This is a genomic window from Pantoea sp. NGS-ED-1003, assembly GCF_000738765.1.
Classification (GTDB): domain Bacteria; phylum Pseudomonadota; class Gammaproteobacteria; order Enterobacterales; family Enterobacteriaceae; genus Pantoea; species Pantoea septica.
Genome location: NZ_JPQA01000003.1, coordinates 1 through 457081 on the forward strand (window position 1 = coordinate 1; position 457081 = coordinate 457081).

Below are 457081 nucleotides of genomic sequence, written 5' to 3' on the forward strand. Positions count from 1 at the left end.
GACGACGACGTTGATAGGCCGGGTGTGTAAGCGCAGCGATGCGTTGAGCTAACCGGTACTAATGACCCGTGAGGCTTAACCTTACAACGCCAGAGGCGTTTTGTGAGACGCGAGATTTTCAGCTTGTGACGGATATATTCTGCGCGGCCTGCGGGCGGCGCGGAAGACAGAATTTGCCTGGCGGCCTTAGCGCGGCGGTCCCACCTGACCCCATGCCGAACTCAGAAGTGAAACGCCGTAGCGCCGATGGTAGTGTGGGGTCTCCCCATGCGAGAGTAGGGAACTGCCAGGCATCCAACTGCGATAACCCTGACCTCACGGTCAGGGTTTTTTGCTTTTCAGGCCAGAAAAAAAGATCTCACGTCCTTTCTTTATCGCCCTTTTTCCTTCTCTCTGCTTTTTGCCGTTTAAAGCTGAAAGATTTTCATAAATCGCATGAAGACTCGACATCATCAGGCTGCCAGGCTATTGTTGGGCATCTGGATGTCTAAACGTATATACGGTTGTAAAGAGGAAAGTCGCACATGCCAATCAGGGTTCCCGATGAATTACCGGCAGTAAATTTCTTGCGTGATGAAAACGTCTTTGTCATGACCTCGTCGCGCGCCAGTGTTCAGGAAATCCGTCCGTTGAAAGTCCTGGTGCTCAATCTGATGCCGAAAAAGATTGAGACAGAAAACCAGTTCCTGCGTCTGCTGTCCAACTCGCCCTTACAGATCGATATTCAGCTGCTGCGCATCGACAGCCGCGAATCGCGTAATACGCCGACAGAACATCTCAACAACTTCTACTGCAACTTTGACGATATCCAGTACGATAACTTCGACGGGCTGATCGTTACCGGCGCGCCGCTGGGCCTGGTCGATTTCAACGACGTCGCCTACTGGCCGCAGATCCAGCGCGTGCTGCACTGGGCGAAAGAGCACGTTACCTCGACGCTCTTTGTCTGCTGGGCGGTGCAGGCGGCGCTTAATATTCTCTACGGCATCCCTAAACAGACGCGGCAAAACAAACTGTCGGGCGTCTATGAACATCAGATTTTGCATCCGCACGCGCTGCTGACGCGCGGTTTTGACGACAACTTTCTGGCGCCCCATTCGCGCTACGCTGATTTCCCGACGCAGCTCATCACCGATTACACCGATCTGGAGCTGTTCGCCGAATCTGAACAGACCGGCGCCTATTTGATGGCCAGCAAAGACAAGCGTCTGGTTTTCGTTACCGGCCATCCTGAATATGACGCGTTGACCCTGTCAGGCGAATACCATCGGGACTACGAGGCGGGCCTGCAGCCGGAGGTGCCGTTCAACTACTTCCCGCAGGACAACCCGGAGCTGCCGCCACGCGCCACCTGGCGCAGTCACGGCAATCTGCTGTTCTCTAACTGGCTGAATTACTATGTCTACCAGATTACGCCATTCGATCTGCGTCGCATGAATCCCACGCTCGAATAATCGGTTTCCTCGTTTGTCCTTACCGTGCCAGCTGCAAAGCTGTCACGGTTTTTTTATGCCTGTCGCTTTTCGAAAACGCCTCCCTTTAATTAAAGAAATTTAATTTCATTTTAATCATCAGGTTAATTGAGATATTAAATTAAAATGGAAATAGTTTTTGATTTTGAAAATGACGAGTATATGCTTGGATCCTGTAGCTCAAAAATTATCCATTAACCGGATCGCTATGACAGGATCCGATCGGCGACAGGAGCGATCTCGCATGACCGACACGATAATTCATAGCGATCTTACCTTCACAGAACCCTTCTCCCATGCGGAACAGCAGCTGCTAACGCCAGAGGCCCAGCAGTTCTTGCTTGAACTGGTCACTCATTTCTCCGCTGAGCGCGAAAGGCTGCTTGATCTCAGGCAGCAGCGGCAGCAGCGTTATGACGCTGGTCAGCTTCCCGACTTTGATATGGAAACTGCTTCCATTCGTGAAAGTACCTGGCGTATCGGCACCATACCTGATGACCTGCTGGACAGGCGCGTGGAAATCACCGGGCCGCCAGAACGCAAAATGGTCATTAACGCCCTGAACGCGAACGTGAAGGTGTATATGGCGGATTTTGAAGACTCGCTGACGCCGCAGTGGAGCAAGCTGATGGAGGGGCAGCAAACGCTGCGTGAGGCGGTGAATGGGACGCTCAGCTTTACCAGCGAAAGCGGAAAGATCTACCAGCTGCGCGCCGATCCTGCGGTGCTAATGTGTCGCGTACGGGGTCTGCATCTGGATGAAAAACATGTGCAGTGGCAGGGCAAAGCGATCCCCGGCGGATTATTTGATTTTGCCCTCTACTTTTTCCACAACGTTTCCGCGCTGCTCAGCAAAGGCAGCGGGCCTTACTTCTATCTGCCGAAAAGCGAAAGCTGGCAGGAAGCGGCATGGTGGCGCGAGATCTTTAGCTTCACGGAAGATCGCTTTCAGCTGCCGCGCGGCACTATTAAGGTCACGGTACTGATCGAAACCCTGCCAGCGGTATTCCAGATGGATGAGATCCTGTGGAACCTGCGCGACCATATTGTCGGCCTTAACTGCGGCCGCTGGGATTACATCTTCAGCTATATCAAAACGCTGCGTCAGCATGGCGACCGCATCCTGCCCGATCGACAGTCGATCACCATGGCGCAGCCTTTCCTGGATGCTTATTCGCGACTGCTGGTGAAAACCTGCCATCGTCGCGGTGCGTTCGCGATGGGCGGTATGTCCGCCTTAATCCCAGCCAAAGAGCGCGCGCGCAATGAATGGGTACTGCAGCGCGTGCGCGAAGATAAGCAGCGTGAAGCGGATAACGGTCACGACGGCACCTGGATAGCCCATCCCGGACTGGCTGATACGGCAATGGCCGTCTTCGACGCCGCGCTCGGCGAGCGGCAAAACCAGCTCGACGTTCTGCGCGAAAACGATGCGCCTGTCGACGCCGCACAGCTGCTGGCACCCTGCGCAGGCGAACGCACCGAAGCGGGTATGCGCGCCAATATCCGCGTCGCGCTGCGTTACCTGGAGGCCTGGCTGGGCGGCAACGGCTGCGTACCGATCGACGGTCTGATGGAAGATGCCGCCACGGCGGAAATTGCTCGTACCTCTATCTGGCAGTGGATTCATCATCAGCAAACTCTGAGCGACGGTCAGCCCGTCAGCGCCGAAAGCTTTTTGCGCATGCTGGATGAAGAACGACGCCAGCTCAACGATACGCGTTACGACGACGCGGCGCGGTTGATGGCGCAAATCACCACTGAAGACGAACTGGTTTCATTTCTAACTCTGCCGGGCTATCGCCTGATCCCCTGAAAAAGGAGCCGTTGCCATGACTCGTACCCAACAGATTCAGCAACTTGAACAAGCCTGGCGCGCACCGCGCTGGGAAGGCATCACGCGTCCCTACAGCGCTGAAGAGGTCGTTAAACTGCGCGGCTCGGTTAATCCGGCCTGCACGCTGGCGCAGCGCGGCGCGGAAAAGCTCTGGACGCTGCTCAACGGCGCAGCGCGCAAAGGCTACATTAACAGCCTCGGCGCACTCACCGGCGGCCAGGCGTTGCAGCAGGCGAAAGCGGGCATTGAAGCGATCTATCTTTCCGGCTGGCAGGTGGCGGCGGATGCCAATCTTGCCGGGCAGATGTATCCCGATCAGTCGCTCTATCCCGTGAACTCGGTGCCGGAAGTGGTACAGCGCATCAATCAGACCTTTCAGCGCGCCGATCAGATCCAGTGGGCGAACGGCGCTGAACCCGGTGATGAGGAGTTCATTGACTATTTCCTGCCGATTGTCGCCGATGCCGAAGCGGGTTTTGGCGGCGTGCTCAACGCTTTTGAACTGATGAAAGCGATGATTAGCGCGGGCGCCGCAGCGGTACATTTCGAAGATCAGCTGGCGGCGGTGAAAAAGTGCGGGCATATGGGCGGAAAGGTGCTGGTGCCGACGCAGGAAGCGATACAGAAACTGGTGGCGGCACGGCTGGCGGCTGACGTGATGGATGTGCCGACCATCCTGTTAGCACGCACCGACGCCGATGCGGCCGATCTGATTACTTCCGACTGTGACGACTATGACCGGCCTTTTATTCGCGGCGATCGCACGGCGGAAGGCTTCTTTCGCACGCACGCGGGCATCGAGCAGGCGATCAGCCGCGGGCTGGCCTATGCGCCCTACGCTGATGTGCTGTGGTGCGAAACCTCGACGCCGGATCTGGCGCTGGCGCAGCGCTTCGCCACGGCTATTCACGCACGCTATCCCGGCAAGCTGCTGGCCTATAACTGCTCGCCCTCATTTAACTGGAAAAAGAACCTCGACGACCGCGCCATCGCAGGATTTCAGCAGGCGCTGAGCGAGATGGGCTATCGCTTCCAGTTCATCACTCTGGCGGGCATTCACAGCATGTGGTTCAACATGTTCGACCTGGCGCACGCCTATGCCCAGGGAGAGGGCATGCGCCACTACGTCGAAAAGGTGCAGCAGCCGGAGTTTGCGGCGCGCGATAAAGGCTACAGCTTCTCATCCCATCAGCAGGAGGTTGGGACGGGCTATTTCGATCGGGTTACCACGCTGATCCAGGGCGGCCATTCGTCAGTGACGGCGCTGACCGGCTCGACCGAAAAGCACCAGTTTTAACCCCGTGTCACATGGCCTGCCCAACGCGTTTGGGCAGGCTTTTGTTGGGAGCTGCCTGTGCCACCACGCGAATCCTTAATTGCTCATACTATTCTGCAAGGCTTTGACGCGCAGTATGGTCGCTTTCTTGATATTACCGCTGGCGCGCAGCAGCGCTTTGAACAGGCTGACTGGCAGGCGGTACAGCAGGCGATGAAAACGCGCATCCACCTTTACGATAGCCACGTCGCGCTGGTGGTGGATCAGCTGCGCATACTCAACGATGCGGCACACTGGGACGATGCGTTCTGGCTACAGGTAAAACAGGACTATGAAGCACTGCTGCCGGACTATCCGCGTGCGGAAATCGCCGAAAGCTTTTTCAATTCAGTCTACTGTCGTTTGCATGGACATACCCACCTGCAGCCGAAGCGGCTGTTTATCTTCTCGACCCAGCACCACGCCTCACAGCCTGCACGACCGCTGGCGCGTCGCTATCAGCCGCAGCACGGCTGGCAGGCGATGCTGGAGCAGGTGCTGTGCGATACCACGCTGACGCTGCCCTGGCAGGACCGCGCGCGCGACGCCAGCTATATCCTGCGCCATCTGCAACAGCATTTCAGGCTGGATGGCGGCTGGCTGGAGGTGGCCAGCGAGCTCTTTTTCCGTAATAAAACCGCGTGGATCGTAGCGCGTTTGCACCTGCCGCACGCCATTTTTCCCTGTCTGCTACCGGTTCAGCGCACCGCCCAGGGCGAGTTATGGATTGATACCTGCCTGACGGATGCTAACGACGCCAGCATCGTGTTCGGCTTCGCCCGCGCCTACTTTATGGTATACGCGCCGGTGCCCGCTGCGCTGGTGGCGTGGCTCCAGCCGATTCTGCCAGGCAAAACGCTCTCTGAACGCTATATGGCCATCGGCTGCCAGAAGCACGGCAAAACCGAAAGCTATCGCGACTATCTGCATGCGCTGGCGCACAGCGACGCGGCATTCGAAATAGCGCCCGGCGTGCGCGGCATGGTGATGCTGGTCTTTACGCTGCCGGGCTTTGATCGCGTCTTCAAAGTGATCCGCGATCGCTTTGCGCCGCAGAAAGAGGTGACGGAGGCGCAGGTGCGCGCCTGTTATCAGCAGGTCAAAGAGCACGACCGCGTCGGGCGCATGGCGGACACGCTGGAGTTCGAGCAGTTTGCGCTACCGCTGGCGCGTATCCCGCCTGCGCTGATGGCGGAGTTTCAGGCCAGCATAGCCACGAAGATGCATATTGACGGCGACCGCCTGATTATCCGCCATCTGTGGCTGGAACGGCGTATGCAGCCGCTCAACCTCTATCTGGCGCAGGCGAACAGCGAAGAGCGGCGGCACGCGGTTGAGGAGTATGGCCACGCCATCAAACAGCTGGCGGCGGCCAATATTTTTCCGGGTGATATGCTGTTTAAAAACTTTGGCATGACGCGGCACGGACGCGTGGTGTTTTATGACTACGATGAAATCCGGCCCATGGATGAGCTGCACTTCCGCGACGTGCCGCAGGCGCGCTACGACGAAGACGAACTGAGCGCCGAACCCTGGTACAGCGTCGGCCCGGACGATGTCTTTCCCGAAACCTTCCGCTATGCGCTGTGCAGCGAGGCCGCGACCGGCGCGCTGCTGCAACAGCTGCATCCCGAACTCTTCGATGCGGGCTGGTGGCGTGCACAGCAGCAGCGCATCCGGCAGGGGCATGTGGAAGAGGTGATTGCCTGGCGCCAGGCGCAGCGCTTCAGCGTGCGCTACGCCCGCGAACTGGCTTAGCGACCGCTGTAGGCCAGCGTCACCTGACGCGCCTCACGGATCACCAGCGCGCCCAGCTCGGTAATGCGATCGTCCGTCATACGCGCGATCGGCCCGGATATCGACAGGGCGGCAAAAGGCTCGCCGTGCTCGTCGTAAATAGGCGCGGCGACGCAGCGCAGTCCCAGCGCATGCTCCTCATCGTCATAGGCGAAACCGCCTTTGCGTACCTGCGCCAGATTGGCCTTCAGGCTCTGCGGCGACATCAGGGTATTGGGCGTGTAGTGGTGCAGTCCTTTCTGATGCAGCAGCGCGGTGACCTGCTCATCGCTCAGGTGCGCCAGAAAAGCCTTGCCCGCGCCTGAGGCGTGCATCGGCAGCTTGCCGCCAATCGGCGCCGACATGCGCATCAGCTGGGTGCACTGCACCTGATCGATGATCACCGCCTGATAGTCGCTGAGATCCAGCACGGCCAGATTGACCGTTTCGCCAGAGGTTTCCATCAGCGTGCGCAGCACGGGATGAACCAGCGCCAGCAGATTTCGGCTCTGCAAAAAACTGCTGCCGACCACAAAGGCGTGCGCGCCAATCGTCCACAGGCCGAGATCGCCGGTCTGATGCACGAAGCCTTGCTGCTGCATCGTCGTCAGCAAACGGTGCGTGGTGGAGTTAGGCAATCCAGCCTGCTGCGCCAGTTCGGTCAGCGCCACGCTGCCGTGGGAGTCGGCGATCAGCTCCAGCAGATGCAGGCCGCGTTGCAGAGACTGCACCTGACCGCTGGCCGGCGGCGCGGCGGGAGTGCCGCGCGGTTTTTTGCCGCGTTTAGCGGGGACGGGCGTAACCATTGAGGTATCTCCTTGCGCAAAGTGGAAATCATTTTCAGCTTAATTGCGCAATTTGCAAACCCGCGTGTTCTGGTCCGATCTGTTACGCGTTCTGCCTGAAAATGTCTCACCTGCTGCGGCTTTCTCCCCTGCGTAAGTTATGACAGTATGATGCGCTGGCGTTTTAGCCAGCAAATTGAGCTAAACGAGGCAAGAGTGAGCAACAGAATCGAAGCGCTGCATCAGCAGCTCGCGCAACGCATCATGGTGCTGGACGGCGGCATGGGCACGATGATCCAGAGCTACAGGCTGGACGAGCAGGATTTTCGCGGCAGCCGCTTCGGCGACTGGCCCTGCGACCTCAAAGGTAACAACGATCTGCTGGTGCTCAGCAAGCCTGACGTGATCCGTGAGATCCACTACGCCTATCTGGAAGCGGGCGCCGATATTCTGGAAACCAATACCTTTAACGCCACCACCATTGCGATGGCGGATTACCAGATGGAAGCGCTCTCGGCGGAGATCAACTTCGAGGCTGCCCGACTGGCGCGCGCCTGCTGCGACGAATGGACGGCGAAAACCCCGCAGCGTCCGCGCTACGTCGCCGGCGTGCTCGGCCCGACCAACCGCACCTGCTCGATCTCGCCGGACGTTAACGATCCCGCTTTCCGCAACGTCACCTTTAGCCAGCTGGTAGAAGCGTATCGCGAATCGACGCGCGCGCTGGTGGAAGGCGGCGCCGATCTCATTATGATCGAAACGGTATTCGACACGCTAAACGCTAAAGCGGCGATTTTCGCGGTGCAGACCGAGATGGAGGCGCTGGGCGTCAACCTGCCGCTGATGATCTCCGGCACCATTACCGACGCCTCTGGCCGCACGCTCTCCGGCCAGACCACGGAAGCTTTCTATAACTCGCTGCGCCACGCCGAACCGCTGTCGTTCGGCCTCAACTGCGCGCTCGGCCCGGACGAGCTGCGTCAGTACGTAGCGGAAATGTCGCGCATCGCTGAATGCTATGTCACCGCGCACCCGAACGCCGGGCTTCCCAACGCCTTCGGCGAATACGATCTCGATGCTGGCGTCATGGCCGAGCAGATTGGCGAATGGGCGCGCGCCGGCTTCCTCAACATCATCGGCGGCTGCTGCGGCACCACACCGCAGCACATCAGGGCGATGGCGGATATCGTCGCCGGGGTGGCGCCGCGCAAACTGCCTGAACTGCCGGTCGCCTGTCGTCTCTCCGGGCTTGAGCCGCTCAATATCAGCGGCGACACGCTGTTCGTCAACGTAGGCGAGCGCACCAACGTCACCGGCTCGGCCAAATTCAAGCGCCTGATTAAAGAAGAGAAATACAACGAGGCGCTGGAAGTGGCGCTGCAGCAGGTGCAGAGCGGCGCGCAGGTTATCGACATCAATATGGATGAGGGCATGCTCGACGCCGAAGCGGCGATGGTGCGCTTTCTTAACCTGATCGCCGGCGAGCCCGATATCGCGCGCGTGCCTGTTATGATCGACTCCTCAAAGTGGGAGGTGATTGAAAAGGGGCTGCAGTGCATCCAGGGCAAAGGCATCGTTAACTCGATCTCGATGAAAGAGGGCGAGGAGACCTTTATCCACCATGCGCGGCTGGTGCGCCGCTACGGCGCGGCGATGGTGGTGATGGCCTTCGACGAAGCGGGCCAGGCGGATACGCGCGCGCGCAAAATCGAGATCTGCCGCCGGGCCTACAAGATCCTCACCGAGCAGGTCGGCTTTCCGCCGGAAGATATTATCTTCGACCCGAATATCTTTGCCGTCGCCACCGGCATCGACGAGCACAACAACTACGCGGTGGACTTTATCGGCGCCTGCGAAGATATCAAGCGCGAGCTGCCGCATGCGATGATCTCCGGCGGCGTCTCTAACGTGTCGTTCTCTTTTCGCGGCAACGATCCGGTACGCGAAGCCATCCACGCGGTGTTCCTCTATTACGCCATCCGCAACGGCATGGATATGGGCATCGTCAACGCCGGTCAGCTGGCGATTTACGACGATCTGCCCGCCGAGCTGCGCGAGGCGGTAGAGGACGTTATCCTTAACCGCCGCGCCGACGGCACCGAGCGTTTGCTGGCGCTGGCGGAGAAGTACCGCGCCAGCAAAGGCGACGGCACAGAGGATAAGCAGCAGGCGGAATGGCGCAGCTGGGACGTGGTAAAGCGGCTGGAATATTCGCTGGTAAAAGGCATCACCGAGTTTATCGAGCAGGATACCGAAGAGGCGCGTCAGGCGTCGGCGCGGCCGATTGAGGTGATTGAAGGTCCGCTGATGGCGGGCATGAACGTGGTGGGCGACCTGTTCGGCGAAGGAAAGATGTTCCTGCCGCAGGTGGTGAAGTCGGCGCGCGTGATGAAGCAGGCGGTGGCTTACCTTGAACCCTATATTCAGGCCAGCAAAGAGGCGGGCCGCAGCAACGGCAAAATCGTGCTGGCGACGGTAAAAGGCGACGTGCACGACATCGGCAAGAATATCGTCGGCGTGGTGCTGCAGTGCAATAACTACGAGATTATCGACCTCGGCGTGATGGTGCCGAGCGACAAAATCCTGAAAACCGCCATCGAACAGCAGGCGGATATTATCGGACTGTCAGGCCTGATTACGCCGTCGCTGGATGAGATGGTCAACGTCGCCAAAGAGATGGAGCGTCAGGGCTTTACGCTGCCGCTGCTGATTGGCGGCGCGACTACGTCAAAGGCGCACACCGCCGTGAAGATCGAGCAGAACTACAGCGGCCCGACGGTCTATGTGCAGAACGCCTCGCGCACCGTGGGCGTGGTGTCGTCGCTGCTCTCGTCGACGCTGAAAGCGGATTTTGTGGCGCGCACGCGCAAAGAGTACGACACCGTGCGCATCCAGCACGCGCGTAAAAAGCCGCGCACGCCGCCGGTGTCGCTGCAGGTTGCGCGCGATAACGCGGTCTCCATCGACTGGGAAAGCTATACGCCGCCGGTGGCGCATCGACTCGGCGTCAGCGAGATAGCGGTCGGCATCGACACGCTGCGCCACTATATCGACTGGACGCCGTTCTTTATGACCTGGTCGCTGGCGGGCAAGTATCCGCGCATTCTGGAAGATGAGGTGGTAGGCGAAGAGGCGAAGCGTCTGTTTGCCGACGCCAACGCGATGCTGGACCAGCTCAGCGCGCAAAAAGCGCTGACGCCGCGCGGGGTGGTGGGTATTTTCCCGGCTAACCGCGTCGGGGACGATATTGAGATTTACCGCGACGAGAGCCGCCGCGAGGTGGTTGCTGTCAGTCATCATCTGCGCCAGCAGACGGAGAAAACCGATTTTCCCAACTACTGTCTGGCCGATTATGTCGCGCCGAAAGGGAGCGGCAAGTCGGATTATCTGGGCGCGTTCGCCGTGACCGGCGGCCTGGAAGAGGATGCGCTGGCGGAGGCGTATGACGCGCAGCACGACGACTACAACAAAATCATGGTGAAAGCGGTGGCCGATCGGCTGGCGGAAGCCTTCGCCGAATATCTGCACGAGCGGGTGCGTAAGGTGATCTGGGGCTTTGCCGCCCATGAGAACCTGAGCAACGAGGAGCTGATCCGCGAAAATTATCAGGGCATTCGTCCCGCGCCGGGCTATCCCGCCTGTCCGGAACATACCGAGAAAGCGGCGATCTGGCAGCTGCTGGATGTGGAAACCCATACCGGCATGAAGCTCACCGAATCCTTCGCCATGTGGCCGGGCGCATCGGTTTCAGGCTGGTACTTCAGTCATCCGGATAGCCGTTACTTCGCGGTGGCGCAGATCCAGCGCGATCAGGTCGAGGATTATGCGGCGCGTAAAGGCATGGCGGTGAGCGAGGTTGAGCGCTGGCTGGCGCCGAATTTAGGGTATGACGCGGATTAAAACCACGGACGGCTTCGAAAGTTAAAAGGCAGGTGGCGCGGGCCGAACGAGCAGGAATGCCTTGAACGACTTTGCGATCTGCATTGACCAATAATAAAGGCGGCCATCAGGCCGCCTTTTTTCATCAATTGAAACGCGCGTCGCGATCGGACGTCAGGTCATAAAGCTGGTACTTGCGTCCCAGCATCTGCCCGCCGTCACGCGTCAGCGGCACCCAGTTCACCTGCGCGCGGCCGCGCGTCGGCGTCACGGTAAAGAGATCCATTGGAATCGACAGATAGAAACCTTTGGTGAAATCGCCTTCGCCGTACTGCTCCGACGACACGTTGGTTTTGGTGGCATAAACGCCCACCATCACGCCGCTGTCGAAGCGCTTCGACACGTCAATCGTCACGCCTTTGTCCTTCGCCAGATATTGTCCGACGCTCGCCTTCACCAGCAGATCCTGCATAAACCACGGACGCCAGTACGCCGTTACATGGCCGGTCGGCGCTTTGTAGTTGGTGAACTGCATCATGTTGTCCCAGTCGCGCTGGCGCACATAGTTGGCGTCGACGCCAACGGCCCAGTTGCTGTCGATGGGACGGTAGAGCATCTCGCCGCCGACGCCGCCGTACATGGTCTCGAGGTAACCGCCGTACATCTGGCCGTAGAAGCCGTTGCCGAGGTAACCCATGTAGTTGGCCTGCAGATCGTTAACGTAGACGTTGTTCTCGACGTAGTCGCGAATATGGGTGCGCACGCGCGGCAGCGTCGAGTCGGCGGGCGCGCCGTTATAGTTGAACTTGTCGTAGTTATTGGCGAGGTTGCCGAACAGGCTGCCGCCCACCAGCAGATGATCGGTAAACCAGTAATCCAGGTTGCCCATCACGCCGACCTGGTACATGTAAAAGCTTTCCGGGCCGCCGACCGACTGGTTTAGCACCGGCGACAGGCTGTAGTTAAGCCGCTCTTTACGAATAAAGAAGCCTTGCTCGGTCTCGCCCGCGTCGACCGGGTTCTCGCGCGTCTGGCGCAGCGGCTGCTCCTGACCGAGCGGATAGCCTGCCAGCTCATTGCGCAGGCTGTTGACGTCGGTACGCGTCGTGACCTGCGGCATATTGAAGCGCGACTCGGTCACCTCGATCGTTTCGATGCCCGCCGGCAGGTTATTCATGATGATGCGGTTGGCGCGATCGACCCCTTCGCGCGTGTCGCGGTATTTGGTCTGCTCTCCGGAGACGAACAGCGTGCTGCCTCGGGTCTGAATGCGCGGCCCGCTCAGCCCGGCGTTGTACTTCAGATCGCTCAGCTGGCTGGCGACCACGGTCGGCTCCAGCATGCTCTCCTGCGGCTGAGGACGGTATTCGGGCTTCGCGCTGTCGATATGCGTCTGGCGCAGATCGTTGAAGTTGGTGCGCACCGTCACGCCGAACATAAAGGTATTGCCGCGCTCGTAGCTGGCGTTGATATCGGCCCAGTCGGTGACGCGATAAATCGCGCCGACGTTGACCTTGCTGCGCTGCTCGAGCCTGCCGGCGAAGTCATCCTGATAGTTGTTGCCCTCATACTCCAGCTTGAGGCGCAGCGGCTGCCACGGCGTCTGATACTCCACGCCGCCGAACAGCGCCGACGGGCCGTGAAACATTTGCGAGCCGTTGATCGAGCCCGCTTCGCCGACGCCGGGACGCTGGCAGTAGCTGTCGCTGTAGGAGCAGAAGGGGTTTTTCACCGTGCCGCTGTTGCCGAGATAGCCCCAGCCGAGTCCGAGGGTAAAGTCGAATGGTCCCCAGGCTTTGCTCGCCACCAGATATTCGCTGTCGAACAGGCCGGTGCCGCCAAGATCGCGCGAGCCTAAAGCGACCTCAGGCAGCCAGTAGCTCTCTTTCAGCAGGCGCAGCTTAAGGTCGAACGCCTTGTCTTTGTAGCTCTGATTACCGCTGAAGCTCTCTACGGCGCTGTAGCGTCGCGTGCGCACGTCGGTATAGCGCACCGTCGTCTCCAGCCAGGGCAGCAGCTGCAGCGAGGCGGAGTAGTAGCGGTACTGATCGTTATCGCGGAAGTTAAGGCTGAACTCGCCCTCGCGCGCCATGCGTGCGGTCGGCACCTGCAACAGGCCGACGCCGCCAAAGTCAGACTGCGACGGACCCACCGGATCGGGAAAGGTATCGGCCTGCGCCTGGCATGCGGCGGCCACGGAAACAGCCAGCAGGCTGAAAAGAAGTCGTTTATTCATCACTCTGGCACCCGGTGAGTCAGAACAGAAATCATGCGCTGGTTCAAATCGTCATACGCGTCAGGCAGGCTCCAGGCGGAGAAGCCCAGCCAGATAATGCTGCCGGGCGCGACTTCCCTGTGGCGCTGATTCCAGTAGGCCACCGGCACGCGCTGCGTTTCGCCGGAGGGCGCGATCACCGTGGCGTAGCTGTTCTCCGCGCCGGAAAGAGGCTGATGCTGCGCCAGATAGCCGCGCACCGTCTGGCCCGGCTGCCAGCTGACTTTGCCTGCGTCGCGCAGCGCGCCCAGCAGCCATACGCCGTCGGACGGCGGCGTCAGCCAGAGGTCGTAGCGGCCTTCCAGCCGACGGTTGCTCTCGGGATGAAGGCGGATCTGGTCGGGATCGAGCGAGACGAACTGGCGGCCAGCGACCTTGACGGCGCTGAGCTGGCGCAAAACTTCGCCGATGGCGGCGGCGCGATCGCCGCTGCTCTGCGCCTGCCAGGCGCGTAGATCGGCCAGCGTCTGCTGCTGCTGGCGCTGCGCGGCGGCGCTGGCGTTTCGCTCTGCGATAACCGCGCCGCGCCACCAGACGGCGTCCATCAGCGCAGGCTGCGTCGTCAGCTGCGCCAGATCCTGCACGTTTTCGAGCGTGGCGCTGCCCTGCGCGCTATGCACCATAACCTGACCCGCCGCCCACGCGGCGCTGCTGCCGGCCAGCATCAGGGCGGCCAGCAAAGAGAGTGTTGTTTTCATGATTTCGCCGGCTTCAGAAGGGTAGTGGCAACAGGGAAGTCGTCCGCAGCCAGCATCTGGCGCGCCTGCACCACATCGCCGCTGCTGTTATCGATCCAGAAGGTGTTCTCCCACGCGCGGCCGGTGGCCTCGATGCGCGCCTGCTCGATCCAGACGCGGCAGGCGACGCGGCGACCCGCCAGCGTCAGCACCTCGTCAGCGCCGCGCGTAAAGCGCGAGCTCACCGTCGCGGCGCGCGTCTCGCCGTGCTCGGTCCACTGCGCGATGCGCGTCCAGCTGACGCCGTCGCGCAGATGGAGCGCATCCGCCAGCGGATCCTGCGGCAGATTGCTCACTTCTTGCAGGTTATCCGGCAGGCCGAGCGTTTTCACCAGGCGGCCATGCCGGATCACCAGCATAGCGTTGTCCTGAGTGATCCACTTCTGCTGGCCATTTTCGTTATAGCCCAGCACCACGAAAATCTGCGGGCCTTCATTAATCCGCGCATAGAGGCTGGCGTAGGGCAGGTCGGCGATCTGCTGGCTGGTTTTAATCACGTCATCGGGGCCGGAGACCGCCATCATGACGGTCTGTTCCAGCCCTTTTTGCGTCTGCGTGCAGGCCTGCAGCAGCAGGCAAGCCAGCAACAAAGGAAGTTGGCGCACTGTGTGTCCCTGTAAAAGAAGCCAAAGCAAAAAATAACCACACGGCTGTGTGGTTATGTTTAAAGGTGCTACGTCAACGAGTGGTGCTCGTTGTGGTCGTGGTTGTTGTACCGGTATTCGCGCCGTCACCACCGCCAGAAGCGGCAATGCCGACACCGACTAATGCGCCGAGCGCGCCGATACCGACAGCGGTCGAGGTGCCGGCGGAGATTGCTCCCGCCTGCGCGCCCGCTGCGGCACCCGCTTCTTCCGGAGCGGCAAAAGCCACGGAATGCGCTGCGACGTATAGTACGGCTGCTCCGGCAACCATGATTTTTTTCATACAGCTTGTCCTGCATTGAGTGAATGAAGGATGTACCCGTTTTCGGGCGCGTTCAGTATAGGGCAACAAATTACCAGAGTTCAGCGTGGGAAAAAGCGGTCGAAAAGGGCGGTTTATTTTGGCTAAAAAAGGGGCTAAACAGCGATAACCTCCTTTTTATTGGTAAGATTTACCAGAGGCCAGAATTTATTGCTGGTCGAAAATTAAATGCAAAGCGTTTTACGCTTTTTTATTAATAAATGGACCGGAAAAGAGATTATCAGAATTTGTCGGGCTGCCTGAAAATAGAATTGCTTTAAAAAACAAATGGAAGGAGGTGACTGGTGAATGAATAAGGACCATTTAAAACGCGAGAGAGAGGGGGTTTCTCTCTACATCTTCAGAAGAATCTCACCTTAATTTAAGAATTATCCCGTCGGAATTGCGCATATTCTCTGCGACGGCGCGGTTATTTTGTTCGCAACAGCAAGAAAAAGGCGGCCGCGCGGCCGCCTTTGCAGGATTCAGACTTTATTAACGCCAGGATTTATAGCGATTAATTAAGCCATTAGTGGAACTGTCGTGGCTGGTAATATCGGCGCTGTTTTCCAGCTCCGGCAGAATACGGTTAGCCAGCTGCTTGCCTAACTCTACGCCCCACTGGTCGAAGGTGAAGATATTCAGGATCGCGCCCTGCGTGAAGATTTTGTGCTCGTAAAGCGCAATCAACGCGCCAAGGCTATAGGGCGTGATCTCGCGCAGCAGGATCGAGTTGGTCGGGCGATTGCCTTCAAACACTTTGAACGGCACGATATGCGCGACGGATTCAGCAGACTTGCCGGCATCGGCAAACTCTTTCTCTACCACGTCGCGCGACTTGCCGAACGCCAGCGCTTCGGTCTGGGCGAAGAAGTTAGAGAGCAGCTTCTGGTGATGATCCGCCAGCGCGTTGTGGGTAATGGCCGGCGCGATAAAGTCGCACGGCACCAGCTTGGTGCCCTGATGGATCAGCTGGTAGAACGCGTGCTGGCCGTTGGTGCCCGGCTCGCCCCAGATAATCGGGCCAGTCTGGTAATCCACCGGGTTGCCGTCGCGATCGACGTACTTGCCGTTAGATTCCATATTGCCCTGCTGGAAGTAGGCCGCGAAGCGGTGCATGTACTGATCGTAAGGCAGAATCGCTTCGGTCTCAGCGCCGAAGAAGTTGTTGTACCAGATGCCGATCAGCGCCAGCAGTACCGGCAGGTTCTGCTCGGCTGGCGTGGTGGAGAAGTGCTGGTCCATGGCATGCGCGCCGCTCAGCAGCTGCTCGAAGTTGTCGAAGCCGATAGAGAGGATAATCGACAGACCGATGGCCGACCAGAGCGAGTAGCGGCCGCCGACCCAGTCCCAGAACTCAAACATATTGGCGGTATCGATGCCGAATTCGCCCACCGCTTTCGCATTGGTAGAGAGCGCGGCAAAGTGTTTCGCCACGTGCTGCTGATCGCCGGCGGTTTTCAGGAACCAGTCGCGCGCGCTGTGGGCGTTGGTCATGGTTTCCTGGGTGGTGAAGGTTTTCGACGCCACCAGGAACAGCGTGGTTTCCGGGCTGAGATCTTTCAGGGTTTCCGCGATATGCGTGCCGTCCACGTTGGAGACGAAGTGCATATTGAGGTGGTTTTTATAGGGGCGCAGCGCCTCCGTCACCATAAACGGACCCAGATCCGACCCGCCGATGCCGATATTCACCACGTCAGTGATCGCTTTGCCGGTATAGCCTTTCCACTCGCCGCCGATGATGCGCTCGGAGAAGTGCTTCATCTTCTCCAGCACCGCGTTCACTTCCGGCATCACATCTTTGCCGTCTACCAGAATCGGCGTATTGCTGCGGTTGCGCAGCGCGACGTGCAGCACGGCGCGATCTTCGGTGCGGTTGATCTTCTCGCCAGAGAACATCGACTTAATCGCGCCGCTCAGGTCGGTCTCTTTCGCCAGCGCCTGCAGCTTGTCCAGCGTCTCCTGGGTAATGCGGTTTTTCGAAAAATCCACCAGCATCTGGTCGTCAAAGGTGGCGGAGAATTTAGCAAAACGATCGGCATCCTGGGCGAACAGCTCGGCGATAGTCACCGATTTCATCTGTTCAAAATGCTGTTGCAGCGCTTTCCAGGCTGCGGTTTGGGTCGGATTGATATTTTTCATGGCAACACTCTTGTTGATTTAAGAACCGTCATTCCATCGTGGGCAACCACACCCGTATAGCGTTTCAGTATGACAATAGTGTCCGCTGAAAGGAAAAATTTTGTCGGCGTCGTCACCTTTGCGGCAGGGGGCAGCGGAACGCGTGCCGGAAACCGCGCGCCGTTTTAGCCTGTCGCCGCGGGCGATTTACCGTTCAGGCGGCGCGTATTGTGCCGCTAATGCCGTCGCCGAACCTTGTGCCGAATCAGAATAAACCGGTCTGAAGGAGGCCATTTAGCTCTGCGGGCGCAGCAAATCGCCGACAGACGTAGACAGCAACCTTATGACCCGGTATTTTTATGCGGCTACTTGCGCACCCGTGCGCAAGCCAGAAGAGGCGCGTCGCCCAGGCAGTGTGTTGGAGGAACCGTATCCGGGGATAACACATCAGGGGGAGCGACGCCGAGGTGGTCAACACACGGAGTGTTGCCTGTCGGCTGCAGGGGCTGAATCCCTTGGGTTGTCACCAGAGGCGTCCACAGTCGGTCGCTTCGCAAGGTGAAGTGCTTCTGGGTGACTCGTCTCCTGATCTTGTCTGCCCAATTCTGCTCTTCCCTTGTGCCAAGGCTGATACAATGTCTCCCGTCCCATAAACGCGGGAGAAGATAACCTGACACGAGGTCGTACATGTCTCAAACTCTGATCGTGGCGAAATTCGGCGGCACCAGCGTTGCCGATTTCGATGCTATGAACCGCAGCGCCGATGTGGTGCTGGCCAATGCCAACACGCGTCTGGTGGTGCTCTCCGCCTCGGCGGGCGTGACCAATCTGCTGGTCTCGCTGGCGGAAGGTCAGGAGCAGGCGCAGCGCGCTTACCTGCTGGACGAAATTCGCCGCATCCAGTATGCGATTGTCGAACGCCTGCAAAACCCGGCCGTTATCCGTGATGAAATCGACCGCATGATCGAAAACATCACCATGCTTTCCGACGCCGCCTCGCTGGCGACTTCTAACGCGCTTACCGACGAACTGGTCAGCCACGGCGAGCTGATGTCCACGCTGCTGTTCGTGGAGATTCTGCGCGAGCGTCAGGTAGAGGCGGAGTGGTTCGACGTGCGTAAAGTGATGCGCACCAACGACCGTTTCGGCCGCGCCGAGCCGGAAATCGCGACGCTGGCTGAACAGGCTGCCGCGCTGCTGACGCCGCGTCTGGCGCAGTCGCTGGTGATTACCCAGGGCTTTATCGGCAGCGAGCAAAAGGGCCGTACCACCACGCTGGGACGCGGCGGCAGCGACTATACCGCCGCGCTGCTGGGCGAGGCGCTGAAAGCGGCGCGCGTCGATATCTGGACCGACGTGGCGGGCATCTACACCACCGACCCGCGCGTGGTGCCGTCCGCGAAGCGTATCGACGACATCACCTTCGAAGAGGCGACCGAAATGGCGATCTTCGGCGCCAAGGTGCTGCATCCGGCGACGCTGCTGCCGGCGGTGCGCAGCGACATTCCGGTGTTTGTCGGTTCAAGCAAAGATCCCGCCGCCGGCGGCACGCGCGTGCATCGCGAAACCGCCAACCCGCCGCTGTTCCGCGCGCTGGCGCTGCGTCGTCGTCAGACGCTGCTGACGCTGCACAGCCTCAACATGCTGCACTCGCGCGGCTTCCTCGTCGAAGTGTTCACTATTCTGGCGCGCCATAATATCTCCGTGGATCTGATAACCACCTCGGAAGTGAGCGTGGCGCTGACGCTCGACACCACCGGCTCGACCTCTACTGGCGACAGCCTGCTGACCCAGGCGCTGCTGACGGAGCTGTCGTCGCTCTGCCGCGTCGAAGTGGAAGAGAACCTGGCGCTAGTGGCAATCATCGGCAACAACCTCTCCCGCGCGCGCGGCGTCGGCAAAGAGGTGTTCGGCACGCTTGAGCCGTTTAACCTGCGCCTGATCTGCTACGGCGCCAGCAGCTACAACCTCTGCTTCCTGGTGCCGGGCGAAGATGCAGAAAGCGTGGTGCGCGCGCTGCATAAAAACCTGTTCGAATAATGATCCGCCCGGCCGGATTGGATCCGGCTGGTGCGATCGACCGCTTTTTAGCGTAAAAGCCAGCGTATTTCTGGCCCTGTCTGGCGGATCGGCAGCAGTCGATCCCCATTTTCCCTTCTGGCCTCACCTTGCGATAACGAAATGTTATGATCCCGCTCCGCTGGCGCACCCGTTCCTGCGTCGCGTTTCTCTGTGGCAAATTCGCGAAAAAACACAACATTCAAAGAAGGAAGTCTGGCTATGCTCGCCAAATTAACCCGCCTGTTCCCGCTGTGGGCCGTGCTGCTCTCAGTTGCCGCCTACTACTCGCCCGGCACTTTTCTCGGCATCGGACCCTGGGTCTCCTGGCTGCTGATGCTGATTATGTTTGGTATGGGCGTCACGCTGAATATCGACGATTTCAAACGCGTGCTGGTGCGCCCGGCGCCGGTGATCGCCGGCACCTTTCTGCACTATCTGGTGATGCCGCTCGCCGCCTGGGCGCTGGCGAAGCTATTCCAGATGCCGCCGGATCTCGCCGCGGGCATGATCCTGGTGGGCAGCGTGGCCAGCGGCACCGCCTCGAACGTGATGATCTATCTCGCGAAGGGCGACGTCGCGCTGTCGGTGACCATCTCCTCGGTCTCTGCGCTGGTGGGCGTTTTCGCGACGCCGCTGCTGACGCGCTTCTACGTCGATACGCATATTCAGGTGGACGTAGTGGGCATGCTGCTCAGCATCGTGAAGATCGTAGCGATCCCGATTAGCCTGGGGCTGATCGTCCATCACAGCTTTAACGGTCTGGTGCGCCGGATCGAGCCTTACCTGCCGGCTTTCTCTATGGTGTGCATTCTGTTGATCATCAGCGCCGTAGTGGCGGGCAGCCAGGGCTTTATCGGATCGGTCGGCCTGATGGTGATCGCCGCCGTGGTGATGCATAACGCCATCGGCCTGCTGGGCGGCTACTGGGGCGGCAAGCTGTTCGGCTTCGATGAGTCGACCTGCCGCACGCTGGCGCTGGAGGTTGGCATGCAGAACTCCGGACTGGCGGCGACGCTGGGCAAGCTCTACTTCTCGCCGCTGGCCGCGCTGCCGGGCGCGCTCTTTTCAGTCTGGCACAATCTCTCTGGCTCGCTGCTGGCTGGCTACTGGTCAGGCAAACCGGTCGACAAGAAATAACAGAGCGGGGGCCGGGCGCCCCCGCTTCACTCCTCGTCCCGCCCATCGTCCGGCTGCTCCAGCAGCGTATAGGCCACGCTGCACAGCAGCGAATTCAGGCGCTTCATATCCCCCAGCAGACCGAGATGCAGCGAGCTGGTTTCAATGCTCTGGACGTTCTTTTGATGCAGTCGCTCGACATGCGCATGCGAAAAGCGGCGAATCAGAATGCGGAAGCGATGCTTGGCGCGGCGCAGCCGTTTCGCGCTGGTGACGTCGCGCGAGAGAAACACCGACAGGCTAAGGCGCAGGTTCGCCAGCAGCTGCTCATGCAGCGTCTCTAACTCCTTGATGCCCTCCGCCGAGAAGGCGCGGCGCGGCGTCAGCGCCTTATCCGCTACGTCGCCGCTCATGCGTTCGATGATGTCGCCCGTCTGCTCAAGATTCAGCGACATCTCGATAATTTCACCCCAGCGTCGCGAATCCTCTTCCGACAGATCCTCTTTCGGCATGCGCGCCAGATAGAGCTTGATAGCGGTATAAAGCACGTCTACGTCGTCGTCCAGCCGCCGCACCGTGCGCTCTTCGCGCACTTCGCCGTGCACCACTTTATTGAACGCCTCCAGCATCATTTCCAGCACGTCGCCGATGCGCAGCGTCTCGCGCGCGGCGTTGACCAGCGCCAGCGTCGGCGTATCCAGCGCGCTGCGGTCGAGATGGCGAGGCTTCATCGCCATATCCGCCTCGGCATCGTCGCCGATAAGGCGGGTGCAGAGCCGCGCCATCGGATCGGCGAAGGGCACCATAATCAGGCAGCGGATCAGGTTGTAGAAGACGTGGAAGAAGATCACCAGCTCTTCGTCGTTGACCGGCATCTTATCGAGCCAGGGCGCCAGCAGGTTGATAAAGGGCAGTACCGCCAGCGAGCCGAGCAGTTTGAACAGCAGGCTGCCGAGCGCCACCCGCTTGCCGGCGGCGTTGGAGCCGCTGGCGTTCAGCATCGCCAGCAGGCCGCTGCCGAGGTTGGCGCCGATTACCAGACAGAGCGCCACTTTAAACGAGATCACGCCCGCGGCGGTCAGCGTGGCGGTAATCAGCACCGCCGCCAGGCTGGAGTAGCTGATAATGGCGAAGACCGCGCCGATAAGTGCATCCAGCAGAATATCGCCGGTCAGGCTGGAGAAGAGCACCTGCACACCTGACGCCTGCGTAATCGGCCGGGCGGCGCTGACGATTAGCTGCAGCGCCAGCAAAATCAGCCCCAGGCCAATGCTGGCGCGGCCCATCTGGCCGACGCGCGTCTGCTTGCGCGACAGGAAGAAGACTACGCCGAAAAAGATAAACAGCGGTGACAGCCAGGAGAGATCGAAAGTCAGAATACGCGCCATGATGGCGGTGCCGACGTCGGCGCCGAGCACCACCACCAGCGCAGGCGTCAGGCCCATCAACTTCTGCGCCACAAACGAAGTCGCCAGCAGCGTGGTGGCGTTACTGCTCTGCACCAGCGTGGTTACGCCGATGCCCGCCAGGAAAGCCATGGGTTTCTTTTCGATGCTGCGGCTGAGCACGCGGCGCAGGTCGGCGCCGAAGACGCGCATAATGCCGGAGCGCACGATATGAGTGCCCCAGACCAGCAGGGCGACGGCGGAAAGAAGATTAAGCAGGGTCAACACGTCATGCCACTCCGTAACCGTCAGGCTAAAAAGCAGCAGAGAGCCAGCCTGACGGAAAGAGCAATCTGCAAAAGGAACGGCCGGAAGAACGCAATTTTTTCTGAATTTTAAGCGACCTGCGCGCGCTGCCGACCTTTTAACTGTAGACCAGTTCGCTGAGACGAGAAGGAGATCGATGTCGGATTTTTGTCCGCAGCGGCGAGCGGCATACTGCCGGTATCTTGTGATCTATATCACATTACAGCATGATGGCGATCCTTTACTAAAAAGCCATTATCGAGGCAAATCATGAACGTTAAACCCACCGGCGGTCAGTACATCGCATTGGCGCTGCAATGGGTGCTAAATCTGGGACTGCTGGCGCTGGCGGTTATTCTGGCGGTGTTTCTGGGCAAAGAGACGCTGCACCTTGCCAACGTGCTGCTGAATGTTGGAGAACAGGCCTCCTCTTATCTGTTGATTGAGGGGATCGTTATCTATTTCCTCTACTTCGAATTTATCGCGCTGATTGTTAAATACTTCCAGTCTGGCTATCACTTCCCGCTGCGCTATTTTGTCTATATCGGCATTACGGCGATTATTCGACTGATTATCGTCGACCATAAAAATCCCTTCGATACGCTCTGCTACTCCGGCGCCATCCTGATTCTGGTGGTGACCCTGTGGCTGGCGAACAGCAACCGCCTGAAGCGCGAATAACTGCCGCCAGGTGTGCCCGTCGCGCCTCTGCGCTACACTGTTGCCCTCAAAATTGACGGGAGTGGTGATATGTCGCAAGAGGCGCTCAGCTTATTACGCGCGCTCAACTGGCTGCCATCCACGCATCCGACGCTGACCGCGCCGCTGCTGGACTGGCTGATGGAGGAGGACTCCATGACGCGCCGTTTCGAGCAGCACTGTCGGCAGGTGACGGTGCGGCCGATGCGCGAAGGCTTTATCAACGCCGATGAACTCACCGATGAAAGGGCGCTTCTGCCGGATGATGCGCGCTTCTGGCTGCGCGAGATCGTGCTGTGCGGCGATGACGAACCCTGGCTTATCGGCCGCACGCTGGTGCCGGAAAGCACGCTCAACGGCCCGGAACAGATGCTACAACAGCTGGGGACGCGCCCGCTTGGCCGCTATCTTTTCTCCTCTTCAACCTTAAGCCGCGACTTTATCGAACCGGGCAGCGTCGGCGCGCTCTGGGGACGCCGCTCGCGCCTGCGGCTGTCGGGCAAGCCGCTGCTGCTGACCGAACTGTTTTTACCCGCCTCGCCGCTCTATCGCGACCTGGCCTGAGGACGATTAAACGTGGAAAAAAGCGTACAGATGAGTAAGTTTCAGGCCTATAGCCGCCTGATGCGTATTGATAAACCGATCGGCACGCTACTGCTGCTGTGGCCGACGCTGTGGGCGCTCTGGCTGTCGGATATGGGCGTGCCGCCGCTGTCGGTGCTGGTGGTGTTTGTGCTCGGCGTGTTTGTGATGCGCGCGGCGGGCTGCGTGATTAACGATTTCGCCGACCGCAAGGTCGACGGCTTCGTGAAGCGTACCGCCGGCCGTCCGCTGCCCAGCGGCGCGGTTAGCGAGAAAGAGGCGAAAATCCTGTTTGTGCTGCTGGGCTTGCTGGCGTTCGCGCTGGTGCTCACCATGAACCTGATGACGATTCTGCTTTCGCTCGGCGGGCTGGCGCTGGCCTGGTGCTATCCCTTTATGAAGCGCTATACCCATCTGCCACAGGTGGTGTTAGGCGCGGCGTTCGGCTGGGCTATTCCCATGGCCTGGGCTGCGGTTAGTGAGTCCTTACCATTAGAATGCTGGCTGGTGTTCCTGGCAAACATCTGCTGGACCGTCGCCTATGATACGCAGTACGCCATGGTCGATCGCGATGACGATATCAAGATCGGCGTCAAATCGACGGCGATTCTGTTTGGTCGCTACGACAAGCTGATTATCGGCCTGCTGCAGCTCGCAACGCTGGGTCTGTTGGCGCTGGTGGGACTGCTGATGCAGCTTAACGCCTTCTTTTACTGGTCGCTGCTCGGCGCCGCCGCGCTGTTTCTCTACCAGCAAAAGCTGATCGTTCGCCGCGAGCGCGACGCCTGCTTCCAGGGGTTTCTTAATAACAACTATGTCGGCCTGGTGGTGTTTATTGGCGTAGTGCTGAATACGCCGCCGTTTAGCCAGCTTTTTTAACAGCAAAAAGGCGACAAATTTGTCGCCTTTTGCGTCTGCTGGCAAGGTGCCAGCGCGGGAGAGAGGGCCCGATCGCAAAGACGCAAAAAGCGGCATCCCTGCCGGCTCGGCCCGCGACATCCTTGTCGCGGGACGCTTTGCTCTTCGGTCCCTCTCTCCCGCTTATCAACCTGTGGAGCTGCCTGAAAAAAAGGGCGACATCTCTGTCGCCCTTAGTTTTTGCTGCCCGCGGCGGGCTACTCGTGCGCCACCGCGCTTTCGATGGTCAGCCGCACATCGCTGGTCACCAGATCGGCCAGAATATGCCAGGTAGCCTGCGTACGCTCGACGTCAGCATCGCCAGTGTCGCTGATATAACCCTCATCGCGCAGCGTCAGCACCAGCGTGGTAAACACCGCCTTATCGAAAAACTCCGGCGCATTAATGCCGTGCAGCACCGAAAGACGCTGCGCCAGCATACGGCTCTCTTTCTCCAGCGTGCCGCGGTTGATGGTCGGCTTCGCGCTGAGGATCGAGAAGGTGATGGCGAAACGCTGCAGGGTCTCGCGGATGCCGGCGGCCAGCAGCTGCAGCGTGCGATAACGCGCGGCGGTGTGGCGCAGCTGTCCATCCTGCAGAGTAATCAGTCCCTGACGCGCCAGCTCCTGACAGAGGGCGCTCAGCAGCGCCGGCAGCGCGTCGATTTCCCAGCGCAGAAATAGCTCGCTTTTCAGCATCGGGTAAATCAGACGCACCTGGCGCAGCAGTTCGGCTTCGCTCAGGTTCGGGTGCTGCTGAATAATCGCGGCGATCAGCGACGGCATCACCAGCATATGGTGAATATTGTTGCGGTAATAGGTCATCAGCACCGCCTGCTCGCGCGGCAGAATGATGATATCGCCGATATTGTCCTGCTCGGTTTCGAACTTATTCATGCTCATGGCATGGTTTAGCAGCGCTTCCGCTGAAAGCGGCGGCACGGTCGATTCCGGCGAATAGGGCACGTTGCGCAGCAGTTCGGTATAGCACTCAAGCTGCTCGATCAGCTGCTCGCGAGTTAGCGAACGCTGACGCGAGGCGAGCAGCGCGGTCACGCACAGGTTCATGGCGTTGGCGGCGCCCGCTTCGTTGATGCGCACCATCAGACGCGCCGCGATATCGTTTACAGTCGGCGTCAGCCAGCTGGGACGCTGCGGTTCAATCGGATCGATGGCGTCGCGCCACTCCGGCACCTGCTTGTTGAGGTAGTTCACCAGCGGCAGCGGTTCGCCGAAGTTAACGTAGCCCTGGCCCAGATTGCGCAGCTTACGCAGGCCGCGCACCATCTGCATAAAGCCTTCTTTCTCTTTCGCCGCGCCGCGCAGCTCTTTGGCGTAAGTGCCCACTTCCATAACGTGCTCATAGCCGATATAGATTGGCACCAGCGTAATCGGTCGCTTGCCGCCGCGCAGCATCGCCTGCAGCGTCATCGCCAGCGTGCCGGTTTTCGGATCGAGCAAACGGCCGGTACGTGAGCGCCCACCTTCAACAAAATACTCGACCGAGTAGCCGCGACTGAACAGCTCGCCGAGATATTCGCGGAACACGGTGGCGTAGAGTTTGTTGCCTTTGAAGGTGCGGCGAATAAAGAACGCGCCCAGACGGCGGAAAATCGGGCCGGCTGGCCAGAAGTTCAGGTTGATGCCTGCGGCGATATGCGGCGGCACCAGACCCTGGTGATAAAGCACGTAGGAGAGCAGCAGGTAATCCATGTGGCTGCGGTGGCAGGGTACATAGACGATCTCATGGCCATCTTCCGCCAGCTGGCGCACGCGTTCGCCGCCGTTGACGTTGATGCCCTGATAGAGACGGCTCCACAGCCAGCCCATCACGCGATCGGTGACGCGGATCGCTTCATAGGAGAAGTCGGCGGCGATCTCTTCCATCATCTCGACGGCGTTCTGCTGCGCCTTCTCATGGGAAAGCTTTTTACTGCGCGCCTCTTCTTCCACCGCTTTTTCAATCGCCTTGGACTGCAGCAGCTTGTTAAAGAGATCCTGACGCGCCGGCAGACGCGGGCCGACCGCGGCTAAACGCTGGCGTGCGAAATGAATGCGCGCCACGCGCGCCAGTTTCTGCGCGATCGATTTATCGGTGCCGTGCTGCGTCGCCATCCAGCGCAGCGAAACCGTGGGGGAAAAGCGCACAAAACTGTCGCGGCCGTGCCAGATGATAGCGAAGAACTTCTCAACCCCGTTAAGCTCGCGCAGGTGCGGCGTATCGTCGCCCTGAACCTCGCGGCCAGGCGCGCGCCCGAACATCACCGAGACCGGCAGCATCTGGATATCAAGCTGAGGATTGTTGCGGTGCAGATCGAGATACTCGTGGAAAATTTTCACCGATTCCGTATTCGGCCCGAAATGGGGGAATACGCGCGGGCCGTCGTGGATAAACACGTGGCGCGGCAGCAGCGCGCCGTCGATTTCCAGCGGCGACAGCGGATCGGGCAAATTATGCTTCAGACACTGCTGGCGCAGCGTCAGCAAATCCGCCTTGGAATCGTATGGCAGCACGTACATAATCGGCCGCGTCGGATCGAGTCCATGTTCGGAGACGGGATCGCCCGGAATAGCCTTCGTTTTTACCAGAATGGAAAGTGGTAAATTCAACAATTTATAATAAAGTTTACGCCAACCTGACATAGACAACATGAAGCCTCTTGTTAGCAAAGCGCCGCAAGCATATCAGAAAGTGCTGCGAAGATCTGTGGTGGTGCCAAACGCACCTGGCCCAGACATTGACGTCAAACAACTAAAAGGGTTCCCTCGCAATGGCAAGTAATACCACCGGTTTACTCAGGATAGTGAAAGCGGCAGGCTACTCGTGGCAGGGGCTACGCGCCGCCTGGCAGCATGAGGCCGCGTTTCGTCAGGAAGCCACGGCCGCCATCGTCGCCATCGTCATCGCCTGCTGGCTGGATGTCGACACCGTCGCGCGCATCCTGATGATCGGATCGGTGGTGCTGGTGATCATCGTCGAGATCCTCAACAGCGCGATTGAAGCGGTGGTCGACCGCATCGGCCAGGAGCGGCATCCGCTGGCGGGGCGGGCCAAAGATATGGGTTCGGCCGCCGTCTTGCTCGCTATCATACTGGCGCTGTTTGTCTGGATCGCGCTGCTCTGGACCCATTTGCGATAGCCTTTCCAGAATTGCCCAAATGGCTGTTATTTCCCTGGGTTTTGGTTTTCATTTCGCCAATACCTGTATATACTCACAGCGACTGTATAAACAACCAGGGGGCGGGATGAAAGCATTAACCACCAGGCAGCAACAGGTTTATGACCTGATTCGCGACCATATCAACCAGACGGGCATGCCGCCAACGCGTGCGGAGATCGCCTCGCAGCTGGGGTTCCGTTCCCCCAACGCCGCCGAAGAGCACCTTAAAGCGCTGGCGCGTAAAGGTGTTATCGAGATCGTTTCCGGCGCATCACGCGGCATTCGCCTGCTGATGGAAGAGGAAGAGTCCAACGGACTGCCGCTAATCGGCCGCGTCGCCGCCGGCGAGCCGCTACTGGCGCAGGAACATATTGAAACGCACTACAAAGTCGATCCCGACCTGTTTAAGCCCTCTGCTGACTTCCTGCTGCGCGTCGCCGGTATGTCGATGAAAGATATCGGCATTATGGATGGCGATCTGCTGGCTGTGCATAAAACGCAGGATGTGCGTAACGGTCAGGTCGTCGTGGCGCGCATCGATGACGAAGTCACGGTAAAGCGCTGGAAAAAGCAGGGCACCGTGGTTCATCTGCTGCCGGAAAACAACGACTTCGAGCCGATTATCGTCGACACCCGCACGCAGTCGCTGACCGTCGAAGGTCTGGCGGTAGGCGTGGTGCGCAACGGCGAGTGGCTCTGACCGCTGGCCTTCAGACGCCTGCATCCCTTCGTCAGGCGTCTGTACGATAATCTTTTCACGCGCCTCCTGCGGCTAACGTCGCGCCGGGGCCGCCTCGCTTCTTTTTACGTTTTCAGGCATGGACCGGCTGATGCGTCTCTTCTCTGCTGACGACCGACAACTCTGGCGGCTGGCGCTGCCGATGATCCTCTCCAATATCACCGTACCGCTGCTTGGCCTGGTGGACACCGCCGTTATCGGCCATCTCGACAGTCCGGTTTACCTTGGCGGCGTAGCGATTGGCGCGACCGCGACCAGCTTCGTCTTTATGCTTTTACTCTTTCTGCGCATGAGCACCACCGGCATCACCGCGCAGGCCTTTGGCGCACGCGATACGCAGGCGCTGGCGCGCGCCCTGACGCAGCCGCTACTGATGGCGCTGCTGGCGGGCCTGCTGTTTATCCTGCTGCGCGAGCCGCTCAGCGCGCTGACAGGTCGGCTGGCGGGCGGCGATCCGCAGGTGCAGGAGCAGGCCGCGATCTTTATTGATATCCGCTGGCTCAGCGCGCCGGCGACGCTGGCTAACATGGTGATCCTCGGCTGGCTGCTGGGCGTGCAGTATGCACGCGCGCCGGTCGTGCTGCTGGTGGTGGGCAACGCGGTCAATATTCTGCTCGACCTGTGGCTGGTGCTCGGTCTGAAGTGGGGCGTGGCAGGAGCGGCGAGCGCCACGGCGCTGGCGGAATATGTCACGCTGGCGGTTGGGCTGGCGATGGTGTGGCGCGTACTGAAGCTACGCGGCATCTCGATAGCGATGCTGAAAGAGAGCTGGCGCGGCGATATCAGCCGCCTGCTGCGCCTCAATCGCGACATTATGCTGCGTTCGCTGCTGCTGCAGCTCTGCTTTGCATCGCTGACGCTTATCGGCGCGCGACTGGGGCCGGAGATTGTCGCCGCTAACGCCGTACTGCTGATGTTTATCACCTTTACCGCCTATGCGCTCGACGGCTTCGCCTACGCGGTGGAAGCCGTCTCTGGCGAGGCCTACGGCGCGCGCGACGGAGAGCGACTGCTGTCGGTGTGGCACGCCGCCTGCCGACAGGCGGGCATGGTCGCGCTGGCCTTTGCGCTCATCTACGCGGCGAGCGGCGACGCTATTGTGTCGATGCTGACTTCGCTAGAGTCGCTACGGCAGCTGGTGGATCGCTATCTCATCTGGCAGATCGTTCTGCCGCTGGCGGGCGTATGGTGCTATCTGCTGGACGGCCTGTTTATCGGCGCGACGCGCGGACGCGAAATGCGCAACAGTATGGCGATGGCCGCGCTTGGCTACTTCCTGACGTTGCTGACTCTTCCCTGGTTAGGCAATCACGGCTTATGGCTGGCGGTCACGGTGTTTCTTGCGCTGCGCGGCGTTTCGCTTTGGCTGATCTGGCGGCGCGAATGGCGCTTAAATCGCTGGTTTCAAAGTTAATTTACGCGTGCTGCGTCAACCGTAAAACGCAGCGCCTGACGGATTATTCTGTATTTATCCGCCAGTTGCCGATTCGTCTACTACAATTACCTTACAACAGCGCGACACAGCAGCGCTTTGTATTGTCGTACTGCCAATGTGTGGTGGTATGTAAAACTAAGGATGACGTGGAGGTCTGACATGAATAAAGACGAAGCGAGCGGTAACTGGAAGCAGTTCAAAGGCAAATTCAAAGAAAAATGGGGCAAGCTGACCGACGATGACATGCAGGTTATCGAAGGCAAACGCGATCAGCTTGTCGGCAAAATTCAGGAACGCTACGGTTACGCTAAGGATGAGGCAGAGAAAGAAGTCTCAGACTGGGAAACCCAGAATAAAGATTACCGCTGGTAATCTCCTCGCTCAGGATTGACCTGAGCGACCGGCACAGGGAAGTGCCGCTTACCCTCTTTTTCCGCGCTTTTTCCCTTCAGACTCATGATCGTGACTACAGCTATCCTGATGCGTACAGGCTTCGACTTCCGCACAGCGGGTGCAGAGTCCATGTGCCTCAATCACGCTATGCCGTAGCGTAAAGCGCGCCTCGCCAGCCAGATCGGCAATGATATTTTCGACGCCCTGCGCCTGTTTTTCAGTGACTGCCGCGCAGCGATCGCATACCAGCATCACCGAGGTATGCGCCGGTGCCTCAAAATGATGACAAACCACGTAGCTGTTGTTTGATTCCACGCGATGGATAAAACCCTGCTCCAGCAAAAAATCGAGCGCGCGATAAACCGTCGGCGGCTTCGCCTGCGGCTCGCTGGCGCGTAGCTGATCCAGCAGGTCATAAGCGCTAATCGATCCATGCTGCGCCGCCATCAGACGTAACACCTCAGCGCGCTGCGCAGTCAGACGCACTCCGCGTTGCAGGCAGAGCTTTTCCGCCTGAGTCATGATTTTTTCTGGCGTCATTGTCGACATGGTGATTCTCCGCTAAAAACGAGATGTTATCTTATCACAGCAGACGCGCTTGCGCTTAAGTTGCGCGCTTTCAGTACAATCCCTGTCATGACCTATTAATATCAATGCATTAGGCTGGTATCCGGTTGATGAAGTTGTTCCTGTAATGCTAATCAGTGCCAACATCTTTGAGACATAAAATAACAAAATTATAGTTTTGCTTTACAACTCACCAGGTTAAGCACTAATGTTCATGAGGCCTTAAGCAACTGCTGGCCTTAATATCCTTTTTGACTACCCCGCTAAATAATAAAAGCGCCGATTTGTAGCTAAAACATCCAATCCGGCGAATAACAGTGCTGTTTCGACTGAATTCACAGCAATGAACCGTTAGCCGAGATTCACAATAGCGCTAACGACAAATTCCGATGATGAATGTTTTCCTGATCAAGGTGATGGCAGACAAATGGCGAACAAAACCACCCGGCGCTCTGCGCTTTTATATCCTGCTGTTTTAAACGCGCTCTTTATCTCTTCTTCCGCTATGGCCGCGGGGACATGGTATGACGCGCGCAACGACGCGATGGGCGGTACAGGCGTTGCGTCCTCTACGTGGAGCTCCGCCGTGCTGGCGAACCCGGCGCTGATGACGCGCGCGCAGCCGGACGATAACGTCGGCATTATTTTTCCTTCTGCTGGCCTGCAGATTACCGATAAAGACAAGATGGTCGATAAAGTCGATGACATCAGCGATACCGTCGATCGCTATCGTGGCGTAATCAATGGCCTGACCTTCCGCGACTATCTTAACGGCTATCCGCAGCTGAAAACGGCGTCGCGAGACGTGGCGAACCAGCTACGCGACCTGCGCGGCAACAAGGCCAACGGCACGGCGGGCGTCGCGCTGGCGGTGACCGTTCCCAACGAAACGCTGCCCTTCGCCTTTATCACTAAGGCGTATGGCACGGTGCACCTGCGCGCCAACGTGGCGCAGAGCGACATCGCCTATCTCGACGGCGTGGCAAACGGCACCGTTATTCCCGTGCCGGGCGACCAGAATAACCTGCGTTCCAGCGCAAATGGCCTGGCGGCGCTGGTCACCGACTACGGCATCGCCGTCGCGCACGAGTTCAGCGTGGCGGGACATCCGGTTTCGATCGGCGTCACGCCGAAGATCCAGAAAACCTGGCTCTATAACTACACCGCCAGCATCTACAACTATGATAAAAACGACCTCAACGGCAGTCGCTACCGCAACGATAACACCGGCTTCAACATCGACGCCGGTTTAGCGACGCCGCTGAGCGACAACTGGACGCTGGGCGTCACCGGACAGAACCTGGTGTCGCGCGATCTGAAAACCAAAGAGACCAATGGCTATCGCGACACCTACCAGATCCGTCCGCTGGTGACCTCTGGCCTGTCGTGGAACGGCGGACCCTTTACCGCGGCGCTGGATGTGGATCTTACCGAAACGAAACGCTTTAAATCGGAAGAGAGCAGCCAGTACGCCGGCGTCGGCGGCGAATACCGCGTGCTGGACTGGCTGGCGCTGCGCGCCGGCTACCGCGCGGATATGAAATCCAACGATGAAAACGTCTTCACCGCCGGTTTCGGCGTGTCGCCGTTCAACAACGCGGTGCATCTGGATCTGGCCGGTTCGGTAGGCGACAACAACACCTGGGGCGCGATGATGCAGCTCGGGTTTAACTTCTAATCGGTGATTCGCAGCCGTCTTTAGGCCGGGCGATGCAGAGTCGCCCGGCACCTTGTTAATGTGCTATCATTGCGCAGATTATCATCACCCTTAACGGATTTTCTGCGCTTCATGAGCAATTCTTTCTCCTCGCAACGTTTTTCCATCGCGCCGATGCTCGACTGGACCGACCGACACTGTCGCTATTTCCATCGTCAGCTGACTGGCGACGCGCTGCTCTACACCGAAATGGTGACCACCGGCGCTATTATTCACGGCAAGGGCGACTACCTGGCCTACAGCGAGGCGGAACATCCGGTCGCGCTGCAGCTTGGCGGCAGCGATCCGGCGGCGCTGGCGCAGTGCGCGAAGCTGGCGGAAGAGCGTGGCTACGATGAGGTAAACCTCAACGTCGGCTGTCCCTCCGATCGCGTGCAGAACGGACGCTTCGGCGCCTGTCTGATGGCGGAAGCGTCGCTGGTGGCTGAGTGCATCGACGCCATGCGTCAGGTGGTTTCGATTCCGGTGACGGTAAAAACCCGTATCGGCATCGACGAACAGGACAGCTACGCCTTTTTGACCGATTTTGTCGGCACCGTCGCGCAGCGCGGCGGCTGCGACACCTTTATCATCCATGCGCGTAAAGCCTGGCTTTCCGGCCTGAGCCCGAAAGAAAACCGCGAAATTCCGCCGCTCGACTATCCGCGCGTCTATCAGCTAAAGCGTGATTTTCCCCAGCTGACTATCGCCATTAACGGCGGCGTGAAGTCGCTGGAAGAGGCCAAAACGCATCTGCAGCATCTTGATGGCGTGATGATGGGACGCGAGGCCTACCAGAATCCTGGCCTGCTGGCGCAGGTCGATCGCGAGCTGTTCGGCCGTGACGCGCCGGTTGCGGATCCGGTAGCGGTGGTGCGCAGCATGTATCCCTATATAGAGGCGGAACTGGCGAAGGGCACCTACCTCGGCCACGTCACGCGTCATATGCTCGGCCTGTTCCAGGGCATTCCCGGCGCGCGTCAGTGGCGTCGTCATCTGAGTGAAAACGCCCATAAGCCGGGCGCAGACGTACGCGTGCTGGAAGCCGCGCTGGCGCTGGTAGCGGATAAGATCCCGCAGGAAGCCTGACCACCTGCGGCAGCGGTAAAAAAACCAGCCTGAGGGCTGGTTTTTTTTACGCCAAAAATAGATGAAATTCGCCACTGTTATGGCGGTCGTTATAGGTATTTTCTTTTCTATTCAAACAGATAAATTCTGGCACGCTTCTTGTAATAAAGCTGTAGAACTAACAAGAGGAGTAACAACGTGGAAATTCTATTTGTGCTGGGCTTTTTCCTGATGCTTCTGGTCACAGGAGTTTCGCTGCTGGGCGTGCTGGCGGCGCTGGTGGTCGCGACGGCGGTGATGTTTATCGGCGGCCTGTTTGCAATTGTAATCAAATTGTTGCCGTGGCTGCTGCTGGCGCTGGTTGCTGCCTGGATGTATCGCGCCTTTTGTGGCGATAGCCGCGAACGGGCGCGCCGTAAGCTGCGTCGTAAAATCAGCAAGTTAGAACGGCGTCGCGGCTATTAATTGCGGGTGCGATCACAGACTGACAGATTGCTTATGCCAGTTTCGCAATTAAACATATTTTTTACTTATGTTTTCTGTCAGGATAATCGCCGTTGAGTCGACATGAATTCATCGCCGCTGTCCCTACACCAGCGCGAACGATAAAAAGAAAAGGGGCTTCCTACGGGAAGCCCCGTTTGCATTCAGGCATCAGGGAATAAGCAGGCTGGATCCCTGGGTGCTGCGGCTTTCTAGCGTGCGATGCGCTCGCTCCGCCTCTTTCAGCGGGAACTTCTGCTGTTCCGGCACTTCGACCTTGATTGCGCCGCTGGCGAGCAGCGAGAAGAGATCGTTGCTCGCCTGCTCCAGCTCTTCGCGGTTGGTGATATAACCGTAGAGCGAAGGGCGTGTGACAAACAGCGAGCCTTTCTGGTTGAGAATGCTCAAATCCACGCCGGTAACCGGCCCGGAAGCATTACCAAAACTCACCATCAGCCCCTGACGGCGCAGCGAATCCAGCGACGCTTCCCAGGTATCTTTGCCCACCGAGTCATACACCACCGCGACTTTTTTGCCGTCGGTCAGCTGGCTGACGCGTTCAGCGATATTCTCTTCCCGGTAGTTGATGGTCGCCCAGGCGCCCGCCGCTTTCGCCAGCTTCGCCTTTTCCGCTGACCCGACGGTGCCGATAAGATGCGCGCCGAGCGCTTTGGCCCACTGGCAGGCAATCAGGCCAACGCCGCCCGCCGCCGCATGGAACAGAAAGGTCTCGTCCGGCTTCACCTGATAGGTCTGGCGCAGCAGATAGTGCACGGTCAGCCCCTTCAGAAAGCTGGCGGCAGCCTGTTCGAAGCTGATGGCGTCCGGCAACAGCATCAGGCGATCTTCCGCCACGTTGTGCAGCTCGCTGTAGGCGCCCAGCGTCGCCTGGCAATAGACCACGCGATCGCCCGGCTTAAAGCGTGTGACCGCGCTGCCGACGCGCTTCACCACGCCCGCCGCTTCGGTGCCGAGGCCAGAGGGCAGCGTGGGAACCGGATAAAGGCCGCCGCGCACGTAGGTATCGATATAGTTAATGCCGATGGCGCGGTTCTCTACCTGCACTTCGCGTTCAGCAGGATCGGCAGGATCGACATCTACCCATTGCAATACCTCAGGCCCGCCCTGCGCGGTGAACTGAATACGCTTTGCCATTTTTACTCCTGTGATTGTTCAACATGAGGCGTGAGAGGCGCGCCGCCATAAGGTATACTGGCGCGTCCCCTCAGAAGATCGGTATTGCATTCACTATGGCAGGAAATAAACCCACCAACAAATCGAACGACACGCCCGACCGGCAGCTGGAAGGTATTAAAATGCCGCCGCATTCGCTTGAAGCGGAGCAGTCGGTGCTGGGTGGGTTGATGCTGGATAACGAACGCTGGGACAACGTCTCCGAGCGCGTCGTGGCGGAAGATTTCTTCAACCGCTCGCACCGTCTGATCTTTTCCGAGATGCAGCGTCTGCTGGAAGCGGGCCAGCCCATCGACCTGATCACGCTCTCCGAGTCGCTGGAAACGCGCGGCGAGCTGGAGATGGCGGGCGGGTTCGCCTATCTGGCGGAGCTGGCGAAAAACACCCCTAGCGCGGCAAACATCGGCGCCTATGCGGATATCGTGCGCGAACGCGCGGTCGTGCGCGAAATGATCTCGGTCGCGAATCAGATCGCCGACGCCGGTTACGATCCGCAGGGACGCAACAGCGACGAACTGCTCGACTTCGCCGAGTCCAACGTCTTTAAAATCGCCGAGTCGCGCGCCAGCAAAGATGAAGGGCCGAAGAACATTCAGGAGGTGCTGGAAGCCACGGTTTCGCGCATCGAATCCCTGGTCTCGACGCCGCACGACGGCGTGACAGGCGTCGACACCGGCTATCAGGACCTGAATAAAAAGACCGCCGGCCTGCAGCCGTCGGATCTGATTATCGTCGCGGCGCGTCCGTCGATGGGTAAAACCACCTTCGCCATGAACCTGTGCGAAAACGCCGCCATGTTGCACGACAAGCCGGTGCTGATCTTCAGTCTGGAGATGCCCAGCGAGCAGATTATGATGCGTATGCTGGCGTCGCTGTCGCGCGTGGATCAGACGCGCATCCGTACCGGCCAGCTTGACGACGAAGACTGGGCGCGTATTTCCGGCACCATGGGCATCCTGCTGGAGAAGAAGAATATGTATATCGACGACTCCTCCGGCCTGACGCCGACCGAAGTGCGCTCGCGCGCGCGACGCGTCTTCCGCGAAAACGGCGGGCTGAGCATGATCATGATCGACTACCTGCAGCTGATGCGCGTGCCGGCGCTCTCCGACAACCGTACGCTGGAGATCGCCGAAATCTCTCGCTCGCTCAAGGCGCTGGCGAAAGAGCTTAACGTGCCGGTAGTGGCGCTGTCGCAGCTCAACCGCTCGCTGGAGCAGCGCGCCGATAAGCGTCCGGTCAACTCCGACCTGCGTGAATCCGGCTCTATCGAGCAGGACGCCGACCTGATTATGTTTATCTACCGCGACGAGGTTTATCATGAAAACAGCGATCTCAAAGGCATCGCCGAGATTATTCTGGGTAAACAGCGTAACGGTCCTATCGGTACAGTGCGCCTGACCTTCAACGGTCAGTGGTCGCGCTTCGATAACTATGCCGGTCCGGCGTACGACGACGAATAACTCTCTCTCGGCATGCACGATCTGTGCATGCCGCCTCGCATCATCAGAAAATAGTGTTGGACAACCTCGCCGTTAATCGGGTTATCTGTATCACAGCGCACGTTTACGCACTGGAAGCAGCATGACTCACGTAGATGATTACGACCTGAAAATACTGACTTTATTACAATCTAACGGCCGCCTGACCAACCAGGAGCTGAGCGATTTAGTGGGCCTGTCGGCATCGCAATGTTCGCGCCGCCGCATCAACCTTGAACAGGCGAATTTGATCCTCGGCTATCATGCGCGTCTGTCGCCTGATGCGATCGGTCTGGGCATGGTTGGTCTGATTGAGGTGCGGCTGATTAATCACACCGCCGAATACGTTGACAGCTTTCACCGCATGGTGGAGCAGGAAGAGGCGATCGTCGACGCCTACAAAACCACCGGCGACGCCGATTATCTGTTGAAAGTCGCCGTAGCGGATCTCGCTTCGCTGAGCGCGCTGATAAGCCAGCTGGTAGCGGGCCATCAAAGCGTGTCGCATGTGAAAACCTCGGTGGTGCTGGGTCGCCTGAAAGAGAACGGCCTGATGATGGCACCCGCGCACAAAATGCGCCAAAAGAGTGCATGATGTGCTTAATTGGTGCAAGAGCTCGCCAGAGAATGCAAAAGATATGCGTCAGAATTCGAATTTGTGCATGAATTGACGGTTTCCCCGCAAGGCGTGCGCAAAAACAAGCAACAAAAGCGCCTTAGTTATCAAATGGATAATCACTGGCACCTGCCGGAAGCGACCATAAGCCGACGGTATGGTGCGTTTTTTGCATCTTAACGCCATGCTTTTTCCGCTTAGAGTGCAATAAGATTACCTATGGATAACGTCGTAGAACCTACCCGCATTCCCCATTCTCGAATTGAAGACGCGCTGGCGATAGTGCTCGGCACGCTGATGGTCTCTTTCGGCGTCATTATGCTAAAGCAGGCGGGCGCGCTCACCGGCAGCACCGCCGGTATCGCCTTCCTGATTAGCTACCTGTCGCCGCTCTCGTTCGGCAGCGCCTTTTTCCTGATCAACCTGCCGTTTTACTGGCTGGCGGTACGCCGCATGGGATGGGAATTCACGCTGAAAACCTTTTGCGCGGTGGGGCTGGTGTCGCTCTTCACCCATCTGCATCCGCTCTTTGTCCACTTTTCCGCGCTCAATCCCTTTTATGCGACACTGTTCGGTAACGTGATCATGGGCATTGGGTTTATAGTGTTGTTTCGTCATAAAGCCAGCCTGGGCGGGATCAATATCCTGGCACTGTGGCTGCAGGATCGCACTGGGCTGCGCGCCGGGAAACTGCAAATGGCCGTCGATACCTGCGTCGTGCTGGCGTCGCTGTTCGTCGTCAGCGGGCCGATGCTGCTGGCGTCGGTCGCGGGCGCAGTGATCCTTAACCTGATTATCGCCATGAACCATCGTCCCGGACGGTACATGGTTTAATGCTGCATACACCTCTGATTCTTACGACCACACATGGAGATCTGCACCGTGTTTCAAAACGTTGATGCCTACGCCGGCGATCCGATTCTGTCGCTGATGGAAACCTTTAAACAGGATCCGCGCACGAATAAAGTGAATCTCAGCATCGGCCTCTACTACGACGAGCAGGGCATTATTCCTCAGCTGCAGGCGGTCGCCGCCGCAGAGGAGCAGCTCAAGGCCGAGCCGCAGCAGGCGTCGCTTTATCTGCCGATGGAAGGCCTCAACGCGTATCGCAACGCCATTGCGCCGCTGCTGTTCGGCGCCGATCACCCTATGCTGAAGGCGGGCCGTATCGCTTCGATTCAGACGCTGGGCGGCTCCGGCGCGCTGAAAGTCGGCGCGGATTTCCTCAAGCGTTACTTCCCAAACTCCGGCGTCTGGGTCAGCGATCCGACCTGGGATAATCACGTGGCGATCTTCAACGGCGCGGGTTTCGAGGTGAAGAGCTATCCGTGGTACGACGCAGAGACCAACGGCGTAAAATTCGACGCCTTCCTCGCCGCGCTGAAAACGCTGCCGAAGCAGAGCATCGTGCTGCTGCATCCCTGCTGCCATAACCCGACCGGCGCCGACCTCACTGACGCGCAGTGGGATCAAACCGTTGAGGTGCTGAAGGCGCAGGAGCTGATTCCGTTCCTTGATATCGCCTATCAGGGCTTCGGCGCGGGAATGGAAGCGGACGCCTATGCCATTCGCGCTATCGCCGCCGCTGGCCTGCCGGCGCTGGTCAGCAACTCCTTCTCGAAAATTTTCTCGCTGTATGGCGAACGCGTCGGCGGCCTCTCTATCGTGTGCGACAGCGCCGAAGAGGCGGGACGCGTGCTGGGCCAGCTGAAAGCCACGGTGCGCCGCAACTACTCCAGCCCGCCGAACTTCGGCGCGCAGGTGGTGGCGCGCGTGCTCAACGACGACGCGCTGAAAGCGAACTGGCTGGCGGAAGTCGAGGCGATGCGCCTGCGTATTATCGCCATGCGCAAAACCCTGGTGGACGTGCTCAGCACGGCGCTGCCCGGCAAAAACTTCGACTACCTGCTGAAGCAGCGCGGCATGTTCAGCTACACCGGCCTGAGCGCGCAGCAGGTCGATCGACTGCGTGAAGAGTTCGGCATCTATCTGGTGGGCAGCGGCCGTATCTGCGTCGCCGGGCTTAACAGCAATAACGTGCAGCAGGTCGCGCAGGCGTTTGCCGCCGTCATGTGATGTAGCGGATTCTGTCATCCGCGTCCCTGGCTTGCTCCAGATACAAACCGTCCGCTCAGGCTGACGGTTTTTTTTCGCCTTCAGGTTTACCTTTCCGCGACTTATTGCACACTTAAACGGTGTAACCAACTCAGGAACAAGGCATGTGGCATCAACAAACGCTCACGCTCGGTGAGAAATCACGCGGTTTTCATCTGGTCACTGACGAGATCGTCGGCCAAATTCCGGCGCTGGCTCAGGTGCAGACCGGCCTGCTGCATCTGCTGCTGCAGCACACTTCAGCGTCGCTGACGCTGAATGAAAACTGCGATCCCACGGTGCGCAGCGATATGGAAAACCATTTTATGCGTCAGGTTCCGGAAGCGGCGCCTTACCAGCACGACTATGAAGGCCGCGACGATATGCCGGCCCATATCAAATCCTCCACGCTGGGCGTATCGCTGTTGCTGCCGGTTCAGCGCGGCAGGCTGATGCTGGGCACCTGGCAGGGCATCTGGTTAGGGGAACACCGCATTCACGGCGGCGCGCGGCGCATTGTCGCCACTTTACAAGGGGAGTCGAAATGAATACGTCAGATCTGCTGACTTACTGCATGAGCAAACCGGACGCGGAGCAGAGCGTGCACAGCGACTGGAAAGCGACGCAAATTAAAAGCGGCGGCGTGCTGTTCGCCATGGTGCATGAGGTTGAGGGGCGTCCGGCGGTGTCGCTGAAAACGACGCCTGCGCTGGCGGACTTGCTGCGCGAGGAGCACAGCGACGTCTTTCCCAGCGAGCATCTTAATAAGACGCACTGGAGCACGCTGCTGCTGGACGGATCGCTGAAAGATTCGCAGATCTACTATCTGGTGGATGCCTCTTATCAGCAGGCTGGCGCGACCCGCGCGGCGGGCGTCTGAGAGAAGCGCGCAGCCTGAAGCCGCGCGCCGGGTGTTGCTTACGCCGCCGCTTCGTCGCGCAGCGTATTGATATCGATAACAAAGCGGTACTTCACGTCGCTTTTCAGCATACGCTCGTAGGCTTCGTTGATCTGATTCATCGCAATCAGTTCGATATCGGAAGTAATGCCGTGTTTGCCGCAGAAATCGAGCATCTCCTGCGTTTCGGCGATGCCGCCGATCAGCGAGCCGGCAATGCTGCGGCGTTTCATGATCAGGTTAAATACCTGCGGCGCCGGGTGATCGTGCTCCGGCGCGCCGACCAGCGTCATATTGCCGTCGCGCTTCAGCAGGGCGATAAACGGGTTGAGATCGTGCTGCGCCGCCACGGTATTCAGAATGAAATCGAAGCTGTTGGCGTGCTGCGCCATCTGATCCGCATCTTTAGAGATCACCACTTCATCCGCGCCCAGGCGCTTGCCGTCTTCAATTTTCGACGGCGAGGTGGTGAACAGCACCACATGCGCGCCCATCGCGTGCGCAATTTTCACGCCCATATGGCCCAGGCCGCCCAGGCCGACGATACCAACTTTTTTGCCCGGACCGACGTTCCAGTGGCGCAGCGGCGAATAGGTGGTGATGCCTGCGCACAGCAGCGGCGCGACGCCCGCCAGATCCAGATTTTCCGGCACGCGCAGCACGAAGTTCTCATCGACGACCACCGCCGTTGAGTAACCGCCGTAGGTGACGTCGCCGGTTTCCCGATCCTGGCCGTTATAGGTGCCGACGAAGCCGACTTCGCAATACTGCTCCAGCCCTTCCTGGCAGCTCGGACAGCTGCGGCAGGAGTCGACCATGCAGCCGACGCCAACCAGATCGCCGACTTTGTATTTGCTGGCGTGGTCGCCGACAGCGGTCACGCGGCCGACGATTTCATGTCCCGGCACGACCGGAAAAAGGGTGTTTTTCCACTCGTTGCGGGCCTGGTGCAGGTCAGAGTGACAAACGCCACAGAACAACACTTCAATCTGTACATCATGCGCGCGCAGCTCGCGCGGTTTGTAATCGAACGGCGCCAGCGGGGATTTCGCGTCCTGAGCAGCGTAGGCGTGCGTAATATTCATGGTGTCTCCAGCTTCGTTGTGTCGTGAATAGAGTCTTGAGTTCGGCGCGCAGGGCGCCGTGATAAGAGGGCGCAGCCAACAGAGCGCGCCAATGAGGAACGTTAAAAGGATAGTCACAGAAGGTCAGCGCGGCTATGCCTATACATGCCTGAATCTTGCCTGATTCTGTTTTTATCGGAGGAAATATGCAGTAAAAAAAGGCCCGCCTGCGGCGGGCCTGAGAGGACCTTTATGGACTAACGCGGCTGGCGCCAGCCGCTTGCAGGAAAGGAGCGCTAGGCGCTCTTTTTCGCCAGCAGAGGCTTCAGGAAGCGCGCGGTATGCGATTTCTCGCACTCCGCTACGGTTTCCGGCGTACCCGCGACGAGGATTTCACCGCCGCCGCTGCCGCCTTCCGGGCCAAGATCGACAATCCAGTCCGCCGTTTTGATCACGTCAAGGTTATGCTCAATCACCACGATGGTGTTGCCCTGATTGCGCAGCTGATGCAGCACCTCCAGCAACTGGGCGATATCGGCGAAGTGCAGGCCGGTGGTCGGCTCATCCAGAATATAGAGCGTCTGGCCGGTGCCGCGTTTCGACAGCTCGCGCGCCAGCTTGACGCGCTGCGCTTCGCCGCCGGAAAGGGTCGTCGCCGACTGGCCGAGACGAATATAGGAGAGGCCGACATCCATCAGGGTCTGCAGCTTGCGCGCCAGCGCCGGGACGGCGTCAAAGAACTCGCGCGCCTCTTCGATGGTCATCTCCAGCACTTCATGGATGCTCTTGCCTTTGTACTTAATCTCCAGCGTCTCGCGGTTATAGCGCTTACCTTTGCACTGGTCGCAGGGCACGTAGATATCGGGCAGGAAGTGCATTTCAACCTTCAGCACGCCGTCGCCCTGGCAGGCCTCGCAGCGGCCGCCGCGCACGTTAAAGCTGAAGCGGCCCGGATTGTAGCCGCGCGAACGCGCTTCCGGCACGCCTGCAAACAGCTCGCGCACTGGCGTAAAGATGCCGGTGTAGGTCGCCGGGTTGGAGCGCGGCGTGCGGCCGATTGGGCTCTGGTCGATATCGATCACTTTATCGAAGTGCTCAAGCCCGCTGATCTCGCGATAGGGCGCCGCTTCGCCGGTGGTCGCGCCGTTCAGATGACGCTGCGCGATCGGGAACAGCGTATCGTTAATCAGCGTCGATTTACCTGAGCCGGAGACGCCGGTGATACAGGTAAACAGGCCGACCGGCAGCGTCAGCGTCACGTCTTTCAGGTTGTTGCCGCGCGCGCCGCTGAGCTTCAGCGTTTTGGTGGGATCGCCTTTCACGCGCTCCTGCGGCACCGCGATCTCGCGCTTGCCGCTAAGGAACTGGCCGGTCAGCGACTCTTCCACCGCCATGATTTCGTGCACCGTGCCTTCCGCCACGATCTGGCCGCCGTGCACGCCGGCGCCCGGGCCGATATCGATCACGTGGTCCGCCGCGCGGATGGCGTCTTCATCATGCTCGACCACAATCACGGTATTGCCGAGATCGCGCAGGTGAATCAGGGTGCTGAGCAGGCGCTCGTTGTCGCGCTGATGCAGGCCGATTGACGGCTCATCCAGCACATACATCACGCCCACCAGTCCGGCGCCGATCTGGCTCGCCAGGCGGATACGCTGCGCTTCGCCGCCGGAGAGCGTCTCTGCGGAGCGCGACATCGACAGGTAGTTCAGGCCGACGTTCACCAGGAAGCTCAGACGGTCGCCAATCTCCTTCAGCACTTTCTCCGCGATTTTGGCGCGCTGGCCGCTCAGCTTGAGGTTGCGGAAGAAATCCATCGCATGGCCGATGCTCATATCGGAGATGGTCGGCAGATTGGTGTTCTCCACAAACACGTGGCGCGCTTCGCGACGCAGGCGGGTGCCTTCGCAGCTGGCGCAGGCGCGGTTGCTGATGAACTTCGCCAGATCCTCGCGCACCGCGGTGGATTCCGTCTCTTTATAGCGGCGCTCCATATTGTGCAGCACGCCTTCGAACGGATGACGACGCACCGAGGTGTCGCCGCGATCGTTGATGTACTTGAACTCAATATTCTCTTTGCCGGAACCGTAGAGAATGACCTGACGCGCTTTCTCGCTCAGGGTGTTGAACGGCGCTTCGACGTCAAAGTTGAGATGCTCGGCCAGCGAGCGCAGCATCTGGAAATAATAGAAGTTGCGGCGATCCCAGCCGCGAATCGCGCCGCCAGCCAGCGACAGCTCGCCGTTCTGCACCACGCGGTCAGGATCGAAATATTGCTGCACGCCCAGACCGTCGCAGGTCGGGCAGGCGCCAGCCGGGTTGTTGAACGAAAAGAGACGCGGCTCCAGTTCGCGCATGCTGTAGCCGCAGATCGGGCAGGCGAAATTGGCGGAGAAGAGCAGCTCTTCCGCGTCCGCGTCGTCCATATCGGCGACGATCGCCGTCCCGCCGGAGAGATCCAGCGCGGTTTCAAGGGACTCGGCGAGACGCGTCGCCAGATCCTCGCGCACCTTGAAGCGATCGATGACGACTTCGATGGTGTGCTTTTTCTGCAGCTCCAGCTTCGGCGGATCGGAGAGATCGCATACTTCGCCGTCGATACGCGCGCGGATGTAGCCCTGCGCCGCAAGGTTTTCCAGCGTTTTGGTGTGTTCGCCCTTGCGATCTTTCACCACCGGCGCCAGCAGCATCAGGCGTCGGCCCTCTTCCTGCGCCAGCACGTTGTCCACCATCTGGCTTACGGTCTGCGCCGCCAGCGGCACGTCATGATCCGGGCAGCGCGGCTCGCCTACGCGGGCGAACAGCAGACGCAGATAGTCGTGGATCTCGGTGATCGTGCCGACCGTAGAGCGCGGGTTGTGTGAAGTGGACTTCTGCTCGATAGAGATAGCGGGCGACAGACCTTCGATATGGTCGACGTCCGGCTTCTCCATCAGAGAAAGAAACTGACGCGCATAGGCAGAGAGCGACTCTACGTAGCGGCGCTGACCTTCCGCATAGAGCGTATCAAACGCCAGAGAGGACTTACCGGAGCCTGACAGGCCGGTGACCACTATGAGTTTGTCGCGAGGGATGATCAGGTTGATGTTTTTCAAATTATGGGTGCGGGCACCACGAACTTCGATCTTATCCATTCACCTTTCCCGGATTGAGCAGCACGCCCCGTGTCTTGCGGACACGATTAGCGTAAACAGGGTATTATGGCACAAAAAATAGACTGATTAAATATCCAGTATTTTTTGCTTTTTGGGTGTAAAATGAGCGCCTCTGCGAGGCGGCTCGAAAGTGGGAACGCTTAGCAGGACGTGGTAGAATTGATCGTTTAGACTCTTAAGTAACAACTCATCGGGAGAGAGCAACATGGCCAGTCGTGGCGTAAATAAAGTGATTCTTGTCGGGAATCTGGGTCAGGATCCGGAAGTGCGCTACATGCCGAATGGTGGCGCGGTTGCCAACATTACGCTGGCCACCTCGGAAAGCTGGCGTGACAAGCAGACCGGTGAAAACAAAGAGATCACCGAGTGGCACCGCGTCGTGCTGTTCGGCAAGCTGGCGGAAGTCGCCGGCGAATATCTGCGTAAAGGTTCGCAGGTCTATATCGAAGGCCAGCTGCGCACCCGCAAATGGCAGGACCAGGGCGGCCAGGATCGCTATACCACGGAAGTGGTGGTCAACGTCGGCGGCACCATGCAGATGCTGGGCGGCCGTCAGCAGGGCGGCGCCAGCGCAGGCGGCGCGCCGATGGGCGGCGGCCAGCAGAGCGGCGGCAACAACAACGGCTGGGGCCAGCCGCAGCAGCCGCAGGGTGGAAACCAGTTCAGCGGCGGCGCGCAGTCGCGTCCGCAGCCGCAGAGCGCCCCGGCGAGCAACAACAACGAACCGCCGATGGATTTCGACGACGATATCCCGTTCTGATTGTTGCGCCATCGCATCAGGATCTCAGGCCCCGTTTATGCGGGGCTTTTTTTCGTCTGGTGTTAATGAAATACGCCGCCTTGCGCCGCGTCAGCACGGCTTGTCAAAAATGCGCATTGCGCGCGCCGGCCGTCGCGAAAGCACAAAACTCTTTTGCAATTCGCCAGCTGTCGCTGGCATGCTGAAAGTCTGTCTGGTTAACGAGGAGATCGAGGTGGAGGGCGTTCCGGCTATTTTTCCCTGCGAAAAAGATCGCGCGCAGTTTCGCCAGTTTGCCGAGCTGCCAGGCGTAGAACTCTATCAGGCGCATATCACCCGCTATGCGTTTGAGCCGCATACGCATGAGGCTTTCGGCATCGGCACTATCGAATCGGGCGCGCAGCGATTTCGCTATCGCGGTGCGCAGTACACAGCGCCGACTCATTCGCTGGTCATGATGAATCCCGACGAGCTACACACCGGCGAGTCCGCCTGTGATGAGGGCTGGCGTTATCAGATGATCTATATCCAGCCAGATGAGATGGCGCAGCTTACCGGCGACCGCGGCTGGTGGTTCAGCGACGCGCTGCGCACCGACTCGCATCTGGCGCTGCCGCTATCGCAGGCGCTGTCGGCGCTGTGGCTGGCCGACAGCCCGCTGGCGCGGCAAAGCCTGATGGGCGAAGTGCTGGCGCAGCTAAGGCCGCTGGCGCGCATGGCACATAAAGGCAAAGAAGAGGGGCGTCACCGCTTCGACCAGGTGCGCGATTACCTGCGCGACAATCTGGCCGAGTCGGTGAGGCTGGAAGAGCTGGCTTCGCTGGCGGGGCTCTCGCCGTGGCATTTCCTGCGCGCCTTCCGCGCCCACTTTCACGTTACGCCGCATCAGATGCTGATGGCATATCGGCTATATGAAGCCAAGCTGCTGCTGGCGCGCGGGCTGTCGGCCGCCAGCGTGGCGGCGAGCGTCGGCCTGAGCGACCAGGCGCATCTCACCCGCGCTTTCGCCCAGCGTTACGGCATTACGCCGGTGCGCTATCAAAAACAGGTGCGCGGCGCTTAGGGCGAACCGCAATCTGCTACAAGATTTTTCCCTGCTTTTTCCGCCACACTTCCTTACGCACTTTAATAAAGGAAGAGATGATGTTAGCTGGCGTGTTTTTTGCCCTTGCCGCAGGGCTGATGTGGGGACTGATTTTCGTTGGGCCGCTGCTGGTGCCGGACTATCCTGGCGCGCTGCAGTCTGCCGGACGCTATGTCGCGTTCGGCCTGATCGCGCTGCCGCTCGCCTGGCTGGATCGCCGTCGCCTGCGTAAGCTGCTGCCGGCTGACTGGCGCGAGGCGCTAAAACTGTCGCTGGTGGGCAACCTTCTTTATTACACCTTTCTCGCCAGCGCGATTCAGCGCACCGGCGCGCCGGTATCCACCATGATTATCGGCACGCTGCCGGTGGTGATGGCGATTACCGCCAATCTCCTTTACGGCCATCTTGAAGGACGCCTGGCCTGGCGTCGGCTGACGCCTGCGCTGCTGGCGATCGGCGCCGGTCTGGCGTGCGTCAATATCGCCGAACTGCGCGGGCAGGAGGGCGAATGGGATGTAGCCCGCTACCTGAGCGGCATCGCGCTGGCGGTGCTGGCGGTCGCATGCTGGACCTGGTATCCGCTGCGCAACGCGCGCTGGCTGCGCACCCATCCGCAGCACAAGCCCGCCACCTGGGCGACGGCGCAGGGGATCGTGACGCTGCCGCTGGCGCTGGTGATGTATGCGCTGGTGGGGGCTCAACTGGCGTGGCAGCAGCCGAACTTCGCGCTGCCGTTTGGCCCGCAACCGCAGCTGTTTCTGCCGCTGATGCTGATGATTGGCCTGCTCTGCTCCTGGCTCGGCACCCTGTGCTGGAATGCCGCCAGCCAGCGACTGCCGACGGTTTTTATGGGACCGCTTATCGTATTCGAAACGCTGTCCGGCCTGCTGTGGACTTTTCTGTGGCGACAAAGCTGGCCGCCGCTGCTGACGCTGGCCGGTATTCTCTGCCTGATCTTCGGCGTGCTCTGGGCGATGCGCATCAAGCCTGAGCCGCTGCTGACCTCGATTGAGCATTAATTCCTCCGGCCAGCACCTTATTTAACAGGCGCTGACCCGCTGATTTCACACCGTTTTAAGAATAATACGCAGAGCGGAGCGGCAAAATTTGCCGCTCTTTTGCTATTAAATCGCTAAGGGCGGGGTGAGAAGCGTAATAAAAAGCGATCGCGATCGCATTTTTTCCTCGCTTTAAACAGCGCTTAACCTCAATCGCAGGCCGTAATTACCTCTTCAGACGGCTCATATTCCATCCCAGACAGGCATTAAGACCTGAGCAATGGCGATCAATTCGCCATTTTGCTGCATATTTATCGTCTGCCGGTGCGTTTTTATTGGCATTTGGCCCTGAGAATAGCGTCTGATAAACCACCTTTTTTTCCAGAAAGGAGCTGGCTATTAAGAATAATTCCCAATGAGAAAATTTACGAAACTTTAGCTTCGGCGATCTTTATGCTGAATAATCTTATATGAGTTAGCACCCGAATATGAAAAGCGATAAGCATTGATAAACCATTCAGCCAGGAAAATTCCTGGCATTTTTTTACCGCTCCGGTTATTTGAAGTTGATTAAATATTCTCCACTGGATGCAAACTTAGTGCCAGGCTATGTTGAAGTAAAAATGGCTTCTCTTAGAAAAGCTGTTCAGCGCAGCTTAATGGAAGGAGAGAGTTTTAGCGCCGTGCATTAACATGCCTGATGTAAAGCAGAAAGCACCAATCTCATCGAAATGAGATTGGGCAAGAGGAGAAGTAGCGAGAAATGCGAGACTTTTGCTGGTGCTTATCAATATTACCGCAAAAAATGAAAATCGATCCGGCTGCAAACCCATCAGGAATGCATGGAACGAAAATTAAAGCCACGAATGGTATCTTAAAGTGTCATCATCTCTTCTGGTAAGAACAATCTCAGCGCTAAGTCAGTTTAGGGCAGTATTATTGGTTTTATCGATTTTCCGAGCCTGACGGATAGTGATAAACGCTGCGGCTAATATCGAGCAGGCGGCAGCTGCGGCGCGTGCCGATGTCGAACGTGCTCTGCAGGAAGTTGACCGCCTGACGCTTCTCGTTGGTAGTAAAGAAGTTCTTCAATACGCTTTGCAGCATCTCCTTATCTGAGTTGAGCGTTTGCAGCTCACGGGTAAGTGTTTGTAGTTTATCTTCTAACTCCTTGATTCTTCTTCCTTCCTCTGAAGAGAGGCCGGAGAACTTCTTCTTCCAGCTATAGAAGGTGGCCTCAGAGATCCCCAGCTCGTCACAAATCTCCCTGACTTTAACCCCTGATTCAGAAGCTTTAATGGCATTTGTGATTTGCTCTTCGCTATATCGTGACTTTCTCATAAATGCTCTTACCTTTCTTATCGATTAATGGATGAGATGTACTGTATTAATATCTGGCACTGTAAATAAACTATTAATGCAGTATTAAAGTGCGCGATTAGAATTGCGTGGGTTAAATTAAGATATTTAGAATAAATATCATCATGGGATAAATCTTATTTTATTCTTATCGGATGGGCGCACCTTCCTGGCCAGGGATTTTTGTTATAGATTCTTCCCATCCCAAATACGAAAAATTTCTACGTACATTTGATATTTAGCATAACGTGCTTGCTAAATTCGCAGGGAAATGGCTTGCGAATGGGTTCTGTTTTCATCGTGAAATCGATTCCAGATTTGCCATTCTGAGCCAAATTTAATCAGAATTATCCTGAAAATATTCACCGAATCGTGTTCTGATTCTCATTTTTCGGACCAGCCTGGTTTGAAATCTTTAAATAACGCCAGGCCCACTGAGCGCTTGTTAATTCGTTACAGGGACGTTGTACCGAAGCGGTTGAAGTAAGTAATGCAAAGGATGAGTCAATGAAATTAAGCGTAATGTCTAATGCCGCCTGGATGATGTCTGAGAAGATCGTCTCGGTTTTTGGCGTCATATTTGTGACCTCCTACGTGGCGAAATCATTCGGGCCAACCGTATTTGGCCAGATGGCGTTTTCTACCTCTTTATTTTCAATGGTCCAGACCGTCGCCATCTTCGGTACCGAAACTATCTTGTTTAAGCGGATCAGCAAAAGCGCGCCGAAAGGGCTGCGCCTGATGAATGTGGCGCGCACGCTGCGCATGATTTTACTGCTGGTCACCGCAGCGCCGGTGCTGGCTTGGGTGTGGTTCACCATGCCGCAAAACTTTCTGGCGTTCACGCTGGCGTCGTTCGTCGCCTCGGTATTCGTGACGCAGGACACCTTCAGCGTTTACAACAACGCGCGCCTCGCCTCCCGGCTCAATACCGTTGCGAACTCGCTCGGCATGCTGCTGAGCTTTACCATCAGCTTCGTCATCGCCTGGCTGCGCCTGAATCCGGCATGGCTGACGCTCTCTATCGTGGCCGTGACGCTGGTGCCTTACGTTATCAAGCGATACAACTTTTACCGCGAAACGCAGGATATTGCTCCGCCGCAGGAGAAACGTAGCGCCTATCTGCGCTATTTGATGTACGCCGGTCTGCCGCTGGCGATCTCCAGCATTTTTATTTCAGTGCAGGTTAAAGCTGCGCAGATGTTTTTAGCCGGCATCGCGTCGGCAAGCGATCTCGGGCTGTTTGCGGCGGCCAACACTATCGCGGCTTCGTGGATTTTCATCCCCGTGGCGCTCATAACTTCATGCTTCACTGAAATCTTCAGGGAACGCGGCGAAGTGGCTATTAAGCTGGCAGCGCGGCTTAACGGCTATGTCATGGGAGTTTCACTGATGATGTTGCTGGTCATCGCGCTGTTCGGCGAGAAAATCATCATCGCTTTGTACGGTTCAGAATACACACAGTCAGGAAGTCTCATTACGTTGTTGTCAATGGCGACCTGTTTCTCCGCTATGGGCACCGTAGCCTACCGCTACATGGTGAAAGAGGGTGGTTTCAACTATCTGTTGAAGAAAATCATCTGCCTGATGGTCATCAGCCTGCCGCTTTCATGGTGGCTGATCCAGGGCTACGGCATTATGGGCGCCGCATGGAGCGTCTTCGTGTCGGAACTCTTGTCCCTTACCGTAATGAATTACTTCTTCAAAAACGGCGTCATTCAAAGAATTCAGGTTTCCTCACTCAACTACAAAACCTACAAATGAGGTCAGATATGTTTAAGTTGAAAGATGAACTCAGAAGAAGTGTGCAGTACTTCATTAAGAAGATGCCCTGGGCATACCAGGACCGCATTTACTACTTCCACAAGTTCAAAAAATTGCCCAATTTGCGTCAACCCAAGGTCTTCAACGAAAAGGTGCTGTACCGCAAGTTCGTCTATGGCGACTACCAGATTTACGGCCGCCTTTCGGATAAGTATTCGGTGCGCGACTATATCGCCGAGAAGATTGGCAACGAATACCTGATTCCGCTGGTGCATGAGTCGACCGATCCGGCATCGTTGAACAGTCTGCAATGCTGGAAGGGCACGGTGATCAAGCCGAACCACGCTTCCAACATGGTAGAGATCCTGCTGGAAGAGCCGGACGCGCTGCGCAAGCAGCAGATTATCAACAGCTGCTATAAGTGGCTGAAGACCGACTTTGCCAACGAGGCGCGCGAGATCCACTATCGCTATATCAAGCCGCGTATTCTGGTTGAAAAGTATATTGGCGACGGCAAAACGGCACCGATCGATTACAAGTTTCATATGTTCAACAAGCGCGACGGCCGCTTTGAATATGTGCTGCAGGTGATCTACAACCGCTGTCAGCCGCAGCTGTCGATGAACTTTTACGTCAATAATCTGACCGAAGCGTTCCACAAGATTCGCGATACCGGCCTCGATGTGACGAAAATCGCCGATTCGCTGCAGCACGCGCTCGATCTGAGCAAGAAGCTGGCGAGCGATTTCGACTATGTGCGCGTGGACTGGTATATCCATGAAGGCCGCATCTATTTCGGCGAGCTGACCTTTACGCCGGGCGCAGGTCTGGTGACAGGGCTGGATCGCGGACTTAACCAGATGATGGGAGATATGTGGATTCAGGATCGCCGCGGCACGCAGATACCGGGCGTTTCGGTGCAGGACGTGAATATCCCTGCGCTGTTGAAGAAAGTTTGAGTCACACAGCAAAATAAAAAACCCCGCTATGCGGGGTTTTTTATTGGCTTTAAGCAATGTGCTAGCGCGGCAGGCATGGCCCGATCGCAAAGTCGCTTAACGCATCCATGCTCGCTCGGTCCGCGCCGTCCCTGGCGCGAGACGCTTTGCTCTTCGGGCCATGCCTGCCACTTTCAGCTACGTAAACCGCCTGTAATAAAAAACCCCGCTATGCGGGGTTTTTTATTGGCTAACGATTAAGGCATCGGCCAGTCAGGCGGGGTCTGGCTCATCACCTGAATAAAGGTATCTTTGGTCACCAGCATAAAGTGATGCACGTTTTCCATGCTCAGCGAGATGCCCAGCAGCCCCATCACGAACCAGCAGGTCATCCCGAGACCGACGCCGCCGCACATAAACGCCATCACGTGATGGCTGCTCTGACGGAATTTAATTTTAAGGGTGCTGGCAAAAAACATCATGATTGCGCTGAGCAGTTCCCAACGCATGACAATCAAGCTGGTGGTTATGGTCGCCATCGACTTAAGCCTCTGAATCTAAGTGATTATCCCTGACGGTTACCGGACATCACTGGCGACGAAAAGCGTGGTCAGGGAAAGGCTTTTCGCCGTCATAAAGGGTGTAATATGTGAGCTGGGTCACATTATATCACTGGATTTGATTTTTTGAACAAAATTTGTACCTGGTATGGTAGAAATTTTTTTATCGAAATGTTGTTCAGAAAATCAGGGCATTAGGCGAGGAAAGCGGGAAGGTGCGCCCGTAAAGGGCGCCTGAGGCTTAGCGAACTGGACAACATTCCCCGGTGGTGCGCTGGGTATAGCTTGCCGCAGGTTCGCTACAGTCGAAGCTCAGCATACGTGGACGCTGAATCGCCTGGCGACGCATAAAGTGGCGATAGGCGGTCGGCGTCTGCGAAAACTGACGGCGGAAGACGCGGGAAAAAGTCTGCTGCGAGTCATAGCCGTACTGCATCGCGATATCAAATACCGGACGCTGCGTCTGGCGCAGCGCTTCCGCCGCCAGCGTCAGGCGACGTTCGCGAATGTAGCCGCCTAGCGTCTGTTTCGTCACGGTGCGGAACATACGCTGCAGGTGCCATTTTGAATAGCCGGATCTGGCCGCCACTTCATCGATTGAGAGCGTCTTATCCAGGTTTTGGTCGATCCAGCGCGTCAGGGAGTGAATGATCTCTTCTTGCATCATAATCTCGTCCTTTAGTCCTGAGGGATTCGTTATTTGACGGAGGCGAGTATAATTCCTCAAGTTAACTTGAGGTAAAGAGCCAGATGAAAAAAGATCGCAACTACCCAAAACCGGTTTTGACGCCGGGCGAAGTCGCGCGCCGCAGCGGCGTAGCGGTCTCCGCGCTGCACTTTTATGAAAGCAAAGGACTCATCTCCAGCACGCGCAACGGCGGCAATCAGCGCCGCTACAGCCGTGACGTGCTGCGGCGCGTCGCCATTATCAAAATCGCCCAGCGCATCGGCATCCCGCTCGCCACCGTCAGTGACAGCCTGATGCATATTCCCGCCAACAAGCGCATGTCGACCCATGAATGGGACGCCCTGACGCAGCACTGGCGCGAGGAGCTGGATAAGCGCATCGAAACCCTGACGCGCCTGCGCAACGACCTCGACGGCTGCATCGGCTGCGGCTGCCTGTCGATGCGCGACTGTCCGCTGCGCAACCCCGGCGACCGGCTGGCGCAGCAGGGTTCCGGCGCGGTGCTGCTCGATCCCGAACAGGACGATAAAGGCGAGCCGCCGCGCTAAAGAGGATGAGCGCTATACTTGCCTGAGGTCCATAACAGGAATTCACTATGATTACCGTCCACCATCTCGAGCAGTCGCGCTCACATCGCGTGCTGTGGCTGCTGGAAGAGCTGGAAGTGCCTTACCAAATCAAACGCTATCAGCGCGAGGCGTCGATGCTGGCGCCGGACGCGCTGAAAAAGGTTCATCCGCTCGGCAAGTCGCCGGTGATTACCGACGGTAATCAGGTGGTAGCAGAATCGGGCGCCATTCTTTCTTATCTGGAAGGCAAATATGACAGCGAACAGCGCTTAACCTCTCTCGACGAGCAGGCGCGTCTGCAGGCGAACTACTGGCTGCACTACGCCGAAGGGTCGCTGATGCCGCTGCTGGTGATGAAGCTGGTCTTTGGCCGCCTCGGCAAGGCGCCGGTGCCCTGGCTGCTGCGTCCGGCGGGCGCGGCGCTGGGCAAGGGCATGCAAAAGGCCTGGCTTGATAAGCAGCTGGTGCCGCATCGCCAGATGATCGAGCAGCATCTGGCCGCTCAGCCCTGGTTCGCGGGCAAGCGCTTCAGCATTGCCGATATCCAGATGAGTTTTCCTCTGCTGGCGCTGCAGTCGCGCGGCGGCCTGGAGGATATGCCCGCTACGGCGGCGTGGCTGAATACCGTGCAGCAGCGCGCCGCCTGGCAGCGCGCCATTCAGCAGGGCGGCGAGGTGATGCCAGGCGGCTAAGCGACGAAAAAAGGCCGCGGCATCAGCAAGTAACGCGGCGACGGCCCTGGCGCCGACGCCGCACAAGCCTTCAGCAACTCTCTTACACACTCTTCTTTATCCTGAATTAAGGCGAGGAAGCAGTTGAAAATCTGCTGCCAAACGCCGGATAATCCCTTGCCTTTTATCTGTCCGCATAGCGGAGAGTTATCCGCCGCGAAGTAAACGTTTGCCTGTCGTCTGGCGCGCCATTGCGCCGGGTCGATAACCAGGGATTTTGCAGGCAGCGACGCAGGGCGTTTCACACAACAAAAAATTCTTGAGGCTCAACTATGTCATACGAATCACGCTCGTCCGCTGGCAAGCTGGACGCCTGGTTCTCTGTTTCTGCACGCGGCAGCAGCGTCCGGCAGGAAATTCTGGCGGGACTGACCACCTTCCTGGCGATGGTCTACTCGGTGATTGTGGTGCCCGGCATGCTGGGTAAAGCGGGCTTTTCGCCCACGGCAGTCTTCGTCGCCACCTGTCTGGTCGCCAGCGTCGGCTCTATCGTGATGGGACTATGGGCCAACCTGCCGATGGCCATCGGCTGCGCCATCTCGCTCACCGCCTTTACCGCCTTTAGCCTGGTGCTCGGCCAGCATATCAGCGTGCCGGTAGCGCTCGGCGCGGTATTTCTGATGGGGCTGCTGTTCACCGTTATCTCCGTAACCGGCATCCGCGCCTGGATCTTGCGTAATCTGCCGATGGGCGTAGCGCACGGCACCGGCGTGGGCATCGGCCTGTTTCTGCTGCTGATCGCCGCCGACGGTATCGGGCTGGTGGTGAAGAACCCCGCGGCCGGCATGCCGGTGGCGCTGGGCCACTTCACCTCGTTTCCGGTGATGATGTCGCTGCTGGGACTGGCGGCGATCGTCGGGCTGGAGAAGCGCCGGGTGCCGGGCGGCATTCTGCTCACCATTATCGCCATCTCGATTCTCGGGCTGATCTTCGATCCGGCAGTGAAGTTTCAGGGACTGTTCGCCTTGCCCAGCCTGCGCGACAGCCAGGGCGAATCACTGCTGTTCAGCCTCGACATTATGGGCGCGCTACAGCCAGTGGTGCTGCCGAGCGTGCTGGCGCTGGTGATGACGGCGGTGTTCGACGCCACCGGCACCATCCGCGCGGTGGCGGGGCAGGCGAACCTGCTGGACGAGAAGGGCCAGATCATCAACGGCGGACGCGCCCTGACCACCGATTCGGTCAGCAGCCTGTTCGCCGGCCTGGTCGGCGCGTCGCCTGCGGCGGTTTATATCGAATCCGCAGCCGGCACGGCGGCGGGCGGCAAGACCGGCCTGACGGCGATTGTGGTCGGACTGCTGTTCCTGGCGATTCTGTTTATGTCGCCGCTCGCCTATCTGGTACCCGCCTACGCCACCGCGCCCGCGCTGATGTATGTCGGCCTGCTGATGCTGAGCAACGTAGCGAAAATCGACTTCGGCGACTTCGTCGATGCGATGTCCGGCCTGGTGACCGCGGTCTTTATCGTGCTGACCTGCAATATCGTCACCGGCATTATGCTCGGTTTCGCCACGCTGGTGGTGGGTCGCCTGTTTGCCGGCGAGTGGCGCAGGCTGAACGTCGGCACGGTGGTGATAGCGGCCGCGCTGGTGATTTTTTACGCTGGCGGCTGGGCGATCTAGCTGTAAAACCGGGCGAGCACCGTCTCGCCCGGCATGTTCTCCTGATTTTTCGCCGCGCCGCACGCGTGACTTGTCATTCTCTGCGCACTTTGCTTTACACTTTAGCGCTCACAACATTTTTTCTGACTTTACGATTCGCCTAAGGAAAGCATGGAAATCTTCTTCACTATTCTCATTATGACGCTGGTGGTGTCGCTCTCCGGGGTGGCCGCTCGCATCTTGCCGTTCCAGATCCCGTTGCCGCTGGTGCAGATCCTCGCCGGCGCGCTGCTCGCCTGGCCGACCTTCGGCCTGCATGTCGATTTCGACCCGGAACTCTTCCTGGTGCTGTTTATTCCGCCGCTGCTGTTTGCCGACGGCTGGAAGACGCCGATCAGCGAGTTCCTGCACCATGGCCGGGAAATTATCGGCCTGGCGCTGGTGCTGGTGCTGATTACCGTGGTCGGCATCGGCTACCTCATCTACTGGATGGTGCCGGGTATTCCGCTGATCCCCGCCTTCGCGCTGGCGGCGGTGCTGTCGCCGACGGACGCCGTGGCGCTCTCCGGCATCGTCGGCGAGGGACGCATTCCGAAGAAAATCATGTCGATCGTGCAGGGCGAGGCGCTGATGAACGACGCCTCCGGCCTGGTCTCGCTGAAGTTCGCCGTTGCGGTGGCGATGGGCACCATGGTGTTTACCTGGGGCGGCGCCAGCGTCGAGTTCCTTAAGGTCGCGATCGGCGGCCTGATTGCGGGCGTGGCGGTCTGCTGGCTCTATGGTAAATCGCTGCGTCTGCTGAGCCGCTGGAGCGGCGACGATCCGGCGACGCAAACCGTACTGCTGCTGCTGCTGCCGTTCGCCTCCTACCTGATTGCCGAACATCTCGGCGTCTCCGGCATTCTGGCGGCGGTTGCGGCGGGCATGACCATTACCCGCTCCGGCATTATCCGCCAGGCGCCGCTGGCGATGCGCCTGCGCGCCAACAGCGTCTGGCAGATGCTGGAGTTCGTCTTCAACGGCATGGTGTTCCTGATGCTCGGCCTGCAGTTGCCGGACATTATCGGCACCTCGATTGACGCCGCCAACGCCGATCCCAACGTCGAGCTCTGGATGCTGTTTACCGACATTATCCTGGTCTACGCCGCACTGATGGTGGTGCGCTTCGGCTGGCTCTGGATTATGCAGCGTCTCAGCAAGCGCGTGCTGAAGAAGAAGCCGATGGAGTTCGCCAACTACTCGCTGCGCGAGTTGCTGATTGCCACCTTTGCCGGCGTGCGCGGCGCCATTACCCTGGCGGGCGTGCTCTCTATCCCGCTGTTCCTGACCTCCGGCGAGCCGTTTCCGGCGCGCTATGAGCTGGTCTTTATCGCGACCGGCGTGATCCTGTTTTCGCTGCTGGTAGGCGTGGTGCTGTTGCCGCTGCTGCTGCGCGGCGTGGACGGCATCGATAAAGCCGGACACCGCCGCGAGCTGCAAAACGCCCGCGCGGTGATGGCGAGCGTGGCGATCGAAAGCCTGCATAAAATGGAAGAGCGGCTGGAGAACAGCAGCGAAGAGAATATCGATCCTGAGCTGCTCAAAGAGGTCAGCCTGCGCGTTATCGGCAATCTGCGTCGCCGCGCCGACGGCAAAAGCGATCTGGAACAGGCGCTGTTCGCCGAGAATCTGGAGCGTCGCTTCCGCCTGACCGCGCTACGCGCCGAGCGCGCCGAAGTCTATCACCTGCGCGCGACCCAGCAGATTTCCGATGAGAGCATGCAGCGGCTGCTGCGCGATCTCGACCTGCTGGAAGCGCTGCTGATCGAGAAAGAAGAGTAAGCCGCGCGCCGCGCCTATACCGACAGGCGCGGCGCTTCATCCGGCCAGTGTTCGCGGCAGCAGGCGATCCACGCCTGCGCGCTGCGCGACAGATAGCTTCCCTCGCGCCAGATCAACCCCAGACTCCACATTAGCTCCGACTCCAGCGGCAGCCACAGCAGCGACTGCTTATCCAGCCGCTGACAGATCGGCTCCGGCAGGATCGCCAGCCCCATCTCCGCCTGAACCATCGCCGCCAGAAAATCCCACTGTCCGCTGCGCACCGCAATATGCGGCGTGACGCCAAGCCGCTGAAACGCCTTCATCAGCTGGCGGTTCAGCGAGAACTCCTCGTTGAAAATCAGCAGCGGATGCGCCGCCAGCTCCGTCAGCGCGATATGGCTGCGGTTAAGCCAGGCGGGCTGGCGCGGCACCAGCACGCAGAGCGGATGGTGCATCAGGGGCAGCGTGTTCAGCGGCAGATCGGGATCGACCGGCAGGGCGGTAAGCGCGATATCCAGGCTGCCCGCCAGCACCGCCTGTTGCACCGTGAGGCCGCCAAATTCGGAGATGTTCAGGGTGACGCCGGGATAGCGGCGGCGAAACGCCGAGATTGAGCCGGCGATCTGCATGCCGACCATCGGCGGAATGCCGAGGCGCAGCTCGCCGGTTTTCAGCTGGTTAATATCGCCGATCTCCGCCTCGAGCTGGTGAAACTCCTGCAGAATCGCCAGCCCGCGCTGGTAGACCGCCTGGCCGCTGTCGGTCAGATGCAGCTTGCGGCCGTCGCGCAGCAGCAGGGTGCAGCCCAGCTCTTCTTCGAGCTGGCGCAGCATTTTGCTGATGGTGGGCTGGGTCACGTAGAGCTTCTGTGCAGCGCGGGTAAAACTCTGCTGGCGCACCACCTCGGTGAAGTAGCGTAACGCACGGACGTCCATAACTATTCCCTTTTGGCATGATTGGGATAATTTTAATTCATTTTTTTCACCTTCTGTCGCGGATTTATACTAAGCACCAAATCTGGTGAAGGGAGAAAAGAAAATGGCGTTAGCGCTCAGCCCGCAGCGCGTGGGCAGGCTGCAACGACTCTGGTTGCCGCTGCAGCTGCTGCTGTACATCGGCATGTTTATCGCCAGCGATCGTCTGGTGAGCTGGCTGCACCTGCCGCTGCCCGCCAATATCGTCGGCATGCTGCTGCTGCTGGCGCTGATCGTCACGCGCGTGCTGCCGCTGCGCTGGGTCAGGGCGGGCTCGCGCTGGCTGCTGGCCGAAATGCTGCTGTTCTTTATTCCAGCGGTGGTGGCGGTGGTGAACTACGGCGACCTGCTGCGCGTCGACGGCTGGCGCATCTGCGTAGTAATTGCGCTAAGCACCGTGCTGGTGCTCGCCTCCACCGCGCTGGTGGTCGATCGCCTCTACCGCTATGAAGTGGCGCGCGCGGCGCGCAGGGAACAGCGCGATGCGTGATTTTATCCTGAGCCTGCTCTGTCTGGCGGTCACGCTGCTGATCTACTTTCTCAACAAGCGTCTCTATCGCCGCTGGCGCACGCTGCTGCTGATGCCGCTGGTGGCGACGCCTGTGCTGCTGGTTGCGCTGCTGCTGATTACGCACGTCTCCTGGCAGGACTATATTGCTGAAAGCCACTGGCTGCTCTGGCTGCTCGGCCCGGCAACGCTGGCCTTCGCCGTACCGGTGTATGAAAACATGACGATTATTCGCCGTCACTGGCTCTCGCTGAGCGCCGGGGTGCTGACCGCTACGCTGGTGGCGGTGTGCAGTTCAGTGTGGCTGGCGCGGCTGCTGACGCTGCCTGAGTCGATCCAGCGCAGCCTGGCGGTGCGCTCCATCACCACGCCTTTCGCGCTGGCGGCGGCGAAGCCCATCGGCGGCCAGCCCGATCTGGTGGCGCTGTTCGTGGTGATCACGGGCGTGTTCGGCATGGCGATCGGCGACGTGCTGTTTTTGCGCATCGCTATCCGCCAGGGCGTGGCGAAAGGGGCGGGCTTCGGCGCGGCGTCGCACGGAGCAGGCACGGCGCGCGCCTACCAGCTCGGCGAGCAGGAGGGCGTGGTCGCCAGCCTGGTGATGATGCTTTCCGGCGTGGTGACGGTGGTGCTGGCGCCGCTTATCGGCCACCTGATGTGGGCAGCCTGACAACAAAATTTGCCGATCGACATGTCTGTTTACGTAAAGGTTGCCAAATAGAGTTGTCAGAGGATTTCAGGCTGTTAACCTTTGCGCCGAAATAATTGTCCTTTCATGGAGTGGAATCATGTTTAAGCAACTTGTTACCGGGAGCGCACTGGGTCTGGTACTGCTGAGCGGCGCAGCGCAGGCTATCGAAGGCAGCGTGGATGTCGGCGAGCACAACACTAATCTGAACGTCGGTCTGGGCACCACCTCGCCTGGCCTGTTCCTTAAAGGTAACTGGCTGCGCAGCGATCACGACGGCAGCACCTACGGCCTGGGACTGGGTTACAACGTCGATATCGGCGGACTGCGTCTGGCACCGACCGCCAAGACCATTTTCACCCATCCGGAAGATGGTAAAGATGGCTTCGCCGTGGCGCTGGGCGGCGGCGCGCAGTACAGCTTCAACAGCATGTGGGGCCTGTACGGCGAATACTACTACGCGCCAGAAGGTCTGACCGACCATCTCGACAGCTATCAGGAAGCCGCTGGCGGCCTGAGCTTCACCCCGATTTCGCTGCTGAACCTGCGCGTGGGCTATCAGTATATCGAGCTGAACAATAAAGGCGGTCGTAAAGACAACGTGCTGGTCGACGGCCCGTACGTCGGCGCTTCGCTGCGTTTCTGATTCGATCGGATAAAAAAAGGCGGCTTATCAGCCGCCTTTTTTATTTTGCCGCGCCGTAAGATTAGTGCGACTTGCCCTGCGAGATGCCGATACCGGTCTGCGAGCGGATAAACTGCGCCCGGAAGCGGCCGCGCTCCTGCGCGCCCTGCGGCGAATGGTCGGTAACGGAGAAGAACCAGGTGCCGACAAAGGCGACGATCATCGAGAAGATCGCCGGATACTCATAGGGATAAACCGGGGACGCGTGTCCCAGCACCTGTACCCAGACCGTCGGGCCGAGGATCATCAGCACCACCGCCGTGATCAGCCCAAGCCAGCCGCCAATCATCGCGCCGCGCGTGGTCAGCTTCGACCAGTACATCGACAGCAGAATGATCGGGAAGTTACAGCTGGCGGCGATTGAGAACGCCAGGCCGACCATAAAAGCGATGTTCTGCTTCTCAAACAGAATGCCCAGCGCAATCGCCACCACGCCCAGTACCAGTACGGTAATTTTCGACACGCGCAGCTCTTCGCGCTCGGTCGCCTGGCCTTTGCGAATAACGCTGGCGTAAAGGTCGTGCGATACCGCCGACGCGCCTGCCAGCGTCAGCCCGGCGACCACCGCCAGAATGGTGGCGAAGGCCACGGCAGAGATAAAGCCGAGGAAGGTGCTGCCGCCCACCGCGTTCGCCAGATGCACCGCCGCCATATTGGTGCCGCCGATCAGCGCGCCGCTGGCATCTTTAAAGGCGGGATTTGCCCCGACCAGCAGAATCGCCCCGAAGCCGATAATAAAGGTCAGGAAGTAGAAGTAGCCCATAAAGCCGGTGGCCCAGAAGACGCTTTTACGCGCCTCGCGGGCGTCCGCCACGGTAAAGAAGCGCATCAGAATATGCGGCAATCCGGCGGTGCCGAACATCAGCCCCAGCCCGAGCGAGAGCGCGGAAATGGGATCCTTCACCAGCCCGCCCGGCTGCATGATGGCCGCGCCTTTCGGGTGCACCGCCATCGCCTGGGTAAAGAGGTTATTGAAGCTGAAGCCGGTCGCCTTCATCACCATGATCGCCATAAAAGAGGCGCCGAACAGCAGCAGCACCGCTTTGATAATCTGCACCCAGGTGGTCGCCAGCATGCCGCCGAACAGCACGTAGAGCACCATCAGAATGCCCACCAGCACCACGGCGATATGATAGTCGAGGCCGAACAGCAGCTGGATCAGCTTGCCCGCGCCCACCATCTGCGCAATCAGGTAGAGCGCCACCACCACCAGCGAGCCGCAGGCGGAGAGGGTGCGAATCGGCTTCTGCTGCAGGCGATAGGAGGCGACGTCGGCGAAGGTGTAGCGGCCCAGGTTGCGCAGGCGCTCGGCGATCAAAAACAGGATCATCGGCCAGCCCACCAGGAAGCCGAGCGAGTAGATCAGCCCGTCGTAGCCGGAGGTATAAACCAGCGCAGAGATGCCGAGAAAGGAGGCGGCGGACATAAAGTCGCCCGCCATCGCCAGGCCGTTCTGGAAGCCGGTAATATTGCCGCCGGCGGTATAGTAGTCGTTGCGCGAGCGGGTGCGTTTCGACGCCCAGTACGTAATGCCCAGCGTGGCGGCGACGAACACCACGAACATGCCAATCGCCTGATAGTTGGTGGCCTGCTGCTGCACCGCGCCGGTCAGCGCGTCCGCCAGCGCGGAGGCGGGCAGCAGCGCCAGCAGCCAGAGAGAAAGACGCTTCATGGTTTTACCTCGCTGAGGATCTGCTTCGTCAGGCGATCGAATTCGCCGTTGGCGCGCCAGACGTAAACGCCGGTCAGCACAAAAGAAATCACAATCAGGCCTACGCCGATGGGAATGCCGCGCGTCACGCTGGTGCCGTCATGCAGCGGCGTGCCGAGCCAGCCGGGCGCGAAAGCGATCAGCAGAATAAAGCCGACGTAGAGCACCAGCATAATCAGCGACAGCACCAGGGCGAACCGCTGGCGCTTATGCACCAGCTCCTGAAAGCGCGGATGACGCTCAATTCGTTGATTGAGCGCCTCCTGAGTGGAAAGGGCGTCGTTCATCACAGTTTCTCCAGAGGTTATGCAGGCGGCAGCCTCACGCGCCGCGCGAGAAAGGCCTGGTCAGATATTGTTATGTGACTTCAGAAACACACTGCGTAAGGAAAGGGCGGCGGGAAGAAGAGACCTCCCGCCGGTAAGACGGTTTACGGCATACGGATCGCCTGCTTCTCCTCCAGCAGTTTATCCACGACGCCTGGATCGGCCAGCGTTGAGGTATCGCCTAAATTGCTGGTGTCGCCCGCGGCGATCTTGCGCAGAATGCGGCGCATAATCTTGCCGGAGCGGGTTTTCGGCAGCGAGTCGGTCCAGTGCAGGATATCGGGCGTGGCGATGGCGCCGATCTCTTTCCGTACCCAGCTGCGCACCTCGGTATAGAGCTCCGGCGACGGCTCTTCGCCATGGTTCAGCGTAATATAGGCGTAGATCGCCTGGCCTTTAATGCTGTGCGGAATGCCCACCACCGCCGCTTCGGCGATTTTGGGATGCGACACCAGCGCAGATTCGATCTCGGCGGTGCCGAGACGGTGGCCGGAGACGTTGAGCACGTCGTCGACGCGGCCGGTGATCCAGTAGTAGCCATCTTCGTCGCGGCGCGCGCCGTCGCCGCTGAAATAGCAATTTTTGAAGGTAGAGAAGTAGGTCTGTTCAAAGCGGTCATGATCGCCGAACAACGTACGCGCCTGGCCCGGCCAGGAGTCGGTGATCACCAGATTGCCTTCCGCCGCGCCCTCCTGCGGATTGCCTTCGTTATCCACCAGCGCAGGCTGCACGCCGAAGAAAGGTTTGGTCGCGGAGCCCGCTTTCAGCTCGATGGCGCCCGGCAGCGGCGCGATCATAAAGCCGCCGGTTTCGGTCTGCCACCAGGTATCGACAATCGGACAGCGGCCGTCGCCAATCTTGTTGTAGTACCACTCCCAGGCTTCCGGATTAATGGGTTCGCCCACCGAGCCCATAATGCGCAGGCTCTGACGGCTGGTGCCTTCAATCGCCTTGTCGCCTTCCGCCATCAGGGCGCGGATCGCCGTCGGCGCGGTATAGAGCAGGGTCACTTTGTGTTTATCCACCACTTCCGCCATGCGGCTCGGTTTCGGCCAGTTTGGCACGCCCTCGAACATCAGGGTGGTGGCGCCGCACGCCAGCGGTCCGTAAAGCAGATAGCTGTGACCGGTGACCCAGCCGACGTCGGCGGTACACCAGTAGATATCTTCCGGGTGATAATCGAAAACATATTTGAAGGTGGTCGCCGCATAAACCAGGTAGCCGCCAGTGGTGTGCAGCACCCCTTTCGGCTTGCCGGTAGAGCCAGAGGTATAAAGGATAAAAAGCGGATCTTCCGCCTGCATCTCGGCGGGCGCGTGCTGCTCGCTCGCCTTATCCATTAACTCGGACCACCAGAGATCGCGGCCATCCTGCCAGTCAATCGACCCGCCGGTGCGCTTCAGCACCACCACATTTTTCACGCTGTTGACGGTGGGATTGTTCAGCGCGTCGTCGACGTTTTTCTTCAGCGGGATAGGGCGTCCGGCGCGCACGCCTTCATCCGCGGTGATCACCAGTTTCGCGCTGGAGTCCACCACGCGGCCCGCCACCGCTTCCGGCGAAAAGCCGCCGAAAATCACCGAATGCACCGCGCCGATGCGCGCGCAGGCCAGCATCGCCACCGCCGCTTCGGGCACCATCGGCATATAAATCGCCACCACGTCGCCTTTTTTCACCCCCAGCGACAGCAGCACGTTGGCGAAGCGGCACACTTGGTTATGCAGCTGGCGAAAGGTCAGGGTCTTGCTTTCGCTGGCGTCGTCGCCTTCCCAGATAATGGCGGGATGGTCGCCGCGCTTTTCCAGATGGCGATCGAGGCAGTTGGCCGCCAGATTGAGCGTGCCGTCCTCATACCAGCGAATAGAAATATTGCCCGGCGCGAAAGAGCTGTTTTTCACTTTGCTGTAGGGCTTGATCCAGTCGAGGATTTTCCCCTGTTCGCCCCAGAACGCATCCGGGTCGCTGACGGACTGCTGATACATCGTCTGATACTGCTCGGCAGTGATCAGGGCATTCGCGGCAATGGCGGCAGGTATCGGGTGTTTATATTGTTGGCTCATGGCGGATCTCCTTGAAGATGTTAATAATATGTCAATCAAAGGTTAAGTGAAGCCTGAGCCCGTGCTTTGTTTCTTTTTTGCGCCTTAGATCACGAGAGCGCGCGCCCGCTGGTTATCCCTTGCAAAACCATCGAACATGCGCCGCAATCTGCCCCTGCGACTGGCGAAAAATGCAGCAAACGAACCCGCCGCCTTTTTGTGCAGCGCTGCATAGCTATGCGGATGTTTTAATAACTATTACTTTTTATAACAGCAGGTTAGGGTTTTTATAACTAAACAGCATTTTATGCTAGAAGAGTGGCTAATCTTTAATCGAACGCGCCAGGGGTTGCATTTACCACAGTGAAAATGGTACTTATCTCGCCCCTGCTCAGCAGGACTCAACCAGACGGCGTCTGAAAAAAGTACGGGAATTTTCGCATTTTCGTCGAGGACGCTGTCCTCAATAACCCTCTAATTTACCGGGCTTTTGCTCACTTCCCTGTGTGTATCCTTCTCTGCACCTTCGCAGCGTAGCAATAGGGGTTTTGACTGAGGAAATAACGCGTTATGAAAGGTTTTAAAATAAGCCTGGCCTGGCAGATTCTGATTGCGCTGGTGCTCGGCATCGTTGTCGGTTCAGTGCTGCATAATCAGCCAGACGATCGTGAATGGTTAATCACCAACATTCTCAGCCCGGCGGGCGATATCTTTATTCATCTGATCAAGATGATCGTTGTGCCTATCGTGATTTCATCGCTGATTGTCGGCATCGCCGGCGTGGGCGATGCCAAGAAACTGGGACGAATTGGCGTCAAAACCATCGTCTATTTCGAAGTGATCACCACCCTTGCCATTGTGGTCGGCATTACGCTGGCTAACGTGTTTCAACCCGGCACCGGCATTGATATGTCAACGCTGGCAACGGTGGACATCTCTAAGTATGAAGCCACGACCGAAGCGGTGCAGAACGGGCCTCACAGCCTGGTCGCCACCATCCTGTCGCTGATCCCGCAGAACATCTTCGCCTCGCTGGTGAAGGGCGACATGCTGCCGATTATCTTCTTCTCGGTGCTGTTCGGCATGGGCCTGTCGGCGCTGCCGTCGGAGCAGCGCGATCCGCTGGTCAACATCTTCCGCAGCGTGTCGGAAACCATGTTTAAAGTAACGCACATGATTATGCGTTACGCGCCGGTGGGCGTCTTCGCGCTGATCGCCGTGACCATCGCCAACTTCGGCTTCACCTCGCTGTGGCCGCTGGCGAAGCTGGTGCTGCTGGTTTACGCCGCGATTCTCTTCTTCGCGTTCGTTATCCTCGGCGGCGTGGCGCGCTTCTGTAAGCTGCGCATCACCACCCTGATGCGTATCCTGAAAGATGAGCTGATCCTCTCTTACTCGACCTCCAGTTCGGAAACCGTACTGCCGCGCATCATGCAGAAGATGGAGGCCTACGGCGCGCCGAAGGCAATCACCAGCTTCGTGGTGCCGACCGGCTACTCCTTTAACCTGGACGGGTCAACGCTCTATCAGAGCATCGCCGCCATCTTTATCGCGCAGCTTTACGGCATCGATCTGTCGCTGACCGACGAGATCATCCTGGTGCTGACGCTGATGGTGACCTCGAAAGGCATCGCAGGCGTGCCTGGCGTGTCATTTGTGGTGCTGCTGGCGACGCTGGGCAGCGTCGGCATTCCGCTGGAAGGCCTGGCCTTTATCGCGGGCGTTGACCGCATCATGGATATGGCGCGCACCGCGCTTAACGTCATCGGCAACGCGCTGGCGGTGCTGGTTATCGCCCGCTGGGAGAACCAGTTCGACGCCGAGCAGGCGAAAGCCTACGAGCTGAAGCTGCGCGCGCAAACGGCGAGCTAACCCTTCTTTTGACCTGACCATCAGGCGGCATCTAATGCCTGCAAGCGGGAGAGGGGGGCCGAAGAGCAAAGCGTCCCGCAACATGGATGTTGCGGGCCGAGCTGCCAGGGATGGCGCTTTTTGCGTCTTTGCGATCGGCCTTCCTCTCCCGCGTTGGCTCCTGGCTAACAAGCGTTGCACCTAAAACATCAGGGTTCAGACCTCGTCTGAACCCTTTTTTTATCCCGCAAATATGATAAAACCGGGCCTGGATAAATCATGCCCGGAGCACGTCCCATGACAATCGACCTCAGCCAGCTCATCACCGAAGGCCGCAACCCGGCCAGCCAGAACATCGACGAGCTCTCCACCGACGCCATGCTGCGCGTCATCAACAACGAAGATAAAAAAGTGGCGCTGGCGGTCGAAGCGATCGTGCCGCAAATCGCCCAAACGGTTGACGCCATCGTCGCCGCCTTCGCGCAGGGCGGCCGACTGATCTACAGCGGCGCGGGCACCTCCGGACGACTCGGCATCCTCGACGCCAGCGAATGCCCGCCGACCTTCGGTACGCCGCGCGGCCAGGTGGTAGGGCTCATCGCCGGCGGGCACAAGGCGATACTGCAGGCGGTAGAAAACGCGGAAGACGACCGCGAGCAGGGCGCGCACGATCTGCGTGACATCCAGTTCAGCGCGAAAGATGTGCTGGTGGGCATCGCCGCCAGCGGCCGTACCCCCTACGTGCTGGGTGCGCTGGAATATGCCCGCACGCTTGGCGCCACCACGGCGGCGCTCACCTGCAACCCCAACAGCGCCATGGCGCAGGCGGCGGAGATCGCGCTTACGCCGGTGGTCGGCCCGGAAGTGGTCACCGGATCCTCGCGCATGAAAGCGGGTACCGCCCAGAAACTGGTGCTCAATATGCTCACCACCGGCGCGATGATCCGCAGCGGCAAAGTCTACGGCAACCTGATGGTCGACGTAGAAGCCACCAACCAGAAACTGGTGCAGCGCCAGATCAACATCGTCATGCAGGCCACCGACAGCGACGAAGCGAACGCCAGGCGCGCGCTGGCGGCCTGCGACGGCCACTGCAAAACCGCCATCCTGATGCTGCTGGCCGACATCGACGTCGAAGAAGCCCGCGAGCGGCTCAACCGGCATCAGGGCTTTATCCGCCGCGCGCTGCAGGGCTGAAAAACGCGATTATTAAAAAGGGCTAACGGATTATGATTAAGCGGCTGGCGGGTCAAATGCTCGCCAGTCCGCTTTTTTAGCGGGGAAAATTTATTACCGCCTCTAAAGCCCGGGTCTTTCGCTGCCGAAAATATAAAAAAACATAACTGATAATCTCCCTACCTTCAGCAGCCCTTTCAAGGACCCGCCATGCGTAACAATCAGCCAGTCACCCAGCGCGAATTCGTGTTTGACGATGACGCGACGTTAATGTCGACCACCGATATCAACAGCTACATCACCTACGCCAATGACGCCTTTATCGAGGTCAGCGGCTTTACGCCGGAAGAGGTCAACGGCCAGCCGCACAATATGGTGCGCCATCCCGACATGCCGCCCGAGGCGTTTGCCGACATGTGGGCGACGCTGAAGCAGGGCGAACCCTGGTCGGCGCTGGTGAAAAATCGCCGCAAAAACGGCGACCACTACTGGGTGCGCGCCAATGCCGTGCCGGTGGTGCGCGACGGCAAGGTGCAGGGATTTATGTCGGTGCGCACCAAACCCGGTGAAGCGGAAATTCGCGCCACTGAAGCGCTCTATCGCGATTTTCGCGAAGGGCGGACGAAAGGGCGGCGCTTCCATAAAGGGCTGATCGTCCGCACCGGCTGGCGCCGCGTCGGGTCACTGCTGAAAACGCTGCCGCTGCGCTGGCGCATCCGCCTGCCGCTGATTGCGCTGCTGCCGCTGGCGGCGCTCAGCGCCGCGCTGCTCGGCATGACGCCCGCCTCGCTGGGCTGCTTTAGCGGCGGCATGGCGCTCCTGCTGCTGCTGACCAGCCTGTGGATGGAACAGCAAATCTCGCGCCCCATCGAACGCATGTGCCAGCAGGCGCTTAGCGTGGCCACCGGCGCCAGTCATAAAGTAGAGCAAATCGATCGCGTCGATGAGGTGGGGATGACGCAGCGCGCGATCGGCCAGCTCGGCCTGATGTTCCGCTGGCTGGTGGATGACGTCAGCGGGCAGGCGATTAACGTCCTGAGCGCCAGCGACGCCATCGCCAGCAGCAACAGCGAGCTGAGCCGTCGCACCGAACAGGCGGCGGCTAACGTGCAGCAGACTGCCGCCACCATGAATGAGATGACCGCCACGGTGAAAAGCAACACCGAAACGGCGGGCGAGGTAAATACGCTCTCGGCGCGCACCAGCCAGGCGGCGAGCAAGGGCGGCGACGTGATGCAGGAGATGGTAGGGATGATGGCGGAAATCGCCGAAAGCTCGCAGCGCATCGCCAACATCACCAGCGTGATCGACGGCATCGCCTTCCAGACCAATATCCTCGCGCTCAACGCGGCGGTGGAAGCGGCGCGCGCGGGCGAGCAGGGCAAAGGCTTTGCGGTGGTGGCAGGAGAAGTCCGCAGCCTGGCGCAGCGCAGCGCGAAGGCCGCCAGCGAAATCAAAACGCTGGTGGAAACCAGCGCCAGCCGCGTTCAGCTCGGCAGCCGGCACGCCGATGCGGCGGGACGCACCATGCAGGACATCGTCGCGCAGGTGCAGAACGTCTCCTCGCTGATCGCGCAGATCAGCGCCGCTACCGCCGAGCAGTCCACCGCGCTGAGCGAAGTCTCTACGGCGGTCGAGGATCTCGACGATATCACCCACCGCAACGCGGCGCGCGTGCAGGAGAGCGCCGAGGCGTCTGGCCGCATGACGCATCAGGCCAACCGCCTGGTGGAAGCGATCAGCGTCTTCCGCTAGGAGGCGCGCGCCTCTTCCCGCCCGGCGCGCAGCGCGCCGGGCGGCTGACCAACAATGCGCTTAAAGGCGCGGCTAAAAGCGGCGAGCGAGCCGTAGCCGAGCTGAAAAGCGACCACTTCCACCGCTTCGCCGTTATTGACGATGCGCTGCACCGCCAGCCGCATGCGCAGCTCGGTGAGATAGCGCAGCGGCGTCATGGTGGTGGCGTTCTGAAAGCGCTCGGCAAACACCGACCGCGAGCAGCCCGCCACGCGCGCCAGCCTTTCTACCGTCCAGTTCTCTCCCGGTTCGCGGTGCATCGCGGCGATCGCCTTGCTCAGGCGCGGATCTCGCATCGCCTGCACCAGCCCGCTGCCCTGACCGCAGCCGTTCTCTACCCAGCCGCGCACGATCAGCGCCGCCACCACGTCCGCCAGCCGCGACAAAATACCGGCGAAGCCGGCGTGGCGCGTGCGCGACTCGCGCTCCATGGCGTCGAGAATCGGCTGGATCTCCGGATACTGCGACAGCAGGGTGCTCACCAGCATGATATCCGGCATGGTGTTGATCAGCGGCTGCATGCCACCCAGCTCGAACTTCATGCAGGCGCTGAACAGGATCACGCTCTCCTCGTCGTCGCAGGCGTTGGCGGGCGCGCCGATGGCGCAGACGCTGTCGCAGATCGGCCTGCTGCTGAAGGCGGCGATATTCTCGCAGTCGGCGTCGGGCGAGGAGAGCAGGCTGTGGGGTTTGCCATGCGGGATCAGCAGCGCATCGCCGGTATTAAGCGTAAAAATTGCGCCCGACGCGCCGCGCACCAGCAGCGGGCCGCGCCCGACGAAGTGAAACTGCGCGCGGCCCGGCGCATGCTCATAGCGCAGCCCGAAGGGCGCGGCGAGCTGAATACGCTGATAGGTCACGCCGTGCAGCCGCATGCCCATCAGCAGTTCGCTGGTCAGATCTTCATAGTGGCTCATTGCATTCCAGACGAATTATCAATAATGAAGGTGTTGCCATCATAGATCGTCTTGCCCGCTGCCTCTATGCTCCAGCCTTAATAATTTTTTTAAGGAGAAGCTGCATGAGTCTGAGTACAGAAGTGGCTGATGAAGTTTCCGTACCCGCGCGTCCAGCCTGGGGCGCGGTCTTTGCCATGGCGTTTGGGGTATTCGGCCTCATTACCGCCGAATTTCTGCCGGTCAGTCTGCTGACGCCGATCGCCGCCTCGCTGCAGGTGTCGGAAGGACAGGCGGGACAAACGGTAACGGTGACCGCGCTGGTGGCGCTGCTGACCAGTCTGGTGGTGGGCAGCGTTACGCGGCGGCTCGATCGCCGCGTGGTGATGCTCGCCTTTACGCTGCTGCTGGTCGCCTCGGCGCTGCTGGTGGCGCTGGCGAGCAACCTGACGCTGATCCTGCTGGCGCGCGTGCTGCTCGGCATGGCGATTGGCGGCTTCTGGACGCTCTCGACCGCCATCACCATGCGCCTGGTGCCCAGCGATCAGGTGCCGCGCGCGCTGTCGATCGTCTTCAGCGGCATTTCGCTGGCGACCATTATCGCCGCGCCGCTCGGCAGCTATCTCGGCGGCCTGATCGGCTGGCGCAATATTTTTATGCTGACCGCCGGGCTGGGCGTGCTGGCGCTGATCTGGCAGAGCTTTACCCTGCCGGCGATGCCGCCGGAGAACAAAGCGCGCAGCGGCGGCGTGCTCGACCTGCTGCGCAGCGGGCTGATGCGCTGGGGCATGCTGGCGGTAATTATGATGTTTACCGGCCACTTCGCCTTCTTTACCTACCTGCGTCCGTTCCTGGAGAGCAGCGCGCAGCTTAATCTCAACCAGCTTTCTCTGGTGCTGCTGGCGTTTGGCGTGGCTAACTTTTTCGGCACTTCGCTGGCAGGCTATCTGGTGACGCGCAGCGTATCGCTGACGCTGAGCGCGATGGCGCTGGTGATGAGCGCCACCGCGCTGCTGCTGGTGAGCTTTGTCGACGTCTCCTGGCTGGTCGCAGCGGGCGTGGCGCTCTGGGGCCTGGCGTTTGGCTCGATGCCGACCGGCTGGTCCACCTGGATCTCGCGCGCGGTGCCGGACGACGCCGAATCGGGCGGCGGCCTGCTGGTGGCTACCATCCAGCTGGCGATCACCGCTGGCGCGGCGGCGGGCGGCTGGATGTTCGACCTGCAGGGCGCCGGCGGCGTCTTCCTCGCCAGCGGCGTGCTGATGCTGCTCGCCTCGCTCACCATCTTCACTCGCGTGCGACATCACGGCTAACAGGCTAAAGGGCAGCGGAATATGCTGCCCTTTTTATTTCTGCCAGCGAGTTAACCTTTTGCGGCGCCGCTACACCCAATGTGCGATTTGATCGTCAGTAAATTTGATAAAGAACGGCAATTATCTCCGCTATCAGCAGTGTCATCCTCGGTCTATTATTCATATCAACAAGGCGACACGCCTTACCTGACTAAACATCTACCGAGGAATTGACCATGAAAACTATCAAAACTTTTGCTGCTGTTATCGCTCTCTCCGTTCTTCCGCTGACCAGCTTCGCGCAGAGCGTGACCGCTACCGACGCTACCCTTGACGGCGCGGAAGCAAAAATCGCGGCGCAGGCGAAAGAAGCGGGCGCCTCATACAAAGTGACCGAAGCCTACACCAACAACGGCGTGCACATGACGGCTGAACTGCTGAAATAAGTCCGACCGGCTGTTGCTGACAGGACGCCTCCGGGCGTCCTGGCGGCGTTTAAGCGGGTGAAACCGCTTCCCTTCTGGCGATAAATCCTTATGATCTGCCAAAAAAATTATCTCTGCTGGCCTTAAGGCCCTTTCATTTTTTTGTTCGGTTTGCAATGTGAGCTTTCCAGCACTGCCTGATGGCGGTGAATTTTTGCTATGGAGAGATCATGAAATCCTTATCCTCTGCGCTGCGCGTGACGCTGCTCGCCACCGCGCTCTTTTCCGCTTCCGGCATGCTGGCGCATGCGGACCCACTTACCCAGCCGGTCAGCAAGGGCGCTTATGAACTCGCCTTTAGCCCCAGCGACAATACGCTGTTCCTCGCCGCGTCGCAGGGCAGCGATGCGCCGGGCGGCGCGGTGTTTCGCCTCGATCCGCAAAACCTGGCGATTAAACAAACCATTCCCACCGAGCTGAAAAGCTTTGGCGCGGCCATCAATCCGCAAACCAACGTGCTCTATATCGGCAACACCCTGAACGGCGCGCTGACCGCTATCGACGCCGTCAGCGGCAAAGTGCTCAACACGCTGGTGCTGGACGGCCGCAAGCGCGGCGACAGCGTGCGTCCGCTGCAGCCGCGCGAAATCGCCGTCGATGTGAAAACCAACCGCGTCTACGTCACTGGGCTGGGGCCGCAGAGCGTGGTATGGGTGGTGGACGGCAAAACCCTGCAGCCGATCAGCGTGGTGCCGAACACCGGCAAAATGGCTACCGGCCTGGCGGTCGACAGCGAGCGGCAGAAACTCTACGTCACCAACGCCGACGGCGAACTCATCACCATCAATACCCGCACCAACGCCATTGAAAAACGCCAGAAAATCGGCGACGACAAAGCGCATTTCTTCCTGAATATCGCGCTCGACGCTCAGAGCCAGCGCGCCTTCCTCAGCGACTCGAAACAGCCGCAGGTGCTGGTGGTCGATCTGCGCGATCAGAAGGTGATCCAGACGATCGCCGCGCCAGAGTCGCTGGCGGTGCTGTTCAACCCGCAGCGCGACGAGCTCTACGTCACCCACCGTAAAGCGGGTGAGGTCAGCATCATCGACGCCAGCAGCTATAAAGTGAAACGCACGGTGAAAACGGCGGGCCTGCCTAACAGCCTGGCGCTCTCCGCCGACGGCAAGGCGCTCTATGTCAGCGTTAAACAGCCGGGATCGCGCAAAGCGCCGCCGAAAAACCCCGACAGCGTGATGCGCATCGCGCTTTGATTTCCCCCGCAGCCTCAGGGGCGGCCATCGGCCGCCCTTTGCATTTCTTCGGCTACCTTTAAAGCGTGCCGCTGCCTGGCGGCATCAACACCATTGGAGAGGATGCAATGAGCCAGTTCCTGATGAATGAAAAAAATAATCTGGTCAACGAAGCGATCGAGGGGGTGCTGCTGAGCACGCCGTGGCACAACCTTAGCCGCCTCGACTTAGGCGACGATATTCGGGTGGTGGTGCGCAACGACTGGGATAAAAGCAAGGTGGCGCTGATTTCGGGCGGCGGCTCGGGGCATGAACCTGCGCACGCCGGTTTTGTCGGCAAAGGGATGCTGACCGCCGCAGTCTGCGGCGATATTTTCGCTTCGCCCAGCGTCGACGCGGTGCTGAGCGCCATTATCAACGTTACCGGCGACGCGGGCTGCCTGCTGATCGTGAAAAACTACACCGGCGACCGCCTTAATTTCGGCCTGGCGGCGGAGAAGGCGCGCGCGCTGGGCTACAAGGTCGAGATGGTAATGGTGCAGGACGATATCGCCCTGCCGGACAATCCCCAGCCGCGCGGCATCGCCGGCACCGCTCTGATCCATAAAATCGCCGGCTACGCCGCAGAGCAGGGACAGTCGCTGGCGCAGGTAAAAACCCTGGCGCAGCGCGCCATTAAGGGCACGGCGAGCATCGGCGTCGCCTTTTCGACCTGCCATATTCCCGGTGAGAAGCGCGACAATCGCGTGAAAGAGGGCGAGAGCGAGCTGGGCATGGGCATTCACGGCGAGCCGGGCGTTATCACGCTGGACACGCAGAACAGCCAGCAGCTGGTGAGCATCATGACGGAGAAGCTGGCCAACAGCCTCTCTTCCGGCACCCGCGCGGTGCTGCTGGTAAACAATCTCGGCGGCTTCTCGATGCTGGAGCTGGCGCTGGTGACGCGCGACGTGCTGAAAAGCCCGCTGGCGGCGCAGATCAGCCATCTGATCGGTCCGGCGACGCTGGTGAGCGCGCTCGATATGAAAGGCTTCTCGCTGACGGTGCTGCAGGTAGAGGCGGCGTTTCTCGAAGCGCTGAAAGCGCCGGTCGAGGTGCTGGGCTGGGCGCCGATCCATGCGGTGGAGCCGGTGACAACGCTGAGCAGCCAGCGTGTGGTGAGCAAGCTCGAGTTTACGCCTTCTCAGGACGAGCGGACGGCGCAGGTGGTTGGGCGCGTAGCGCAGACGCTGATCGATCTTGAAGCCGAGCTGAACGCGCTGGACGCGAAGGTTGGCGACGGCGACACCGGCTCGACCTTCGCAGCCGGCGCACGCAAGGTGAAGAGCGCGCTGGAAGCGCAGCAGCTGCCGCTGGCGGATCTGCCGTCGCTGTTCGCGCTGGTGGGCGAGCAGCTGGCGACGGTGATGGGCGGTTCGAGCGGCGTACTGATGTCGATCCTCTTTACCGCGGCGGGCCAGCGGCTGGCGCAGGGCGGTACGCTGCCAGAGGCGCTGACGCAGGGACTGGAGCAGATGAAGCACTACGGCGGCGCGCAGATTGGCCACCGCACGCTGGTCGATGCGCTGGAGCCGGCGCTGGAGGCGCTGTCGGCGGGCAGATCGCTGGCGGAGGCGGCAGAGGCGGCGGCCCAGGGCGCCGATTCCACCGCGCAGATGCAGAGCGCCAGAGCGGGGCGCTCATCCTACCTGAATCAGCAGACGCTGGATGGGGTGAAAGATCCCGGCGCTTACGCCGTGGAGAAGGTTTTCGCCGCGCTGGCGGGTTAACCCTCGTCCGCCGCATGGCCGTCTGGCGACCCTGAAGGGGTCGCCATCCTGCACGACGTTACAATATGCCCGTTTCGACGCTGAAATGGCGCTGTTCGCCCGGCGCCAGCGACAGCAGCGTGCCGGCACGCTGCGCGGCGCTGAAACCCTCCGGCCGGCAGGTGGCCGGCAGAATATAAGCCGCCACCTGCTGATCGCGGTTGTGCAGCATCCAGCGCGTGGCGTGCGGAAACTGCCGGCTGCTGAAGCGCGTCATCAGCGCGAAACCCTGCGGCGAATGCAGTTCGAACTGCACCTCGTCGCCATACTGCGGCAGGTCGTCGGCGAAGAAGACGATCTCCGGATCGCACATTTCCGGCCGATCCAGCCGCTGAAACGCCTGCGGATCGCGCGCCAGGGCGGCGGTGTAGCTCTGCCACTGCGGCGTCGGCTTCACGTGCGCCGGCACCGAAGTGCGCAGCTGAAAAGCCTGCTGCGGGATCGACTGCTTAAACTCGCCGCCATCAATCCATGCGCTGTTCAGATGACACATATACTGCAGCGGCATCGGCGCGCCCGCCAGGTTGGTCACGTTCATCTCGATATGCAGGCGCGGCTGGCCAGCCTCGACCCGCACCGCCGGCGCCGCCAGATAGTGATGGCCAAAACCTTTTACATACTCGGTTTCGCCCTCAAGCGACAGGCGATCCGCCTCCAGCACCAGCCACGCGCTGTCCATGCGCGCGCAGGCCATTTCGCCATGCAGAGCATGATCGTCATCCTCGGCCGGACAGCCGTTTGCCAGCAATCCAGAGTGGAAGGCAAAGCAGCCGTAGGTGTCGATAATCGAACTGCCCGGCAGCGGCTGCTTAAAGCTGTGGCCCATGGTCAGCGTACGGCCGTCGAAACAGGCGTCCCAAATCATCTGACCGTAAAAGGGCAGCACCGTCACCGTGCCGCGCTGATTGCTGATACGCACCGCTTCGATCCCGGCCGGATAGCGGAAAAGCTCGACGTGGAACTCGGCGTTTTGCAGCAGCGTGGTCGGCGTGGCGTGAAACTGTTCGCGACAGAGCGGCAGACGGGTTTTCATGGCATCTCCTCGACTAAACGGCCGGTTTGCAGCGCCTGCTTTTTATGACGCAGCTCGCCCCAGAAATAGAAACCCACCCAGGCAAAGCAGAGCAGCGAGACGCCAAACGCCAGCTGCATCGAGCCCAGATGATCGGAGGCGAATCCCTGGATTGCCGGGATAAAGGCGGCGCCGACAATCGACATCACGATAAACGCGCCCGCCACTTCGGTGTACTTGTTGTCGACGGTCGCCAGGGTGCCGGCATAAATCGTCGCCCAGCAGGGGCCGAACAGCACGCTGACAAACACCGCCGCATAGACCGCGGTAAAGTTCGGCACGAACATCACCCACGCCAGGGTCAGCACGCCGAGCGCCGAATAGGCAATCAGCACCTTCTCGGCGCGGAAGCGCGTCATCAGGAAATTGGCGACGAACTTGCCGATAAAGAAGCAGATAAAGCTGTAGATCATAAAGTTAGAGGCGTGACGCTCGTTCGCGGCGCCCAGCGTAAGCGCCAGACGGATCGTGAACGACCATACCGCTACCTGCATGCCGACATAGAGGAACTGCGCCACGATGCCGCGCTTAAAGTGGCGGTTGCCGGCCAGATAGCGCAGCGTTTCGCCGAGCGACGGCAGGGATTTCTCGTTCGACGCCGGTTTGCAGCGCGGATAGCGCGTAAACAGAAACAGCAGCATCACCACCACCAGCACCATCACCAGATATTTATAGGGCTCCAGCGTATGCTCCAGCATGCTGAGGCGGAAAGCATGCGCCTGTTCCGCGTTCATTCCGGCCAGCTGGCTCTCAAGGCTGTCGCCTTCCTGGAACACCAGATATTTGCCCAGCACGATGCCCATCAGCGCGCCGACGGGGTAGAAGGTCTGGCTAATATTGAGGCGCAGCGTGGCGCGATCGCGGTGGCCAATCATCGAGCTATAGGTGTTGGCGGCGGTTTCCAGAAAGCTCAGGCCGATGGCGATAGCGAAAATGGCCGCGAGAAACATGGTGTAGGTAGCCATATGCGAGGCGGGATAGAACAGCACGCAACCGGCAATATAGAGCGCCAGCCCCATCAGGATCGCCAGCTTATAGCTCGCTCTGCGGATCACCAGCGAAGCCGGAATGGCAATGAGAAAGTAGCCGCCGTAAAAGGCGCTCTGCACCAGCGCGCTGGCGAAGTCGCTGAGGGCGAAGACGCTTTTGAACTGGGTGATCAGGATGTCGTTCAGGCTTGCGGCGCAGCCCCACAGCGGGAAGAGGCACGAGAGCAAAATGAACTGGAACAGCGGCGTTTTATTTAAGTAGCCGTCGGGTTGCTGAACAATGTTCTGCTGCATAGCTCGACCTCAGTTAACGTTAAGAAAACGCTGGAAGGTTTCCGCGTCGGGATAGGAGCGCTGCGTGCCGCGGCCGGTCACGCTGCAGGCGGCGTAGGCAGAGGCTTGCGCCATCGCCGCCGCGATATCGCCGCTTTGCACCAGCGCCTGGGCGAAACAGCCGATAAACGCATCGCCCGCGCCGCTGGTATCGACCGCTTTCACCGCCGTCGGCGCCACCTGGTGCAGGCTGTCGCCGCTCATCCACAGCGAGCCGCGCGCCCCCATGGTGATGATCAAGTTTTTCAGCCCGCGCTTGAGCAGCGTCTGGCCCGCCAGTTTGACCTCTTCATCAGTGGCGACCGGCATGCCGGTCAGGATCTCCAGCTCGGTTTCGTTGGGCATAAAGAAGTCGCACTTGCAGGCGTAAGCGATATCGAGATTTTCCACCGCCGGTGCCGGATTAAGGATCACTTTGATGCCGTGCTGACGGGCGAAATCGATCGCGCAATAGACGGTTTCCAGCGGGATCTCCAGCTGCAGGATAATCAGCTGACACGCTTTCAGCGCCTCGGCGGCGGCGTCGATATCGGCCGCGCTAAGCTGCTGGTTGGCTCCTTTGATAATCAGAATGCGGTTCTGCGACTGCTCATCGACAAAGATCGGCGCCACGCCGCTCGAGGTTCCCGGCGCGGTGGTGACGTAGCGCGTATCCACGCCCTGACGCTGCAGGTTGGCGACGGTTTCCGGCGCGAAGAGGTCGTCGCCGACCTTGCTAACCATCATCACGCGTCCGCCCATCTTTGCGGCCGCAACCGCCTGATTCGCGCCTTTCCCGCCGCAGCCAATGGCAAAATCCGGCGCTTCCAGCGTTTCGCCCGCTTTAGGCAACTGACTGGTATAGGTAATAAGGTCAACCATGTTTGACCCGATAACCGCGATGTCCATTGTTTGCTCCCAGGTGAATTTACTCTGTTTTAATGTTATTAAAATCACATTATCAGCTTGTTAAAGTTAATAATGTGACAAATTTCACAACCTGAAATCGCGATGCAAACGGTTAAATCGCCTTTTAAAGGCAACGGTAGATGTGATTATTTTAACAATACAAAAGGATTTTGAGAGAGGGGCTTGTGCTGCTGGCGGTAAGAATGCGAAACGTGCAAAGGGGAAGGGGATGAAAGCGCAGTTAGCAGGCCGTGCCAGGCGCAGCGCCCTGTTGCGCTGCGCCTGTGCTGAGTTTGCTGCTTTACTCGTTTTCCGCCGCTTCGCGCAGCATCTCCTGATGCGGAACATCCTGCAGAATCTGCTCGAAACTGCGCAGACGTTTGTAGATCGACATCAGTTCCACCAGCGTCGACCAGGAGGTGATCAGATACTGGAACGATGAGCGCACCTGGTCGAACGCGTTAGTAATGCGGTTTAACAAACCGAAGGTAATCGTGCCCGCCACGATTGACGGGAACAGCACAAAGAGACCGAAAACATTATCAACCTGCAAATAGAGAATGCGGGTGATATTAAAGTAGAGATAGTGAAAGTAGAGGCGGAAGTAGTTAAAACGCACGCGGCTGAACAGCGCCTGTACCGTCGGCGGCGTCGCGCGATCGGCATGATCCTCGCCGTAGACCAGCTCTTTACGATAGGCCGCCTCGACCTGCTGGTTACGGAACTCCAGCCCCGGCAACTTGATGCCCACCAGCGCCAGCAGCGCCGTACCGAACAGCGACCAGAGCAGCGCGATGATCACCAGCGCATAGGGAATATTGCCGAGCAGCGGCACATCCTTAACGTGATGCGACAAACTGATCAGCACCGGCAAAAAGGCCACTAGCGTCATTAGCGCCTGAAGGAAACTAACGCCCCAGTCCTCCAGCGTGCTGGCGAAGCGCATGGTGTCTTCCTGCACACGCTGCGCCGCGCCTTCGACCTTACGCAGGCGCTGCCAGTTGTGCATGTAATAGTTATTCATCGCGGTGCGCCAGCGGAACACCCAATGACTAATGAAAAAGGAATTCGTGACGCCAACAACTACCGAAATCAGGGCGATGCCAAGAAAGTCGCCTATGCCGCTGTAAAAACGGCTAATCGGCACCGAACCCGCTTTGGTCAGCGCCTGCTGGATGAGATCGTAGAACGGGCCGTACCAGGCGTTGACGCCAACGCCGACCTGCACGCCGAACCAGGTGACGAAGATGATCAGCGCCGATCCCCATACCGACCAGCGCTGCCACGGATGGTTATCGATAACGCGCCAGGCCAGGGCGAATATCGCCACCACTATCCAGTAATAGCCATAAAACCAGAGCTGACTGGGGGCGATAAAGCGTGCGGCCGTGGTCGGCAGCGGCTGCTGCATGGCAGCATGCAGCGCTGGCCAGCGGGACGGCAGGTCATCGGCAAAGCCGAACCAGGCAAAAATCGCGATCAGACTCCAGATCGCCGCCGAGCTGAAAAACAGCGCTGGCCGGGGGAAAAAGGACTTAAACATAGGCTCTCCGCTGTTGTGTGCACTCTTTTATAACGTCTTTTAGCGTTACCTGTCTGTTGAGTGTTGTTTCTGGTGGTGACAGTTATCGTCCGCGCCAGGTAAAGCATTGCGACGAGATGTTAATGAATTTGTGCGAATTTGTTTCGACGAACTAAATGTTTCACCACAACGGTGTTACACTAGCGCCCGCTGTTACCGGTAACAGTACTGCTGTAACCCTTAATCCGCATAAAAAAACCATTACAACGCAACTGTTTAACTTTCATGCCGCATTATAAGCGGTACTGAGGCAATGTCATGTCAGAACAAAAACGTGGGCAGACGCGCAGGGATTTTCTGTTAAAGACCATCGCGCTGGCGCCAGCTATGGCGGCGGGCAGCGCCGTCGTCGGCGGCTTCAGCATGGCGCCTGCGGTGCAGGCTGCCGATCCCGCTGCGGCGCAGCCGGCGCGCGACTACCAGCCCAGCTGGTTTACCGCTGAAGAATTCGCCTTTATCAAGGCTGCCGTCGCCCGCCTGATCCCTAATGACGAGCGCGGCCCAGGCGCGCTGGAAGCGGGCGTGCCGGAATTTATCGACCGCCAGATGAATACCCCTTACGCCACCGGCGCCAACTGGTATATGCAGGGACCGTTCAATCCGGACCTGCCGAAAGAGCTGGGCTATCAGCTGCCGCTGGTGCCGCAGCAGATCTACCGTCTGGGGCTGGCGGACGCCGACGACTACAGCAAGCGCCAGCACGGCAAGGTGTTCGCCGATCTCAGCGGCGAGCAGCAGGATGCGCTGCTGCAGGCGATGGAGAGCGGCCAGGCCGATTTCCGTCAGCTGCCCGCGAAAACCTTCTTCGCCTTTCTGATCCAGAACACCCGCGAAGGCTTCTTTAGCGACCCGATTCACGGCGGCAACCAGAATATGGTGGGCTGGAAGCTGATCGGCTTCCCAGGCGCGCGCGCCGACTTTATGGACTGGGTTGAACGCGGCGAACGCTATCCGTTCCCGTCTGTATCTATTCGCGGGGAGCGCGCGTAATCATGGCAAACGAGATGAAAAAAGCAGACGCGGTAATCGTCGGTTTCGGCTGGGCCGGCGCGATTATGGCGAAAGAGCTGACCGAAGCCGGTCTTAACGTGGTAGCGCTGGAGCGCGGCCCGCATCGCGACACCTATCCAGACGGATCCTATCCGCAATCAATCGACGAGCTGACCTATAACATCCGCAAAAAGCTCTTCCAGGATCTGTCGAAAAGCACCGTCACTATCCGTCACGACGCCTCGCAGACGGCGGTTCCCTATCGCCAGCTGGCGGCGTTTCTGCCGGGCACCGGCACCGGCGGCGCAGGGCTGCACTGGTCTGGCGTACATTTCCGCGTCGATCCGACCGAGCTGCGCCAGCGCAGCCACTATGAAGAGCGCTACGGCAAAAACTTTATTCCGGAAGGGATGACCATCCAGGATTTCGGCGTCACCTATGACGAACTGGAGCCGTTCTTCGACAAGGCGGAAAAGGTCTTCGGCACCTCCGGCACGCCGTGGAGCATTAAAGGTCAGGTGGTCGGCAAAGAGAGCGGCGGCAACCCGTTCGCGCCGGATCGCTCCGACAAATTCCCGCTGCCGGCGCAGAAGCGCACTTACTCGGCGCAGCTCTTTGCCGAGGCGGCGAAATCAGTAGGCTATCACCCCTACGATCTGCCGTCGGCCAACACTTCCGGCCCCTACACCAACCCCTACGGCGCGCAGATGGGGCCGTGCAACTTCTGCGGCTACTGCAGCGGCTACGCCTGCTACATGTACTCGAAAGCGTCGCCGAACGTAAACATCCTGCCCGCGCTGCGCCAGGAGCCGAAGTTCGAGCTGCGCAACAACTCATACGTGCTGCGCGTCAACCTGACCGACGACAAAAAGCGCGCCACCGGCGTCACCTACGTCGATGCGCAGGGGCGTGAAGTGGTGCAGCCAGCGGATCTGGTGATCCTGTCGGCGTTCCAGTTCCACAACGTGCACCTGATGCTGCTTTCCGGCATCGGCAAGCCCTATAACCCGATCACCAACGAAGGCACCGTCGGCCGCAACTTCGCCTATCAGAATATCTCGACCCTGAAGGCGCTGTTCGACAAAAACACCACCACCAACCCGTTTATCGGCGCGGGCGGTGCAGGCGTCGGCGTCGACGACTTCAACGCCGACAACTTCGACCACGGGCCGCACGGCTTCGTCGGCGGTTCGCCGTTCTGGGTCAACCAGGCAGGCACCAAGCCGATCTCCGGTCTGCCGACGCCGACCGGCACGCCGAACTGGGGCAGCAAATGGAAAGCGGCGGTGGCGGATACCTACACGCACCATATCTCTATGGACGCCCACGGCGCGCATCAGTCCTACCGCGCGAACTATCTCGACCTCGATCCCAACTACAAAGATGCCCATGGCCAGCCGCTGCTGCGCATGACCTTTGACTGGCAGGATAACGACATCAAGATGGCGCAGTTTATGGTCGGCAAGATGCATAAGATCGCCGAAGCGATGAGTCCGAAGATGATTATCGGCGGCGCGAAAAAGCCGGGCAGCCATTTCGACACCACGGTTTATCAGACCACGCACATCAGCGGCGGCGCCATTATGGGCGACCATCCCGCCACCAGCGCGGTGAACCGCTATCTGCAGAGCTGGGACGTGCCGAACGTCTTTGTGCCGGGCGCCTCCGCTTTCCCGCAGGGACTGGGCTACAACCCGACGGGCATGGTGGCAGCGCTGACCTACTGGTCGGCGAAAGCGATCCGCGAACAGTATCTGAAAAACCCGGGTCCACTGGTGCAGGCATAAGGAAATGGCGATGAAAAACGGCTTACTGGCCCTGATGCTGGGCACGATGACCTTTGCCGCGCTGGCGGACGATAACGGCGGCGATCGGGTAAAACGCGGCGAGTATCTGGCGCGCGCGGGCGACTGCGTCGCCTGTCATACCAGCAAAGATGGCAAACCCTTTGCCGGCGGCCTGCCGATGGCGACGCCGATCGGCACCATCTACTCCACCAATATCACGCCGGACAAAGCGACCGGCATCGGCGACTACAGCTACGACGACTTTCAGAAGGCGGTGCGTCACGGCGTGGCAAAAAATGGCGATACCCTCTATCCGGCGATGCCTTACCCTTCCTACGCGGTGGTGAGCGACGAGGATATGCAGGCGCTCTACGCCTACTTTATGCACGGCGTTGCGCCGGTCGAGCAGGCTAACCACAAAAGCGACATTCCCTGGCCGCTGTCGATGCGCTGGCCGCTGGCGATCTGGCGCTCGATGTTCGCGCCGGATGTCAAAGCGTTTCAGCCGATGGCGCAGGAAGATCCTGAGCTGGCGCGCGGCCGCTATCTGGTGGAAGGCCTGGGCCACTGCGGCGCCTGCCATACGCCGCGCAGCATCACCATGCAGGAAAAAGCGCTGAACAACGGCGAAGGCAATGACTATCTGGCGGGCAGCAGCGCGCCGATTGACGGCTGGACCGCCAGCAACCTGCGCGGCGATAACCGCGACGGACTGGGACGCTGGAGCGAAGAGGATCTGCGCCAGTTCCTGCGCTACGGCCGCAACGACCATACCGCCGCGTTCGGCGGCATGACCGACGTGGTGGAACACAGCCTGCAGCATCTCAGCGATGAGGATATCGCGGCGATCGCCCACTATCTGAAGTCGCTCGGCGCGAAAGATCCGAGCCAGGCGGCGTTTAGCGTCGATGACGCCACGGCGAAAGCGCTGTGGAAAGGCGACGACAGCGCGACCGGCGCATCGGTCTATGTCGATAGCTGCGCGGCCTGTCATAAAACTGACGGCAGCGGCTATCAGCGCTTTTTCCCGGCGCTGCGCGGCAACCCGGTGGTGATGGCAGAGGATCCGACTTCGCTGATCCATATCGTGCTGGCGGGCGGCACCTTACCGGGCGTGAAAGGCGCGCCGACCACCATCACCATGCCGGCGTTCGGCTGGCGGCTTAACGATCAGCAGGTGGCGGACGTGGTGAACTTTATCCGCACCAGCTGGGGCAACGGCGGCAAGGCGGACGTTACGGCGAAGGATGTGGCGAAGCTGCGTAAAGATAAGACCATCCAGCCTTATCAGGGCAGCGCGGATATCCATCAGCTCGAAAATCAGTAACCCTCTAAAGAGGCCCGGCTGACGCCGGGCCTCTTTTCCTGTGGCTTGCGCCTCTCCCTTAAATATTCTCCAGATCGATACCGCGCGTCTTCGGTCCGTAAATCCCCACCGACAGCATCACCATCAGCATGCTCGCCACGATAAAGGCGATGACCCCCTGGCTGCCCGCATACTGCAAAATCAGGCCGATCAAAATACTGCTGAACACCGTCGAGAGGCGGCTGAAGGAGTAGCAAAAGCCGACCGCGCGGGCGCGAATATGCGTGGGAAAAATCTCCGTCTGGTAAGCGTGATAGCTAAAGGTCAGCCAGGCGTTGGAGTAGGTGATCAGAAAGCCGCAGAGGATCAGCAGCACCGGGTTGGTCTGAAACGCGAACAGCGTGCCGAACACCACCGTCATCAGGCAGGAGAAAACGATCTGCCATTTGTTCTCAAACTTATCGGCGTAGCGGCTGCAAATCAGCGAGCCGAGCGGGTAGGCGAGGGTGATAAAAAAAGCGTAGAGCAGGCTGTGGGTGACGGTCGTGCCTTTGCCCGACAGCAGCGCGGGCAGCCAGTTGCCGAAGCCGAAAAAGCCGATCGCCTGAAAGAAGTTCATCACCACCAGCATCAAGGTGCGCTTGCGGTAGGCCGGCGACCAGATTTCGCTGAACCGGCCACGCTTCGGCAGCTGCGCCGCCGCGTCATCCGGCGGGAAGTCTGCGCCGGGCGCCACGCCGCAGCGTTTCTCCATCGCGCTCAGCACCTGATGCGCCTCCTGATGACGACCCTGCTGCGCCAGCCAGCGCGCTGACTCCGGCAGATCCTTACGAATAAACCAGATAATCAGCGAACAGAGCGCGCCCGCGATCACCACCCAGCGCCAGCCTTCAAGGCTTAACAGCGTCTGCGGCACCAGCCACCAGGACATCAGCGCCACCGTCGGCACGGAGAGAAACTGCACGAAAAACGAAAAGGCGAAGGCGCGGCTGCGCAGATGCGTGGGCACCCACTCCGAGAGGTAGGTGTCGATGGTAACCAGTTCGATGCCGAGGCCGATGCCCACCAGAAAGCGAAACAGAATAATCATCTCCGCGCTCTGCTGAAAGGCCATCAGCAGCGAGAAAATGCCATACCACGCCAGCGCGCACATAAAGGTCAGGCGTCGGCCGAAGCGGTCGGCATAAGGCGCGAGCAGGCTGGCGCCGACAAACAGGCCGAGAAAGGTGGCGGAGGCGAAGGCGGCCTGATCGGCGATGCCGAACACGCCCGCGCTGCCGGTGTGAAAGACGCCGGCGGCCAGCAGCCCGGAGCTGATATAGCCGGTCTCAAACAGATCGTAGAGTTCGAAGAAGCCGCCGAGCGCGAGCAGCGTAATAAAACGCCACAGTCCGCGCGATGAAGGCAGCGCGTCGATGCGCCCCGCTAAGCTGTTGTTCGGCGTCGGCGCAGCGAACCCCGGCGCCATCCCTGGAGTGCAGGTGGTTGTCATTATTTTATAAACCTCGGTGTGACGGTGTTTGCCTGTCTCGCTAACGGCGTGGCGATGTTGTAAAAATAGTGACCGTTAGCAAGCGAAGAGAGTGCAGAATAATCAATTCGGCGATCCTTGCCGAGAGGGTTGTTGGTGAGTTTTTAGCAACGTACGTTGCACTTTTCGCCGTCCCTGGCGAGACCGCTACGGCATCTGCGGCCAGACGCCCGGTCCGATAGGCAGGCCCAGCGCATACCAGGCGAGCAGCAGCGCAATCCAGGTGATGAAGAAGACCACCGGATAGGGGAAGATCAGCACGTAATAGGTGCCGAGCTGGGCATCTTTCTGGTAGCGCTGCAGGAAAGAGAGGAACAGCGGCAGAAAGGGCGACATCGGCGCCAGCGGCAGCACCGCCGAGTCGGCGATGCGGAAGATCATCTGCGCGAAGGCGGGGTGAAAGCCGAGCAGCATAAACATCGGCACGAACACCGGCGCGAGAATCGACCAGATCGCCGAGCCGCTGGCGATAAACATGCAGAGAAACGCCGACAGGAACATCAGGCCGAGAAAGGCGGGCGCGCCGCTGATGCCTGCGCTCTCCAGCACGTCAGTCAGCCCGATGGCCATAAACTTGCCCATGTTGCTCCAGTTGAAGAAGGCCACGAACTGCGAGAGCGGAAACACCATTACGATAAAGCCCGCCATGCTCTTCATCGGCTCAACCAGCAGCTGCGGAATATCGTCCGGGCGGCGAATTTGCTTCGTGACCGCGCCGTAAACGATCGCCACCACAAAGAAAAACAGGATGATGATCGGCACGATGCCCCTGATGAAGGGCGACGGCACGATGCCGCCGGTCTTAGGATCGCGCAGCGGCGCATGCTCCGGCACCACCAGCAGCGCCATCACGCCGATAAACAGCAGCGCCGCAATGCCCGCCGCGCGCAGGCCGCGATTCTCCAGCGGCGTCAGGGCCGCCAGCCGCTCGCTGCTTCCCTCTTTCCACTGCGGCAGGCGCGGCTCGATAAATTTGTCGGTGAGAATGGCGCCGGCCACGGTCAGCACGATCACCGAGGTGGCCATAAAGAACCAGTTATCGATCACGCTGACGTGCACCGTGTCGCTGACCGCCTTCGCCGCTTCGGTGCTGATGCCGGAGAGCAGCACGTCGGTGGTGACAATCAGCAGGTTGGCGGTAAAGCCGGAGGCGACGCCGGCGATCGCCGCCAGCAGGCCCGCCACTGGATGGCGACCCACAGCGAGGAAGATCAGCGCGCCGAGCGGCGGCATCACCACCAGCGCGGCATCGGAAGAGATATGGCTGAAAAAGGCGATAAACAGCACCATGTAGCTGGCGTAGCGGCGGCTGACGCGCGACGCCATCTTCACCATCAGCGACTGCAACAGGCCCACTTTTTCCGCCAGGCCGGCGCCGAGCACCAGCGCCAGAATCGAGCCGAGCGGCGTAAAGCCGCTGAAGTTTTTGATGATGTTGGGCAGGATCCACTGCAGGCCCGCGACGCTCAGCAGATTGTTGACGCGCACCATCTCGCCGCTGACCGGGTTTTTCACTGCCAGATCGAGAGTGCTGATAATGGCGGTCGCCACCATCAGCACCACAATCAGATAAACAAACAGCAGGAAAGGATTGGGGACTTTGTTGCCGACCCGCTCGATCCAGCCGAACACTTTCCCAGGGCTGCGATTCTCCGACATTACGGTCATGATATTCCTCGTCTTGTATGGTCGTGTTTGCGTTTTTTTATTGTGTTATCGGTCCGCGCCTGAGGCGCGGCCGCGGCTCAGTTGGCCAGTTTTGAAGGCGCGACGCCTTCGGGAATCGGGCATGTATAGGGCTGCGCGCGGCGCGCGCGGTCGAACTCGGCGCGGCAGCGCGCCAGCGCCTGTTCGTCGGTCAGCAGCTCCAGCACGCTGGCGGCCATCACTTTGGCCGCCAGCAGCATGCCCTTGTGCGCGATAGTGGTGCGCCCCTGCGCCACCAGCTGCCAGGTGTGCAGCGGCGTGCCGAAGGCAAAGCAGGGCGCGAAACACTGCGCGACCGGCGTGACCCAGCTGACGTCGCCGACGTCGGTGGAGCCGTAGAGCAGCTCGCGCGTCGCCGCGCAGGGCGCCACCTCGTCCATCAGCAGCTTATCGCCGTGCGCCTCAATCCACGCCGCGCCCGCCTCGCCGCCGGTGCGTGCCGCATTGAGCCGCGCGGTGCGCAGATCCTCCTCGCTCAGCGTGGCGCGGATCTCGGCGGCGAAAGCGCGCTCGTCCTCGCTGTAATGCGGCAAACCGAAGTGATGCAAATAACGCTCCATCACCGCTTCCAGCGCGCGATTCGGCACGTAGTTGGAACACGCCTTGTCGAAGCGCACCGTCACCTGCGTGTCGGTCATCAGCGCCGCGCCCTGGGCGATATTGATCACGCGCTGGTAGATCTCCTGCGCCTGTGGCAGCTCGGGCGCGCGGATCAGGTAGAGCACTTCGGCGTCGGCCTGCACCACGTTGGGCGAGACGCCGCCGCTGTTGGTCACCGCATAGTGCAGCCTCGCTTCCTGCACGATGTGCTCGCGCAAAAAGTTGGCGCCGGTATTCATCAGCGTCACTGCATCGAGGGCGCTGCGCCCGAGATGGGGCGAGGTCGCGGCGTGCGCCGCTACCCCTTTAAAGCGAAAGGCCGCCTGGATATTGGCGAGGGTGCTGAGGTTGAACAGGCCGCTGAAACCTTCGGGATGCCAGGTGACGGCGGCATCGACATCGTCGAACAATCCTTCGCGCACCATAAAGGTTTTGCCGGATCCGCCCTCTTCGCCGGGACAGCCGTAGAAGCGCACCGTGCCGCGCCCGCCGTGCTGCGCCATCCACGCCTTCAGCGCGAACGCCGCCGCCACGCCGGCGGTGCCGAGCAGATTATGGCCGCAGCCGTGACCGTTGCCGTTCTCTTCCAGCGGCTCCGGCCGCGCGCAGCCCGCCCGCTGGCTGAGTCCGGCCAGCGCGTCGAACTCGCCGAGAATGGCGATCACCGGCTGGCCTTCGCCCGCGCTGGCGACAAAGGCGGTTTCGATATTGCCGACGCCGCGCGTCACGGCGAAGCCTTCCTGCTCCAGCGCGTCGGCCAGCAGCGCGCTGGAGCGCGTTTCGGCGAAGCGGGTTTCCGGCGTGTCCCAGATGGCGTCGCTAAGAGCGGTAAAGCGCGCCTGATGGGCGTCGATATAGTCGGCCAGGAAGTCAGCGTTCATCGGCCGCCTCCGAACTGCGCCTGATTGAGCGCCAGCGTCGCCAGCATCTGCACCGCTTTGCCCATTACGCTTTCGTCAAAGTCGAAGCGGGCGTTATGGTGGCCCGCCGCCAGATCGCAGCCGAAGATGGCGTAGGTCGCCTGGCCGCCGCGCTGTTTAACGCGCTCCATCATGTAGGTGGCGTCTTCCGATCCGGCGGCCTGCGCCTTGCGATCCACCACCGAGTCGAAGATGCCGAGCGCCTCCGCCTGCTGGTGGAGAAAATCGACCCAGGGCTGGGTCGGCGTGCAGCTGCGCGCCGCGCCCATTAGCCTGACCTCATACTCCACGCCGTACATCGCCGCTGCGCCAGCGATGACGCGCAGCGCCTGCTGGTAAATGTCATCGTTAACCTGGTTACTGACGCCGCGCGTCTCGACCTTCATCAGCGCGGTGTCGGCCACCACGTTGCGGCCGGTGCCCGCCTGCAGCACGCCGACGTTGACGCGCGCGACGCCGCCGCTGTGCTGCGGCAGCCCGTGCAGTCCCAGCGTGGCCTGCGCCGCCGCCAGCAGCGCGTTGCGCCCCTCTTCAGGCCTGCCGCCCGCATGCGCGCCGACGCCGGTGAAATGCACGTCCAGCTTGGTGGTGGCGAGGAAGCTGTCGCTGCCGCACACCAGCTCGCCGGCGGGCACGCCGGTGCCGAGATGGATAGCGGTAAAGAGATCGACATCGTCTACCACGCCCGCCTCCACCATCGCCTTCGCGCCGCGCACGCCCTCCTCGGCAGGCTGGAAAATCAGCTTGATCGTGCCGCTCAGCTGCGACTTCATCGCCATCAGCACGCTGGCAAGCGCCAGCCCGATAGTGGTATGGCCGTCATGGCCGCAGGCGTGCATCATGCCGGAATTGCAGGAGACGAAACCCTCGCGCTGCGGCAGGTGATCGGGCGCCTGGCTCTCGTTAAGATCGAGCGCGTCCATATCGACGCGGAATCCCATCACCGGGCCGGGACGACCAGTCTCCAGCGTGGCGACGACGCCGCAAAAGCCGCCGGAGAAATAGGGCAGCCACTGCGGCAGCGCGCCCTGCTGCAGCGCACGCGCCTCCTGCTGTTTCAGAACCTCAGCGTTGGGAAGTCCCATACGCGCCTCGGCGTTAATCACCTCGCGACCCAGCTGCAGTTGATAACCCAGTTTATGCAGCGCGTCGGCCACCCGCGTCGCGGTGCGGAATTCCAGCCAGCCGGATTCGGCAAACTGATGAAGATCGCGTCGCCAGCTTTGCATCTGCGGCACCAGCGCCTGAACCTGCTCAGAGAGGGTTGTCATAGGAGATCCTTATTGATGGTTTTTTATGCATACGGTCGAATTTACACAAGCTGTGCAGGCCGCATAAGATGCGAATATCTTTCTCCTGATAAACAGTGGTTATCATGCCGTCACAGTTAAAGTTGCATCAGCTGCGCGCCTTCGTTGCGGTTGCGCGCCAGGGCAGTATTCGCGCCGCGAGCCGTCTTTCCGGGCTTTCTCAGCCGGCGCTGACCAAAGCGATTCAGGAACTGGAGCAGGTTTTAGGCGCAAAATTGTTTGTTCGCCGTCAGCAAGGTGTGGTGCTGACCGACGTGGGTGATAACTTTTTTCGCCATGCCAGTCTGGTTTTGGAAGAATTACGTGTGGCGCAGGAGGATATTCAGCAGCGGCTTGGACTGGCAGGCGGCCAGGTGAATATCGGCGTCGGCGGCAGCGTGGCGCGCACCATCATGCCGCAGGTGATCACCCAGTTTCATCGCGAGTATCCGCTGGTCAAGGTGCGTATTGTTGAAGGCCAGCTAGTGTCGATGATCCCAGAGCTGCGCCAGGGCGAACTCGATTTCACTATTAATACCTATGACCAGAGCCATCTCGACCAGGAGCTGAGTTTTGAGAAAATGATGCAGCGCGACTACAAAGTGGTGGTGCGCAAGGGGCACCCGATGGAAAAGGCGCGATCGCTTGAGGCGCTCCAGCAGTGCGACTGGACAATGCCGACGCCGAAGGGCAGCTACTATCGCCTGCTGCACGATCTCTTTGCCGAGCGCGGCATGGCGCCCAAAATCGTGGTGTCATGCGAAACCTTTATGGCCTGCACCAGTCTGGTCGCGCAGAGCGACTTTGTCAGTATTCTGTCGGTCGATGTCATCAACGATGCGGTACTCGGCCAGCAGCTGGTGGCGCTGGATCTGGACGATCCCTTACCGAAAGCGACCTTCTATTTGATCCAGCGAAAGGAGACGGCGCTGACGCCAATGAGCGCTTACATGGCGCAGCTCTTTCGTCGTTATTGCCAGTAAAAACAAAGGATAAAGTCGATCGTCTACACTGTTAGGGTACTGTAAGAAATCCAACCGACAATATAGAGGTGAAGATGCAAGTCAGTCCTTATCTGTTTCTCTATGGCCGTTGTGAAGAGGCTATCGACTTTTACCTGCAGGCTACCGAGGGAGAGTTGCTCTATAAAATGACGTTCGGTGATATGCCGGATCAGGGCGAGCAGGTGGGCGATCAATCTGCGCCGCCGCTACCGCCGGAAAAGATTATGCATGCCCAGCTGCGTATCGGCGAAGGGGAGCTGATGCTGAGCGACGGCAATACCGAGAAGCCGCCGGCATCGGAGCACGCCGGTTACGCGGTCAGCCTGTCGACCACCGACGTGGAACAGGGTAAAGCGTGGTTCGAGAAACTGTCGGCGGGCGGGAAAGTGACGACGCCGTGGCAGGAGACCTTCTGGTCCAACGGCTTCGCGATGTTTATCGATAAGTTCGGCATTCCGTGGCGCATCAACGTCGAGAAGCCACAGGAATAAGTTAGGTTCAGGCAGGTAAAGCGCTTACGTAGTGAGCCTGATCCGATCGCAAAGTCGCTCAAGGCATCCTTGCTTGCTCGGCCCGCGCGGATACGCACCTCGTCCTTGAGGTGCGCCCGTAAACGGGCCAACGCGCTGCGTTGTTCAAAAACGCTCCCGGCGTTTTTGTCTTTGCCGCGAGACGCTTTGCTCTTTGGCTCAGGCTCACCGCTTTGTAAGATCGGTGCTATTAGCCCGCTTTATCAGAAGTTATAACCCGCCACCAGGTAGTAACCCCAGCCGGTTGATTTCACTTCAAACGGCCCACGGCCGAAGTTCAGCTCCTGACCATCCGCCCACTGACCGCCGTTATGGAAGTAACGCGCCACGGCGGAAATATGCCAGTGGTCGTAGCCCAGCGACAGAATATGACTGGAGGCGACAGAGTTGCTGGTGCGCGATGCGTCTGACTTGTCGCGCAGATCGGAACCCCAGTCGAAGTTGGTAAAGCCGATATAGCTCAGGTTGCCGCCCCACAGCGTGGTAATCGGCACCATATATTTCACCTTGAAGCGATAGCCATCCCAGCTGTTCTCGTTCGCCGCGCCGTAGTTCTCCCACTGATATTTGGCGTAGACGTTAAGCGACAGGCCGACGTCGCTGTGCGTGTCGATGTCGGTGCCAAGACCCATATACCAGGTGTTCTGACGGTTATCGCTGTTGCGGCCCATATCGTAGATATAGTTGTTGGCGAAGTACCACTCTTTGAACGGACCGAAGGCCAGGCTGGTGCCGGTCAGCTTATCGATAGAGAAACGCGGCTCGATTTCCATGAACATCGGCGAACCATGGTCGAAAATACCGTTGGCGTTGCTATTGCCCATGCCGAAGAAGTTGGTCAGATCGAGGTAGCCGTAAAAATCGAACCAGTCTTTTTTCGCGAAGGCTTCATATTCCAGATAAACGTCGTTATTGAACTGCGGTCCGAAGCGAGTGTGATAGCTGCCCACCACGTTAACGCTCTGGTGCCACCAGTCGGAGAGATATTGCGGATCGCTTTCGGCGGCCTGCGCGCCGCTGCTCAGGGAGGTTGCCAGCAAGGCGCCTGCTATCAAGGTTTTAAATTTCATTATCATTAACCACATGCTTTTGACCGCGCAGCGACGCAGTCAGAGTGAAATCGATCCCAGAGTGGGGCGGCGAAGATGTAACCGTTTTTTACAGCCGGTTTTTGACCTGCGTAGCCTGACCGTTACAGGGCGATAGAAAATAGATTTTGCTCACGTTTGTCAAAATGTGTTGCATTGCATTTACGTGAAAATGTGAAGTGCGTCACGAAAATAAGCGGCGGCGAACGGAACGCCGCAACCGTTTACGTTGTCGGCATCGCGCACGAACGTGAAAATCAGGGCAGGGTGACGCGAACCTGCAGACCGCAGATGGCGCCCTGTGGATTGAGGCAGTTGGAGAGGGAAACCTGGATATGGTGCTTTTGCGCCACGCTGCGCACGATCGACAACCCTAAACCGCTGCCCTGCGCCTTCACGGTCGGCGAACGGGTAAAGCGATCAAAGGCGCGATCGATAAAGGCTTCCGGCATGCCGGGACCGTTATCGACGATATCGACCACCGTGCGATCGCCGACGCGATGCAGCAAGACGTCCACCAGGCTGCCTTCCGGCGTATGCAGCATGGCGTTGCCAATCAGATTATCGAACAGGCTGCGCAGCTCGGAACGGCTCGCCTGCAGGCGATAGTGCGTCGAGCCGTTAAAGCCGATATCGATGCCGCGCTTGTCGGCCACCACCATCAGCTGCTCGATGCTCTCTTTCAGCAGATCCTCCAGCTCGATATTTTCTACCGAAGCGACCACGGTTTTATCTTCCTGGCGCGAAATATTGAGCAGCTGCGTCACCAGATGGCGCGTGCGCGTCACGCCCGCTTCCAGCTGATCGAACTGGCGGCTCGCTTCGCCCGGCTGAATATGCTGGCGCAGGTTCTCCAGCTGCAGCGTCACCGCCGTCACCGGCGTGCGCAGCTCGTGCGCCGCGTCCTCCAGGAACTGGCGCTGCGACGACCAGGCGGCGCGCAGCTTGTTGAGCAGCGAGTTGTAGGCCTCGACCAGCGGCAGGATCTCGTCCGGCAGCCCTTCAGGCGACACCAGATGAGGATGCAGCGTCTCCTGCGCGGCGATTTCGCGCGAGGCGACGCGCAGATCGCGGGTGATCTTGCGCACCACCAGCCAGATCACCAGCAGCGAAAGCGGCATCATCAAAATCATGGGGATAATCGCCGCCAGCGCGCGCTGTACCATCACCGAGCGCATATAGCTCAGGTTATGCATCACCTGAATGGTTTTGATCTCGCTGCCCGGCTCCCCGGGCCGGGTATAGACACGCCAGGCGCATTCGTCGCAGTCACCGACGTCGATATCGTGCCACCCTTTTTGCGCCTGCAGCGGCGCGTGCAACTCCGGCCAGGAGCTGGCGCGCAGCTTGCCGTCGCTGTCCCAGAGCTGCACGACGTAGGCGCTTTTCACCTTGTCGGCATGCAGCATCAGCGGCATCAGCGCCGGGATCTCTTTGTTGGTCGCCCAGGCGTCGGCGATTTTCGACAGCTGGTCATCCTTCATGGTGCCGATCATGTCGCCGTAACAGCTGAAGAAATACCAGGTGACGCCGCCGATCATCAGCAGATGGATAATCAGCAGCGTGCTCAGTAGCTTATTACGCAGGGAGCGCATAAAGGTGAAAGGTTTCATAACGCGGGCACGCGCCAGCCGAGCCCGCGCACGTTGCGGATGGCGTCATTGTCGAGCTTGCGGCGCATGCCGTGGATCAGCACATCCACCGCGTTGCTGGTGACCTCTTCGCCCCAGCCGTAGATGCGGTTCTCCAGCTGTTCGCGCGACAGGATGGCGCCGGGACGCTCCAGCAGTGCGTAAAGCAGCGCATATTCGCGCGCGGTAAGCTGCTCGCGCTGGCCCTTATAGAGCACTTCGCGCGTCATCATATCCAGCTGGACGTCGCCGCTGCCAAGCAGCGAGTCCGCCGCGCCGTGGCGACGTCGGGTTATTGCACGCATGCGCGCCAGCACCTCTTGCAGGTCGAAAGGTTTCAGAAGATAGTCGTCGGCGCCGCTGTCGAGCCCCTGTACGCGCTGCGCTACCGTGTCGCGCGCCGTTAAAATCAGCACCGGCGTGGTATCGCCGCGTCCGCGCGCGCGCTTCAGCACTTGCAGCCCGTCGTCGCGCGGCAGGCCGAGGTCGAGCAGCACGCAGGTGTAGTCGCCTTCATTCCAGGCGTGATGGGCGAAGACGCCGTCGCGTGCCCAGTCAACCGACCAGCCTGCGGCTTCCAGCGCCTGCTGCAGATTGGCGCCGATCATTTCATCATCTTCAACCAAAAGTACGCGCATGGAAAATCGCCTCGTCAGTGATTAGCCGCAGTTTACGCCGGGATTATTAGCACAGAATTAAAGTCGCCGCACGGCGTTGCCTGCCAGACGCGATGCTAATTCTGCGCTAATTTTCCGCTAATTAAGGGATAAATTTTCCGCGCTAAAGTGGGTTCACTGAACATCATGCCGTATCGGGAGGAACTCATGAATCAGCGCGAATTTATTCGTAGTCTGCTGCAGTGGATTGAAAGCAACTTAGGCCAGGACCTGCATCTGGATGAGGTGTCGCGTCGCTCGGGCTATTCCCGCTGGCATCTGCAGCGTTTGTTTCGCCAGCATACCGGTTTTTCGCTGGCGGAATATATTCGTCAGCGCCGCCTGACGGAGTCTGCGCTGCTGCTGCTGAACAGCAACGAGGCGATTCTGCAGGTGGCGATGAACTACGGTTTCGACACTCAGCAGGCCTATACGCGCACCTTTAAAAACTATTTCCGCGTCACGCCGGGGCAGCTGCGCCGTCAGCGCCGCGTCGAGCCGGACAGGCTGCTTTTTCCGCTGGCGATGGCGAGCTGACGCCAGCAAACAGATGTAACCGGTAGCGAAATTGTTTAGTCTGCTTTTTTGCGGCGGACCAGACGATCATGGATAACAGCGAAAACTTAACGGCGATGATGATGTTCGCCCGCGTGGTGGAGTGCAGAAGCTTCAGCGAGGCCGCGCGCGGGCTCGGCCTGTCGAAATCCCACGTCAGCCGGGAGATCGCCCGGCTTGAGGTACGGCTCGGCTTTAAGCTGTTGCACCGCACCACGCGCAATATGGCGCTGACCGAGCTGGGGCAGGCCTACTATCCTTTCTGCACCCGCATGCTGGCGGAGATGCATCGTGCCGACGCCTTTGTGCAGCAGCTGCATCAGAACGTCGCAGGCAACGTGCGGCTGCAGGCGCCGGTCACCTACGGCTGCCAGTGCGTGGCGCCCGCGCTGAATCCCTTTCTGCGTCGCCATATCCATATCAACGTCGATCTCGACCTGACCGATCGCGGCGGCGATGAGCTGGAAAACCAGGTCGATATCGTCGTAGCGATCCGCGCTCGCGCGCCGCAGGGCGCACACGTCCGGCTGTTAGGCGATATCGAATGGGGACTCTACGCCGCGCCGGACTACCTGGCGCAGCGCCCGCCGGTGACCCATCCCGATATGCTGCCGCGTCACGATCTGCTGATGTTTCACGGACCGGCACACACCGCCGCACTGCCTTTTCGCCGCGATAAGCAGCGGCTGGCGGTCGACGTGCGCAGCCGCTTTCGCGCCAATAACAGTATGGCCTTGCTCAACGCCGCGCAGGCGGGCAGCGGCATCGCCTATCTGCCGTCCTATATGGCGCAGGCGGCGCTGGCGCGCGGCGAGATTACCCAGCTGCTGGCGGAGTGGCAGATGGATCGCCTGCAAAGCTATCTGCTGCTGAAAGAGGCGCAGCCTGCCGCGCCGGTCAGCCTGTTGTGCGACGCGCTGGTCGCCGCGCTGAGCGGCTGATTGTTGCCGTCTGGCAACAACCGGCGGCGCTGAGTAATTATCTCGCCGGGACTGTTGTTGCGGTGTCAACGACGCTAGCCTGAAAGCCAGACAAAAAGGAGGGCTTGATGGAAGCGATCGCCGCGCCAGACGCGCAAATCTGGAAACGCAACTTATGGGTATGCGTGCTGGGCTCGTTCAGCACTATCGTGGCGATGACGCTGCTGCTGCCCTTTCTGCCGCTCTATGTGCGACAGCTCGGCGTGACGGAACCGGCGGCGATTGCGCGCTGGTCCGGGCTGGCCTACGGGGCGACCTTCTTCAGCGCCGCGCTGACCGCGCCGCTCTGGGGCAGGCTGGCGGATCGCTATGGTCGCAAGCTGATGCTGATCCGCGCCAGCCTCGGCATGGCGGTGGCGATGGCGCTGATCGGCATGGCGACCGCGCCCTGGCAGCTGGTGGCGCTGCGACTGCTGGCGGGGCTGCTCGGCGGCTACGCCTCTGGCTCGACCATTCTGGTGGCGGCACAGACGCCGAAGGCGCAGACCGGCTGGGCGCTCGGCGTGCTCTCTTCCGGCATCATGGCGGGCAACGTCGTCGGTCCGCTGCTGGGCGGCGTGCTGCCGCCGCTGATCGGCATCCGCCACACCTTCTGGCTGACCGGCGGCGTGATTTTCCTCGCCTTTCTGGCCACCACCTTTCTGCTGAAAGAACAGCCGCGTCCGCCTGCGGCAACGCGCGCCGCTGGCGATGCGTCCGGCACCGTTAATCGCGGCGTAGTGAAGCTGATGTGGCTGTCGGGTATGCTGCTGATTTTCGCCAATATGTCGATTGAACCGATTATTACGCTCTATATCGGGCAGTTCGTCGCGGGGGATCGGGCGATGACCGTCACCGCCGGTCTGGTGATGGCCGCTGCCGCGCTGGGCAGCATTCTTTCCGCGCCGCGGCTGGGCAAGCTGGCCGACCGCATCGGCCACTGGCGCGTGCTGAGCGGCGGTCTGCTGATGTGCGCGGCGCTGCTGATCCCGCAGGCGTTTATCACCGCCGCATGGCAGCTGGTGGCGCTGCGCTTTCTGATGGGGATGGCGCTTGGCGGACTGTTGCCCTGTATTACGGCGATTATTCGCCATAGCGTGCCGGAAGGGCAGGTCGGGCGCATGCTTGGCTACTCAACTTCCGCGCAGTATATCGGCCAGGTAACCGGCCCGCTGTTTGGCGGCTTTATCGGCGGCGCGTTCGGCATGCGGCCGGTGTTTTTGCTGACGGCGGCGGTGATGTTGTTGTGCGGGGCAGTGAACTGGCGGAAAAGCCGGAAAGTGCGGCGGTAGGCAAGCGAGCCAGGCTGGCGCGTTGCCAATAAAAAAGCGGACCGAAGTCCGCTTTTTATTTACCTCGAGGAGGCTTATTTCTCGTCCGGCAGCGCGTAGGCGATCACATAGTCGCCCAGCTTGGTGCCGAAGGAGCCGTGACCGCCCGCCGCGATGACAATGTACTGCTTGCCGTTCGCTTCATAGGTCATCGGCGTCGCCTGGCCGCCAGCCGGCAGACGTGCCTGCCACAGCTGCTCGCCGGTTTCGGTGCTGAACGCGCGCAGATAGTTGTCTGCGGTCGCGCCGATAAAGAACACCTTGCCCGCCGTCGCGATCGGGCCGCCCAGCATCGGCATACCCATCTTGAACGGCAGCGGAACCGGCGCGCTGTCGCGCGTGGTGCCGATACGTTTCTTCCAGACAACTTCATTGGTTTTCAGGTCGACGGCAGAAACGTAGCCCCAGGCCGGCTGCTTACACGGCAGGCCAAACGGCGACAGGAACGGGTTCAGCTCAACGCCGTACGGCACGCCGTACTGCGGCTGGATGCCGGTTTCGGTGCCTGAACCGCCGCTCGCGCCTTCAGGCGGCTCGATCGGATTGCCCGGGCCGCGCGGCACCAGTTTAGAGACGAACGGCAGGGCCATCGGGTTGGCGATGGCGATCTGACGATGCGGATCGACCGCGATGCCGCCCCATTCGAACATGCCCAGGTTGCCCGGGAATACCAGCGTGCCCTGTTCGGACGGCGGCGTGAACGGACCTTCGTAGCGCAGACGCTTGAAGATTACGCGACACACCAGCTGGTCATACAGGGTCGCGCCCCACATATCCTTGTCGGTAAGATTCTGCTTCGGACGGTAGGTCAGCTCGGAGTAAGGCTGCGTCGGCGAAACGTGATCGCCTTTCGCGGCGCCCTGCGGAACCGGGGTCTCCGGCGCAGGCACGACCGGCTTACCGGTACGACGATCCAGCACAAAGATGTTGCCGGTTTTCGCCGGGGCGTAGATCACCGGAACGGTATTGCCGTCTTTATCGGTGATATCGGCCAGCGTCGGCTGCGACGGCAGATCCATATCCCACAGGTCGTGATGCACGGTCTGATAAGACCACACCAGTTTACCGGTGGTGGCGTTCAGCGCCAGCACGCTGCTCGCGTAGCGCTCCTGCTCCGGCGTGCGGTTGCCGCCCCAGATATCCGGGGTAGAAACGCCCATCGGCAGGTAAACGGTATCCAGTTTCGGATCGTAGACCGCCGGCGCCCAGGAGTTAGGCGAGTTCATGGTGAAGGTGTGTTCATCAGCCGGAATCGCGTTAGGATCTTTCGCGCCCGGATCGAAGACCCACAGCAGTTTGCCGGTGTTGACGTCGAAGCCGCGAATCACGCCAGACGGCTCGCGCGTCGAGTAGTTATCGGTTACCGCGCCCGCCATGACAATGGTGGTATCGGTAATAACCGGCGGCGACGTCGGCTCATACTGACCCGGCGTGGTCACCGGCTGCTTGTGCTGCAGATCCAGCTCGCCGTTGTTGCCGAAGGCAGGGCAGCGCGCGCCGGTTTCCGCATCCAGCGCGAACAGGCGGCCGTCGTTTACCGGCAGGTAAATGCGGCGCGAGCAGAGCGCAGGCTGGCTGTTAGCGGCATCGGCCGCCGCAGGCACTTCGTGGTAAGAGACGCCACGGCAGGTAACATGCTGGAAGGTTGGATTCGGCTTCATGCCCGGATCGAATTTCCACTTCTGCTTGCCGGTAGTCGCGTCGAGCGCGAACAGAATCTGGTGCGGTGAGCAGAGGTAGACCGTGTCGCGGACCTTAATCGGCGTCACTTCATCGGTGATTTCGCCCGGATCGTTCGCAGTCTTGAGATCGCCGGTCTGGAACTGCCAGGCAACCTGCAGGTTTTTCACGTTCTCTTCGTTGATCTGCTTCAGCGGCGAGAAACGCGTACCCTGCTGATCGCGCGCATAGGCTGGCCAGTCTGCGTCATCGATATTGCTCAGCGGCTGCGCCGGCGCGGCGTTCTGCGCGGTTTCCGGCAGCTTGCCGTTCACCGTCTGCGGATCGTTAAATACCGCATAGGCCAGCACCAGGGCGCTGGCGATCAGCGCGACGGCCATGCTGCCCAGCGCGGCTTTGCTGCCGGCGTTTACGCTACGGTAAACAAAAGGCAGGATCAGCCAGACGCCGAAAATCACCAGCACGTCGGTGCGCGGCGCCAGGGCCCAGAAGTCGGTGCCGACTTCCCACACGCCCCAGATCAGGGTGCCGATCAGCAGCAGCGCATAGAGAACCAGCGCGGTGCTTTTGCGACGTGACAGCAGCCAGGCGGTGATAAGCATAACCACACCGCCGATAACGTAATACCAGGAACCTCCGATAGCGGCTAACCAACCACCGCCAATCAGCATAAACGCGCCCGTCAGGAATGCGAACAGCACCGTCAGGAAACGAATTACGCCAAAAGATGAGGAACTTTTCCCCATAATGTCGACCTCGTTTTTTTGCCATAAAAACACAGAAAACAACGCATTAGGCTGTTTTCACGTTATATAAAGTACGTAAGAAAGCAGGTGTTCAATGCTGCTCTTCCCGTGAGCATCGCAATCCGTGTGAGTTAAATTTTATAGTAAAAACGTTAAGAGGTTTGATTTTTTTAGCGCTTTGCGCTTAAGCGCGCAATTAGTACGACATTTTATGAGGTTTACGCTGCGTTATGGCGCTCAGGCTACGCTCACAACGCTAGCGTTTGGTTTTTTCCTCGGTATTTCAGCTGATAAGACTGCCTGGGCGGCATTGCTGCTGCCATCCCGATATATTGAGCGCCTTCATCACCTCGGCGGGCGGCGCTGGCTGCGCGCTGCGAACAATAACCTTAATTTCTCTTTCAGCAAATGAAGATAATAAGAAAGGGAAGGTAAATTTTTGATAATTAGCGTTAAAGAAATCTTCGCTTAACACGATGCCGGAAAAGGGGAAAGATTCAATCAGCCGCCAGTCAGCGCCGGGCGGAGCGAAATCGAGCATCCAGAACTGAAAAACATTTGTTATTTCAGGTAAAGCGAGGCGGCACTCTTTCAGCGCGTCATAGTTAATGGCCAGGCGAACCCGTGAATGTTGCCAGCAAAGATATTGATCCGGCGCAGCAATGATTTGTTTAAGCTGCTTCACGGCGACGGGAATAATCATTAATGCCGCTTCATTTGCACAATGATTTTTCCATGCAACTATATCGTCATTATTATTGGTTTCCTCTTCGTCATCCAGTAAGTAAGGTTTCGAATAACAAAAACCCAGCAGCGTGCCTGCGGGGCTAAGAATATTTTCAGTAACATATGGATTGTACAAGCTATTTTCCATGCATCTCTGGTTAAAAGAACAAGTCGAACAAAATTATAAGTGTTTCTCTAGGTAACGCTCAGGTTACTGCTGGACTCAATATAAAACGGAATTAATAAAGACGTCACCCTTTTTATGCGCCTTGTTGCGCGGCTATTAAGGTGCATCATAAAGTATACTTTAATAATTAAATGGTCCTAATTTTACCTTTCTGGAAATAAATAGTCTGATAATAGTCAATAATAATTGTGCCGTTGCCTGCTGCATTTTAGCGACGCGCTAAAGCACATCCCAGCATTGCCACCCGACGAGAAATCAAGCACGCTGTGCTGCGCGTTCGCCTGCGCAGATTAAAAAAGAGAGGTTCGCGCTATGACGTGAACCGGCAGAACAATTAACGGGATAAATTATGGATTCTATGGAACAGGCAGCGGATGAATCGCTGTTAAAGCATCGGGCGTTTGTCGCGTTCTGGCTGGCGCGCACCTGCTCATCGTTTGGTTTTCAGATGTTCTCCGTCGCCATCAGCTGGCAGATTTACGCTATTACCAACAGCGCGATGGCGCTGGGTATTATCGGCCTGATGCAGTTTTTGCCGTCGGTGCTGCTGGCGCTGCCCGCCGGCCATCTGGCCGATCAGCTCGACCGTCGCCGCATCGTGTTGCTGGGCCAGCTGATCGAGTGCGCCGCGCTGGTGGCGCTGCTGTTTTTAACCCTGTTCAACTGGGCTGGCAAAGTAGAAATCTGGGGGCTGGTGTTTCTCATTTCCGTGGCGAAAGCGCTGGAGTGGCCCGCCATTACCTCGATGCTGCCTTCGCTGGTGCCGCCCGCCATTCTCGCGCGCGCCATGGCCTCAACCTCGGTCGGCAGCCAGGCGGCGGTTATCGTCGGCCCTACGCTGGGCGGCCTGCTTTATGTCGCCGGTCCGGACGTGGTCTATGGCGTCTCCGCTGCCTTTTATCTGCTGTCGCTTTTCCTGGTAGCCCGCTTGCGCTATGAGCGCCCGCCGCAGCCGCGTCTGCCGATGAACCTGCCGAATCTTTTCGCCGGCGTGCGTTTTATCCGCGATCGCAAAGATGTGCTCGGCGTTATCTCGCTCGATCTTTTCGCCGTGCTGCTCGGCGGCGCGACGGCGCTGCTGCCGATTTTCGCTCAGGATATTCTGCATACCGGTCCCTGGGGACTCGGTCTGCTGCGCGGCGCGCCGTCGGTAGGCGCGCTGCTGGTAGGGCTGTGGCTGAGCCGCAACAAACTGGAAAAGCATGTCGGCATGATCATGTTCGGCTCGGTGGCGGGATTCGGCATCGCGACGCTGGTGTTTGCGCTCTCGACTCAGCTCTGGCTCTCCCTGCTGGCGCTGGCCGCGCTCGGTGGATTCGATATGGTAAGCATGGTGATCCGCGGCGCGCTGGTGCAGCTCGATACGCCGGACGATATGCGCGGCCGCGTCAACGCGGTTAATGCCATTTTTATCAATACTTCGAACCAGCTCGGAGAGTTCGAATCGGGGATGCTGGCTGCCTGGTTCGGCGCGGTGCCCGCCGCGGCGATTGGCGGCATCGGCACGCTGGTAGTGGTCGGGCTGTGGATGGCGCTATTTCCGCATTTACGTAAGCGGCAGAAACTGGAAAATGATCCCCAACATGAAGCGACGCGGAATAAAGCATGAGTTCTCTCTACTATCTTGGCATTGACGGCGGCGGCACCCGCTGTCGCGCTCGACTCATCGATGCGCAGGGCAAGGTGCTGGCGCAGGCCGAAGGCGGCCCGGCCAACGTCTTTTCCGCCTGGGACGCCGCAATCGGTACGCTTGACGCGCTGATCGCACAGATTGCCGACCAGGCGCAGCTGCCTGCCACCGCGATGCGCATTGTCGCCGGTCTGGCGGGAGCGAATGTGCCTTCGGTTCAGCGGCGTCTGGCCGACTGGCGGCCGCGCTGTGCCGCGCTGCGCGTCGTCACCGACGTGGAGATCGCCTGCATCGGCGCGCACGGCGGTGCGCCAGGCGCGGTATTTATCGTCGGCACGGGCAGCCAGGGCGCCTGCTGGGACGGCGACAGCTTTACGCTGCTCGGCGGATGGGGCTTCGCGCTTTCCGATCTCGGTTCCGGCGCCGTGCTGGGACAGCGTGCGCTGCGGCTGGCGCTGCTGGCGCATGAAGCGGTTGTGCCCGCCTCGTCGTTGACGCAGCGGCTGATGGCCCGTTTCGCGCAGGATGCTGAAACGCTGCTGCTCTGGTCGCAGCGGGCGACCACCGCCGACTGGGGCAGCGTGGTGCCGGAGGTGTTTGCCGCCGCGCAGCAGGGCGACGCGCACGGCCTGACGCTGGTGCGGCAGAGCGCTGAGGAGATCGCCCTGATGGCGCAGCCGCTGCTGGCGCGTCAGAGTGGTAAGCTGGCGCTGATGGGCGGCCTGGCGCAACCCATCGAGCCCTATCTGCCGGAATCGCTGCGGCGCGTGCTGACGGCGCCGCAGGGCGACGCGCTCAGCGGCGCGCTGGCGCTGGCCCGCCTCGGCTGATTTTGTGAGGCGCCTCACAAAGGGGCGAGGTGGCGGTCAGATAAAGGTTTCCCCGCGCCGTACGCGCTGAAATAGCGGCTTCTCTTTAACCAGGAGCCGCACCATGCACCTTTCCCTTGCTGATTTTCATCCCGCCGCCGACGGTGAAACCCTGGACACGGCGGTATTACAACGCGCTATCGACCAGATCGCCGCCGCGGGCGGCGGCCGCCTGACGGTGCCCGCCGGGCGTTACCGCAGCGGCTGCCTGAATCTGCCTTCCCATTTTGAGCTGCACCTTGAAGCGGGCGCGGTGCTGCTCGCCAGTCAGCGGCGAGCCGATTATCAGCGGTTTCAGACGCTGAGCAGCGCCGAGAAGTCGCATAACGTCCTGCTCTACGCCCTTGGCCAGCGCAATCTGACCATCAGCGGCAAGGGCCGCATCGACGGCGACGGCGAAATCTGGTTTGCCGCCGAGCGCGACGCGCAGGGCTACCGGCTGCCGCGCCCCGACAGGCCGCGCATCATCGTATTCGAAGCGTGCGAGCAGGTGACGCTGGAGGGGTTCACCATCGTACAGGCGCCGATGTGGACGGTGCATCTGGTGAGCTGCCGCCATGTGCATATCGATCGCCTCACCATCGATAACGCCATGACGATGCCCAATACCGACGCGCTCGACATCGACAGCTGCGAGGCGGTGTTCGTCAGCAACAGCTACCTCAGCGCGGCGGATGACGCCATTTGCATCAAAACCACCCTGAAGCCCGACGCGCTACGCCGCCCCGCGCGTCAGATCGCCATCAGCAACTGCCTGCTGCGCTCCTACAGCTGCGCCTTCAAGATCGGCACCGAAACCTTCGACGATATCGAGGACGTCACCGTCACCAACTGCACCCTGTTCGACTCCAACCGCGGCATCGGCATTTTGTCGCGCGACGGCGGCGCGATGCGGCGGCTGCTCTTCAGCCATCTGACTTTTGTCTGCCACTACGCGCCGCCGTGCCACTGGGGCAAAGCCGATCCGCTGTTTGTGTCGGTGCGTCCGCGCGATCCGGCGGTGCGGCCGGGGCGGGTCGAGCAGCTGCAGTTCACCCAGGCGAGCGGCGTAGCGGAAGGAGCGATCAACCTGCACGCCGCCCGACCTGGCGATATTCGCGACGTGTTGATCGCCGATGTGCAGCTGCGCCAGGTGGTTAGCCACGATAGCGCGCAGGGGCAGTTTGATATCCGGCCGCCGTGCAATCCCGACGCGCCGACCGGCATGGGGCTGTATAACGCCTATAAGCTCGATCCTGCGACCGGGGAGGCATTCGGCGTGGAGCGCTATCCCGGCGGCCTGCCTGCACTTTTTGCGCGCGGCGTCGAGAATCTGCGCTGGCATCACCTGGCGGTTGAGCGGCCGGAACCGCTGCCGCCAGGCTGGAATCCAGAGCTTTTCGCGATCGACTAGGCGCTGAGCGCTGCGGCGATCGCCGCGCCGAGCGTTTCGGTGCTGGCTTCGCCGCCAAGATCGCGCGTCAGGCATTCGCCCTGCGCCAGCGTGCGTTCGATGGCGTCGAGCACCGCGTCGCCTGCCGCTTTATAGCCCAGATGCTCCAGCATCATCGCGCCGCACCAGATCTGGCCGATGGGGTTCGCTACGCCTTTACCGGCGATGTCGGGCGCGGAGCCGTGCACCGGCTCGAACAGGCTAGGGAAGGTGCGGTCGGGATTGATGTTGGCCGAGGGCGCGATACCGATGGTACCGGTACAGGCCGGGCCGAGGTCGGAGAGGATATCGCCGAACAGGTTACTGGCGACCACCACGTCGAACCAGTCGGGATGCAGCACGAAATTAGCGGTAAGAATATCAATGTGGTACTTGTCGACGTTCACCTCAGGATAGTGCTCGCCCATCGCCTCGACGCGCTGGTCCCAGTACGGCATGGTGATGGCGATGCCGTTGGATTTGGTGGCGGAGGTGAGATGCTTTTTCGGGCGACTGTTGGCCAGCTCGTAGGCGAATTTCAAAATGCGGTCGACGCCGATGCGCGTCATCACGGTCTCCTGAATCACCACTTCGCGTTCGGTGCCGGGGAACATGGTGCCGCCGACGCTGGAGTATTCTCCTTCGGTATTTTCACGCACAACGTAAAAGTCGATGTCGCCCGGCTTGCGGTTCGCCAGCGGCGCTTTAACGCCCGGCATTAAACGCACCGGCCGCAGGTTGACGTACTGATCGAACTCGCGACGGAACTGCAGCAGGGATCCCCATAGCGAGACGTGATCCGGCACGATCGCCGGCCAGCCCACCGCGCCAAAATAGATCGCATCAAAGGTTTTCAGCTGCGCGAACCAGTCGTCGGGCAGCATCTTGCCATGTTGCTGCCAGTACTCGGCGCTGGCGAAGTCGAACCACTCCCAGCGCAGCGCGATGCCGAACTTTTCGGCTGCCGCGTTCATTACGCGAATGCCTTCCGGCATCACCTCTTTACCGATACCGTCGCCGGGGATAACGGCAATACGATGGATTTTTTCAGACACAGAGCACCTCACAGGGTTGATGTTCGAATTGTCTGCGCAGTATAACTTTGCATCACCGGGAAATAATTAGCCTGAAACGCAAGCCAATGTTGAATCAAAGTAAAGAATCCCGCACGTCTACCGACGATCTCGCCTTCTTTGTGCGCATCGCCACTCTCGGCAGCCTGACGGCGGCGGCGCGCGATCTCGGCCTGTCGCTGGCGGCGGTCAGCAAGCGTCTCAGCCAGCTTGAGCGCCGGCTCGGCGTACAGCTGCTGAAGCGCACCACGCGGCGGCTGGAGCTGACGGCAGAGGGGCGGCGCTATCTGGAAGGGGCGCGTCCGCTGCTGGACCAGCTGGCGGCGCTGGAAGAGGCGGTGAGCGGCCAGACCGAGGTGCTGCGCGGCACGCTGAATATCAACGCGTCGTTCGGTTTTGGCCGCCGCCACGTCGCGCCCTGCGTGTCGGCGTTTGCGGCGCTGCATCCCGAGCTGGCGCTGTCGCTGCAGCTCAGCAGCCAGCCGCTCAATTTTCTCGATGCTAACGTCGACATTGACGTGCGCGTCGGGGAACCGCCCGATTCGCGGCTGGTGGCGCGTCGGCTGCGCGCCAACCCGCGCATTCTCTGCTGTTCGCCCGCCTATGCCGAGCGCTGCGGCCTGCCGGCCGATATCCATGCGCTGGCGCAGCACAACTGCATTTTGCTGCGCCAGCATGAAGGGGATTTCACCCTGTGGCGCTTTGTGAAGGGCAGCGAGAGCGTCAGCCAGAAGGTGCGCGGCAGCCTGCTCACCAACGACGGCGAGGTGGCGATGCGCATGGCGCTGGACGGTCACGGCATCCTGCTGCGCTCGTGGTGGGATGCGCGGCACGCCGTCGAGCGCGGCGATCTGCTGCACGTGCTCCCGGAATGGCAGGCGCCCGACGGCGATATTTTCGCAGTATGGCAGGCGCAGCGGCAGCTTCCCGCGCGCATTACCGCCTTCGTGGATTTTTTACAGGCGCGCTTAAAGAGGGAGACGTAAAGGGCGCCGCCGCAGCGGACAACATTTACACATTGATTGTTAATGAGTATGATTCTCATTCTTTTTGAGCGCTAGCTGCGGCGGCTGAGCCGAGCGGCAGCGCATCATTTCCCAAGGGAGTCATGCATGAAATCTCTGTTCAGTCCGCGCAACGCCGCGCTTGTTCTGGCGGTCGCCGCCGCTTTCGGCCTGACGGCCTGTCAGGCGCCGGCGAAAAAAGCCGAGGCGCCGGCCGCTGCCGCTGCCGCTGCCGCAAAGCCTGCCGCCTCTGCGGTGAAACAGCGCGAACTCGGCTTCGGCCTGTATGAGATGGCTTACGTGCCGGGCGCAAACGCGCTCTACGTCGCCAGCGCCGACGCCTTTAAGGATGTCAGCGGCGGCGTGATCTATCGCCTCGATCCCGCCACGCTGGAGACCACCGGCAAAGGCTACACCGATCTGAAAAACTTCGGCATGACCATGAACAGCGACGGTAGCCTGCTTTACGTGACCAACTCGCTGGACGGCGGCGTCTCGAAGATCGATCCGGTGAAAGGCAAAGTGCTGGCGCGTACCCTGTTCAGCGAGCGCAACGAGAAGGGCTTCCCGTTCGGCGCGCGCGAGATTTTCCTGCATAACGACCAGCTCTATATCGGCGGCGTGGGCGATCCGGGCGTGATCTGGGTGGTAGACGCGCAGACCATGAAGCTGAAGACGCGCATTAAAAACGCCGGCAAATGGGTCACCGGCATTATCTATTCGCCGGTTACCGATCGTATTTACGCCGCAAACGGCGGCGGCGAGATCCTGGTGATCAATCCGCGCAGCCATAAGATCGAGAAGCGTCTGACCCCTGGCGACGGCAAAGCCTATCTGCTGCTGAATATGGCGGAAGATCCGGCGACCGGCCGCCTGTTCGTTACCGACAACTCGAAAGCGAAAACCACCCTGGTGTTCGATGAGCGCAGCGGCAAGGTAATCAAACGCATCGACGGCGACGCGCTGGGCATTAAATTCAACGCGAAACGCAACGAGATCTATATCAGCCAGCGTGAGTCGCAGAAGGTGCTGCAGCTTGACGCCACCACCTATGCGGTGAAAAACAGCTGGTCGTTCGAGGGGCATCCCAACAGCCTGCTGGTGACGCCGGATGGTCAGACGCTCTACGTCACCATTAAGCAGGGCTTCAATAAAGACCATAGCAGTAAAGGGCCAGACAGCGTGGCGCGCATTCAGCTGAATTAAGGCGAAGCGGAGTGGTTTTTATTTCATAGCGGGCACAAATCGTAAAACGCGGGTTGCATGGACCGGGGAGCAAAGCGTCCCGCGACAGGGATGTCGCGGGCCGAGCTGGCAGGGATGCCGCTTTTTGCGTCTTTGCGATCGGGCCATGCAACCCGCGTCGGCACGCTGCCAGATTTTAAAGGAACGCCGAACGGCGTCCCTTTTATTACTGCTCTACGCCCTGCACCAGCACCACGCGGTACTCCGCGCCTTTCAGGCGGTGCTGTTTCGCTTCCTGATATTCCGGGCTGTCATACCAGCCGTGCGCCGCTTCTACCGTCGGGAACTCCAGCACCACGACGCCGTCCGCTTCCGGCCCTTCCAGCGTTTCCAGCTGACCATAAAACGCCAGCGGCGTTATCGGATGGTCACCGCGCGCTTTGCCCGCCTTTTCGCCGTAAATAGCGAACTCTTCTGGGTTGGTAATTTTGTCGCGAATAAAGATGACATATGCGCTCATTGTTAGCTCCTTTACGCCTGGCGTTTATCTTCAGTGTTGGTGTCAAAATCGGATGCGTCGTGGCGCTCGTGCAGCTGATCGGCCGGATCGCCCATCACGCGATTCACTTTGCGCCCGCGGATCACCGCCGGACGATCGGCGATCTCCTGCGCCCAGCGCGCCACGTTTTTATAGGATTTCGCGTCGAGGAACTCGGTCGCGCCATACTGGTTGCTCAGCACCAGGCCGCCGAACCAGGGCCAGGTGGCGATATCGGCGATGGTATAAGCGTCGCCGCCGAGGAAGCGGCTCTCCGCCAGACGGCGATCCAGTACGTCGAGCAGGCGCTTGGTCTCCAGCGTATAGCGGTTAATGGCGTATTCGATTTTCTCCGGCGCGTAGTGGTAGAAGTGGCCGAAACCGCCGCCGACGAAAGGCGCGGCGCCCTGCAGCCAGAAGAGCCAGTTCAGGGCTTCGGTACGGCCCGCCGGATCGTCCGGCAGGAAGTGGCCGAACTTGTCTGCCAGATAGAGCAGAATACTGCCGGATTCGAACACGCGCTGCGGCGGATTCACCGAATGGTCGCTGAGTGCCGGGATCTTGGAGTTAGGGTTGATATCAACAAAGCCGCTGCCGAACTGATCGCCGTCGCCGATGCGGATCAGCCAGGCGTCATACTCCGCCTCTTTGACGCCGACCGCCAGCAGCTCCTCCAGCAGGATCGTCACTTTCTGGCCGTTGGGCGTGCCGAGCGAGTAGAGCTGCAGCGGATGTTTGCCGACCGGCAGCGCTTTTTCATGGGTCGCGCCTGCGACAGGACGGTTGGTTTTTGCGCCGTTGCCTTTGGCTTCCGGATCCCATTTCCAGACTGTTGCGGGCTGATAACTGTTTTCCGACATAGTGTGAGTTCGCCTTGTTGATGAGAGTGTGTCAGACGTCTTTGAGTGTAGCAGGGCGAATAATTGCGGTTTAACCCTGCTGGCGTTCGCTAATCGACGTTCTCCTGGGTGTAGAGCATAAAATCGACGCGCCCATCGGCATACATAGAAAAATCGCCGCCCTTTTCCAGCTTTTGCAACAGCAGGTTCAGCGCCAGCTGGGCATGGCGCTGGGTATTCTGGTCGAGCGTCAGTGTAAGCGTGCGCTGCTGTAGCAGGCGGCGCGTGGTGGCGTAAAGCTCATGCGTAATGTAAACCACGTCGCGTTCGCGGCGGTGGCGCGCCAGCGCCTCGGAGATCTCGCGGTTGCCAAGGCCGGTATTGTAGACGCCGACAATAGACGGGGAGGTCACCAGCGCCTTCTCCAGCAGCTTGCTGATGCGCGAACGATCTTCCAGGCCGGCCAGCGCTTCGCGCAGCGCCAGATGGGGAAAGCGCTGTTGCAGCACGTCGCGGAATCCCTCGATGCGCTGACGGTGCGCGCGATAGTCGACGCGGCCGCTGATCGTCAGCACCTCGCCCGCGCGCGCCAGCATGCTGCCCATCATCAGCCCGGCGGTGCGCCCGGCCTGCAGCTGATTGATGCCCACGTGCAGCAGACGATCGGCGTCGGGCAGATCGGAAATCAGGGTGATCACCGGCACGCCGCGCGCTTTGCAGTCGCTCAGCGCCTGATAAATCGCGGGATGTTCATGCGCGAAGACCATTAGCCCGTCCATTCTGCGGCTGCTGGCGAGAATATGCGCCGCCAGTTTCTCCGGCGCGTTCTCGGCGATAAAGGTGCGCTGCAGGCGCAGGCGGCGATAGCCGAGCGCGTCGGCCAGCTGCTGAAAATCCTGCGCCAGCTGCTGAAAGAAAAAGGCGTCGGTGCTGCTGAGGATCACTTCGATTTGCCACGGCTGGCGATGCTCTTCCGGTAAAATGCGGTTAAGCCCCGCCGCACGCGCTGCCTCCAGCACCTTTCTGGTCATCGCTGGCGACACGCCGCCGCGATCGTTAAGCACCCGGTCTACGGTCGCCACGCCGACGCCGGCGGCGTGCGCCAGCTTACTGAGCGTCATTCGCTTCATGCTGAGTGAATTCCATCAATTTCTGCGTTCAGCCAGCCTGACAGAACGGGCTATTTTGACAAGGTCAGCTATCCCGAACTGTGAAGAGGAGATCGCAAATGTCCCCCGTAACTCAACGCGTTGCCCTGATCGGCAGCGGTTTTATCGGCCAGGTGCACGCCGCGAATCTGGCGGCGCATCCAGGCGCGCATCTGGCGCTGGTGTGCGACCTTGATGCGGCGCGCGCCGAGGCGCTGGCGCAGCGATATGGCGCGCGCGCAGGCCGCGTTAGCGAGGCGCTTAACCGCGACGATATTGATATGGTGCTGATCGCCAGCTCGACGCCGACGCACGCTGATTTTCTGGCACAGGCGGCAAATGCCGGCAAGGCGATCTACTGCGAAAAGCCCATCGATCTGTCGCTGGCGAAGGCGCGCGCGGTGGTGGAAAGTCTTGCGCCGCTGAAGGTGCCGGTCACCGTCGGCTTTAACCGTCGCTTCGACCGCAGCCACCAGCAGCTGAAGCAGCAGCTTCAACAGGGCGCTATCGGCGCGCCGGAGCTGATCCAGATGGTGTGTCGCGCCTCTGAGATGCCGCCCCTCGACTATCTGCGCGCGTCAGGCGGACAGATGCGCGACCAGGCCATTCACTTTTTCGATCTGCTGCGTTTTCTGACCAACGACGAGGTTGAAACGGTCGGCGCGCTGGGCGCGGCGCTGGCGCAGCCTGCGCTGCGCGACTTCGGCGATGTCGACACCTCGGTGCTGATTATGCAGCTGAAAAACGGCGCGCTGGCGCAGCTCGATAACACCCGCCGTACCGCATACGGCTATGACGAACGCATCAGCGTGGTGGGATCGCGAGGCATGCTGGCGTCGGAGCCGCAGGCGATGCGCGGCGCGACGCTCTATCAGCAAAGCGGCATCACTCAGCCCGGCCTGTTCCCGGACTGGTTCAGCCGCGTGCGCGATACGTACTACGCTCAGCTGGACGCCTTCCTGCGCTGTCTTGGCGGCGAAACGGTGGCGGATCTGCCTGGCCTGATGGATGGATTGCAGGCGCAGGCGATTGCCGAAGCGGCGTGCGAGTCGCTGACCAGCGGACGCTTCGTTCAGGTTGAGCGGCTGGCGTAGTCTCTTATCGGCTCAGCAGCTCGCGCTCGATCAGCTCGCGCGTCTCGACCGCCTGCGTCTTCATCTTCTCCGGATAGCCGAACAGGGCGGACGCGATAATGGATTCGCCGCCCACTTTATAAGTGCGACTGGCGAAGTCCATCTCGCGCAGCGTCTGGAACAGCGTGTCGAAATCGACCTCGCCTTCGCCGACGCCGACATGCTGGTGGATAGTGGCGTCCACGCCCGGCGGGTTGACGATATAACGGCAGTGCTTGGTGTGGTTCATGGTATCGGCGATCAGCACATGGGAGAGATCCTCGCCGGCATACTCCAGCATCGGCCGAACGTCGCCCTTGCCGTTGTCGTAGAAAAAGGTGTGCGGCACGCTGTAAACATATTTCACGTTGTCGCTGCGGAACGACTTCACCATATCGGCGGTTTCGTTGCTGTTCTCGCAAAAATCCCACGGATGCGACTGGATTTCGACGCGGATATTTTCGCGCTCAAACAGGGGCAGCAGCTCTTCCATCGAGCGGTAGAACATCTCTTCGCAAATCTCCGGCTCGTTGGGGTTGCCGGAGAGCTCGGTGTTGATCACCTGCACGCCCATCTCCACGGCAATCTCAATCATGCGTTTCCAGTTTTTTACCGCCGCCTGACGACGCAGCTCGTCCGGACCGGACCAGCGATAAACCACGATAAACGACGAGATCTCCACGCCGGTGGCATTCAGCGCGTTTTTATATTCGCGCATAATTTCGCGGCTGGCCTTTGGGTGCTTGTAGAAGGGGTTGATCTGCGGATGAGGCGACTGCTCGATATAGCGGTATCCCCATTCGGCCACCTGATGCACCATGCGGGTAATGCCCATATCTCTGATTACATCCACGTCAAAAGCGATTTTCATCTTCACGACTCCTGGCTTTAGTTAGCGTTCTTCGTTGAATACCACGCCGATCTGCCGACGTACTTCATCCATCGCGCGCAGCGTCAGCAGCGAGGTCGCCAGCGAACGCACCGGCGAGTCCGTCAGGCTTTGGCCGACGCACCAGGCGAAGTGATCAATCTCATGGCTGAGCTGCTGATAGCGATTCGCCGGCTCTTCCCAGTGCAGCGTGCGGCGCTTATCGCTGGAGACCAGGCGAAAGTTGCCCGGCGCATAGAACTGCCCGTCCAGGTAGAGCGTGGCGTCGCGTCCTGCGATCGCCGCGGTGCCCGGCGTATTGCTGAACAGCGTGGTGTGCAGCACCGACTGCATGCCGCGCGCATGGGTAAAGAGCATTGCGGTCTGGCCGTTGACGCCGCCCGGCGCAGGTTCGCCCTGCGCGACGATACGTTCAGGAGCGCCACCCACCAGGATGCTGAATGCGACCAGATAGCTGCCGAGATCGAGCATCGGCCCGCCGGCGAGATCGGAATTAAAAATGCGGTGATCCGGGGTAAAAAATTCGCCGTGATCGGCGATCAGGCTGTGTACGTCGCCCAGCGCGCCATCTGCCAGCAGCTGGCGGATCACGTCATATTTCGGCGCAAAGTCGCACCACATCGCCTCCATACAGAGCCGCTGTGCGCGCTGCGCCGCCTGTTGCAACGCTTCGCCCTGATGCGCATTGAGCGCCAGCGGCTTTTCGATGAGCACATGTTTCCCCGCCTGCAGCGCGCGCAGGCCGTCAGGGAAATGGTGGTTATGCGGCGTAGCGATATAGATCGCGTCGACATCATCGCGTGCCAGCAGGGCATCAATGCCGCCGCACGCATGGGGAATCGACCATTTGTCGGCGAACGCCTGCGCCTTATCAAGGCTACGCGATGAAACCGCGGTCAGCTGCTGATGGGTGTGATGACATAAGGCGCTGGCGAAGCGATCGGCGATCCAGCCAGGGCCAATGATGCCCCAGCGCAGCGCCGGGATCTGGTGCGCATCGGGCAGGCGCGGAGCAGGCAGGGTAGAGAGAAACATAACAACTCCATACTTATTAGTCTGTTAATGGCCAGCTGCGGCGTGCCGCTGCCTCCGTCAGGCTTTCACTATAGAAAGCCTGAGGCTGCCCTCTCTAACCTTTTGCTGATGGAATTCCATCAGCCTTTCCGCGGACGGATTGAGGAAAATTTCTAGCAAATGTTTTTTCCGAATGAAAATCATTTAGAAATAAATGTTTCGTTATGCGAAGAGGATCAAATTTATGCGCGCTCTGTTTTATCAAACGATCGGGCAGGCGCGCTTGAGCGGTTAGGATAGCGAAAGCGCGAGGTCGCTCGCGGCCGGGCAACGGCGTTACCGTCACAGGAGGCAACAGAGAATGACGAAAGTCACCATGAGCGCTATCGCGCGCGAAGCGGGGGTCGGCGTGGCGACGGTGGATCGCGTGCTGAATCAGCGCGCCCCGGTGCGCGGCGCAACCGAACAAAGGGTGCTGGCGGCGGCCAGCCGGTTAGGCTATCGCCATGCGCAATCCCGGCTACTGCATCCCGGCGCGCCGCCGACGGCGACGCTACGCATGGGATTTCTGCTGCTTTCCACCGACTATTCGCTCTACCGGCAGCTGAGCGAGGCGCTGTGCGAGCAGGCCATGCCGCACCATCCCGCTGGCGTCGAGCCGCTTTTCGTCACCCACGGCATCGACGAGGTTGAGCAGGCGGCGCAATCGCTGCGCGCGCTGGCGACGCGCGTCGACGTGATTGGTGTGGTGGCGCTCGATCATCCTCTGATCCGCCATGCCATTCAGGCGGTATCGCGTCAGGGCGTGCGGGTCTACGCGCTCTTCTCCGACTTTTCGCCCTGCGGTCAGGCGGGCTATATCGGCGTGGATAATCAGAAGGCGGGGCGCACCGCCGCCTGGATGGCGCAGCATCTGCTGCGTCGGCCCGGCAGCGTCGGCGTGCTGCTCGGCGACCACCGCTTTACCTGCCAGGAGAGCTGCGAAATCAGCTTTCGCTCCGGGATGCGGGAGTATGGGGCGACGCAGCGCGTGCTCGAGCCGCTCAACACCCGCGAAAGCGTCGAAGGCGGCTATCGCGCCGCGCAGGCGCTGCTGGACGGGCATGCCGATTTGCAGCTGATCTATGCGCCGTGCGGCGGTATCGAAGGCGTGGTGCGCGCGCTGCGCGAACAGGCGCAGCGCGGGGTCATGCTGGTGTGTCACGGTCCGGTGCAGGAGGGCGAACTGGCCCTTATCGACGGGAGTATCACCCTGATGCTGCGTCATAACATCGAGACGATGGCCGCCGCCGTGGTGCAGCTCTGCACTGAGCGCCAGAGCGAGCGCGACGCACGATATGAGCAGGTGATTCTGCCTTTCGAGATTATCACCAGAGAAAATATGTAAATCAGTTAATTACTGATTTAAATGATAATTTTCTATCATTTTTATGATAAGAATAACTATGATCGCTATCAAAGAATAAAACTTTCACTGTTGTTTGATGTGGAAAATATGTTCGATACTCGCGGCAAATGTGCCTGCCTGGAGAGCTATCGTGACCATCCATATCGCCAACGCGCCCTGTAGCTGGGGCGTCGATAATCCCGACAACCCCTTTCTGCCGCCGTGGCAGACGGTGCTGCGCGAAGCGGCGCAGGCGGGCTACCGCAGCATCGAGCTAGGCCCGTGGCGCTATCTGCCTGGCGACCCTGACGAACTCAGCGGCGCGCTGAACCAGCACGGCCTGTCGATCGTCGCCGCCACGCTGTTCGACGATCTGGTCAGCGAGGCCCATTTCCCGACGATGGTCGAGCTGACGCACAAGCTGTGCCGCACCCTGTCCCGCATTCCCACCGCTGAGAAGACGCATGGTGACAACGCGCCCGCGCCCTATCTGGTGATCATCGACTTCGGCAACCCCGAGCGCGCCCGGCTGGCCGGTCAGTCTGAACGCGCGCCGCGCCTCGGGGCGGCTGACTGGCAGCGCCTGATGCGCCATATCACGCAAATCAGCGAGATCGCCTGGCGCGACTACGGCGTACGGCCGGTGATCCACCCGCACGCGGGCGGCAGCATCGAGTTCGCTGACGAACTGGCGCAGCTGGCGCAGGATATTCCGCATGAGGTCGCCGGGCTCTGCCTCGATACGGGGCATCTTTACTATGCGGGCATGGATCCCATCGCCGCGCTGCGGCACTACTGGCGCCGCATCGACTATCTCCATTTCAAAGACGTCAACGATGCGGTGTGGCGTGATGTGCTGGCGCGCGGCCTCGACTTCTTTAGCGCCTGCGCCGAAGGGGTAATGTGCCCGATCGGGCAGGGCGCAATCGACTATCCGGCGGTGCGCGCCTTTCTGGCCGAACAGGGCTACCAGGGCTGGATCACGCTGGAACAGGAGCGCGATCCGCGCCAGGCCGACACCAGCCTGCGCGACGTCAGCGCCAGTCTGACCTATCTCAAATCCGTGGGTTTTTAAGGAGAAGACGATGATTAACGGTACAAAAGCGGTAGATCGCGCCCTGCGCTGGGGCATGGTCGGGGGCGGCGGCACCAGCCAGATCGGTTATATTCACCGCTCGGCAGCGCTGCGCGACAACAACTTTCAGCTGCTGGCGGGCGCGTTTGATATTGACGCCGAGCGCGGCCGCGCCTTCGGCACCTCGCTGGGCGTGGCGGCCGAACGCTGCTATCCCGACTACGAGACGCTATTTGCCGCCGAAGCGGCGCGCGAGGACGGCATCGAAGCGGTTTCCGTCGCCACGCCCAATAATACCCACTTCGCCATCTGCCGCGCGGCGCTCAACGCCGGGCTACACGTGGTCTGTGAAAAGCCGCTCTGTTTTACCACCCAGGAGGCGGACGAGCTGGAACGGCTATGCGCGGAGAAAAACAAGCTGATCGGCGTGACCTATGGCTATGCCGGACATCAGCTGATCCAGCAGGCGCGGGAGATGATTGCGCAGGGGATGCTGGGCGAGATTCGCATCGTCAACATGCAGTTCGCCCACGGCTTCCACCATGAGGCGGTAGAGCTGCAAAATGCCAGCACGCGCTGGCGCGTTGATCCTCGCTTCGTCGGTCCCAGCTATGTGCTGGGCGATCTGGCGACCCATCCGCTGTTCCTTGCCGAGACCATGGCGCCGCAGCTAAAAGTTAAACGGCTGCTCTGCGCCCGCCAGAGCTTTGTCGCCACGCGCGCGCCGCTGGAAGATAACGCGTTTGTGATGATGGAGTATGACAACGGCGCGGTCGGCACGCTCTGGGCCTCGGCGGTGAACTGCGGGTCGATGCACGGCCAGAAGATCCGTATCGTCGGCGCGAAGGCGAGTCTGGAGTGGTGGGACGAACAGCCCAACCAGCTGCGCTACGAAGTGCAGGGCGAACCGGTGCGCATTCTTGAGCGCGGCATGCCTTACCTGGCGCCGCGCGCGCTGGAAGAGGATCGCATCGGCGGCGGTCATACCGAAGGGCTGTTCGACGCCTGGTCGAATCTCTATCGCCGCTTCGCGCAGGCGTTCGCCGCCAGCGATCGCGGCGACGCCGCCTTCCTGCAAAGCTTCTGGTATCCCGACGTCCATGCCGGGCTGGCGGGCGTGCGCTGGGTGGAACAGTGCGTCAAGTCGGCGGAGGCGGGCGCGCTCTGGGTCGAGTGTTAGCGACCTCCTGCGAGGCTAATCGAGCAGCGACGGATCGGCGGCGATCATCAGCGCCTTCATCTCTTCAAAATGCTGGCGCGAGAAGTTGGGTATGCCTTCCCAGGCGCGCGCCGTCTTCTCCGCTACCGCATCGCTGAGAATTTTCAGCGGCTGGCCGGTGGACCAGGCGGTTACCAGGATCTGGCAGGCGCGCTCCAGCGTCCAGATATCGTCGAAGGCTTCGCCGATATCCGTCCCGGTGACCATGACGCCGTGGTTGCCCATCAGCAGGCGGCTTTTGCCCGCCAGCAGGCTCGCCAGCCGCGCGCCTTCCTCTGCCGTGTCGGCCATGCCGCCGTAAAGGGTATCGATCGCCACGCGGTTAAAGTAGCGCGCGGTGTTCTGATCGACCGGCGGTATATGCGGCTCGGCCAGACAGGCGACGCTAGTGGCGTAGATCGGGTGCAGATGCAGCACCACGCGCACCTCCGGCAGACGCTGGTGAATCTGGCCGTGTATCGCCCAGGCGGTGGCGTCCACGTCGTCGCGCTGCGCGCAGGCGGCATCGTCCGCGTCGAGCAGCAGCAGATCGCTGGCGCGAATGCGGGAAAAGTGTTTCCACTTCGGATTCAGCAGAAACTGTCGACCATCCGGGGAGACGGCCGCGCTAAAGTGGTTCGCTACCGCCTCGTGCATGCCCAGGTGGGCAATGATGCGAAAGGTGGCGGCCAGATCGATGCGGGTCTGTTCTTCAAACGAGAGCGCCATAAATCTCTCCTGACAGAGGATAGAAAAAGGAGCGCGGGCGACGGATATCTGACGCCCGCAACGGGATCACGGCTGCGGCATCAGCGTCTTGATATCTTCTGCGCTGGGCGCCTCGAAGTTATACTTCTTCAGCAGCGCGGCGTATTCCGGCGTCTTGCTGTATTTCTCCAGCCCGTCGATCAGCGCCTGCTTCACCTCATCGTTGCCTTTCTTCACGCCGAAGCCGTTCAGCACCGGATAGATCAGCGTTTCCGATGAGATCTGCACGCGGTCGCCTAGCTTCTGCACCACGCCGCGCGCCACGGCGGCGTCGGTGATCTGCGCCTCCACCGCGTGCGACAGCATCGCCTGGGTGGTTTGCGGATCGGTGGTGTACTCGCTAATGGCGATCGGCGGCTTGCCGTTTTTCACGCAGTAGTCGGCGGAGAGTTTATGCAGCTGCTGCAGCCAGGAGGTGGCGCCCATCGAGCCGATTTTATGGCCGCAAAATTCTTCCGGCGTTTTCGGCTGAAAAGCGGCGCCTTTCAGCGACAGGATCGCCTCGCCGCTCTTGAGATAGGGGATCATATCAATCACCTTCAGCCGTTCCGCGGTGATGTACATCGAAGAGTTGGTGATATCGAAACGGTTGCCCTGCAGGCCGGTGATCAGGTTGGGAAAGCGGGTGTCGAGATTAACCGCCTGGCGGCCCATCACCTTCGCCAGCCCGTCGAGAAACTCGATATCGAAGCCGGTCGGTTTGTTGTTCTCAATATATTCATAGGGAAAAAAGGTCATGTCGGAACCGGCGATGATTTTTCCCGGCTGCTGGAACGCCGAGGCGCTAAACGACCCCAGCGCGACGCTGGCGGCCAAAAAAGTCAGGGCAACAGATTTCATAGAGCCTCCGTGGTGGCGATTACGCGCGGGCAAGATCGTTTCCGGCCTGCTGAACAAAGAAGGATGCGCCGCTCGGCTTCTGCGGCAAACGGAACTGGTTGGCGGTGCTGCGGATGGTGCCGCTCTCTGCGCCGAACACCAGCGCGCCGGCGTCCAGGCTCGGCAGCGGGTTCTCGCCGAAGGGTAGGGCGTCTTCCGCCGCATAGACGGCGATAAACAGCGTGCGCGGCAGCTCGGTTTCGTTCGGGCTAGAGGCGTGCAGCAGGCGCGTGTGCATAAAGCAGACCGATCCTGCCGGGCCGAAACAGGCGGCAGGCTGGCCGCACTGCGCCTCGACCACCGTTTTATCCACTGCGCCGGTAAAGCGGCCGTTTTGCCAGTGGGAGTAGAGCGGGCCTTTATGGCTGCCCGGCACCACGTTCAGCGGACCGTTTTCCGGCGTCACTTCGCTGACCATCAGCAGCGCGGTGACGATGTCGTCGTTGCTGTGCGGCGTGAAGAGAAAATCCTGATGCCACTCAACTTTTGTGGCGGTGTGCGGCAGCTTAGAGTTGATCTTGCTGTGGTGGAAGCGCGCGCCCTGGCCGCCGGTGAGCTGACCGGCAATCTGCGCCATGCGCGACTGCAGCGCGGCGCGGCGATAGGCGGCGGAGATTTCGGTCGGCGAGCTGACCCGGCGCAGCGACGGATGGTCGGCGCGGTGATCGCCTTCCAGATCGAAGCGCGCGCGGCCGTCCAGCGTGTCGCCGTACGCCGCCTGCTGGCTGCGGCTCTCCTCCACCCAGCCGTCGAAATCGTGCTGCAGCGCGGCGATCTCCTCGGCGCTTAATACGTTTTCCACTACCAGAAAACCCTGCTGGTGATACTGGTCTATCTGCCACTGTTCGATCATGATTTTCCCTCGTGCTGGTTACATGGGTTAAGCCAGAGAAACATCTTTTAAAAAGGCTTCGACGCGCGGATGCTGCCCGCTGCGCATGGCCTGCGGCGCGTCGTCGCAAACGACGCGGCCTTTCTCCATAAATACGATGCGGTCGGAGACCTTAAAGGCGAAGTTCATCTCATGGGTGACGATCACCATGGTGATGCCCTCATGCGCCAGGGTTTCGATCACCTGCAGCACTTCGTTGACCTTTTCCGGATCGAGCGCCGAAGTCGGCTCGTCAAACAGCATGATCTGCGGACGCATCATCAGGGCGCGGGCGATGGCGACGCGCTGCTGCTGGCCGCCGGAGAGCTGATGCGGATATTTCCACGCGTGTTCCAGCATCCCGACCTTATGCAGCAGCTCGCAGGCCTGCTGCTTTAGCGCATCTCGCGTCGCCAGCCGGTGGTAGCGCGGCGCCAGCATCAGGTTGTCCAGCACGCTGAGGTGAGGAAACAGGTTAAAGCTCTGGAACACCATGCCGATGTTGAGGCGGTGTTCGGCGTGCTCGATAAAGCGCGGCTTCTGTTCGCCCTGCTGGCTAAGGTGGATAAAAGGCTGGCCGTTGATGCGGATTTCACCGTTGTCGATCTGCTCCAGCCCGTTGAGCAGGCGGATCAGCGTGGTTTTGCCGGAGCCGGAGGGGCCAATCACCGACACCACCTCGCCAGGCTGGATTTGCAGGCTGACCGCGCCCAGCACTTCCACGTTGTTATAGGCTTTGTGCAGCCGCGACGCCTGCAGCGCCGGACCGCTGGCCTGCGCCGCCGGACGCGCGATCGGCGTGGCGGCTCGCTGCGCCAGCGCGAACAGCTGCTCATCTATTTTGCCGGCCGGACGGCGCTGGGTAACGTCGAGGTGGCGCTCCAGCTGTTTGAGCAGGAAGTCGAACACCGTCACGATCAGCACGTAGTAGCAGGCGACCGCCGCCATGGTTTCCATCACCAGGAAGTTCTGCGAATAGAGGCGCTGGCCGACCATCAGGATCTCGGTAAGAGAGATTACCGACACCAGCGAGCTGAGCTTAACGATGGCGATATATTCGTTCGCCAGCGCGGGCAGGGCGACGCGCACCGCCTGCGGAATAATGATGCGCCACTGAATACCGGCGAAGCGCAGGCCCAGCGCGCGAGCGGCTTCGCTCTGGCCTTTCGGGATCGAAAGCAGCCCGCCGCGGTGAATTTCAGCGATATAGGCGCTTTCGCTGAGCACCATGGCGATCAGGCCCGCCCAGAAGGGATCGCTCAGCAGCGCGGAGGTTCCCGGTGCGGCCTGCGGCAGGTTATAAACGAAAATCAGCAGCACCAGCAGCGGCAGGCTGCGGAACAGCCAGATATAGCCGCGCGCCGGCAGGTTGAACAGCAGACGGTTCGACTGCTTCGCCAATGCGAGTACAAATCCCACTACGATACTGATGCCCCAGGTGAGCAAGCTCAGTTTAATGACGGTCCAGGTCGCCAGCCAGAATTCGGCGTCGCTGAACAGGCTGAACATATAGTTCCAGTTAAAAGTCATGAGGCATTTCACTCGCTTAAATAAACGCGAATTTCAAAAAGAGGAATTCGCCGCTGTCGATTTATTCACACTATGGCGGCAGCAGCTAATTTGAGGCAATTAGTAAAATGTTGCCTTCAGACTTTAAAAAAACTATTCAGCCAAAAAAGATCGGGCGAATGATGCACGGCGCTGATTATTTTAAAAAGAGAGGCGTTTTCAGGTTGGCGCCATTTATCTTGCCGCACATTTGCTCTTTTGAAGAGCAGCTCTGTGCCAAAATGATGCAGCGCAAAAAATAAAACCTTTTCGCTGACAAATTAAATTTATTCAGCCGTTGATATATCAGCAACAAAGCGAATGTTGCCACCCGCGCGGTAGGTCGACAGGCTGCGCGTTAACAGGGCGCAGGAGTGGCATGGCCCTTGCAGCGACAGATGACCTGTAAAAAAGCGCGCCAGTCGAGCGCGCTAAAAAGAGATAAGTAAGGTTTTTATGATGCGATTCACGCTGAAACAGCTTAAGTATTTCGTCACGGTGGTCGAAACAGAGAGCATCGCCGAAGCGTCACGCCAGCTGCATATCGCGCAGCCCTCTATCTCCATCGCCATTAAAAATCTGGAAGATACCTTTGACCAGCAGCTGTTTATCCGCCATCACGCGCAGGGCGTTTCCCTGACGCCGGGCGGGCGCCGCTTTTACGAGAAAGCGCGCGATCTGCTGCGGCTCTCCTATGAGTTTGAGCAGAACTCGCGCGCCGAGCATCAGCTGGTCTCCGGCACCATCGCCGTCGGCTGCTTTGAGTCTGCCGCGCCGCTCTATCTGCCGAAACTTATCGCCGGATTTAAAAAAATCTATCCCGATATCACCATCGAGCTCTATGACGGCGAGCAGCACGAGCTGATGCACGGACTGCATCGCGGGCGTTTCGACCTGGCGTTTCTCTACGATCTCGACCTCGACCACTCGATCAAAAAAGAGCCGCTGAACGCGCCGCACCGGCCCTATGCGCTGCTGCCCGCCGCGCATCCGCTGGCGCGTCAGGCGACGGTGACGCTGCAGCAGCTGAGCCGCGAGCCAATGATCCTGCTGGATGCGATCCCGAGTAAAAACTACTTTATCCGCATCTTTAAAGAGAAGGGCTACCATCCCGAGGTCGCCTACAGCTCGCCCTCAATCGAAATGGTGCGCTGTATGGTAGGCCAGGGATTAGGCTTTTCCGTGCTGGTAACCCGTCCCTGCTCCGATATTACTTACGACGGACAGAAATTAATTCATCTTGAGATTGAAGATGAGATGGCGGATTCGATGCTGATCATGGCTTATCTGCAAAATAATGAGCCGACAAGACCGGCGCAATTGTTTATGGAGTATTGTCGTCGCGCTGAACTTTTCCCTGCGCCGTCACTTCAATAACGTATTTCAGGCGTACCTGTCGCGCAGCCTAATAAATTCCTATGCAGGCGTTAGCTTTATAATATTTTACCCGCTCTGTCGGCTCAAATAGTCTTGGAAACCTTCCCCATGGTGAATATATCGGCCGGTGGCTGGTTGAAGGACGCGGAAATGACAGAGATGAAAACAGAAATAGATACCCTGGTGATTGGCGCCGGGCAGGCGGGCGTCGCGATGAGCGAACACCTGAGCCGCCTCGACGTTCCGCACCTGGTACTGGAGAAAAACCGCATCGCCGAAGCCTGGCGCAGCGGGCGCTGGGATTCGCTGGTGGCGAACGGCCCCGCCTGGCACGACCGCTTTCCCGGCATGGCGTTTCCAGAGTGCGCGCCCGACAGCTTTGTCGCCAAAGAGAAGGTGGCGGACTACTTCGTCGCCTACGCGGAAAAGTTTCATGCGCCAATCCGCACCGGCGTGGAGGTGCTGCGCGTGGAGCGTAACCGTGGGCGCGCGGGATTCACCGTGCACACCTCGGACGGAGTGATTGAGGCGCAGCGTATCGTGGCGGCCACCGGGCCCTTCCAGAAGCCGGTGATCCCGGCAATCGCGCCGCGCAGCGAGCGCCTGACGCAGATTCACTCCGCCGACTATCGCAACCCGCAGCAGCTGCCGGAAGGCGGCGTGCTGGTGATCGGCGCCGGATCCTCCGGCGTGCAGATCGCCGATGAGCTGCAGCGCGCCGGAAAAAGTGTTTATCTCTCGGTCGGCCCGCACGATCGACCGCCGCGCGCCTATCGCAACCGCGACTTCTGCTGGTGGCTGGGCGTGCTCGGTATGTGGGATGCGGCGGCAAGCCAGCCGGGCAAAGAACACGTCACCATCGCGGTGAGCGGGGCGCGCGGCGGCCATACCGTGGATTTCCGCGCGCTGGCAAACCAGGGCGTCAATCTGGTCGGTATGACCGAGAGGTTCGACGGCGAAACAGTGCGGTTTCAGCCCGATCTGGCGCACAACATCGCGCGCGGCGACGCCAGCTATCTGGCGCTGCTCGATGCGGCGGACGCCTATATCGCCCGTAACGGCCTCGACCTGCCAGAAGAGCCGGAGGCGCGGCGCTTTCTGCCCGATCCCGACTGCGTCGCGCATCCGCTCAGCGAGCTGAATCTCGCCAGCGCAGGCATTAGCAGCATTATCTGGGCGACCGGCTACGCGGCGGATTACAGCTGGCTGAAGGTTGACGCCTTTGATGAGAAAGGCAAACCGCAGCACCACCGCGGCGTTTCCGGCGAGCCAGGCGTCTACTTTCTCGGACTGCCCTGGCTCTCCCGTCGCGGCTCTACCTTTATCTGGGGCGTATGGCACGACGCGAAATATATCGCCGATCAGATCGCGATTCAGCGCCAGTATCAGCACTACCAGACCGCGTCGCCCTTTTAACCCAGCAGGAGAGCAATGATGCCAACCCATACCCGTATTCGCATGTTCAACACCAAAGAGACCTATCCCAATCAGGCGCTCAACAACGATCTCTGCCAGGCGGTGCGCGCAGGCAATACCGTTTACGTACGCGGCCAGGTCGGCACCGATTTCGACGGCAGGCTGGTGGGGCTGGGCGAGCCGGGCCTGCAGGCGGAGCAGGCGATGAAGAACGTGAAGCAGCTGCTGGAAGAGGCGGGCAGCGACCTGTCGCATATCGTGAAAACCACCACCTATATCACCGATCCGCGCTACCGCGAGCCGGTCTATCTGGAAGTGGGCAAATGGCTGAAGGGCGTTTTTCCAATCTCGACCGGGCTGGTGGTGTCGGCGCTGGCGCAGCCGCAGTGGCTGATGGAGATCGACGTTATCGCCGTGATCCCTGATGACTGGCACGGCAAGGAGGCGTTATGACGCTCTCTATTAGCGCGCGCTGCCCGGAGAGCGGACAGCTCGGCATCGCCATCAGCTCCTCCAGCATCGCGGTCGGCGCGCGCTGTCCCTGGCTACAGGCGGGCACGGGCGCGGTCTCCAGCCAGAACATTACTCTGCCCGCGCTCGGTCAGCAGATCCTGGCGCAGCTGGAAGCGGGAGCGTCGGCGCAGCAGGCGCTGAAGCTGGCGCTGGCGGAGGATCGCTTCAGCGACTATCGCCAGGTGACGGTGATCGATTCCGCCGGCGACGTGGCGCACTTCAGCGGCAGCGAAACCCTGGGCGTCTGGAAGGTGGCGCAGGGCGAAAACTGTGTAGCGGCGGGCAATATGCTGGCGGATGGCGCGGTGATTGACGCGATGGTCGCGGCATTTGCAGCCTCTTCCGGCGAGCTGGCCAGCCGGCTGATCGCGGCGCTGCAGGCGGGCATCGCGCGCGGCGGCGAGGCGGGACCGGTGCATTCCGCCGCCGTGAAAGTGGTAGACGACTATACCTGGCCGCTGGTGGATCTGCGCGTCGACTGGGTCGACGACGATCCGGTCGGCGAGCTGTCGCGCCTGTGGCTCGCCTACGAACCGCAAATGGAGGCCTACGTGACGCGCGCGCTTGATCCGCGCGACGCGCCGAGCTACGGCGTGCCGGGCAATGAATAATGCGCTGCGCGACACGCTGGCGGCGCTGCTCGCTTTCGACACCACCAGCCGCGAATCAAACCTGGCGCTGATCGGTTTTATTCGCGATCTCCTTGCGCGGCGCGGCGTTGCGGCTGAGCTGTTTTATGACGAGAGCGGCGCGAAAGCCAACCTCTACGCGCGGCTGGGACCGGCGGGAGACGGCGGCGTGATGCTGTCGGGCCATACCGACGTGGTGCCGGTCGACGGACAGCGCTGGACGGTGCCGCCTTTTGCGCTGACCGAGCGCGACGGGCGCTGCTATGGCCGAGGCAGCGCCGACATGAAAGGGTTTATCGCCTGCGTGCTGGCGTCGCTGGATCGCTTTTTAGCGCAGCCGCTGCGGATGCCGCTGCATCTGGCTTTCTCTTACGACGAGGAGGTCGGTTGCCTGGGCGTGCGCTCGCTGGTGGCGCATCTCAGGGCATCGCCGGAAAAGCCCGCACTCTGCATTATCGGCGAACCCACGGCAATGCAGCCGGTTTACGGCCATAAGGGCAAAGTGGCGATGCGCTGTCAGGTGCGCGGCCGCGCCTGCCATTCCGCCTATGCGCCGCAGGGCGTCAACGCTATCGAACAGGCAGCGCAGCTGATTGGACATCTCGTCCGCGTCGGCGAGTCGCTGCGGCAGACGCAGGACGCGCGCTTCGATCCACCGTTCAGCACCCTGCAGGTCGGCACTATTCAGGGCGGCGCGACGCTCAATATCGTGCCGCAGGATTGCCAGTTCGATTTTGAGCTGCGCACGCTGCCGGCGGCCGATGTCGATGGCGTGCTGGAGAATATCGCAGCCTTCGCGCGCGACCAGTTGCTGCCTGCGATGCGGGAACGGGCGCCAGAGAGCGAGATCGCGTTTCAGCCGCTGGGCGCCTATCCCGGTCTGTTGACCGATCCGCAGGGCGATTTCGCCCGCTGGCTGGCGCAGTGGAGCGGCAGCGAAACATTTACCACCGTCGCGTTTGGCACGGAAGGCGGCCTGTTCGACGAGATCGGCATAGCGACGCTGGTGTGTGGGCCGGGGAGTATGGCGCAGGGGCATAAGGCGGACGAGTTTGTCGCCGTCGAGCAGCTTGAGCGCTGTATGCAAATGCTGGGCAATCTTTGCGACTGGATGCGTGCGGAGTCAGTCATAAATTGCACAAAAGCAAAAACCCAGCCATAGGCTGGGTTCTTTAATTTGTGGTGCCCGAACCCGGACAAAAATGCCGGGAGCATTTTTGCTTTGTCGCGCCTGCGCGGCAAACCCGCAGGGCGAGCCGCAGGACGCGGCGAGGTCATCGAACCGGTTCGATGATGGGTTCCGCACAAAAGCAAAAACCCAGCCATAGGCTGGGTTCTTTAATTTGTGGTGCCCGAACCCGGAATCGAACCAGGGACACGGGGATTTTCAATCCCCTGCTCTACCGACTGAGCTATTCGGGCAACGGGGCGCATTAAACCGTAATGGCCGCTTCGCGTCAACGCCTTTCCGGTAAAAAAGCGGGAAAACGTGACTGATTGCCTGCTTTTCAGGCAGGAGCGGCAAAACCCTAGGCCAGCGCGCCGTTAGCGCGGCACAGCGCGATGCGCAGCACATCTTCCGCCAGACGTTTGGCTGTCGCCACGTCCTGCACGTTCCGCTTCACCAGCAGCTTGCTGAGGCAGCCTTCCAGAATCAGCTCAAGCTGGTCCGCCACCATCGTCGGGTTATCCAGCCCGAGTTCCACCAGAATGCTGTGCGTGAAGTGCCAGGAAGCCTGTTTCTGCTGTTCGGCAATCTGATGCACCGGCTGATCCGGCTGCGGATAAAAGCTGCAGGCGGCGATAAACAGGCAGCCGGGAAAGCGGCCTTTCTGCACCTGTTCGCTCAGCACATGATAGCGCGCCAGCAGTTTCTGCTCGCCGTCGAGCTGCTCGCTGAGCAAAACCTGACGCCGCCAGCTGTCGATCTGCTGCCCGTGATAGCGCAGCGCATCGTAAAGCATGGCGTCGCTGTCGGGCCAGAGCGCTTCCAGCTGCGTCAGCGTCATGTCACAGCTGGCAGCCAGCTGCGGTAGTAATGACGTCGTCGCCGCCAGTCCATTTTTTTCGAGCACATTCAACGCATGCTCGAGTACCTGTTCACGCTGCAAATGACGTCTCCTCTCTGTACGAGTCCGCCTGAGGCGGGGGATTCCAGTGTCGTTCAACGCGCCCGATTCTGCAAATGCGTGCGGAAATCCTCTGCGTTAAGGAAGCCCGTCACGCGCGAGCCGGGGATCTCGCGGCCCTGCGCATCGAAAAACAGAATGGTCGGCAGGCCGAGCACCTGAAGATGCTGCAACAGGGCGTTATCCGTGGCGTTATTCGCGGTGACGTTAGCCTGCAACAGCTGGTAACGGCTCAGTGCCTCACGCACGCCTGGATCGCTAAAGGTATATTTTTCGAATTCTTTGCAGGCTACGCACCAGTCGGCGTAAAGATCGACCATGGTGACGCGGCCGTTGGCCTGCCGCAGCGCCTCGTCCAGCTGCGGCGCGGAGGCGATACGCTGAAAGGGAAGCTGCGCCGCCGTCTGCGCCGTGGCGGGCGCGGCCCAGACCCATTCCTGCAGGGGACGCGCGCTAATAAGCGCCGCCGCCAGCATCGCTATCTGCACGAGGCGCCATTTTCCGCCCTGGCCGCGCAGGCTGCTGCAAAAGGCCCAGGCGAAACAGGCGACGCCCAGCGCGCTCCAGAGCCGCATTCCCCACACATCGCCCAGCACGCGCTCCAGCAAAAATACCGGCAGCGCAAGGATAACGAAGCCGAAACCCTGCTTGACCGTCTGCATCCATGGCCCGCTTTTCGGCAGCAGGCGGTTGCCGAACAGGGTGACCACAATCAGCGGCAGTCCCATGCCCATGGCGTAGAGCCACAGCGTGCCCGCGCCGGCCCAGAGATTACCGCTCTGGGCGATGTAGAGCAGAATGGCGCTGAGCGGCGCGGTGGTGCAGGGCGAGCAGATTAACCCCGCCAGCGCGCCCATCAGGAAAACGCCGGGCAGCGATCCGCCCTGCTGGCGATTGCTCCATAACGTCAGTCGCGTCTGGACGCTGGCGGGAAACTGCAGCTGGAACAGGCCGAACATCGACAGCGCCAGCAGAGTGAAGATCAGCGACAAACCGATCAGCACATAAGGATGCTGCAGCGCCGCCTGAAAGCGCAGGCCCGCCGCCGCGACCACCACGCCCAGCAGCGTATAGGTGAGCGCCATGCCCAGCACGTAGATCAAGGCGAGGCTAAACAGGCGCAGCAGAGAGCCGCTGCGCTGGCCGCCGAGGATAATTCCGGCGATCAGCGGATACATCGGCAGCACGCAGGGAGTAAAGGCGACGCCGATGCCGATCAGCAGCGCCCAGAGCGGCGAGAAGGGCAGCGGAGCGGCTGGCGCGGGCTGGACGCTGACCGCGGGCGGCGCTGCGTCGGCAGCCACCGGCGTGAGCGGAATGGTGCGCGTCTCGGGCGGATAGCAGAAGCCCGCCGCCGCGCAGCCCTGATAGGTTACGCTGAGGCTGCCGCCGCTGGCGGCCTCGCGCAGCTGCACCGGCACCTGAAGATCCTGCGAATAGATTTCGCTTTTGCCGTAGAACTCATCTTCATGCGGTTGCCCTGGCGGCAGCGCCACCGGCGCGATTTGCGCCTGCTGCGCGCTGATATGAATCTGCTGGCGGTAAAGGTAGTAGCCCTCTTTGACCTTCCAGCTGAGCATGAGCTGTCGGCCCTGCTGGCTGAAATCGAAAGCAAACGCCTGGTCCACGGGGACAAAGCGGCTGCTGGCGTTAGGGGAGAAAATCGACGCCTGCGTCGGCAGCGTGATAAACAGCGCCAGCGTAAAGGCGATCAGGCAAGAGATGCGTGCAGCCATGACAAGTATTCACTGTCTCCATGTTGAACCGGTAGCGCCAGCAGTTCGGGCACCTCAAAGGGATGTTCGCGCTTTAGCAGATCCATCAGCGCCTGCTGGTGCGTCGTACTGCTTTTTAACAGCAGCTGAACTTCGCTGGCCTGCTCCAGCGTGCCCTGCCAGACGTAAAGCGACGTGGCGCCGGGCAGCAGCGTGACGCAGGCGGCGAGCTTCGCCTCCAGCGCCAGGGCTGCAAGCCTGCGCGCGCAGGCTTCATCCGGCGCGGTACAAAGAATCACAACGGCGTTCATCGCGTGGCTCCTGTTGCGGAAAGCGAGGATGATAGCACGCTCGCCGCGTCTCAGGCTTTACCGGTTGTAACAGCCCTACAGCACCAGGCCGCCGATCAAAAAGCCGAACAGCACCGACAGCGCGATCGCCAGCACGCCCGGCACGATAAAGGCGTGGTTAAAGACATATTTGCCGATGCGCGTCGAGCCTGTGTCGTCCATTTCCACCGCCGCCAGCAGCGTCGGATAGGTCGGCAGCACGAACAGCGCGGAAACGGCGGCGAAGGAGGCGATGGCGGTATGCGGCGACACGCCCAGCAGCAGCGCGGCGGGCATGAGCGCCTTGGCGGTGGCCGCCTGCGAGTAGAGCAGCATCGAGGCGAAAAAGAGCGCCACCGCCAGCAGCCACGGCGCCTGCTGCAGCAAGTCGCCCGCCAGCTGCTGGATCTCGCCGATATGCGCTTTGACGAAGGTATCGCCGAGCCAGGCGACGCCCATCACGCAGACGCAGGCGCTCATGCCCGACTTAAAGGTGCTGGCGCTGAGGATGGCGCTGGTGTCGATTTTGCAGCTCAGCGAGATCAGCGTGGCGATGGTCAGCATAAACACCACAATCGCCTCGTTGCGCGGCAGCGGCGGATCGGCAATCAGGCCCACGCCGTCGCTGATAGCGGTGGCGTAGAGCACTACGGCGACGATACCGACCAGAAACAGCAATACTGACCGTCTGGCGCCGGGCTTCTCTTCATAGCGGCTTGCGCCGCGTAGCTTCACTTCGCCTTTGGCGAGGCGCGCCTGATAGACCTCGTCTTCATGCAGCTCTTTGCCCAGGAAGTTGGTGACCAGCGCGGCAAGAAACAGGCCGATCATCGTCGAGGGAATGGCGATCGCCAGCAGGGCGATATAACCGACGCCGCGCGGCTCCAGCAGCGAAGCGAAGAAAACCACCGCGGCGGAGAGCGGCGAGGCGGTAATGGCGATTTGCGAGGCGACCACGGCGATAGAGAGCGGGCGCGACGGGCGCACGCCTTGTTCTTTCGCCACTTCGGCAATCACCGGCAGCGTCGAAAAGGCGGTATGGCCGGTACCCGCCAGCAGCGTCATCATATAGGTTACCAGCGGCGCCAGCAGCGTGACGTAGCGCGGGTGGCGGCGTAGCAGCCGTTCCGCCAGGCTGACCAGATAATCCATGCCGCCCGCGACCTGCATCGCGGCGATAGCGGCGATCACCGCCATAATAATTTCAATCACGTCAAAGGGGATGGCGCCGGGCTTCAGCCCGCAGATCAGCGTCAGCGCCAGCACGCCCAGCCCGCCCGCGAATCCGATACCGATACCGCCCAGACGCGCGCCCAACCAGATCGCCAGCAGGACGATCGCTAATTCAACGACGATCATTCGTCACCTCATGAGAGTGAGAAAAAGAGCCGGTTATGTACCAAATAAAAAGGCGCGCCGTGTTGATCGCGGCGCGCCTTTTTTATCATTGTGAAAATTGACCTACTGTTCGTTTTCGTCAGTGTAGCGACGCGCCTTGTAGACCGGGTACATCAGGTTCTGCACCGAGAAGATGTCGTCCAGCTCGCTTTCGGTCAGCAGGCCGCGCTCCAGCACCACTTCGCGCACGCTTTTACCGGTCTCCGCGCAAATCTTGCCGACGATATCGCCGTTGTGATGGCCAATGTACGGGTTGAGGTAGGTCACGATGCCGATAGAGTTGAAAACGTAGGCTTCGCATACCGCTTTATTGGCGGTGATGCCGTTAACGCATTTCTCCAGCAGGTTGTAGCAGGCGTTGGTCAGGATGCTGATCGACTCGAACAGCGCCTGGCCGATTACCGGCTCCATCACGTTGAGCTGCAGCTGACCCGCCTCTGCCGCCATGGTTAAGGTGGTGTCGTTGCCGATCACCTTGAAGCAGACCTGGTTCACCACTTCCGGCACCACCGGATTGACCTTGGCGGGCATAATCGAGGAGCCTGCCTGCAACTCCGGCAGGTTGATCTCGTTGAGGCCCGCGCGCGGACCGGAAGAGAGCAGGCGCAGGTCGTTGCAGATCTTCGACAGCTTCACCGCCAGCCGCTTCAGCGACGAGTGCACCATCACGTAGGCGCCGCAGTCGGAGGTCGCTTCGATCAAATCTTCCGCCGGCACCACCGGCAGATTGCTCACCTCGGCGAGACGCTGAACCGCCAGCTGCTGATAGCCGTCCGGCGTGTTAAGGCGCGTGCCGATCGCCGTGGCGCCCAGGTTCACCTCCAGCAGCAGCTCGGCGGTGCGCAGAATGCTGCGCGTCTCTTCGTTCAGCAGCACGTGGAAAGCGTGGAACTCCTGGCCGAGCGTCATCGGCACCGCGTCCTGCAGCTGGGTGCGGCCCATCTTGAGAATGGTCTCGAACTCCGCCGCCTTGCGCTCAAAGCCTTCGCCCAGCTCTTTGATCGCGTCCAGCAGCTTCAGAATCGAGCTGTAGACCGCAATGCGGAAGCCGGTGGGATAGGCGTCGTTGGTGGACTGGCACTTATTGACGTGATCGTTCGGGTTGAGGAACTGGTATTCGCCTTTCTGGTGGCCCATCAGCTCCAGCCCGATATTGGCCAGCACTTCGTTGGTGTTCATGTTGACCGAGGTGCCCGCGCCGCCCTGATAGACGTCGACCGGAAACTGATCCATGCATTTGCCGTTGTTCAGCACCTCGTCACAGGCCTGAATAATGGTGTTGGCGATAGTGCGCGGAATGGTTTGCAGCTCTTTATTGGCGAGCGCGGCGGCTTTTTTCACCATCACCATGCCGCGGACGAACTCGGGGATGTCGCTGATTTTACTGTTGCTGATACGGAAATTTTCAATCGCACGCAGAGTATGAACGCCGTAGTAGGCATCGGCGGGGACTTCACGCATGCCTAGCAGGTCTTCTTCGATACGAATGTTGTTCGCCATGATAACCTTCTTGTTATTGGCCGCTTGCGCTGGCGCCATCCATCACAGGTGATGTGTTGATTTGTCGTGGAAAGCCGGAGCCGACAGTGTATCCGCCTCGTCACCGGCGCGCACGATCATATGCTGCCGCCGGGCTAAAGCGCGAGTCTGGATACGTATCCATGCATCAATTATCGCTGCAATAACCACGATATGTGAGATGACGCACAAATTTAACCCCACTGTAAATATTTGAAAACAGCGGTTGAATTAGCGTCGCGGCAGGCCCATCTCATGGCTATGCCGTCTAATAGGGCGTTTTTCGCTGCCTGCCTGACGCAGAGCAGCCCGACTAAAAGGAGAATACGGTGCGCTGGTTACCGTTAATCATTATTTTTGCGCTCGCCTGGATTGAGATCACCCTGTTTATTCAGGTGGCTCACGCGCTGGGCGTATTGCTGACCATGCTGCTGGTGATTTTCACCTCGGCGATCGGCGTGTCGCTGGTGAAAAACCAGGGCATGAAAAACTTTATGCTGATGCAGGAGAAGCTGGCGCGCAACGAGAGCCCGGCTGAAGAGATGATTAAAAGCGTATCGCTGATCATCGCGGGCTTTCTGCTGCTGCTGCCCGGCTTCTTTACTGACTTCCTTGGCCTGCTGCTGCTGCTGCCGCCGGTGCAGAAACATCTGACCCTGAAGCTGATGCCGCACCTGCGCGTCTGGCGCGGGCCAGGCGCCGGCCCGGACAGCGGATTTACCGTGGATGGGGAATATGAACGCAAGGATAGCGATCGCATCGGCCATGACGACCGCCACGATCGCTAAGCGCGGCGCAGAAGAGAAGCGTGACCTGAGCGTCGCGCTTTTTTTATGGCTGAGGCGAAAGCGGCCTTTCGCGCAAAAAATGGGCAGTTGTCATCGTCAGGTAAAAAAATTGTCCTTTCGCCCCTTGAAAGCCATTTTAACCGACCCTATCTCTTGCACCACGAGGCCGGAAGCCCTGCAGCCCGGCGTTCAACCCAAAAACTGAATGATTGGACTTCTCAAAGGAGAGCTATCTAATGAAAATTCGTCCGTTGCACGATCGCGTTATCGTCAAGCGTAAAGAAGTTGAAGCTAAATCTGCTGGCGGCATCGTTCTGACCGGCTCTGCAGCAGGCAAATCAACCCGTGGCGAAGTTCTGGCCGTGGGCAATGGTCGCATCCTGGAAAATGGTGAAGTGAAGCCGCTGGACGTTAAAGTTGGCGATCTGGTGATCTTTAGCGAAGGCTACGGCGCGAAAACCGAAAAGATCGACAACGAAGAAGTGCTGATCATCTCTGAAAGCGACATTCTGGCGATTGTTGAAGCGTAATTACGCGGAACTCACTGAACGAAACGAATTTAAGGGACAATTGAAATGGCAGCTAAAGACGTAAAATTCGGTAATGACGCTCGCGTAAAAATGCTGCGCGGCGTGAACGTACTGGCAGATGCAGTAAAAGTTACCCTGGGCCCGAAAGGCCGTAACGTGGTTCTGGATAAATCTTTTGGTGCACCGACCATCACTAAAGATGGCGTGTCCGTAGCGCGTGAGATCGAACTGGAAGACAAGTTCGAAAACATGGGCGCGCAGATGGTGAAAGAAGTTGCCTCTAAAGCGAACGACGCAGCAGGCGACGGCACCACCACCGCAACCGTACTGGCTCAGTCAATCATCACCGAAGGCCTGAAAGCTGTGGCTGCGGGTATGAACCCGATGGATCTGAAGCGCGGTATCGACCAGGCCGTTATCGCGGCGGTTGAGCAGCTGAAAGCGCTGTCCGTTCCTTGCTCAGACTCTAAAGCTATCGCCCAGGTCGGCACCATTTCCGCTAACTCCGATGAGAGCGTCGGCACCCTGATCGCCCAGGCGATGGAAAAAGTGGGTAAAGAAGGCGTTATCACCGTTGAAGAAGGCACCGGTCTGCAGGACGAGCTGGACGTGGTTGAAGGTATGCAGTTCGACCGCGGCTACCTCTCTCCGTACTTCATTAACAAGCCGGAAACTGGCGCAGTTGAACTGGAATCGCCGTTCATCCTGCTGGCTGACAAGAAAATCTCCAACATCCGCGAAATGCTGCCGGTGCTGGAAGCCGTTGCTAAAGCAGGCAAACCGCTGCTGATCGTCGCTGAAGACGTTGAAGGCGAAGCGCTGGCGACGCTGGTGGTCAACACCATGCGCGGCATCGTGAAAGTCGCTGCGGTGAAAGCGCCGGGCTTCGGCGATCGTCGTAAAGCGATGCTGCAGGATATCGCTATCCTGACTGGCGGTACCGTTATCTCTGAAGAGATCGGTATGGAGCTGGAAAAAGCGGCGCTGGAAGATCTGGGCCAGGCAAAACGCGTTGTGATCAACAAAGACACCACCACCATCATCGACGGTGTGGGTGAAGAGGCGACGATTCAGGGCCGCGTAACCCAGATTCGTCAGCAGATCGAAGAAGCGACCTCTGACTACGACAAAGAAAAACTGCAGGAGCGCGTAGCGAAACTGGCAGGCGGCGTGGCCGTTCTGAAAGTGGGCGCAGCAACTGAAGTTGAAATGAAAGAGAAGAAAGCCCGCGTTGAAGATGCCCTGCACGCCACCCGTGCTGCGGTAGAAGAAGGCGTGGTAGCGGGCGGCGGTGTAGCGCTGGTTCGCGTTGCAGCACAGCTGGCCGATCTGCGTGGTCAGAACGAAGATCAGAACGTCGGTATTAAAGTTGCGCTGCGCGCAATGGAAGCGCCGCTGCGTCAGATCGTTTCTAACGCCGGCGAAGAGCCGTCTGTTGTCGCTAACAACGTGAAAGCGGGCGACGGCAACTACGGTTACAACGCGCAGACTGAAGAATACGGCAACATGATCGACTTCGGTATCCTGGACCCAACCAAAGTGACCCGTTCTGCGCTGCAGTACGCGGCCTCTGTTGCTGGTCTGATGATCACCACCGAGTGCATGGTGACCGAGCTGCCGAAAGGCGATGCGCCTGATTTAGGTGCTGGCGCTGGCGGCATGGGTGGCATGGGCGGTATGGGCGGCATGATGTAATTGCCCTGACGCTTTTGCTATCTGAAAAACCCCCGATCGGAAACGGTCGGGGGTTTTTCTTTTGCAGATGAAAAGGGTATAAGTAAGGGCGCAATACTTCGGCTTTGCGGGTTCAGGGCAATGAATGTTCAGAAAAAAGAGATACTTTTCTGCTACGCTGCCGCCCGATACTGATGATAATAAATGGGGATTACAATGCGGATTAACCTCTTGCTCGGACTGGCGGTCGGTACCTTGTTGCTGGCGGGATGCAGCAGCTCTCACCAGCTGAGCGCTGGCGGCGAACGTGTCACCTTCACCGATCAACAACCGGGCAGCGACTGTCAGCTTCTGGGTAATGTCACCGGTTCACAGAGTAACTGGCTGAGCGGTTCCGGCGGCGAGGGCAGCTCGCTGCGCGGCGCGGCCAACGATCTGCGCAACCGCGCGGCGGAAATGGGCGGCAATGTGATTTACGGTGCGACCAGTCCGACGCAAAACCTGTGGTCCGCTTTCGCGCCTCTGGACAGCAAAATGAACGGGCAAGTCTATAAATGCCCGGCGAAAGCCTGATCGTCTTCGCCATCCTGTTGATAACGGCCGGTTTATACCGGCCGTTAATTTTTGTGGGCGGGATGTTGGCTCGCTACTCCTGGCGCAGCTGCAGGTCGAGCGGCGTTTTGCTCGGCTCGCCGCCAATCTCTCGCGCCAGCTTCGGCACCATATAGCCGGACACCTGCGTCAGCAGCGTGCGCACCAGCGCGCGCGCCTCTTCATCAGAGACGTAAAAGTGCGCCGCGCCCTGTACCTTATCCAGCACGTGCAGGTAGTAAGGCAGAATGCCCGCGTCGAACAGCGCGTTGCTGAGATCGGCGAGCGCCTGGGCGTGGTTATTGACGCCGCGCAGCAGCACGCTTTGGTTCAGCAAGGTCACGCCGGCGCGCTTCAGCTGCTGCATCGCGGCCGCCAGCGAGGCGTCGATCTCCTGCGCATGATTGATATGGGTCACCATCAATACCTGCAGGCGCGTTTCCGCCAGCATCCGACACAGTTCATCGGTAATGCGCGCCGGAATAACCACCGGCAGGCGGCTGTGGATACGCAGGCGTTTCAGATGAGGAATCTGCGCCAGTGCCTCAATCAGCCACGCCAGCTCATGATCCTTCGCCATTAGCGGATCGCCGCCGGAGAAGATGATTTCGTCCAGTTCAGGATGGGCGGCGATATAGTCGATAGCCGTCTGCCAGCTGCGCTTGTTGCCAGGGTTATCCTGATAGGGAAAGTGACGGCGGAAGCAGTAGCGGCAGTTGACCGCGCAGCCGCCTTTGACCAGCAGCAGCGCGCGGTTTCTGTACTTATGCAATAAGCCCGGCACCACGCTGCTCTGCTCGTCAAGCGGATCGGCGCTGTAGCCAGGCGCCTGGATAAACTCCTCGCGCTGGGTAAGCACCTGCAGCAGCAGGGGATCCTGCGCGTCGCCCGGCTTCATGCGCGCGATAAAGGCGCGCGGCACGCGCAGCGCGAAAAGCTGACGGGCGTCGCGGCCAGCGGCCAGTTCCGCATGGTGTTCAAGGCCTAAAAGTCGCAGTAATTCATCAGGTTCGGTGACAACATCAGCAAGTTGCTGCAACCAATCTTCTCTGGAAGGGGTTTTTAGGGTTACAATGTGTGCCATTTTTTTGGCTATTACCAGTTCAATATTTACAGAGGGCCTTTATGGCGACTTATCTTAGCAACGATTTTCGTTCCGGTCTTAAAATCATGTTCGAAGGCGAACCTTACGCCATCGAATCCAGTGAGTTCGTTAAGCCAGGTAAAGGCCAGGCATTCGCACGCGTTAAAATGCGTCGTCTGCTGACCGGCACGCGCGTTGAGAAAACCTTCAAGTCTACCGACTCAGCTGAAGGCGCGGACGTTGTTGATATGACGCTGCAGTACTCTTACAACGACGGCGACTTCTTCTACTTTATGCACCCGGAAACCTTCGAGCAGTATCAGGTTGAATCGAAAGTGCTGGAAGACGTGCAGAAATGGCTGCAGGACAACGCAGAGTGTATCGTTACCCTGTGGAACAACAAAGCCATCGCCGTTCAGGCGCCGAACTTTATCGAAGCGGAAGTGATTGAAACCGATCCGGGCCTGAAAGGCGATACCGCCGGCACCGGCGGCAAGCCTGCTAAACTGGCGACCGGCGCAGTGGTTAAAGTGCCGCTGTTCGTTCAGATCGGCGAAGTGGTGAAAGTCGATACCCGCTCCGGCGAATACGTTTCACGCGTAAAATAAGTGCGAAGGCGCATCCCGGGATGCGCCTTTTTCATCTCATCGCGCCTGTAATACCTTTCATGGCTTCGGCGAAGATGTTTCCCACCCTGGCGGCGCCACTCCGCGCGCGGCAAAACAATCCTGCTCGATAACCTTTTTTCGCTGCGTTTCAGTACGTTTGGCCATAAGCGGTCTATGCTTAAAGCGCTGTACTTGACTGCAACCACAAAAAGGATATTGCCATGTTAAAGAAAAGTATTGTTGCGATTTTCTCAGTGCTGGTGCTCTCTTCTCTGCTGTCCGCCTGTAACACCACGCGTGGTGTCGGCGAAGACGTAGAAGCGGGCGGCCAGGCTATTCAGCGTACTGCGCAGTAATATCTTCAAGCCGGTACGATTCTGTCGTACCGGTTATTTCTGCTTAACCCAAATCAGATCTTCGACCGGGAAACCGGCCTGCCGCGCCTGTTCCACCAGCTTCTGCTTCACGCCCTCATCCAGCTGCGGCGTGCGCGATAATATCCACAGATAGTGACGATTCGGACCGCATACCAGCGCATAGCGGTAATCCTTGTCCAGCGCGATCACGTTGTAGCCGCCGTAGAAGGGACCAAAGAAAGAGACTTTTAGCGCGGCGCGCTGCGGATCGCCGGTGAAGTACGCCTTGCCTACGCTCTCCTGCCATTTCTGCTTCTGCGGCTTGTAGCCGCGGTTGATGACCTTAAGGCCGCCGTCGTCGCGCGGGCTATAGGTCGCCGTGACCTGTTCCAGGCCGCGTTCGAAGCGGTGGTCGAGGCGCGCGATTTCATACCAGGTGCCGAGATAGCGCTGGCTGTCGAACCCTTCGACGACGGTAACGTTTTTCGGCGGCGTGGTAGAGCAGGCTACTGACAGCATTGAGCCCAGGCCTGCGATAAAGGTTTTCCATGGGGACATAAGCGATTCCTTTTTGGTTGAACAGATTAAGTATAGTTGCCGCTGCGATTTTTCTCTGGCTTCGGACGGCTGATTGTCTGCCGGAGGCAATGCAGGTAGACTTCCACCCCTTATTTGTATAAGGAGTCATCACCATGAGCGAAACGGCAAGCTGGCAGCCGAGCGCACCCATTGCCAATTTGTTGAAACGTGCCGCTATCCTCGCGGAAATCCGACGTTTCTTTGCCGATCGCGGCGTGCTGGAGGTCGATACGCCGGCGATGAGCCAGGCGACCGTAACCGATATCCATCTGGTGCCCTTTCAGACGCGCTTTGTCGGTCCCGGCGCGACGCAGGGACGCGATCTCTGGCTGATGACCAGCCCGGAATACCATATGAAGCGCCTGCTGGCGGCGGGCAGCGGACCTATCTATCAGATGAGCCGCTGTTTCCGCAACGAAGAGGCGGGGCGCCACCATAATCCTGAATTCACCATGCTGGAGTGGTATCGCCCGCACTACGATATGTATCGGCTGATGAACGAGGTCGACGATCTGCTGCAGCAGGTGCTGGAGTGCGACAGCGCGGAATCGCTCTCCTACCAGCAGGCGTTTATTCGCCATCTCGATCTCGACCCGCTGTCAGCGGATAAAGCGCAGCTGCGTGAAGCGGCGGAGAAGCTGGGCGAGGGCGAACTGGCGAATCGCGAAGAGGATCGTGATACCCTGCTGATGCTGCTGTTTATGCTGGGCGTGGAGCCGAAGATCGGCATTGATAAGCCAACCTTCGTTTACCATTTTCCTGCCAGCCAGGCGGCACTGGCCGAAATCAGCACGGAAGATCACCGCGTCGCAGAGCGTTTCGAGGTCTACTATAAAGGCGTGGAGCTGGCGAACGGTTTCCGCGAGCTGACCGACAGCCGCGAGCAGCGTCAGCGCTTCGAGCAGGATAACCGGCGGCGCGCGGCGCGCGGGCTGCCGCAGCATCCGGTCGATACCTATCTGCTGGATGCGCTGGCGCACGGCATGCCCGCCTGTTCCGGCGTGGCGCTGGGCGTGGATCGTTTGATTATGCTGGCGCTGAAGGCGGATTCGCTGAGCGAGGTTATCGCGTTTCCGGTGGATCGCAGCTAAACAAGATAGCGGGACGCTTTCTTCTGGGCAGGGCGATCACGCGAGTAGCGGGAACCGATCGCAAAGTCGCTCAAGGCATCCATGCGCGCTCGGCCCGCGACATCCCTGTCGCGGGACGCTTTGCTCTTCAGTTCCCGCTACCCGCGTTTTAATGCCGGTGCGGCCGGAAAGACGTTCGGTTAATTCCCGCTGTCGGGAAACTCCTGAATGGTCACCGGCAGCGTCAGCTTCCGGTCGTTGCGCAGCACTTCGACTTTAATCACTGAGCCAGGGCGGATCTCCGCAACCTGATCCATCGTCTCCTGCGCGGAGATAGCCGGTTTGCCGTTAACGCTCAGCAGCACGTCGTTGACCTGCACGCCCGCTTTCTCCGCCGGTCCGTCCGGCGTCACCACGCTGACGATAATGCCCTGCACGTGATCGATGCCGCTGCCCTGATTGTGTAGCGCAGGCAGCTCGCGTCCGGTGATACCGATATAGCCGCGGATAACGCGGCCGTCGCGGATCAGCTTATCCATAATCTTGCTCGCCAGCGCGGTAGGGATCGCAAAGCCAATGCCTTCCGGCGTCTCGCCGTCGTTGCTTTTATCAAAGGTCAGGGTATTTATGCCCATCAGCTCGCCCAGCGAGTTAATCAGCGCGCCGCCGGAGTTGCCCTGGTTGATAGAGGCGTCGGTCTGCAGGAAGTTCTGGCGTCCGGATGAGCTCAGGCCGATGCGGCCCGTGGCGCTGATAATGCCCTGCGTAACGGTTTGCCCGAGGTTATAAGGGTTGCCGATCGCCATCACCACATCGCCGATATGGGGCACGCGGTGCGGGTTAATCGGGATTACCGGCAGGCTGGACGCGGTGATTTTCAACACCGCCAGATCGGTCATGGCGTCGGAACCGACCAGATTGGCCTCAAAGAAGCGGCCGTCCTGCAGCGCGACGATAATCTGATCGGCGTTATTGATCACGTGCTTATTGGTCAGGATGTAGCCCTTGGCGTTCATGATTACGCCGGAACCGAGCGTGGTAATGCCGCGATTGTTATTGCCGCCGTGGGCGCTGCGGTTGTAGACGTTGACCACCGCAGGCACGGCGCGGCGGACGCCGGCGTTAAAGCTGAAAGGCGTCTGGTCTTCGCTGTCGTCACGGTTGAGAAGGGCGCTGGTGCCGCCCATACGCAGTGCGGGCAGGGCCGCAAGCAAAATGCCGGCGACAATCAGGCCCAACACCACTGAACGCAAAAGTTTAGGAAACATGGTGTTAACTTACGCCAGGGGGAGATCGCAGGGCAGAATAGCACGAGAAAGGCGAACAAACACGCGCTTGTGTTGTTCGCCTGTAGCAGGGATTAACGCAGCAGGAGGTAAATAGACTCGTCGCCGCGCACCACGTTCAGCGCCAGCACCGGCGGTTTGCCTTCCAGCACTTTGCGCATCTCGGCAAGGCTGGTAACGCGCGTGCGGTTAACGCCGACAATCACATCATCTTTTTGCAGACCGACCTGCTCAGCCGGGGTGCCTTTTTCGATGCTGTCGATCTTCACGCCCTTGTCGCCGGTTTTGGTCGCGCCGTCGCTCAGCATCGCGCCCTGCAGCGCCGGGGACATCAGCTGCGCGCTGGCCGTGGTCTGCGCGCTTTGCTCCAGCGTCACCTCTACCGAAAGCGGCTTGCCGTCGCGCAACAGGCCGAGCTTCACTTTCTCGCCCGGCGCGGTCGTGCCCACTTTCACGCGCAGTTCGGCAAAGCTGGTGATCGGCTTGTCGTTAATCGAGGTGATAATATCGCCTGACTTAATGCCCGCTTTCTGCGCCGCAGACTGCGGCAGCACTTCAGAGACGAACGCGCCGCGCTGCGCATCGACGTTAAACGCCTTGGCGATATCCGCCGTCATCTCGGTGCCTTTAATACCGAGCTGACCGCGCTTCACTTCGCCATATTTAATCAACTGCTGCGCCAGGTTCATCGCCATGTCGCTCGGGATGGCGAAGCCGATGCCGATATTGCCGCCGCTCGACGCCAGAATCGCAGTGTTAATGCCGATCAGTTCGCCGTTGAGATTAACCAGCGCGCCGCCGGAGTTGCCGCGGTTAATCGCCGCGTCGGTCTGGATAAAGTTCTCCAGCCCTTCGAGGTTAAGTCCGCTGCGCCCCAGCGCAGAGATAATGCCGGAGGTCGCGGTCTGACCCAGCCCGAACGGGTTGCCGATCGCCACGGCGAAGTCGCCCACTTTGAGCTGATCGGAGTCGGCGATTTTCACCTGCGTGAGGTTCTTCGCGCCTTCGACCTGAATCAGCGCGATGTCGGTCTGTTCGTCATGGCCGATCAGCTTAGCGTCATATTCGCTGCCGTCGCCAAGCTGCACGCTGATCTTGTCCGCGCCGTTGACCACGTGGTTATTGGTCAGGATGTAGCCCTTAGCGGCGTCGATAATCACGCCAGAGCCTAAGCCCTCGAACGGCTGCGCCTGATCGCCGCCAGGCCCCTGGCCGAAGAAGCGTTTCAACGGCTCGGGGATATCCTGCGCCTGGCTGGCGGTTTCCGTGCCTTCAACATGGACGCTGACCACCGCCGGCAACACTTTTTCCAGCATCGGCGCCAGGCTGGGTAACGGCTGGCCCTGAATCTGCGCGGGCAAGGTCGCCATCGCCGCAGGCGTTGCGGCCAGGCTCATTCCGATACTCAAGGCTAATGCGCTTAACAGACGTGCTTGTTTTTTCATTGCTAGAACGCTCTCGCTGCGAAAAGTGGGGGAGTAAACGTATGTGACAGCTGATTCAGGGTCTGGGTTCGCAAAAATGCGGGGCGCAACCGGGTTACGCCCCAATAAGACTAGTCGCGCGCGGCGCGTTCGCCACGCAGCAGGCCGGAAGCGCCTTCAGAGTAATCGCGCGGGATCTGGACCGGCGCCTGATCGTTATCCGCTTCCGCTTCGGTCAGCTGATAGGCAAAGGGGTTTTTCTCGCCCGGCAGGTTCGGCAGCAGATCGTTCGATCCTTTCGCCATGTGCTGATAAAGCTGGCGGTAGTCGCGCGCCATGTTGTCCAGCAGCTCGGCGCTCTGCGCGAAGTGGTTGGTCAGCTCTTCGCGGTAGTCCGCCAGCTCTGCTTTAGACTTCTCCAGCTCGTACTGCATGCTGCGCTGCTCGCGCAGTTTTTTGTTACCGAAACGCATGGCAACCGCGCCGACAATAATGCCAATTACTAAACCAATTAACCCGTATTCCCAGGTCATAATGACTCCCATGTAATTTCCGTTGTTTGTAGGGCATCCACCATTTCAATAGTAGTCACTATACCCGTTAATCTTATGGATGTGGAACTCTGAGGCGGCATGCCTTAGTGTAGAGCGGCCTTTTTTTCATCAACCGAACTGTGAATAAGACCTTTTCAGGGATTCTGAGAGAACCAATGCAAACCTCATCTCCGCTTGCGCGCTATGAGCAGGCGCTGTCGCAGGGCGACTTTAAACCCGATGATGTACAACGCGACGCCATCACCCGACTGGACGCCGTTCAGCGGGCCTTAATCGCGCGTCAGCCCGAGCCGCCCGCCAGCGGCAAAGGATTATTCGGCCGCCTCTCCCGGCTGATGGGCAAAGAGAAAACCGACGCGCAGGCACCGGTGCGCGGCCTCTATATGTGGGGCGGCGTAGGACGCGGCAAAACCTGGGTCATGGATTTGTTTTTTCAGTCTATTCCTGGCAACCGCAAGCTGCGTCTGCACTTCCATCGCTTTATGCTGCGCGTGCATGAAGAGCTAACTCAGCTGCAGGGACAGAGCGATCCGCTGCTGATCATCGCCGACCGCTTTAAAGCTGAAACCGATATTCTCTGCTTCGATGAGTTTTTCGTCTCCGACATTACCGACGCCATGCTGCTCGGCACTCTGATGGAGGCGCTGTTCGCCCGCGGCATTACGCTGGTGGCGACCTCGAACATTCCGCCAGACGATCTCTATCGCAACGGCCTGCAGCGCGCGCGTTTCCTGCCGGCGATTGAGCAAATTAAACAGCACTGCGACGTGATGAACGTCGATGCCGGCATCGACTACCGGCTGCGCACCCTGACTTCGGCGCATCTGTGGAACTCGCCGCTGAACGAGGCGACGCATGCTGAAATGGAGCGCATGTTCAAAGCGCTGGCAGGCAGCGTGCGCGACGACGCGCCGGTGCTGGAGATTAACCACCGCCAGATGGCGACGCTGGGCGTCAGCGAAGGGGTGCTGGCGATCGACTTCCTGACGCTGTGCGGAGAAGGACGCAGCCAGCATGACTATATCGAGCTGTCGCGCCGCTTCCACAGCGTGCTGCTCTACGACGTGCCGGTGATGATTTATAAAACCGAAGATCAGGCGCGCCGCTTCCTCGCGCTGGTGGATGAATTCTACGAGCGTCACGTCAAACTGGTGGTCGCGGCGGAAACCTCGCTGTTCGAAATCTACCAGGGCACGCGGCTGAAATTCGAGTATCAGCGCTGCCTGTCGCGCCTGCAGGAAATGCAGAGCGAGGAGTATCTGCGGCTGCCGCATCTGCCCTGAGGGCGCGCAAGAAAAAGATCAAATAGAGTTCGATTTTTGCAATCGACTTCTCTATAATCTTGCGACCCCACGTTACAGCAACTGGATTTATTTCCCGAATCCGTTGTGCTCCGGTAACTCTATCCGAAGGGGTGGGCTTGCTGGTCAAAATGGTCGTGTGAGCCTCAACCGTTTACTTAAGCGTTTGGGTTTTCACCAACGTGTAACTTAATTTGGGTAAGCTTTTCGATGAAAACTTTTACAGCTAAACCAGAAACCGTACAGCGTGACTGGTATGTTGTTGACGCAACTGGCAAAACCTTGGGTCGCCTGGCGACTGAACTGGCGCGCCGTCTGCGTGGTAAGCATAAAGCGGAATATACTCCGCACGTTGATACTGGTGATTACATCATCGTTCTGAACGCTGGCAAAGTCGCCGTTACCGGCAACAAGCGTACTGACAAGATTTACTATCACCACACTGGCCACATCGGTGGTATCAAACAGGCGACCTTTGAAGAGATGATTGCTCGCCGTCCTGAGCGTGTGATTGAAATCGCGGTTAAAGGCATGCTGCCGAAGGGCCCGCTGGGCCGTGCAATGTTCCGTAAGCTGAAAGTTTACGCGGGCAACGAGCACACCCATGCGGCACAGCAACCGCAAGTTCTTGACATTTAATCGGGATTACAGGCAATGGCTGAAACTCAAAACTACGGCACTGGTCGCCGCAAAAGCTCCACCGCTCGCGTATTTATCAAGCCGGGCAGTGGCAACATCGTTATCAACCAACGTTCTCTGGAACAGTATTTCGGTCGCGAAACTGCCCGCATGGTAGTTCGTCAGCCGCTGGAGCTGCTGGACCTGGTTGGTAAATTCGATCTGTACGTCACCGTTAAAGGTGGTGGTATTTCTGGTCAGGCAGGTGCGATCCGTCACGGCATCACCCGCGCTCTGATGGAGTACGACGAATCTCTGCGTGCTGAACTGCGTAAAGCGGGCTTCGTTACCCGTGACGCACGTCAGGTTGAACGTAAGAAAGTCGGTCTGCGTAAAGCACGCCGTCGTCCGCAGTTCTCCAAGCGTTAATTGTTTGCGGCTTCGGCTGCTGCGATTGGCACAAAAAACCCGCTTCGGCGGGTTTTTTATTTTCTACCCCGTCGCGTCAAAAAACGCGTAAAACCCCCGCGCTGCTCGCAAATTCCCCGCAAATCTCGAATCCTCGCCCACAAGCTGCCCAAAATCTGGTAAACTCTGTGTCACTTTGCGCCCATAAGTCGGCGTGTGATGTCGGTCAACCCTCAGGATGGCGGAAAGACAGATCTAACGCGGGCTGTGAGCGAACGATTGAGCAGGTGAGTCGCCGTGTGGTTGGCTATTCGCAGTAACTTTTTGTGAACAAACTTGGAGGTTTTCATGGCTGTCGCTGCCAACAAACGTTCGGTAATGACGCTGTTTTCCGGTCCTACTGACATTTTCAGCCATCAGGTACGCATCGTACTGGCTGAAAAAGGCGTTAGTGTAGAGATCGAGCAGGTCGAAATGGATAACCTGCCGCAGGATCTGATTGACCTCAACCCGTATCGCACTGTGCCGACGCTGGTAGATCGCGAACTGACGCTGTATGAATCCCGTATCATCATGGAGTACCTGGACGAACGCTTCCCGCATCCGCCGCTGATGCCAGTCTATCCGGTTGCGCGTGGCGAAAGCCGTCTGATGATGCACCGCGTCGAGCAGGACTGGTACAGCCTGATGCACACCATTGAAAAAAGCAGCGGCCAGGAAGCGGAAGCCGCGCGCAAACAGCTGCGCGAAGAGCTGCTGGCGATTGCGCCGCTGTTCGCCCGCACGCCGTTCTTTATGAGCGAAGAGTTTAGCCTGGTGGACTGCTACCTGGCGCCGCTGCTGTGGCGTCTGCCGTCAATGGGTATCGATCTGGCTGGCGCCGGTTCGAAAGAGCTGAAAGGCTATATGAATCGCGTATTTGAGCGTGACTCTTTCCTCGCTTCACTGACGGAAGCGGAACGTGAAATGCGCCTGCAAGCCCGGGGCTAATCTATGGAAATGTCGCAACTCTCAGCCCGCCGTCCTTACCTGCTGCGCGCGTTCTATGACTGGCTGCTCGACAACCAGCTAACGCCGCATCTGGTGGTCGACATCAATCTGGAAGGGGTTCAGGTGCCGCTGGAATATGCGCGTGATGGACAGATTGTGCTGAACATTGCGCCGCGTGCGGTCGGCAATCTGGAGCTTGGCAACGACGAAGTGCGCTTTAACGCGCGTTTCGGCGGCGTGCCGCGCCAGGTCTCCGTGCCGATGGCCGCTATTCTGGCGATCTACGCGCGTGAAAACGGCGCGGGCACGATGTTCGAGCCGGAACCCGCCTACGAGCTGGGCGCGCAGGAGGCCGAAGAGACGCCGGTCGATCCTGTGATGTCCGTGATCGATGGCGACCGCCCGGACGACGCCAGCGAAGACGATCCCTCGCCGGATGACGATCCGCCGCCGCGCGGCAATCGCCCGTCGCTGCGGGTAGTGAAATAGCACATAAAAAAGCCGGCTGCGATAGCCGGCTTTTTTGTCGCTGCGCGAACCTTATACTTCCAGATAATCCATGATGCCTTCGGCAGCTTTACGCCCTTCGGCAATCGCCGTCACCACCAAATCCGAACCGCGCACCGCATCGCCGCCGGCGAAGATTTTCGGGTTGCTGGTCTGGAAGGCGCTTTCAGCCTGTTCCGGCGCGATAATGCGTCCCTGACCGTCCAGCTCTACGCTGAAGTCGGCCAGCCACTCCATTTTGTGCGGACGGAAGCCGAACGCCATGACTACCGCGTCTGCGGGCAGCACATGCTCGGAGCCAGGCACGATTTCCGCGCGGCGACGTCCTGCCGCATCCGGCTGGCCCATTTCGGTGCGCGCCACTTTGACGCCGCTGACGCGACCGCTGGCGTTGATTTCGACACCCAGCGGCTGCACGTTGAACTGAAACTCCACGCCCTCTTCACGCGCGTTTTTCACCTCGCGTTTCGAACCCGGCATGTTGGCTTCGTCGCGGCGGTAGGCGCAGGTAACGTGCGTCGCGCCCTGACGGATAGAGGTGCGTACGCAGTCCATCGCAGTATCGCCGCCGCCCAGCACCACGACGCGCTTGCCTTCCATACTGATATAAGGCTGTTCGTCCTGCTGCGCAAAGCCCATCGTGTGCTTAGTGTTGGCGATCAGGAACGGCAGCGCGTCGTAGACGCCCGGCGCATCCTCGTTCTCCAGTCCGCCGCGCATCGACTGATAGGTGCCGACGCCCAGAAAGACCGCGTCATAGGCGTTCAGCAGGTCGCTCATCTGCACGTCGCGGCCAACTTCCGTATTCAGCTGAAACTCAATGCCCATTCCGGTAAAGAGTTCGCGGCGCTTGATCATCACCTCTTTTTCCAGCTTGAACGACGGAATGCCGAAGGTCAGCAGGCCGCCGATTTCCGGATGGCGATCGTAAACCACCGCCTTGACGCCGTTGCGCGTCAGCACGTCCGCGCAGGCGAGGCCCGCCGGACCCGCGCCGATAATCGCCACGCGCTTGCCGGTCGGTTTCACGTGCGACATATCTGGACGCCAGCCCATCTCCATCGCTTTATCGTTGATGTAGCGCTCGATATTGCCGATGGTGACCGCACCGAACTCGTCGTTCAGGGTGCAGGAGCCTTCGCACAGGCGATCCTGCGGGCAAACGCGTCCGCACACTTCCGGCAGGCTGTTGGTCTGATGCGACAGCTCCGCCGCTTCGATAATGCGGCCTTCGTTCGCCAGCTTCAGCCAGTTAGGAATGTAGTTGTGAACCGGACACTTCCACTCGCAGTAAGGGTTGCCGCACGAGAGACAGCGATCGGCCTGCGCCTTCACCTGGCTGTCAGAGAAGGGCTCATAAATTTCGACAAACTCAATTTTACGAATTTTCAGCGGCTTCTTTGGCGGGTCAACGCGCTGCAGGTCGATAAATTGATATACGTTTTGACTCATCGTAACCTCTTACGGCTATCCCGTCCGGCGGGCCGCGCCGGACGGGGCAAACTATTACTGTGCCTGCACGCGCAGCTCTGCTGCGGAACGACTGCGGTGACCCAGCAACGCTTTGACGTCGCTGGACTTCGGTTTAACCAGCGCGAAGCGCGACGACCAGAGCGGCCAGTTGGCGAGGATCTCTTCGCCGCGGCTGGAGCCGGTGTGCTGTACATGCTCGGTGATCAGGCCGCGCAGGTGTTCCTCATGGATCGCCAGCTCGTCGACGTTGAGCACTTCCACCAGCTCCGGGTTGACGCGCTTGCGGAACTCGCCGTCTTCATCCAGCACGTAGGCGAAGCCGCCCGTCATGCCGGCGCCGAAGTTGACGCCGGTGCGGCCCAGCACGCAGACGATGCCGCCGGTCATATATTCGCATCCGTTGTCGCCGATCCCTTCTACCACCGTAATCGCGCCTGAGTTGCGCACTGCGAAACGCTCGCCCGCGCGGCCTGCGGCAAACAGCTTGCCGCCCGTCGCGCCGTAGAGGCAGGTGTTACCCGCAATGGTCGCTTCGTGGCTGCGGAACGCGGAGCCGACCGGCGGACGGATCGCCAGCATGCCGCCTGCCATCCCTTTGCCGACATAGTCGTTGGCGTCGCCGGTCAGCGTCAGCTCGACGCCGCCCGCGTTCCAGACGCCGAAGCTCTGCCCGGCGGTGCCGGAGAAGTGCGCGCGGATCGGATCCGCCGCCAGCCCCTGATCGCCGTGGATCGCCGCGATAGCGCCGGAGAGCGTCGCGCCGACGGAGCGGTCGGTGTTGCGAATGTCGAAGAAGAAGGTCTTGCTCTGTCTCGCTTCCACAAACGGCATCGCCTGGTCGTGCAGCGCTTTATTCAGCTCGCCTTTGTCGAAAGGCGGGTTGCTGCCTTCGGTGCAGTGCAGCGCTTTGCCCGGCATCGGCGTCGCGGTTTTCAGCAGCGACGAGAGATCCAGGTTCTGCTGCTTGGCGGTGAAGCCGTCCAGCTCTTTCAGCAGGTCGGTGCGGCCGATCAGGTCAGTCAGGCGTTTCACGCCCAGGCTGGCCATCAGCTCGCGGGTTTCACGCGCGATGAACTCAAAGTAGTTGGTTACCTTGAAGGGCAGGCCGTGATAGTGATTCTTACGCAGCTTGTCGTCCTGGGTTGCTACGCCGGTCGCGCAGTTGTTCAGGTGACAGATACGCAGGTATTTACAGCCCAGCGCCACCATCGGACCGGTGCCGAAGCCGAAGCTTTCCGCGCCGAGGATCGCCGCCTTGATAATGTCGAGGCCGGTTTTCAGGCCGCCGTCGACCTGCAGACGGATCTTATGACGCAGACCGTTGGAGACCAGCGCCTGCTGGGTTTCCACCAGACCGAGCTCCCATGGGCAGCCTGCATATTTCACCGAGCTTAACGGGCTGGCGCCGGTGCCGCCGTCATAGCCGGCGATAGTGATCAGGTCGGCATAGGCTTTCGCCACGCCGGTCGCGATGGTGCCGACGCCTGGTTCGGAAACCAGCTTCACCGAAATCATCGCTTTAGGATTCACCTGCTTCAGGTCGAAAATCAGCTGCGCCAGATCTTCGATCGAGTAGATGTCGTGATGCGGTGGCGGGGAGATCAGCGTGACGCCCGGCACGGAGTAGCGCAGCTTCGCGATATACGGGGTGACTTTGTCGCCCGGCAGCTGGCCGCCTTCGCCCGGCTTCGCACCCTGCGCCACTTTAATCTGAATGACGTCGGCATTGACCAGATAGGCTGGCGTCACGCCGAAGCGGCCCGAAGCGACCTGCTTGATGCGCGAGACTTTATTGGTGCCGTAGCGCGCCGGATCTTCGCCGCCTTCGCCGGAGTTGGAGCAGCCGCCGAGCGAGTTCATCGCTTCGGCCAGCGCCTCATGCGCCTCCGGGCTGAGCGCGCCGATAGACATCGCCGCGGTGTCAAAACGCTTAAACAGCTCGCTGGCCGGCTCGACGTCGTCGATATGGACCGATTCGGTGCCAGGCTGCAGCGCCAGCAGATCGCGCAGCGTCGCCACTGGACGCTCGTTCACCAGCTTCGCATAGGCCTGATAGTCGCTGTATTCGCCGCTCTCTACGGCGCGTTGCAGCGTACCCACCACGTCCGGGTTATAGGCGTGATACTCGCCGCCGTGCACATACTTCAGCAGGCCGCCCTGGTCCAGCGGCTTGCGCTGCAGCCAGGCGCGTTTCGCCAGATTGGTGAGATCCTGCTGGAAGTCGGCGAAGCTGGCGCCGCTGATGCGGCTGACCACGCCCTGGAAGCAGAGGCGCGATACATCGGCATGCAGGCCCACCGCTTCGAACAGTTTCGAGCAGCGATAGGAGGCGATGGTCGAGATGCCCATTTTGGACATGATCTTGTAAAGGCCTTTGTTGATGCCGTTACGGTAGTTCAGCATCACGGCGCGATAGTCTTTTTCGATCACGTTGCTGTCGACCATCTTCGCCAGCGATTCATAGGCCAGGTAAGGATAGATAGCGGTCGCGCCGAAGCCGAGCAGTACGGCAAAGTGGTGCGGATCGCGCGCGCTGGCGGTCTCGACGATAATGTTGGCGTCGCAGCGCAGGTTTTTCTCAACCAGACGCGTCTGCACCGCGCCGACGATCATCGGCGCCGGAACCGGCAGGCGATTTTCGCCGATGGCGCGATCGGAGAGCACCAGCAGCACGGTACCGTCGCGCACCATACGTTCGGCCTCGTCGCACAGCGCGTGCATCGCCTGTTCCAGCGTTTGCGTCGCCGGGTCGAAGGTGCAGTCGAGCGTGTCGGCGCGATAGTACTCGCCTTCCATGGTGGTCAGCTGATTAAAGTCGGACCACAGCAGGATAGGGGACTTAAAGCTGACGCGGTGCGCCTGACCTTCCGCTTCGCAGAAGACGTTCATTTCGCGGCCGATGCTGGTGGCCAGCGACATCACATGGTTTTCACGCAGCGGATCGATCGGCGGGTTGGTCACCTGCGCAAACTGCTGGCGGAAATAGTCATAAATAATACGCGGGCGGCTGGAGAGTACGGCAAACGGCGTGTCGTCGCCCATCGAGCCGACCGCTTCCTGGCCGTTCTCGCCCAGCACGCGAATAATAGTGTCGAGCTCTTCGCTGCTGTAGCCGAACTGCTTCTGGTAAGTCGCCAGCAGCGGATCGTTCAGCTCGCGGCTGCCGACCTGGTCGTCAGGCAGATCTTCGAACGGCACCAGACGCTTAACGTTTTTCTCCATCCACTCTTTATAGGGATGGCGACTCTTCAGATCGTTATCGGTTTCCGCCGAATGGAGGATGCGCCCGATACGGGTGTCGATCACCATCAGCTCACCGGGACCGACGCGGCCTTTCTCTACCACTTCGTCCGGCTGGTAATCCCAGATGCCGACTTCGGAGGCGCAGGTGATCAGCTTGTCTTTGGTAATCACGTAGCGCGCCGGACGCAGGCCGTTACGGTCAAGGTTACAGGCGGCGTAGCGGCCGTCGGACATGACGATGCCCGCCGGGCCGTCCCACGGCTCCATATGCATGGAGTTGAAGTCGAAGAAGGCGCGCAGTTCCGGATCCATATCCGGGTTGTTTTGCCATGCGGGCGGCACCAGCAGGCGCATGGCGCGCACCAGGTCCATGCCGCCGTTGAGGAACAGCTCCAGCATGTTGTCCATCGAACTGGAGTCGGAGCCGGTTTCATTGACGAACGGCCCGGCGTTCTGCAGATCGGGGATCAGCGGCGTATTGAATTTGTAGGCGCGCGCGCGCGCCCACTGCCGGTTACCGGCGATGGTGTTGATTTCGCCGTTGTGCGCCATATAGCGGAACGGCTGCGCCAGCGGCCAGCGCGGCACGGTATTGGTAGAGAAGCGCTGATGGAACAGGCAGATAGCCGATTCCAGACGCAGGTCCGCCAGATCGAGATAGAAGCGCGGCAGGTCGGCCGGCATACACAGGCCTTTGTAGATATTGACCTGGTTAGAGAAGCTACAGATATAAAATGCTTTATCGTCGGTCTGCTCGATGCGCTTTTCCGCGCGGCGGCGCGCCATATAAAGGCGACGCTCCATATCGCGCGGACGCCAGCCGGCCGGGGCGTTAATAAAGAGCTGCTGAATGCGCGGCATAGAGGAGAGGGCGATCTCTCCCAATACGTCCTGATTGACGGGCACGTCGCGCCAGCCGACCACCGAGAGGGTTTCACGGACCACTTCCTCTTCCACAATGCGGCGGCTCGCCTGAGCCTCTTCTTCATCATGGCTCAGGAACAGCATGCCCACGGCGTAATTTTTCGCCAGGCGCCAGCCTTTTTCTTCCGCAACGACGCGGAAGAAACGGTCAGGTTTTTGTAATAACAGACCACAGCCGTCGCCGGTCTTGCCGTCGGCAAGGATCGCGCCACGGTGTTGCATACGGGCCAGCGCGTGGATAGCGGTACGCACCACCTTGTGGCTAGGTTCGCCTTCTATATGGGCGATGAGGCCGAAACCACAGTTATCCTTTTCAAGGGATTTGTCATACAACATTTCAGTGAACCTCCCCAGGCTCTGTGGATTCCCTTTGGTCGGGCTACGGGCGCAGAAAGTGCTAAGCGACAGGCTGGCGCGCATCGTGCGCTGCACTCCTGTGTCGCCCCATCTGTCTGGCCTTTGGCGTCGTTGTCACAAGCGTCGTGGTCTTGTTACAGGGGGAATCTCTGTTACTGCATAAATATGACGAGTTGAGCACCCGTCCAGAAAGCTTCCAGCGGATTTCCAACTTATCGGGAAAGCGGAATAAGGTCAAATAGCGTTCCTGGTCGTCTTTTTCTCGGGGTATTGTTGCTTAACTTGCTGAATTTTATTCATTTAAATGCTAAAAAAGCGGCTGCAGGCCATTACCTCTGCCCGGCCGAAATGTGAACTGTCTCACTGTCATGCAGCCGTCACATCCCTTCGCCGTGCTGGTTTGATATGCTTTAACAGCAGAATCTGCTGGATAGCAGATTACCCGCACATCATGTATCTGTTTTTCTTATAACAGCCTTTTTGCCGCAAATGAGCAGGCTTCATAAGTAAAATTAATCAGGATGAGCGCGACTATTCACGCAATTAAAATGAATTTCTATTCAAATGGAAAAAGGGATGCCGGGACAACGAAAGGTTGTCGACAAAGAAAAAGAAAGGTTTGGATCACAGTCGCCACGCAACAGGCGGCCCTCCAGATTATTCGGTTGGCGCAATTAGTCAAGTGATTTAGCGCCAGCGCAGGTATCGTCGGCGATCGTGGCGTCAGATGCACCATAACGGGGCGTAACGCGCGCTTTCCGGCGCTTCGTCGCGCCATCGGCAGAGTAATTACGCTATGATGAGCCTGTTCTTTTCCAGGGAGTTCGTATGAAACAGATTCGCCTGCTGGCGCAGTATTATGTTGATTTGATGGTTAAGCTGGGACTGGTGCGTTTTTCGCTGCTGCTGGCGTCGGCGCTGGTGGTGCTGGCGATGGTGGTGCAGATGGCGGTGACCATGGTGCTGCGCGGCCATGTCGAGAGCATCGACGTGGTACGTTCGGTGTTCTTCGGGCTGCTGATTACGCCCTGGGCGGTCTACTTTCTCTCGGTGGTGGTCGATCAGCTGGAGGAGTCGCGTCAGCGTCTGTCGCGACTGGTGGACAAGCTGGAAGAGATGCGCACCCGCGATTTAGAGCTCAATCAGCAGATGAAAGAGACCATCACCCAGCTCAATCAGGAAATTAACGATCGTATCAAGGCGGAGCAGGCGCGCGAGCAGGTGATGGATAAGCTGCGCGAGGAGATGGCGCGCCGCGAACAGGCGCAGATCGAACTGGAACAGCAATCCTCGTTTCTCCGCTCTTTCCTCGACGCTTCGCCCGATCTGGTGTTCTACCGCAATATCGACAAGCAGTTTTCCGGCTGTAACCGCGCCATGGAGTTGCTGACCGGCAAAAGCGAAAAGCAGCTGATCGGCCTGACGCCGCGCGATATTTATGACGATGACGCTGCTACCAAAGTGCTGGAGACGGATGAAAAAGTTTTCCGTCATAACGTGTCGCTCACTTATGAACAGTGGCTGCAATATCCGGACGGGCGCAAAGCCTGTTTTGAAATTCGTAAAGTGCCTTACTACGACCGCGTCGGCAAACGCAGCGGGCTAATGGGCTTTGGCCGCGATATTACCGAGCGTAAGCGCTATCAGGACGCGCTGGAGAATGCCAGCCGGGAGAAAACCACCTTTATCTCTACGATCAGCCACGAGCTGCGTACGCCGCTTAACGGCATTGTGGGCCTGAGCCGCATTTTGCTCGATACCGATCTCAATCAGGAGCAGCTGAAATACCTGAAAACCATTCACGTTTCAGCGATTACGCTCGGCAATATCTTCAACGACGTTATCGAAGTCGACAAGATCGAGCGCCGTAAGGTGCAGCTGGATAACCAGCCGCTCGACTTCACCGGCTTCCTGGCGGATCTGGAGAACCTTTCCGGGCTGCTGGCGCAGCCGAAAGGGCTCAGATTCGTGATGGCGCCTGAGCTACCGCTGCCGCACAAGATTTGCGCCGACGGCACGCGCCTGCGCCAGATCCTGTGGAACCTGATCGGCAACGCGGTGAAGTTCACCCAGCAGGGCGAAATCGTAGTGCGCGTCGCTTACGAGCCGAACGAGACCCTGCGCTTCGAGGTTGAAGACTCCGGGCAGGGTATTCCGCAGGAAGAGCAGGACAAGATCTTCGCCATGTATTATCAGGTGAAAGATCAGCACGGCGGCAAGCCGGCCACCGGTACCGGCATCGGGCTGGCGGTGTCGCGTCGCCTGGCGCAGGCGATGGGCGGCGATATTACCGTACGCAGCGCGCCGGGCCAGGGATCCTGCTTTACCGTACTGATCAAGGCGCCGCGCGTGGCCGAAGAGGTGGAAGATGACAGCAGGGACGACAGCATGCCGCTGCCGGCGCTGCACGTTTTGCTGGTGGAAGATATCGAGCTGAACGTGATCGTGGCGCGGTCGGTGCTGGAGAAGCTTGGCTGCAGCGTCGAGGTCGCCATGACCGGCCAGGCCGCGCTGGAGATGTTCGATCCGCTGGAATTCGATCTCGCCCTGCTGGATATCCAGCTGCCGGATATGACCGGCCTCGACGTCTCGCGCGCCATCCATCAGCGTTATCCAGACGCCAGCCTGCCGCCGCTGGTGGCGCTGACCGCCAACGTGCTCAAAGACAAAAAAGAGTATCTGGAGGCCGGTATGGACGACGTGCTGAGCAAACCGCTTTCCGTTCCGGCGCTGACCGCCATGATCAAGAAGTTCTGGGATCATCAGAACGAAGAGATCGACGCTGACCACCCTGAAAGCGATGACAAGATGCGCGCGCTGCTGGATGTGCCGATGCTGGAGCAATATATCGAGCTGGTGGGTCCCAGCCTGATTACGCAGAGCCTGACGATGTTCGAACAGATGATGCCTGGCTATCTGGAGGTGCTCGATTCGAATCTTATGGCGCGCGACCAGAAAGGCATTGCGGAAGAGGGGCACAAAATCAAAGGCGCGGCGGGATCGGTCGGGTTACAGCATCTGCAGCAGGTGGCTAAACAGATTCAAAGCCCGGAACTGCCGGCATGGTGGGACAACGTAGGCGAATGGGTCGAAGAGCTCAAGCGCGAGTGGCGTCATGACGTTCAGGTATTGCGCGACTGGGTAGCGGAAAGAGAAAACCAGGGGGCTTAAAAAAAATGACCCCAGTCGAAGACCGGGGTGCGCGAATACTGCGCCAACACCAGGGAAAAAGTCGCTGTTGCTATACTTGGAGGAGTTTAAGCGCAGCAGCGTGGTATCGGTTAACGTCTGTCATCACCTTAGCAAATTCATCAATGACCAGGTAAAGATTCATTAAAATGTGTGATGTTGAGCAGCGTTTAAATACAGAAAACATTAATTTGGCAACACAGTCAAGCAAGGAATTAATTTCTGCGTTGCATTGCGCTTATTTTGACCAATTGTTGCATTTTTTGTGCGGTTTTCGTTTGCCGTGACGATAAGAGTATGGCCTCAAACCAGGGAAAAGGGCGCCCAACCGTTTTTAGCGGTTTGAAGTATGATAACGCAATGAAATTTAAAGTATAAAGTGCTGTTGCCACGATATTATCCAAAACGTTTTGGAAAGCGCACCTTTAAAGTTCCAGATTTAAATTAAGTCCTGTCATTTTACAGGGCGCTAAGCATAAAATTGAGTGGCACAGACAGCGCTACGAAGATCAAATTAGCAGCCTGAAGTTGCCTGTTGTGTAACCATTCGCTTCAATTGGTGAAAAGCACAACAGTACGCTGTCTGTCATAGTTTAGAAACTCGAATCATTCTAAATGGTGCTTATCACAAATCGTTAAGTGTATGGCGTGGAAAGCGATAAGCGGACAACAAGTATGGAACCGATTCCTTTTTTACGGAAGTGCTTGATGTCATTCGATCTGTTTTAATATTTTACGGTTAAAACTGCGCTGCAACGGTTAAGCAACGCGTAAATTCAGGCGCTTCTTCAGCGATTTTGACTAAGACGCGACTTTCATCACGTCGGGAATTGATTAATGCAGGGAACAGGTAAGAGAACATTGCATGAGCAAGAATAAAGGGAACCGCTGGCAACGCGTTAAGCGCGCTGTTATCGGTGCAGTGGTCGCCATAGCGGGGATCTGGGTCGCCGGAATTATTCTGTTTTCCTTTCTGCCGGTGCCGTTTTCCGCGGTGATGGTGGAACGGCAAATCGGTGCCTGGCTGCGCGGCGACTTTCATTACGTCGCGCACGCCGACTGGGCGGGCCACGACGAGATATCGCCCTGGATGGCGCTGGCGGTGATTGCTGCAGAAGATCAAAAATTTCCTGAGCACTGGGGTTTTGACGTCGACGCGATTGAAACGGCGCTGGGCAGCGAAGGCGAGCGCATGCGCGGCGCCTCGACGCTGTCGCAGCAAACGGCGAAAAATCTTTTTCTCTGGGATGGACGCAGCTGGGTGAGGAAAGGGCTGGAGGCGGGCTTAACGGTCGGTATCGAAACGGTCTGGACCAAACGTCGCATCCTGACGGTTTATCTCAATATCGCCGAGTTCGGGCAGGGCACCTTCGGCGTGGAGGCGGCGGCGCAGCGCTATTTTCATAAGCCGGCCAGCCGTTTAACGATAGCGGAAGCGGCACTGCTGGCGGCGGTGCTGCCGAATCCCATCCGTTTCCGCGCCGACGCGCCTTCAGGCTATGTGCGGCAGCGTCAGCAGTGGATTATGCGCCAGATGCGCCAGCTAGGCGGAGAAGGCTTTTTGCAGCGCCATCATCTCAACTAGTCTTTACTCTTCGTCGAAGCCGGCTTCGAAAAGTTCGATGACGGCAGTCAGCGCCTGGCGCTCTTCCGGGCCGCTGGCTTCAATTTCAATATGACCGCCTTTCGCCGAGTCGAGCATCAGCAGGGCAATGACGCTGCTGGCCTCCGCCTCGGTGCCGGATTCGTTACGCAGCAACACTTCAGCGTCAAAGCTCTGTACCAGCTCAAACAGCTTCATGGCCGGACGCGCGTGCATGCCCAGCTTATTTTTGATTTCCACGGTTTGTTTGACGGTCATGATTTGCGTTTTTCCAGCGTACGATGGCGTGACTGCACGTTTTTGCCGCGTGAGCGGAAGTAGTCCGCCAGCTGCTCGGCAATATAGACCGAACGGTGTTTACCGCCGGTACAGCCGATGGCGACGGTCAGATAGCTGCGGTTGTTGGTTTCCAGCATCGGCAGCCACAGCTCCAGATAGCTGCGTGTCTGGTAGATAAAGTTGTGCACTTCCGTATGGCGATCGAGAAACGCCGCCACTGGGCGATCGAGACCGGTCATCGGTCGCAGCTTGGGATCCCAGTGCGGGTTAGGCAGAAAGCGCACGTCGAAAACGTAGTCGGCGTCGATGGGAATGCCGTGCTTGAAGCCAAATGACTCGAACACCATGGTCAGTTCGCGTTCGCGCTTGCCGAGCAGGCGCGTGCGCAGCATTTCCGCCAGTTCGTGAACCGACATTTCTGAGGTATCGATAATTAAATCGGCGCGGGAGCGCAGCGGCTCCAGCAGATCGTTCTCTTCATCGATGGCGCTTTCCAGCGACAGATTTTTGCTGGAGAGCGGGTGCAGGCGGCGCGTATCGCTGTAGCGACGGATTAGCGTATTGCGATCGGCGTCCAGAAACAGCAGCTGCGGCGAAAAGGCGTCCGGCAGATTATTCAGCGCATGTTCGAATACCTCTGGCGACTCCGGCATATTGCGCACGTCGATGCTGACGGCGGCCGAAATATTGCGTTCCACCAGCGAGTTCGCCAGCTCGGGCAACAGCACCACGGGCAGGTTATCGACGCAGTAGAACCCCATATCTTCCAGCGCGCGTAGCGCCACCGACTTTCCTGAGCCTGACCGACCGCTAACGATCATCAGCACCATGACCTTCTCTCCCGTTTTAAACCGGCGCGCACGCCGGTAAAAGCGCAGCGCGCGTTACTGCTCCTCTGGAGCTTCTGTAATAATGGCGTAGAGTTCTTCATCGCTCTGCGCCGCGCGCAGGCGGCGACACACGGTCTTATCCGCCAGGCGTTTCGCGACCAGAGAGAGCGTGTGCAGATGGGTTTTGCACTGATCCGCCGGCACCAGCAGCGCAAACAGCAGATCGACCGGCTGGTTGTCTACCGCATCGAATGCGATAGGCTGGTCGAGGCTGATAAAGACGCCGACGGCGCGCAGCGTATCCTCTTCCAGCTTGCCGTGCGGAATGGCGATACCGTTGCCGATACCGGTGCTGCCCATGCGTTCACGGGTCAGGATCGCTTCAAACAGCGTTTGATGCGGCAGATTAAGCTGCTTCGCTGCCAGCTCGCTAATAATTTCTAGCGCGCGCTTTTTACTCTGGCAGTGTACGCCGCTGCGCGTACAGTCCGGCGTCAGCACGGTGCTCAGTTCCAGTGTCAGATCGTTGTTCATTGTCGTTTCACTTGCGAGTTCACAGAGCCGCGGGCCTGCCGCGCTAAACGGCCGCGCGGTATCCCGTGGCGCTTGCACAGATGGCAAAACGGGGCGGTAAATCCGCCCCATCCTGACCGCCCTGAGCGCGCGGCAAGCGCGCTGCAAGCGTGAAGGTTAGTGTTTTTTCAGTTTGTCTTTGTGCCGGGTAAGCTGACGGGCGAGTTTATCCACCAGTCCGTCAAGCGCCGCGTACATATCTTCCGCTTCCGACGTGGCGTGCAGCTCGCCGCCGTTGACGTGCAAAGTCGCTTCCGCAATCTGAGTGACCTTTTCCACTTTCAGAACAATATAAACCTGATTGATACGATCGAAGTAGTGTTCCAGTTTGGCAAATTTCGTGCTGATGAATTCACGCAGTGGTTCGGTGATTTCAACGTTTTGCCCAGTGAGGTTTAGCTGCATAGGTCTTCCTTCTCATTTCGGTCAAACCAGCTGTTTACGCTGGTTGGAGGGCGGGATAGATAAAGACTCGCGATATTTAGCGACGGTCCGGCGCGCCACCATGATGCCCTGTTCAGATAACATGGTGGTGAGCTTGCTGTCACTCAAGGGTTTAGCGGGATTCTCCGCCGAGATTAATTTTTTCACCAGCGCGCGGATCGCCGTAGAAGAGGCTTCACCGCCGCCTTCGGTATTCACGTGACTGGAGAAAAAATATTTAAGTTCGAAGATGCCGCGCGGGCTGTGCAGGTATTTTTGCGTGGTCACGCGAGAGATGGTGGATTCATGCATATCTACGGCCTGGGCGATATCCGCCAGCACCATCGGACGCATAAACTCTTCGCCCTGCTCGAAAAAGGCCTGCTGCTGCTCAACGATGCAGCGCGTAACCTTCAACAGCGTGTCATTGCGGCTTTCCAGGCTTTTGATCAGCCAGCGCGCTTCCTGCAGATTGCTGCGGATAAACTGGCTGTCGCTGTCATTGCGCGCCGCGCCGCCCATAGCGGCATACTGCTGATTGATTCTGAGACGCGGCACGCTATCGGCGTTGAGCTCCACCGTCCAGCGCTTGCCCACTTTGCGCACCAGCACATCGGGGATGACATATTCCGGCTCGCCGGTCTGCACCGACTGGCCAGGACGCGGATCCAGCGACTGAATCAGCAGCATCGCCTCTTTCAGCACATCTTCTTTGAAACGGGTGACGCGCATCAGGCTGCGGAAATCGTGGTTGGCCAGCAGGTCGAGATGGTCGCTGACGATCAAACGCGCTTCAGCCAGCATCGGCGTGGTCGGCGCGAACTGGGAAAGTTGCACCAGCAGGCAGTCGCGCAGGTCGCGCGCGCCGACCCCGACCGGATCGAAACGCTGAATGCGCTTTAGCACCGCTTCGACCTCATCCAGCGCCAGCTCTTCATCGCCCATGCTGTCGAGGATCTCGTCAAGCGAAACGGTGAGATAGCCGGTATCGTCGATGGCGTCGACGATCGAGGTAGCAATAGCGCGATCGGTATCGGTAAAGGGCGTTAAATCCACCTGCCACATCAGGTAGTCCTGCAGCGACTGAGTGGTTTCGCCCTGATAGACCGGCAGCTCGTCGTCCTGATAGTCGGTGCCGGTGCCGGAAGGGGTGCCTGCGGTATACATCTCGTCCCAGGTGGCGTCGAGCGGCAAATCGTCCGGCATCTCTTTCTGTTCAAGCGCCTCGCGCGTGTCCAGCACCTCATCTTCCTGATAGTCGCGGCTGTCGATCTCTTCATGCACTTCAGCCTGTTCCAGCAGCGGATTGCTCTCCAGCGCCAGCTGCAGCTCTTGCTGCAGCTCAAGCGTAGAGAGTTGCAGCAGCCGGATAGCCTGCTGCAACTGCGGAGTCATCGCCAGCTGTTGGCTGAATCTGAGTTGCAAACCTTGCTTCATATTCAGGACGGGATTTCCTAAGCAAACATCGTATTAACGACACCTTATCAGAGTCTGAACTCTTCGCCCAAATAAACCCGTTTAACCTGCTCATCTTCAAGAATTTCATTTGGCGTGCCGTGAGCGATAAGACGCCCCTGGCTGACGATATAGGCGCGTTCGCAAACCGCCAGGGTTTCACGTACGTTATGGTCGGTAATCAGCACGCCGAGCCCGCTGTCGCGCAGATGCTCGATGATTTTTTTGATGTCGATAACCGAGATGGGATCGACGCCGGCGAAAGGCTCATCCAGCAGGATAAATTTAGGATTAGCGGCCAGCGCGCGCGCAATCTCGACGCGGCGGCGCTCGCCGCCCGACAGCGCCTGACCCATGCTGTCGCGCAGATGGGCGATATGGAACTCATCCATCAGCTCATTGGCACGATCCTGACGCTGCTCTTCGGTAAGATCGTCGCGAATTTGCAGCACCGCCATCAGATTGTCATAGACGCTGAGACGGCGGAAAATCGACGCCTCTTGCGGCAAATAGCCGATGCCGCGGCGCGCACGGGCGTGCAGCGGCAGGATGCTGATATCATCCTCGTCGATCACGATGCGGCCCGCGTCGCGCGGCACGATGCCGACGACCATGTAGAAGGTGGTGGTTTTGCCCGCGCCGTTAGGGCCGAGCAGGCCGACGATCTCGCCTGATTTCACCTGCAGGCTGACATCTTCCACCACGCGACGGCCTTTATAGGCCTTCGCCAGATTTTCTGCGATTAAAGTGGCCATAGCGATCAGTTACTCTTTTTCGGGCTGTTAGCGTTCTTGTCCTGCAGCTGCGACGGCACCAGCACAGTGGTGACGCGCTTGCTCTGACCCTGGCTGTAGGCCTGCATTTTCTGCTCTTTGACCAGATAGGTAATACGGTCGCCTTTGATATTGCTGTCCTGCTGCTCGATATAAGCGTTGCCGGTCAGCTCGACGAAATCTTTCGCCAGCTCATAGTGCAGCTTAGCGGCGTGGCCCTGAACCGGCTTGCCGCTGTCCTGCATCTGGTAGAAGGTGGCGGGATTGCCGTAGGCGTCCACGATGGTTTTATTGCTGTCGCCGCCGGGACGCGTCACCACCACTTTATCGGCGGTGATTTTGATCGTTCCCTGCGTCACGATGACGTTGCCGGTAAAGGTCGCCACATTGCCTTGCAGGTCCAGCGCCTGGTTTTCGGAATCGATGTTGACGGGTTTGTCCGAGTCGCCGGTCACCGCCAGCGCGGGCAAGCTGGCCGCCAGCAGAGCGCCGACCAGGAAAAACTTAAGGCTGTTGTTGTGCATTTTGAATTTCATAATAAGTTTTGACCTTTTCAATCAACTCGGCGTTTTTCGTCCGTAAATTCCCGCGCATCTTCATGCCGGTAGAGTTAAAACCGCGCCCGAACAAGGTAACTTGATCGTCGGAGGTCACGTCCTGCGAGACGAGGTTGACCTGCGCGTTGTCAGTTTTGATGCGCTGCAGCTGCGAATCCTGCGTCAGGGTATTCACCTCGACGTGGCCATACAGATAAAGCATACGATCTTTGGTTAATTTGGCTTTATCGGCGCGCACCGACCATGTCGGCACTTTATTTTCGTCGTAGGTGGTCATTACCGGCTTATCGAACCAGCTCACTTCATCCGTCGCGAAATAGGTCACTTTATCGGACACCAGTTTGTAAGCCAGCGCCCCTTGCGGGTTGTAGACCACGGTGTTCGAATTCGCGCTGGTATAGGTCGGCTCCTGATCGTTGGCGGCGACCGGCGCGCTGCTGTCATCCTGACTGGTCAGGTTCCAGCCGATTAGCACCAGCGCAATTAAGGCCAGAATCAGCGTTATCCAACGCCTGCTTTTACTCATACTGATTGCCCTTTGGCATCCTCAAATTTGTTCTGCGCCATTAAAATCAGGTCGCACAGTTCGCGTACTGCGCCGCGTCCGCCGGCGATACGCGTAACGTAATGGGCGCGCGGCGGCAGCACCGGATGCGCATCCGCTACCGCCACGCTCAGCCCTACTCGGGCCATCACTGGCCAGTCGATTAGGTCATCGCCGATGTAGGCGACCTGCTCATCGGAAAGCGACAGTTTATCCAGAAGTTCGCGATAGGCCAAAAGCTTATCGGACTGTCCCTGGTAAAGATGGCGAATGCCTAAGGTTTTGCAGCGATCCTCCATCAGACGCGCGTTGCGTCCGGTAATAATCGCCACCTCTATATCAGAGGTTAGCAAACAGCGGATGCCGTAGCCGTCGCGCACGTTAAAAGCTTTCAGCTCTTCGCCGTTATTGCCCATATAGATCACGCCGTCAGACATCACGCCGTCAACGTCGCAAATCAGCAGACGGATCTGACTGGCGCGTGCCATCACCTCCGCGCTGACCGGGCCGTAGCAGGTTTCTACCAGGGAAGTATTTACCGACATTCTCATTTCCTGTTCAGACTACGCCGGCGCGCAGCATGTCATGCATATGTACCACACCGAGCAGACGATCGTCATCGGCCACCAGCACAGCGGTAATGTTTTTGTTTTGCATCAGGTTCAGCGCCTCGACCGCCAGCATATTAGGGCGAACCCGAATGCCGCCGCGCGTCATCACTTCCGAAATTGTGGCCTTCTGAAAGTCGATGCCCATATCGAAGATGCGGCGCAGGTCGCCGTCGGTAAAGATGCCCTCGATCTTCATCAGATCGTCGACGATAACCGTCAGCCCTAAATTTTTGCGCGTAATCTCCAGCAGCGCATCGCGCAGCGAGGCGTCGCGCGTCACGTGCGGGATTTCGTCGCCGCTGTGCATGATGTCGCTCACGTGCAGCAGCAGCTTGCGGCCCAGTGCGCCGCCCGGATGCGACAGCGCGAAATCTTCCGCTGTAAAGCCGCGCGCTTCCAGCAGCGCTACCGCCAGCGCATCGCCCATTACCAGCGTTGCCGTGGTACTGCTGGTGGGAGCGAGCCCGAGCGGGCAAGCTTCCTGCGGCACTTTTACGCACAGATGCACGTCGGCGGCGCGGCCCATGGCGCTATCGGGGCGGCTGGTGAGGCAGATAAGCGGCACATGCTGGCGCTTCAGCACCGGGATCAGCGCCAGAATCTCGTTGGACTCGCCGCTGTTAGAGATAGCAAGCACCACATCGCTGCGGCCGACCATGCCAAGATCGCCGTGGCTGGCTTCGCCCGGATGCACGAAAAAGGCGGGCGTGCCGGTGCTGGCAAAGGTGGCGGCCATCTTTTTGCCGATATGGCCCGACTTGCCCATGCCCATGACGACGACTTTGCCCTGGCAGCGATAGATCATCTCGCAGGCGCGGGTAAAGTCGTCGTTAATATACTGGTCCAGCTGCTCCAGACCTTCACGCTCGATGCGCAGTACCGCTTTTCCCGCCGTCTGAAAGTCGAAATTCGCGTTTGAAAGCTGAGTTGACATGGCAAATCGGTCCTTTGTTATCCGTCGAGGAAAGCGGGCTGAATCCACAAAAGCGCGCCCCAGACGATGAAACCACAGAGTAAGAAAGCGCCTGCGACACGCCCGATGCGGCGGCGGCGCTGCAGGCAGAGCAGGGCGAACAGCGCGCTGACGGCCAGCATTACCCAGTAATCGCGCGCGAAGGCGTGCTCGTCCACGCTACCGGGATTGATCAGCGCCGGTAAGCCCAGCACGATGGCGATATTATAAATATTGGCGCCGATGAGATTGCCGATGGCGATATCGTCTTCGCCTTTCAGCGCGCCCGCCAGCACCGTCGCCAGTTCCGGCAGGCTGGTGCCTACCGCGATTAGCGTGGCGCCCATCACCAGCTCGCTGACGCCGAAATAATCGGCAAAGGTGGTGGCGTTGTCGATCACCATGCGCGTCGCCATGGGCAAAATAATCAGCGCGACCGCCAGCCAGAGAAAGGCGACCGTGTTGCCGCTCTCTTCGCGCGGCAGCTCCGCGAGCTGTTCGCGAGTCAGGGTATCGCTATTGTCCCGCTCGGCGCGGCGCGCGAAGCGGATCGCCACCAGCAGATAGGCGATGGCGATGGCGATCAGGCCGAGGCCGTCAAGGCGGCTCAGGTAGTTATCGAACAGCATCAAGCCGCTGAGCAGCGAGACCAGCAGCATCAACGGCAGTTCGCGCCGGATCAGATTGGAGTATATGTTCAGAGGGTGCAGCAGCGCCGCGCCGCCGAGTATCAGTAAAATATTGGTAATATTGGAGCCCAGCGCGGTGCCGACGGCGAGATCCATCTGGCCGTGCTGCGCGGCTGAAAAAGAGAGGATCATCTCGGGTAGCGAAGTGCCGATGCTGACGACCGTCATGCCGATAATCAGCGGCGGGATGCCAAAGGATCGACACAGTATCGCGGCGCTAAACACCAGACGATCGGCGCCATAAGCCAGTAAAATCAAACCAATGATCAGCAGGGCAGCGGCTACGAACATGAAAAATCCTTGGGTGAAATGCGTTGCCGACACGTCTTGTGCGGCAGGTTTCAGGTTCTGTCATCAGAAACAGGCGCTGATTTTGACCGTCTGAGCGGCAAAAGTAAATTTTATGCCCGCTTTCGCCAAATGAAGGCAGTAAGTTTCTGTAATGCTATCGTGAACTGGCGCGTTACAGGCTACCATCGTAGGCTTTATAACGCCCGATCCACAGAAGAGGTAATAATGGACCAACAGGAAACGAACCTGGTTGAGGTTCGTGGCGTCAGTTTTACACGCGGCGATCGTCCGATTTTCGACGATATTTCGCTGACGGTGCCAAAGGGAAAAGTTACGGCCATTATGGGGCCGTCGGGCATAGGCAAAACCACGCTGCTGCGCCTGATCGGCGGCCAGCTGCAGCCCGATCGGGGCGAGATCTGGTTTCGCGGCGAAAATATTCCCAGCTTGTCCCGCGCGAAGCTTTATGAAACCCGTAAAAAGATGAGCATGCTGTTCCAGTCCGGCGCGCTGTTCACCGACCTGACGGTATATGAAAACGTGGCCTGGCCGCTGCGCGAGCATACGCAGCTGCCTGCGGCGCTGCTGCACAGCACGGTGATGATGAAGCTGGAAGCGGTGGGACTGCGCGGCGCGGCGCAGCTGAAGCCGGCAGAGCTTTCCGGCGGCATGGCGCGCCGCGCCGCGCTGGCGCGCGCGATCGCGCTTGAGCCGGAGCTCATCATGTTCGACGAACCTTTTGTCGGCCAGGATCCCATTACTATGGGCGTGCTGGTCAAGCTGATCGACGAGCTCAACCATTCGCTGGGTCTCACCTGCATTGTGGTATCGCACGATGTGCCGGAGGTGCTCAGCATCGCCGACAGGGCCTATATTGTGGCTGGCCAGAAAATCATTGCGCAGGGCAGCACGCCGGAGCTGCGGCAAAATCCCGACCCGCGCGTGCGTCAGTTTCTGGATGGGATCGCGGACGGACCTGTCCCGTTCCGGTTTGCCGCCGGAGACTATCTTGCCGACTTAACCGGCTCAGGGAGAGTGTAAGCCAATGTTGTTAAAGGCGCTGGCGTCATTAGGACGCCGGGGAATCAATACCTGCTCCACCTTTGGTCGGGCAGGCTTAATGCTGTTTCACGCGCTGGTAGGGAAACCTGCCTTTCGTAAACACACGCCGCTGCTGATCAAACAGCTTTACAGCGTCGGCGTCTTATCGCTGTTGATTATCGTCGTGTCCGGGCTGTTTATCGGCATGGTGCTGGGGCTGCAAGGCTATCTGGTGCTGACCACCTACAGCGCGGAAACCAGTCTCGGCATGCTGGTGGCGCTGTCGCTGCTGCGCGAGCTGGGGCCGGTCGTGACCGCGCTACTGTTCGCCGGCCGCGCCGGATCGGCGCTGACGGCGGAGATTGGCCTGATGAAGGCGACCGAACAGCTCTCCAGCATGGAGATGATGGCGGTCGATCCGCTGCGCCGCGTTGTCTCGCCGCGTTTCTGGGCGGGCTTTATCAGCATGCCGCTGCTGACGCTGATTTTTACCGCCGTCGGCATCGCTGGCGGCGCGCTGGTTGGCGTGAGCTGGAAGGGCATCGACCCCGGCTTTTTCTGGTCGGCGATGCAAAACGCGGTCGATTTTCGCACTGACGTAATCAACTGCATTATCAAAAGCGCCGTTTTTGCCGTGACGGTCACCTGGATCGCGCTGTTTAACGGTTACGACGCGATTCCGACCTCTGAAGGGATTAGCCGCGCGACGACGCGCACCGTGGTGCACGCCTCGCTGGCGGTGCTCGGTCTGGATTTTGTGCTGACAGCACTGATGTTTGGGAACTAATGCAATGCAAAGCAAAAAAAGCGAAATTTGGGTTGGCGTGTTTATGCTTCTGGCGCTGGTGGCGATGCTGTTTCTCTGCCTGCGCGTGGCGGATCTTAAGTCGCTCGGCACGCAGCCGACCTGGCAGCTTTACGCCACCTTCGATAATATCGGCGGCCTGAAAGTCAGCTCGCCGGTTAAAATCGGCGGCGTAGTGATCGGCCGCGTCACTGACATCTCCCTTGAACCTAAAACGCTGCTGCCGCGCGTCACTATGGCGATCAGCGAGGAGTACGCCGACAAGATTTCCGACACCAGCTCACTGGCGATCCGCACGCAGGGCTTACTCGGCGAACAATTTTTAGCGTTGAATTTAGGCTTTGACGATCCCGAGCTGGGCTCGGCGATGTTGAAAGACGGCGACACGCTCCGCGATACCAAATCGGCTATCGTGCTGGAAGACCTGATTGGTCAGTTCCTCTACAAGAGCGGCGGCGACAATAAAAACGATACGGATAACAAGGATCCGCAGGGCGAAGAGAACGCCCCTGCGGCCCCGGCCCAACCCTGAGAGGTAACAATCGATGTTTAAACGTTTACTGATGGTCGCCATGCTGGTTATCGCGCCGCTGGCCGCGGCGAATGCAGCCGATCAAACCAACCCCTATAAGCTGATGAACGAAGCGGCGGCGAAGACCTTCACGCGCCTGAAAAACGAACAGCCGAAGATTAAGCAGAACCCCAACTATCTGCGCGACGTCGTGCGTCAGGAGCTGCTGCCCTACGTGCAGATCAAGTATGCCGGCGCGTTAGTGCTCGGCCGCTACTACCGCGAGGCGACGCCGGCGCAGCGCGAAGCCTACTTCAACGCCTTCGGCGACTATCTGGCGCAGGCTTACGGTCAGGCGCTGGCGCTCTATCACGGCCAGACTTATCAGATCCAGCCGGAGCAGCCGCTGGGCGACGCTAAAATCATCGCTATTCGCGTGACCATTATCGATCCCAACGGCCGCCCGCCGGTACGTCTCGATTTCCAGTGGCGTAAGAACAGCCAGAGCGGCAACTGGCAGGCGTACGATATGGTGGCGGAAGGCGTCAGCATGATCACCACCAAGCAAAACGAGTGGAGCGATCTACTGCGCACCAAAGGCATCGACGGCCTGACCGCGCAGCTTAAAACCTATGCGGCGCAGCCGATTACGCTGGATAAACAGTAACGATGCATGAGTCATTACGCTGGCAGCGTGACGCCAGCACGCTGTCGCTGTACGGCGAACTGAACCGCGATACGCTGCTGGCGCTGTGGCAGCAGCGCGACACGCTGATCGACAAAGCAGAGATTATCGACGTTTCCGGACTGGCGCGCGTCGACTCGGCCGGTCTGGCGCTTCTGGTGCACCTGCGTGAAATCGCCCGCGCTCAGGGCGTCACGCCGCGTTTTAGCGGCATCAGCGAGAAATTGCAGTCGCTGATCACTCTCTACAATCTTCAGCAGATTATTGTTTCTGCGGAAAAAAGCAGCTGACCGCTTTCTCACACTCTTAAGCCCCTGTTTCTGGCAGGGGCTTTTGCATGTTTAAGAGTCCGCCGCTTTCCTCTAAGATGTCCCCCTTTATTCTTTACAACTTAAGTAATGAGCAATGGAAAACAGTGAAATTCAGGCCGTGCTGATGAAAGCGCTGCCGCTGGACGAAGTCCACGTGATGAGCAACGACGGCAGCCACTTTCAGGTAATTGCCGTAGGTGAAATGTTTGGCGAGCTGAGCCGCGTGAAAAAACAGCAGGCCGTCTACGCGCCGCTGATGGAGTATATCGCCGACAACCGCATTCATGCCGTCTCCATTAAAACTTATACCCCTGCTGAATGGGCGCGCGACCGTAAACTCAACGGTTTCTGAGCCTTCATCATGGGCGCTCGCCGCTGGCGAGTTCTTCCCGTCTTTAGTTAATTGAGAGCCGTGTTAATGGACAAATTTCGTGTGCAAGGCCCCACCCGTCTGAGTGGTGAAGTAACCATTTCTGGGGCGAAAAATGCCGCGCTGCCGATTCTGTTTGCTGCGCTGCTGGCTGAAGAGCCGGTCGAGATCCAGAACGTGCCGAAGCTGCGCGATATCGATACCACAATGAAGCTGCTGAGCCAGCTGGGTGCGAAGGTTGAGCGCAACGGCTCCGTCCACGTCGACGCCAGCAAGGTCGATATTTACTGCGCGCCGTACGATTTAGTGAAAACCATGCGCGCTTCTATCTGGGCGCTCGGACCGCTGGTCGCACGCTTCGGCCAGGGTCAGGTCTCCTTGCCGGGCGGCTGCGCCATCGGCGCGCGTCCGGTCGATCTGCATATTACGGGCCTGGAGCAGCTGGGCGCCGAAATCAAGCTGGAAGAGGGCTACGTTAAAGCCTCTGTCGACGGCCGCCTGAAAGGCGCGCATATCGTGATGGATAAAGTGAGCGTAGGCGCGACCGTGACCATCATGAGCGCGGCGACGCTGGCTACCGGCGTCACCATTATCGAGAACGCGGCGCGCGAACCGGAAATTGTCGATACGGCCAACTTCCTGATTACGCTGGGCGCGAAGATTAGCGGCGCAGGTACAGACAAGATCACCATCGAAGGCGTTGAGCGTCTGGGCGGCGGCGTCTATCGCGTCCTGCCGGACCGCATCGAAACCGGCACCTTCCTGGTGGCGGCGGCGATCTCAGGCGGCAAAGTGCTGTGTCATAACACCCAGCCGGACACGCTGGACGCCGTACTGGCGAAGCTGCGCGACGCGGGCGCCGACATCGAAACCGGCGACGACTGGATTAGCCTGGACATGCACGGCAAACGTCCTAAAGCGGTCAACGTGCGCACGGCGCCGCACCCGGGCTTCCCAACGGACATGCAGGCGCAGTTCACCCTGCTTAACCTGGTGGCGGAAGGCACGGGCGTCATCACCGAAACCATTTTCGAAAACCGCTTTATGCACATCCCGGAGCTGATCCGTATGGGCGCGCACGCGGAAATCGAGAGCAACACTGCCATCTGCCACGGCGTGGAAAAACTCTCCGGCGCGCAGGTGATGGCGACCGATCTGCGGGCGTCAGCGAGCCTGGTGCTGGCGGGTTGCATCGCCGAAGGCACGACGCTGGTGGATCGCATCTACCATATCGATCGCGGCTATGAGCACATCGAAGATAAGCTGAAGGCGATGGGCGCGCAGATTGAACGCGTAAGCGCTGAATAAACCCAGCGCGAATAAGAAAACCAGCCACGGCAGCGCGGCTGGTTTTTTTTTGCCTGTTCGATCCTCAGGCGCTGGCGGGATCCTGCTTGCGCTTCTCGTCTCCTGCGGGGGATCGAATACGCTTTTTGCGATCCAGCAGCAGGTGGGTCTGCGGATCGTAGTAGCGGCTTGGCCAGATCTCGGCGGGATGGACCTCAATCGCCTCCGCAATTAGCCACTCTCCTTTCGGCCAGGGACGCGAAAGGGCATTGGCCAGCGTGGATGAACTCAAGCCCGCCTGGCGTGACAACGCCGCCAGCGTCGTGCCGCGTCTGCGCAGCGCGGCAATCACATCGGCGGGATGCCAGTCTTCACTCCTTTTTTGCATATCGCATTCTCCTTGTTCCTTGCGTGAATATTCCCAGTGCAGCGAGGGATCTTGCTCTTTTCTCTTATCTGGAAAGTTGTGGAATTTTTATACCAGAAAGTTTCTTGTTGTTTCCAGTAATTTTTGGCCCAGTCGCGAGAAGTGAGCGTCTCGACGCAAAAGCGCGGCAACAACAGAGAGGCGTTTCTGAAAAAAGTGAAGCGGGAAGGGGAAAGCAGCGGAGCTGCGGCGGCAGCTCCGAAGGGAGATCAGAAATCGCGCTGGACAGACATATGCGCCAGCGCTTCGAGCGCGCTGCGCCAGGGCGATTCCGGCAGCGCGCTGAGCGCCGCAATAGCCTTATCCGCTTCCTGCTCGGCGCGCTTGCGGGTCCATTCCAGCGAACCGCACTGCTGCATGGCGGCGAGCACCGGTTCGAGCAGGTGACGGCCATTGCCCTGTTCGATCGCCTCGCGGATCATCTTCGTCTGTTCCGGCGTGCCGTTATGCATCGCATGCAGCAGCGGCAGCGTCGGCTTGCCTTCGCTGAGATCGTCGCCGGTATTTTTGCCCAGCGTGGCGCCGTCGGCGCTGTAGTCGAGCAGATCGTCGATTAACTGGAAAGCGGTGCCGAGAAAGCGTCCGTAATCCTGCATCGCTTTCTCCTGCGCCGGCGTGGCGTCGGCGAGAATAGCGGATGCCTGCGAAGCGGCTTCGAACAAACGCGCGGTTTTGCTGTAAATCACGCGCATATAGCTCTCTTCGGTAATGTCCGGATCGTTGACGTTCATCAGCTGCAGCACTTCGCCTTCGGCTATCACGTTCACCGCTTCGGACATCAGCGCCAGAATGCGCAGCGAGCCCATGCTGGTCATCATCTGGAAGGCGCGCGTATAGATAAAGTCGCCGACCAGCACGCTGGCCGCATTGCCGAACGCCGCGTTAGCGGTGGCTTTGCCGCGACGCATATCGGATTCATCCACCACGTCGTCATGCAGCAGCGTCGCGGTGTGGATAAATTCGATCAGCGCCGCGTTAATGACGTGCAGCTCGCCCTGGTAGCCGAGCGCGCGTGCCGAAAGCACGGCGATCATCGGACGGATGCGCTTGCCGCCGCCGCTGATGATGTAATAGCCAAGCTGATTAATCAGCGAGACCTCGGAATTCAGCTGGTCGAGGATGGTCTGGTTGACGGCCGCCATATCCTGCGCGGTTAATTCATTAATTTGTTCTAAGTTCATTCGTCTGTTCAGCTTTGACTCGTTTCAACGGCTCATGGTACGTGCTTTAACCAGCCTGAGTTCGGGTAATCTGTTACTGATTGTACTTGAATTTTCCGGATGAGAAACGTTTGCGATCGGCCTGTGTTTTTTTTCTGCAAGAGAGTGCAAAGTGCTCTTGTCTTCTGCTGGAGATTTGCGTAGAATTCGCGCCCTATTGTGAATATTTATCGCGCCGCCTGATGAACGAAAGGCATGCGCAGAAGCGGAGTTTTATATGTACGCGGTTTTCCAAAGTGGTGGTAAACAACACCGAGTAAGCGAAGGTCAGACCGTTCGCCTGGAAAAGCTGGACATCGCAACCGGTGAAACCATTGAGTTTGACCAGGTGCTGATGATCGCAAATGGCGAAGACGTGAAAATCGGCGCGCCACTGGTTTCAGGCGGCGTTATCAAAGCTGAAATCGTTGCTCACGGTCGTGGCGAGAAAGTTAAAATCGTTAAGTTTCGTCGTCGTAAGCACTACCGTAAGCAGGCTGGCCACCGTCAGTGGTTCACTGATGTGAAAATTACTGGCATCAGCGCTTAAGAGGAGATCTGACAAATGGCACATAAAAAGGCTGGTGGCTCGACTCGTAACGGTCGTGACTCCAATGCAAAACGTCTGGGTGTAAAACGTTTCGGTGGCGAATCTGTTCTGGCAGGTAGCATCATCGTTCGTCAGCGTGGTACTAAATTCCACGCCGGTAACAACGTAGGTTGTGGTCGTGACCACACCCTGTTCGCTACCGCAGACGGCAAAGTTAAATTCGAAGTGAAAGGTCCGAACAACCGTAAATACATCAGCATCGTTGCTGAGTAAGGTTGTCGTGACGCAGACAGCGACTGTCTGAACGCACGAATAAAAGCCCCGCAGCCATTGCGGGGCTTTTTACATTCTGCGACCTGTCGTTGCGTATTGCTGTACACTTTATGTACGCCTGATGCAAATCAGTCCTGATTTATCCGCCGCCGGTCAGCGCAGACAGACCCTGGCGGACCCGTTCGCAGCCCAGCAGGGCGCGCGGACGATTGTGTGACGGAGAAAGAAAATGAAGTTTGTTGATGAAGCGACAATCCTGGTGGTTGCCGGCGATGGCGGCAATGGCTGCGTCAGCTTCCGCCGTGAAAAATATATTCCGAAAGGCGGTCCAGACGGCGGCGACGGCGGCGACGGCGGCGATGTCTATCTGATTGCCGACGAGAACCTGAATACCCTGATTGACTACCGCTTTGAGAAATCCTTCCGCGCCGAACGCGGTCAGAACGGCCAGAGCCGCGACTGTACCGGCAAACGCGGTCAGGACATCATCGTCAAGGTGCCGGTCGGCACGCGCGTGATCGATCAGGGTACCGGCGAAACGCTGGGTGATATGACGCGTCACGAGCAGAAGCTGATGGTCGCCAAAGGCGGCTGGCACGGCCTGGGCAACACGCGCTTTAAATCCTCGGTAAACCGTACCCCGCGTCAGAAAACCATGGGCACGCCGGGCGAGAAGCGCGATTTGCAGCTGGAGCTGATGCTGCTGGCTGACGTTGGCATGCTGGGCCTGCCGAACGCCGGTAAATCGACCTTTATCCGCGCCGTCTCTGCGGCCAAGCCGAAAGTGGCGGATTATCCGTTTACCACGCTGGTGCCGAGTCTGGGCGTGGTGCGCATGGACAGCGAACAGAGCTTCGTTGTCGCCGATATCCCGGGCCTGATTGAAGGTGCCGCCGACGGCGCTGGCCTTGGTATTCGCTTCCTGAAGCACCTCGAGCGCTGCCGCGTGCTGCTGCACCTGATCGATATCGCGCCGATCGACGAGTCCGATCCGGTAGAAAACGCGCGCATTATTCTCGGCGAGCTGGAGAAGTACAGCGACAAGCTGTTCAACAAGCCGCGCTGGCTGGTGTTCAATAAAATCGACGTCATCGGCGAAGAGGAAGCGCAGGCGCGTGCCAAAGCGATTGCCGAAGCGCTGGGCTGGGAAGAGAAATATTATCTGATCTCCGCAGCAAGCCGTCAGGGCGTGCAGGATCTCTGCTGGGACGTGATGAGTTTCATCAACGCCAACCCGAAAGAAGCGGAAGAAGAAGAGAAGAAACCCGAGAAAGTCGAGTTCATGTGGGATGATTACCACCGTGAAACGATGGAAAGCGTGGTTGAAGAAGAAGATGAAGAGTGGGATGACGACTGGGACGAAGATGACGACGAAGGCGTCGAAATCATCTACCAGCGTTAATGCCGGAAAAAAGGGACAGCGAAAGCTGTCCCTTTTTCGTTACCCCAGCACCGCCACCGTCAGGCGCGACGAGCAGCAGAGCTGACCGCGCACGTTGCGGATTTCAATCTGCCACACCTGATTGCGTGAGCCGATATGCAGCGGGCGGCAGATGCCGCGCACTTCGCCGCTGGAGACCGAGCGGTGATGGCTGGCGTTCACCTCAATGCCCACCACGCTTTTGCCCTCTTCGGTGCAGAGATAGCCGGCGATCGAGCCCATCGACTCCGCCAGCACCACCGACGCGCCGCCATGCAGCAGGCCGAAAGGCTGATGGGTGCGCGCATCGACCGGCATGACCGCCTCCAGGTAATCGTCGCCGATGGCGGTAAAGCGGATGCCGATATGCGCCACCAGCGAGTTCTCGCCGATCGCGTTCAGCGCGTCGAGATCGGTCTCGCGTTTCCAGATCGCCATCGGTCAGGCTCCCAGCGTCGCGCCGCCGTCGACCACGATATCCTGCAGCGCCACGTGGCTGGCAAGATCCGAGGCGAGAAACAGCACGTTGTTGGCGATCTCCTGCGGCGTGGCGATCTTCCGCAGCGGGATCCCCAGCTTATATTGATCCGGGAAGCCGTCGATCATCTCCTGCTCGGCGGTCGGCGTATGCCACAGGCTGCGCTGCATCTCGGTGTCGGTCGAGCCGGGCGAAACGATATTGCAGCGCACGCCATAGGGCGCCATCTCCAGCCCGACCGTCAGAGTGAGGCTGCGCAGCGCGGCTTTTGACGCGCCGTAGGCCGACATGCCGATACGCGGCGCGTGCGCCGAGTTAGAGGCGATAGAGACAATGGCGCCTGCACGCTGCTGGCGAAACACCGGCAGCGTCTGCTGGAACATATTGAAGGCGCCGCCCACGTTGACCGCCAGACAGGCCTGGAAATCCGCGGCGGAAATTTCGTCGGTGGCGCCGATACGCAGGATGCCCGCGCCGTTCACCAGCACGTCGAGGCGCGGCTGCTGTGCCAGCAGGCGCTGGCACACCGTTTTCACCTGTCCGGCATCGGCCACGTCAAGCGTATGGCAGGCGAAAGGGTAGTCGATGTCGTGAAAGCGCAGATCGAAACCCTGAACCTGCGCGCCCGCAGCGTGAAACGCCAGCGCGGTATAGTAGCCGATGCCCTGGCCTGCGCCGGTCACCCAGACCTGTTTACCGCTAAAGTCGAAGCGCTGGTTCATTACGCAGGCTCCCGTGACAGCAGCGCCCACCAGCCGTCGATAGTGGGATTTTTCGCCAGGCTGACGAAGTCGATATCGCCGTGCGCCTGACGCCAGCGCGCCGCCAGCGCCATCATGCGTACGGAATCGAGACCGTAGTCGATCAGGTTCTCATTATCTTCCGGCACGTCGTCGTCTTCCAGCAGCGGCAGAACCAGCGCGCGCAGATCCTCCTTGCTGAGCGGCAGCGGCATTAAATCTGCGGTCATCATCACTTTGCCGCTGCGTCCGGCGGTATAGGTCAGCGCCATCATATGTTCTTCGCGGCTAAAGTCCGCCAGCGCATCCGCCACCATAAAGGGCTGGATGTTGCGCATAAAGGCATCGGTCGCGGTGGTCAGGCAGCCTATGTGGGCGTACACGCCGGTGATGATCAGCTGATCGCGTCCCATCTCCTGCAGAATCGACTCCAGCGGCGAGCGGACAAAGGCGCTGTAGCGCCACTTGGTCAGCACCTGATCCTCGGCGTCGGGCGCCAGCGCATCGACAATCTTCTGCTGCTCGGGATGTTTGTTCAGGCCTGGCCCCCACATATCGTTCAGCAGCGCGCGATCTTCATCGCTCTGCTGATTAGGCTGCGCGGTATAGAACACCGGGATGCCCTGCGACTTGCACCAGGCGCGCAGGCGGGCGATGTTCTCCACGACCTGATTGACCAGCGGGCTGTTTTCGCCCCAGAAGTTAAGAAAGTAGGCCTGCATATCGTGAATCAGCAGGGCGGCGCGCTGCGGCTCCAGCGTCCATTTCACCTTGTTGGCGGGCAGCTCGGCGGCGGCAGGCAGCGAATATGAGGTCAGTTTTGGAATAGCCATAAAATCTCCGGAACAGGTCAGGCTTGCGCTTGTTGATCGGCAAGCTGTTGGCGCAGGCGTTTCTTGTCTACTTTGCCGACGGGCGTCAGCGGCAGCGCATCCACGCAGGTAATACGATCGGGCAGTTTATATTCGGCGACGCCCAGCTCGCGCAGATGGCGGCGCAGCGCCACCGGCTTGAGCGGCTGACGCGCGACGATAAAGGCGCAGCTTTTTTCACCCATCAGCTCGTCATGCATCGACACCAGCGCCGCATGGATCACGTCCGTATGGCGCTGCAGCAGGTTTTCGATCTCCTCGGCAGCGATCTTTTCGCCGCCGCGGTTGATCTGATCTTTCTCACGCCCCTGCACGGTGATATAGCCCTGCGGGTTAATCTCGATCAGATCGCCCGAGCAGTAAAAACCGTCGGCGTCGAAGCTGGCGGCGTTGTGCTCCGGGCTTTTGTAGTAGCCGCGGAAGGTATAGGGGCCGCGCGTCATCAGGCGGCCGATGGCGCCGGTCGGCAGCGGATCGCCGTTCTCGTCGGCTACCCAGACCTCATCGTCCGGCGAAATCGGACGGCCCTGAGTGGTGAGAATGGTCCGCTCGTCGTCGTCGAACCGGGTGTAGTTCACCAGCCCTTCGGCCATGCCGAACACCTGCTGCAGCCGGCAGCCGATCTCGCTCTGAATGCGCGCCGCCAGCGTTTCGCCCAGTTTGGCGCCGCCGACCTGCATCCGCTGCAGCGACGCCAGCGCCTGGTTGCTGCCCCACTCCTGGATCGCCTGTAGCCACAGGCTGACGGCGGGCGGCACCAGGCCGGTATCGGTGACCTGGTGCTTTTCAATCAGCGGGAAGCAGTTCGTCGCGCTGGGATCCTCGGCCAGAATCACCTGGCCGCCCGCGTAGAAGACGCCGAGCGCGCCGGGCGAGCTCATCGCAAAGTTATGCGGCGCCGGCAGGGCGATCAGATAACGCGTGTCGGCGGTGACCGCGCAGATCTCGTCGCTGGCGCGGATGCTGTAGTAGTAGTCGTTGTGGGTGCGCGGGATCAGCTTCGGCGTGCCGGTGCTGCCGCCAGAAAGCTGGAAAAAGGCGACTTCGTCAGCGGCGGTCGGCGTCGGCTGAAAATCGCCCGCCGCTTCGGCCATGAGCGCTTCCAGCGTGTTTTCCGGCTGGTTGTCGTTGCGCAGGATCACCTGCTGCAGCGACGGCTGCGCGGCGCACAGCGCGTCGATAAAACTGTCGTCGGCGAACAACGCATGGCGGCGATCGGCGATCAGCAGCGCGGGTTCGATCTGCGCGGCGTAGGCCTGCAGCTCGGTGCGCTGGTGGCTGAACAGCGCATAGACCGAGGCGACGCCCAGCTTGAACAGGGCGAAAACGGTAACGTAGAAGTCGGCGACGTTGCCAAGCTGCACCAGCGCGGTGTCGCCGTTTTTCAATCCGCGGCGCTGTAGCGCGGCGGCGAGGTTGTCGCTGCGCTGCGCCAGCTGACGGTAGCTCAGCCGCAGATCGCCTTCGATAACGGCGATGGCGTCGCTATTTTCATGACGCGCCAGGATATCGGTCATCGGCACATCCAGCCAGTAGCCTTTCTCGCGGTAGCGTGCCGCCAGATCGTCTGGCCAGCGATGGTAAGGGATCGACATGGTATTTCCTTTATTGCAGTCCAAAAGCGCGCAGCATGGTGTCGAGTTTGACACCTGTCTCGCGCCATTCTGATTCCGGTTGCGAATCGGCCACGATGCCCGCGCCGGCGAACAGGCGCACCCGCGCGCCGTGCACGGTGCCGCAGCGGATAGTCACGACCCATTCGCCGTTGCCCTGCTCGTCGCACCAGCCGACGATGCCGCCGAACAGGCGGCGGTCAAACGGCTCCAGCGTCTGGATCAGCTGCTGCGCGCGCCTATGCGGGAAGCCGCTCAGCGCCGGCGTCGGATGCAGCAGGCAGGCGAGCGACAGCGCGTTCTCCTGCTCGTCGAGCGCTTCGCCGTCAATCTGCGTCGCCAGATGCCACAGCGTGGCGGTGGTAAGCAGAGAAGGGGTGGCGGGCACCGAGAGCAGGCGGCTGCGCGGCTGCAGCACCTCGCGCATCGCGTCGGTCACCAGCTTGTGCTCGTGGCGATCTTTCGTCGACTGCATCAGGGCGTCGCCTGCGGCCCTGTCGCGCTGCGCGTCGGCGTCGCGTCGCGCGGAGCCGGCCAGCGGGCAGGAGCTGAAATCACGCCCCGCTTTACGCAGCATCAGCTCCGGGCTGGCGCCCACCAGCGAGCCGCCCTGCGGCAGCGGCAGGTGAAAGTGATAGCTGTTCGGGTTTTGCGCCACGATGCGCTGCATCAGCGCGGCGATATCCACCGGCTGCTCCGTCACGATATCCATCAGGCGCGACAGCACGACTTTATCCAGTTCGCCGCGCTGCGTTGCAGCCACGGCCTCTGCCACCATGGCGGTAAATACATCGTGCTCCGGCATAGCGGCACGGCGGCGTACCTGCGGCAGCGGCGCCTGAACGGCGGGCAGCGCAGCCTGAAGATCGGCGCGGTTAAAGGTCTGATGCGATTCCGGAATAAACAGCGCGGCGGGCTGCGTGACGTCGAAGGGGATGGCACCGACCAGAATCGGATGGGCGATGCCCTGTTTTTTTGCCGATGCGAAGTGGCGTCGCAGCTGCTGTTGAAAGTCGCCGTTCAGCGCGTCGCCATCGGTCGCCGGCGTGGCGATCGTGGTGTAGCAGCCTTGCGTAGCGATACTGCGCCACGGGGATGTGAAGATAAATCCCCGGCACAGCGCGGAGAAATCCTCAAGCAGGGGATTTCCAAACGTCAACGTTTCCACCATAATTTTCACCTATAAATGATAAGATAACTAATAATGATTATCATTTGTATTGTGGTTCTGTAACCTACGTTGATTAGGCTGGAGTGTCAATAAATTCGCGGCAGTGAGCGCGCGATCCCAGCGTGATGCGTAGAGGCGACAGAAGGTTGTATTACAGTAAAAGGTGGACTGAATCTTATGTTTAAGCGGATTTTTACCACGGTGGCCGCGCTGGCTTTCATGACCGTGCTGGCTCACCCGGACGCGCGGGCGGAAGGCGGCTGGCCGCGCACGCTGCAAAGCGCCGGCGGTAGCGTCACGCTGGAGAAAGCGCCGCAGCGCATTGTCTCTACCAGCGTCACCCTGACTGGCTCGCTGCTGGCGATCGACGCGCCGGTCATCGCCAGCGGGGCGACCGCGCCGGGCAGCCGACTGGCGGACGAGCAGGGATTTTTCCGTCAGTGGAGCGACGTCGCGAAGCGTAAAAATCTCAAGCGGCTCTATATTGGTGAACCGAGCGCCGAAGCGGTGGCCGCCGAAGCGCCGGATCTGATTATCGTCAGCGCGACCGGCAATGACTCCGCGCTCAAGCTGGTGGATCAGTTCTCGGCTATCGCGCCGACGCTGGTGGTGAACTATGGCGATAAAAGCTGGCAGCAGCTGGTGACGCTGCTCGGCGAAGCGACTGGCCACGAGGCGGATGCGGCGGCGCGCGTGAAGGCGTTCGATGCGCAAGAGGCGGCGCTGAAGCAGAAAATCACGCTGCCGCCGCAGCCGGTTTCCGCGATGGTATTTAACGGCGGCGGCCGCGCGGTGAACCTGTGGACCCGCGAATCGGCGCAGGGCAAGCTACTGGAGCAGCTCGGCTTTACGCTCGCCGTGCCGCCTGCGGATCTGCAGCAAACCCACAGCATGGGCCAGCGCAAAGATATTATTCAGCTCTCGGGCGAGAACGTCGCCAGCGGCCTGAACGGCAACACCTTCCTGCTGTTCGCCGCGGAGGAGCAAGGGGCGAAACAGCTGATGCAGAACCCGTTCCTGGCGCAAACCACGGCGGTGAAGCAGCAGCAGGTTTACGCGCTGGGCGCCGACACCTTCCGTCTTGACTACTACAGCGCCCGCCATCTGCTGGCGCGTCTGGAGCAGCTGTTCGTTAAGTCATGACGCCTCTTCCGCCAGCGTCGGCGCTGGCGGTTGATAGCGTCGCAGCTTCGCCATCAGCATCCACATCACTCCTCCCAGCAGCGCCGCGCCGAAACCGAACAGCGCGGCGGCCTGCTGCGGCAGCAGCCATGACCCCAGCGCGCCGATCATCGCCGCGCCGATCGCATCGCCGGTGACGTTCTGCGCCGTCCACAGGCTGTTGATGCGTCCCAGCAGCGCATCGGGCGTCAGCGACTGGATCAGCTTGTACTGCACCAGGCTGTTAACGGCGCTGCAGTAGCCGAACGCCGCCAGGCAGGCAAGGCCAAGGGCGAACTGCGGCATCAGGCTGAAGGCGCCAAGCGCGAGGAAAGCGGCGACGGCGCTGGCTAACATCACTTTGCCTGGCTGCGGCGTCTGCGCCAGCCGTCCGCTGGTCAGCGCGCCCAGCGCCGCGCCGAGCGGCACGGCGGCGTACATCAGTCCCAGCTCATCGAGGCTGACCTGCCAGTGCGGCGCCAGCGCCGGATAGAGCACGCGCACCGCGCTCGCCAGCGTGACCAGCGCGCCGATCAGCGCCGCCATGCCCACCAGCGGCGCGGCGAACAGAAATTGTACGCCGCTGGCGAGCGCTCGCAGCGGATGTTCGCGCGGCTGCGGCGGCGGCGGCATCACGGGCAGCCGCAGCAGGGTCAACACGGTGAGCAGCGTGCCGAGGGCGGCGAGGCCGTAGTTCCACGCCGCGCCGCCGTGCGCCAGCACCAGCCCGCCGACGGCGGGAGAGAGAAGCGCGCCGAAGCGCACCGTGAGCATGGTAATGGCGCCCGCCTGCATCAGGTTTTCGCGTCCCACCAGCGCCGGCGTCGCCGCCAGCAGCGCCGTGACGCCGATCGCGCCGAAGAAACCATCCCACAGGCCGAGCAAAAAGACCGCGCTGACCGACGGCGTCGGCAGCGAGGCGTTAACGGCGAGCGCCACGAAGCCGAGGCCGCAGGTAGATCGCGCAATCAGGATTAGCCGTTTGCGCTCGTAGCGATCCGCCAGCACGCCGCCGGTGAGCAGTCCGACGAACATGCCCGCGCCCGCCAGGGTCACCGCCAGCCCGACCAGCGCGGGCGAGCGGGTCAGCTGCTGGATCTGTACCGGCACGGCAATCGCCAGCATGCCGAGCGCGACGATAGAGATAAAACGGGCGATAAAGACGGCGCGAAAAGCGCGATGCGTCTTCAACAGGCTGAGATCGATGAGAAGGGAGGGTTTGTTCATTGCTTCGCCTTTTGCTGCGGTTTTCCTCGCTATGGTCGAGGCGAATCATGGTAACATACAAAAATACGAGTAATAACGATAACAAGTATCATTATCAAATTGACGCGTTCGCTGCGTCAGTGAACAGTGAAGGTTCGGAACGTTATGCGCCAACTCACCGCAATAGCCGCTTCAGGGACGCTGCTGTTGCTCCTGCTCGCGCTCAGCCTAATGCTCGGCGCCAAATCGATCGCCATTCATGATGTTTACCTGGCCCTCACTACCCGCTGCGGCAGCGCCGACTGCGTTATCGTGCGCGAGGCGCGGCTGCCGCGCACCCTTGCCGGCCTGCTGGCGGGCTGCGCGCTCGGACTGGCGGGCGCGCTGATGCAGAGCCTGACGCGCAATCCGCTTGCCGATCCCGGCATTCTCGGCGTTAACGCGGGCGCAGGTTTCGCCGTGGTGCTGGGCATTGCCCTGTTCGGCGCGGATTCGCCGGCCGACTGGCTCGGCTTCGCCTTCGTCGGCGCGCTGCTGGCGTCGCTGCTGGTGGCGCTGACCGGCGCGCTCGGCGGCGGCCGCGTCAATCCGGTGCGCCTGACCCTGGCGGGCGTGGCGCTCGGCGCGGTGCTGGAAGGGCTGACTTCCGGACTCTCGCTTCTCAACCCCGATATTTACGATCATCTGCGCTTCTGGCACAGCGGCTCGCTGGATATTCGCAGCTTTGCCGTGCTGCGCGCCACCTGGCCAGCGGTAGCGGTCGGCGCGCTGATCGCGCTGCTGCTGGCGCGCGCGCTCAATACCCTGAGCATGGGCGGCGATCTGGCGACGGCGCTCGGCACGCGCGTGGCGCGTACCCAACTGCTGGGGCTGCTGGCTATCGCCCTGCTGAGCGGCGCCGCCACGGCCGCCGTCGGCCCCATCGCCTTTGTCGGGCTGATGACGCCGCATCTGGCCCGCTGGCTGTGGGGCAACGACCACCGCTGGATGCTGCCCGGCACGCTGCTGATCACCCCCTGTCTGCTGCTGGCCGCCGATATTCTGGGCCGCCTGATGGTGCCGGGCGAACTGCGCGTCTCGGTGGTCACCGCGCTGCTCGGCGCGCCGATGCTGATCGTGCTGGTGCGCCGCAAGCTGGGGAGAGGGCAGGTATGAGTCGGGCGATGATGCACGCCATCTGGCTGCTGGCGGCCTGCGCGCTGCTGGCCTTTTTCGGCGTTACGCGCGGCGCGCTGCCGGTTACGGGCGCGCAACTCTGGCAGCTGGTTACCGGCGAGGCGGCGCGCAACGTTCAGCTGATCGTGCTGGAGTGGCGGCTGCCGCGCGTGGCGATGGCGCTGCTGCTCGGCGCGGCGCTCGGGATCAGCGGCGCGATTTTTCAGTCGCTGCTGCGCAACCCGCTCGGCAGCCCCGATATTCTCGGCTTCAATACCGGCGCCTATAGCGGCGTGCTGGTGGCGCTGGTGCTGTTTCAGCAAAACAGCGAGGCGATGACGCTGGCGGCATTGCTGGGCGGCGTGTTGACCGCTGGCGTAGTTTATCTGTTCGCCTGGCGCAACGGCGTAGAGACCTTCCGGCTGATTATCGTCGGCGTCAGCGTGCGCGCGCTGCTGATGGCGCTTAACGGCTGGCTGATTATCAGCGCCTCGCTGGAGGCGGCGCTCAGCGCCGGGCTGTGGAGCGCCGGATCGCTTAACGGCATCACCTGGGCGAAAACCGCGCCGGCGGTCGCCGTGCTGGCGGCGGCGCTGCTGCTGACCGCGCTGCTGGCGCGGCGTATGCGCCTGCTGGAGATGGGCGACGACACCGCCTGCGCGCTGGGCGTGCCGGTAGAGCGCAGCCGGCTGTGGCTGATGCTGCTCGGGGTGGTGCTGACCGCCGCCTCGACCGCGCTGGCCGGCCCCATTTCGTTCGTCGCTCTGCTGGCGCCGCAGATCGCTCGTCGCCTGTGCGGCGGCATCAAAGGCGCGCTGCCGCTGGCGGCGCTGTGCGGCGCGCTGCTGCTGCTGGCGGCGGACTATGCTGCGCAGCATCTTTTCCTGCCGTATCAGCTGCCGGTCGGTGTGATTACCGTCAGCCTTGGCGGACTTTATTTGATTGCACTACTGGTCAGGGAGGCGCGACGCCAATGACAGAGAAGATTGCGCGCCTGCAGGGCGACGCGCTGACGCTGGGCTACGAGAAAAAAGTGGTGGCGGAGGGGCTGTCGGTGACCATTCCGGATGGCGAACTGACGGTGATCATCGGCCCCAACGCCTGCGGCAAATCGACGCTGCTGCGCGCGCTGAGCCGCCTGGCGCCGCCGCTGAAGGGGCGGGTGCTGCTCGACGGCGAGGCGATTTCGCGCCTCTCCACCAAAGAGGTGGCGCGGCGTCTCGGCCTGCTGCCGCAGAGTTCGCAGGCGCCCTCCGGCATCAGCGTCAGCGAGCTGGTGGCGCGCGGGCGCTATCCGCATCAGCCACTGTTCGGCCGCTGGCGCGACGAGGATGAAGCGGCGGTGCAGCAGGCGATGCAGGCGACCGGCGTGGCGGATATCGCCGCGCAGCCGGTGGATCAGCTTTCCGGCGGCCAGCGCCAGCGCGTCTGGATCGCCATGGTGCTGGCGCAGCAGACGCCGCTGCTGCTGCTGGACGAACCCACCACCTGGCTCGATATTACCCATCAGATCGAACTGCTGGAGCTGATGCAGGGTCTCAATCAGCAGCATGGCCGCACGCTGGTGGTGGTGCTGCACGATCTGAATCAGGCGTGCCGCTACGCCACGCATCTGATCGCGATGCGCAACGGCCAGATTGTCGCCGAGGGCAGGCCGTCGGAGATTGTCACGCCGGAATTGATTGAGGCGGTCTATGGGCTGCGCTGCGTTATCGTTGAGGATCCAGTGGCGCATACGCCGATGATTGTGCCGCTGGGACGCGGGCGCAACTGAGGCGCTAGCTAAAACCCGCACTGCGTATAAAGGAGCGGGTAGTCTGGCCCGAAGAGCAAAGCGTCCCGCGCCAGGGATGGCGCGGGCCGAGCGGGCATGGATGCCTTAAGCGACTTTGCGATCGGGCCAGACTACCCGCGACCGCACCTTTCTTCAGAATCAGGCAAACTTCGCCAGCAGCTGCTGCAATTGCGGCCCGATCTGCTCGAACATGCGCGGCGAGATAATCTCGACGTGGGCGCACGCCAGCGGCCGCACCTCAAGCTCACCCACATAGGGCGCCCATGCGCGATGCGCATCCTGATCCGGCTGCTGCGTCTCGGTGGCGAGGAACAGCGTGGCGCGACCGCTGAAGCGCGCGCTGCGCGCCGTCGCCAGCAGCCGCACCGAGCTGGCGTAGTTGGCCTCGATGGCGTCGAACATCGCCTCCAGGCCTTCGCCCGCCTGCTGACGCTGGGCGGCGACAAACTGCTCGCGCTCACGGTTCACCTCTTCCAGCACCGCCGGATCGAGCTGATTCTTGCCGCGCTTCTCGTCCCAGTTCTGCGTCTCGGGCGGCCAGGTGTCGAGCAGGCCGAGGAACGCCACCTCTTCGCCCAGCGCCTCCAGCCGCGCGGCGATGCCCTGCGCCAGCGTGCCGCCCAGCGAATAGCCGAGGAAATAGTAGGGGCCCTGCGGCTGCTGCTGGCGCAGCGTGGCGAGATGCGCGTCGCACACCTCATCGAGATGCGCCGCCTGACTGAGCGGGCCGCTGGCGTCGGGCGACTGAATGCCGACGATAGACCAGCGCGCGTCGAGATAGCGCTGCAGAATGCTGAACTGCCAGGCGAAGCCGGACGCGGGATGGAAGCAGAACAGCGTCGGCCCACTGCCGACACGCAGCGGCAGCACCGGCTCGAACCCGGCGGTTTGCGCCGTCTGCGCATCGCTCAGCAGCGCCGCCAGCTTTTCCACCGTCGAGGCGACCATGATCTGGCCGACGGAAACCGGCTGCTTCAGCTGGCGCCGCAGCTGCGCCGCCAGCCGCATCGCCAGCAGCGAATGGCCGCCCAGCGCAAAGAAATCCTCCTGCGCGCCGACGCTGTCGCGTTCCAGCAGCGCGGCGAATGCCTCTGCCAGCTGCGTCTCCAGGCCCGGCAGCGGGGCGCGGCTCGCGTCGCCCGCGCGGCTTTGCGGCAGCGGCAGGGCCTTACGGTCCAGCTTGCCGTTGCTGCTGAGCGGCAGCGCCTCCAGCGCAACAATCGCCACCGGCACCATATGTGCCGGCAGCTGCTGCGCCAGCGCATCGCGCATCGCCTCGCTATCAACGGCGCGGTCTGCCACCACATAGCCCACCAGCTGGCGCGCGTCGCCCTGCTGCGCGCCGGCGTTGCCCAGCACCACCGCGTGCGTGATCGCCTGCTGCACCCCGGGCAGCGCCGCCAGCGCATGATCGATTTCATTCAGCTCGATACGCTGGCCGCGGATCTTCAGCTGATCGTCGCTGCGGCCCAGATACTCCACCGCGCCGTTCGCCAGCCAGCGCGCCACGTCGCCGGTACGGTACATGCGCGTGCCGTCGCCGAACGGATCGGCGACGAAACGGCTGGCGGTGAGATCGGGACGATCGAGATAGCCGTGCGCCAGCTGCACGCCGGTAAGATAGAGATCGCCCGCAACGCCTGGCGGAACCGGCTGCAGGCGCGCGTCGAGGATGCGCAGGCCGGTGTTCCAGACCGGGAAGCCGATCGGCACGCTGGCGCCTTCCACCGCCGCCAGCTCTGGGCCGAAGGCAGGGTAGTAGCTGACGTCTACCGCCGCTTCGGTGGGGCCGTAGAGATTATGCAGCGGCGTCTGAGTCAGCGCTTCCCACTGGCGCGACAGATCGGCCGGCAGCGCTTCGCCGCTGCAGAAGACGCGGCGCAGGCTGGCGCAGCGCGCCACCGCATCCTCGTCCTGCAATGAGGCGACGAAGGCCGCCAGCATCGAGGGAACAAAGTGGGTCGTGGTGACGCGATAGCGCGCAAAAAGCTGCTGCAGCGCGTCGGGATCGCGGTGCGCCTCCGGCGGCGCCATCACCAGCTGCGCGCCGGTCATCAGCGGCCAGAAAAATTCCCAGACCGAGACGTCGAAGCTGCTGGGGGTCTTTTGCAGCACCACATCCGTGGCATCGAGCGGGTAGCTCGCCTGCATCCACAGCAGACGGTTGACGATTGCCTCATGGCCGATCAGCACGCCTTTGGGACGGCCGGTCGAGCCGGAGGTATAGATAAGATAGGCGCCGTCCTGCGGGCGCGGCGGCTGCCCAGGCGCGGGCGCGGCGACGTCGGGCAGCAGCGCGTCGTAGAAGAGCGGAGCAACCGGCGAAAGAGCGGCGAAGCGCGTCGCCAGCGCGCGGCTGACGATCAGCGTCTTCGGCGCGGCGTCCTCCAGCATCATCTGCAGACGGTCGTCGGGATAGCCGGTATCCAGCGGCAGGTAAGTGGCGCCGACGCTGACGATCGCCTGCAGCGCCAGCGACAGAAAGACCGCGCGCGGCAGCGCCACGGCGACGATATCGCCGCGCCGCACGCCGCTGGCGATCAGCTGCTGTCCCAGCGCCTCGACCTGCTGCCGCATCTCGCGGTAGCTGAGCCGGTGGCTATCGTCCGCCAGCGCGGGCGCGTCCGGGGTGCGCCGCGCCTGCGCCTGCAGCAGGCTGTCGAGCGTGGCAGCTGGCAGCGCCATCGCGGTCTGATTGATCCTCTCCAGCTGCTGATGTTCCGCTTCGGTCAGCAGATCCAGTTCGCCGCAGGGGCGCTCCGGCTGCGCCGCCAGCTGCCGCAGCAGCAGATCGAAACGGCTGGCGTGCTGCGTCAGCGTTGTTTCCTGATAGCGTTCCGCATTAGCCAGCAGCTCCAGCGTCAGCTCGCCCTGTTCGCTGAGGTAGATCGCGATCTCGAGGTCGCGCACCGGCCCGGAGGCGAGCTGATGCGTTATCCCTTCCACCCCGTTGAAGTCGAGCTGATAGTCGAACATCTTCAGGTTGATCACCGGGCCGTAAAGCGGATCGCCGTCGCCGAGCCGTCCGGCGTCGCGCTGCACCTGCTCGGCGTCGAAGCGCTGATGACGACGCATCTTTTTCACTTCTGCGGCCAGCTGGCGGGCCAGCGCGCCGAGCGGCTGAGCGGGATCGTAATGCACCGCCATCGGCAGCACGTTAATCACCGGTCCGGTGGCGCAGAGCGCCGCCGAGCCGATGCGGCGCATAAAGATAAAGCCGGCGGCGAAATCGTTCTGGCCGCTCAGGCGCGCCAGCCACAGCGCCACCAGCGCAAAGGCGGCGTCAGCCGCGCTGACCTCCAGCTGCTGAACCAGCGACTGAAAGCGCGCACTCTCCAGTGAGAAAGTGTGACGCAGCAGCGCGGTGCTGGCGCTCTGTCCGGCCAGCGGCAGGGGAGAGATCGAGGCGGGCGGCGGCAGCTGCGCGCTCTTTTCGCGCCAGAAGTCGCGATCCCGCTGCCAGTTCGGCGAAGCCTGATAGCGCTGATACTCCTCTACCACCTCGCTGAAGGGCGTAAAAGGCGTCGGTTCCGGCGTTTCGTTGCGCATCCACGCGGTATAGAGGTTAGCGATGCGGCGCGTCAGGGCGGTAAAGCTAAAGCCGTCCACCACCAGATGATGATAGCGCTGATACCAGAACCAGCGCTGCTCTCCCAGCCGCATCAGCTGGTGATGCCACAGCGGCGCGCCGCTCAGCACGCGCAGATCGCCAGCCATATCGACGCGCATCAGATGGCGCGCAGCGGCCTCTGGATCGGCGTGCTGACGCAGGTCGACGATCTCAGGCAGGAGAAAGGTTTGCGGCGACAGCCACTGCACCGCCTCACCCTCAAGCTCGCCGAACGCCATGTTTAGCGTATCCGCCTCCTGCATTCCAGCGACGATCGCCTTGCTCAGCAGCGCGCTGTCCAGCTCGCCGCGCAGCTCGACAAAGTGCGCGACCGCATAGGCGTTAGTCTGCTGCGACAGCTGATCGGCCATCCAGATGCCGGGCTGCGCCGCCACCAGCGGCAGGATTTTCTGGTCGGTATGGTATGGGTTCATCAGCGTCTCAGACATGGTCGCTCCGGTGCGCGCTCGGGTGGGCCGGGCGAATATCGCGCCAGTTCGCGTTGAGCCAGCTCAAACATTCCGCCTGCGGCTGCGGGCCGAAGAGGCAGCGCCAGCCAGCGGGCAGGGCGCGAAAAGCGGGCCAGAGGCTGTACTGCTGGCGATCGTTGATCAGCACGAGACAATCCTGCTGCGGATCGTCAAAGGGATTAGGTTGCATATCGGTCTCCTGCCCGCAACAGTCGGGCTAGCCAGGCGATTTAAAGAAGATGTTGCCACATTGCTTTCAGTCCATTGAGCAGCCCGCCGCGCCAGCACAGCGCGTCGTGGCCCCCGTCGACCGGATGAAAAACGACCTGATGCCCTGCGGCGGACAGGTCCTGTTGAAGCTGCTGGTTTGCTTTGAATATCAGCTGTTCGCGGCGTCCCGCTTCCAGATAGATGCGCGATGGCGCGAGACGGTATTCACCCTGCTGCAGCTGCTGGATCAGCCTGCCGTTGGGCTGACCGCGTTCCGGCCACCAGAACGAACCGGAGAGGCTGATGGCGCCGCCGAAATGGTGCGGCCAGTTTAGCGCGGCGTAGACGGACGACAGCCCGCCGAAGCTCTGCCCGCTCACCAGCGTCTCAGCGGCGCTGACGCGATGCGGCGCCCAGCCCTGCAGCTGCGGCAGCAGCTCTTCCTGCAGGGCCAGCCAGAAGTCGGGATTGCAGGGCAGTTCGCGGCTGCGGTGTTCGCGGTCGATGATATCGATCATGACGTAGACCGCCGGCGGGAGTTCGCCAGCGTCGGTGAGCTGTTGCAGCGGCCAGGCGATCGGCATGCTGTTAGCCCAGAACTGGCCGTCCAGCAGCAGCGCCAGCGGACGTGCGGTCGGCTGCGCGTCGCCGGTGGCGTAAATCCACACCGAACGGCGATTGCCGAGGCGCGCGCTGTGCCAGATATGATGCTGAAGCGGCAGCGCGGGCGCGCGACCGCTGTCGACCGCCTGCCAGACGCGCTGATCGGGCGCGTCCGGCAGATGCAGCGGCGAGACATGCATGCCGCGTCCGCCCGCCCAGCCGCGCTGCGGGTTCAGCGCATCCGCCTGCGCGGTGGGGAATTTTTCGCGCCACCAAGCGCGCAGGGTCGTCATATCCGGCTCGCCCTCAAAATCGGCGGGATCGCTGTCGGGCATCAGGCAGTAGCTGCCGCGCCAGCTGGCGGGCAGCTGCGTGCGCCAGAACCAGACGTCGGTGCCAGGGATGCGGCTAAGCGAGCGGGGCGCGGCGCGCTGATGATGATCGGTGACGCCGGTGATATTGATCCAGACGCGACGGGTAGAGGAGGTGGCTTCGCTTCCCTGCGGATCGCGCCAGAAAAAGGTGACGGCGCATTCACCGCGCTCGGCGGGTTCGATTAAGGGAAGACCCTGCTGCTGTAATGTTCGCCACCAGGATTCACTGCCGGTTTCGTTGGTTAACCACGTCATAGAGAGCTTATTTACTGGGCCAGGCGCACCTGTAGGTGCGCGGATGTTATGAAGAATACTATTGATAATTATTTGCATTTGCAATAGGGTGTTTTCCGCTCCGACATCAAGGAGCGCGCGCGTTCCGCCAGCCTCATCAGCCTGTATTGTCAGACGGATGTTCCGCAAAGGAGAGCCTGGGCGCGGCTGGAATGCTTGCTCGCAAGGAAAGACTCTTTTACCGGCGCGCCCGCAGGAGACGGTGAGGTTTCCGCAGGCAATCCAGGAATATAAAAAATGCCTCCATTATCCCGTTTGTCATTAGCCATTCTCATTGAACTCGGCCTGGCCGCGACCAGCGCGCAGGCTGCCGACACCAGCACCGCTTCAACTGCCGACGTCGGCGATACGCTGGTGGTCAGCGCGGCGCAGCAGAACCTGCAGGCGCCGGGCGTCTCCACCATCACCGCCGACGAGATTAAAAAGCGACCGCCTGCGCGCGACGTATCGGAAATCATCCGCACCATGCCGGGCGTCAATTTGACCGGCAACTCCACCAGCGGCCAGCGCGGCAACAATCGCCAGATCGATATTCGCGGCATGGGGCCGGAAAATACCCTGATCCTGGTGGACGGCATGCCGGTCTCCAGCCGCAACTCGGTGCGTCTCGGCTGGCGCGGCGAACGCGATACGCGCGGCGACACCAACTGGGTGCCGCCGGAGATGATCGAACGTATCGAGGTGATCCGCGGGCCGGCAGCGGTGCGCTACGGCAACGGCGCGGCGGGCGGCGTGGTGAATATCATTACCAAAAAGTATGACGACAAGCAGTGGCACGGATCCTGGAACGCCTATTACAACGTGCCGGAGCATAAGGACGAGGGCGCGACGCGCCGCACCAACTTCAGCCTGGAAGGGCCGCTGGGCGACGACGTCAGCTTCCGACTCTACGGCAACCTGGCGAAAACCCAGGCGGATGCGTACGACATCAACGAAGGGCATGCGGCGGACCGCACCGGCACCTACGCCGGCAGCTATCCAGGCGGGCGCGAAGGGGTGGTCAATAAAGATATCAACGCGCTGCTGCGCTGGGCGTTCGCGCCGATGCAGGCGCTGGAGTTTCAGGCGGGCTACAGCCGTCAGGGCAACCTCTATGCTGGCGACACCCAGAACACCAACACCAGCGCGCTGGTGAAAAGCCTGTACGGCAAAGAGACCAACCGCCTCTATCGGCAGAATTTTGCAGTGAAGTGGACCGGCGCCTGGGATAACGGCATCAGCACCAACAGCTACGCGCGCTATGAAAATACCCGCAACTCGCGCATCAACGAAGGGCTGGCGGGCGGCACCGAAGGCATCTTCTCCAACAGCGGCTTCAATACCATCGAGCTGGACGATGTGCTGCTGCACAGCGAAGTCAGCGTGCCGTTCGAGATGCTGGTAAATCAGACCGCCACCCTCGGCATCGAGTGGAATCAGCAGCGGATGAAAGATCCTTCGTCGACCACGCAGGCCGCCTCTAACGGCGCGGTGCCAGGTATTGCCAGCAGCGGACGCAGCCCCTATTCGCAGGCGGAAATTTTTTCGCTGTTCGCCGAAGACAATATGGAGCTGACCGACAGCACCATGCTGACGCCAAGCCTGCGCTTCGATCACCACTCTATCGTCGGCGATAACTGGAGCCCGTCGCTTAACCTTTCCCAGGGCTTAGGGGACGATTTCACGCTGAAGATGGGCATCGGGCGCGCCTATAAAGCGCCGAGCCTTTATCAGACCAACCCCAACTATCTGCTCTACAGCAACGGGCAGGGCTGCGCAGCCAGCACCGGCGCCTGCTATCTGCAGGGCAACAGAGACCTGAAAGCGGAAAACAGCATCAATAAAGAGATTGGCCTGGAGTGGAAGCATGAAGGCTATCAGGCGGGTCTGACCTGGTTCCGCAACGACTATCGCAACAAGATCGAAGCGGGCTATGGGCCGTCCGGCAAAGCCTCAAACGGCACCACCGACATTTATAAGTGGGAGAACGTGCCGAAAGCGGTGGTGGAAGGGCTGGAGGGCTCGGTGAATATTCCCGTGACCGAGAGCATCGCGTGGAATAACAACTTCACTTATATGTTGCAGAGCAAGAATAAAGAGACCGGCGATCGCCTGTCGATTATTCCCGACTATACGCTCAACTCAACCCTGAGCTGGCAGGCGACGCAGGATTTGTCTCTGCAAACCACCCTGACCTGGTACGGCAAGCAGGTGCCGAAGAAGTATGATTACAAAGGCAATGCCGTTACCGGCAGCGCGACCGATGAGGTGAGTCCTTACTCAGTGGTCGGCCTGAGCGGCACTTATGACGTTAATAAATACGCCAGCGTGACGCTCGGCATCGACAACCTGTTCGATAAGCGCCACTACCGCCAGGGCAACGCCCAGACTACCGGCAACGCCAACACCAACTCTTATCTGTATGGCGCGGGCGCGAATACCTACAATGAGTCTGGCCGCACCTGGTACGTCAGCCTGAATACGCACTTCTAATCAGTTAAGCCGTAACGGCAGCACGCAGCGGGCAATCAGCCCGCTGCGATCGCTGCGATTGATCAGCTTTAGCTCGCCATAGTGCATCTGCAAAATACGCAGCACGATATTCAGCCCCAGCCCGCTGCCGCCGTAGCGCTGATCGCGACGGCGAAACGCTTTGGTCAGCTCTTCCGCCGCATCGGGATCGATGCCTGGCCCCTCATCAATCACGCTGAGGACGATATGGCTGTCGCTCTCTTCGAGTCTGATTTCAATCTGACTCTCCGTCGGGCTATAGCGCGAGGCGTTCTCCAGCAGATTGCGCAGCAGCAGACGCAGCAGCACCGGTTCGCCCTGGCTTTGCGCCACCGCGTTGTCCGGCCAGATCAGCTGCTGCTGGCGCTGTTCAACCAGTTCGCGCATCTCCGGCTGCAGCGGCTGCAAAATGTCCGCCTGCCAGTGAATCGCCTGCGCATGTCCGCTGGCCAGCGCCTGGCTGGCGCGCGCCAGCATCAGCAGCTGCTCGACGGTATGCATCAGCTGATCGATACGCGCCACCAGCATTTCGCTGTGCGGCACGCCCTGCTGCTGCAACAGCTCAAGATGCAGGCGCAGTCCAGCGAGCGGGGTACGCAGCTCATGCGCGGCGTCCGCCGTGAAAAGCCGCTCCTGCTGCAGCGTGTGATCGAGTCGCGCCAGCAGCTGGTTAATCGCGCCGGTTACCGCCACCACCTCTTCCATATCGGACTGAATGGCGAGCGGCGTCAGGTTGTCGGCGGAGCGCTGCGCCAGGCTGGTCTGCAGCGCGCGCAGCGGACGCACGATCCAGCTAATCGCCCAGAAGGAGAGCACCAGCGTCAGGCCGACCATGACGACAGAGGGCAGCAGCAGCGAGGCGATCGCTTCGCGGATCTCATTTTCGACGCGATCGTTGCGCGCCTTAGCGGAGAGGGTTTCGTTGACGAGAAAGCTGATCTGCTCGCGGCTTTCGTGCCACAGCCAGAAGGCGCTCATGATCTGACAGGTGAGCAGAATCAGCGCCAGCATAATCAGCAAGCGCTGACGCATGCTGTTCATTCGCGGTTCTCCAGCCGGTAGCCGACGCCGCGCACGGTTTTAATGCGATCTTTGCCCAGCTTGCGGCGCAGATTATGGATATGCACCTCTAGCGTGTTAGAGCCGGTATCGTCCTGCCAGCTGTAGAGATCCTGCTGCAGCGTTTCGCGATGCACATTTTGTCCGATGCGCATCAGCAGACGCGTCAGCAGCGCGAACTCTTTAGGCGTAACGTCGAGCGGCTGATTCTCCAGCAGCACCTGCTGCGAAGAGAGGTTCAGCGTGAGATCGCCCTGGCGCAGCAGGTTATCGCTGTGGCCCTGATAGCGGCGGATCAGGGCGCGCACGCGCGCCTGCAGCTCCGCCAGCGCCAGCGGCTTGATCAGATAGTCGTCGGCGCCGGCGTCGAGCCCCTCCACGCGATCGCTGAGCGCGTCGCGCGCGGTCAGGATCAGCACCGGCAGATCGACACCCGCTCGCCGCCACTGCCGCAGCAGATCGCCGCCGTCTCGATCCGGCAGGCCGAGATCCAGCACGATCAGGCTGTACTGCGCGCTGTGCAGCAGCGCGTCCGCCTCGGCGGCGCTGGAGGCGCAGTCAACGGCGTAACCCTGGCTGCTCAGCGCCTGGCTCAGACCGCCCTGCAGCAGTACATCGTCCTCAACGATCAATATTTTCATGCGTTAGTTGTTCTGATAGATATCTCGATAGAGACGGCTCTCGAAGCGTACCAGCGGAATACGCCGCGTGCGCTGGTCCTGCGGCGGCACCGCATAGCCCGACAGGTACTGCACAAAGGCGACGCGCGCGCCGCTGGCGGTGGTGATAAAGCCAGCCAGATTATAGACGCCCTGCAGCGAGCCGGTTTTCGCCGACACTTTGCCGTCCACGCCCGCCTCGTGCAGGCCGCCGCGATATTGCAGCGTGCCGTCGTGGCCCGCCAGCGGCAGCATCGAGATGTAGTCCAGCGTCGCGTCGTTTTTCGCAATGTACTGCAACACCTGCATCATGGTATCCGGCGCGATGAGGTCATGGCGCGACAGCCCCGATCCATCCACCTGAATGCTGTTGCCTAAATCAATGTTGGCTTTCTCGCGCAGGATACGGCGGATAGCGTCCGATCCGGCGCGGAAGGTGCCGGGCACGTTGAAATAGTGATGGCCGATAGTGCGGAACACCGTGTCGGCAATCATGTTGTCCGACTTTTTCAGCATAGTATGCAGCAGCGAATGCAGCGGCGCGGACTGGGTCGACGCCAGCACGGTGCCCGGCGACGTGACCTGCGTCTGGCGTACCAGGTGACCGCTGTAGTCGATATCGGCCTGACGTAGCTCCTGCTTCAGGATCTCTCCGGCCCAGGCGGCGTCGTCCTGTACGGCGAACGCCAGCGGCAGCGGCTCCGCGCGCTGGCGCATGCAGCCGGTCAGCGTATAGCGGTTGAGCTCGCCCGGCACCACGTCCAGCTCGCAATACTGCGCTTCGCCGCTGTTGCGGCCGAGGGTGCGCACCTGGCTGAACATATGGGCGGGGTAGTAAGAGGCGATGCGCACGAAGGCGGTTTCGCCCGGCGTGCTGGCGCTGTAGAGCGAAACGGAGAAGCAGTTTTTATCGACGATAGCGGCGCCTGGCGGCGCGCTGAAGCACTGCGTCAGATCGTTCCACGGCCAGCCCGGCGCCATGTCATGGCTGGCGAACACCGAAGTGTCGATCACCAGGTTGCCTTTGATATGGGTGACGCCCTGCTTTTTCAGCGCGGCGACCATATTGCGCAGATCCTGTCGACCCAGCGTCGGATCGCCGGCAAAGCGCGCGACCAGATCGCCGTTTAGCGTGCCGTCGCTGATGGCGCCTTTGGTTTCCAGCGTAGTCTGGAAGCGATAGTCGCCGCCCAGCTCCAGCAGCGCCGCTAGCGCGGTAATCACCTTCATGGTGCTGGCGGGCAACGCCATCTGTTTGCCGTGATAATCGATTATTGGGGTGCTGGCGCCGATTTTCTGCACCATCAGCGCCAGATTGGCGCCATCCGGCAAATACTGCATGTATTCATCTACGGGCGCTGCTTGTGCCTGCAGCATAAACGCCCAGGTTAGTCCGGTAACAAGTCGTGAAAATCGCATAATCTCGCGGTAACTGGCAGGTGAAGCCGTCAATACTACGTCCCGCAGCGGTGGAAAGTAAACGATGACCAGCAGGGAACTCTGGGTTAAAATACGTATCAAAATGCAAAACCACATTCTGGCCTGGAACCTTTTCCGGGTCAGGATTCTTTTATTTGCAAAACGAGGGTCAGGCCCTGCAGAACCGGTTTTTCTGTGGACACTGGTCAGGATGACGCCGTTAAAACAGGAAAGAGAGCGAGGAGCTTAAATGAATCAGATTCCGATGACGTTAAGGGGCGCCGAAAAGCTGCGCGAAGAGCTGAACGAGCTGAAAACCGTTAAACGCCCGCGCATCATCGCCTCAATCGCTGAAGCACGTGAGCACGGCGATCTGAAAGAGAACGCGGAGTATCACGCCGCGCGCGAAGAGCAGGGGTTTTGCGAAGGTCGTATTCAGGAGATCGAAGCCAAGCTGTCTAACGCGCAGGTTATCGACGTCACCACCATTCCGAACAATGGCCGCGTGATCTTCGGCGCGACCGTAACCGTGCTCAACACCGATACCGATGAAGAGTCGACCTATCGCATCGTGGGCGACGACGAAGCGGACTTTAAGCAAAATCTGATTTCGGTCAACTCGCCGATGGCGCGCGGTCTGGTAGGAAAAGAGGTGGACGATGTGACCATCATCAAAACCCCGGGCGGCGATGTTGAGTATGAAATTCTTAAAGTGGAATACCTTTAAGAGAGAGCTACGCTTTGAAAAGCGTCGAAGCATTATGTAAAGAATGGAAAAGGCCGCGATGCGGCCTTTTAACCCATGCGGGAGCATGGCACTTTCTCTGGCCGGTTGCCCGGCGACGCGTTTAGCGCGGCAGAGAAATCTTGCTCTCTTTAGAAGGGCGATACAGCACCAGCGTTTTGCCGATCACCTGCACGTTGCCGGCTTTGGTCTCACGCACGATAGCCTCAACGATCAGCTGTTTGGTTTCACGGTCTTCCGAGGCAATTTTCACCTTGATCAGTTCGTGATGTTCCAGCGCGGATTCGATTTCGGCCAGCACGCCTTCGGTCAGGCCGTTGCCGCCGATCATGACCACGGGTTTCAGTGGATGGGCGAGGCCTTTCAGGTGCTGTTTTTGTTTGGTACTTAGATTCATCGTATTTTTTGCTTACTCAGGGATTGAAAACGGTTCATTCTACCGCCATCTCGGGGTTATCACCAAATCAACGCAACCCATTGCGTGCAGGTTTATCGCTGCGATGACGATTTAGTTGAGAAAATTATGACGGGTAAAAAGCGTTCGGCCAGCTCCAGCCGCTGGTTACAGGAACACTTTAGCGATAAATATGTGCTTCAGGCACAGAAAAAGGGGTTGCGTTCGCGCGCCTGGTTTAAACTTGATGAAATACAACAGGGTGACAAGCTTTTCAAACCCGGTATGACCGTGGTAGATCTGGGTGCGGCGCCCGGCGGCTGGTCGCAGTATGTGGTCCAGCAGATCGGCTCTTCGGGACGCGTTATCGCCTGCGATATTCTGCCGATGGATCCTATCGTCGGCGTCGATTTCCTTCAGGGCGATTTTCGTGAAGAATCGGTGATCAAGGCGCTGCTCGATCGCGTAGGCGATCAAAAAGTGCAGGTGGTCATGTCGGATATGGCGCCCAACATGAGCGGGACGCCGGCAGTTGATATTCCCCGGTCGATGTATTTGGTTGAACTGGCGCTCGAAATGTGTCGGGATATCCTGGCGCCGGGCGGCAGTTTTGTAGTGAAAGTGTTTCAGGGAGATGGCTTCGATGAATACCTGCGGGAAATTCGCTCCCTGTTTACGAAAGTGAAAATTCGTAAGCCGGACGCTTCGCGATCTCGTTCGCGCGAAGTGTACATTGTGGCGACAGGGCGCAAACTATAGCCCAATTGATGAAGTTGCAGCCTACCAGCCGCGATTCCATGTATGAAGGATATATAGTACCCTACGCTGTCTGTTAACACCGTTGTAATATGAGGTTAATCCCTTGAGTGACATGGCGAAAAACCTGATTCTCTGGTTAGTCATCGCGGTCGTGCTGATGTCAGTATTCCAGAGCTTTGGGCCCAGCGAGTCGAATGGCCGTAGGGTTGATTATTCAACCTTCCTGTCGGAAGTGAACCAGGATCAGGTCCGCGAGGCACGTATTAACGGGCGTGAGATTAACGTAATCAAGAAAGACAGTAATAAATACACGACCTACATTCCTGTCAATGATCCCAAGTTACTCGATAACCTGTTGACCAAAAACGTCAAAGTGGTTGGCGAACCGCCGGAAGAGCCGAGCCTGCTGGCTTCGATCTTCATCTCATGGTTCCCGATGCTGCTGCTGATTGGCGTGTGGATCTTCTTTATGCGTCAGATGCAGGGCGGCGGCGGCAAAGGCGCGATGTCCTTTGGCAAGAGCAAAGCCCGTATGCTGACGGAAGATCAGATCAAAACCACTTTCGCTGACGTGGCAGGCTGCGACGAAGCGAAAGAGGAAGTGGGCGAACTGGTCGAGTATCTGCGCGAACCGAGCCGCTTTCAGAAGCTGGGCGGTAAAATCCCGAAAGGCGTGCTGATGGTGGGCCCGCCAGGTACCGGTAAAACCCTGCTGGCGAAAGCGATCGCAGGCGAAGCGAAAGTACCGTTCTTTACCATTTCCGGTTCCGACTTCGTGGAAATGTTCGTGGGCGTCGGCGCCTCTCGCGTGCGCGACATGTTCGAACAGGCCAAGAAAGCCGCACCGTGCATCATCTTTATCGATGAGATCGACGCCGTCGGTCGTCAGCGCGGCGCAGGTTTAGGCGGCGGTCACGATGAACGTGAACAGACCCTGAACCAGATGCTGGTTGAGATGGATGGCTTTGAAGGCAACGAAGGCATTATCGTTATCGCCGCGACTAACCGTCCAGACGTTCTTGACCCGGCGCTGCTGCGTCCAGGCCGCTTTGACCGTCAGGTCGTCGTGGGTCTGCCGGACGTGCGCGGCCGCGAACAGATTCTGAAAGTGCATATGCGCCGCGTGCCGCTGGCGACCGATATCGACGCAGGCATCATCGCGCGCGGTACGCCGGGCTTCTCCGGTGCGGATCTCGCCAACCTGGTGAACGAAGCGGCGCTGTTTGCCGCACGCGGCAACAAGCGTGTGGTATCGATGGTTGAGTTCGAGAAAGCGAAAGACAAAATCATGATGGGTGCGGAACGTCGCTCCATGGTGATGACGGAAGCGCAGAAAGAATCCACCGCATACCACGAAGCGGGCCACGCGATTATCGGCCGCCTGGTGCCGGAACACGATCCGGTGCACAAGGTAACGATTATTCCGCGCGGACGTGCGCTTGGCGTGACCTTCTTCCTGCCTGAAGGCGACGCTATCAGCGCCAGCCGTCAGAAGCTGGAAAGCCAGATCTCTACCCTGTACGGCGGTCGCCTGGCTGAAGAGATTATTTACGGTGCGGAACACGTTTCCACCGGCGCCTCTAACGACATCAAAGTGGCCACTAACCTGGCGCGCAACATGGTGACGCAGTGGGGCTTCTCGGAAAAACTGGGTCCGTTGCTCTATGCGGAAGAAGAGGGCGAAGTGTTCCTCGGCCGTTCCGTGGCGAAAGCGAAACATATGTCTGACGAAACCGCGCGCATTATCGACCAGGAAGTTAAACACCTGATCGACAGCAACTACCAGCGCGCGCGCCGTATTCTGAGCGAGAACATGGACATCCTTCACGCGATGAAAGACGCGCTGATGAAGTATGAAACCATCGATGCGCCGCAGATCGACGACCTGATGGCGCGCCGCGAAGTGCGTCCGCCAGCGGGCTGGGAAGATCCGGGCAGCAATTCCGACAGCAACGGCACGCCGAAGGCGCCGCGTCCGGTCGATGAGCCGCGCACGCCGAATCCTGGCAATACCATGTCAGAGCAGTTCGACAAATAACAGGGTTTCACCCTTGCAAAAACCCCGGCTGGTCCGGGGTTTTTTACATCCGTAATCAGGTCATCAGAGGAGATTTTCCCCATGAAGTTGTACGCCCGTGATACCCATCTCGATCTGTCGTTTCCCCATGTGATGGGAATTTTGAATGTCACGCCGGACTCCTTCTCCGATGGTGGAAAACATCACACGCTGGTCGAGGCGCTGACGCATACCAATGAAATGGTTAACGCGGGCGCCACCATTATCGACGTCGGCGGCGAGTCGACCCGTCCGGGGGCGGATGAGGTAAGCGTCGACGAGGAGCTGGCGCGCGTTATTCCGGTGGTAGAAGCGATTGCGCAGCGTTTCGAGGTGTGGATTTCGGTTGATACCTCAAAAGCGGAGGTTATCCGCGAAGCAGCGCGAGCGGGCGCTCACATCATTAACGATATTCGCTCGCTCTCCGAACCTGGCGCGCTGGAAGCGGCGGCGGCGGCAGATTTGCCGGTTTGCCTGATGCATATGCAGGGCGAGCCGCGCACCATGCAGCAGGCGCCTGAGTATCGCGATGTGGTAAGCGAAGTGGATGCTTACTTCGTGCATCAGATCGCGCGCTGCGAGGCTGCAGGCATCAAAAAAGAACATCTGCTGCTCGACCCTGGCTTCGGTTTCGGTAAGAATCTCAACCACAACTATGAGCTGCTGGCCCACCTTAGCCATTTTCACCATTTCGGGCTGCCGCTGCTGGTGGGCATGTCGCGCAAATCTATGATTGGTCAGCTGTTGAACGTCGGGCCTTCGCAGCGTCTGACGGGCAGCCTGACCTGCGCAACGATCGCCGCGATGCAGGGCGCGCAGATCATTCGCGTACATGACGTAAAAGAGACGGTCGAGGCGATGCGCGTTGTCGAAGCGACACGGAGAGCAAAAGGATAATTTAGGCATGAGTAATCGTAAATATTTTGGTACAGACGGCATTCGCGGCAAGGTTGGCGAAGCGCCGATTACCCCTGATTTTGTACTAAAGCTGGGCTGGGCGGCGGGCAAAGTGTTGGCGCGTCACGGCTCACGAAAGGTGCTGATCGGTAAAGATACGCGTATCTCCGGCTATATGCTGGAGTCGGCGCTGGAAGCGGGCCTGGCGGCGGCGGGCTTGTCCGCCGCCTTTACCGGCCCGATGCCGACGCCCGCCATCGCCTATCTGACGCGCACCTTCCGCGCCGAAGCGGGCATCGTCATCTCCGCGTCGCATAACCCGTTCGACGATAACGGCATTAAATTCTTCTCCGCTGAAGGCACCAAGCTGCCGGACGAGGTAGAAGAGGCGATTGAGCTGGAAATGGAGAAGCCGCTGACCTGCGTCGAGTCCGCCGAGCTGGGGCGCGCCAGCCGTATCGTAGACGCCGCCGGCCGCTATATCGAGTTCTGCAAGGGCTCCTTTCCGAGTGAGCTTAGTCTTAACGGCCTGAAAATCGTGGTCGACTGCGCGAACGGCGCCACCTACCACATTGCGCCGAACGTGCTGCGCGAGCTGGGCGCCACCGTAATCGCCATCGCCACGCAGCCCGACGGCATGAATATCAACAAAGAGTGCGGCGCGACCGATCTGCGTATGCTGCAGCAGCGCGTGCTGGCCGAAAAGGCAGATATCGGCCTGGCTTACGACGGCGACGGCGACCGCATCATGATGGTCGACCATCTGGGCGAGAAGGTCGATGGTGACCAGATCCTGTATATCATCGCGCGCGAAGGACTGCGTCAGGGCCAGCTGCGCGGCGGCGTGGTCGGCACCCTGATGAGCAATATGGGCCTCGAGCTGGCGCTGAAGCAGCTCGGCATCCCTTTCGCCCGCGCCAAAGTGGGCGACCGCTACGTGCTGGAAAAGATGCAGGAGAAGCAGTGGCGACTCGGCGCGGAGAACTCCGGCCACGTTATTCTGCTGGATAAAACCACCACCGGCGACGGTATCGTAGCAAGTTTGCAAGTGCTCACTGCAATGGTGCGCAACCATATGAGTCTGCATGACCTGTGCAGTGGCATGAAGATGCTGCCGCAGGTGCTGGTAAACGTGCGCTTCAGCGGCACGAACGACCCGCTGGAAGACGAGACGGTAAAAAGCGTGACGGCGGAAGTGGAAAAGACGCTGGCCGGACGCGGACGCGTGCTGCTGCGTAAATCGGGTACCGAGCCGTTGATTCGCGTGATGGTCGAAGGGGAAAACGAAGCGCAGGTTACCGAGCTGGCGCATCGTATCGCCGAGCAGGTCAAAGCGGTTTAAGGCATGAACGGCGGACGGTTTTACGCCGATCCGCCGTTAAAATCATCAGGATGGCGCTTTTTTCCGCAGTCGATCGCGGCGAAGAAAATTACCCTTGCAGAGGGGTGCGCCTTTGGTTAGTATTCACACCCGCTTCTGATGGGTGATGACGACACGGCCCATCTATACTGGCTGAAGCTTAACTGTGCGGTTATCGCGCAAGGAAACAGGTTGATTATGTACGAAGCTCTTTTAGTTATCTTCCTTATTGTAGCCATCGCCCTCGTGGGTTTGATTATGCTGCAGCAAGGTAAAGGCGCTGATATGGGAGCCTCATTCGGTGCAGGCGCATCCGCAACGCTGTTCGGTTCTACGGGTTCAGGTAACTTCATGACTCGCATGACCGGCATTCTCGCGGCACTGTTCTTCATCATCAGCCTTGTTCTGGGTAACCTGAACACCAATAAGACTTCAAAAGGAAGCGAGTGGGAAAATCTGTCAGCGCCGGCGCAGTCAACGACTCAGCCAGCACAACCGGCAACGCCGGGTAACGATATCCCGAAATAAGTTCGTCATGCTTGCGACGCGACAGATTCAAGTCGCGGTCTGAACAGTGCCGAGGTGGTGGAATTGGTAGACACGCTACCTTGAGGTGGTAGTGCCCGATTGGGCTTACGGGTTCAAGTCCCGTCCTCGGTACCAAATCTGGTTTTACTTGCAAATATCGCAAGATCAGCGTAACATTCGTCACGTTTTCGGACGCGGGGTGGAGCAGCCTGGTAGCTCGTCGGGCTCATAACCCGAAGGTCGTCGGTTCAAATCCGGCCCCCGCAACCACTTTCCCTTAGAGTTCTTTTTCAAATATACTGTGTGCATCGACGGGCGCATCGCAGCGAGTTTTGAAAAAAATTCTTCTGGACAGTGCCGAGCCGCTTAGCGGCGTACAGGGTCCAGTCACAAAAAGCCCCGAATTTTCGGGGTTTTTTGTTATCAGGAAATCGCAACACTGGGCTATTAAGCCCTTTTTTTATGTCTTGGGGGTGGGCTTGTCCACATTAGAGCAAAAATTGACAGAGTTGGTATCGGCTCCGGTAGAAGCGCTCGGCTACGAACTGGTCGGTATCGAATTCGTTCGTGGTCGCACATCAACCCTGCGCATCTATATTGATAGTGAAGATGGCATCAATGTCGATGATTGCGCGGATGTCAGCCACCAGGTAAGCGCGGTGCTGGATGTGGAAGATCCCATCACCGTGGCTTACAACCTTGAAGTCTCCTCACCGGGACTGGATCGCCCGATGTTTACCGCGGAACACTACGTGCGGTATACAGGCGAAGAAGTCAGTCTGGTCCTGCGCATGGCGGTACAGAACCGTCGTAAATGGCAGGGCATCATCAAGTCGGTCGACGGCGAGATGGTGACGGTGACCGTTGAGGGTAAAGACGAGGTGTTCGCGCTGAGCAATATTCAGAAAGCGAACCTGGTCCCCCACTTTTAAAAGTCCGGATTGAGGCTAACCAGGATGAACAAAGAGATCTTAGCTGTTGTAGAAGCCGTTTCTAACGAAAAAGCCCTGCCGCGTGAGAAAATCTTCGAAGCGCTGGAGAGCGCGCTGGCAACTGCAACCAAGAAGAAGTACGAGCAAGAGATTGACGTTCGCGTCAGCATCGATCGCAAAAGCGGCGACTTCGACACCTTCCGCCGTTGGGAAGTGGTAGAAGAAGTGACGCAGCCGACGCGCGAGATCACGCTGGAGGCAGCCCGCTTCGAGGATGAAGCGTTCAATCTGGGCGACTACGTTGAAGATCAGATCGAATCGGTCACCTTTGACCGTATCACGACACAGACCGCGAAGCAGGTTATCGTGCAGAAAGTGCGCGAAGCCGAGCGCGCGATGGTGGTCGATCAGTTCCGCCAGCACGAAGGCGAGATCATCACCGGCGTGGTGAAGAAAGTGAATCGCGACAACATCACTCTTGATCTCGGCAGCAACGCCGAAGCGGTGATTTTGCGCGAAGATATGCTGCCGCGTGAGAACTTCCGTCCGGGCGACCGTATTCGCGGCGTGCTTTATGCCGTACGTCCGGAAGCGCGCGGCGCGCAGCTGTTCGTGACCCGTTCCAAGCCGGAAATGCTGATCGAGCTGTTCCGCATCGAGGTGCCGGAAATCGGCGAAGAAGTCATCGAAATTAAAGCGGCGGCTCGCGATCCGGGTTCACGCGCTAAAATTGCGGTGAAAACCAACGACAAACGCATCGATCCGGTCGGCGCCTGCGTCGGTATGCGCGGCGCGCGCGTCCAGGCTGTTTCCAGCGAACTGGGCGGCGAGCGTATCGATATCGTGCTGTGGGACGATAACCCGGCGCAGTTTGTTATTAACGCCATGGCTCCGGCCGACGTGGCGTCAATCGTGGTTGATGAAGATAACCACACCATGGATATCGCTGTTGAAGCCGGCAATCTGGCTCAGGCGATCGGCCGTAACGGCCAAAACGTGCGTCTGGCTTCCCAGCTGAGCGGCTGGGAGCTGAACGTGATGACCGTCGATGATCTGCAGGCGAAACACCAGGCCGAAGCGCATGCTGCTATTGATATGTTTACTAAACATCTCGACATCGACGAAGAGTTCGCCACCGTACTGGTGGAAGAGGGCTTCTCTTCGCTGGAAGAGCTGGCATACGTGCCGATCAACGAGCTGCTGGACGTTGATGGTCTGGACGAAGAGACCGTAGAAGCCCTGCGTGAACGAGCCAAAAATGCGTTAACCACCCTGGCGCTGGCGAAAGAAGAGAGCCGTGGTAATCAGGAGCCCGCTGAGGATCTTCTGAATCTCGACGGCCTGGATCGTACGCTGGCGTACCGCCTGGCGGCGAAAGGCGTTTGCACGCTGGAAGATCTCGCCGAGCAAGGTGTCGACGACCTGACGGATATTGAAGGGCTGAATGATGAGCAAGCCGGCGCGCTGATTATGGCCGCGCGAAATATCTGCTGGTTCGGCGATGACGCGTAATAACAGGAAGGAACAGCATGACAGATGTAACCGTAAAATCGCTGGCCGCAGAGATTCAGACCCCGGTCGATCGCCTGGTTCAGCAATTTGCTGACGCAGGGATCCGCAAGTCGGAGAACGACGCGGTCACGCAGCAAGAGAAAGAAACTTTATTGTCTCACCTCAATCGCGAGCATGGTCAGACCGGCTCAAGCAAGTTAACATTGCAGCGTAAGACGCGCAGTACCTTGAATATCCCAGGCACCGGGGGTAAAAGTAAATCGGTGCAAATCGAAGTCCGCAAAAAGCGCACCTACGTAAAAGGTGATGCGGAAGCTGAACAGGCAGAAGCAGAAGCCCAGGCTCAGCGTGAAGCGGAAGAAAAGGCGCAACGCGAGGCTGAAGAAAAAGCCCGTCGCGAAGCTGAAGAAAAAGCGCAACGTGAAGCCGAAGAGAAAGCCAAGCGCGAAGCCGCTGAAAAGGCGAAGCGTGAAGCAGCGGAAAAAGAAAAAGTGACGAATCATCAAACCGACGATATGACCAAGGCTGCGCAGTCCGACAAAGCCCGTCGCGAAGCCGAAGCGGCTGAACTGAAGCGTAAAGCGGAAGAAGAAGCGCGCCGTAAGCTCGAAGAAGACGCTCGCCGCGTCGCTGAAGAAGCGCGCCGCCTGGCTGAAGAAAAATCGGCTGAATGGGAAAAACCTGAGGAAGAAGACAAAGGCGACTATCACGTCACCACTTCGACTCATGCCCGTCAGGCAGAAGACGAAAACGACCGCCAGGTAGAAGCGGGCCGCGCACGCGCGCGCACCACTGCTAAAGCGGCGCGTCCGGCGAAGAAAGGCAACAAGCATTCTGAAGCTAAAACCGATCGCGAAGAAGCGCGCGCGCAGATTCGTGGCGGCAAAGGCGGCAAACACCGCAAGCCAAGCGCACTGCAGCAGGGCTTCAATAAACCTGCTCAGGTTGTTAACCGCGACGTCATCATTGGCGAAACCATCACCGTAGCCGAACTGGCTAACAAAATGGCGGTGAAAGGTTCGCAGGTCATCAAAGCGATGATGAAGATGGGCGCCATGGCGACCATCAACCAGGTTATCGATCAGGAAACGGCTCAGCTGGTCGCGGAAGAGATGGGTCACAAAGTGATCCTGCGCCGCGAGAACGAGCTGGAAGAAGCGGTAATGAGCGATCGCGATACCGATGCCGCGCAGGAATCCCGCGCGCCGGTCGTGACCATCATGGGCCACGTCGACCACGGTAAAACCTCGCTGCTGGACTACATCCGTTCGACCAAAGTCGCCTCTGGCGAAGCGGGCGGCATTACCCAGCACATCGGTGCTTACCATGTCGAAACCGACAACGGCATGATCACCTTCCTCGACACTCCGGGCCACGCCGCGTTTACCGCGATGCGTGCGCGTGGTGCGCAGGCGACGGATATCGTTATCCTCGTGGTGGCGGCTGACGACGGCGTGATGCCGCAGACCATCGAAGCGATCCAGCACGCGAAAGCGGCGGGCGTGCCGGTGGTGGTTGCCGTCAACAAAATCGATAAGCCGGAAGCCGATCCGGATCGCGTCAAAAACGAACTGACTCAGTACGGCATCATCCCGGAAGAGTGGGGCGGCGAAAACATGTTCGTCAACGTCTCTGCGAAAGCCGGTACCGGCATCGACGATCTGCTGAATGCGATTCTGCTGCAGGCGGAAGTGCTGGAGCTGACCGCTATTCGCGAAGGCATGGCGAGCGGCGTGGTGATCGAATCCTTCCTGGATAAAGGTCGTGGTCCGGTCGCTACCGTACTGGTGCGCGAAGGTACCCTGAATAAAGGCGACATCGTGCTGTGCGGCTTCGAATACGGCCGTGTGCGTGCGATGCGCGACGAGCTGGGCCGCGAAGTCATGGAAGCGGGTCCGTCCATTCCGGTGGAAATCCTCGGTCTCTCCGGCGTGCCGGCAGCGGGCGACGAAGCGACCGTAGTGCGCGACGAGAAGAAAGCGCGTGAAGTTGCGCTCTATCGTCAGGGCAAGTTCCGCGAAGTCAAACTGGCGCGTCAGCAGAAGGCGAAGCTGGAGAACATGTTCGCCAACATGACCGAAGGCGAAGTCTCCGAGCTGAACATCGTGCTGAAGTCCGACGTCCAGGGTTCTGTGGAAGCGATCTCCGACTCGCTGCTGAAACTCTCCACCGACGAAGTGAAGGTGAAGATTATCGGTTCGGGCGTAGGTGGTATCACCGAAACCGACGCCACGCTGGCTGCGGCGTCCAACGCCATCATCCTCGGCTTCAACGTGCGTGCCGATGCTTCTGCGCGTCGCGTCATCGATGCTGAAAACGTCGACCTGCGTTACTACTCCGTCATCTATAATCTGATCGACGAAGTGAAAGCGGCGATGAGCGGCATGCTGGCGCCGGAGTTCAAACAGCAGATTATCGGTCTGGCTGAAGTTCGTGACGTGTTCAAGTCACCGAAATTCGGCGCGATCGCCGGCTGTATGGTCACCGAAGGCAACATCAAGCGTCACAACCCGATCCGCGTCCTGCGCGACAACGTGGTTATCTACGAAGGCGAGCTGGAATCTCTGCGTCGCTTCAAAGATGACGTCAACGAAGTGCGTAACGGCATGGAGTGTGGTATCGGTGTGAAGAACTACAACGACGTTCGCGTTGGCGATATGATCGAAGTGTTCGAAGTGATCGAAGTTAAGCGCACCATCGAATAAGCATTACGCGATGTGTTGCAATTTGGGAGGCCGCTGGCCTCCCGAATTATTTTGGAGAGATGATTATGGCGAAAGAATTTGGCCGCCCGCAGCGCGTGTCGCAGGAGCTGCAAAAAGAGATCGCAATCATTCTGCAGCGCGAGATTAAAGATCCGCGCCTCGGCATGATGGTGACGGTATCCGGCGTGGAAGTGTCGCGCGATCTCGCGTATGCCAAAGTGTTTGTCACCTTCCTTAACGACAAAGATGAGGAAGCAGTGAAAAATGGCCTGAAGGCGCTGAAAGAGGCTTCTGGCTATATCCGTATTCTGCTCGGCAAAGCGATGCGTCTGCGTATCGTGCCGGAACTGACCTTCTTCTACGACAATTCGCTGATTGAAGGTATGCGTATGTCGAACCTGGTGTCGAACGTCATCAAGAACGACGTCGAGCGTCGCGGTGAAAACCCGGCGGAAGATGACAAGGAGGACTGATGAGTCGTCCTCGTCGTCGCGGTCGCGACGTCCACGGCGTGTTCCTGCTCGACAAGCAGCAGGGCGCGTCGTCCAACGATGTGCTGCAAAAAGTTAAACGTCTGTTTAACGCCAACAAAGCGGGCCACACCGGCGCGCTCGATCCGCTGGCGACCGGCATGCTGCCGATTTGTCTCGGCGAAGCGACCAAGTTCTCCCAGTATCTGCTCGACTCGGATAAGCGTTATCGCGTTATCGCGCGCCTCGGCGAGCGTACCGATACTTCCGACGCCGACGGCAATATCGTCGAAACGCGTCCGGTCTCTTTTAGTCAGCAGCAACTCGACGCGGCGCTGGAGAGCTTTCGCGGCGAGACGCTGCAGGTGCCGACCATGTTCTCGGCGCTGAAGTATCAGGGCCGAAAGCTGTATGAGTACGCGCGCGAAGGCGTGACCGTGCCGCGCGAAGCGCGTCCGATTACCGTCTTCGAGCTGCAGTTTATTCGCTGGGAAGGCGATGAGCTGGAGCTGGAAATCCATGTCTCCAAAGGCACCTATATCCGCACCATTATCGACGATTTGGGCGAGAAGCTCGGCTGCGGCGCGCATGTCATTATGCTGCGTCGTTTGCAGGTGGCGCGCTATCCGATCGAAAAGATGATGACGCTGGAGCAACTGCAGGCCGTCGCGGCGACGGTAAACGCGGCGGAGACGCCCGATTACGCGCCGCTCGATGCGCTTCTGCTGCCGATGGATAGCCCGGCGGACGCGTTTCCCCTCGTTAATCTGCCTTCCGCCGTCGCCGCCTTCTTCAAGCAGGGCATGCCGGTTCAGGCAGCAGATGCGCCGCAGCAGGGACTGGTGCGCGTTACCGAAGGCGATACGCATAAATTTATCGGCATGGCCGAAATCGCCGCTGACGGGCGCGTAGCGCCGCGTCGTCTGGTGGTGGAGTATCCCGCGTAACGTTACGCAACGCTGTATTTGCGTTGCTCTCGGGCGAAGAGTAGAATAGCGCGGCTTTAAAGCGGGTAGCTGAATTAGAGATCGGCGCCCATACATTCATTTATTACTGGAGTTTATTATGTCTCTAAGCGTAGAAGCTAAAGCAGAGATCGTTGCTAAATACGGTCGTGGCGCTAACGACAGCGGCTCAACCGAAGTTCAGGTTGCACTGCTGACTGCCCAGATTAGCCACCTGCAGGGTCACTTCTCTGAGCACAAGAAAGACCACCACAGCCGTCGCGGTCTGCTGCGCATGGTATCTCAGCGTCGTAAGCTGCTGGACTACCTGAAGCGTAAAGACGTTGCACGCTACACCAGCCTGATCGAAAGCCTGGGCCTGCGTCGCTAAGTCTGAAGAATCTGATCAAGGATGTAGCGCAGAGAGTTTGCGAAAAAACGCGTCTTGCGATCAGATTCGTGCGAGTTTCAAGAAAAGGGGGCCTTTACGGCCCCTTTTTTCGAGCAATGCGCAGCAATCCGGACCAAACTCATGTATTGTTGCAGTGAGTGATCTTCGTTTGCAGAGGTTCGCGCGGCTAATGAGAGGCTTTACCGCAGATTCGGTTAAGGGTTGTCATTAGTCGCGAGGATGCAACTGAAGATCGGTAATCCATGGCACGCCAGAAAGGCGCTGCCCCGAAGTTAAGGAATTCATTTTGCTGAACCCGATCGTACGTCAATTCCAATATGGTCAGCATACCGTCACGCTGGAAACCGGCATGATGGCGCGCCAGGCCACCGCAGCCGTTATGGCCAGCATGGACGACACCGCTGTATTCGTTACCGTTGTTGGTCAGAAAAAAGCCAAACCCGGCCAGGACTTCTTCCCGCTGACCGTGAACTACCAGGAGCGTACCTACGCCGCTGGCCGTATCCCGGGCAGCTTCTTCCGTCGCGAAGGCCGTCCTAGCGAAGGCGAAACCCTGATTGCGCGTCTGATTGACCGCCCGATTCGTCCGCTGTTCCCGGAAGGCTTCGTCAACGAAGTTCAGGTTATCGCCACCGTGGTGTCCGTTAACCCGCAGGTTAACCCGGATATCGTTGCGATGATCGGCGCCTCTGCCGCGCTGGCGCTGTCAGGCCTGCCGTTCAATGGTCCGATCGGCGCCGCGCGCGTCGGCTACATCAACGACCAGTATGTGCTGAACCCGACCGCTGACGAAATCAAACAGTCTCGTCTGGATCTGGTAGTTGCCGGTACGCAGAATGCGGTACTGATGGTTGAGTCCGAAGCGGACATCCTGACCGAAGATCAGATGCTGGGTGCAGTGGTGTTCGGCCACGAGCAGCAGCAGGTCGTTATCGAAAACATCAATTCTCTGGTTGCAGAAGCGGGTAAACCGCGCTGGGACTGGCAGCCTGAGCCGGCTAACGACGCGCTGATCGCACGCGTTGCCGCTCTGGCTGAAGCGCGCATCAGCGACGCTTACCGCATCACCGACAAGCAAGAGCGCTACACCCAGGTTGGCGTCATCAAAGACGAAACCATCGCCGCGCTGCTGGCTGAAGACGAAACGCTGGATGACGCTGAAATCGGCGACATCGTTCACAGCCTGGAAAAGAACGTAGTGCGTACCCGTATCCTGAACGGCGAACCGCGTATCGACGGCCGTGAAAAAGATATGATCCGTGGTCTGGACGTTCGTACCGGCGTACTGCCGCGCACGCACGGCTCGGCGCTGTTCACCCGTGGCGAAACGCAGGCGCTGGTCGCCGCGACGCTGGGTACCGCGCGCGACGCGCAGAACCTGGACGAGCTGATGGGCGAACGTACCGACAGCTTCCTGTTCCACTACAACTTCCCTCCGTACTCGGTAGGCGAAACCGGTATGGTCGGCTCGCCGAAGCGTCGTGAGATTGGTCACGGTCGCCTGGCGAAGCGCGGCGTGCTGGCCGTGATGCCGAAGCAGGAAGAGTTCCCGTACACCGTGCGCGTTGTTTCTGAAATCACCGAATCCAACGGCTCGTCCTCTATGGCTTCCGTATGCGGCGCTTCACTGGCGCTGATGGATGCCGGCGTGCCGATCAAAGCGGCCGTTGCAGGCATCGCGATGGGTCTGGTGAAAGAAGATGAGAAGTTCGTGGTACTGTCTGACATCCTCGGCGACGAAGATCACCTCGGCGACATGGACTTCAAAGTAGCCGGTAGCCGCGAAGGCATCACCGCGCTGCAGATGGACATCAAAATCGAAGGCATCACCCGCGAAATCATGCAGGTTGCGCTGAATCAGGCCAAAGGTGCGCGTCTGCACATCCTGGGCGTGATGGAGCAGGCGATCAGCACGCCGCGTAAAGAGATCTCTGAGTTCGCGCCGCGCATTTACACCATCAAGATCAATTCAGACAAGATCAAAGATGTGATTGGTAAAGGCGGTTCCGTGATCCGCGCGCTGACCGAAGAAACCGGCACCACCATCGAAATCGAAGACGACGGCACCGTGAAAATCGCGGCGACCGACGGTCTGAAGGCGAAAGAGGCGATTCGTCGCATCGAAGAGATTACCGCCGAGATCGAAGTGGGCCGTGTGTACAGCGGTAAAGTGACCCGTATCGTCGACTTCGGCGCCTTCGTCGCTATCGGCGGCGGCAAGGAAGGTCTGGTGCACATTTCTCAGATCGCGGACAAGCGCGTAGAGAAAGTGACCGACTACCTGCAGATGGGCCAGGAAGTGCCGGTTAAGGTACTGGAAGTGGACCGTCAGGGCCGCGTCCGTCTGAGCATCAAAGAAGCGACAGAGTCTAAGCCTCAGGGCGAAGAAGCTGCCGTGACCAGCGCGCCAGACGCAGAGTAATTCCCTGTTTGCCTCTCCTTATCCCATCGCGGATGGGAGAGGCGTTTGTGTCATCGCGAGGGCGGGAATCCTTGTGCACAGCAGCCGGATGACAGGAGCGTTATCCTAATGTTTGTATTCGGGAGTGGGAAATGAAGCCTTTTTTGCGCTGGTGTTTTGTTGCGACAGCTATCACGCTGGCAGGATGCAGCAACTCCAATTGGCGTAAGAACGAAGTTCTTGCAGTACCTCTACAGCCCACACTGCAGCAGGAAGTGATTCTGGCGCGCATGGAACAAATTCTTGCCAGTCGCGCCCTTACCGATGATGAACGCGCACAGCTATTATATGAGCGCGGAGTGTTGTATGATAGTCTCGGTCTGAGAGCACTAGCGCGGAACGATTTCTCGCAAGCGCTGTCTATAAGACCAGATATGCCGGAAGTGTTTAACTATCTCGGCATATATTTAACGCAGGCAGGCAATTTTGATGCTGCCTATGAAGCGTTTGATTCTGTACTTGAGCTTGATCCAACTTACAATTATGCGCATTTAAACCGTGGTATCGCCCTCTATTACGGCGGTCGATACAAGTTAGCGCAAGATGATCTGCTGGCGTTTTATCAAGACGATCCCAACGATCCTTTCCGCAGCCTGTGGCTCTATCTCGATGAACGCGAGATGGACGCTGATAAGGCGAAAGTTGCGCTGCAGCAGCGTTACGACAAAGCGGCCCGTGATCAATGGGGATGGAACATTGTCGAATTCTACCTTGGCGACATCAGTGAAAGCACGCTGATGGAACGTCTCAAGGCAGACGCAACGGATAACACCTCGCTCGCTGAACATCTCAGTGAAACCAACTTCTATTTAGGTAAGCACTACCTAAGTCTGGGGGAGAAGGACAACGCGAAAGCGCTGTTCAAACTGGCGGTGGCCAACAACGTCAATAACTTTGTTGAACACCGATACGCATTGTTGGAACTGGCGCAACTCGGCCAGACACAAGACGATTTATCAGAATCTGACCAGCAATAGCTGACGAACTTTTATTGCCTGAAGTACCCGTTATGTCATCATCTTCCGGGATGAGGGCCTTTCTGTTCGTCAAAACTTCTAATTTGAGCCGGTTCACACTTTTTGATGAAAATGACTGAAAATTTTCACGACGAGTTATGTAGACTGGCCGCCGCAATCTAAGAGGCACGTGTACTACATGACTGATATCCAAACCACTTTTGCTGACCTGGGCCTGAACGCCGACATCCTCGAATCACTGAACGGCATGGGCTACGTTAAGCCTTCTCCGATCCAGGCTGAGTGTATTCCTCACCTGCTGGCGGGCCGTGACGTACTGGGCATGGCGCAGACCGGCAGTGGTAAAACCGCGGCGTTCTCGCTGCCGCTGTTAAACAACATTGATCCTTCTCTTCGCGCACCGCAGATCCTGGTGCTGGCGCCTACCCGCGAACTGGCGGTTCAGGTTGCTGAAGCGATGACCGAATTCTCTAAACATATGCGTGGCGTCAACGTCGTGGCCCTTTACGGCGGCCAGCGTTATGACGTGCAGCTGCGCGCGCTGCGTCAGGGCCCGCAAATCGTGGTGGGCACCCCGGGTCGTCTGCTCGACCACCTGAAACGCGGTACGCTGGATCTCTCTAATCTGCGTGGCCTGGTGCTGGACGAAGCTGATGAAATGCTGCGTATGGGCTTCATCGAAGACGTTGAAACCATCATGGCGCAGATCCCGGAAGGTCATCAGACCGCGCTGTTCTCAGCGACCATGCCGGAAGCGATCCGTCGCATCACCAGGCGTTTCATGAAAGATCCGCAGGAAGTGCGCATTCAGTCCAGCGTCACTACGCGCCCGGACATCAGCCAGTCTTACTGGACGGCGTATGGTCGTAAAACCGACGCGCTGGTGCGTTTCCTGGAAGCGGAAGATTTCGATGCCGCTATCATCTTCGTGCGTACCAAAAACGCTACGCTGGAAGTGGCTGAAGCGCTGGAGCGCAGCGGCTACAACAGCGCCGCGCTGAACGGCGACATGAACCAGGCGCTGCGTGAGCAGACTCTGGAGCGTCTGAAAGATGGCCGTCTCGATATCCTGATCGCCACCGACGTTGCGGCGCGTGGTCTGGACGTTGAGCGCATTAGCCTGGTCGTTAACTACGACATTCCGCTGGACGCTGAGTCTTACGTTCACCGTATCGGTCGTACCGGCCGCGCCGGCCGTGCTGGTCGCGCGCTGCTGTTCGTCGAGAACCGCGAGCGTCGTCTGCTGCGCAACATCGAGCGCACCATGAAGCTGACCATTCCGGAAGTCGAACTGCCGAACGCTGAACTGCTGAGCACCCGTCGTCTGGAGAAATTCGCCGGACGCGTACAGCAGCAGCTGGAAAGCAGCGATCTGGACCAGTATCGCGCGCTGCTGGAGAAACTCTCTCCGCAGGACGAGCTGGATATGGAAACGCTGGCCGCCGCGCTGCTGAAAATGGCGCAGGGCGAACGTCCGCTGATCGTCCAGCCGGACGCGCCGCGTCCGCAGCGTCGCGAGTTCCGCGATCGTGACGACCGTCGTGATGACCGTCGCAGCCCGCGTGAAGCACGTGACAACCGCGAAGGCGGCGATCGTCCGCGTCGCGAACGTCGCGACGTCGGCGAAATGGAGCTGTACCGCATTGAAGTGGGCCGCGACGACGGCGTTGAAGTGCGTCACATCGTCGGCGCTATCGCCAACGAAGGCGACATCAGCAGCCGCTACATCGGCAACATCAAGCTGTTTGGCACCCACTCGACTATCGAGCTGCCGAAAGGCATGCCGGGCGATATCCTGCAGCACTTTACCCGCACGCGTATTCTCAATAAACCGATGAATATGCAGCTGCTGGGCGATGCGCAGCCGCAGAGCGAAGCGCGCGGCGAACGTCGCGGCGGCGGCCGTGATTTCGGCGGCGAGCGTCGTGGCGGCGGCAACCGTGAAGGCGGTCGCGAAGGCGGACGTCGTTTCTCTTCCGAGCGTCGCGAAGGCGGTCGTGAAGGCGGACGCAGCAGCTTCAGCCGTGAAGGCAGCCGCGGTCCGCGTCGCGAAGAGGGCGCTGCTGCAGCGCCGCGTCGTCGCGAGTTCTGATAATCAGCCTGGCTGATTGATAAAAAGGGAAGCCCTTGGGCTTCCCTTTTTTTATCTTCAATTTTCGCGTTACGCGCCGCCGGCGATCAGAACGCGCTCGCCGCTGATATAGGCGGCCTCCTCCGAGGCGAGAAACAGCGCCACCTGCGCCACATCTTCCGGTAGTCCGAAGCGCCCCAGCGGCGTCGCCGCCAGCAGCTGCGCCTTGAGCTGCGGATTGAGTTTCTTCGCCGTCAGCAGCCCTTCCGTCATAATGATGCCCGGCGCCAGCGCGTTAACGCGAATATTGCGCGGGCCCAGCTCGCGCGCCAGCCCCTGCGTCAGCGTATCGATCGCGCCTTTGGTCGTTGCCCAGAGCACCGAACCCGGCGTGCTCTGCTGGCTGTTCAGCGCGCTGAGATTGATGATGCAGCCGCCGTGCGCCGGGAAACGTCGCGCCGCCTGCTGGCAAACCAGCAGCGTGCCGAGCAGATTCACGTTGAGCTGCTGCTGCATCTCCAGCAGGCTCAGGGCGCTGAACTCGCCGTGATGAAACTGCCCGGCGTTATTGACCACAATATCGGGCGCGCCAAAGTGCGCCTGCGCGGTGTCGAACAGCCGCTCGACGTCCGCTTCGCGGGAAATATCCGCCTGTACCGACAGCCCTTCGCTGCCCAGCGTACGAATATCGCTCACCACATCCGCTGCGCCCACTTCATCCTGGCGGTAGTTGACGACTACGCGCGCGCCGGCCGCGGCGAACGCCGTAGCAATCGCCGCGCCAATGCCCTTCGAGGCGCCCGTCACCAGCGCAATTTTTCCGTCAAGTGCTTTCATCTTGTCTCTCCACCTGAGTATCGCGTCTGCAAAATATGCGCTTTCAGGTCAATTGGGCGGTAGCGCAATCCTGCAAGTCTCTTGCACAATCCTGCAAATCTGGCGGCGAGGCGGCTGCCTTCGTCGCGCGTTCGGGTAACATGTTCACCACACTTTACTCGCGGAGAAAAGGAAGAGGATATGGCGGAACCGGCACAGCTGGCGCATCTGGCGCAGCTCATCGCGCGGCATGCAGCCGACGATGGCCGTCACGACAGCGCGATTGATTTTCTCTTTTTCGGCCGCAGCTCTCGGCCGTCCGAACCGACCTATCATGCTCAATGGGCTAGCTTCGCGCTGGTGGCGCAGGGCGGAAAAGCGCTGCGTATGGGAGAGGAGATTATTCACTACGGCCCCGGCGATCTGCTGCTGGTGACGATGGATATGCCGGTGCGCTCCTGCGTAACGGTCGCCACGCCCGAGAAGCCGAATCTCGGCATCGGCATCGCAATAAACGAAGAGAGACTGATGCGCTATCTCGATACGTTTCCGCTCACTTCGCCGCTGGTGGAAGCGCGCACCGAGCGCGGCATCGCCGCGCACAAAGTGTCGCCGCTGCTGGTGGATGCGGTTATCCGCCTGATTCGCCTGCTGGATCAACCGCAGGATATCGCCGCGCTGGCGCCGCTTATCGAGCAGGAGATCTTCTATCGTCTGCTGACCGGTCCGGAGGGCGGGCGCATCCTCAATATGGCGCTGGCGGAGCGGCCGGGCAACAAGGTGGCGCGCGCGGCGCGCTGGCTGCGTGAGAATTTTCATCAGCCGTTGAAAATCGGCCGGCTCGCCAGCAGCGTCGGTATGAGCGCCTCTTCGCTGCACCATCATTTCAAAGCGGTCACCGCGATGACGCCGATGCAGTATCAGAAGCAGCTGCGTCTCAACGAGGCGCGACGGCTGATGATGGTAGAGAAGCTGGATGCCGGAACGGCGGGCTATCGCGTGGGGTACCAGAGCGCGTCGCAGTTCAGCCGGGAATACAGCCGTTTTTACGGCCGGTCTCCTGCGCGCGACGTGCGCCAGCTGACGGTGGGGCCGGAAGCGTAGCGCCCACCGCAGAAGAGCTTACAGCGAGCGGGCCGCTTCCATCGCGATGGCGAAAGAGCGCAGACGCGCCTCGGTATCGAAGATTTGGCCGTTGACCATGATCTCGTCCGCCTGGGTTTCGCGCATCAGTCCGGCCAGGCCGTGACGCACTTTATCGGCATCGCCGACCAGCGACATGCTCAGCGCCTGCTGCACGCCATACTGCTCCGACGGCGACCACAGATTATCCATGTTTTCCACCGGCGCAGGCAGCGGGCCCGGCTTGCCGCGGCGCAGGTTGATAAACTGCTGCTGCTGCGAAGTGAACAGGAAGCGCGCGTCGCGCTCGCTGTCGGCGGCGACGACGTTGATGCAGACCATGGCGTACGGCTTGTCCAGACGCGCCGAAGGCTGGAATTTTTCACGATAGAGATGCAGCGCCTGGAACAGCTGATCGGGCGCGAAGTGCGACGCAAAGGCGAACGGCAGGCCGAGCTGCGCCGAGAGCTGTGCGCTGTAGAGGCTGGAACCAAGCAGCCAGACGGGAATCTTCATGCCGAGGCCAGGCACGGGCTGAACCGGCGGCTGCGCATCTTCGTCGGCGTCGAACCAGTTAATCAGCTCCTGAACATCATCCGGGAAGGTATCCGCATGGATGCTGGAGAGGTGGCGGCGCAGCGCCATCATGGTGCGCTGGTCGGAGCCCGGCGCGCGGCCCAGGCCTAAATCGATGCGGCCGGGATAGAGCGACGCCAGGGTGCCGAACTGTTCGGCGATCACCAGCGGCGCATGGTTCGGCAGCATAATGCCGCCCGATCCCAGATGCAGGGTTGTGGTGTTGGCCGCCAGATAGCCGATCAGCACCGAGGTCGCCGCGCTGGCGATGCCGGTCATATTATGGTGCTCAGCCAGCCAGTAACGTTCGTAGCCCAACGCTTCCGCCTGACGCGCCAGCGCCAGCGAGGTATGAAAGGCATCACGCGCGGTGGAACCCTGCGGAATTGGCGCCAGATCCAGCACGGAAAGACGAAGGGGTTTTTTCTCAGACATGGGCACTCCAGTTGGGTATGGCGCAGGTGATGATTGACCTGCACCAACCAGTATTACGTAATAATGCCCATATTAAAACTGCTAACAAAGGCAGGCGGCTAGCCTGTATGTGCCTTTCAGGAGGATAACAGCGTCATGCCGGCCACTTTACGCCAGTAGCCGTTGCAGTCGTTGCCGTTGGCCATCATCAGCGGCGACTGCCCCTCTTCATTGGCGCGGAAGCGGGCGATCTCATCCAGCGTCGTGGTGCTTTGCGGCGACAGACGCAGAATATCGACCCAGCCACGCATGCCGACCAGATCGTTGCCGAGGTTGTAGCAGTAGCCGCTCATCGTCTGAATGCCGTTTAGCACGAACACCTGCTGGCCTTCCTGCGAGTGGACGCGGCGTCCGTTAGGATAGTTAATGCAGCAGGTCTGACAGTCGTCTTTGGCGCGATGTTCGGCGCGGGCGGTAAAGCAGCGCGCCGACAGCGCCAGCGGCAAATAGCCGTAGCCCAACACTTCGACCTCGAACCGGCTGCGGATGTTACGCTCTTCGCTCTGCTGCAGCAGCTGCAGCAGCCAGTCGCGCGACATCTCCACCGGCATGCACCAGCGCGTCATGCCCTCTTTTACCAGCAGATGCAGGGTTTCAACGTTATAGACGTTAAGTGTGGGCCCGGCGACAAAGGGCAGCTTGCGCTCGGCCGCCATATTCACCGTGCCGATGTCGTTGGCCTCGATGAGAAATTCGCCGTTATCGACGTAGCGCTTCAGCTCTTTCAGCTCCGAAGGCGACTGCAGCAGCGCCAGCGTGCTCAGCACTACCTGCTTGCCGCTGGCCGCCAACTCGCGCGCCAGCTCCATCCAGCGCTGATACGAGGTGGCGCGTCGTTTGCTGCACACCGCTTCGCCAAGGTAGACGATATCCGCGCTGCTGTTCGCCGCCTGCTGGTAAAAGCTCGCCAGCTGCTCTGTCGGCCAGTACCACAGCACCGGACCGATTGCGTATTGCATTCTCTTCTCCTTATTGCCATTCACGGTGGTAAGCGCCAAGCGTGGTCTGCGAGCCTTCGGAGAGCTCATCGAGCGCCGCCGTCCAGGCCTCGGTAACCGCAAAGTTCTCCGGCTCGCGCCTGCAGCGATCGATCGCCTGTCGCCAGACGCGCGCCACCTGCGCCACATAGGCCGGACTGCGCTGACGTCCCTCAATCTTCACCGAGGCGACGCCCGCGCGCAGCAGATCCGGCAGCAACGTCAGGGTATTGAGGCTGGTGGGCTCCTCCAGTACGTGATAGCGCTGGCCGTCGACCTGATAGCGGCCTTTGCACAGCGTGGGATAGCCGGCGCTCTCATCCGGCGCGTAGCGATCGATCAGCACGTCGTTAAGACGCGACTCCATGCCGTTGGGCGTTTGCTGCCAGCGCACGAACTTCGCCGGCGAACAGGCGCCTGCGCTGTTGGGCGACTCGCCGGTCAGCCAGGAGGAGAGATAGCAGCGGCCTTCCGCCATAATGCAGAGGCTGCCGAAGGCGAACACCTCGAGCGGCACCGGCGTCTCGCGCGCCAGCTGCTTCACCTGATGCAGCGACAGCACGCGCGGTAGCACCACGCGGCTCAGCGCGAAGTGACGATGGTAGAAGCGCACCGCTTCCAGATTGGTGGCGGAGGCCTGTACCGACAGATGGCGTTCAACCTCGGGATAGCGCTGCGCGGCGTACTCCAGCGTGGCGATATCGGCAAGGATCAGCGCGTCCGCGCCGTTCTGCGCCGCCACGTCGATGGCGCGTTGCCAGCGGCCCATGCCGTCAGGATGAGCGAAGGTATTAATAGCGACATGTAATTTACGGCGATGCTGATGCAGATAGCGCGCCGCTTCCGCCAGCTTCTTGTCGGTAAAGTTCAGCCCGGCGAAGTGGCGCGCGTTGGTGTCATCTTTCAGTCCGACATACACCGCATCGGCGCCATTCTCCACCGCTGAACGCACGGCAGGCAGATTACCGGCCGGACACAGCAGTTCCATAGTGATCCCTCGTCGACAGGATAAGGCGACGAGTCTAGGCAAGCGGCCGGGCGGAAATGTTGATTTGGGGCAGTGAATCGCCAGTTGACGAGACGGATAGCGGAAATTTCGCGCAGCATGGCGGTGAAATTATTGATCTCGGCTGCAGCGTGCGGCGGCGGATGTGGCAATATACCTGAAATTTTCTAAAGGGAGAGACGCCCGTGTTTCAACAGTTACGTGCTGAGTTAGTGAAAAAAGGCCCGAAATTCCTTGCTTTACCTGTTTCGCTGACCCCGTTCCCGTTAAAAAAAGCCTTTCTGCAACAACTCCTAAACTGGCAATTTCGTCATGCTTTGGCGGAAGGTGAGTTAGACTTTCTGCAGGCGCGTCATCTGGGTATCGAGATTGCGGATGTGGGTTTACGCTGGATTACCACCATTGAAGAGGGCCAGCTCAGGGTCGTACAGAATGCCGAAGCGGACGTCTGGTTTCGCGGCAATGCTAACGATCTGCTGCTGGTCGCCGCCCGTAAAGCGGATCCGGATATGCTGTTTTTCCAGCGTCGTCTGCTGATCGAAGGCGACACGGAGCTGGGACTGGAGATAAAAAACCTGATGGATGCTCTGGAACTCGAGGCCATGCCCACGGCGTTGCGCACGGGACTGCAGCAGCTGGCTGCGTTTGTCGAAGCGGGAATGAAACAGGACGCGAAGGCCGCACAGGCGCGCGCGGAGAGTGTATGTTAATTCGCACAGAAATAGGCGTGGATGCGGCAAGCATCGACAGTTTGTTAAGACGCAGCTTCAAGACCGAAGCGGAAGCCGAACTGGTTCAGCAGCTGCGGGAAGACGGGCTGCTGACGCTGGGCGTGGTGGCGACGGACGACGAAGGCCAGGTGCTGGGCTACGCTGCCTTCAGCCCGGTAACCTTACAGGGCGAAGATCGCAACTGGGTCGGCCTGGCGCCGCTGGCGGTAGACGAAAGCGTGCGCGGCCAGAAAATCGGCGAGCAGCTGATCTACGTCGGGCTGGATACGCTGAATGAGTTCGGCTACGGCGCGGTGGTGGTGGTGGGCGATCCGGCATACTACCATCGCTTCGGCTTCGAGCCGGCCGCACGCCACGGGCTGCGCTGCCGCTGGCCAGGCGCCGAAGCGGCGTTTCAGGTCTATCGCCTGGCGGACGACGCCTTTGTCGGCGCGGAAGGCGAGATCGATTTTGCCGAGCCGTTTAGCCGGCTTGCGTAAGCCAGCTGACGAGGCAGTCCGGCTGTTGCGCCACCAGCCGCAGCTTCTGCTGGCGGCTGAGCTGCTTGACCTGGTACTCCAGCCGCGACGCCGCGGCGCGGTCGCCGGCGTCGCAGCGATACACCAGCGCCAGCGGGCCTCTGCCGCGCAGCGCGCGCGCGCCGCGTCCGGCTGCATGCTGTTCGACGCGCCGCGTCACGTCGGTGGTAATGCCGGTGTAGAGCGCGCCGGCGGCGGTCTGGACGATATAGAGCTGCCAGCCCTCATTCATAATCTGCATCCCTGAATCTTTACTGCCGGGCAGTGTAGCGCGCCAGCGGCGCGGCGGCTATCCGGCGATCTTTGCACGGAGCAATAGAACGTGTCTGACCATTCTCATCTGGTGCGTTACCTGAAAAAACAGCATGTCCTCTCTCTTTGCTGTCAGGCCGACGGCGATCTCTGGTGCGCCAACTGTTTTTACGTCTTCGACGAGGCGCGTATGGCGTTCTGGCTGATGACCGAACCCGACACGCGCCACGGCGCGCTGCTGCAGGCCAATCCGCAGGTCGCGGGCACGGTGAACGGCCAGCCGAAAACCGTGCTGCTGATTAAAGGCGTGCAGTATCGCGGCCATATCGCGCTGCTCGACGGCGACGCGGAAGCGCAGGCGCGCAAGGCGTATCAAAAACGTTTTCCGGTGGCGCGCAAAGTCTCTGCGCCGCTGTGGGAGATTCAGCTGGATGAGGTCAAGATGACCGATAATGCGCTGGGATTTGGCAAAAAAATTAGCTGGCGGCGGGAAGAAAATGAAATCCCTTTCCCCTGAGGGAAAGGGAAACCGGCATTACGACGCCTGCAGAATACGCAGCGACTCGCGGTTAAAGGCCGGGAGATCGTCCGGCGTGCGGCTGGTGACGAGACGATCGTCATCCACAATCACCTCTTCGTCATAGAAGTCCGCGCCGGCGTTGCGCAGATCGATAGCGATCGCCTTCACGCAGGTCATCTTGCGGCCGCGCACGCCGTTCGCGCTGATCAGCAGCTGCGGGCCGTGGCAGATAGCGAAAATCGGTTTGCCGCTGGCGACGAACTCTTTGGTAAAGGCGACGAAACGATCGTCGCTGCGCAGCGAATCGGGCGAGTGGCCGCCTGGCAGCAGCAGCGCGTCGAATTCGGCCGGGCTGACTTCATCGATGGCGCGGTCGATTTTCACCTGCGCTTCGCCCTGTTTGCCGGTAACGGTTTTACCCGCCTCTTTCTCAATGGTCACCACCTCAAAGCCCGCCTGTTTATAGGCGTCGGCCGGTGAGGTGAACTCTGAGTCTTCAAATTCGTCGGTAATCAACACCGCAATCTTCTTGCTCATTTTTCCCCTCCTCATGATGGTTTGCGCACGATGCGCTCTCCTGGTGAACAGGTTAAGCCTGGTTGTTTGTGCTGAAAATGCAAGCCGGACGGCGAAAGCTGACTATATTTCAGAGTAATGGCAACAGCTTAGCGGGAGACGAGATGCATCGTGTATTGGTAACCGGCGCGACAGGCCTGGTGGGCGCGCATCTACTGCGCTTGCTGGTGGCGGATGCGCGCGTCGACGAAATCATCGCGCCGACGCGTCGCCCGCTGCCGCCGATGAATAAAGTCATCAACCCGGTGGAGGCGGACCTGACCGACGTGCTGCGCCCGCTCAGCGTCGCTATCGACAGCGTATTTTGCTGTCTCGGCACCACGCGCAAAGAGGCGGGCAGTAAAGAGGCGTTTCTGCACGTCGACTATACGCTGGTGGTGGATACCGGCCTGAACGGGCTGCGGCTGGGCGCGAAGCAGATGGTGGCGGTCAGCGCGCACGGCGCGAACCGCCATTCACCCTTTTTCTATAACCGGGTAAAAGGCGAGATGGAGACGGCGCTGCGTCATCAGGGCTGGCCGCGTCTGACGCTGGTGCGGCCTTCGCTGCTGCTGGGCGAGCGCACGCGCAAACGTCCCGGCGAAAGCCTGATGGCGCCGCTGTTCAGCGTGCTGCCCGGCAACTGGCGTTCGGTCTCTGCGCTGGCGGTGGCAAAATACATGCACGCCTGCGCCTTTCAGCCAGCCGGTGATAGCGTCGAGATTATCGAGTCGGGGCAAATCCCGCGTTAGTCGCGCTCTTTGCTCAGATCCCAGATAATCTGATTGCGGCTGCCGCGCCACAGCAGCGTCGCATCTTTTTCCGCCTCGACGAAGCGCCCGTCAATCAGCACGTCGATATAACTCAGCACCTCGCGCTGGGCGCAGCTGAGCTCGGCGCGCTGATAGCCGGTCCAGAGCCAGATATCTTTGCCGGGACACTCGGCGCGCACGCGTTTCACCAGCCGACGGATATGCGGCACGTTGTGCGGATGCAGCGGATCGCCGCCGCTCAGCGACAGGCCCTGACGCCGGATACGCCTGTCCTGCAGATCGGCGATCAGGCGCTCCTCGTGTTCAAGGGTGAAAGGCGTGCCGGAGTCGAGCCGCCAGGTGCTCTGGTTATAGCAGCCGCGGCACTGATGCTCGCATCCGGCCACGAACAGCGTGCAGCGCGTGCCGGGGCCGTTAACGATATCGACATCATAGTAGCGATGAAAATGCATCATCCCAGCGGTCCGCTCTCCAGATGTTTAACGCGTCGCTGCACCTCTTCCTGCTTGCCGGCGTTGAACGGGCGTGCGTCGGGGCTGCCGAGATAGCCGCAGACGCGGCGCGTTACCGACACGCGCGCCGGATCGTGATTGCCGCAGTTCGGGCAGGTAAAGCCGCGGCTGGTGCAGCTGAACTCGCCGGTAAAGCCGCACTCATAGCATTCGTCGATCGGCGTATTGGTGCCGTAATAGGGCACGCGATCGTAGCTGTAATCCCATACATCCTCGAGCGCCTTGAGATTATGCTGCACGTTGGGGTATTCGCCGTAACAGATGAAGCCGCCGTTCGCCAGCGGCGGATAGGGCGCTTCAAAGTCGATCTTGTCGTAAGGGTTGACCTTCTTCTCGACGTCGAGGTGAAAGCTGTTGGTGTAGTAGCCTTTATCGGTGACGCCCGGCACCACGCCGAATTGCGCGGCATCGAGGCGGCAGAAGCGGTCGCAGAGGTTTTCGCTCGGCGTGCTGTAGAGGCTGAAGCCGTAGCCGGTTTCCGCTTTCCAGGCGTCGGTCGCGGCGCGCAGGCGCGAGACAATCTCGATCCCTTTGGCGCGCAGCGCGGGATCGTCATAGGGATGGCGCGCGCCGCCGCTCAGCGCGTTCAGGGTTTCATGCAGGCCGATATAGCCCAGCGACAGCGAGGCGCGCCCGTTGCGGAAAATCGGCCCCACTTCGTCATCGGCGTTAAGCCGCACGCCGCAGGCGCCCTCCATGTAGAGGATCGGCGCCACGCGCGCTTTGGTTTTTTCCAGGCGGGCGATTCGCGTCATCAGCGCGCGCTTCGCCAGCGCCAGCCGCTCGTCGAGCAGCGTCCAGAAGCGCGCCTCGTCGCCCTGCGCCTCCAGCGCGATGCGCGGCAGATTGAGGCTGATGACGCCCAGATTGTTGCGGCCGTCGTGAATTTCGACGCCGTTTTCCTCATAGACGCCGAGAAAGCTGCGGCAGCCCATCGGCGTTTTAAAGGAGCCGGTAACTTTTACTACCTGGTCGTAGTTAAGAATATCGGGATACATGCGCTTGCTGGCGCACTCCAGCGCCAGCTGTTTGATATCGTAGTTGATATCGCCCGGACGGCGATTGAGCCCTTCGCGAATCGCGAAGACCAGCTTGGGAAAGACGGCGGTCTTGTGGTTTTTGCCCAGTCCGGCGATGCGGTTGCGCAGGATCGACTGCTGGATAAGCCGCGCCGCCCAGCTGGTGCCGAGCCCGAAGCCGAAGGTGACGAACGGCGTCTGGCCGTTGGCGGTGTGCAGCGTGTTGACCTCGTACTCCAGCGACTGAAAGGCGTCGTAGCACTCTTTCTCGGTGCGCGCCCGCGCGTAGGCCTCGACGTCGGCAATCTGCCATTCGGCGGCGATAGCGCGATGCTTTTCCATGCTGAGCTCAACGAAGGGCGCCAGCACCTCGTCGATGCGGTTAATGGTGGTGCCGCCGTAAATATGGCTGGCGACCTGCGCGATAATTTGCGCGGTGACCGCCGTGGCGGTGGCGATCGATTTCGGCGGTTCGATCTCGGCGTTGCCCATCTTGAAGCCGTTGGTGAGCATGCCTTTCAGATCGATCAGCATGCAGTTGAACATGGGGAAGAACGGGGAGTAGTCGAGATCGTGATAGTGGATCTCGCCGCGCTCGTGCGCCTGCACCACGTCGCGCGGCAACAGCTGCTGCTGCGCATAGTGTTTCGCGACGATGCCCGCCAGCAGGTCGCGCTGCGTCGGGATCACCTTGCTGTCTTTATTGGCGTTTTCGTTCAGCAGCGCGGCGTTGGTCTGATCGACCAGGCCGCGAATGGCGTGGTGCAGCTTGCCTCGCTGCTCGCGCGCCACGTCGCGATCGTGACGATATTCAATATAGGCGCGCGCCAGCTGCGGATAAGGGCCGCACATCAGCGTCTCTTCAACCGCGAACTGAATATCGCGGATATCCACTTCGGCGCGATCGGCCAGCTTCTCGCTGACGCGCTGAGCCACCGTTGCGCACCAGGGCGCGTCGTCGACCTGCGCCGCGCGCGCCGCAGCGGCCACCGCCGCCTCGATTCTTGCTGCGTCAAACTCTGAGCGACAGCCGTCGCGCTTCACCACTACCTTTGCCATGCTCTCTCCATCCGCTACATGTTGTGCTGCGGAAGATTCTAGCCACTATATATGGATGTCAGGAGAATATAATCGCCGCGGTTTTGACCTGAAACAAAGAAGATTGGGTCGTGGCGCAAAGCCAGGCAGAAGAGAAAATGGAGGGCTAATCAGCGGGGCACGAGATGCGCGCTGCGGGCGCAGCGCGCAGCGGATCCTTAGCGGCGCAGGGCGATCGCTTCGATCTCGATCTTCACATCTTTCGGCAGACGCGCCACTTCCACGCAGGAGCGCGCCGGGAAGCTGGCGTTATGCTCGGCGAAGAAGGCTTCGTAGGTGGCGTTGACGGTGGCGAAGTCGTTAAGGTCTTTGACGAACACCGTGGTTTTCACTATGTCGCCAACCTGCAGGCCAGCCGCTTCGACGATCGCTTTCACATTTTCCAGCGACTGACGCGCCTGGGCGTCGATCGCGTCTGGCACCGTGCCGGTCGCCGGATCTACCGGGATCTGGCCAGAGGTGATGATCATACTGCCCAGATCCACGCCCTGCACATAGGGACCGATCGCCGCTGGCGCTTTTTCCGTACTGATTTCGCGAGACATACTTGCTCCTTAAGAGTGACGCAGCGGCGGCAAGCCGCCGCTGGCGAGAAACATCGCCCCATTATAGGGACGAGCAGAGCGATTACCAGTGACCGAGCACCACGTGGTGCGCAAAGGCTTTCTCGCAATATTTGCAGGTCAGCAGCACTTCGGCGTCGCGCTTTTTCACCGCAAAGCTGGAGAAGACCGGCTCGCTGCGGCTGATGCAGTTGCCGTTGGGACAGGTCAGTACGCGCTCGATGCGCTCCGGCAGCGTCGGCGCGATTTTCGCAACCACTTCATAGTCGTCGATGCGGTTGACCGTGGCGTGCGGCGCATAGACCGCCAGCTGATTGATCTGATCCTCGGTAAGAAAGGTGTTCTCAATCTTGATCAGATCTTTGCGCCCCAGCTCGCCCGAAGGCAGGTTAAGGCCGATGGTGATGCGCTGGTCGGTTTCGGTGAGGCGAAACAGCGAGAGCAGCTTAAACCCGACCTGCGCCGGAATATGGTCGATGACCGTGCCGCGCTTGATCGCTTCTACCTGCAGTTTGTTGTCGTGAGTCATGGCGATTGCTCCTTACAGATCCTGTTCGCTGTTGAGTACCAGCGCCAGCAGAGCCTGACGCGCGAAGATGCCGTTGCCCGCCTGCTGGAAATACCAGGCGTAGGGCGTTTTATCCACGTCGGTGGCGATCTCGTCAACGCGCGGCAGCGGATGCAGCACTTTCATATTGTCGCGCGCGCCGGTCAGATCCGCCGCGCGCAGAATAAACTGCGCCTTGACGTTGGCGTATTCCGACGGGTCGAGGCGCTCTTTCTGCACGCGGGTCATATAGAGAATATCGGCGTGCGGGATCACCGCTTCGATGCTGTCGTGGCGCGACCAGACAATGCCGCGCTCGTCCAGCGTATCGGTGATATAGGCCGGCATCGCCAGCGCGTCGGGCGCGATAAAGTAGAAACGGTTGCCGTCGAACTTCGCCAGCGCCTGCGTCAGGGAGTGCACCGTGCGGCCATATTTCAGGTCGCCGACCATGGCGATGCTCAGGTTGTCCAGGCGGCTCTGCGTCTCAAGAATGGTAAAGAGATCCAGCAGTGTCTGGGTCGGATGCTGATTGGCGCCGTCCCCGGCGTTGAGGATCGGCACGCCGCCGGAAAATTCCGTAGCGAGCCGCGCCGCGCCCTCTTGCGGATGACGCATCACGATGGCGTCAACGTAGGTGCCGATAACGGAAATGGTATCCGCCAGAGTTTCGCCCTTTTTGCCGAGCGAAGTGTTGCTGCCGTCGGCGAAGCCCACCACCGACGCGCCCAGCCGGTGCATCGCCGTTTCAAACGACAGGCGCGTGCGCGTCGAGGCTTCAAAAAAGCAGCTGGCGATGACCTTGTGCTTCAGCAGTTCCGGCTGCGGGTTGGCTTTCAGCCGCGCAGCGGTATGCAGCACCAGCTCTAGTTCATCGCGGCTGAGATCGTTAATAGAAATAATATGTTTGCGATATAACGGGTTAGCCATAGTTCGCCTCTCTGAGCTGCCGAATTGCGGACAAAAAAAAGCCCCTGCTTAAGGGGCTTTTTTTACGATCGGGTTGATGACGGAAAAAACAGGGGCGCCGCCTGCGTTCAGGCGTGATGTCGCGTGAATGTTTGCGCTGCGCTGTTGCATGCTTCCTCCGGCAAATTGGGGCGCATTATACCCGTCCGGCGTTTTGCATCAAGGGAAACGTTTGCGGATCGGCTGGCTGAGCGGCTACGCCTGGCTCAGCGTCGCCACCATGACCGCTTTAATGGTGTGCATACGGTTCTCCGCCTGGTCGAATACGATGCTGTGCTCCGATTCGAAAACTTCGTTGCTCACCTCCATGCCGCCGTGCAGACCGTACTGCTCGGCCATCTGACGCCCCAGCGTGGTCTGATCGTCATGAAACGCCGGCAGACAGTGCAGAAACTTCACCTGCGGGTTGCCGGTCAGCTGCAGCATCGCCTGATTGACCTGATAGTCGCGCAGCAGCGCAATGCGCTCTTCCCATACCGCTTTCGCTTCGCCCATCGACACCCAGACGTCGGTATAGATAAAGTCCGCGCCCTTGACGCCTGCGGCGATATCCTCGGTCAGGGTGATGCTGCCGCCGGTTTGCTGCGCCGCCTGGCGGCAGGTTTCGACCAGATCGGCTTCCGGCCAGCAGCCTTTCGGCGCGACCAGACGCAAATCCAGGCCGGTCACCGCTGCCGCTTCCAGCATGCTGTTGCCCATGTTGTTGCGGGCGTCGCCGACGTAGACCAGCGTCATCTCGCTCAGCGCCTTGCCCGGCAGATGCTCCTGCATGGTGAGCAGATCCGCCAGCAGCTGGGTAGGGTGGAACTCGGTTGTGAGACCGTTCCACACCGGCACGCCGGCGAATTCCGCCAGCGTCTCTACCAGCGCCTGGCCGTAGCCGCGGTACTGGATGCCGTCATACATGCGGCCCAGCACGCGGGCGGTATCTTTCATCGACTCTTTATGGCCGATCTGGCTGCCGCTCGGGCCGAGATAAGTGACATTAGCGCCCTGATCGTATGCGGCAACTTCGAAAGAGCATCGGGTGCGGGTCGAGTCTTTTTCGAAGATGAGCGCGATGTTTTTGCCCTTCAGGCGCTGGGTTTCGCTACCGTTTTTTTTAGCGCGTTTTAATTCAGCGGCGAGGTCGAGCAGGGAGGTGATATCGGCCGGGCTAAAATCGAGCAGCCGAAGGAAGTGGCGTTGAAAAAGGTGACTCATAACGGGCTCCAGTGCGTCCATTCTGATTGAATGAAAATTCAATCTAAACGTATGAATATTCATTTTCAACCCCAGCGTAAAGAAACTTTCCGTTTTGAGTAGTGGCGCGCCGGGCAGTGTGGGAAAATACTTGTTTATTGCCGAACACTGAGGGGAATTCGCCATGGCATATGAAGCATTGCTGGAAGAGCAGCGTGAAGAGACACGCCTGATCATTGATGAGCTGCTGGAAGACGGCAGCGATCCGGATGCGCTCTATACCATTGAACATCATCTCTCCTGCAACAACTTCGACTCGCTGGAAAAAGCGGCCGTCGACGTGTTTAAGCTGGGTTATGAAGTGACCGAGCCAGAAGAGCTGGAGCTGGAGGACGGCACCACGGTGATGTGCGTCGATATCCTCAGCGAGTCGGCGCTGAAGCCTGAGCTGATCGACGCGCAGGTTGAGCAGCTGGTCAATCTGGTGGGCAAATACAACGTCGACTACGACGGCTGGGGCACCTACTTCGAAGATCCCGACGCCGAAGATGAAGATGACGACGAAGATGGCGACATTATCGACGGCGACGAAGATACCGGCGTCCGCCACTGATTTCCCCTGGCGGAGCCGCGCGCTCCGCCTTTCCGTTTCCTGCCTTTTGAACAGACATGAACTACGCACCGCTGCTTGAGCCTATCTATCAGTTTCTACACTGCCGCACGCCGCAAGCCTGGATTGACGAGGCGCGCAAACCGGAAAACCTGACGCTGCTGCTGACCGACCATCTGGTTTGCGAACTGAAAGCGGCGCAGACCGCCACCTGGCTGATCCGTAAGTATGTCGCCGACAAGCCGAGCGGCGAGGCGATCCTCGCCTGGCTGAAGCCCTACGAAGATTTTATTTTCCGCGAGCACCCCGACAGCCAGTTTATTCAGGCGCATAAAAGCCTTTCTAAAAGCATCATTGTGCGCAACGAGCTGCCCTGGGCGGACGATCTGGTGGAGAAGATGGTGCTGCTGATTAAAGAGGAGCTGCACCACTTTTATCAGGTATGGGAGATTATGCAGGCGCGCGGCTTGCCCTATAAAAAGATCACCTCCAGCCGCTATGCCAAAGGGCTGCTGCGGGAGATCACCACGCACGAGCCCGATACGCTGGTGGACAAGCTGATCTGCGGCGCCTATATCGAAGCGCGATCCTGCGAACGCTTCGCCAGCCTGGCGCCCTGGCTGGATGCGGAGCTGGAGAAGTTCTATATCTCGCTGCTGCGTTCGGAAGCGCGCCACTATCAGGACTATTTAGCCCTGGCGGCGCAGATCTCGCCGAAGGATATCGCGCCGCGCGTGCGGGCGATTGGTGAAGCGGAGGCGAAGCTGATTAGCGAGCCGGACGCGGAGCTGCGCTTTCACAGCGGCGTGCCGGCCTTCTGACCGGGAAGGCGCGCTTATAGCGTCTTCAGCATTCTGTATTCGCAGTCGCCGTGGCCGGTACAGCCGAGCACCTCGTCGATGCGTTCAAAGCCCAGCGACTCGTAGAGTTTAATGGCGCGCGTCAGAGTGCCTGTGGTTTCCAGATAGCAGCGGCGGAAGCCGCGCTGGCGCGCATGCTCCATCGCGCGCAGCGCCAGCTCGCGCGCCACGCCGAAGCCGCGTACCTCCGGCAGGAAATACATTTTCTGCAGCTCGCAGATATCAGGCGCACTGCAGGCGAGCGGGGCGATGCCGCCTCCGCCTGCGACTTTCCCCTGGTGCTCCACAATCCAGTAGGCGCTGTGCTCGGCGCTGTAAAGTTCATACAGGCTGTCGAGCTGCGGATCGGCCACGGTATAGCCTTTGTCGGCGGTCAGGCCGAACTCTGCTGAGACGGTGCGGATAACCTGGGCGATATGGGGATTGTCGGCGGCGCTGATAGGGCGCAGCTTAAGTGAAGGCTGAGTATCAGGGATCATGGCGAAATAGCGTGGTTAAAATCGGTTAGACATTCACCAGAAATAGCATTATCGTCAGTGAAAAGCAATATAACTGATAATGCAAGGAGGCATGGAATGGCAGCATTACGCTGGTTATTTAAAAACTATAAAAACTTATCTGTTCTTTTTATTGTAATGGGGTTTATAAACGTATGGGCTTATTTCCAGTGGATCGGCCGCTTAGATTTCTTTCCCTTTATTATAAGTAATGTTGCAGGAAGCCTGGCGATATTAATATGTTCGCTGGTGTTCTTTGTCGCTACATCTTTTATGTTTGTCATGCCATCTGCGCTTTGTGCTTTAACGGGGCTAAAAAGCACGATTAAAGATAAAAAGAAGCGGGGGCTCAGTGAACGACTTGAAGTTTACTATAATGAGGGATGTGCTGCTGCAACTGCTTTAGTGGCAGTGATCACCGCGGTGACAGTGCTTTTTCTAAAAGAAAAAATCAGCATAGAGTTATTGTATATTCCTTCTGTTACCGCTTTTGTCAGCCATGTATTCTTCAACTTTTTTATAAATAATAAAAGACAAAAGTACTTGAGAGGTTTCATTACTCGCTTACAGCGTCTGCACGAGCGAAAAAACAAACCAGATCGTGCCTTGTCACGCTGGTTTAGGTGGGAAAGTTTCAAAGCCAATACAATAATAATAAACATCTTTTACTGCTTGATATCACTGATGATCGCCTTCGTTTCAATTGTTCCGCTTTATATTTTAACAGGCTCGAAGATATACTTCGCAAGTGAAAGTCTGTTGGTGCAATATGCTATTGTGGTCGTGCTGTATTTTTTTCTTTTTATGCCTGCTCTTGTTGGGGTTTTTAAGAGTAAGCCTGCTCAGGTGCAGGCCGTACACCCCACTCTGGCATTGGCGCCAGCCGTGCTTATTTTTATTTTTGTTGTTTTTTCTTCCTTGCTCGTCCAGATTAACCAGCGTGGAATTGAATTGGTTGGAATGTCTTCCTGGCAGACAAAGGTTTTTGCCTTTAACGCAGATCAATTTCCCGCATACTATTTCCCCGAAGAACAGTGGGGGGAATCGCGGAAATGGAATGAGGGTAATATTCGCCTCGTTAAAGGAATCGAAGTCTTTTCCAATGGCGATGTCTTACTTGTGTGTCCTTCATTTTTGAAAGAATTAAGGCAAAAGGCTCTGGAGCATAATGGTTTACTCTGGAAAACAGACACAAAGTCTAAACTTGCAGTAAATGAGCTAAGTCAATTTTGTTTGATAGCTAAAAGCGATCAGGTGAGAACAGGCGAGGCGTTAAAAGTTTTATTTGAATCTTTGCACGATGAAACTGATTTTTTTAAAGCATAAATAAACATCGTGCGCAAAATCGCCAATAAAAAACCCCGCACCGAAGCGCAGGGTTTTTCTACAGACGCGGCGTTAAATCAGAGCGCCGCAATCACCGCCTGCTGTTCAATCAGTTTCGCTTTCGACTGCTCCAGCTCGGCAACGCGCTCGCGCTCTTTCGCTACTACCGCTTCCGGCGCGCGCGAGACAAAGCCTTCGTTCGCCAGCTTGACCTGAATCTTCTCGATTTCGACGTCGAGCTTGCCCAGCTCTTTCGCCAGACGATCCAGCTCTGCCGCCTTGTCTACCAGGCCCGCCATCGGGATCAGCAGCTCGGCGCCTTCGACGATTTTCGTCACGGACACCGGCCCTTTCTCGCCCGCCGGCAGGATGGTCAGGCTCTCCAGACGCGCCAGGCGCGACAGGAAAGTGCGGTTCGCTTCCACACGGCGCAGCGCCGCAGGAGAACAGTCGCGCAGCAGCACGTCGAGCGGCTTGCTCAGGGCGATATTCATTTCGGCGCGGATATTACGCACCGCGACGATCGCCTGCTTCATCCACTCGATATCCGCCATCGCTTCCGCATCCACTTTCGCCGCGTCGTACTGCGGGAAAGGCTGCAGCATAATGGTGTCGTCGCTGATGTTCTTCAGCACCTTCACACGCTGCCAGATGGTCTCGGTGATAAACGGAATGATCGGATGGGCAAGGCGCAGCAGCGCTTCCAGCACCGTCACCAGCGTATTGCGCGTGCCGCGCAGCTCCGCTTCGCTGCCGTTGTTCATTACCGGCTTAGTCAGCTCCAGGTACCAGTCGCAGAACTGGTTCCAGGTGAAGTCATAGAGAATATTCGCGGCGATATCGAAACGATAGCTGTCCAGCGCCTCGCGGTACGCTTTCACCGTGTTATTGAACTCGGCGAGGATCCAACGATCTGCCAGCGACAGCGTCATCTCGCCGCCGTTCTGACCGCAATCCTGATCTTCGGTGTTCATCAGCACGAAACGGCTGGCGTTCCACAGCTTGTTGCAGAAGTTGCGGTAGCCTTCAAGACGCTTCATATCCCAGTTGATGTCGCGGCCGGTCGAGGCGAGCGCCGCCAGGGTAAAGCGCAGCGCGTCGGTGCCTGACGGCTCGATGCCGTCCGGGAACTGCTTCTCGGTGCGCTTGCGGATCTTCTCCGCCAGCTGCGGCTGCATCATGTTGCCGGTACGTTTTTCCAGCAGATCTTCCAGCGAGATGCCGTCGACCATATCCAGCGGATCGATAACGTTGCCTTTGGATTTCGACATCTTCTGGCCTTCTTCGTCGCGGATTAGACCGGTCATATAGACGGTCTTGAACGGCACCTGCGGCTTGCCGTCTTCATCTTTGAGGAAGTGCATGGTCAGCATGATCATGCGGGCGATCCAGAAGAAGATAATGTCGAAGCCGCTTACCAGCACGCTGGTCGGGTGGAACTGACGCAGCGCTTCGGTGTTCTCCGGCCAGCCGAGGGTCGAGAAGGTCCAGAGGCCAGAGGAGAACCAGGTGTCGAGCACGTCTTCGTCCTGACGCAGTGCCACGTCCGCGCCCAGGTTGTTTTCGCTGCGCACTTCCTCTTCGCTGCGGCCAACATAGACGTTGCCGTCGTTGTCGTACCAGGCCGGAATGCGGTGGCCCCACCAGAGCTGGCGCGAAATACACCAGTCCTGAATATCGCGCATCCAGGAGAAGTACATGTTTTCATACTGCTTCGGCACGAACTGGATATCGCCGTTCTCGACCGCCTCGACCGCGACTTTCGCCAGCGGCGCGGTACGCACGTACCACTGGTCGGTCAGCATCGGCTCGATGACCACGCCGCCGCGATCGCCGTAAGGCACGGTCAGGTCGTGCGGTTTGATCTCGTCCAGCAGGCCCAGTTCGTCCACGGCGGCGACAATCGCCTTACGCGCGGCGAAGCGCTCCATCTTTTGGAACGCCGCCGGGATCTCGTCCGAGCAGGCGTCGCTCACTTCACCGTTGGTGTCGTAAACCTGGGCGCGCTCGCGGATATCGCCGTCGAAGGTCAGGATATTGATCATCGGCAGCTTGTGGCGACGACCGACTTCATAGTCGTTGAAGTCGTGCGCCGGCGTGATTTTTACGCAGCCAGTGCCTTTCTCCATATCCGCGTGCTCGTCGCCCACGATGGGAATGCGACGGTTCACCAGCGGCAGGAGCACCTCTTTGCCGATCAGATCTTTGTAGCGCGGGTCTTCCGGGTTGACCGCCACGCCGGTATCGCCCAGCAGGGTTTCCGGACGCGTGGTGGCGACCACCAGATAATCTTTGCCTTCGGCGGTTTTCACGCCGTCCGCCAGCGGATAGCGGATGTGCCACATCGAGCCTTTGCTCTCGCGGTTTTCCACTTCCAGATCGGAAATCGCGGTGCGCAGTTTCGGATCCCAGTTCACCAGGCGTTTGCCGCGGTAGATCAGATTCTCTTTATGCAGGCGAACAAACACCTCTTTCACCGCATTGGAGAGGCCGTCGTCCATGGTGAAGCGTTCGCGCTCCCAGTCCACGGAGTTGCCGAGGCGGCGCATCTGGCGGGTAATGGTGCCGCCCGATTCCGCCTTCCACTGCCAGATTTTCTCGATAAAGGCGTCGCGGCCGTAGTCCTGGCGCGTTTTGCCCTCTTCGGCGGCGATCTTGCGCTCTACCACCATCTGGGTGGCGATGCCCGCATGGTCGGTGCCGACCTGCCACAGCGTGTTTTTCCCCTGCATGCGCTGGTAGCGGATCATGGTGTCCATGATGGTCTGCTGGAAAGCGTGACCCATGTGCAGGCTGCCGGTGACGTTCGGCGGCGGGATCATTATGCAGAAGCTTTCCTGGCTGGTATCGCCGTTAGGCTTGAAATAGCCTTGCTCTTCCCAGTGCTCGTAAAGCGGCTGCTCGATGTCTTGCGGGTTATATGTTTTTTCCATTTCTGCTATGTCGTTTGCGGCTGCGGCGGCGTGGCCGTATTCAATTGGAAACCAACGCTGCGGTACGCTTTATAGCGGTCGCGCGCCAGCTGTTTCTGAGACTCTTCGTAGGGTACGAAGTCTATCACTTCATGGAAAGCAGTAGCAAAATCTGCAAACTGCGGCAGCAGGCTGATCAGCAGATCGCGCGGCGAGCTGCCGCGACGCTGCGGCCAGGCGAGCTCGACCGGCGCGCCGTAGCGCGGACCTTCGCCCGCCAGATTATGCGGCACGAAGGCGTTGGCCGGGCGCTGCCACAGCGCCTCGTCGAGGCGAATGGCCTGCTGTTCGTCTTCACAGGCGATCAAAATGCGTTTGCCCGCCCGCCAGCGCGTTTCCGCCAGATCGCACACCAGCGCCTCGATGGCGCTCAGCTCTTCGCTGGGCGAGTCCGTTTCCATTACGTAGAAGGTTGCGTTTTTCATGGAAATGCCTTGTGGGTGAGAGGTGTCGATGTTACCAGCTAAGGCGCGCGGTAGCACTTCCCGATGAGATGGATATGGCGTCTGCGGTGGTATAAATCAATGCGCGCCGCCCCTGAGAGCGGCGCGCAGCGGGACTTAGTCGTCGCCGTTCAGGCCGGCGCGGTTCAGCAGGAACTGCGACAGCATCGGCACCGGACGACCGGTTGCGCCTTTGGCTTTGCCGGAGCGCCAGGCGGTGCCGGCGATATCCAGGTGCGCCCAGTTATATTTACGCGCAAAGCGCGCCAGGAAGCAGGCGGCGGTGATCGCGCCGCCGGGACGGCCGCCGATATTCGCCATATCGGCGAAGTTCGATTCCAGCTGCTCCTGATATTCGTCCGCCATCGGCAGGCGCCAGGCGCGGTCGCCGGACTGCTCTGACGCGCCGATCAGCTCGTGCGCCAGCGGATTGTGGTTCGACAGCAGGCCGCTGACGTGGTGGCCGAGCGCGATAACGCAGGCGCCGGTCAGGGTCGCCACGTCGATCACCACTTCCGGATCGAAGCGCTCTACGTAGGTCAGCGCGTCGCACAGCACCAGGCGGCCTTCCGCATCGGTATTCAGCACTTCTACCGTCTGGCCAGACATGGTGGTCAGCACGTCGCCCGGACGCATGGCGCGGCCGTCCGGCATGTTTTCACAACCCGCCAGCACGCCGACCACGTTAAGCGGCAGGTTCAGCTCGGCCACCATGCGCATCACGCCGTAGACCGACGCCGCGCCGCACATGTCGTACTTCATCTCATCCATCGATTCCGCTGGCTTGATGGAGATGCCGCCGGAGTCGAAGGTGAGCCCTTTGCCCACCAGCACGATAGGGCGCGCTTCCGCGTCCGGGTTGCCTTTGTACTCGATGACCGACATCAGCGACTCGTTCTGCGAGCCGGCGCCGACCGCGAGATAGGCGTTCATGCCCAGCTCTTTCATCTGCTGTTCGCCGATGACGCGGGTGGTGACGTTTTTGCTGTAGGCGTCCGCCAGCTGGCGCGCCTGCGAGGCGAGATAGGCGGCGTTGCAGATGTTGGGCGGCATATTGCCGAGATCTTTCGCCGCCTTCACGCCGGCGGCGACCGCCAGACCGTGCTGGATAGCGCGCTCGCCGCTGGTGAGTTCGCGGCGCGTCGGCACGTTGAACACCAGCTTACGCAGCGGACGGCGCGGCTCGGTTTTGTTGCTTTTCAGCTGGTCGAAGTTATAAAGCGCTTCTTTGGAGGTTTCGACCGCCTGACGCACTTTCCAGTAGGTATTGCGGCTTTTTACATGCAGCTCGGTCAGAAAGCAGACCGCTTCCATCGAGCCGGTGTCGTTCAGCGTATTAATGGTTTTCTGGATCACCTGCTTATACTGGCGCTCGTCCAGCTCGCGCTCTTTGCCGCAGCCAATCAGCAGAATGCGCTCGGAAAGAATGTTGGGTACATGATGCAGCAGCAGGGTCTGGCCCACTTTGCCTTCCAGCTCGCCGCGGCGCAGCAGGGCGCTGATGTAGCCATCGCTGATTTTGTCTAACTGCTCGGCGATCGGCGACAGACGACGCGGCTCGAAAACACCGACAACAATGCAGGCGCTGCGCTGTTTTTCCGGGCTTCCGCTTTTTACACTGAACTCCATGCACTCTCCTGAATCTTAAAGACAACGGCCGCGGCTGTCGCTAGAATGGTCCGCTTGATACCACAGAGGTAAAAAATTTTGTTGGTAATCAGCGTTCGAACTACGTTTAGTGTGGCAATGCGTTAATTTTCACCACCCTGACGCGTTTGTCATACCATTTTAGCTGCGACGCAGGCCATTGATGAAGAAAAATGGCTAATAAGCGTTGAAACTAGCGATTTTCCTGCAAAAAGACAAGTTATCACAGGCGTACTAAGCGTGATCATCATTAGATATCTGGTTCGGGAAACGCTCAAAAGCCAGCTGGCTATCCTTTTCATCCTGCTGCTTATCTTCTTTTGTCAGAAGTTAGTGCGGATTTTAGGGGCTGCGGTGGACGGCGAAATCCCAACAAATCTCGTTCTGACTCTGTTAGGGCTTGGCGTGCCTGAAATGGCACAACTTATTCTGCCGTTAAGCCTGTTTCTGGCGATCCTGATGACGCTGGGCAAGCTCTATACCGACAGCGAAATCACCGTGATGCACGCCTGCGGATTAGGCAAAAGCGTGCTGGTGAAGGCGGCGATGGTGCTGATGCTGCTCACCTCCGTCGTGGCGGCGGTCAACGTTATCTGGCTGGGTCCCTGGTCCTCGCGCTATCAGGACGAGGTGACGCAAAACGCCAAAGCCAACCCTGGCGCGGCGGCGCTGGCGGCCGGGCAGTTCCAGAGCTCCAGCGACGGCAGTTCGGTGCTGTTTATCGAAAACGTCAAGGGCAACCAGTTCGGCAACGTCTTCCTGGCGCAGCTGCGCGCCAAGGGCAACGCGCGGCCATCGGTGGTGCTGGCGGACAGCGGCCATATGGAGCAGCACAAAGACGGCTCGCAGGTGGTGACGCTGGATAAAGGTACCCGCTTCGAAGGCACGGCGATGCTGCGCGACTTCCGTATTACCGACTTCACCAACTACCAGGCGCGGGTCGGCTATAAAGAGGCGACGCTCGATCCGAACGACGCCGAGCAGTCCGATCTCACCACGCTGCTCAGCAACGACACGCCGGCGTTCCGCTCCGAGCTGCACTGGCGCTTTACGCTGATCTTCTCGGTGCTGGTGATGGCGCTGATGGTGGTGCCGCTCAGCGTGGTCAACCCGCGTCAGGGACGCGTGCTGTCGATGCTGCCCGCGATGCTGCTCTATCTGATCTTCTTCCTGCTGCAGAGCTCGCTGAAGTCGAATGCGGCGAAAGGGCGGCTCGATCCGGCGATCTGGATGTGGGTGGTGAATATCAGCTATCTGCTGCTGGCGGTAGCCCTTAACCTGTGGGATACGGTGCCGATGCGCCGCGTGCGCGCCCGCTTCAGCCGCGGAGGTTCCGTCTGATGTTTCGCGTTCTCGACCGTTATATCGGTAAAACCATTTTCAATACCATCATGCTGACGCTGTTCATGCTGGTGTCGCTTTCCGGCATCATCAAGTTCGTCGATCAGCTGCGTAAGACCGGGCAGGGCGCCTATACCGCGCTCGCCGCCGGTTACTACACGCTGCTCAGCGTGCCGAAGGATATTGAGATCTTCTTCCCGATGGCGGCGCTGCTTGGCGCGCTGCTGGGACTGGGCACGCTGGCGCAGCGCAGCGAGCTGGTGGTAATGCAGGCAGCGGGCTTTACCCGCATGCAGGTGGCGCTGTCGGTGATGAAAACCGCTATCCCGCTGGTGCTGCTGACCATGGCGATCGGCGAGTTTCTCGCCCCGGCGGGCGAGCAGATGGCGCGTAACTACCGCGCGACTCAGCTCTACGGCGGCGCGCTGGTATCGACGCAGAACGGCCTGTGGGCGAAGGACGGCAATAACTTTATCTATATCGAACGCGTGCGCGGCGATAACCAGCTCGACGGCGTCAGCATCTATAACTTCAGTGACGACCGTCGTCTGAAGAGCGTGCGCTACGCCGCCAGCGCCACCTGGGACCAGGCGAACAAGCGCTGGAATCTGGCGCAGGTGGATGAGTCGGATCTCAACGATCCGAAGCAGATTAGCGGCTCCCAGAGCCTGAGCGGCGAATGGAAAACCAACCTGACGCCGGACAAGCTCGGCGTGGTGGCGCTCGATCCCGACGCGCTGTCGATTCGCGGCCTCTATAACTACAGCAAGTACCTGAAGCAGAGCGGTCAGGAGTCGGGACGCTATCGGCTCAATATGTGGAGCAAGATTTTCCAGCCGCTGTCGGTGGCGGTGATGATGCTGATGGCGCTGTCGTTTATCTTCGGACCGCTGCGTAGCGTGTCGATGGGCGTGCGCGTGGTGACCGGCATCAGCTTCGGCTTTCTGTTCTACGTGCTGGACCAGATCTTCGGCCCGCTGAGCCTGGTGTACGGCCTGCCGCCGATAATGGGGGCCATCCTGCCCAGCGCCGCCTTCTTCGCCATTAGCCTGTTCCTGCTGGTTAAGCGGCGTTAAGCCCGGGCAACAACACAGAAGCAAAAATGAGGCCGCAAATAGCGGCCTCACTCTTATAACTCGCTGAAAACCGGTAGCCTTTACCGGTATCGCTAATGACTCGCTTTTTCAGCTATGCCAGGCTCTGTGGAGGTTTTTTTCAGAGTCAGGAAAGATGAAAATGCAGCTGCCGCGCGACACCATCTTGCAGGCGACCGGGCTGACGGAAGAAGAATTAGACCGCCTCGACGACCAGTAACCGTCCTAAGCTGTACTCCACACCGATCAACGTAATAAAAGATCCCGCCTTAAAAAGCGGGTTCAGTCTGTCGCGTTGCGGGGTTTTAACGCGCCAGCAGCGGCAACAGCGCCGGAAGCTGCGACAGCAGATAGAGGATCAGCCCGATAGTGCCGCCCACCAGCGTGCCGTTGATGCGGATAAACTGCAGATCCTTGCCGATATTCAGCTCAATCTGCTGCGACATATCGCGCGCGTCCCAGCTCTTCACCGTATCGCTGATATGACGCGTCAGGAAGGCGGCGAACTCCGGCGCGACGCTGCGCGCAGCCTCCTCCAGATGACGGTTCATCGAGGCGCGCAGCGCGTCGTCGCGCGCCAGGTTCTCGCCCAGCCACAGCGCCGCCTGGCGCACCTTCTCCTGCACGCGCGAGTCGTCGCTGTTGAGATCGGTTTTCAGCCAGGTGCGCAGGTCGTTCCACAGCTCGCCGATATAGCGGTTCAGCGACGCATCCTCTTTGATCCAGCGCTTTATCTCCTCTGCGCGCGCCGCCATCTCGGGATCGTGCTTCAGCTTCTCAATCAGCCGATCCACCGCGCGGTTAAAGCCGAGGCGCAGCTCGTGACCCTGATCGGCCGCCACGTCGTCCAGCACCGAGTCCACCGCGTTGGCGACCAGCTCGGCGCTGTGCTCGCCCAGCCAGTCGGTCGGCAGCATTTTGGCCTTAATCGGATGCTCGCGCTTCAGCCAGCGCACAATCTGCATGGCGATAAAGTCGCGCGTGGCGGGCTTGTGCATCAGGCGCAGCAGCTGATCGATCGCCGCGTCGAGCAGCTCCTGATGGCGGTTGTTTTTGGTCAGGCTCTCCAGCAGCACCGCGCTGGTCTGCGACAGATCGACCTTGTCGATGGCGCGATGCACCGCGCGGCGCATAAAGGCCTGAATGCGCGCGTCGTCGGTGAGATCGAGGAAGCCGCGCATCACCTGCAAAAGATGACGCCCGACGCGGTCGGCATTGCCCGGCGCGTTAAGCCACTGCGCCAGCATCTGCGCCGGATCGTGGCGGCGGATCAGCGCCAGCAGCGAGTCGGTATCAAGAAACTTCTCCTGCACGAAGCGGCCAAGGTTGTCGCCGATGCGATCTTTATTGCGCGGGATAATCGCCGTATGGCGCGAGATAAAGGGCACCGGCACGCGGCGAAACAGCGCCACCACGGCGAACCAGTCCGCCAGCGCGCCGACCATCGCCGCTTCAGCGATCGCCTTCACGCCGCTGACCCAGAAGTTAGGCGGCAGAAAAAGGGTGGTGATAAAGGTGGCGGCGGCCAGCAGCAGCAGGCCGAGCGCCAGACGTTTTGTCCGTTTAAGTTCGCGTAATTTATCCATGCTCACAGCTTAGCAGAGGCCAAACCGCTGCGGAAACCGCCTTAGCGACGGCGTCCGCCCAGCAGGCTGCCGAGCACCCCGCGAATAATCTGGTTGGCGATCTGCCGCGTGGCGCTCTTCGCCACGCTCTGCACGATGCCGTCATGCTTGCCGCCGCGCGGGCCGGTATGGCCGAACAGCACCTCTTTCAGCCCGCCGAGAATGCCATCGTCAACCTCGACCTTGTTGCCCTTCGCCTGCGGCGCGTCGGCCTGCTCGCTGGCGCCTTTCACGCCCTGATGCAGCTTCTCATAGGCGGACTCGCGGTCGATCTCCTCGTCATATTTGCCCGCCAGCGGCGAGTGGTTGATCAAACCGTTGCGCTCGTCGAGGGTAACTGGCCCCATACGCGAGCCGGGCGCGATCACCATCGCGCGCTCCACCACCGACGGGCTGCCTTTTTCATCAAGGAAAGAGATCAGCGCTTCGCCGGTGCCCAGCGCCTGAATCGCCTCGACGGTATTGAACGCCGGGTTGGCGCGCAGGGTGTCGGCGGCGCTCTTCACCGTCTTCTGATCTTTCGGCGTAAAGGCGCGCAGCGCGTGCTGCACGCGGTTGCCGAGCTGGCCGAGCACGCTCTCGGGCACGTCGGCGGGGTTCTGGGTGACGAACCAGACGCCGACGCCTTTCGAGCGGATCAGACGCATTACCTGTTCGACCTTCTCCAGCAGCACCGGCGGCGCGTCGTTGAACAGCAGATGCGCCTCGTCGAAGAAGAACACCATCTTCGGCTTCTCCAGATCGCCCGCCTCCGGCAGATGCTCGTAAAGCTCCGACAGCAGCCACAGCAGGCTGGTGGCGTAGAGCTTCGGCTGTTGATAGAGCTTGTCCGCCGCCAGAATATTGATAAAGCCTTTGCCGTCGGCGTCGACGCGCATCCAGTCGCGGATATCGAGCATCGGCTCGCCGAAGAAGTGCTCCGCGCCCTGCTGCTCCAGCGCCAGCAGCCCGCGCTGGATGGCGCCCACCGACGCGCTGTTAATATTGCCGTACTGCGTCTGGAAGCTTTTGGCGTTGTCGCCGATGTACTGCGTCATCGCGCGCAGATCTTTAAAGTCGAGCAGCAACAGTCCCTGATCGTCAGCGACACGAAAGATAATCTGCAGCACGCCGCTCTGGATCTCGTTGAGATTCAGCAGGCGCGCCAGCAGCAGCGGGCCGAGGTCGGAGACGGTGGCGCGCACCGGATGGCCCTGTTGGCCGAAGATATCCCACAGCATCACCGGACTGCGCTGCGGCTGCCAGTCGGTGACGCCGATCTTCGCCAGCCGGGCCAGCAGTTTCTCGCTCTGCTGACCTTCCGCCGCGATGCCGGTCAGGTCGCCTTTCACGTCCGCCATAAATACCGGCACGCCGACAGAGGAGAAAGATTCAGCCAGCTTCTGCAGCGTCACGGTTTTGCCGGTGCCGGTCGCGCCGGTGATCAGCCCGTGGCGATTCGCCATGGCGGGCAGAAGGTGGAGTTGCACATCGGGCGTCTGGGCAATAAGCAGCGGGGCAGTCATAGGTTCACTCTCTGACAAAGGACATTGTCTGAAGGATAGCAAGCGCGGCGGGGGAAAGAGAGAGTATTGCGCTGAAACGGCTGTGCGATATAAGCGCCGTTGAGGCTGGCGCGCGGGACGATGCCCGCGCGCCACAAGCGTTATTTTTGCACCTCGTCCAGCAGCAGCATGCTGACGCCGATGCCCTGCTTAACGTTGCTAAGATTCTTGCGCACCGCCACCTGCTGCGCGCCCTGCAGAATAGTGACGAAGGGCGAACTCTGCTGCACCTCGGTCTGCAAATGGGTGTAGAGGGCGCGACGCTGCGCGGCATCGCTTTCGCCCGCCGCCTTGCGCGTCTCGGCGCTCAGCGCAGGGATATCCCAGCCGACGCGCCACGCCAGGGTTTTCGAGCCGCCCGGCACGTTATAGGCGAAGGCGCTGGCGTTGGTGTTCGGATCGATATAGTCCGCGCCCCAGTAAACGAAGATGGACTGGAAATCGCGGGCGCGCATTTTGCTCCACAGCTCCGACTCGGCCACCGGCTGAATATCCAGACTGACGTCCGCCTTTGCGAAGCTCGCCTGCAGCGCCTGCGCCACGTCGATATAGGGCGGCTGGTTCACCACCGTCAGGGCGATATGGGTGCCCGGCGCGATGCCGCCATCCTTCAGGATCGCCTTTGCCTTGCTGACGTCGTAGTGGAACGGCGTGGTATTGAGCGCGCCGTCAAAGCCGTCCGGCAGGAAGCTCTGATGAATGCGGTACTGACCTTTCAGCAGCTGGTTGGCGAGACCGTCGTAATCCACCAGCCAGCGCGCCGCCTGCCACAGCGCCGGGTTGCCGAGCGCCGGCTGCTGCGCGTTTTTGGTGTTGAAGCCGAGGTAGTAGACCAGGCTCGACGGGAAAGCGTCGATACGCACGTTGGTATCGCTCTTCAGCGCGGCGATCTGATCGGGGCCGAGCTGGTAGGCGACATCGACGTCGCCCTGCTGGATCAGCAGGCGACGGGTGCCGGGATCGGCGACGCCCTTCAGCAGCACGCGCTTCAGGCGCGGCTGCGGCGCGGCGTGCGGATTGGCTTCCAGCACCAGCGCCTGCAGCGGCACAAACTGTTTGATGGAAAACGCGCCGCTGCCCGCGGAATGCGTCTTCAGCCAGCCGTTGCCGGTGTCGTTGTTGCTGGCGTGCTGCAGCGCGGTTTTGCTGTCGACTACTGAGCTAACCGGCGCGGTGAGCAGGCGCAGCGCCAGATCCTGGCCGATTTGCGCCGGCCAGCGGATCTCCAGCTGGTGGTCATTGAGCGCCGTGAACTGGCTGTCGATATTGTCAGGCGTCCAGCCGAACTCGCCGAGAATAAAGGAGGGCGCTTTGTTGAGCTTCACCGCGCGCGTCAGCGAGAAGATGACATCCTGCGCGGTCACCGGATTGCCGCTGACGAAGCGCGCATCGGGATTGAGGTTGAAGATCAGGCTGTGGGGCGTTTCGCCCTGCTGCCAGCTGCGCGCCAGCAGCGGCGACAGCTTCTGCGGATCGTCTTTATTCGGCTCTGCCAGCGTCTGGTAAACATTACGCAGGCTGCTGTTGCTGACCGTTTCAAAGCTCTCTGCCGGATCGAAACTGATAATGCCGTCGAGCGGCACGGCGATAACCAGCGTATCTTTCGGCGTCCCGGCGTGCGCCATCGGCGCTAAGGCCAGCGCGCTTAATATCACAAGCAAAATGCGTCGCATAGAAGTTTATCCTGAGTCGTTGATAAACCGACTATATCCGCGGCGCGCCAGAGTCAAAATGCCTCTTTGTTATGAGCTTTGCATAAAAAGATCGTCTGCTATTTTCGCGCTTTTCACTGTTTTAGCGCGGCGGGGATGAGGGAAATCCATTTATTTAGCGCCCGCCCAAAAATAGCTGTTTGATAAAAGAGCGATCACATTTTCCGCAATATGTCATTGCTGCTGTAAATAAGTGAATATATTGTTGCCGATGAGAATAGTTCTCTTGTATGGAAGTATGATTTTTTTTGATTGATTATTTTCGGCAACAGTCACCCACCGCAAATAAAAATGGTCCTGCGCACAAATTTTCTGGTTAATAAATCATCAATTGTGCGATTTTAAACAAAATTCCCGCTTTCACAGCCTGTTACCCGCCTGTAACCATCCAATAACACAATTATAAATTTTCACTAAAATACATTTTTACTTTTATTGTTACATTTAGACATATCTATATCCCTAATATTGCCGCGGAAATGACCGATAAGATTTGTGTTTAACAAATATATTACTTTTACAGCAAGTGAGAGTCGTGCCGCTATGCTTCTTGAAAAACCCACCACCAGACGAAAGTTTTTGCTCGGGTCTCTACTGGCGTTGCCGCTAGGTGACCTGGTTTTAAAAGGGCTGACCGCAGCGCAGGCGGCAGAAATGGCCGCGCCGGAACTGGCCGACTATAAACCGGGCTTTTTTAGCGCGGACGAGTGGCAGTTTATTCTGGCCGCGACCGATCGCCTGATCCCGGCAGGCGGCAAAGGCAAAGCGCCAGGCGCGCTGGAAACCAACGTGCCGATCTTTATCGACCAGCAGTTGCAGACCAGCGAGTTCGGCGATGAGATCTACATGCAGGGCCCGTTCAACGTCCACGCCGATCCCACCTTCGGCTACCAGATTCCGTTTACGCCGCAGCAGATGTACCACACCGCGATCAAGCTGGTGACGCAGTGGGTGCAGACCACCTACAGCAAGCCGTTCCAGCAGCTCACGCTGGAAGAGAAAGATGACGTGTTGACCAAACTCAACAAGAACGGCATCGACTTCGCCGCGCTGGGCGAAGGCAATCTGAAAGCGTCGCAGTTCTTCAGCCAGCTGCTCTCTGATACCAAGCACGGCTATCTCGCGGATCCGATGTACGGCGGCAACAAAGGCATGAAAGCCTGGATCGCCATCGGCTTCCCGGGCGCGCGCGCCAGCTTCACCGAATGGGTGAAGCAGCACAACGTGCCTTATCCGCTGGGACCGGTCAGCCTTTTGGGTGAACGCGCTTAACGGCGTTGAATCAGGTATTTGAGACAGGATTATCATGGCACAGATTACTAAAAAAGAAGTCGACGTCGTCGTTTGCGGCCTCGGCTGGGCCGGCTCGCTGATGAGCATCGAACTGGCGCTGGCGGGCCTTGAAGTGCGCGCCTTAGAGCGCGGCGGCGAGCGCGACTACCCCGATTTCGCCTACCCGAAACCGGCTGACGAATACGCCTATAACGTGCGCAACAAAGTGTTCGCCACGCCGAAAGAAGTGGCGGTCACCGTGCGCTACGACACCACCCAGACCGCGCTGCCGACCCGTAAATGGGGCGCGTTCGCGCCAGGCACCGGCGTGGGCGGCGCAGGCATGCACTGGACGGCGGTACTGATCCGTCCGACGCCGACCGACATCAAGCTGAAAACCTACGTGGACGAGGCCTACAAGCCGGGCATCCTGCAGGAAGATATGCGCGTGATGGACTTCCCGTTCAGCTGGGAAGAGATCGAGCCTTACTACTACAAGTTCGAGCTGATCTGCGGCCAGTCGGGCACCACCGGCAACCTGCGCGGTCAGATTCTGGAAGGCGGCGACCCGTTCGAAGGTCCGCGCTCCGAGCCTTACCCGCTGCCGGCGCTGGAAGACACGCTGAACAACGTGATGTTTAAAGAAGCGGCGACGAAGCTGGGCTACCATCCGTTCCCGAACCCGTCGGCGTGCGTGTCCCGCGCGTGGAAAAACCCGTACGGCAACCAGATCGCACCCTGCAACTACTGCGGCTACTGCTCGAAGTACCCGTGCCTGAACTACTCCAAAGCGTCGCCGCAGACCGCGGTGATGGATGCGCTGAAGCGCATGCCGAACTTCTCCTATGAAGTGCACGCGGAAGTGGTGAAGGTGGTGCTGCATGACGACAAGAAGACCGCCAAAGGCGTGATCTACTACGACGTCGACGGCAACGAAGTGTTCCAGCCGGCGAAGATTGTCGTGCTCTCCAGCTTCCAGCTCTACAACGTGCGTCTGATGCTGCTCTCCGGCATCGGCAAGCCGTATAACCCGATCACCGAAGAGGGCGTGGTAGGACGTAACTACGCCTTCCTGTCGAACGGCGGCGCGACCCTGTTCTTCAAGGATAAAAACTTCAACCCGTACGCCACCGCAGGCGCCACCGGCCAGATGTTCAACGACATCTCGCCAGGCAACTTCGACGGTCCGGGCCTCGGCTTCCTCGGCGGCGCGAAGATCCACAGCTCGCAGGCCACCGGCACGCCGATCGCCACCTCGCTGCCGAAAGGCACGCCGAACTGGGGTATGGGCTACAAAGAGGGTCTGGAAGAGTGGTACGGCCACTCTATGAAGATCAGCATTACCACGACCTGTCAGTCGTACCGCGACGTCTATCTGGATCTCGATCCGAACTACACCGACCACCGCGGCCAGCCGCTGCTGCGCATGACCTTTAACTGGAAACAGAACGAGCTGAAGCTGCAGCAGTATCTGAAAGGCATTGTCGGCAATATCAGCAAAGAGCTGAACCCGGACAGCATGAGCATGAGCTTCCTGCCGATGGACGCCAACTTCGACCTGACCAAGTACGTCTCCACCCACAACGTGGGCGGCGCGGTGATGGGCGACAACCCGAAAACCTCTGCGCTGAACAAGTATCTGCAGAGCTGGGACGTGCATAACGTGTTTGTACCGGGCGGCAACGCTTTCCCGCAGAACTTCCAGGCGAACCCGACCGATACCATCGGCGCGATTACCCTGATGGCGGCGCAGGCGATCAAGGAACAGTATCTGAAGAACCCCGGTCCACTGGTACAGGCATAAGCATATGAAACTGAAATCATTGTTACTCGCCAACGCCGTGCTGCTGGGATGCATGGCGAGTCAGGCGCATGCGGAAGATGAGGCCCAGCTGATCAAGAAGGGCGAATACCTGTCGCGTCTCGGCGACTGTATGGCCTGCCACTCGCTCTCCGGCAAGCCGGACTATGCGGGCGGGCTGGCGATTGAGTCGAACCTCGGCACCATCTATTCGACTAACATCACGCCGGACAAAGCGCACGGTATTGGCAACTACAGCGAGCAGCAATTCTCCGACGCGGTGCGCAAAGGCGTGCTGCCGGACGGCTCGCGCCTCTATCCGGCGATGCCGTACCCGGACTACGCCAAAATCAGCGATGAAGATATGCATGCGCTGTATGTCTACTTTATGAAGGGCGTGCAGCCGAGCGCCGAGCAGCCGCCAGAGACCAGCCTGAGCTTTCCGTTCAGCCAGCGCTGGGGCATGCGTTTCTGGAACTGGGCCTTTACCAGCGACAAGCCGTTCCAGCCGATCGGCGGCGCCTCTGAAGAGATCAACCGCGGCGCCTATATCGTCGAGAGCCTCGGCCACTGCGGCAGCTGCCACACGCCGCGCGGCCTCGGCATGAACGAGAAGGCGCTGGACAGCAGCGATGAGAAGTTCCTGGCGGGCGGTAGCCTGAACAACTGGGACGTGCCGTCGCTGCGCGGTCTGCCGCGCTGGAGCGAGCAGGAGATCGTCGATTACCTGCAGACCGGCCGTAACGACAAAGCAGCGGTGGGCGGCGAGATGAAGTCGGTGATTGAGCACAGCAGCTCGCACATGACCGACGCCGATCTCAAAGCGGTCGCGGCCTATCTGAAGTTTCTTGGCGGCAATCCGCCGCTGCAGGCCTACAACGTGCAGGCGCAGCAGCAGACCGAAGCGAAGCTGACGGCGGCGAAGAACCTGAGCGAAGGCGAGCGTCTCTACCTCGACAACTGCGGCGCCTGCCACTTTGTCACCGGTAAAGGCGCGCCGGGGATCTTCCCGGAGCTGGATCAGGCAACCATCGTTAACGCTAAAGATCCGACCGGACTGATCCACACTATCCTGGAAGGCGCGCAGCAGCCGTCTACCGAGAAGGCGCCGTCGACGCTGGCGATGCCGGGCTTCGGCAAGCGTCTGAGCGACGACGAAGTGGCGCAGCTCGCGACCTTTATCCGTCAGGGCTGGAGCAACAACGCGCCGGCGGTGAGCAAGGATCAGGTTGCGGATGTACGGAAGTCGCTGAAGCACGACTAAAGGGCACTGCGTCTTCTTTCAGGCGGCTGAGAAGTCTGCAAGCGGGTGAGAAGGACCGAAGAGCAAAGCGTCCCGCGACAGGGATGTCGCGGGCCGAGCTGGCAGGGATGCCGCTTTTTGCGTCTTTGCGATCGGGCCTTCTCACCCGCGTCAGCACCTTACCTGAAAATATTAAGGGCGCCTCGGCGCCCTTTTTTAATGGAAGTTATGTCCCACTTCCAGCACGCCGTTAATCACAAACTGCACGCCCATACAGACCAGCAAAAATCCCATCAGGCGCGAGATCGCCTCGATGCCGCCTTTCCCCACCAGCTTCATAATGCTGCCGGAACTGCGCAGCGCGACCCACAGGATTACCGCCACCAGCAGAAAGGTGAGCGGGGGCGCTGCGGCAATTACCCACGCGGGAAAATCGACGCCGCTTTTCACCGTCGAGGCAGAGCTGATAATCATCGCAATGGTGCCGGGACCGGCAGTGCTCGGCATCGCCAGCGGCACAAAGGCGATATTGACCGGCTCCTGACGCGTGTCGCTGTTCTCCAGCTCATCCTGCTTGTGCTGCGCCTCTACCGAGTGACCGACCGGCTGCGCGGGAAACAGCATGCGAAAGCCGATAAAGGCGACGATCAGCCCGCCCGCGATGCGCAGGCCGGGAATCGAGATGCCGAAGGTATTAAGCACCGCGTTGCCCGCGTACCAGGCCACCATCATAATGGCGAAAACGTAGATAGAAGCCTGAAGCGCCTGGCGGTTGCGCTCGCTGAAGTTCATCTCGCCCGCCAGCCCCAGGAACAGCGCCACGGTGGTGAGCGGGTTAGCGAGCGGCAGCAGCACAATCAGCCCTAATCCCACCGCTTCTAATAACGCCTGCATATGCGTCCTCTTCTGTCGCGGGATTAGTGTTTAGGCCGTTCCATCGCTTCCAGCAGCTCCGGGAAGAAATCTTCCAGCAGCTCGGGCGTCATCAGCTCTGGATAGCGCATCAGGTGCTCGCGGATACGTTCGCTCAGCTCCGGGATCAGGCTCTGCGCGGCGGCGAGCGCGGTGATCTTCTTCTGCTTCACCAGGCGCAGCACGTCATCCGGCAGGCTGTCTTCGTCGTCCTCTTCCTCCACCTCTTCCAGCGCGTCGAGATCGTCGAACATATCGAGCAGCGCCTCGATCTGCGGCGTGCGCGACACATACTGTTCCGGCTTCTCCTCTTCCAGATAGCGCAGCAGCGCGCGCACCGGCGAGCCGTCTGGCGTGGCGGGCGGCGAGGAGGTGAACCACTCCAGCATCAGATGGGTGCTGACGCGATGAACGTGATAGCCGTTATCCACCAGCTCGTCGGCGAGGATATCGGCGGTATCGTGCTCAAGCAGGCAAATATGGGTGCGATTCGGCGTGAACTGTTCCAGCCACTGGTAGATCTCTTCAATCACCGCATCGTCGTACTGAAAGTTTTTGCTCAGATAGCTGCCGTCCGGCTGATGCACGGTCGCGAAAATGAGATCGGGATCGAAGTAAATCGCAATGTTGATGCCTTTCATGCGTGCTGTCCTTTGTAGTGCAAAACCTCACTATAGCCTCAGGGCGCGCAGAAAAACATGGGGCGACCAGCAGCCTGCGCTGCTGGCGTTAAAAATTAATGTAATTCAGCGCGGTCCAGCCCGTACGCGCTGTCGAGCGCGCCCGGCGCCATCTGCGACAGGATCTGCAGGCGGTTCCAGCTGTTGATCACCGCGATGGTAAAGGCCAGCTCGCTGATCTCCACCTCGGAGAAGTGCTCGCGCAGCTCGCCGTAGAGCGCCTCGCTGACGCCCTGTTCGCCGATGCGCGTCAGGGCTTCGGTCAGCGCCAGCGCCGCTTTCTCCCGCGCGTTGAACAGCGGCGACTCGCGCCAGATGGCGACGTGATGCAGGCGCAGCTCGCGCTCGCCGTGCAGCTTCGCCTCCTTCACGTGCATATCGAGGCAGAACGCGCAGTGATTGAGCTGCGAGGCGCGGATATCCACCAGATGCTTCAGCGTAGCGTCCAGCGAGGTTTTGCGTAGCGCCATGGAGACGTCGCCGAGGGATTTAGCCAGCGCCGGAACGGTTTTAAAGTGGTTAACGCGTGATGTCATGATGCTTTCCTTTTTCAGAACAGTGAGTTGATAGTGTTTAACGCATGGGGCAATGCGGTGGCGCGGCTGACGGGATCGTGCGTGCCGTCGACGCGGATAAATTCCACCTCCTCAATGCCGATGTAGGCGAGCGCGACGCGCACGTAGGGCGTGAACTGGTCATCCTGCGTAAATGGCCCGTGAGCGAAGACGCTGCCGCTGGCGACCACGGCGTAGACCTTCTTGCCTTTAACCAATCCGACTTTGCTGCCGTCGGCGGTAAAGGCGAAGGTGCGGCCGGCGCGGGTAATGTGATCGAACCAGGCTTTCAGCACCGAAGGCAGGCCGAGGTTCCACATCGGCGAGGCGATCACCAGCGTGTCGCAGGCGAACAGCTGATCCACCAGCCTCTCTGAAATTTCGATAGCGCTGTGCTGGGCGCGGGTGCGCGCCTCCGGCGGCGTAAAAAAGGCGTCGATGGTAAAGGCGTCCAGATGCGGCAGCGGATGCTGCGCCAGATCCAGCACCGTCTCTTCCAGCTGCGGATGGCGGGCGCGCAGCCGCTCGACCAGATGCGCCGAGGCGGCGCGCGACGCGGATCCGCTGATATCGGGGCTGACGTTGATATGCAGTAGCTTCATAGGTGACTCTTTGGCGGCTAAACAATGGAGAGATGATAAGCTTCTATGTCAGAGTCAAAAGGGCCATAAAACGTAAAAACAGGTAGGACATAGCGGTGGGATACAGAGAGATTTACGCGCGCTATCGTCAGCAGATCCAGGCGGGCGTGCTGAAGCCGGGCGACCGCGTGCCGGCGATCCGCGTGCTGGCCAGCGAGCTGCGCGTGGCGCGCAAAACGGTAGAGACCGCCTATGAGATTTTGATCGGCGAAGGCTACTTCGTTAGTCAGGGCGCGAAGGGCACGCGCGTCAATCCCGCGCTTACGCCTGTCGTGAAAGAGGAGTCAGCGTGGCAGCCAGAGGAGCGCGACCTGCCGCTGCGCATTGAGCAGCGGGAGAGCAAGGGCGAGATGCGGCTCGGCATTCCGTCGCTGGACGCCTTTCCACTGAAGAAGTGGCTGCTGATTTCCGGCAAAGCGGCGCGCAGCCTGCGGCCGGATGAGATGCTGATCCCGCCGGTGATGGGCTATACGCCGCTGCGCGAGGCGATCGCCAGCTACCTCAACATCTCGCGCGGGCTCGACTGCCAGCCAGAGCAGATCTTTATCACCAGCGGCTATCGCGCCAACCTGCGGCTGATTCTGGCGGTGCTGGCGCAGGCGGGCGACAAGGTGCTGTTTGAGGATCCCGGCTACTTCTTCGGGCAGAAGCTGCTGAAGCGGATCGCGCCTAACCTGCACTACGTGCCGGTCGATCGCGACGGGATCGACGTCGATCATCTGCTGCGCTATCACGCCGACGCGCGCTTTGCGGTGGTGACGCCGACCCATCAGAGCCCGCTGGCGGTAACGCTGTCGCTGCCGCGCAAGCATCAGCTGCTGGCGTGGGCGCAGGAGAACGAGAGCTGGATTATCGAGGATGACTATGACGGGGAGTTTCACTACACGCGCAAGGTGATCCCGGCGTTAAAAAGCCTCGATACGCACGATCGGGTGATCTACACCGGCACCTTCAGTAAAACCATTATGCCCGCGATGCGCATCGGCTATCTGGTGATGCCCAAAGCGACGCTGGCGCGCTTCCGCGAGCTGGGCGAGATTCTGGAGAACGGCCTGCCGCTGCTGCCGCAGAAGATCCTCGCGCAGTTCCTCAGCGAAGGGCACTTCTATCGCCATATCAAAAAGATGCGCATTCTCTATCAGCAGCGACGCCGCATGATGCTCGACGCGTTGCAGGCGTGCTTCCCGGATCTGTTTGAGTATCAGCTTACCGACGGCGGCATGCATATCGTCGCCTTTTTGCGGCGCGGCATTCAGGATGTGGCGCTGGCGGAGGTGTGGCAGCGTCATCAGCTGCGCGTGCTGCCGCTCTCTGGCTGGTATATGCAGACGCAGAAACGCTACGGGCTGGTGATTGGCTATACCAATATTCGATCCTGTGAGCAGGCGCTGGCGCTGCTGCAGGGCGTGGAGGAAGAGACGAGAAGGGCGATGGCGCGTTAGGGGCGTGAAGGAATAAAAAGAGGCGCGAGGGACAGCTCGCGCCCGTACAGCGGCGGATTACATGCCGATGTATTTTTTGCCCTGCTTCAGCACCACGTCGCAGGCTTTGGTTTTCAGCTTCTCGCCCATCGGCGAGTTGCTCAGGCTTTGCAGGTTCAGCTGCTGGCCGTTGCCGGTGTTAAGCAGGCCGGCGATGCCCTGCTGGTAGTCGGTGCTCTGCGTCTGCGCCGTCTGGGTGCTCAGACCGAGCTTGTCCAGCACCTGCTCTTTCACCGACTTCACATTGTTATCCACCACGTTGTGCTGCACGCAGTACTGCATCACGCCTGCGGCGTTGGTCATGCTGTTGGCGCTGACCGCCTTGTCGCCGCCGTTCAGCAGGCCCGTCAGCGAGCCGAGCGACAGTCCGCCGTTCTGCGCAGTGCTGTTGGTCGCGCTGGTGTTGCTGTTGTTCTGCTGACTGAGCTGCGACGCCGCGCTGCTCAGCTGATCCTGCCAGCTTGCCGCTGATGCGCTACCTGCCAGTAGCAGCGCGCTGAACCCCATCCCCAAAATTGTTCGTTGTGTGGTTTTATTCATTTTACCCTCGTTAATGTTCAACCTGCGCGCGGTGAGTTGCTGCGCCAGTTTTGCTAAGAGGAACATGGGGTGAGAAAGTTCCGAGTGCGGGAGGTGAGAGGAGTGGAATCGGAGGATTCTGTAGGGGAAGGGTTGGGCGTGCTGGTGCGGGAAGGGGATCGAGGAGCTATGGCGCTTTTTTGGACGTTTAGCGCGCAGGGAAGGTGATTCCGGTTGCGCGGCTGGTGGGTAACGGTATAATCCTCAACGTTTTCCGCATCCCTTCCGTGCCGGAGTGGCGAAATCGGTAGACGCAGTTGATTCAAAATCAACCGTAGAAATACGTGCCGGTTCGAGTCCGGCCTTCGGCACCATTATCCTGTCCATCCCCGTCCAGGGAATTCAAAAAAAACTTTTAAAATCAAAATGAAGACTGATTTTATCATCCGGCATCGTCCGAGCACATCCGTTGCAATCCAGACTCCGCTGGGGGCATCCCTACTTCAATAAGAAATGTGCCCCAAAATGAAGGTGAATGCTCGCCAGGTCGACACTGCAAAGCCTAAAGAAAAAACTTATAAAATGGCTGATGGTGGCGGTTTGTACCTTGAGGTCACGACCAAAGGATCAAAGTACTAGCGTATGAAGTACCGACGGCCAGCCGACAAAAAAGAAGACCGGCTTGCCTTTGGCGTCTGGCCGACAGTAACGCTTACTGAGGCAAGTGCTAAGCGTGACGAAGCTAAAAAGATCTTAGGGCAGAGATTGACCCTAAAGCTGAACAGAAAGAAGCCCAGGCTGAAAACGCCGGGGCTTACACATTTGAAACGATCACCCGCGAATGGCATGCGAGCAACAAGCGCTGGAGTGATGATCATCGCTCGCGGATCTTACGCTACCTTGAACTGTATATTTTCCCCCATATTGGTTTGGCAGATGTTCGTAAGCTAAAAACCAGCCAGCTGTTAGCACCTATTAAGGCCGTTGATGCCAGTGGCAGGCATGATGTCGCCCAGAGTCTTCATCAGCGTGTAACTGCGATAATGCGCTATGCCGCGCAAAACGATTACATTGAATCTAATCCCGTTGTTGATATGGCTGAGGCACTTTCTACGGTTAAGGCTCGTCATTACCCGCATTACCCTTCAGCCGTTTTCCTGAATTTCTTGAGCGCCTTGCCGCATACCGTGGGCGCATCATGACGCGTATAGCCGTCGTGATTTTTGTCCGCTTCAGTGAGCTGCGCTTTTCCCGGTGGGATGAGTTCGATTTTGAAAGGGCCTTGTGGCGGGCGACTGGACGCAATGAGGCAAAGCAGGAGCGTATTCTCGCGGCGTTATTAAGGGTGCTGGCAAACCGCTACGACTGGCAGCTATTCCTCGAGGTGAACGGCCCCGGCGACAGTGGTAAAAGCGTGATGGCGTCTATTGGCCGCCTGCTAGCCGGGGAAGACAACAACACCACGGCCGCCACCATCGACACGCTGGAATCGTCCCGCAAACGCTCAAGCGTAATTGGCTACTCCTTAATTATCCTGCCCGACCAGGAAAAGTGGAGCGGCGACGGCGCGGGCATTAAGGCGATTAGCGGCAGTGACGCCGTGGCGATTGACCCGAAGTATCGCGACATCAACTCAACGTATATCCCGACGGTAATACTGGCGGTGAACAAGAACCCGATACGCTTCAGCGACCGCAGCGGCGGCGTGTCGCGTCGCCGGGCCATCCTGCCGTTCCCGGACGTGATACAGAAAAACGAGTGCGACTCGCAGCTGTAGGAAAAGATCGCCGGTGAGCTGGCGGTTATCGTGCGTCACCTAATGCAGCGCTTTACCCTTCCTGACGACGCCCGCGAACTGCTCTAGGCGCAGCAGTCGTCAGAAGAGGTGCTGGAAATCAAGCGCAGCGCCGACCCACTGGTAGACTTCTGCGGCTACCTGATAGCGCTGAGCATGCCGACCGGGCTTTTTATCGGTAACGCCAATATGCGGCCGATGAACCCACGCCGCTACCTCTATCACGGCTATTTATCGTTCACGGAGGCCTAAGGCCATCAGCACTCCATGAGCCAGACCGACTTCGGCCAAGCAGTGCCGCAGACGCTGAAGGAGTATGAGATAGAACTGCTGAATCGCAAGATAAAAAACGGCATCCAGAGTAGCCTAGAGCTGAGTGAAGACTGCAAGGGCGACTAACTGCTGCGCTGCATAAGATATACGAAAAAACTAAACCGGCTCCGGCCGGTTTTTTGAATCTAACAAAATTTAGCAAAGGGTAATAAAAGAGGTTTCAGTTTTTCGATTCACTTACTTAGAAGGAAATATATCTATTGGGTAAATATTGATAAAATTAGACCTTCCTTATAAATTCATCCTGCTAAAATATGTATCTAACCATCACATTTTACCAAAATCGAGCGCCACATTTTTAACCGAACGCCACTTTTCGCCCTAAAGCAATAACGGTATAGCTAATAAATGGGAGTCTGTAATTGAATATTTTTTTTGAAAGTGTTTATATGTGATTTCTCATAGCTCTTAAAGGTTGCTGAATGACATCTAATAAAAAATCGACTAAGAAATCATTGCTGGCCATAATTATTGGTGCCATAACTATTACAGTTAGTATAGTGATTGCATGGCTAGGGGCATTAAATGGGTTTTTTGAATTGTATAATAATATCTCTGATAAATTTTCTCAACGCCAAGCAGAGGATAATTTAAATGCAATTTACACTGGCTCATCTATAAAATATATAGAATCAGTGTTTGGCGTGCCTATACAAGAAAACCATTCCGATGATGGAAAAGTAAATGAATACATATATTCATTTAAGAAATTTTATCTTCAAGTTGTTTATGACAATAAAAACAAAGTAATATTATACTCAGTGACAAGCAAAGATAAAAACTTTCATCCAAAAATCCCTTATCTTGACTCCACACTTGGTAGTAATTTTGATAGTTATGGAGAAAATATTGAAGATTTCGAGTCTGGGTATTCATCAAAGTTTTACAGGTATGAGGAAGTACACTATTTAGGAAATCTAGGTAATTACAGACATTTCTATCTTGCCTATAATCCTGCCGGGATAGAATACTCGAAATTAAATGCGCTCCCAGATCTGCACAATGACAATAAGTTTCCGCCCAAAAAAGCTGATTTAGATAATTTCAGGAAGCATAACACACCAAATACATTTGCTATAGGTGACATCATGGGTTCTCCCAAAGGACCAGAGCTATATTATGGAATTGGAATTGATTACTATGTAGCACGGGACATACCTGATAAAGACTAGTTTTGCACCATGCTTTATTGCAGATCATGAAAGAGTACAGGCTTTAACTGCTGAAGCGTAAAATAACGAATGGTATCCAAACCGGCTTAGGCCGGTTTCTTTATGCCTAAGGTTAATAGTGTTCAGCTTAGGTGAAGAGTGGGGAATAGTAATAGTCTAAGTAGTTTCCTCCTAATAACTTAATAATAAAAACAAAAGCAAAGGTGAACAGGATGGACACTTTTTAGTGATTTTTTTTGTATGTTAATCTTAAAATTTTAGGTCAGTAGCGCCGGTATGGCCTACAGTACGGAACCGAACCGGAAAAATAATTTAAAAAAATTGATGATTTTCGAAAAATTTATGAATTTTTTTAACCACATAGGCATGGATTATTGTAGGGGAACAAAAGGGAATATTAATAATTTTTTATAAAAAATCAATTAAAATATATGCTTGCGTGGTTTTTTGAGTCGGGCCTTCGGTGTTATGTACCTTATTTTAATTTTAAGGGTTTAGGTGAAAAATGCTATCTCTTTTGCATGTAAGAAATCATCTAAAGTCTTATTTGAAATTGCCGCTGTAGTTAGTAGTTTCATATAAGCGATTACTATCTCACAGCGGCATGTAGTTCTAATTTTCAAATATGTACAGTTTTCAACTTGAAAGCTATGACGCAGCCCACGTCTCTAAACCATCCCAAAATAGTTTAATCGCACGTATTTAAGCCCAATATGTGGCCCAAAGGTTTATGGTGGAAACGTACCAGCACACGAAATGCAGGCTTTGCCAGCGATTCTGCCACGCTCCCGAAAAGGTACACGGTTATCCTGATAGGGTACGATCACTCTGGACATATGATAAAGTCGCTACGATCCGCTTGTTGGTAGTACCACCAACGGGGTTTTATGGCTGCTATTGTTCTAAGTCAGATAGCAAACTTAAATAGCGCGAAACTAGGCAATGGTGATGTACGTGAAAAAAATATTGTGGTTAGGCGAGGACTATTGTTATCTGATGAGCAACCCAAGAAAGCACCTGAAATAAAAGTGAGTCGAACTAGCCATCGCAAGATTTAGTAGCAAGAGAAGGATGATGAAACTTAGATAGCAATTATCTAAAGAACCTCAAGATGTTATACTATTTTGGCTAATAGATTCGTTCTGTAAAATTAATGAATAACGCTTTATGTAAAACCTAATTTTTCGGATATATCCTTAAGGGTTATTATTAACGCATAGGTTGTACACATAATAAAATAACGCCCAATGAAGGTGGGCGTCGTTTTTATCTATTATGCAACTGCTTTTTTAGCTGTTTTGATCCGATAGAATTCAAGAACTTCTTCGACTACATAGCTAATGTGATGGTTAGTGTCGTAACCAATCCAGTCTTGAGGTCTGCCCTTGAGTTTCTTAAGGCTACAATCTTTAATTTTTTCATCTCCCCATGAAAACGAAACACCTAAATAATGTGGGGAAGTAACAATGACTTTCGCAAGATCGTAAATTTGATCTCCTTTGTTTCCTTTTTGCTTAGAATGTCCACGAGCGACGAAATATCTATTTTTTATAGTGTGTCTAATTTTTCCGTTAGCGTGAGTAGCTGGGATATCATCAGCTGAACTTGGGTTTCTTATTCCATAATCTGCATAAATTAGATTTTCAAAATTTTCATCCACCAATGTCTTCCAAACAACCATTTCTCTTCTATCAACGTAATCGGTTGAGTCTTCATCTTTGACTGCTTCATTAATAAATGTAGGAAAAGATGCACCTGCAATCATTTGGCACCAAAACTAAAACTTTTAACAACATCAAGAAGATGGTGCATGTCAGCAAGAAGGGAAACGATAGATTTTTTAGTTACATCTCCGAAGTCAAACAATATAATAATTTGTTCGCTAGAGAGATGCAGCTCATCCATTACATTCTCGATACTTTCTATGAAATGCTCTTCATCATATGCATCTTCAATCGTTTCCGAGTCAATACGTAAACAAAATAAAGTGTCTGTAGATGCTGATAAATTTCTCAAGGCGTTTTGATAATCAATATCACCCCAACGATCAAGTCCTATAACAGGATATATTTTTAATCCCGATGAAGACAATTTTCGGAACACATAGCTATATACATGTTCGCCTGTTTCAGTATATACGTTTGGTTTCCATTCAAATTGGTCAAAAAAAAGGCTTGACGACTTGCATGAAGCGATGATGTCCTGACAAACTTTATTGAGGTAATCTATTTTAGGCTGTGTAGAACCTCTTAAATAAGCAGCCTCACTGACCTTTTTCGTGAGCTTTGGTATTTCAAAAAAGGGAGTTATCTTCTGCGAGTAAATAGGTTTAAGGTTATCCAAGGCCGAAAACTCACCTGGTTTTGCTTTAAGTATAGGAACGTAAGTAGGGTACATGAACAGCCTCCTAAAATTACTCGGTAATAGCAACAGTTAAAATTTTACTTACTTCACCTTGACCAATGAGATCCGGAAATTGACGATAGTTCCCTGATTCTCTTCTTAATCTCCCCGCTATTATTGCTGGAGTTATTTTTAATTCTCTAGACAAAGCATCAATACTTTCTTTTGATGGAGATATATAAGCATCACTTCTTTTCCAAATGACTCTAGGAATAAATGCCTCTTTAGCTAATCTGTTAGCCTCTGCTTCCTTTTTATCATCAGAAGATGCATCAAGATCATCTATAAATGTTTCTTCATTATGAACATGCTTCCAAATATGGACTACTTCATGGAGCAACGTAAACCAAAAATTATCTAAACGATCATGTCTTAAAGTAAGACCAATAATTGGCAGCCCATCTATATCTTTCAGGGCTGCACCATCAATACGAGTCCCTTTCAAACTTGGCTCGATAATTACAGCAATCCCATGCTTTTCAAGGAATTCTATGGCAAGAAGGGGGCCTTTTTCAAACCAACTAAGTTGTGCTAAATCACGTAAAAAACTTGTAGATAGAATCGCAGGGTCAAAAAGATCGAGCTTAGATTTTTTCTTACGTGCTTGTTGTACAACTCTGCTTACCCACGCATATAGAGCGTATTTAGTCGAAGGCGAATAAGCATCACCTGATAAAGTTCTCTTGAAAGAGAGAGTACCAGACTGCCATCCAATTTGGTCAATAAAACCTTTTATAACTTCTTCAGCTGATTTTTTAATTTCATCACTTTTATCAGAAATCCATCCTCGGCTAATCATTTCTTTTACGGGAAACTTCGTCCAATCAACGCTTTCTTTTGAAGAGTTTTCATCGGTGGCATTTACACCAACAAGAGTTTCTGTAGAGATTCCAAGTCCTATAGAAAGAGCCTTAATCATAGATACAGTTAAAGGCCGTTTTCTGGACAATATTTCTGAAACCCTGCTTCTTGTTCCCAGATAGGGAACAAGATCAACTTGCTTTAATCCTTTCTCATGCATCCTGAACAAAATTGCATCAATTGGATCGGGTGGTTCGATAGGATATTTTGAATTCTCATAAGCCTCAACAATTGTAATCAAGAGCTCAAGTTCTTCATGCTCTTCAGAGCGAATTGGCGGCATCATAAGCATTAGGGCATGGATGCGCTCTAAATACTTCTGATGCTGCTGCTCAGTTTTGATAACTTTAATATCCATTCACTTAACCTTTACTGCAATAACCAGCACTAGTAACTCATTGAAATCAATTAATGTTTCAATGAAGGCATCGCAACCATCAACCTTGAAAATGAACATCCCTTTTGTAGGATTAGAGACTGTAGGAAACTGCTCCCTAATATCCTCTAATGACTTCCAAAGACATGTATCCACTTCAGTGGACCAGGCATTTACCCAGATTTTGCTGGAGGTACTAAAGTTTTTGATTTCGTCTAACCGATTTCTTCCAAGCAGCTTCATACCTTGTTCCTAATATGGGAACATCATAGTGTTCTCTTTTAGCTGTGTCAACTTGTTCCCAAATGTGGAACAAAATTATTTTGCTTACATTTTACCCTGTTACAGTAATTATTTTTATGCATTTAATCAACAAAGTAAGCTATTTTAGTGCCTTATCAGCAAGTTATTAAGATATGCTATTGGGGTTAATTGTTAGACTGGCTACAGTATCGGAAAGGATTTTAACTATGTTCTATAGGAGTATCAGGGGATTATCTTTCAAATTACTTCACGGTTTCGGAGCACTATTTGGCAGGGCGCAGCACTGCTAAACAATCCCAACCTAATGCGTATAGCACTACCCTGATACCAGTACACTTGAAAGGCACCGACTCGTAGCCGCTGGTACGGTTATGGGCTGTGGTGCCGCACTCCGGGCATTTCAGAGCCCCCTATTTCGGCCAGCGCATCCTGATAGGCCGCATTTACTTCTGGGTACACCCGGCGTGCCTCGCGAGCCACGGCGCTTCGTTGCCGGTAAACAGAAAGCCGCATGAATGGTAAACCGCTTCTGATAAGCAATGGGGGGCAGTTTAATATCGGAAACCCGCTAACTCATTTTTCCAACTACCACATTTACCCACCGATCGCTTCTTTCCCTTCGCTGGTCCTCACTCATCCACTCCTGTATCACCCTAAGCTCATCAACCTCAATCCCGCTCAACATCCCCGCAATCTCTCCCTCGCGCATATCCGTAAACACCCGACCATTATCCTCCCGCTCGCCCTGACCATACTTAAAAGACGCATACAGCACGCCGCCAGCTTTTAACGCATGCGCCAGCCGCCTGAACACTTCCGGCAGCTCCGCTCGCGGCACATGCAGCAGCGAGGCGCAGCACCAGATCCCGTCATAGCGCGCAATCGCATCCAGATCCTGAAACCGCATCACCTTAACCGGCAAGCCGCTATGCTGACTCGCCAGCGCAGCCAGTTCCGGCGAGGCATCAAATGCCTCTACCTGAAATCCCTGTTCAGCAAAGGCTTTAGCATCGCGTCCTGAACCACAACCCGCATCCAGAACAGCGCCGTGCGCAGGGAGCAGGGCAGTGAAGCGATCGCGAATCTCTGCCATATCAACCGCGACCGTGCTCTCGAAGAACTGCTGCGCATTGCGCTGATAGTAGCGTTGCGTATTCAAAATAAGGTGTCTCCACAAGCCTGAGGCTGCCAGATATGGAACAACACGCTGCGCGCCGCCTGCCAGCCTGATGCCAGAAAGCTGCGCCGCGTCGCTTCACTGTTGCCGGTCTGCTGAATCAGCGTCTCGCGCAGCGGCAGATGGCTGTTAATAAAATACTCGTTGCGCTTATGCAACCGTTCCAGCAGCAGCTGCGACGGGATATGGGCGAACTTGCCTTCCTTGCCGCGATTGCAGCTCTGACACGCCAGCACCAGATTCCAGACGCCGTTGAGGTTCGGCACTTGGTCACGCGCCGCCCAGGGAATAAAGTGATCGACATCGGTAAGATCCGCGTGGCCGCGCTCAAGACTGACCGGCCGATAGCAGTAGAAGCAGCGGCCTTTCTGGTAGCCGTTCAGGCTGTTGCGACAGCTGGTGATATCGACGCGTCGCTCGTGCTGGCGCGTAAACAGAACCTGCTGCTCGCTGTCATACTCCACTGCCACCAGATTACGTGACACGCCCATCGACCAGGCCTGTTCGACCAGCCGCCAGCGCGCATCGGTCTCATGGATGAGGTTCTGAAACTGCTGGGTCTCGGTCAGCTTAAAGAACGCCTCGGTAAGCCGGATACCTTTTTGCGTTTTACGTTCATCAAGAAAAAAGCGCACGTCAATCTCAGCGCGGTTCACGTTATGAAAGGCATCAATCACGTTAGCGAAGCCGCGCTTAACGGTTACCGCCAGCAGCGCCTCTTCGCTGATGTCGCCATGATTGAACTGCGTGCAGGCGTCGAGGAACTGGCTGCTTTTTGTGGTGATCTGCTTTGGTGCCAGCTCAAGATGGCGGCAAAGATGCTGGCTGAACGGGCGTGCCAGCGCTTCCAGAGAGATGAGATCGTTGCCCTGCGCATGCAGATCGTAAAGCGCATGCGCCAAGGCGAATTTGTAGGATGCGACGTTGTTGCCGAACAGAATGACGCCGCGCCAGTAGTTCTCCAGTGTGGGATCGGCCTGATAAAAAAGCATGTTGCCTTGTCCTGAACGAAGCCAATTTGCGAGCTGGCTTCCAGATTAACGAAACAAGTAACAGCTTTGCATAACAGGGGGGGAAATGCATCCTGTGAGTAAAAGTAAACAGCAATAGCTCTTTATTCACATATTCATCACGATTAGCTGATGACCAGAAAGCGGGTAGGTTTTTTAGGAGGTTGTTTTAATAAACACATCAAGGAAATGAGGAGATATTAATGGTTTCATTTTTCTTTTTTGGCAATAACTACCTTAAAACAAGCCTGGTCATTTGATACCAAGCAGCTAAGCGGCTTAACTATGTTAATTAAATATAAGTGGTTATAATTTTTCATCCTCGCTGGATGAAGAAGGAATGCATAATGGATTCAGTTGAAGAATTAAAGGGAACATATTTCTATGATGGCTCATCAAATTTAAGTGCTGGGGAATTATTTTTCTGGATCATGATTGATGAGACCTTAGACCATTTTGCTGTTTCAGATATAGCGGCAGTCACCGCAATCTACCTTGGATCAAATAGTGTTACGGTCGCGGGTAAACTGGCAGGCGCAACGCCTGGAACGTCTGTCGCATCGATTTATTCAAGACGTCTATTCAGAGGTCGTATGATGCCGGTTAGGTTACCAACCTGGATTGGTTATCCTCCCCATGCAAAAACAGTAATGACGCAACGATTAGGCACATTTGTTGGAAGAACGATTCCTTTGGTGGGTTGGGTAGTGCTTGCTGGGGATGTTGCGATTATTTCTTATAAGGCGATTAATAAATACAATACGCTTGCCCATCCATCCGATCGTATCTGGTAGGGACTATATGAGTGACTTACATGATTTTGAAAAACAGGTAATGGACTGGTATGAAAGTAAATGGAACGGGCGTGTGTTACCTTTTTTCAAAAAGCCAGCACTGACTATAGAGACAAGCCTCTCTACAGGCAAACACCCTTGGGCAAACGAGGATGCTATAGAGATAGTTGATGACTATTTTAGACGCTTCAATGTAGACAGAAAAAACTTCTCATTCGTTAAATACTGGCCTAATGAAGAAGTCATTCTTCCCTTGAATTTCTTACGTTCTAAAGAGCACAAATGGCGTTGGATTGAGCCTGAGCCGCTTACATTAAAAATGCTCGCAGAATCAGCAAATGCAGGTTACTGGTTATATGACTAACAAGGAGTTGAAATATGGTTATTCCCTCACACCTTTGGCTTAAAGATGATGGTGGCTCATTAATAAGAGGATCCTCTGATGTTGCGGATCGTGAAGGAAGTATAGAGATTTTAGGCTTTAGTCACGGTTTGCACATACCGACAGATAACCACACTGGAAAGATAAGTGCGACGCGAATTCATGCTCCTATGGTAATAGAAAAGGAATTTGATAGTTCAAGCCCCTATTTATATAAAGCCGTTGCGACGGGGCAAACCTTACAAAGTGCCGAATTAAAATGGTATGCAATTAATTATGCAGGTCAAGAAGCTGAATACTTCAATATGTTGCTTGAAGGTGTCAAGATCGTTGCTGTAAACCCTGTTATGTACAACACTAAAACCATTGAGAAATGCAATCACTTGGAGCGAGTTGAGTTGCGGTATGAAAAGATAACCTGGAAATATTGTGATGGTAATATTCAGTATACTGATGCATGGAATGAAAGAACTACAGCCTAATATATCGTTTTGAGGGAGTTAAAACTCCCTTCTTTTATCATATCGAAATTACTATCTACTTTCTTAATCTCAATCCCGCATACCCTTTCCCCAACTTCTTCTAAAAACTCCTTGCGATAACATATAGCGCTTCACTATTTCCCGACGCGTTTTATTAGTGCGAGGGTAAATCCGGGCATCCTCTCTGGAAAACGCACAATGACCTGGACAAGCTTACCGGTGCTGGATCTGGCGCAACTCGCCGGCAGGGAAACCGAACAAAACGAGTTTTTAACCCGCCTGCGCGAAAGTGCGCGCGACGTGGGCTTTTTCTACCTCATCAACCACGGCATCAACCCGCAGCTGCAGCAGAACGTGCAGAGCATTACGCGCGCCTTTTTCGATCTGCCGCAGGAAGAGAAGCTGCGCGTCTCGATGATCCACTCGCCACACTTCCGCGGCTACAACCTCGCGGGCGTAGAGTACACCCGCGAGCAGCGAGACCAGCGCGAGCAGTTCGATATCGGCGCGGATCGCGAGCCGCTGCTGCTGCAGCCGGACGATGCAGCGTGGAAGCGTCTGCAGGGACCGAATCTCTGGCCGGAGGCGCTGCCGCAGCTGCGTCCGGTGATCAACGCCTGGCAGCAGGAGATGACCGCTGTAGCGCTACGCCTGCTGCGCGCTTTCGCCCGTTCGCTGTCGCTGCCGGAGGACGCCTTCGACGCGCTCTACGGCCGCTATCCCAACGAGCACGTCAAGCTGATCCGCTATCCCGGACAGAGCGCCGAGGAAAGCCAGCAGGGCGTCGGCGCGCATAAAGACTCCGGCTTTCTCACCTTCCTGCTGCAGGACGAGCAGCGCGGACTACAGGTGGAAGTGACGCCGGGCAACTGGGTCGATGCCGCGCCGAAGCCGGGCGCGTTCGTGGTGAATATCGGCGAGCTGCTGGAGCTGGCGACCAACGGCTATCTGCGCGCCACCGTGCATCGCGTGCTCTCACCGCCAGAAGGGCAGGAGCGCATCTCCATCGCCTTTTTCCTCGGCGCGCAGCTCGACACTCAGGTGCCCATCTATCAGCTGCCCGACGCGCTGGCGGCGGAAGCGCTGGGGCCGACCAGCGATCCCGCTAATCCGCTAATCCGCGACGTGGGCTGGAACTACCTCAAAGGACGTTTACGCTCGCACCGCGATGTGGCGCAGCGCTACTACGGCGATTATCTCAAGACACTTTCATAAGGACATTGCATGAAAAAGAAGATGGTAGCGACTCTGGCGCTGGCGGCACTCTTCTCGGGCACCAGTTCAGCGGCGGTGCTGCGCGTGGCGGCGGATCCGGTGCCGCACAGCGAGATCCTCAACTACGTGAAGAAGATCGATCCCAGTCTTGATCTGCAGGTGATCGAACTCAGCGGCAACCTCAACGCCAACGAACTGCTGGCGCGCGGCGACGTCGACGCCAACTACTTCCAGCATGTGCCTTATCTGCGCGATCAGGAGAAGGCGTTGGGCGAGACGTTCGACGTGGCGGCGACGGTGCATATCGAGCCGCTGGGGCTCTACTCGCGCAAGGTGAAATCCCTGAAAGATATCCCGGACGGCGCGCAGGTGGCGGTGCCGAACAACGTCACTAACCTGAGCCGCGCGCTCTATCTGCTGCAGGCCAACGGACTGATTACCCTGAAGGCAGGCAAGAACGACGCCATCAACAACCTGGCGACGCCGGCGGATATCGACAGCAACCCGCATCACCTGAAGATCGTCGAGATCGAGTCGCCGCAGCTGCCGCGCGCGCTGGATGACGTGCAGTTCGCGGTAATCAACGGCAACTACGCGCTGCAGGCGGGCCTGACGCCGTCGAAGGACGCGCTGGCGCTGGAGAAAGCGCAGGGCAACCCTTACGCCAACGTGCTGGTGACCACGCCGAAGCTGGCGAACGATCCGCGCATCAAAGAGCTGGCGAAAGATCTCGCCTCGCCGCAGGTGGCGAAGTTTATCGAGCAGCAGTATCACGGCTCGGTAATTCCGGTAAATCCGTAATTCTGAAGCGATAAAGCGGGATGAGGCCGCGCGCCGCATCCCGTTTCGCCGTTTACCATGTTTTACCGCCGCCTTTTAATGACGTGGGATCCTGACCGGCGGCGTCTCTGTCCAGTCAGGCCGCTCGCCAGACATCACCGCCCGCTGCTGTGAGGGCGTCATCGGCTGGAAAATATCCGGCATCGCGCGCCGGGTGTTATCCGGCGCTCTGGTCGCCGAACCGTTATCGTAACTACAGGCGGATAAGCCGCAGACAACCAGCGTCGACACAAGAAGCTTTTTCATAAATCCTTTTCCCCGAATGAAAATCAGGAAGCCGCCGGAGAGCAAAAGGGCAGTCGCCGCTCCGATCGGCGCTTCGTTTTACATCATTTCTCGCTAATATTATCAGGAAGCGCAACGCCAAACGTGGCGCCACCCACAACCACGGCTGACTCTATGCAATTAAGGTTTTTTCGAGGATGGATGCTCGCTGTCCTGGCGCTCTTGCTGGGCGGATGCGCGCGCTCCGACGCGCTATGGATGGTGACGCAGGATCTCTGCATGACCAACTACCACTATCGGCGCGACCCGGCGCCCTGCCAGCAGATCTATCAGCCGCACAGCAAAGAGCAGGGCTTCAGCATCCTGCAGAATCCGCGCTATCCCTATCATTTTATCCTGGTGCCGAACCTGGCCATGTCCGGTATCGAGAGCATCGCGCTGTCGCGCGCGGGCCGCACCGACTACTTCGGCTATGCCTGGCTGATGCGCTACCGCCTGATGGCGGCTTATGGCGCCGACGTTCCTGACGACAAACTGGGCATGGCGATTAACTCCGCCTGGGGACGCAGCCAGAATCAGCTGCATATTCATCTCACCTGCCTGCGCGAGGACGTGCGCCGCCAGCTGCAGGCGGAGCGACCTTATATTAGTGAGCAGTGGCGGCCGTTGCCCGATCGCCTGCTGAACCATACTTACTATGCCCGCCGCGTGATGCAGCCAGCGGCGATGGGCATCTATCCCATCGCCTCGGTGGCGCGCCATTTTCAGCTGTCGCCGCCGCAGCTGGCGGAGTATGGCGTGGCGTTAATACCCACGACTTTCTCGGGAGAGAAAGGGTTTATCCTGCTGACCACGCGGCGCGGCTGGGATAAGGGCAACCGCGCCTCGGTGGAGTCTTTGTTAGATAAGCGCTGCGAGATACTTACGGCTCTTAAGCCTGGCCGTTAAGCCAGAAGGTAAAGATTGGGCGCAGTTTCTCTGTTCAGTCACGCCAGCAGAAACCTGCTTTGGTGTGAGGGGTTATCCCGACAAAGAACTGTAATTAGAACCTTTCCTGCTCTGCTACGGAACTGACAGGCTGTACAGATTGTCTTTATCCTGATCTACTCTTAACAAAATTAATCAACGTGGAAAACATTATGCGCAGGACTCAAAACGCACTCTTTTTAGCGGGATTACTGTTTGGCTCCCTGAGCCTTGTTCCCGCCGCACAGGCTGAAGGCGAGGCCGCCGATACCGTTCCGCCGCCGCCGCAGGTTCAGCAGCAGGCGCCAGCCGATGCGCAGCCGCAGCAGGGCGACGCCACCGACAGCAGCGGTCAGCCGCCGCTGGGACCAAACGCCGAAGAGCCGGAAGCGGGCAGCACCCCGTCCCCCGCGCCGGATGCGAACGCCGGCACTCCGCAGGCGCAGTCGAAATACGATCTCAACCGCATCATCATCGACTATAAAGAGTTCAAAATCGGCGACAACGTGCCGCAGCAGTATCTCGACAAATCCTACAACATCGTCGAGTGGCAGAAGCGCAACCTGCCCGCGCCGGAAACCGGCAGTCACTGGACCTATATCGGCGGCAACTACCTGCTGATTACCAACGACGTGGGTAAAATCCTGAAAGCGGAGTCGGGCGATATCTACTATCGCGGCTAAGCGCGCAATGCGTGCTTATGCAGGTGAGAAGGCTCGATCGCAAAGACGCAAAAACGGCATCCCTGCCAGCTCGACCCGCGCGATTACGCCCCTCATCCCTGAGGGGCCCCCGTAAACGGGCCAACGCGCTGCGTTGTTCAAAAACGCTCCCGGCGTTTTTGTCCTTGTCGCGGGACGCTTTGCTCTTCGAGCCATCTCACCTGCTTGTGAATATTGTCAGTTGGATAAAGCCGGTCACGCGACCGGCTTTTTTTATGCGAACCGTTCCGGCCGGAAGCTCGCCAGCATCGGCTGCTTCTCGCCGGTCACGATCTCCTCCGCCAGCAGCTCGCCCGCAATCAGCGCCAGGGTGGCGCCGGAGTGGGTGAAAGCGACAAAGCAGCCGGGCACGCTCTCCAGCTCGCCGAACACCGGCTCGCCGTCGCCAGGGATCGGTTTTAACCCCAGCTTCCAGCTGGCGGCGCGCAGCGGCTCGCCTTTCACTAACTGGCTCGCTTCGGCGGCGAGCTGCGCTACCACGCTCTCATCAATGGCGTAGCTGCCGTCCGCCTGCTGCTGAATATCCTCTTCATACCAGTCGTGATCCAGCGCGAACGTGTTGCCCGGATTGGGACGCACCGCCGCGCGCGGCGTGTTCAGCACTGCCTTCAGCCCGTGCGCGCCCGGCTCGGTGATCACCAGCATCGACACGGGCGAGCCGTTGGGAATGGTGACGCCGAGCGGCGCGACCACGTCGGGCGTTGCCGGGCCGCAGGCAACCAGCACCGCGTCGGCGCGCAGCTGATCCCCGCTCGCCAGCCTGACGCCGCTGGCGCGCGAGCCGTCGCGCAGCACCTCGCATTTTCCGGCGTGCTCGACGATCTCGCCGCCCAGCGCGCGCAGCTGCTGCGCCAGATATGCCACCAGGTGCGGCAAACTGACCCAGCCTTCGCCGGGATTGAAGATCGCCTCCTGCGCCAGCGCCGCGCCCTCGACCTGTGCGTCGGCCTGCGCCAGGCTGCTGCGCGTCACCAGATGCGAGTCGTAGCCGTGCGCCTTCTCATAGGCATGACGCGCGCGCGTGCCGCTCTGGTCGTCCGCCGCCCAGAACAGGCCGCCGTCGAAGCGCAGCCAGTCGCGCGTCGGATCGGCGGCGAACAGCGTGCGGTAGCGGTCGATGCCCGCCATGCGCAGCGCGTGATAGGGCAGAGAGCGCTCGCCCGCCGAGTTAAGCCAGGAGAGCGAACGGCCGGAGGCGCCGGAGCAGAGCGCCGCCTCGGTCACCAGCGTGACCGCCGCGCCGCGTTTCGCCAGATGCAGCGCGCTGGATACGCCCAGCGCGCCGCCGCCCAGTACCACTACGCGACGCAGATCTTCTAATGCCATGATTCAGTTCCTTGTTCAGTTCGAATAGGGGAAGGGCCTACAGCACTTCCGACAGAAAACGTTGCAGGCGCGGCGACTGCGGCGCATCGAACAGCGCAGCGGGCGGGCCCGCCTCGACAATCTCGCCTTCGTCCATAAACACCACCTGATCGGCGACCTTGCGCGCGAAGCCCATCTCATGGGTCACCACCACCATGGTCATGCCGCGCCGACAGAGATCGGCCATCAGCGTCAGCACCCCTTTCACCAGCTCGGGATCGAGCGCCGACGTCGCCTCGTCAAACAGCATCACCTCAGGATCCATCGCCAGCGCGCGGGCGATCGCCACGCGCTGCTGCTGGCCGCCGGAGAGATCGCGTGGACGGTGATCGGCGCGCTGGCCTAAGCCCACCTCCTCAAGCCGCTGGCGCGCAATCGCCATCGCCTGCGCCTTCGGCAGGCCTTTCACCTTCCAGGGCGCCAGCGCCACGTTCTCCAGCGCGCTGTGGTCGGGAAACAGGTTGAAGTGCTGAAACACCATGCCGATGCGCAGCCGCAGGGCGTCGGGCTTGTCCTGCAGCACCGAGCGTCCCGCCAGCAGCACGTCACCCGATTTGGGCTCATGCAGGCGGTTGATGCCGCGCAGCAGCGTCGATTTGCCGGAGCCGGACGGCCCGATAATGCAGGTGGTGCTGCCAGGTGCGATACGCAGCGACACGCCGCGCAGCACGTCGATGGGTCCATAGGAGAGCGACAGATCGCGCAGCTCCAGGCTCGAACCTTTCCAGCTCGCCGCAGCGGGCGGCTCGCTCAGTTTCATTGCAACGCTCATGATTGCCCCCGATTGCCGGTTAAGGGTTGTGCGGTCAGCGCGCCCTCGGGGCGCTTTTGCACTTCTTCGACCTCTTTCAGGCCGCTCTGCGGCGCGGTAAGACGCCGACGGCCGGTGCGATAGCGCACGTCGATAACGTTTACCGCGTGGTTCAGCGGCACGGTGATGATCAGGTAGAACAGCCCGGCCAGCATCAGCGGTGACAGGTTGCCGCTGAGCACCGCCGCGTCCTGACCGACGCGGAACAGCTCGCGCTGGCCGGTCATCAGGCCGAGCAGGTAGACCAGCGAGGAGTCTTTGATAATGGCGATAAACTGGTTAACGATGGCGGGCAGCACGCGGCGGATCCCCTGCGGGATCACCACCTGGCGCATGGCGCGGCCGTAGCTCATGCCGAGCGCGCGGCACGCCTCCATCTGTCCGCGCTCGACGCTCTGAATGCCGGCGCGAAAAATCTCGCCCATATAGGCGCTGGCGATCAGGCTGAGGGCGAAGATGCCGAGCGGATAGGGCGTCGGGCCGAACAGCTGGTAGCTGAAGCGCGCCAGGCCCTGGCCAATCAGCAGAATGGTCAGAATCGACGGCAGGCCGCGAAACAGATCGGTGTAGATGCGCGCCGGCAACCGCAGCCAGCGCGACGGCGAAATGCCCATCAGCGCCAGCAGCAGGCCGAACAGAGTGCCGAGCAGCGTCGAGGCGATCGAGATGATCAGGGTGTTGACCAGCCCGGTCGCCAGCAGCTGCGGCAGTACTTCCTTCATTGAGGCGAAGTCAAAGAAGGTGCGGGAAAGCATTGTCAGAAGATCCATCGCCGTACTCCACGGGTACGCGTGACGGGCGCGCCGTCACCGGTAAAAAGCTGAACGCTTAGCGCTCACGCACTACTGTCCGCCAGGCAGATACTGCTCTGGCATCGGCGAGCCGGGAAACCACTTCTGATAAAGCTGTTTCCAGGTGCCATCCTGCATGGCGGCCTTGATGGCGCTGTCGAGCGCGGCCTTGAATGCCGGTTTGTTTTTGGCGATGGCGACGCCCGCCGGGGCGTCGAACGACGGAATATCGGCGGCGGAAATTAGCTTGAAGCGCGCGGCGTAGCTTTTGGCGGCTTCGTAGTCGAGGAAGACCGCGTCCAGCGTGCCGTTGTTGAGCGCCGAGACGGCGGCGTTGTTGTCGGGAAAGCGCACCAGGTCGGTCTGGGTGAAGTGCTGCACCGCGTAGCTCTCCTGCAGCGTGCCCTGAATCACCCCCAGGCGGCGCTTCGCCAGCGTCTCGACGTTCTTCACGCCGCTGTCGCTGCGCGTCAGCACCGTCAGGTAGCCCGCCAGATAGCCGGTAGAAAAGTCCACGGTCTTTTCGCGCGCCGGGGTAATGCCGATGGCGGCGACGGCGGCGTCGAACTGACCGTTGGCGACGGCGGGCAGGATGGCGGAGAAATCCTGCCCGACGAAATCGACCTGATCGATGCCCATGCGGTGCGCCACGTTTTTAAAGAACTCCACGTCGAAGCCGGTGAACTGGCCGCTGGCGTCGGTGAAGGTATAGGGTTTGGAGTCGCCCACGCTGGCGATGCGCAGGTGGCCAGGCTCCAGCAGGCCGTAGGGGTTATCGCTGCTGGCCGCCAGCGTACTGAAGGAGAACGAACAGAGTGCGATTGCGGCGCCGCACAGGGCGCTCAGGTGAATTGGCGATTTCATAGCTCATCCGTTTTTGCAGGTTAAACATCAGAGACGGTCGAGCCGGTAATAATAGTGTTTTGAGACCGGTCTCAACGCAGGTGGCGACAAGAGAACAGTTGTTGTGAGACCGGTCTCAAGGCGATACAATGAGTTTAAGCACAGCCTTTTTTCAACGTCAATCTCTCTGTCATCAACCTGTGATTCGAATTAATTATGACCAACCAGAAAGCACGCATTAAAGCGCCCACCGTCGCCGATGTCGCCCGGGCGGCCAGCGTATCGAAAGCGCAGGCGGCCAGGGCGCTCGGCGGTTACGGCGCCGTCAGCGAAGAGGTCCAGACGCGAGTCAATCAGGCGGCGGCGGCGCTGGGTTACCGGCCCAACGAGGTGGCGCGCACCATGAACACCGGCCGCTCCAACACCATCGGCGTGATTGTCGGCGATATCGAGAACCCGCACTTCGGGCTGGCGCTGCGCGGCATGGCTGACGTAGCGCGCCAGGCGGGCTTTCATCTGCTGCTGGGCAACAGCGACGAGAAGCTGCAGGCCGAGCAGGATGCGGTGCGCGTGATGCTGGAGAAACGAGTCGACGGCATCATCGTCGCGCCCAGCCACTCGGCGCGCGAAAAAAATGGTCATCTGCTGCAGGTGCTGGAAGAGGGGCGCGCGCTCCGGCTGTTCGATCGCGCGGTCATCGGCCTCGATGTTGAAGCGATCTGCTGCGATTTCACCGCCGTGGCGCGTGAGGCGACGCAGCGGCTGCTGGCGGCCGGACACGAGCGCATCGCCTACATCACCAGCATGGAGCTGGAGGGCGCCTACCGCGACGCCGCGGACTTTGGCCTGACGCCGGTGGCGCAGCGCGTCGGCGGCATCATGGACGCTTTTGCGGCGGCCGGTCGGGACTACGATACGTCGCTGATCCAGGCGAACGCCGGCGACGACGCGCAGATTGCGCGCATCGTCGAGTCGCTGTGGCAGCGCGCCGCGCCGCCGACCGCGATTATCGCCTCGGACAGCCTGGTCGCCATGTCGCTGCTGCGCGCCGTGGCGCAGCGCGGGCTGCGCATTCCGCAGGATATCTCCTTTATCATGTACGACAACTTTCCCTGGAGCGAAATCGTCGCGCCGCCGCTGACGGTGGTGGCGCAGCCGGTCTATGAAATGGGCCGTGAAGCGGCGCGCCGCCTGATCGCCGATATTCGCGGCGAGCGCGTCGGACCGCTGCCCGCTTTCGGCGCCGAGCTTATCCTGCGGCACTCCATCGCCGCGCCCGCTCAGTAGCTGCTGCGCGGCGCCCGCGCCAGCAGCCGACCAATCTGCCGCACGCCCGCCTTAAGCTGCGCGCCGCTGGTGTTGCCGTAGCCCAGCACCAGCCCGCGCAGCGGCGTCTCCTCCGCGCAGTAGCTGGAGAGAGCGGCGGGCGCGTAGCCCGCCTGCCACAGCTGCGCCGCCAGCGCGACGTCGTCGATCTCGTCCGCCAGCCGCAGCACCAGATGCATGCCGCACTCGCCGCCCAGCAGCGGAACCTGCTCGCCCAGCGTCTCCTGCAGCGCCTGCCGCAGCGTCTGCTGCCGCTGCCGGTAAAGCCGACGCATCTTGCTGAGATGCCGCGTGAAGTCGCCGCTGGCGATAAAGGCGGCCAGCGCCTGCTGCTCAAGGCGATTGCCGCCGCGCAGCAGCTCGTGCAGCGCCGGGCGCAGCGGCGTCGCCAGCGTGGCGGGCAGCACCATAAAGCCCAGCCGCAGCGCCGGAAACAGCGTCTTGCTGAACGATCCGATATAGATAACCGGCGCGCCGGGCGTCATGCCCTGCATCGCGCCGATCGGCTCGCCGACGTAGCGAAAATCGCCGTCGTAGTCATCCTCGATAATCCACGCCTGATGCGCCTGCGCCTGGGCGAGCAGCGCCAGCCTGCGCGCCGCGCTCATTACCGCGCCGGTCGGGTACTGGTGGGTCGGCGAGCAGAAGATCAGGCGCGGCGGGGCGCTCTGCCACAGCCGCTCATCGGGCGCTAATCCCTGTTCGTCCACCGCCACCGCCTGCACGCGCAGGTTGCCTGCCAGCATGGCGGCTTTCGCGCCGCGATAGCCGGGATCTTCTACCCAGCCGGTATCGCCAGGGTTGCTGAGCAGGGTGACGCAGAGCGACAGCGCCTGCTGCGCGCCCTCGGTAATCACGATCTGCTGCGGCTGGCAGCGCACGCCGCGCGTCAGGCTGAGATGCTGCGCCAGCGCCGCGCGCAGCGCTATCTCGCCCAGCGGATCGCCATAGCCCAGCAGCCGCTGCGGCGTGTCGTTCAGCACGCGGTTAAGGGCGCGTCGCCACGCGGCGAAGGGAAAGTGCGTCAGCGCGGGCACCCCGGCGCGCAGCGGCATCTCTTCGCTGCTGTAGCGATGGCCGGAGCGCAGCATCGCCACGCGCTCGGCCACCGGCGCCTGGCTGCCGACGTCATCGGCGGCCTGTGCGGGCAGCGCAATCGGGCTGACGCGGCTGCCCTGGCGATCGCTAATCAGGTAGCCTTCCGCCTGCAGCTGCGTCCAGGCGTTAATCACCGTATTGCGCGACACCTGGAGATCCTGCGCCAGCTGGCGCGTCGCGGGCAGCCGCGTGCCGGCCGGAAGCTGACCCGCGAGAATCGCGCGCTTTACGCGCTGGCAGAGCTGCTGCTGCAGGGTTTCGCCGCCGCGCAGCGCGAGCGGGGCGGAGAGCAGCTGGACGGGCGAGGTCGAACGGGCGTCGGGCATGCGTGGATCCATCATTCTCTCAGGCTGTGGAGCTTTTTAGCCTACCAGAAAAGCGGCACGCTCAGGTGACCACAACAAGGAGATGCTATGTCGCACACCACCAATGAATATGGCCAGCCGGTCGGCCAGCCGTTAACGGACTGGCAGCCGCGTCCGCTGCCGCAGCGCGAAACGCTGGAGGGCCGCTACTGTCGTCTTGAGCCGTTAAGCGTGGCGCAGCACGGCGACGCGCTGCGCCACGCTTATGCGCTGGCGCCGGATGGCCGCGACTGGACCTATCTGTTCGCCGGTCCCTTTGCCAACGAGGCGGAATGGCTCAGCTATGCGCAGCAGATGGAAAGCAGCCGCGATCCGCTGCACTTCGCGGTGATCGATCTTGAAAGCGGGCGCGCCGTAGGCACGCTGGCGCTGATGCGCATCGCGCCCGAGCACGGCGTAATCGAAGTCGGGCACGTCGCCTTTTCGCCGCTGCTGAAGCGCACGCGCCAGGCGACCGAAGCGCACTTTCTGCTGATGCGCTACGCCTTCGAACAGCTCGGCTACCGCCGTTACGAGTGGAAGTGCGACAGCCTGAACGCGCCTTCGCGCCGCGCCGCCGCCCGGCTCGGTTTTCAGTATGAAGGGGAGTTCCGTCAGGCGATCGTCTATCGCGGCCGCACGCGTGATACCCACTGGTTCTCGATCATCGACAGCGAATGGCCGCAGGTGAAGCAGGGCTTCGCGCGCTGGCTGGCGGCGGATAACTTCGGGGCCGACGGACAGCAGCGCGAAACGCTGGAAGCGCTGCGCCAGCGCCCCTGATCTAGCTCTGCGGCACGATGCGAATATCCACCATGCCGATGCCCAGCCGACGCGGATCCTGGCCGGTAATATTGCCCAGATTGCTCTGCTGCGGCTCCGGCGGCGCGATGGTCAGCGTATGCTCGCCTGCCGGATTAGTGAAGTGCAGGGTGGTGGTGGAGAGCTCTTCGCCCAGCGTCAGCAGCTGCTCCCGATCGCCGACGCGCACCGGAATCGGGCGGTGCGCGTTGGGCCCGAAGGCGCGCGCGGTGATCACCAGGTCAAAGCGCGCGGGCAGCGGATCGACATATTCAATCTTAACCTCCGGCGCCAGGTTGGCGTTGGACCAGCGGCCCCAGTTTTCCCAGCGCGAGATGCCGCTGAACCGCTTCACGCTGGCCGGCGCGCCCGGCACCGCGAACAGAAAGCGGTCGGCGTCGTAGCGAATATCGTTATCTTCAACGCGCAGCAGCGACTCATTACGCTGGTAGTTCGCCGGGCTCAGCGCCGTCTGCGGAAACTGCGCCTGGCCTTTCCACTGCGCTTTATCGATGCGCACGACGCTCGGCTGACCGCCCAGCTGCCCCATCGCCACGCAGAAGTCGGTGGAGAGCGCCAGCTCCGGCTGCCACAGCCGCGCCATACGGAAGCAGCGATCGACCCAGACGAACTTCTCGCTGGCGGTGAAGTCCGCCAGCTGGTAGCGCAGCGGCGCGGCATATTCTCCTTCCGGCAGCGGCTCGACGTGGTTCTCGGCGACGCGGAACAGGATTGGCAGCCGGAACGTCGCGCCGGAAAAGCTGAAGCTGTTTTTCGCCGTATCGATAACGAAACGATCGAGCTTTTTCGGGAAGTTCCACAGCTGAATGATATCCGCCTTCCAGCGGCTGATATGGCTCTGAAAATCGGTGAGCTGGCCCGCCAGCGTCGCGCCCGCGAGGCTGCTGCGACCGAGGCCGATCGCCTTATCGCCGCCGAGGATATCGAGCACCGTCGCGCCGTTATCCAGCGTGCTGCGCGGCCGATCAATCACCTCTGCCTGCGGCCGATCGCCGCGGATCACCATAAAGAGATCGCGGCGCGGCTGCTTGATCAAATACTGATGGGCGGTGTTGTTCATCGCCAGATGATCTGAAGTCACCACGATCACGGTGTTTTTAAAGTAAGGCGACGCCTGGATGCGGGCGATCAGCCGCGCCACATGCTCCTGCGAACAGGCCACCGCGCTGAACGACTGGTTAGGCTTGCCCTCGTAGCTGTAGCTTTTACGCTGGCAGCTGCGCGACACGAAGCCGTCGGGATGGTGCGTATCCACGGTCAGAGCAAACAGGGCGAAGCGTTTCTGCTGGCGCGACAGCGCCTCATACTTCTCGAACACCTCATCCATCACCGTATCGTCGTAGTAGCCCCAGTTGTTGCGGTAGGCGGGATCGGCGACGCGATCTTTCAGCTCCTGCGAGCCCACCATGTTAGCGGCATCGAAACCGTGCGATTTCAAAAAGATATCTTTACCGGCAAAGCGCAGATCCGCACCCTGAATAAACCAGTTCTCATAGCCGGAATTTTTCAGAATATCGCCGAGGCAGACGTTTTGCGGGTAGAAGCTGGAGAGCGCGGCGGAGGCGTTGCCGTCGAAGGGCGCGAACAGCGGGATGCCGCACTGCGAGGCGACCATGCCCGCGATGGTGTAGTCGGTGCCGGGCAGCTGCACGGTGTCGCTGAAATCCAGGCTCTGCGCCTTTTGCTGGCTCAACTCCGGCGTCAGACCGGGGAAAACCTGCTCGTCGAAGTAGGTGCGTTCCAGGCTTTCGCCGTAGATATAGACCAGATTGAGCTGCGGATTGTTGATGACCTTCTGCGGCACTTTGTAGTAGCTGTCGAAGTCGGAGTCCGCCAGCCGGGTGTGCGAGGCGACCAGGCTGGCGACCTGGCGAAACGCAGGCGTGGTCTGTACCGAGCCGGCGGCGCAGGCCACCGCCAGCAAACTCCAGCCGAGATGGTGCGGCCGCTCGTGGCGGCGCAGCAGCCAGCTCAGCAGGCAGATCAGCAAAAAGAGCAGCAGCAGCAGCCCGATGGCGGGCACCACATATTTACTGACGCCCGCGCCGGTCAGGCTGTTGGTCAGGGTATAGAGCACCGCATCGTTGATGCCGTCGCCGGTGAAGTAGTTGCTGGCGAAGAGCGTGGCGTTGAGCAGAACGAACAGCACCAGCAGAAGCAGCACAAAGGAAAACCAGAGCTTATGGCGACCGGCTTTCCACGAGTAAACGGCAATGGCCGCCAGAAACAGCGCCACTGAAACACATTCGGACAACGTCAAATCCTCTCTTGAAGTGAATGAGCGCTTCCTGCGCAGCCCGCGATGAGCATAGACAGACTGGCGTCAATCTATAATGGCTGTCATAGCGCTGCAACATATGCCGTCTGAATTGTGCAGTGGGTAATCTTTCAGAGAGAAAAGCAGGCGACGGCCGCGCTGGCCGTCGCTGATAGCGGAGAAAAACGGCGGGAAATCAAAGCCGACCGGTAAGGTATTGCGCTTCGCCGTCGGCGAAGCTCCAGTCGCCTTTGTCATTGGTAATAAAGCTGATCATCAGATCCTGGCCCTGCACGCCGCAGCTTTCGCGCAGCTCGCGCGCCAGCTCCGCCATAAAGCGCTGTTTCTGTTCGGCGCTGCGCGGGCTGGTATAGACGCGCACCATCACCAGGTTATCGCTGCGGCTAAAGCCGAGGCCGGTATCCTGGAAAACCATCTGGTAAGCCTTGTTTTCGTGAACAATCTGATAGCGGTCGCGCTCCGGTACCTGAAAGGCGGTCAGCACCGCGCGGTGCGCCGCGTCCAGCAGCGTGCGCAGTTCAGATTCGGAACGTCCCTGGATCACGTCGAATTGCAGTAGCGGCATCGGTTTCTCCTGTTGAGGGCATCATTTAGGTATGCTGTACGTTGGCTGACGGCGTGCTGATGCGGCTAAGATGGCCGCATACCGGCGCTGACAGTGCGTTGCTGTGACCGTTATCCTGACCTTTTAAGCGGCAAAGAAAAAGCGCCCCTGCTGAATTGATTATTCAATATAGTGAACAATGCATGATGAAAGAAATAAAAACGGACGCGCTCTGGACCCATCTGCACTGGCTGCTGGTGCTGGCGGAGCAGGGCAGCTTTACCCGCGCGGCGGAGCGGCTCGAGGTGAGCAAAGCGGCGATGAGTCAGAGGATTAAAGAGCTGGAGCAGGCGGCGGGCACGGCGCTGGTGCAGCGCACCACGCGCAGCGTCCGGCTGACGGCGGCGGGCGAAAAGCTGGTGGAGGAGCTGCGCGACCCTTTCGCGCGTATCGAGCAGAGCTTCTTCGGCGTGCGCGACGCCGCCGGACCGGTGCGCGGGCTGGTGAGAGTCACCGCGCCGGTGGCGTTCGCGCGCCAGCAGCTGGTGCCGATCGTCGGGGATTTTCTGCGCGCCTGGCCGCACATCCGGCTGCAGCTCGACGTGACGGATCGCCTCGTCTCGCTCAGCAGCGAAGGGTTCGATCTGGCGATTCGCCACAGCAGCGCGCTGCCGGACACCCACGTCGCGCTGCCGCTGTGCGAAACGCGCACGCTGCTGGTGGCTTCGCCGGGCTATCTGGCGGCGCACGGCACGCCGCAGACGCCGCATCAGCTGGCGCAGCACAACTGCTTATACTATCCGCGCGGCGTGGAAACCCCGCGCTGGACCTTTGTCGACGCGGCGCAGGAGCGGGTGCAGGTGAGCGTGCAGGGCAGTTTCGCCACCAACAACAGCGAATCGATACGCGATGCGGCGCTACAGGGGCTGGGCATCGCCATGCTGCCGGACTTCAGCGCCCGCGAGGCGCTCGCCCGCGGCGCGCTGCGGCAGGTGCTGCCGCGCTGGCGAGCCGTGGAGGCCTTTGCGGAGACGCTCTGGATCGTCAGGCCATACGCCGCGCAGGTGCCGCGCGCGGTCACGACCTTTACGCACTGGCTACGCGCGCGCTTTGTCGACGCCTGACGGCAGCGCCAGCGTCGGGCGCGTCGGCGTCTGCATCATTTCGCCCAGCAGGCTGGCGCGGTTATAGAGGCCGATACGCAGGTTAAAGTCGAGGTGCAGCCGCTCGTCGCCGCTCAGGCGGATAATGGGCGGCGGGGTTTGCGGCCGCTGACGAAACAGCACCGAACAGGCGAACGCGTCGCTGTTGCCGGCGTGCAGCTGCTGATAAAACCAGGCGTTGGCCTCTGCTTTGCGCAAGTGGAAATTGACGCGGCGATACTCTTTTACCGCCACCTGCTGCGCCAGCGACAGCACCGCCTGCGCCGGGTGGTGAATTTTCTGCACGATAAGCGGATAGTCGTCGCGCTTCTTCAAATCGTTAATATAGTTCTGCACGCCGAGATTTTTAACCGGCGCCAGCTGCTTCAGCCATTCGCGAATAAAGGCGTTGCCCGGCGCGGCGGCAATAAACCAGCCTTCGATAACCGGCGACAGGAAATTAAGCGTGCTGTTCTCGCGATAATAGCCAATAACGTCCATCGGCTTATCCTGCTGAACCTGGTGCACCCAGTCGAGCTTCTCAAATAACAGCGTCCCGCAGTCGATGCCGATGCCGCCGAAGCGGTGCAGCAGCTCCAGCCGGATAATTTCGCTTTTATGCGCTGACGTCAGATCGGCGGAGATAAACGCCATCTCCGGCAGCCACTGCGCCAGCGTGCTCTGCGTCACCAGATGCAGCGTGTGGTCGGGATTATCCTGACGCAGCTGATTGATATTCAGGCGCAGCGACGGCGGCAGCTGGTCGTCGAGCCAGACCATCCAGATGGTTTTCGGGATCGCCGCAGGCGCTTTCTCGGCGGAGAGGATCACCAGATTCTCCTCCTGGCTGGCATCATATTCCGGCGCAAAGAGGGCGCTGTGCTTTTTTTTCTGCCACAGCATTTGACTGCTGAAAGAGACGCGTTTCCAGCTGCGCCAGAGAGAGTGTGCAGGATGTTGACGGTATGGATTCATGAGGCACCTGTTATTTTGATTATTGCGGCGGAGGTTTCCCCGGTGAGGCGTAGCGCAGCGCGCGCATTCATCTCCTCACGACTGTGTATAAAATCTCTTCATCAGTTTAATAAAGCATTATTTATATGCGCGCTACGACTTTTGCTGAATTTCAGATAATCCGGAAAGCGGCAGGCCATATTGTCGATTATCGCCTTACCGTCTGCCTTATATTTAAATAAGCTGATTTATCTCTTTATTTATCGCCGCGGCTAAAGATAATCCTGGTTTTTATCTCTGCGCTGCAGAAATAACAGGGGCTGGCTGATTATTTCATCGCGCCTGAGGATTATGACGCTTGTTTAACCGTGCTGATGTATTGATCCGGGGATGGTGGCATAAGCGCAGTTGTCTACGCTTAAGGAAGGCTTACTGAGAAAAGGAGTCGCTATGTCTGAACCCACCCGCGAATTACTGGCGGTCGATAAGCAAGGCAATCGCGTGCTGTTTCTCAATCCCGAGACCTTTGCCGTCGCGCGCGAGCTCAACGCTTTTCCGCCGCGTCCGCATGAGCTGCTGATGCTGCCGGCGTGGCAAAAAGCCTATGTGCCGATCTACGGCGATGGCGCGCACGGTGACAATCCGCATCCGGGCCACAAAGTAGCGGTAATCGATCTGGCGAAGCGCGAAATCAGCGGCTTTATCGATCTTTCGCCGCTGCGCGCGCCGCATAGCGGTCAGCTGGGGCGCGACGGCAAGGTTTATCTCTGCTGCGAAAGCAGCGCGGCGGTGGCGGTAATCGATCCGGCGACCGACCGGGTGGAAAAAACCATTCCCGTTCCTTCGCATAACGCTCACCGCCTGACGCTCTCGCCCAGCGGCCGCAAGCTGTTTACCGAAAATGAAGAGGACGCCAGCATTACCGTGGTGGATCTGTGCGAAGCGGAAGGGCGGGTGATCGATACGATACTGCTGCCAGGCCCTATCGCCGGCATCGCGGCGTCGCCGAAGCACCCCTATCTGGTGGCCAGCGCGGCGGATGCGCCTTATCTCTACGTTATCGACCGCCAGAGCCACCGCGTGCGCCAGCGGCTGGCGCTGCCGGGACACCAGCAACCTTGTCAGGTGGTGCGTTTCAGCGCGAACGGCGAGCGGCTGGTGGCGATAGGCGATGGCGAGCCGATCATTACGCTGTTCGACGATCTGCTCAATCCGCTGGGCGATATTCCGGTAGGAAACAAACCCATGGACGGCTGTTTTAGCCCCGATAATCAGCAGTTGCTGATCGCCAATGAAGGCGACGGCACCTTAAGCGTGGTCGATCTGGCGCAGAATCGCGTTATCGCCACGCCGCGCGTCGGCACCGGCTGCGAGGTGCTGAGCTTTTTCGATCTGGTCAGATAAAAGGGCGGTGATAGATCGCGGAGCTCCAGTGGCGGCTGCTGGCGTGTTTTTCCGCCTGCCAGCCGCGCTTGCGCAGTTCGCGCGCGATCATTTTATTCATCAGGCCATGGCCGAGCAGCAGCACCGTGCCCTGCTCCGACAGCGTAATGAGCCGATCGGCGGCGCGCGCGGCGCGTTCGCGCGCCCGCAGCAGCGACTCGCTTTCGCCTGCATAGCCGCACAGCCACAGCATGCGCAGCAGCGCCAGCCAGAGCGCAGCCGGCATTTCAAGGCGGCGCGAGGCGATCAGCGGAACCGAGATTTCGCTGAACAGCGCATCGATGTGGATCGGCTGCAGGCCGAGCCGCGTCAGCGAAGAGCGCGCGCGCGGCAGCGGGCTGCAGACAATCACCGACGCCTGACGTGCGATGGTCAGGCTGCGCTCGGGCGGCATGTCGCACACCGGCGCCATGTCATACGCCTCGCACCAGTCGGCCAGCCCCTGGGCGCTGAGCCGACCAGCGGCGCGATGGTCCGGCTTGCCGTGTCGCATCAAGATAATGGTCATAGGACTCCTGCTTCGTTCTTCTCTTAGCCTAATGCAAAGCAGCGCAATGTTAAAACCTGACTTAACCTGACGAAACAGCCGAGGCTGTCATCCCCCCGTCATGTTTCCAGGCGATAACTCTGTGCGCTGCGCTTTAACAGGTTCCGGCCAGGTATTATTAAGGGAAAATGTTAAGTATCAAATGACACTGATTGAATTATGCGCGGTAAATTTATGTTAAGCTTATGTATTATATATATAAATTGGTTTTAAACCCTTGCGGAGCTGTATGATTTTTAACAGTTATGGCTAAATTTACTTGATTTATCTACGCGCGTAGATAAACTGGCCCTCAGTGATTACTCGCGGCGGACGATGCGAGAAAGGCCCAGTAGGTTTAGTGCTTTGCCTGCTTTTAAACGACCGGTGATTAACATCGGCAGAGCAGGCAAAGTCAGAGATTCCAACACCAGGGAATCCTTTACTGACCGCAACAAGGGTTAGCCAACCAGTACATCGCCACCCGGGGAGTTCTGATTGCTATCAAAGAACCGTCCCACGGAAGGGCGTTCACGATCACTGAAACAGGGAAATGGTATGACGGCACAACACTCCGTTGAGCGCGATTCCACGCGTTTGCACTCCGCCGCCGATGAGCGGCTGACCACCTCTTCCGGGCGCAAAGATTTCTGGCGCGCCACCTTATCCTGCTGGCTCGGCACGGCGATGGAGTATGCGGACTTCGCGCTCTATGGCCTGGCGGCGGGCATTATCTTCGGCGATGTTTTCTTCCCTCAGGCGACGCCTGCGATGGCGCTGCTCTCCAGCTTCGCCACCTGGTCGGTCGGGTTTATCGCGCGTCCTATCGGCGCGGTGCTGTTCGGCTGGATCGGCGATCGCAAAGGGCGAAAAACGGTCATGATCATCACCATTATTCTGATGGGCGCTTCCACTACCTTGATCGGCCTGATCCCCAGCTACGCTGCTATCGGCGTCTGGGCGCCTGCCTGCCTGGTGCTGTTACGGTTTACCCAGGGGCTGGGCGCCGGCGCGGAGCTTTCAGGCGGTACGGTCATGCTGGGCGAATATGCGCCGGTCGAGCGGCGCGGGCTGGTCTCGTCAGTGATTGCTTTAGGCTCCAACAGCGGCACGCTGCTCGCCGCGCTGGTGTGGCTGGCGGTGGTGCAGATGGATCAAGAGAGCCTGCTGGCCTGGGGATGGCGCATTCCTTTCCTCAGCAGCGTGCTGATCGCCCTGGCGGCGCTCTGGATCCGTCGCCATCTGCGCGAAACCCCGGTGTTTGAGCGCAGAAAGCAGGAGCTGGAAGCGGAACGCGCCGCGGCGCGCGACGCACAGCCGGTGGCGGACGCGCGCGGATTCTGGACGCGCACGCGCGCTTTCTGGACGCTGGTCGGCCTGCGTATCGGCGAAAACGGCCCTTCTTATCTGGCGCAGGGCTTTATGGTCGGCTATGTGGCGAAGGTGCTGATGGTCGATAAATCGGTGCCGACCACGGCGGTCTTTATCGCCTCGGTGCTGGGCTTTGCGGTGATCCCGCTGGCGGGCTGGCTCTCGGATCGCTTCGGCCGCCGCATCACCTATCGCGGCTTTTGCCTGCTGCTGATGTTCTACGCCTGGCCTGCCTTTTATCTGCTCGACAGCCGCGAACCGGCCATCGTGATTCCGGTGATTGTGGTCGGCATGGCGCTGGCGTCGCTCGGCATCTACGGGGTACAGGCCGCGTGGGGTGTAGAGCTGTTCGGCGTTAAACATCGCTATACGAAAATGGCGGTAGCCAAAGAGCTGGGCTCGATTCTGTCGGGCGGCACCGCGCCGCTGCTGGCGGCGGCGATGCTCTCCTGGAGCGGTCACTGGTGGCCGATAGCGGTCTACTTCTCCGCGATGGCGGCTATCGGTTTCTTCACGACCTTTGTCGCGCCAGAGACGCGAGGGCGCGATCTCAATCTGCCGGAAGACGCCATCTAGTGCGGCGTCGCTTCCCGCGCGCTAACGAGCAGGCCGTGATGATTCACGGCCTTTCGTGTTTACATCGGGAGCTAAAAGCTTGAAACAGCCGTCAGGCAAAGTCACACGCAGCGACGTGGCAAAAATGGCCGGCACATCGGTGGCGGTGGTCAGCTACGTCATCAACAACGGTCCGCGTCCGGTGGCGGAAAGCACGCGTCAGCGCGTGCTGGAGGCCATCCGGCTGACCGGCTATCGCCCCAACGGCGTGGCGCGCGCCCTGGCGTCGGGCAGCACCAAAACCTATGGGCTGATCGTGCCGAATATCGGCAATACTTTCGTCGCCTCTATGGCGCACGTTTTGCTGCAGGCCTCGCTGGATCATGGTCACGTGATGCTGCTCGGCGACGCGGGCGACGACCGTCAGCGCGAGCTGGAGCTGATCCACAGCCTGCTGAACCGTCAGGTCGACGGCCTGTTTTACAACAGCGTCGACCGCCATCCCTATATCGATGTGATTCAGGCCAGCGGCACCCCGTTTGTCATGCTGGATCGCGTCGAGCCGCAGCCCGGCGTCAGCATGCTGCGCGTCGATGAACGACAGGCGGCGTTTCAGGTCACCTCCCATTTGCTCAGCCACGGCTATCGGCAGGTCGGCATCATCAGCGGGCCGCTGGAGATGCTTAACGCGCAGGATCGTATTCAGGGCTGGCGCGATGCGATGGCGGCGCACAGGACGCCGGTCGATGAGGCGCTGATCTTTCCCGCCAGCTATACGCGGCAGGGCGGCTACGAAGCGGCGCAGCGCATGCTGGCCGGTCCCGGCGCGCCGCGCGCGCTGTTTGCCAGTAACGAAGGGCAGGCGATCGGCGCGATTCGCGCTTTCTCCGAGCACAACATTCGCGTGCCGCAGGATGTGGCGCTGGTCTGTTTCAACGGCACCGATCAGTCCGCTTTCCATGTGCCGACCTTAACCACCGTGCGCCAGCCGCTGCGGGATATGGCGCGCTGCGCCATCGGCATGCTGCAAAACTGGGACGGCGAGGCGAAGCTGCATGAGTTTCCGCACTACCTTGAAATCGGCGAATCCTGCGGCTGTACGCCGCACATTAAAACCAACGCGACGACAACATGAAAAGAGTGATTATTGACTGCGATCCGGGCAACGGCATCCCCGGCGCCAATACCGACGACGGTCTGGCGCTCGCGCTGGCCCTTGCTTCGCCAGCGCTGTCGGTGGAGCTGATCGCCACCGTCGCAGGCAATACGCCGAGCGACATCGGCGCGCAGGTAACGAAAGATCTGCTGACGCGCCTCGGCTCGGCCATTCCGGTGGTGCAGGGCGCCGCTCAGGCGCTGAAAGAGGATCATGCGCCCTGGCGCGCGGCGCTCGATAACCGCGTAGAGCAGCTCGATATGGTCAGGCTGTGGCAGGGCGTGCGCGCGCCAAAGCCGATGGCGGCGGACGGCTACGATGCGGCCGAGGCCATCGGCAGGCTGATTTGCGACAACCCCGGCGAAATTACCCTGGTGGCGCTCGGCCCGCTGACCAACGTAGCCATGGCGCTGCAGCGCTATCCGGCGATGGCGGAAGCGGTGGCCGAGATTGTGGTGATGGGCGGCGTATTCGCGCTGGACGACTACATCAAAGATACCAATTTTGGTCTCGATCCCGAGGCGGCGCATCAGGTGCTACACAGCGGCGCGGCTATCACGCTGGCGCCGATGGACGTGACCACGCAGACGCTGCTGACCCATCAGGATCTGTCACGCATCACCGCCAGCGATCATCCGCTCTCTCATTTCGTGCGCGACACGCTGCGTCCGTGGATCGATTACTCTATCCGCACCCGCAATCTGCCGGGCAGCTGGATCCATGACGCGCTGGTGGTCGCCTGGCTGCTGAATCAGCGCGTGGCGAACGGCACCGACTACCGCGTGGATATCGAACTGCGTCCGGGCGCGACGCGCGGCAAAAGCTGGCGCTACCGCACGCCGCTGCGCGTCGACGTCGGCATCCCTGTCGACAGCGGCGCGCTGGTCCATGTGCTGCACCACGTCGATAACGCGCTGCTGCTGGAAATCCTCGAACAGGCCCTGACGCAGCTGAAACGCTAATCCTCAGGACGATTCCCTCGACGTGACATGCGCCGACACCCTTAGTTACATCCTGACGTCAGGGATGCCAGCATTTGAACGCGCTCGCGTTTAGCAAAGTGCTATAAACAAAACGTTAACAATATCGTAACCGTCTCGGCGGTTACGCCTCTTTCTTTCGGACCTTTATCCGAATGGCACTGACAGGATACGTTTATGTTTAACTGGACCCCGACCCAGCGGAATGTGGCGTTTGCCAGCTTCGCCAGCTGGACGCTGGACGCGTTTGACTTTTTTATACTGGTGTTTGTTTTAAGCGACCTCGCGCAATACTTTCACGCCTCGGTTTCAGAGGTGTCGATCGCGATTATGCTGACGCTGGCGGTGCGCCCGATCGGCGCGCTGCTGTTTGGACGGCTGGCGGAAAAATATGGCCGTCGGCCGATTCTGATGCTCAATATCGTGCTGTTTTCCCTGTTTGAACTGCTCTCCGCCTGGTCGCCGAGCTTCAGCGCCTTTCTCGGCTTTCGCATTATTTACGGCGTGGCGATGGGCGGCATCTGGGGCGTCGCCTCGTCGCTGGCGATGGAGACCATTCCCGACCGCTCGCGCGGGCTGATGTCCGGCATCTTTCAGGCGGGCTATCCGTGCGGCTATCTGCTGGCCTCAGTGATCTTCGGGCTCTTTTTCGACGCGGTAGGCTGGCGCGGCATGTTCCTGATCGGCGCGCTGCCGATTTTGCTGCTGCCGTTTATCTACTTCAAAGTGCCGGAGTCGCCGGTCTGGCTGGCGGCGCGCGAGCGCCAGGAGAGCAGCGCGCTGCTGCCGATCATCCGCCAGCACTGGAAAATGTGTCTCTACCTGGTGCTGCTGATGGCCTGTTTCAACTTCTTCAGCCACGGCACCCAGGATCTCTATCCCACCTTCCTGAAGGTGCAGCATCAGTTCGACGCGCACACCGTCAGCCTGATCGCCATCAGCTACAACATCGCGGCGATGCTGGGCGGCGTCTTTTTTGGTGCGCTGTCGGAGCGTATCGGGCGTAAAAAGGCGATTATGCTGGCGTCGCTGCTGGCGCTGCCGGTGCTGCCGCTCTGGGCCTTCTCCAGCGGTTCCTGGGCGATTGGGCTGGGCGCGTTTCTGATGCAGTTTATGGTGCAGGGCGCATGGGGCGTGGTGCCGACGTATCTTACTGAGCTGGTGCCCGCCAACGCGCGCGCGGTGCTGCCGGGCTTCGTCTATCAGCTGGGCAATCTGATCGCCTCGGTCAACGCTACGCTGCAGTCGCGCATCGCCGAGGCGCATAACGGCAACTACGGTCTGGGGATGGCCATCGTCGCCGGTACGGTGGCGGTGCTAATCTGCCTGTTTGTCGCCTTCGGCCGCGAAACGCGCGGCATCGAAATATCAGGCGCGGTATCGAAGCTGACGCACTAGAGCGCTTCGCACACGTCTACCCACTGCGCCTGCGTCAGCTCGGCCATGCGCTGTGGGGTAATACGCACGGCGCTATGGACGGCGCCTGCGGCGGGCAGCACTTCGTCGAAGCGGCGCAGCGACTCGTCGCAGTACACCTTCAGCGGATTTTCCAGCCCGAACGGGCAGACGCCGCCGACCGGATGGCCGGTCCAGTTCACCACCTCATCGACGCTCAGCATGCGCGCCTTAGCGCCCAGCGCCGCTTTCAGCTTGCGGTTATCGAGCCGCGCATCGCCGCGCGTGACGATCAGCACCACCTCGTCTTTAACTTTCAGCGACAGCGTTTTGGCGATCTGTCCCGGCGCAACGCCGTGAACGCGCGCCGCCATCTCCACGGTAGCGGTGCTTTGCGACATCTCGATAATGTCGATATCAGGTGCGTGTTCGGCGAAAAACTGCCGTACCGACTCCAGGCTCATCTTTTTCTCCATGCAGGTCGAAGGCGTAAAAACTGCCACAAGGGAGAAAAAGTGTAAACGAGAGAAAAGGAGAAAGTGCGTCGGGAGACGGTTTTATACGCTGAGCGTGCAGTTGCCGCAGCGTTCGACGTCGGGAATACGGTAGCGCTGGCAGCAGCTGCGTCTGACCATCTCGCCGCCGCGCGGCAGCATAGTGCGGTAGAGCGGATTGTCGCTGCCGTCCTGCAGGCGGCTGATAAAAAAGAGCGTCTGCTCAAGCTGCAGAATCGTCGCTTCGTCCAGCAGGGTTTTCAGCTCGCCGAGAAACCAGTGAAAAGAGAAGCCCATATTATTCCAGACCAGCCTGGCGTTAATGCCGCCGTGCTGGGCGATGGCGTTCACCGCCGGGATCAGATGCTGCTGGATCAGGCGATCGATGCGCTGCGGCGCGGTAAGGTAGCGCGCCTCTTCATCTTCGTGCGTCGCGATCCAGAAGGCGCAAGGGTGGCCATGCTCGTGGAACTGAACGTGGATATGCTGCGGCGAGCAGTCGAGCGCGCGCGATTCCGCCAGCAGCGCCAGCATCAGCGGCGGCAGCAGCAGGCCGAAATACCACTGCGCCCAGAGCGACTGAACCGGCTTCGCCTCCTGGACAGCATCGGGATGCTGACGATAGAGATAGTCGCTGTAGCGCTGCGCCAGCGCAGGGAACTGTTCCGGGCTCGCCCACTCCGCCAGCGTCAGAGCGTCTGCGGGTGCGGCTTCATCAAGGTGGATGCTCTCCAGCATATAGGGGTGCTGCTCGCGCATCAGATCGCGCAGGGCGCGCGCCAGCGATCGATCGCCCTGCATAAAAATAGGCTGAGCGTACTGAAAGCGTTGAGATTGCTGCCTGATGTTCGCCATGCTGAATAACACGCCCTGGAAGCAGAGAAGAAAGAATGATAATCGTTCTTAGTCCTATTCACAAGTCGGCGGAAAGGCCGGCGCGGCCGGGGGCTTACCGCGCACCGCCGCGATGGCGGGCGAAGAGTTAAAGCGCTTCGCCGCTGACGGTCAGGGTTTTAGGCAGGTCTTCCCAGGCGAGAATAGTATTTCGGCCCTGATTTTTGGCGACGTAGAGCGCGCGATCGGCGTTGGCAACTGCCTGATCGAACTCGTCGTCGAAGATTGGCGCAATGCCGGCGCTGACGGTCACGTGGGTAGAGACCTTTTCGTTGAAACGGTGGGGGATCTCCAGATCGAGTACATACTGGCGAATGCGCTCCGCCAGCTTCATGGCGATCGACGCGTTGACGTTGGTCATCAGCACCAGAAACTCTTCGCCGCCGTAGCGCACCACCACATCGCGCGAACGCACGGCATCGCGGATCGCCACCGACACGCGCGCCAGCGCCTGATCGCCCATGGCATGGCCGTAGTTGTCGTTGTACGCCTTGAAGTGGTCGATATCGAGCAGCAGCACGAAGTGGCTGCCCGCGTGATTCTCCAGAATATTATCCAGCCGGTTTTTCAGCCCGCGGCGGTTATAAAGGCCGGTCAGCGGGTCCAGCATGCTGAGATCGCTGAAGGTCTCTTTTTCTTCATAGAGCTGGCGCATCAGACGACGGGTGAAGCGATCGACGCGGCGGCGCATCAGGTGCTGCAGAGAGAAGCCAATCAGCGGCAGCGAAATGGTCAGCAGCAGCATCGCCAGATGCGCGCCCTTATCCAGCAGCAGCACCGTGACCACGGGTGGGGTGATATGCAGACAAAATGCCGGCAGGTAATCGCTCAGGGCGATTGCGCTGATAAAAAATACGCTCAGCAGACTAATCATCAAAAAATTGTCGTCAAAAAAGAAAACCTGCTGATATTTGAGGTCAATATGCCAGGCCCAAAACACGCCAAGCAGCAATGCTACAGGATTTAATAAAGGTAATTTCAGTTTGGGCCTGATTAAACACGCTATTAACGTCGAGGCGCTAAATAGCGCGACGGTAATAATCGGAACAGGCAAGTCCGCTGCCGGGCTGCCGGCGAAAGGGATCAGGCAAAAAAGCGATACGGCGACATTTAAAAACAGAAAGAGCATCAGCGACAGCCGATATTTGCTCTGTTTCAATTCATCGTAAGATTGTAATTTCATTATTAATACTCGAAACGGCCCTGAAATATCAAAGCGCATTCCGGCAAAGATAAATTCATTTGCCGGACAATGAGCAAATTTGCTGTGTTATGAAAGGTGTTATCGGCCGCAATCTAGCATTTTCCAACTGGTCTGTCATCTTCCCGCCCGAGGGCGAAAAAAACAGGCTGCAAGATGAGATTTATTATCATATGATAATGCGAATTCTTATCATTTGAGGTCGAAACCATGTTAATGGCCGTATTCGCCGCTTGCGGCTTGTGGGGTTTCAGCTGGGTGATGGGGAAGAAACTGGACAGCGCCTGGGGCGTACTGTTGCCCTGTGCGGCGATGCCGTGCTTTGCGCTATGGGAGCCGAGCTTTAGCCAATGGCGTATCGTGATGATCGTCGCGCTGCTGTTGACGGTGGTGATGCTGTTCCATCGCCGGTTGCGTCATTATCTGCTGCTGCCGTCATGTCTGGCGTTAGCGGGCGGATTAGCGGCCGTTGCGGTGAATTTTCATGGGGTGTGAAACAGAGAGAGCAAAACAGAGAGGCGAAGCAGGGGAGGACAACTCTGGTGCGAAGAGAGGGACTTGAACCCTCACGTCCGTTAAGACACTAACACCTGAAGCTAGCGCGTCTACCAATTCCGCCACCTTCGCATTTGAGTCATCTTGCTTTTCATATCGCCGCATTGGTGCGAAGAGAGGGACTTGAACCCTCACGTCCGTTAAGACACTAACACCTGAAGCTAGCGCGTCTACCAATTCCGCCACCTTCGCGCAGTGCGATGCGAGATGAAAATCGTGGTTGTTGGTGCGAAGAGAGGGACTTGAACCCTCACGTCCGTTAAGACACTAACACCTGAAGCTAGCGCGTCTACCAATTCCGCCACCTTCGCGTACCAGCAATACATGACAGTATTGCAACCACGGAGGCGCATTCTAGAGATTTTACACCCGGCGTCAACAGATATTTCGCGACGGCGAATCGACTGCTGTAAAAAGCAACGTTTTCACCGTCGCTGCTGCTTAGCGCGCTTTCGCGCCGCGGCCGTAAACGGCGCGGTAAACCTTGAAGCGTCCGTTTTGCGCCAGCACTTCATGGCTGCCGAAGGTCTCGTCCAGCACCTGCGGATAGGGCAGGAAGGCATTGGCGACAATACGCAGTTCGCCGCCGGTGTTGAGGTGCTTCACCGCGCCGCGGATCAGAGTCTGCGCCGCGTCCAGGCTGGTTTCGCGCCCTTCGTGGAACGGCGGGTTGGAGAGGATCAGATCGAAGCGGCCGGTAACGTCGGAGAAGACGTTGCTCGGGAAAACGTCGCCCTCGAAGCCGTTGATCGCCAGCGTCGCCTTGCTTGCTTCAATCGCCGCGGCGTGCACGTCGCACAGGGTCAGACGCACTTTCGGCGAGTGGTTGGCCAGCACCGCCGACAGCACGCCCGTGCCGCAGCCGATATCCAGCACTTTGCCTTTGGTGTGCGGCGCCAGGGTGGTGAGCAGCAGCGCGCTGCCGATATCGAGGTCGTCGCGGCTGAAGACGCCCGGCAGGGTGCAGATGGTCAGCGGATCGAGATCGTAGCTGTCGCGGAAGCTTTCAGCGTCGAACGTCGGCTTGCCTTCCAGGCGACCGTGATAGAGGCCGCAGCGGCGCGCACTGTCGATTTTGTCCAGCGTCGTCCACTCTTCGACCATGCCTTCGGCGCTGCGCACGCCGCTGCGGTTTTCGCCCACGACGAAAATGTCGCAGCCCAGCGGCAGCAGAGAGAGCAGATTCATCAGCTGGAACAAGGCTTCCGGCTTGTTTTTCGGCCAGTAGTAAATCAGCGTATCGCAGCCTTCAACGTCTTCCTGCGTTGCCACCAGACCGTAACGCGCCCGTTCGCCCAGACGGCGACTCAGGTTTTGCCAGTGATGATACTGCTGGGTATGCGCGCGCGACGAGGCGGTCTCCAGCTGAGCGGGCAGGTCATCCTGCATGTCGCCAGCGAACAAGACGTGGCGGGCGGTAAATTCATCACTGTGGCGCAGTATGACTTCGCTGGCCGGGGTAAAAGCAGACATGAAAGGCTCCTGTTAGATCAGAGCGGCGATTATAGTGGTTTGTTGGCGCATGTTCGATGGGTTTGCTAGCATAGCGTCGCATTCCGGCAGCACATCAAGGGTAAATCATGACGTCCAGGCGCGACTGGCTGTTACAGCAAATGGGAATAACGCAGTATCAACTGCGACGCCCGCGCGTGCTTCAGGGCGAAATCGCGGTACGGCTGACGCCAGGCACAAAACTGATTATCGTCGCCGACGTCGCGCCCGGCCTGCACGAGCCGCTGGTGCGAGACGTGCTGCACGTGCTCGACCTGCAGCCCGCCCAGGTAATGGCGCTGACGCCCGATCAGCTGCAGATGCTGCCCGAATCGCTCGACTGCGCGGGCTGGCTGATTGGTATCGACGGGCCGCACCCCTTTAGCGGCGTCGCGCTTCACTCAGCCTCTTTAAATGAACTCTCCAGCAGCGGCGCGGCGAAACGCGCGCTCTGGCAACAGATGTGTAACCATGACAGCGATCTCTTTCCTCACCCCTGAGGACACCGCCCAGGCTTTCGCCATCGAGTGCCGCAGCCACGCTTTTCCGTGGCGCGAACAGACCTTCGCCAGCAACCAGGGCGAGCGTTTTCTTAACTATCGCCTCGACGTCGATGGCGTGATGGCCGCCTTCGCCATTACGCAGGTGGTGCTGGATGAGGCGTCGCTGTTCAATATCGCCGTCGATCCCGCTTTCCAGCGGCGCGGCTACGGACGTCAGCTGCTGCAGCATCTTATCGCCGAGCTGGAGAAGCGCGACGTGATGACGCTGTGGCTGGAAGTGCGCGCCTCTAATCATCCCGCTATCGCCCTGTACGAGCAGCTCGATTTCCACCAGGTGAGCCGCCGCCCCAACTACTATCCCACCGCCAGCGGACGTGAAGACGCCATCATCATGGCGCTGACGCTGTAGGCTTTTAAGGAGCTGTAATGTTAAAAGACTGGGATTGCATCCTGTTTGATGCCGATGACACCCTGTTCCACTTCGACGCGTTTGCCGGGTTGCAGCGTCTCTTCGCCGGCTACGACGTTCAGTTCACCGATCAGGACTACGCCGACTATCAGGCGATCAACAAGCCGCTGTGGGTCGATTACCAGAACGGCGCCATCTCCGCGCTGCAGCTGCAGACGCGGCGTTTCACCGGCTGGGCGGAAAAGCTGAGCGTGGCGCCTGACGTGCTTAACAGCGGCTTTCTGAGCGCCATGTCGGAGATCTGCATGCCGCTGGAGGGCGCGGTCAGCCTGATGCACGCGCTGCACAACAAGGTGCCGATGGGCATTATCACCAACGGCTTTACCGCGCTGCAGCAGGCGCGTCTGGAGCGCACCGGCTTCCGCGACTACTTTTCGGCGCTGGTGATCTCCGAGCAGGTCGGCGTGCCTAAGCCGGACGCGGCTATTTTCAACTACGCGCTGGAGAAGATGGGCAACCCGGATCGCAGCCGCGTGCTGATGGTGGGCGATACGCCGGAGTCCGATATTCTCGGCGGCATGAACGCCGGTTTAAAAACCTGCTGGATCGATCACGGCACGCGACCGCTGCCAGAGACGATTCGTCCGACCTGGACGGTGACCTCGCTGGGCGAGCTAAAGGCGCTGCTGCTCGCCTGAGTATCTATGCACCGTAGCAGCTGATTTAAAGCTAAGAAGCCCGCAAAGCGGGCTTTTTTTTCATTTAAAAACTATTCACGAATCTATTCACGAATCTATTCATTCGACGTGAATGGACTTGCACTTTTGCTTGAATACGCTCTGGTTGACCCCATATTAAATGGCGAAAACCGATAAACAGGGCGTGCCTGTGGCTTAAGGCACCGATTCTTTCTTCTCGCCTTCGTCGTCGCCATCCTCTTTAACCGGCGTGCTGGCGGTCAGCAAAAACGGCGACTGCTGCCAGCGGGTGCGGCGGTCGCGCAGCAGCGTGCGCGACAAAATAATGCCGATGGCCAGCGCCAGCAGCATCATCAGGCGCAGAATATTGGTGGTGTTGTCGACCTGACGCGATTCGGTGACCAGCACATGGGTATCCAGCGTCACGCGCAGAAAGCCGAGCGGGCCGTCGCTGTTGCCGAGCGGCTCCACCAGCTGATGGTTGAAGTAGCTGCCGGCGCGCTTGCCGTCGAGCGCGAGGCGATCGCGCACGTTGATATTTTCGCCGCTGTGCGCCACCAGGCTGCCGTCGTCGGCGTAAACCGAGGCGTCGAGAATGCGGCTGTTGGTGGTCATCTGGTTGAGGATGGCTTCGATCTGGCTGCGGTTATCGTCGCTGTTGTCCATCAGCGGCGACAGGCTAAAGGCGACCTGTTTCGTCAGCGTCTGCGCCAGCTCTTCGACCTGCTCGGAGCGCGCCATCTGATGGCCGAGGCTAAACCAGGAGGCGCCCTGCATCAGAACGACTAACAGCGCCAGCGAGATCAGCACAATCACCGTGCGATGTAAGCGAAATTTCAGTGCCCTTTTAGCCATCGATAACCTGTGTCACGTCACAACAGAAACCAGGAGATTATGTTGCCAGAAGCGGCGCAGACAAGGTAGCCTCTTGCGTGGTTTTGTTGTCCCCCTACAGGAGCTCTGATGCCGAACCGTCTTACCTGGTGCGATCTGCCCGCCGAACTCTCCGAATGGCCGGGTTTACCCCTTTCCCTTAGCGGCGACGAAGTGATGCCGCTGGACTACCGTGCCGGTCGGACCGGCTGGCTGCTGTATGGTCGTGAACTGACTAAACAACAGCTTACCGATTATCAGCATCAGTTAGGCGCGGCGATGGTGATCGTCAGCGCCTGGCGCGTCGACGAGTATCAGGTGGTGCGTCTGGCCGGTTCGCTGACGCCGCGCGCCGCGAAGCTGGCGCACGAGAACGGTCTCGACGTCGCGCCGCTCGGCAAGATCCCGCATCTGAAAACCCCGGGCCTGCTGGTGATGGACATGGACTCCACGGCGATTCAGATCGAGTGCATCGACGAGATCGCCAAACTGGCGGGCAGCGGCGAGCTGGTGGCGGAAGTGACCGAGCGCGCGATGCGCGGCGAGCTGGACTTCGCCGCCAGCCTGCGCCAGCGCGTGGCGACGCTGAAAGGCGCCGACGCCAATATTCTGAAGCAGGTGCGCGACGAATTGCCGCTGATGCCGGGTTTGACCGAGCTGGTGCAGAAGCTGCAGGCGCTGGGCTGGCAGGTAGCGATCGCCTCCGGCGGCTTTACTTATTTCGCGGAATACCTGCGCGACAGGCTGCATCTGGCGCACGTCGCCGCCAACGAACTCGAAATGCGCGACGGCAGGCTGACCGGCGAAGTGCTGGGACAGATTGTCGACGCGCAATACAAAGCGGATACCCTGAAGAAGCTGGCGCAGCGTTTCGACATCGCGCCGGAGCAAACCGTCGCCATCGGCGACGGCGCCAACGACCTGCCGATGATTAAGGCTGCGGCGCTGGGTATCGCTTATCATGCTAAACCCAAAGTGAATGAGCAGACGCAGGTGACTATCCGTCACGCCGATCTGATGGGCGTATTTTGCATCCTCAGCGGCAGCTTGATTCACGAAGAGCGTTAGAGGTACTGATTTGGCCAAAGCGGCAAAACGCGCCTTCGTTTGTAACGAATGCGGCGCAGACTATCCGCGTTGGCAGGGGCAATGCAGCGCCTGCCACGCCTGGAACACCATCACCGAAGTGCGTATTGCGGCGTCGCCAGCGGCGGCGCGCAATGAGCGCCTGAGCGGCTACGCCGGTAGCGCGGGCGTCAGCCGGGTGCAGAAGCTGTCGGAAATCAGCCTGGAGGCGCTGCCGCGCTTCTCCACCGGCTTCAAAGAGTTCGACCGCGTGCTGGGCGGCGGCGTGGTGCCGGGCAGCGCCATCCTGATCGGCGGCAATCCCGGCGCGGGGAAATCGACGCTGCTGCTGCAGGTGATGTGTCGCCTGGCGCAGGAGATGAAAACCCTCTACGTCACCGGCGAAGAGTCGCTGCAGCAGGTGGCGATGCGCGCGCACCGTCTCGGCCTGCCGAGCGAAAACCTCAACATGCTGTCGGAAACCAGCATCGAGCAGATCTGTCAAATCGCCGAGCAGGAAGAGCCGAAGCTGATGGTGATCGACTCTATCCAGGTGATGCACATGGCGGATATTCAGTCGTCGCCGGGCAGCGTGGCGCAGGTGCGCGAAACCGCCGCCTATCTGACGCGCTTCGCCAAAACGCGCGGCGTGGCGATCGTGATGGTCGGCCACGTTACCAAAGATGGCTCGCTGGCGGGTCCGAAAGTGCTGGAGCACTGCATCGACTGTTCGGTGCTGCTGGACGGTGACGCCGACTCGCGCTTCCGCACGCTGCGCAGCCATAAAAACCGCTTCGGTGCGGTTAACGAACTGGGCGTGTTCGCCATGACCGAGCAGGGGATGCGCGAAGTCAGCAATCCGTCGGCGATCTTCCTGTCGCGCGGCGACGAGGTGACCTCCGGCAGCTCCGTCATGGTGGTATGGGAAGGCACCCGTCCGCTGCTGGTGGAGATCCAGGCGCTGGTGGATCACTCGATGATGGGCAATCCGCGCCGCGTCGCGGTGGGACTCGAGCAAAACAGGTTAGCGATCCTGCTGGCGGTGCTGCATCGCCACGGCGGCCTGCAGATGGCCGACCAGGATGTTTTCGTCAACGTGGTCGGCGGCGTGAAGGTGACCGAGACCAGCGCCGATCTGGCGCTGCTGCTGGCGATGGTGTCGAGCCTGCGCGATCGTCCGCTGCCGCAGGATCTGGTGATCTTCGGCGAAGTCGGGCTGGCGGGCGAGATCCGTCCGGTGCCGAGCGGGCAGGAGCGTATCTCTGAAGCGGCCAAGCACGGCTTTAAGCGCGCCATCGTGCCGGCCGGCAACGCGCCGAAAAAAGCGGTCGACGGCATGAAGGTTTACAGCGCGAAAAAACTGGCGGACGCGCTGGCGATACTGGATGAGCTTTAAAGGCTGAGCGGGTAAACTCGCAGGCAACTTCAATCCATGCAGGAGGCAGCATGACGTCGTTCGACTATCTGAAAACCGCCATTCGCCAGCAGGGGCATACCCTGCAGCAGGTGGCCGACGCCAGCGGGATGACCAAGGGCTATCTGAGCCAGCTGCTCAACGCCAAAATCAAAAGTCCAAGCGCGCAAAAGCTGGAAGCGCTGCATCGCTTTCTGGGTCTGGAGTTTCCGCGCCGCGATAAAACCGTCGGCGTGGTGTTCGGTAAGTTCTATCCGCTTCACACCGGTCATATTTACCTTATCCAGCGCGCCTGCAGCCAGGTCGACGAGCTGCATATCATTATGGGGCACGACGAGCCGCGCGATCGCGAACTGTTCGAGAACAGCGCCATGTCGCAGCAGCCGACCGTCAGCGATCGGCTGCGCTGGCTGCTGCAAACCTTCAAGTATCAAAAAAATATCCGCATTCACTCGTTCAACGAAGAGGGCATCGAGCCCTATCCGCACGGCTGGGATGTCTGGAGCGAAGGGGTAAAAACCTTTCTTAGCGATCAGGGCATCGCGCCTGACTGCATCTACACCAGCGAGACCGCGGATGCAGAGATGTATCAGCAGCATCTGGGCGTGCGCACCGTGCTGGTCGATCCGGCGCGATCCTTTATGAATATCAGCGGCGCGCAGATCCGTCAGGATCCCTTTCGCTACTGGGAATATATTCCGACCGAGGTTAAGCCCTTTTTCGTGCGCACCGTCGCCGTGCTCGGCGGCGAATCCAGCGGCAAATCGACCCTAGTCAACAAGCTGGCCAACATTTTCAACACCACCAGCGCCTGGGAGTATGGCCGCGACTACGTCTTCTCTCACCTTGGCGGCGACGAGATGGCGCTGCAATATTCCGACTACGACAAGATCGCCCTCGGTCAAGCGCAGTACATCGACTTTGCGGTGAAGTACGCCAACAAAGTCGCCTTTATCGACACCGATTTCATCACCACCCAGGCGTTCTGCCTGAAGTATGAAGGCCGGGAGCATCCCTTCGTGCAGGCGCTGATCGACGAATATCGCTTCGACCTGGTGATCCTGCTGGAGAATAACGTGCCCTGGGTGGCGGACGGCCTGCGCAGCCTGGGTAGCTCGGTGGATCGCCGCGAGTTCCAGTCAATGCTGGTCACCATGCTGCGGGAGAACAACGTCGACTTTGTGCACGTGCGCGAGGACGATTACGACACGCGTTTCCTGCGCTGTATCGAACTGGTAAAAGCGATGATGGACGGCAAGAACCCTGCCTGAAAGCGGGGGCCTCGCCCCCGCTGTTGTTTCAGTTCGCCGCCAGCGCGCGCAGCGTATTGACCCCTTTTTGCCGCACCAGCAGCGCCAGCAGCAGCATGCCCGCCACCGCCAGCGCGCTCGCCAGCAGAAACGCCGTATGGTAGCCGCCGCCATACTGAATCAAAAAGCCGGTAATGCCCGGCGACAGAATCCCCGCCAGATTAGCCAGCAGATGAACAAAGCCGCCCGCGGTGCCGATGCGTCCCGCCGGAACGATATCCTGCAGCAGCGACCAGCACGCCTGCGGCGTCATATAGGCGAACACGCTGGCCAGCGTAATCAGCGTCACCGCGCTCACCACATCCCGGCTCCAGGCGGTGAGCAGCACGCAGAGCGCCGCCACCGCCAGGCCGACGAAGATCACCAGCTTGCGCGACAGCAAAAAGTTTTGCGTGCGGCGGAACAGCATATCGGAAACGATGCCGCCGCCGAGAAAGCCCGCCGTCGCGCCCAGCCAGGGCAGCACGCCGATAATGCTCATGCTTTTGATATCCAGATGCTGGAAGTCGGTGAGATAGCTAGGCAGCCAGGAGAGAAAGAAATACTGGATATAGTTAAAACAGAAAAAGGCGCTCGCCACGCCCAGCACCGGCAGCGAAAAGACGTAGCGCCACAGGGAATGGCGGTCCTGCTGCGGCGCGGCGGCTGCCTGGGTCGCCGGGCGCTGACGGCTGATCAGCTCGCGTTCAGCCGGGCCGACGCGCGGATGATCTTCCGGCTTATCGCGGAACAGCCAGAGCCAGCAGGCGACCCAGACAAAGCCGAGCAAGGCGATAACGATAAAGGCGATGCGCCAGCCGTAGTGCAGCCCCACCAGCCCGACCACCGGCGCCGCGATCGCCGCCCCGAGCGGCTGCCCGGCGTTGGTAAAGCCGACCGCGCGTCCCGTCTCTTTTTTCGGAAACCAGTTGGCGATCGATTTATTGGTGGTGGTGCCCATCGGCCCTTCGCCGATGCCGAACAGCATGCGTACGATCAGCAGATGGGTAAAGCCCGTGACCAGCGCGGTGGCGCCGCAAAACAGCGGCCAGACGCCCGCCGCCCAGGCGTAGACGCGGCGCGGGCCGAAGCGGTCCGCCGCCCAGCCGCCGAGAAAGCAGAAGGCGCAGTAGCCGATAAAAAAGCAGCTAAACAGGATGCCCATCTCCGCGTCGTTGATATGGAGATCGCTTTTAATCAGCGGCGCCATCACCGAGAGCGCGGCGCGGTCGAGATAGTTCAGCATGCCGGCGAAGAAGAGCAGCAGCGCGATCACCACGCGATAGTTTTTACGCATAGCGGCGCACTCCTTTATCGGTAATCTGACTCAGCGAGAGACGGTAGTGGCGCAATACCTCTTCATCCGGCGCATAGCCCAGGCCGGGGCGCGAGGAGAGGGTAAAGGCGACGTCGCGCGGCAGATCGGGGTAGAGGCGCGCTTCGAAATCGATCCAGGGCGTTTCCAGCTTTATATCGTCGGGCAGCAGCGCGACCAGATGCGCGGTCGCCAGCAGGCCGGCGCCGTAATAGAAACAGTGGGGCACCACGCGCACGCGGTACTGCTGCGCGGCGGTGAACACGCGCAGCGCCGCGCTGATGCCGCCCACTTTCGCCACGCTGGGCTGCGCCACATCCACCGCGCCGTTTTCCAGCAGATGCATAAAGCCCCAGTCGCCGTCGACGTTTTCGCCCGCCGCCAGCGGCACGCCGACGCGCTTGAGCTGCGCCAGACCCTGATAGTCGTCGGGCGGCCAGATCGGCTCTTCCAGCCAGCCAAGCTGGAGCGAACGCAGCTCATGCGCCTGCTGGGCGGCCTCTTCACGCGTCCAGGGGCAGTTGACGTCGACCAGCAGTTCCGCCTGCGCCGGCAGCGCGGCGCACGCGGCCTGGATGGCGTCGAAGGTGGTTTCGTGCAGCTTGAGCGTGGTAAAGCCTTCATCCCAGGCGCGTTTTACCTGCGCGGCGACGGCGGCGGGCTGATTGTCGTAGCTTACCAGGCTGGCGTAGCGCTCAATGCGCTGCCGCGCGGCGCCTAGCAGCTGCCAGAGCGGCTTTTGTTGTCGCTGCCCGAGCGCGTCCCACAGGGCGATATCCACCGCTGAGAGGGCGTAGCGGACCGGACCGCTGCGGCCAAAGGCGTGCAGCGCTTTTTCCGCCTGCTGCATCAGGGCGGCGATGGCGTCTGGCGAATCCGGCAGCGGTTTGCCGATAAAGGCAGGCGCCACCAGCGTGCAAATCGCCTGTTCTGTGACGGGATTGGCCAGATGGCCGAAGGCTTCGCCCCAGCCGCACAGGCCGTTGTCGCAGGTGATTTTAACCAGCAGCGTTTCCATGCGGCGCAGCGAAGAGGAGGCGGCATTAAAGGTGGTTTCCTGGTGTTCGGGCGCGCGTCGCTGCGCGTCAAACGGGATGGCGATACGCGTGACGTCGATTGAAGCTATTTTCATGCCATAGACCTCGTAAGATGACCTCCGGCGCGAATTATTATCAGAGCCTGCCGGAACGGTAAGGTGGATCGGGTCAGATCATCAGCGAGTATAAAAAGCGGGTGTTAACGCGGCATCAGGCAGCAGCCCAGGGTTAAAGGCGCAATAGCGGGAAGAATTGGGCGAAGCGACAGGAAAAGGCGCAGGCAGTCACAAAAAGAGAAAAGGCGGCATCGCTGCCGCCTTTTTAATTACTTGGTAATACGCTTGTATTTAATACGCTTCGGCTCCAGCGCATCCGCGCCGAGGGTGCGTTTCTTATACTCTTCGTACTCGCTGAAGTTGCCTTCGAAGAACTCCACCTTGCCCTCATCCTGATAGTCGAGGATATGGGTAGCGATGCGGTCGAGGAACCAGCGGTCGTGCGAGATCACCATGGCGCAGCCCGGGAACTCCAGCAGGGCGTTTTCCAGCGCGCGCAGGGTCTCGATATCCAGGTCGTTGGTCGGTTCGTCAAGCAGCAGCAGGTTGCCGCCAACCTGCAGCAGTTTCGCCAGGTGCAGACGACCGCGCTCGCCGCCGGAGAGTTCGCCGACGCGTTTGCCCTGGTCGGTGCCTTTGAAGTTAAAGCGGCCGACGTAGGCGCGGCTCGGCATCTCGAAGGTGCCGATACGCATGGTGTCCAGTCCGCCAGAAACCTCTTCCCACACGGTTTTAGAGTTATCCATCGCGTCGCGGAACTGATCGACCGACGCCAGCTTGACGGTTTCGCCCAGCTCGATGCTGCCGGCATCGGGCTGCTCCTGACCGGTCATCATGCGGAACAGGGTCGATTTACCCGCGCCGTTCGGACCGATAATGCCGACGATAGCGCCTTTCGGCACCGAGAAAGAGAGATCGTCGATCAGCACGCGGTCGCCGTAGGATTTGGTCAGGTTTTTCACCTCGACCACTTTGTCGCCCAGACGAGGACCCGGCGGAATAAAGAGTTCGCTGGTCTCGTTACGTTTCTGGTATTCGGTGCTGTTCAGCTCTTCAAAGCGAGCCAGACGCGCCTTGCCTTTAGACTGGCGGCCCTTCGTACCCTGACGCACCCATTCCAGCTCTTTCTCGATCGATTTGCGACGGGCGGCTTCAGCAGAGGCTTCCTGCGCCAGACGCTGATCTTTCTGCTCCAGCCAGGAGGAGTAGTTGCCTTCCCACGGAATGCCTTCGCCGCGGTCCAGCTCAAGGATCCAGCCGGCAACGTTGTCGAGGAAATAACGGTCGTGGGTAATCGCCACGACGGTGCCTTCGAACTCGTGCAGGAAGCGCTCCAGCCAGGCCACGGACTCGGCGTCCAGGTGGTTGGTCGGTTCGTCCAGCAGCAGCATATCCGGTTTTTCCAGCAGCAGGCGGCACATCGCCACGCGGCGACGTTCGCCGCCGGAAAGGTTGCCGATTTTGGCATCCCAGTCCGGCAGGCGCATCGCATCGGCGGCGCGCTCCAGCTGCGTTTCCAGGTTATGGCCGTCGTGCGCCTGAATAACCTCTTCCAGACGACCCTGTTCGGCCGCCAGCTTGTCGAAGTCGGCGTCCGGCTCGGCGTAGAGTGCGTAAACCTCATCCAGACGCTTCAGCGCGCCGACCACTTCGGAGACCGCTTCTTCGATAGATTCGCGTACCGTCTGTTCCGGGTTAAGCTGCGGCTCCTGCGGCAGATAACCTACTTTGATGCCCGGCTGTGGACGCGCTTCCCCTTCGATATCTTTATCGATGCCCGCCATGATGCGCAGCAGCGTGGATTTACCCGCGCCGTTCAGGCCGAGCACGCCGATTTTCGCGCCCGGGAAAAAGCTGAGGGAGATGTTCTTTAGAATATGACGCTTCGGCGGAACCACTTTGCCGACGCGATGCATGCTATAGACGAATTGAGCCACGTTGTAATGAGCCTCTGATTCTGGTGGGTGAATTAGTGACGAAGTTTAGCCTTTTTGCCTGGCTAATCCCAGCCGCGCGCCGGGATAATTCCGGGCGCGCCGTGTTGTTACGCGTAAAGAGAAAAGGCGGGGTCAGACCGACTCGGGCAGACGCAGCGGCAGCGGCTGCTGCGCCAGCCACGCCGCCAGCGCGCTGTCCGGCGCGCTGTCGCTGACCAGCAGGTCAAAGCGGTGCAGCTCGCCGATGCGTGCGGGCAGCACCTTGCCGAATTTGCTGCTGTCTGCCACCAGGATACGCTGGCGCGCGCGCAGCATGGCGTGATGTTTCATCGCCAGCTCGTTGAGGTTGTAGCAGGTCGCGCCCTGCTCAATGTCGATGCCGGCCGCCGAAATGAACGCCAGCGTCGGGCAGAGGTCGTCAAGAATCGAGTGCGCGCCGATCGGCGTGAACAGGGCGTTGTCGGCGTGGAACTCGCCGCCGCTCAGAATCACGTTGCAGGCCGGTTTCTCTTTAAGCGCGAGAAAAGTATTCATGGCGCAGCAGATAGCGGTAAAGGGCAGATCCTCAGGCAGGGCGTCGACGATATAGGGAATGGTGGTGCCGCAGTCGAAAAACACCGTGTCATTCTCGTCGATCAGGCTGGCGGCGGCCTGCGCCAGGCGCTGCTTTTTCGCCGCGTTCTGACCATGCTGATCCGAAACGAAATAGTGGCCGCCATGGTTTTTCGGATCGCTGACGATATAGCCGCCCAGCAGCACCACGGTCGATGCCGGTTCGCTCAGATCGCGTCGAATGGTCATCTCCGAAACGCCTAAAAGCTGCGCGGCATCTTTCAGATGCAGCTTGTCGGTGCGTTTTAGCGCCAGGGTCAGTTTCTGAATGCGTTCGTCGCGCCGGGTTTCCATAGAGGTCTCTGTTGTGGTTGATAGCCGAAAGTGATGCGCCGTGGAAGAGAGGGCGCATCCGGTTAACCGCGATAATTGCCGCAATTTTAATGCGTTGCGCGCCCAGGCCGGCAGGCGATCAATCTTACCCGTAATCAGATCGCCCCGCAAACGCCGCCATGCCCGCCTTTTTTTACACGAGTTTTTAACAGAATGTCATTGTCGCGCGCCGGCCAGCAACCCGCTTTTAGCCGACCTGTGCGGCGCGCTGCGTAAATTTTGTGAAGAACATGGCAAGAGCCGGTTCCCCTGGTTAGCATGAAGAATGCCTGGCACGCAGCCGGAGAGCAGCAACAGAGGAGATTTTCGTGGAGAAGTGGCGTAACTGGATGATAGGGATCTGTCTGGCCGGAGCGGCCAGCAGCGCGTGGGCAGACTCGCTGGATCAGCAGCGGGAACGTTATCAACAGATCAAACAAGCGTGGGACAGCAATCAGATGGCGACGGTCGAGCAGCTGCTGCCGACGCTGCGGGATTATCCGTTATACCCTTACCTGCAGTACCGCCTGCTGGCGCAGGATCTCGATCAGGAAACGCCGCTCGCCGTTAACAACTTTATCCAGCAATATCCGACGCTGCCGCCGGCGCGCTCGCTGAAAACCCGCTTCGTTAACGTGCTGGCGCACCGCCAGGACTGGCAGGGCATTCTGAGCTTCAGCCCGGAAGCGCCGACGCCGGTACAGGCGCGCTGCAACTGGCTCTACGCCAAATGGGCGACGGGCGCGCAGCAGCAGGCCTTTGAGGGCGCGAAGGCGATCTGGCTGCGCGGCACCGCGCTGCCGAACGACTGCGATCGCCTCTTCTCCGTCTGGCAATCCTCTGGCCAGATGTCGCCGATTACCGTGCTGGAACGCATTCGCCTCGCGATGAAGGCGGGCAACGACAGCCTGGTGAGCTTCCTGGCGAAAAGCCTGCCGGAAGATTACCAGACCATCGCCACTGGCGTGCTCGCCTTGCAGAACGATCCGCAGACGGTGGTGAACTTCGCGCAGAGCGTCGGGCCGACCGATTTTACCCGCCAGGCGACGATTTACGCCTTTACCCGCGTCGCGCGCGCCGACATGGAAAATGCGCGCAGCATGATCCCGCTGCTGGTGCGCGGCCAGAAGATGGAAGCGGATGACGAGCAGGCGCTGAAAGAGATCGTGGTCTGGCGCATGATGGGCAGCGATTTAACCTCAGAGCAGGCGCGCTGGCGCGATGCCGTGGTGATGAACAGCCAGTCGACGGCGCTGATCGAACGCCGCGTGCGCCTGGCGCTGTCGCAGAACGATCGCCGCGGCCTGAATACCTGGATCGCGCGTCTGCCGCTCGAGGCTAAAGAAAAAGACGAATGGCAGTACTGGCAGGCCGATCTGCTCTATTCGCAGGGGCGTAAAGAGGAGGCGGACGAGATCCTGCATAAGCTGATGCAGGCGCGCGGCTTCTACCCGATGGTGGCGGCGCAGCGGCTGGGCGTGAAATATCCGCTGCAGATCGACGAGGCGCCGAAGCCCGACAGCGCGACGGTGCAGGGGCCGGAGCTGGCGCGCGTGCGCGAGCTGATGTACTGGGGGCTGGATAACCTGGCGCGCATCGAGTGGGCCAACCTTATCGCCAGCAAAAACCATACGCAGCAGCAGATGCTGGCGCGCTATGCCAACGAGCAGGACTGGTGGGATCTCAGCGTGCAGGCGACCATCACGGCGAAGATGTGGGACAGCCTGAAAGAGCGCTTCCCGCTGGCGTGGGAGAGCTTCTATAAGAGCAATACCCGCGACAAAGGCATCGCGCCGAGCTACGCCATGGCGATCTCGCGCCAGGAGAGCGCCTGGAACCCGAAAGCGCGTTCGCCGGTCGGCGCCAGCGGCCTGATGCAGGTGATGCCGGCGACGGCGGCTCATACCGTGAAGATGTATAACATTCCCGGCTATATGAACAGCAACCAGCTGCTCGATCCGCAGACCAATATTCAGATCGGCACCCAGTATCTGGAGTATGTCTATCAGCAGTTCGGGCAGAACCGCATTTTCGCCTCGGCGGCCTACAATGCGGGACCGGGACGCGTACGCAGCTGGCAGAACGTCAGCGCGGGCAATCTTGATGCGGTCGCCTTTATCGAGACCATTCCCTTCTCGGAAACGCGCGGCTACGTGAAAAACGTGCTGGCCTACGACGCCTACTATCGCCACTTTATGGGCGAGCCGGATAAGGTGCTGTCGGACAGCGAGTGGAACCGCCGCTACTAGCGTGCTATGCTTCCGTACTCGTTAGTGAGTACGGAAGCCTGTTTGATGACGCAATCTCCCGCCCGGTCGGCGCAACATTCCCTTTCTGAAGATAACTGGCGGCGCTTTACCGCGCTGATGCAGCAGGCTTACGCCGATGACGTGGCGCTGCCTTTGCTGCAGCTGATGCTGACGCCGGACGAGCGCGAAGCGCTCGGCACGCGCCTGCGCATCGTCGAAGAGCTGATGAACGGCGCGATGAGCCAGCGCGAGCTGAAAAACGAACTGGGCGTTGGCATCGCCACCATTACGCGCGGCTCGAACAGCCTGAAAGAGGCGCCGCCTGAACTGCGGCGCTGGCTGGAGACGCAGCTGGGACGCGGCGACCTCAGCGCTGATAAAGCGGATGAGTAAAAGGGCAGAGCGCCAGGATAAGCGCCTGGTGATAGACGCTGGAGCGCGTCAGCAGACCGTGCGTAAAGGCGCCGATAGCGCCGCCTTTGTGTTTAATATTTTCCACGCCGGTCAGCCGCGCCATCTCGTCGCCCAGCTCGCGTCCGGCATGTAGTCCCGCCATCACCACCGGCGGCAGCGTAAAGCTGGCGGAACGCGACTCGCCGCGCCGATCGGCGTTCTCGACCACCATCCAGGCGAAGGCGCAATCCGCTTCAATACCGGCCTCAATTGCCACCCAAAAATCCGCTTCCGGCGCGACCTGGCGCGCATTGGCGACGCGCTGGCGTGCGCCGGTTCGCGTTTCCGCATCGCTCAGGGGCTGCGCCGCGACGCCGCTATCGACCTCGACCCCGCGAATATGGCAGGATCCTTCGCCGAAAACGTCGTTGAACGCCTGAGAGATTGCGCGAATTTTTGCCGGATTGATGGTGGCTGCGATAACCTGGTACATAATCTATTGAACCCCTTAGGCAAATTTGTCGCAGTATAACGGAAACTCAGCATGCTACAGGTCTATCTTGTTCGTCACGGTGAAACGGTATGGAATGCGCAGCGCCGCATTCAGGGACAATCCGACAGTCCGCTGACGGAGAAAGGAGAGCAACAGGCCCACCAGGTGGGCGAGCGCGTAAAACATCTTGGCATTACTCATGTTATCGCCAGCGATCTGGGCCGTACGCAGCGTACCGCCGAGATCATCGCCGACGCCTGCGGCTGTACGGTGACGCTGGAGCCGCGCCTGCGCGAGCTGAATATGGGCGTGCTGGAGAAGCGTCCGCTGGACGGGCTAACCGAAGAGGAAGAGCGCTGGCGCAGCGCGCTGGTGGACGGCACCGTAGACGGGCGCATTCCGCAGGGTGAATCGATGGCGGAGATGGCGGCGCGCATGCACGAGGCGCTGAACGCCTGTCTGGCGCTGCCCGCCGGCAGCCGACCGCTGCTGGTGAGTCACGGTATGGCGCTCGGCGTGCTGATCAGCACCATTCTTGGCCTGCCGGCCCATGCGGAGCGCCGTCTGCGCCTGCGCAACTGCTCGATCTCGCGCGTCGATCACCAGCAGAGCGCCTGGCTGGCGGAAGGCTGGGTGGTCGAAACGGCGGGTGATATTTCACATCTTGACGCGCCCGCGCTGGATGAGCTGCAGCGCTAAAAAAATGCCGTCGTAATGACGGCATCTTAACGGTCAGCTCGCCTGCTGGCGGCGAATCGGGATGAGATACTCGCAGCGGATCTCTTTCGGCGGCTCGGGGCGCTTCTTGCCGCCATGGGTGTAGAAGCGTTCAATATCCTGACCCTGACGGCGCGTCAGGCCGAGCGTCGGCATGCAGGTGCCGTAGAGCAGCAGGATAAATTCCTGCAGCTCGTTGCGCGGGCCGTTATAGGTGAACTGCACGTAGTCGCCCGCTTCTAATAGCACGCTCTGGCCGGAGTGCAGGTTAACCGCCTGATCGGACGGCACGGCGGTGGTGTAAAGAATCTCCTGCTCGTCATCCTTCTCCTGGCTGGCGCGCACCTGATGCAGGCCGTAAAGCACCGGCGGAACGGTGTCGGTTTCCAGCAGGAACTGCTTCCAGAAGTGGATGCGCATCTCGTCGCGGTAGCTGGAGATCTGCTCCAGGGTGCAGCTATAGGTTTGCGTTTGCCCGACCAGCACGGTTTCCGGCAGGGTGACGAAGGTCGACTCCGGCATGCTGTTGTCGTCGAGGCGAATCGGCGGACGAATGCCGAACGAATTCCATTCCGAGGAGCGGCGATACCACGCGGGCGTCTGGTTAAACTGCTTTTTAAAGGCGCGGGTAAAGGTCTGCTGGGAATCGAAACGGTATTGCAGAGCGATGTCCAGAATCGGGCGACTGGTCAGGCGCAGCGCCACGGCCGCTTTAGACAGGCGGCGAGCGCGAATATAGGCGCCGATCGCATGGCCCGTTACGTCTTTGAACATCCGTTGTAAATGCCATTTAGAATAACCCGCTTTCAGGGCAACGTTGTCCAGTGAAAGGGGCTGATCCAGATGGCTCTCCAGCCAGACAAGCAAATCTCGAATGATACCGGCTTGGTCCATAAAACATCCTCATACTCTCTGGGTGCGACTAACGCAGTCGCCGAATAATAGCACTAATTGCACATCAGGCGTGGGCCGTTTTGTTGGGAGATTGTGCCATGTCAATGTGGGATAAAACCGGTTCTGGTTTGGTCAACGCGGACAATTGCCAGTACATTACATGCTCGTCTATTAGGTTTGCAATGGTAACGCTATGACAATATCTCGCTTTTTCGCTGCTTCATTCGCCACGCTGCTGCTGGCGTCGCCGGTTCTGGCCGAAGAGATCGGCTCGGTAGATACGGTATTCAAGATGTTTGGGCCCGATCATAAGATCGTGGTAGAGGCGTTCGACGATCCAGATGTAAAAAATGTAACCTGTTATATCAGTCGGGCGAAAACCGGCGGCATCAAGGGCGGCCTGGGGCTGGCTGAGGATACCGCCGATGCGGCGATCTCCTGCCAGCAGGTTGGGCCGGTTGAGCTAAGCGACGCCATCGCGCAGGGCAAGGCGCAGGGCGAGGTAGTATTCAAAAAGCGGACCTCGCTGGTGTTTAAAAAGCTGCAGGTGGTGCGTTTCTTCGATCAGAAGCGCCATGCGCTGATCTACCTGAGCTATTCCGACAGGGTCGTGGAGGGCTCGCCGAAGAATGCGTTGAGCGCGGTGCCGATTATGCCGTGGCGGGAATAAAAAAAACGCCCTCCGGGGCGTTTTTTCTTGCTCTTCGATCCGTCTCACCTGCTTGTTAACCCTCTCAGCCGTCTGGCAGGAATGACAGGGTGTCGTCAATTATTCCTGCAGGTCGCCACAGAAGCGGTAGCCTTCGCCGTGAATAGTGGCGATGATTTCCGGCGTGTCGGGCGTAGATTCAAAGTGCTTACGAATGCGACGAATGGTGACGTCAACGGTGCGATCGTGCGGCTTCAGCTCGCGGCCGGTCATTTTCTTCAGCAGATCGGCGCGGGTCTGAATTTTGCCCGGGTTCTCGCAGAAGTGCAGCATGGCGCGGAACTCGCTGCGCGGCAGCTTATACTGTTCGCCGTTCGGGCTGATCAGCGAGCGGCTGTTGATATCCAGCTCCCAGCCGTTGAACTTATAGCTTTCCACCTGACGGCGCTCTTCGCTCGGCATCGCCAGATTCATGGTGCGCGACAGCAGATTGCGCGCGCGGATGGTCAGCTCACGCGGGTTGAAAGGTTTGGTGATGTAGTCATCCGCGCCGATCTCCAGACCAAGGATTTTGTCCACTTCATTATCACGACCGGTCAGGAACATCAGCGCCACGTTTGCCTGCTCGCGCAGCTCGCGCGCCAGCAACAAGCCGTTTTTACCTGGCAGGTTGATATCCATGATTACCAGGTTGACGTCGTTGTCGGTCAATACCTGATGCATTTCAGCGCCGTCGGTTGCCTCATACACGACATAACCTTCCGCCTCAAAAATGCTCTTGAGGGTGTTACGCGTGACCAGTTCGTCTTCAACGATAAGAATGTGTGGGGTCTGCATGTTTCGCTACCTAAAATTTGCCAACAAATCGAAAACAGGGCGTACGCGGGTATTCAGGCTCGCTAAAAAGCGCGGTGTGTGGCGCTTAACCGTTGTACGAAATTATGTTCTTGATACACCATCTATCAACGTCAACAACAGTGTTAGCTCAGCCAGTCAGAATGAATATTGCTTGCCCCAGGAGAGAATCTTTTGGCGCATATCCTAACCGTATTAACAGCAACCTAACAGCACCAACAACAACCGATAAGCATAAAAACAACGCTTCGTTGACTTATATCAAATGCAATTGTAGCACGTTAACACTTATGTGAAAAACTTCTCTTGTAATGCAAGCTTAGCTCACAAAAAATATCAATTTCGCTACATATTCACATTATGTATACGCAAATGATAATTGCAGCAACCCTTCTCTTATTCGTCTGATTAAAAACATTTTTCAGCGTTTAATTTTAGTTATTGCCGATTCAGATCGCTTTGCTGGCTGACAGGGGCGTTTATTAGATTTTAACATCGTTAACAAATTATTTTCTGAACCTGCGACATTCCGGCTTTAACAGCAGCACGTGCTACTATACGGCGCGATTTCTAAACACAAATGGAATAATCATGCGTTTCCCCCTTATTCTGGTTTCGCCCGCCCGGGCGGAAAATATTGGCGCAGCGGCGCGGGCGATGAAAACCATGGGCTTTAACGAGCTGCGCATCGTCGCCAGCGACGCCTGGCAGGATCCTGCCGCCCGTCGCGTGGCGCACGGTGCGGGTGAGATCCTCGATAACCTGCGCACCTTCGACGCCCTGAGCGACGCGCTGGCCGATATCGACTTCTCCGTCGCTACCACGGCGCGCAGCCGCGCCAAATTTCGCTATTATGCCACGCCGCAGCAGGTCGAAGCGCAACTGCTGGAGAAGCGTCAGTGGGTGAACAGCATGGCGCTGGTCTTTGGCCGCGAGGATAGCGGGCTGACCAATGAAGAGCTGGATCAGGTCGATCTGTTGACCGGCATTCCGATGGCGCAGGATTATCCTTCGCTCAACCTCGGTCAGGCGGTCATGGTGTACTGCTATCAGCTCTCCGCGCTTAATCGCGTGGCGCCGCCCGCGGCGCAACAGGCGGACGCGCAGCAGCTGGAGGCGCTGCGTCACCGTTTTGAACGGCTGCTCCAGACGCTTGAGGTCGGCGACGATCGCAAAATGGCCGACTGGATCGATCAGCGTATCGGCCTGCTGGAGCAGCGCGACAGCGCCATGCTGCATCGTCTCCTGCATGATGTAGAAAAAAAACTTATAGATAAATCTTCCTGAAAAAGCGCCTTTCACAGCGGCTGATCGCAAAAAGCGCGCAGCAGGCAAACGATTCTGCAGGCGTTTTCCGGCTCGGCAGGCAGCAGTGCGCAGCGGCGAAAAAGTGGCCGCCGGACAAATTCGTTGACTTGATCGGCGCTTTGCTTTACTTCTGGAAGGCAGACAGACTCTAAAAGACAGACAGAAAAAATCTCAATGCGTAACTCAACCAGCCTGAACATCACCATTATTACAACCACCATTACCACAGGTAAGGGTGCGGGCTGACGCATACAGGAAAAACAGAAAAAAGCCCGCACCTGAACAGTGCGGGCTTTTTTTTCGGCAAAAATTCAGGAGAGCTTTAACATGCGAGTGCTGAAATTCGGTGGGACCTCGGTAGCGAACGCGGAACGTTTTCTTCGCGTCGCTGACATTCTGGAAAGTAATGCGCAGCAGGGACAGGTTGCCACCGTACTCTCTGCACCTGCGAAAATTACCAACCATCTGGTGGCGATGATCGAGAAGACCATCAGCGGCCAGGACGCGTTGCCCAATATCAGCGACGCCGAGCGTATTTTCGACGAACTGCTGCAGGGGCTGGCGCAGCAGCAGCCGGGCTTCGACTATGACGCGCAGAAAACCCGTGTCGACCTGGAGTTCGCCCAGCTGAAACAGGTGCTGCACGGCATCAGCCTGCTGGGACAGTGTCCCGACAGCGTCAACGCCGCCATTATCTGCCGCGGCGAGAAGCTCTCCATCGCCATTATGGAGGCGCTGCTGCTGGCGCGCGGCCACGGCGTCACCGTGATCGATCCGGTGGAGAAGCTGCTGGCCGTCGGCCACTATCTCGAATCCACCGTCGATATCGCCGAATCGACGCGCCGCATCGCCGCCAGCCAGATCCCGCCACAAAATATGATCCTGATGGCTGGCTTTACCGCTGGTAACGAGAAGGGCGAACTGGTGGTGTTGGGGCGTAACGGCTCGGACTACTCCGCCGCGGTGCTGGCCGCCTGTCTGCGCGCCGACTGCTGTGAAATCTGGACCGACGTAGATGGTGTCTACACCTGCGATCCGCGTCAGGTGCCCGACGCGCGCCTGCTGAAGTCGATGTCTTACCAGGAGGCGATGGAGCTCTCCTATTTCGGCGCGAAAGTGCTGCATCCGCGCACCATCGCGCCTATCGCGCAGTTCCAGATCCCGTGCCTGATCAAAAACACCGCCAACCCGCAGGCGCCGGGCACGCTAATCGGCGGCGAAGGGGAGCAGGACGAGAACCCGGTCAAGGGCATCACCAACCTGAATAACATGGCGATGTTCAACGTCTCCGGACCGGGCATGAAGGGCATGGTCGGCATGGCGGCGCGCGTCTTTGCCGCCATGTCGCGCACCGGCATTTCGGTGGTGCTGATTACCCAGTCCTCTTCTGAATACAGCATCAGCTTCTGCGTGCCGCAGAACGAGCTGGCGCGGGCGCGCCGCGTGCTGGAAGAGGAGTTCTACCTGGAGCTGAAAGATGGCCTGCTCGATCCGCTGGGGGTAATGGAACAGCTGGCAGTGATCTCCGTGGTCGGCGACGGGATGCGTACCTTGCGCGGCATCTCCGCTAAATTCTTTTCTGCGCTGGCGCGCGCCAACATCAATATCGTCGCCATCGCGCAGGGCTCGTCAGAGCGCTCTATCTCGGTGGTGGTGAGCAACGATGACGCCACTACCGGCGTGCGCGTGGTGCACCAGATGCTGTTCGCCACCGATCAGGTGATTGAAGTCTTTGTGGTGGGCGTCGGCGGCGTCGGCGGCGCGCTGCTGGATCAGCTCTATCGCCAGCAGGCGTGGCTGAAACAGAAGCATATCGATCTGCGCGTCTGCGGCATCGCCAACTCGCGCGCGCTGCTGACCAACGTGCACGGCATCGATCTGAGCGACTGGAAAGGCGCGCTGAGCGAAGCCAAAGAGCCGTTTAATCCTGACCGCCTGACACGACTGGTGAAAGAGTATCACCTGCTTAACCCGGTAATCGTCGACTGCACCTCCAGCCAGGCGGTGGCCGATCTCTATGCCGATTTCCTCGGCGACGGTTTCCACGTGGTAACGCCGAACAAAAAGGCCAATACCTCTTCCTGGAACTATTACCAGCAGATGCGCGCCGCCGCTGCGAAATCGCGTCGCAAATTCCTCTACGACACTAACGTCGGCGCGGGACTGCCGGTGATTGAAAACCTGCAAAATCTGTTAAACGCTGGCGATGAGCTGATTAAGTTTTCCGGTATCCTCTCTGGTTCGCTCTCCTTTATTTTCGGCAAGCTGGACGAGGGCGTGTCGCTCTCTGCAGCGACGAAGCTGGCGCGCGAGATGGGCTTTACCGAGCCCGATCCGCGCGACGACCTCTCTGGCATGGACGTGGCGCGCAAGCTGCTGATCCTGGCGCGCGAAGCGGGCCATAAGCTGGAGCTGAGCGATATCGAGATCGAGCCGCTGCTGCCTGCCAGCCTGAACGAGATCGCCGATGTCGAAACCTTTATGCAGCGCCTGCCGGAGCTGGACAGCGCTTTCGCAGCGCGCGTCGCCGCCGCGCGTGACGAAGGAAAAGTGTTACGCTTCGTCGGCGCGATCGAAGAGGGCGGTGTCTGCAAAGTGAAGATCGACGCGGTCGACAGCAACGATCCGCTCTATAAAGTGAAAAACGGCGAGAACGCCCTGGCGTTTTACAGCCGTTATTATCAGCCGATCCCGCTGGTGCTGCGCGGATACGGCGCGGGAAATGATGTGACGGCGGCGGGCGTCTTCGCCGATCTGCTGCGCACCCTGTCGTGGAAGTTGGGAGTTTGATGATGGTAAAAATTTACGCACCGGCCTCGATTGGCAACGTCAGCGTCGGCTTCGACGTGCTGGGCGCGGCGGTGTCGCCGGTGGACGGCGCGCTGCTGGGCGACTGCGTCACGGTAGAAGCGGCGCCGCACTTTTCGTTGCAGAACAGCGGACGCTTTGTCAGCAAGCTGCCGGACGATCCCAAAGAGAATATCGTCTATCAGTGCTGGCAGCGCTTTTGCGAAGCGCTCGGCGAAGAGGTGCCGGTGGCGATGACGCTGGAGAAAAATATGCCGATCGGCTCCGGCCTCGGCTCCAGCGCCTGTTCTGTGGTAGCCGGCTTAATGGCGATGAACGAATTCTGCGGCAAGCCACTCAGCGACACCCAACTGCTGACGCTGATGGGCGAGCTGGAAGGGCGCATTTCCGGCAGCGTGCACTACGACAACGTCGCGCCGTGCTTCCTCGGCGGCATCCAGCTGATGCTGGAGGAGAACGGCATCATTAGTCAGGCGGTGCCGGGCTTTGATGACTGGCTGTGGGTGATGGCCTATCCGGGCATTAAAGTCTCCACCGCCGAAGCGCGCGCCATTCTGCCCGCGCAGTATCGCAAAGAGGATGTGATCAAACACGGCCGTCTGCTGGCGGGCTTTATTCACGCCTGTCATAGCGGTCAGCCGCTGCTGGCCGCTAAACTGATGCAGGATGTGATCGCCGAACCTTACCGCACCAAACTGCTGCCGGGCTTTGCCGAGGCGCGGCAGGCCGCCGTCGACATCGGCGCGCTGGCGTGCGGCATTTCGGGTTCCGGCCCGACGCTTTTCGCCGTTTGCAATCAGATGGAAACGGCGCAGCGGATGGCGGACTGGCTGCGCCAGCACTATCTGCAGAATGATGAAGGCTTCGTCCATATTTGCCGTCTTGATACGGCTGGCGCACGTAAACTGGGATAACGCATGAAACTCTATAACCTTAAGGATCATAACGAGCAGGTGAGCTTTTCGCAGGCGGTAAAACAGGGCCTGGGATCGCAACAGGGGCTGTTCTTCCCGCTTGAACTGCCGGAATTCGAGCTGACCGACATCGACGCGATGCTGGAGATGGATTTCGTCAGCCGCAGCAGCAAAATTCTTTCTGCCTATATCGGCGACGAAATCGCGCCGCATCAGCTGGCCGAACGCGTTAAAACCGCCTTTGCGTTTCCCGCGCCGGTGGCGAAAGTCAGCGACGATATCTCCTGTCTGGAGCTGTTCCACGGCCCGACGCTGGCGTTTAAAGATTTCGGCGGCCGCTTTATGGCGCAGATGCTCTCTTACGTTTCAGGCGCGGACGAGCAGATCACTATCCTGACCGCGACCTCTGGCGATACCGGCGCGGCCGTGGCGCACGCCTTTTACGGCATGGAAAACGTCCGCGTGGTGATTCTCTACCCGCAGGGCAAAATCAGCCCGCTGCAGGAGAAGCTGTTCTGCACGCTGGGCGGCAATATCGAAACCATCGCCATCGACGGCGACTTCGACGCCTGTCAGGCGCTGGTGAAGCAGGCGTTCGACGACGAAGAGCTGAAAAAGGCGATCGGCCTGAACTCTGCGAACTCCATCAATATCAGCCGTTTGCTGGCGCAGATTTGCTACTACTTCGAAGCGGTGGCGCAACTGCCGCAGGAGAAACGCAATCAGCTGGTGGTATCGGTGCCGAGCGGCAACTTCGGCGATCTTACCGCCGGCCTGCTGGCGAAATCGCTCGGCCTGCCGATCAAGCGTTTTATCGCCGCCACCAACGCCAACGACACCGTGCCGCGCTTCCTGCAGGGCGGCAGCTGGACGCCGAACGCCACGGTCGCCACGCTGTCGAACGCCATGGACGTCAGCCAGCCGAATAACTGGCCGCGCGTAGAGGAGCTGTTCCGCCGCAAAACCTGGCGCCTGACCGATCTCGCCTACGGCGCGGTGAGCGATGAGACCACCGAGGCGACGATGCGCGAGCTGGCGGAAATCGGCTATATCTCTGAACCCCATGCGGCTATCGCCTATCGTCTGCTGCGCGATCAGCTGCAGGAAGGGGAGTTCGGCCTGTTCCTCGGCACGGCGCACCCGGCGAAATTCAAAGAGAGCGTCGAGGCGATTCTCGGCCAGGCGCTGCCGCTGCCGCAGGAGCTGGCGGACCGCGCCGGCCTGCCGCTGCTGTCGCACGCTATGCAGGCTGATTTCGCGCCGCTGCGCGCGTTTCTGCTGAAGGCGTAATCGCTGACGGCGCGAAGCGCGCTGGTTTGCCCGGCTGCCGGGCATTTATCGGCGCGACTCTGCGTTAGTTATAGACGAGGTTAAAGGTCGCCATACTGTCGGCCTTGCCTGCCGTAATCTGCGGCTCCGTCTGGATATATTGCGCTTTGAACTCCAGCGTCTGGGTCTGATTCGGTGTGTTAAGGGTCGCCAGCACGGGCAGTTGATCGGTAGGCGTATTGAGCGGCACCCGTCCGCCAGCGGCAACCTGCAGGCCGGAACCGTAGGAGAGCGCGACGCCGACGCCCGAGGCGGAGTCAGCCTGGGGCGTCAGCGCCAGCGCATCTTTATCCCCGGCGGCAGCCATGCCGAAGAAGCCGACTCTTACCGAGGCGCTGTTTTCGCACAGGATCTGAATCTGAAACGATTTTTCGCTGCCCGCTTTGCTGCCCACGCCGCTAAATTCGCCTTTACTGACTTTCCCCATGTCCACATTGATCGCCGACTGATTCGACGTTACCGCGCAGCTGCCATATTTCACGGTGAAGCTGGATAAAATAATCTTTGGTTTGTCGGCGATCGGCTGACTGCTGGCGGCGCTGTCGCCTGCCAGTAGCGTGGCGGTGCCAATCGGCGTTTCGGGCACGTTAGCGGGCTGATTACCCGGCTGGAGCGGGGAGCCTTGCGACGGGATTTTATAAAAGACCACGTAAGACTGCAGGGTCAGCGTATTGGCCTGATTGATTTGCGCGCTGGTCATCGAGCTGCAGACAGAGCTGCGTTTGCCTTTCGCCGTCGTATCGTAAAACAGGCCGGCACAGTAAGTGGGTTCTTTAAAACCGATGGCGAAACCGATGCCTTCGGTTCCCGCGATACGATAAATCGGCGTGGTGTGGCCGCCGGCCAGCGTCGCCTGCAGGCCACTCTCTTCGGCATCGATCGCATAGCCGATATCTTTGTAGTTCAGGCCGCTCTCCCCGCTGTTTTTGTTGCAGCTAAAGGCGTTGTTGTTATCCAGCGGCATCTGCGCGGAAATGGGCGTGCCGTCAGCGGCGCCGGGCAGATAGTTGACGTCGTGGGTCTGCACCACAATCTGGCTGACGCCGTGGCACTCCTCCTGGGCGAGCGCCTGCTGGCTGAACAGCGCCGCTAAAACCAGCAGCGGCGGAGTTATGAAGGGGATTACGTTCATTTGAAATTCCTGTTGGTTAGCGGCAGACGGCGGAGATCAGTTTGACCGGGCTGGCTGAAGGCGTGTTCGGCAGACGGAAGGGCGCCTGGCAGGTTTTCGCCACGCCGTCTTCTCGCCAGCTCAGCGTAATGGTGCCCTGCGCGGGCACGCCGCTGAGATAAAGCTGCCCTTTCTCGGCGACGATGCCGCTGGTGCTGCTGCCTTTTCCCTGATCCGGCAGATCCAGCTGCGCCGCCGCGCCGAAGGGCGGCGCCCCATCCCGATAGGCCAGCGTAAACAGCACCCGATTGCCGATATGGGTGGCGTAGTCGATCATCACCACCGCGCCGCGGGTGGGAATGGCGGTCTGCGCGCCCAGTTCGACGTCGACGTTATCCGGCAGCGTATCCGCTTCCAGTTCAATGCTGTTTTTGTGGTAGGGCGACAGCGACGGAACCACCGCATAGCCGCGCCGATCGGTGCTAACGTTGCTGGCGCTCTGGATGGTCACGTCGCTGGCGCCGGGCACCCGGACGATGCCGAAGGTGTCGCCCAGCGGCTGGCTCAGTGTGATGCCATGCGCATGGGCGACAATGCCGCCCGCCAGGCCGTAGCTAAGCTGGCTGCTGCGTTTGTCATGACTGATGCCGAGGCTGGCCGTGCCGCGGCTGCCGCGATAGCTCAGCGAGGCGTTGCTGTTAACGTTCTGTCCTTTGCTGTCGTGACCCTGCTGCAGGCTGTAATAGAGGTTTTTGTTCTCCAGCATCGATCCTGACAGCGCCACCTGCTGGGAGGTATCGCCGCTGTTGTCGGTATTCATGCTGTAGCTGACCGAACTGTCCGGCAGCAGAGCGCTAAGGGGAATGCTGAGGTTAAAGGTAATGGCGCGATCGGCTTTTTTGCTGCCGCTGGAGTCGGTATAAAAGTAACCCACTCCCCAGGAGGCGCTTTTAAAGGTGCTGTAATAGCCGAGATGCAGCGTCCGCTCCTCGCTGCCGGTTCGCCAGTAACTCTGCATATAGGCTGCCAAGCTGAGGCTGCCGTAGGCGCCGAATCCCTGTGACACGGATAGCTCTGAACGGCTGCGCTTGTTGTTAACAAAAGAGGTCGGACTCATCAGGGCGTTTGCTTCGCTAAATGAGTAAAAGCCGCCGGAGGAGTAGCGATAGTTCGCCATGCTGAAGGTGGTGTTGGTCGACGCGAAACTTTTCTGATACTGCAACCGCACCGACTGGCCGGCGCTGCGCCTGTTCTGAGGCAGCTCGGTTTTCGCCCAGCTCACATCCACCCCGACGGAACCAAAATCGCCAAATCCTTTCCCCAGCCCCGCCGCCGCGGAATGGTAGTTTTGCGCCACCAGCGCGCCGCCGAAAGCGGTGAAATCCATCGGCAGCCCGTAGAACAAGGTAGATTGCATAAACAGGGGCGAACGCAGCGGCGTGCTGCCAGCATAGTGATAGCGGCCGACGCTGACGCTGTAGCGCTTATGGCCCTGGCGGAGCATAAAAGGAATGGCGGAGTAGGGCTGGGTAAACTTGCGCTCCGAGCCGTCGCTCTCTTTGATGACGACTTCCAGATCGCCGCTTTGCGCCGTGGGATAGAGATCCCTGATCTCGAACGCGCCGGGCGCGACCTGAGTTTCATAAATGACGTAGCCATGCTGGCTTACCGTCACTCTGGCGTTACTGTGGGCAATACCATGAATAACCGGCGCGAAGCCGCGCTGACTGTCCGGCAGCATCGTGTCGTCAGACATCATCTGCATTCCGCGAAACTGCACGCTGTCGAACACCTCGCCGGAGGTATAGGTATCGCCCACGCGAAACTGACTGCGCAGCATTTTAATATCGCGCTCAAGATAAGTGGTTTGCGACTGCCAGTGACTGGTCAGATCGTAACGATAGGTAGAGGTATTGCGCAGACGCCAGGCGCCGAGATTGACGCCGCTGCGCAGGCTCAGCAGGGAAGATTGCCAGTCGCTACCCTCATTACGGGAGCGGGTGCCGGAAAGGGTGTAATCAACGAAGGCCGCCGGAACGCCCTCATCCCACCTTGCCGGATCGATATAGTCGCCTTTTTTTTCCGTCAGGGCGATTTGCGGAATACTGATCGTCAGCTGCTGCTGCGAAAAGTCGAACCGCGTCGAGGCGTCGGGGATAAAGTCGCCCAGCTCCTGTATCATTTCGCCCTCTTTAAGCCGGTCGAAAGCGGAAAACGCGCGCACGTTGACGCCCATCTCCGCCAGCTGACGCACCGTCAGTAGCGGAACCAGCCCATTACGTCCTTCGACAAAGGTCACGTCGCGACTCTCCCAGACATTATTATTCAGCAAAACGGTGACGTGATAGGTGCCCGGCTGCTCGCCGCCTTCCCGGCTGAAATAGTGCAGATCGGCGGTTTTCTGCTGCTCCGAAGAGAACTCCAGCGCCGCGGGATTGAAATAATCCTCTGCAAAAGCGGTACGCGCCGGACTCATCAGTATCAGCACGCCAGGCAGACCCGCCAGCCAGGGATGCAGGGGATAAGCATGGCGTTTTTTCGCCTTAGAGGCGGCGTTGAGCGTCGGGATGCTTACTTTCACGTCGATATATCCAGAGGCAATCCGCTTCGAGAAAGCTTTACGCTGCGCGGATCGGGAGAATTAACGGGTCTGCTCCGGCGTGGTGCCGCCAAAGTCGTTAATCGCCGACCAGGTCACGGGACCGGTACCGGCGGCTGTCCAGCGCCGATCTTCGCCTGGACCAATCATGCCGGGCTGCTGAATCTCATGGCCGCCGACGCTCAGGCGGTAAAAAGAGACGAAATAGGGCGTCGGGTTATGGCTAATGAGCTGATTGCCCTCGCGGCGAAACGTCAGCTGGCGCCAGGCCTCTGCGGGCGAGCCGGTTAATCCTTTGGGACGGTAAAAAAGTTTGAATTTAGATTTGATATTAATTTGCAGCTGATTGCTTTGATCGCGCGAAGAAGGCGCAATGGATTTAATGTTTAGCCAGAATACGGACTCACGATCTTTCGGCAGCGGCAGACCGTTATAATTAATACGCAAGATATTCTCTTTTTCCGCGTCGAGACGGAATAGCGGCGGCGTCACGATAAAAGGCACAGGCGTTTTACTGTTATCGCTATTTTCAACCCACGACTGCACCAGATAAGGCGTATCTTTATCCTCATTGGTTACGGTCAGCGTGGCTTCTTTTTTTCCTTCCTGGAAAACGACGCGCGTTCCGCCCATCACTATCCCCGCCTGCGCCGCGATACTCAGCAGAGAGGCTGACAGGAGAACGAGAGGTCTGATTTTTTTTAAAATAAAAAATGTCATTGCGGGTGATCTTTTTCAGGAGGTCGCAGGCAGGGTTTCCCCTGCCGTCGATTAGTTGTAAACCATGACGAAATTAGAGGTGGCGTTCGCGGGTCCCGCGGCGATATCTGCACCATCGCTTTTATAATCGGCGAAGAAATTCAGGTCGGCAGAACCGCCATCTTTGCCGCTGCCGGCGGTAACGCTAACTGGTTTTGAAATCGAGCCGATGGCCACCGGCGTGGCGCGGTCGGACTCATAGAGTTTGATACCGACGCCGGTCGCGGTACCGGTGGTTTTCAGCAGCGTGCTGTCGCTGCTATCTTTATCACCGTCAAACAGCACGGCCACGCTGGCGACCGACTGAGGGCAATTTTTCACTGAAATCTTGAAAGGGGTTTGCGTGGTCTCGGTGCGGCTTTCAAAGTAGGACTTCGCCCATTTGCCTAAATCCACGGTCTGGCTTTTGCTTGCCGCGGAAATTTCGCAGGAGACGTCGGTGATTTCGCCGGTAAATTTCACTTCGCCACCTGCGCCTTGAGTGCCCGCCTCTGCGCCCGGGTTGGTATGCATAGGCGACGCTCCGTCAGTGGGCGTCGCAAACGCCGCGCCGGAGGTCATCAGACCCGCCAGGAACACTGGCAGCACGCTGTTTTTAATCTTCATTGAAAACATCTCTTTTCAGTTCATGCAAAATAATCAGGGGAAACTTTTCCCTGTTGCCTAATTACATTTCAAAAGCAGCTATAGCCCTTGCTTTCCTGAGCGGGCTATCAGGCGCTTAGTATTCCTGATTTTTTATATATCGAGATTAAACAGGCGAAACTTTGATAAATAACGGCTGTTTTATTATGAAAGGATTGTACGAGATTAACTTTATTTAAAATTAGCTTGCCAATAAAATATCGATGTTAATTTTTTTGAGGTTGTGTGAAGGGTGGTTATTCTATTAATACTTTTGTTGCTCAGGTGCTAATTAAATGGAGAATACCCGCGCCTGCCAGCACGAATATCGCTTCCAGGCTACACCGCCGCTGAATCCAGCGCGCTTTTGCCGCCGCGCAGTCGGGCGGCAAAAGCCTGCGCTTATTTCTGCTCGTAACGCTTAAACACCAGCTCGTTTTCGCTGCTGCTCGCCTTATCGAAGAAATAGCCGTCTACATCGAACTGCTTCAGCGCCTCGGGGTTGGTCAGGCGATGCTGAATGACGTAGCGGCTCATCAGGCCGCGCGCTTTTTTAGCGTAAAAGCTGATCACCTTAAACGCGCCGTTCTTTTCGTCGAGGAACACCGGTTTCACCTGGCGACCTTGCAGCTGCTTCGCCTTAATCGCCCGGAAATACTCGTCCGACGCCAGGTTAATCAGCACGTCGTCGCCCTGTTCCTGCAGCGCGGCGTTGAGATGCTGCGTCAGCAGATCGCCCCAGAAGCTGTAGAGATCTTTGCCTGCCGGGCTGGCGAGCTTAATGCCCATCTCGAGACGATAGGGCTGCATCAGGTCAAGCGGCCGCAGCACGCCGTACAGGCCGGAGAGCATGCGCAGATGCTGCTGGGCGAAGTCGAAATCCGCTTCGCTAAAGCTCTCCGCCTGCAGGCCGGTGTAGACATCGCCTTTAAACGCCAGAATCGCCTGGCGCGCATTCTCCGGCGTAAAGTCGGGCTGCCAGCTGTTGAAGCGTTCGGCATTCAGGTGCGCCAGCTTGGCGCTGATGCCCATAAGCGAAGCGATTTGCGCCGGTGAGAGATCGCGCGCCACCTCAATCAGCTGTTGTGATTTTTCTAACAGCGCGGGCTGGGTATAGCGCTGGGTCGCCAGCGGGCTGCTAAAATCGAGCGTTTTGGCGGGTGAGATCACCATTAACATAGTCGCTTCCTCGGTTATCCTTTGTCGCTACAGGGAAATGTCACTTGTTAGGCCGCCGAGTGTAACAAAAAAGCCGCAGCGACAGGCAAATCGCAGCCATTCGTTCGCGCTATCGTAAACGGCATCTGGCGACCTTGCGCCTCGGTTGCTGCATGATATTATCGCAACAGCCTTTTTCACCCTGACATTACATAAGAGACAACAGACATGACGGACAAACTGACCTCCTTGCGTCAACTCACCACCGTTGTCGCCGACACCGGCGATATCGCAGCCATGAAGCTCTATCAGCCGCAAGACGCCACCACTAACCCTTCTCTGATCCTGAACGCCGCGCAGATCCCTGAATACCGCAAGCTGATCGACGAAGCGATTAGCTGGGCGCGCGAGCAGAACGGCAGCAAAGATGAGCTGATCTCGCTGGTGTCGGACAAACTGGCCGTCAACATTGGTCTGGAAATCCTCAAGCTGATCCCGGGCCGCATCTCGACCGAAGTCGACGCGCGTCTCTCTTACGACACCGAAGGCAGCATCGCCAAAGCGCGCAGCCTGATCAAACTCTACAACGACGCGGGCATCAGCAACGACCGTATCCTGATCAAGCTGGCGTCAACCTGGCAGGGCATCCGCGCGGCGGAGCAGCTGGAAAAAGAGGGCATCAACTGTAACCTGACGCTGCTCTTCTCCTTCGCACAGGCGCGCGCCTGCGCTGAAGCGGGCGTGTTCCTGATTTCACCGTTCGTGGGCCGTATCCTCGACTGGTACAAAAACAACACCGACAAGAAAGAGTATGCGCCGCACGAAGATCCGGGCGTGGTGTCGGTTTCTGAAATCTACAGCTACTACAAGCAGCACGGTTATGAAACCGTGGTAATGGGCGCGAGCTTCCGTAACGTCGGCGAGATCCTGGAGCTGGCGGGCTGCGATCGCCTGACCATTTCTCCGGCGCTGCTGAAAGAGCTGGCGGAGAGCGAAGGCACAGTTGAGCGTAAGCTGAGCTACAGCGGCGACGTTAAAGCGCGTCCGGCGAAGATGACCGAATCTGAGTTCCTGTGGCAGCACAACCAGGATCCGATGGCGGTCGCGAAACTGGCGGAAGGCATCCGCAACTTCGCCGTCGACCAGGGCAAGCTTGAGAAAATGATCGCCGACCTGCTGTAATCCGTTACCGTGGCGGCCGGGCCGCCACGGTTTTCTCTTTGCCTCACTTTCTATTATCCTCTCTGCTATTCCTCTTTTGTCTTACCGCTTTGCGGTTAACCCGGGTAACAACATCATGGATACTTTACGCATTGGCCTGATCTCCGTTTCCGATCGCGCCGCGAACGGCATTTATCAGGATCAGGGCATTCCGGCGCTGGAAGCCTGGCTAAGCAGCGCGCTGGCGACCCCTTTTACGACTGAAACCCGGCTGGTGCCGGATGAGCAGCCGCTGATAGAACAGGCGATCTGCGAGCTGGTGGACGAGCGTTTCTGCCATCTGGTGCTGACCACCGGCGGCACCGGTCCGGCGCGCCGCGACGTCACGCCCGACGCCACGCTGGCGGTGGCCGATCGCGAGATGCCCGGCTTCGGCGAACAGATGCGTCAGATTAGCCTGCAGTTTGTGCCCACCGCCATTCTGTCGCGCCAGGTCGGCGTGATCCGCAAACAGTCGCTGGTGCTGAACCTGCCGGGACAGCCGAAGTCGATTAAAGAGACGCTGGAAGGGGTGAAAGAGGCTGACGGCAAGGTGAAAGTGCCGGGCATTTTCGCTGCTGTACCCTATTGTTTACAGTTGCTGGAGGGGCCTTACGTCGAAACGCATCGCGACGTGGTAGCAGCTTTTCGTCCCAAAAGCGCCATAAAGCAGATAAATAACTAAAAATTCGTCATTTCAGGCATAGGCTCTGGCGAGGCTGGTGTAGTGAAAGATGGACGGTATAGTAAGCGTAAATTTACAAATCCACCTTTACCTCTGGAACCTGTACGCTTATGGATGCACATGCTGCCCATCGCCTGAAAAAACAAGATTACAAAACGCTGTCGCTGGCCGCGCTCGGCGGCGCGCTGGAGTTCTACGACTTTATCATTTTCGTCTTTTTCGCCGCAGTTATCGGCGAACTCTTCTTCCCGCCTGATATTCCTGACTGGCTGCGCCAGCTGCAAACTTTTGCGATTTTCGCCGCCGGCTATCTGGCGCGGCCGCTCGGCGGCTTGATCATGGCGCATTTCGGCGACAAGGTGGGGCGCAAGAAAATGTTTAGCCTGAGCATCCTGCTGATGGCGCTGCCGACGCTGGCGATGGGCGTGCTGCCCACCTACGATACGGCGGGCATCGCCGCGCCGCTGCTGATGCTGCTGCTGCGTCTGCTGCAGGGCGCGGCGATTGGCGGCGAAGTGCCGGGTGCCTGGGTGTTTGTGGCGGAGCATGTGCCGGAAAAGCGCATCGGTTTCGCCTGCGGCACCCTGACCGCCGGGCTCACGGCAGGGATCCTGCTGGGTTCGCTGGTAGCGACCGCCATCAACAGCAGCATGACGCCGCAGACGGTCGCCAGCATCGGCTGGCGTATTCCCTTCTTCCTTGGCGGGCTGTTTGGGCTACTGGCGATGTATCTGCGTCGCTGGCTGCATGAGACACCGGTTTTCCAGCAGATGCAGCAGCGCAAAATGCTGGCTGATACGCTGCCGTTAAAAACCGTACTCACTCAACATAAAGGCGGCGTGCTGCTCTCCATGCTGCTTACCTGGCTGCTTTCCGCCTGTATCGTGGTGGTGATTTTAATGGCACCTGCGCTGATGCAGAAACAGCATGCCATCAGCGCCGCGCTGAGTTTGCAGGCCAACTGTCTGGCGACGGTGATGCTGCTGGCGGGCTGCGTGATTGCCGGATGGCTGGTGGACTGGATGGGCGCGGCGAAAACCCTGGTGGGCGGCTCGCTGCTGCTGGCGTTTTGCAGCTGGCACTTTTTCGCCAGCCAGACGCCGGGTGGCGACGGCCTCTTCTTTAACTACGGGCTGGCGGGGCTGAGCGTCGGTGTGGTAGGCGTGGTGCCTTATCTGATGGTGCGCGCCTTCCCGGCGCCGGTGCGCTTCACCGGCATCTCTTTCTCCTACAATGTTGCCTACGCCATCTTCGGCGGCCTGACGCCCATCTTCATTACGCTGATCCTGCGCCTGACGCCGCTGGCGCCGGCCTGGTACGTGCTGGCGCTGGCGCTGGCCGGATTGCTGATCGGGGTGTGGCTTTACAATGTCGAACGGCAGGGCGCGCTGGCGAGCGACACGCGCCTGTAGCCAGGCGCGTCAGGAGGGATTAGTCGACGGCGGCCGCTTTCGGCGTCGCCGCGGCGCGCTTCATCAGCGGCGCGGTAAGCAGGTAAACAAGGCAGGCGACGATAATCGAGTTGAAAACCGGCACGCCGCGCTCAACCAGCAGCCCGGTGGCGCTGCCTGCCACGCTGGCGATCAGCGCTGGCCAGCCGATAAGCCGCGAAGTCGCCGGCAGCGCGTTGCTGTTGCGGCTTTGCGCCAGCGTCTGGCGATCGGTCTTCAGCAGATAATAATCCACAATCATCACGCCCAGCACCGGCGGGAAGATCACGCCCAACAGCTCCAGAAAATCGACAAAGCGATCGAGAATACCTAGCACTGAGCAGAGCGTGCCAAGAAAACCCAGCAGCAGGGTGATGACGCTGTAGCGGGGCTTAAAGCCAGTCAGCCCTTCCGTGGCGTTGGCGATGCCCAGCGCAGAGGAGTAAAGGTTGAGGTCGTTAATGCGCAGGGTCGAAAAGACCACCGCGAACAGCCCCAGCGTGCTGGTCGTCTGGGTAATGATGGCGATGATGTCAGAAGTATGCAGCTCTTTCGCAATCAAAATGGCCAGTCCGTTAACGCCATACTCGCCCGCCAGAATGGTCAGCATCGTGATGGCGAAAACGTCTTTGCCGCTGCGTGAGAAGCGCGTTAGATCTGGCGTCATCAGGCTGGCGAGAATGGCGCCGCCAATCACCATGGTAATGGCGGCGCTCACGGTAATGGCCTCTGTGGCCGCAACCGGCGGAATAGTGCTGCCCGTCTGCCCGTGAAACGCGTGCCAGAAGATCCAGCCGACCAGCGCGATAAACAGCGGAACCGCCACGCGCGCGGTAAAGCGCAGCGCCTTAAAGCCAAAGGCGACCAGCAACGTCAGCACCGCGCCCGATAAGGAGGCGGACTGCGCGAAGCTCAGCTTGCCGTCCAGGGCGTAGCTCAGCGACCGGGCGAAAACCGCATTCTGAATGCCAAACCAGCCCAGCAGGCTGACGGCGACCAGCAAACCGATCAGAACCGAACCGTGGCGGCCGAAGCCGCACCAGCGCGCCAGCAGGCTGCCCGACAGACCTTCACGCATCCCGGCGTAGCCGAGCGCGAAAGTCAGAAAGCCAAACAGCAGGCTTGCCAGGGTAATGGCGGTAAAGGCTTCGCCGAGCGTCATGCTGTTGCCGAGCACGGCGCCGAGCATAAACTGATCGAGCGCGGTCAGCATGCCCATATGCACGATAGCGACGCTAAGCAGCGAGAGCCTTTCGCCCGCGGGCACCCGGCTCAACGGGTAGTCATCAAATTTACTCACAACAGGTTTTCCTTGCCGGTTTAAATAAAAGAGACGCCTTTGCTGAGTAGCTTCTCTGGCAGATAGTTCTCCAGCGACTCAGCGCGGCAGTACTGCTCGAACTGCTGCAGCGAATGCACGCCCGCTTTTTGATAGAGGGTGGCGATGCGATTGCCGATGGTTTTCACGCTAAGGTTGTAAATCCGGGCGATCTCTTTGGCGCTGAATCGCCTGAGCAGCAGAAAAATCACATCCAGTTCGGCGGGCGTAAACAGAGGGTGTTCGAGCTGAGTGTTCAGCACTGAGCTCTTTTGCGGATGAATAAACGTCAGTGCGGTAATACTTTCCACCGGACGCGCGTTCCAGATACAGCCCAGAAAAACGTTACGGCTATCAAAGACCGGGTATTTTTCGCTGATAAAAGGAGTGAGATAGTTTTTCCCATACCAGTAATGCGTTTCTATAACGGCGACGCACGCTTTCAGCGTTCTGGCTTTTTCGTCATGCTCGCAAAACTCATCGGCGCAATCGCTCCAGGGCGTGGGAAACTCATTATCTTTTTTTCCCTCTAAAGAATAATTTTTAGGCGTAGCGGTATATAAGCGCGCCGCGCTATTCATATAGAGATGTTGTGACGCCGCATCTTTAAAACCCCATGGCGTAGGTAATAGATCCATGGTGGTAGCAAAGGCGGCAAGAAAATCGTCGATACTGCGATATGGGCTGCCCATAGCGCCTCGCTGATTAGGTGCGGATTATAATCTTTTTGCCAGATAATAACGGGCAAAGCGCTGTGCGTAGCCATCCTGTTCGCCGTAGACACGATAACCAAGCTTCTCGTAGAAGCCGCGCGCCTGAAAGCTTAAGGTATCCACCACCGCCATATGACAGCCGCGGCGGCGCGCTTCTTCTTCGGCTTTTTGCATCAGCTCGCGTCCGGTGCCGTGCTTGCGGTGCGCCTCGTCGATCCATAAATAGTGAATATCCAGCGTGCCGAACCAGGTGTGCGCCAGCAGCCCGCCCTGAATATGTTGTTCATCGTCATATAATATAACGTTGAGCGGCTTCATATTAACGTCGGCGAAGCGGCTATTATGCTGCCAGAGCTGTTGAATAATATATTCTTCAGTCTGACGATCCTCAATATGGCCGATCTTTATTTCCATATAATAATGTCCATATGATAAAAATTTGAAAAGAGCTGAGGGGATGTAAAATGCTCGGAATTTCCATTATTACCATGAGGTTCGTTCGGACGCAAGAGATAATATCCCCCCTGTGATTTAAGCCACTTAATATTATCATAGGGCCAGTTATTTGATGGTTATGGCAACGCGACTATTCGCCGACATCAGGGAAAAGAGAAAACAAGTTAGCTTTGCAATAATAACGACAATATATTTCTTCGGCTCCTTCGCTGAGCCGATCGCTTCACACTGCACTGAATCAACATGCTGTTCAACAGGCCGCGCTTTGCGCGGCTTTTTTCTTTGCGCAGCCAAAGGCGCGAAGCGCGAACGGCGCAGAAAAGCCGGCGGCGAAAAAAAATTTTCTTTTAACCCTTGATGCGCTTCGAAGCGGCCCCATTTAGTTGTCATCGAGCGTTGTGAGCCCGGGAAAAAAAGCGAGTAATGGCGGTTGAAAGCCAACAAAGCGCCCGCATTAAGGGTTCACAACCCAAATTGACAAAGAATTTAAGTGGGAGACGTTTAGATGGGTAAGATTATTGGTATTGACCTGGGTACAACCAACTCTTGTGTTGCGATCATGGACGGCGGTAAAGCGCGCGTGCTGGAGAATGCCGAAGGCGATCGCACCACGCCCTCAATTATTGCTTATACGCAGGATGGCGAAACTCTGGTGGGCCAGCCGGCTAAACGTCAGGCAGTGACCAACCCGCAGAATACGCTGTTTGCTATCAAGCGTCTGATCGGCCGTCGTTTCCAGGACGAAGAAGTACAGCGTGATATCAAAATCATGCCGTATAAAATCACCTCGTCCGACAACGGCGACGCCTGGCTGGAAGTAAAAGGTCAGAAAATGGCGCCGCCGCAGATCTCTGCGGAAGTGCTGAAAAAAATGAAAAAGACCGCTGAAGACTACCTCGGCGAACCGGTGACCGAAGCCGTTATCACCGTTCCGGCCTACTTTAACGATGCGCAGCGTCAGGCGACCAAAGACGCCGGCCGTATCGCAGGTCTGGAAGTAAAACGTATTATCAACGAACCGACCGCAGCCGCGCTGGCTTACGGTCTGGATAAAGGCCAGGGCAACCGCACCATCGCGGTTTACGACCTGGGCGGCGGTACCTTCGATATCTCTATTATCGAAATCGACGAAGTTGACGGCGAAAAAACCTTTGAAGTTCTGGCCACCAACGGTGACACCCATCTGGGCGGCGAAGACTTCGACAGCCGTCTGATCAACTATCTGGTCGCAGAATTTAAGAAAGATCAGGGCATCGATCTGCACAACGATCCGCTGGCGATGCAGCGCCTGAAAGAAGCGGCAGAGAAAGCGAAAATCGAGCTCTCTTCTGCGCAGCAGACCGACGTTAACCTGCCGTACATCACGGCGGACGCAACCGGTCCGAAACACCTGAACATCAAAGTGACCCGTGCGAAGCTCGAGTCGCTGGTAGAAGATCTGGTCAGCCGCTCTATCGAGCCGCTGAAAGTCGCGCTGCAGGATGCGGGACTCTCTGTCTCCGACATCAACGACGTGATCCTGGTCGGTGGTCAGACCCGTATGCCGATGGTGCAGTCCAAAGTGGCTGAGTTCTTCGGTAAAGAGCCGCGTAAAGACGTTAACCCGGACGAAGCGGTCGCCGTCGGCGCTGCGGTACAGGGTGGCGTGCTGGCGGGCGACGTCAAAGACGTGCTGCTGCTGGACGTGACCCCGCTGTCGCTGGGTATCGAAACCATGGGCGGCGTGATGACCTCGCTGATCAGCAAGAACACCACGATACCGACCAAGCACAGCCAGGTCTTCTCAACCGCTGAAGACAACCAGTCTGCCGTGACCATTCACGTGCTGCAGGGTGAGCGTAAGCGCTCCAGCGATAACAAATCGCTGGGTCAGTTCAACCTGGACGGCATTCAGCCAGCACCGCGCGGCATGCCGCAGATCGAAGTCACCTTCGATATCGATGCGGACGGTATCCTGCACGTTTCGGCGAAAGACAAGAACAGCGGCAAAGAGCAGAAGATCACCATCAAAGCCTCTTCCGGTCTGAACGAGGACGAAATCGAAAAAATGGTTCGCGATGCTGAAGCGAACGCTGAATCGGATCGTAAGTTCGAAGAGCTGGTGCAGACGCGTAACCAGGGCGACCAGATTGCGCACAGCACCCGTAAGCAGCTGGAAGAAGCGGGCGATAAGCTCTCCGCTGAAGACAAAGCGCCAATCGAGTCTGCGCTGAGCGAGCTGGAAACCGCGCTGAAAGGCGAAGACAAAGAGGCGATCGACGCTAAAATGCAGGCGCTGATGCAGGTTTCCAGCAAGCTGATGGAAGCAGCGCAGCAACAGCAGGCAGGCGGCGCGGATGCAGCCGACGCTTCTGCGAAGAAAGACGACGACGTGGTCGACGCTGAATTCGAAGAAGTGAAAGACAACAAAAAATAATTGCCCCTGACCGGGCGCGACGGTTGGCCTGACAGCCGTTGAAACCAGCACGGGCGTAGGAGATCTCTCCACGCCCGTGCGAGCATGTTAAGGGCTAAAAATGGCGAAGAGTGACTACTACGAGATTTTAGGCGTCTCCAAATCCGCAGACGAACGTGAAATTAAAAAGGCGTATAAACGCCTGGCGATGAAGTTTCACCCCGACCGCAATCCGGGTGACAAAGAAGCGGAAGCCAAATTCAAAGAGGTCAAGGAAGCCTACGAAATCCTGACCGACGCGCAGAAGCGCGCGGCATACGATCAGTACGGTCATGCGGCCTTTGAACAGGGCGGCATGGGCGGCGGTGGATTCGGCGGCGGCGGCTTTGGCGGCGGCGGCGCGGACTTCAGCGATATCTTTGGCGACGTCTTCGGCGATATCTTTGGCGGCGGTCGTCGTCAACGCGCAGCGCGCGGCGCCGATTTACGCTACAACATGGAGCTGACGCTGGAAGAAGCGGTGCGCGGCGTGACCAAAGAGATCCGCATCCCGACGCTGCAGGAGTGCGACGTCTGCCACGGCAGCGGTGCGAAGGCGGGCTCTCAGCCGCAAACCTGTCCGACCTGCCACGGCGCAGGCCAGGTGCAGATGCGTCAGGGCTTCTTTACCGTACAGCAGGCCTGTCCGACCTGTCACGGCCGCGGTTCGGTGATTAAAGATCCGTGCAACGCCTGCCATGGTCACGGACGCGTCGAGAAATCGAAAACCCTGTCGGTGAAAATCCCCGCAGGCGTCGATACCGGCGATCGCATTCGCCTTAGCGGCGAAGGCGAAGCGGGCGAGCAGGGCGCGCCGGCCGGCGATCTCTACGTTCAGGTATCGGTGAAGAAACACCCGATCTTCGAGCGCGAAGATAACAATCTTTACTGCGAAGTGCCGATCAACTTTGCCATGGCGGCGCTGGGCGGCGAGATCGAAGTGCCGACGCTGGACGGACGCGTGAAGCTGAAAGTCCCGGCTGAAACCCAGACCGGCAAGCTGTTCCGCATGCGCGGCAAAGGGGTGAAATCGGTGCGCGGCGGCGCGGTTGGCGATCTGCTGTGCCGCGTGGTGGTGGAAACCCCGGTCAACCTGAACGAGAAGCAGAAAAAGCTGCTGCGCGATCTGGAAGAGAGCTTCGGCGGTCCGACCGGCGAGAACAACAGCCCGCGTTCGAAAAGCTTCTTCGACGGCGTGAAGAAGTTCTTTGATGATTTAACCCGCTAATCCGTATCCGGTAAGCATAAAGCCAGCGCTCAGTCGCTGGCTTTTTTTATGCTGTTTTCGCCGCATAGAGCTTAAAGTTCCGTAAATAGATCTTTTAATAACCGAACAACGGTTGTTAACTGTTATGATAGCCGCTGCTCTGGAATAGCACAGGTAATGAGTCGGGAGATAACGTGAATATTAAACTTAGAAAATGGCTACAGAATGATGCCACAAGCGGCGTCGTGCTTATCCTGGCGGCTGCGCTGGCGATGTTTCTGGCGAACTACGCTGGCACCCAGCAGGCTTATCAGAACCTGCTGGCCATACCGGTCGAGTTCCGCTTTGGATCGCTCGATATCAGCAAGAACCTGCTGCTGTGGATCAATGACGCGCTAATGGCGCTCTTCTTCCTGATGGTCGGCTTAGAGGTGAAGCGAGAGATGGTGATGGGGGCGCTGGCGAAGCGCGAGCAGGCCATTTTCCCGCTGATTGCGGCGCTGGGCGGCATGCTGATGCCGGGGCTGCTGTTTCTGGCGTTTAACGGCGCGGATGCGGCTACGCGCAGCGGCTGGGCGATTCCCACCGCCACCGATATCGCCTTCGCGCTGGGCATCCTCGCGCTGCTCGGCAGCCGCGTACCGTCGGCGTTGAAAATCTTCCTGATGGCGCTGGCGATTATCGACGATCTCGGCGCGATTGTGATTATCGCGCTCTTCTACACCAGCGACCTGTCGATGGCCGCGCTGGGCGTCGCCGCGCTGGCGATTGTGGTACTGGCGGCGATGAATTTACTGAACGTGCGCAATACCGGCCTCTATCTGCTGGTGGGCATGGTGCTGTGGACCGCGGTGCTGAAATCGGGCGTGCACGCGACGCTGGCGGGCGTAGTAGTAGGCTTCCTGATCCCGCTGAAAAAGCAGGAGGGCCATTCGCCGGCCATTCATCTTGAGCATGCGCTTCATCCCTGGGTGCGCTGGCTGATCCTGCCGCTGTTCGCCTTCGCTAATGCAGGCGTGTCGCTGGATGGCGTGCACGCTGGGGATATCTTCTCGCTGCTGCCGCTGGGGATTGTCGCAGGACTGCTGATCGGCAAGCCCGTGGGCATCACGCTTTTCTGCTGGCTGGCGGTGAAATTCAGGCTGGCAACGCTGCCGCATAATACCCGCCTGGCGGATATCGCCGCGGTCGGTGTGCTGTGCGGTATCGGCTTTACCATGTCGATTTTTATCGCCTCGCTGGCCTACGGCGAGAGCAATCCGCAGCTTATTACGCTGGCGAAGCTCGGTATTCTGCTGGGATCGATTCTCTCTGCGGTAGCGGGATATGTGATTCTGGGACGGCGTCTGGCGCAGCGAACGGCTTAGCGTGAGTCTTCAAGAGTGCCACTTCGGGCTGCGTCTGGATCAGGGCGCTTGCCTGAAGCAGGCGCTTGCTTAAGACGAAAAAAAACCGGCTAAGCGCCGGTTCTTTTTACAAAGCGATGAACAAAGGCTTACGCCATTTTGTTGATCTGAGCAGTCAGGTTAGCTTTATGACGTGCAGCTTTGTTTTTGTGGATCAGACCTTTAGCAGCCTGACGGTCCACGATCGGTTGCATTTCGTTAAATGCGTTCTGCGCAGCAGCTTTGTCGCCAGCTGCGATCGCCGCGTATACTTTCTTAACGAAAGTACGCATCATAGAACGACGGCTCGCGTTATGCTTGCGACGTTTTTCAGATGTTACGGCGCGTTTCTTAGCTGATTTGATATTAGCCAAGGTCCAACTCCCAAATGTGTTCTATATGGACAAATCAAAGGCCGAGGACTATGCCTTTTGAGCCTTCTTTTGTCAATGGATTTGTGCAAATAAGCGTCGTTTTACAAACCACGCCCGGTTACGTAATTGATGGCGCAAGATTCTACCAGCTTCCCCTCGTTGAATACAGCCTTTCCCAACAAAATTCTCGGATAAACGGGCGGCATGCGTCGGGCCCTGATAAATGGCGCCTTCTGCGCAGGAAAGGTGTGGCTACGGGTTAACCTTAGCCGGTTTCAAGGGTATAATCCGCCGATTTCCACCGGTTTGAGTCAGCCATGAAGTTTATCCGCGGTATTCATAATCTAAACGAGCAGCATCGCGGCTGCGTCCTGACCATTGGTAACTTCGACGGCGTGCATCGCGGCCATCAGGCGCTGATGGCGCGCCTGTGCGAAGAGGGACGAAAACGCCAGCTTCCGGTGATGGTGATGCTGTTCGAGCCGCAGCCGCTTGAGCTGTTTGCCGGCGACAAAGCGCCGGCGCGCCTGACGCGCCTGCGGGAGAAGCTGAAGTTCCTGGCGGAGGCGGGCGTCGATCGCGTGCTCTGCGTGCGCTTTGACCGCCGCTTCGCCGCGCAGTCGGCGCAGTGTTTCATCACCGATCTGCTGGTGGATAAGCTGGGCGTTAAGTACCTGGCGGTGGGGGATGATTTCCGCTTTGGCGCTGGTCGTCAGGGCGATTTCCTGTTATTACAGAAGGCGGGTGCCGAGTACGGCTTTGACGTCGTCAGCACCGAAACCTTCTGCGACGGCGGCAAGCGCATCAGCAGCACCGCCGTGCGTCAGGCGCTGGCCGATGACGACTTAGCGCTGGCGCAAACGCTGCTGGGCCATCCTTTCAGTATCTCTGGCCGCGTCGTGCACGGCGATGCACTGGGACGCACCATCGGTTTTCCTACCGCGAATCTCCCTTTACGCCGCATCGTCTCGCCGGTGAAAGGCGTGTATGCGGTGGAAGTGCTCGGCCTGGGCGCGCCCGTTCCCGGCGTCGCTAATATCGGCACGCGACCGACGGTAAAAGGATTGCGCCAGCAGCTTGAAGTTCACCTGCTTGACATCAATATCAATCTGTATGGAAAGCACATTGATGTGGTGCTGAAGCATAAGATACGTAACGAGCAGCGCTTTGCCTCACTGGAGGCGTTGAAAGAACAAATTGCGAAAGATGTGGTAACCGCCCGGCGCTTCTTTGGGCTTTAACCCCGCAAAATACGGAAACGAGAATCTGATGAGTGACTATAAATCTACCCTGAATTTGCCCGAAACGGGGTTCCCGATGCGTGGCGATCTTGCCAAACGCGAGCCGGGAATGCTGCAGCGCTGGTATGATGACAACCTGTACGGCATCATCCGCGAAGCCAAAAAAGGGAAAAAAACCTTTATCCTGCATGACGGCCCTCCCTATGCCAACGGCAGCATCCATATTGGTCACTCAGTTAACAAGATTCTGAAAGACATTATCGTCAAGTCGAAAGGCATGGCGGGCTTCGACTCGCCTTACGTGCCGGGCTGGGACTGTCACGGTCTGCCGATCGAGCATAAGGTCGAGCAGATGATCGGCAAGCCGGGCGAAAAAGTCACGCCGGCCGAATTCCGCGAAGCATGCCGCAAATATGCCGCCGAGCAGGTGGAAGGGCAGAAGGCGGACTTTATCCGTCTCGGCGTGCTGGGCGACTGGGATCGTCCCTACCTGACGATGAACTTCCAGACCGAAGCCAATATCATCCGCGCGCTGGGAAAAATCATCGGTAATGGTCATCTGCACAAAGGCGCGAAGCCGGTGCACTGGTGTCTGGACTGCCGCTCGGCGCTGGCGGAAGCGGAAGTCGAATACTATGACAAAACCTCGCCCTCTATCGACGTCATGTTCAACGCGGTAGACCGCGACGCGGTGCGCGCGCAGTTCGGCGACGCGCCGGTCAACGGCCCAATCTCGCTGGTGATCTGGACCACGACGCCCTGGACCATGCCGGCCAACCGCGCTATCTCGCTGCACCCTGAGTTCGACTATCAGCTGGTGCAGATCGATGGTCGCGCTCTGATCCTTGCGAAAGAGCTGGTCGAGAGCGTGCTGAAGCGCGCTGGCGTCGCCGAGTGGACCGTGCTGGGCGAATGCAAAGGCGCGGCGCTGGAGCGTCTGACCTTCCAGCATCCTTTCCTGGTGAACATTCAGTCGCCGGTGGTGTTGGGCGAGCACGTTACGCTCGAAGCCGGTACCGGTGCCGTGCACACCGCGCCGGGCCACGGTCCGGACGACTATGTTATCGGGCAGAAATATGGCATCGAAGTGGCGAACCCGGTTGGCCCGGACGGCACCTATCTGCCGGGCACCTATCCGACCCTCGACGGCCTGAACGTCTTCAAAGCCAACGACGTGATCGTCGAGCTGCTGAAAGAGAAGGGCGCGCTGCTGCATGTGGAAAAACTGCTGCACAGCTACCCGCACTGCTGGCGTCACAAAACGCCGATCATCTTCCGCGCCACGCCGCAGTGGTTCATCAGCATGGATCAGAAAGGGCTGCGCGCGCAGTCGCTGAAAGAGATCAAAGGCGTGCAGTGGATCCCGGACTGGGGCCAGGCGCGTATCGAAGCGATGGTGGCCAATCGCCCGGACTGGTGCATCTCTCGTCAGCGCACCTGGGGCGTGCCGATGGCGCTGTTCGTGCATAAAGAGACCGAGCAGCTGCATCCCGATACGCTGGCGCTAATGGAGAAAGTCGCGCAGCGCGTCGAGCAGGACGGCATTCAGGCGTGGTGGGATCTCGATCCGCGCGATCTGATGGGCGACGACGCCGACAGCTACGTGAAGGTGCCGGACACGCTGGACGTCTGGTTCGACTCCGGCTCTACCAGCTATGCGGTAGTCGACGCGCGTCCGGAGTTTGGCGGCCACTCTGCCGATATGTATCTGGAAGGCTCCGACCAGCATCGCGGCTGGTTTATGTCTTCGCTGATGATCTCTACCGCGATGAAGGGCAAAGCGCCTTATCGTCAGGTGCTGACCCACGGCTTTACCGTGGATGGTCAGGGACGCAAGATGTCCAAGTCGATCGGCAACACCGTTTCACCGCAGGACGTGATGAACAAACTGGGCGCGGATATTCTGCGTCTGTGGGTCGCCTCTACCGACTACTCCGGCGAGATGGCGGTCTCTGACGAGATCCTGAAACGCTCTGCCGACGCCTATCGTCGCATCCGCAACACCGCGCGCTTCCTGCTGGCGAACCTCAACGGCTTCAATCCGGAAACCGATATGGTGGCGCCGGAAGAGATGGTGGTTGTGGATCGCTGGGCGGTCGGCCGCGCGCAGGCGGCGCAGGCGGATATCGTCGCGTCGTACGACAACTACGATTTCCATGAGGTTATCCAGCGCCTGATGCAGTTCTGCTCGGTCGAGATGGGTTCGTTCTATCTGGATATCATTAAGGATCGCCAGTACACCGCGAAGGGCGACAGCCTGGCGCGCCGCAGCTGCCAGACCGCGCTGTGGCATATCGCCGAGGCGCTGGTGCGCTGGATGGCGCCGATCATGTCCTTTACCGCCGACGAAATCTGGGGCTATCTGCCGGGCAAACGCGCGCAGTACGTCTTCACCGAGGAGTGGTATAGCGGCCTGTTCGGTCTGTCGCAGGACGAGGCGCTGAACGACGCCTACTGGGCGGAGCTGCTGAAGGTGCGCGGCGAAGTCAACAAGGCTATCGAGCAGGCGCGCAGCGACAAGCGTATCGGCGGTGCGCTGGAAGCGACCGTGACGCTCTATGCCGATGCGGCGCTGGCTGAGAAGCTGCAGGCGCTGGGCGACGAGCTGCGCTTTGTGCTGCTGACCTCAGGCGCGACGGTGGCGGATTACGCGCTGGCGAGCGAAGAAGCGCAGCAGAGCGAGCTGGTAAAAGGTCTGAAAATCGCCCTGCATAAAGCGGAAGGCGAGAAATGCCCGCGCTGCTGGCACTACACTACGGACGTCGGCCAGAACGCGGAGCATCTTGCCGTGTGCGGACGCTGTTACACCAACCTGGCCGGCAACGGCGAAGAGCGTAAATTTGCCTGATGCGTAAACCAATTCTCTCAACCGGCTTACGCTGGGTATGGCTGGTGCTGGCGGTGATCCTGGTCGATTTCGCCAGCAAGCAGTGGGTGATGAACAACATGATGCTGCATGAAACGCAGCCGCTGATGCCGTTCCTCAACCTGTTCTACGCGCACAACTACGGCGCGGCGTTCAGCTTCCTGGCGGATAAAGGCGGCTGGCAGCGCTGGTTCTTCGCCGGCATCGCCATCGCTATCGTGTTGGCGCTGCTGGTGATGATGTACCGCAGCCGCGCCAGCCAGAAAATCGTTAATATCGCCTACGCGCTGATTATCGGCGGCGCGGCGGGCAACCTGTTCGATCGTGCTTATCACGGATTCGTTGTCGACTTTATCGACTTCTATATCGGTGACTGGCACTTCGCCACCTTTAATATCGCTGACTGCGGCATCTGTATCGGCGCCGCGTTAGTGGTGCTGGAGGGCTTTCTCAGCCCCGCCGGCAAACAGGCAAAACAAGGGTAAGACATGACTGTCTCTGTAGAGCGCGACAGCGCGGTGCTGCTGCATTTCACGCTGAAGCTTGAGGATGGCTCCGTCGCGGAGTCGACCTCCGCGTCCGGCAAACCGGCGCTGTTCCGCCTGGGCGACGGCAGCCTTTCCGCCGCGCTGGAGCAGGAGCTGCTGGGATTGAAGGCGGGCGACAAGCACGCCTTTACGCTGGAGCCGGAAGCGGCGTTCGGCGCCGTCAGCCCGGATCTGATCCAGTACTTCTCGCGCCGCGACTTTATTAATGCGGGCGAGCCGGAAATCGGCGCCATCATGCTCTTTACCGGCATGGGCGGCAGCGAAATGCCCGGCGTGATCCGCGAAATCTCCGGGGATTCTATCACCGTGGATTTCAACCATCCGCTGGCCGGTCATCAGGTTCACTTCGATATCGACGTGCTGGAAGTCAATCCGGCACTGGAGGCAAACGATGCAAATCCTGCTGGCTAACCCGCGCGGCTTCTGCGCCGGCGTCGATCGCGCCATCAGCATTGTCGAGCGTGCGCTGGAGATGTACGGCGCGCCGATCTATGTGCGTCATGAAGTGGTGCACAACCGCTACGTGGTGAACAGCCTGCGTGAACGTGGCGCGATCTTTATCGAAGAGATCAGCGAAGTGCCGGATAACGCCATTCTGATTTTCTCGGCGCACGGCGTATCGCAGGCGGTTCGCGCCGAAGCGAAAGCGCGCAGCCTGACCATGCTGTTCGACGCCACCTGTCCGCTGGTGACCAAGGTGCATATGGAGGTGGCGCGCGCCAGCCGTAAAGGGGTGGAAGCGATCCTGATCGGCCATGCCGGGCATCCGGAAGTTGAAGGCACCATGGGCCAGTACAGTAACCCGAACGGCGGCATGTATCTGGTGGAGTCGCCGGAAGATGTCTTTAAGCTGCAGGTAAAGGATGAGAGCAATCTCTGCTTTATGACGCAGACCACGCTGTCGGTGGATGATACCTCTGACGTGATCGATGCGCTGCGCGCGCGCTTTCCGGCAATTATCGGCCCGCGTAAGGACGATATCTGCTACGCCACCACCAACCGGCAGGAAGCGGTGCGCGTGCTGGCGCGCGATGCGGAGGTGGTGCTGGTGGTCGGCTCGAAGAACTCCTCAAACTCCAATCGTCTGGCGGAGCTGGCGCAGCGCGCCGGCAAGCTGGCGAAGCTGATCGACTCCGCGGACGACATTCAGGAAGAGTGGGTAAAAGGCATTGCGTGCATTGGCGTAACCGCTGGCGCATCGGCGCCCGACATTCTGGTGCAGCAGGTGATCCAGCGCCTGCGCGAGCTGGGTGGCGAAGCGGCCATCGAACTGATTGGCCGCGAAGAGAACATTGTTTTTGAAGTGCCGAAAGAGCTGCGCGTCGAAGTCCGTAACGTGCAGTAAGCCTGCACCCTCAGCTTGCTGAAAGGCCGACGACAGTCGGCCTTTTTTATGGGCGGAAGGGTTGAGTTTCAGCCAGCGGAATTGCTTTTACTGATAATCGGTAAGCGCTACCCTGAAATTCTAATTATCCCGGTTTAGTAGTGGCGCGTCTGTTAACCTAACGTTAACCTGATTGCGCTTTGCATGCATAGTTTTGTATCAGGAATGAATAAATATGAGTAATTACCGCATTGCCATCGTAGGCGCCTCAGGTCGTATGGGGCGCAATCTGATTGAGGCGACGCAGCAGGCGGAAGGCGTCGAGCTGGGCGCCGCGCTGGTGCGTCCCGGGTCCTCGCTGACTGGCAGCGACGCCGGCGAACTGGCCGGGCTGGGGAAAAACGGCGTCATTATCGCCGACGATTTACGCAGCGTGATGGATGACTTTGACGTGCTGGTGGATTTCACTCGCCCTGAAGGCACGCTGCACTATCTGGCGCTTTGCCGCGAATACAATAAGGCGATGGTGATCGGCACCACCGGCTTCGACGACGCGGGCAAAGCGGCGATTCAGGCCGCCGCCGCCGATATCGGCATCGTCTTCGCCGCTAACTTTAGCGTCGGCGTGAATCTGGTGCTCAAGCTGCTGGAAAAAGCGGCGAAGGTGATGGGCGACTACGCCGATATCGAAATTGTCGAAGCGCACCACCGCCATAAGGTTGACGCGCCTTCCGGCACGGCGCTGGCGATGGGCGAAGCGATTGCCGACGCCATGAACTGGGATTTGAAGGATCATGCCGTCTACGCGCGCGAAGGTCATACCGGCGAGCGCAAGCCGCAGACTATCGGTTTCGCCACGGTGCGTGCAGGCGACATCGTCGGCGAGCATACGGCGATGTTTGCAGATATCGGCGAACGCGTTGAGATAACTCACAAGGCTTCAAGCCGCATGACCTTCGCAAATGGCGCGGTTAAGGCAGCATTGTGGCTTAAAGAAGAGAAATCTGGCCTTTATGATATGCATGACGTGCTGGATTTATCGATGCTGTGAATGTTGTGAACCATCGTGATGTGGTTATTTCAATCAGTAAGAGATTGATTGAGAAGGGTGATATCATTATCGCCCTTTATTTTTTATATAAATACCGGCTTTGGTTTCTATGTGTGGTAAAAGCTCTAAAATATTGTGTTTTACCTGTATATGAGATTAAAAAAAGACCTCTTTTGACCACTTGGTCAAAAATAGTGGTCTCAGCGGCCCGCTTTTATTTTATTTCTCTCAGGCAACCGTTTATTCCCGCCGCTAATATCGCTTTTTTGCGACTTATTCTTGGTTTTTACCTTCAGTGACTCGAAAACCACTAAAAAATTACGCTTCAGGGTAGACAAGCCAGGGTGTGATCATTAGAATGCGCGCAATTTGCCAAAAATCGACCACTCAGGCGGTTTTTGCCTTGATTCAGGGCCAAATTTTGAATTAATATGCAAATATTGTGACTGTTTATTCCCTGGAGGATGTTTTGATTAAGTCAGCGCTCTTGGTTCTGGAAGACGGAACCCAATTCCACGGTCGGGCCATAGGGGCAACGGGATCGGCAGTGGGGGAGGTCGTTTTCAATACGTCAATGACCGGTTATCAAGAAATACTCACTGATCCCTCCTATTCCCGCCAGATCGTCACCCTCACTTACCCCCATATCGGCAATGTCGGCGTCAACGCCGCTGACGCGGAATCCACGCAAATTCACGCGCAAGGCCTGGTCATTCGCGACCTGCCGCTGATTGTCAGCAATTTCCGCAGCGAAGAGAGCCTGTCAGCTTACCTGCAGCGCAATAACGTAGTGGGCATCGCCGATATCGACACCCGCAAGCTGACGCGTCTGCTGCGTGAAAAAGGGGCGCAAAACGGCTGCATCATCGCGGGCGACAACCCCGACGCGGCGCTGGCGCTGCAGAAAGCGCAGGCGTTCCCGGGGCTGAAAGGGATGGATCTGGCGAAAGAAGTCACAACGGCGGAGACCTATAGCTGGCAGCAGGGTTCCTGGACGCTGAACGAGGGCCTGCCGCAGGCGAAGAGCACGGAAGCGCTGCCGTATCACGTCGTGGCCTACGATTACGGCGTGAAATTCAATATTTTCCGCATGCTGGTGGATCGCGGCTGTCGCCTGACGGTGGTGCCGGCGCAGACGCCTGCCGAAGAGGTGCTGAAGCTTAACCCAGACGGGATTTTCCTCTCTAACGGACCAGGCGACCCGGAGCCGTGCGATTACGCTATCAGCGCGATCAAAGCTTTCCTCGAGACGGAGGTTCCGGTGTTCGGCATCTGTCTCGGCCATCAGCTGCTGGCGCTGGCGAGCGGCGCGAAAACGGTGAAGATGAAGCTTGGTCACCACGGCGGCAACCATCCGGTGCAGGATCTCGACAACAACCGCGTCATGATCACCGCGCAAAACCACGGCTTTGCCGTCGATGACGCCAGCCTGCCGGCGAACCTGCGCGTGACGCACATTTCGCTGTTCGACAAAACGGTGCAGGGCATTCACCGCACCGATAAACCGGCGTTCAGCTTCCAGGGACATCCGGAAGCGAGCCCGGGCCCGCACGACGCTGCGCCGCTGTTCGATCACTTTATCGAGCTGATCGAAGCCTACCGTTCGAAAGCTAAGTAATCAGGAGCCAGAAAATGCCGAAACGTACAGATATAAAATCCATCCTGATCCTTGGCGCAGGCCCGATTGTTATCGGCCAGGCCTGTGAGTTTGACTACTCTGGCGCGCAGGCGTGTAAGGCGCTGCGCGAAGAGGGCTACCGCGTCATTCTGGTGAACTCCAACCCGGCGACCATTATGACCGACCCGGAGATGGCCGATGCCACCTATATCGAGCCGATTCACTGGGAAGTGGTGCGCAAAATTATCGAAAAAGAGCGCCCGGACGCGGTGCTGCCGACCATGGGCGGCCAGACCGCGCTGAACTGCGCGCTGGAGCTGGAGCGTCAGGGCGTGCTGGAAGAGTTCGGCGTCACCATGATTGGCGCCACGGCTGATGCGATCGACAAAGCAGAAGATCGCCGCCGTTTCGACGTGGCGATGAAAAGCATCGGACTGGATACGGCGCGTTCAGGCATCGCCCATACCATGGAAGAAGCGCTGGCCGTGGCTGAAGATGTCGGCTTCCCGTGCATTATTCGTCCCTCGTTCACCATGGGCGGCACCGGCGGCGGCATCGCCTACAACCGTGAAGAGTTTGAAGAGATCTGCGAACGCGGCCTCGATCTCTCGCCCACCAACGAGCTGTTGATCGATGAGTCGCTGATTGGCTGGAAAGAGTATGAGATGGAGGTGGTGCGCGACAAGAACGACAACTGCATCATCGTCTGCTCTATCGAAAACTTCGACGCCATGGGCATTCACACCGGCGACTCCATCACCGTCGCGCCGGCGCAGACGCTGACCGATAAAGAGTATCAGATCATGCGTAACGCCTCGCTGGCGGTGCTGCGTGAAATCGGCGTGGAAACCGGCGGCTCCAACGTCCAGTTCTCGGTTAACCCGAAGGACGGCCGTCTGATCGTGATCGAAATGAACCCGCGCGTCTCGCGCTCCTCGGCGCTCGCCTCTAAGGCGACCGGCTTCCCGATCGCCAAAGTGGCGGCCAAGCTGGCAGTCGGCTTCACGCTGGACGAGCTGATGAACGACATCACCGGCGGTTTGACTCCGGCGTCGTTCGAACCCTCTATCGACTATGTCGTCACCAAGATCCCGCGCTTTAACTTCGAGAAATTCGCCGGCGCGAACGACCGTCTGACCACCCAGATGAAATCGGTCGGCGAAGTGATGGCGATTGGCCGCACCTTCCAGGAGTCGATGCAGAAAGCGCTGCGCGGCCTGGAAGTGGGCGCCAACGGCTTCGACCCGAAAGTGCACCTTGACGACGCCGATGCGCTGACCCGCATTCGCCGCGAGCTGAAAGATGCCGGCGCCGAGCGTATCTGGTATATCGCCGATGCCTTCCGCGCCGGGATGTCGGTCGATGGCGTCTTTAACCTGACCAATATTGACCGCTGGTTCCTGGTGCAAATTGAAGAACTGGTGCGTCTGGAAGAGCAGGTGGCGCGCGAAGGCGTCAACGGTCTGAGCCAGCCGTTCCTGCGCGTGCTGAAGCGCAAAGGCTTTGCCGACGCGCGTCTGGCGGCGCTGGCGGGCGTCTCGGAAGGCGAGATCCGCAAGCTGCGTCAGCAGTACAACCTGCATCCGGTCTATAAGCGCGTCGATACCTGCGCCGCCGAGTTCGCGACCGATACCGCCTATATGTACTCCACCTATGAAGAGGAGTGCGAGGCGAACCCGAATCAGGATCGCGACAAGATTATGGTGCTGGGCGGCGGACCAAACCGCATCGGGCAGGGCATCGAGTTCGACTACTGCTGCGTGCACGCGGCGCTGGCGCTGCGCGAAGATGGTTTCGAAACCATCATGGTGAACTGTAACCCGGAAACGGTCTCTACCGACTACGACACCTCTGACCGTCTCTACTTCGAGCCGGTCACGCTGGAAGACGTGCTGGAGATCGTGCGCATTGAGCAGCCGAAAGGCGTGATCGTGCAGTACGGCGGCCAGACGCCGCTGAAGCTGGCGCGCGCGCTGGAAGCGGCGGGCGTGCCGGTTATCGGCACCAGCCCGGACGCGATTGACCGCGCCGAAGACCGCGAGCGCTTCCAGCAGGCGGTCGATCGCCTGAACCTGAAGCAGCCGGCTAACGCCACCGTCACTACGCTGGAGCAGGCGGTCGAGAAAGCGGCCAGCCTCGGCTATCCGCTGGTGGTGCGTCCTTCTTATGTGCTGGGCGGCCGCGCAATGGAGATCGTCTACGACGAGATCGACCTCAAGCGCTACTTCCAGACCGCCGTCTCTGTCTCCAACGACGCGCCGGTGCTGCTGGACCGCTTCCTGGACGACGCGGTCGAAGTGGACGTGGACGCGATCTGCGACGGCGAGCGGGTGCTGATTGGCGGCATCATGGAGCACATCGAGCAGGCAGGCGTGCATTCAGGCGACTCCGCCTGTTCGCTGCCCGCCTACACGCTGAGCCAGGAAATTCAGAACGTGATGCGTCAGCAGGTCGAGCGCCTGGCGTTCGAACTCAACGTGCGCGGCCTGATGAACGTGCAGTTCGCGGTGAAGGACAACGAGGTTTACCTGATTGAGGTCAACCCGCGCGCGGCGCGCACCGTGCCGTTCGTCTCTAAAGCCACCGGCGTGCCGCTGGCGAAAGTGGCGGCGCGCGTGATGGCGGGCAAAACGCTGGCCGAGCAGGGCGTCACTAAAGAGGTGATCCCGCCGTACTACTCGGTGAAAGAGGTGGTGCTGCCGTTCAACAAATTCCAGGGCGTGGATCCGATTCTCGGCCCGGAAATGCGCTCCACCGGTGAAGTGATGGGCGTGGGCCGTACCTTTGCCGAAGCCTTCTCGAAAGCGATGCTGGGCGCTCAGAGCAATATGAAGAAGAGCGGCCGCGCGCTGCTGTCGGTACGCGAAGGCGATAAGAAGCGCATCGTCGATCTGGCGGCCAAGCTGCTGAAGTTCGGCTTTGAGCTGGACGCCACCCACGGCACCGCCGTAGTGCTGGGTGAAGCGGGCATTAATCCGCGTCTGGTGAATAAGGTGCACGAAGGTCGTCCGCATATTCAGGATCGCCTGAAGAACGGTGAATATACCTATATCGTCAACACCACTGCCGGTCGTCAGGCGATTGAGGATTCGCGCGTTATTCGCCGCAGCGCGCTGCAATATAAAGTGCACTACGACACCACGCTGAACGGCGGTTTCGCCACGGCGATGTCGTTGAATGCGGATCCGACGGAAAAAGTGATTTCCGTACAGGAAATGCACGCGCTTATTAACGGTTAATTTCCGTGCATAATTAAACGGCCCTCCGGGGCCGTTTTTTTTATTTTTTTATCGCCAGCTTTGATAATAAATAACTAAAAACGATTAAAGTTTTGCGCATTTGTCTTTAGGCTTAGCGCGCAATGCTATTGCTGCTATTTTCTGTAAAAACCGCACAAATTTATAAAGCGAAAGCCTGTCTGCTCAACGTAATATTTCGCCGCCTATTCTTCCGGGCCAATCAGGGATTTATAAAAAAATGAAAATGCGTGCTTTCACACTGAGCGCTATTGCTGCGTTAATGGCGGCTGCGCCCTTTGCCAGCCAGGCTGAAATTACTCTGCTTAAACAAGATCCGCAGGCGGGCGATCCGCTGAGCCGACTGAACTTCACCGTAGGCGGCAGTATTCGTCCGCAGTTCGAACACCAGACCGGCGTCAACGATAAATCTTACAAGCGTAATGGCTTTGACGGCGGTACCCGCTTCCGTTTCGCCGCTGACTATTATCTGTTCGATGATATTAGCTGGGCGAGCTATTATGAAGTCGGCGTGAATATTCCTGCCGTATTTGACTGGGACAATCACTATAAAGACGGCGCTAACGACACTACGCGTCGCCAGCTTTATACCGGCCTGAAAAGTAAAACCTGGGGCGAGATCTATTTCGGCCAGCAGAACAGCGTCTTCTATGATGTTGTCGGCGCGAAGACCGATATCTGGGATTACGACATGAAAGGCCAGGCGCCGGGCAACGGCATCAACGGCGACTACGACGGCTCTTACCGTTCGCGCAAACAGCTGAAGTATAAAAACACCTTCGGCGCGGTCGACCTCTACGCCTCTTATCTGTTCAGCGACAACGAATACCTGCCGGGCAACGGCCTGCGCTACAAGCGCAAAGGCGGCGGTTCGCTGGGCGTGGATTACCATATTACCGACGACCTGACCTGGGGCACGGCGTGGAACTATACCCGCGCGGAGATGCGTAATCCGGGCAATAGCGACAGCGGCGACTACAACCAGAATATCTACGGCACCGCATTAAGCTGGAAGCCGGGCAACTGGACGCTCTCTGCGGGCGGCGGCTGGTATCAAAACTTCCTGCTGACCAAGCGCAGCAACGTCAACGACTACTTTGCCGATGACGCATGGGGCCTGGAATACTTTGCCGGTTACAAGATTCCGGTCAAGCAGTACGGTCTGAAAGCGGTGCAGCCTTACGTGATGGGCGATCGCCTGGAGTATGTTAACGGCCGCAATTACCAGCGCATCGACAACGGCGTGGGCGTCACGCTGTTCCTCGACTACGGCTTCCGCGTCGACTACGAACACGTCTTTACCTCCAGCACCGACAACCTGGGCGATATGAACCTGGTGCGTCTGCGCTACGATTTCTAATCGTCAAAACATAAAACGGCTCCCTCGGGAGCCGTTTTTTTAGGGGACGATCGCGGCTTCATCCAGCGGATCGGGGCCAAATCGGTTGGGACCGACCGTGCCGCGCAGGCAGAAGTAAATCAGCAGCAGCAGCGTGCCCAGTAGCGGAATCAACATAATCAGCAGCCACCAGCCGGAGCGATCGAGATCGTGCAGGCGGCGTACGCCGACGGCGACAGAGGGGATCAGGACGGCGACGGAGTAGATGAACGAAAGCAGCCCCTGATCAGAAAAAATTTTCAGTCCGAGCAGTTCATCGACCGCGCTACAGGCCAGCGAAATCAGTGTGCTGAATAATAAAAACAGCCAGAACGTTTTGCGACGACAGCGACCGTTGACAACCGCATACATTTTTAAAACCGTCAGATAGTGATTCACTTTATTGGTCCCTTTTTTAATCAAATCAGAGCAGCCGTTCCCGTCAGGTCAAGGTGAAACGCGCTATTCCCGCCCTTGTGCCAGGTAACCTATTTTATCTGGCGGCTTAGGGCGCCGCACAGGAAAAAAGCGGTGTAAAACTCTGCTGAGTAAGAAAAATGCGGTGGCAAAAGCCCTTTACGTAATTACACTCTTCCCGCTATCGACGAAAGTTTCGCCTTTACGTATGATGGCGCGAATTTTTTATCTGTGAGTCTCTTAACATGATTAGTCTGATCGCGGCATTAGCAGCAGATCGCGTCATTGGTATGGAAGGTGCCATGCCGTGGAATCTGCCTGCAGATTTGGCGTGGTTTAAACGTAACACCCTGAATAAGCCGGTGATTATGGGTCGTCTGACCTTTGAATCCATCGGTCGTCCGCTGCCGGGACGCCTTAATATCGTGGTCAGCAGCCAGCCGGGCGCGACGGAAGGGGTGACTTGGGTGACCTCGCTGGACGAGGCGATTAAAGCGGCTGGCGACGTGCCGGAGATAATGGTGATTGGCGGCGGGCGGATCTACGAGCAGATGCTGAAGCGCGCCGATCGTCTCTATCTCACCCATATCGACGCCGAGGTAGAAGGGGACACGCAGTTCCCGGATTACGAACCGGACGAATGGCAATCAACCTTTAGCGAGTTTCATGACGCCGACGAGCAGAACTCCCACAGCTACTGCTTCGAAATCCTCGATCGCCGCTAAGCGTTAATCAGCAAAACGCCTTGTCTTCCGACAAGGCGTTTTCTTTTGCGCCTCTCTCAGGCGGACTGCTGCGGCGGGACGCTGTCGGTTGTCGACGACTGACGGCTGGAAGGCTGCGTATAGTAGCGCTGGCTTTCCCAGTGCAGCAGCGTCAGCACGCCGCCCCAGCAGCAGCCGGTATCCAGGCCGATCACGCCGGGCGGCGTGCCTTTGCCCTCCAGCGAGGCCCAGTGGCCGAAAACCTGCGTGTAGTCGTCAGGCAGCTTGCCGGGGATGGTGAACCAGGGCCTGAGCGGCGGCGGCGCGGAGTCCGGCGCCTCTTTGCAGATCATATCGAGCTGGCCGTTGGGGAAGCAGAAGCGCATGCGCGTCAGGGCGTTGGCGGAAAAGCGCAGGCGCGCCAGGCCGCTCAGCTCCGGCGTCCAGTTATTCGGCATATCGCCGTACATAGCGTCCAGAAACAGTGGATAGCTGTCGCTGGAAAGCACCGCCTCCAGCTCGCGCGCGCAGGCCTGCGCAGTCTCTAAATCCCACTGCGGCGTCACGCCGGCATGCGCCATTACCAGCTTCTTCTCTTCATCGACCTGCAACAGCGGCTGACGGCGCAGCCAGTTAAGCAGCTCGTCGGCGTCCTCCGCTTCGAGCAGCGGCGTCAGGCGATCCTTGGGTTTGTTGCGGCTGATGCCGGCGAACACCGCCAGCAGATGCAAATCGTGATTGCCCAGCACCATACGGACGCTCTCGCCGAGCGATTTTACGTAGCGCAGCACCTCAAGCGAACCCGGGCCGCGCGCGACCAGATCGCCGGTCAGCCACAGCCTGTCCTGCTCAGGCGAAAAGTCGACCTGCTCCAGCAGAGCGCGCAGCTCATCGTAACAACCGTGAACGTCGCCAATCAGATATGTGCTCATAGAGAATTATCCGCAATAAAAAACCGCGCCCGGCAAAGCCGGGCGAAGGGTGAAAAGATCAGTGTATATGGGTTTCTACGGCGAGGCGGAACACTGGGATGTCGATGTGAAAGGTTTCCCCCTCTTCATCCTGCATCACATAGTGTCCCTGCATGGTGCCCATCGGCGTTTCGATAACCGCGCCGCTGGTGTACTGAAATTCGCTGCCGGGTGCAATCACGGGCTGCTCGCCGACCACGCCTTCGCCCTGAACTTCGGTTTCGCGCCCGTTGCCGTTAGTGATAAGCCAGTAGCGGCCCAGCAGCTGCACGGCGTTTCGACCCAGATTGCGGATGGTAATGGTATAGGCAAAGACGAAGCGCTCCTCTTCCGGCGAGGATTGAGAAGCGATATAGAGACTTTGTACCTGAACAGACATCCGGGCCGATTCACTCATGCGTTACTCCAGCGGTTCAACGTTGTGGGTCGCCAGCCAGTTGGCTAACTGACAGTATTGCGCCACCGACACGTTTTCCGCGCGTAGTCCTGCATCGATGCCCAGCTCATCCAGCGCGCCGGCGGCGAACAAATAGCCGAGGCTGTTGCGCAGGGTTTTGCGGCGCTTGCCGAAGGCTTCGGTGGTGATGCGGCTCAGTACGCGAATATCGCTGACCGGATGCGGCGGCTCCGTAAACGGCACCAGGCGCACCACTGCCGAATCCACCTTAGGCGGCGGCGTAAAAGAGTGCGGCGGTACTTCAAGCACCGGGATAACCTGACAATAATATTGCGCCATCACGCTGAGGCGGCCGTAGGCTTTGCTGCCTGGCCCGGCGACGAGGCGGTTAACCACCTCTTTCTGCAGCATGAAGTGCATATCTTTAATCGAACCAGTATAGCTGAAAAGGTGAAACATCAGCGGGGTCGAAATATTGTAAGGCAGGTTGCCGAAGACGCGCAGCGGCTGGCCTTTCTCTTTCGCCAGCGCGGCGAAATCGAAGGTCATCGCATCCTGCTGATAGATCGTCAGCTTCGGACCGAGGAACGGATGGGTCTGCAGACGCGCAGCCAGATCGCGGTCCAGCTCGACTACCGTTAAGGCGTCGAGACGCTCGCCGACCGGTTCGGTCAGCGCGCCGAGGCCTGGGCCGATCTCCACCAGCGCTTCGCTGCGCTGCGGATGAATGGCGGAGACAATGCTATCGATAATGTACTGATCGTTCAGGAAGTTCTGCCCGAAACGTTTACGGGCGTAGTGCCCCTGATGGACGCGATTATTCATTACTGCTCTTGATCATAGTGATGGCGAGGTTAAGCGCCGTAATAAAGCTGCCCGGCTCCGCCTGGCCCAGACCGGCTAGCTCCAGCGCGGTGCCGTGGTCGACGGAGGTACGGATAAAGGGCAGGCCGAGGGTGATATTCACCGCGCGGCCAAACCCCTGAAATTTTAGCACCGGCAAACCCTGATCGTGATACATCGCCAGTACCGCATCGGCGTGCTGCAGATATTTCGGCTGAAAAAGGGTATCGGCCGGCAGCGGCCCGGTAAGCTGAATGCCCTGTTCGCGCAGCGAGTCGAGCGCCGGAATAATCGTATCGATCTCTTCGCGCCCCATGTGGCCGCTTTCGCCCGCGTGGGGATTAAGCCCGCAGACAAAGATATGCGGCTGTGGGATGGCGAATTTCTGCTGCAGATCGCGATGCAGGATGGTAATCACTTCGCGCAGGCTGGCGTGGGTAATGGCCGCAGAAACATCTTTCAGCGGCAGATGCGTTGTCGCCAGCGCGACGCGCAGCTCTTCGGTCGCCAGCATCATCACGACGCGATGACCGCCGGCGCGATCGGCGAAGAATTCGGTATGGCCGGTAAAAGGAATGCCGGCATCGTTAATCACGCCTTTATGCACCGGACCGGTGATCAGCGCGGCGAATTCGCCGTTGAGGCAGCCGTCGCAGGCGCGCGCCAGGGTCGCCAGCACATAGGCGCTGTTGGCCGGCTGGAGTTCGCCCGGCGTGACCGGCTGTGCGGTCTCTATCGGCAGAATAGTCAGCGAGCCGGCCTGCTGCGGCTGCGCCGCGAGGCCGGGCTGATAGTCGCGCAGCGTCAGCGGCAAGCCGAGCTGAGCGGCACGCGCATACAGCAGCTGCGGAGACGCGCAGACCACCAGTTCAACCGGCCAGTTTTGCTGAGCCAGCTGAATGGCGAGATCGGGACCAATCCCGGCGGGTTCGCCGGGCGTGATGACGACGCGATAATTACTGGGCATTGCCGTCCAGGATTTTCACGTAGGCGCTGGCGCGCTGTTCCTGCATCCATGTCTGCGCTTCTTCGGCAAACTTGCGGTTGAACAGCAGGCGATAGGCGCGCTCTTTCTGCGCCGCGTCGGTCTTATCGACCTGACGGGTATCAAGCAGCTGAATCAGGTGCCAGCCGAAAGAGGAGTGAACCGGCTGGCTGGTCTGGCCTTTCTGCAGCTGCAGCAGGGCATCGCGGAACGCCGGATCGTAGGCTTCCGGCGAGGACCAGCCCAGATCGCCGCCCTGATTAGCGGAGCCCGGATCGTCAGAGAACTGTTTAGCTGCCGCCGCGAAACTGGTTTTACCGCTGCGAATATCGGCGGCGATCTGTTCCAGCTTCGCGCGCGCCTGCTCGTCGGTCAGGATCGGCGACGGTTTGATCAGGATATGGCGCGCGTGCACTTCGGTGACGGAGATGTTTTTGCTCTCGCCGCGCAGATCGTTGACCTTCAGGATATGGAAGCCGACGCCGGAACGGATTGGGCCGACGATATCGCCTTTTTTGGCAGAAGAGAGCGCCTGCGCAAACAGGGTCGGCAGCTCTTCAATTTTGCCCCAGCCCATATTGCCGCCTTTCAGCGCCTGCGGATCGGCGGAGTAGGTCACGGCCAGCTTGCCGAAATCCGCGCCGCCTTTCAGTTCGCCTACCAGCTGCTTAGCCAGCGCTTCCTGATCGTCGACCTGCTGCTGCGTCGGGTTTTCCGGCAGCGGCAGCAGGATCTGGCTGACGTTCAGCTCGGTGCCCTGAGCATTTTGCGCGCCGACCTGAGTGGCCAGCGTATCGACTTCCTGCGGCAGGATGGTGACGCGACGACGCACTTCATTGTTGCGTACTTCGGCGATCAGCATCTCTTTGCGGATCTGGCCGCGATAGTCGCTATAGTTAACGCCGTCGTATGCCAGGCGGCTGCGCAGCTGATCGAGGCTCATATGGTTCTGCGCGGCGATATTGCCGATCGCCTGGTCGAGTTGCTGATCGCTAATCTGCAGCCCCGCTTTTTCGCCCATCTGCAGGATAATGTTGTCCATGATCTGGCGTTCTAGGATCTGGTGACGCAACGTCTTGTCGTCCGGCAGCTGCTGTCCGGCCTGCTGCGCCTGCGCCTTTACGGTGCGCAGCATATTGTCTACGTCACTCTCCAGAACGACGCCGTTATTGACAACGGCAGCGACTTTATCAACCACTTGTGGTGCTGCGAACGCGGTGTTGGCGGCTACCGCCACACCCAGAATCAGCATTCTCCAGTTCTTCATACTTTTTCCATAGTTGTTTCCGCAGTGCGGGAATTACCAGTCAAACATCGCAACATCAGAAAGCGCGCTGGTAAGGGATAATGCCCTGACGCAGCATCTGATCGGTGCCTAAGCCATAACCGGAGCTCAAACCACGCAGCTCAATGTTGAATGAGATTTGGTTGTCATACTTACTGTCGTTGTTTTCCCAACCGTTGATCTTGCGTTCGTAACCGACGCGGATCGCGTAGCAGCAGGAGCTGTACTGCAGGCCAACCAGCTGCGAAGCCGGTTTCTGGTTGCGCGTATCGTAGTAGTACGCGCCCACCACTGACCAGGCGTCCGCAATCGGCCAGCTGGCGGTGCCGCCTACCTGTGAAATACCCTTTTTGTAGATCGGGTTGTTCACCAGGTCGGAGTTGTTCAGCGCGCTGGCCACATATTCCGGGCTGCTGTAGCGATAGCTCAGCTGCAGAACGCGGTCGGCGTCGCGACGATACTCCAGCACGGTATTGCCCTGCGCGACGTTGTCGAGACGGGTGTCATACTGCAACCCGCCGCGCACGCCCCAGCGATCGCTGACTTTCCAGTAGGTGTCGCCGGCCCAAATCAGGCTGCCGGTGTCATCCTCTTTGTTGGTCTGGTTTACGCCGGTACGCGCAGGGGTAAACGAGTAGATTTGACCCACGGAAACGTTAAAACGTTCAACCAGATCCTGATCATAAATACGCGTGGTGACGCCGGTCGATACCTCGTTGGCGGAGGCGATGCGATCCAGGCCGCTATAGGTGCGGTCGCGGAACAGGCCGGTATAGTCGGTCTGCAGCAGCGTCGAGTCGTACGGATAGATATCGCTCTGGTTGCGGTATGGAATATAGAGATACTGCACGCGCGGCTCGAGCGTCTGGGTATAGCCTTGCGCCCAGTCCATATCGCGGTCGAATACCAGACGGCCGTCGACCTTGAACTGCGGCATGGTGCGGTTCACCGTGCTTTTCAGCTGGCCGCTCTGGCTGTTGGCTGCATCTGCCAGATTAGCATTGTAGTAATCGAGCGAATCCTGCTGGTAGTGCGTCGCAAGGAACTTCGCCTCGGTATCCAGACTCGCCCAGCCGTTGGAGAGCGGCAGGTTCAGCGTCGGCTCGACGTGCAGGCGAGTCGCTTCTGGATAGTTATTGTTGACGTTGGTGAACTTCACCGCCTGCGCGTAAATGCGACCGTCGAACGGACCGATGTCGTTCTGGTAGAAGTTCAGATCGAGCTGCGGCTGCGCGCGATAGACGTTGCTGTTGCTGGTATCGCCGAAGACCTGGAAGTCGCGGCTGGAGAGCGTGGCGTCCCAGTTGGTGTCGGCGTAGCCGAAGCTAAACTTCTGCGTCGCATAGCCGTCGGTGGAGTTGTAATATTTCGAGTCGAGATCGTTAAAGTAGTAAGGATCGCTGACTTTGGTGTAGTCGGAGTTGAAGCGCCAGTGCTGGTCGTAGACCCCGGCGTGGCGCCAGTAGAAGAGCCAGCGATCGTTGCTCTTGTCTTCCGCGATATTACGCGCCGCTTTATCTTTATCGTACTGGTCATCCGACGGCAGGTAGTCGAACTCCATCAGACCGGCGCCGAACTGCGTCAGGTAGCGGAATTCGTTTTCCAGCTGCATGCCGCGCTTCGACATGTAGTGCGGCGTAATGGTGGCGTCCGCCTGCGGCGCGATGTTCCAGTAGTAGGGCAGGACAAACTCGAATCCTTTGCTGCTGCCATATTTCGCGTTCGGGATCAGGAAGCCGGAGCGGCGGCGATCGCCGATCGGCAGCTGCAGATAAGGACTATAGAAGATCGGCACCGCGCCCAGCTTAAAGCGGGCGTTCCAGATCTCTGCCACCTCTTCTTCGCGATCCTGGATCACCTGGGAACCCACGACGCTCCAGCTGTTGTAGCCGGGCAGACAGGAGGTGAAGGTGCCGTTTTCCAGAATGGTGTAGCGGTTATCGGCGCGCTGCTTCATCAGATCGGCGTCGCCGCGTCCCTGACGACCCACCATCTGGTAGTTGCCGTTCCAGACGTTGGTGTCTTTGGTATTCAGATTAGACCAGGCTTTCGGACCTTTCAGGATGACCTGATTGTCGTCATAGCGCACATTACCCAGCGCGTCGACGGTGCGAACCGGCGTGGTTTGTCCTTCCTGCTGGCGCTGGTGCAGCTGCATCTCATCCGACTGCAGGCGGCTGTTGCCCTGCTGTACATCCACGTTGCCGGTGAATACCGCGTCGTCCGGATAGTTTCCCTTCGCCGCGTCGGAATGAATCGTGACCGGCAGCTGGTTCGTCTGGCCAGTGACCAGCGGGCGGTTATAGCTCGGCACGCCCAGCATACACTGCGACATAAGATCGTCGGCCAGAGCAGACTGACTGGATATCGCTGCGCCAATCATGGTGGCCAGCAGGGTAGGTAGTCGTTTATTCATACGCGGTATCGAGAATTCCATGAAAACTGGCATCATGCCGACAATCGGCTCAGAGACTAACGTACTGCCCGGCGTTGTGCCAGTGTTAATCCGTGTCTGTCCGCGTTGCCGTTAGGCGCTGGGATAAATGACAGGTATGATAATGCAATTTTCAGCCGCAAGCATGGCGAATTGAGGAGTTTATGCGCTACTGGGGAAAAGTTATTGGGCTGGTGCTGGGGCTGCTTTCCGGCGCCGGTTTTTGGGGCATTGTGTTCGGCCTGGCGATTGGCCATCTGATCGATAAGGTTCGCGGCGCAAAAGGTCAGGCCTGGTTCGCGAATAACCAAACCCGCCAGACGCTGTTTTTTCAGACCACTTTTCAGGTAATGGGCCACCTTACCAAATCGAAAGGGCGCGTTACCGAAGCCGATATTCAAATCGCTTCTTTATTAATGGATCGCATGCAGCTGCACGGCGATGCGCGCACCGCCGCGCAGCGCGCCTTCCGTGAAGGCAAGCAGGGCGACTACCCGCTACGCAGCAAACTGCGCGAACTGCGCAGCGCCTGTTTCGGCCGCTTCGATCTGATTCGGATGTTTCTGGAAATTCAGATTCAGGCCGCCTTCGCCGACGGCTCGCTGCATCCGAACGAGCGTCAGGTGCTTTATGTGATCGCCGAAGAGCTCGGCATCTCGCGCATTCAGTTCGATCAGTTCCTGCGCATGATGGAGGGCGGCCAGCAGTTCGGCGGCGGGCAAGGCGGCTATCAGCAGGCGCAGCGCGGGCCGACGCTGGAGGACGCCTGCAGCGTGCTGGGGGTGAAAAGCAGCGACGACGCCACCACCATTAAGCGCGCCTATCGCAAGCTGATGAGCGAGCATCATCCCGATAAGCTGGTGGCGAAAGGCTTGCCGCCGGAGATGATGGAGATGGCGAAGCAGAAGGCGCAGGAGATTCAGGCGGCTTACGATCTGATTCGCCGCGAGAAAGGCTTTAAGTAGCGCGCTGGCCCGCTTAAAAATCGGCGGGCTGGCGGAAGGTCATGCTGTTGCCGAATGCCGGATGCGTGATGGTCAGCGATTCGGCATGCAGCAGCAGGCGCGGTGCGCGGGCTTTCGCGTCGGGATGGGCGTAGAAGCCGTCGCCCAGGATGGGATGGCCCAGCGCCAGCATGTGCACGCGCAGCTGGTGCGAGCGGCCGGTAATCGGCTTCAGCGCCACGCGCGCGCTGTTGTCGTCCAGATAGGCCAGCACTTCATACTCGGTCTGCGCCGCTTTGCCGGTTTCAAAGCAGACTTTCTGTTTCGGCCGGTTCGGCCAGTCGCAGATCAGCGGCAGATCGATGACCCCTTTTTCCGCTGCTGGATGGCCCCAGACACGCGCCACGTAGCTTTTTGACGGCTCGCGCTCGCGAAACTGGCGCTTCAGCTCGCGCTCCGCCGCCTTGGTTAAGGCGACCGCCAGCACGCCGCTGGTGGCCATATCGAGGCGATGTACCGATTCCGCCTGCGGATAGTCGCGCTGAATGCGCGTCATTACGCTGTCTTTGTGCTCTTCCAGACGGCCAGGAACGGAGAGCAGCCCGCTCGGCTTATTGACCACCATAATGTGCGCATCCTGATAGAGAATGTGCAGCCAGGGCTCGCGCGGCGGATTGTAGGGTTCCATGATGTATTCTGCTTATTGATCAAAGAAAAGGAGCCGGATGACCCCAGCGTTTATTCACTCGGTGCCAACGCAGGTGAGAGGGCCCGATCGCAAAGACGCAAAAGGCGGCATCCCTGCCAGCTCGGCCCGCGCAATTACGCACCTCATCCCTGAGGTGCGCCCGTTACCGGGCCAGCGCGCCGCGTTGTTCAAAAACGCTCCCGGCGTTTTTGTCCCTTGCGCGGGACGCTTTGCTCTTCGGTCCCTCTCACCTGCTTGCAAGCATTTTAGCCGTCTGTAAGAGATTACTGGTGCGTCACCACGATCAGGCGCAGTGCGTCGAGACGCCAGTTGGCCTGACTCAGGCTTTCCAGCACCTGCTGGCGATTGCTCTCCAGCGCCTCGATCTCATCTTCGCGGATGTTCGGGTTGACCGCTTTCAGCGCCTCAAGACGCGACAGCTCCGCGCCCAGCTTTTCGTCCGCTTCGGCGCGCGCCGCGGCGATCAGCGCCTGCGCTTCCGGCACCACTTTCTCTTCCGCCTGCACCAGAATCGCGTGCACATCCTGCTGTACCGCGTTGACCAGCTTGCTGCCGGTATGGCGATTCACCGCGTTAAGCTGGCGGTTGAAGCTTTCAAACTCCACCTTGCCCGCCAGGTTGGTACCGTTGCGATCCAGCAGCATACGGATCGGCGTCGGCGGCAGAAAGCGCGTCAGCTGCAGATGCTTAGGCGCCTGCGCCTCGACCACGTAGATCATCTCCACCAGCAGCGTGCCGACCGGCAGCGCCTTGTTTTTCAACAGCGACAGCGCGCAGCTGCCGGTGTCGCCGGAAAGGATAAGATCCAGGCCGTTGCGGATTAGCGGATGCTCCCAGGTGATGAACTGGGTATCTTCGCGCGACAGCGCCTGATCGCGATTAAAGGTGATGGTGCAGCCATCTTCTGGCAGGCCCGGGAAATCGGGCACCAGCATATGATCGGACGGCGTCAGCACGATCAGATTATCGCTGCGATCCTCCTGGTTGATGCCGACGATATCGAACAGGTTCAGCGCAAAGTTCACCAGTTCGGTGTCGTTGTCCTGCGCGGCGATCTCCGCCGCCAGCGCCTGCGCCGACTCGCCGCCGTTGGAGTTGAGCTCCAGCAGGCGATCGCGACCGTGTTCCAGCTGCGACTTCAGCGACTCGTGCTGCTTGCGGCACTCGGCGATAAATTCATCCAGGCCTTCGCTGTTTTCCGGCGCGGCGAGGAAATCGATCAGCGGCTGATGCACGCTGTCGTAAATGGTGCGGCCGGTCGGGCAGGTGTGCTCGAAGGCGTCGAGCCCTTCGTGATACCAGCGCAGCAGCACCGCCTGAGCGGTTTTCTCCAGCCAGGGCACCATGATCTGAATATCGTGCGCCTGGCCGATGCGATCGAGACGGCCGATACGCTGCTCCAGCAGATCCGGGTTAAACGGCAGGTCGAACATCACCAGACGGCTGGCGAACTGGAAGTTGCGCCCTTCGGAACCGATTTCGGAGCAGAGCAGCACCTGCGCGCCGTTCTCTTCCGAGGCGAACCAGGCGGCGGCGCGGTCGCGTTCGATAATCGACAGCCCCTCGTGGAACACCGCCGCGCGGATGCCTTCGCGCTCGCGCAGCACCTGCTCCAGCTGTAGCGCGGTGGCCGCCTTGGCGCAGATCACCAGCACTTTCTCTTTGCGGTTGCTGGTCAGGTAGCCAAGCAGCCATTCGACGCGCGGATCGAAGTTCCACCAGGTGCCGCTGTCGCCTTCGAACTCCTGATAAATTTGCTCGGGATAGAGCAGGTCGCGCGCACGCTCTTCCGCGCTTTTACGCGCGCCCATAATGCCGGAGACCTTAATGGCGGTCTGATACTGCGCCGGCAGCGGCAGGCGGATCTGATGCAGTTCGCGTTTCGGAAAGCCCTTCACGCCGTTACGCGTGTTGCGGAACAGCACGCGGCTGGTGCCGTGGCGATCCATCAGCATGGCGATCAGCTCTTTGCGCGCGTCGAGTTTGCCGTCGCGTTCGCTGTTAGCGACCTGTAGCAGCGGCTCGATATCCTGCTCGCCCACCAGATCGTTGATGATGTTCATCTCTTCCTGCGAGATCGCTTTGTCGGCCAGCAGCGAGGAGACCGCGTCGGCGACCGGACGGAAGTGCTGCTGCTCTTCGACAAACTGCGCGAAATCGTGGAAGCGATTAGGATCGAGCAGACGCAGACGGGCGAAGTGACTCTCCATGCCCAGCTGTTCCGGCGTCGCGGTCAGCAGCAGCACGCCGGGGATCTGCTCCGCCAGCCGTTCGATAACCGCATATTCGCGGCTCGGCTCGCCTTCGCTCCAGGCGAGGTGGTGCGCTTCGTCGACCACCATCAGATCCCACTCCGCCTCTGCCAGCAACTCAAGGCGCTGCTTGTTGCGGCGCACGAAATCGAGCGAGCAGATAATCAGCTGTTCTGTCTCGAAGGCGTTGTCGCTGTCGTGCTGTGCTTCAGCGTAGCGGTCGTCGTCGAACAGCGAGAAGTGGAGGTTGAAGCGGCGCAGCATCTCGACCAGCCACTGGTGCTGCAGGGTTTCCGGCACGATGATCAGCACGCGCTCGGCGCGCCCGGCCAGCAGCTGCTGCTGGATGATCATGCCGGCTTCAATGGTTTTGCCGAGGCCCACTTCGTCCGCCAGCAGCACGCGCGGCGCATGGCGGCGGCCCACGTCGTGGGCGATATGCAGCTGGTGTGGGATCAGGTTGGTGCGCATGCCGCGCAGACCGCTTACCGGCAGACGATACTGCGCGCTCTGATATTTGCGGGCGCGATAGCGCAGGGCGAAGCGATCCATACGATCGAGCTGGCCAGCGAACAGGCGATCCTGCGGTTTGCTGAATACCAGCTTGCTGTCGAGCATCACTTCACGCAGCACCACCTCGCTTTCGTCCGTATCGAGACGCGTGCCGATATAGGTCATCAGGTCATTTTCGTTGCGTACTTCATCGACGCGCATCTGCCAGCCTTCGTGGCTGGTCACCGTATCGCCCGGATTAAAGATAACGCGAGTCACCGGAGAGTCGTTACGGGCATACAGGCGGTTTTCGCCCGTCGCCGGAAACAGCAGCGTAACCATGCGGGCGTCCGCCGCCACGACCGTTCCGAGCCCCAGTTCACTTTCCGTATCACTAATCCAGCGCTGACCTAATGTAAAAACCATATTTTTCTAGCTCGAATTTTTAAGGTGTTTTTGGTGAAGTTTCCCCGCCACAGGCAATACCTTTTCCCCAGACAAAGGGAGGTCTGGTCAGGTTTTAAGAGCGGTGAGATGCAGGAAGGGCGCTATGGTACTGGAAGGCAGGCCGTTCGTCACCTGTCAAAAAAGCCCCAGCTGCCCAGTAATCAGTGTAGCAAAGTCGCCGTCGACGAAAGGCAAAATGCCGTCGGCCACCGGCTGCAGCTGCTTGCTGACGTAATGATCGTAATCCAGCGGCGTGACGCGTGCCTCCAGCGGTTCAGGGCCTGCGGTGGCCATCACGTAGCGGATCGAGCCGCCGTTTTGATACTGCAGCGGGCGGTTCAGCTTGCGGTTCTGCTCATCCGCCAGCCGCGCGGCGCGCACGTGCGGCGGCACGTTGCGCTCATAGTCGGCCAGCGGGCGGCGCAGCCGTTTTTTATAGACCAGCAGGTCGTCCAGCTCGCCCGCCAGCAGCCGCGCCACGGTGTCGCGCACGTAATCCTGCCAGGGCTCGCCGCGAAAAATATGACCGTAGAGCGCCTGCTGAAACTGCTGCGCCAGCGGCGTCCAGTCGGTGCGCACCGATTCCAGCCCTTTGAACACCAGCCGCTCGTTTGCGCCGTCGCGGATCAGCCCGGCGTAACGCTTTTTGCTGCCCTGTTCGGCGCCGCGAATGGTCGGCATCAGAAAGCGGCTGAAGTGGTTTTCATACTCCAGCTCCAGCGCGCTGTCGAGACCGTACTGCTGCTGCAGATGTTCGCGCCACCATGCGTTGATCTGCTCCGCCAGCCTGCGGCCGATGGCGGCCGCTTCCGCTTCGCTGTGCGGCGACTTCAGCCAGACGAAGGTCGAATCGGTATCGCCATAAATGACATCAAAGCCCTGCGCCTCTATCTGCTCGCGCGTCTGCTGCATAATGGCGTGGCCGCGCAGCGTAATCGACGAGGCGAGGCGCGGATCGAAGAAGCGGCAGGCGCTGGTGCCGAGCACGCCGTAAAAGGCGTTCATAATGATTTTCAACGCCTGCGACAGCGGCTGATTGCCCTGTTTTTTCGCCGCCTCGCGCCCCTGCCAGATCTGCTCGACCATGGCGGGCAGGCAGTGGGTATGGCGCGAAAAGCGCGCTTCGCGGAAGCCGGGCACCGAATCGGCGTCGTCGGGGTGGGCCAGACCTTCGACCAGTCCGACCGGATCGATCAGGAAGGTGCGGATAATCGACGGATAAAGGCTTTTGTAATCGAGCACCAGCACCGAATCGTAGAGACCGGGACGGGAATCCATCACGTAGCCGCCGGGGCTCGCTTCCGGCGCGACCTCGCCGAGGTTGGGCGCGACGAAGCCTGCGCGATGCATGCGCGGAATATAAAGATGGCTGAAGGCGGCCACCGATCCGCCGTGGCGATCCGCCGCCAGGCCGTTGACCGAGGCGCGCTCCAGCAGAAACGGCATGATCGCGGTTTTATGGAAAATACGCGTCACCAGCTCGCAGTCTTTGAGGTTGTAGCGCGCCAGCGCCGGCTTATCGTTGGCGAAGCGCCAGTTGATCTCCTCCATGCGGTGCCAGGGGTTATCGATCGCTTTGCCTTCGCCCAGCAGGGTTTGCGACACCGCCTCCAGGCTAAAGGAGGGAAAGGTCCAGAAGGCGGATTTCAGCGCTTCGATGCCGTCGATAATCAGGCGGCCGGCCGCGCTGGCGGAAAAGACGCCGGGCTTGAAGCCGTGCTCGCGCCACTCCAGCGGCGTACTCTCACGCCCGAGGCGTAGCGGAATGGCGTAGCGGTCGGCATGTTTTTGCAGCACGCGCAGGTCGAATTGCACTACGTTCCAGCCGATCAGCACGTCAGGGTCGTGCTCGGCGAACCAGGCGTTGAGCGCCTCCAGCAGCTGCGGACGGGTATCGAAATAGATCAGATCGAAGTCGAGCGCGCTGGCGTCGCCGTTGGGCGGCCCCAGCATAAAGACCTGCCGCTGGCCGCAGCCTTCCAGGCCGATGCAGTAGAGCTCGCCATGCTGGGTGGTTTCGATATCCAGTGACACCCACTTCAGCGGCGGGCGATAGTCGGGATGGGGCTTCAGGCGGGCGTTGACCAGCGCGTCGCCCTGCGGCTCGCCGCTGAACCATACCGGCGCGGTGATAAAGCGCTCCATCAGGAAGCGCTCCGGCGGGCGGATATCCGCTTCAAACACCGGAATGCCCTGTTCGCGCAGCAGCTTTTCCAGCCGCTGCAGCTGGCGATACTGACGACAGTAAAGACCGAAGACCGGGCGGCGGCGAAAATCCTTCAGCGCCAGCGGCTGCAGCCGCACCTGACGCTCGTCGCGCAGCAGCGCTTCTACCTGCGGCTGATAGTCGCACGGAATAAAGGCGACCGACTCCTGCGCCGGCAGCGCCAGACGCTGCGGGCCGCTGTCCGTCGCCAGCCAGAAAACGATTTCGGTGCCTTGGGCGCTGTCGCGCCAGTGGCGGGTAAGCAAGAATCCTGCGCGGGGCGTATTCACATCGGCTCCAGACGAAAAAACAGCCAGAGTATAACATGGTTATTTATCCAGTGCGCGCGGCGCGCTTTTGTCAACGTCGCCCTACAATTCTTACCTTGACGCTGTCGTGCCGCCTCTGGACAATCCAGCATCCAAAGTGTGAGTAAGGAAGGTTATGGAAGCCTGGATTCAACATCTGTTTACGCAGTCGCTGGAGTACGCGCTGATCGCCGTTGCGCTGGTGACCTTTCTTGAATCGCTGGCCTTTGTTGGCCTGCTGCTGCCGGGCACCGTGATGATGGCCAGCCTGGGCGCGCTGGTCGGCAGCGGACAGATTGGGCTTTATCCCGCCTGGGCGGCGGGCTTTGTAGGCTGTCTGCTGGGCGACTGGATCTCATACGGCATCGGCTGGAAGTTTCAGGGGCCGCTGCACCGCTGGAAATATTTGCAGAAATACAAAGGGCTGCTGGATAAAACCGAGCACGCGCTGCATCAGCACAGCATGTTCACCATTCTGGTCGGACGGTTTGTCGGGCCGACGCGTCCGCTGATTCCGCTGGCGGCCGGCATGCTCGAGCTGCCGGTGCGCAAGTTTCTGCCGCCGAACCTGATTGGCTGCGTGCTGTGGCCGCCGCTCTATCTGCTGCCGGGCATTCTGGCGGGCGTGGCGATCGACGTGCCGAAGGACGCGCAGAGCGGCGCGTTTAAATGGCTGTTACTGCTGGTGGCGCTGCTGGTCTGGCTGGGCTGCTGGCTCGGCTGGCGCTGGTGGCGCAGCGGCAAAAGCCGCGACTGGGCGACGGCGTATCTGCCGCCTGCGCGCCTGCGCTGGCTGGCGCCGCTGGGCATCGCTATCGCGGTCGCCGCCTTCGCAGCGATCCAGTTCCATCCGATGATGCCGCTGTTCCGCCAGCTGTTATGGCAGGTGTTCTTTGCCTGACGCGCGGGCGATGCCGAGCACGTCGGCCTCGCGCGTGTCGCCCGACAGCAGCGTCTCGGTGGCGCCGTCCCAGTAGACGCGGCCATCGACGATCACCAGGCTGCGCGGCGCAATTTGCTGCGCATCCTCCAGGCTGTGCGACACCATCAACAGGGTAATCGCTCGCGCCTCGCAGACGCGCCGCACCAGCTGCAGCATCTCGTTACGCAGCGCCGGATCAAGCGCCGAGAAGGGTTCGTCCAGCAGCAGCACCGGTCGGTCGCGCAGCAGACAACGCGCCAGCGCCGCGCGCTGGCGCTGGCCGCCGGAGAGCTGGCCCGGCAGACGCGTCAGCAGATCGCTTAACCCCACCTGATCGGCAATTTCTTCCAGCTGCCGCCGCTGCGCGGCGTTCAGCTTCAGTCCTGGATGCAGACCCAGCGCCATGTTTTGCTGCACGCTGAGGTGCGGAAACAGGTTGTTCTCCTGAAACAGCATCGATACCGGACGCTGCGACGGCACGCTATGGGCGTGATCCGCGCCGTCGATGCGCAGCGCGCCCTGGCTCACCGGTAGAAAGCCGGCGATCAGGCTGAGCAGCGTACTTTTACCCGCGCCGCTGGGGCCGAGCACCGCCAGCCGCTCGCCGCGTTCGGCGCTGAAGCTGAAACGCATCGGCAGATGCTGGTAGAGGTAGGTCAGATTAGTCAGTGTCAGCATGGCGGCCAGGTAATTTTTCCATCAGGGTAAACAGCAGCAGACAGATCGCTAACAGCAGCAGAGCGGTAACCGCGCCGTCGGCGCCGCGATAGGCGCCGGTCTGCTGATAAAGGTAAAAGGGCAAAGTACGGAAGTCTGCGCTGCCGAACAGCGCCACCACGCCGAAGTCGCCGACAGAGAGCACGCAGGCGAAGGCGAGCGCCTGCGCCAGCGGACGCTTCAGCGCGCGCAGCTCAATGAGCCGCAGTCGGTTCCAGCCAGCGATCCCCAGTGACGCGCACAGGTGCGAATAGCGCTCGGCGCTGTCGCGCATCGGGTTTTCCAGCACCTTTAGCGCATAGGGAATGGCGAGCAGCGCGTTGGCGAAAATCACCAGTCCGTCGGGCGAGTCTGGCAGGCCGGTGGTGGCGTTGAAGAGTAAAAAGAAGCCGGTCGCCAGCACGATGCCCGGCATCGCCAGGATCAGCATGCCGCTGGTCTCCACTACCTGCGCAGGCAGCAGGCGCTGGCGCAGGCGCAGCTCGCGGCTGCTCCACAGCAGCATCATGGTAAGCGTGACGCAGAGCGCGCCCGCGCCGAGGGCGATACGCAGCGAGGTGAGCGTCGCCTGCCACAGCGCCGGCTGCGCCAGCGCGCCGCCCGAGACGCCGCGCAGCCCGTCAACGATCACCGCCAGCAGCGGCGGCAGCAGCAACAGCAGCGCCAGCGCGATAAGCAGGCCGTCGCCGATGCGCGCGCGCCGCGAATCGTGCGGATCGCGCCAGCCGCGCAGCTGCGCGCTGCCTGCCGGAATCGCCTTGCTGAAGCGCTGGCTCAGCAGCACCAGCGTCAGGCAGAAGGCGAGCTGGATCAGCGCCAGCAGCGCGGCGCGGCCGGGATCGTAGTCGTAGCTCAGCGCCTGAAAAATCGCCAGCTCGATGGTGGTGGCCTGCGGGCCGCCGCCCAGCGAGAGCACGGTCGCGAAGCTGGCGAAGCAGAGCATAAAAATCAGCGCGCCGGTTGGCAGCAGCTGTCGGCGCAGCCAGGGCCACTCCAGCAGGCGGAATAAGTGCCAGCCGCGCAGTCCGAGCTGAGCGGCGAGCTGACGCTGTTCGCCTGGAATATTCTCCAGCGTCTGCAGCATCAGGCGCGTCGCCAGCGGCAGGTTGAAAAAGCAGTGCGCCAGCAGAATGCCCTGCAGCCCATAGGGCGAGAAGCGGTAGTCGATGCCGAACAGCTGGCAGAGCTGCGCCAGCCAGCCGACGCGGCCATAGACCGTCAGCAGGCCGAAGACCGCCACCAGCACCGGCAGCACCAGCGTCATGGCGCAAAGGCGCAGCAGCAGCTGACGGCCGGGAAAACGCCTGCGGTAGAGGGCGCGCGCCAGCGGGATCGCGGGCAGCAGCGACAGCAGGGCGGAGAGCAGCGCCTGGGTGAACGAGAAGCGCACCACGTGGCGCAGATAGCTATCATGCAGCAGCCCACGCCAGTCGCCTGCCGGCGCGCTGGCCCAGAGCGCGCCGAACGCCAGCAGCGCCACGCCGCACAGCAGCAGCGCGGCGGCACTGCCCGGCACCATCCACAGCGGGATTAGCGGCTGACGGCGCGTTGCCATGCGTTAATCCACTCTGGGCGCTGCTGCGCCACTTGCTGCGGACTATACTGCAGCGCGGTTTGCGGCACGCTTAGCGTCTGGAAACCCGCTGGCAGCTCGCTTTTAATGACCGGATACATCCAGTTGCCGGTCGGGATGGCGTTCTGGAAGGCGGGCGTCAGCATAAACTGCATAAACTGCTGCGCCAGCTTCGGCTGCTTGCTGCCGGCAAGCTGCGCGGCGACTTCAACCTGCAAATAGTGACCTTCTGCAAACGGCGCGGCGGCGTAGTTCTCTTTTTTCTCTTCGATGAGGTGATAGGCGGGCGAGGTGGTATAGCTTAGCACCAGATCGCCTTCGCCTTTCAGGAACAGGCCGTAGGCTTCGCTCCAGCCCTTGGTCACGGTAACGGTTTTCTGCGCCAGCTTCTGCCAGGCCTGCGGCGCGCTGTCGCCGTAGACTTTCTGCATCCAGAGCAGCAGGCCCAGACCCGGCGTGCTGGTGCGCGGATCTTCATAGATCACGCGCCATTTCTCCGGGCTTTCCACCAGCTCTTTCAGGCTGGTCGGCGGGTTTTTAAGGCGCGTTTTGTCATAAACGAAGGCGAAGTAGCCGTAGTCAAAGGGCACGAAGGTTTGATCCTGCCAGCCGCCCGGCAGCGTCAGGTTATGGAGATCGACCGCGCTTTTGGCGAACAGGCCGGTCTGCTGCGCCGCCTGCAGCAGATTATTGTCGAGGCCGAGCACCACGTCGGCCTTGCTGTTCTTGCCTTCCATGCGCACGCGGTTCAGCAGCGAGACGCCATCTTCTAGCGCCACATAGCGCAGCTCGCAGCCGCACTGCGCTTCAAAGGCTTTTTTCACCGCCGGGCCGGGGCCCCATTCGGCGGAGAAGGAGTCGTAGGTGTAGACGGTCAGGGCAGGTTTTGCCGCCAGCGCCGGCACGGACAGCAACATCAGCAGAGGGAGAATCTGTTTAACCACTTTGCGCTCCAGGGGAGAGTTGTTATGAGTCGCAAAGGATCTGAGCGTAGCAGCCTCTCAAATCCCTACGTCGGTATTAACCGAATCAGGTTCGACGGGTTTTTCTCAGCCTTTCGCAGGCACCCCGTTGAGAACGGCTCATTCTAGACATTTCGGCGCCAGGGGGAAAGCATCACAGCGTCGGCGGCGCGAACCAGGCGGATTTAAAGTCGAACCAGCCAAGCGTATTGAGCCGCACGCCGCGCATGCTGCGCTGACCTTCCAGCAGCAGCCAGTGATGAAACAGCGGATGCAAACCATCCGCATCGAGCAGCCGCTTGCTCCATTCGGCGAGCGGCAGCGCTTTGCGCCGCCAGCGCGCGGCGTCCTGTTCCCAGTCGAGCGGCAGACAGTGATGCAGCAGCGGGATCTCGTAGAGCTGGGCAAACAGCGCATACTCCAGCGGCAGAGTGAAGTTGACGCTGCCGAGCCAGACGTCGCTTTCCGCCTCGCCCTGATGCCAGGTTTCATAGTCGACTGCACGGGTAATTAGCCGCACATTGTGCTGCGCCAGCAGTGGGCGCAGCGCATTGGCGATGCCCTCATGCTCGACGTGCTGGCTGTACCAGGTCAGCGTCAGGCTCTCCAGACCGGGCGGCCTGGTCGCTGGCGTCAAATCGCGGCGGTGGTGCCAGCGCGGCAGCAGGCCGTAGGCAGGATACCAGTAGCGCTGATAGCCGGCCTCGGCATAGTTGAGCAGCGCGATGGGATTCAGCAAATGGCAGAGCCAGCGCCGGACGTCGGCATCGCGTCCCAGGGCGGAGCGCTGATCGAACAGGAGAAAATAGCAGCCCTCTTCAAGGCGGCTCTCTTCCGACTTTTCATCCTCGGCGGCGCCCTGGAGACGCACGCCGGAGTAGACCAGTTCGTCGCTGATCTCCGGCAGTACCCAGATTGAGACGTCGTCAATCAGCGCGCGAAAGCCGAAATAGTCGTCAAACGCCTCGATCTTCAGCTGGCTCTGCTGGTTGCGCACCACGCGATAGGGGCCGGTGCCAACGGGATGCCGCGCGAAGTCGCGCATTTGCGGCCATTCGCGCGGCAGAATCATGGCGCTGACGCTGCCGAGCAGCCACGGCAGCCAGTCGTCCGGTTCGCTGAGATGGAGATCCAGCGTCCAGGGTGCGGGCGAATCGATGCGTTGAATATGGGAGAAGAGCGGCAACGGGCGCAGGCGTTCCAGGCTCGACGTGACGTCCGCCATCTCCAGCTCGCGGCCGTGATGAAAGCGGATCGCCGGGCGCAGGTAAAAACGCCAGTGCAGCGGCGATATCGCCTGCCAGTGATGGGCGATATCCGCCTCGACTTCCCCGTTTTCCTCATTTATACGCGTCAGACCGTTGAAAATCTGCCGCGCCAGATGGGTTTCGGAGCGGCGCAGCGGCGAGCCGGGCAGCAGGTTAAGCAGCGGGCGATAGTAGAGCACGCGCAGAATATGTTTGCCCTGGCGGAAACTGCGGCCGAGATGGGCGCGGATCATCTGGCGTACCTCCGCCTTGTCGCCGACCAGCTGCACCAGCTGATCGATACGATCCTGCGCCAGCAGATCCTCGGCGCGCTGCTGCTGCAGCGCCAGGCCAGTGTAGCAGAAGCTGAGCTGCGAACGCTTGCCGCGTCCCGCCTCGGCCTGCCACGTGAGCCAGCCCGCCTCCTGCATCGCATTCAGCAGGTTGCGCATATGGCGACGCGAGCAGTGCAGCCGTTCGGCCAGTTCGCTGAGCGTAACCAGCTGGCTTTCGCCCTGGCAGCTTTGCCACAGGCGGATGAACTGCTGCTTAAGGCGTGATGAGGACATAAAAGAGGAACTCCCTGTGAAAAGCGCTCAGTTTTTTCTGCCTCATATTACGGGCAAACTTAGCGCTATTGGAAGAGCGGGAGGCATTCCGCACGGAATGGCGCTCGACCATGATGCCGCTGCGGCGGGATCTTTTCTGAGTAGGGTGCAATTACACCGCCAGCAGAGATTTTTCCTGCTGGCTTTTTTCTGTTGCGCTAGAATCCTTTCTCCTGTTTTTCCTGCTCTCGCCACCGCAAAGGGATCTCGCTATGAAGTCGCTGTTAACCCGGAAGCGCCGTATTAATCCGGTCTTTCTCGCCTTTATGGCCGCCTCTTTTATGATCGGCGTCGCCGGCGCGCTGCAGGCGCCGACGCTGAGTCTGTTTCTGACGCGCGAGGTGCAGGCGCGTCCCCTTTGGGTCGGGCTCTTTTTTACCGTCAACGCCATCGCGGGCATCGTGGTCAGCATGCTGGTGGCGAAGCGCTCCGACAGCCGCGGCGATCGTCGTACGCTGATCCTCTTTTGCTGCGCGATGGCGTTTTGCAACGCGCTGCTGTTCGCCTTTACCCGCCACTACCTGACGCTGATTACCCTTGGCGTGCTGCTCTCGGCGCTGGCCAGCGTGTCGATGCCGCAGATTTTCGCGCTAGCGCGCGAGTATGCCGACCAGTCGGCGCGCGAAGCGGTGATGTTCAGCTCGGTGATGCGCGCGCAGCTTTCGCTCGCCTGGGTAATCGGTCCGCCGCTGTCGTTCGCGCTGGCGCTTAACTTCGGCTTTGTGACGCTTTTTCTGGTGGCGGCCGCGCTGTTTCTGGTCTGTATCCTGCTGATCAAGTTCACCTTGCCGTCGGTGCCGCGCGCCGAGCCGCTGATGAGGAGCGGCGGCATGCCGCTGAGCGGCTGGCGCGACCGCGACGTGCGCCTGCTGTTTATCGCCTCGGTAACGATGTGGACCTGCAATACCATGTATATCATCGATATGCCGCTCTATATCAGCGTCACGCTCGGTCTGCCGGAGAAGCTGGCGGGTCTGCTGATGGGGACGGCGGCCGGGCTGGAGATCCCGGTAATGCTGCTGGCCGGGCACTACGCGAAGCGCGTCGGCAAGCGCAATCTGATGTTGATCGCGGTGGCGGCGGGCATTCTGTTTTACGCCGGGCTGGCGATGTTCGCCTCGCAGACTGCGCTGATGGCGCTGCAGCTGTTTAACGCGGTGTTTATCGGCATTATTGCCGGCATCGGCATGCTGTGGTTTCAGGATCTGATGCCGGGTCGGCCGGGCGCGGCGACTACCATGTTCACCAACTCTATCTCGACCGGGATGATTCTGGCAGGCGTGATTCAGGGGACGCTGAGCGAGCGCTTCGGGCATATTGCGGTGTACTGGCTGGCGCTGGGGCTGGCCGTCGCGGCGTTCGCCATGTCGGCGCGCGTGAAGAACGTCTAAGAGGGCACTGTTTTTCTTACAGGCAGCGCTAAAGCGTAAAACGCGGGTGGCTGGGTCCGAAGAGCAAAGCGTCCCGCACCAGGGATGGCGCGGGCCGAGCGAGCAGGGATGCGTTTAGCGACTTTGCGATCGGACCCTGCCACTCGCGTTAGCTCCTGACCTGCAAACAGCGATGCCTTAATTCAAAAACGCAGGCTGGCGCTGTTCATAATCGGTAATCGCCGCTTCGTGCTGCAGCGTCAGGCCGATGCTGTCGAGGCCGTTCAGCATGCAGTGGCGGCGGAAGCTATCGATCTCGAACGAGTAGACGTTGTCGCCCGCCGTTACCGTCTGCGCTTCCAGATCGACGGTAAAGCGGATGCCCGGCTGCGCCGCCACCAGCTTAAACATCTCGTCCACCTGCTCGTCGCTGAGGCGCACCGGCAGCAGCTGGTTGTTAAAGCTGTTGCCGTAAAAAATGTCGGCGAAGCTCGGCGCAATCACCACGTGAAAACCGAAATCGGTCAGCGCCCATGGCGCATGCTCGCGCGAGGAGCCGCAGCCGAAGTTCTCGCGCGCCAGCAGAATGCTGGTGCCCTGAAACTCAGGCTTGTTCAGCACAAAGCTGGCGGTCGGCACGGTGCCGGCGTCGTCGTCAAAGCGCCAGTCGTGAAACAGATGGGCGCCAAAGCCGGTGCGCGTCACCTTCTGCAGGAACTGCTTGGGAATAATGGCGTCGGTGTCGACGTTCGCCGCGTCGAGCGGGGCAACGATGCCGGTATGCTGAGTAAATTTATTCGCCATGATTATGCTCCTGTCAGTTCACGGATATCGGCAAAGTGGCCGGAAACAGCGGCTGCGGCGGCCATCGCCGGGCTGACCAGATGAGTACGTCCGCCGCGGCCCTGGCGACCTTCAAAGTTACGGTTGCTGGTCGAGGCGCAGCGCTCGCCTGGATTCAGGCGGTCGTTGTTCATCGCCAGGCACATCGAGCAGCCCGGCAGGCGCCATTCGAAACCGGCTTCGAGGAAAATTTTGTCCAGGCCTTCCGCTTCCGCCTGCGCTTTCACCGGACCGGAGCCTGGCACCACCATCGCCACTACGCCCGGCGCAACTTTGCGCCCTTTGGCGATGGCCGCTGCGGCGCGCAGATCTTCAATGCGCGAGTTGGTGCAGGAGCCGATAAATACCTTGTCGATCGCGACGTCAGTCAGGCGAATGCCCGGCTGCAGATTCATATAGGCGAGCGCCTTCTCGGCTGAGGCGCGCTCGACCGGATCGGTAAACGAGGCCGGGTTCGGGATCAGCTCGTCCACGGCGATCACCTGGCCCGGGTTGGTGCCCCAGGTCACCTGCGGCGCGATATCGGCGGCGTTCAGCGTCACCACCGCGTCGTAGTGCGCGCCTGCGTCCGACTTCAGGGTGCGCCAGTATTCTACCGCCTGCTCCCACTTCTCGCCCTGCGGCGCGAACTGACGGCCTTTCAGGTAGTTGAAGGTGGTATCGTCGGGCGCGACCAGGCCCGCCTTGGCACCCATCTCGATCGCCATATTGCACAGCGTCATGCGACCTTCCATGCTCAGGGCTTCGATAGCCGGACCGCAGAACTCCACCACGTGGCCGGTGCCGCCCGCGCTGCCGGTTTTCCCGATAATCGCCAGCACGATATCCTTCGCGGTGATGCCCGGCGCGGCGTCGCCCAGCACTTCGATTTTCATGGTCTTCGCGCGACCCTGCTTCAGCGTCTGGGTCGCGAAAACATGCTCGACTTCCGAGGTGCCGATGCCGAAAGCCAGCGAACCGAACGCGCCGTGCGTCGCGGTGTGCGAATCGCCGCAGACGATGGTCATGCCCGGCAGCGTCATGCCTTGCTCCGGCCCGATGACGTGCACGATGCCCTGGAACGGGTGGTTCAGATCGTAGAGCTGCACGCCGAACTCGGCGCAGTTCTTCATCAGCTCCTGCATCTGGATGCGCGCCATTTCGCCGGAGGCGTTGATGTCTTTGGTCTGGGTCGAAACGTTATGGTCCATGGTGGCGAACGTCTTCGACGGCTGACGCACTTTGCGGCCGTGGGCGCGCAGACCGTCGAAGGCCTGCGGCGACGTCACCTCATGAATCAGGTGACGATCGATATAGAGCAGCGGCGTCTCGTTAGGCGCTTCGTGAACGACATGTGCATCAAATAACTTCTGGTATAAAGTTTTCATTATTTTATTTTTCCTCGGCGATAAAGCGGGCAATCACGCTGCCCATCTCATCCGTGGTGACGGCGGGGCCGTCACCGGCCAAATCTCGGGTGCGGTAGCCTTCTTCCAGCGCGCGGCTGACGGCGCGCTCAATGCTGTCGGCGGCGGCATCCGCATTCAGGCTGTAGCGCAGCAGCAGCGACAGCGACAGGATCTGCGCCACCGGGTTCGCAATATTCTGTCCGGCGATATCGGGCGCGGAGCCGCCCGCCGGCTCATACAGACCGAAACTCTCTTCATTCAGGCTGGCTGACGGCAGCATGCCCATCGAGCCGGTGATCATCGCGCACTCGTCAGAGAGAATATCGCCGAACAGATTGGAGCAGAGCAGCACGTCGAACTGCGACGGGTCTTTAATCAGCTGCATAGTGGCGTTATCGATATACATATGGCTCAGCTGCACGTCGGGATAATCCTGCGCCACTTCATTAACGATTTCGCGCCACATCACCGAGGTCTGCAGCACGTTGGCTTTATCGATAGAGGTGACTTTATTGCGACGCTTGCGCGCCGACTCAAAGGCGATGCGGGCGATGCGTTCAATCTCGAAACGGTGATAGACCTCGGTGTCGAAGGCGCGCTCATGCGGACCGTTGCCTTCACGCCCTTTCGGCTGGCCGAAATAGATACCGCCGGTCAGCTCGCGCACGCACAGAATATCGAAACCTTTCGCGGCGATATCGGCGCGCAGCGGGCAAAAGGCCTCCAGGCCCTGATAGAGCGCGGCGGGACGCAGGTTGCTGAACAGTTTGAAATGCTTGCGCAGCGGCAGCAGCGCGCCGCGCTCTGGCTGCGAGGCGGGCGGCAGATGTTCCCATTTCGGGCCGCCGACCGAGCCGAACAGAATGGCGTCGGCCTGCTCGCAGCCGGCGACGGTGGCAGGCGGCAGCGGTTCGCCGTGGCGGTCGATGGCGATGCCGCCGACGTCATACTCGCTGGTAGTGATACGCATATCAAAGCGGTGACGAATGGCGTCCAGTACTTTCAAGGCCTGCGCCATGACTTCCGGGCCGATACCGTCGCCGGGCAATACTGCGATATGAGAAGAGGTAGACATAGTTACACCGTTTCCTTCTGAAATTTGCGCTGCAATTCTTTTTCGACTTCTTTGGCGCGCCAGATATTGTTCAGCGCGTTCACCATCGCCTTCGCGGAGGATTCGACGATATCGGTCGCCAGACCCACGCCGTGGAATTTGCGGCCGTTATAGTTGACCACGATATCTACCTGGCCCAGCGCGTTCTCGCCGTGGCCTTTCGCCGTTAACTTGTAGTTCACCAGCTCAGCTTCGAAGCCGGTAATGCGGTTGATCGCCTGGTAAACTGCGTCGACCGGGCCGTTGCCGGTGGCGGCGTCTGCTTTGGTCTCTTCGCCGCAGCCCAGCTGCACCGAGGCGGTCGCCGTGACGCTGGAGCCAGTCTGCACGTTGAATTCGTTCAGCTGGAAATATTCCGGCTCTTCATGCTGTTTGTTGATAAAGGCCAGCGCTTCCAGATCGTAATCGAACACCTGGCCTTTCTTGTCGGCCAGCTTCAGGAAGGCGTCATACAGCGCGTCCAGACTGTAGTCGCTCTCTTTGTAGCCCATCTCTTCCATGCGGTGTTTCACCGCAGCGCGGCCGGAGCGCGAGGTCAGGTTCAGCTGGATTTTATGCAGGCCGATCGACTCCGGCGTCAGGATTTCGTAGTTCTCGCGGTTTTTCAGCACGCCGTCCTGATGAATGCCGGAGGAGTGGGCGAAGGCGTTAGAGCCGACCACCGCTTTGTTCGCCGGGATCGGCATATTGCAGATCTGGCTGACCATCTGGCTGGTGCGGTAGATTTCCTGATGCTGGATGTTGGTATGCACGTTCAGGATCTGCTGGCGGGTTTTGATCGCCATGATGACCTCTTCCAGCGCGCAGTTGCCGGCGCGCTCGCCCAGACCGTTCAGCGTGCCTTCCACCTGCCGCGCGCCCGCCTGGACGGCAGCCAGCGCGTTGCCGGTCGCCATGCCTAAATCGTCATGGGTGTGCACCGACAGAATCGCTTTGTCGATATTGGGCACGCGATTGATCAGCTGGCTGATGATGCTGGCGTATTCGCCCGGCAGGGTGTAGCCCACGGTGTCCGGGATGTTGATGGTGGTGGCGCCGGCGTTGATCGCCGCCTCCACAACGCGACACAGATCGTCAATCGGCGTGCGGCCGCCATCTTCGCAAGAGAACTCGACGTCGCTGGTATAGTTGCGCGCGCGTTTCACCATATGCACCGCACGCTCGATTACCTCAGGCAGGGTGCTGCGCAGTTTGGTGGCGATATGCATCGGCGAGGTGGCGATGAAGGTGTGGATACGATAGGCCTCCGCCACGCGCAGCGCTTCATAAGCGGCGTCGATATCTTTCTCGACGCAGCGCGCCAGCCCGCAGACGCGGCTGTTTTTAATGGTGCGCGCGATGGTCTGAACGGATTCAAAGTCGCCCGGCGACGAGACCGGAAAACCGACTTCCATCACGTCAACGCCCATGCGCTCCAGCGCCAGTGCGATCTGCAATTTTTCTTTCACACTCAGGCTGGCCTGTAATGCCTGCTCACCGTCGCGCAGAGTGGTATCGAAAATAATGACTTGCTGGCTCATCGTATTCATCCTTATGCGTTAACTTCACCGTGCAACGAGCATAAAAAAACCCGCGCAAGGCGCGGGTTTTTAACTTTCAGCAGGTTCGAATCAGTGTTTGATTCTGCCCACGAGTCTACCGCGCAAACTGAATGCGTTAAGTAGTAGACCGAGTAGGCGGAATGAATGAAACATGAATTCGAACCTCGTAAAATTTTGTGCTGCACATATTGGTACTGGAATCGGGACGGGATGTCAACCATAAGTAAAAGGGTATTTTCGGCGGACGTTAAGGAAATAATTCTGTGTTTTCGCGCCAGATCAGTGGAACAGACAATGAGTGGAAAATGGCGTTCAGAAGCGGCGATACGCTGCGATGATTTTATTTTATATTTTTGATTTTATGGTTTTTTTAAGGGTTTCCTCACTGGCTGAAGCAGAACTGTTTTACCGCTGCGCGGCAGCACAATGTCGTGCGTCGCCTTTATTTCAGAGTTAATAACGCCAGAAATGAATTTCACAGGAAAATTGTGGGCTGATGCAGGCGGAATTAATTTTTTATTATTTCTTATAACCCGCTGGAAATGATTTCGTCTTCAGCATTTTCTTCTGCCTAACTTCCAGGGAATTAGATAATTCCTCGCGCGCTTAACTTATCGCGCAGAGGCTTTACGGCCGGCTTAACGATAAGCGCAGACTCTGACGTTTGCCTGCCAGGTTTTCTACGGTTATGGTAATCGACCAACTCTTAAAACAATCAACCAAGCAGATTTCTCTGTATCTGGATGTCGGAAAGGCGTTCCGGCGTCTGCGCATAAACATAAGGTTTTGATCTTAACTGGCGAACGTGGGGCAGGATGCCAGTGGCGCGCAGGAACAGCGAGCGTCAGTGGATTCAGTTCCTCAAGCCTGGAGGCAGAAAATGGAGATGTTGTCAGGAGCCGAGATGGTCGTCCGGTCGTTAATCGATCAGGGCGTAAAGCAGGTGTTCGGTTATCCGGGCGGCGCGGTGCTGGATATTTACGATGCGCTGCAAACCGTAGGCGGAATCGATCACGTACTGGTGCGTCATGAGCAGGGCGCGGTGCATATGGCGGACGGGCTGGCGCGCGCGACCGGCGAAGTCGGCGTGGTGCTGGTGACGTCGGGACCGGGCGCCACCAATGCGATTACCGGTATCGCCACCGCCTATATGGATTCGATTCCGCTGGTGATCCTGTCGGGACAGGTGCCGTCCTCGCTGATTGGCTACGACGCCTTTCAGGAGTGCGACATGGTGGGGATTTCCCGCCCGGTGGTGAAGCACAGCTTTCTGGTGAAAAGCACCGAAGAGATCCCGACCGTGCTGAAAAAAGCGTTCTGGCTGGCCGCCAGCGGGCGTCCGGGTCCGGTGGTGATCGATCTGCCGAAGGATATTCTGAATCCGGCCAACAAGCTGCCTTACGTCTATCCGGAATCGGTGAGCATGCGCTCCTATAATCCGACGATTCAGGGCCACAAAGGACAGATCAAGCGCGCGCTCAATACGCTGCTCGCCGCGCGTAAGCCGGTGATGTACGTCGGCGGCGGCGCGATTACCTCGGCGTGCGAGGCGGAACTGTTGCAGCTTGCGGAGCATCTGAACATTCCGGTCACCAGTTCGCTGATGGGGCTGGGCGCTTTCCCCGGCACCCATCGCCAGTCGGTGGGCATGCTCGGCATGCATGGCACCTACGAAGCCAATATGACGATGCATAACGCCGATCTTATCTTTGCCGTCGGCGTACGCTTTGACGATCGCACCACCAATAACCTGGCTAAATATTGTCCGAACGCGACGGTGCTGCATATCGACATCGATCCTACCTCGATCTCGAAAACCGTGGCGGCGGATATTCCTATCGTCGGCGATGCGAAGCAGACGCTGCAGCAGATGCTCGATCTGCTGGCGCAGAGTGAGACGAAGCAGGATCTCGATAGCCTGCGCGACTGGTGGCAGAGCATCGAGGGCTGGCGCAGTCGTAAATGCCTGGCGTTCGATCGCAACAGTGAAAAGATCAAGCCGCAGGCGGTTATCGAAACGATCTTTCGCCTGACTAACGGCGATGCCTACGTGACGTCGGACGTCGGCCAGCATCAGATGTTCGCGGCGCTCTATTATCCCTTTGATAAACCGCGCCGCTGGATCAACTCCGGCGGGCTCGGCACCATGGGCTTCGGGCTGCCGGCCGCGCTGGGCGTGAAAATGGCGCTGCCGGAAGAGACGGTAATCTGCGTGACCGGCGACGGCAGCATTCAGATGAATATTCAGGAGCTCTCCACCGCGCTGCAGTACGATTTGCCGGTGCTGGTGCTGAGCCTGAACAACCGCGTGCTCGGTATGGTGAAGCAGTGGCAGGATATGATCTACTCCGGCCGTCATTCGCAATCTTATATGGAATCGCTGCCGGACTTCGTGCGCCTGGCTGAGGCATACGGTCACGTCGGCATCGCGATTCAGCATCCTTCCGAGCTGGAAGAGAAGCTGCAGCTGGCGCTGGATACGCTGGCGAAAGGGCGGCTGGTGTTCGTCGACGTCACCGTCGACGGCAGCGAGCACGTCTACCCGATGCAGATCCGCGGCGGGTCGATGGATGAGATGTGGCTGAGCAAAACGGAGAGGACATAATTATGCGTCGTATTTTATCGGTTCTGCTGGAGAACGAATCCGGCGCATTGTCTCGCGTGGTGGGTCTCTTTTCCCAGCGCGGCTATAACATCGAGAGCCTGACCGTTGCGCCGACCGACGATCCCACTCTGTCGCGTATGACCATCCAGACCGTTGGCGACGAAAAGGTGCTGGAGCAGATCGAAAAGCAGCTGCACAAGCTGGTGGATGTGCTGCGCGTCAGCGAGCTGGGGCAGGGCGCCTATGTCGAACGCGAAATCATGCTGGTGAAACTTCAGGCCACCGGTTACGGCCGCGAAGAGGTGAAGCGCAGCGCGGAGATCTTCCGCGGTCAGATTATCGACGTGACGCCGACGCTGTACACGGTTCAGCTGGCGGGCACCAGCGATAAGCTCGACGCCTTCCTGAATACCGTGCGCGAAGTGGCGGAAATCGTTGAAGTGGCGCGTTCCGGCATCGTCGGCGTGTCGCGCGGCGATCGCATTATGCGGTAATTGCTCAAGGTGACAGTCTCTAACCCGGCGTAATGCCGGGTTTTTTTATTTTATGCGCTATGCGGGGATCGCTGAGAAAAGCGGTTGCTCAGCGCGAAGTTCTGCTGTTAGATGTTACAAACGAGTTACCCTTAGCTTAGTTGCGGACATCTGCCGCAACGCGGCTCGCCGTGAAGTATGGAGTTATCGTGAAACTGGATGAAATCGCGCGCCTGGCAGGCGTGTCGCGCACCACGGCCAGTTATGTCATCAATGGCAAAGCGCGGCAGTATCGTGTCAGCGAAAAAACCGTCGAGAAAGTGATGGCGGTGGTGCGTGAGCATAACTACCACCCCAACGCCGTGGCGGCGGGCCTGCGTGCTGGCCGTACGCGCTCGATCGGCCTGGTGATCCCCGATCTGGAAAACACCAGCTATACCCGCATCGCCAACTATCTTGAACGTCAGGCGCGGCAGCGCGGCTATCAGCTGCTGATCGCCTGCTCGGAAGATCAGCCCGACAATGAAATGCGTTGCATCGAACATCTGCTGCAGCGTCAGGTCGATGCGATAATCGTTTCCACCTCTTTGCCGCCTGAGCATCCTTTCTATCAGCGCTGGATCAACGATCCGCTGCCCATTATCGCGCTGGACCGCGCGCTGGATCGTGAACACTTCACCAGCGTCGTCGGCGCCGATCAGGACGACGCCTTTACGCTGGCGGCTGAATTGCGTCAGCTTCCAGTGAAAAACGTGCTGTTTCTCGGCGCACTGCCTGAGCTTTCCGTCAGCTTCCTGCGCGAAATGGGCTTCCGCGACGCCTGGAAAGAGGATCCGCGCCCCATCGACTATATCTATTGCAACAGCTTTGAGCGCACGGCGGCGGCGGCGCTGTTTGAGAAGTACCTTGACGATCATGATATGCCGGAAGCGCTCTTCACCACCTCGTTCGGTCTGCTGCAGGGCGTTATGGACGTAACGTTAAAACGTGACGGACGCCTGCCGACCGACCTCGCGATCGCCACATTTGGCGACCACGAATTACTGGACTTTTTAGAGTGTCCGGTGCTGGCGGTGGGGCAGCGTCATCGCGACGTGGCGGAGCGCGTGCTGGAGTTAGTTCTGGCTTCGCTTGATGAACCACGAAAACCGAAACCGGGATTAACGCGTATTCGACGAAATTTATTTCGCCGCGGTCAGCTCAGCCGCAAAGTTAAATAGCTGACGGGCAGCAATACCGCTGCCCTTAAATTTTCGCGTATTAATATTCATCATTTTTTAGGGTAAAAAAGCGTAAAGCTGCGACATCTCGTCTAACAAATTAGCGGCGATGTGATTGTTAAATGTCCATTTCTTTGGGCTGGCGCGCACTCCTGACCCGCCTGAAGCGGCAGGCGCCGCTTTCGGAACTCCCCTAAAATGCAGCCCCTGTCTCAGAAATAGTGAAGAATATTAGCGCAGGTCGTCAGGCTTATTTTTAAGCATTTTCTAAAACGTCGTGCTTTTTATTCCATTATTCATCAGGTTAATTTTTAAAATTGACCTTTTGCCCCGTTTGCCGCTTTTCAATCAGCGAAATCACCCCTTGTAAATAGTTATATTCCCGCCGCGCTTCGGCTTGACAACGATTTCATCGCCTCCGTAAACTCGTGGCGTGGTAAAAAGTGGGGTAAAGTGGTGAAAATGGGGAGCTGAGGGGAAGACTGGCATGTTCCGTGGAGCAACGTTAGTCAATCTCGACAGCAAAGGGCGACTGGCCGTACCAACGCGCTATCGCGACACGCTGATCGGGGAATCTCAAGGGCAGATGGTTTGTACCATCGACCTTCATCAGCCATGCCTGTTGCTTTATACCCTGCCCGAATGGGAAATCATCGAAAAAAAGCTGTCTCGCTTATCCAGCATGAACCCCGTTGAACGACGCGTACAGCGTCTGCTGCTGGGACATGCCAGTGAGTGTCAGATGGACAACGCAGGCCGTTTGCTGCTGGCGAATACCCTTCGGCAACACGCGCACCTGACGAAAGAAGTGATGCTGGTCGGCCAGTTCAACAAGTTTGAACTGTGGGATGAACAGACCTGGTATCAACAAGTCAAGGATGACATTGACGCAGAACAGTCGGCTCAGGAACCTTTATCTGAGCGGTTGCAGGACTTGTCGCTATAGCTATGCAGGAAAATTTTAAACATACCACGGTGCTGCTGGACGAAGCGGTTAACGGCCTCAATATCAGGGAAGACGGCATCTACATCGACGGCACCTTTGGTCGCGGCGGACATTCACGTTTGATTCTGTCGCAGCTGGGCCCGCAGGGACGGCTTATCGCCATCGATCGCGACCCGCAAGCTATTGCCGCCGCCGCCGAGATCGCCGATCCGCGCTTCTCGATCGTGCACGGTCCCTTTTCCGCACTGGCCGACTATGTCGAGGAGCTGGGCTTAAGCGGCAAAATCAGCGGCATCCTGCTCGATCTGGGTGTCTCGTCGCCGCAGCTGGACGACGCGGAACGCGGCTTCTCCTTTATGCGCGACGGGCCGCTGGATATGCGTATGGACCCGACGCGCGGGCATTCCGCTGCCGAATGGCTGCTCAAAGCGGAAGAGGCGGATATCGCCTTTGTGCTGAAAACCTACGGCGAAGAGCGTTTTGCTAAACGCATCGCGCGCGCCATCGTCGAGCGTAACCGCGAACAGCCGATGACGCGCACCAAAGAGCTGGCTGACGTCATCGCGGCGGCCACGCCGGTGAAAGATAAGTTCAAGCATCCGGCAACGCGCAGCTTTCAGGCGATCCGTATCTGGATCAACAGCGAGCTGGAAGAGATTGAAAAGGCGCTGAAAGGCGCGTTAACGGCGCTGGCGCCCGAAGGACGCCTCTCCATTATCAGCTTCCACTCGCTGGAAGATCGCCTGGTAAAGCGTTTTATGCGCGACCAGAGCCGCGGCCCGCAGGTGCCGGCCGGTCTGCCGATGACCGAGTCGCAGCTTAAAGCGCTGGGCGGACGTCAGCTGAAGCTGCTCGGCAAGATGACGCCGGGCGATGCGGAAGTCGCGGACAACCCGCGCGCGCGCAGTTCGGTTCTGCGCATTGCGGAGAGAACCGACGCATGATCGGCAACGAACGTCACAGCCTGCCCGGCGTCATCGGCGGCGATCTGCTGCGGTTCGGCAAAATCCCGCTGATTTTGCTGATCGCCGTACTGGTGTCGGCCGTGATGGTGGTGACGACGACGCACAAAACGCGTCTGCTGACCGCGCAGCGCGAACAGCTGGTGTTAGAGCGCGACGCGCTAGACATTGAATGGCGTAACCTGATCCTTGAGGAGAACGCGCTGGGCGATCACAGCCGGGTGGAGCGCATCGCCACCGAGAAGCTGCAGCTACAGCATGTCGATCCATCCCAGGAAAATATTGTGGTACAGAAATAAGGAACGCTAAATCGCAATGAGCGGCGCAAGCAAAACGCTGAAGTTGAAAAAACAGGAAGATAAAGCCAGCTTTGTAAGCTGGCGTTTTGCGTTGCTGTGCGGCTGTATTTTACTGGCGCTGTTCGGTCTGCTCTCCCGCGTCGCCTGGCTGCAGGTCATCAGCCCGGATAAGCTGGTGAAAGAGGGCGATCTGCGCTCGCTGCGCGTGCAGGCGGTGCCTACCGCGCGCGGCATGATCAGCGATCGCGCCGGTCGTCCGCTGGCGGTCAGCGTGCCGGTCAACGCCATCTGGGCCGACCCGAAAGAGCTGCACGACGCGGGTGGCGTGACCCTCGACGGCCGCTGGAAAGCGCTTGCCGACGCGCTCTCTATTCCTCTCGATCAGCTGGCGACGCGCGTTAACGCCAATCCCAAAGGACGCTTCATCTATCTGGCACGGCAGGTCAATCCCGCCATCAGCGACTACATCAAGAAGCTGCGGCTGCCCGGCATCCATCTGCGCGAAGAGTCGCGCCGCTATTATCCGGCCGGTCAGGTGACATCTCACCTGATCGGCTTTACCAATATTGACGGCCAGGGTATCGAAGGCATCGAGAAGAGCTTCGATAAATGGCTGACCGGTGCGCCGGGCGAACGAACGGTGCGTAAAGATCGCAACGGCCGCGTGATCGAAGATATCTCATCGGTGGACAGCCGCGCCGCCCACAACCTGACGCTCAGCATCGACGAACGCCTGCAGGCGTTGGTCTACCGCGAACTTAACAATGCGGTAGCGTTCAACAAAGCCGAGTCGGGCACTGCCGTACTGGTGGACGTCAATACCGGCGAAGTGCTGGCGATGGCCAACAGCCCGGCCTACAACCCCAATAACCTCAGCAACACGCCGAAAGAGATGATGCGCAACCGCGCCATTACCGACATCTTCGAGCCTGGCTCGACCGTTAAGCCGATGGTGGTGATGACGGCGCTGCAGCGCGGCGTGGTGCGGGAAAACAGCGTGCTTAATACCGTGCCGTACCGCGTTAACGGTCATGAGATTAAAGACGTGGCGCGCTATAACGAATTGACCCTTACCGGGGTTCTGCAGAAGTCGAGTAACGTCGGCGTTTCACGGCTGGCGTTAGCGATGCCCTCCTCAGCGCTTGTAGATACTTATGCGCGCTTTGGCCTGGGTAAACCGACCAATTTGGGGCTGGTCGGGGAAAGTAGTGGCTTATACCCTCAAAAACAACGGTGGTCTGACATAGAGAGGGCCACCTTCTCTTTCGGCTACGGGCTAATGGTAACGCCGTTACAGTTAGCGCGTGTCTACGCGACCATCGGCAGCTACGGCATCTCCCGGCCGCTGTCGATCACCAAGGTCGATCCGCCTGTCGCGGGCGAGCGCGTCTTCCCGGAATCGCTGGTGAAAACCGTGGTTCATATGATGGAAAGCGTCGCGCTGCCGGGCGGCGGCGGCGTAAAAGCGGCAATTAAAGGCTATCGCATCGCGATTAAAACCGGCACGGCGAAAAAAGTCGGGCCGGACGGCCGCTACGTTAATAAATATATCGCATACACCGCAGGCGTCGCGCCTGCCAGTCATCCTCGTTTTGCGCTGGTGGTGGTGATCAACGATCCCCAGGCCGGCAAGTATTACGGTGGTGCGGTTTCCGCGCCGGTGTTCGGTGCCATCATGGGCGGCGTTCTGCGCACCATGAACATCGAACCGGACGCGTTGCCGACCAATGACAAAAACGAGCTGGTGACAAACAGAAGTGAGGAAAAAAGTGACAGATCGTAACCTGCGCGACTTGCTGGACCCGTGGGTGCCAGGCGCGCCGGCGCGTCCCCTGGGTGACATGACACTGGATAGCCGCAAGGCGGCGTCCGGCGATCTGTTCGTGGCCGTCGCAGGCCACCACGCCGACGGACGGCGTTTTATTCCGCAGGCCATCGCGCAGGGCGTTTCCGCCGTGATCGCAGAGGCGGAAGGCGAAGCCAGCGATGGCGATATCAAAGAAATGCACGGCGTGCCGGTGATCTACCTGGCGCAGCTGCCGCAGCGTCTTTCCGCGCTGGCGGGCCGCTTCTATGGTCAGCCTGGCGAAAAGCAGAAGCTGATCGGCGTGACCGGCACCAATGGCAAAACGACGACGACGCAACTGCTGGCGCAGTGGGCGCAGCGGCTGGGCGAAACCGGCGCAGTAATGGGCACGGTCGGCAACGGCCTGCTCGGCCAGCTGACCGCGGCCGAGAATACTACCGGCTCGGCCGTGGAGGTTCAGCATCTGCTGCAGGAGCTGGCGCAGCAGGGCGCGACGCTGACCGCGATGGAGGTCTCCTCGCACGGTCTGGTGCAGCATCGCGTTGCGGCGCTGCCGTTCGCCGCCGCGGTCTTTACCAATCTGAGCCGCGATCATCTCGACTATCACGGCGATATGCAGAGCTACGAATCGGCTAAGAAGCTGCTGTTTACCGATCATCAGGTTGGCGAAATGATCCTTAACGCCGACGACGAAGCAGGGCGCCGCTGGCTGGCGACGCTGCCCGACGCCGTCGCCGTCACCATGGAGAATAATCTCCAGCCGGGCTGTCACGGCCGGTGGGTAAAAGCCGAAGAGATCACCTATCAGGACAATGGCGCGCATATCCGCTTCAGGTCAAGCTGGGGCGAAGGTGAATTCGACAGCCGCCTGATGGGTGCCTTCAACGTCAGCAACCTGCTGCTGGCGTTCGCCACGCTGCTGGCGCTTGATTATCCGCTCGCCTATCTGGTGCGGACGGCGCCACAGCTGCAGCCGGTATGCGGGCGCATGGAAGTCTTCAGCGCGCCGGGCAAGCCGACCGTGGTGGTGGATTATGCCCATACGCCGGACGCGCTGGAAAAGGCGCTGGAAGCAGCGCGCCTGCACTGCAAAGGCAAGCTCTGGTGCGTGTTCGGCTGCGGCGGCGATCGCGACAAAGGCAAGCGTCCCCTGATGGGCGCTATCGCCGAGCAGTTCGCGGACGTCGTGGTGATTACCGACGACAATCCGCGCAGCGAAGATCCGCAGGCTATCGTTAACGACATTTTGACCGGCCTGCTTGAGCCGCACCGCGCGCGCGTCGTCGCTGGACGGGCGCAAGCGGTCACTAACGCCGTTCTGCAGGCGCAGACTGACGACATCGTGCTGGTGGCAGGCAAAGGTCACGAAGATTATCAAATCGTGGGAAATCGTCGTCTGGATTACTCCGACCGCGCCACGGTTGCCGCGTTATTAGGAGTGACGGCATGATCCCGGTTTCCCTTACCACGCTGGCCGACATCAGCGGCGGCGCGCTTCACGGCAGCGATCTCGTCCTGAGCGACGTCACTACCGATACGCGCAAAGTGACGCCCGGCAGCCTGTTTGTCGCGCTGGTCGGCGAACGCTTCGACGCCCATGACTTTGCCGCTGACGCTATCGCCAGCGGTGCGAAGGCGTTATTAGTGAGTAAGCATTTACCTCTTTCTGTCCCGCAGGTGGTGGTTGCCGACACGCGTATCGCGTTCGGCAAGCTGGCCGCCTGGGTACGCCAGCAGTCGAAAGCGCGCGTCGTGGCGCTGACCGGTTCCTCCGGCAAAACCTCGGTGAAAGAGATGACCGCCGCCATCCTGCGCGAGTGCGGCGAAACGCTCTATACCGCCGGCAACCTGAATAACGATTTCGGCGTGCCGATGACGCTGCTGCGTCTTACCGAACAGCATCAGTACGCGGTGATCGAACTGGGCGCCAATCATCAGGGCGAGATCGCCTATACCACCGAGCTGACGCGTCCAGAGAGCGCGCTGGTGAATAACCTGGCGGCGGCGCATCTGGAGGGCTTCGGCTCGCTAGCGGGCGTGGCGAAGGCGAAAGGGGAGATCTTCAACGGTCTGCCGGCTAACGGTACCGCCATTATCAACGCCGACAGTAACGACTGGCCGCACTGGCAGACCAACCTGCACGGCAAGCGCGTCTGGCGCTTCTCGCCGCAGGCTGCCGACAGCGATTTCACCGCGCGCGATATCCGCCTGGGCGTAGACGGCACCCACTTTATCCTGCAGACGCCGCGCGGCGACATCGACGTCACGCTGCCGCTGCCTGGCCGCCATAATATCGCCAACGCGCTGGCCGCCGCCGCGCTGGCGCTGTCGGTCGACGCGCCGCTTAGCGCCATTCAGAGCGGGTTAAAAAACCTGCAGGCCGTGCCGGGCCGTCTGTTTCCCATTCGCCTCGGCGAGCATCAGCTGCTGCTTGACGACAGCTATAACGCCAACGTCGGCTCGATGACGGCCGCCGCGCAGGTGCTGGGCGAGATGCCCGGCTATCGCGTGATGGTGGTCGGCGATATGGCCGAGCTGGGCGAAGAGGCGGAACAGTGTCATCACGAAGTCGGGCTGGCGGCGAAAGCCGCGGGCGTCGATCGCGTGCTGAGCGTCGGCGCGCTGAGCGCCAACATTAGTGAAAGCAGCGGGGTTGGCGAACATTTCGCCACTAAAACCGCGCTGACTGAACGTTTACGGACGTTGTTGTCCGAACATCGGGAATTAACCGTTTTGATTAAGGGTTCGCGGAGTGCTGCCATGGAGCAGGTCGTGCAGAACCTACAGGAGATGGGAACATGTTAGTCTGGCTGGCCGAGCATCTGGTCGCTTTTTATTCCGGCTTCAACGTCTTTTCGTATCTGACGTTTCGCGCCATTGTCAGCCTGCTGACCGCTTTATTTATCTCTTTATGGATGGGGCCGCGCCTGATCGCCTGGCTGCAAAAGCTGCAAATCGGCCAGGTAGTGCGCAACGACGGTCCGGAGTCGCACTTCAGCAAGCGCGGCACGCCGACCATGGGCGGGATTATGATCCTCACCTCGATTACCGTTTCGGTGCTGATGTGGGCTTATCCTTCTAATCCCTACGTCTGGTGCGTGCTGGTCGTGCTGGTAGGCTTCGGCATCATCGGCTTTGTCGATGACTATCGCAAAGTGGTGCGCAAAGATACCAAAGGGCTGATCGCGCGCTGGAAATATTTCTGGATGTCGGTGATTTCGCTCGGCGTGGCGTTCGCGCTCTACGCCGCCGGCAAAGGGACGCCCGCCACGCAGCTGGTGGTGCCGTTTTTCAAAGACATCATGCCCCAGCTTGGCCTGTTCTACGTCGTGCTGGCCTACTTCGTTATCGTTGGCACCGGCAACGCCGTTAACCTCACCGACGGTCTGGACGGCCTGGCGATTATGCCGACCGTGTTTGTCGCGGCCGGGTTCGCGCTGGTGGCCTGGGCGACCGGCAACGTCAAGTTCGCCGAGTATCTGCATATTCCCTATTTACGCCATGCGGGCGAGCTGGTGATCGTCTGTACCGCCATCGTCGGGGCAGGGCTGGGCTTTCTGTGGTTCAACACCTATCCGGCGCAGGTTTTTATGGGCGACGTGGGATCGCTGGCGCTGGGCGGCGCGCTTGGCACGCTCGCCGTGCTGCTGCGTCAGGAATTTCTGCTGGTGATCATGGGCGGCGTGTTCGTGGTTGAGACGCTGTCGGTGATCCTGCAGGTAGGATCGTTCAAGCTACGCGGACAGCGCATTTTCCGCATGGCGCCGATTCATCATCACTATGAACTGAAAGGCTGGCCGGAACCGCGCGTCATCGTGCGCTTCTGGATCATTTCGCTGATGCTGGTGCTTATTGGCCTGGCCACGCTGAAGGTACGTTAATTATGGCTGACTATCGGGGCAGAAAAGTCGTCATTATCGGGCTGGGCCTGACGGGCCTCTCCTGTGTTGATTTCTTTTTAGCGCAAGGCGTAACGCCGCGCGTGATGGATACCCGTGTGTCGCCGCCGGGACTCGACAAGCTGCCTGAGCAGGTGGAGCGCTATACCGGCGGGCTTAACAGCGACTGGCTGCTGGCGGCGGATCTGATCGTCGCCAGCCCGGGCATGGCGCTGGCGCATCCGGCATTAACTGAAGCGGCCGAGGCGGGTGTGGAAATCGTCGGCGATATCGAGCTGTTCTGCCGTGAGGCGCAGGCGCCGATCGTGGCGATCACCGGTTCCAACGGCAAGAGTACTGTCACCACGCTGGTCGGCGAGATGGCTCGCGCCGCGGGCTGGCAGGTCGGCGTCGGCGGCAATATCGGCCTGCCGGCGCTGTCGCTGCTGAAATCGCCCGCGCAGCTTTACGTGCTGGAGCTTTCCAGCTTCCAGCTCGAAACCACCTGGAGCCTGAAAGCCGCGGCGGCGACCATTCTCAACGTCACCGAAGATCATATGGATCGCTATCCGCTCGGCATGCAGCAGTATCGCGCCGCGAAGCTGCGCATCTATGAAAACGCGCGCGTCTGCGTGGTGAACGCCGACGATGCGCTGACCCTGCCGGTGCGCGGCGCCGATACGCGCTGCGTCAGCTTCGGCATCGATTTCGGCGATTACCACCTCAATCGTCAGCAGGGCGCCATCTGGCTGCGCGTGAAGGGCGAAAAAGTGCTGAACACCGATGAGATGAAGCTGGTAGGCCAGCATAACTATACCAACGCCCTGGCGGCGCTGGCGCTGGCCGACGCCGTGGGTCTGCCACGCGCTTCCAGCCTCGCGGCGCTGACCAGCTTTGGCGGGCTGGCGCATCGCTTCCAGCTGGTGCATGAAGCCAGGGGCGTGCGCTGGATCAACGACTCGAAAGCCACCAACGTCGGCAGCACCGAAGCGGCGCTTAACGGCCTGCAGGTTAACGGCCGTCTCTGGCTGCTGCTGGGCGGCGACGGCAAATCGGCGGATTTCACTCCGCTGGCGCGCTATGTGCAGGACGAGAAGGTTCGCCTCTACTGCTTCGGCCGCGATGGCGACGCGCTGGCGGCGCTGCGCCCCGACAACGCCGTGCGCACCGAGACGATGCAGCAGGCGATGGAGCTGATTGCGCCGCAGGTTCAGCCTGGCGATATGGTGCTGCTGTCGCCCGCCTGCGCCAGCCTCGATCAGTTCCGTAATTTTGAACAGCGCGGCGATCGCTTCGCGCAGCTGGCGAAGGAGTTAGGCTGATGCGTATTCCTGGCGGCGCAATGCTCATCGGACTCTTCGCCTTTATCGGCAGCCGGCTGAAAGACTGGGTAATGGGCGCGCGCGAAAGCGACGATTCCGCCCTGGTGCTCTACGACCGCACGCTGCTGTGGCTCACCTTTGGCCTGGCGATCGTCGGCTTCGTGATGGTGACCTCGGCCTCGATGCCGGTGGGTCAGCGTCTCAACGACGATCCCTTTTACTTCGCCAAGCGCGACGCTTTCTATATCGTGCTGGGGCTCGGCATCGCGCTGGTCACGCTGCGCGTGCCGATGGATTTCTGGCAGCGCTACAGCAACGCGATGCTGCTGGCCACGGTGGTAATGCTGCTGATCGTACTGGTGGTGGGCAGCTCGGTGAACGGTGCTTCGCGCTGGATCGCCCTCGGCCCGCTGCGTATCCAGCCGGCGGAACTGTCGAAGCTGTCGCTCTTCTGCTATCTCGCCAGCTATCTGGTGCGCAAGGTGGAAGAGGTGCGCAATAACTTCTGGGGCTTCTGCAAACCGATGGGCGTGATGGTGGTGCTGGCGGTGCTGCTGCTGGCGCAGCCCGACCTCGGCACCGTAGTCGTGCTGTTCGTCACTACGCTGGCGATGCTGTTTCTGGCGGGCGCGAAGCTGTGGCAGTTCCTGGCGATTATTGGCTCCGGCATGTTCGCCGTGGTGCTGCTGATTATCGCGGAACCCTATCGTATGCGCCGCGTGACCTCGTTCTGGAATCCCTGGGAAGATCCTTTCGGCAGCGGCTATCAGCTGACACAGTCGCTGATGGCGTTCGGCCGCGGCGAATTCTGGGGGCAGGGGCTCGGCAACTCGGTGCAAAAACTGGAGTATCTGCCGGAGGCGCATACCGACTTTATCTTCTCTATCATCGGCGAAGAACTGGGTTATATCGGTGTGGTTTTAGCCTTGTTGATGGTATTCTTCGTCGCTTTTCGTGCGATGTCGATCGGCCGCCGCGCGCTGGAGATCGATCAGCGTTTTTCCGGCTTTCTCGCCTGTTCTATCGGCGTGTGGTTCAGCTTCCAGGCGCTGGTTAACGTCGGCGCGGCAGCGGGCATGCTGCCGACGAAAGGGCTAACACTGCCGCTGATCAGCTACGGCGGCTCCAGTCTGCTGATTATGTCGACGGCGATCGTGTTTTTACTGCGTATTGATTATGAAACGCGCCTGACCAAAGCGCAGGCGTTTACCCGAGGTGCCCGATGAGTGGGAAGCGTTTGATGGTGATGGCGGGTGGAACCGGCGGACATGTTTTCCCCGGTCTGGCCGTCGCCCATCATCTGATGGAACAGGGGTGGCAGGTTCGCTGGCTCGGTACGTCCGACAGAATGGAAGCGGATCTGGTGCCGAAACACGGTATCGAGATTGAGTTTATCCGCATTAGCGGTCTGCGCGGCAAAGGCCTGAAAGCGCTGCTGCTGGCGCCGATGCGTATTTTCAACGCCTGGCGTCAGGCGCGCGCCATTATGCGGGCGTGGCAGCCGGACGTGGTGCTGGGCATGGGCGGTTACGTTTCCGGGCCCGGCGGCCTCGCGGCCTGGAGCTGCGGCATTCCGGTGGTGCTGCACGAGCAGAACGGCATTGCCGGGCTGACCAACAAGTGGCTGGCGAAGATCGCCAGCAAAGTGATGCAGGCCTTTCCCGGCGCCTTTCCGCATGCGGACGTCGTCGGCAATCCGGTGCGCACCGACGTGCTGGCGCTGCCGCTGCCGGACGCGCGTCTGGCCAACCGCAGCGGTCCGATCCGCGTGCTGGTGGTCGGCGGAAGCCAGGGCGCGCGCGTGCTGAACCAGACGCTGCCGCAGGTCGCGGCCGCGCTGGGCGACAGCGTGACGCTGTGGCATCAGACCGGCAAAGGCGCGCTGCAGGATGTGCTTAAGGCGTACCAGCAGGTCGGCCAGACGCAGCACAAGGTCACGGAATTTATTGACGATATGGCGGCCGCCTACGCCTGGGCGGATGTGGTGGTTTGCCGCTCCGGCGCGCTCACCGTCAGCGAAATCGCCGCTGCAGGTTTACCGGCGATTTTCGTGCCTTTTCAGCATAAAGATCGTCAGCAGTACTGGAATGCGCTGCCGCTGGAAAAAGCGGGCGCGGCCAAAATTTTTGAGCAGCCGCAGTTTACCGCGGATGCCGTGGCGGAGACGCTGCGCCGCTGGGATCGCCCAACGCTGTTGAGCATGGCGGAAAAAGCCCGTCAGGTGGCGATCCCCGATGCGACCGACAGGGTCGCGCGTGAAGTGGCGCGCGCCGCGAAGTGAATAATCGGGCCAGCGTAGCTGGCCGGTGCCGCAACAGGCACGGATAAAGATGACAGGTAACTGAGAACGATGAATACACAACAACTGGCAAAACTGCGCTCCATTGTGCCCGAGATGCGTCGCGTCCGGCACATTCACTTTGTCGGCATCGGCGGTGCCGGCATGGGCGGTATTGCCGAAGTGTTGGCGAACGAGGGTTACCATATTAGCGGCTCCGATCTGGCGCCGAACGCGGTGACGCAGCATCTGGCGGCGCTGGGCGCCACCATCTATTTCAACCATCGCCCGGAAAACGTCACCGACGCCAGCGTGGTGGTGGTCTCCAGCGCGGTGGCGCAGGACAACCCGGAACTGGTCGCGGCGCGCGAACAGCGTATTCCCGTAATCCGCCGCGCCGAGATGCTGGCGGAGCTAATGCGTTTTCGCCACGGTATCGCTATCGCCGGCACGCACGGCAAAACCACCACCACGGCGATGGTGTCGAGCATCTATGCGGAGGGCGGTCTGGATCCGACCTTCGTCAACGGCGGACTGGTAAAGGCGGCGGGCACGCACGCGCGGCTCGGCAGCAGCCGTTACCTGATTGCGGAAGCGGACGAGAGCGACGCCTCTTTCCTGCATTTGCAGCCGATGGTGGCGGTGGTGACCAATATCGAAGCTGACCATATGGACACTTACCAGGGCGACTTCGAAAACCTGAAGCAGACGTTTATCAACTTTCTGCACAACCTGCCGTTTTACGGCCGTGCGGTAATGTGCATCGATGATGCGGTGATCCGCGATCTGATCCCGCGCGTGGGGCGTCACATCACCACCTACGGCTTTAGCGATGACGCCGACGTGCGCATCGAACACTACGAGCAGCGCGGCGCGCAGGGGCACTTTACCCTGGTGCGCCATGACAAGCCGCTTCTGCAGGTGACGCTGAATGCGCCAGGCCGTCATAACGCGCTCAACGCGGCGGCCGCCGTTGCGGTGGCGAGCGAAGAGGGCATTGACGACAACGCTATCCTTGCCGCGCTGGAAAGCTTCCAGGGCACAGGCCGTCGCTTCGATCTGCTGGGCGAATTCCCGACGGAGCCGGTAAACGGCAATCCAGGCACGGCAATGCTGGTCGACGATTACGGCCATCATCCGACCGAAGTCGACGCCACCATTAAGGCGGCGCGTGCCGGCTGGCCGGATAAAAAACTGGTGATGGTGTTTCAGCCGCACCGCTATACCCGCACCCGCGACCTGTTCGACGACTTCGCCAACGTGCTGTCGCAGGTCGACGTGCTGCTGATGCTGGATGTCTATTCAGCGGGCGAAACGCCGATTCCGGGCGCGGACAGCCGCGCGCTGTGCCGCTCTATTCGCGGGCGCGGCAAGGTCGACCCTGTGCTGGTGCCGGATCACGACGCGCTGCCGGAAATGCTGGCGCCGCTGCTGTCGGGCAAAGATCTGATTCTGGTGCAGGGCGCCGGTAACGTCGGCAAAGTGGCGCGCAAGCTGGCGGATTGCAAGCTGCAACCTGAGCGCAAAGCGGAGGAGCGTCATGGCTGATAAAGTCGCCGTCCTGATGGGCGGCACCTCGGCGGAGCGCGACGTCTCGCTGATGTCGGGCAGTGCGGTGCTGGCCGGCCTGCGCGAGGCGGGCGTTAACGCGCATGCAATCGATACACGCGACGTTTCGGTGCTGACGCTGAAAGAGCAGGGCTTCGACGCCGCGTTTATCGCGCTGCACGGCCGCGGAGGCGAAGACGGCACGCTGCAGGCGGTGCTGGAATTTTTACAGCTGCCCTATACCGGCAGCGGCGTGATAGCGTCGGCCATTACCATGGATAAGCTGCGCACGAAACTGCTCTGGCAGGGGCGTGGGTTGCCCTCTGGCCGTTTTGTCTGGCTGACGCGCGAGCAGTATCAGGCGGGGCTGAACGCGGAAACACGCGGCGCCGTCGAGGCGCTGGGCCTGCCGCTGTTCGTCAAGCCGAGCAGCGAAGGCTCCAGCGTCGGCATTAGCCGCGTCAACACGCTGGAGACGCTGCCTGCTGCGCTTGATGAAGCGTTCCGCCATGACGATAACGTGCTAATCGAAGCGTTTCTCAGCGGCGAGGAGTATACGGTCGGCATTATTGGCGACCAGATCCTGCCGGCGATACGCATTCAGACCGCCAGCGAATTTTATGACTATGAAGCAAAATACATTTCTGACGATACTCAATACTTCTGCCCGGCAGGATTGAGCGCGGAGCGGGAAGCGGAACTGCAGAATCTGGTCTGGGACGCATGGCGCGCGCTGGGCTGTAGCGGCTGGGGACGGGTAGACGTGATGGCGGACGGTGAAGGCAACTTCCAGCTGCTGGAGGCGAACACCTCGCCGGGCATGACCAGCCACAGTCTGGTGCCGATGGCGGCCAGCGTTGCGGGCATGAGCTTCTCGCAGCTGGTGGCGCGCATTCTGGAACTGGCTGACTGATATGTCACAGGCGGCACTTAACGCACGGAACCGCGAGCCCCAGGAACGCGTGCGCGCGGGGCGCAGCAACGGGGCCAGACTGTTCGGCATCGTTTTTTTGCTGATGGTCATTGGCATTATGATTTTCGGCGGCCTGGTGGTGCTGAAGTGGATGAACGACGCGTCGCGCCTGCCGCTTTCACGGCTGGTGGTGACGGGCGAAACCCACTACACCACGCATGATGATATTCGCCAGGCGATTTTGTCGCTGGGCGCGCCGGGCACCTTTATGTCGCAGGATGTCAACATCCTTCAGCAGCAGATTGAGCGGCTGCCGTGGATTAAACAGGTCAGCGTGCGCAAGCAGTGGCCTGACGAGCTGAAGATCCATCTGGTGGAGTATGTGCCGGTGGCGCGCTGGAACGATCTGCATATGGTGGATGCGGACGGCGTCTCCTTCAGCGTGCCGGCCAGCCACATCGGCAAAGAAACAATGCCGATGCTGTACGGACCGGAAGGCAGCGAAAAAGAGGTGTTGGCGGGCTACCACAGCATGAGCGACGTGCTGAAGGCCAACAAATTTACCCTGAAGGTCGCGTCGATGACGGCGCGGCGATCGTGGCAGCTGGTCACCAGCGACGATGTGCGCATCGAGCTGGGGCGCGGCGAGCCCATGAAGCGTCTTAACCGATTTATCGAGCTCTATCCGGCGTTGCAGCAGCAAGGGCAGAACGAGCACAAGCGTATCAGCTATGTGGATTTGCGGTACGACTCGGGTGCAGCCGTGGGCTGGACGCCGGAGCCCGTAGAGCTCCAGGACAGTAATCAGCAACAGAACCAGGCACAGGCTAAACAATGATCAAGGCAACGGACAGAAAACTGGTAGTTGGACTCGAAATTGGCACCGCGAAGGTCGCCGCCCTGGTTGGGGAAATTCTGCCCGATGGTATGGTCAACATTATCGGGGTGGGCAGCTGCCCGTCTCGCGGTATGGATAAAGGCGGCGTAAACGACCTTGAGTCGGTGGTGAAATGCGTACAGCGCGCCATCGATCAGGCCGAGCTGATGGCGGATTGCCAGATCTCTTCCGTCTATCTCGCTTTATCGGGCAAACATATCAGCTGCCAGAACGAAATCGGGATGGTTCCGATTTCAGAAGAGGAAGTGACTCAGGATGATGTGGAAAACGTCGTACACACTGCGAAGTCAGTGCGCGTGCGCGATGAGCACCGCATCCTGCATGTTATTCCTCAGGAATACGCTATCGATTATCAGGAAGGCATCAAAAACCCGGTCGGTTTGTCGGGCGTGCGCATGCAGGCAAAAGTGCATCTGATCACATGTCACAACGATATGGCGAAAAATATCGTCAAGGCCGTTGAACGTTGCGGCCTGAAAGTTGACCAACTGATTTTTGCCGGTCTGGCGTCCAGTTTCGCGGTGCTGACCGAAGACGAACGTGAGCTTGGCGTCTGTGTTGTTGACGTCGGCGGCGGTACAATGGATATCGCTGTTTATACAGGCGGCGCGCTGCGTCACACTAAAGTGATCCCTTATGCGGGTAACGTGGTCACCAGCGACATCGCCTATGCCTTCGGCACGCCGCCGACAGACGCGGAAGCGATCAAGGTTCGCCACGGCTGCGCGCTGGGATCGATTGTCGGCAAAGACGAAAACGTCGAAGTGCCGAGCGTGGGCGGACGTCCGCCGCGCAGTCTGCAACGGCAGACGCTGGCCGAAGTAATTGAGCCGCGCTACACCGAATTGCTGAATCTGGTCAACGACGAGATTTTGCAGTTACAGGAACAACTGCGACAGCAGGGCGTGAAGCACCATCTGGCAGCCGGGATCGTGCTGACCGGTGGCGCAGCGCAAATTGAAGGGCTGGCCGCCTGCGCGCAACGCGTTTTCCATACGCAGGTGCGCATCGGGCAGCCGCTCAATATCACAGGATTGACGGATTACGCGCAGGAACCTTATTACTCGACCGCAGTGGGACTGCTGCACTATGGCAAAGAGTCCCATATGAACGGCGATGCAGAGACAGAAAAACGCGCATCGGTGGGCAACTGGTTCAAGCGCATCAATAGCTGGTTGAAGAAAGAATTTTGATTTTAGAAAGGAGACCATGCTGGCACTGTTTATGGTCTCCAGGCGACAGGCACATAACGGAGAGAAATCATGTTTGAACCGATGGAATTAACCAATGACGCGGTGATTAAAGTCATCGGCGTCGGCGGCGGCGGCGGCAACGCCGTAGAGCACATGGTGCGCGAGCGCATCGAAGGTGTGGAATTCTTCGCTGTGAACACCGACGCCCAGGCGTTGCGTAAAACAGCGGTTGGCCAGACTATCCAGATCGGCACCAATATCACCAAAGGTCTGGGTGCCGGAGCGAATCCGGAAGTTGGTCGTACCTCGGCGGAAGAAGATCGCGAAGCACTGCGTTCTGCGCTGGAGGGAGCAGACATGGTCTTTATCGCTGCGGGCATGGGCGGCGGTACCGGCACCGGCGCTGCGCCGGTGGTGGCGGAAGTGGCCAAAGACCTGGGCATTCTGACCGTTGCGGTGGTGACCAAGCCGTTCAACTTCGAAGGTAAAAAGCGCATGGCTTTTGCTGAGCAGGGCATCGCCGAGCTCTCTAAGCATGTTGATTCACTGATTACCATTCCGAACGATAAGCTGCTGAAAGTGCTGGGTCGCGGCATCTCTCTGCTCGACGCCTTCGGCGCGGCAAACGACGTGCTGAAAGGCGCGGTACAGGGCATCGCCGAACTGATTACACGTCCGGGCCTGATGAACGTCGACTTCGCTGACGTGCGCACCGTGATGTCCGAAATGGGCTACGCGATGATGGGCTCTGGCGTCGCCTGTGGCGAAGACCGCGCGGAAGAGGCGGCGGAAATGGCGATCTCCAGCCCGCTGCTGGAAGATATCGACCTGTCTGGCGCGCGCGGCGTGCTGGTTAATATCACGGCGGGCTTCGACCTGCGTCTGGATGAGTTCGAAACCGTGGGTAACACTATCCGCGCCTTCGCCTCCGACAACGCGACCGTGGTTATCGGCACCTCGCTGGATCCGGAGATGAACGACGAACTGCGCGTTACCGTGGTGGCAACCGGCATCGGCATGGACAAGCGTCCGGAAATCACTCTGGTGACCAACAAGCCAGCCAGCCAGCCTGTGATGGATCATCGCTACCAGCAGCACGGCATGTCGCCGCTGCCGCAGGAGCAAAAGCCGGCGGCCAAAGTGGTCAACGACCAGACCGCGCAGTCAAACAAAGAGCCCGATTACCTTGATATTCCAGCGTTTCTGCGTAAGCAGGCCGATTAGGAATAAGCTGAGAATTGGGATTCTCCGCTCTTTGTGCTAAAGTGTTCGCCCGCTGGTAAAGTATACTAGCGGTCGGATGGGTAATATTGCGAGATAATACGATGATCAAACAAAGGACATTAAAACGTATTGTTCAGGCGACTGGCGTCGGTTTGCATACCGGCAAGAAAGTCACGCTGACTCTACGCCCTGCGCCGGCTAATACCGGGGTCATCTATCGTCGCACTGACTTGAATCCACCGGTTGATTTCCCGGCTGATGCAAAATACGTGCGCGACACCATGCTCAGTACCTGCCTGGTGAATGATGAAGGCGTACGTATTTCGACGGTTGAGCATTTGAACGCCGCGCTGGCTGGTCTGGGTATCGACAACATTATCGTTGAAGTGGATGCGCCGGAAATCCCGATTATGGACGGCAGCGCCGCGCCCTTTATCTATCTGCTGATGGATGCGGGCATCGAACAGCTGAACAGCGCCAAGAAATTTGTGCGCGTTAAGCAGACTGTTCGCGTGGAAGATGGCGACAAGTGGGCCGAGATCAAGCCGTACAACGGTTTCTCTCTCGACTTCACTATCGACTTCAACCATCCGGCGATCGACTCCAGCTCTCAGCGCTATCAGCTGAACTTCTCTGCCGACTCTTTTGTTCGTCAGATCAGCCGCGCACGTACTTTCGGCTTTATGCGTGAAATCGAGTATCTGCAATCCAAAGGCCTGTGCCTGGGCGGTAGTCTGGATTGCGCGATCGGCCTCGACGATTTCCGCGTGCTGAATGAAGAAGGCCTGCGTTTTGAAGATGAATTCGTTCGTCACAAAATGCTGGATGCGATCGGCGACCTGTTTATGTGCGGCCACAATATTATCGGCGCGTTTACCGCGTTCAAATCAGGCCACGCACTGAACAACAAGCTGCTGCAGGCCGTCCTGGCGAAACAAGAAGCCTGGGAATGGGCTACCTTCGAAGACGAAGCGGAACTGCCGCTGGCGTTCAAGGCACCGAATCTGGTTCTGGCTTAATTACCCCGGAATCTTTAAAGGCTGGTATCTGCTGACAACCCTCTCCGGTCAGCAGCGCCAGCCTTTTTTATTGCGCTTTTTTTGGTCTCCTGAAATTTTCGGCATGCTTCGCAGCAAAGCGTGCAACGTTGCTGAAACGCTGAACAAACAGGCGGCTTTTCTTCCAGAGCGACTTTAAACACTGATGTGGGCGCCCCACATTAATGGTACTATCAGGCGCTCTGAGAAGCTGAGCGCCGCTGTTCAAAGAGAGCGGCAAACCCCTGACAACGACGCGATCGTTGATGCGCAATGGAAGAGTTGTGATCGGAATTTTTCTACGCTGGCGACATTTAGGCAGACGCTATTTCTGGCCTCATCTCCTGTTGGGGATGGTGGCGGCCAGCTTTGGCTTGCCTGTCTGCGCCCAGAGCGCCGAATTCAATACTTCATCCGAATCCTCTTCCAGCAGCCTCTTCGTCGGCAATGCCGCGCGCTTTGATCATCTGATCCGGCTGCAGGAAACGGCGCGCCGTCCCAGCTTTACGATAGATTACTGGCATCAGCACGCCATCCGCACCGTTATTCGCCATCTTTCCTTTACCCTGACGCCGCAGGCGGAAACGCCCGATAACCTGCCGCTGGCTGCGCACAAGCTGGCGCTGATCGATTCGCTTCAGGCGTTGCTGACCACCCATACTTCTTTGCGCCAGCCGTCGCAGCCGGTCGCCAACGCGCCGCGCGATGCGCTCGCACCTGCTACTTCACTGGCCGACTGGCGCAGTAAAACCCATGCAATTCGCGCCGGACCGTCTACGCTGCTTGTCTGAAACGCCTTTTAAAATACCTTTATTCATTATCGCAGTCCGCATTACGCGGCTGAATTGAGAAGTTTTTAATATGTTAATCAAGCTTTTAACCAAAATGTTTGGCAGCAGCAACGATCGTACCCTGCGCCGCATGCGCAAAGTCGTAGACGTCATCAACAAGATGGAGCCGGATTTCGAAAAACTCTCCGACGATGAGCTGAAAGCGAAAACCGACGAGTTCCGCGAGCGCCTGAAAAAGGGCGAGACGCTGGAAAGCCTGATCCCGGAAGCGTTCGCCACGGTGCGTGAAGCAAGTAAGCGCGTCTTCGGCATGCGTCACTTTGACGTGCAGCTGATTGGCGGCATGGTGCTGAACGATCGCTGCATCGCGGAGATGCGTACCGGTGAAGGTAAAACGCTGACCGCGACTCTGCCGGCCTACCTCAATGCGCTGAGCGGTAAAGGCGTGCACGTCGTGACCGTCAACGACTACCTGGCGCAGCGCGATGCGGAAAATAACCGTCCGCTGTTCGAGTTCCTGGGGCTGAGCGTCGGCATTAACCTGCCGGGCATGCCTTCGGTGGCGAAGCGTGAAGCCTACGCGGCGGATATCACCTACGGCACCAACAACGAATATGGCTTCGACTATCTGCGCGACAACATGGCGTTCAGCCCGGAAGAGCGCGTGCAGCGCAAGCTGAACTATGCGCTGGTGGATGAGGTCGACTCCATTCTGATCGACGAAGCGCGTACGCCGCTGATTATCTCCGGTCCGGCGGAAGACAGCTCGGAAATGTACACCAAAGTTAATAAAATCATTCCTAGCCTGGTGCGTCAGGAGAAAGAAGATTCTGACAACTTCCAGGGCGAAGGCGATTTCTGGGTCGACGAGAAAGCGCGTCAGGCGCACATGACCGAGCGCGGCCTGGTCAAGGTGGAAGAGCTGCTGGTAAGCCAGGGCATTATGGAAGAGGGCGAATCGCTCTATTCGCCGACCAACATTATGCTGATGCATCACGTCACCGCGGCGCTGCGCGCCCATGCGCTGTTTACGCGCGACGTGGATTACATCGTGAAGGACGGCGAAGTGGTTATCGTCGACGAACACACCGGACGTACCATGCAGGGTCGCCGCTGGTCGGATGGTCTGCACCAGGCGATTGAAGCCAAAGAGGGCGTGGAGATCCAGAACGAGAACCAGACGCTGGCTTCCATCACCTTCCAGAACTACTTCCGTCTCTACGATAAGCTGGCCGGTATGACCGGTACGGCGGACACCGAGGCCTTCGAGTTCAGCTCTATTTATAAACTCGACACCATCGTCGTGCCGACCAACCGCCCGATGGTGCGTAAAGATCTGCCCGATCTGGTCTATATGACCGAAAAAGAGAAGATCGACGCAATCATCGAAGATATCCGTGAGCGTACCGCTAATGGCCAGCCGGTGCTGGTGGGTACGATTTCCATCGAAAAATCGGAAGTGGTCTCTAACGAGCTGACGCGCGCAGGCATCAAGCACAACGTGCTGAACGCCAAGTTCCACGCCCGCGAAGCGGATATCGTCGCCCAGGCGGGCCAGCCGGGCGCGGTTACTATCGCCACTAACATGGCGGGGCGTGGTACCGACATTATGCTGGGCGGCAGCTGGCATGCGGAAGTCGCCGAGCTGGTAGAGCCGACCGAAGCGCAGATTGAAGCGATCAAAGCGGCCTGGCAGCAGCGCCACGATGCGGTGCTGGCTTCAGGCGGCCTGCATATTATCGGCACCGAGCGCCACGAGTCGCGTCGTATCGACAACCAGCTGCGCGGCCGTGCCGGTCGTCAGGGCGACGCCGGCTCTTCCCGCTTCTATCTGTCGATGGAAGATGCGCTGATGCGTATTTTCGCCTCGGATCGCGTCTCTAACATGATGCGTAAACTGGGCATGAAGCCTGGCGAAGCGATCGAGCACCCGTGGGTGACCAAAGCTATCGCCAACGCGCAGCGTAAAGTCGAGAGCCGCAACTTCGATATTCGTAAGCAGCTGCTGGAGTATGACGATGTGGCGAATGACCAGCGTCGCGCCATCTACAGCCAGCGTAACGAGCTACTGGACGTTTCCGACGTCAGCGAAACCATCAACAGCATTCGTGAAGACGTGTTTAAAACCACTATCGACACCTACATTCCGCCGCAGTCGCTTGAAGAGATGTGGGACGTGCCGGGTCTGGAAGAGCGCCTGCGCGCTGACTTCGACCTCGACCTGCCGATCGCCGAGTGGCTGGATAAAGAGCCGGATCTGCATGAAGAGACGCTGCGCGAGCGCATCATGACGCGCGCGCGCGAGAGCTACGCCAGCAAGGAAGAGATTGTCGGCGTCGAGATGATGCGCAACTTCGAAAAAGGCGTGATGCTGCAGACGCTCGATTCGCTGTGGAAAGAGCATCTGGCGGCGATGGACTACCTGCGTCAGGGCATCCATCTGCGCGGCTATGCGCAGAAAGATCCCAAGCAGGAGTACAAGCGCGAATCCTTCGCGATGTTCGCCGCCATGCTCGAGTCGCTGAAGTATGAAGTGGTCAGCACGCTGAGTAAGGTGCAGGTGCGCATGCCGGAAGAGGTGGAAGCGATGGAGCAGCAGCGTCGCGAAGAAGCGGAACGTCTGGCGCAGCAGCAGCAGCTTAGCCATGTTGACGATGAAGCGGCCGCGGCCGCATCGCTGGCCGCACAAAGCGGCGAGCGCAAAGTCGGACGCAACGATCTCTGCCCGTGTGGCTCCGGTAAAAAATATAAGCAGTGTCACGGCCGACTGGCCTGACAGTCGCGAAAAAAGGCGCTTCGGCGCCTTTGAGCTTGCGAGAAAAGTGCAGACGCGGTTGACAAGGCCCGATCGCAAAGGCGCAAAAGCGGCATCCATGCCAGCTCGGCCCGCGCAGTCCCTTGCGCGGGACGCTTTGCTCTTCAGTCCATGTCATCCGCGTTTTAAATATGTCAGCTGTTTGAAAGGCGCTCAGGCGCCTTTTTTATTGTCGACGCGGCGCGGTTAACTTCGCGCCATCCATGCTTTAAAATCAGCGCACATTCACTTACCCGACGTGGAAAATTTTATGAAGCACCTGCAGGTTGCCGTTGGCATCATCCGTAACGCCGATAAAGAGATCTTTCTGGCTCAGCGCCCGGCGTCGTCCCATATGGCGAATATGTGGGAGTTTCCCGGCGGCAAAATCGAGGCTGGCGAGAGCGCGGAAGAGGCGCTGAAGCGCGAACTGCTGGAAGAGACCGGCATCGAAGTAACGCAGGCGACGGCGATTGGCGCGGCGGATCATACCTATGATGCGCTGCGCGTAACGCTTAACTTCTTTCTGGTGGAAGGCTGGGAAGGCGAGCCGTGGGGACGGGAAGGGCAGCCGCAGCGCTGGGTCGCGCAACGCGAGCTGGTCGCGGAAGAGTTCCCGCCGGCTAACCATTCGCTGGTTGCGCGTCTGGTCGCCGGCGAGCTTTAATATCAGGGGCGCGAGCCCCTGCTGTCAGTGCTGTTCTTCGCTCCAGTCGTCGCTTTCGTTCAGATCGCCTTCGCTGGGGATCCGCTTCTCTTCGTCCGCCCATTCGCCTAGATCGATCAGCTGGCAGCGCTTGCTGCAGAACGGGCGCCACGGACTGAGCTCATCCCAGATTACATCTCTCCCGCAGTGCGGACACTGAACGGTAATCACTTCATTTTGCATAGCTACCTCTAACAACAGGCCAGTTCAAAGTTGAGTCGTGCAGGCACTTCGCCGCGTTCGCTGTCCAGCGGCAGAAAGCGGATGGCGTAACGACTTTTGTGGCCGGAAACCTGGGGATAAAGCGCATCTTCCAGCTGGAGCTGCAGGCGCAGCAGATCCGCGCCCTCGGCGTTGTCCTGATAAAAACCGTTCAGGCTGGTCTGATGACGGAACGCGCCTGACTGGCGAATAAGATCCAGAATCATCGCCAGGCTCTGATGCAGCGGCATCAGCGTCTCCAGCCAGGCGGAAACGTGACCGTCGCGCACCTTCTGAGGCTGATGCAGCCAGATATGCAGTCCTGGCAGATCGAAGCTGCAACAGCCGCCCGGAATGCTGAGCCGCTGACGCACCAGGCCGATAAGGCGATCTTCTCGCAGCTGCTGTCCCATCCGCGGCGCGCTGTTGAGCTGAACCGCCTGCGCTTTCAGCTTGTCGCGCAGCGCATCGACCACGGCCATATCGACGCCAGGCACGTCTGCCCAGGCGCGCAGCTTTTGCTGCTGACGCTCCAGCTCCTTCAGCAGTTCGGTACGCATATCGCCGCGCTCGAAAATATCCAGCAGCTCGCCGATGATGCGGAAAAAGGTCAGCGCCGAGGCGGTGCGGGTAACCGGGACCGTTTCATGCAGCTGCTGGATTAAGAATTCCACGCGCAGCCAGGTGCGCATTTTTTCATTCAGGGGATGTTCAAACAGAACGACTGTACTCATGGCGTTAATCCTGTTGCGTTGCCGCCAGTGCCAGATAGCGCTGGTGCAGAGCGGCAACCTGCGGCAGCGCCTCATCGGGCGTGCCGCTGTTATTAATGACGTCGTCGGCTACGGCGAGGCGCGCGCTGCGCGTCGCCTGAGCGGACAGAATATTTTGCGCCTGCTGGCGATCGATGCCGTCGCGCTGGATGGTGCGTCTGAGCTGCGTCGCTTCATCGACGTCGACCACCAGAACGCGATCCGCCTGATGCTGCAGGCCGTTCTCGACCAGCAGCGGCACGACCCACAGCACATAGGGCGCGGTCGACAGCGCTTTCAGCTGCTGCGTGCGGGCGTTAATCAGGGGATGAAGCAGATTGTTTAGCCAGGTTTTTTCATCGGGCGACTGAAAAATAATTTCTCTCAGTCGGGCGCGATTCAGCGCGCCTTGCTCCGTCAGGATGCTTTCGCCGTGCCGCTCCGCTATTTGCCGCAGCGCCGCTGTTCCCGGCTCGACCACTTCGCGCGCGATAACGTCCGCGTCGATAATGGGCACGCCAAACGCCGCAAAAGCATTGGCGATGGTGCTTTTTCCACTGCCGATTCCTCCGGTCAGCGCCACGGTATAAGGCATATTACTCTCTCAGGCGCGCTACGCAGCGGGCAAGCCGAAGCGCAAAACTGTGTGCGCGATCACAATGAAAATTCTCAGCTAAATTTAACGGATTGTAGCTTAAATAAAGTGAAATTCGCAGTCTTGTCGGCAGACGTAGGGCGCGTATGATTATGCCACTGGAGCCGTGTGCGCTACCCGAACTGCGATTCGCTGCCACTTACCAGGACAATTTTTATGCGTATTGAAGAAGATTTAAAGCTGGGTTTTAAAGACGTGCTGATCCGTCCTAAACGCTCCACGCTGAAAAGCCGCTCTGAGGTCGAACTGGAGCGTCACTTTACCTTTAAGCATTCCGGCCTGAGCTGGAGCGGCGTGCCGGTGATCGCCGCGAATATGGACACCGTCGGCACCTTTAGCATGGCGGAGGCGCTGGCCAGCTTTGATATCCTGACGGCCGTGCATAAGCACTACGGCGTCGAGGAATGGCGCGCCTTTATCGAGCGTTCGCCGGTGGCGGTGCTGAATCACATTATGGTGTCGACCGGCACATCCGAGGCCGACTTGCAGAAGCTGACGGCGATTCTGGCGCTCTCCGCCGATCTTAAATTCATCTGTATTGACGTAGCGAACGGTTATTCCGAGCACTTTGTCACCTTCCTGCAGCGCGCGCGCGAACGCTTTCCGGATCGCACCATTTGCGCAGGTAACGTGGTCACCGGCGAAATGGTGGAGGAGCTGATCCTCTCCGGCGCAGATATCGTTAAGGTCGGCATTGGCCCGGGTTCGGTCTGTACCACACGCGTGAAAACCGGCGTCGGCTATCCTCAGCTCTCTGCGGTGATCGAGTGCGCGGATGCGGCGCACGGCCTGGGCGGCCAGATTGTCAGCGACGGCGGCTGCGCGGTGCCAGGCGATATCGCCAAAGCGTTCGGCGGCGGTGCCGATTTCGTGATGCTGGGCGGCATGCTCGCCGCGCATGACGAGTGCGAGGGAACTGTAGTCGAGGAGAACGGCGAGCAGTTTATGCTGTTTTACGGCATGAGCTCGGAATCGGCGATGAAGCGCCACGTTGGCGGCGTCGCGCAGTATCGCGCGGCGGAAGGCAAAACGGTGAAGCTGCCGCTGCGCGGCCCGGTTGCCGAGACGGCGCGCGACATCCTCGGCGGCCTGCGCTCAGCCTGTACCTATGTCGGCGCAGAGCGGCTGAAGGAGCTGACCAAGCGAACCACCTTTATTCGCGTCGCCGAACAGGAAAACCGCGTTTTTAATCGTTAACCTCTCTCTGTCATCAGGGTGCCTTGCGCACCCTAATGAATCACATTTCCCAGCCCAAACACAGGCAGATACATCGCGATCACCAGCGTGCCGACGATGGCGCCGACGATCACCATCATTGCGGGTTCCAGCGAGGCGGCAAGCGTATCGGCCAGCGCCAGGGTTTGCGCCTCATGCCACTCCGCCAGCCGCGCCAGCATGGTGTCCAGCGCGCCAGCCTCTTCCCCCACATGCACCAGCTGCATGCAGAGCGGCGTAAATAGCGGATGATCCTGCATCGCCTGATGCAGCGGCGCGCCCTGCGCAATATGGTGCTGAAGCGCCACGACGGCGTCGCGCCACAGCCGCGCGGTCAGCGTCGCCTCCACCGCCTGCAACCCCTGCAGCAAAGTAATGCCCGCCCGCTGCGTAAGCTGCAAAACCGCATAGATCTGGCTGAGCTGGCTGCCGCGCCACAGATCCGAGAGCAGCGGCAGACGCAGCATCAGACGCTGCTCCCACAGCTGCCACGCCGGCGAGCGACGACGCAGCGCGCGCCAGGCGACTGCGGCCAACAGCAGCGCGACCGCGAGCCAGCCGCCCCAGCGCTGCAGACCGACGGAGAGCGCCATCACCGCCGCGGTAAAGGCGGGGAGCGGGGCGTTGAACGAGGCGTAGACCGAGACGAATTCCGGCAGTACGAACAGCAGCATGCCGACGCTTACCGCCACGGCCACCAGTAAAATAAACAGCGGATAGCGCAGCGCCTTGATCACTTTATTCCACAGATGCTGCTGACGCGCCTGCTGATCGGCCAGCTGCGCGCAGCAGACGTCAAGCTGGCCGGTCAGTTCGCCCACCTGCATCAGCGCGGCGAACAGGGGCGGAAAAATCTGCGGCCACTGGCTTAACGCCTGAGAAAAGGGCTCACCGCGCAATATTCGCAGCCGCAGCGCATGCAGCAACAATTGCCAGCCGGGATGCGGATGACCTTGCGACAGCAGCGCCAGCCCCTGCGCCAGCGGCAGGCCCGCTTTGAGCAGCGTGGCAAGCTGTCTGACAAAATCGATTTTCTGCTGCCATTTCCAGTCGCGCGCATGCCACGTCTTGCGGCGCTGCCAGCTAACTGGCAGCAGATCCTCTTCAGCCAGCTGGCGCAGCAGGCTCTCTTCATCAGCCGCCAGCAGCTGGCCTTCATGCAGCTGCTGCTGGCTGTTGATCGCCTGCCAGCGGTAAAGGCTAAGCCGGGACATCTTCCAGACCGGTCACGCGCTGCATCTCCTCCAGCGAGGTTTCGCCGCGGCTGACCGCCTCCAGTCCGCTGCTGAACAGGGTGCGCATACCCTGTTTTTTCGCCAGCGCCAGCACGCTGTCGAGCGGCATCTCGGCGGCGATGGCGTTTTGCAGCTTACTGCCGATCGGTAATATCTCAAACAGCGCCAGCCGGCCGAAATAGCCGGAAAAGCAGTGGTCGCAGCCGGGGGCGCGCCAGGTTTGCAACGTGCCGGGCCAGATGTCGGGCGGAAAATGCGCCATCGCCTGCGCTGGTTGACGACAGTGCGGGCAGAGCCGCCGCACCAGTCGTTGCGCCACGATCAGCCGCAGCGCCGGACCGAGCAGATAGCCGGGAATGCCCATCTGACGCAGCCGCGTCAGGGTTTCCGCCGTCGAGTTGGTGTGCAGCGTCGATAATACCAGATGGCCGGTCTGTGCCGCTTTGACCGCAATCTCCGCCGTCTCCGCATCGCGGATCTCGCCTACCATAATGACGTCGGGATCCTGGCGCAGCAGGGCGCGCAGCACCCGATTGAAGTCGAGTCCGCATTTAGGGTTGATCTGCGTCTGGTTAATGCCGGCCAGCGGAATTTCCACCGGATCTTCGACGCTGCTGACGTTCATTTCCGGCCGGTTCAGCGTGCTCAGGCAGCTGTAGAGCGTAAAGGTTTTCCCGCTGCCGGTCGGGCCTGTTACCAGGATGAGTCCCTGCGGCTGCGCCAGCGCGGCACTCAGCAGACGGCGCTGCGCGGCGGGCAGGCCCAGCTTATCCAGCGACAGGGTGCTGCTTTCGCTCTGCAGCAGGCGGATCACCGCTTTTTCGCCGTACTGCACCGGCAGCGTCGCCAGACGGAAGGCGGCGGGTTTGCCCTCCAGCGTCAGAGTAAACTGTCCATCCTGCGGCAGCCGTCGTTCGACAATATCCAGCCCGCCGAGGATTTTCAGCCTGGCGATCAGCGCGGCGGGCGGCGCCTCGCTCAGGGGCGTCAGCGGCTGTAGCACGCCGTCGATGCGCAGACGTATGCGTACGCCGTCGCGCTGCGGTTCGATATGAATATCGGACGCCCGCCGCCGCAGCGCCTGCTGCAGCATCTGGTTGACGGCGTCGACCGCCGATTCCGGCAGCGCCTCGCGCGGCGCATCCGCTAAGGCGCTGCCGTGCTGGTGAAGATCGAGCCGCGCCTGCGGCCAGCATTCGATCTTGATCTGACACTGGCTGGCGAAGTGCAGCGCCTCGCTGAGCCCCTCCGGCACCGGTTCCGCCACGGCGACGCGCAACAGCGTCGCGTCATGATGCAGCAACACGGCCCGATAGCGCTGGCACAGCGCACGTATAGCGGAATCAGGCATCGCCATCGTCAGCTCCTTTATCATCGAAGCGGAACTGCTCCAGGCAGTTATCGCGCAGGCTTTCGCTGCTGCTGGTACAGCTGCGCTGCCATCTCAGGCTACCTTCCACGCTGTCCCATACCGGCGTCATTTCGACGCTCAGGCCGTTCAGGCTCTCCTGACCGGTCAAGGTAATCACGCCGTTTATCACGCTGAGCGCGGAGACGTAGCGCGAGCCTTTCGCCGCCGGAATGCCCTTCTCGCCAGCCTGGCACTGCGCTGGGCCGCCTCGCTCCAGGGCGCACAGCTCGACGGCCGTTTTGTATGGCACCATGGTTTGCAGCATGTCGGTGAGCGCCGCGCGCTGCAGGTAGTTTTGATAGGCTGGTAAGCCGATAGCGCTGAGGATCGCGACGATCCCCACCACAATCATCAGCTCGACCAGGGTAAAGCCCTGTTGATTGGTCATTGCATCGCCTCTCTCATGAATAAGAGAGGGCAGAGTAGAAAAGCATGGGCGCTAAACCCAGCGGCGGATTTCCAGACCGGAAAAAGGCGCGCAGTAAAAGGGCTGGATTGCAGCGCGGAGAACCACGAAGCGGAAGCGGGCGCGCAAAAAAGGCCGTGCACGGCGGCACGGCGCAGGGAAGTTACAGGCTGGTGAAGCGCATTGAGAGATCGAGCGCGCGCACGTGCTTGGTGAGCGCGCCGACGGAGACGTAGTCGACGCCGGTCTGGGCAATCTGCGGCAGCGTCGCTTCCGTTACGTTGCCGGAAACCTCAAGCTGCGCGCGTCCCTGCGCGCGCGCCACGGCGTCGCGCATCGCGTCGAGGGTGAAGTTATCCAGCATAATGATGTCGGCGCCTGCCGCCAGCGCCTGATCCAGCTCCTCCAGCAACTCCACTTCAACTTCTACCGGCACGTCCGGGTGCAGCCAGAACGCTTTCTCTACTGCCTGGCGAATCGACCCGCTGGCGATAATATGGTTTTCCTTGATGAGGAAGGCGTCCGAGAGGCCCAGGCGATGGTTCGCGCCGCCGCCGCACAGCACCGCATATTTCAGCGCGGTGCGCAGGCCCGGCAGGGTTTTGCGCGTGTCCAGCAGCTGCGTGTTGCTGCCTTCCAGTAGCTGCACATAGCGTCGGGTTTCGGTCGCCACGCCAGACAGCGTCTGGACGAAGTTCAGGGCGGTGCGTTCGGCGGTCAGCAGCACGCGAGAAGGGCCGCTCAGGGTAAACAGCGTCTGATCGGGCGCCAGGCTGTCGCCATCTTCGACCTGCCAGCTCAGCGTCGCATGGCCGCCAAGCTGGTTAAACACCTCTTCCACCCAGCGTTTACCACAGAAAACTCCCGCCTCGCGCGTGATGACCCGCGCCTGCGCCTGGCTCTCTTCGGGAAGCAGTTGGGCGGTGATATCGCGGTCGGCGTCGATCTCGCCGCCTAAATCCTCCTGCAAAGCGCGCGCGACCGTGGCTGGAATGTCCTGTTCGATGCGGGCGATCAGCGTCTGGCGACGGCTATCGGCATTGTAACGGCGGGTTGGCATAGCGATTTCGCTCCTGATGACCTGAACAAAGAGGAAGCCACAATAGATCGAAACGACGCTTTTCACCAGCCGAAGCCGAACTTTTGTTTAGTATACTTAACTTGAATGCAGCGGGGCGGGGCCGCCGCACCTTTAAGCTGCAAAAATTTATCGTAAATCATGCTATTCTCAGCCGGACTCTGCTAAGGAAAAACCAGCATGAAACTGGAACAGGGCTGGATGACCGACATTCGTCAGGTGCCGTCGCCGCATTTTAATCAACGTCCCAACGACGAGGTTCCCTCGCTGTTGGTGATCCACAATATCAGCCTGCCGCCGGGCGAATTCGGCGGGCCGTGGATCGATCGGCTGTTTACCGGCACCTTGCCGCCCGACGGCCACCCCTATTTTGCCGATATCGCCCACCTGCAGGTCGCCGCGCACTGCCTGATTCGTCGCGACGGCGAAATCGTGCAGTATGTCTCTTTCGATCATCGCGCCTGGCACGCCGGGGTTTCCTGCTATCAGGGCCGCGAAAACTGCAACGACTTTTCAATCGGCATCGAGCTGGAAGGCACCGACGATTTGCCCTACACCGATGCGCAGTACCAGGCGCTGGCCGCCGTCACGCAGCTCCTGCTGCAACACTATCCTTTGACGCCCTCGCGCATTACCGGACACAGCGATATCGCCCCGACGCGCAAGACCGATCCGGGGCCGGCTTTTGACTGGGAGCAGTATCAGCAGCTGTTGGCGCAGACTTCTTTTTGATTTTCGCGGAGTGGGTATGACGTTGTTTTCCTTGTTACTGGTTTTAGGTTGGGAACGCCTGTTTAAGCTGGGCGAGCACTGGCAGCTCGATCACCGGCTGGAGCCGATTTTTCGCCGCCGCCGCCGTTTTTCGCTGCTGCGCACGCTTGGCATGACCCTGCTGGCGATGGCGCTGACGGCGCTGGCGATCTGGAGCGTAAAAGGGCTGCTGTTCGGCATCGCGCAGCTGCTGTTCTGGATCCTGATCGGCCTGCTCTGCATCGGCGCCGGATCGGCGCGCCTGCACTATCACGCCTATTTAAAAGCGGCGAGCCATGACGATGTCGCGGCGCATCAGGCGATGGCGGCCGAGCTGACCTTGATCCACGGCGTGCCGGTGGAGTGCAGCGAGCGAGAGTTCCTGCGCGAGCTGCAAAACGCGCTGATCTGGATTAATTTCCGCTTCTACCTGGCGCCGATGTTCTGGTTTGTGGCAGGCGGCCCCTACGGGCCGGTGCTGCTGGTGGGCTACGCCTTCCTGCGCGCCTGGCAGAGCTGGCTGGCGAAGCATCAGTCGCCGCTGGAGCGCGCGCAGTCAGGCGTCGACGGCCTGCTGCACGTCATTGACTGGATCCCGGCGCGGCTGGCTGGCGTTGCCTATGCGCTGCTGGGTCATGGCGAAAAGGCGCTACCCGCCTGGTTCGCTGCGCTGACCGACCGTCACCGTTCGCAATATCAGGTGCTGACCAGCCTGGCGCAGTTTTCGCTGGAGCGCGATCCGCACCTGGACAAGGTCGAAACCCCGCGCATTGCGGTGGCGCTGGCGAAGCGCATCTCGCTGGTGCTGGTGGTGGTGGTCGCGCTGCTCACCATCTACGGCACGCTGGTATAATCCGCAGGCGGCACGCCAAAATCGGGCGTGCCGTCGTCGCGCCAGACAAAACTTTTTAGCCGCGTATGACGATTGGGATCCCACAGCGGATCCCCTTCGATTTCCGTGTAGTTGCGGGCGTGATAGACCAGCACATCCTCACCGTTCTCATCCTGAGTAAAGCAGTTGTGGCCCGGACCGTACTGGTGGTTATCCCAGTTAGAGGTAAAGACCGGCCGCGCCGACTTGCGCCAGTTAGCGGCATCCAGCAGATCCTGCTCAATGCCGATCGACAGCAGCCCCATGCAGTAATTTTCGTCGGTGGCGCTCGCGGAATAGGTGACGAACAGCCGATTGCCGCGCTGGATCACCGCCGGTCCTTCATTGACGCTAAACCCAGCGCACTCCCACTCATATTCCGGTCGGCTCAGCATCGTCGGCGCGCCTTTCAGCGTCCAGGGGTTAAGCAGCTCCGCCAGATAGAGGTTGGAGTTGCCGGGGATGGCCGGATCCTTCTGCGCCCACAGATACCAGTTTTTGCCCTGATGCACGAAGTGCGTGGCGTCCAGCGCAAAGGTGTCGAACTGGCTAAATACCCGGCGCGGCGCCTGCCAGCGTCCGCTAAGCGGATCGGCGTCGTCGCATACCAGCGCGTACATGCGATGCTGAAACAACCCGTCTTTAATGTCGCGCGTCGGCGCGGCGGCGAAATAGATCACCCACAGTTCGTCGATGCGGTGCAGCTCCGGCGCCCAGATCAGCTCGCTGCAGGGGCCGCTCTCCGGCTTGCGCCAGACCACGACCGGTTCGGCATGGCGCAGATCGAGCAGCGTGCTGGCGCGACGCAGCTCCAGCCGATCATAGGCGGGCACAGAAGCGATAAAGTAGTAGTGCTGCTCATGGCGCAGGATAAAGGGATCGGCCCGCTGTTCAATAAAGGGATTCGGCCAGGGTGTGCTCATTTCGCTTCTCCGGGTTGGGTGACGGCGCCGTCGCGCTGACGAATGTCATGCAGTTCGCGGAAGTTGGCGCGGCGCAGTGCGAGATCGTTCTGAATCGTGCGCATGAGCGCGCGGTCGACCTTCAGCAGGCGCACGACGCCTGCGGTAATCAGGTAGCCTACGCCCGGGATAACGGTGAACAGCAGCATAATGCCGTTTACCGCCTGCGAAGACTGCTGTTTCGCGCCCGCGTCGTAGCCGTAAATCGAGAGTAAAAAGCCGACCATCGCGCCCGCGACCGCCAGGCCGACCTTGAGGAAAAACAGGTTGCCGGAGAAGCTGATGCCGGTGATGCGCTTGCCGGTTTTCCACTCGCCATAGTCGTCGACGTCGGCCATTAGCGACCAGTGCAGCGGCGACGGGATTTGATGCAGCACGTTCAGCAGGAAGTAGGCGACGACCACGGCGACGGTGGCGTGCGGATCGATCCAGTAAAAGCCGCAGGAGAAGAAGGCCAGCGCGATATTGGTCCAGAAAAAGACTTTCAGCTTGCACCAGCGGTCGGTGAGCAGCTTCGCCAGGGTGCTGCCGATCATCATGCCTACGACGCCCAGGCTAATAAACAGCGTGGCGAAGTGAGTCGTCTGGCCCATCACCCAGGTCACGTAGTACATGGTGGCGGCCATACGGATAAAGCCGGGGCAGACGTTGCAGAAGGTGAGCAGCAGAATGCGCACCCACTGGTCGTTTTTCCACACGTCGCGCAGATCGCTTTTCAGCGCGTCATGGGTCGGTACCGCCGGGCGAATACGTTCGCGCACCGTGGCGAAGCAGAACAGAAACATCCCCAGCCCAATCAGCGCCAGCACGCTCATCGCCAGCTGATAGCCGCGCGCCTTGTCGTCGCCGCCGAACCACTCGGCCATCGGCAGCAGCGACAGGGAGAGGATCAGCGTCGCAATGCCGACCATGACAAAGCGGTAGGACTGGCAGGAGACGCGCTCGCCGGGATCGCTGGTGATCACGCCGCCCAGCGAACAGTAGGGGATATTGATGGCGGTGTAGGTCAGAGACATCAGGAAGTAGGTGACGAAGGCCCAGATCACCTTGTTTTCGTAGCTCCAGTCCGGCGTGGTGAACATCAGCACGCTAAAGAGCACGTAGGGCACCGAGATCCATAGCAGCCAGGGACGGAAGCGGCCCCAACGGCTCTGGGTACGATCGGCGATGGCGCCCATAATCGGGTCAGTAATCGCATCCAGCACGCGCACCGAGAGCAAGAGCGTTCCTACCAGCGCAGGCGTCAGGCCAAAAACATCGGTGTAGAAATAGTTGAGAAACAGCATGATGGCGCCGCCAATCATATTACAGCCGGCATCGCCCATGCCGTAACCCAGCTTTTCGCGAAAAGAGAGGGCGGAATCCTTCATGGTAGTTATCCTGCGCATTGGGTATGAGCAGAGAATTATCGTTGCTATATCAGCGGGATGGCTGGCAACAAATAGTCGGTAAGATGGACAAATCAGGCGCGGCGGGAAAAGTGTGAGCTGGATCGAAAGGGAAAAGGCCCGCCGACGGAAGTCGGCGGGCTTAAGCGTCAGGCGCCCTGCACCTTGTTTTTGATGGCGTAGCCGATGGCCAGGATCACTAGCCAGACCGGGATCAGCCAGACCGATATCGCCATGCCCGGCGTCATCAGCATAATCACCAGAATGCCGGCCAGAAACGCCAGGCAGAGCCAGTTGCCGAACGGATAGAGCAGCGCCTTAAAGCGCGTCGTCACGCCTTGCTGATCTTTCTTACGGCGGAACTTCAGGTGAGCAAGGCTAATCATCGCCCAGTTGATCACCAGCGCGGAAACCACCAGCGACATCAGCAGGCCGAAGGCTTCGCCCGGCATCAGATAGTTAATCAGCACGCAGAGCGCGGTCGCCACGGCCGAGACCAGTATAGTGGCTACCGGCACGCCGCGACGGTCGACTTTCAGCAGCGCTTTCGGCGCGTTGCCCTGCTGGGCCAGGCCGAACAGCATGCGGCTGTTGCAGTAGACGCAGCTGTTGTAGACCGACAGCGCGGCGGTCAGGATCACCACGTTCAGCGCGTTCGCCACCAGCGCATCGCCCAGCTCATGGAAGATCAGCACGAAGGGGCTGGTGTCTGCAGTAACGCGCGTCCAGGGCATCAGCGACAGCAGCACGGCCAGCGAGCCGATATAGAAAATCAGAATGCGATAGATCACCTGATTGGTGGCTTTAGGGATGCTCTGCTCAGGATTATCGGCTTCCGCGGCGGTGATGCCGACCAGTTCCAGGCCGCCGAAGGAGAACATAATAATGGCCATCATCATTACCAGCCCGCTGAAGCCGTGCGGCAAGAAGCCGCCCTGCGCCCAGAGGTTGCTGACGCTGGCCTGCGGGCCGCCGGTGCCGCTGAGCAGCAGCCAGCCGCCGAACAGGATCATGCCGATCACCGCGACCACTTTAACGATAGAGAACCAGAACTCCATCTCGCCATAGACTTTTACGTTGGTCAGGTTAATGGCGTTGATCAACATGAAGAAGACGGCGGCGGTAATCCAGGTCGGAATATCGGGCCACCAGAACTGAACGTATTTGCCGACGGCGGTCAGCTCGGCCATGGCCACCAGCACATAGAGCACCCAGTAGTTCCAGCCCGACGCGAAGCCGGCGAAGTTGCCCCAGTATTTGTAGGCGAAGTGGCTAAAGCTGCCGGCGACCGGCTCCTCGACCACCATCTCACCCAGCTGTCGCATAATCAAAAAGGCGATAAAGCCGGCGATGGCGTAGCCCAAAATAACGCCTGGACCGGCCGCCTGGATCACCGATGCGCTGCCCAGAAACAGGCCGGTGCCCACCGCGCCGCCCAGCGCGATAAGCTGAATATGACGGTTTTTCAGCCCGCGCTTCAGCGTATCGCCATGCTGTTGTTCCATACGAACCTCATGTTGTTTTAATTCTTCTTTTGCAGCGCGCGATGGCTGTCAGGAAGTGGTTACAATAACGTACTGATTTATTTACGGTATCAGGCGCCTTCTCTGTAAGCGGATGCTACCCTGGCGACAAGAATAGTGATATGCGGTGCGCTTTGCACCTGCTTTCTCTTTTCGTGCTGAGACTTGACTGAAAAAGCATCGTCGCCATCACACTGCCGCCTGCGCCTGTTCTGCCATGAATTGTTCCCAAAGACGAATAGGTTGTCTTATGGTGAGCGAGAAAATGGCCCTTAACGCAGTGTAAGGTTTGGTAAAAGTAGCGAGATTTAACATCTCCCGCGGCGCGCCATTTCTGTTTTTCCCGCGGCAACTTAAGGCTGCGCAGCGCCCTCCAGCGCAAGGAATGTGACCGGCGTCATATAGACACAAGGTGAATACTTTGTTACTTTACGGCCAACTTTTTGGAATTGGTATTACCAATTTACTCCGGACGACGGCTTGATAAGAAGGGAAGATGGCTTACAGTAAGATTCGCCAACCCAAGCTCTCAGATGCCATTGAGCAGCAGCTGGAATCGCTGATTATGGAAGGGACGCTGCGTCCTGGCGAGAAGCTATTGCCTGAGCGCGAACTCGCCAAACAATTTGATGTCTCACGTCCATCCCTTCGCGAAGCCATACAGCGTCTGGAAGCGAAAGGTCTGCTGCTGCGCCGTCAGGGCGGCGGCACTTTCGTCCAGCAGAATCTCTGGCAAAGCCTGAGCGATCCGCTCGTCAGCCTGCTTACTAAGCATCCGGAATCTCAGTTTGATTTACTGGAAACGCGCCATGCGCTGGAAGGGATTGCGGCGTACTACGCGGCGCTGCGCGGCACGGAAGAGGATATTGAGCGTATCCGCCACTGCCACGTGCAGATACAGCAGGCTCAGGATAGCGGCGATCTCGACGCCGAGGCGGATGCGGTGATGCAGTATCAGATCGCTGTTACAGAAGCCGCCCATAATGTGGTGCTGCTGCATTTGCTGCGTTCGATGGGCCCTATGCTGGAACAAAACGTTCGACAGAATTTTGAATTGCTCTACTCGCGCCGGGAAATGCTGGCGAAAGTGAGCGGTCACCGCGCCAGTATTTTCGAGGCGATTGTGGCTCGTGAGCCGGAACAGGCGCGCGAAGCCTCGCATCGTCACCTGGCGTTCATAGAGGAAATCTTGCTGGACAGAAGTCGGGAGCAGACTCGTCGTGAACGCTCCCTGCGTCGTTTACAGCAACGTAAGGAATAACGCGCGACACAGAACGCGCGGATATCAACGACGGGCCTGTCTCCTTGTGCTTTGGCGAGCCACACAAGCAGAACACATGGAGACAGGCTCCTGACAATTCAACGTATTAGACACAGATAAGGAATACCCCCCATGTCAGAACGTTTACAGAATGACGTGGATCCGATCGAAACTCGTGACTGGCTACAGGCGATCGAATCGGTCATCCGTGAAGAAGGTGTTGAGCGTGCGCAGTATCTGATCGATCAGGTGCTGAGCGCAGCCCGCAAAGGCGGCGTTAAAGTGGCGGCAGGCGGTAACGCCGTCAGCAACTATATCAACTCTATCGCCGTTGAAGACGAGCCGGAGTATCCGGGCAACACGTCTCTGGAGCGTCGTATCCGTTCCGCAATTCGCTGGAACGCCATCGTATCGGTACTGCGCGCCTCGAAGAAAGATCTGGAGCTGGGCGGCCATCTCTCCTCATTCCAGTCTTCCGCGACCATCTATGAAGTGTGCTTTAACCACTTCTTCCGCGCGCGCAGCGACAAAGACGGCGGCGATCTGGTTTACTTCCAGGGTCATATCTCGCCGGGCATTTACTCACGCGCCTTCCTTGAAGGTCGTCTGACCGAAGAGCAGATGAACAACTTCCGTCAGGAAGTGCACGGCAACGGCCTCTCATCTTATCCGCACCCGAAACTGATGCCGGACTTCTGGCAGTTCCCGACCGTTTCCATGGGTCTGGGGCCGTTGAACGCCATCTACCAGGCGAAGTTCCTGAAATATCTGGAGCACCGTGGCCTGAAGGACACCTCTAACCAGACCGTTTACGCCTTCCTCGGCGACGGCGAGATGGACGAGCCGGAATCCAAAGGCGCGATCACCATCGCGACCCGCGAGAAGCTGGATAACCTGGTATTCATCATCAACTGTAACCTGCAGCGTCTGGACGGTCCGGTTACCGGCAACGGCAAGATCATTAACGAACTGGAAGGCATCTTCGCGGGCGCCGGCTGGAACGTCATCAAAGTGATCTGGGGCGGTCGCTGGGACGAGCTGCTGAAGAAAGACACCAGCGGCAAGCTGATTCAGCTGATGAACGAAACCGTCGACGGCGACTATCAGACCTTTAAATCCCGCGACGGCGCCTACGTGCGCGAACACTTCTTCGGTAAATACCCGGAGACGGCGGAGCTGGTTAAAGACTGGTCAGACGAAGAGATCTTCGCCCTGAACCGCGGCGGCCACGATCCGAAGAAAATCTACGCGGCACTGAAGAAAGCGCAGGAGACCAAAGGTCAGCCGACGCTGATTCTGGCGCATACCATTAAAGGCTATGGTATGGGCGACACCGCGGAAGGTAAGAACATCGCGCACCAGGTCAAGAAGATGAACATGGATGGCGTTCGCTACATCCGCGATCGCTTCAATGTGCCGGTTGCCGACGAAAAAATCGAAGAGCTGCCGTACGTCACCTTCGAAAAAGGCTCGGAAGAGTACAACTACCTGCACGGCCAGCGCGAGAAGCTGGGCGGCTACCTGCCGACCCGTCAGGCGCAGTTCACTGAAAAACTGGATATGCCGAAGCTGGAAGAGTTCAAAGCGCTGCTGGAAGAGCAGAGCAAAGAGATTTCGACCACTATCGCTTTCGTGCGCGCCCTGAACGTGATGCTGAAGAACAAGTCGATCAAAGATCGTCTGGTGCCGATCCTCGCGGACGAAGCCCGTACCTTCGGTATGGAAGGTCTGTTCCGTCAGATTGGTATCTACAGCCCGAACGGTCAGCAGTATACCCCGCAGGACCGCGAGCAGGTTGCTTACTATAAAGAAGACGAGAAAGGCCAGATTCTGCAGGAAGGGATCAACGAGCTGGGCGCAGGTTCATCCTGGCTGGCGGCGGCGACCTCTTACAGCACCAACAACCTGCCGATGATCCCGTTCTACATCTATTACTCCATGTTCGGTTTCCAGCGTATCGGCGACCTGATGTGGCTGGCGGGCGACCAGCAGGCGCGCGGCTTCCTGGTGGGCGGTACCTCCGGTCGTACTACGCTGAACGGCGAAGGTCTGCAGCACGAAGATGGCCACAGCCATATTCAGTCGCTGACTATCCCGAACTGTATCTCTTACGATCCGGCTTACGCCTATGAAGTTGCCGTCATCATGCATGACGGTCTGGTACGTATGTACGGCGAAGCGCAGGAGAACGTTTACTATTACATCACCACGCTGAACGAAAACTACCACATGCCAGCGATGCCGGAAGGCGCCGAAGAGGGTATCCGCAAGGGTATCTACAAGCTGGAAACCGTGGAAGGCAGCAAAGGTAAAGTGCAGCTGCTGGGCTCAGGCTCTATCCTGCGTCACGTGCGTGAAGCGGCGCAGATCCTGGCGAAAGATTACGGCATCGGTTCCGACGTCTACAGCGTCACCTCGTTCACCGAACTGGCGCGCGACGGCCAGGACTGCGAACGCTGGAACATGCTGCATCCGACCGAAGAAGCGCGCGTGCCGTACATCGCTCAGGTGATGAACGACGCGCCGGCGGTGGCATCGACCGACTACATGAAGCTGTTCGCTGAACAGGTTCGCAGCTATGTTCCGGCCAGCGATTACCGCGTGCTGGGCACCGACGGTTTCGGCCGCTCCGACAGCCGCGAAAATCTGCGTCACCACTTCGAAGTGGACGCCTCCTACGTGGTCGTGGCTGCGCTGGGCGAACTGGCTAAACGTGGCGAAATCGACAAGAAAGTGGTGGCGGACGCGATCGCTAAGTTCGAGATCGATGCCGATAAAGTTAACCCGCGTCTGGCTTAAGAGGTAAGAGAGTAATGGCTACTGAAATTAAGGTACCGGATATCGGGTCTGATGAAGTTGAAGTCACCGAAATTCTGGTGAAGGTTGGCGACAAGGTGGAAGCCGAGCAATCGCTGATCACCGTAGAAGGCGACAAAGCCTCTATGGAAGTTCCTTCGCCGCAGGCAGGCGTAGTGAAAGAGATCAAAATCGCGACCGGCGATAAAGTCGAAACCGGCTCCCTGATTATGATTTTTGACGCAGAGGGCGCGGCGGCAGACGCTGCGCCAGCGGCGGAAGAGAAGAAAGCCGAAGCCGCTCCGGCGCCGGCGGCCGCCTCTACCGCAGCCAAAGATGTCAACGTTCCGGATATCGGCGGCGACGAAGTTGAAGTCACCGAGATCCTGGTGAAAGTCGGCGATAAAATCGAAGCTGAGCAGTCGCTGATCGTCGTTGAAGGCGATAAAGCCTCGATGGAAGTGCCTGCGCCGTTCGCCGGCACGGTGAAAGAGATCAAAATCGAAACCGGCGCGAAAGTGAGCACCGGCTCGCTGATCATGGTCTTCGAAGCGGAAGGCGCAGCGCCTGCCGCGGCACCGAAGCCAGAGCTGAAAGAAGAGGCGACCTCAGCACCGGCGGCAACCGCTGGCGCGAAAGAGGTGAACGTGCCGGATATCGGCGGCGACGAAGTCGAAGTCACCGAAGTGCTGGTGAAAGTCGGCGACAAAGTTGAAGCCGAGCAGTCACTGATCGTCGTTGAAGGCGACAAAGCGTCAATGGAAGTGCCCGCGCCGTTTGCCGGCACCGTCAAAGAGCTGAAAGTCTCTACCGGCGATAAAGTGAGCACCGGCTCGCTGATCATGGTCTTCGAAGTGGAAGGCGCGGCGAAAGCCGAAGCGCCGAAGCAGGAAGCCGCGCCCGCTCAGGCTCCGGCCAAAGCTGAAGCGCCTGCTGCACCGGCAGCGCCGAAAGCTGACGCGAAAAGCGACTTCGCCGAGAACGACGCCTATGTGCACGCGACGCCGGTTATCCGTCGTCTGGCGCGCGAATTCGGCGTTAACCTGGCGAAGGTGAAGGGCACCGGCCGTAAAGGCCGCATTCTGAAAGAAGACGTGCAGAGCTACGTGAAGGACGCGGTGAAACGCGCTGAAGCGGCGCCGGCTGCCGCTGCCAGCGGCGGAAGCCTGCCTGGTCTGCTGCCATGGCCGAAAGTGGACTTCAGCAAGTTCGGCGAAGTGGAAGAGGTGGAGCTGGGCCGCATCCAGAAAATCTCTGGCGCTAACCTGAGCCGTAACTGGGTAGTTATCCCGCACGTTACCCACTTCGACAAAACCGATATCACCGACCTGGAAGCGTTCCGCAAGCAGCAGAACGCCGAAGCGGAGAAGCGCAAGCTGGACGTGAAGTACACCCCGGTGGTGTTCATCATGAAAGCGGTCGCGGCCGCGCTGGAGCAGATGCCGCGCTTCAACAGCTCGCTGTCGGAAGATGCGCAGCGCCTGACGCTGAAGAAGTACATCAACATCGGCGTGGCGGTCGATACGCCGAACGGTCTGGTGGTTCCGGTCTTTAAAGACGTGAACAAGAAAGGCATCACCGAGCTCTCTCGTGAGCTGATGGCGACCTCGAAGAAAGCGCGCGACGGCAAGCTGACCGCCAGTGACATGCAGGGTGGCTGCTTCACCATCTCCAGCCTTGGCGGCCTCGGCACCACGCACTTCGCGCCGATCGTCAATGCGCCGGAAGTGGCTATCCTCGGCGTCTCCAAATCGGCGATGGAGCCGGTCTGGAACGGCAAAGAGTTTGTGCCGCGCCTGATGATGCCGATCTCCTTGTCCTTCGACCACCGCGTGATCGACGGAGCTGATGGTGCGCGTTTCATCACCATCATCGGCAATATGTTGTCCGACATTCGCCGTCTGGTGATGTAAGCACAATCAAGGCCGGCAATCGCCGGCCTTGTTGTAAAGATTCGTGGCATCGCGGTTTGCAGTTTGTTAACAATTCTGTAAACTCTTGCGGTGATAAATGTCCCGGTGGAGCAAAGGACATCGTGAGCCTGTTTCGTCAGGCGTACCTGGCGCAGTCAGTTGTTGACGCCCAGCGCGCAGAACCCGCAGCGTACTCAAGATACGCAAGGCGCCGCGCACTGCCCGGATGCAAGTGGCCGACCAGCCTGATGAGAAGCGCTCTACGTCTGACCCGCCGGATCACAACTAAGAGGTCATGATGAGTACAGAGATTAAAACCCAGGTCGTGGTACTTGGGGCTGGTCCTGCAGGTTACTCTGCAGCCTTCCGTTGCGCTGATTTAGGTCTGGAAACCGTACTGGTAGAGCGTTACAGCACCCTCGGCGGTGTCTGTCTGAACGTGGGCTGTATCCCGTCAAAAGCGCTGCTGCACGTTGCTAAAGTGATCGAAGAGGCGAAAGCCCTGGAAGAGCACGGCATCGTGTTTGGTCAGCCCTCTACGGACATCAACAAAGTCCGCACCTGGAAAGAGAAGGTGATCAACCAGCTGACCGGCGGTCTTGCTGGCATGGCGAAAGGTCGTAAAGTCAAAGTGGTTAACGGCCTGGGCAAATTCACCGGTGCAAATACTCTGGTTGTGGAAGGAGAAGGCGGCGCGACCACCATTAACTTCGACAACGCTATTATCGCGGCCGGTTCTCGTCCGATCACGCTGCCGTTTATTCCGCACGACGACCCGCGCGTATGGGACTCTACCGATGCGCTGGAGCTGAAAGAAGTGCCGGAGCGCATGCTGGTGATGGGCGGCGGTATTATCGGTCTCGAAATGGGTACCGTTTACCATGCGCTGGGTTCGCAGATTGACGTGGTCGAGATGTTCGATCAGGTTATCCCGGCCGCCGACAAAGATGTGGTGAAGGTCTTTACCAAGCGTATCGCGAAGCAGTTCAATCTGATGCTGGAAACCAAAGTTACCGCGGTTGAAGCGAAAGAAGACGGCATCTACGTCACCATGGAAGGCAAAAAAGCGCCAGCCGAACCGCAGCGTTACGACGCGGTGCTGGTGGCGATCGGCCGCGTGCCGAACGGTAAAGGTCTGGATGCCGGTAAAGCGGGCGTGGAAGTGGACGATCGCGGCTTTATTCGCGTCGACAAGCAGATGCGCACCAACGTGCCGCACATCTACGCTATCGGCGATATCGTCGGTCAGCCGATGCTGGCGCATAAAGGCGTGCATGAGGGCCACGTGGCGGCAGAAGTTATCGCCGGCATGAAGCACTACTTCGATCCGAAAGTGATCCCGTCAATCGCCTACACCGAGCCGGAAGTGGCATGGGTAGGCCTGACCGAGAAAGAAGCGAAAGAGAAGGGCATCAGCTACGAGACGGCGACCTTCCCGTGGGCGGCCTCTGGCCGTGCTATCGCCTCTGACTGCGCTGACGGCATGACCAAACTGATTTTCGACAAAGAGACGCATCGCGTCATCGGCGGCGCGGTTGTCGGCACCAACGGCGGCGAGCTGCTGGGCGAAATCGGTCTGGCGATCGAAATGGGCTGCGATGCGGAAGATATGGCGCTGACTATCCACGCGCACCCGACGCTGCACGAGTCGGTGGGCCTGGCGGCTGAGATCTTCGAAGGCAGCATCACCGACCTGCCGAACCCGAAAGCGAAGAAGAAGTAAGTTTTTCGCTGGTTCAGAGAAAGCCTCCGAAAGGGGGCTTTTTTATGGGCACCGCCATGCGATACCCCATAACCCAGACAGCGACAGGCGCGAAAACCCGCCTGCAAAAAGTTATACCTTCGGCGGCAGGGCTGCTACGCCGCACCTGCACGTGCGCTATGCAAAACTTCGCGGTTGACCCACGCGGCTCTGACGTGACGCCCGCTCACCCCAGCTAGCCCATAAACCCCAAAACCGCACTTTTTTACCCTGTTAATTATGTTGTGTTTTTGTAAACAGATTAACAAACAGCCTGAACCCTGCTATGCTGCCCCACGCGGAACCGGGCACCTTACCCTACTCATGGAATGCTTTGTCACCAGGGTGCACCGGAAACCCATACAATGTGAGCGAGGAGAACGTCGTGCTAGTAGAATACCGTAAGCACGTTGCCGAGCGTGCCGCCCAGGGGATCGTACCTAAGCCGTTAGATGCTTCCCAGATGGCCGCGCTGGTTGAACTGCTGAAAAACCCGCCAGCGGGTGAAGAAGAATTCCTGACCGATCTGTTGGTCAACCGTGTCCCACCCGGCGTTGATGAAGCCGCCTACGTTAAAGCGGGTTTCCTTGCCGCGGTGGCTAAAGGCGAAACGACCTCTCCTCTGGTATCCCCCGAAAAAGCGATTGAACTGCTGGGCACCATGCAAGGCGGTTACAACATTCATCCGCTGATTGACGCGCTGGACGACGCGAAGCTGGCGCCGATTGCCGCCAAAGCGCTGTCGCACACGCTGCTGATGTTCGACAACTTCTACGACGTTGAAGAAAAAGCGAAAGCGGGCAATACCCATGCGCAACAGGTCATGCAGTCCTGGGCGAATGCCGAGTGGTATCTGTCACGTCCCGAGCTGGCAGAAAAAATTACCGTCACCGTGTTCAAAGTGACCGGCGAAACCAACACCGACGACCTCTCTCCGGCGCCGGATGCATGGTCTCGTCCGGATATTCCACTGCACGCGCTGGCGATGCTGAAAAACGCCCGTGAAGGCATCAATCCGGATGAGCCGGGCAACGTCGGCCCGATCAAACAGATTGAAGCGCTGCAGGCCAAAGGCTATCCGCTGGCTTACGTCGGCGACGTCGTCGGCACCGGCTCTTCCCGTAAATCAGCGACTAACTCCGTACTCTGGTTCATGGGCGACGATATTCCGAACGTCCCGAACAAAAAGGGCGGCGGTCTGGTGCTGGGCAGCAAAATCGCGCCAATCTTCTTCAACACCATGGAAGATGCGGGCGCGCTGCCAATCGAAGTTGACGTCGGCGAGCTGAACATGGGCGACGTGATTGACGTCTACCCGTACAAAGGCGAAGTGCGCAATCACGAAACCGGCGAACTGCTGGCCAGCTTTACGCTGAAAACCGACGTACTGATCGACGAAGTACGCGCCGGCGGCCGTATTCCGCTGATTATCGGCCGCGGCCTCACCAGCAAAGCGCGCGAATCGCTGGGCCTGCCGCACAGCGACGTCTTCCGTCAGGCGAAAGACGTGGCGGAAAGTACGCGCGGCTACTCGCTGGCGCAGAAAATGGTCGGCCGCGCCTGCGGCGTTGATGGCGTTCGTCCTGGCGCTTACTGCGAACCGAAGATGACCTCGGTAGGTTCTCAGGACACCACCGGCCCGATGACGCGCGACGAGCTGAAAGATCTGGCGTGCCTCGGCTTCTCCGCCGACCTGGTAATGCAGTCGTTCTGCCACACCGCGGCCTATCCGAAGCCGGTCGACGTCAATACGCACCACACGCTGCCAGACTTCATCATGAACCGCGGCGGCGTCTCGCTGCGCCCGGGCGACGGCGTGATCCACTCATGGCTGAACCGCATGCTGCTGCCGGACACCGTCGGCACCGGCGGCGACTCGCATACTCGCTTCCCGATCGGCATCTCCTTCCCAGCCGGTTCTGGCCTGGTGGCCTTTGCCGCCGCGACCGGCGTGATGCCGCTCGATATGCCTGAATCCGTGCTGGTGCGCTTTAAAGGCAAAATGCAGCCAGGCATCACGCTGCGCGATCTGGTGCACGCTATTCCGCTGTACGCCATCAAACAGGGTCTGCTGACCGTTGAGAAGAAAGGCAAAAAGAACATCTTCTCTGGCCGCATCCTGGAGATCGAAGGTCTGCCGGATCTGAAAGTCGAGCAGGCGTTCGAACTGACCGACGCCTCGGCCGAGCGTTCAGCGGCGGGCTGTACCATCAAGCTGGATAAAGCGCCGATCATCGAATACCTCAGCTCCAACATCGTGCTGCTGAAGTGGATGATCGCGGAAGGCTATGGCGATCGCCGTACGCTGGAGCGCCGTATCCAGGGCATGGAAAAATGGCTGGCGGATCCGCAGCTGCTGGAAGCGGACGCCGATGCCGAATACGCGGCGGTGATCGAGATCGATCTGGCCGATATCAAAGAGCCGATCCTGTGCGCGCCGAACGATCCGGATGACGCGCGTCTGCTCTCTGACGTGCAGGGCGAGAAGATCGACGAAGTGTTTATCGGCTCGTGCATGACCAACATCGGCCATTTCCGCGCGGCAGGTAAACTGCTCGACAGCCATAAAGGCCAGCTGCCGACCCGCCTCTGGGTGGCGCCGCCGACCAAGATGGATGCGGCTCAGCTGACCGAAGAGGGCTACTACAGCGTCTTCGGCAAGAGCGGCGCGCGTATCGAAATCCCGGGCTGCTCGCTCTGCATGGGTAACCAGGCGCGCGTGCAGGACGGCGCGACGGTGGTCTCTACCTCGACGCGTAACTTCCCGAACCGTCTCGGTACCGGCGCCAACGTCTACCTGGCATCGGCTGAACTGGCCGCGGTCTCGTCGCTGCTCGGCAAACTGCCGACGCCGGACGAGTACCAGCAGTTCATGGCGCAGGTGGATAAAACCGCCAGCGACACCTACCGCTACCTCAACTTTGACCAGCTGGATCAGTACACCGATAAAGCGGACAATGTGATTTTCCAGACTGCGGTCTGAGTGACTGACTAAAAACCAAAGGGGCGATAATCGCCCCTTTTTCTTTTGCCTTTTCCCCGCAATAATGTCGCCCCGATCTCACTTTAGCGTTGATGATGCGCACACACTATTTTGGTGCGGATTCACTCGCGTCATTAACCAAAGGGTTAGCCCATGGAATACGAATTTTTACGCGATCTCACCGGGCAGGTGAAAGTACGCATGTCGATGGATCACGAAGCGGTGGGCCACTGGTTCAACGAGGAAGTGAAGGAAAACCTGGCGCTGCTGGACGAGGTTGAAGCTGCGATGCGCGGCATCAAGGGCAGCGAGCGCCAGTGGCAGCGCATCGGCCACGAATATACGCTGTGGATGGACGATGAAGAGATCATGATCCGCGCCAACCATCTCGCCTTAGAGGATGACGGGCTGGAAGAGGGCATGAACTACTACGACGAAGAGAGCCTGTCATTCTGCGGCGTGGAGGATTTTCTCGCCGTAATGAACGCCTACCGTCAGTTTTTACAGGGACGCTGAGTCAGCGCGGCCATTCCCAGGGATTAAGCAGCTGCGCGCCCATGCCGGTAAAATCCTTCACGTTGCGCGTGACCAGCACCATATCGTGCTGCCAGGCGATGGCGGCAATAATGGCGTCGTTCGCGGCACGTTTATCCGGCACGTGCAGCCGGGCGCAGTAGCGCGCCGCTTCTGTTTCAAAAGGCAGAATGCGATCGCTGAACTCTGTCAGCACCGCCGTTTCAAACCACTCTCGCAGGCGGGCAGCCTGAGCAAGCTCGCGACGCGCCACCTGAGCAATGCCTTTCTCTATCTCCATAATGGCGATCGCCGAGATAAACAGATCGCCCGCATCGACGCTATCGGTCCACGCAGACACGGCAGGATCGATCGCGCGCGTGCGCGCCTTGCGCAGCTCGGAAATTACGTTGGTATCCAGCAAATATCTCATGACAAATCGACGTCCCTGAAGCCGATGTCGCCGCGTTCCGGCGCAAAGTCGATCGCCGCCACATCGGGCATCGCCAGCGCGTCCTGAATATTGCGACGCGTGCCGGTCAGTTTTTTATATGCCTCGAACGTCAGTAAAACGTGGGCGGGTTTGCCGCGATCGGTAATGTAGACCGGGCCTTCCTCTGCCGCTTTTTTCGCGTTCGACACCTGCTGGTTAAACTCTCTGCTCGACAGCGTGAAAATTTTCATCGCGCGACTCCTGATTTGTAGTGACGTTGCTACATTTTGACCGGGCCGGGCATTTTTTCAACTACCAGCAGAGCGAATATACCGCTGACAGGCTGAGTTAACGACTTTGCGGTTTAAGCTTTGCGTAGCGGCACGCAAAAGGGCAAGCTCTGTGGAACCCTACATTAAGGACAATCATGATGTTTTCTTTAACAAAACTTCTTGCCGCTTCGCTGCTGTTCAGCGCCGCGCTCGCTCAGGCTTCGATAAACGATGAGGGTCTGGCGGACGTTGCGCAGCAGGAAGAGCAGGCGCTTAAGGCGCGTATCGGCATTGCCGTCATCGATACCGGCGCGGAAAGCGTCGCCAGCTATCGCGGCAACGAGCGCTTTCCCCTTAACAGCACGCATAAAGCGCTGCTGTGCGGCGCGCTGCTCAGCGCGCAGGAACAATGCAAACTGCGGCTTACGGAGCGCACGCAGTTCGATCGCGCCGCGCTGGTCACCTATTCGCCGGTAACCGAAAAGTTTGTCGCGCCCGCCGGGATGAGCTGGGGGCAACTCTGCGAGGCGGCTATCGGCTACAGCGATAATACCGCGGCGAATCTGCTGGCGAAAAAACTGGGGGGGCCAGAGGCGGTGACGCGTTTTTTCGCCGATCTGGGCGACAAGGTCACACGGCTCGACCGCTTCGAGCCTGAGCTAAACAGCGCCGTACCGGGCGATATGCGCGATACCACCACGCCGCTGGCCGTCAGCGAGACGCTGCAAAAGCTGACGCTGGGAACGGCGCTGACGCCCGCTTCTCGCGCGCAGCTGCTGCAGTGGATGCGCGACGACAAAGTGGCGAATGCGCTGTTGCGTTCTGTTTTACCGGCTGGCTGGTCTATCGCTGATAAAACCGGCGCAGGAGAGTATGGCTCGCGATCGATTATCAGCGTGGTATCGCCGGAAAACGGCAAGCCGCTGATTATCGCTATCTATATTACGCAAACAGAGGCGACGCTTGCGCAGAGTAATGCGGCAATCGCCCGCATCGGCAAGACGATTTTCGCCGCCGCGCGTTAGCCGGAAAAAGAAAAAGGCGCCTCACCATCAGCGCCTTTTTACTCGCGCCTGTCAGACGCCGCTGGCGACCGCCTGCGGCTCCTGCGCCTTCTCTTCATCCACAATCGGCTCAACCTTGCCCATCAGGAACAGATAGTTGAGGATGCCGATCACCACCAGCACGGCGGAGAAGACCAGCGCCCAGGTAAAGTTGCCGGTGGCGCCGACAATGGCGCCGGTAATAATCGGGCCGACCGCGCCGCCCATATTCGACACCGTGTTCTGTAGCCCGGCGACAATAGAGACGCTGTTCTTCGGCGCGACATCGCCCGGCAATGCCCAGACCTGCGAGGCGGCGACGGTGGTGCCCGATTTAGCGATACAGAGCAGCAGCACCGTCATAAATACCGATTCGGTAAAGGGCGCGAAACCGATACAGAGCGCCATCAGCAGGCCAATGGTCAGGAAGAGCTTGCGCGTGGCGGTCAGCGACAGCACCTTTTTATGCACCATGCGATCCGACGCCCAGCCCGCCAGCACCTCGATCACCATGCCGCAGATCAGCGGCAGCGCGGCGACGAAACCCATCTTCAGAAAGTCCATGCCCTTGTCTTTTACCAGGTAGGTCGGCAGCCAGGTAATAAAAAAGTAGGAGGTGTAGTTGATGGTGAAAAAGCCGATGCACATTGCCCAGATATTGCGGTAGCGCAGCAGCCTGTACCACTTCATCGGACGTACGCCTTTCTCGCCGTGCTTCTGCGCCTGGCCGTCGCGGATCAGCCGCACTTCGTTCTGATCGATCTTTTTATGATCTTCCGGATTCTCGGCGTAGATAAAATACCAGGCGATCACCCAGAACAGGCCGATGGCGCCGATAACCAGGAAAGTGATGCGCCAGTCCACCATGGCGATCATCCAGACGATCAGCGGCATCGCCACCGCGCCGCCAAACTTCGAGGCGCTGTCGAACAGCCCCGATACGGTGGCGCGCTCGCGATCCGGGAACCAGCGCGCGGCAATGCCTGCGTTGCTGGGATAGGCGGCCGCTTCGCCGACGCCCAGCGCCAGGCGCAGTGCCAGCAGCGATTTAAAGCCGGTCGCCAGTCCCATCGCCATGGTGGCGATCGACCACCAGCCGACCGCGATGCCGAGCCCTTTTTTCTGACCGAAGCGATCGGCGAACCAGCCCGCCGGGATTTGCAGCAGCGCATAGGACCAGAAGAAGGCGGCCATAATCAGGCCCATCATCTCCGGGTTGATCTCCAGCTCGGTGATCAGATGCGGCGCGGCGGCGGAGAGCACCGTCCGGTCAATATAGTTAATGGCGACTGCCAGCCACATCAGGCCAGCGATCCACCAGCGAATTTTGGTCGAGCGCAGCGTAGGGTTCATCATTATTTTCCACTCGAATCAGGTTGCAGGCGAGGGCGGCGCTTATGCCAGCCCGTTCATGACGTTTACCGGCCGCTCGCCCTGACGGACGCACTGCACAATCTGCGCCACGCAGCGTTCGCCGATGGCGCTGATGGCGCCGTCGGTGTAGCCGGCGATATGCGACGTCGGGATAAAATTCGGCAGGCTAAACAGCGGATGCGAGGTCAGCGGTTCCTGGATAAAAACGTCGGCCGCCGCGCCGGCAATCACGTTGTCCTGTAGCGCATGGAAGAGATCCTCTTCATTCACGACGCCGCCGCGCGAGACGTTAATCAGGAAGGCGCGCTTCTGCATGCGACGCAGGCGCGCGCCGTCGAACAGATTGCGCGTCTCGTCGGTCAGCGGCGTATGCAGCGTGATGAAATCGCTCTCTTCGGTGAGCTGGTCGAGGCTGACAAAAGTGACGCCGTGCTCGGCGGCAAAGGCCTCGTCAGGATAGAAATCAAAGGCGATAACGCGCATGTTGAAGCCTTTCGCGCGCAGCGCCACCTGCTTGCCAATATTACCCAGGCCGACAATACCCAGCGTTTTGCCGTAGACGTCGGTGGCGAAGATACGCGGCCAGCCGCCCGCGCGCGTTTCCATCACTGCCTGGGTCAGCTGGCGCGCGGCGTTGAGGATCAGCGCAAAGGCGAAGTCGGCGACGGCGTGCTTGTTGGCGTCCGGTACGTTGGTGACGTAGATGCCGCGCGCGCGCGTGGCGTCGAGATCGATATTATCGACGCCGACGCCGTGCTTGCAGACGATCTTCAGCTGCGGCGCCTGCGCCAGCAGCGCCTCGTTTACCTCGGTAAAGGCGACAATCATCGCCACGGTCTCTGGCAGATGCGGCGCCAGCGCTTCAGGCGTCGCGTCGGCGGGCAGGGTCACCAGCTCTAAGCCGTGCTGTTTCAGGGTATCGATCGGCGTCGTGTCATATTTAGCGAACGACGGCGAGGTGCAGATTATTTTCATCGCGTTTCCCGGTGTGTAAGTCGAACTGGCAAGGGCAGCAACGGCTGCCCTGACGGCCGTTACTTCAGATACTGATTGACGACCTGACGGATTTTTTGCTCTTCGTCGGCGCTGAATCGCACCGCATAACGGCTGTCGCCGACGTCGTAGCCCAGCAGCGAAACCGCTTTCTTCACCGCCGCCGGCGAGAAGCCGATGCTGTAGAGATCGGTGCGCAGGCCGGTCACGTTCTCCTGCGCCGCGCGCGACCCCTCGATATCGCCTGCGTTGAAGCGCGCCCAGATGGCGTTGATCTCTTTAGGCGCGGCGTTGGCCAGGCCGGAGATACAGGCGGAGCAGCCGTCGACGAAGCCCTGATGGATCAGCGAGTCCGGCCCGTTGAGGACGTCGAAGTTATCGATGCCTTCCGCCGCCTTAATAAAGCCGCTCAGGCTTTCATAGCTGCCCGCCGAGTCTTTGATGCCGATAATGTTGGGGTGAGACGCCAGGGTACGTACGGTTTCCGGCTGCAGCGTGTTGCCGGTGCGCGCCGGAATGTTGTAGAGAAACAGCGGCACGTCGAGCGCGTCAGCCACCGTCTGATAGTGATAGATCAGCTCGTCCTGCTTAAGCGGCACGAAGTAGGGCGTGATCACCGATACCGCATCCACCCCGAGCTTCGCAATCTGCCTGCCGAGACGGATAGTTTCGCGTGTTGAAATTTCGCCAATATGCGCGACAACCGGCGCGCGGCCGTTCACTTCATCAACGCAGGTTTCGGTAACTGCGATCTTCTCCTGCTCGTTGAGCACAAAGAACTCGCCGTTGGTGCCGCCGCAGAAGATGCCGTTGCCCGCATCCAGCTGGCGTTTTACCTGTTCGCGCTGGGCTTCAGGGTTATAGGCGCCTTCCCGATCGAAACAGGTGACGATAGCGGTCAATACGCCGGTAATTTTCTGGCTCATACAATCCTCTTTATTCCTGATGTGAAGGAAACAGCGTCAGGTAGACGTCGCGAACGTCATGCGCGCTGACGGCAGCGGGCACGTTCTTCATCAGACGCTGCACGTCGAGCGCCGCTTCCACTAAATAGGGCAGGTGATCCGGGCCGATGCCAAGCTCTTCAAGGCTAGCAGGCAGCTGCAAACGTTTAACCAGCGCGGTGAAATAAGCCACCAGCGCGTGCGATTTGCTCTCGTTATCCAGCGAGGTATCCGCATCCGGCAGCAGATCGTAGGCCTGAGCGAATTTGTTCACCGCGGCCGGCCGCACAAAGGCCATGCAGGGCGCCAGCAAAATGGCGTTGGCGACGCCGTGCGGCAGATGATATTTGCCGCCCAGCGGATAGGACATGGCGTGCACCAGATGCGTGCCTGCATGGGCGATCGCCGCGCCGCCGTAATAAGAGGCCCACAGCATATCCAGCCGCGCCTGCAGGTTGTGCGGCTCGGCAACGGCGGTTTCGAGGCTGGCGAACAGCTTTTTCATGCCGATCAGCGCGTAGTTGTCGCTTACCGGGTTCGACACCGTGGCGGTGAAGCATTCAATCAGATGACAAAGCGCGTCGATGCCGGTCGAAGAGGCGATATGCGGCGGCATGCTGGTGGTCAGCTCCGGCACCAGCGCCACAAAATCGGGCAGCATCACCGGCGAGATAATGCCGACTTTGGTTTCGCGCTCCGGGATCGCCAGAATGGCGTTCGGCGTCGCTTCCGAGCCGGTACCTGCGGTGGTCGGGATCAGCAGCGAGGTGGTGCGCGCGGTCGGCTTTTCGCCCGCCAGCAGCGCCTCCAGCGACGGGGCATTGTCGACGCACAGCACCGACAGCAGCTTGGCGACGTCCAGCACGCTGCCGCCGCCGACGCCGATCACCAGATCCACATCGCGCGTAGGCAGCGCCGCCAGCACCGCGGCGACGTCGTGCTGGCTCGGCTCCGGCGGCACGCTGTTAATCACGCTGACGCTGGCGATATGCTGTTTCAGCTGAGCGATAAGCGCCTGCACCGCCGGAATGGTTTCAATATTTTTGTCCGTCACCAGCAGCGCGCTGGCTTTTCCTTTCAGCAGATAGCTAATGTCGTTCAGCGCCTGGAAGCCGCTAATTACCGTGCTGTTGATATTCATCTCATACCCTTATTACTACGAAGCTGGAGCGAATGATTAGGTTTGCTCATAGTGGTGCGATTTCTGTCACTTGCTGTGGGTCAATTTATAGGACATATCGATTTCGATTAATTTGATCTTGCTCACATATAATCAATCATGATTGAATATAATCATTCACAGCGGCATACCGCCGAATCAGGAGAGAAGATGACGCAGAGGTCATGGAAAACGCCAGTGCTGGTGATAGCCGATGACTTTACCGGCGCGAACGACGCAGGTAGCGGACTGGCGCAGGCGGGTGCTCGCGTGCATGTCCTGTTCAGCAGCGAGACGCCGCTGGATAGCGCCGCTGCCGACGTCTGGGTGATCAGCACTGACAGCCGCGCCGTCAGCCCCGCAGAGGCAGAGGCGCGTACCGAAGCGGTGGTGCGTCAACATCAGGCTTTTATCGCCCAGGGCTGGCTGTTTAAAAAGATCGACTCCACGCTGCGCGGCAATATCGGCGCCGAAGTGCGCGCCGCGCTGGCCGCCAGCGGCAAAAAGCGGGCGCTGATCGTGCCCGCCGTCCCTCGGCTGGGCCGCGTCACGCGCCGCGGCGAAGTGCTGGTGAACGGCGTGTCGCTGACCGAGACCGAATACGCCAGCGATCCGAAAACGCCGGTGATCAGCGCGCGGGTATTAACGCAGCTCGGGATCGCAGGCAGCGAGATCGATCTCGCCGCGCTGCGCAGCGATCGTTTTGCCACGCTGCTGGCGGAGCAGCAGGGCGCGGTGGTGATCGATGCGGAAAGCGAGAGCGACATCGCGCTTATCCTGGCCGCCGCCGCGCAGCTTGACGAAACGCCGCTGCTGGTCGGCGCGGCCGGACTAAGCGATGCGCTCGGCGCACAGCTGGCGGCACGCAACTCCGCGCCGGTACTGGCCGTTATCGGCTCGATGAGCGCCAGCGCCCAGCAGCAGATTGCGCGGCTGGCGGCGCAGCGAGATATCGCGCTGGTGGATATCGATATCCGCCAGCTGTTTGAACGCCCTTGCTGGCCGAGTAGCGCGCAGTGGATGGAGCAGGCGCTCGCCGCGCTGCGCAATGGCCAGCATACGGTGATCCGCACCTGCCAGCGCGCCGATCAGCGCCATGAGATCGACGCGCTATGTCAACAGCAGCAGATCACGCGGCAGCAGCTTGGCGAGGCGATTTGCCAGTTTCTGGGCGAACTGACCCTGAGGCTTTGCCGCGCGCAGCGCCCGGCCGGGCTCTATCTCTCCGGCGGCGACGTGGCGATTGCGGTCGCGCAGGCGCTGGGCGCCAGCGGCTTTCAGATTCAGGGCATCGTGGCGGGCTGCGTGCCGCACGGCGTCCTGCTTAACAGTGAATTTACCCTGCCGGTGATGACCAAAGCGGGCGGTTTTGGCGACGAAAACACCCTGGTAGCAGCCATTCGTTTTATTGAGGAGAAGTCGAGTGAGTAAAATTATTGCGGTGACCATGGGCGATCCGGCGGGCATCAGCCCGGAGATCATCATCAAAGCGCTGGCGGAAGGCGATCTTAACGGCGCGCCGGCGGTGGTGGTGGGATGCGCGGCCACATTGCGCCGCATCCTTGCCCTGAATATTACGCCGCAGGTCGAGCTGCGCGTGCTGGATAGCGTAAAAGAGGCGCACTTCGCGCCAGGTATCGTCAACGTTATCGACGAGCCGCTGGCCGATCCGGAAGCGCTCAAGCCAGGCGTGGTGCAGAAGCAGGCGGGCGATCTCGCCTGGCGCTGCGTGAAGCGCGCCACCGAGCTGGCGCTGGCGGGGGACGTTCAGGCTATCGCCACCGCGCCGCTGAACAAAGAGGCGCTGCACTCGGCGGGCCATCTCTATCCTGGCCATACCGAGCTGCTGGCGCATCTGACCGATACCAAAGATTACGCGATGGTGCTCTATACCGATAAGCTGAAGGTGATACACGTTACGACGCATATCGCGCTGCGCAAGTTTCTCGACACCCTGAACCGCTCGCGCATTGAGACAGTAATTGGCATGGCGGACACCTTCCTGCGCCGCGTCGGCTTTGAGAAGCCGCGTATTGCGGTAGCGGGCGTTAATCCGCACGCTGGCGAAAATGGCCTGTTCGGCGACGAGGAGATCACCACCGTCGCGCCTGCGGTGAAGGCGATGCAGGCGCAGGGCATTGAGGTTTTCGGCCCCTGTCCGCCGGATACGGTGTTCCTGCAGTGTCAGGAAGGGCAGTATGACATCGTGGTGGCGATGTATCACGATCAGGGGCATATCCCGCTGAAACTGCTTGGCTTTTACGACGGCGTCAATATCACTGCCGGTTTGCCGTTTATCCGCACCTCTGCGGACCACGGCACCGCTTTTGATATCGCATGGACAGGTAAAGCGAAGTCTGAGAGCATGGCGATCTCCATTAAACTCGCGATGCAGCTAGCATAGGGAAATATGAAGGGACAAAGTCGCCTTGACCAGATTATGGACTATCTGAAAAGCCATAATCTGGTGACTGTTGATCAGCTGGTGAGCGCCATTTCCGCCTCGCCAGCAACCATTCGACGTGATTTGATTAAGCTGGATAAAGAAGGGGTGATTAGCCGCAGCCACGGCGGCGTCACGCTGAACCGTTTTATTCCGGCGCAGCCCACCACGCTGGAGAAGATGCAGCGTAACCTGGCGGAGAAGCAGGCTATCGCCCACCACGCCGCCACCTTCGTACAGTCGGGCGACGCAGTAGTGCTGGACGCCGGCACCACCATGCTGGAGCTGGCGCGTCAGCTGACCCATTTGCCGCTGCGCGTCATTACCGCCGATCTGCATATCGCGCTGTTTCTCTCGGAATTCAAACAGATTGAAGTGACCATTATCGGCGGCCGCATCGACGACTCGAGCCAGTCGTGCGTCGGCGAGCACGGGCGCCGCCTGTTGCGCAGTATCAATCCCGATATCGCTTTCGTTAGCTGCAACTCCTGGAGTCTGGAACGCGGCATCACCACGCCAACGGAAGAGAAGGCCGGGCTGAAGCGCGATCTGCTGGCGAATGCGCGCCGCCGCATCCTGCTGGCGGACAGCAGCAAATATGGCTCCTGGTCGCTGTTCTGCGCCGCGCCGGTGGATGAGCTGACCGATGTGGTGACCGACAGCCGGTTAGACGACGATGTCTGCCGCACGCTGCGCGAGCGCGGGATTGCGCTGGCGCTGACGGATTAATATTGCTGGCAATTTAACTGGCACGCGCCGTATCCGCTCTTTACTTGCTGGAATAAGAGTGAAGGGTGGGGGACACTGCGCGCGCTTATTAGGGATGAGCGTGATTAAGCGCTGTGCGGATAAGTGCGCTACTGCTGTTTGTTGTGAGAGTAAAGAGCATTTCCCACCTCAGGCTTGATTTTTGAGTGCTTCTCTAAACCCTTTTTTTTGCAGTTTTTTATAACTTATTGAAAAATAAGGTCGGTTTTTGCATGCTAAATAAAAGGGTTAAAGCCGCGCGAATGCGTTTTTTTGCTGGGATATGAGTAGCTTAGTTTGGTAAGGTAACAGTTCACTGCCGTACAGGCAGCTTAGAAACTCGAATCTGTACCAGCTCAACGTTAAAAAACTGTTCACTGCCGTACAGGCAGCTTAGAAACGAACAAGTTCGCCCCGCCCCTTTGGGGTAGCGTTCACTGCCGTACAGGCAGCTTAGAAACTTCCCATTTATTCACAAGCCGTTAAGTAATCAGTTCACTGCCGTACAGGCAGCTTAGAAATGAGTCCGACCATCGTGGCGGCTTACTCCAGCGTTCACTGCCGTACAGGCAGCTTAGAATAATGCAAGCGGCGAATACACAGTCATTTCTGCGTGCACTGCCGTACAGGCAGCTTTAAAACGAAATAGCTGACGTCGGTGCGCCGCTGCTGGGTTCCCTGCCGCACAGGTAGCTTAAAAAATCAGCCCCTAACCGACGGGCCCGAAACCCCCGTGCACTGCCGTACAGGCAGCCTCAATCCTGCCCGCAGCCCCATAAAACTAAAACCCCAAAGCCAAAAAGCGCGCGCCTGCCGTCATTGCCAGGCATCGCGCGCCTAATCATTAAAACGTTTTTAATCCCACCGCTGGAATATTGCGGCCGTAGTAAATCTCGCGCATCTCCTTCCACAGCAGGTCGGTAATGCGCTTATGTTCCGCCGGGCTGAGATCTTCAGGACGGGTATTGAACAGATAGTGCTTCAGGTCGAACTCTTTCAGCAACATTTTGGTGTGAAAGATATTTTCCTGATAAACGTTCACATCCACCATGTCATACATCGCCTTCATATCTTCCGACATAAAGTTCTGGATGGAATTGATCTCATGGTCGATAAAGTGTTTCACGCCGTTCACGTCGCGGGTAAAGCCGCGCACGCGATAGTCGACGGTCACAATATCGGACTCCAGCTGGTGGATCAGGTAGTTCAGCGCCTTCAGCGGGGAAATCACGCCGCAGGTTGAAACTTCGATATCCGCGCGGAAGGTGCAAAGACCGCCTTCAGGATGGCTTTCCGGATAGGTGTGCACGCAGATATGGCTCTTATCCAGGTGCGCCACCACGGAGTTAGGCAGCGGACCGGGATGCTCCGAATTGTCGATATCTTTTGGATCGATCGGCTCTTCGCTCACCAGAATGGTGACGCTGGCGCCCTGAGGTTCATAATCCTGGCGCGCGATATTCAGCACGTTGGCGCCGATGATCGAGCAGGTTTCCGTCAGGATCTCGGTCAGACGAGTGGCATTGTACTGCTCGTCGATATAGGCGATATAGCCATCGCGTTCGGCTTCAGTATTCGCATAACAAATATCGTAAATACAAAAACTCAGGCTTTTGGTCAGGTTGTTGAAGCCATGCAGTTTAAGCTTTTGCAATTTGGTTCACCTCCTTATAAAGGGCGTTCAGCAGGTACTGCGGTAGCGCGAAACTACCGACATGGATCGCTGGATTGTAGTAGCGGCACGGCAGGCCAGCCTCAGCGAAACGCGCCTGCAGTGTGGCGAGATCGAGCTGACGCAGCGCCGGATTATCGCTCGCCCAGGCGAAGGTCATAATGCCGCCGTAGTAGGTCGGTATCGCCGCCTGATAAAAACTGACGTCAGCGAAATAGTGGCTGAGTTTACGATGGCTGTTGATCGCCTCTTCCTGCTGCAGAAAGCAGACGCCGTTCTGCGCCACGAAAATCCCGCCGGGATTGAGAGCGTTTTTACAGCCCGCGTAAAATTCCGAGGTGAACAGGCTCTCGCCCGGACCGACAGGATCGGTGCAGTCGGAGATGATCACGTCGAATTTTTCCTGCGTCTGGTTGACGAAGTTTACGCCGTCGTCGATCACCAGATTGAGACGCGGATCCTGATAAGCGCCCTGACTGTGATTAGGGAGATATTGCTGGCAGAAGGTGACGACGCCGGCGTCAATCTCCACCATCGTAATGCTTTCCAGCTGCTGATGACGCGCCACCTCGCGCAGCATCGCGCCGTCGCCGCCGCCGATAATCAGCACGCGCTTCGCCGCGCCGTGCGCCAGCAGCGGCACGTGCGTCATCATTTCGTGATAGATGAATTCGTCGCGCTCGGTGGTCTGCACCACGCCGTCCAGCGCCATTACGCGGCCCATCTGCGCGTTTTCGAAGATGATCAAATCCTGATGCGCGGTCTTTTCCCGGTACAGCTCTTTGTCGACCGTGAAATATTGTCCGAAACCGGCATGAAGGGTTTCATACCACATTTCTTTTTGCGCCATGGAGGGCTCCTCTCTGATGACTTCGCCATGAAAAAGAGCGACACATCATAACCAGGAGTGACCGTGCATGCACGGTCGAATGATCGGCGAAGAGGCGGGCTTACGGCTTATTTAACGTAGGCGAGCAGGCTGAGGGAATCGCGCGCCAGCGACTTACACTTCTTGTCGTTGGTAATGGCGATGCCGCTCAGATCTTTGTAGCTCGCTTCGCCAAGTGCCTTCATATTGTAGGCAGCGTAATTACTCAAATCCCAGCGGTTCTGCTGGGCGAAAAACACCAGAGCTTTGCGGATTTGCGCATCAGGCAGATCCTGATAGCCGCAATCATTTTTCAGATAAACGAATACCGCGGTGAGATCGGCCAGATCTTCTGCTTCGGATTCGCTCAGAGCGAAACTGGTGGAGGAGAAGCCAAGGAGTCCTGACAGCAACAGGATCTTGATGCTTTTCTTCATAGTGGTTCTCATTCATTAATCATCATGTGACGATAGCACAGTGCCTGGCAGGATTCCGATTATTTTGCCGCTGGACGCCGGCTTGAGCACTTTTTTCAGGCGTTTCCGCTATCAAGAGCTTGACCCTCCCGCAGGGGAAGGGTTTAGGCTGTGATCCCCTTATCACACGGATGAATAAGCTATGCATCGTCGCCACTTTCTTAAGCTGACCGCCGCGCTGAGCGCAGCCGGGGCGCTGCCGCTCTGGAGTCGATCCCTGATGGCGGCCAGCCGTCCGCTGCTGCCGGTTCCTTCAAGGCTGGAGCCCGATCCACGTGGCCAGATCCAGATCACCGCCATGACCGGCACCAGCCAGTGGCAGGGCAAGGATGTGCCGACGTGGGGCTACAACGGCGCGCTGTTGGGGCCGGCCATCGTATTGCGTCGCGGCAAACCGACCACGGTCAATATCCTTAACCGGCTGCCGGAAGCGACCACGCTGCACTGGCACGGGCTGGCGATCCCGGGCGACGTCGACGGCGGGCCGATGGCGCGCATCGAACCTGGCGCGGCACGGCAGGTCAGCTTCACGCCGGATCAGCCTGCCGCCACCTGCTGGTTCCATCCGCACCTGCATGGCAAAACCGGCCATCAGGTGGCGCAAGGGCTGGCGGGCCTGATCCTGCTGCAGGACGATGAGACCGACAAGCTGCGTCTGCCGTCGCAGTGGGGCTCGGACGATGTGCCGCTGATTTTTCAGGACAAGCGGCTCACTCAGGACGGCAGCCGCATCGACTACCAGCTCGACATCATGAGCGCCGCGGTAGGCTGGTTCGGCGATATGATGCTGACCAACGGCGTTCAGTATCCGCAGCAGGCGGTACCGCGCGGCTGGCTGCGCCTGCGCCTGCTGAACGGCTGCAATGCGCGCTCGCTGCATATCGCCGCCAGCGACAACCGACCGCTCTATGTTATCGGCAGCGACGGCGGCCTGCTGGCGGAGCCGGTGAAGGTCGCCTCGCTGCCGCTGCTGCCGGGCGAGCGCTTTGAGGTGATGGTCGATACCTCCGACGGCAAAAGCTTCGATATCGTCACGCTGCCGGTTGAGCAGATGGGCATGACGCTGGCGCCGTTCGACCAGCCGCTGCCGCTGGTGCAGATCCTGCCGCTGCGCGTGATGGCGAGCGCGACGCTGCCGGATAGCCTGGTGCAGCTGCCGCCGGTGCCCTCGGCGGAAGGCGCTAACGCGCGCTGGCTCCAGTTGATGATGGATCCGCAGCTCGACCAGCAAGGCATGGCGGCGCTGATGCAGCGCTACGGCGATAAAGCGATGGGCAAGGCGGGCGGGCATCACGCCATGCCGGCAGAGAGCGGCGGCGAGGCGATGAAGATGGAAGGACATGATATGTCGATGCATGACGCGCACGGCGATGCATCCAAAGGCTACGACTTCCACAGCGGCAACAAGATCAACGGCCAGGCCTTTAATATGGCGAAGCCGATGTTTAACGTGACGCCCGGCCAGCTGGAAAAATGGACCATCTCCGGCGAAGGCGACAAGATGCTACATCCTTTCCATATTCACGGCACGCAGTTCCGCATTCTCTCAGAAAACGGCAAGCCGCCCGCGCCGCACCGCCAGGGCTGGAAAGATATGGTCAATGTCGACGGCTGGCGCAGCGAAGTGCTGGTGCGCTTTGACCACCGCGCCGCCGCTGAACACGCCTTTATGGCGCACTGTCATCTGCTTGAGCATGAAGACACCGGCATGATGCTGGGCTTTACAGTCGGCTAATCAGGCTTTCTCGAGCGCCAGGCGAATGTCCTCCACCAGATCGCCGGCGTTCTCAATGCCTATTGAGAGGCGGATCGTGGCGTCGCTGATGCCGATACGCTGCCTGACCGCCTCCGGCACGCCGGAATGGGTGGTGCTGCCGGGATGGCTGGCAAGCGACTCGGTGCCGCCCAGGCTCACCGCCTGCTTAAACAGCGCCAGCGCGTTAAGGAAGCGGAACGCGGCGGGCTGTCCGCCGATGATATCGAACGAAAAGGTCGAACCGGCGCCGCTGCACTGCTGGCGGAAGGTGCGGCCTTCGGCGCTATTCTCGTCGAGGTAGGGCAGCCACTGCAGCTTCGCCACTTTCTCATGGTCGCGCAAAAAGGCGGCCACCGCTTCGGCGTTCTGCCAGGCTTTCTCCATACGCAGCGACAGCGTTTCCAGCGAACGGCCGATCATCCAGCTTGAGTGCGGATCGAGCTGAGTACCGATGGCGCTGCGCAGCGAGCGTATCTGGGTAATCAGCGCTTTGCTGCCCATCGCCGCGCCGGCGATCAGATCGGAATGGCCGCCGACATATTTGGTCAGCGAGTAAAGCGAGATATCGGCGCCGAAGTTCAGCGGCCGCTGAAACAGCGGGCCGAGCAGCGTATTGTCGCAGGCGACTACCGGACGCGATCCCTGCTGCTGGCCGATCTCGTCGGCGATGCGCGCGATCAGCGCGATGTCCACCAGGCTGTTGGTGGGGTTGGCGGGCGTCTCGATCAGAATCAGCGCGACGCGACCCAGGCTCAGCGCCTTCTGCGCGGCGACGCGCACTTTCTCCTCATCGGTGCCGTCGCTAAAGCCGACCGGCTCGATATTCAGGTTGTGCAGCGTTTTGCTCAGCAGCGTCTCGGTGCCGCCGTAGAGCGGCTGCGAATGGAGGATCACATCGCCCGGGCGCGCAAAGGTCAGCAGCGTAGTGGAGATGGCCGACATGCCTGACGAGAAGAGGGCGCAGCTCTCTGCTTCCTCATAAATCGCCAGGCGATCTTCGACGATTTCGCTGTTGGGATGGTTAAAGCGCGAATAGACCAGGCCGCCGCTTTTGCCTTCCGGCGGCTGGCGCCGTCCGGACACGTAATCGAAGAAGTCGCGTCCCTCTTCGGCGCTGTTGAAAACAAAGGTCGAGGTCAGAAACACCGGGGGTTTGACCGCGCCTTCCGACAGGCGCGGATCGTAGCCGTAGTTCAGCATCTGGGTTTCAGGATGCAGCTTACGATCGCCAATATGGGTTTTTTTACTGGAGTTGTGGGACATGGGATCTCCTGCTCAGGGCAGATGTAAGGTAACGATATGTTGGGCATAAGCTAACATGCAGCGGAATGTTCTGGTAAAGGCCGGTAAGTTCTAAGTTTATATCATCCAGGCACGATGAGGCTGGCGGCGCCTTAGCGCTGCATCTCGCCGCGTCTGGCAAGCTGTGATACTCTCCTGCAAATCGCTACCCGCTCAGGTCTGAGCGGGTTCTCTCTGTTCATCCGCTGCTGAGGATGGACGATCCCTTTAAAATCAACGAGAAGTACAGGTTTTGAAACATACTGTTGAAGTGATGATTTCCGAAGAGGCGATCGCAACGCGCATTGCCGAACTGGGTAAAGAGATTTCCGAGCGCTATCGCGACAGCGGCAGCGAGATGGTGCTGGTCGGGCTGCTGCGCGGCTCCTTTATGTTTATGGCCGATCTCTGCCGCGCCGTCGAGGTGCCCCACGAAGTCGACTTTATGACCGCCTCCAGCTACGGCAGCGGCATGTCCAGCTCGCGCGACGTGAAAATCCTCAAAGATCTCGACGAAGATATTCGCGGCAAAGATGTGCTGATTGTCGAAGATATCATCGACTCCGGCAACACGCTGAGCAAGGTGCGTGAGATCCTGCGCCTGCGCGAGCCGAAGTCCCTCGCCATCTGCACGCTGCTGGATAAGCCCGAGCGTCGCGAAGTGGACGTGACGGTGGAATATGTCGGCTTCGCCATTCCTGACGAGTTCGTGGTCGGCTTCGGCATCGACTACGCCCAGCGCTATCGTCATCTGCCCTATATCGGCAAAGTGGTGCCGCTCGAATCCTGAGCCTGACCGCACAATCTTCCAAGGCTGACCGCCTCAGCCTGGTGTAGGCTGTGCTCCGATTCAGGAGTTCAGCCTTCACCTCCGCAAAAAAATGCCCATCCAGGAAGATTTTACGCTCAGGGTGGCTCATCATAAGTAGCAACGTTGCGGCGACATCGCGTCAGCCAGCGGCTCGCTATGTCCATCGCGACACACCGACATTAAAACAGGATATGGATTCGGAATGACTTATGCACTGGAACTTTCCCGGCTGACCAAGACCTATTCCGGCGGCGTACAGGCGCTGAAAGGGATAGATCTTAACGTCGAAGCCGGCGATTTTTATGCGCTGCTGGGACCAAACGGCGCGGGCAAATCGACCACCATCGGGATTATCAGTTCGCTGGTGAACAAATCTGGCGGCAGCGTGCGCGTGTTCGGCTACGACCTGGAAAAAGAGGTGGTCAACGCCAAACGCCAGCTCGGCCTGGTGCCGCAGGAGTTCAACTTCAACCCGTTCGAGACCGTGCTGCAGATCGTGGTGAATCAGGCGGGCTACTACGGCGTTGAGCGCCGCGAGGCGCAGCAGCGCGCAGAGAAGTATCTGACGCAGCTCGATCTTTGGGGCAAGCGCAACGAGCGCGCGCGGATGCTTTCCGGCGGCATGAAGCGTCGTCTGATGATCGCCCGCGCGCTGATGCATGAGCCGAAGCTGCTGATCCTCGACGAGCCGACGGCGGGCGTGGATATCGAGCTGCGTCGTTCGATGTGGACCTTCCTGAAAGAGCTGAACGAAAAAGGCACCACCATTATTTTGACCACGCACTATCTGGAAGAGGCGGAGATGTTGTGCCGCAACATCGGCATTATCCAGAGCGGCGAGCTGGTGGAGAACACCTCGATGAAGGGGCTGCTGGCCAAGCTGCAGTCGGAAACCTTTATTCTCGATCTCGCGCCGGGCAGCGCGCTGCCGACGCTGGAAGGGTTCCAGTATCGTCTGGTGGACGCCTCGACGCTGGAGGTCGAAGTGATGCGCGAGCAGGGGCTGAACAGCGTGTTTGGCCAGCTTAGCGCGCAGGGCGTGCAGGTACTGAGCATGCGTAACAAAGCAAACCGCCTGGAAGAGCTGTTTGTCAGCCTGGTGCAGGGCAAAGGAGCGAAAGCATGACACATTTGTACTGGGTAGCGCTGAAGAGTATCTGGGCCAAGGAGATTAACCGTTTCGCGCGCATCTGGATCCAGACGCTGGTGCCGCCGGTGATCACCATGACGCTCTATTTTATTATTTTCGGCAACCTGATCGGCTCGCGCATCGGCGATATGCACGGCTTCAGCTATATGCAGTTTATCGTGCCGGGCCTGATTATGATGGCGGTGATCACCAACGCCTACGCCAACGTCGCCTCGTCGTTCTTCAGCGCCAAGTTTCAGCGCAATATTGAAGAGCTGCTGGTGGCGCCGGTGCCGACGCATATTATTATCGCCGGCTATGTCGGCGGCGGCGTGGCGCGCGGTCTCTGCGTCGGGGTGCTGGTCACGGCGATTTCGCTGTTTTTCGTGCCGTTCCACGTCCACTCCTGGTCGATGGTGGCAGTGACGCTGCTGCTGACGGCGATCCTCTTTTCGCTGGCTGGCCTGCTGAACGCGGTGTTCGCGCGCACCTTCGACGATATCAGCCTGATCCCGACCTTCGTGCTGACGCCGCTGACCTATCTGGGCGGGGTGTTCTATTCGCTGACGCTGCTGCCGCCGTTCTGGCAGGCGGTGTCGAAGCTGAATCCGATTGTTTATATGATCAGCGGCTTCCGCTTCGGCTTCCTCGGCATCAACGATGTGCCGCTGGTGTTTACCCTGTCGGTGCTGATCGCCTTTATCCTGGTGTTTTATATTCTGGTCTACACGCTGATCCAGCGCGGACGTGGCCTGCGCACCTGATAAAAAAAGCAGCCGGATGGCTGCTTTTTTTTCAGACGGCTCAGTAGCCTGACAAGTGGGCGACGTGAACCGAAGAGCAAAGCGTCCCACGCCATGGAAGGCGTGGGCCGAGCAGACAGGGATGGCGTCTTTTGCGTCTTTGCGATCGGTTTACGCCGCCCACGTCAGCACCTTGCCCCCTCAGGCGACCTGCACCGGCAGCGCCTTCGCCAGACGCTTCATCTCGTTGTCGCCTTCGAAATAGGCGACCTTCGGCTGCCACTGGCGCGCCTCCGCGTCTTCAACCTGCACGTAAGAGCAAATAATCAGGATATCCCCTTCGCAGGCGCAACGCGCCGCCGCACCGTTGACTGAAATAATCTTCGACCCGCGTTCGGCGGCGATAGCGTAGGTGGAAAAACGCTGGCCGTTGGTAACGTTATAAATATCAATGGCCTCATATTGCAGAATGCCCGACGCGTCGAGGAAGTCCTGATCGATGGCGCAGGAACCTTCGTAGTTCAAATCTGCCTGGGTCACCTTCACGCGGTGCAGCTTGCCTTGTAAAACGGTACGAATCATAAAAGACCTTATTGTTCTTTCTGACAATGACCTGCGCTTACTGCGTGAGGTCGACCTGTTGATTATCAATCAGACGCGCTTTGCCCAGCCATGCCGCCATCAGGATCACCGCGCGACGGCTCTCGACCGTCAGCGGCTCCAGCGTATCGGCGTCGCAGATGGCAAGCCCGTCCGGGCGTAATCCTTTCTCGCTAAGCTCCGCCTCAGCGGCTTCAATAATCTCTTCGATATGGCGCTCGCCGTTGGCGAGGCGCGCCGCCATACCGTTCATCACCTGCGCCAGAACCGGCGCGAGCTGACGCTCATCTTCGGTGAGGTAGCCGTTGCGCGAACTGAGCGCCAGGCCGTCTTTGGCGCGCACCGTCGGCACGCCGACAATCTCGATATCGAAGCCCATATCCGCCACCATCTTGCGGATGATCGCCAGCTGCTGAAAATCCTTCTCGCCAAAGCAGGCGATATCGGGCTGCACCAGATTAAACAGCTTACTGACGATAGTGGCGACGCCGCGAAAATGGCCGGGACGGCTGGCGCCTTCCAGCAGCGACGAGAGCACCGGCACCTCGACAAAGGTCTGGTTCGCCAGCCCGTGCGGATAAACCTCTGCCGGCGCGGGCGCGAATACTACATCGACGCTGCGGCGATTCAGCTTCTCGCAATCTTCCTGCAGCGTGCGCGGGTAGCGCGCCAGATCGTCGGCGCGATCGAACTGCATCGGGTTGACGAAAATCGACACCACGACAATATCGCCGCGCTCGCGCGCCTCGTCTACCAGCGTTAAATGGCCGTCATGCAGATTGCCCATGGTCGGCACCAGCGCGATGCGTTTTCCTGCCTGCCGCCAGCGACGAATTTCACGGCGCAGCATCGGCAGCGTTTCAATGATCAGCACGGTAAGGCTCCCTAATTACTGGAAACTGTGTTCAGCCGCAGGATAGGTTCCCGCTTCGACTTCGGCGATATAGTGACGGATAGCGGCGCGTATGTCGCCCGCCTCGGCGAGAAAGTTCTTCGCAAATTTCGGGATATGGCCGCCGGTAATGCCGAAGGCGTCATGCATCACCAGAATCTGGCCGTCAGTAACGTTGCCCGCGCCGATGCCGATAACCGGGATCGTCAGCGCCTGAGTGATGCGCTGCGCCAGCGAAACCGGCACGCACTCCAGCACCATCAGCTGCGCGCCCGCGGCTTCCAACGCCAGCGCGTCGGCCAGCAGCCGCTCGGCGGCCGCCTCGTCGCGGCCCTGCACCTTATAGCCGCCGAAGATATTCACCGACTGCGGCGTCAGGCCGAGATGGCCGCACACCGGCACCGCGCGCTCGGTCAGCATGCGCACCGTCTCCGCCAGCCATGCGCCGCCCTCCAGCTTCACCATATTGGCGCCGGCGCGCATCAGCTGCGCGGCGTTGTCGAAGGTTTGCTGCGGCGTGGCGTAACTCATAAAGGGCAGGTCGGCCATGACCAGCGCCTGCGCCGCGCCGCGGCGGACGGCGGCGGTGTGATAGGCGATATCAGCGACGGTAACCGGCAGCGTCGACTCATGACCCTGAACGGTCATGCCGAGCGAATCGCCGATCAGCATCACCTGGATGCCTTCGTCGGCGAACAGGCGGGCAAAGCTGAAATCGTAGGCGGTCAGTGTGGCGAACTTACGTCCGCTCGCTTTCCACTGACGCAGATGAGAAATAGTGGTGGGTTTCATTGCGCTCTCAACTCAGGTATTGCAGATGGGCGCAGTGTACTGGATAGCGCAGGAGAGCGAAATCTCTTACGTATCAATCTGTGCGGCGTCAGCCGTGCCAGGGGCGAATGGCGCTGGCGTCGAGGCGCGCCATCAGGTCGCGCAGCGGACGGCCGTCCGGCAGCGTCGCGTCAGGCGCGATCTCCAGCAGCGGCACCAGCATAAAGGCGCGGTTGTGCATATCGTAATGCGGCACGATCAGACGCGGGGTGTTAAGGCTCTGCTGGCCGAAGAGCAGGATATCGATATCGAGCGTGCGCGGTCCCCAGCGTTCCGCTTTGCGAACGCGGCCGTGCTCAAGCTCGATGCGCTGGGTGTGATCCAGCAGCGCTTCCGGCGCGAGATCGGTATCCAGCGCCACCGCCGCGTTCAGGTAATCGGGCTGGTCCGGCGGACCGTAAGGCGGCGTGCGGTAGAAAGAGGAGGTCGCGACGCGCGCCGTCTCCGGCAGCGCGTCGAGCGCACGCAGCGCCGCGTCGACCTGTTGCAGCGGATCGGCAAGGTTGCTGCCGAGCGCCAGGTAAACGCGTGTCACGACGCGTTTTGGCTGTCGCGGCGCGGTGGGGCGGGGCGGCGGCGCGGACGACGCGTTTTGCGGCGCGGCGCCGGGTCGTCGCCCAGCGTATTAAGCATGGTTTTCTGCTGCGTCGGCGCGGCGGCCTGGAATTCGCCCCACCAGTGGCTAAGGCGGATCAGTTCCGGATTGTTCTCGACCTCGGCGCGCAGCGCCAGCAGATCGTAGGCGGCGCGGAACTTCGGATGTTCCATCAGCTTCCAGGCGCGCTTGCCGTGGCGGCGCGACATGCGCAGCTGCAGCTGCCAGATATCGCGGATCAGCGTGGTAATGCGTTTCGGGATCGCCAGCGCGCGGCAGGCTTCATCCAGCGTATCGTTCATCGCCATCGCGAAGGCGTCGAAATAGGTCAGGCCGCTCTCCTGCGCGATGCGCTGCGCCGCTTCGAGCTGCGGATACCAGAACATCGCCGCAAACAGGAAGGCTGGATTGACGCGCATATCGTTGTGGATGCGGTTATCGGTGTTTTTCAGCACCTGCGCCACCATCCGCTCCATATAGCTATCGCCATCTTCGGTGAAGTTGCGCGTAATGGTAGGGAACAGCGGCTGGAACAGCTGAAACTCGCGCAGCTTGATATAGGTGCTGTAGCCGTAGCCCGCCTGCAGCAGCTTCAGCGCCTCTTCAAACAGGCGCGCCGGCGGGATATCGCGCAGCAGCGTGGCGAGACGCGGGATCGGTTCGGCAGTTTCCGCCGCGATGGTCATATCGAGCTTGGCGGCGAAGCGCACTACGCGCAGCATACGCACCGGATCTTCGCGGTAGCGCGTCTCGGGATCGCCAATCAGGCGAATGATGCCCTGCTGCAGATCCTGCAGGCCGCCGACGTAGTCGCGTACGGTAAAGTCGGCGACGTTGTAATAGAGGCTGTTGATCGTCAAATCGCGGCGCTGCGCATCGTCTTCGATGCTGCCGAAGATATTGTCGCGCAGCAGCATGCCGCTCTGGGCGCGCTGCGACTGATTGCGATCCTCTTCGACGTCCTCTTCAGCCTGATGATGGCCGCGGAAGGTCGCGACTTCGATCACCTCAGGGCCGAACATGACGTGCGCCAGACGGAAGCGACGCCCGACCAGACGGCAGTTGCGGAACAGCTTACGCATCTGCTCTGGCGTGGCGTTGGTGGTGATATCGAAGTCCTTGGGCTTTTTACCCAGCAGCAGGTCGCGAACGCCACCGCCCACCAGATAGGATTCATAGCCTGCTTTGTTCAGGCGATAGAGTACCTTGAGGGCATTTTCGCTAATGTCTTTGCGCGAGATGTTATGGCTCTCACGAGGGATAATGGTCATCTGATGACGCTCAGTTTCAACCTCGACAGGCGCCTCCTCATCACGCATGAGGACTTTCCGGCAAAAATTAGCAACTCGGGTAAAAATGGGACACCTCGACAGCGACGTAAAGTGGTGTAAATAAAATCAGCGGCTAATCATAGCCTGTTGCGAATCATTTAGGAATGGTGTTGTCGGCTCAGCCGGTTTCAGGGCGTTCTCTCGGGGTATCAAAGCGATATTCCACTGCGAGACCGCGCTTTCCAGCAGTTTCTCCTGCGTTTCGTCTTCCCATCCTGTCGCGACAGGCTGCCCCAAAAAACGTAGCGCCTGCACCAGCAGCGGTCGCGGGTCGCCGGCGGGCAGCGAAGGGGCATGATTCTGCTTCGACAGTTTATTGCCGTCGGGATTGATCGCCAGCGGCAAATGCAAATATGCAGGCAGCGGCCAGCCGAACTGCTGATACAGGGCGATCTGCCGCACCGTCGGCTCAATCAAATCCGCGCCGCGCACGATCTCCGTCACGCCCTGAAAATGGTCGTCGACCACCACCGCAAGGTTGTAGGCGAACAGGCCGTCGCGGCGATGGATAATAAAATCTTCCTGCGCCAGGCGCGCATCCACCGCTAAATGGCCGCGCAGCCGATCGTCGAAGCTAAAAACCGGCGCGTGCTGGCGTAGCCGCAGCGCGGCGTTCTCCGGCCCCAGCTGGCGATCGCGACAGTGGCCGTCATAGAATCCGCCGATCTGCTGGATGCGGCGACGCGTACAGGTGCAGTAATAGCTCTGGCGATGCGCCTGCAGCCAGGCCAGCGCCTCGCGATAGGCGTCATGACGGTGCGACTGCCATAAAACGTCGCCGTCCCAGTGCAGGCCGTAGTGCTCCAGCTGATGCAGAATGCGCGTGGCGGCGCCGGGAACTTCGCGCGGCGGATCGATATCTTCGATGCGCACCAGCCAGCGGCCGTTTTGCGCGCGCGCGCTCAGATAGCTGCCAAGGGCGGCAATCAGCGAGCCGAAATGGAGATCGCCGGAAGGCGAGGGGGCGAAACGTCCGATGCAGGGATGCGTAGACACAGGCTTTAAAAGTCACCGCACAGCGGCACAACAACGTGCTTTCCGCAGTGCGGTGAGTCAGGCGTGGCGTTAGCCAGCCATCTGTTTTTCGCGGATTTCTGCCAGCGTCTTGCAGTCGATGCAAAGATCGGCGGTCGGACGCGCTTCCAGACGGCGGATGCCGATTTCCACGCCGCAGGACTCGCAGTAGCCGAAGTCGTCATCTTCGACTTTCTTCAGCGTCTTCTCGATCTTCTTGATCAGCTTACGCTCGCGGTCGCGGTTACGCAGTTCAAGGCTGAATTCCTCTTCCTGCGCGGCACGGTCAACCGGATCCGGGAAGTTCGCCGCTTCGTCCTGCATATGCGAGACGGTGCGGTCAACTTCATCACGCAGCTGATTGCGCCAGGCTTCCAGAATCTTGCGAAAATGTTGCAGCTGGGCTTCGTTCATATACTCTTCGCCCGGCTTCTCCTGGTATGGCTCCACCCCAGCGATGGCGAGAATACTCAGGGACGATGTTTTACGGTTTTGCCCTTCTTGCATGTTGTTTCTCCTGGATAACACGCACTATACCTTTTGTGGTTCAGCGCCAGCGATTAGGCGTCAGGCGGATGAGTGTAGCCAGTGGGCTACATTTTGCCTGGCGGATTTCGCCGCGTTGCCGCAAATGGGTACATCGATCCCCCTACGGGGAAAAACAGGCCGCTATAAATAACAGAAGCAGTCAAGGTTGGCAATTATTGATGATCGCACCTTGACAAGCCTGTGAGGAACAGCGTATTTGGCGCCTCGCGTTAACCATTCATACCACAACAATTTGCAAAAGATATTACAAGGTTACGGCAACCGGCTTTTTCAGAAACAGGCCTGCCGGTGATAAATCCGCGCGATACGCCAAAATCTCTACGCCGTCCTGCTGCGCCTGGACCAGTTGGTCTGCGTAACGTGCATCAATGTGACGCGCGGGGGAGACGTCCTCAATCCCCGAGTGCAGAACCGCAAACAACAAAACAGCCCGATGGCCGGCAGCCGCGACGGCGCTTAGCTCGCGCAGGTGCTTCTGGCCTCGGACCGTCACCGCATCCGGAAAATAGCCTTTTCCTTGATGTAAAAGGGTCACGGACTTGACTTCAATATAGCAGTTGCGTCTGCCGCCTGCCTGAAGCAGGAAGTCGATTCGGCTCTTTTCCTCGCCATACCTGACTTCAGCCTGGCAGCGCTCATAGCCCGCTAATTCCGGAATCGCAGCGGCGAGCAGCGCCTCTTTAACCAGCTGATTCGCGCGCAGCGTATTGACGCAGATCCAGTGGCCCTGCTGCGTTTCGGTCAACTCCCAGCTGTGCGGATATTTGCGCGTCAGGCTGTCGGAGGTGGAGTACCACACCGTATCGCCCGGCGTGGCGCAGCCGGTCATCGCGCCGGTGTTGGCGCAGTGGATCGTCAGGGTTTCTCCTTCCGGCGTCACCACGTCGGCGAGAAAACGTTTATAGCGGGCAATCAGTCGGGCGGACTTTAACGGCGGTGAAAACAGCATAGCGCTCCAGAGTCAGGTCAGCGGCCAGCTCGCCAGCGCCTGATAGCGCGTGCGGCCCCGCGCGTAGTGCGAGGAAAACAGCGAGAAATGGTCGACGCGAAAGCGCCAGTGAAAGTCGCGCGGCGGCAGCGCGATGCGCGATGCGGCGTCGCGCAGCAGCGTGACGTGCGGATGAAACGGCTGTGCGCTCTGGGCGCAGCCGTGGCGCGCCGCCGTGGCGCGCCGCCTGGGCGCGCAGCAGATCGGCGAGCTGCAGCAGGCCGCGCGGCGGCCGCCGGCAGCCGATCCACACCACGCCTGGACGCGGCCAGTGGCCGGCGTCGTCGAGATCGATATCGAAAGCGGGCTGCTGAATGCGCGCCGCAAGCTGTTGCAGCTTCTGCGCGGTCTCGCTTTTCACCTCGCCGAGAAAGGCGAGCGTCAGGTGCAGATTGGCCGCGACGATGGGGCGGCCGGCGTCGTCGGCGAAGCTATCGGCGCGCCAGCGCACCAGCTGCTGCTGCAGCGCGTCAGGCAGCCCGATGCCAAAAAACAGGCGTTGCGTCTCCATGGCGGTCTCCGGCAATCCTCGCGGATGAGTGCTACAATGCGCGCCATCTTAACACAGGCTGAACGGGAGTTTGCCGTGAGTGATTTACCGGTCAGCGCCGTGCTGCCCGACCTGCTTCAGGCGCTCGACGCCGCGCCGCAAATTCTGCTGGCGGCCCCGACCGGCGCGGGCAAATCGACCTGGCTGCCGCTGCAGCTGCTGCGGCAGGCGAACCTGCCGGGCCGCATTATTATGCTGGAGCCGCGTCGGCTGGCGGCGCGCAACGTGGCGCAGCGCCTGGCGGAGCAGCTCGGCGAGCAGCCCGGCGCCACCGTCGGCTTCCGCATGCGCGGCGAGAACTGCGTCGGGCCGTCCACCCGGCTGGAGGTGGTGACGGAAGGCATCCTGACGCGCATGCTGCAGCGCGATCCTGAGCTAAGCGGCGTGTCGCTGGTGATCCTCGATGAGTTCCACGAGCGCAGCCTGCAGGCGGATCTGGCGCTGGCGCTGCTGCTCGACGTGCAGCAAGGGCTGCGGGACGATCTGAAAATCCTCTTGATGTCGGCGACGCTGGACAACGCGCGCCTCTCGGCGTTGCTGCCCGACGCGCCGCTGATTGTCTCCGAAGGACGCAGCTATCCGGTGACGCGCCGCTTCGCCCCGCTCAGCGCCACGCTGCGCTTTGAAGAGGCGGTGGCGCGCGAAACGGCGCAGCTGCTGCGCGAAGAGAGCGGCTCGCTGCTGCTGTTTCTGCCCGGCGTGGCGGAGATTGAGCGGGTGAAGCGCGAGCTGGAGTCGCGCGTAGCGGACAACGTCGATTTGACGCCGCTCTATGGCGCGCTGCCGCTGGCGGCGCAGCGCCGCGCAATCCTGCCCGCGCCGGAAGGGCGCCGCAAAGTGGTGCTCGCCACCAATATCGCTGAAACCAGCCTGACCATCGAAGGCATCCGGCTGGTGGTGGACAGCGCGCTGGAGCGCGTCGCGCAGTTCGACGCGCGCAGCGGCGTGACGCGGCTGCTGACCCAGCGCGTCAGCCAGGCGTCGATGACGCAGCGCGCCGGTCGCGCCGGTCGTCTGATGCCCGGCATCTGCCTGCATCTGATCCCTGAAGAGCAGGCGTCGCGCGCCGCCGCGCAGAGCGAAGCGGAAATCATGCACAGCGATCTCGCTGCGCTGTGGATCGAGCTGCTGCAGTGGGGCTGCCAGCAGCCGGATCAGCTGACCTGGCTCGATGCGCCGCCGGAAAAACACCTGCGCGCGGCGCGCGAGCTGCTTAGCCGGCTTGGCGCGCTGGACGACAGCGGCAAGCTGAGCGCGACGGGACGCCGCATGGCGCAGCTCGGCGGCGATCCGCGCCTCAGCGCCGTGCTTTGCGCCGCCGGCCAGGAGCCCGACGCGGCCGCCAGCGCCGCGCTGCTGGTGGCGATTCTGGAAGATCCGCCGCGCAGCGGCTCGCCCGATCTGCGCGACGCGCTGCATCGCCCGCAGCCGCAGTGGCTGCGGCGCGCGAAGCAGTGGCAGACGCGGCTCGGCGTCAGCGGCGGCCGCGTCGATGAAGATCGCTTTCCCGCGCTGCTGGCGGCGGGCTTCGGCGACCGACTGGCGCAGCGCCGCGACAGTGGCGGCCGCTACCAGCTCGCCAACGGCCTGGGCGCGATGCTGGATGCGCAAGAGGGGCTGAACCGCTACGAATGGCTGATCGCGCCCGCCCTGCTGCAGGGCAGCGCGGCGCCGGATGCGCGCATGCTGCTGGCGCTGCCGATCGATATCGACGCGCTGCGTCAGGCGCGGCCGGAGCTGGTAGAGGTGCGCGCCGAAGTCGAGTGGGACGAAGAGAAGGGCACGCTGCGCGCGCTGCGCCGCGAGCAGATCGGCGCGCTGGTGCTGAAGGCGCAGCCGATGGCGCGTCCGGAACCCGAGGTGCTGCACGCCGCAATATTACGCTGGGTGGCGCAAAAAGGTTTGGGCGTGTTGGGCTGGAGCGAGGCGGCGCAGCAGCTGCGCGTGCGGCTGCAGTGCGCCGCGCACTGGCTGCCTGAAGAGAAATGGCCCGCCGTGGACGACGAGTCGCTGCTGGCAACGCTCGACCGCTGGCTGCTGCCGGAGATGGGCGCGGTGCGCGATCTGAAATCGCTGCAGGCGGTCAACCTTGTCAGCGCGCTATTACATTTGCTCACATGGTCGCAACGCCAGCGGCTGGATAGTGCGCTGCCAACTCATTACACTGTGCCGACCGGCAGCCGGCTGCCCATTCGCTACCATGCCGATAAGCCGCCCGCGCTGGCGGTGCGCATTCAGGAGATGTTCGGCGAGGCGAGCAATCCCGCCGTGGCGGAAGGGCGCGTGCCGCTGGTGCTGGAACTGCTGTCGCCCGCGCAGCGGCCGTTGCAGATTACCCGCGATCTGGCCGCCTTCTGGCGCGGCGCTTATCCGGAGGTGCAGAAAGAGATGAAAGGGCGCTATCCCCGCCATCCCTGGCCCGACGATCCGGCCAGCGCGCTGCCCACAAAGCGCACCAAAAAATATTCCCCGCAAGGTTGAGCCGGCTGGATCGATTTCAGAGGGTTCCGCCATGCGGAAAAGGTAAAAGCCGCTAGAGTATCGGCGCAGCCAACGTAATGCCTGGAGAATGAAACCAATGTCTGGGAACGATCGCGAACCCATTGGGCGCAAAGGAAAACAACCCAAGCCGCCGCGTAACGCTACGCGTCGGGGTCGCCGCAGGGATGAAGACGATTTTGAAAATGATGATTTTGCCGATGAAGTTGAGGAGAAAGCGCCTGTGCCGCGTAAAAGTAAAGGAAAGCGTCCGCCGCGCGGGAAGCGTCGCTGGCTAGGCTGGCTGATCAAGCTGTTCCTCGTGTTTGTGGTGATTATGGCCGCCTGGGGCGTCTACCTCGACTCGGAGATCCGCGCCCGCATCGACGGCAAAGTGTGGCAGCTGCCCGCGACCGTCTACGGCCGCATGGTCAGCCTGGAACCAGGCATGGCCTACAACAAGAAAGAGATGATCGCGCTGCTGGAAGGCACGCAGTATCGCGAGGTGTCGCGCATCACGCGTCCCGGCGAGTTCTCGGTTAAAGGCAACACCATCGATCTGCTGCGCCGTCCGTTCGACTTCCCGGACAGCAAAGAGGGTCAGGTGCACGCCCAGATGGTGTTCGACGGCGATGAGCTGGGCGAGATTAAAAACCTCGATTCCGGCCGCGACTTCGGCTTCTTCCGTCTCGATCCGCGCCTGATCACCATGCTGCAGTCGCCGAACGGCGAGCAGCGCCTGTTCGTGCCGCGCGCCGGCTTCCCGGATCTGCTGGTCGATACGCTGATCGCGACCGAAGACCGTCATTTCTACGAGCATGACGGCATCAGCCCTTACTCGATCGGCCGCGCCTTCCTCGCCAATATCACGGCCGGGAAAGCGGTGCAGGGCGGCAGTACCCTGACGCAGCAGCTGGTGAAAAACCTGTTCCTGACCAACGAGCGTTCACTGTGGCGTAAAGCGCGCGAAGCCTATATGGCGGTGATTATGGACGCGCGCTACAGCAAAGACCGCATTCTGGAGCTCTACCTGAACGAGGTCTATCTTGGCCAGGCAGGCAACGACCAGATCCGCGGCTTCCCGCTGGCGAGCCTCTACTACTTCGGCCGTCCGGTCGACGAGCTGAGCCTCGATCAGCAGGCGATGCTGGTCGGCATGGTGAAAGGCGCCTCGCTCTATAACCCGTGGCGTAATCCGAAGCTGGCGCTGGAGCGACGCAATCTGGTGCTGCGCCTGCTGCAGCAGCAGAAGGTGATCGACCAGGAGCTCTACGACATGCTCTCGGCGCGCCCGCTCGGCGTGCAGCCGAAGGGCGGCGTCATCACGCCGCAGCCCGCCTTTATGCAGATGGTGCGTAACGAGCTGCAGGCGAAGCTGGGCGACAAGGTCAAAGATCTCTCCGGCGTGAAGATCTTCACCACGCTCGATCCGGTCTCGCAGGACGCGGCGGAAAAAGCGGTACTCGACGGCATTCCGGCGCTGAAAAAACAGCGCGCCCTGAAAGATCTGGAAACCGCGATGGTGGTGGTCGATCGCTTCAGCGGCGAAGTGCGCGCCATGGTCGGCGGCGCCGATCCGCAGTTCGCCGGCTATAACCGTGCGCTGCAGGCGCGTCGCTCTATCGGTTCGCTGGCGAAACCGGCTACCTATCTGACCGCGCTCAGCCAGCCGAACACCTATCGTCTCAACAGCTGGATCGCCGATGAACCGATCGCACTGAAGCAGCCGAACGGCACCGTCTGGAAACCGATGAACGACGATCGTCGCTTTAGCGGCAAGGTGATGCTGGTGGACGCGCTGACCAACTCCATGAACGTGCCGACGGTCAACCTCGGCATGACGCTGGGGCTGGACGCGGTAGTGGATACCTGGACCAAACTGGGCGTGCCGAAAGATCAGCTCAACCCGGTGCCGTCGATGCTGCTCGGCGCGCTTAACCTGACGCCGATCGAAGTGGCGCAGGCGTTCCAGTCGATCGCCAGCGGCGGCAACCGCGCGCAGCTCTCGGCAGTGCGCTCGGTGATTGCTGAAGACGGCACCGTGCTCTTTCAGAGCTTCCCGCAGGCGCAGCGCGTCGAGCCGGCGCAGGCTGCCTATCTGACGCTCTACACCATGCAGCAGGTCGCCGATCACGGTACGGCGCGTGCGCTGGGCGCGCGTTATCCGAAGGCGCATCTGGCGGGCAAAACCGGCACCACCAACGACCTGATCGACAGCTGGTTCGCCGGGGTCGACGGCAAAGAGGTCGCCATTACCTGGGTGGGCCGCGACAATAACCAGCCGAGCAAGCTGTACGGCGCCAGCGGCGCGATGCAGATCTACCGCCGCTACCTGGATAACCAGGCACCGATGCCGCTGGTGCTGACGCCGCCGGAAGATGTCTCGATGATGAACGTCGATTCTGCTGGCAACTTCGTCTGCGGCAACGGCAGCAGCACCTGGCGCTCGCTGCCGGTATGGTCGCTCGATCCCGACGCGCTCTGCCAGCAGCAGCAACAGCTGTTCCAGCAGCAACAGCAGCAGTTGCAGGAGCAGCAGAACCAGCAGCAAAATCAGCAGCAGATGCAGCAGCAACAACAGCAGCAGCAGCCGGAGAAGAAAGAAGGCGACGGCGTCGCGGGCTGGATCAAAGATATGTTCGGCGGCAACTAAACCGTCGGTTAAAAAGGGCGCTACGGCGCCCTTTTTTTGTGCCCGATCAATACTGCGCGAATGGCCGCCAGGCGGCGCTGCGCGCGGGATTATCCCTTGCAGAAAGCAAAGCGTTTCGCCTAGAATCCATTCGGCATAATAATCATTCTCGTTTCCATTCGCCTGCCGACTACTTTATTCAAGAGACACTACTATGAATGCGCGAACGACTTTTCCTTGTTATCTGCGCGGCGTTTTTTTCCGCCGCCCGCTGGCTTTGAGCATTGCCGTGATTTTGGGTTCAGCGAGCGCCTCCGCGCTGGCTGAGGAGACGCTAGTGGTTTCGGCGGACG

At 59.5% G+C, this 457081-nt stretch carries 412 protein-coding genes, 7 tRNA genes, 2 rRNA genes, 1 pseudogene, 2 riboswitches and 1 other annotated feature (1 of these 425 cut by a window edge); of the genes and pseudogenes, 226 read left to right on the forward strand and 196 right to left on the reverse strand.

Annotated features, from left to right (window positions below; translation table 11 throughout):
• The 6 genes from JS46_RS06270 to aceK form a co-directional block, all read left to right on the forward strand.
• Positions 1-83: ribosomal RNA gene (locus JS46_RS06270) — 23S ribosomal RNA — on the forward strand; the annotation flags it as partial.
• A 93-nt stretch (positions 84-176) separates the two neighbouring features.
• Positions 177-292 (forward strand): 5S ribosomal RNA (rrf, locus tag JS46_RS06275).
• A 232-nt stretch (positions 293-524) separates the two neighbouring features.
• Positions 525-1454, forward strand: a complete 930-nt coding sequence (gene metA / locus JS46_RS06280) for a homoserine O-succinyltransferase (protein ID WP_033749125.1) — start codon at positions 525-527, stop codon at positions 1452-1454.
• Between the two features lie 262 nt (positions 1455-1716).
• Positions 1717-3288 carry a malate synthase A gene (aceB, locus tag JS46_RS06285; protein ID WP_033749126.1) on the forward strand — a complete coding sequence of 524 codons (1572 nt, stop codon included), beginning with the start codon at positions 1717-1719 and terminating at the stop codon, positions 3286-3288.
• A 16-nt stretch (positions 3289-3304) separates the two neighbouring features.
• Positions 3305-4606, forward strand: coding sequence for an isocitrate lyase (gene aceA / locus JS46_RS06290; protein ID WP_033749128.1), 1302 nt, complete (start codon positions 3305-3307; stop codon positions 4604-4606).
• Between the two features lie 57 nt (positions 4607-4663).
• Positions 4664-6382, forward strand: coding sequence for a bifunctional isocitrate dehydrogenase kinase/phosphatase (aceK, locus tag JS46_RS06295; protein ID WP_033749129.1), 1719 nt, complete (start codon positions 4664-4666; stop codon positions 6380-6382).
• Here the strand turns inward: aceK and iclR are convergent.
• On the reverse strand, positions 6379-7206 hold the full coding sequence (iclR, locus tag JS46_RS06300) for a glyoxylate bypass operon transcriptional repressor IclR (RefSeq protein WP_033749130.1): 828 nt from the start codon (positions 7204-7206) through the stop codon (positions 6379-6381). The two genes, aceK and iclR, sit on opposite strands and share 4 nt — an antisense overlap.
• A gap of 150 nt (positions 7207-7356) precedes the next feature.
• Here iclR and metH point away from each other — a divergent pair, with 150 nt between their 5' ends.
• Positions 7357-11085, forward strand: a complete 3729-nt coding sequence (metH, locus tag JS46_RS06305) for a methionine synthase (protein ID WP_369799149.1) — start codon at positions 7357-7359, stop codon at positions 11083-11085.
• A 124-nt stretch (positions 11086-11209) separates the two neighbouring features.
• Here metH and JS46_RS06310 read toward each other — a convergent pair whose 3' ends face one another.
• From JS46_RS06310 to pgi, 5 genes are all read right to left on the reverse strand, one after another.
• Positions 11210-13300, reverse strand: coding sequence for a YjbH domain-containing protein (locus tag JS46_RS06310; RefSeq protein ID WP_033749132.1), 2091 nt, complete (start codon positions 13298-13300; stop codon positions 11210-11212).
• The gene (locus tag JS46_RS06315; RefSeq protein ID WP_033749133.1) at positions 13300-14037 is read right to left on the reverse strand and encodes a capsule biosynthesis GfcC D2 domain-containing protein; all 738 of its coding nucleotides are present in this window, start codon (positions 14035-14037) and stop codon (positions 13300-13302) included. The genes JS46_RS06310 and JS46_RS06315 overlap by 1 nt, the downstream gene beginning before the upstream one ends.
• Complete coding sequence (locus tag JS46_RS06320; RefSeq protein ID WP_033749134.1) at positions 14034-14681, reverse strand: YjbF family lipoprotein; 648 nt, start codon at positions 14679-14681, stop codon at positions 14034-14036. The genes JS46_RS06315 and JS46_RS06320 overlap by 4 nt, the downstream gene beginning before the upstream one ends.
• A 73-nt stretch (positions 14682-14754) precedes the next feature.
• The gene (gene yjbE / locus JS46_RS06325) at positions 14755-15003 is read right to left on the reverse strand and encodes an exopolysaccharide production protein YjbE (RefSeq protein WP_033749135.1); all 249 of its coding nucleotides are present in this window, start codon (positions 15001-15003) and stop codon (positions 14755-14757) included.
• 513 nt (positions 15004-15516) lie between these two features.
• On the reverse strand, positions 15517-17163 hold the full coding sequence (gene pgi / locus JS46_RS06330; RefSeq protein WP_033749136.1) for a glucose-6-phosphate isomerase: 1647 nt from the start codon (positions 17161-17163) through the stop codon (positions 15517-15519).
• A gap of 363 nt (positions 17164-17526) precedes the next feature.
• Positions 17527-17719, forward strand: a riboswitch (Lysine riboswitch).
• Between the two features lie 110 nt (positions 17720-17829).
• Between pgi and lysC the strand changes: the two genes are divergently transcribed.
• Positions 17830-19182 carry a lysine-sensitive aspartokinase 3 gene (gene lysC, locus JS46_RS06335; protein WP_033749137.1) on the forward strand — a complete coding sequence of 451 codons (1353 nt, stop codon included), beginning with the start codon at positions 17830-17832 and terminating at the stop codon, positions 19180-19182.
• 240 nt (positions 19183-19422) lie between these two features.
• On the forward strand, positions 19423-20340 hold the full coding sequence (panS, locus tag JS46_RS06340; RefSeq protein ID WP_033749138.1) for a ketopantoate/pantoate/pantothenate transporter PanS: 918 nt from the start codon (positions 19423-19425) through the stop codon (positions 20338-20340).
• 26 nt (positions 20341-20366) lie between these two features.
• On the opposite strand, the gene JS46_RS06345 is transcribed toward panS, so the two are convergent.
• A complete protein-coding gene (locus JS46_RS06345) occupies positions 20367-21992 on the reverse strand; it encodes a Na/Pi cotransporter family protein (RefSeq protein ID WP_033749139.1) in 1626 nt (541 codons plus the stop codon).
• 288 nt (positions 21993-22280) lie between these two features.
• Here JS46_RS06345 and psiE point away from each other — a divergent pair, with 288 nt between their 5' ends.
• The 3 genes from psiE to ubiA all read left to right on the forward strand — a co-directional run bounded on the left by psiE (position 22281) and on the right by ubiA (position 24170).
• On the forward strand, positions 22281-22691 hold the full coding sequence (gene psiE, locus JS46_RS06350; protein WP_033749140.1) for a phosphate-starvation-inducible protein PsiE: 411 nt from the start codon (positions 22281-22283) through the stop codon (positions 22689-22691).
• Between the two features lie 69 nt (positions 22692-22760).
• On the forward strand, positions 22761-23273 hold the full coding sequence (ubiC, locus tag JS46_RS06355; RefSeq protein WP_033749141.1) for a chorismate lyase: 513 nt from the start codon (positions 22761-22763) through the stop codon (positions 23271-23273).
• Between the two features lie 30 nt (positions 23274-23303).
• Positions 23304-24170 carry a 4-hydroxybenzoate octaprenyltransferase gene (gene ubiA, locus JS46_RS06360; protein WP_179944787.1) on the forward strand — a complete coding sequence of 289 codons (867 nt, stop codon included), beginning with the start codon at positions 23304-23306 and terminating at the stop codon, positions 24168-24170.
• Between the two features lie 236 nt (positions 24171-24406).
• Here the strand turns inward: ubiA and plsB are convergent, their stop codons facing one another.
• Positions 24407-26830, reverse strand: coding sequence for a glycerol-3-phosphate 1-O-acyltransferase PlsB (gene plsB, locus JS46_RS06365; RefSeq protein ID WP_033749619.1), 2424 nt, complete (start codon positions 26828-26830; stop codon positions 24407-24409).
• A gap of 128 nt (positions 26831-26958) precedes the next feature.
• On the opposite strand from plsB, the gene JS46_RS06370 reads away from it, so the two are divergent.
• The 4 genes from JS46_RS06370 to JS46_RS06385 all read left to right on the forward strand — a co-directional run bounded on the left by JS46_RS06370 (position 26959) and on the right by JS46_RS06385 (position 29894).
• Positions 26959-27327, forward strand: a complete 369-nt coding sequence (locus JS46_RS06370; RefSeq protein WP_033749143.1) for a diacylglycerol kinase — start codon at positions 26959-26961, stop codon at positions 27325-27327.
• Positions 27328-27433: 106 nt separating this feature from the next.
• Positions 27434-28048 (forward strand): transcriptional repressor LexA, encoded by a 615-nt coding sequence (lexA, locus tag JS46_RS06375; protein ID WP_033749144.1) that lies wholly within the window; start codon positions 27434-27436, stop codon positions 28046-28048.
• Between the two features lie 130 nt (positions 28049-28178).
• Positions 28179-29501 carry an MATE family efflux transporter DinF gene (dinF, locus tag JS46_RS06380; RefSeq protein ID WP_033749145.1) on the forward strand — a complete coding sequence of 441 codons (1323 nt, stop codon included), beginning with the start codon at positions 28179-28181 and terminating at the stop codon, positions 29499-29501.
• A 180-nt stretch (positions 29502-29681) separates the two neighbouring features.
• Positions 29682-29894, forward strand: coding sequence for a CsbD family protein (locus JS46_RS06385; protein WP_033749146.1), 213 nt, complete (start codon positions 29682-29684; stop codon positions 29892-29894).
• 48 nt (positions 29895-29942) lie between these two features.
• On the opposite strand, the gene zur is transcribed toward JS46_RS06385, so the two are convergent.
• Positions 29943-30464, reverse strand: coding sequence for a zinc uptake transcriptional repressor Zur (gene zur, locus JS46_RS06390; protein WP_033749147.1), 522 nt, complete (start codon positions 30462-30464; stop codon positions 29943-29945).
• A gap of 445 nt (positions 30465-30909) precedes the next feature.
• Here zur and JS46_RS06395 point away from each other — a divergent pair, with 445 nt between their 5' ends.
• The 3 genes from JS46_RS06395 (at position 30910) to pspG (ending at position 33711) form a co-directional block, all read left to right on the forward strand.
• The gene (locus JS46_RS06395) at positions 30910-32160 is read left to right on the forward strand and encodes a conjugal transfer protein TraF (protein WP_033749148.1); all 1251 of its coding nucleotides are present in this window, start codon (positions 30910-30912) and stop codon (positions 32158-32160) included.
• 111 nt (positions 32161-32271) lie between these two features.
• Complete coding sequence (gene dusA / locus JS46_RS06400) at positions 32272-33267, forward strand: tRNA dihydrouridine(20/20a) synthase DusA (protein ID WP_033749149.1); 996 nt, start codon at positions 32272-32274, stop codon at positions 33265-33267.
• 177 nt (positions 33268-33444) lie between these two features.
• Positions 33445-33711 carry an envelope stress response protein PspG gene (gene pspG / locus JS46_RS06405; RefSeq protein ID WP_033749150.1) on the forward strand — a complete coding sequence of 89 codons (267 nt, stop codon included), beginning with the start codon at positions 33445-33447 and terminating at the stop codon, positions 33709-33711.
• Between the two features lie 189 nt (positions 33712-33900).
• On the opposite strand, the gene JS46_RS06410 is transcribed toward pspG, so the two are convergent.
• On the reverse strand, positions 33901-34884 hold the full coding sequence (locus JS46_RS06410; protein ID WP_033749151.1) for a quinone oxidoreductase: 984 nt from the start codon (positions 34882-34884) through the stop codon (positions 33901-33903).
• A gap of 95 nt (positions 34885-34979) precedes the next feature.
• Here JS46_RS06410 and dnaB point away from each other — a divergent pair, with 95 nt between their 5' ends.
• The 6 genes from dnaB (at position 34980) to JS46_RS06440 (ending at position 39994) form a co-directional block, all read left to right on the forward strand.
• Entirely contained in the window at positions 34980-36386 is a 1407-nt protein-coding gene (gene dnaB, locus JS46_RS06415) for a replicative DNA helicase (protein ID WP_033749152.1), read from the forward strand.
• A 121-nt stretch (positions 36387-36507) separates the two neighbouring features.
• Positions 36508-36999, forward strand: coding sequence for an Lrp/AsnC family transcriptional regulator (locus JS46_RS06420; protein WP_033749153.1), 492 nt, complete (start codon positions 36508-36510; stop codon positions 36997-36999).
• Positions 37000-37239: 240 nt separating this feature from the next.
• Positions 37240-37854: a YitT family protein gene (locus JS46_RS06425; protein ID WP_033749154.1), complete on the forward strand. Its 615-nt coding sequence runs from the start codon at positions 37240-37242 to the stop codon at positions 37852-37854.
• Positions 37855-37902: 48 nt separating this feature from the next.
• Positions 37903-39096, forward strand: a complete 1194-nt coding sequence (locus JS46_RS06430) for an amino acid aminotransferase (RefSeq protein ID WP_152560680.1) — start codon at positions 37903-37905, stop codon at positions 39094-39096.
• 143 nt (positions 39097-39239) lie between these two features.
• Positions 39240-39662, forward strand: coding sequence for a secondary thiamine-phosphate synthase enzyme YjbQ (locus JS46_RS06435; protein WP_033749156.1), 423 nt, complete (start codon positions 39240-39242; stop codon positions 39660-39662).
• A complete protein-coding gene (locus tag JS46_RS06440) occupies positions 39659-39994 on the forward strand; it encodes an MmcQ/YjbR family DNA-binding protein (RefSeq protein WP_033749157.1) in 336 nt (111 codons plus the stop codon). Before JS46_RS06435 ends, JS46_RS06440 begins: the two co-directional genes overlap by 4 nt.
• A 38-nt stretch (positions 39995-40032) precedes the next feature.
• On the opposite strand, the gene JS46_RS06445 is transcribed toward JS46_RS06440, so the two are convergent.
• Complete coding sequence (locus JS46_RS06445) at positions 40033-41097, reverse strand: NAD(P)-dependent alcohol dehydrogenase (protein WP_033749158.1); 1065 nt, start codon at positions 41095-41097, stop codon at positions 40033-40035.
• Positions 41098-41372: 275 nt separating this feature from the next.
• Entirely contained in the window at positions 41373-44210 is a 2838-nt protein-coding gene (gene uvrA / locus JS46_RS06450) for an excinuclease ABC subunit UvrA (protein ID WP_033749159.1), read from the reverse strand.
• Positions 44211-44436: 226 nt separating this feature from the next.
• Here uvrA and ssb1 point away from each other — a divergent pair, with 226 nt between their 5' ends.
• From ssb1 to JS46_RS06465, 3 genes are all read left to right on the forward strand, one after another.
• Entirely contained in the window at positions 44437-44991 is a 555-nt protein-coding gene (ssb1, locus tag JS46_RS06455) for a single-stranded DNA-binding protein SSB1 (protein WP_033749160.1), read from the forward strand.
• Positions 44992-45205: 214 nt separating this feature from the next.
• A complete protein-coding gene (locus JS46_RS06460; protein ID WP_033749620.1) occupies positions 45206-46033 on the forward strand; it encodes an AraC family transcriptional regulator in 828 nt (275 codons plus the stop codon).
• Between the two features lie 80 nt (positions 46034-46113).
• Positions 46114-47073: a DMT family transporter gene (locus JS46_RS06465; RefSeq protein WP_033749161.1), complete on the forward strand. Its 960-nt coding sequence runs from the start codon at positions 46114-46116 to the stop codon at positions 47071-47073.
• 924 nt (positions 47074-47997) lie between these two features.
• Here JS46_RS06465 and JS46_RS06470 read toward each other — a convergent pair.
• Positions 47998-48393 carry a transposase gene (locus JS46_RS06470; RefSeq protein ID WP_033749162.1) on the reverse strand — a complete coding sequence of 132 codons (396 nt, stop codon included), beginning with the start codon at positions 48391-48393 and terminating at the stop codon, positions 47998-48000.
• Positions 48394-48918: 525 nt separating this feature from the next.
• Between JS46_RS06470 and JS46_RS06475 the strand changes: the two genes are divergently transcribed.
• Both JS46_RS06475 and JS46_RS06480 read left to right on the forward strand, forming a co-directional pair.
• Positions 48919-50175: a polysaccharide biosynthesis C-terminal domain-containing protein gene (locus JS46_RS06475; protein ID WP_033749163.1), complete on the forward strand. Its 1257-nt coding sequence runs from the start codon at positions 48919-48921 to the stop codon at positions 50173-50175.
• An 8-nt stretch (positions 50176-50183) separates the two neighbouring features.
• Complete coding sequence (locus tag JS46_RS06480) at positions 50184-51134, forward strand: ATP-grasp fold amidoligase family protein (RefSeq protein WP_033749165.1); 951 nt, start codon at positions 50184-50186, stop codon at positions 51132-51134.
• 236 nt (positions 51135-51370) lie between these two features.
• Here JS46_RS06480 and JS46_RS06485 read toward each other — a convergent pair whose 3' ends face one another.
• Both JS46_RS06485 and soxS read right to left on the reverse strand, forming a co-directional pair.
• Positions 51371-51652, reverse strand: coding sequence for a YjcB family protein (locus JS46_RS06485; RefSeq protein ID WP_033749166.1), 282 nt, complete (start codon positions 51650-51652; stop codon positions 51371-51373).
• A gap of 262 nt (positions 51653-51914) precedes the next feature.
• Complete coding sequence (soxS, locus tag JS46_RS06490; RefSeq protein WP_033749167.1) at positions 51915-52340, reverse strand: superoxide response transcriptional regulator SoxS; 426 nt, start codon at positions 52338-52340, stop codon at positions 51915-51917.
• A gap of 83 nt (positions 52341-52423) precedes the next feature.
• Between soxS and soxR the strand changes: the two genes are divergently transcribed.
• The 4 genes from soxR (at position 52424) to JS46_RS06510 (ending at position 57083) form a co-directional block, all read left to right on the forward strand.
• Positions 52424-52909, forward strand: coding sequence for a redox-sensitive transcriptional activator SoxR (soxR, locus tag JS46_RS06495; protein ID WP_033749168.1), 486 nt, complete (start codon positions 52424-52426; stop codon positions 52907-52909).
• A 47-nt stretch (positions 52910-52956) separates the two neighbouring features.
• Positions 52957-53622 carry a glutathione S-transferase family protein gene (locus JS46_RS06500; RefSeq protein ID WP_033749169.1) on the forward strand — a complete coding sequence of 222 codons (666 nt, stop codon included), beginning with the start codon at positions 52957-52959 and terminating at the stop codon, positions 53620-53622.
• A 311-nt stretch (positions 53623-53933) separates the two neighbouring features.
• A complete protein-coding gene (locus JS46_RS06505) occupies positions 53934-55283 on the forward strand; it encodes an NCS2 family permease (protein WP_033749171.1) in 1350 nt (449 codons plus the stop codon).
• 150 nt (positions 55284-55433) lie between these two features.
• Positions 55434-57083 (forward strand): Na+/H+ antiporter, encoded by a 1650-nt coding sequence (locus JS46_RS06510; protein ID WP_033749173.1) that lies wholly within the window; start codon positions 55434-55436, stop codon positions 57081-57083.
• A 14-nt stretch (positions 57084-57097) separates the two neighbouring features.
• On the opposite strand, the gene JS46_RS06515 is transcribed toward JS46_RS06510, so the two are convergent.
• Positions 57098-58000: a LysR family transcriptional regulator gene (locus JS46_RS06515; RefSeq protein WP_033749174.1), complete on the reverse strand. Its 903-nt coding sequence runs from the start codon at positions 57998-58000 to the stop codon at positions 57098-57100.
• Positions 58001-58103: 103 nt separating this feature from the next.
• On the opposite strand from JS46_RS06515, the gene JS46_RS06520 reads away from it, so the two are divergent.
• From JS46_RS06520 to JS46_RS06530, 3 genes are all read left to right on the forward strand, one after another.
• Positions 58104-58529, forward strand: coding sequence for a CidA/LrgA family protein (locus JS46_RS06520; RefSeq protein ID WP_033749175.1), 426 nt, complete (start codon positions 58104-58106; stop codon positions 58527-58529).
• A complete protein-coding gene (locus JS46_RS06525) occupies positions 58522-59217 on the forward strand; it encodes an LrgB family protein (RefSeq protein WP_033749176.1) in 696 nt (231 codons plus the stop codon). The genes JS46_RS06520 and JS46_RS06525 overlap by 8 nt, the downstream gene beginning before the upstream one ends.
• A gap of 118 nt (positions 59218-59335) precedes the next feature.
• Positions 59336-59881 (forward strand): YfaZ family outer membrane protein, encoded by a 546-nt coding sequence (locus JS46_RS06530; RefSeq protein ID WP_033749177.1) that lies wholly within the window; start codon positions 59336-59338, stop codon positions 59879-59881.
• Positions 59882-59942: 61 nt separating this feature from the next.
• On the opposite strand, the gene JS46_RS06535 is transcribed toward JS46_RS06530, so the two are convergent.
• From JS46_RS06535 to acs, 3 genes are all read right to left on the reverse strand, one after another.
• Positions 59943-61592 (reverse strand): cation acetate symporter, encoded by a 1650-nt coding sequence (locus JS46_RS06535; RefSeq protein WP_033749178.1) that lies wholly within the window; start codon positions 61590-61592, stop codon positions 59943-59945.
• Positions 61589-61918 (reverse strand): DUF485 domain-containing protein, encoded by a 330-nt coding sequence (locus JS46_RS06540; RefSeq protein WP_033749179.1) that lies wholly within the window; start codon positions 61916-61918, stop codon positions 61589-61591. The genes JS46_RS06535 and JS46_RS06540 overlap by 4 nt, the downstream gene beginning before the upstream one ends.
• Positions 61919-62061: 143 nt before the next feature.
• Positions 62062-64017 (reverse strand): acetate--CoA ligase, encoded by a 1956-nt coding sequence (gene acs, locus JS46_RS06545; RefSeq protein ID WP_033749180.1) that lies wholly within the window; start codon positions 64015-64017, stop codon positions 62062-62064.
• Positions 64018-64566: 549 nt separating this feature from the next.
• On the opposite strand from acs, the gene gltP reads away from it, so the two are divergent.
• From gltP to JS46_RS06560, 3 genes are all read left to right on the forward strand, one after another.
• Positions 64567-65868 carry a glutamate/aspartate:proton symporter GltP gene (gene gltP / locus JS46_RS06550; protein ID WP_033749181.1) on the forward strand — a complete coding sequence of 434 codons (1302 nt, stop codon included), beginning with the start codon at positions 64567-64569 and terminating at the stop codon, positions 65866-65868.
• Positions 65869-66144: 276 nt separating this feature from the next.
• A complete protein-coding gene (gene murQ, locus JS46_RS06555) occupies positions 66145-67044 on the forward strand; it encodes an N-acetylmuramic acid 6-phosphate etherase (RefSeq protein WP_033749182.1) in 900 nt (299 codons plus the stop codon).
• Between the two features lie 189 nt (positions 67045-67233).
• Positions 67234-68778, forward strand: a complete 1545-nt coding sequence (locus tag JS46_RS06560; protein ID WP_033749183.1) for a PAS domain-containing methyl-accepting chemotaxis protein — start codon at positions 67234-67236, stop codon at positions 68776-68778.
• Here the strand turns inward: JS46_RS06560 and JS46_RS06565 are convergent.
• Positions 68775-69734 carry an AraC family transcriptional regulator gene (locus JS46_RS06565; RefSeq protein WP_033749185.1) on the reverse strand — a complete coding sequence of 320 codons (960 nt, stop codon included), beginning with the start codon at positions 69732-69734 and terminating at the stop codon, positions 68775-68777. The two genes, JS46_RS06560 and JS46_RS06565, sit on opposite strands and share 4 nt — an antisense overlap.
• A 104-nt stretch (positions 69735-69838) precedes the next feature.
• Here JS46_RS06565 and JS46_RS06570 point away from each other — a divergent pair, with 104 nt between their 5' ends.
• The 4 genes from JS46_RS06570 to JS46_RS06585 all read left to right on the forward strand — a co-directional run bounded on the left by JS46_RS06570 (position 69839) and on the right by JS46_RS06585 (position 74449).
• A complete protein-coding gene (locus JS46_RS06570) occupies positions 69839-71026 on the forward strand; it encodes an MFS transporter (protein ID WP_033749186.1) in 1188 nt (395 codons plus the stop codon).
• 215 nt (positions 71027-71241) lie between these two features.
• Entirely contained in the window at positions 71242-71451 is a 210-nt protein-coding gene (locus JS46_RS06575; protein ID WP_033749187.1) for a DUF1471 domain-containing protein, read from the forward strand.
• Positions 71452-71660: 209 nt separating this feature from the next.
• Complete coding sequence (locus tag JS46_RS06580; protein WP_033749188.1) at positions 71661-72701, forward strand: YncE family protein; 1041 nt, start codon at positions 71661-71663, stop codon at positions 72699-72701.
• A gap of 107 nt (positions 72702-72808) precedes the next feature.
• Complete coding sequence (locus tag JS46_RS06585) at positions 72809-74449, forward strand: dihydroxyacetone kinase subunit DhaK (protein WP_033749190.1); 1641 nt, start codon at positions 72809-72811, stop codon at positions 74447-74449.
• A 58-nt stretch (positions 74450-74507) separates the two neighbouring features.
• Here the strand turns inward: JS46_RS06585 and JS46_RS06590 are convergent, their stop codons facing one another.
• From JS46_RS06590 to sbmA, 4 genes are all read right to left on the reverse strand, one after another.
• On the reverse strand, positions 74508-75521 hold the full coding sequence (locus JS46_RS06590) for an aldose 1-epimerase family protein (protein ID WP_033749191.1): 1014 nt from the start codon (positions 75519-75521) through the stop codon (positions 74508-74510).
• Positions 75518-76843: an L-fucose:H+ symporter permease gene (fucP, locus tag JS46_RS06595; protein WP_033749192.1), complete on the reverse strand. Its 1326-nt coding sequence runs from the start codon at positions 76841-76843 to the stop codon at positions 75518-75520. The genes JS46_RS06590 and fucP overlap by 4 nt, the downstream gene beginning before the upstream one ends.
• Before the next feature lie 9 nt (positions 76844-76852).
• On the reverse strand, positions 76853-77770 hold the full coding sequence (gene rbsK, locus JS46_RS06600) for a ribokinase (RefSeq protein ID WP_033749193.1): 918 nt from the start codon (positions 77768-77770) through the stop codon (positions 76853-76855).
• A gap of 301 nt (positions 77771-78071) precedes the next feature.
• Positions 78072-79313 (reverse strand): peptide antibiotic transporter SbmA, encoded by a 1242-nt coding sequence (gene sbmA / locus JS46_RS06605; RefSeq protein ID WP_033749194.1) that lies wholly within the window; start codon positions 79311-79313, stop codon positions 78072-78074.
• A gap of 297 nt (positions 79314-79610) precedes the next feature.
• Here sbmA and JS46_RS06610 point away from each other — a divergent pair, with 297 nt between their 5' ends.
• Genes JS46_RS06610 through JS46_RS06620 form a run of 3 tightly spaced genes read left to right on the forward strand, consistent with a single transcriptional unit; the run spans position 79611 to position 83456 of the window.
• Positions 79611-80342 (forward strand): gluconate 2-dehydrogenase subunit 3 family protein, encoded by a 732-nt coding sequence (locus JS46_RS06610; protein WP_033749195.1) that lies wholly within the window; start codon positions 79611-79613, stop codon positions 80340-80342.
• A 2-nt stretch (positions 80343-80344) separates the two neighbouring features.
• On the forward strand, positions 80345-82129 hold the full coding sequence (locus JS46_RS06615) for a GMC family oxidoreductase (RefSeq protein WP_033749196.1): 1785 nt from the start codon (positions 80345-80347) through the stop codon (positions 82127-82129).
• Between the two features lie 10 nt (positions 82130-82139).
• On the forward strand, positions 82140-83456 hold the full coding sequence (locus JS46_RS06620) for a cytochrome c (RefSeq protein WP_033749197.1): 1317 nt from the start codon (positions 82140-82142) through the stop codon (positions 83454-83456).
• A gap of 58 nt (positions 83457-83514) precedes the next feature.
• Here the strand turns inward: JS46_RS06620 and JS46_RS06625 are convergent, their stop codons facing one another.
• The 4 genes from JS46_RS06625 to JS46_RS06640 form a co-directional block, all read right to left on the reverse strand.
• Complete coding sequence (locus JS46_RS06625) at positions 83515-84927, reverse strand: MFS transporter (protein ID WP_033749198.1); 1413 nt, start codon at positions 84925-84927, stop codon at positions 83515-83517.
• Positions 84928-85113: 186 nt separating this feature from the next.
• The gene (abgT, locus tag JS46_RS06630; RefSeq protein ID WP_033749199.1) at positions 85114-86634 is read right to left on the reverse strand and encodes a p-aminobenzoyl-glutamate transporter; all 1521 of its coding nucleotides are present in this window, start codon (positions 86632-86634) and stop codon (positions 85114-85116) included.
• A 77-nt stretch (positions 86635-86711) separates the two neighbouring features.
• Complete coding sequence (locus JS46_RS06635; protein ID WP_033749200.1) at positions 86712-88154, reverse strand: M20 family metallopeptidase; 1443 nt, start codon at positions 88152-88154, stop codon at positions 86712-86714.
• The gene (locus tag JS46_RS06640) at positions 88151-89464 is read right to left on the reverse strand and encodes an amidohydrolase (protein ID WP_033749201.1); all 1314 of its coding nucleotides are present in this window, start codon (positions 89462-89464) and stop codon (positions 88151-88153) included. The genes JS46_RS06635 and JS46_RS06640 overlap by 4 nt, the downstream gene beginning before the upstream one ends.
• 104 nt (positions 89465-89568) lie before the next feature.
• On the opposite strand from JS46_RS06640, the gene JS46_RS06645 reads away from it, so the two are divergent.
• Positions 89569-90465, forward strand: coding sequence for a LysR family transcriptional regulator (locus tag JS46_RS06645; protein WP_033749202.1), 897 nt, complete (start codon positions 89569-89571; stop codon positions 90463-90465).
• Positions 90466-90539: 74 nt separating this feature from the next.
• A complete protein-coding gene (yjdN, locus tag JS46_RS06650; RefSeq protein ID WP_033749203.1) occupies positions 90540-90977 on the forward strand; it encodes a VOC family metalloprotein YjdN in 438 nt (145 codons plus the stop codon).
• Between the two features lie 242 nt (positions 90978-91219).
• Here yjdN and JS46_RS06655 read toward each other — a convergent pair whose 3' ends face one another.
• The 3 genes from JS46_RS06655 to JS46_RS06665 form a co-directional block, all read right to left on the reverse strand.
• Positions 91220-92086 (reverse strand): nucleoside-specific channel-forming protein Tsx, encoded by an 867-nt coding sequence (locus JS46_RS06655; RefSeq protein ID WP_033749621.1) that lies wholly within the window; start codon positions 92084-92086, stop codon positions 91220-91222.
• 275 nt (positions 92087-92361) lie between these two features.
• Positions 92362-93717, reverse strand: a complete 1356-nt coding sequence (locus JS46_RS06660) for a HAMP domain-containing sensor histidine kinase (RefSeq protein WP_033749204.1) — start codon at positions 93715-93717, stop codon at positions 92362-92364.
• Complete coding sequence (locus tag JS46_RS06665) at positions 93714-94373, reverse strand: response regulator (RefSeq protein ID WP_033749206.1); 660 nt, start codon at positions 94371-94373, stop codon at positions 93714-93716. Before JS46_RS06665 ends, JS46_RS06660 begins: the two co-directional genes overlap by 4 nt.
• 186 nt (positions 94374-94559) lie before the next feature.
• Between JS46_RS06665 and JS46_RS06670 the strand changes: the two genes are divergently transcribed.
• From JS46_RS06670 to JS46_RS06680, 3 genes are all read left to right on the forward strand, one after another.
• Complete coding sequence (locus tag JS46_RS06670; protein ID WP_033749207.1) at positions 94560-94928, forward strand: helix-turn-helix domain-containing protein; 369 nt, start codon at positions 94560-94562, stop codon at positions 94926-94928.
• Positions 94929-94996: 68 nt separating this feature from the next.
• Positions 94997-95887: a LysR family transcriptional regulator gene (locus JS46_RS06675; RefSeq protein WP_033749208.1), complete on the forward strand. Its 891-nt coding sequence runs from the start codon at positions 94997-94999 to the stop codon at positions 95885-95887.
• 107 nt (positions 95888-95994) lie between these two features.
• Positions 95995-97197, forward strand: a complete 1203-nt coding sequence (locus JS46_RS06680) for an MFS transporter (RefSeq protein ID WP_033749209.1) — start codon at positions 95995-95997, stop codon at positions 97195-97197.
• 74 nt (positions 97198-97271) lie between these two features.
• Here JS46_RS06680 and JS46_RS06685 read toward each other — a convergent pair whose 3' ends face one another.
• Both JS46_RS06685 and JS46_RS06690 read right to left on the reverse strand, forming a co-directional pair.
• A complete protein-coding gene (locus JS46_RS06685) occupies positions 97272-99662 on the reverse strand; it encodes a glucose/quinate/shikimate family membrane-bound PQQ-dependent dehydrogenase (protein WP_033749622.1) in 2391 nt (796 codons plus the stop codon).
• A 283-nt stretch (positions 99663-99945) separates the two neighbouring features.
• On the reverse strand, positions 99946-100536 hold the full coding sequence (locus tag JS46_RS06690) for a hypothetical protein (protein WP_033749210.1): 591 nt from the start codon (positions 100534-100536) through the stop codon (positions 99946-99948).
• Between the two features lie 388 nt (positions 100537-100924).
• On the opposite strand from JS46_RS06690, the gene JS46_RS06695 reads away from it, so the two are divergent.
• The 3 genes from JS46_RS06695 to JS46_RS06705 all read left to right on the forward strand — a co-directional run bounded on the left by JS46_RS06695 (position 100925) and on the right by JS46_RS06705 (position 104467).
• On the forward strand, positions 100925-102184 hold the full coding sequence (locus JS46_RS06695; protein ID WP_033749212.1) for an MFS transporter: 1260 nt from the start codon (positions 100925-100927) through the stop codon (positions 102182-102184).
• Positions 102181-103035, forward strand: a complete 855-nt coding sequence (locus JS46_RS06700) for a BadF/BadG/BcrA/BcrD ATPase family protein (RefSeq protein WP_033749214.1) — start codon at positions 102181-102183, stop codon at positions 103033-103035. The genes JS46_RS06695 and JS46_RS06700 overlap by 4 nt, the downstream gene beginning before the upstream one ends.
• A 103-nt stretch (positions 103036-103138) precedes the next feature.
• Positions 103139-104467, forward strand: coding sequence for a glycoside hydrolase family 28 protein (locus JS46_RS06705; protein ID WP_033749215.1), 1329 nt, complete (start codon positions 103139-103141; stop codon positions 104465-104467).
• Here JS46_RS06705 and JS46_RS06710 read toward each other — a convergent pair.
• Positions 104464-105540, reverse strand: coding sequence for a tartrate dehydrogenase (locus JS46_RS06710; protein WP_033749216.1), 1077 nt, complete (start codon positions 105538-105540; stop codon positions 104464-104466). The two genes, JS46_RS06705 and JS46_RS06710, sit on opposite strands and share 4 nt — an antisense overlap.
• Positions 105541-105626: 86 nt before the next feature.
• Here JS46_RS06710 and JS46_RS06715 point away from each other — a divergent pair, with 86 nt between their 5' ends.
• Positions 105627-106544, forward strand: a complete 918-nt coding sequence (locus tag JS46_RS06715) for a LysR family transcriptional regulator (RefSeq protein WP_033749217.1) — start codon at positions 105627-105629, stop codon at positions 106542-106544.
• Between the two features lie 126 nt (positions 106545-106670).
• Positions 106671-107768 (forward strand): YncE family protein, encoded by a 1098-nt coding sequence (locus tag JS46_RS06720; RefSeq protein WP_033749218.1) that lies wholly within the window; start codon positions 106671-106673, stop codon positions 107766-107768.
• Between the two features lie 205 nt (positions 107769-107973).
• On the opposite strand, the gene JS46_RS06725 is transcribed toward JS46_RS06720, so the two are convergent.
• The 3 genes from JS46_RS06725 to JS46_RS06735 form a co-directional block, all read right to left on the reverse strand.
• Positions 107974-108267, reverse strand: coding sequence for a DUF1330 domain-containing protein (locus tag JS46_RS06725; protein ID WP_033749220.1), 294 nt, complete (start codon positions 108265-108267; stop codon positions 107974-107976).
• Positions 108268-108278: 11 nt separating this feature from the next.
• On the reverse strand, positions 108279-109145 hold the full coding sequence (gene yghU, locus JS46_RS06730; RefSeq protein ID WP_033749221.1) for a glutathione-dependent disulfide-bond oxidoreductase: 867 nt from the start codon (positions 109143-109145) through the stop codon (positions 108279-108281).
• A gap of 89 nt (positions 109146-109234) precedes the next feature.
• The gene (locus JS46_RS06735) at positions 109235-110254 is read right to left on the reverse strand and encodes a LacI family DNA-binding transcriptional regulator (RefSeq protein WP_033749222.1); all 1020 of its coding nucleotides are present in this window, start codon (positions 110252-110254) and stop codon (positions 109235-109237) included.
• A gap of 98 nt (positions 110255-110352) precedes the next feature.
• Here JS46_RS06735 and JS46_RS06740 point away from each other — a divergent pair, with 98 nt between their 5' ends.
• A complete protein-coding gene (locus tag JS46_RS06740) occupies positions 110353-111366 on the forward strand; it encodes a Gfo/Idh/MocA family oxidoreductase (RefSeq protein ID WP_033749223.1) in 1014 nt (337 codons plus the stop codon).
• 4 nt (positions 111367-111370) lie between these two features.
• Here the strand turns inward: JS46_RS06740 and JS46_RS06745 are convergent, their stop codons facing one another.
• Entirely contained in the window at positions 111371-112255 is an 885-nt protein-coding gene (locus tag JS46_RS06745; protein WP_033749224.1) for a sugar phosphate isomerase/epimerase family protein, read from the reverse strand.
• A 21-nt stretch (positions 112256-112276) separates the two neighbouring features.
• The gene (locus JS46_RS06750; protein WP_033749225.1) at positions 112277-113308 is read right to left on the reverse strand and encodes a Gfo/Idh/MocA family protein; all 1032 of its coding nucleotides are present in this window, start codon (positions 113306-113308) and stop codon (positions 112277-112279) included.
• A gap of 340 nt (positions 113309-113648) precedes the next feature.
• On the opposite strand from JS46_RS06750, the gene JS46_RS06755 reads away from it, so the two are divergent.
• The 3 genes from JS46_RS06755 (at position 113649) to JS46_RS06765 (ending at position 116929) form a co-directional block, all read left to right on the forward strand.
• Positions 113649-114674 (forward strand): LacI family DNA-binding transcriptional regulator, encoded by a 1026-nt coding sequence (locus JS46_RS06755; RefSeq protein ID WP_033749226.1) that lies wholly within the window; start codon positions 113649-113651, stop codon positions 114672-114674.
• 151 nt (positions 114675-114825) lie between these two features.
• Entirely contained in the window at positions 114826-115749 is a 924-nt protein-coding gene (locus tag JS46_RS06760; RefSeq protein ID WP_033749227.1) for a TIM barrel protein, read from the forward strand.
• A gap of 10 nt (positions 115750-115759) precedes the next feature.
• A complete protein-coding gene (locus tag JS46_RS06765; protein WP_033749228.1) occupies positions 115760-116929 on the forward strand; it encodes a Gfo/Idh/MocA family protein in 1170 nt (389 codons plus the stop codon).
• Between the two features lie 15 nt (positions 116930-116944).
• Here JS46_RS06765 and JS46_RS06770 read toward each other — a convergent pair whose 3' ends face one another.
• The 4 genes from JS46_RS06770 to JS46_RS06785 all read right to left on the reverse strand — a co-directional run bounded on the left by JS46_RS06770 (position 116945) and on the right by JS46_RS06785 (position 120995).
• Positions 116945-117676: a class II aldolase and adducin N-terminal domain-containing protein gene (locus JS46_RS06770; protein WP_033749229.1), complete on the reverse strand. Its 732-nt coding sequence runs from the start codon at positions 117674-117676 to the stop codon at positions 116945-116947.
• A 66-nt stretch (positions 117677-117742) separates the two neighbouring features.
• Positions 117743-118555, reverse strand: coding sequence for an ABC transporter substrate-binding protein (locus tag JS46_RS06775; RefSeq protein WP_033749230.1), 813 nt, complete (start codon positions 118553-118555; stop codon positions 117743-117745).
• A 19-nt stretch (positions 118556-118574) separates the two neighbouring features.
• Positions 118575-119447, reverse strand: coding sequence for a phytanoyl-CoA dioxygenase family protein (locus JS46_RS06780; RefSeq protein WP_033749231.1), 873 nt, complete (start codon positions 119445-119447; stop codon positions 118575-118577).
• Positions 119448-119474: 27 nt separating this feature from the next.
• Positions 119475-120995, reverse strand: a complete 1521-nt coding sequence (locus tag JS46_RS06785) for an amino acid ABC transporter permease/ATP-binding protein (RefSeq protein WP_033749232.1) — start codon at positions 120993-120995, stop codon at positions 119475-119477.
• A 474-nt stretch (positions 120996-121469) separates the two neighbouring features.
• Here JS46_RS06785 and JS46_RS06790 point away from each other — a divergent pair, with 474 nt between their 5' ends.
• The 5 genes from JS46_RS06790 to argE all read left to right on the forward strand — a co-directional run bounded on the left by JS46_RS06790 (position 121470) and on the right by argE (position 126110).
• Positions 121470-122390 (forward strand): LysR substrate-binding domain-containing protein, encoded by a 921-nt coding sequence (locus JS46_RS06790; RefSeq protein WP_033749233.1) that lies wholly within the window; start codon positions 121470-121472, stop codon positions 122388-122390.
• Positions 122391-122540: 150 nt separating this feature from the next.
• Positions 122541-123806 (forward strand): NAD(P)/FAD-dependent oxidoreductase, encoded by a 1266-nt coding sequence (locus JS46_RS06795; RefSeq protein WP_033749234.1) that lies wholly within the window; start codon positions 122541-122543, stop codon positions 123804-123806.
• A gap of 18 nt (positions 123807-123824) precedes the next feature.
• Positions 123825-124259: a RidA family protein gene (locus tag JS46_RS06800; protein WP_033749625.1), complete on the forward strand. Its 435-nt coding sequence runs from the start codon at positions 123825-123827 to the stop codon at positions 124257-124259.
• Complete coding sequence (locus JS46_RS06805; protein WP_033749235.1) at positions 124256-124930, forward strand: DUF1028 domain-containing protein; 675 nt, start codon at positions 124256-124258, stop codon at positions 124928-124930. Before JS46_RS06800 ends, JS46_RS06805 begins: the two co-directional genes overlap by 4 nt.
• Positions 124923-126110, forward strand: coding sequence for an acetylornithine deacetylase (gene argE / locus JS46_RS06810; protein ID WP_051905593.1), 1188 nt, complete (start codon positions 124923-124925; stop codon positions 126108-126110). Before JS46_RS06805 ends, argE begins: the two co-directional genes overlap by 8 nt.
• A 184-nt stretch (positions 126111-126294) precedes the next feature.
• Here the strand turns inward: argE and JS46_RS06815 are convergent.
• The 6 genes from JS46_RS06815 to aspA all read right to left on the reverse strand — a co-directional run bounded on the left by JS46_RS06815 (position 126295) and on the right by aspA (position 132019).
• A tRNA-Phe gene (locus JS46_RS06815) sits at positions 126295-126370 on the reverse strand.
• A gap of 107 nt (positions 126371-126477) precedes the next feature.
• Entirely contained in the window at positions 126478-127059 is a 582-nt protein-coding gene (locus JS46_RS06820) for a transcriptional regulator (protein ID WP_033749236.1), read from the reverse strand.
• A 53-nt stretch (positions 127060-127112) separates the two neighbouring features.
• A complete protein-coding gene (locus tag JS46_RS06825) occupies positions 127113-128813 on the reverse strand; it encodes a protein-disulfide reductase DsbD (protein ID WP_033749237.1) in 1701 nt (566 codons plus the stop codon).
• Positions 128789-129103, reverse strand: coding sequence for a divalent cation tolerance protein CutA (gene cutA, locus JS46_RS06830; RefSeq protein ID WP_033749239.1), 315 nt, complete (start codon positions 129101-129103; stop codon positions 128789-128791). The genes JS46_RS06825 and cutA overlap by 25 nt, the downstream gene beginning before the upstream one ends.
• Positions 129104-129178: 75 nt before the next feature.
• Complete coding sequence (locus JS46_RS06835; RefSeq protein ID WP_033749240.1) at positions 129179-130480, reverse strand: anaerobic C4-dicarboxylate transporter; 1302 nt, start codon at positions 130478-130480, stop codon at positions 129179-129181.
• Between the two features lie 102 nt (positions 130481-130582).
• Positions 130583-132019 carry an aspartate ammonia-lyase gene (gene aspA / locus JS46_RS06840; RefSeq protein ID WP_033749629.1) on the reverse strand — a complete coding sequence of 479 codons (1437 nt, stop codon included), beginning with the start codon at positions 132017-132019 and terminating at the stop codon, positions 130583-130585.
• 347 nt (positions 132020-132366) lie between these two features.
• Between aspA and JS46_RS06845 the strand changes: the two genes are divergently transcribed.
• The 4 genes from JS46_RS06845 to JS46_RS06860 all read left to right on the forward strand — a co-directional run bounded on the left by JS46_RS06845 (position 132367) and on the right by JS46_RS06860 (position 135602).
• A complete protein-coding gene (locus tag JS46_RS06845; RefSeq protein ID WP_033749241.1) occupies positions 132367-132825 on the forward strand; it encodes an FxsA family protein in 459 nt (152 codons plus the stop codon).
• Between the two features lie 236 nt (positions 132826-133061).
• Complete coding sequence (locus JS46_RS06850; protein WP_033749242.1) at positions 133062-133355, forward strand: co-chaperone GroES; 294 nt, start codon at positions 133062-133064, stop codon at positions 133353-133355.
• Positions 133356-133400: 45 nt separating this feature from the next.
• Positions 133401-135050, forward strand: a complete 1650-nt coding sequence (gene groL, locus JS46_RS06855; RefSeq protein ID WP_033749243.1) for a chaperonin GroEL — start codon at positions 133401-133403, stop codon at positions 135048-135050.
• A 195-nt stretch (positions 135051-135245) separates the two neighbouring features.
• Positions 135246-135602, forward strand: coding sequence for a DUF4156 domain-containing protein (locus JS46_RS06860; RefSeq protein WP_033749244.1), 357 nt, complete (start codon positions 135246-135248; stop codon positions 135600-135602).
• 73 nt (positions 135603-135675) lie between these two features.
• Here JS46_RS06860 and epmB read toward each other — a convergent pair whose 3' ends face one another.
• Positions 135676-136704, reverse strand: a complete 1029-nt coding sequence (gene epmB, locus JS46_RS06865) for an EF-P beta-lysylation protein EpmB (protein ID WP_033749245.1) — start codon at positions 136702-136704, stop codon at positions 135676-135678.
• Positions 136705-136745: 41 nt separating this feature from the next.
• On the opposite strand from epmB, the gene efp reads away from it, so the two are divergent.
• Positions 136746-137312, forward strand: coding sequence for an elongation factor P (gene efp / locus JS46_RS06870; protein ID WP_033749246.1), 567 nt, complete (start codon positions 136746-136748; stop codon positions 137310-137312).
• A gap of 221 nt (positions 137313-137533) precedes the next feature.
• Entirely contained in the window at positions 137534-137668 is a 135-nt protein-coding gene (locus tag JS46_RS06875; protein ID WP_033749247.1) for an entericidin A/B family lipoprotein, read from the forward strand.
• Between the two features lie 33 nt (positions 137669-137701).
• Here JS46_RS06875 and JS46_RS06880 read toward each other — a convergent pair whose 3' ends face one another.
• Complete coding sequence (locus JS46_RS06880) at positions 137702-138226, reverse strand: lipocalin family protein (protein ID WP_033749248.1); 525 nt, start codon at positions 138224-138226, stop codon at positions 137702-137704.
• Positions 138227-138360: 134 nt separating this feature from the next.
• On the opposite strand from JS46_RS06880, the gene epmA reads away from it, so the two are divergent.
• Positions 138361-139338: an elongation factor P--(R)-beta-lysine ligase gene (gene epmA, locus JS46_RS06885; RefSeq protein ID WP_033749249.1), complete on the forward strand. Its 978-nt coding sequence runs from the start codon at positions 138361-138363 to the stop codon at positions 139336-139338.
• A gap of 179 nt (positions 139339-139517) precedes the next feature.
• On the opposite strand, the gene degS is transcribed toward epmA, so the two are convergent.
• The 3 genes from degS to zapG all read right to left on the reverse strand — a co-directional run bounded on the left by degS (position 139518) and on the right by zapG (position 142560).
• Positions 139518-140585 (reverse strand): outer membrane-stress sensor serine endopeptidase DegS, encoded by a 1068-nt coding sequence (gene degS / locus JS46_RS06890; RefSeq protein ID WP_033749250.1) that lies wholly within the window; start codon positions 140583-140585, stop codon positions 139518-139520.
• Between the two features lie 92 nt (positions 140586-140677).
• A complete protein-coding gene (gene degQ, locus JS46_RS06895) occupies positions 140678-142048 on the reverse strand; it encodes a serine endoprotease DegQ (RefSeq protein WP_033749251.1) in 1371 nt (456 codons plus the stop codon).
• Positions 142049-142158: 110 nt separating this feature from the next.
• Entirely contained in the window at positions 142159-142560 is a 402-nt protein-coding gene (zapG, locus tag JS46_RS06900) for a Z-ring associated protein ZapG (protein WP_033749631.1), read from the reverse strand.
• Between the two features lie 176 nt (positions 142561-142736).
• On the opposite strand from zapG, the gene zapE reads away from it, so the two are divergent.
• From zapE to sspB, 5 genes are all read left to right on the forward strand, one after another.
• Entirely contained in the window at positions 142737-143864 is a 1128-nt protein-coding gene (gene zapE, locus JS46_RS06905) for a cell division protein ZapE (protein ID WP_033749252.1), read from the forward strand.
• Positions 143865-144092: 228 nt separating this feature from the next.
• Positions 144093-144521, forward strand: coding sequence for a 50S ribosomal protein L13 (gene rplM / locus JS46_RS06910; protein ID WP_033749253.1), 429 nt, complete (start codon positions 144093-144095; stop codon positions 144519-144521).
• A gap of 15 nt (positions 144522-144536) precedes the next feature.
• Positions 144537-144929: a 30S ribosomal protein S9 gene (gene rpsI, locus JS46_RS06915; RefSeq protein WP_031375459.1), complete on the forward strand. Its 393-nt coding sequence runs from the start codon at positions 144537-144539 to the stop codon at positions 144927-144929.
• A 327-nt stretch (positions 144930-145256) separates the two neighbouring features.
• Positions 145257-145898 carry a stringent starvation protein SspA gene (gene sspA / locus JS46_RS06920; RefSeq protein ID WP_033749254.1) on the forward strand — a complete coding sequence of 214 codons (642 nt, stop codon included), beginning with the start codon at positions 145257-145259 and terminating at the stop codon, positions 145896-145898.
• A 3-nt stretch (positions 145899-145901) separates the two neighbouring features.
• Positions 145902-146387 carry a ClpXP protease specificity-enhancing factor gene (gene sspB, locus JS46_RS06925; RefSeq protein WP_033749255.1) on the forward strand — a complete coding sequence of 162 codons (486 nt, stop codon included), beginning with the start codon at positions 145902-145904 and terminating at the stop codon, positions 146385-146387.
• 51 nt (positions 146388-146438) lie between these two features.
• Here sspB and JS46_RS06930 read toward each other — a convergent pair whose 3' ends face one another.
• A complete protein-coding gene (locus JS46_RS06930) occupies positions 146439-147857 on the reverse strand; it encodes a glutamate synthase small subunit (protein WP_033749256.1) in 1419 nt (472 codons plus the stop codon).
• A gap of 54 nt (positions 147858-147911) precedes the next feature.
• Positions 147912-152381 (reverse strand): glutamate synthase large subunit, encoded by a 4470-nt coding sequence (gltB, locus tag JS46_RS06935; RefSeq protein WP_033749257.1) that lies wholly within the window; start codon positions 152379-152381, stop codon positions 147912-147914.
• 849 nt (positions 152382-153230) lie between these two features.
• Here gltB and arcB point away from each other — a divergent pair.
• On the forward strand, positions 153231-155573 hold the full coding sequence (gene arcB, locus JS46_RS06940; RefSeq protein WP_033749258.1) for an aerobic respiration two-component sensor histidine kinase ArcB: 2343 nt from the start codon (positions 153231-153233) through the stop codon (positions 155571-155573).
• Between the two features lie 883 nt (positions 155574-156456).
• The gene (gene mtgA / locus JS46_RS06945; RefSeq protein WP_033749259.1) at positions 156457-157176 is read left to right on the forward strand and encodes a monofunctional biosynthetic peptidoglycan transglycosylase; all 720 of its coding nucleotides are present in this window, start codon (positions 156457-156459) and stop codon (positions 157174-157176) included.
• 3 nt (positions 157177-157179) lie between these two features.
• Here mtgA and npr read toward each other — a convergent pair whose 3' ends face one another.
• The 11 genes from npr to JS46_RS07000 form a co-directional block, all read right to left on the reverse strand.
• Entirely contained in the window at positions 157180-157452 is a 273-nt protein-coding gene (gene npr / locus JS46_RS06950; protein WP_033749260.1) for a PTS phosphocarrier protein NPr, read from the reverse strand.
• Positions 157449-158303, reverse strand: a complete 855-nt coding sequence (rapZ, locus tag JS46_RS06955; protein WP_033749261.1) for an RNase adapter RapZ — start codon at positions 158301-158303, stop codon at positions 157449-157451. The genes npr and rapZ overlap by 4 nt, the downstream gene beginning before the upstream one ends.
• Before the next feature lie 54 nt (positions 158304-158357).
• Positions 158358-158837 carry a PTS IIA-like nitrogen regulatory protein PtsN gene (gene ptsN / locus JS46_RS06960; RefSeq protein ID WP_033749262.1) on the reverse strand — a complete coding sequence of 160 codons (480 nt, stop codon included), beginning with the start codon at positions 158835-158837 and terminating at the stop codon, positions 158358-158360.
• 156 nt (positions 158838-158993) lie between these two features.
• Positions 158994-159281, reverse strand: a complete 288-nt coding sequence (hpf, locus tag JS46_RS06965) for a ribosome hibernation promoting factor (protein WP_033749263.1) — start codon at positions 159279-159281, stop codon at positions 158994-158996.
• A gap of 21 nt (positions 159282-159302) precedes the next feature.
• Positions 159303-160736 (reverse strand): RNA polymerase factor sigma-54, encoded by a 1434-nt coding sequence (gene rpoN / locus JS46_RS06970; protein ID WP_033749264.1) that lies wholly within the window; start codon positions 160734-160736, stop codon positions 159303-159305.
• 47 nt (positions 160737-160783) lie between these two features.
• Positions 160784-161509, reverse strand: a complete 726-nt coding sequence (gene lptB, locus JS46_RS06975; protein WP_033749265.1) for an LPS export ABC transporter ATP-binding protein — start codon at positions 161507-161509, stop codon at positions 160784-160786.
• 5 nt (positions 161510-161514) lie between these two features.
• On the reverse strand, positions 161515-162063 hold the full coding sequence (gene lptA / locus JS46_RS06980; RefSeq protein ID WP_033749266.1) for a lipopolysaccharide ABC transporter substrate-binding protein LptA: 549 nt from the start codon (positions 162061-162063) through the stop codon (positions 161515-161517).
• A complete protein-coding gene (gene lptC, locus JS46_RS06985) occupies positions 162032-162610 on the reverse strand; it encodes an LPS export ABC transporter periplasmic protein LptC (RefSeq protein WP_033749267.1) in 579 nt (192 codons plus the stop codon). Before lptC ends, lptA begins: the two co-directional genes overlap by 32 nt.
• On the reverse strand, positions 162607-163173 hold the full coding sequence (gene kdsC, locus JS46_RS06990) for a 3-deoxy-manno-octulosonate-8-phosphatase KdsC (RefSeq protein WP_033749268.1): 567 nt from the start codon (positions 163171-163173) through the stop codon (positions 162607-162609). The genes lptC and kdsC overlap by 4 nt, the downstream gene beginning before the upstream one ends.
• A 13-nt stretch (positions 163174-163186) precedes the next feature.
• Positions 163187-164173: an arabinose-5-phosphate isomerase KdsD gene (gene kdsD, locus JS46_RS06995; RefSeq protein WP_033749269.1), complete on the reverse strand. Its 987-nt coding sequence runs from the start codon at positions 164171-164173 to the stop codon at positions 163187-163189.
• 17 nt (positions 164174-164190) lie between these two features.
• Complete coding sequence (locus JS46_RS07000) at positions 164191-165171, reverse strand: calcium/sodium antiporter (RefSeq protein WP_033749270.1); 981 nt, start codon at positions 165169-165171, stop codon at positions 164191-164193.
• A gap of 225 nt (positions 165172-165396) precedes the next feature.
• Here JS46_RS07000 and mlaF point away from each other — a divergent pair, with 225 nt between their 5' ends.
• The 7 genes from mlaF (at position 165397) to murA (ending at position 170202) form a co-directional block, all read left to right on the forward strand.
• Positions 165397-166212, forward strand: coding sequence for a phospholipid ABC transporter ATP-binding protein MlaF (gene mlaF / locus JS46_RS07005; RefSeq protein WP_033749271.1), 816 nt, complete (start codon positions 165397-165399; stop codon positions 166210-166212).
• A 4-nt stretch (positions 166213-166216) separates the two neighbouring features.
• Positions 166217-166999: a lipid asymmetry maintenance ABC transporter permease subunit MlaE gene (gene mlaE, locus JS46_RS07010; protein WP_033749272.1), complete on the forward strand. Its 783-nt coding sequence runs from the start codon at positions 166217-166219 to the stop codon at positions 166997-166999.
• 4 nt (positions 167000-167003) lie between these two features.
• Complete coding sequence (mlaD, locus tag JS46_RS07015; RefSeq protein ID WP_033749273.1) at positions 167004-167549, forward strand: outer membrane lipid asymmetry maintenance protein MlaD; 546 nt, start codon at positions 167004-167006, stop codon at positions 167547-167549.
• A gap of 13 nt (positions 167550-167562) precedes the next feature.
• Complete coding sequence (gene mlaC, locus JS46_RS07020) at positions 167563-168195, forward strand: phospholipid-binding protein MlaC (protein ID WP_033749275.1); 633 nt, start codon at positions 167563-167565, stop codon at positions 168193-168195.
• 2 nt (positions 168196-168197) lie between these two features.
• Entirely contained in the window at positions 168198-168503 is a 306-nt protein-coding gene (mlaB, locus tag JS46_RS07025; RefSeq protein ID WP_033749276.1) for a lipid asymmetry maintenance protein MlaB, read from the forward strand.
• A gap of 115 nt (positions 168504-168618) precedes the next feature.
• A complete protein-coding gene (gene ibaG / locus JS46_RS07030) occupies positions 168619-168876 on the forward strand; it encodes a BolA family iron metabolism protein IbaG (protein WP_033749277.1) in 258 nt (85 codons plus the stop codon).
• Between the two features lie 66 nt (positions 168877-168942).
• The gene (murA, locus tag JS46_RS07035; protein WP_033749278.1) at positions 168943-170202 is read left to right on the forward strand and encodes a UDP-N-acetylglucosamine 1-carboxyvinyltransferase; all 1260 of its coding nucleotides are present in this window, start codon (positions 168943-168945) and stop codon (positions 170200-170202) included.
• Positions 170203-170266: 64 nt separating this feature from the next.
• Here the strand turns inward: murA and JS46_RS07040 are convergent, their stop codons facing one another.
• Both JS46_RS07040 and ispB read right to left on the reverse strand, forming a co-directional pair.
• A complete protein-coding gene (locus JS46_RS07040; RefSeq protein WP_033749279.1) occupies positions 170267-170569 on the reverse strand; it encodes a helix-turn-helix transcriptional regulator in 303 nt (100 codons plus the stop codon).
• 248 nt (positions 170570-170817) lie between these two features.
• Positions 170818-171789 carry an octaprenyl diphosphate synthase gene (gene ispB / locus JS46_RS07045; protein WP_033749280.1) on the reverse strand — a complete coding sequence of 324 codons (972 nt, stop codon included), beginning with the start codon at positions 171787-171789 and terminating at the stop codon, positions 170818-170820.
• Between the two features lie 256 nt (positions 171790-172045).
• Between ispB and rplU the strand changes: the two genes are divergently transcribed.
• From rplU to cgtA, 3 genes are all read left to right on the forward strand, one after another.
• Positions 172046-172357, forward strand: a complete 312-nt coding sequence (gene rplU / locus JS46_RS07050) for a 50S ribosomal protein L21 (protein WP_033749281.1) — start codon at positions 172046-172048, stop codon at positions 172355-172357.
• A gap of 15 nt (positions 172358-172372) precedes the next feature.
• Positions 172373-172630: a 50S ribosomal protein L27 gene (gene rpmA / locus JS46_RS23280; RefSeq protein WP_006121751.1), complete on the forward strand. Its 258-nt coding sequence runs from the start codon at positions 172373-172375 to the stop codon at positions 172628-172630.
• 229 nt (positions 172631-172859) lie between these two features.
• Positions 172860-174032: an Obg family GTPase CgtA gene (cgtA, locus tag JS46_RS07055; RefSeq protein WP_033749282.1), complete on the forward strand. Its 1173-nt coding sequence runs from the start codon at positions 172860-172862 to the stop codon at positions 174030-174032.
• Positions 174033-174071: 39 nt separating this feature from the next.
• Here cgtA and JS46_RS07060 read toward each other — a convergent pair whose 3' ends face one another.
• From JS46_RS07060 to JS46_RS07080, 5 genes are read right to left on the reverse strand one after another with little or no spacing between them, the layout of a single operon-like run.
• Entirely contained in the window at positions 174072-174488 is a 417-nt protein-coding gene (locus JS46_RS07060; RefSeq protein ID WP_033749283.1) for a hotdog fold thioesterase, read from the reverse strand.
• A gap of 3 nt (positions 174489-174491) precedes the next feature.
• Positions 174492-175250: a 2,3-dihydro-2,3-dihydroxybenzoate dehydrogenase gene (gene dhbA / locus JS46_RS07065; RefSeq protein WP_033749284.1), complete on the reverse strand. Its 759-nt coding sequence runs from the start codon at positions 175248-175250 to the stop codon at positions 174492-174494.
• Positions 175250-176101 carry an isochorismatase gene (locus JS46_RS07070; protein WP_033749285.1) on the reverse strand — a complete coding sequence of 284 codons (852 nt, stop codon included), beginning with the start codon at positions 176099-176101 and terminating at the stop codon, positions 175250-175252. The genes dhbA and JS46_RS07070 overlap by 1 nt, the downstream gene beginning before the upstream one ends.
• Positions 176102-176118: 17 nt before the next feature.
• Entirely contained in the window at positions 176119-177735 is a 1617-nt protein-coding gene (locus JS46_RS07075) for a (2,3-dihydroxybenzoyl)adenylate synthase (protein WP_033749287.1), read from the reverse strand.
• A 10-nt stretch (positions 177736-177745) separates the two neighbouring features.
• Positions 177746-178924: an isochorismate synthase gene (locus JS46_RS07080; RefSeq protein WP_033749632.1), complete on the reverse strand. Its 1179-nt coding sequence runs from the start codon at positions 178922-178924 to the stop codon at positions 177746-177748.
• A gap of 177 nt (positions 178925-179101) precedes the next feature.
• Here JS46_RS07080 and fepB point away from each other — a divergent pair, with 177 nt between their 5' ends.
• Positions 179102-180067: a Fe2+-enterobactin ABC transporter substrate-binding protein gene (gene fepB, locus JS46_RS07085; protein WP_033749288.1), complete on the forward strand. Its 966-nt coding sequence runs from the start codon at positions 179102-179104 to the stop codon at positions 180065-180067.
• On the opposite strand, the gene entS is transcribed toward fepB, so the two are convergent.
• Positions 180062-181312, reverse strand: coding sequence for an enterobactin transporter EntS (gene entS, locus JS46_RS07090; protein ID WP_033749289.1), 1251 nt, complete (start codon positions 181310-181312; stop codon positions 180062-180064). The genes fepB and entS overlap by 6 nt on opposite strands.
• Positions 181313-181456: 144 nt before the next feature.
• Here entS and fepD point away from each other — a divergent pair, with 144 nt between their 5' ends.
• Genes fepD through JS46_RS07105 form a run of 3 tightly spaced genes read left to right on the forward strand, consistent with a single transcriptional unit; the run spans position 181457 to position 184220 of the window.
• Entirely contained in the window at positions 181457-182446 is a 990-nt protein-coding gene (gene fepD / locus JS46_RS07095; protein ID WP_033749291.1) for a Fe(3+)-siderophore ABC transporter permease, read from the forward strand.
• A complete protein-coding gene (fepG, locus tag JS46_RS07100; RefSeq protein WP_033749292.1) occupies positions 182443-183423 on the forward strand; it encodes an iron-enterobactin ABC transporter permease in 981 nt (326 codons plus the stop codon). The genes fepD and fepG overlap by 4 nt, the downstream gene beginning before the upstream one ends.
• Positions 183420-184220, forward strand: coding sequence for an ATP-binding cassette domain-containing protein (locus JS46_RS07105; RefSeq protein WP_033749293.1), 801 nt, complete (start codon positions 183420-183422; stop codon positions 184218-184220). Before fepG ends, JS46_RS07105 begins: the two co-directional genes overlap by 4 nt.
• Positions 184221-184379: 159 nt before the next feature.
• Here JS46_RS07105 and JS46_RS07110 read toward each other — a convergent pair whose 3' ends face one another.
• The 3 genes from JS46_RS07110 to fes are packed head-to-tail and all read right to left on the reverse strand — an operon-like array spanning position 184380 to position 189763.
• Positions 184380-188300, reverse strand: a complete 3921-nt coding sequence (locus JS46_RS07110; RefSeq protein ID WP_033749294.1) for an enterobactin synthase subunit F — start codon at positions 188298-188300, stop codon at positions 184380-184382.
• Positions 188293-188511 (reverse strand): MbtH family protein, encoded by a 219-nt coding sequence (locus tag JS46_RS07115; protein ID WP_033749295.1) that lies wholly within the window; start codon positions 188509-188511, stop codon positions 188293-188295. The genes JS46_RS07110 and JS46_RS07115 overlap by 8 nt, the downstream gene beginning before the upstream one ends.
• Positions 188512-188551: 40 nt before the next feature.
• A complete protein-coding gene (gene fes / locus JS46_RS07120; protein ID WP_033749297.1) occupies positions 188552-189763 on the reverse strand; it encodes an enterochelin esterase in 1212 nt (403 codons plus the stop codon).
• A 276-nt stretch (positions 189764-190039) separates the two neighbouring features.
• Between fes and JS46_RS07125 the strand changes: the two genes are divergently transcribed.
• Positions 190040-192274, forward strand: coding sequence for a TonB-dependent siderophore receptor (locus JS46_RS07125; RefSeq protein ID WP_033749298.1), 2235 nt, complete (start codon positions 190040-190042; stop codon positions 192272-192274).
• Here the strand turns inward: JS46_RS07125 and pmrB are convergent, their stop codons facing one another.
• From pmrB to dacB, 3 genes are read right to left on the reverse strand one after another with little or no spacing between them, the layout of a single operon-like run.
• Positions 192275-193333 (reverse strand): two-component system sensor histidine kinase PmrB, encoded by a 1059-nt coding sequence (gene pmrB / locus JS46_RS07130; RefSeq protein WP_033749299.1) that lies wholly within the window; start codon positions 193331-193333, stop codon positions 192275-192277.
• Positions 193330-193992, reverse strand: a complete 663-nt coding sequence (gene pmrA, locus JS46_RS07135) for a two-component system response regulator PmrA (RefSeq protein ID WP_033749300.1) — start codon at positions 193990-193992, stop codon at positions 193330-193332. Before pmrA ends, pmrB begins: the two co-directional genes overlap by 4 nt.
• Before the next feature lie 3 nt (positions 193993-193995).
• Complete coding sequence (gene dacB / locus JS46_RS07140) at positions 193996-195429, reverse strand: serine-type D-Ala-D-Ala carboxypeptidase (RefSeq protein ID WP_033749302.1); 1434 nt, start codon at positions 195427-195429, stop codon at positions 193996-193998.
• A 250-nt stretch (positions 195430-195679) separates the two neighbouring features.
• On the opposite strand from dacB, the gene greA reads away from it, so the two are divergent.
• Entirely contained in the window at positions 195680-196156 is a 477-nt protein-coding gene (gene greA, locus JS46_RS07150) for a transcription elongation factor GreA (RefSeq protein ID WP_033749304.1), read from the forward strand.
• A gap of 121 nt (positions 196157-196277) precedes the next feature.
• Here the strand turns inward: greA and yhbY are convergent, their stop codons facing one another.
• A complete protein-coding gene (yhbY, locus tag JS46_RS07155) occupies positions 196278-196571 on the reverse strand; it encodes a ribosome assembly RNA-binding protein YhbY (protein WP_033749305.1) in 294 nt (97 codons plus the stop codon).
• Between the two features lie 126 nt (positions 196572-196697).
• On the opposite strand from yhbY, the gene rlmE reads away from it, so the two are divergent.
• The 17 genes from rlmE (at position 196698) to JS46_RS07235 (ending at position 214673) form a co-directional block, all read left to right on the forward strand.
• A complete protein-coding gene (gene rlmE, locus JS46_RS07160) occupies positions 196698-197327 on the forward strand; it encodes a 23S rRNA (uridine(2552)-2'-O)-methyltransferase RlmE (RefSeq protein ID WP_033749635.1) in 630 nt (209 codons plus the stop codon).
• Between the two features lie 112 nt (positions 197328-197439).
• Positions 197440-199365, forward strand: a complete 1926-nt coding sequence (gene ftsH / locus JS46_RS07165) for an ATP-dependent zinc metalloprotease FtsH (RefSeq protein ID WP_033749306.1) — start codon at positions 197440-197442, stop codon at positions 199363-199365.
• Between the two features lie 81 nt (positions 199366-199446).
• On the forward strand, positions 199447-200280 hold the full coding sequence (gene folP / locus JS46_RS07170) for a dihydropteroate synthase (protein ID WP_033749308.1): 834 nt from the start codon (positions 199447-199449) through the stop codon (positions 200278-200280).
• Between the two features lie 7 nt (positions 200281-200287).
• The gene (gene glmM / locus JS46_RS07175) at positions 200288-201622 is read left to right on the forward strand and encodes a phosphoglucosamine mutase (protein ID WP_033749309.1); all 1335 of its coding nucleotides are present in this window, start codon (positions 200288-200290) and stop codon (positions 201620-201622) included.
• Positions 201623-201838: 216 nt separating this feature from the next.
• Complete coding sequence (gene secG / locus JS46_RS07180; protein WP_033749638.1) at positions 201839-202168, forward strand: preprotein translocase subunit SecG; 330 nt, start codon at positions 201839-201841, stop codon at positions 202166-202168.
• 48 nt (positions 202169-202216) lie between these two features.
• Positions 202217-202303: transfer RNA gene (locus tag JS46_RS07185), tRNA-Leu, on the forward strand.
• A gap of 58 nt (positions 202304-202361) precedes the next feature.
• Positions 202362-202438 (forward strand) — tRNA-Met (locus JS46_RS07190).
• Positions 202439-202647: 209 nt separating this feature from the next.
• Complete coding sequence (gene rimP, locus JS46_RS07195) at positions 202648-203100, forward strand: ribosome maturation factor RimP (RefSeq protein ID WP_033749310.1); 453 nt, start codon at positions 202648-202650, stop codon at positions 203098-203100.
• Between the two features lie 24 nt (positions 203101-203124).
• On the forward strand, positions 203125-204612 hold the full coding sequence (gene nusA, locus JS46_RS07200) for a transcription termination factor NusA (protein ID WP_033749311.1): 1488 nt from the start codon (positions 203125-203127) through the stop codon (positions 204610-204612).
• A gap of 17 nt (positions 204613-204629) precedes the next feature.
• Complete coding sequence (gene infB / locus JS46_RS07205; protein ID WP_033749312.1) at positions 204630-207317, forward strand: translation initiation factor IF-2; 2688 nt, start codon at positions 204630-204632, stop codon at positions 207315-207317.
• A gap of 65 nt (positions 207318-207382) precedes the next feature.
• A complete protein-coding gene (rbfA, locus tag JS46_RS07210; RefSeq protein ID WP_033749639.1) occupies positions 207383-207790 on the forward strand; it encodes a 30S ribosome-binding factor RbfA in 408 nt (135 codons plus the stop codon).
• Positions 207790-208734 (forward strand): tRNA pseudouridine(55) synthase TruB, encoded by a 945-nt coding sequence (gene truB, locus JS46_RS07215; RefSeq protein ID WP_033749313.1) that lies wholly within the window; start codon positions 207790-207792, stop codon positions 208732-208734. Before rbfA ends, truB begins: the two co-directional genes overlap by 1 nt.
• A gap of 118 nt (positions 208735-208852) precedes the next feature.
• The gene (rpsO, locus tag JS46_RS07220; RefSeq protein ID WP_033749314.1) at positions 208853-209122 is read left to right on the forward strand and encodes a 30S ribosomal protein S15; all 270 of its coding nucleotides are present in this window, start codon (positions 208853-208855) and stop codon (positions 209120-209122) included.
• 307 nt (positions 209123-209429) lie between these two features.
• Positions 209430-211565 (forward strand): polyribonucleotide nucleotidyltransferase, encoded by a 2136-nt coding sequence (gene pnp, locus JS46_RS07225; protein ID WP_033749315.1) that lies wholly within the window; start codon positions 209430-209432, stop codon positions 211563-211565.
• A 131-nt stretch (positions 211566-211696) separates the two neighbouring features.
• Positions 211697-212581: a lipoprotein NlpI gene (nlpI, locus tag JS46_RS07230; RefSeq protein WP_033749316.1), complete on the forward strand. Its 885-nt coding sequence runs from the start codon at positions 211697-211699 to the stop codon at positions 212579-212581.
• Positions 212582-212686: 105 nt separating this feature from the next.
• Positions 212687-212743, forward strand: a complete 57-nt coding sequence (gene yrbN / locus JS46_RS24790) for a protein YrbN (RefSeq protein ID WP_100229640.1) — start codon at positions 212687-212689, stop codon at positions 212741-212743.
• Between the two features lie 16 nt (positions 212744-212759).
• Positions 212760-214673, forward strand: a complete 1914-nt coding sequence (locus JS46_RS07235) for a DEAD/DEAH family ATP-dependent RNA helicase (RefSeq protein ID WP_033749317.1) — start codon at positions 212760-212762, stop codon at positions 214671-214673.
• Positions 214674-214742: 69 nt separating this feature from the next.
• Here JS46_RS07235 and JS46_RS07240 read toward each other — a convergent pair whose 3' ends face one another.
• Positions 214743-215489 (reverse strand): SDR family NAD(P)-dependent oxidoreductase, encoded by a 747-nt coding sequence (locus JS46_RS07240; RefSeq protein ID WP_033749318.1) that lies wholly within the window; start codon positions 215487-215489, stop codon positions 214743-214745.
• Positions 215490-215669: 180 nt separating this feature from the next.
• On the opposite strand from JS46_RS07240, the gene JS46_RS07245 reads away from it, so the two are divergent.
• Positions 215670-216572, forward strand: coding sequence for an AraC family transcriptional regulator (locus JS46_RS07245; protein ID WP_033749320.1), 903 nt, complete (start codon positions 215670-215672; stop codon positions 216570-216572).
• A gap of 18 nt (positions 216573-216590) precedes the next feature.
• On the opposite strand, the gene JS46_RS07250 is transcribed toward JS46_RS07245, so the two are convergent.
• The 3 genes from JS46_RS07250 to JS46_RS07260 form a co-directional block, all read right to left on the reverse strand.
• Positions 216591-217601 (reverse strand): luciferase-like monooxygenase, encoded by a 1011-nt coding sequence (locus JS46_RS07250; RefSeq protein ID WP_033749321.1) that lies wholly within the window; start codon positions 217599-217601, stop codon positions 216591-216593.
• Positions 217602-217717: 116 nt separating this feature from the next.
• Positions 217718-218599: a U32 family peptidase gene (locus JS46_RS07255; protein ID WP_033749322.1), complete on the reverse strand. Its 882-nt coding sequence runs from the start codon at positions 218597-218599 to the stop codon at positions 217718-217720.
• A gap of 10 nt (positions 218600-218609) precedes the next feature.
• Positions 218610-219605, reverse strand: a complete 996-nt coding sequence (locus JS46_RS07260) for a peptidase U32 family protein (protein WP_033749323.1) — start codon at positions 219603-219605, stop codon at positions 218610-218612.
• Between the two features lie 203 nt (positions 219606-219808).
• Between JS46_RS07260 and JS46_RS07265 the strand changes: the two genes are divergently transcribed.
• Together JS46_RS07265 and JS46_RS07270 are read left to right on the forward strand one after the other, a co-directional pair.
• Positions 219809-220333, forward strand: coding sequence for an SCP2 domain-containing protein (locus JS46_RS07265; protein WP_033749324.1), 525 nt, complete (start codon positions 219809-219811; stop codon positions 220331-220333).
• Positions 220327-220833, forward strand: a complete 507-nt coding sequence (locus JS46_RS07270) for a GNAT family N-acetyltransferase (protein WP_033749326.1) — start codon at positions 220327-220329, stop codon at positions 220831-220833. Before JS46_RS07265 ends, JS46_RS07270 begins: the two co-directional genes overlap by 7 nt.
• Here JS46_RS07270 and JS46_RS07275 read toward each other — a convergent pair.
• Positions 220817-221104, reverse strand: a complete 288-nt coding sequence (locus JS46_RS07275) for a GIY-YIG nuclease family protein (protein WP_033749640.1) — start codon at positions 221102-221104, stop codon at positions 220817-220819. The genes JS46_RS07270 and JS46_RS07275 overlap by 17 nt on opposite strands.
• A gap of 90 nt (positions 221105-221194) precedes the next feature.
• Between JS46_RS07275 and JS46_RS07280 the strand changes: the two genes are divergently transcribed.
• The gene (locus JS46_RS07280) at positions 221195-221641 is read left to right on the forward strand and encodes a YhbP family protein (RefSeq protein ID WP_033749327.1); all 447 of its coding nucleotides are present in this window, start codon (positions 221195-221197) and stop codon (positions 221639-221641) included.
• Between the two features lie 18 nt (positions 221642-221659).
• On the opposite strand, the gene JS46_RS07285 is transcribed toward JS46_RS07280, so the two are convergent.
• The gene (locus tag JS46_RS07285) at positions 221660-222181 is read right to left on the reverse strand and encodes a type 1 glutamine amidotransferase domain-containing protein (protein ID WP_033749328.1); all 522 of its coding nucleotides are present in this window, start codon (positions 222179-222181) and stop codon (positions 221660-221662) included.
• Positions 222182-222324: 143 nt separating this feature from the next.
• On the opposite strand from JS46_RS07285, the gene JS46_RS07290 reads away from it, so the two are divergent.
• The gene (locus JS46_RS07290) at positions 222325-222951 is read left to right on the forward strand and encodes an NAD(P)H-binding protein (RefSeq protein WP_033749329.1); all 627 of its coding nucleotides are present in this window, start codon (positions 222325-222327) and stop codon (positions 222949-222951) included.
• On the opposite strand, the gene nrdG is transcribed toward JS46_RS07290, so the two are convergent.
• From nrdG to argF, 6 genes are all read right to left on the reverse strand, one after another.
• Positions 222948-223427: an anaerobic ribonucleoside-triphosphate reductase-activating protein gene (gene nrdG, locus JS46_RS07295; protein ID WP_033749330.1), complete on the reverse strand. Its 480-nt coding sequence runs from the start codon at positions 223425-223427 to the stop codon at positions 222948-222950. The two genes, JS46_RS07290 and nrdG, sit on opposite strands and share 4 nt — an antisense overlap.
• Entirely contained in the window at positions 223424-225562 is a 2139-nt protein-coding gene (gene nrdD / locus JS46_RS07300; protein ID WP_033749331.1) for an anaerobic ribonucleoside-triphosphate reductase, read from the reverse strand. Before nrdD ends, nrdG begins: the two co-directional genes overlap by 4 nt.
• A 197-nt stretch (positions 225563-225759) precedes the next feature.
• Positions 225760-226146 (reverse strand): 2-iminobutanoate/2-iminopropanoate deaminase, encoded by a 387-nt coding sequence (ridA, locus tag JS46_RS07305; RefSeq protein WP_033749332.1) that lies wholly within the window; start codon positions 226144-226146, stop codon positions 225760-225762.
• Positions 226147-226228: 82 nt separating this feature from the next.
• Complete coding sequence (pyrI, locus tag JS46_RS07310; RefSeq protein WP_033749334.1) at positions 226229-226693, reverse strand: aspartate carbamoyltransferase regulatory subunit; 465 nt, start codon at positions 226691-226693, stop codon at positions 226229-226231.
• 12 nt (positions 226694-226705) lie between these two features.
• A complete protein-coding gene (pyrB, locus tag JS46_RS07315) occupies positions 226706-227641 on the reverse strand; it encodes an aspartate carbamoyltransferase (RefSeq protein ID WP_033749335.1) in 936 nt (311 codons plus the stop codon).
• A 234-nt stretch (positions 227642-227875) separates the two neighbouring features.
• Entirely contained in the window at positions 227876-228883 is a 1008-nt protein-coding gene (gene argF, locus JS46_RS07320) for an ornithine carbamoyltransferase (RefSeq protein WP_033749336.1), read from the reverse strand.
• A 163-nt stretch (positions 228884-229046) separates the two neighbouring features.
• Here argF and rraB point away from each other — a divergent pair, with 163 nt between their 5' ends.
• Both rraB and JS46_RS07330 read left to right on the forward strand, forming a co-directional pair.
• On the forward strand, positions 229047-229475 hold the full coding sequence (gene rraB / locus JS46_RS07325) for a ribonuclease E inhibitor RraB (protein WP_033749338.1): 429 nt from the start codon (positions 229047-229049) through the stop codon (positions 229473-229475).
• Positions 229476-229531: 56 nt separating this feature from the next.
• Entirely contained in the window at positions 229532-230293 is a 762-nt protein-coding gene (locus tag JS46_RS07330) for a tRNA-(ms[2]io[6]A)-hydroxylase (protein ID WP_033749339.1), read from the forward strand.
• Positions 230294-230307: 14 nt separating this feature from the next.
• Here the strand turns inward: JS46_RS07330 and JS46_RS07335 are convergent, their stop codons facing one another.
• Positions 230308-230811: a GNAT family N-acetyltransferase gene (locus JS46_RS07335; RefSeq protein WP_033749340.1), complete on the reverse strand. Its 504-nt coding sequence runs from the start codon at positions 230809-230811 to the stop codon at positions 230308-230310.
• 96 nt (positions 230812-230907) lie between these two features.
• Between JS46_RS07335 and JS46_RS07340 the strand changes: the two genes are divergently transcribed.
• Positions 230908-232155 (forward strand): hypothetical protein, encoded by a 1248-nt coding sequence (locus tag JS46_RS07340; RefSeq protein WP_033749341.1) that lies wholly within the window; start codon positions 230908-230910, stop codon positions 232153-232155.
• 77 nt (positions 232156-232232) lie between these two features.
• On the opposite strand, the gene JS46_RS07345 is transcribed toward JS46_RS07340, so the two are convergent.
• The 3 genes from JS46_RS07345 to pepA all read right to left on the reverse strand — a co-directional run bounded on the left by JS46_RS07345 (position 232233) and on the right by pepA (position 237199).
• A complete protein-coding gene (locus JS46_RS07345) occupies positions 232233-235088 on the reverse strand; it encodes a valine--tRNA ligase (RefSeq protein WP_033749342.1) in 2856 nt (951 codons plus the stop codon).
• Between the two features lie 5 nt (positions 235089-235093).
• The gene (locus JS46_RS07350) at positions 235094-235552 is read right to left on the reverse strand and encodes a DNA polymerase III subunit chi (RefSeq protein ID WP_033749344.1); all 459 of its coding nucleotides are present in this window, start codon (positions 235550-235552) and stop codon (positions 235094-235096) included.
• Between the two features lie 135 nt (positions 235553-235687).
• The gene (gene pepA / locus JS46_RS07355; protein ID WP_033749345.1) at positions 235688-237199 is read right to left on the reverse strand and encodes a leucyl aminopeptidase; all 1512 of its coding nucleotides are present in this window, start codon (positions 237197-237199) and stop codon (positions 235688-235690) included.
• A gap of 258 nt (positions 237200-237457) precedes the next feature.
• On the opposite strand from pepA, the gene lptF reads away from it, so the two are divergent.
• Positions 237458-238558 carry an LPS export ABC transporter permease LptF gene (lptF, locus tag JS46_RS07360; protein WP_033749346.1) on the forward strand — a complete coding sequence of 367 codons (1101 nt, stop codon included), beginning with the start codon at positions 237458-237460 and terminating at the stop codon, positions 238556-238558.
• Complete coding sequence (lptG, locus tag JS46_RS07365) at positions 238558-239634, forward strand: LPS export ABC transporter permease LptG (protein ID WP_033749348.1); 1077 nt, start codon at positions 238558-238560, stop codon at positions 239632-239634. The genes lptF and lptG overlap by 1 nt, the downstream gene beginning before the upstream one ends.
• 323 nt (positions 239635-239957) lie before the next feature.
• Here lptG and JS46_RS07370 read toward each other — a convergent pair whose 3' ends face one another.
• The 3 genes from JS46_RS07370 to JS46_RS07380 all read right to left on the reverse strand — a co-directional run bounded on the left by JS46_RS07370 (position 239958) and on the right by JS46_RS07380 (position 244494).
• The gene (locus JS46_RS07370) at positions 239958-241238 is read right to left on the reverse strand and encodes a DUF445 domain-containing protein (RefSeq protein WP_033749641.1); all 1281 of its coding nucleotides are present in this window, start codon (positions 241236-241238) and stop codon (positions 239958-239960) included.
• 41 nt (positions 241239-241279) lie between these two features.
• On the reverse strand, positions 241280-242782 hold the full coding sequence (locus JS46_RS07375; RefSeq protein ID WP_033749349.1) for a helicase HerA-like C-terminal domain-containing protein: 1503 nt from the start codon (positions 242780-242782) through the stop codon (positions 241280-241282).
• A 140-nt stretch (positions 242783-242922) separates the two neighbouring features.
• Positions 242923-244494, reverse strand: coding sequence for an ABC transporter substrate-binding protein (locus JS46_RS07380; protein WP_033749350.1), 1572 nt, complete (start codon positions 244492-244494; stop codon positions 242923-242925).
• A gap of 582 nt (positions 244495-245076) precedes the next feature.
• Between JS46_RS07380 and JS46_RS07385 the strand changes: the two genes are divergently transcribed.
• From JS46_RS07385 to JS46_RS07395, 3 genes are read left to right on the forward strand one after another with little or no spacing between them, the layout of a single operon-like run.
• Positions 245077-245805 carry a gluconate 2-dehydrogenase subunit 3 family protein gene (locus JS46_RS07385; RefSeq protein ID WP_033749351.1) on the forward strand — a complete coding sequence of 243 codons (729 nt, stop codon included), beginning with the start codon at positions 245077-245079 and terminating at the stop codon, positions 245803-245805.
• Positions 245806-245839: 34 nt separating this feature from the next.
• Positions 245840-247609, forward strand: a complete 1770-nt coding sequence (locus JS46_RS07390; RefSeq protein WP_033749352.1) for a GMC family oxidoreductase — start codon at positions 245840-245842, stop codon at positions 247607-247609.
• 4 nt (positions 247610-247613) lie between these two features.
• Complete coding sequence (locus JS46_RS07395; protein ID WP_033749353.1) at positions 247614-248870, forward strand: cytochrome c; 1257 nt, start codon at positions 247614-247616, stop codon at positions 248868-248870.
• A 195-nt stretch (positions 248871-249065) separates the two neighbouring features.
• Here JS46_RS07395 and JS46_RS07400 read toward each other — a convergent pair whose 3' ends face one another.
• The 4 genes from JS46_RS07400 to JS46_RS07415 form a co-directional block, all read right to left on the reverse strand.
• On the reverse strand, positions 249066-249743 hold the full coding sequence (locus tag JS46_RS07400) for a MarC family NAAT transporter (protein WP_033749354.1): 678 nt from the start codon (positions 249741-249743) through the stop codon (positions 249066-249068).
• 23 nt (positions 249744-249766) lie between these two features.
• Complete coding sequence (locus JS46_RS07405) at positions 249767-250402, reverse strand: hypothetical protein (RefSeq protein WP_033749355.1); 636 nt, start codon at positions 250400-250402, stop codon at positions 249767-249769.
• A 95-nt stretch (positions 250403-250497) separates the two neighbouring features.
• Positions 250498-250977 (reverse strand): carboxymuconolactone decarboxylase family protein, encoded by a 480-nt coding sequence (locus JS46_RS07410; protein WP_033749356.1) that lies wholly within the window; start codon positions 250975-250977, stop codon positions 250498-250500.
• A 14-nt stretch (positions 250978-250991) separates the two neighbouring features.
• A complete protein-coding gene (locus tag JS46_RS07415) occupies positions 250992-251597 on the reverse strand; it encodes an FMN-dependent NADH-azoreductase (protein ID WP_033749357.1) in 606 nt (201 codons plus the stop codon).
• Between the two features lie 95 nt (positions 251598-251692).
• Between JS46_RS07415 and JS46_RS07420 the strand changes: the two genes are divergently transcribed.
• Positions 251693-253078 carry a PLP-dependent aminotransferase family protein gene (locus JS46_RS07420; RefSeq protein WP_033749358.1) on the forward strand — a complete coding sequence of 462 codons (1386 nt, stop codon included), beginning with the start codon at positions 251693-251695 and terminating at the stop codon, positions 253076-253078.
• A 57-nt stretch (positions 253079-253135) separates the two neighbouring features.
• Here the strand turns inward: JS46_RS07420 and JS46_RS07425 are convergent, their stop codons facing one another.
• A complete protein-coding gene (locus JS46_RS07425) occupies positions 253136-253657 on the reverse strand; it encodes a DUF2501 domain-containing protein (RefSeq protein WP_051905595.1) in 522 nt (173 codons plus the stop codon).
• Between the two features lie 268 nt (positions 253658-253925).
• Between JS46_RS07425 and JS46_RS07430 the strand changes: the two genes are divergently transcribed.
• From JS46_RS07430 to JS46_RS23285, 6 genes and pseudogenes are all read left to right on the forward strand, one after another.
• Positions 253926-254010: transfer RNA gene (locus tag JS46_RS07430), tRNA-Leu, on the forward strand.
• A gap of 151 nt (positions 254011-254161) precedes the next feature.
• Positions 254162-254945 (forward strand): annotated as a pseudogene (locus tag JS46_RS24555) (tyrosine-type recombinase/integrase); the annotation flags it as partial.
• A gap of 75 nt (positions 254946-255020) precedes the next feature.
• Positions 255021-255413: a DUF5906 domain-containing protein gene (locus tag JS46_RS24795; RefSeq protein WP_369799150.1), complete on the forward strand. Its 393-nt coding sequence runs from the start codon at positions 255021-255023 to the stop codon at positions 255411-255413.
• Between the two features lie 108 nt (positions 255414-255521).
• On the forward strand, positions 255522-255683 hold the full coding sequence (locus JS46_RS24800) for a hypothetical protein (protein WP_369799144.1): 162 nt from the start codon (positions 255522-255524) through the stop codon (positions 255681-255683).
• Positions 255684-255698: 15 nt separating this feature from the next.
• Positions 255699-255830 (forward strand): hypothetical protein, encoded by a 132-nt coding sequence (locus JS46_RS24805; RefSeq protein WP_369799145.1) that lies wholly within the window; start codon positions 255699-255701, stop codon positions 255828-255830.
• Between the two features lie 356 nt (positions 255831-256186).
• A complete protein-coding gene (locus JS46_RS23285; protein WP_072010406.1) occupies positions 256187-256936 on the forward strand; it encodes an ETEC_3214 domain-containing protein in 750 nt (249 codons plus the stop codon).
• Between the two features lie 1273 nt (positions 256937-258209).
• Here JS46_RS23285 and JS46_RS24720 read toward each other — a convergent pair.
• The 6 genes from JS46_RS24720 to JS46_RS07460 all read right to left on the reverse strand — a co-directional run bounded on the left by JS46_RS24720 (position 258210) and on the right by JS46_RS07460 (position 263009).
• Positions 258210-258701 carry a beta family protein gene (locus JS46_RS24720; protein ID WP_255351569.1) on the reverse strand — a complete coding sequence of 164 codons (492 nt, stop codon included), beginning with the start codon at positions 258699-258701 and terminating at the stop codon, positions 258210-258212.
• Positions 258698-259333 (reverse strand): beta family protein, encoded by a 636-nt coding sequence (locus JS46_RS24725; protein ID WP_255351570.1) that lies wholly within the window; start codon positions 259331-259333, stop codon positions 258698-258700. Before JS46_RS24725 ends, JS46_RS24720 begins: the two co-directional genes overlap by 4 nt.
• A gap of 16 nt (positions 259334-259349) precedes the next feature.
• Complete coding sequence (locus tag JS46_RS23295; RefSeq protein WP_072010407.1) at positions 259350-260558, reverse strand: ImmA/IrrE family metallo-endopeptidase; 1209 nt, start codon at positions 260556-260558, stop codon at positions 259350-259352.
• Positions 260559-260819 carry a type II toxin-antitoxin system HigB family toxin gene (locus JS46_RS07450; protein ID WP_033749361.1) on the reverse strand — a complete coding sequence of 87 codons (261 nt, stop codon included), beginning with the start codon at positions 260817-260819 and terminating at the stop codon, positions 260559-260561. It abuts the gene before it with no gap.
• Between the two features lie 589 nt (positions 260820-261408).
• Positions 261409-261999 carry a bifunctional 2-polyprenyl-6-hydroxyphenol methylase/3-demethylubiquinol 3-O-methyltransferase UbiG gene (locus JS46_RS07455; RefSeq protein WP_033749362.1) on the reverse strand — a complete coding sequence of 197 codons (591 nt, stop codon included), beginning with the start codon at positions 261997-261999 and terminating at the stop codon, positions 261409-261411.
• Complete coding sequence (locus tag JS46_RS07460) at positions 261996-263009, reverse strand: HNH endonuclease (RefSeq protein WP_033749363.1); 1014 nt, start codon at positions 263007-263009, stop codon at positions 261996-261998. The genes JS46_RS07455 and JS46_RS07460 overlap by 4 nt, the downstream gene beginning before the upstream one ends.
• A 365-nt stretch (positions 263010-263374) precedes the next feature.
• Between JS46_RS07460 and JS46_RS23300 the strand changes: the two genes are divergently transcribed.
• The 5 genes from JS46_RS23300 to JS46_RS07475 all read left to right on the forward strand — a co-directional run bounded on the left by JS46_RS23300 (position 263375) and on the right by JS46_RS07475 (position 266701).
• Positions 263375-263821 carry an STM2901 family protein gene (locus JS46_RS23300; protein WP_072010408.1) on the forward strand — a complete coding sequence of 149 codons (447 nt, stop codon included), beginning with the start codon at positions 263375-263377 and terminating at the stop codon, positions 263819-263821.
• A gap of 7 nt (positions 263822-263828) precedes the next feature.
• On the forward strand, positions 263829-264185 hold the full coding sequence (locus JS46_RS23305; RefSeq protein WP_072010409.1) for a DUF1493 family protein: 357 nt from the start codon (positions 263829-263831) through the stop codon (positions 264183-264185).
• Positions 264186-264199: 14 nt separating this feature from the next.
• Positions 264200-264685 (forward strand): type VI secretion system tube protein TssD, encoded by a 486-nt coding sequence (locus tag JS46_RS07465; protein ID WP_033749364.1) that lies wholly within the window; start codon positions 264200-264202, stop codon positions 264683-264685.
• A gap of 198 nt (positions 264686-264883) precedes the next feature.
• Positions 264884-265900: an isopenicillin N synthase family oxygenase gene (locus JS46_RS07470; protein ID WP_033749365.1), complete on the forward strand. Its 1017-nt coding sequence runs from the start codon at positions 264884-264886 to the stop codon at positions 265898-265900.
• Between the two features lie 9 nt (positions 265901-265909).
• A complete protein-coding gene (locus tag JS46_RS07475) occupies positions 265910-266701 on the forward strand; it encodes a MetQ/NlpA family ABC transporter substrate-binding protein (protein ID WP_033749366.1) in 792 nt (263 codons plus the stop codon).
• 75 nt (positions 266702-266776) lie between these two features.
• Here JS46_RS07475 and JS46_RS24105 read toward each other — a convergent pair whose 3' ends face one another.
• Positions 266777-266986 (reverse strand): hypothetical protein, encoded by a 210-nt coding sequence (locus JS46_RS24105; RefSeq protein WP_152560682.1) that lies wholly within the window; start codon positions 266984-266986, stop codon positions 266777-266779.
• 180 nt (positions 266987-267166) lie between these two features.
• On the opposite strand from JS46_RS24105, the gene JS46_RS07480 reads away from it, so the two are divergent.
• Positions 267167-267913, forward strand: coding sequence for a CDP-diacylglycerol diphosphatase (locus JS46_RS07480; RefSeq protein WP_369799146.1), 747 nt, complete (start codon positions 267167-267169; stop codon positions 267911-267913).
• Between the two features lie 191 nt (positions 267914-268104).
• Positions 268105-268614, forward strand: a complete 510-nt coding sequence (locus JS46_RS07485; RefSeq protein ID WP_033749368.1) for an RcnB family protein — start codon at positions 268105-268107, stop codon at positions 268612-268614.
• 252 nt (positions 268615-268866) lie between these two features.
• Here the strand turns inward: JS46_RS07485 and JS46_RS07490 are convergent, their stop codons facing one another.
• The 4 genes from JS46_RS07490 to JS46_RS07505 form a co-directional block, all read right to left on the reverse strand.
• Positions 268867-269979, reverse strand: coding sequence for an FAD-binding oxidoreductase (locus JS46_RS07490; protein WP_033749369.1), 1113 nt, complete (start codon positions 269977-269979; stop codon positions 268867-268869).
• A gap of 37 nt (positions 269980-270016) precedes the next feature.
• The gene (locus JS46_RS07495; protein ID WP_033749370.1) at positions 270017-270778 is read right to left on the reverse strand and encodes an amino acid ABC transporter ATP-binding protein; all 762 of its coding nucleotides are present in this window, start codon (positions 270776-270778) and stop codon (positions 270017-270019) included.
• Between the two features lie 8 nt (positions 270779-270786).
• On the reverse strand, positions 270787-271599 hold the full coding sequence (locus tag JS46_RS07500) for an amino acid ABC transporter permease (protein WP_033749371.1): 813 nt from the start codon (positions 271597-271599) through the stop codon (positions 270787-270789).
• Between the two features lie 72 nt (positions 271600-271671).
• Positions 271672-272484: an ABC transporter substrate-binding protein gene (locus JS46_RS07505; RefSeq protein WP_033749372.1), complete on the reverse strand. Its 813-nt coding sequence runs from the start codon at positions 272482-272484 to the stop codon at positions 271672-271674.
• A gap of 195 nt (positions 272485-272679) precedes the next feature.
• On the opposite strand from JS46_RS07505, the gene JS46_RS07510 reads away from it, so the two are divergent.
• Positions 272680-273750 carry a LacI family DNA-binding transcriptional regulator gene (locus tag JS46_RS07510; RefSeq protein ID WP_033749373.1) on the forward strand — a complete coding sequence of 357 codons (1071 nt, stop codon included), beginning with the start codon at positions 272680-272682 and terminating at the stop codon, positions 273748-273750.
• Here JS46_RS07510 and JS46_RS07515 read toward each other — a convergent pair.
• A complete protein-coding gene (locus tag JS46_RS07515; RefSeq protein ID WP_033749374.1) occupies positions 273744-275213 on the reverse strand; it encodes a PLP-dependent aminotransferase family protein in 1470 nt (489 codons plus the stop codon). The two genes, JS46_RS07510 and JS46_RS07515, sit on opposite strands and share 7 nt — an antisense overlap.
• 87 nt (positions 275214-275300) lie before the next feature.
• Here JS46_RS07515 and JS46_RS07520 point away from each other — a divergent pair, with 87 nt between their 5' ends.
• Complete coding sequence (locus tag JS46_RS07520) at positions 275301-276014, forward strand: GNAT family N-acetyltransferase (RefSeq protein ID WP_033749375.1); 714 nt, start codon at positions 275301-275303, stop codon at positions 276012-276014.
• A gap of 1 nt (position 276015) precedes the next feature.
• On the opposite strand, the gene opgB is transcribed toward JS46_RS07520, so the two are convergent.
• Together opgB and JS46_RS07530 are read right to left on the reverse strand one after the other, a co-directional pair.
• The gene (opgB, locus tag JS46_RS07525) at positions 276016-278307 is read right to left on the reverse strand and encodes a phosphatidylglycerol--membrane-oligosaccharide glycerophosphotransferase (protein WP_033749376.1); all 2292 of its coding nucleotides are present in this window, start codon (positions 278305-278307) and stop codon (positions 276016-276018) included.
• A 199-nt stretch (positions 278308-278506) separates the two neighbouring features.
• Positions 278507-278896: a tautomerase family protein gene (locus JS46_RS07530; RefSeq protein WP_033749377.1), complete on the reverse strand. Its 390-nt coding sequence runs from the start codon at positions 278894-278896 to the stop codon at positions 278507-278509.
• Between the two features lie 185 nt (positions 278897-279081).
• Here JS46_RS07530 and JS46_RS07535 point away from each other — a divergent pair, with 185 nt between their 5' ends.
• Entirely contained in the window at positions 279082-279999 is a 918-nt protein-coding gene (locus JS46_RS07535) for a LysR family transcriptional regulator (protein WP_033749643.1), read from the forward strand.
• Here JS46_RS07535 and JS46_RS07540 read toward each other — a convergent pair.
• Entirely contained in the window at positions 279973-280992 is a 1020-nt protein-coding gene (locus JS46_RS07540) for a capsular polysaccharide synthesis protein (protein ID WP_033749378.1), read from the reverse strand. The two genes, JS46_RS07535 and JS46_RS07540, sit on opposite strands and share 27 nt — an antisense overlap.
• A 429-nt stretch (positions 280993-281421) precedes the next feature.
• Here JS46_RS07540 and JS46_RS07545 point away from each other — a divergent pair, with 429 nt between their 5' ends.
• Positions 281422-282375, forward strand: coding sequence for a YncE family protein (locus tag JS46_RS07545; protein ID WP_033749379.1), 954 nt, complete (start codon positions 281422-281424; stop codon positions 282373-282375).
• Here the strand turns inward: JS46_RS07545 and JS46_RS07550 are convergent.
• Positions 282368-282922: a histidine phosphatase family protein gene (locus JS46_RS07550; protein ID WP_033749380.1), complete on the reverse strand. Its 555-nt coding sequence runs from the start codon at positions 282920-282922 to the stop codon at positions 282368-282370. The genes JS46_RS07545 and JS46_RS07550 overlap by 8 nt on opposite strands.
• Positions 282923-283498: 576 nt before the next feature.
• Between JS46_RS07550 and JS46_RS07555 the strand changes: the two genes are divergently transcribed.
• From JS46_RS07555 to JS46_RS07570, 4 genes are all read left to right on the forward strand, one after another.
• A complete protein-coding gene (locus JS46_RS07555) occupies positions 283499-284887 on the forward strand; it encodes an MFS transporter (protein ID WP_033749381.1) in 1389 nt (462 codons plus the stop codon).
• A 124-nt stretch (positions 284888-285011) separates the two neighbouring features.
• Positions 285012-286001, forward strand: a complete 990-nt coding sequence (locus JS46_RS22870; protein WP_051905596.1) for a LacI family DNA-binding transcriptional regulator — start codon at positions 285012-285014, stop codon at positions 285999-286001.
• A complete protein-coding gene (locus tag JS46_RS07565; protein ID WP_033749382.1) occupies positions 285998-286984 on the forward strand; it encodes a nucleoside hydrolase in 987 nt (328 codons plus the stop codon). Before JS46_RS22870 ends, JS46_RS07565 begins: the two co-directional genes overlap by 4 nt.
• A gap of 195 nt (positions 286985-287179) precedes the next feature.
• Entirely contained in the window at positions 287180-288400 is a 1221-nt protein-coding gene (locus tag JS46_RS07570; protein WP_033749383.1) for an MFS transporter, read from the forward strand.
• Here JS46_RS07570 and JS46_RS07575 read toward each other — a convergent pair.
• The 3 genes from JS46_RS07575 to JS46_RS07585 all read right to left on the reverse strand — a co-directional run bounded on the left by JS46_RS07575 (position 288397) and on the right by JS46_RS07585 (position 290968).
• Positions 288397-288861 carry a YbaK/EbsC family protein gene (locus tag JS46_RS07575; RefSeq protein WP_033749384.1) on the reverse strand — a complete coding sequence of 155 codons (465 nt, stop codon included), beginning with the start codon at positions 288859-288861 and terminating at the stop codon, positions 288397-288399. The genes JS46_RS07570 and JS46_RS07575 overlap by 4 nt on opposite strands.
• 93 nt (positions 288862-288954) lie before the next feature.
• Complete coding sequence (gene fhuF / locus JS46_RS07580; RefSeq protein WP_033749385.1) at positions 288955-289746, reverse strand: siderophore-iron reductase FhuF; 792 nt, start codon at positions 289744-289746, stop codon at positions 288955-288957.
• 127 nt (positions 289747-289873) lie between these two features.
• The gene (locus JS46_RS07585; RefSeq protein WP_033749386.1) at positions 289874-290968 is read right to left on the reverse strand and encodes a diguanylate cyclase; all 1095 of its coding nucleotides are present in this window, start codon (positions 290966-290968) and stop codon (positions 289874-289876) included.
• 228 nt (positions 290969-291196) lie between these two features.
• On the opposite strand from JS46_RS07585, the gene JS46_RS07590 reads away from it, so the two are divergent.
• Complete coding sequence (locus JS46_RS07590; RefSeq protein ID WP_033749387.1) at positions 291197-291481, forward strand: DUF1435 domain-containing protein; 285 nt, start codon at positions 291197-291199, stop codon at positions 291479-291481.
• 45 nt (positions 291482-291526) lie between these two features.
• Here JS46_RS07590 and JS46_RS07595 read toward each other — a convergent pair.
• The 4 genes from JS46_RS07595 to rsmC form a co-directional block, all read right to left on the reverse strand.
• Positions 291527-291613: transfer RNA gene (locus JS46_RS07595), tRNA-Leu, on the reverse strand.
• A 33-nt stretch (positions 291614-291646) separates the two neighbouring features.
• Positions 291647-291733, reverse strand: a tRNA-Leu gene (locus tag JS46_RS07600).
• A 32-nt stretch (positions 291734-291765) separates the two neighbouring features.
• Positions 291766-291852, reverse strand: a tRNA-Leu gene (locus tag JS46_RS07605).
• Between the two features lie 130 nt (positions 291853-291982).
• Complete coding sequence (rsmC, locus tag JS46_RS07610) at positions 291983-293014, reverse strand: 16S rRNA (guanine(1207)-N(2))-methyltransferase RsmC (RefSeq protein WP_033749388.1); 1032 nt, start codon at positions 293012-293014, stop codon at positions 291983-291985.
• A gap of 107 nt (positions 293015-293121) precedes the next feature.
• Between rsmC and JS46_RS07615 the strand changes: the two genes are divergently transcribed.
• The 3 genes from JS46_RS07615 to yjjG are packed head-to-tail and all read left to right on the forward strand — an operon-like array spanning position 293122 to position 294642.
• A complete protein-coding gene (locus JS46_RS07615; protein WP_033749389.1) occupies positions 293122-293532 on the forward strand; it encodes a DNA polymerase III subunit psi in 411 nt (136 codons plus the stop codon).
• On the forward strand, positions 293504-293944 hold the full coding sequence (rimI, locus tag JS46_RS07620; RefSeq protein ID WP_033749390.1) for a ribosomal protein S18-alanine N-acetyltransferase: 441 nt from the start codon (positions 293504-293506) through the stop codon (positions 293942-293944). Before JS46_RS07615 ends, rimI begins: the two co-directional genes overlap by 29 nt.
• Before the next feature lie 17 nt (positions 293945-293961).
• On the forward strand, positions 293962-294642 hold the full coding sequence (gene yjjG, locus JS46_RS07625) for a pyrimidine 5'-nucleotidase (protein ID WP_033749391.1): 681 nt from the start codon (positions 293962-293964) through the stop codon (positions 294640-294642).
• Positions 294643-294837: 195 nt separating this feature from the next.
• Here yjjG and JS46_RS07630 read toward each other — a convergent pair whose 3' ends face one another.
• The gene (locus JS46_RS07630; RefSeq protein ID WP_033749392.1) at positions 294838-295497 is read right to left on the reverse strand and encodes a YtjB family periplasmic protein; all 660 of its coding nucleotides are present in this window, start codon (positions 295495-295497) and stop codon (positions 294838-294840) included.
• A 108-nt stretch (positions 295498-295605) separates the two neighbouring features.
• Between JS46_RS07630 and serB the strand changes: the two genes are divergently transcribed.
• The 3 genes from serB to nadR are packed head-to-tail and all read left to right on the forward strand — an operon-like array spanning position 295606 to position 299265.
• Entirely contained in the window at positions 295606-296583 is a 978-nt protein-coding gene (gene serB, locus JS46_RS07635) for a phosphoserine phosphatase (RefSeq protein WP_033749393.1), read from the forward strand.
• 10 nt (positions 296584-296593) lie between these two features.
• On the forward strand, positions 296594-297976 hold the full coding sequence (gene radA / locus JS46_RS07640; RefSeq protein ID WP_033749394.1) for a DNA repair protein RadA: 1383 nt from the start codon (positions 296594-296596) through the stop codon (positions 297974-297976).
• Positions 297977-298026: 50 nt separating this feature from the next.
• Positions 298027-299265 (forward strand): multifunctional transcriptional regulator/nicotinamide-nucleotide adenylyltransferase/ribosylnicotinamide kinase NadR, encoded by a 1239-nt coding sequence (nadR, locus tag JS46_RS07645; RefSeq protein WP_033749395.1) that lies wholly within the window; start codon positions 298027-298029, stop codon positions 299263-299265.
• Positions 299266-299293: 28 nt separating this feature from the next.
• Here nadR and JS46_RS07650 read toward each other — a convergent pair whose 3' ends face one another.
• The 4 genes from JS46_RS07650 to deoR all read right to left on the reverse strand — a co-directional run bounded on the left by JS46_RS07650 (position 299294) and on the right by deoR (position 304534).
• Positions 299294-300580: an MFS transporter gene (locus JS46_RS07650; RefSeq protein WP_033749397.1), complete on the reverse strand. Its 1287-nt coding sequence runs from the start codon at positions 300578-300580 to the stop codon at positions 299294-299296.
• Positions 300573-301730: a mandelate racemase/muconate lactonizing enzyme family protein gene (locus JS46_RS07655; protein ID WP_033749399.1), complete on the reverse strand. Its 1158-nt coding sequence runs from the start codon at positions 301728-301730 to the stop codon at positions 300573-300575. Before JS46_RS07655 ends, JS46_RS07650 begins: the two co-directional genes overlap by 8 nt.
• 230 nt (positions 301731-301960) lie before the next feature.
• The gene (gene ettA / locus JS46_RS07660; RefSeq protein WP_033749401.1) at positions 301961-303628 is read right to left on the reverse strand and encodes an energy-dependent translational throttle protein EttA; all 1668 of its coding nucleotides are present in this window, start codon (positions 303626-303628) and stop codon (positions 301961-301963) included.
• Between the two features lie 132 nt (positions 303629-303760).
• Entirely contained in the window at positions 303761-304534 is a 774-nt protein-coding gene (gene deoR / locus JS46_RS07665; protein ID WP_033749403.1) for a DNA-binding transcriptional repressor DeoR, read from the reverse strand.
• Positions 304535-304881: 347 nt separating this feature from the next.
• Here deoR and sltY point away from each other — a divergent pair, with 347 nt between their 5' ends.
• Positions 304882-306801, forward strand: a complete 1920-nt coding sequence (gene sltY / locus JS46_RS07670) for a murein transglycosylase (RefSeq protein WP_033749404.1) — start codon at positions 304882-304884, stop codon at positions 306799-306801.
• A 45-nt stretch (positions 306802-306846) separates the two neighbouring features.
• On the forward strand, positions 306847-307194 hold the full coding sequence (gene trpR, locus JS46_RS07675) for a trp operon repressor (protein WP_033749406.1): 348 nt from the start codon (positions 306847-306849) through the stop codon (positions 307192-307194).
• Here trpR and yjjX read toward each other — a convergent pair.
• Positions 307169-307687, reverse strand: coding sequence for an inosine/xanthosine triphosphatase (gene yjjX / locus JS46_RS07680; RefSeq protein WP_033749408.1), 519 nt, complete (start codon positions 307685-307687; stop codon positions 307169-307171). The genes trpR and yjjX overlap by 26 nt on opposite strands.
• A 51-nt stretch (positions 307688-307738) precedes the next feature.
• Between yjjX and gpmB the strand changes: the two genes are divergently transcribed.
• On the forward strand, positions 307739-308386 hold the full coding sequence (gene gpmB, locus JS46_RS07685; RefSeq protein ID WP_033749409.1) for a 2,3-diphosphoglycerate-dependent phosphoglycerate mutase GpmB: 648 nt from the start codon (positions 307739-307741) through the stop codon (positions 308384-308386).
• A gap of 33 nt (positions 308387-308419) precedes the next feature.
• Here gpmB and robA read toward each other — a convergent pair whose 3' ends face one another.
• The gene (gene robA, locus JS46_RS07690; RefSeq protein WP_033749410.1) at positions 308420-309298 is read right to left on the reverse strand and encodes an MDR efflux pump AcrAB transcriptional activator RobA; all 879 of its coding nucleotides are present in this window, start codon (positions 309296-309298) and stop codon (positions 308420-308422) included.
• Between the two features lie 193 nt (positions 309299-309491).
• Between robA and creA the strand changes: the two genes are divergently transcribed.
• Positions 309492-309968 carry a protein CreA gene (gene creA / locus JS46_RS07695; RefSeq protein WP_033749411.1) on the forward strand — a complete coding sequence of 159 codons (477 nt, stop codon included), beginning with the start codon at positions 309492-309494 and terminating at the stop codon, positions 309966-309968.
• Positions 309969-310067: 99 nt separating this feature from the next.
• Here the strand turns inward: creA and arcA are convergent, their stop codons facing one another.
• A complete protein-coding gene (arcA, locus tag JS46_RS07700; RefSeq protein WP_033749412.1) occupies positions 310068-310784 on the reverse strand; it encodes a two-component system response regulator ArcA in 717 nt (238 codons plus the stop codon).
• 609 nt (positions 310785-311393) lie between these two features.
• Here arcA and JS46_RS07705 point away from each other — a divergent pair.
• Positions 311394-312089: a tRNA/rRNA methyltransferase gene (locus tag JS46_RS07705; RefSeq protein ID WP_033749413.1), complete on the forward strand. Its 696-nt coding sequence runs from the start codon at positions 311394-311396 to the stop codon at positions 312087-312089.
• A gap of 11 nt (positions 312090-312100) precedes the next feature.
• Here JS46_RS07705 and JS46_RS24110 read toward each other — a convergent pair whose 3' ends face one another.
• Positions 312101-312316, reverse strand: coding sequence for a hypothetical protein (locus JS46_RS24110; RefSeq protein ID WP_127908366.1), 216 nt, complete (start codon positions 312314-312316; stop codon positions 312101-312103).
• Between JS46_RS24110 and thrL the strand changes: the two genes are divergently transcribed.
• The 4 genes from thrL (at position 312285) to thrC (ending at position 317122) form a co-directional block, all read left to right on the forward strand.
• Positions 312285-312356: a thr operon leader peptide gene (gene thrL, locus JS46_RS24810; RefSeq protein WP_127908399.1), complete on the forward strand. Its 72-nt coding sequence runs from the start codon at positions 312285-312287 to the stop codon at positions 312354-312356. The genes JS46_RS24110 and thrL overlap by 32 nt on opposite strands.
• Positions 312295-312412, forward strand: a sequence feature (Thr leader region). It overlaps the preceding gene by 62 nt.
• 25 nt (positions 312413-312437) lie before the next feature.
• Positions 312438-314900 carry a bifunctional aspartate kinase/homoserine dehydrogenase I gene (gene thrA / locus JS46_RS07710; RefSeq protein WP_033749645.1) on the forward strand — a complete coding sequence of 821 codons (2463 nt, stop codon included), beginning with the start codon at positions 312438-312440 and terminating at the stop codon, positions 314898-314900.
• A 2-nt stretch (positions 314901-314902) separates the two neighbouring features.
• On the forward strand, positions 314903-315832 hold the full coding sequence (gene thrB, locus JS46_RS07715) for a homoserine kinase (RefSeq protein ID WP_033749647.1): 930 nt from the start codon (positions 314903-314905) through the stop codon (positions 315830-315832).
• A gap of 3 nt (positions 315833-315835) precedes the next feature.
• Positions 315836-317122 carry a threonine synthase gene (thrC, locus tag JS46_RS07720; RefSeq protein ID WP_033749414.1) on the forward strand — a complete coding sequence of 429 codons (1287 nt, stop codon included), beginning with the start codon at positions 315836-315838 and terminating at the stop codon, positions 317120-317122.
• A 64-nt stretch (positions 317123-317186) separates the two neighbouring features.
• Here thrC and JS46_RS07725 read toward each other — a convergent pair whose 3' ends face one another.
• From JS46_RS07725 to yaaA, 5 genes are all read right to left on the reverse strand, one after another.
• Entirely contained in the window at positions 317187-318293 is a 1107-nt protein-coding gene (locus JS46_RS07725; protein WP_033749415.1) for a fimbrial protein, read from the reverse strand.
• Positions 318294-318309: 16 nt separating this feature from the next.
• On the reverse strand, positions 318310-320853 hold the full coding sequence (locus JS46_RS07730) for a fimbria/pilus outer membrane usher protein (RefSeq protein WP_235212981.1): 2544 nt from the start codon (positions 320851-320853) through the stop codon (positions 318310-318312).
• A gap of 60 nt (positions 320854-320913) precedes the next feature.
• Positions 320914-321591 (reverse strand): molecular chaperone, encoded by a 678-nt coding sequence (locus JS46_RS07735; RefSeq protein ID WP_369799147.1) that lies wholly within the window; start codon positions 321589-321591, stop codon positions 320914-320916.
• A gap of 51 nt (positions 321592-321642) precedes the next feature.
• Entirely contained in the window at positions 321643-322236 is a 594-nt protein-coding gene (locus tag JS46_RS07740; RefSeq protein ID WP_033749417.1) for a fimbrial protein, read from the reverse strand.
• A gap of 420 nt (positions 322237-322656) precedes the next feature.
• Positions 322657-323433, reverse strand: a complete 777-nt coding sequence (gene yaaA, locus JS46_RS07745) for a peroxide stress protein YaaA (protein ID WP_033749418.1) — start codon at positions 323431-323433, stop codon at positions 322657-322659.
• Positions 323434-323640: 207 nt separating this feature from the next.
• Between yaaA and tal the strand changes: the two genes are divergently transcribed.
• The 3 genes from tal to JS46_RS07760 all read left to right on the forward strand — a co-directional run bounded on the left by tal (position 323641) and on the right by JS46_RS07760 (position 326709).
• A complete protein-coding gene (gene tal / locus JS46_RS07750) occupies positions 323641-324594 on the forward strand; it encodes a transaldolase (protein WP_033749420.1) in 954 nt (317 codons plus the stop codon).
• A 115-nt stretch (positions 324595-324709) separates the two neighbouring features.
• Positions 324710-325297, forward strand: a complete 588-nt coding sequence (gene mog, locus JS46_RS07755; protein WP_033749422.1) for a molybdopterin adenylyltransferase — start codon at positions 324710-324712, stop codon at positions 325295-325297.
• A gap of 110 nt (positions 325298-325407) precedes the next feature.
• The gene (locus JS46_RS07760; RefSeq protein ID WP_033749424.1) at positions 325408-326709 is read left to right on the forward strand and encodes an MFS transporter; all 1302 of its coding nucleotides are present in this window, start codon (positions 325408-325410) and stop codon (positions 326707-326709) included.
• 19 nt (positions 326710-326728) lie between these two features.
• On the opposite strand, the gene JS46_RS07765 is transcribed toward JS46_RS07760, so the two are convergent.
• The 4 genes from JS46_RS07765 to JS46_RS07780 all read right to left on the reverse strand — a co-directional run bounded on the left by JS46_RS07765 (position 326729) and on the right by JS46_RS07780 (position 329655).
• Complete coding sequence (locus tag JS46_RS07765) at positions 326729-328027, reverse strand: cytosine permease (RefSeq protein WP_033749425.1); 1299 nt, start codon at positions 328025-328027, stop codon at positions 326729-326731.
• A 20-nt stretch (positions 328028-328047) separates the two neighbouring features.
• A complete protein-coding gene (locus tag JS46_RS07770; protein ID WP_033749426.1) occupies positions 328048-328737 on the reverse strand; it encodes a PAS and helix-turn-helix domain-containing protein in 690 nt (229 codons plus the stop codon).
• Between the two features lie 24 nt (positions 328738-328761).
• Positions 328762-329172, reverse strand: a complete 411-nt coding sequence (locus JS46_RS07775) for an N-acetyltransferase (RefSeq protein WP_033749427.1) — start codon at positions 329170-329172, stop codon at positions 328762-328764.
• A gap of 147 nt (positions 329173-329319) precedes the next feature.
• Positions 329320-329655: a hypothetical protein gene (locus JS46_RS07780; protein ID WP_152560683.1), complete on the reverse strand. Its 336-nt coding sequence runs from the start codon at positions 329653-329655 to the stop codon at positions 329320-329322.
• Between the two features lie 64 nt (positions 329656-329719).
• Between JS46_RS07780 and dnaK the strand changes: the two genes are divergently transcribed.
• The 3 genes from dnaK (at position 329720) to nhaA (ending at position 334222) form a co-directional block, all read left to right on the forward strand.
• Complete coding sequence (gene dnaK / locus JS46_RS07785; RefSeq protein WP_033749430.1) at positions 329720-331630, forward strand: molecular chaperone DnaK; 1911 nt, start codon at positions 329720-329722, stop codon at positions 331628-331630.
• Positions 331631-331730: 100 nt separating this feature from the next.
• Positions 331731-332876 carry a molecular chaperone DnaJ gene (dnaJ, locus tag JS46_RS07790; protein ID WP_033749431.1) on the forward strand — a complete coding sequence of 382 codons (1146 nt, stop codon included), beginning with the start codon at positions 331731-331733 and terminating at the stop codon, positions 332874-332876.
• A gap of 173 nt (positions 332877-333049) precedes the next feature.
• Entirely contained in the window at positions 333050-334222 is a 1173-nt protein-coding gene (gene nhaA, locus JS46_RS07795; protein ID WP_033749433.1) for a Na+/H+ antiporter NhaA, read from the forward strand.
• A 128-nt stretch (positions 334223-334350) separates the two neighbouring features.
• Here nhaA and rpsT read toward each other — a convergent pair whose 3' ends face one another.
• Positions 334351-334614: a 30S ribosomal protein S20 gene (gene rpsT / locus JS46_RS07800; protein WP_033749434.1), complete on the reverse strand. Its 264-nt coding sequence runs from the start codon at positions 334612-334614 to the stop codon at positions 334351-334353.
• Positions 334615-334931: 317 nt separating this feature from the next.
• Between rpsT and ribF the strand changes: the two genes are divergently transcribed.
• From ribF to JS46_RS07845, 9 genes are all read left to right on the forward strand, one after another.
• Positions 334932-335855: a bifunctional riboflavin kinase/FAD synthetase gene (gene ribF / locus JS46_RS07805; protein ID WP_033749435.1), complete on the forward strand. Its 924-nt coding sequence runs from the start codon at positions 334932-334934 to the stop codon at positions 335853-335855.
• Between the two features lie 28 nt (positions 335856-335883).
• Positions 335884-338703, forward strand: coding sequence for an isoleucine--tRNA ligase (ileS, locus tag JS46_RS07810; protein WP_033749653.1), 2820 nt, complete (start codon positions 335884-335886; stop codon positions 338701-338703).
• A complete protein-coding gene (gene lspA, locus JS46_RS07815) occupies positions 338703-339206 on the forward strand; it encodes a signal peptidase II (protein WP_033749436.1) in 504 nt (167 codons plus the stop codon). Before ileS ends, lspA begins: the two co-directional genes overlap by 1 nt.
• Before the next feature lie 3 nt (positions 339207-339209).
• Positions 339210-339680 (forward strand): FKBP-type peptidyl-prolyl cis-trans isomerase, encoded by a 471-nt coding sequence (gene fkpB / locus JS46_RS07820; protein WP_033749437.1) that lies wholly within the window; start codon positions 339210-339212, stop codon positions 339678-339680.
• The gene (gene ispH / locus JS46_RS07825; RefSeq protein WP_033749438.1) at positions 339661-340614 is read left to right on the forward strand and encodes a 4-hydroxy-3-methylbut-2-enyl diphosphate reductase; all 954 of its coding nucleotides are present in this window, start codon (positions 339661-339663) and stop codon (positions 340612-340614) included. Before fkpB ends, ispH begins: the two co-directional genes overlap by 20 nt.
• 214 nt (positions 340615-340828) lie before the next feature.
• Positions 340829-341644 carry a 4-hydroxy-tetrahydrodipicolinate reductase gene (gene dapB / locus JS46_RS07830; protein WP_033749440.1) on the forward strand — a complete coding sequence of 272 codons (816 nt, stop codon included), beginning with the start codon at positions 340829-340831 and terminating at the stop codon, positions 341642-341644.
• A 469-nt stretch (positions 341645-342113) separates the two neighbouring features.
• Positions 342114-343262, forward strand: a complete 1149-nt coding sequence (gene carA / locus JS46_RS07835) for a glutamine-hydrolyzing carbamoyl-phosphate synthase small subunit (protein ID WP_033749442.1) — start codon at positions 342114-342116, stop codon at positions 343260-343262.
• Between the two features lie 14 nt (positions 343263-343276).
• Complete coding sequence (gene carB, locus JS46_RS07840; protein WP_033749444.1) at positions 343277-346501, forward strand: carbamoyl-phosphate synthase large subunit; 3225 nt, start codon at positions 343277-343279, stop codon at positions 346499-346501.
• Positions 346502-346739: 238 nt separating this feature from the next.
• Positions 346740-347879, forward strand: a complete 1140-nt coding sequence (locus tag JS46_RS07845) for a porin (RefSeq protein WP_033749446.1) — start codon at positions 346740-346742, stop codon at positions 347877-347879.
• A 39-nt stretch (positions 347880-347918) separates the two neighbouring features.
• Here JS46_RS07845 and JS46_RS07850 read toward each other — a convergent pair whose 3' ends face one another.
• On the reverse strand, positions 347919-348296 hold the full coding sequence (locus JS46_RS07850; protein ID WP_033749655.1) for a DUF805 domain-containing protein: 378 nt from the start codon (positions 348294-348296) through the stop codon (positions 347919-347921).
• 263 nt (positions 348297-348559) lie between these two features.
• Here JS46_RS07850 and folA point away from each other — a divergent pair, with 263 nt between their 5' ends.
• Positions 348560-349039 (forward strand): type 3 dihydrofolate reductase, encoded by a 480-nt coding sequence (gene folA, locus JS46_RS07855; protein WP_033749447.1) that lies wholly within the window; start codon positions 348560-348562, stop codon positions 349037-349039.
• A gap of 56 nt (positions 349040-349095) precedes the next feature.
• Here folA and apaH read toward each other — a convergent pair whose 3' ends face one another.
• From apaH to lptD, 6 genes are read right to left on the reverse strand one after another with little or no spacing between them, the layout of a single operon-like run.
• Positions 349096-349950: a bis(5'-nucleosyl)-tetraphosphatase (symmetrical) ApaH gene (apaH, locus tag JS46_RS07860; RefSeq protein WP_033749448.1), complete on the reverse strand. Its 855-nt coding sequence runs from the start codon at positions 349948-349950 to the stop codon at positions 349096-349098.
• Between the two features lie 58 nt (positions 349951-350008).
• A complete protein-coding gene (apaG, locus tag JS46_RS07865; RefSeq protein WP_033749449.1) occupies positions 350009-350386 on the reverse strand; it encodes a Co2+/Mg2+ efflux protein ApaG in 378 nt (125 codons plus the stop codon).
• 3 nt (positions 350387-350389) lie between these two features.
• Complete coding sequence (gene rsmA, locus JS46_RS07870) at positions 350390-351211, reverse strand: 16S rRNA (adenine(1518)-N(6)/adenine(1519)-N(6))-dimethyltransferase RsmA (RefSeq protein ID WP_033749450.1); 822 nt, start codon at positions 351209-351211, stop codon at positions 350390-350392.
• On the reverse strand, positions 351204-352196 hold the full coding sequence (pdxA, locus tag JS46_RS07875; RefSeq protein WP_033749451.1) for a 4-hydroxythreonine-4-phosphate dehydrogenase PdxA: 993 nt from the start codon (positions 352194-352196) through the stop codon (positions 351204-351206). Before pdxA ends, rsmA begins: the two co-directional genes overlap by 8 nt.
• Positions 352186-353481 carry a peptidylprolyl isomerase SurA gene (gene surA / locus JS46_RS07880; protein WP_033749453.1) on the reverse strand — a complete coding sequence of 432 codons (1296 nt, stop codon included), beginning with the start codon at positions 353479-353481 and terminating at the stop codon, positions 352186-352188. Before surA ends, pdxA begins: the two co-directional genes overlap by 11 nt.
• Positions 353482-353536: 55 nt before the next feature.
• The gene (gene lptD / locus JS46_RS07885) at positions 353537-355915 is read right to left on the reverse strand and encodes an LPS assembly protein LptD (protein ID WP_051905594.1); all 2379 of its coding nucleotides are present in this window, start codon (positions 355913-355915) and stop codon (positions 353537-353539) included.
• A 182-nt stretch (positions 355916-356097) separates the two neighbouring features.
• Here lptD and djlA point away from each other — a divergent pair, with 182 nt between their 5' ends.
• On the forward strand, positions 356098-356898 hold the full coding sequence (djlA, locus tag JS46_RS07890; RefSeq protein WP_033749456.1) for a co-chaperone DjlA: 801 nt from the start codon (positions 356098-356100) through the stop codon (positions 356896-356898).
• 13 nt (positions 356899-356911) lie between these two features.
• Here the strand turns inward: djlA and rluA are convergent, their stop codons facing one another.
• The 3 genes from rluA to polB all read right to left on the reverse strand — a co-directional run bounded on the left by rluA (position 356912) and on the right by polB (position 363273).
• Positions 356912-357565, reverse strand: a complete 654-nt coding sequence (gene rluA, locus JS46_RS07895) for a bifunctional tRNA pseudouridine(32) synthase/23S rRNA pseudouridine(746) synthase RluA (protein WP_033749457.1) — start codon at positions 357563-357565, stop codon at positions 356912-356914.
• Positions 357566-357849: 284 nt separating this feature from the next.
• Positions 357850-360756 (reverse strand): RNA polymerase-associated protein RapA, encoded by a 2907-nt coding sequence (rapA, locus tag JS46_RS07900; RefSeq protein WP_033749458.1) that lies wholly within the window; start codon positions 360754-360756, stop codon positions 357850-357852.
• Positions 360757-360912: 156 nt separating this feature from the next.
• Positions 360913-363273 (reverse strand): DNA polymerase II, encoded by a 2361-nt coding sequence (gene polB, locus JS46_RS07905; protein ID WP_033749459.1) that lies wholly within the window; start codon positions 363271-363273, stop codon positions 360913-360915.
• Positions 363274-363427: 154 nt separating this feature from the next.
• Between polB and JS46_RS07910 the strand changes: the two genes are divergently transcribed.
• Positions 363428-364192, forward strand: a complete 765-nt coding sequence (locus JS46_RS07910; RefSeq protein ID WP_033749460.1) for a DedA family protein — start codon at positions 363428-363430, stop codon at positions 364190-364192.
• On the opposite strand, the gene thiQ is transcribed toward JS46_RS07910, so the two are convergent.
• The 4 genes from thiQ to sgrR all read right to left on the reverse strand — a co-directional run bounded on the left by thiQ (position 364169) and on the right by sgrR (position 369281).
• Complete coding sequence (gene thiQ, locus JS46_RS07915) at positions 364169-364891, reverse strand: thiamine ABC transporter ATP-binding protein ThiQ (protein ID WP_033749461.1); 723 nt, start codon at positions 364889-364891, stop codon at positions 364169-364171. The genes JS46_RS07910 and thiQ overlap by 24 nt on opposite strands.
• Positions 364875-366485: a thiamine/thiamine pyrophosphate ABC transporter permease ThiP gene (thiP, locus tag JS46_RS07920; protein WP_033749462.1), complete on the reverse strand. Its 1611-nt coding sequence runs from the start codon at positions 366483-366485 to the stop codon at positions 364875-364877. The genes thiQ and thiP overlap by 17 nt, the downstream gene beginning before the upstream one ends.
• A complete protein-coding gene (gene thiB, locus JS46_RS07925; RefSeq protein WP_033749464.1) occupies positions 366461-367447 on the reverse strand; it encodes a thiamine ABC transporter substrate binding subunit in 987 nt (328 codons plus the stop codon). The genes thiP and thiB overlap by 25 nt, the downstream gene beginning before the upstream one ends.
• Before the next feature lie 44 nt (positions 367448-367491).
• A riboswitch (TPP riboswitch) is annotated at positions 367492-367584 on the reverse strand.
• Positions 367585-367619: 35 nt separating this feature from the next.
• Positions 367620-369281, reverse strand: coding sequence for an HTH-type transcriptional regulator SgrR (gene sgrR / locus JS46_RS07930; protein ID WP_033749465.1), 1662 nt, complete (start codon positions 369279-369281; stop codon positions 367620-367622).
• 16 nt (positions 369282-369297) lie between these two features.
• Between sgrR and JS46_RS24120 the strand changes: the two genes are divergently transcribed.
• Together JS46_RS24120 and JS46_RS07935 are read left to right on the forward strand one after the other, a co-directional pair.
• The gene (locus JS46_RS24120; protein ID WP_127908368.1) at positions 369298-369567 is read left to right on the forward strand and encodes a hypothetical protein; all 270 of its coding nucleotides are present in this window, start codon (positions 369298-369300) and stop codon (positions 369565-369567) included.
• Positions 369533-370711 (forward strand): MFS transporter, encoded by a 1179-nt coding sequence (locus JS46_RS07935; RefSeq protein ID WP_033749466.1) that lies wholly within the window; start codon positions 369533-369535, stop codon positions 370709-370711. Before JS46_RS24120 ends, JS46_RS07935 begins: the two co-directional genes overlap by 35 nt.
• Positions 370712-370888: 177 nt before the next feature.
• Here JS46_RS07935 and leuD read toward each other — a convergent pair whose 3' ends face one another.
• The 5 genes from leuD to leuL all read right to left on the reverse strand — a co-directional run bounded on the left by leuD (position 370889) and on the right by leuL (position 375729).
• Positions 370889-371494 carry a 3-isopropylmalate dehydratase small subunit gene (leuD, locus tag JS46_RS07940; RefSeq protein ID WP_033749467.1) on the reverse strand — a complete coding sequence of 202 codons (606 nt, stop codon included), beginning with the start codon at positions 371492-371494 and terminating at the stop codon, positions 370889-370891.
• A gap of 2 nt (positions 371495-371496) precedes the next feature.
• Positions 371497-372900 carry a 3-isopropylmalate dehydratase large subunit gene (leuC, locus tag JS46_RS07945; RefSeq protein ID WP_033749468.1) on the reverse strand — a complete coding sequence of 468 codons (1404 nt, stop codon included), beginning with the start codon at positions 372898-372900 and terminating at the stop codon, positions 371497-371499.
• Positions 372901-372904: 4 nt separating this feature from the next.
• The gene (leuB, locus tag JS46_RS07950; RefSeq protein WP_033749469.1) at positions 372905-373996 is read right to left on the reverse strand and encodes a 3-isopropylmalate dehydrogenase; all 1092 of its coding nucleotides are present in this window, start codon (positions 373994-373996) and stop codon (positions 372905-372907) included.
• 2 nt (positions 373997-373998) lie between these two features.
• Positions 373999-375555 carry a 2-isopropylmalate synthase gene (leuA, locus tag JS46_RS07955; protein ID WP_033749470.1) on the reverse strand — a complete coding sequence of 519 codons (1557 nt, stop codon included), beginning with the start codon at positions 375553-375555 and terminating at the stop codon, positions 373999-374001.
• Positions 375556-375645: 90 nt separating this feature from the next.
• On the reverse strand, positions 375646-375729 hold the full coding sequence (gene leuL, locus JS46_RS24815; RefSeq protein ID WP_127908400.1) for a leu operon leader peptide: 84 nt from the start codon (positions 375727-375729) through the stop codon (positions 375646-375648).
• A 727-nt stretch (positions 375730-376456) separates the two neighbouring features.
• On the opposite strand from leuL, the gene ilvI reads away from it, so the two are divergent.
• The 22 genes from ilvI to mutT all read left to right on the forward strand — a co-directional run bounded on the left by ilvI (position 376457) and on the right by mutT (position 402431).
• Complete coding sequence (gene ilvI / locus JS46_RS07960; RefSeq protein WP_033749471.1) at positions 376457-378181, forward strand: acetolactate synthase 3 large subunit; 1725 nt, start codon at positions 376457-376459, stop codon at positions 378179-378181.
• 2 nt (positions 378182-378183) lie between these two features.
• Positions 378184-378675: an acetolactate synthase small subunit gene (gene ilvN / locus JS46_RS07965; protein WP_033749472.1), complete on the forward strand. Its 492-nt coding sequence runs from the start codon at positions 378184-378186 to the stop codon at positions 378673-378675.
• Between the two features lie 188 nt (positions 378676-378863).
• The gene (cra, locus tag JS46_RS07970; RefSeq protein WP_033749474.1) at positions 378864-379874 is read left to right on the forward strand and encodes a catabolite repressor/activator; all 1011 of its coding nucleotides are present in this window, start codon (positions 378864-378866) and stop codon (positions 379872-379874) included.
• 487 nt (positions 379875-380361) lie between these two features.
• Positions 380362-380820, forward strand: a complete 459-nt coding sequence (gene mraZ, locus JS46_RS07975) for a division/cell wall cluster transcriptional repressor MraZ (protein WP_033749475.1) — start codon at positions 380362-380364, stop codon at positions 380818-380820.
• A 2-nt stretch (positions 380821-380822) separates the two neighbouring features.
• Positions 380823-381764, forward strand: coding sequence for a 16S rRNA (cytosine(1402)-N(4))-methyltransferase RsmH (gene rsmH / locus JS46_RS07980; RefSeq protein ID WP_033749476.1), 942 nt, complete (start codon positions 380823-380825; stop codon positions 381762-381764).
• Positions 381761-382081 (forward strand): cell division protein FtsL, encoded by a 321-nt coding sequence (gene ftsL, locus JS46_RS07985; RefSeq protein WP_033749477.1) that lies wholly within the window; start codon positions 381761-381763, stop codon positions 382079-382081. Before rsmH ends, ftsL begins: the two co-directional genes overlap by 4 nt.
• 16 nt (positions 382082-382097) lie before the next feature.
• Entirely contained in the window at positions 382098-383864 is a 1767-nt protein-coding gene (locus JS46_RS07990; protein ID WP_033749478.1) for a peptidoglycan glycosyltransferase FtsI, read from the forward strand.
• Entirely contained in the window at positions 383851-385338 is a 1488-nt protein-coding gene (murE, locus tag JS46_RS07995) for a UDP-N-acetylmuramoyl-L-alanyl-D-glutamate--2,6-diaminopimelate ligase (RefSeq protein ID WP_033749480.1), read from the forward strand. Before JS46_RS07990 ends, murE begins: the two co-directional genes overlap by 14 nt.
• Complete coding sequence (gene murF, locus JS46_RS08000) at positions 385335-386693, forward strand: UDP-N-acetylmuramoyl-tripeptide--D-alanyl-D-alanine ligase (RefSeq protein WP_033749482.1); 1359 nt, start codon at positions 385335-385337, stop codon at positions 386691-386693. Before murE ends, murF begins: the two co-directional genes overlap by 4 nt.
• Positions 386687-387769 (forward strand): phospho-N-acetylmuramoyl-pentapeptide-transferase, encoded by a 1083-nt coding sequence (mraY, locus tag JS46_RS08005; protein WP_033749483.1) that lies wholly within the window; start codon positions 386687-386689, stop codon positions 387767-387769. The genes murF and mraY overlap by 7 nt, the downstream gene beginning before the upstream one ends.
• A gap of 2 nt (positions 387770-387771) precedes the next feature.
• Positions 387772-389088, forward strand: coding sequence for a UDP-N-acetylmuramoyl-L-alanine--D-glutamate ligase (murD, locus tag JS46_RS08010; RefSeq protein WP_033749484.1), 1317 nt, complete (start codon positions 387772-387774; stop codon positions 389086-389088).
• A 20-nt stretch (positions 389089-389108) separates the two neighbouring features.
• Positions 389109-390314 carry a cell division protein FtsW gene (gene ftsW / locus JS46_RS08015; protein ID WP_369799151.1) on the forward strand — a complete coding sequence of 402 codons (1206 nt, stop codon included), beginning with the start codon at positions 389109-389111 and terminating at the stop codon, positions 390312-390314.
• On the forward strand, positions 390311-391369 hold the full coding sequence (gene murG / locus JS46_RS08020; RefSeq protein WP_033749486.1) for an undecaprenyldiphospho-muramoylpentapeptide beta-N-acetylglucosaminyltransferase: 1059 nt from the start codon (positions 390311-390313) through the stop codon (positions 391367-391369). Before ftsW ends, murG begins: the two co-directional genes overlap by 4 nt.
• 69 nt (positions 391370-391438) lie before the next feature.
• The gene (gene murC / locus JS46_RS08025; RefSeq protein ID WP_033749488.1) at positions 391439-392914 is read left to right on the forward strand and encodes a UDP-N-acetylmuramate--L-alanine ligase; all 1476 of its coding nucleotides are present in this window, start codon (positions 391439-391441) and stop codon (positions 392912-392914) included.
• Positions 392907-393827: a D-alanine--D-alanine ligase gene (locus JS46_RS08030; protein ID WP_033749489.1), complete on the forward strand. Its 921-nt coding sequence runs from the start codon at positions 392907-392909 to the stop codon at positions 393825-393827. Before murC ends, JS46_RS08030 begins: the two co-directional genes overlap by 8 nt.
• 1 nt (position 393828) lies before the next feature.
• On the forward strand, positions 393829-394665 hold the full coding sequence (gene ftsQ / locus JS46_RS08035) for a cell division protein FtsQ (RefSeq protein ID WP_033749490.1): 837 nt from the start codon (positions 393829-393831) through the stop codon (positions 394663-394665).
• Positions 394662-395918 (forward strand): cell division protein FtsA, encoded by a 1257-nt coding sequence (gene ftsA / locus JS46_RS08040; RefSeq protein WP_033749492.1) that lies wholly within the window; start codon positions 394662-394664, stop codon positions 395916-395918. The genes ftsQ and ftsA overlap by 4 nt, the downstream gene beginning before the upstream one ends.
• 69 nt (positions 395919-395987) lie before the next feature.
• Complete coding sequence (gene ftsZ / locus JS46_RS08045) at positions 395988-397142, forward strand: cell division protein FtsZ (RefSeq protein ID WP_033749494.1); 1155 nt, start codon at positions 395988-395990, stop codon at positions 397140-397142.
• Between the two features lie 101 nt (positions 397143-397243).
• Positions 397244-398161: a UDP-3-O-acyl-N-acetylglucosamine deacetylase gene (gene lpxC, locus JS46_RS08050; RefSeq protein ID WP_033749496.1), complete on the forward strand. Its 918-nt coding sequence runs from the start codon at positions 397244-397246 to the stop codon at positions 398159-398161.
• 302 nt (positions 398162-398463) lie between these two features.
• Complete coding sequence (gene secM / locus JS46_RS08055; RefSeq protein WP_200879026.1) at positions 398464-398970, forward strand: secA translation cis-regulator SecM; 507 nt, start codon at positions 398464-398466, stop codon at positions 398968-398970.
• Positions 398971-399040: 70 nt separating this feature from the next.
• The gene (gene secA, locus JS46_RS08060) at positions 399041-401746 is read left to right on the forward strand and encodes a preprotein translocase subunit SecA (RefSeq protein WP_033749498.1); all 2706 of its coding nucleotides are present in this window, start codon (positions 399041-399043) and stop codon (positions 401744-401746) included.
• Between the two features lie 289 nt (positions 401747-402035).
• Positions 402036-402431, forward strand: a complete 396-nt coding sequence (gene mutT, locus JS46_RS08065; protein WP_033749499.1) for an 8-oxo-dGTP diphosphatase MutT — start codon at positions 402036-402038, stop codon at positions 402429-402431.
• A gap of 24 nt (positions 402432-402455) precedes the next feature.
• Here the strand turns inward: mutT and yacG are convergent, their stop codons facing one another.
• From yacG to coaE, 3 genes are read right to left on the reverse strand one after another with little or no spacing between them, the layout of a single operon-like run.
• The gene (gene yacG / locus JS46_RS08070; RefSeq protein ID WP_033749501.1) at positions 402456-402653 is read right to left on the reverse strand and encodes a DNA gyrase inhibitor YacG; all 198 of its coding nucleotides are present in this window, start codon (positions 402651-402653) and stop codon (positions 402456-402458) included.
• 8 nt (positions 402654-402661) lie between these two features.
• Positions 402662-403405, reverse strand: coding sequence for a cell division protein ZapD (gene zapD / locus JS46_RS08075; RefSeq protein WP_033749502.1), 744 nt, complete (start codon positions 403403-403405; stop codon positions 402662-402664).
• A 4-nt stretch (positions 403406-403409) separates the two neighbouring features.
• A complete protein-coding gene (coaE, locus tag JS46_RS08080; RefSeq protein WP_033749503.1) occupies positions 403410-404018 on the reverse strand; it encodes a dephospho-CoA kinase in 609 nt (202 codons plus the stop codon).
• 216 nt (positions 404019-404234) lie between these two features.
• Here coaE and JS46_RS08085 point away from each other — a divergent pair, with 216 nt between their 5' ends.
• Positions 404235-405275 (forward strand): GMP reductase, encoded by a 1041-nt coding sequence (locus JS46_RS08085; RefSeq protein ID WP_033749504.1) that lies wholly within the window; start codon positions 404235-404237, stop codon positions 405273-405275.
• 32 nt (positions 405276-405307) lie between these two features.
• On the opposite strand, the gene hofC is transcribed toward JS46_RS08085, so the two are convergent.
• From hofC to nadC, 4 genes are all read right to left on the reverse strand, one after another.
• Positions 405308-406507 (reverse strand): protein transport protein HofC, encoded by a 1200-nt coding sequence (gene hofC / locus JS46_RS08090; RefSeq protein ID WP_033749505.1) that lies wholly within the window; start codon positions 406505-406507, stop codon positions 405308-405310.
• Entirely contained in the window at positions 406494-407885 is a 1392-nt protein-coding gene (gene gspE, locus JS46_RS08095; RefSeq protein ID WP_033749507.1) for a type II secretion system protein GspE, read from the reverse strand. The genes hofC and gspE overlap by 14 nt, the downstream gene beginning before the upstream one ends.
• Positions 407872-408327, reverse strand: a complete 456-nt coding sequence (gene ppdD, locus JS46_RS08100) for a prepilin peptidase-dependent pilin (RefSeq protein WP_033749508.1) — start codon at positions 408325-408327, stop codon at positions 407872-407874. The genes gspE and ppdD overlap by 14 nt, the downstream gene beginning before the upstream one ends.
• 181 nt (positions 408328-408508) lie before the next feature.
• Positions 408509-409405: a carboxylating nicotinate-nucleotide diphosphorylase gene (nadC, locus tag JS46_RS08105; protein WP_033749509.1), complete on the reverse strand. Its 897-nt coding sequence runs from the start codon at positions 409403-409405 to the stop codon at positions 408509-408511.
• Between the two features lie 198 nt (positions 409406-409603).
• On the opposite strand from nadC, the gene ampD reads away from it, so the two are divergent.
• Positions 409604-410155, forward strand: coding sequence for a 1,6-anhydro-N-acetylmuramyl-L-alanine amidase AmpD (gene ampD / locus JS46_RS08110; protein ID WP_033749510.1), 552 nt, complete (start codon positions 409604-409606; stop codon positions 410153-410155).
• A gap of 16 nt (positions 410156-410171) precedes the next feature.
• Complete coding sequence (gene ampE / locus JS46_RS08115) at positions 410172-411026, forward strand: beta-lactamase regulator AmpE (RefSeq protein WP_033749511.1); 855 nt, start codon at positions 410172-410174, stop codon at positions 411024-411026.
• On the opposite strand, the gene JS46_RS08120 is transcribed toward ampE, so the two are convergent.
• From JS46_RS08120 to aroP, 3 genes are all read right to left on the reverse strand, one after another.
• Complete coding sequence (locus JS46_RS08120) at positions 411008-411967, reverse strand: family 43 glycosylhydrolase (RefSeq protein ID WP_033749512.1); 960 nt, start codon at positions 411965-411967, stop codon at positions 411008-411010. The two genes, ampE and JS46_RS08120, sit on opposite strands and share 19 nt — an antisense overlap.
• Positions 411964-413376, reverse strand: coding sequence for a glycoside-pentoside-hexuronide (GPH):cation symporter (locus JS46_RS08125; RefSeq protein ID WP_033749513.1), 1413 nt, complete (start codon positions 413374-413376; stop codon positions 411964-411966). Before JS46_RS08125 ends, JS46_RS08120 begins: the two co-directional genes overlap by 4 nt.
• 167 nt (positions 413377-413543) lie before the next feature.
• Positions 413544-414899: an aromatic amino acid transporter AroP gene (gene aroP / locus JS46_RS08130; RefSeq protein WP_033749515.1), complete on the reverse strand. Its 1356-nt coding sequence runs from the start codon at positions 414897-414899 to the stop codon at positions 413544-413546.
• 514 nt (positions 414900-415413) lie between these two features.
• Between aroP and pdhR the strand changes: the two genes are divergently transcribed.
• From pdhR to yacL, 6 genes are all read left to right on the forward strand, one after another.
• On the forward strand, positions 415414-416178 hold the full coding sequence (pdhR, locus tag JS46_RS08135) for a pyruvate dehydrogenase complex transcriptional repressor PdhR (RefSeq protein WP_033749516.1): 765 nt from the start codon (positions 415414-415416) through the stop codon (positions 416176-416178).
• A 132-nt stretch (positions 416179-416310) separates the two neighbouring features.
• Positions 416311-418977 carry a pyruvate dehydrogenase (acetyl-transferring), homodimeric type gene (gene aceE, locus JS46_RS08140; RefSeq protein WP_033749517.1) on the forward strand — a complete coding sequence of 889 codons (2667 nt, stop codon included), beginning with the start codon at positions 416311-416313 and terminating at the stop codon, positions 418975-418977.
• Between the two features lie 14 nt (positions 418978-418991).
• Positions 418992-420887 (forward strand): pyruvate dehydrogenase complex dihydrolipoyllysine-residue acetyltransferase, encoded by a 1896-nt coding sequence (gene aceF / locus JS46_RS08145; protein ID WP_033749518.1) that lies wholly within the window; start codon positions 418992-418994, stop codon positions 420885-420887.
• Positions 420888-421185: 298 nt separating this feature from the next.
• Positions 421186-422610, forward strand: a complete 1425-nt coding sequence (gene lpdA / locus JS46_RS08150) for a dihydrolipoyl dehydrogenase (protein WP_033749657.1) — start codon at positions 421186-421188, stop codon at positions 422608-422610.
• 403 nt (positions 422611-423013) lie between these two features.
• Positions 423014-425611, forward strand: a complete 2598-nt coding sequence (acnB, locus tag JS46_RS08155) for a bifunctional aconitate hydratase 2/2-methylisocitrate dehydratase (protein ID WP_096073871.1) — start codon at positions 423014-423016, stop codon at positions 425609-425611.
• A 153-nt stretch (positions 425612-425764) separates the two neighbouring features.
• Complete coding sequence (gene yacL, locus JS46_RS08160) at positions 425765-426127, forward strand: protein YacL (protein WP_033749520.1); 363 nt, start codon at positions 425765-425767, stop codon at positions 426125-426127.
• A gap of 1 nt (position 426128) precedes the next feature.
• On the opposite strand, the gene JS46_RS08165 is transcribed toward yacL, so the two are convergent.
• Positions 426129-426557, reverse strand: a complete 429-nt coding sequence (locus tag JS46_RS08165) for a type II toxin-antitoxin system VapC family toxin (RefSeq protein ID WP_033749521.1) — start codon at positions 426555-426557, stop codon at positions 426129-426131.
• A complete protein-coding gene (locus JS46_RS08170) occupies positions 426554-426808 on the reverse strand; it encodes a type II toxin-antitoxin system Phd/YefM family antitoxin (protein WP_033749523.1) in 255 nt (84 codons plus the stop codon). The genes JS46_RS08165 and JS46_RS08170 overlap by 4 nt, the downstream gene beginning before the upstream one ends.
• Positions 426809-426987: 179 nt before the next feature.
• On the opposite strand from JS46_RS08170, the gene bla reads away from it, so the two are divergent.
• Positions 426988-427854: a class A beta-lactamase gene (bla, locus tag JS46_RS08175; protein ID WP_033749524.1), complete on the forward strand. Its 867-nt coding sequence runs from the start codon at positions 426988-426990 to the stop codon at positions 427852-427854.
• A 51-nt stretch (positions 427855-427905) separates the two neighbouring features.
• Here the strand turns inward: bla and JS46_RS08180 are convergent, their stop codons facing one another.
• Genes JS46_RS08180 through JS46_RS08195 form a run of 4 tightly spaced genes read right to left on the reverse strand, consistent with a single transcriptional unit; the run spans position 427906 to position 432324 of the window.
• On the reverse strand, positions 427906-429225 hold the full coding sequence (locus JS46_RS08180) for an MFS transporter (protein ID WP_033749525.1): 1320 nt from the start codon (positions 429223-429225) through the stop codon (positions 427906-427908).
• Positions 429226-429267: 42 nt separating this feature from the next.
• A complete protein-coding gene (locus tag JS46_RS08185) occupies positions 429268-430221 on the reverse strand; it encodes a phosphoglycerate dehydrogenase (protein ID WP_033749527.1) in 954 nt (317 codons plus the stop codon).
• Positions 430222-430280: 59 nt separating this feature from the next.
• Positions 430281-431165, reverse strand: a complete 885-nt coding sequence (locus JS46_RS08190; protein WP_033749528.1) for a dihydrodipicolinate synthase family protein — start codon at positions 431163-431165, stop codon at positions 430281-430283.
• A 10-nt stretch (positions 431166-431175) separates the two neighbouring features.
• Positions 431176-432324, reverse strand: coding sequence for an iron-containing alcohol dehydrogenase (locus JS46_RS08195; protein WP_033749529.1), 1149 nt, complete (start codon positions 432322-432324; stop codon positions 431176-431178).
• A 189-nt stretch (positions 432325-432513) separates the two neighbouring features.
• Here JS46_RS08195 and JS46_RS08200 point away from each other — a divergent pair, with 189 nt between their 5' ends.
• The 3 genes from JS46_RS08200 to JS46_RS08210 are packed head-to-tail and all read left to right on the forward strand — an operon-like array spanning position 432514 to position 435514.
• The gene (locus JS46_RS08200; protein WP_033749530.1) at positions 432514-433773 is read left to right on the forward strand and encodes a four-carbon acid sugar kinase family protein; all 1260 of its coding nucleotides are present in this window, start codon (positions 432514-432516) and stop codon (positions 433771-433773) included.
• Positions 433766-434746 carry a D-threonate 4-phosphate dehydrogenase gene (locus JS46_RS08205; RefSeq protein ID WP_033749531.1) on the forward strand — a complete coding sequence of 327 codons (981 nt, stop codon included), beginning with the start codon at positions 433766-433768 and terminating at the stop codon, positions 434744-434746. Before JS46_RS08200 ends, JS46_RS08205 begins: the two co-directional genes overlap by 8 nt.
• A 6-nt stretch (positions 434747-434752) precedes the next feature.
• Positions 434753-435514, forward strand: a complete 762-nt coding sequence (locus tag JS46_RS08210) for a DeoR/GlpR family DNA-binding transcription regulator (RefSeq protein ID WP_033749533.1) — start codon at positions 434753-434755, stop codon at positions 435512-435514.
• An 862-nt stretch (positions 435515-436376) separates the two neighbouring features.
• Here JS46_RS08210 and speD read toward each other — a convergent pair.
• The 3 genes from speD to JS46_RS08225 all read right to left on the reverse strand — a co-directional run bounded on the left by speD (position 436377) and on the right by JS46_RS08225 (position 438509).
• The gene (gene speD, locus JS46_RS08215) at positions 436377-437186 is read right to left on the reverse strand and encodes an adenosylmethionine decarboxylase (protein WP_033749534.1); all 810 of its coding nucleotides are present in this window, start codon (positions 437184-437186) and stop codon (positions 436377-436379) included.
• Complete coding sequence (gene speE / locus JS46_RS08220) at positions 437173-438054, reverse strand: polyamine aminopropyltransferase (protein WP_033749535.1); 882 nt, start codon at positions 438052-438054, stop codon at positions 437173-437175. Before speE ends, speD begins: the two co-directional genes overlap by 14 nt.
• A gap of 107 nt (positions 438055-438161) precedes the next feature.
• The gene (locus JS46_RS08225) at positions 438162-438509 is read right to left on the reverse strand and encodes a YacC family pilotin-like protein (RefSeq protein ID WP_033749537.1); all 348 of its coding nucleotides are present in this window, start codon (positions 438507-438509) and stop codon (positions 438162-438164) included.
• Between the two features lie 181 nt (positions 438510-438690).
• On the opposite strand from JS46_RS08225, the gene cueO reads away from it, so the two are divergent.
• The gene (gene cueO / locus JS46_RS08230) at positions 438691-440283 is read left to right on the forward strand and encodes a multicopper oxidase CueO (protein ID WP_033749538.1); all 1593 of its coding nucleotides are present in this window, start codon (positions 438691-438693) and stop codon (positions 440281-440283) included.
• On the opposite strand, the gene JS46_RS08235 is transcribed toward cueO, so the two are convergent.
• Positions 440284-441567, reverse strand: coding sequence for a cystathionine gamma-synthase family protein (locus JS46_RS08235; protein ID WP_033749539.1), 1284 nt, complete (start codon positions 441565-441567; stop codon positions 440284-440286). It abuts the gene before it with no gap.
• Between the two features lie 271 nt (positions 441568-441838).
• Here JS46_RS08235 and hpt point away from each other — a divergent pair, with 271 nt between their 5' ends.
• The 3 genes from hpt to JS46_RS08250 all read left to right on the forward strand — a co-directional run bounded on the left by hpt (position 441839) and on the right by JS46_RS08250 (position 444289).
• Positions 441839-442375 carry a hypoxanthine phosphoribosyltransferase gene (hpt, locus tag JS46_RS08240; protein ID WP_071997496.1) on the forward strand — a complete coding sequence of 179 codons (537 nt, stop codon included), beginning with the start codon at positions 441839-441841 and terminating at the stop codon, positions 442373-442375.
• A gap of 223 nt (positions 442376-442598) precedes the next feature.
• Entirely contained in the window at positions 442599-443522 is a 924-nt protein-coding gene (locus tag JS46_RS08245; protein ID WP_033749543.1) for an ABC transporter ATP-binding protein, read from the forward strand.
• Complete coding sequence (locus tag JS46_RS08250; RefSeq protein WP_033749545.1) at positions 443519-444289, forward strand: ABC transporter permease; 771 nt, start codon at positions 443519-443521, stop codon at positions 444287-444289. The genes JS46_RS08245 and JS46_RS08250 overlap by 4 nt, the downstream gene beginning before the upstream one ends.
• A gap of 180 nt (positions 444290-444469) precedes the next feature.
• On the opposite strand, the gene panD is transcribed toward JS46_RS08250, so the two are convergent.
• The 9 genes from panD to thpR form a co-directional block, all read right to left on the reverse strand.
• Positions 444470-444850, reverse strand: a complete 381-nt coding sequence (gene panD, locus JS46_RS08255; RefSeq protein WP_033749547.1) for an aspartate 1-decarboxylase — start codon at positions 444848-444850, stop codon at positions 444470-444472.
• 37 nt (positions 444851-444887) lie between these two features.
• Positions 444888-445742 carry a pantoate--beta-alanine ligase gene (panC, locus tag JS46_RS08260; protein ID WP_033749549.1) on the reverse strand — a complete coding sequence of 285 codons (855 nt, stop codon included), beginning with the start codon at positions 445740-445742 and terminating at the stop codon, positions 444888-444890.
• A 15-nt stretch (positions 445743-445757) separates the two neighbouring features.
• The gene (gene panB, locus JS46_RS08265) at positions 445758-446552 is read right to left on the reverse strand and encodes a 3-methyl-2-oxobutanoate hydroxymethyltransferase (protein ID WP_033749550.1); all 795 of its coding nucleotides are present in this window, start codon (positions 446550-446552) and stop codon (positions 445758-445760) included.
• A gap of 88 nt (positions 446553-446640) precedes the next feature.
• Positions 446641-447126: a 2-amino-4-hydroxy-6-hydroxymethyldihydropteridine diphosphokinase gene (gene folK, locus JS46_RS08270; protein ID WP_033749551.1), complete on the reverse strand. Its 486-nt coding sequence runs from the start codon at positions 447124-447126 to the stop codon at positions 446641-446643.
• Positions 447123-448544, reverse strand: a complete 1422-nt coding sequence (gene pcnB, locus JS46_RS08275; protein WP_235212984.1) for a polynucleotide adenylyltransferase PcnB — start codon at positions 448542-448544, stop codon at positions 447123-447125. The genes folK and pcnB overlap by 4 nt, the downstream gene beginning before the upstream one ends.
• Before the next feature lie 39 nt (positions 448545-448583).
• A complete protein-coding gene (gluQRS, locus tag JS46_RS08280) occupies positions 448584-449513 on the reverse strand; it encodes a tRNA glutamyl-Q(34) synthetase GluQRS (RefSeq protein WP_033749553.1) in 930 nt (309 codons plus the stop codon).
• A gap of 69 nt (positions 449514-449582) precedes the next feature.
• Positions 449583-450038 carry an RNA polymerase-binding protein DksA gene (dksA, locus tag JS46_RS08285; RefSeq protein ID WP_033749555.1) on the reverse strand — a complete coding sequence of 152 codons (456 nt, stop codon included), beginning with the start codon at positions 450036-450038 and terminating at the stop codon, positions 449583-449585.
• A 286-nt stretch (positions 450039-450324) separates the two neighbouring features.
• Positions 450325-451029, reverse strand: coding sequence for a DNA/RNA nuclease SfsA (gene sfsA, locus JS46_RS08290; RefSeq protein WP_033749556.1), 705 nt, complete (start codon positions 451027-451029; stop codon positions 450325-450327).
• Positions 450980-451579 (reverse strand): RNA 2',3'-cyclic phosphodiesterase, encoded by a 600-nt coding sequence (gene thpR / locus JS46_RS22875; protein ID WP_235212982.1) that lies wholly within the window; start codon positions 451577-451579, stop codon positions 450980-450982. The genes sfsA and thpR overlap by 50 nt, the downstream gene beginning before the upstream one ends.
• Positions 451580-451615: 36 nt before the next feature.
• Here thpR and hrpB point away from each other — a divergent pair, with 36 nt between their 5' ends.
• From hrpB to fhuA, 3 genes are all read left to right on the forward strand, one after another.
• Positions 451616-454099: an ATP-dependent helicase HrpB gene (gene hrpB / locus JS46_RS08300; RefSeq protein WP_033749557.1), complete on the forward strand. Its 2484-nt coding sequence runs from the start codon at positions 451616-451618 to the stop codon at positions 454097-454099.
• Between the two features lie 97 nt (positions 454100-454196).
• Complete coding sequence (gene mrcB / locus JS46_RS08305; protein ID WP_033749559.1) at positions 454197-456749, forward strand: bifunctional glycosyl transferase/transpeptidase; 2553 nt, start codon at positions 454197-454199, stop codon at positions 456747-456749.
• A 193-nt stretch (positions 456750-456942) separates the two neighbouring features.
• A protein-coding gene (gene fhuA / locus JS46_RS08310) for a ferrichrome porin FhuA (protein WP_033749560.1) crosses the window boundary here: on the forward strand, positions 456943-457081 show its 5' portion. It continues 2060 nt past the right edge of the window; only the first 139 of its 2199 coding nucleotides appear in the window; its start codon is at positions 456943-456945; its stop codon lies beyond the right edge, outside the window.

What these genes read in the sequence shown, in the direction of transcription:
- metA (WP_033749125.1), top strand. Translation starts at nt 525, where the DNA reads ATGCCAATCAGGGTTCCCGATGAATTACCGGCAGTAAATTTCTTGCGT.
- aceB (WP_033749126.1), top strand. Translation starts at nt 1,717, where the DNA reads ATGACCGACACGATAATTCATAGCGATCTTACCTTCACAGAACCCTTC.
- aceA (WP_033749128.1), top strand. Translation starts at nt 3,305, where the DNA reads ATGACTCGTACCCAACAGATTCAGCAACTTGAACAAGCCTGGCGCGCA.
- iclR (WP_033749130.1), bottom strand. Translation starts at nt 7,206, where the DNA reads ATGGTTACGCCCGTCCCCGCTAAACGCGGCAAAAAACCGCGCGGCACT.
- metH (WP_369799149.1), top strand. Translation starts at nt 7,357, where the DNA reads ATGCGCTGGCGTTTTAGCCAGCAAATTGAGCTAAACGAGGCAAGAGTG.
- JS46_RS06310 (WP_033749132.1), bottom strand. Translation starts at nt 13,300, where the DNA reads ATGAATAAACGACTTCTTTTCAGCCTGCTGGCTGTTTCCGTGGCCGCC.
- JS46_RS06315 (WP_033749133.1), bottom strand. Translation starts at nt 14,037, where the DNA reads ATGAAAACAACACTCTCTTTGCTGGCCGCCCTGATGCTGGCCGGCAGC.
- yjbE (WP_033749135.1), bottom strand. Translation starts at nt 15,003, where the DNA reads ATGAAAAAAATCATGGTTGCCGGAGCAGCCGTACTATACGTCGCAGCG.
- pgi (WP_033749136.1), bottom strand. Translation starts at nt 17,163, where the DNA reads ATGAAAAATATCAATCCGACCCAAACCGCAGCCTGGAAAGCGCTGCAA.
- lysC (WP_033749137.1), top strand. Translation starts at nt 17,830, where the DNA reads ATGTCTCAAACTCTGATCGTGGCGAAATTCGGCGGCACCAGCGTTGCC.
- panS (WP_033749138.1), top strand. Translation starts at nt 19,423, where the DNA reads ATGCTCGCCAAATTAACCCGCCTGTTCCCGCTGTGGGCCGTGCTGCTC.
- psiE (WP_033749140.1), top strand. Translation starts at nt 22,281, where the DNA reads ATGAACGTTAAACCCACCGGCGGTCAGTACATCGCATTGGCGCTGCAA.
- ubiC (WP_033749141.1), top strand. Translation starts at nt 22,761, where the DNA reads ATGTCGCAAGAGGCGCTCAGCTTATTACGCGCGCTCAACTGGCTGCCA.
- ubiA (WP_179944787.1), top strand. Translation starts at nt 23,304, where the DNA reads ATGAGTAAGTTTCAGGCCTATAGCCGCCTGATGCGTATTGATAAACCG.
- plsB (WP_033749619.1), bottom strand. Translation starts at nt 26,830, where the DNA reads ATGTCAGGTTGGCGTAAACTTTATTATAAATTGTTGAATTTACCACTT.
- JS46_RS06370 (WP_033749143.1), top strand. Translation starts at nt 26,959, where the DNA reads ATGGCAAGTAATACCACCGGTTTACTCAGGATAGTGAAAGCGGCAGGC.
- lexA (WP_033749144.1), top strand. Translation starts at nt 27,434, where the DNA reads ATGAAAGCATTAACCACCAGGCAGCAACAGGTTTATGACCTGATTCGC.
- dinF (WP_033749145.1), top strand. Translation starts at nt 28,179, where the DNA reads ATGCGTCTCTTCTCTGCTGACGACCGACAACTCTGGCGGCTGGCGCTG.
- JS46_RS06385 (WP_033749146.1), top strand. Translation starts at nt 29,682, where the DNA reads ATGAATAAAGACGAAGCGAGCGGTAACTGGAAGCAGTTCAAAGGCAAA.
- zur (WP_033749147.1), bottom strand. Translation starts at nt 30,464, where the DNA reads ATGTCGACAATGACGCCAGAAAAAATCATGACTCAGGCGGAAAAGCTC.
- JS46_RS06395 (WP_033749148.1), top strand. Translation starts at nt 30,910, where the DNA reads ATGGCGAACAAAACCACCCGGCGCTCTGCGCTTTTATATCCTGCTGTT.
- dusA (WP_033749149.1), top strand. Translation starts at nt 32,272, where the DNA reads ATGAGCAATTCTTTCTCCTCGCAACGTTTTTCCATCGCGCCGATGCTC.
- JS46_RS06410 (WP_033749151.1), bottom strand. Translation starts at nt 34,884, where the DNA reads ATGGCAAAGCGTATTCAGTTCACCGCGCAGGGCGGGCCTGAGGTATTG.
- dnaB (WP_033749152.1), top strand. Translation starts at nt 34,980, where the DNA reads ATGGCAGGAAATAAACCCACCAACAAATCGAACGACACGCCCGACCGG.
- JS46_RS06420 (WP_033749153.1), top strand. Translation starts at nt 36,508, where the DNA reads ATGACTCACGTAGATGATTACGACCTGAAAATACTGACTTTATTACAA.
- JS46_RS06425 (WP_033749154.1), top strand. Translation starts at nt 37,240, where the DNA reads ATGGATAACGTCGTAGAACCTACCCGCATTCCCCATTCTCGAATTGAA.
- JS46_RS06435 (WP_033749156.1), top strand. Translation starts at nt 39,240, where the DNA reads ATGTGGCATCAACAAACGCTCACGCTCGGTGAGAAATCACGCGGTTTT.
- JS46_RS06440 (WP_033749157.1), top strand. Translation starts at nt 39,659, where the DNA reads ATGAATACGTCAGATCTGCTGACTTACTGCATGAGCAAACCGGACGCG.
- JS46_RS06445 (WP_033749158.1), bottom strand. Translation starts at nt 41,097, where the DNA reads ATGAATATTACGCACGCCTACGCTGCTCAGGACGCGAAATCCCCGCTG.
- uvrA (WP_033749159.1), bottom strand. Translation starts at nt 44,210, where the DNA reads ATGGATAAGATCGAAGTTCGTGGTGCCCGCACCCATAATTTGAAAAAC.
- ssb1 (WP_033749160.1), top strand. Translation starts at nt 44,437, where the DNA reads ATGGCCAGTCGTGGCGTAAATAAAGTGATTCTTGTCGGGAATCTGGGT.
- JS46_RS06465 (WP_033749161.1), top strand. Translation starts at nt 46,114, where the DNA reads ATGTTAGCTGGCGTGTTTTTTGCCCTTGCCGCAGGGCTGATGTGGGGA.
- JS46_RS06470 (WP_033749162.1), bottom strand. Translation starts at nt 48,393, where the DNA reads ATGAGAAAGTCACGATATAGCGAAGAGCAAATCACAAATGCCATTAAA.
- JS46_RS06475 (WP_033749163.1), top strand. Translation starts at nt 48,919, where the DNA reads ATGAAATTAAGCGTAATGTCTAATGCCGCCTGGATGATGTCTGAGAAG.
- JS46_RS06480 (WP_033749165.1), top strand. Translation starts at nt 50,184, where the DNA reads ATGTTTAAGTTGAAAGATGAACTCAGAAGAAGTGTGCAGTACTTCATT.
- JS46_RS06485 (WP_033749166.1), bottom strand. Translation starts at nt 51,652, where the DNA reads ATGGCGACCATAACCACCAGCTTGATTGTCATGCGTTGGGAACTGCTC.
- soxS (WP_033749167.1), bottom strand. Translation starts at nt 52,340, where the DNA reads ATGATGCAAGAAGAGATCATTCACTCCCTGACGCGCTGGATCGACCAA.
- soxR (WP_033749168.1), top strand. Translation starts at nt 52,424, where the DNA reads ATGAAAAAAGATCGCAACTACCCAAAACCGGTTTTGACGCCGGGCGAA.
- JS46_RS06500 (WP_033749169.1), top strand. Translation starts at nt 52,957, where the DNA reads ATGATTACCGTCCACCATCTCGAGCAGTCGCGCTCACATCGCGTGCTG.
- JS46_RS06505 (WP_033749171.1), top strand. Translation starts at nt 53,934, where the DNA reads ATGTCATACGAATCACGCTCGTCCGCTGGCAAGCTGGACGCCTGGTTC.
- JS46_RS06510 (WP_033749173.1), top strand. Translation starts at nt 55,434, where the DNA reads ATGGAAATCTTCTTCACTATTCTCATTATGACGCTGGTGGTGTCGCTC.
- JS46_RS06515 (WP_033749174.1), bottom strand. Translation starts at nt 58,000, where the DNA reads ATGGACGTCCGTGCGTTACGCTACTTCACCGAGGTGGTGCGCCAGCAG.
- JS46_RS06520 (WP_033749175.1), top strand. Translation starts at nt 58,104, where the DNA reads ATGGCGTTAGCGCTCAGCCCGCAGCGCGTGGGCAGGCTGCAACGACTC.
- JS46_RS06525 (WP_033749176.1), top strand. Translation starts at nt 58,522, where the DNA reads ATGCGTGATTTTATCCTGAGCCTGCTCTGTCTGGCGGTCACGCTGCTG.
- JS46_RS06530 (WP_033749177.1), top strand. Translation starts at nt 59,336, where the DNA reads ATGTTTAAGCAACTTGTTACCGGGAGCGCACTGGGTCTGGTACTGCTG.
- JS46_RS06535 (WP_033749178.1), bottom strand. Translation starts at nt 61,592, where the DNA reads ATGAAGCGTCTTTCTCTCTGGCTGCTGGCGCTGCTGCCCGCCTCCGCG.
- JS46_RS06540 (WP_033749179.1), bottom strand. Translation starts at nt 61,918, where the DNA reads ATGAACGACGCCCTTTCCACTCAGGAGGCGCTCAATCAACGAATTGAG.
- acs (WP_033749180.1), bottom strand. Translation starts at nt 64,017, where the DNA reads ATGAGCCAACAATATAAACACCCGATACCTGCCGCCATTGCCGCGAAT.
- gltP (WP_033749181.1), top strand. Translation starts at nt 64,567, where the DNA reads ATGAAAGGTTTTAAAATAAGCCTGGCCTGGCAGATTCTGATTGCGCTG.
- murQ (WP_033749182.1), top strand. Translation starts at nt 66,145, where the DNA reads ATGACAATCGACCTCAGCCAGCTCATCACCGAAGGCCGCAACCCGGCC.
- JS46_RS06560 (WP_033749183.1), top strand. Translation starts at nt 67,234, where the DNA reads ATGCGTAACAATCAGCCAGTCACCCAGCGCGAATTCGTGTTTGACGAT.
- JS46_RS06565 (WP_033749185.1), bottom strand. Translation starts at nt 69,734, where the DNA reads ATGAGCCACTATGAAGATCTGACCAGCGAACTGCTGATGGGCATGCGG.
- JS46_RS06570 (WP_033749186.1), top strand. Translation starts at nt 69,839, where the DNA reads ATGAGTCTGAGTACAGAAGTGGCTGATGAAGTTTCCGTACCCGCGCGT.
- JS46_RS06575 (WP_033749187.1), top strand. Translation starts at nt 71,242, where the DNA reads ATGAAAACTATCAAAACTTTTGCTGCTGTTATCGCTCTCTCCGTTCTT.
- JS46_RS06580 (WP_033749188.1), top strand. Translation starts at nt 71,661, where the DNA reads ATGAAATCCTTATCCTCTGCGCTGCGCGTGACGCTGCTCGCCACCGCG.
- JS46_RS06585 (WP_033749190.1), top strand. Translation starts at nt 72,809, where the DNA reads ATGAGCCAGTTCCTGATGAATGAAAAAAATAATCTGGTCAACGAAGCG.
- JS46_RS06590 (WP_033749191.1), bottom strand. Translation starts at nt 75,521, where the DNA reads ATGAAAACCCGTCTGCCGCTCTGTCGCGAACAGTTTCACGCCACGCCG.
- fucP (WP_033749192.1), bottom strand. Translation starts at nt 76,843, where the DNA reads ATGCAGCAGAACATTGTTCAGCAACCCGACGGCTACTTAAATAAAACG.
- rbsK (WP_033749193.1), bottom strand. Translation starts at nt 77,770, where the DNA reads ATGGACATCGCGGTTATCGGGTCAAACATGGTTGACCTTATTACCTAT.
- sbmA (WP_033749194.1), bottom strand. Translation starts at nt 79,313, where the DNA reads ATGTTTAAGTCCTTTTTCCCCCGGCCAGCGCTGTTTTTCAGCTCGGCG.
- JS46_RS06610 (WP_033749195.1), top strand. Translation starts at nt 79,611, where the DNA reads ATGTCAGAACAAAAACGTGGGCAGACGCGCAGGGATTTTCTGTTAAAG.
- JS46_RS06615 (WP_033749196.1), top strand. Translation starts at nt 80,345, where the DNA reads ATGGCAAACGAGATGAAAAAAGCAGACGCGGTAATCGTCGGTTTCGGC.
- JS46_RS06620 (WP_033749197.1), top strand. Translation starts at nt 82,140, where the DNA reads ATGAAAAACGGCTTACTGGCCCTGATGCTGGGCACGATGACCTTTGCC.
- JS46_RS06625 (WP_033749198.1), bottom strand. Translation starts at nt 84,927, where the DNA reads ATGACAACCACCTGCACTCCAGGGATGGCGCCGGGGTTCGCTGCGCCG.
- abgT (WP_033749199.1), bottom strand. Translation starts at nt 86,634, where the DNA reads ATGACCGTAATGTCGGAGAATCGCAGCCCTGGGAAAGTGTTCGGCTGG.
- JS46_RS06635 (WP_033749200.1), bottom strand. Translation starts at nt 88,154, where the DNA reads ATGAACGCTGACTTCCTGGCCGACTATATCGACGCCCATCAGGCGCGC.
- JS46_RS06640 (WP_033749201.1), bottom strand. Translation starts at nt 89,464, where the DNA reads ATGACAACCCTCTCTGAGCAGGTTCAGGCGCTGGTGCCGCAGATGCAA.
- JS46_RS06645 (WP_033749202.1), top strand. Translation starts at nt 89,569, where the DNA reads ATGCCGTCACAGTTAAAGTTGCATCAGCTGCGCGCCTTCGTTGCGGTT.
- yjdN (WP_033749203.1), top strand. Translation starts at nt 90,540, where the DNA reads ATGCAAGTCAGTCCTTATCTGTTTCTCTATGGCCGTTGTGAAGAGGCT.
- JS46_RS06655 (WP_033749621.1), bottom strand. Translation starts at nt 92,086, where the DNA reads ATGAAATTTAAAACCTTGATAGCAGGCGCCTTGCTGGCAACCTCCCTG.
- JS46_RS06660 (WP_033749204.1), bottom strand. Translation starts at nt 93,717, where the DNA reads ATGAAACCTTTCACCTTTATGCGCTCCCTGCGTAATAAGCTACTGAGC.
- JS46_RS06665 (WP_033749206.1), bottom strand. Translation starts at nt 94,373, where the DNA reads ATGCGCGTACTTTTGGTTGAAGATGATGAAATGATCGGCGCCAATCTG.
- JS46_RS06670 (WP_033749207.1), top strand. Translation starts at nt 94,560, where the DNA reads ATGAATCAGCGCGAATTTATTCGTAGTCTGCTGCAGTGGATTGAAAGC.
- JS46_RS06675 (WP_033749208.1), top strand. Translation starts at nt 94,997, where the DNA reads ATGGATAACAGCGAAAACTTAACGGCGATGATGATGTTCGCCCGCGTG.
- JS46_RS06680 (WP_033749209.1), top strand. Translation starts at nt 95,995, where the DNA reads ATGGAAGCGATCGCCGCGCCAGACGCGCAAATCTGGAAACGCAACTTA.
- JS46_RS06685 (WP_033749622.1), bottom strand. Translation starts at nt 99,662, where the DNA reads ATGGGGAAAAGTTCCTCATCTTTTGGCGTAATTCGTTTCCTGACGGTG.
- JS46_RS06690 (WP_033749210.1), bottom strand. Translation starts at nt 100,536, where the DNA reads ATGGAAAATAGCTTGTACAATCCATATGTTACTGAAAATATTCTTAGC.
- JS46_RS06695 (WP_033749212.1), top strand. Translation starts at nt 100,925, where the DNA reads ATGGATTCTATGGAACAGGCAGCGGATGAATCGCTGTTAAAGCATCGG.
- JS46_RS06700 (WP_033749214.1), top strand. Translation starts at nt 102,181, where the DNA reads ATGAGTTCTCTCTACTATCTTGGCATTGACGGCGGCGGCACCCGCTGT.
- JS46_RS06705 (WP_033749215.1), top strand. Translation starts at nt 103,139, where the DNA reads ATGCACCTTTCCCTTGCTGATTTTCATCCCGCCGCCGACGGTGAAACC.
- JS46_RS06715 (WP_033749217.1), top strand. Translation starts at nt 105,627, where the DNA reads ATGTTGAATCAAAGTAAAGAATCCCGCACGTCTACCGACGATCTCGCC.
- JS46_RS06720 (WP_033749218.1), top strand. Translation starts at nt 106,671, where the DNA reads ATGAAATCTCTGTTCAGTCCGCGCAACGCCGCGCTTGTTCTGGCGGTC.
- JS46_RS06725 (WP_033749220.1), bottom strand. Translation starts at nt 108,267, where the DNA reads ATGAGCGCATATGTCATCTTTATTCGCGACAAAATTACCAACCCAGAA.
- yghU (WP_033749221.1), bottom strand. Translation starts at nt 109,145, where the DNA reads ATGTCGGAAAACAGTTATCAGCCCGCAACAGTCTGGAAATGGGATCCG.
- JS46_RS06735 (WP_033749222.1), bottom strand. Translation starts at nt 110,254, where the DNA reads ATGAAGCGAATGACGCTCAGTAAGCTGGCGCACGCCGCCGGCGTCGGC.
- JS46_RS06740 (WP_033749223.1), top strand. Translation starts at nt 110,353, where the DNA reads ATGTCCCCCGTAACTCAACGCGTTGCCCTGATCGGCAGCGGTTTTATC.
- JS46_RS06745 (WP_033749224.1), bottom strand. Translation starts at nt 112,255, where the DNA reads ATGAAAATCGCTTTTGACGTGGATGTAATCAGAGATATGGGCATTACC.
- JS46_RS06750 (WP_033749225.1), bottom strand. Translation starts at nt 113,308, where the DNA reads ATGTTTCTCTCTACCCTGCCTGCTCCGCGCCTGCCCGATGCGCACCAG.
- JS46_RS06755 (WP_033749226.1), top strand. Translation starts at nt 113,649, where the DNA reads ATGACGAAAGTCACCATGAGCGCTATCGCGCGCGAAGCGGGGGTCGGC.
- JS46_RS06765 (WP_033749228.1), top strand. Translation starts at nt 115,760, where the DNA reads ATGATTAACGGTACAAAAGCGGTAGATCGCGCCCTGCGCTGGGGCATG.
- JS46_RS06770 (WP_033749229.1), bottom strand. Translation starts at nt 117,676, where the DNA reads ATGGCGCTCTCGTTTGAAGAACAGACCCGCATCGATCTGGCCGCCACC.
- JS46_RS06775 (WP_033749230.1), bottom strand. Translation starts at nt 118,555, where the DNA reads ATGAAATCTGTTGCCCTGACTTTTTTGGCCGCCAGCGTCGCGCTGGGG.
- JS46_RS06780 (WP_033749231.1), bottom strand. Translation starts at nt 119,447, where the DNA reads ATGATCGAACAGTGGCAGATAGACCAGTATCACCAGCAGGGTTTTCTG.
- JS46_RS06785 (WP_033749232.1), bottom strand. Translation starts at nt 120,995, where the DNA reads ATGACTTTTAACTGGAACTATATGTTCAGCCTGTTCAGCGACGCCGAA.
- JS46_RS06790 (WP_033749233.1), top strand. Translation starts at nt 121,470, where the DNA reads ATGATGCGATTCACGCTGAAACAGCTTAAGTATTTCGTCACGGTGGTC.
- JS46_RS06795 (WP_033749234.1), top strand. Translation starts at nt 122,541, where the DNA reads ATGACAGAGATGAAAACAGAAATAGATACCCTGGTGATTGGCGCCGGG.
- JS46_RS06800 (WP_033749625.1), top strand. Translation starts at nt 123,825, where the DNA reads ATGCCAACCCATACCCGTATTCGCATGTTCAACACCAAAGAGACCTAT.
- JS46_RS06805 (WP_033749235.1), top strand. Translation starts at nt 124,256, where the DNA reads ATGACGCTCTCTATTAGCGCGCGCTGCCCGGAGAGCGGACAGCTCGGC.
- argE (WP_051905593.1), top strand. Translation starts at nt 124,923, where the DNA reads ATGAATAATGCGCTGCGCGACACGCTGGCGGCGCTGCTCGCTTTCGAC.
- JS46_RS06825 (WP_033749237.1), bottom strand. Translation starts at nt 128,813, where the DNA reads ATGGCTGCACGCATCTCTTGCCTGATCGCCTTTACGCTGGCGCTGTTT.
- cutA (WP_033749239.1), bottom strand. Translation starts at nt 129,103, where the DNA reads ATGAACGCCGTTGTGATTCTTTGTACCGCGCCGGATGAAGCCTGCGCG.
- JS46_RS06835 (WP_033749240.1), bottom strand. Translation starts at nt 130,480, where the DNA reads ATGATCGTCGTTGAATTAGCGATCGTCCTGCTGGCGATCTGGTTGGGC.
- aspA (WP_033749629.1), bottom strand. Translation starts at nt 132,019, where the DNA reads ATGGCGAACAACATTCGTATCGAAGAAGACCTGCTAGGCATGCGTGAA.
- JS46_RS06850 (WP_033749242.1), top strand. Translation starts at nt 133,062, where the DNA reads ATGAAAATTCGTCCGTTGCACGATCGCGTTATCGTCAAGCGTAAAGAA.
- groL (WP_033749243.1), top strand. Translation starts at nt 133,401, where the DNA reads ATGGCAGCTAAAGACGTAAAATTCGGTAATGACGCTCGCGTAAAAATG.
- JS46_RS06860 (WP_033749244.1), top strand. Translation starts at nt 135,246, where the DNA reads ATGCGGATTAACCTCTTGCTCGGACTGGCGGTCGGTACCTTGTTGCTG.
- epmB (WP_033749245.1), bottom strand. Translation starts at nt 136,704, where the DNA reads ATGGCACACATTGTAACCCTAAAAACCCCTTCCAGAGAAGATTGGTTG.
- efp (WP_033749246.1), top strand. Translation starts at nt 136,746, where the DNA reads ATGGCGACTTATCTTAGCAACGATTTTCGTTCCGGTCTTAAAATCATG.
- JS46_RS06875 (WP_033749247.1), top strand. Translation starts at nt 137,534, where the DNA reads ATGTTAAAGAAAAGTATTGTTGCGATTTTCTCAGTGCTGGTGCTCTCT.
- JS46_RS06880 (WP_033749248.1), bottom strand. Translation starts at nt 138,226, where the DNA reads ATGTCCCCATGGAAAACCTTTATCGCAGGCCTGGGCTCAATGCTGTCA.
- epmA (WP_033749249.1), top strand. Translation starts at nt 138,361, where the DNA reads ATGAGCGAAACGGCAAGCTGGCAGCCGAGCGCACCCATTGCCAATTTG.
- degS (WP_033749250.1), bottom strand. Translation starts at nt 140,585, where the DNA reads ATGTTTCCTAAACTTTTGCGTTCAGTGGTGTTGGGCCTGATTGTCGCC.
- degQ (WP_033749251.1), bottom strand. Translation starts at nt 142,048, where the DNA reads ATGAAAAAACAAGCACGTCTGTTAAGCGCATTAGCCTTGAGTATCGGA.
- zapG (WP_033749631.1), bottom strand. Translation starts at nt 142,560, where the DNA reads ATGACCTGGGAATACGGGTTAATTGGTTTAGTAATTGGCATTATTGTC.
- zapE (WP_033749252.1), top strand. Translation starts at nt 142,737, where the DNA reads ATGCAAACCTCATCTCCGCTTGCGCGCTATGAGCAGGCGCTGTCGCAG.
- rplM (WP_033749253.1), top strand. Translation starts at nt 144,093, where the DNA reads ATGAAAACTTTTACAGCTAAACCAGAAACCGTACAGCGTGACTGGTAT.
- rpsI (WP_031375459.1), top strand. Translation starts at nt 144,537, where the DNA reads ATGGCTGAAACTCAAAACTACGGCACTGGTCGCCGCAAAAGCTCCACC.
- sspA (WP_033749254.1), top strand. Translation starts at nt 145,257, where the DNA reads ATGGCTGTCGCTGCCAACAAACGTTCGGTAATGACGCTGTTTTCCGGT.
- sspB (WP_033749255.1), top strand. Translation starts at nt 145,902, where the DNA reads ATGGAAATGTCGCAACTCTCAGCCCGCCGTCCTTACCTGCTGCGCGCG.
- JS46_RS06930 (WP_033749256.1), bottom strand. Translation starts at nt 147,857, where the DNA reads ATGAGTCAAAACGTATATCAATTTATCGACCTGCAGCGCGTTGACCCG.
- gltB (WP_033749257.1), bottom strand. Translation starts at nt 152,381, where the DNA reads ATGTTGTATGACAAATCCCTTGAAAAGGATAACTGTGGTTTCGGCCTC.
- arcB (WP_033749258.1), top strand. Translation starts at nt 153,231, where the DNA reads ATGAAACAGATTCGCCTGCTGGCGCAGTATTATGTTGATTTGATGGTT.
- mtgA (WP_033749259.1), top strand. Translation starts at nt 156,457, where the DNA reads ATGAGCAAGAATAAAGGGAACCGCTGGCAACGCGTTAAGCGCGCTGTT.
- npr (WP_033749260.1), bottom strand. Translation starts at nt 157,452, where the DNA reads ATGACCGTCAAACAAACCGTGGAAATCAAAAATAAGCTGGGCATGCAC.
- rapZ (WP_033749261.1), bottom strand. Translation starts at nt 158,303, where the DNA reads ATGGTGCTGATGATCGTTAGCGGTCGGTCAGGCTCAGGAAAGTCGGTG.
- ptsN (WP_033749262.1), bottom strand. Translation starts at nt 158,837, where the DNA reads ATGAACAACGATCTGACACTGGAACTGAGCACCGTGCTGACGCCGGAC.
- hpf (WP_033749263.1), bottom strand. Translation starts at nt 159,281, where the DNA reads ATGCAGCTAAACCTCACTGGGCAAAACGTTGAAATCACCGAACCACTG.
- rpoN (WP_033749264.1), bottom strand. Translation starts at nt 160,736, where the DNA reads ATGAAGCAAGGTTTGCAACTCAGATTCAGCCAACAGCTGGCGATGACT.
- lptB (WP_033749265.1), bottom strand. Translation starts at nt 161,509, where the DNA reads ATGGCCACTTTAATCGCAGAAAATCTGGCGAAGGCCTATAAAGGCCGT.
- lptA (WP_033749266.1), bottom strand. Translation starts at nt 162,063, where the DNA reads ATGAAATTCAAAATGCACAACAACAGCCTTAAGTTTTTCCTGGTCGGC.
- lptC (WP_033749267.1), bottom strand. Translation starts at nt 162,610, where the DNA reads ATGAGTAAAAGCAGGCGTTGGATAACGCTGATTCTGGCCTTAATTGCG.
- kdsC (WP_033749268.1), bottom strand. Translation starts at nt 163,173, where the DNA reads ATGTCGGTAAATACTTCCCTGGTAGAAACCTGCTACGGCCCGGTCAGC.
- kdsD (WP_033749269.1), bottom strand. Translation starts at nt 164,173, where the DNA reads ATGTCAACTCAGCTTTCAAACGCGAATTTCGACTTTCAGACGGCGGGA.
- JS46_RS07000 (WP_033749270.1), bottom strand. Translation starts at nt 165,171, where the DNA reads ATGTTCGTAGCCGCTGCCCTGCTGATCATTGGTTTGATTTTACTGGCT.
- mlaF (WP_033749271.1), top strand. Translation starts at nt 165,397, where the DNA reads ATGGACCAACAGGAAACGAACCTGGTTGAGGTTCGTGGCGTCAGTTTT.
- mlaE (WP_033749272.1), top strand. Translation starts at nt 166,217, where the DNA reads ATGTTGTTAAAGGCGCTGGCGTCATTAGGACGCCGGGGAATCAATACC.
- mlaD (WP_033749273.1), top strand. Translation starts at nt 167,004, where the DNA reads ATGCAAAGCAAAAAAAGCGAAATTTGGGTTGGCGTGTTTATGCTTCTG.
- mlaC (WP_033749275.1), top strand. Translation starts at nt 167,563, where the DNA reads ATGTTTAAACGTTTACTGATGGTCGCCATGCTGGTTATCGCGCCGCTG.
- mlaB (WP_033749276.1), top strand. Translation starts at nt 168,198, where the DNA reads ATGCATGAGTCATTACGCTGGCAGCGTGACGCCAGCACGCTGTCGCTG.
- ibaG (WP_033749277.1), top strand. Translation starts at nt 168,619, where the DNA reads ATGGAAAACAGTGAAATTCAGGCCGTGCTGATGAAAGCGCTGCCGCTG.
- murA (WP_033749278.1), top strand. Translation starts at nt 168,943, where the DNA reads ATGGACAAATTTCGTGTGCAAGGCCCCACCCGTCTGAGTGGTGAAGTA.
- JS46_RS07040 (WP_033749279.1), bottom strand. Translation starts at nt 170,569, where the DNA reads ATGCAAAAAAGGAGTGAAGACTGGCATCCCGCCGATGTGATTGCCGCG.
- ispB (WP_033749280.1), bottom strand. Translation starts at nt 171,789, where the DNA reads ATGAACTTAGAACAAATTAATGAATTAACCGCGCAGGATATGGCGGCC.
- rplU (WP_033749281.1), top strand. Translation starts at nt 172,046, where the DNA reads ATGTACGCGGTTTTCCAAAGTGGTGGTAAACAACACCGAGTAAGCGAA.
- rpmA (WP_006121751.1), top strand. Translation starts at nt 172,373, where the DNA reads ATGGCACATAAAAAGGCTGGTGGCTCGACTCGTAACGGTCGTGACTCC.
- cgtA (WP_033749282.1), top strand. Translation starts at nt 172,860, where the DNA reads ATGAAGTTTGTTGATGAAGCGACAATCCTGGTGGTTGCCGGCGATGGC.
- JS46_RS07060 (WP_033749283.1), bottom strand. Translation starts at nt 174,488, where the DNA reads ATGGCGATCTGGAAACGCGAGACCGATCTCGACGCGCTGAACGCGATC.
- dhbA (WP_033749284.1), bottom strand. Translation starts at nt 175,250, where the DNA reads ATGAACCAGCGCTTCGACTTTAGCGGTAAACAGGTCTGGGTGACCGGC.
- JS46_RS07070 (WP_033749285.1), bottom strand. Translation starts at nt 176,101, where the DNA reads ATGGCTATTCCAAAACTGACCTCATATTCGCTGCCTGCCGCCGCCGAG.
- JS46_RS07075 (WP_033749287.1), bottom strand. Translation starts at nt 177,735, where the DNA reads ATGTCGATCCCTTACCATCGCTGGCCAGACGATCTGGCGGCACGCTAC.
- JS46_RS07080 (WP_033749632.1), bottom strand. Translation starts at nt 178,924, where the DNA reads ATGGTGGAAACGTTGACGTTTGGAAATCCCCTGCTTGAGGATTTCTCC.
- fepB (WP_033749288.1), top strand. Translation starts at nt 179,102, where the DNA reads ATGTTTAAGCGGATTTTTACCACGGTGGCCGCGCTGGCTTTCATGACC.
- entS (WP_033749289.1), bottom strand. Translation starts at nt 181,312, where the DNA reads ATGAACAAACCCTCCCTTCTCATCGATCTCAGCCTGTTGAAGACGCAT.
- fepD (WP_033749291.1), top strand. Translation starts at nt 181,457, where the DNA reads ATGCGCCAACTCACCGCAATAGCCGCTTCAGGGACGCTGCTGTTGCTC.
- fepG (WP_033749292.1), top strand. Translation starts at nt 182,443, where the DNA reads ATGAGTCGGGCGATGATGCACGCCATCTGGCTGCTGGCGGCCTGCGCG.
- JS46_RS07105 (WP_033749293.1), top strand. Translation starts at nt 183,420, where the DNA reads ATGACAGAGAAGATTGCGCGCCTGCAGGGCGACGCGCTGACGCTGGGC.
- JS46_RS07110 (WP_033749294.1), bottom strand. Translation starts at nt 188,300, where the DNA reads ATGTCTGAGACGCTGATGAACCCATACCATACCGACCAGAAAATCCTG.
- JS46_RS07115 (WP_033749295.1), bottom strand. Translation starts at nt 188,511, where the DNA reads ATGCAACCTAATCCCTTTGACGATCCGCAGCAGGATTGTCTCGTGCTG.
- fes (WP_033749297.1), bottom strand. Translation starts at nt 189,763, where the DNA reads ATGACGTGGTTAACCAACGAAACCGGCAGTGAATCCTGGTGGCGAACA.
- JS46_RS07125 (WP_033749298.1), top strand. Translation starts at nt 190,040, where the DNA reads ATGCCTCCATTATCCCGTTTGTCATTAGCCATTCTCATTGAACTCGGC.
- pmrB (WP_033749299.1), bottom strand. Translation starts at nt 193,333, where the DNA reads ATGAACAGCATGCGTCAGCGCTTGCTGATTATGCTGGCGCTGATTCTG.
- pmrA (WP_033749300.1), bottom strand. Translation starts at nt 193,992, where the DNA reads ATGAAAATATTGATCGTTGAGGACGATGTACTGCTGCAGGGCGGTCTG.
- dacB (WP_033749302.1), bottom strand. Translation starts at nt 195,429, where the DNA reads ATGCGATTTTCACGACTTGTTACCGGACTAACCTGGGCGTTTATGCTG.
- greA (WP_033749304.1), top strand. Translation starts at nt 195,680, where the DNA reads ATGAATCAGATTCCGATGACGTTAAGGGGCGCCGAAAAGCTGCGCGAA.
- yhbY (WP_033749305.1), bottom strand. Translation starts at nt 196,571, where the DNA reads ATGAATCTAAGTACCAAACAAAAACAGCACCTGAAAGGCCTCGCCCAT.
- rlmE (WP_033749635.1), top strand. Translation starts at nt 196,698, where the DNA reads ATGACGGGTAAAAAGCGTTCGGCCAGCTCCAGCCGCTGGTTACAGGAA.
- ftsH (WP_033749306.1), top strand. Translation starts at nt 197,440, where the DNA reads ATGGCGAAAAACCTGATTCTCTGGTTAGTCATCGCGGTCGTGCTGATG.
- folP (WP_033749308.1), top strand. Translation starts at nt 199,447, where the DNA reads ATGAAGTTGTACGCCCGTGATACCCATCTCGATCTGTCGTTTCCCCAT.
- glmM (WP_033749309.1), top strand. Translation starts at nt 200,288, where the DNA reads ATGAGTAATCGTAAATATTTTGGTACAGACGGCATTCGCGGCAAGGTT.
- secG (WP_033749638.1), top strand. Translation starts at nt 201,839, where the DNA reads ATGTACGAAGCTCTTTTAGTTATCTTCCTTATTGTAGCCATCGCCCTC.
- nusA (WP_033749311.1), top strand. Translation starts at nt 203,125, where the DNA reads ATGAACAAAGAGATCTTAGCTGTTGTAGAAGCCGTTTCTAACGAAAAA.
- infB (WP_033749312.1), top strand. Translation starts at nt 204,630, where the DNA reads ATGACAGATGTAACCGTAAAATCGCTGGCCGCAGAGATTCAGACCCCG.
- rbfA (WP_033749639.1), top strand. Translation starts at nt 207,383, where the DNA reads ATGGCGAAAGAATTTGGCCGCCCGCAGCGCGTGTCGCAGGAGCTGCAA.
- truB (WP_033749313.1), top strand. Translation starts at nt 207,790, where the DNA reads ATGAGTCGTCCTCGTCGTCGCGGTCGCGACGTCCACGGCGTGTTCCTG.
- rpsO (WP_033749314.1), top strand. Translation starts at nt 208,853, where the DNA reads ATGTCTCTAAGCGTAGAAGCTAAAGCAGAGATCGTTGCTAAATACGGT.
- nlpI (WP_033749316.1), top strand. Translation starts at nt 211,697, where the DNA reads ATGAAGCCTTTTTTGCGCTGGTGTTTTGTTGCGACAGCTATCACGCTG.
- JS46_RS07235 (WP_033749317.1), top strand. Translation starts at nt 212,760, where the DNA reads ATGACTGATATCCAAACCACTTTTGCTGACCTGGGCCTGAACGCCGAC.
- JS46_RS07240 (WP_033749318.1), bottom strand. Translation starts at nt 215,489, where the DNA reads ATGAAAGCACTTGACGGAAAAATTGCGCTGGTGACGGGCGCCTCGAAG.
- JS46_RS07245 (WP_033749320.1), top strand. Translation starts at nt 215,670, where the DNA reads ATGGCGGAACCGGCACAGCTGGCGCATCTGGCGCAGCTCATCGCGCGG.
- JS46_RS07250 (WP_033749321.1), bottom strand. Translation starts at nt 217,601, where the DNA reads ATGTCTGAGAAAAAACCCCTTCGTCTTTCCGTGCTGGATCTGGCGCCA.
- JS46_RS07255 (WP_033749322.1), bottom strand. Translation starts at nt 218,599, where the DNA reads ATGCAATACGCAATCGGTCCGGTGCTGTGGTACTGGCCGACAGAGCAG.
- JS46_RS07260 (WP_033749323.1), bottom strand. Translation starts at nt 219,605, where the DNA reads ATGGAACTGCTGTGTCCGGCCGGTAATCTGCCTGCCGTGCGTTCAGCG.
- JS46_RS07270 (WP_033749326.1), top strand. Translation starts at nt 220,327, where the DNA reads ATGTTAATTCGCACAGAAATAGGCGTGGATGCGGCAAGCATCGACAGT.
- JS46_RS07275 (WP_033749640.1), bottom strand. Translation starts at nt 221,104, where the DNA reads ATGAATGAGGGCTGGCAGCTCTATATCGTCCAGACCGCCGCCGGCGCG.
- JS46_RS07285 (WP_033749328.1), bottom strand. Translation starts at nt 222,181, where the DNA reads ATGAGCAAGAAGATTGCGGTGTTGATTACCGACGAATTTGAAGACTCA.
- JS46_RS07290 (WP_033749329.1), top strand. Translation starts at nt 222,325, where the DNA reads ATGCATCGTGTATTGGTAACCGGCGCGACAGGCCTGGTGGGCGCGCAT.
- nrdG (WP_033749330.1), bottom strand. Translation starts at nt 223,427, where the DNA reads ATGATGCATTTTCATCGCTACTATGATGTCGATATCGTTAACGGCCCC.
- nrdD (WP_033749331.1), bottom strand. Translation starts at nt 225,562, where the DNA reads ATGGCAAAGGTAGTGGTGAAGCGCGACGGCTGTCGCTCAGAGTTTGAC.
- ridA (WP_033749332.1), bottom strand. Translation starts at nt 226,146, where the DNA reads ATGTCTCGCGAAATCAGTACGGAAAAAGCGCCAGCGGCGATCGGTCCC.
- pyrI (WP_033749334.1), bottom strand. Translation starts at nt 226,693, where the DNA reads ATGACTCACGACAACAAACTGCAGGTAGAAGCGATCAAGCGCGGCACG.
- pyrB (WP_033749335.1), bottom strand. Translation starts at nt 227,641, where the DNA reads ATGGCTAACCCGTTATATCGCAAACATATTATTTCTATTAACGATCTC.
- argF (WP_033749336.1), bottom strand. Translation starts at nt 228,883, where the DNA reads ATGAGTCACCTTTTTCAACGCCACTTCCTTCGGCTGCTCGATTTTAGC.
- rraB (WP_033749338.1), top strand. Translation starts at nt 229,047, where the DNA reads ATGGCATATGAAGCATTGCTGGAAGAGCAGCGTGAAGAGACACGCCTG.
- JS46_RS07330 (WP_033749339.1), top strand. Translation starts at nt 229,532, where the DNA reads ATGAACTACGCACCGCTGCTTGAGCCTATCTATCAGTTTCTACACTGC.
- JS46_RS07335 (WP_033749340.1), bottom strand. Translation starts at nt 230,811, where the DNA reads ATGATCCCTGATACTCAGCCTTCACTTAAGCTGCGCCCTATCAGCGCC.
- JS46_RS07340 (WP_033749341.1), top strand. Translation starts at nt 230,908, where the DNA reads ATGGCAGCATTACGCTGGTTATTTAAAAACTATAAAAACTTATCTGTT.
- JS46_RS07345 (WP_033749342.1), bottom strand. Translation starts at nt 235,088, where the DNA reads ATGGAAAAAACATATAACCCGCAAGACATCGAGCAGCCGCTTTACGAG.
- JS46_RS07350 (WP_033749344.1), bottom strand. Translation starts at nt 235,552, where the DNA reads ATGAAAAACGCAACCTTCTACGTAATGGAAACGGACTCGCCCAGCGAA.
- pepA (WP_033749345.1), bottom strand. Translation starts at nt 237,199, where the DNA reads ATGGAGTTCAGTGTAAAAAGCGGAAGCCCGGAAAAACAGCGCAGCGCC.
- lptG (WP_033749348.1), top strand. Translation starts at nt 238,558, where the DNA reads ATGTTTCGCGTTCTCGACCGTTATATCGGTAAAACCATTTTCAATACC.
- JS46_RS07370 (WP_033749641.1), bottom strand. Translation starts at nt 241,238, where the DNA reads ATGGATAAATTACGCGAACTTAAACGGACAAAACGTCTGGCGCTCGGC.
- JS46_RS07375 (WP_033749349.1), bottom strand. Translation starts at nt 242,782, where the DNA reads ATGACTGCCCCGCTGCTTATTGCCCAGACGCCCGATGTGCAACTCCAC.
- JS46_RS07380 (WP_033749350.1), bottom strand. Translation starts at nt 244,494, where the DNA reads ATGCGACGCATTTTGCTTGTGATATTAAGCGCGCTGGCCTTAGCGCCG.
- JS46_RS07385 (WP_033749351.1), top strand. Translation starts at nt 245,077, where the DNA reads ATGCTTCTTGAAAAACCCACCACCAGACGAAAGTTTTTGCTCGGGTCT.
- JS46_RS07390 (WP_033749352.1), top strand. Translation starts at nt 245,840, where the DNA reads ATGGCACAGATTACTAAAAAAGAAGTCGACGTCGTCGTTTGCGGCCTC.
- JS46_RS07395 (WP_033749353.1), top strand. Translation starts at nt 247,614, where the DNA reads ATGAAACTGAAATCATTGTTACTCGCCAACGCCGTGCTGCTGGGATGC.
- JS46_RS07400 (WP_033749354.1), bottom strand. Translation starts at nt 249,743, where the DNA reads ATGCAGGCGTTATTAGAAGCGGTGGGATTAGGGCTGATTGTGCTGCTG.
- JS46_RS07405 (WP_033749355.1), bottom strand. Translation starts at nt 250,402, where the DNA reads ATGAAAGGCATCAACATTGCGATTTACTTCGATCCCGATCTCATTTTC.
- JS46_RS07410 (WP_033749356.1), bottom strand. Translation starts at nt 250,977, where the DNA reads ATGACATCACGCGTTAACCACTTTAAAACCGTTCCGGCGCTGGCTAAA.
- JS46_RS07415 (WP_033749357.1), bottom strand. Translation starts at nt 251,597, where the DNA reads ATGAAGCTACTGCATATCAACGTCAGCCCCGATATCAGCGGATCCGCG.
- JS46_RS07425 (WP_051905595.1), bottom strand. Translation starts at nt 253,657, where the DNA reads ATGAATAAAACCACACAACGAACAATTTTGGGGATGGGGTTCAGCGCG.
- JS46_RS24805 (WP_369799145.1), top strand. Translation starts at nt 255,699, where the DNA reads ATGAGCCAGACCGACTTCGGCCAAGCAGTGCCGCAGACGCTGAAGGAG.
- JS46_RS23285 (WP_072010406.1), top strand. Translation starts at nt 256,187, where the DNA reads ATGACATCTAATAAAAAATCGACTAAGAAATCATTGCTGGCCATAATT.
- JS46_RS24720 (WP_255351569.1), bottom strand. Translation starts at nt 258,701, where the DNA reads ATGATTGCAGGTGCATCTTTTCCTACATTTATTAATGAAGCAGTCAAA.
- JS46_RS24725 (WP_255351570.1), bottom strand. Translation starts at nt 259,333, where the DNA reads ATGTACCCTACTTACGTTCCTATACTTAAAGCAAAACCAGGTGAGTTT.
- JS46_RS23295 (WP_072010407.1), bottom strand. Translation starts at nt 260,558, where the DNA reads ATGGATATTAAAGTTATCAAAACTGAGCAGCAGCATCAGAAGTATTTA.
- JS46_RS07450 (WP_033749361.1), bottom strand. Translation starts at nt 260,819, where the DNA reads ATGAAGCTGCTTGGAAGAAATCGGTTAGACGAAATCAAAAACTTTAGT.
- JS46_RS07460 (WP_033749363.1), bottom strand. Translation starts at nt 263,009, where the DNA reads ATGCTTTTTTATCAGGCCGATCCCACACTGGAGAACTACTGGCGCGGC.
- JS46_RS23300 (WP_072010408.1), top strand. Translation starts at nt 263,375, where the DNA reads ATGGATTCAGTTGAAGAATTAAAGGGAACATATTTCTATGATGGCTCA.
- JS46_RS23305 (WP_072010409.1), top strand. Translation starts at nt 263,829, where the DNA reads ATGAGTGACTTACATGATTTTGAAAAACAGGTAATGGACTGGTATGAA.
- JS46_RS07465 (WP_033749364.1), top strand. Translation starts at nt 264,200, where the DNA reads ATGGTTATTCCCTCACACCTTTGGCTTAAAGATGATGGTGGCTCATTA.
- JS46_RS07470 (WP_033749365.1), top strand. Translation starts at nt 264,884, where the DNA reads ATGACCTGGACAAGCTTACCGGTGCTGGATCTGGCGCAACTCGCCGGC.
- JS46_RS07475 (WP_033749366.1), top strand. Translation starts at nt 265,910, where the DNA reads ATGAAAAAGAAGATGGTAGCGACTCTGGCGCTGGCGGCACTCTTCTCG.
- JS46_RS24105 (WP_152560682.1), bottom strand. Translation starts at nt 266,986, where the DNA reads ATGAAAAAGCTTCTTGTGTCGACGCTGGTTGTCTGCGGCTTATCCGCC.
- JS46_RS07480 (WP_369799146.1), top strand. Translation starts at nt 267,167, where the DNA reads ATGCTCGCTGTCCTGGCGCTCTTGCTGGGCGGATGCGCGCGCTCCGAC.
- JS46_RS07485 (WP_033749368.1), top strand. Translation starts at nt 268,105, where the DNA reads ATGCGCAGGACTCAAAACGCACTCTTTTTAGCGGGATTACTGTTTGGC.
- JS46_RS07490 (WP_033749369.1), bottom strand. Translation starts at nt 269,979, where the DNA reads ATGGCATTAGAAGATCTGCGTCGCGTAGTGGTACTGGGCGGCGGCGCG.
- JS46_RS07495 (WP_033749370.1), bottom strand. Translation starts at nt 270,778, where the DNA reads ATGAAACTGAGCGAGCCGCCCGCTGCGGCGAGCTGGAAAGGTTCGAGC.
- JS46_RS07500 (WP_033749371.1), bottom strand. Translation starts at nt 271,599, where the DNA reads ATGGATCTTCTGACAATGCTTTCCCGCACCTTCTTTGACTTCGCCTCA.
- JS46_RS07505 (WP_033749372.1), bottom strand. Translation starts at nt 272,484, where the DNA reads ATGAAATCGCCAATTCACCTGAGCGCCCTGTGCGGCGCCGCAATCGCA.
- JS46_RS07510 (WP_033749373.1), top strand. Translation starts at nt 272,680, where the DNA reads ATGACCAACCAGAAAGCACGCATTAAAGCGCCCACCGTCGCCGATGTC.
- JS46_RS07515 (WP_033749374.1), bottom strand. Translation starts at nt 275,213, where the DNA reads ATGCCCGACGCCCGTTCGACCTCGCCCGTCCAGCTGCTCTCCGCCCCG.
- JS46_RS07520 (WP_033749375.1), top strand. Translation starts at nt 275,301, where the DNA reads ATGTCGCACACCACCAATGAATATGGCCAGCCGGTCGGCCAGCCGTTA.
- JS46_RS07530 (WP_033749377.1), bottom strand. Translation starts at nt 278,896, where the DNA reads ATGCCGCTACTGCAATTCGACGTGATCCAGGGACGTTCCGAATCTGAA.
- JS46_RS07535 (WP_033749643.1), top strand. Translation starts at nt 279,082, where the DNA reads ATGAAAGAAATAAAAACGGACGCGCTCTGGACCCATCTGCACTGGCTG.
- JS46_RS07540 (WP_033749378.1), bottom strand. Translation starts at nt 280,992, where the DNA reads ATGAATCCATACCGTCAACATCCTGCACACTCTCTCTGGCGCAGCTGG.
- JS46_RS07545 (WP_033749379.1), top strand. Translation starts at nt 281,422, where the DNA reads ATGTCTGAACCCACCCGCGAATTACTGGCGGTCGATAAGCAAGGCAAT.
- JS46_RS07550 (WP_033749380.1), bottom strand. Translation starts at nt 282,922, where the DNA reads ATGACCATTATCTTGATGCGACACGGCAAGCCGGACCATCGCGCCGCT.
- JS46_RS07555 (WP_033749381.1), top strand. Translation starts at nt 283,499, where the DNA reads ATGACGGCACAACACTCCGTTGAGCGCGATTCCACGCGTTTGCACTCC.
- JS46_RS22870 (WP_051905596.1), top strand. Translation starts at nt 285,012, where the DNA reads ATGGCCGGCACATCGGTGGCGGTGGTCAGCTACGTCATCAACAACGGT.
- JS46_RS07565 (WP_033749382.1), top strand. Translation starts at nt 285,998, where the DNA reads ATGAAAAGAGTGATTATTGACTGCGATCCGGGCAACGGCATCCCCGGC.
- JS46_RS07570 (WP_033749383.1), top strand. Translation starts at nt 287,180, where the DNA reads ATGTTTAACTGGACCCCGACCCAGCGGAATGTGGCGTTTGCCAGCTTC.
- JS46_RS07575 (WP_033749384.1), bottom strand. Translation starts at nt 288,861, where the DNA reads ATGAGCCTGGAGTCGGTACGGCAGTTTTTCGCCGAACACGCACCTGAT.
- fhuF (WP_033749385.1), bottom strand. Translation starts at nt 289,746, where the DNA reads ATGGCGAACATCAGGCAGCAATCTCAACGCTTTCAGTACGCTCAGCCT.
- JS46_RS07585 (WP_033749386.1), bottom strand. Translation starts at nt 290,968, where the DNA reads ATGAAATTACAATCTTACGATGAATTGAAACAGAGCAAATATCGGCTG.
- JS46_RS07590 (WP_033749387.1), top strand. Translation starts at nt 291,197, where the DNA reads ATGTTAATGGCCGTATTCGCCGCTTGCGGCTTGTGGGGTTTCAGCTGG.
- rsmC (WP_033749388.1), bottom strand. Translation starts at nt 293,014, where the DNA reads ATGTCTGCTTTTACCCCGGCCAGCGAAGTCATACTGCGCCACAGTGAT.
- JS46_RS07615 (WP_033749389.1), top strand. Translation starts at nt 293,122, where the DNA reads ATGACGTCCAGGCGCGACTGGCTGTTACAGCAAATGGGAATAACGCAG.
- rimI (WP_033749390.1), top strand. Translation starts at nt 293,504, where the DNA reads ATGACAGCGATCTCTTTCCTCACCCCTGAGGACACCGCCCAGGCTTTC.
- yjjG (WP_033749391.1), top strand. Translation starts at nt 293,962, where the DNA reads ATGTTAAAAGACTGGGATTGCATCCTGTTTGATGCCGATGACACCCTG.
- JS46_RS07630 (WP_033749392.1), bottom strand. Translation starts at nt 295,497, where the DNA reads ATGGCTAAAAGGGCACTGAAATTTCGCTTACATCGCACGGTGATTGTG.
- serB (WP_033749393.1), top strand. Translation starts at nt 295,606, where the DNA reads ATGCCGAACCGTCTTACCTGGTGCGATCTGCCCGCCGAACTCTCCGAA.
- nadR (WP_033749395.1), top strand. Translation starts at nt 298,027, where the DNA reads ATGACGTCGTTCGACTATCTGAAAACCGCCATTCGCCAGCAGGGGCAT.
- JS46_RS07650 (WP_033749397.1), bottom strand. Translation starts at nt 300,580, where the DNA reads ATGCGTAAAAACTATCGCGTGGTGATCGCGCTGCTGCTCTTCTTCGCC.
- JS46_RS07655 (WP_033749399.1), bottom strand. Translation starts at nt 301,730, where the DNA reads ATGAAAATAGCTTCAATCGACGTCACGCGTATCGCCATCCCGTTTGAC.
- deoR (WP_033749403.1), bottom strand. Translation starts at nt 304,534, where the DNA reads ATGGAAACCCGGCGCGACGAACGCATTCAGAAACTGACCCTGGCGCTA.
- trpR (WP_033749406.1), top strand. Translation starts at nt 306,847, where the DNA reads ATGACGCAATCTCCCGCCCGGTCGGCGCAACATTCCCTTTCTGAAGAT.
- yjjX (WP_033749408.1), bottom strand. Translation starts at nt 307,687, where the DNA reads ATGTACCAGGTTATCGCAGCCACCATCAATCCGGCAAAAATTCGCGCA.
- gpmB (WP_033749409.1), top strand. Translation starts at nt 307,739, where the DNA reads ATGCTACAGGTCTATCTTGTTCGTCACGGTGAAACGGTATGGAATGCG.
- robA (WP_033749410.1), bottom strand. Translation starts at nt 309,298, where the DNA reads ATGGACCAAGCCGGTATCATTCGAGATTTGCTTGTCTGGCTGGAGAGC.
- creA (WP_033749411.1), top strand. Translation starts at nt 309,492, where the DNA reads ATGACAATATCTCGCTTTTTCGCTGCTTCATTCGCCACGCTGCTGCTG.
- arcA (WP_033749412.1), bottom strand. Translation starts at nt 310,784, where the DNA reads ATGCAGACCCCACACATTCTTATCGTTGAAGACGAACTGGTCACGCGT.
- JS46_RS07705 (WP_033749413.1), top strand. Translation starts at nt 311,394, where the DNA reads ATGCGTTTCCCCCTTATTCTGGTTTCGCCCGCCCGGGCGGAAAATATT.
- JS46_RS24110 (WP_127908366.1), bottom strand. Translation starts at nt 312,316, where the DNA reads ATGGTGATGTTCAGGCTGGTTGAGTTACGCATTGAGATTTTTTCTGTC.
- thrA (WP_033749645.1), top strand. Translation starts at nt 312,438, where the DNA reads ATGCGAGTGCTGAAATTCGGTGGGACCTCGGTAGCGAACGCGGAACGT.
- thrB (WP_033749647.1), top strand. Translation starts at nt 314,903, where the DNA reads ATGGTAAAAATTTACGCACCGGCCTCGATTGGCAACGTCAGCGTCGGC.
- thrC (WP_033749414.1), top strand. Translation starts at nt 315,836, where the DNA reads ATGAAACTCTATAACCTTAAGGATCATAACGAGCAGGTGAGCTTTTCG.
- JS46_RS07725 (WP_033749415.1), bottom strand. Translation starts at nt 318,293, where the DNA reads ATGAACGTAATCCCCTTCATAACTCCGCCGCTGCTGGTTTTAGCGGCG.
- JS46_RS07735 (WP_369799147.1), bottom strand. Translation starts at nt 321,591, where the DNA reads ATGACATTTTTTATTTTAAAAAAAATCAGACCTCTCGTTCTCCTGTCA.
- JS46_RS07740 (WP_033749417.1), bottom strand. Translation starts at nt 322,236, where the DNA reads ATGAAGATTAAAAACAGCGTGCTGCCAGTGTTCCTGGCGGGTCTGATG.
- yaaA (WP_033749418.1), bottom strand. Translation starts at nt 323,433, where the DNA reads ATGTTAATGGTGATCTCACCCGCCAAAACGCTCGATTTTAGCAGCCCG.
- tal (WP_033749420.1), top strand. Translation starts at nt 323,641, where the DNA reads ATGACGGACAAACTGACCTCCTTGCGTCAACTCACCACCGTTGTCGCC.
- mog (WP_033749422.1), top strand. Translation starts at nt 324,710, where the DNA reads ATGGATACTTTACGCATTGGCCTGATCTCCGTTTCCGATCGCGCCGCG.
- JS46_RS07760 (WP_033749424.1), top strand. Translation starts at nt 325,408, where the DNA reads ATGGATGCACATGCTGCCCATCGCCTGAAAAAACAAGATTACAAAACG.
- JS46_RS07770 (WP_033749426.1), bottom strand. Translation starts at nt 328,737, where the DNA reads ATGGGCAGCCCATATCGCAGTATCGACGATTTTCTTGCCGCCTTTGCT.
- JS46_RS07775 (WP_033749427.1), bottom strand. Translation starts at nt 329,172, where the DNA reads ATGGAAATAAAGATCGGCCATATTGAGGATCGTCAGACTGAAGAATAT.
- dnaK (WP_033749430.1), top strand. Translation starts at nt 329,720, where the DNA reads ATGGGTAAGATTATTGGTATTGACCTGGGTACAACCAACTCTTGTGTT.
- dnaJ (WP_033749431.1), top strand. Translation starts at nt 331,731, where the DNA reads ATGGCGAAGAGTGACTACTACGAGATTTTAGGCGTCTCCAAATCCGCA.
- ribF (WP_033749435.1), top strand. Translation starts at nt 334,932, where the DNA reads ATGAAGTTTATCCGCGGTATTCATAATCTAAACGAGCAGCATCGCGGC.
- ileS (WP_033749653.1), top strand. Translation starts at nt 335,884, where the DNA reads ATGAGTGACTATAAATCTACCCTGAATTTGCCCGAAACGGGGTTCCCG.
- lspA (WP_033749436.1), top strand. Translation starts at nt 338,703, where the DNA reads ATGCGTAAACCAATTCTCTCAACCGGCTTACGCTGGGTATGGCTGGTG.
- fkpB (WP_033749437.1), top strand. Translation starts at nt 339,210, where the DNA reads ATGACTGTCTCTGTAGAGCGCGACAGCGCGGTGCTGCTGCATTTCACG.
- ispH (WP_033749438.1), top strand. Translation starts at nt 339,661, where the DNA reads ATGCAAATCCTGCTGGCTAACCCGCGCGGCTTCTGCGCCGGCGTCGAT.
- dapB (WP_033749440.1), top strand. Translation starts at nt 340,829, where the DNA reads ATGAGTAATTACCGCATTGCCATCGTAGGCGCCTCAGGTCGTATGGGG.
- carB (WP_033749444.1), top strand. Translation starts at nt 343,277, where the DNA reads ATGCCGAAACGTACAGATATAAAATCCATCCTGATCCTTGGCGCAGGC.
- JS46_RS07845 (WP_033749446.1), top strand. Translation starts at nt 346,740, where the DNA reads ATGAAAATGCGTGCTTTCACACTGAGCGCTATTGCTGCGTTAATGGCG.
- folA (WP_033749447.1), top strand. Translation starts at nt 348,560, where the DNA reads ATGATTAGTCTGATCGCGGCATTAGCAGCAGATCGCGTCATTGGTATG.
- apaH (WP_033749448.1), bottom strand. Translation starts at nt 349,950, where the DNA reads ATGAGCACATATCTGATTGGCGACGTTCACGGTTGTTACGATGAGCTG.
- apaG (WP_033749449.1), bottom strand. Translation starts at nt 350,386, where the DNA reads ATGAGTGAATCGGCCCGGATGTCTGTTCAGGTACAAAGTCTCTATATC.
- rsmA (WP_033749450.1), bottom strand. Translation starts at nt 351,211, where the DNA reads ATGAATAATCGCGTCCATCAGGGGCACTACGCCCGTAAACGTTTCGGG.
- pdxA (WP_033749451.1), bottom strand. Translation starts at nt 352,196, where the DNA reads ATGCCCAGTAATTATCGCGTCGTCATCACGCCCGGCGAACCCGCCGGG.
- surA (WP_033749453.1), bottom strand. Translation starts at nt 353,481, where the DNA reads ATGAAGAACTGGAGAATGCTGATTCTGGGTGTGGCGGTAGCCGCCAAC.
- lptD (WP_051905594.1), bottom strand. Translation starts at nt 355,915, where the DNA reads ATGAATAAACGACTACCTACCCTGCTGGCCACCATGATTGGCGCAGCG.
- djlA (WP_033749456.1), top strand. Translation starts at nt 356,098, where the DNA reads ATGCGCTACTGGGGAAAAGTTATTGGGCTGGTGCTGGGGCTGCTTTCC.
- rluA (WP_033749457.1), bottom strand. Translation starts at nt 357,565, where the DNA reads ATGGAACCCTACAATCCGCCGCGCGAGCCCTGGCTGCACATTCTCTAT.
- rapA (WP_033749458.1), bottom strand. Translation starts at nt 360,756, where the DNA reads ATGGTTTTTACATTAGGTCAGCGCTGGATTAGTGATACGGAAAGTGAA.
- JS46_RS07910 (WP_033749460.1), top strand. Translation starts at nt 363,428, where the DNA reads ATGGAAGCCTGGATTCAACATCTGTTTACGCAGTCGCTGGAGTACGCG.
- thiQ (WP_033749461.1), bottom strand. Translation starts at nt 364,891, where the DNA reads ATGCTGACACTGACTAATCTGACCTACCTCTACCAGCATCTGCCGATG.
- thiP (WP_033749462.1), bottom strand. Translation starts at nt 366,485, where the DNA reads ATGGCAACGCGCCGTCAGCCGCTAATCCCGCTGTGGATGGTGCCGGGC.
- sgrR (WP_033749465.1), bottom strand. Translation starts at nt 369,281, where the DNA reads ATGTCCTCATCACGCCTTAAGCAGCAGTTCATCCGCCTGTGGCAAAGC.
- JS46_RS07935 (WP_033749466.1), top strand. Translation starts at nt 369,533, where the DNA reads ATGAAGTCGCTGTTAACCCGGAAGCGCCGTATTAATCCGGTCTTTCTC.
- leuD (WP_033749467.1), bottom strand. Translation starts at nt 371,494, where the DNA reads ATGGCGAATAAATTTACTCAGCATACCGGCATCGTTGCCCCGCTCGAC.
- leuC (WP_033749468.1), bottom strand. Translation starts at nt 372,900, where the DNA reads ATGAAAACTTTATACCAGAAGTTATTTGATGCACATGTCGTTCACGAA.
- leuB (WP_033749469.1), bottom strand. Translation starts at nt 373,996, where the DNA reads ATGTCTACCTCTTCTCATATCGCAGTATTGCCCGGCGACGGTATCGGC.
- leuA (WP_033749470.1), bottom strand. Translation starts at nt 375,555, where the DNA reads ATGAGCCAGCAAGTCATTATTTTCGATACCACTCTGCGCGACGGTGAG.
- leuL (WP_127908400.1), bottom strand. Translation starts at nt 375,729, where the DNA reads ATGTTTCATTCATTCCGCCTACTCGGTCTACTACTTAACGCATTCAGT.
- ilvI (WP_033749471.1), top strand. Translation starts at nt 376,457, where the DNA reads ATGGAGATGTTGTCAGGAGCCGAGATGGTCGTCCGGTCGTTAATCGAT.
- ilvN (WP_033749472.1), top strand. Translation starts at nt 378,184, where the DNA reads ATGCGTCGTATTTTATCGGTTCTGCTGGAGAACGAATCCGGCGCATTG.
- mraZ (WP_033749475.1), top strand. Translation starts at nt 380,362, where the DNA reads ATGTTCCGTGGAGCAACGTTAGTCAATCTCGACAGCAAAGGGCGACTG.
- rsmH (WP_033749476.1), top strand. Translation starts at nt 380,823, where the DNA reads ATGCAGGAAAATTTTAAACATACCACGGTGCTGCTGGACGAAGCGGTT.
- ftsL (WP_033749477.1), top strand. Translation starts at nt 381,761, where the DNA reads ATGATCGGCAACGAACGTCACAGCCTGCCCGGCGTCATCGGCGGCGAT.
- JS46_RS07990 (WP_033749478.1), top strand. Translation starts at nt 382,098, where the DNA reads ATGAGCGGCGCAAGCAAAACGCTGAAGTTGAAAAAACAGGAAGATAAA.
- murF (WP_033749482.1), top strand. Translation starts at nt 385,335, where the DNA reads ATGATCCCGGTTTCCCTTACCACGCTGGCCGACATCAGCGGCGGCGCG.
- mraY (WP_033749483.1), top strand. Translation starts at nt 386,687, where the DNA reads ATGTTAGTCTGGCTGGCCGAGCATCTGGTCGCTTTTTATTCCGGCTTC.
- murD (WP_033749484.1), top strand. Translation starts at nt 387,772, where the DNA reads ATGGCTGACTATCGGGGCAGAAAAGTCGTCATTATCGGGCTGGGCCTG.
- ftsW (WP_369799151.1), top strand. Translation starts at nt 389,109, where the DNA reads ATGCTCATCGGACTCTTCGCCTTTATCGGCAGCCGGCTGAAAGACTGG.
- murG (WP_033749486.1), top strand. Translation starts at nt 390,311, where the DNA reads ATGAGTGGGAAGCGTTTGATGGTGATGGCGGGTGGAACCGGCGGACAT.
- murC (WP_033749488.1), top strand. Translation starts at nt 391,439, where the DNA reads ATGAATACACAACAACTGGCAAAACTGCGCTCCATTGTGCCCGAGATG.
- JS46_RS08030 (WP_033749489.1), top strand. Translation starts at nt 392,907, where the DNA reads ATGGCTGATAAAGTCGCCGTCCTGATGGGCGGCACCTCGGCGGAGCGC.
- ftsQ (WP_033749490.1), top strand. Translation starts at nt 393,829, where the DNA reads ATGTCACAGGCGGCACTTAACGCACGGAACCGCGAGCCCCAGGAACGC.
- ftsA (WP_033749492.1), top strand. Translation starts at nt 394,662, where the DNA reads ATGATCAAGGCAACGGACAGAAAACTGGTAGTTGGACTCGAAATTGGC.
- ftsZ (WP_033749494.1), top strand. Translation starts at nt 395,988, where the DNA reads ATGTTTGAACCGATGGAATTAACCAATGACGCGGTGATTAAAGTCATC.
- lpxC (WP_033749496.1), top strand. Translation starts at nt 397,244, where the DNA reads ATGATCAAACAAAGGACATTAAAACGTATTGTTCAGGCGACTGGCGTC.
- secA (WP_033749498.1), top strand. Translation starts at nt 399,041, where the DNA reads ATGTTAATCAAGCTTTTAACCAAAATGTTTGGCAGCAGCAACGATCGT.
- mutT (WP_033749499.1), top strand. Translation starts at nt 402,036, where the DNA reads ATGAAGCACCTGCAGGTTGCCGTTGGCATCATCCGTAACGCCGATAAA.
- yacG (WP_033749501.1), bottom strand. Translation starts at nt 402,653, where the DNA reads ATGCAAAATGAAGTGATTACCGTTCAGTGTCCGCACTGCGGGAGAGAT.
- zapD (WP_033749502.1), bottom strand. Translation starts at nt 403,405, where the DNA reads ATGAGTACAGTCGTTCTGTTTGAACATCCCCTGAATGAAAAAATGCGC.
- coaE (WP_033749503.1), bottom strand. Translation starts at nt 404,018, where the DNA reads ATGCCTTATACCGTGGCGCTGACCGGAGGAATCGGCAGTGGAAAAAGC.
- JS46_RS08085 (WP_033749504.1), top strand. Translation starts at nt 404,235, where the DNA reads ATGCGTATTGAAGAAGATTTAAAGCTGGGTTTTAAAGACGTGCTGATC.
- hofC (WP_033749505.1), bottom strand. Translation starts at nt 406,507, where the DNA reads ATGTCCCGGCTTAGCCTTTACCGCTGGCAGGCGATCAACAGCCAGCAG.
- gspE (WP_033749507.1), bottom strand. Translation starts at nt 407,885, where the DNA reads ATGGCGATGCCTGATTCCGCTATACGTGCGCTGTGCCAGCGCTATCGG.
- ppdD (WP_033749508.1), bottom strand. Translation starts at nt 408,327, where the DNA reads ATGACCAATCAACAGGGCTTTACCCTGGTCGAGCTGATGATTGTGGTG.
- nadC (WP_033749509.1), bottom strand. Translation starts at nt 409,405, where the DNA reads ATGCCAACCCGCCGTTACAATGCCGATAGCCGTCGCCAGACGCTGATC.
- ampD (WP_033749510.1), top strand. Translation starts at nt 409,604, where the DNA reads ATGAAACTGGAACAGGGCTGGATGACCGACATTCGTCAGGTGCCGTCG.
- ampE (WP_033749511.1), top strand. Translation starts at nt 410,172, where the DNA reads ATGACGTTGTTTTCCTTGTTACTGGTTTTAGGTTGGGAACGCCTGTTT.
- JS46_RS08120 (WP_033749512.1), bottom strand. Translation starts at nt 411,967, where the DNA reads ATGAGCACACCCTGGCCGAATCCCTTTATTGAACAGCGGGCCGATCCC.
- JS46_RS08125 (WP_033749513.1), bottom strand. Translation starts at nt 413,376, where the DNA reads ATGAAGGATTCCGCCCTCTCTTTTCGCGAAAAGCTGGGTTACGGCATG.
- aroP (WP_033749515.1), bottom strand. Translation starts at nt 414,899, where the DNA reads ATGGAACAACAGCATGGCGATACGCTGAAGCGCGGGCTGAAAAACCGT.
- pdhR (WP_033749516.1), top strand. Translation starts at nt 415,414, where the DNA reads ATGGCTTACAGTAAGATTCGCCAACCCAAGCTCTCAGATGCCATTGAG.
- aceE (WP_033749517.1), top strand. Translation starts at nt 416,311, where the DNA reads ATGTCAGAACGTTTACAGAATGACGTGGATCCGATCGAAACTCGTGAC.
- aceF (WP_033749518.1), top strand. Translation starts at nt 418,992, where the DNA reads ATGGCTACTGAAATTAAGGTACCGGATATCGGGTCTGATGAAGTTGAA.
- lpdA (WP_033749657.1), top strand. Translation starts at nt 421,186, where the DNA reads ATGAGTACAGAGATTAAAACCCAGGTCGTGGTACTTGGGGCTGGTCCT.
- yacL (WP_033749520.1), top strand. Translation starts at nt 425,765, where the DNA reads ATGGAATACGAATTTTTACGCGATCTCACCGGGCAGGTGAAAGTACGC.
- JS46_RS08165 (WP_033749521.1), bottom strand. Translation starts at nt 426,557, where the DNA reads ATGAGATATTTGCTGGATACCAACGTAATTTCCGAGCTGCGCAAGGCG.
- JS46_RS08170 (WP_033749523.1), bottom strand. Translation starts at nt 426,808, where the DNA reads ATGAAAATTTTCACGCTGTCGAGCAGAGAGTTTAACCAGCAGGTGTCG.
- bla (WP_033749524.1), top strand. Translation starts at nt 426,988, where the DNA reads ATGTTTTCTTTAACAAAACTTCTTGCCGCTTCGCTGCTGTTCAGCGCC.
- JS46_RS08180 (WP_033749525.1), bottom strand. Translation starts at nt 429,225, where the DNA reads ATGAACCCTACGCTGCGCTCGACCAAAATTCGCTGGTGGATCGCTGGC.
- JS46_RS08185 (WP_033749527.1), bottom strand. Translation starts at nt 430,221, where the DNA reads ATGAAAATAATCTGCACCTCGCCGTCGTTCGCTAAATATGACACGACG.
- JS46_RS08190 (WP_033749528.1), bottom strand. Translation starts at nt 431,165, where the DNA reads ATGAGCCAGAAAATTACCGGCGTATTGACCGCTATCGTCACCTGTTTC.
- JS46_RS08195 (WP_033749529.1), bottom strand. Translation starts at nt 432,324, where the DNA reads ATGAATATCAACAGCACGGTAATTAGCGGCTTCCAGGCGCTGAACGAC.
- JS46_RS08200 (WP_033749530.1), top strand. Translation starts at nt 432,514, where the DNA reads ATGACGCAGAGGTCATGGAAAACGCCAGTGCTGGTGATAGCCGATGAC.
- JS46_RS08210 (WP_033749533.1), top strand. Translation starts at nt 434,753, where the DNA reads ATGAAGGGACAAAGTCGCCTTGACCAGATTATGGACTATCTGAAAAGC.
- speE (WP_033749535.1), bottom strand. Translation starts at nt 438,054, where the DNA reads ATGGCGCAAAAAGAAATGTGGTATGAAACCCTTCATGCCGGTTTCGGA.
- JS46_RS08225 (WP_033749537.1), bottom strand. Translation starts at nt 438,509, where the DNA reads ATGAAGAAAAGCATCAAGATCCTGTTGCTGTCAGGACTCCTTGGCTTC.
- cueO (WP_033749538.1), top strand. Translation starts at nt 438,691, where the DNA reads ATGCATCGTCGCCACTTTCTTAAGCTGACCGCCGCGCTGAGCGCAGCC.
- JS46_RS08235 (WP_033749539.1), bottom strand. Translation starts at nt 441,567, where the DNA reads ATGTCCCACAACTCCAGTAAAAAAACCCATATTGGCGATCGTAAGCTG.
- JS46_RS08245 (WP_033749543.1), top strand. Translation starts at nt 442,599, where the DNA reads ATGACTTATGCACTGGAACTTTCCCGGCTGACCAAGACCTATTCCGGC.
- JS46_RS08250 (WP_033749545.1), top strand. Translation starts at nt 443,519, where the DNA reads ATGACACATTTGTACTGGGTAGCGCTGAAGAGTATCTGGGCCAAGGAG.
- panD (WP_033749547.1), bottom strand. Translation starts at nt 444,850, where the DNA reads ATGATTCGTACCGTTTTACAAGGCAAGCTGCACCGCGTGAAGGTGACC.
- panB (WP_033749550.1), bottom strand. Translation starts at nt 446,552, where the DNA reads ATGAAACCCACCACTATTTCTCATCTGCGTCAGTGGAAAGCGAGCGGA.
- dksA (WP_033749555.1), bottom strand. Translation starts at nt 450,038, where the DNA reads ATGCAAGAAGGGCAAAACCGTAAAACATCGTCCCTGAGTATTCTCGCC.
- sfsA (WP_033749556.1), bottom strand. Translation starts at nt 451,029, where the DNA reads ATGCTGTTTTCACCGCCGTTAAAGTCCGCCCGACTGATTGCCCGCTAT.
- thpR (WP_235212982.1), bottom strand. Translation starts at nt 451,579, where the DNA reads ATGGAGACGCAACGCCTGTTTTTTGGCATCGGGCTGCCTGACGCGCTG.
- hrpB (WP_033749557.1), top strand. Translation starts at nt 451,616, where the DNA reads ATGCGCGCCATCTTAACACAGGCTGAACGGGAGTTTGCCGTGAGTGAT.
- mrcB (WP_033749559.1), top strand. Translation starts at nt 454,197, where the DNA reads ATGTCTGGGAACGATCGCGAACCCATTGGGCGCAAAGGAAAACAACCC.